Origin of the sequence: Synechococcus sp. NOUM97013 (assembly GCF_014279815.1) — a bacterium.
Taxonomy (GTDB): Bacteria; Cyanobacteriota; Cyanobacteriia; order PCC-6307; family Cyanobiaceae; genus Synechococcus_C.
In genome coordinates, this window is the sequence record NZ_CP047941.1 from 1,474,193 (window position 1) to 1,905,402 (window position 431,210).

A 431,210-nucleotide genomic window follows, 5' to 3' on the forward strand; every position below is an offset into this window, starting at 1 on the left:
CAGCTAGAAAAGACTGCTGCCGCAGGAATGCTCATGGCTGAAGGCACTTAAACCATGGCAACGAAAATCTCCCCAAAACAGCTTTTTATCAAGCTTTCCCCATTTCTCCTCATAGCTTTATTCGCTTTTGAGATGGAACCTCGTGCAGGTGTTAGTCGTAACGGCGCTTTCTGGATCTTCTCCTGCAACTACTCACTTGGGGCAGGGCTCGGACCCGAAGGGTTCGAAGGTGTTGCTTACAGCGACTTCAACGCAAAATGGGTGGCAAGCAATTTCTCCACCCCGATTGAATGTCAATGATTTCGCTCTTTTCTTTTTCATCATCGCGCAAGCGGTCGTCACCACTACCGACCGTTGCTATGACCAGGCTGTAGCTCTACGCCCTCCGATGTCAGAAGAGAATCTCAAAGCGTTTATTAATGCTCTGAAGGGCGACAGTTCATTAATCGAAAAAGTTCGAACTGCAAATAGTCACGCAGCGATCGCAAAGATCGCGACAGACGAGGGTTTTGCGATTACCGAAGACCACGTGATTGCAAAACACGACATCAGCGCTGAAGAGCTTGAAGCAGTTAGCGGCGCTGGCAATCCTTCGCTTGTCGGGACATGCGGTGGCTGGACAGGCTGTCCCTTCACAATGAAATGCTGAAAATCAAGGATTGATCACCACGAGGGTAATCGCATCAATCAGCCTTCAACACCTGGCACCATCGCCCGCACTTCGCGGTTTTTTTGTTGTCTGAATCCCTATTTAGAATTGATTCTCGGCAACCATCGCAATTCATAAAAAAGAGGCGACCACCCCCGTGGTCGACCTCCCAACCCATTTGCAGTCCACTCACCGTGGACTCTTGGGTTTTGGCATAGGACTGGAAACAAATACCTGAGAAGAACTGCTCATTCACCGATTACTCCTTAGGGAGTGCTCACAACGGGCGCATCTTTGGCAGCCAAGCATCCACAACACAGCCCAACGCCAAATGCTGGAGCTGGACGCGGTGGATGAGCTGTAGCGGGACTTCCTAGTGCCATTGATGAGCGAGGAGGAAGCGGATCGGATTGTGGGCTGCAACTGATGCTCCGTGACCAACATCACAGCTCCAGATGACTGAGGTCATTACCTGGGTTGTTGATTGCGGAGATGGTGAGTGCATCGAGAGGGAACAACCCTCCACCGCTTTCAAACCAATGCCTGCTTACGGCGCACTTAACAGCAGCTTCACTGCCAATCCCAACCTCAACAAACCTGAAGCCGATGGCTTCATGAAGCTCGGCGACATCGCTGGTGACGACCGCTTCAAGCCAAGTCCTGGCGGTGACTCCCTAACCGGTGAAGATCGTCCAATGAATGTCTGGACCAATGGCAGTGCCACATCCTTTGAAGATCAAACGACTCAGGACTTTGATTCAAACGATGTGGTGATCGGCGTTAAGGAGAACATCGACTGGACTGCAGCTAATGGTGGTCCTGGTTCGAGTTACCTGACAGCAAAGGCCGCCAGCAAAACCAATGCTTATGTCGATGAGGATGTGGATGGCTTTATGAAGCTCGGCGACATCAAGGGCGAATTACAAACAACTGACCTAAGAGGCGATAACCGCTTTGTCATCGAGCCCGTCAACCTTGTGCAAGGTCTTGTTTCAGGAGGAATGAACGATGCCGAAGCCATCGGGCTGGATTCATCCAGCGTTGATATCGTAAATAACCTCGTTAGCACCATCGACCCTGGCGGTTCACCAACTGTTTTCTAGAAATCAACGTTATTGCAACACCATCGCCTCATCACCCCGTCGGAAGGCGGGGTTTTTCATTGCTAGGCAGCTGATGAAATTCCTAACAAGAGTCGATCAGCTCTTTTTGCCACGAGGGTCTGCAGCAACGGGAAGCCAACATGACAGCCAAACAAATCACCAATTGAGGAGAAGCATCGACTCGATCAATCACCAAGGGACAAATAGTTTGTGCGAGAACGCCCGTTCATGCTTGATACAGAAATCATGAGCGATCGTCTCAGCTATTTCACGGGGATCCTCTGCCAGAAATCCAAACGATGCCGTGTAAGTGCCAAAACTACAGTTCACGAAAATTGCAGTCGACAGAGGAAGTCCGTTATCGGCCTTGGCTGGGTCGTCGGCAGTTGTAATCGAAAGTGCAAACTCAACGGGATTATCCTCCGACTGCGCATAAGTGATGGTTAATGGTGGGTCACTCTGGCTGATCAGACCGGATTCAATCGTCGATGCGGGCAGCCCCTGCGCTTGTAAAGGAGAACTCAAAGCAAGCAAGGCGATCAGAACTTTGTTCATAGCGCTGTCCACTTGATCTATTGATTACTCTGCACGCTGGCAAGGAACGCTGAAAAGACTGGTCTCTGAGCACAGCTGCGATTTGATCATCCGGGTCACTGAACGTGCGCGATCACACGACACCTTCCCAACAAGTTGACACCTGCGCTTTGCCTGTAATCACTGAGCACAGGCCAACAACAGATGGGCGATGACCAGTTCCAGTGGATGGGGCCTGCACCTAGAGCGGCTGCACAACGGCATCGGCAACCTTCAGGCCTGAATCGCCCGAAGCGACCATCCTTGAGACAGCTTCACCACGGTGCCGCGATGCCCTCCCTTGATTTCGATGGCGAGTACGGACGCACCTACCGCAAGAGCATTCAGGACTCGATCCCCGGCCACAACGTTCTGCACGAGATCGCCAGAGCTGCGATCCAGGCCACAGCCAGCGATGCCCAGCGGGTGCTGGTGGTGGGTCCAGGCCCGGGCGATGAGCTTCCCCCCCTTCTCAACGCCTGCGCTGACGCTGCAGTGACGGTTCTCGAGCCCAGTGAGCTGATGCTGGAGCAATGCCGCAAAACCGTTGCCGATCACCCCGGCAGCAGCCGCTGCCGCTTGCTGCTCTCCTCCCTGGATGAGGCGCTCAAAAGCGAACTGAAAGGCGCCCACTTTGATCTGGTGGTGTGCCACAACGTGCTTCACCTGATGCCAAGCGAAGAGCAGAACGCGATGTTGCATGAACTGACGCAATGCACAGCGGATGGCGGGGTGCTGTTGCTGAGTTCTTACAGCGAAGCGGAGGACGACGAGAGTCAACGTGAGGTGTTCAATGTGGCCTGGCAACGACTACTCGACCGGGGCGTACCCGAAGAGACGCTTGCAAAGATCAAGGACAGTCGCAACACCGTGGTGTTTTCCTTGGATACCAGTCGGCTCGTTGCTGGGCTGAAGCAAGCCGGTTGGCGTGCACCTGTGCAGCTTTATCAGGGATTGTTCATCCGCCTCTGGCTGTGCCGAGCCGGCAATCAGGCTGAAGCGGCTTCACCAGAGACATAAGCCTGCAACTGTCCCACCAGGGTCTGCACTAAACGGCTGCGGGCCTGACGGGAACTCCAGCCCATGTGGGGGCTGATCCACAGATTGGGGGTGTCCAGCAAGCCCTGCAGTTCAAGGCCGGGAGGTTCCACCGGCAGCACATCGAGAGCGGCACCAGCGATCTGGCCGCTGCGCAGGGCCACGCAGAGATCGTCGCAATTCACCAGCCCGCCGCGGGCCATGTTCACCAGCCGGGCGGTTGGCTTCATCCAACTGAGCCGCTGGGCATTGATCAGGTTCTGGGTCTGCGGCGTCAGCGGCGCATGCAGGCTGAGCACGTCGGCCTGACGCAGAGCTGCTTCCAGCTCGGCATCGCTGCTGCGGCTGGTGAGGCCGATGCACTGCATCCCGAAGGCCTCGCCGATGGCCAGCACACCACGACCGATGTCACCGGCACCGAGCACCACCAGGGTCTGACCCTCCAGTTCATCGAACTCCGGTTCGATCACCGAAAACACCGGGCTGCGCTGCCAGACACCCTGGCTCACATCCCGCCGCCGCTGATCCATGGCGCAGCAGAGCTCGAGGATCAACGCCCAGGTGATCTGCACCACCGAGGCGCGGCTGTAGCGGCCGGCGTTGTGCACGCGGATGCCCAGCTCCTGGCAGGCGGCATGGTCGATCTGATCGGTGCCAGTGGCGGCCACGCAGATCAGGCGCAGCTTCGGGAGCTGACGCAACAGCTCCCCATCCAGAGGGATCTTGTTCGTGATGGCTACTTCGGCGTCGCGCAACCGCTCCAAACGCTCGTCGTTGGCGGTGGATGGCCAGGCCGTCAGCTCACACCATTGCTCGATCGGTGCCAGATCCACGGGCCCGAGGCTGAGGGCATCCAGAAAGACGGCGCGGGGGAGCTGCCTTCCAACTGCTGTCTGCTGTGCATCCCCCGTCATCGGTCTGTGATCGCTTTCATTGAGTTTGGGGGTAATGGCCCCCCTAAAGCTCAATCCAATTCGCAGTCTTCCACCTTCTGTCGAATCGCTCGCAGCAGCTCTCGAATCCATTCCTCATTGGATGAGAACCCACCGCTATGACGTTCACGCCGTGCCTCAAAGAACAAACAACAGCGCAGCTCGGTGAGCGTGGTTGGCGTTCCGCTATTCGCCAGATCGGCGCATGGGGTAAAGCCGCCCATCACCTCGTAACCGTTGATGGTGTGGGCGAAGCGTTCCCATCCCCAAAGCTCTGCCTCCGGATCAGGGATGCGCTCCAGCAGCAACTGCTCATTGGGAATCAAGTGCAGTGGCATGCCCAATCCAGGGGAAATGACCTGAGCTTCGGTGGCACGGGCAAACAAGACATCCCTCGAATGAGGGAGACATCACCCCCAACACCCCACTCGTTTGGGTGATGCGAATTCCAAACAACCGACAAAGAATGAACAGACCAAAATGCAGCCATGCCCACGCGCCTGATCACACCCAGCCAGCTGTCGCTGTTCAGCATCAGCCCCGTGATTGGTGCCTGGTGGGAGGAGCTGCAGGCGCAGAAGCTGTTTGAAGGCAGCAAGCCAGCGGTGAGTGAGCTCGATCAGCAGCTGTTTGCCGATGGCCTGCGCCACGAGCAGGTGCTGCTCACCAAGTTGGAAAAAGCAGGCCACAGCATTGCCCGGCTGCCCGGCAAACAAACCGACGCCGACTACGCCGCCACCCGTGAAGCGATGGCCCAAGGAGTGGAGTTCATCCACCAGGCCTCGCTCTGCAACGACGAAATGCGCGGCAGTGCCGACCTGCTCAAGCGCATTGATCGCCCCTCGTTGCTGGGGGAGTGGAGCTACATCCCGATCGAGTGCAAGCTCGCCAGCAAGCCGAAAACCACCTTCCTGGTGCAGGCCTCGGCCTACTGCGAACTGCTCACCCCAATGCTGGGGCATCTCCCCGATCAGTTCGAGCTCTACCTGGGCGGCGGCAAGTTTCAGCCCTATGGCACCGATCAGTTCTGGGCTTGGTACCAATTACTGAGGCAGCGCTACCGCCGGTTCCGCGAAGGCTTCGATCCAGCGGTAATTCCTGAGGATGCACCGGGAGATCACGGCAGCTGGTCGACATTCATCGAGCAACGGCTCGAGGAGGCCCGCGATCTGATGCTGGTGGCGGGCATGCGCCAGAGCCAGCGCCAGAAGCTGCGCGCTTCTGGCATCAGCACGATGGAAGATCTCGCCGCTGTTCCGGCTGGCACCGCCATCGCGGGCCTGACTGGAGAAGCCCTGCATGAGCTGCGCCAGCAGGCCGAACTCCAGCTGCAGCCATTGGATGCTGATGGCCGACCGGCCTATCGCCTGCGGCCTATCGAATCAGGCAAAGGCCTGGCGGCTCTGCCGGCGGCTGATGCCGGAGACATCTGGTTCGACATGGAAGGCATCCATGACCCGGTGGGCGGCAGCAAACTCGAATACCTCTTCGGCGCCTGCTACCGCAACACCCCAGAGGGGGAACCGTTGTTCAAAGCGTTCTGGGCCCACAGCGAAGCGGAGGAAAAACGCGCCTTCGAGGGATGGGTGGATTGGGTGGAAGAGCGGCGCCGGCAGTTCCCAGGCCTGCGGATCTATCACTACGCCGCCTACGAGAAAACAGCGATGCGCCGCCTGGCACAGCAGCACGCCACTCGCGAAGCCGAGATCGATGGGTGGCTGCGCGGCGAACTGCTGGTGGACCTGCTGCCAATCGTGACCAGCTCGATCGTGCTGGGCGAGCCCAGCTACTCGATCAAGAAGGTGGAATACCTTTATATGGATGCCCGCCAGGCGGGGGTGACCAATGCCGGTGATTCCGTGGTGGCCTACCTGCACTGGCAGAGCTCCGGTGAACCCGCCATCCCAGGCGATGCGCCAAATGCCAGCCCGAAGCTGCAGGCGATTGAGGACTACAACCGCGAAGACTGCGAGAGCACCGTCTTCCTGCACGACTGGCTGCTCAAGCTCAGGCGTGAGCAAGGCCTGCCGGAGCAACCGCTGCAGCTCACCACAGACGAAGAGCAGGAAGCGCGGGAGGCCTATCCCCTCGAACTGCTCAGCCAAAGGCTGCTTGATGAACTCCCCGACCCACTCACGGACCCTGATGCAATCGGGCCACGGGGCCTGAGCTGGCGGGCCCAACAACTGCTAGCCCAGTTGCTGCCCTTCCATCATCGCGAAGCCAAGGTGGGCTGGTGGGCCTACTTCGATCGGAGGAACAAAGCGCAGCTCAGCCCCGATGCACTGATCGATGACGGCGAAGCCATTGCCGCTGCTGAGTGGACGGGGGTGGAGGAACGCCCCAGCGCCCGCACCGGCGCCGACATCCACCACTTCCGTTTTGATCCCAGCCAGCCGCTGAAGCTGCATGGCGGCGAAGGCGACAAGCGCCTGCAACTGGAGCTACCCGATACGGGCCTGAAGCTGGATGTGGATGCACTTGATGCCGAGCAGGGGCGGGTGAGCCTGAAGCTGCCCTGGAGCAAACGCGATCAACGCATAGCCAATGGTGACGGCGACGGCATCCCCAAGGGCCCCACCAGCCTGATCAAGGTGCCGGCCGACATCAGCAAATCGATCAGAGCAAGCCTGGAAGAACAGGCTGAAGCCTGGATCGATCGCAACCAACGGCTCCCAGCTGCGATCCAGCAACTGCTGGAACGCCAACCGCTGCCCGCACTCAAAGCGCTCAACGACGAACTCAAGGGCGATGCCAACCGGGTGAGTGCACTGATAACGGACTTTCTCGCCAGCCACAGCGGCATCACCCTGGCCTTGCAGGGGCCACCGGGGACGGGTAAATCCACCGTCACTAGCCAGGTGATCGCGCAGCTGGCCCAGCATGGAAAGCGGATTGCGATCAGCTCCAACAGCCACGCCGCCATCAACAACCTGCTCAAAAAAGCCAAACGCACCTGCGCGGACGCTGGGGTGAGCGGCCAGGTGGTGAAGTGCAGCAACTCCAAAGAAGAGGCGATGGCCGATGCAGGCATCGCTGTGATGAAGCCAGGCCAGTTAGATGAGAGCTCAGCTGTGGTGGGCGGCACCACCTGGATGTTCTGCAGGGAAGAGCTCGCTGATCAATTCGATCTGCTGGTGGTGGATGAAGCCGGGCAGATGTCGCTCGCCAATCTGCTGGTGATGGCGCGCTGCGCCCGCTCAATCCTCGTGGTGGGCGATCAACAGCAACTGGCCCAGCCCTCCCAGGCCGATCACCATGGCGACTCGGGGCAGAGCTGCCTGGAGTTTTGGATGCAAGGGGAAGCCGTGGTGCCCGACGATCGCGGGGTGTTCCTCCCCACCAGCTGGCGGATGGAGCCAAGCCTCACGGCGATGGTGAGCGAGCTCTTCTACGAAAGCCGTCTGCAAGCCAACCCAGGGAATTGCACAAACTGCATCACCTGGCGCACGGCCTGCCAGGGCAGTGATGGCTCGCTATACCCAGGTCAAGGACTGGTGTTTGAAGCGGTGGAGCACAGCGGCAGAAGCGTGCATGCCCCAGAGGAGATCGATCGAATTGAGCAGCTGGTGGATGCACTGCTGGGCAGCCGTTACGCCATTTCCCGCGGCAACCGCACAGAAGAAGGCGTGCTTGATGCCAACACCATCCTGGTGACAGCGCCATACAACTTGCAGGTGAACCGTCTGCAGCAACGGCTGCATGGCCGGGCACGGGTTGGCACAGTGGACAAGTTTCAAGGGCAGGAGGCCCCGGTTGCGATTCACTCGCTTACAGCGAGCAAAGGTGATGACGCCCCGCGCGGTGTTGGCTTTCTGCTGGAGCCCAACCGCCTGAATGTGGCGATCAGCCGGGCGCAATGCCTTTCGATCGTGGTGGGCTCGCCCGGCCTGGCCAGCGGCGTTGCCAACACGGTGGCGGATGCCGAACAGATCAATCGGTTGTGTGAGGTAATGGGCTGATGAGTAATTTTGCAATGTCGACTGATATCAACGAGCTGAGCAATGAAGTTATTCCGCTAATCCCAGAGGACGGCAGAAGGGTCAGCAACGAAGAAATACAAGATGCGCTCGAAAAAGCAGCTGGCGAGCCGGTTAGCGATATGACTCTGAAACAAATAAAAGCTCGGATCATTGAGCTGGGGATAGCAGAAGCAGCGAAAGGGCCAGGGGGTGGACTCAAAGCAATTGGGGTCGAAACCCCATCCAAGACAAGCAGCAAAAAGGCAGAGAAAAAGATGGCCACAGCCAAGAGCACCAACTCGGACAAATCACTGGAATCATGGATTTGGGACGCCGCTTGCTCAATCCGTGGTGCAAAAGATGCGCCGAAATACAAGGACTACATCCTCCCGCTCGTTTTCACAAAGCGGCTCTGCGATGTTTTCGACGACGAACTTGACCGAATCGCGGACGAAGTCGGCTCCCGCAAGAAAGCCTTCACCCTGGTCGACGCCGACCCAAAACTCGTCCGCTTCTACCTCCCCTTGAGGCCAGAAGATCCTAATCAGCCGGTTTGGTCATGCATTCGCAAACTCACTGAACAGATCGGTGAAGGCGTCACATCGCACATGCGAGCAATTGCTAGCTCTAATCCACTGCTCAAGGGCATCATCGATCGAATTGACTTCAATGCCACAACCCATGGCCAACGCGACCTAGATGACGATCGCCTCTCCAATCTCATCGAGGCGATCAGCACTAAACGACTCGGCCTAAAAGACGTCGAGGCCGACATTATCGGCAAGAGTTACGAATACCTCATACGCAAGTTCGCTGAGGGTGGCGGCCAAAGCGCCGGCGAGTTTTACACCCCTGGGGAGGTCGGGGAAATCATGGCTCGCGTTCTCCTGCCCGAGCCTGGAATGGAGATCTACGACCCAACATGCGGATCTGGCAGCCTCATTATCAAATGCGAACTCGCCATGCAGGAGCTTCAAAAAGCCACTGGTGTAAACAACTATGCACCGCTGAAACTCTTCGGCCAGGAGTACGTCCCTGAAACCTGGGCCATGGCCAACATGAACATGATCATCCATGACATGGAAGGCCAGATCGAGATCGGCGACACCTTTAAGAACCCCAAGTTCCGAGCCGAGAAGAGCGGCAAACTCCGCACCTTCGATCGTGTCGTCGCCAATCCCATGTGGAACCAGGACTGGTTCACTGAAACCGACTATGACGCCGACGAACTCAGCCGGTTCCCAGCAGGCGCGGGCTTCCCCGGCAAATCCTCCGCCGACTGGGGCTGGATCCAGCACATGCTCGCCAGCCTCGATGAGCAGGGCCGGGCCGCCGTCGTCCTCGACACCGGGGCCGCCTCACGCGGCTCGGGCAATGCCGGCACCAACAAGGAAAAAACAGTCCGCCAGTGGTTCGTCGACCACGACCTCATTGAGAGTGTTCTTTACCTACCAGAGAACCTCTTTTACAACACCCCCGCCCCTGGCATCGTCCTCTTCCTCAATAGGGATAAGCCCAAGAACAGGCAGGGGCAGATTTTCCTGGTCAACGCCAGCCAGATCTTCGAGAAGGGCGACCCCAAGAACTACATCCCTGAGGCAGGCATCAATCGCATCACAGCCACCCTCATCGAGTGGAAGGAAGAGGAAAAACTCAGCCGCATCGTCGACCTCGAAGAGCTCAAGACAAACGACTACAACATCTCCCCAAGCCGCTACATCCACACAGGCGACGCCGAAACCTACCGGCCAATCGGGGAAATCGTCGCTGAGCTCGAGGCTATCGAGGCGGAAGCCAAGGAAACCGACAAAGCCTTGCGGGAGATTCTGGAGCAGATCGGGATATGAACGAATGGCCAGATTTCCAGCTTCCTGAGGATTGGACCCTCGTTCGGATAGACGAGCTTGCCACTACATTGAAGGCTGGCGGAACTCCTAGTAGAAAGAACAAGGATTACTTCGGCGGAGAGATCCCTTTCGTCCTGATTGACGATATGACAAGCAGCGGCATCTATTTAAAGTCGACTAAAGAAACTTTGACGCAAGAAGGCCTGAACTCCTGCAGCGCATGGGTAGTTCCTAAAAACACAGTCCTTTTGTCGATGTATGCGACGATCGGAGCGACGGTGATAACGACGTTTCCGGTCGCCACAAATCAGGCAATCCTCGCAATAATCCCTCGAGAGGACTGCGACAGAGAATATCTCTCCTTCTGCTTGCAGGCACACAAGTCGCATTTGGCTCGTCTAAACGTCGAATCAACCCAGAAGAATATCAACAAGGGAATCGTCTCCTCATTCTCTATACCAATCCCGCCACTCCCCGAGCAGAAAAAGATCGCGTACATACTTTCGACTGTGCAGCAAGCGATCGAAGCCCAGGAACGGATCATTCAGACCACCACCGAGCTCAAAAAGGCTCTCATACACAAGCTCTTCACCGAAGGCCTCCGCAACGAGCCCCAAAAGCAAACCGAAATCGGCCCCGTGCCAGAGAGCTGGGAAGTGGTGGAATTGGGGTCACTGTTAGCTAAACAGCCTCAAAACGGCCTCTATAAGCCAAAGAAAGACTATGGCGCAGGTACCCAAATTCTTCGAATCGACGACTTCAGCAATGATGGTGATGTCGTTACCCATGCAGGAAACGTCGTCGCGTTAGCTCGCACCGAGATCGAATCCTACGGATTAGAAATTGGCGATATTGTCATCAACCGAGTGAACAGCCTCTCTCATTTGGGCAAGACAGCCCTGGTCGGAAAGATCGACGGCGAGATGGTATTTGAATCGAATATGATGCGGTTCTCGGTCGATAAGTTAAAAGTTCAGAATGAATATGTATTCAAGTTCCTTAACTCGCCACTGTGCAAGAAACAGATTATCGGGTCTGCAAAGCGGGCGGTTGCGCAGTCAAGCATCAACCAGGGTGACGTCAAATCGATCCTCGTTCCCAAGCCTTCGCTTGCGGTGCAAGCTGAGATTGTTGCGGCACTAAATGCCACCGAAGCAAGAACGGCCCACGCGTCTGACAAAACCAAGGTCCTCCGAAACCTCTTCCGCACCCTCCTCCACGAACTGATGACCGCAAAGACCCGCGTTCATGAACTCGAACTTAGCGAGGAGGCCGTCGCATGAGTTTGCTGAACATGAGCGAAAAACCGGCGTCAAAGAAATTTCTTGGAATCGGCTGCCTCTATGTTCTGAATCTCTCAGACCGAATATTCAGTGTCTTCGCCCAAGAAGCCGCAAGTTTCGAGATTCAGGCTGACGATTGTACGACTCACGGGACGTCGAAAGAGAAGAAGTTCCGTGCCTTTTTGAACGTCGAATCTAATTACCTTGTTGGGAGTCTGCTCAACGGATTAATCGGAGAGAATAATCAGGTTCATGGCAAAGTTACTGCATTAACAGACCCCCGTAAGGCAAAAGTAAGTATTAACGATTTAGACGCACACCTTGTTTCAAAACGATAGAAGTTGACTATGCCAACTCCCGGAGAACACAAAACTGTCCAAGCCCGGATCCTCGAATACGCCGAGGCCACCGGTTGGTCGATTGTGTCCCGCGAGGAAGCCGAGCAGCGGCGTGGCTTTGAGACCAACCTCCCTCCTGCCGAACGCGCCAAAGGCTGCTCTCTCTTTTTCGACAACCTGCTTGTCGAAAAGGTGCGGGAATTTAACCCCCGCTACAGCGACGGCAAGGGCGCATTGCTCGGGGAGTTTCAACATCTCCATAACAATATCTACGGCAATCAAGAATTCGTTGAATACCTGCGAAACCATGGGAAGTTCTTCGATCACGAAGAAAACCGCGAGCGCGACCTGATCCTGATCGATTACGACGATCCGAAGAACAACGTCTACGAAGTCACTGAGGAGTGGGCCTATGACAACGGCCACTACGGCACACGGGAGGATGTGGTTTTTCTCATCAACGGCATCCCTGTGCTGGTTATCGAATGCAAGAACGCCAGCAAGGATGAGGCAATCGCTCTCGGTGTGGACCAGATCCGTCGTTACCACCGCGAGACGCCCGAGCTCTTTGTCCCCCAGCAGCTCTTCACCGCCACAGATGCCATCGGCTTCTCCTACGGGGTTACATGGAACACGGTGCGGAGAAATATTTTCAACTGGAAAAACAAGGAAGTCGGCAACCTGGAGGCCAAAGTAAAGAGCTTCTGCGCCATCCCTCAGCTGCTCGCCTTCCTGAAGGATTACATCGTCTTCGCCGAGAAAGACGAGGAACTGAACAAATACATCCTTCGTCAGCACCAGACCGGCGCGGTTGATGCCGCCATCGTCCGTGCCTTGCAGCCAGAACGCACCCGCGGCCTCGTCTGGCATACCCAGGGCAGTGGCAAGACCTTCACCATGATCAAAACGGCGGAGAGACTGTTCCGAGAGAAGGCGGCCGACAAGCCCACCGTTCTCCTAATGATCGACCGGAACGAGCTGGAGGATCAGATGCTCAAAAACCTCGCCGCGCTGGGCCTAGGAAATCTGGAGCACGCCAGCAGCATCGCCAAGCTCAACCAGCTCCTGAAAGACGACTACCGAGGCATCGTGGTGTCGATGATCCACAAGTTCCGCGACATGCCAGCGGATCTCAACACGCGCTCAAATATCTACGTATTGATCGATGAAGCCCATCGCACCACTGGCGGCGACCTCGGCAACTTCCTTATGGCCGGCCTGCCTAACGCCACCTTCCTCGGCTTCACTGGCACCCCGGTGGACAAAACCACCTACGGCAAGGGCACCTTCAAGACCTTCGGCTGCGAAGACGACAAGGGCTACCTGCACAAGTATTCCATCGCCGACAGCATCGAGGACGGCACCACCCTGCCGCTCTACTACCAGCTAGCCCCCAACGAAATGCTCGTTCCCCACGAGACGCTCGATGAGGAGTTCCTCTCCCTCGCCGAGGCCGAGGGCGTTGCCGACATCGAGGAGCTGAATAAGATCCTCGAGCGAGCGGTGAACCTCAAGAATTTCCTCAAGGGCAAAGAGCGCATCCAAAAGGTGGCGCAGTTCGTCGCCCAGCACTACCGCGAGAACGTCGAGCCACTTGGCTACAAGGCCTTCCTCGTCGGCGTCGACCGCGAAGCCTGCGCCCACTACAAGCACGCCCTCGATCAGGTCCTTCCGCCTGAGTATTCCGAGGTCGTCTACACGGGCAGCAACAACGACTCAGCCCTGCTCAAAGAATTCCACCTCGATCCAAAGAAGGAGCGGCAGATCCGCAAGAGCTTCTGCAAGCTCGACCAGCAGCCCAAGATCCTGATCGTCACCGAGAAACTCCTCACCGGCTTCGACGCGCCTGTGCTCTACGCGATGTATCTCGACAAGCCGATGCGCGACCACACCCTGCTCCAGGCGATCGCCCGGGTGAACCGCCCTTACGAGAACGAGGCCCAGGAGATGGTGAAGCCTCACGGATTTGTACTCGATTTCGTTGGCATCTTCGACAAGCTCGAGAAAGCCCTCGCCTTCGATAGCGAGGAAATCAATGCCATCGTTAAAAACCTCAAGCTGCTGATGGTGCTGTTCCAGAACAAGATGGAACAGAAAGCGCCCGAGTATCTCGCACTCATCGAGCAGAACTTCAACGACAAGGACGTCGACACCCTCATCGAGCACTTCCGTGACCCTGAACGTCGAAAGGAGTTTTTCAGGGAGTACAAGGCGATTGAAATGCTCTACGAGATCATCTCCCCCGACGCCTTTCTGCGCCCGTTCCTAGATGATTTCGCTTCGCTTTCTGCGATTTACTCCATTGTTCGGAAGGCCTACACGAACACAATCACAGTGGATCGTGAGTTTCAACGAAAAACCAATGCACTTGTGCAGGAGCACATCAGCAGCCAATCCTTCAGCAACCCATTGGAGCCAGTGCTGATCAACAGTGAAACTATTGAACTGATCAAAGCCCAACAGGGGGGAGGCGGCTCCAAGGTGATCAACCTGGTGAAGAGCATCGAGAAATTTGCAGAAGAGAACAGCGACGATCCCTTCTTGATCGCAATGGCCGAACGGGCCAGGCTTGTGCAAGAGAGCTTTGAGCAACGGCAGACCTCCACCTCCGAGGCCCTCGAAGCACTGTTGCAAGAGCTTGAAAAGAACGAAACCCGCAAGCATGAGCAAGCGGAGAAGGGCTTCGATGAGCTCACCTTTTTCGTCTATCGCACCCTCCTTGATGCCAAGGTTAACAACCCCGAGGCCGTGAGCATCAAGATCAAGGCCGCTTTCCTATCCTTGCCTAACTGGAAGCGAAGTGAAAACTCTCTTCGAGAGCTGAGGAAGCAGATCACCTTTGCAATCTATGCCGAATGCGATGAACTGGATCAAGTCACACCGATCGTTGATGAGCTTTTCACCCTGCTAGAGAAGGCGGATCGCATCGGATGACAACAGCCACCAAAGCAGCTTTCAAATCAAGGGTTCACGAATGGGCTCAACAGCTTGAGGTGAATGTGGTGTGGATCGGCATGCGCCCGATGCGAAACAAGTGGGCCTCCTGCTCCACCAATGGACATCTCAACTTCAGCATCGACCTGCTCAACCTCGACCGTTCCCTTTGGGACTACGTGATCGTCCATGAACTGCTCCACTTCAGCGTTCCCAACCACGGGCGGCTCTGGAAGAGTTTGATGCGTGCTCATCTGGGTGATTGGGAACAAGCGGAGCAGGAGCTCAAACGCATCGCCAGCGAAACAATCACACCTAATCAAAGATTGAACAACGACCGATGAAGCCCAGCCGCCCATTCGCGTTACGCCTATTTGTTCCTTCTGGCCAACCAGAAGGCATGCGCATCGTCGAAAAGACGAACTGGAGCGGAATTGGCTTCGTCATACCCCGCTCCCAACTGAAAGAGTTCACCCAAAGGCCAGAAGCCAGCCGTCCAGGCGTCTATCTACTATCAGGGCCAGGGCCTGAAGGAGGGTCTGACCGTGTATATGTCGGTGAAGCTGATCCTCTTGGCCGCCGTTTGGAACAGCATCAAGCAAAAGAATTCTGGACTACAGCTTTTGCATTCACATCGAAAGACGGTTACCTCAACAAAGCGCATGCCCAGCATCTTGAAGCTCAACTAATTCAACTTGCTGAAAAGGCAAAGCGATGTCGATTAGAAAATATTGTTCAAGGCCGCTCCATCTCCCTGGCAGAGATGGATCTAGCTGAGGCTAACGGCTTCCTCGAAGAGCTCCTACTTTGTTGCCCAGTGCTTGGGTTTCGCGCTTTCGAACAGCCTGTACGTAAGACACCAACATCAGACCAGAAGACATTTCATCTGAGTGGGCCAGATGCCTCTGGGAAAGGCTTTGAGTCGCCTGGTGGCTTCACCGTCCTTAAGGGTGCTGAAGCCAGGTCTGAGTTCGTTGAATCCACACCAGCAAATGTGATTGCAGCAAGATCTGAACTGGAGAACCAAGGCGTTTTCATACAGTCAAAAGGCCATTTAAGCCTTGCTCAGGATTACGAGTTCAACTCACCATCCCAAGCTGCTGTGATGCTTTTAGCCCGCTCAGCAAATGGACGGACCAATTGGAAAGACATGAATGGAAAAACTCTAAAGGCCTATCAAGATGAAGCTGCTGCAGCCGCGACCGAGGCAGAGAATCTCTAACTCAGAACCCATTCCAATAAGCCAAAAGAGGGCAAGCCTCATTTTCAAAGCGTATATGTGTCACTCCCCCGCCTGAATCTCCCGCACCACCTCATCGATCTGATCGCTCACATCGATTTCACCGCTCTGGCCCGCCAGCTCCGCAAAGCGCCGGCCCTGCGGCAGCAACCGGCTCTGCGCTGATCCCACCGCTGCGTTGAAGCTCTTGTTCAGGCGGTTCAGTTGGTTGCCGATGTCGTTGAACTTGTCGATGAAGGTGGAGAAGCGCTTGTGCAGTTCCACCGCCTGAGCCTGAATCTCATCGATGTTTTTGGCGATCTCCGCTTGCTGGATCGTCATCGCCAATCCCTTCAGGATCGCCAAAAGACTGGTGGGGAAGGTGAGGATGATGTTCTTGCTGAAGGCGTACTCAAGCAGCTGCGGGTCCCGCTCCAATGCCATCGACAGGGCACCTTCCACCGGGATGAACAGCACCACCCCATCCACCACCTGGCCCAAGGCACTGAGCTTGCCGGCGTAATTCTTCTTACTCAGCAGATCAATGTGGCTGCGCACCTTCTTCAAGTGCTCGGTGAGTGCTGCGTCCCGCTGGGTTTGATCATTGGCCTGCAACGCATCGAGGTAGCTCTCGATCGGTGCCTTGGAATCCACGATCAAACGGCGTGAACCGGGAATCGTGATCACACAGTCCGGCCGGTAGGCACCCTCATCAGTGCCCACATGCACCTGTTCGTCGAAGTCGCAGTAGGCGATCAAGCCCACAAATTCCAGGATCCGGCGCAGGTTCATCTCCCCCCATTGGCCCTTCACATTCGGCGAACGCAGCGCGGAGGTGAGCTGTTGGGCTGCGCCTTGCACGTCTTCACTGCGCTGGCGCAGATCTCGGGTGGTTTCCGCCAGCACCGTGAGCTTGGCGTTGGAATCCTTCTGCAACGCCTCCACCTGCTGGCGCAACTGCAGCACCTCCTTGGCAAACGGCTCGCTCACCGTTTCCTTGGTGCTCTTGAGCAACGCCTCGCGGGAGCCATCCAGCATCTGACCACTCAGCGAGCGGAACTGGGTGAGCAAATCCGTGCGGGCCTGCTCGAGGAACTGGGTTTGGCTCTCCTGGCTCCGCAGCTTCTCGGCCACCTCCGCCATCGTTGCTGTGAGCTTTTCTTTCTCACGGCGCAGCTGATCCATTGCCGCCAATGCTGTGTCGTGCCCAGCCTTCAGCGCATCCCGCTCCTGGCTCACGCCCTCCAGCTGAGTGCGGCTCACCGCCGCCTGTTCGCTCGCCTGTTGCGCCTGCTGCTGTGCCGCCCGGAGCTCGGAGCTTTGCGCGTCAAGTTGCTGGCTGAATTGCGCCAGGCCCTGATCAGCCTTCAGAAGCCGTTCTTCCAAGAGCCGGATCTCGCCGGAGCCATCACCGCTTCTGCTACGGCCAAACATCCGGCTGAGAATGAAGCCGGCAATCAACCCGGCGAGCACACCGGTGATGAACAGAAGGGTGGGAGCCAAAGCTGAACCGTCAGTTGCTTAAGGCTGCACCCAAAGGCCCACGAGGGAATCCCTCAACTGAGGGAGAAATACCGACGTCCGCCTACCTAAGTTGAGTGAAGGCAGAACCAACGTCTCTGAAGAGGATGAACCAATTCAGCGAAGTCAGGAAACACTCAATCCATGGCGGTTCAACTATCAACGCTGCAGCCGATCGAACTCCGTGAGGCCTGGCCCCATGAAGCACTCAACTTCACCCCCTGGCTGGCAGACAACCTGCACGTTCTTTCAGATCTTCTCGGGATGGAACTGGAGTTGATCAGCACCGAGCATCCGGTGGGGTCCTTCAACCTCGACATCTACGCCAAGGATCTGCGCTCCGATGAGGTGGTAGCGATTGAAAACCAGCTGGAGAGAACTGATCACACCCATCTCGGCCAGGTGATGACCTACTTCAGTGCCCTCGAGGCGCGGAAAGTGATCTGGATCGCCAAAGAAATCCGCGAAGAACATCGCGCCGTGATCAGCTGGCTCAATGCCCACACGCAACCGGAATACGCCTTCTTTGGAGTGGAAGTGAGCACAGTGCGGATCGCTGATTCACCCATTGCTCCTGTGTTCACCGTGGTGGAGAAGCCCAACAACTGGGTTCGATCAATCCAACAGCGGAGCACATCCACCAGCCAGGAAACTGCGGAACGCAATCAAGCCTTCTGGCAATCCGCTGTGGAACAGGATCAAGAGCTAGAAGGCATCTACCCAGAAGGAGTAGGCCCTTATGCATCCAACCACTGGCTTGCAATTCCTCGCACATACTTCATCCTTTCCCTAGCACTGACTCGCGATGGAGTCGGATGGTTTGTCAGGGGCCAACTTGGAAGCAAGGATGAGGAAACAGCAGCTGCACTCGGCGATCACTTCTCACTCCTCCAACAGAAGTTGAGTTGTGTTCCGAACAAGCCCTATCTCTCCCGTTGGTTGAAACACGACTGGTCCGAGCCCAATGCCCAATCAACCCTGCTGGAGTGGCTGGTGGCTGAAAAACAGAAAGTGCTTGCAGCTTTTGCGGATCTGAGCTTCTAAAGCGAAAACAGACCAGCAACCTCAGCAGCAGAGCCAAAAAGCCCTGCGCGAGCACCTGAATTGCAACGTCAGTGCCAACAACTGAGTAGACGCTGACAGTATTTGGGTTCACCGCAGGCTTAACAATCGCCTTTGTTGGCACCAAGGTTGACACTTCCCGACGGGTTAAGCAGCGCCCTTTGACTCAGCAAAGTCTCAGAAACAAATCACCCATTCGGGGGAGCAAATCGTCTGGGGTTCCAGCGACATTGATTGCAAAGCTTCATCACCGGATGACCACAGCACAAAAGCACTTCGCACGCTCATCATTTTCCCAGGGTGCCGCAAAGCTCGGTATATCAATTCTGCAGACAGCCAAGCAGCCTGAAAGAGTCTTTCAACACGGCCGGTATTTTGCAATTCCAGGCCAGACCCAACTGGAGAAAGACGTTTTTGAAAGAATCCTCGCCATCCCAAAAGTTCAGGAGATACTGGCCAATCGACCGTCCCAACGATGGCCAGATCTTGAAGACATGGCCGCCATGCCCAAAGGCAGCCTTGGATGGTGCGTTCATCGACGTTTGGAGAAACTTGGGCTTTCTTTTTTAGTTGACCAATCGCACATACCAGAATCCCAAACCGACAAAGAATTCTTGCTAACCAGAGCTGGACGCTTGCATGAAATTCACCACACGATTCTTGGTCTTCCGATCACCGTGGCCGGTGAAGCTGCTGCGACCGCGTTTTATGCAAGCACTGGATCAAACCCCTCTCAAATCGGGATTCTTTCCTCATGGATGCTGCGTGGCGCCTATGAACCCAGTGAGCGCAGGTTGATCTGGGATGCCATCGGTTTTGGCATTGCAGTGGGCCAGGTGGTCCCTGAACTGTTCTCGCCACGCTGGGAAGAGGGATGGGAAAGGCCGATCACCGATTGGCAGGATGAATTGAAAATCAGCAAAGTCCTGAAAACCTCTCCATTTCAGGATGAATTTGCAAACGTCTATGGATTCAATCTCGAATGATTGAGTCCCATCAAGAGTGGGCGCTTCAGCTTCTGGCTTTCAGCAACAGAGCCGAATTCATGCGCCTCTCCTCATGGGAGAGGAAATCACCCCACATGCTGATCAGGAAGCTCAAGGTCTTGAGGGCGCGGACCTGATCGGCAGAACCCGGCGCCGTGTACTTGAAGTCCATGAAGATCTTGTCGGCAACGTTCTGCTGCTCCTTGCAGCGCGAGTCGATCGTCATGCTCAGCCCTCCGGGAACACGACGCCTTCTTTATGGGAGAAGCGCACAGCCCAGAGCTCTTCGTTGGTCATCTCGCCGTTCTTATCCAGCAATTCCGGATGAACAGTTTTGAGCCCGGTGCGGTCGGTCGGCGTCTTGGCGGCAGAGGACGACAAGCGCATCATCCGGAACGCTTGCAGCAGCAAACAGGTGGCAACAGCGGCGTAGGCAAGGGGGAAAAGGCCTGAAAGCACGGATCATCCGCCCGAATATGAAGAAACGTTAACCACTGCTGTGGTCAACCGAGGGCGGTTTTCTGGGGTGAGTGGTCAAGACCGAACCCCACAGGGCGGTTCTCCTGCTCCCCGCCAGCAGGCATCCGCAAGATGCTGAACCAGTCGAGTCATGAAGAGGAACGGAGCCTCTGGGGGTGGGACCCCAGGGGTCTTTTTTTTGGCTCAACCGCTGTTGGTCGCTTTTATGGCTTTGCGAACTTCAACCAGCGCAAAGGCATAAACCCCTGCATTTAAAAACGACCCCAGCTCGACCTGACTTGGCAATCGCGCTGACCACCACCTGCTGCACCCTCTAATTCAACCTCATCGATTGCTGATTGAAGCTCACCAGCATCGAGCGAAAACCCAGCATCTTGAGCAATAGCCATAGCTTTCTCAGCGGTGATGGCAGCTCTGAGCTTTTCCTGCAACGTGGCGTCTGCTTTGACCTGCTCCAGAAACGCTTTGAGTTGATTGTCAGACATGGGAATTCATCAAGCAATTGTTCGTTTGGCTGGTGGCGATGGCAATCACACCAAGCTTCCTTCCAAGGGATCAACCGTGCGTGTTGTTATGGGTGGTCTTGCAGCACATATGAATTCCTCCAGCAGCGACACCATCGAGTTCTTCATCGCTGAGTTCCGTGAACTTATCGATGCTGAATGCATGCCCATGATCTTTAGCGATGGCCACAACATGCTCCGGTGATTTTGCACCCTTGAGCTTCTCCTGAAGGCTGGTGTCGCCTTTCACCTTCTCAAGAAAAGCCTTCAGTTGCTCAAGGGACATGTGAGGGCTCCGCAACGTCAGCCCGGTCATAGCAAGGGTCAGCAGCCTTTTTGAAAATCCCAACCTCCAGCAATGGCAGTCATGGCGAAGGCCTTGAACTCTTCGAGCGTCGCCGTCAACAGTCCAGCAGCTTGGGTTGGCTCGAGCCGTGAATCACCTTGAACAACCCAGATGGGGGAGCGCAAGCCTCAACACCGCTTCAAAGACACCCCAGATGGGTGATGGAATCGGTGGGCAAAGGCGAGATGGTGAAAGCATCCGAGAGAAAACAGACGGAACCGATCACCGCCACCGTTGTCATCGTTGCTGTTTGGACGCCCTTCTATCTGAAGGTTTGCCGCTGGGTCGCAGACCTTTGAGCGTCCTGGTCAACGCAAAGCCCAAGCCTCAGTTTGACGTTCAAAGGCTGCTGACAACTGGAGCCAGAGTCATCGCCAGCACAGCTGCAACCAAGGACATCAACCAGGCCACCAGCCTCTTGCGCAAAGCCACTGGACGTGGGTCAATCCCCGTGAGAATGACCACGCTGGCATTGCCGAACAGCCTGATGGCGACAGTGATCAACGCCAGCGCCAGCAACCGTATTTCCACTCTCAGCAGACACGTCGCAAGACCATTCAAAGCCTGATCAACCAACTGGACAAGCCGGGCTCCGACGCGGAGGATGCCCCCAACACCACTGTGGATGCACCGAAATGCGTCGAGCCACCAAAAGCGTTCTCGCTGTGGGCTGCCTGCTGGGCATCGGAATGGTCGGCATCCCGGCACTGGCCCAGATGCGCGGCCCCCGGATCAGCAGCGTGCGCGATGTGACCTGCGTGGCCAACTGGGAACGACGCTTTCAGATGATCAGTCTGGAGACGTGGGAAATGACCATGGGCCCCAACGACAGGGATCCCTTCATCTTTCGGGAAACCAGTCGATCCCAAGGAGCCATTCGGCTTCAGTCCGTGCACAACAGGCGCTTGAAAGCCGTTCTCAACCTGGGCCGTCAGCGCATCAAATACATCATTCCGGGCCAGGAATACGACCCGCTCTACTTCAACATTCAGAGCTACAACATCAACGGTGGCGGCTGCTGACGCCGGCGTCAGCCCTTGTGGCGCAGGTGGTTGAAGCTGGGCACCGCATTGCCGCGGGCGCGGGTGATCGCCAGAATCAGCCCTCCGATCAGGGCCAGGTTCATCACAAAGCCGCGGTCTACCGGGAAGGTGTGAAAGATCAGCGTGGTGGGCACCAGAAACACCAGCAGCAGTGACGCACCCAGGGTTGTGTTGCGCCCAAACACCAGCAGCACGGATCCGGCAATCAGCACCGCAATCGCGCAGGCCAGCAGAACTGCTGCCAGCGGTGCCGGGATGCCCTTGGAGGCAATGAACGCAGCTGTCCCGGCGAAGTCGGTGAGCTTGGAAGGCAGCGCATTCACAAACACCGCCGCCATCAGCACACGGCCGAAAACGTCAAAACATTTCGCAGCGTTCATTCGATCAGCGGGCCCAAAGAGCCCTAGGCGTTGTTGGGATCACGATGCCAACCAGGGCCAACGAATGCCAAAGCCCTCCAACGGATCCATCACCAATTTGTTCAGGGCCCGGCCAAGCAGCACCTGCGGCTCATCAGCGCGGATCGGAATCACAGGATGCCGGCGATTACGAGCGGCAGCACCGCCCTGCACGATCCCGCGCCGCAGCAAGGAATTCGCGGCCTCCAGCCCGCACACATAGGCCCGCTCCTGACAGAGACCCTTGGCCCCGAATTCACGCGAGCCCATGCGCACCCAGTCGCCGGCACACACCACAGGCGGCAGTGAGGTTTCCAGCGGCGGACGCTGGCGGAAGCTTCCCGGCGAAAACAACGACACCGAACCCGGGTAACGGCGCACCTCCTGATCCGCCACGCGAGCAGCCTTGAACGCCGGTACCGCCACCGGCAACAGCTCCTGCATCAGACAGTCGACGATCGCCTGATCGCTCAACTCTGCAATGGCAGTGGCGTTGTAGAAGTCGCTGGCGATCACCGAGCCCTGCACCGGCTGATCCCCCCAGAGCGCCGCTTCATCCTCCTGCTGCAACTGGTCGAGCATGAAGAAGGTGGCACCAGAGCCGCGCAGGGCACTGAAGCGCGAGAGCACATTGGCGGGATCGGCAACCGGCACGTGGCGATCCAGCCACAACCGCACCGACACCACGTCGATGGCCCCGAGAGCGCCCGCCGCCACCAGCTCCGGTGCCGCCGCCGCGCAGGCCGGGGAGCCGGCCATCAGCGCCCGCATGCCCTTGGCCCCCACCGCCAGCACCACCGCATCCACATCCTCGATCACCCCGTTGCGGCCCGTCGCCAGCGTTCGCGTGCTCACCGACACCAGCCGCTGACCATCCGCCTCCAGATTCAAGGCCGTGGCGAGCGTGCCGCCCAGCACCTGCAACTGGTGCTGTCGTTGCAGACGCTCGCTCAAGGGTGCGATCAGCTGCTCGGCGATGCTCTTCGCCTTGATCCAGCGCACATCAAAGGAGTCCTGATGAGCGAGGGCGTAGTAGTAGAGCAGCTCCATCGTCACGGCCGCCGACAGCTCCTCCGGCGGCTTGAACAAGCCCACCAGCAGGATCGGCCGCAGGAACTCATCGATCATCCGCTCGCTGATCTTCAGCTGGCGGAACAGGGTCAGCGCATCCATCCCGTCGTAGCGCCGGAACACCGCCTCACTTCGATGGAAATCGAGCATCGCCACCAGCAAGCCGGCGATGCTGAGCCGATCGGCAACCGGCAGCCGCTTGAAGTTGTTGATCGTGGCGAAGGCCTGCCCAAGCGGACTGGGCAGCTGCGGCCCATCGCCGAACACCGGTGCTGTGGCCTCCAACCCTTCCGGAGACCAAAAGGCACTGCTGGTGAACTCGGTGAACACCTGCTTGAGGCCGAGCTCCGCCGTGAGCGCGTTGATGTTGGGGTAGTCCTTCCAGAAGCCGCGGGTGCCCGCCTCAAACGGTTTGCCGCTGGCGGTGGTCAAAGGCGTGGCCCCCGTGGGATCAGCCATGCCATCGAGCAGGGTGACGCGCACCCCTGCTTCACACAGGGCTTTGGCAGCACCCCATCCCGCCCAGCCGGCACCAATCACCACTGCATGGGATGCCCCCGACGCATCGGGCTTGGCGCTGTCTGGCATCAGCTCAGGCGGGCACAGAAACTGAGTGAATCATGGCCGCAGAGTGATCAACCTGAGAGCGCTGACGAAGCTGGAGCGCAATCGCATCCCAGAACGCAGCCCGATCAGCAAGCACCTGCCTGCGAACCGTACGAACCGTCTGATGCGCAGCAGGGTCGCTTCCGGCCAGGGTGAGCACCATCGTTTCCGCCAACGGCCCATGGCTGTCGCCGTCCAGAGCGATGTGGCGCTCGAGATACCAACGCAGGGTCGGGCAGGGCAGCTCCAACACAATCAACCGATCGAGCAGCCCACTAAAGAGATCGGGCACCAAGAGCTCCCGGCCATAGGCAAACGCCGCTGCCAGCGCGTGCACTTCCCCGGAGGCGATCAACGCCTGGGTGGTGCGCAGGAAATGGGCCGCCGGCGCTGGCATGTCCGGATGGTGCAACGCAGAAGCGAGCTCACCGCGCGACGCCGACTCCAACACCGCATCGATCACCGAGGTGTCCGCACCGATCTCCACCATCGCGCGTCGATAGATCGCGAAATGACAGAGATGCAGCGGCCCTCCAAGACTGTCAGGCAGCACATCACATTCCTCTTCCGCCACCAGGCTGTTCACCAGACCTGCGATCTCGGGATGGCGCGGCGGCACCCAGGGGACACCGGAAGGCGCCAAATGCTGCTGCAAGGACTTGAGCAGCAGCATGAAATCCCACACCGCAAACACGTGGTGTTCCATGAACAGCCGCAGGTCCGCGATGGACGTGATCGCCTGCGGCAGTGGATGACGGTGCAGCTCCATCAACTCAGAGTCCCAGCTCCGTCAAACCCGGAAAATCATCCGGGCGCGGGCCATCTCCCCAGGTGAACAAGCGGTCACCTTCAGCGATCGCCACGTCATTAATGCTGGCTTCGCGACGACGCATCAAGCCGTTCTCGGCGAATTCCCAGTTTTCGTTGCCGTGGGCCCGGAACCATTGCCCCGCGGTGTCGTGCCACTCGTACTGAAAGCGAACCGCAATCCGGTTGTCGCTGTAAGCCCAGACTTCTTTGATCAGCTTGTAATCCAGCTCCTTGGCCCATTTGCGCTGCAGGAACGCCAGGATTTCAGCGCGGCCGCGGATGAACTCACTGCGATTCCGCCAGACGCTGTCTTCGGTGTAAGCCAGTGAGACCTTGTCGGGATCCTTGCTGTTCCAAGCATTTTCCGCCATGCGCGCTTTCTGGCAGGCGGTCTCCAGGGTGAATGGGGGAAAGGGAGGTTTTCCAGACATCAAAAAATAAACCGTTAAAAGTGATAATCAGTTCAGCTGACCGATCACACGAACCGTGTCATCGGAGCTGTAGCGGGAGACCCATTGAAGAAGCTGGGATTCTTCTTCATCTGCACGTGTGCAAGCAAAACCATAACGCGCACGAACCCGCTCAGACGCAGCGCGTAGAGCTTCAACTCCGCGCGCTTCAAGCTCAGAAACCAACAGTGAATCTCCAGCTTGAAAATAATCGAGAATCACCGTCGAAGGCGAATACAACGTACTGGATTGCCCATCTGGCCACTCCAGCTGAAAGCGAACTTCAGGCATTGATCAATGCTCAATCCAAATATTTTGCACATCAACATTGCCCATGACTGTCTCATCGAACACAGCCAAAACCAGTCAACGCATCAGTGCCATCCCAGAAGTGATGCGTGTCACCTGAATGGTTCACAACCACACTGCAATCACCCGAGGCAAAGTACCCAACACGGCAGCAAATCAGCGTCGAATCGCGTGAGGCCAGCTGCGCCAAGGCGGCCGTACGCGATGGGTCCGCAGCCAGCATGTAGCCGAAACTGGGGAAGCAAGTCAGCCAGGCCTCGTCGTGGATGCCTTCCGGTCGTTCCACGGCGTCGAGGTCAAGGATCAACTGATGACCACATGCCTCGGCAAACATCACAGCGGTGCCGATGAGGCCTCCCATGCTGATGTCTTTCGCCGCGTGAACCAGCTGTTCCGCAGCCAGCATGGGAAGCAAGGCAAGTTGCGAACGAAGACGCTCGGGCGGGGCATGGGTCGCAGCATCCCAGAAGGGGTAGTGGCGATAGAAGCCTCCTGCCTTGTTCACCAGCATCCACAGCTCATCACCTGGACGTGCTGCGCGAGCAGACAGCACAGGACCCTCCGCCACCCCCAGAACAGACACCGAAAGCGCCTGATAAGAGCTCTGCTGGTTGGAGTGGCCACCCACCATCGGAACACCGAAGCGATCACAGGCAAATCGCATTCCCTCCATCAAGGCGCTGATGTCTTCAGTGCCCGTGCTCCAGACACTGTTCACCAGCGCCAGGGGACGGCCACCCATGGCTGCGATGTCACTGAGGTTGACCAAGACCCCACTCCAGCCGGCAAACCATGGGTCCTCTTCTACCAATCCGGGATGCATCCCCTCACAGGCCAGCAACAGCTGGCCGGTCTGAGCAGGCAGCACAGCCGCGTCATCACCCAGCATCCCGGCCAGTCCCAGCTGCGGAAAGGGCTGATGGCAAAAGGTGGCAGCGGCCGAGCGAATATCGCGCTTCGCCAACAGGCCGCTGGTGCTGCGCAAGGCGTTCACAAGACCCACGTCATTCACGCCGCAGTTGACAAGTGATGCGAGGCGATCGGCCGTTGCTCACGGGAGGGCAGGTAGTAGCCAAGATCCGCTTCCATCAGGTGATGGCGAATGCCCCGGATCTCAAGTTCATCGATCGAGGACCAGTGCAAGCGGCGGAAAAAACGGACGTTCTGAATCTGCACCGTGGCCAGGAAGCGATCACATCCCCAACCATTGGCCGTGGTGACAGCTTTCCAAATCAAACCCTTGCCAATTTGGTTATGACGACGGAAATCGGAATGCACGCCAAGACGTCCGCCATACCAAAGTCGCGGTTCCGTCTCCACAATCCGCACCACGCCAACCACATCTGTTTCGGCGCCATCGTCATGCCCCCGCTCTGAGCTGTGATGCAACGCCGCTATCGGGTAGGCGATCGCATCAAGCTCGTCACGATCAGACTCTTCAAACACGTGCTGCTCGCTGCAGAAGATGCTGCGCCGCAAGGACCAATACCCCTGGTTCAGTGACGACTCGGCCCGCAGAAGATGAAAGGTAAAACGATTGGAACTCGCGGTGGGAGACAGACGGAAATCATCGGCATCGATGCCGATGCCAGCGCGCACAGACGGCGTGAACAGATGAGGTGCGGAACTGACGCTGCGGCCAATGCCGCAGCTGCTGGGATCAAGACACGAGACCATGACTACGACACTTGCTCGAACAACGAGAGTGCGGAGCAAGCCCCGCATTTGGCACAACCAGCGGACATCTGCTCGGAACGCAGATCCCCCGCATTCAGCATCGCGGCAACACCCTGATACACATCGACCATGAAGGAGCTGTCCGGCGATGGATGGCTCTCCAGCGGTGTTCCAGAAATCGGCACGAAGGGCACAACAAAGGGGTAGACCCCGAGTTCAATCAAACGGCGGCTGCAGTCGAGCAAGGCCTCCTTGCTGTCACCCAGGCCGGCCAGCAGATACGTGGACACTTCACCGCGACCGAACACCGCAACGGCATCCGCGAAGGCCTCGTAGTAGCGCTCAAGACTGAGCTCCGATTTCCCGGGAAGGATCCGACGCCGCACCTCCGGCTCCACCACCTCCAGGTGCATGCCGAGACTGTCAATTCCAGAGTCCTTCATGCGCTGATACCAGCGCGGATCTTCCGGCGGTTCACACTGGCCCTGGATCGGGAGATTCACACGACGCTTGACGGCTTCAGCGGTTTCAGCCATCACACGGGCTCCGCGATCGTCACTGTTGGGCGTTCCGGTAGTCATCACCAATTGCTTGACCCCGTCCAGCCGGACAGCCGCTTCCGCCACTTCCGCCACCTGTTCGGGCGTCTTGCGCACCAAGGCCCCATCCTCGATCGATTGTTCAATCGCACAGAACTGGCACGACTGGGATCGATCCCGAAAACGAATGCAGGTCTGCAGCAACGTGGTGGCCAACACATCCTTGCTGTGCAGCAAGGCAATCGATCGGTAGGAGATTCCGTCGGCTGTGCTCAGGCCGTAAAACGCTGGTTCCCGTGGGGTTGTGACATCAGGAGAGCACTGCTGCTCGGGTCCCTCAATCGCAAGTGCAGCACCGGAGGATGCCAACTTGTAGGGAGATGCTGCGGAGGCATCGTTGTAAACGGGCACCATCACGGTGGTGCCATCGAAATCCAAGGCACGGTGGTCGGAGGGACCCGCACCTCCCCGTCGCCCCGGGTTGCCCTTCACAGGGTCAACCCGAACCCCATGCACCTGCAATTCCGTCACCAGGCGTCCAAGCTCAGACATGGTTCAACGCCTCCATCGAGGACAGGCCATCGGGAGCTGTAGCCGGCTCCAAAAGAGCCGATGCAGTCGACATGTCTTGAACGGGAACCGCAGGCGAACTGTTGATCTGCAATGACAGCAGTTCGGGGCGGCTGTAATGCCCGACGCTGTCCATCATCCGTTTGCGCTTGGTGATCAGGGCAAGATCGAGATCGGCGATTGCCAACCCCTCACCATCCGGCAAGGGGCCTGCCAGATACCGGCCCTCAGGACTGATCACAGCGGTGTGACACCCCCCTTGAAACGCCTTGTGAAGCCCCGACTCCGACGTGATCGACGCGTAGTCGTCGGGGTGCAACCAACCGGTGGAACAGATCACGAAACAGCCGGCTTCAAGCGCGTGATGGCGCATGGTGACGGCGGTCTGTTCCGAGAAGATCGGGCCCACCAAGGAGCCCGGGAACTGAGCGCAGTGGATCTCCTCCCCCTGGGCCATCAAGGCGTAACGAGCCAGAGGGTTGTAGTGCTCCCAGCAGGCCAGAGCGCCGACACGAGCCAACGGCGTCTGCACCACCTTGAGACCTGAGCCGTCCCCTTGGCCCCAGACCATCCGCTCGTGATAAGTCGGCGTGATTTTCCGCCGCTTCAGAACCAGTTCGCCACAGCTGTTGAACAACAACTGCGTGTTGTAAAGCGTTCCACCGTCACGCTCATTGACGCCCAACAAAACCTGCATGCCGTGCTGACGGGCAGCAGCCGCCACGGCATCGGTGACGGGACCAGGAACCACCACAGCCTGCTCATACAGAGCCAGATGGGATCGCCCCATCAAAACCGGGGGTTCAACAAACGAGAAATAGGGGTAATAGGGCAGAAATGTTTCAGGAAAAACAATCAGTTCAACACCTTGAGCCGCGGCTTCGGCCATGGCATCCAGCACTCTTTGCAGGGATCCGTCCAGGCTGAACAGCACGGGACGGATCTGCGCGGCAGCAACTTTGACTGTGGTCACAGTGGAGAGCCTCCGGAAAAAATCAGAGCGTCCAGGTGTCAAGAATGAAGGCGCCTTCCTTGCGATGCATCAAGACGATGTCGAGCACATCCAGTGGATTCACGGGCGTGATCCCAGGCATCAGTGCTTTTTCACCGTGACCATATAAAGCCTGTAAGGCAAAGCGACAGGCGTACACCTTTCCCCCTTGATCCATAAATTTCTGCAGTCGTGCGTTGAAGTTCAGATGACCATCAAACGCAGCATCTCCAAGCTTGGGAAAGCCGCGCATCACCCCCAGCGTGACGCCAGGACCGTAAAGCAGAACTGAGGTTTCAAAGCCCTTGTTGATCAGACGACTGGCTTGGAGGAGATTGACCAGGCCGATCGAGCCCTCGAAAGCAACGGTATGGAATGTGACAAGAGCCTTTTCTCCAGGCTCGGCTTTCACATCAGGAAAAACCTTTTCCTCGTAGTCAACAAGGAAATCACCAGGCTGATTAGCGGGACGATCTACAGCAGGCATGTAAAGTTTCCATAAGCATATCAATCGTGACTCCAGCGATGCCTCCAGCGATGTGCTTGTTGCAACAAAATCATCGACAAAAGCAGATTCATCGATTCGCGATTTAGTGCTTTTCACTACAGCCTTTTCAGGCTGCATAGAAATAGTGTTTAAAAGGTAATTGGCGAAAATCGCTGAGAGTGATGTCTCCATTCAATTCATCACCTCAGCGGCGTTCAGCAGTCATTATTGGAGCCGGCCAGGCAGGACTTTCTGCTGCCTACGCCCTGCAGCAACAAGGGATACGACCGCTCGTTCTCGAGAAGAACCGTGTGGCATACGCCTGGGACCAACAGCGCTGGGATTCCTTCTGCTTGGTCACACCGAACTGGCAGTGCCGTCTTCCCGACTTTCCTTACGACGGTGATCAGCCCGACGGCTTCATGAGCAAGGCGTCGATCGTGGATTATCTCCAGCGCTTCGCTCAGCACGTCAACGCCGACCTTCGCGAAGGCGTGGCCGTCTCGCGGTTGCAACCCATCGTGAACGGGTATCGGCTCGACACCAGTGAGGGAGTTATCGAAGCCGAACACGTCATCGTTGCCACTGGGGGTTACCACATCCCCCGACGTCATCCATTCGCCGAACGCCTACCAGCATCTGTGCAGCAACTGGATGCTCGGTCCTACCGCAACCCCGAGGCACTCCCCGACGGTCCGGTGCTGGTGGTCGGCAATGGCCAATCCGGCAGTCAGATCGCTGAAGACCTTCACCTGGCAGGTCGTTCCGTGCATCTGAGCGTGGGCCGAGCCCCGCGATCTCCGCGTCGCTATCGCGGCAAAGACGTTGTGGATTGGTTGGATCGCATGGGCTACTACGCCATGCCGATCAGCGATCACACGGATCCACGCTCGGTTCGAGCCAAGACCAATCACTACCTCACTGGCCGAGACGGCGGGCGCGAGATTGATCTACGACAACGGGCGAAGGAGGGCATGCATCTGCATGGCCGACTCTCGAACATCTCACGCGAACACATCGGTTTCGCAGATGACCTAGCCAGCAATCTTGATCAAGCCGATGCGGTGTATTGCCGCATCCGCACCAGCATTGACAGCTGGATCGAACAGGAAGGGATCGATGCACCGACCGAACCGGCGTATTCCCCCTGCTGGCAGCCGTCTGCCATGGAAGACCCAGGAATTGATCTGAGCTCACAGCCGCTCGCTGCAGTGATCTGGTGCACGGGTTATCGCAGTGACTTCAGCTGGATTGAGGCGCCCGTTTTTGATGGGAGTGGATTGCCGGCCCACGATCGCGGCGTCACCCAAAGCGCCGGCCTTTATTTCATTGGCTTGCCTTGGCTGCACACCTGGGGCTCCGGGCGCTTCTGCGGCGTCAGCGACGATGCTTGTTATCTCGCCCAAGTGATCAATCTGCGTTTGCAGCGCCGTGATGCCTGCCAAGAGCGCCTGGAATGCACGGCAATCTTGGGTTCATAGGAGGGAAAGCAGAACACTGTCCCAGTGGAATGCGCCTCAACGCTCGCACCACTCCGATCGATCAATCCACCAGAAACTCACTGCGCAACGCGCGGGCATCCTGAATGCGCTGTTCCAGGGCCAGCTGTCGCAAGCGGCGCTGCAACCACGTCTTCAATCGAGTGGACGCCACCGATTTGTTGAGGAGAGCGTCGGACGGCTCCGGATCACCGAAGGGAATGGTCATCGATCCACACCGGTGCTTAACCCTAGGCAGAGGCATCGATTGGGTGACGGCATCAAACGTGGGCATCCAGACGGCGACGGGCATCTGCCTGCGTGCGGCGGATGGCAGCTCTCACAGGCAGAAGACAGGCGAACACATTGGCCACCATCAACACCAAGTTCACAGCCGCTCCAATCCAGAAGTTCACCGTCTCGGCTTCTGAAAGCCCTCCGAAGACAAATGACTCAGGGTTGTAAGGAAACAACTGGGCAGTCATTGCGGCAACGCCAATCGTGATCAGCAGCACGACAAATCGTGCGACGGCATCCCACAGCAAAGGTGTGATTGTGCGCCGGGTGATTGCGTAATAGATGCCAGCAAAAGGCAAAACTGCATGTGCAAACACCCAGGGCCAGACACGATCGCGAAGGCGAAGCTCCAGAGCACGCTGTCGACTTGATTGCTGAGCATCCTCTGCCGAGCGTTGCTGCAGGGCTCGGTGATCGGCGCGAACGGCGGGGATCGCCTCAACGAGGGTCCCCATCACCAGCAGGCCAACTCCGAATTGCAGGATCGGATCCAACCGCCACCCCTGAAAAAAGAGGATCGACGCCACAAGCGGCAGGGCGATGCAGCGTCCGGCCAGGGTGACTAGAAGCCAGGCCAACCCGAGCCCCTGAAGCGACTCGCGCGGTTGACCCCGATCCATCGACACATCGAAGCGGCGCAACGACACCACGAGGGCCGGAACCCAGAGGGCCATGAGCACCAATCCCCAGATTGAGGCCCAGTTCAGACTGGCGTTCACCATCAGCAGCTCCGCGCTGCTGCCATCTTGCCCAGGCCGAAGGGCTTGGCATCCGGCTCGAATGCGTGTTCATGCCGATTGTTTTTCACCGGCAGCGGATCTATCTCTGTGTTCATTGATACAGGAGGGTCCGATGACGGATGCCACTCCACCGCAGCAGCTGGGCCGATCGATCTGAGAGGGAGGTCCTTCATTGGCGCCCAGCGCGAGCCCCCCTCTGCCATCGCAGACACCGGAGACACCATGCTGATCAACAAGCAACAGAAAAGCGTCCAAACCGGCGAGCCGCTGCTGAACACCGTCAGCGCCTCAATGGAATGCCAGGCCCGCAACGATCGTCAAACCTATTTCTCGATCACCCGAAGCCTTGTGAAGGCCCAGTTTCAATTGGCTGACCAGGAACTGAGCCAACGGCTCTGGCAAGACGTGGCTGACCGCGACCTCGAAGTGGGGCGGATCATTCATCTGATGTATGGATGCTGGTTTCACGGCGACGACGAAGCCATGACCGAAACCGACGATCAGTTCCTGTCGATGAGCATGTCGTAGATCCCGGACACCAATTCACCCCTGTGTATCCGCGCGAACGACACAGGGGTTGACCTCGGCGCTATAAAAAGTCTGTAGCAACCGCTACTTACAACGTTCACCTCACAGCTCGTGAGGCGCAGTTCGACTCAGGCCATGGAACGGGGACCTGAGCTTGCTTCGAGGAACCCTCATGACCCTGACCTATCGCGGCCAGAAGTACGTCGTCAACAACGCTCCCGCCGAGCGCAAGCAGTCGGGCAACGTCGTCTATCGCGGTCAGAAGCTCACCAGCAAGTGACCCTCTGACAGGCATTCGCCGAACCACAAGGCCCCACCGCGGTGGGGCTTTTTCATGCCCAGAGGCAGGTCTCTTAGCAAGATCCAGCTGAGATTTAGGCTGGCGAATTCACGCCTACTCCATGAACGAGGCCCGGAAGTTCAGAATCGCTTTTGCCAAACAGGGAACCAACGCCATCAGCAACGGCAGCATCATCCAGGCCCTCGACCTTGAATCCGCCCGCAAAATCGCCAAAACGATGGCGTCTCACCGAGAGGAAGTGGTGTTCGTGAAGCAGTGCCACTAGGTGCGGACCGAGCTCAGAACAACTGCTCTTCCGCCTCCGCTTCGATCTTGCAATCACTTTTGGGATAAGCAACGCAGAGCAGACCGAAGCCCTGCTCCATTTGCTCATCATCCAGAAAGCTTTGATCGCTTTGGTCCAGATCACCAGCAACCACCTTGCCAGCGCAGGTGGAGCAAGCTCCCGCACGGCAAGAGTAGGGAAGTTCGACACCGGCCTCCTCCGCCGCATCAAGGATGTATTGATCCCCAGCACACGTGAAAGTCTGCTCGGACTCCTTGCCGATCATGGTGATAGTGAATGAAGCCATGGGTTGATGAGGCAGATATCCATCACAGTCATTCACACCCACCAAATTGACGAACAATTGGCGCATTCTCTTTGGGATCACGTCATCAAACGAGGATATGTATCAACAGTGACGAAACTTTCAAAGCCATGATTGCATTGGCACAACAACACAAACCGCTTGAACATTCCACAAGCCGTGTCGTACTGGCTGATGCCCGACCAACAGAGCGAGCCCGCACTGGAGCGGCTCTCTGACTGCGCGCAACAACAGATGAACGGCTGCCGGCTGCCGCCGCACATCACCCTCTACAGCGACCATCTCGACAGCCCCGAGCGCGCCATCGAACGCCTGGTCGCCACCGCAGATCAGCAGCCACCCATCCGGCTTCAGCCACAAGCGATCGAAGCCGGTGCCCTGTTCACGCAGAGCCTGGTAATCCGCTTCAGCGTTGAGGCGCGTGAACAGGCTGCCCATGCCGCGTTGCAGACGTGTTGCGAGCACCTGCGCCAACGCTCAGCCAATGCGCTGGGTTATCGGTTGGATCCTCACCTGAGCTTGCTGTACAGCCATGACGCCTTGCCAATCAGACAAGCCTGCGCGACCGCTTTAATACCCCCTGCAACCTGCCTGCGCTTCGATCGCATCAGCGCCGTCAGCCATCCGCTGCGCATCCAAACAATCGACGACATCGCCGCATTCACCACACTCACCACCCAACAGCTGAACTGATCGCACAGCCACTTACAGGCTGGCCAGCAAAGCCTCCGAGCCATTCCACAGAGCCGCCGCTTTCGCCAGGTCAGCTGCTTCAGCACTGGTGTCGACCGGCTCAAAACGATGCACACCAGGTCTCAGCAGCTGGTTGCTGCGGTAGCTGAATCCCGGCGTAGCAAGCGCATCGTCGAGGCACAGCTCCGCCAGCAATTCACCGGCGCGGGGCAGCGATTCGGTCAACCGCAGCAGGTCGCGGGCCACAAACGCAAAGGCCGCCATCCCAAGAGGATTCTGCTGGCGGCTGTAGCGGAAAAAGCCCCCCGAGTCGCGCGCAATCACCAGCCCCGGGCTCCAGGCCATCACTGGGATGGTGCCCGCAAGCCTCCGGTTCAGTTCCCGCGCCAGCAGCACATTGCAGAGCTTGCTGTCCTTGTAGGCCTTGTCGCCATCGAACACCGCACTGCCATCCAGCATCGGAGCACCAACGCCGTGATCCAGACCGCTGAGATCACCAAGCCCAGCTGGCTTTCCCACCCTGCCGCCACCACTGTCGGGGTTGTGCACTTCCGAAGCGGTGATCACCACCCGCGGCCTGGAGGCAGCCCTGAGCAGAGGCAGCAAGGCCGTTGCCATCACCTGATGCGCCAGCTGATTCACCGCGAAGGTGAGCTCAATCCCCTGAACGCTCCAGCGGGGCTGCCGCTCACCGGTGTATTGGAGGCCGGCATTGAGCACCAAGGCATCCAGAGGCACACCCTGCTCAAGCAACTGAGCCGTGGTTACCTGCACCGCATCGAGATCCGCCAGATCGCAGATCAGGATTTGCGCGGCACCTGAGAGAGTCCGCAGGGTGTGGTCGGCGCGGGCCTGATTGCGACAGACAATCGTGAGTGCATGCCCGCGCGCCGCCATCTGTTTCGCCGCCTCAAGACCGATGCCCGAACTCGCTCCAGTGAGCAGGAGCCGGCGGGGTTCAGCGGAAGCCATGGAGCAGGGTCAAAGGACGATCGGAGGCCGCACCGCCGGGTGCCGGAACGACAGACCCGAAGATAACTTTTACCGGAAGGAAATTGCCTCCATGGCGATCACTCAGCACAAGCGAAAGATTGCCTTTAAAACCATCAGCAACCCAACCCGTCAATTCAATCATGAATGATCGGCAGGGTCATTCATGAACCGACGCGTTGCACCTGCACTGTTAACCAGTTGGCTGCTTCTGGTGACGCTGACGTTGGCCGCTCAGAGATCAGGCCAGAGCGCCATCATTCGCCATACCAAGGATGGCTACAGCACCCAAGTGGGCACACCGCTTACTGGGATGCATGAACTTCAAGTCGCTCAACGCTTCATCACATCCGAACGCGCCTTCAATGCGTTCTTCATGAGCGAATTTGATTTCTGGGATGCACGCATCCTCGCCGACTACTGGGACCTGAACATTCGCAATTCCAAACTGAACATCGGCCGCAAACTGATCAGAAATCAACAGAACGGAACACTGGATCTCGCCATTAACAGCCTCAACAGTCAGGTTCGACGCGCCAGGGAGCAGTATTTGCGCAGCGTGCGTTATGGCAATCCATCCACCTACGCGCTCTATCTGGAGTACTACACCTACAACGACGCCAGACGTCTTGCCCAACTCTGGAACAACGGCAACGCATCACCGCGACAAATTGCCGAAGCCAAATACGCCATCGATCGAGGCCTGGCCCTTGGCAATTACGACTTCATCGAAGCATCCCTGAAACGGGCCAGGCAGATGGACTGATTGACACACCGAGTGATGGATCTGTTCTGGAAAATCGGATTTGAGATTGAACTTCTCGCCCCGAAAGGCCTCTCAAGACAAGATCTTGCCGAAGCCATTGCAGACCGGCATCAAGGCCGCGTCGAGCGGATGTTTCACCAACAGGTGGAGCCGTCCCACGTGCCTGGCCATCCGATCTTTGAAAACCTGACGCTGGGATATAGGGCACTCGACAGCGAGGGGCGCTGGATCGCCCACTGCGTGGATGACCTCACACTCCAGGATGATCTGGACAAATCCCACCCCCCCAGGCCGGGGTGGTATCGAATCGTCAGCGATGACGCCCGCTTTCTGCAGCTGATCCTCTGCCACTGCAACCCCGATCATCCGATCGACCGAGTGCTGCAGGATCTGGCACGGTTGTTTCACACCACCCTGCATCGCGACGCGTCCGGCATGTGCCGTGTGTGTGATGCCAGCGGCCAATCGGTGGCGATCGCCGCTCCCTTGCCTGGCGAGCGGGAACGGCCCTGCGAGCTGGTCACAGCGCCCATCGCTCAAAACCACAGCCGGCATTTATCCGCCCTGCTCGATGTGGCCCAACAGCTGAACTTTGCAATCCCCAGCGAGGGAGCCACACATCTGCACTTTGATGCCACACGCCTGTGCACAACGCAACGGCTAAAACAACTGGTGCTGGTGTTTTCACATTGGCAAGACACCTTCAACAGGCTGTTTCGTCCCAACCCGCGCTGCCGAAGGCTGGGACCCTGGCCTGCTCAGCTGCTGGAGCGGGTTTGCAGCCCTGACTTTGAGCGGCTTGCCTGGAGTGATGCCTGCAGAGCTCTGGGACAACTGCCGCTGACCAAATACTGCGACTACAACCTCATCAACATCGTCACGCAGAACAAAGCCAAACCCACCTTGGAAGTGCGCAACCTGCCGGCAACGCTTGATTCAGGCTGGATCCTCTCCGTTGCCTCCGTGATCGAATCACTGCTGATGTTGATCTGTTCTGAGGATGCCGCTCAGACGCAGGAGCGGCTCCTGGCCACACCGCCAACAGTGGAGTCATTGCTGGCCTTGGTTGAAGCCTCTCCAGCAGTGAAGGCACAGTTGCACAGCAGCCTTTGCAGTGATTCCGTTCAACCCGTGGCAGCGAGCTTGAACACATAGAGCCGTGCATCGCGATCGCTCACCACGTACACATGGCCACGCTCGGGATCAACCGCGACGCCCTCTGCCTTGCGCACCAAACGGCGCTTGCCGTCGTCAATCTCCAGATCAAGCCGTTGCAGCACCACGTCCTGCTCCCAGTCGTAGTGAAACAGGCACCGCCCTTGATCACTGACGATCCACAGGCTGTCGTTGCGGGGGTCGTAGCTCAGACCGGAAAAATCGAGCTTGTCTGGGCCAACCTTCGGATGGGAGAAGCCATTGGCTGCGCCAAGACAGCGTGACGAAAGGATCGAGCGGCACTGCGCATCCAGCTCAATCAGCAACCCGGGCTGGGATTCCTTCACCACAAACACATGCCCGTTTACCGGGTTGACGGTGATCCCCTCCAGCCCTTTGTTGTCGGGACGCTCCGGAAAATGCTCTGCCACGGCGTCGTAATTGGCCATTGCTGCGAGGGGTTGGCGTTGCCGCTCACAGCGGGCTGCGATATCGATGATCAGCACCGCATTGGTCTCTTCCTGCACCGCGAAGAGTTGCGTGCCATCGGCACTGAGTGCGATTCCTTCCAAACCGGCCTCGCTGATGAAGAACGACCGCTGCAGCAACACCTGCCCCTTGAGGTCGAGGCAGAAGATCGCCTTAGTGTCGTCGCAGACGGTGTAGAGCGCTGTGCGGTCTGCATTGAGCGTGAGCCCTGAAGGTTCGTTCAGACCGATCCCGGGATCACCGATGCGATGACTACTAATCAACTCGAGGCGGCATGAACCCATCAACGCCCTTGCCAACGACTTCTCCGATTCTGGACGCAGCGACCAGCAACAACCGGGCGTCAATCGGAGTTGCCATCGCGATCAATCTTCCCATCACTGCTGAGCCAATCAACGCAGAAGCGAGTAGTGGTGGTCAGGATGCGACAGCCGCGATGCCTGCCTCAACGCCACAAGCTGATGAGCTGATTCTCTATCCCAACAAGTTCAAATGGGCCTTCTACGTAGTTCTCAGCATCGGCTTCAGCTGGCTGATGATCTCTCTGCAAAGCCAACATCCAGCCATGCGTGGCTGGCTGGCCTTCGGAGCCGTGTTCTTCATCTTCTGCGCTGTGGTTTGCGCCATCCAGCTATGGCCCGATAGCGCGTGGCTGAAACTGAACGGCGATGGCTTGCACTACAGCGTGCTGTTTCGCCGCTTTCACTACCCATGGAGCGAGATCAAGCGCTTCGGGATTGTTGAGGTCGACACCCAGTACGGCTCAGAATCATTGGTGAGCTTCTGGGTCGAACCCAACGACCGATGCATCAGCCTGAATGATTCTTTCGGGAAAAAACCTGGACAGCTGGTGGAGATCCTTGAAAGCCACTGGAAACGGGCCTGTGGAGATCCCTGATGTGCGGGCAACGCTGTGACCGCAAGATCTTGAACACGCAGACTTGAACGCGATCCAGGCATGCGTTAAACCGTTCGTAGCGTTACAAACGCCATCCAAACTCACACGAAGATGGAGGTCTGGGGGGACACCATCTCCGCTGTGACCTCGCAGCCCTGCGATCAGTCACCCATGCATTTCTGCACGGATGGCTGCTGGCTGGCGGATCACTTCACAATTGGTTAGGAGCACTGCTGGCGATCATTCGTTTCATCAATCAAGCCGGTAACAAGCAAGACAATCTGACCACTTGATGGCGACTCTTCCCGTTCAGTGCAATGGCCAGTCACGGTGATCACAGGCCTGCACCATGGCTGTTCGGAAAATGGCTGTTCGGAAAATGGCTGTTCGGAAAACGGCTGTTCGGCAATTGGCTGTTCCGGCTTTGGAAGGTGTACTGGCTGACGTTTCATCTGGTGCTCAAGACTCTGGCTCGCGTCCTGCCATTTCCGCAGCCAACGCTGCTGATCGGCAGTGACTCCCTGCATTCCTTGGGGGATGTTCTGCAACAACGTGGCTGGACACGCCCTCTGCTGGTCAGCGACAGGCAGCTGATGCGATTGCAGCTGCCGGCACCGCTGATCAATGCACTCGCCGGCGCTGGCATGCACTGCACCATCTTCGACGCGGTGCCGGAAAATCCCACCATCGCCAGTGTGGAAGCAGGACTGCGCCGCTTTCAGGCGACGGGTTGCGACAGCCTCATCGCCATCGGCGGCGGCTCAGTGATGGACTGCGCCAAGGGAATCGCCGCACGTGCCGGCAACCCCTGGCTGCCGCTGCAATGGATGGAAGGACTGTTCAAGGTGATTGGCCCGACGCCACCGCTGACCTGCATCCCCACCACAGCAGGCTCCGGCTCAGAAGCCACCATCGCCGCTGTGTTCACAGACCCGACCCAAGCGCGCAAATTCGCGATCGCGGACCTCAAGCTGATGCCCAGGGTCACAGTGATCGATCCACAGCTTTTGCTGACGCTGCCCCCCTCCATCACTGCGGCTGGAGGCATGGATGCCCTCACCCATGCCGTGGAGTCCTTCATCGGCCGCAACGGCAATGCCTGGAGCCGAAACAAAGCATGCTCAGCATTGCGACGCATTCACCGTTCGCTGCTGAATGCCTACCGACAGGGAGACGACCTGCCGGCACGCCTCGACATGGCCCTAGCCGCCCATGAAGCCGGCGAAGCCTTCACACGCACCAATGTCGGCTACGTGCACGCCATCGCCCATGCCATTGGCAGCCGCTATGGACTCCCCCATGGCTTGGCCAATGCAATCGCGCTGCCCCCTGTGCTGCGCTGGTCTCAGCCAGCCTGCAAGTCCCAACTGGCCGAACTGGCCCGCACGATCGCGCTGGGCGACGCCCAAGCCAGCGACACAGAGCTGGCAACACAGTTCATCCGCTGGGTAGAGGAACTCAACCGACAACTCAACGTTCCGCCGGTCGTGCATGAACTGCAGGACACTGACATCCCAGTGCTCTGCCGAAGCATCCTGCAGGAAGCCCATCCGGACTACCCAGTCCCCAGACTGATGACCCCAAGCGACTGTGCGTCGGTGATGCGAGAGATGCTTGAACCGACGCGATGATTCCTCACCAGACAGGCTCAACCACGGACCAACCGTTGCGAACCAGCTGCTTCCAGAGCGCAACAGCGTCTTCGTAGCGCATCTGCCGCCGCGATTTCAGCAGAGCGGGTTCTCCGTCAGCCATTCCCCTGCCGTGATCAACGAACACCCTGACATCACGAATCCAGCTGTCGGGATCCTTGTGAAAGCGCACGGCCCAGAAGCACTGAGGGTCTTGAAGCCAACCGTCCATCGCTTTCGAAGAAGTACAAATGTACTTATACATCTGATCGAGGTGCGCTGCAGCTGCTACCACCAGAGCAGTGAACGATCACGGTGCCATGACTGCGCAGACCAAGATCGCACTCGAGGAGCACTTCTCGATCCAGGAGCTTCTGCCCACACCAGCAGAACTGGAGTTCTTCGATCCTCAGGTGCTGAACCGGATTGAACCCTTGCTGCCCGAGCTGGCTGATCAGCGACTGACGGCCATGGACCGAGCGGGGATCGAGATCGCCGTTCTCTCCCAGACCGCACCCGGGATTCAGACGGTCGCCAGCTCCAGTGAAGCCTCAGTGCTGGCCAGACGAGCTAACGACGCACTGCAGGCGGCGATTCAACAGCAACCACGACGCTTCCGAGGCTTTGCAGCATTGAACCTGCAGGATGTGGAGACAGCCTGCGCTGAGCTGAAGCGCTGCGTCACTGAGTTGGGATTTGTCGGCGCCCTCATCAATGGCAGCAGCCATGGCGACTATCTCGACCACCCCCGCCTAGAGCCGCTCTGGTCAACGCTCGAAGAACTTGCAGTGCCGCTCTATCTGCACCCTGGACTTCCCACCAACCAACCCGCCTCGATGGTGAGAGAACTGGACGGAGCCACCTGGGGCTGGTCATTCGACACCGCCACCCATGCACTGCGCTTGATCGTGAAAGGGGTGTGCGACAAACATCCAAAGGCCAGGGTGATCCTGGGACACATGGGTGAAAACCTGCCCTTCTACCTCTGGAGATTGGACAGTCGCTATGCAACCACGCGCTATCGCCAGGCCATCAGCAGTTCACCCAGCGAGATCTTCCGGCGACACTTTTTCATCACCACCTCAGGCGTCTGCGATGACGCAGCTCTGCAGTGTTCGATCGACACACTTGGCGCTGATCGAATCATGTTCTCAACGGATTACCCCTACGAAGACATCGCGCTAGCAGGCCGCTGGATCGATCAAGCACCGATTGATCCCCTAACAAAAACCATGATCTGTCGAACAACAGCGCAGACATTGCTGCGCATCACTCCTGATCAGGATTGAGGCCAAGCTGCTGCAATCGATCAAACAGATCAGGGTCGGCCACGATGACCCTGCGACTGCCATCTTCAGCCATGTAGGTCAGCCTCCCATTGGCATCCAGCGTCAACGCGGTCATCGGCGTGATCGGCTCGGGATCAACCATGGGGGCTTTCATGAAACAACAACGTTGCACCAGCGAGGCCACCAGACCAGGTTGAAACAACCTGCGCTGATGGCCTCGCAACTCCGATGGATCAAGAGCGGTAGAGGAACTTGCCACCGTACATACGGCGATAGGCAGCATTACCGGCGTTCTTGACAGCCTTGGTGTAGCAGAAGCCACCACCATCAACGGAACCGGGAGCAACGTTGAAGATGCTGAGATCCTTGTTCAGACGTCTGATCAGCATGCTGCCGGAATACATGATGTTTTCGGAGCTGCCGTTCGCGGGCGTGAGATCGGCCATGCCAACGAAAGTGGAGCAAGCTGCCCGTGCTTCGGACTTGAAGCCGCGCAGATAAGGCACGGTGTCGGTACCAAAGGTTTCGAGATATTCCTCGGAATGAACAATGCTGTCGACGAAGGCATCAAAGCCCTGGCCAGCAATGATCTGAATGGCTGCGCTGATCTCGGCCTGACTAATCGGAGGACGACCCAGCAGATGCTTCATCGTCAGCTCAACGCCGCGGATCGGCGAAACGGCATGGAAGAACTTTTGCTTATAGAGATCTGATTTCACAAGCCCTGCCATGAAATCACGAACGCTGATGCGGCCATCACGCAGGAAAGCTTCTTCAGAAGCCAGGCGCTGGTTACCGGTGATTCCGATGTTGCCAAAAACCTGCTTGTAACCAGCAGTAATCGCGGCTTCAAGAGCACCATTCCCAGTGGCTGCATAGGAGTGGTTGACTGCCGAGAAGGGGCAGACTTCATGCAAACGGGGACCTGCACCAATGCCCATCGAAGCGCATTGATTTTCTTTAAATTGTGCAGGTGAAGTGGCTGCCTTGCCCTGATTGGAACTGGCACTCTTGGTCGCATCTTTAGAATTTGCATGCGCAAAAGAGACACGATCTTGATGAGTGAAGTCCCGCTTGTACTTGACAGCAGCCATGTGGATTAATGAAATAATCGAAATCATGTTATTGCGATCGCGACGTCACACAAAAAAACTTATTAATAGTTCAGACGAGCTATGGTCGGCGCTCAATATTAATTCACAGAAACTGATAACAACGTTGTCAGCATCAGCTGTCTTGGCAATAGCGTCGCACTAAGCGATCCAACGATTGGCATCCATGATCGTTTTGATCAGAAGGCCAAGGCGCTTGAACTCGGCAAAGTTCAGATCCTTCACCGCCTGATCCAGACCACTGTCCACCCACTCCCCATCACGCTTCTCGTAGATGGTGAAGTCCTCGTCAAGGGACGCGCGACGAATGCAATAGGTCTTGCCGTCCTCATGCAGAAAATCAGCTGAGTGCAGTTGCAGTCCCATGAACCCCTGGTCCCGAGGAGGTCTGATGCGCTGGAGCGTAAATCTCAGCGCTTCAACTCGAGATCCAGTCGCCTGATCTCAACGGGTCCAGAAAAAACCGGCACTGCAGTGACCTGCAGTTGCTGTGCTTCAGAAACCGGACCATATCCACAACGCATGCGAGCCAGTTTCCATGCCTCGTCGATGCGACCTTGCACCTGCACCTTTTTGGACATCAAGGTCATCGAAGGCTCGAGTGCATCACAAATGACCTCTGTCGGCTGCGGCTCACCGGGGCTTTGGATGGACAGTTTGAAGGCCACGGAGGTGCCTTCCACATAACCGAGATCAAGACTGTTCCAGAAGCTCAACTCCCCGCCCCGAGGCAGGTCCACAATCGCAACCTGGGGGTCCATTGCTTCGGCCGTGAACGAGAAACGCTTCAGCGCTTCACCGCCAGTGCAGGACGTCAGCACAACCGGGACGACAAAGGCAGCCGCCGCACTGAGAACGCGATGGTGCAGTCGCTCCATTCCAGAACCAAGCACGCCACTAGCACTTTCAGGGACTCGCACTGAATCAGGCAATGCGCCGTCCTGCTCATTGCCATTGCAGGGCTCGAGACCAAAACTGGTTGCATCGAGATCGGAGGCGCTGATGACAGCCGACACTCCACCCAACCAGATCGCAGGAGCTTTCTGACTTTTCGGCCCCCTGCTCCAACAGTTTCCACCCATCCGTGAGGCTGGTCCTTCGACAGGCAAACATCCGGTGCGCCAGGTCGATCGACACTCCACTGCATCGTCCAGGCAGGGACAAACTGCCGAAGGTGCCCCGGAGCTGCATCAGCCCCACTTCTGGACGTCATGGCCCCAGGGAACCACAGCCAGATGCTTCGACCCTTCCTCGACAGATGACGTGACGGGTTGAACCATGCACAAGCGAGCGAGTTAGGCCGTCGTCTCCATCCGGAACGATCGGCCTCCCAAATCTGAACAATCACGTTCAGGACTCATTCCCCAGATCCCTTTCACTCCAGGGGGTCTGGGGTTTGTTTTTTTGAGAATCTGACAGCATTAATTGAACAGAGCGAGAGCGATAAGCATTCCAGCGCCACTAGCCCGACGCATGGACAAAAGCCAAGCAGGAGCGGCAAGACCATCGTTCAACACCAACGATCTAGAAGCGCCAGGCACAATCCCAGCAAGCGTGAAAACAGAAGATAAGAAAGCTCGATCGACACACTCGCAATCAACAGACCCTGTTCACGTCCATTGGCCTCGCAGGCGAGAACTGATGATTCAAAGAAGGAGACCGGTCCTCTGCATGCAATACGGAACACTTTGAAAGTCAACGATGACTCGACATGTTCAGCCACGCATGAATGCCCCAAACCAGATGATCGTCCCTAAAAAGCTCGACAACACCAACGTCTATCTGGACGAATTGAATCAGCATCAGGACATCGACAAACCACCGGGTCACCGCGCAAACCCTTAGCTCATCTCGAACGAATTCGCGTGCATTCCATCAAGCAGAGCGGATCGACCATGAAAGTGGCGGTCCTGTGGGTGCAGGACAACGGGAGAAAGATGGATTGATGCGTTCAGAGAAGGATGATTCAACAAGGATCACGAACCTCAACCCACTGATCACATCAGCTCTAGTCCACATCGTGGGCATTGACATCGAGGCGTCCTCTTCTTTAATTTCATTTTGATTATTCAAACTTCTCCCATGCTCACTGGTGCTGAACTCCTTGCCAAGGTCAAAGACCTCGGAGATGTGAGCAAAACCGATATGGCCACGGCGTGTGGCTACGTCTCCAAAAAGAAGGATGGTTCAGATCGCGTGAACTTCACTGCGTTTTACGAGGCCCTGCTGAACGCCAAAGGTGTTGATCTCGGTGGCGGTTCAGCAGGCGTCGGCAAGGGTGGCCGAAAGTTGTCCTACAAAGCTGTCGTTCAAGGCAACGGCAACCTGCTGGTCGGCAAGGCCTATACAGCCATGCTTGATCTGCAGCCCGGCGACGAGTTCACCATCAAACTATCCAAGAAGAAAGGTGTGACCCTGGTGCCGGTGGGTGCAGAAGACGAAGAAGGGGAAGACTGATTGCCATCTCCAACGGCAACTGTCGTCCCTGAGGCTCTCCAAAGGAGAGCCTTTTTTGTGCCTTCCCGCTACAACAAACTGTTCAAACACCAGCTGCTCTGAGGACACCCACATCCCCAAGACCCAAAATCCGAATGAACACGGCGCTGAGCACGCTGTAAGCCACGGCCCCGAGCAGGGCGCTACTGAGACCATTCTTGAGACGGAATCCGTCCACCAGTGATGAAGCAAGAGCGAACAACATCACAGTGATGATCCAGTCGAACAACCAACTCACCGGTGCGATCAAGCCACCCAAGCTGGCCACGGCCCAAGGCAAGGCCAGCATCAGTTTCAAGGGAAGAATCAACAAGGTGCCGAGCAGGCCAATCACCACAGCCGAGGTCAGTGCAGCCTGAAAACTGGCGAGTTCCACGCCGAGCGGCATCACCGCCACGAGAAGCAAAACAAACGCCCGAACGGGCCACTGCAGTAACCAGCCGATCAATCCCATCCCCATAGCTTCAAGCAAACCTCAACTTAGGTGTGATCGAGGGTGAGATCTGCAGATTGACCCGCCTAATGATCTGCGGACACAAAATGCACGGGTGCGGCCAAACGCTGCCTCGGCCTCAACGTTTCAGGACCCGAACCTCACCAACGAGAACTGCCATCAAGACGACTGCAGCCAAACAAATTCCAAGGATTGTCAAGAGCACGACAACCTCCCTGTTCATGCTTTCAACCCTAAAAACCGGGTGAAAACACACGAACGATTGCCGGACTTTTTTAGGAATTGGCTTCACAGGCAGCCAAAGCTGAGCCCGCCGTCAGCAGCATCACTCGCAACGGAATCCCAGCGCTTTCTACGGTCATCGGCGATTGGTCCAACGATGGCGATGCATGACCCCGGAGCCGCTCTACTGCAACACAACAGCGGCAGTTGGCAGGGATGCTTCATCCGATTGCATGCGGATGGAAAGGAAGTCGATCGGTTCAACACCACACTCAGTGTGGAAGAGGTGGAAGGGATGATCCAGACGAAGCTCACCTACCTCAACAGCGGCCAACAGCGCTCAATGAATTTTCTCGAGCTTCCTCACACCATGCAGGTCAGTGCTTGCGGAGGATGGTCACTGGGACCTGGATCCATCACACCGTTCAACTGGGTTGGGGAGCTGTGCGTCGTGCGCGGTGAAGAGCGACGCAGAATTGTCGTGCGTCATGGCGCCAGCGGACTCGATCAAGTGGTTTATGTGATCGAAGCCAAGGGCTCGACGCTGCTATCACCTCCTCGAGACACCGTTCAATGCCAGATGGAGAAACAAGGCGACTGGAGCCTCTGGCGGCCGGAACCCGATGTGGAGTTGCTGCTCGACACAAGACAACGCTCCACTGGTGACGCCACGGTCTGCGGCCTTCGCTGGAGCGGGATCGAAGGTGAACAGCGTCAGATCGTTCGGCGATATGACACCAATGGCCTGTTGCAGCCGCTCACGGACACCTGGCCTTGAACGATTCAGACCTCTTCCACCAAAGCCAACACTGACGAACTGTGAGAAGACAAAAAAAACCCCCGCCAAAGGCAGGGATTTGAAAACGTCTCTTGGGAGTGTTTCCTTGTTTCCACCCCATGAGGCGTTTTTTCCTCACAACAGAAATATGACAAGGCAACTGTCACAGTGACAGTCCAAGGCATCCACTTCAGCAACCGGCCAACCGCTGGCAACCTTCAGTCCCCGACAGACAATCCACTGGAGCAACGTTCGTCACCCACACACCATGAGACCAACCAGAACCGTCACGCTGGATCTGTCCGCAGATCTGCTGGACACGCTTGAAGCTGGTGCGATCGCCAAGGGGATCAGCCTGAACCAAGCCGTCGAGACCGCACTGCGCAACTCTCCTGGCGAAACGCAACCCAGCATCAGCGCAAACGCGCAGGACCGTGGAGCACGTGAGGCACTCACCAAGCTCAAAGAGCGAACCGCAGCACTCGAAGCACTGACACAGCAGATGACGACGCACATGCGCATGCTTCAAGAGGAGGTTGACGCGCTGAAACGCCCGGATCACCAGTCCACTCAGGAGCGAATCGCTGAATACCTGCCCACCCACAGCGACGACTTCGCAGCAGGCTTCTGAGAGCCAACCAGCGCAGCGTTGCATTCCTTCACAAATACCCTTAACATTGCTTTACACGTAGAGGGTTTCCATGAATTCCGCTTCCGAAGCTCAAGCACAGGATCAGTGGTTCCAAGAAGCCGCCGCATCCCAGATCAAGGGTGAGCGTCTTGTGCGAGCTGAATTGCTCAACGGCAGAGTCGCCATGCTGGGCTTTGTCATTGGTGTTGCCACCGAAGCCATCACTGGTCATGGGATCCTCAGCCAAATCACTTTCGGCGTCCTTGGATTGAACTGATGACGGACTACACCATCTGGATCTACGCGATGCTCGCCTTCGGCGCCGCGATCACAGCCGCTGTGGTTTACACCTTGTCCAAACCCAGCGACCTGCCTTACCTCAAAAACGACCGCTGACACTGTTCAAGTAATCCTTTCAACCCCTCACAACGTCTTGTGGGGTTTTTTTTAATGGAATCTAGGATTACTGATCAACCATCTGATTTGTCCTGCCCCATGGCCGCAAGACGCGCATCAGCCCAGCGAGCAAAAAAATAAACGACAACAAAGAGGGGCAGGTAGGCCATCCACATCCTCTCGGGGGCAATGCCAGCATTGTTAATCACTGCCAGACCGCCATACCCAACAACGAAATAGATGACAGCCCGCCTGATGGCGCCCACCTGCTTGGGATTCATGGTCTCACTTGCTTTGCATGAAGCCTAAGAACGTATTGACCTTGTCCAGTCATCAGGCCAACCCGTCCACTAAGCATGATTCCGAGACCGAAGGTATTGATGCTTACCCGCACCAATACAGGGAATGGTCACTTTCGCAACCACAGAACCTGCGTGGCCTGCCAACCATGCGGTCAAGAAAGCAACCAACTCATGACCAGCGAACAGGCAATTGAACTGATTGGTGCTGCCGTTGACTACAGCCGTCAACGCAGCAAGCTGCTCAAGAGTATGGAACGCACATCGGAAGCAGAAGCGATTCGCTCTGAATTTGAAGAATGGTTGAACCCCTCAGGCGAATGCCTTCCTTTGATGCCATGCCCTCGACCTGAGGACTGCTGAAGATCAGGTCGTCCAGAGAACGTTCGCACGATCGCAGTCATCACCTCGACATGATGAAGGTCATGGTGAACCGTGATGACAGATCAAACCATTCCGGCTAATTCCTCTCTCTTGCTGATTCATCCCGTTGGTGTCGGACTTTCGGCGCAGTTTTGGGATCGTTTCATCAACCACTGGAGCTCGACAGGCGATGATCGCGAGCTGGTCGCTCCTGATCTACTGGGTTGCGGAACAGCGCCATGTCCAAATCAGCCACTCAAACCTGATGATTGGGCCACAGCACTGATCGCGTCATTGCAGCAACGCAACTCAGAGCCTGTGATCCTCGTATCCCAGGGAGCTTCGTTGCCGATTGCCCTGGCCGTCATGAACAAAGCTCCTCAGTTGGTCACAGGGTTGATCGCGATCAGCCCACCGGGATGGCGGGTACTAAAGAACCCATTCCCAACACAGCGATCCAAGCAACTCTGGAACATTCTGTTCAACGGGGTCGTGGGAAAACTCTTTTATCGCTATGCGCGACGACGGCAATTTCTAAAAAGTTTTTCAGAAAACAACCTTTTTGAGCGTCAGCAGGATGTCGACGAGGAGTGGCTGGAGATGCTCCACGAGGGGTCGAAAGTGATGGACACCCGCTGGGCCGTATTTTCTTTTCTGGCAGGGTTCTGGAGATGTGGCTGGGAATCAACACTCACATCGGTCGACAAACCATTCCTGGTGGTGTTTGGACGTTCAGCAACAGGAATTGGTCGCTCAAGCAACTGGGATGATCTTGAAGAGCGGCTGAAAACCTACAACACCAAACTGATCAATGCGGAGATTCAGACGATCGAAGGAAGGAATGTCTTGCCATACGAATCAACCGAACAGTGTGTCAACTGCATCCAGCGCTGGCTTCAGGCGGTCAACAGTTGATACGCATCATTCACGCGTCGAAAGGCATCAGCTGATCCACCCACATCAGGGTGATGTTGCTTCACAAGCCGGCGAAAAGCCTGCTTGATGGCATCCTGCGTCGCTGAGGCATCAAGACCGAGAACAGACAATGCCTCCAAACGCGCATCAGCTTGACGCCAATGACGGTCAGTGCTGCGTCGATCACTGCGTGTCCGACGACCGGAGTTGGAAGTTTGGGCTTGTCGTTGACGCTGCCGCAGGTCCATAACGACCCGAGCGGAATCTTCTTCCAACCATTCACTCGCTCGAACGCCATACAAGGCAAACGCAGCGAGGACTGCCATCGAACGTTTGGAGGGACGAGCACCAACAGCAGCCAAAAGGTCTGTCCCCAAGCCATTGACCAAGCGATCCAGTCGTTGCTGCAAAGACAGCTGAGAATGAAAGCTAGAGCGATTGAGCTGATCGATCAGTGCGCCCAAACCGGCGGCTCGCAAGTCAGTCCAACCCGTCTGACCAGCGAGAGAAGCACCCCAGCGTTGCACCTGCGCAGCGGTGACTCTGGGGGAAGACTCACTTGACGACTGATGCCATGACTGGCGAGAGGAAGACTCTCTCCGAGGTCGCTGCCATTGAAGACGTCTGAGACGATCAAGTTCCAGCTCAAGACGCTGAACCTCACGACGCAAAGAATCGTTCTCACGTAAAAGGGCTTCAACGTTGCTCGTGACCCGCTCGCCGCGGGCCTTCCCGTCTCGACTGACGTGGGGTGTCGCTGACCAATCACGAGGATCAAAACCCATAGTGACGAGGTCAAAGCCTCAATTCGGCCGTAAGGGGCTCCAGCTTGCCATCCAAAGCCCGTCGTCACCACAAATGACAATCCAGCAGCACGCTCACGAGAGCAACGACTAATCCGAAACCACTTCAGTCGTAGTCGATGTCATCGAATTCCCCAGCAAGACCAGACATGAAGGGCCGATCCTCACCAGGATCATCATTATCAAGAACGAAGGCTTTCAGCGCAGCATCAGCTGTGTAGTGAACAAGAGGGTCATGCTCGAGATCAACACCCTGCATTTCAGGGTGCCCACCTACAAAACGCTTGGCTTTGCGCCACTCTCCATATCGCCGAAGCATCTTGGTAGCCAAGTGGTCGAGCACAACAAGATTGAGCAAAACCAAAAGACTGAATGCAGCAAGAGAAAGCATGGTCACTTCCTCCTCCAGACTTGGTAAGTTTGTTCTAGACCAAAGCTGCAGGCGCGCACAAGGGTTTTTGTACTCAAACAGGAGGAGAACCAAGACAAAATCAAATAAGCATCATCATCTAACCGCATCGGCAATAATAGAAAGGAAAAATACATAGCACCAAACAAAAAAGAATCACCAAAATACCAATAAACAGACCCTCGAAAAGGGGGAAGACAGAAGTAAATTATCACCGCAGCTCGAAACAAAATAAGAAAAGGATTGAACCCCAAAAAGCATAATCAAGCCGAAAATCCAGGAGAAACGAAATCATGAAGAGAGAGTTGCGAAAACAGAAATAGCTGATAACGTATGGCAACAAGACATCGAAGCAAGTAGCGGAAACTCGTTCGGCATGGATAACAAGCTGGAGAACAAAGTTCCAAGGAAGATCCCTACAACCGCAGTCCTTAATTCACCGAACGCAGTCGCCGGGGGGATCTTCGTAGGACTTGCGGGCATTACTGCAGTTTGGGGATTTACAGCACCCATTCCAGTGCACGTCAATGGGCTCGGCATTCTTGCCCCGGTCGACGGTCTTTTCACATACCAATCCCAATCAGTAGGGAGAGTTCTCCTACCATTTGTACAGAACAAAAACAAGAACAAAGTCGAATATGTGATCCCAAGCTGGTCCCAAAGCGCCTATCAATTCAATACGGATAGCAATACATCGACATTTGACGAGACGGTCGAGTTGACTGAACAAATTCTAGATTACCTAAATATTCTTCAGACAAGTCGGGTTCCAACAAGTTTATTCAGCGGCGGGATTGAAACTGGTGGTAATTACACTGTCGAGATGAAAGAGGGCGATATTGTCGCGATCATCGACCAGCCCTCGGCAAGGCAAGAACTACAGAATAATCTTCTTAATCTGAAAAGGTCAATTGCAAACTACGAAAGTCTCCTCAAAATCAATCAAGAGTCTTTGGCTCTCAGCAAAAAAGTGGAGAATTCGCAAAATCAGCTTGTTGAACCCCTTGATGATCTCGTGAAAGAGGGTTTCGTATCTAAACTTGAATTGAACCAAGCACTAGCTGAGGCAACACGGTCGAGCATCACAGTCTCTGATATTGCATCTAAACTGCAGAATTTAGAATTAGAGATCCAAAGAAATCAATCAAGCCTGATTGATTCATTATCACAATTTCTTAGAGATTCAGTTATCTTTGCATTTGACGATGCATACGTCCAATCATTCACGTCTAGTCAGTGGGATTTTGTCCAGCCTGGTTCAGAAATTATGACAGTAAGTTGGTCAGAAGTCTCAGATCCATCAATCATACCAGTCTTTATTGATCAACGGGCAGCGACTCAAGTGGAAATTGGACAGGAAGTCATCCTGACACCCTTGGGTTTTAGCTCAGCCGAAGTCGGAGGAATTAAAGGACAAATCGACTCTCTTGAATCAATCCCTTTCACCACAGCAACACTGGCAGCAAGATTGAACTCTCAAGGACTGGCAACAGTGGTAAGCCCACGGGGAAGCGTTTACCAGGTTAACGTGAAACTGAAAAAGAAAGATCTCACAAAACTTCGAAAGGAAGCACGCACTACAGCTGCAGTTCCGATCCTCGATAGTGAAGAAGAAAATAGAATCCTGCAAGACAACAGCGGTGGATATGTTTGGAACAACAGAAGCAACCCTCCGATTTCTCCAAGAGAGGGATTTTTACTATCAAGTCAGATCACAACAAGAGTCAGCACGCCAATCCAAATGTTGATCCCAGCGATTAGAGAAATGATTGGCATCGCACCTCCGGATAAGTTGATCCGGATTGAACTGAATCAGCCATGATGAAATATTCAGTTCCAGGATTTCTTCGCAAAAAAGTGCCACTCGTTTTGCAATACGAGATGGTTGAATGTGGTGCAGCATCATTATCAATGATACTTCAATATTTTGGCAAGTATCTTCCATTGTCAGATCTCCGCTATCAGTGCGGAGTGAGTCGAGATGGTAGCAATATGTTGAACATCAAGAAAGCTGCGCTTCACTATGGACTCAGCGTGAAGGTCGGCAAGCAAAAGCCCAATGAAATCTTAGATGGCAAGGTTGATTTTCCCTGCCTTGCATGGTGGAATTATAATCATTTTGTCGTCTTTGAAAGTACAGATGGGAAACATCTGCATATTGCTGATCCCGGTGGTGGTAAATACAAAGTTAATGAGTCAGTATTAACAAACAGCTTCTCAGGCCTACTTCTCCAATTCGAAAAGACAGATTCATTTGAAAAATCAGGACAGCCGGAACGAGAAATTCTGAATTTCCTACCAATCATCGGTGAATATCAGATCTCAATCTATTTTCTCTTATTGATTTCCACTGCGTTGCTAGTGACGTCACTTGCTTCTCCTGGATTATCAGGAGCATTTGTCCAGTCATTTTTGGGAGACAAGAGATATGAACTTGGCCTACCCATCATGTGGCTGTCCTTTTTGATGGTCATTCTGGCTGCATCACTCACCAGTGTTCAACTGAATGTTGTACGACGTCTTGCGCTCACCATTCAAAGAAAATTGTCTGTCGAAATATCCTTCAAAATTCTATCAGTTGACTTTCAGTTCTATACAAGTCGTTTCATCGGCGACATTGCTAGCAGGCTCAAACTTTCAGAGAATATTGCCAATACATTAATTAATCAGTTTTTGGTATTTGTATTAGGCTTGATTGGAGCCTTCTTAATTATTCCATTCTTACTTCTGATTTCATGGCAACTTACTGTTGTTTCACTCGTCTATATCTTTGTCAATATTACATTGGCAGCGATATCCGCAAATACATTAATTGATTCGAATCGCTCCATCCAGGTTGAATCCGGCAAGGTCAGTGGCATCACGGTGAGGATGCTGAGTGATACACGAACGATAAAAGCATCAGGACTTGAAAATAGATATTTATCAACGTATCAAGATTTTTATACTCCGATACTAAAAAAAGGACAGGAAGTTCAGAGCACAATGAATTCATTTGCGTTTTTGACTGCCTTATCGAACACGCTGTACGACTACGGAACAATTGCTTTTTCCGGTTTTTTGGTCATGCAAGGCAGCATGAATTTGGCGGGCTTTATGGCTTTCCAAGTGCTGCGTAATGAAATCACTGGTCCTCTACTTGGCGTTTCAAATCTATTGGAGCAACTTCAACAGGCTGAAGCAGAACTGGGACGACTACAAGATTTACGATTAGTAGAGAACGATCCTAAGGTTCGATCTCTCAACTCGTATAAATCACAATTAAGAGATTCAAAACTAAATTCAGTCTCTGAAGAGAAGCCAACTTCAAACAAAATCAGCCAGCCAAGATCAATTAGTTTGACCAATGTCGACCAAACTTTTTCACCCTTGTCACCGAATGTTTTAACCAACATCAATTTAAACATCGAAGCTGGAGAGCTAGTCAGCATTATCGGGCCGAGTGGATCAGGCAAATCAACTTTAATCAAAAATATAGTTGGTCTTTATCAACCAAGCAAAGGTCAAATACTTTACGGAAATCACGATTGGATGGATTATGATGACGATACAATACGTCAATCATTTGCATATGTCTCGCAGGAAACCAATATTTTCCGGGGTTCTATCTATGACAATTTAACAATGTACAATGAGGGCTACGATCTTGAACAAGTAAGGAAAGTGGCAAAGATTGCTTGTTTTGATGATGTTGTGATGAACTTGCCTCAAGGATATTCTCACCATTTAGGTGATAATGGAAATGGATTGAGTGGTGGGCAGTTACAACGCCTCTCCATCACTCGTGCCTTACTAAGCTCGCCGCGAATACTTTTCTTGGATGAGGCCACAAGTGCTTTGGATGTGCCTACAGAGCGGATGGTTATACAGAATATCAAGCAGCTCAATCTCACAGTCATTGCTGTCGCACATCGACTTCTGACTGCAAAACTCTCAGATCAGGTTGTCGTCTTAGAGAAAGGATTTATCAAAGAATTAGGTCATCCCGATGAGTTGTTAAAACAAGATGATTCATTGTTTAAAAAACTTGTTGAGGACGAAGATTAATCAAAATGATAAAACATAATAGAATCAATCAGCTTAAGAGTTCAAACGCAATCCAGTTACTGTTAAGCCTTGATGTCTCAACACGACGGGATCACGAATCATTCGATGAAAATCCAATACATGAAGAAGCATATTGCCTGATCAATAAACTGAGAATTCTATTTGGTCTTGATCAAAAACAAAAAATTCAATCACGCGACAATCTTGAAGAACTGCTCGAATCGAATGGATTTTATTATCGTCCATCAAATATCAGTCTTGATTACGGAAAATATGAGCAAATCCCGTTGATCACGGTCAACAAGAAGGATAGCTCTCTTGTTATTATTCATGAAATAGGATCAAAAACAAAGATCTTTTGCGCAACATTTGATGCCTATATCAATGAGAATGATTTTCATCAAGATGATGCTCAGACGGTCTATGAAGTATTTCCTGTATTCCCAGAAAATCTAGATACATTCTGGGAACTCATTAAATTCGCCTTTCCAGCTGTAAAACGAGATTTTATCCTGGCCCTTTTAATCTCCATTTTAGTAACTGGATTAGCACTTCTTTCCCCGATTATCACATCAAGGGTAGTTGGAGATGTTGTTCCAAGTGGAAATATTGGGTGGATTGTTTCTACTTTTATCATCTCAGTCATCATCGCTTTGTATGCGTCACTGATGACTTGGTTGCAATCATATTTTTTGCTTAGATTCACTCAAAAACTAAGCCTAAGAATTCAAATCCCTCTTTACCAACGGGTACTTTCCTACCCGATCATATTTTTAGATCAATACAAAATTGGCGACCTATCATCACGAGTTACCTCAGTTAGCAACCTATTAAGGTCTTTATCATCATCAGCGCTGTCATCCCTGATAAACATTATTTCATTAATTGGATTTATGGGATTGATGATTAATTACGACTGGATGCTAAGCATCCCCTCAATCGGCTTAATCTTCGTCATCGCCTTGATTCAAACGTTTATATTTAGACGGCAATTGAATTATGAAAGAAGGTTCGTTGAAGAAGAGGCAAATTTCTATGACGAGACACTTCAATCACTGAATAACATCTCTCAAATACGAACCTCCGGAAACGAAAAGTCAATCATTAATCGATGGAGTAAATTAATTTACTCTTTCACCTCCCTTCGTTTTAACGTCAATGTACTTGCTGGTTACAATACAATAATAGCTAATTTCTTGAACAATTTTGGTCTATCTCTAATCTACGCATTTTTGATTTATCGTTTACTTAACTCAAGTAATATCAACGAACTTGGGCTACAAGCATCCACATTTATTATTTTTTCGAGCGCCTTTTCGAGTTTTTCAACAAAGTTTACCCAGCTTGTGAATCTGTTCAATACAGTCTTTGGTCAAGGTTGGGTTGACTTTCAGCGAGCGATGCCATTGATTAGACAAGTGCAGGAAGAGGGCCTTAATACCATTAAAAAGCAAATCAACCTGAATGGCCTCATAGAGTTCAAAGACGTCACTTTCTCCTATCCAGGTTCTGAAAATATCGTTCTCGACAAGGTAAGCTTCTCGCTTTACCCCAACCAGTTTAATGTCTTATTTGGCCCGAGCGGATGTGGAAAATCGACGGTCATTTTGATCATCCTTGGTTTTTATCCGATTAAGTCAGGCTCCATATTTATCGATGGGCACGATTTGTCAGAGCTCGATATCAAACATCTCAGATCACAAATGGGTACAATATTGCAAACAACTGTATTACCGGTTTCTTCCATTAGAGAGGCTTTAACGTCTGGATTGGGAGAGTCGGATAAAACAATTTGGGAAACACTTGAAACTGTAAATCTGTCTGAAGAAATTCAAGCTTTGCCAATGAAGTTAGAAACAATCTTATCTGAAGGTGCAGGTAATATCTCTGGTGGTCAGAGACAACGATTGGGGATTGCACGTGCACTTTTGCGCAAACCTAAAATTTTACTGGAAGATGAATCAACATCGGCACTTGATAACTACTCCCAACGCATCATTGTTGAAAACTTAAAGCACATTGGTGTCAGTCGTGTTGTAGTCGCTCATCGTATTACAGCTATTCAAAACTGCGATCATATTGTCGTACTCAACAAAGGAAAAATTGAATTCGAGGGATCTTTTGAGGACAGTCTAACTCAGTCCCATTATATGCAAGACGTCATGGAGAAATACTATGCTCAGCAAAAAAGGGAGTTTTAAGACAGTGAGATATGTTTTATCGTTCACAAAAATATCGATCAAGCTTACGCTCAAAACGTTCATGGCAACTCTTTGCATTATTCCCATAACAGCAAATTCACAAGCATATGATATAAAAGACTCAATTAACAATTCAATCAACGATCTACCTAAATCCTATGATGATATCAATAATGCACCAGAAGGATTTTATAAAAACGAACTTTTGCAGACCATTTCCAGTCAGCATTGGCAAAGAGTCGAGCAATTTCTAGAGAAGAGCACAAATCATAAAGACGCAAAGTCTTTGTCACTTAAAGAGTGTATCGATCTCTCTTTTGCAAATAATCCGGAAATCAAACAACAACTCAGTGTTTTGCAGTCCAGTCGAGATCGGTTGAGCGCAGCAACGAGAAGCTGGAATCCGACTGCGTCAATCAATAGCGATAGCCTCTCCATCACAGGAGGCGAATCATTTACGGAGAGTCGACAAGAGACCAATCCAACAGGATCGGAATTGCAAAGGTCCATTCAAAGAAGTCGAACCACAGCTACAACAAACTCGCAGGCGAATTCAGCAGTTCGAGCGGAAATGACATGGCAATTTCTTGACTTTACTCGACAACCCACAATCAATTCAGCTTCAGCAAGCTATTCAGCACAACGTTATGCTTTCTATTTATTTTCTCGAGACCTAGTCAATCAGATACAATTAAACTACTACCAGTTATTAGCTCAGAAAGAGCTTATCACCTCCTACACGATTATTGCTCAATCGCAGAGGAACTCGGCAAAAGTACAACAATCAAGGTTTGAAGCAGGGCGTGTCAGTCTTCAGGATTTGGGTCAAAGTTACGCAGCGTATTACAACACTCTTTCAAGACTGATTCAATCTATCCAAACCTATTACGAGCTATCCAGCACACTAGCTAGGCTTGTTTCCCTTCCCGATGAGACCTTCATTATTGTCGAAGGTCAAAACAAGTTTCAAGCAGAGTGGCCCTATGATCTCGATGAATCAATTGCACTGGCGAGGCTCAATAACGAGCGAGTACTTCAAGCTATGGAACTCTCCAAAGGATCAAAATGGAGTGGAATCTCACAATTAAACAGCACTCTTCCAACGCTGTATCTTTCAGCCAATGCGAGTTACCTGGCAAGTGATCGTTCAACTACAACAGTCCGAGATGCTGAGCTAACTCGTAATTCCGTATCTCAAAACAGCTATGAAACAACAAGCTTGTTGACTAGAGAATCAAATTATGACATTGCCGCATTGATTGGATTTCGATGGAACTTCTATCAGGGTGGAGTCAACAACGCTAATGCTGACTCCGAATTCAATCGATCTAAGTCCTTTGATTTCGAAGCAGAAGTTGCGCGTGATCGCGCCACCGACACTGTAAGAACGACAATCAATGCTCTTGATTCCTTAATCCTTGAATTTATTACTGCTGAAGCAGCAGCCGATGCATCCAAAATTGCTTATATCGCAGCAGTGGCTCGAATGAATGCTGGTCTCACAGATATCACAGCTCTTAATCAATTAGCTCAGCAATACCAGCAAGCAATTACGTCGGAGATTCTATCGATTCAGAATTACAATATTCGTCTATCCAATTTGTATCGAGAAACAGCTATTTGGCCTCAGGATGCCGAAGGAGTTGCAGATCAGCTCCTGAATAAAACAGGATTGGACTGAGATTAATTCATTAAAACGGAATCTTGGCAACCAATCAAAGGAAGAAAAAGCCAATGACCTCTCCGACCCAATGTCACCACGGCAGAACTTCACCATTGGCATGCCAGAAGGTTCCTGACGTTTCCAACGAGAGCGCATCGATTCGTTGCAGCAGCCCTTGAACAGCGGACTCTGGAGCAATCCCATTGGGATTGAAACCAATCATGCGTGTTTGCACCAATCCGGGATGCAGAATCGCCACAGCAATACCCCGCGGTTTCAAGTCAAAGGCGAGTGATTTTGCTGCACTGTTGAGCGCTGCTTTTGACATCCGATAGCCGTAGGAACCACCCGAGGTGTTGTCGTCCATGGAAGCCATCCGGCTACTCATGAGCGACAACTTGGACCCTGCCGGCATTAAGTCAACAAGTGCTTTGGCCAAGAGCAATGGAGCCAAGGCATTCACCTCGAACTGACGCCGAATGGCATCAGGATCCAGCTTTTCGAGAGCAATGGACTCCAGAATTCCGGCATTGAGAACCACACCATCCAACACCTCACCTTCAAGCCTGCGAATCAGTTGATCGGGTGCATCGCGCGACGTTTGATCCAACCCGGCTTCAATGCGTACTGGTAGAGCCTTGAGCTCGTCTGAAGGCTCACGGCACACCGCGATCACCTGATCGCCGCGCTCATGCAGTTGTCGACAAAACTCAAGACCAATGCCTCGATTGGAACCGGTCACCAGGAACGTTGCCATCCATTTGTCTCGCCTTGAACACCATCCTCACGGGTGAAGGCTTGGACGTTCCAATGCTTTAGAGAAGGCTCAGAAAGCCATCAGATGGATGGATCAGGACACTGTCGCCACACCCTCGCTCAAACAGCTGTTACTGCGCGGTCTTCGCATTGCCGCAAGCACTGTCGCTTTGGTGGAGCTGCTTCGCAACGACTGGACCGGAGGTGGACTGGCCACCCTGGCGTGGTTCGTGTTCACGCAGGTGGAGCGTCGTCAAAGCAAGCAGCAGTGATGACCCTGAACATTCCGATCCAACAGGTGGCCGCTTTTGCCGAAGCACCGTTTGAGGGCAATCCAGCTGCCATCTGCACGTTGGGGGCATGGCTGCCCGAAGCGCTGATGCAAGCGATCGCAGCAGAAAACAACCTCTCAGAGACAGCCTTTGTGGTGGGAACAGACGGGCACTACGGGATTCGCTGGTTCACTCCCAGCTGCGAAGTGGACCTCTGTGGTCACGCCACGCTGGGCGCCGCCTATGTGCTGTTCCAGCAAGATCCTGGATTGGATCAGATTCAGTTCGAATCCAAGAGCGGTGGTCTACAGGTTCAGCGTCAGGGTGAACGTTTCACTCTCGACTTCCCCAGGCAACACGCCAGTCCCTGCGATCCACCGAAAGGGCTTCGCGACGCACTTGGCACGAGTCCGTTGGCCTGTCTGCTCGGCGAGGATCTGATCGCCGTTGTCGCTGATGAAGCGACGGTTCAGGCTTTAACCCCGAACCTCGGATCTGTGGCATCACTGCCCGGTCGAGGTTTGATTGTGACGGCACCGGGTAATGACGTGGATTTTGTCAGTCGTTTTTTCGCACCGGGGATCGGGATCGATGAAGACCCCGTGACTGGCTCAGCCCACTGCAGCCTCACTCCCTTCTGGGCTGAGCGATTGGGGCGCAGCACACTTCAGGCACGTCAGCTCTCCAAGCGACGTGGCACTCTGCGCTGCGAGCTGGCAGGTGAGCGCGTAATGATCACAGGGCAGGTGATGCCTTTCCTCAGAGGTGTCATTGAGCTCTCACTGCCATCCCGTGCACTCTGATCCAAGAGAGTCACAGCAGAATTCGCAACAGACGTTTGGCATAAGAGTCCATGGCTGTCTTCTTGCTCGTGCATGGTGGATCTCACGGCAGTTGGTGTTGGGACGCTTGTGCTGAAGCGCTTCGGCGTAATGGTCATGCAGCGTTGAGTTTCGATCTACCAGGTCACGGGCAGGACCCAACGCCACGGGATCAAGTGACCTTGAAGGCCTACGCCGAAGCGATCCGCGATCAATTGGAGCGGTGCGGACCTGAACCCCCTGTTCTTGTTGGCCATTCATTGGCCGGAATCGGCATCGCTGAAGCCATGGCAACGGCACCAATCGCGTTGGATCAACTGGTGCTGGTGGCCGCACTGGTGCTGCAACCCGGCGAACGCGCCATCGACCGAATTCCTGAAAGCCGTCGTCCGAGTTACTTCGAGCTTGCGGAGGCGTCAGCCGATCAAACAATCGCCCTGAGTGCGGAGGTCACACGCAAGGCGTTCTTCAACGACCTGGATGAAAGCCAGGCCGCTGCTTATCACGCCCGGCTCACTCCCCAGCCTCTGGGCGTCTACCTCGAAGAGAGCCGATTCGACTTGTCCACACTCGCCTGCCCCAAGCACTAACTCGCCTGCAGACATGACCAGGCACTCGGGCTGGACAGCAACCTGTTGTATGCCGAGCGGTTAGGGGGAACCACGCGCATCCTCGGGGCAGGTCACGATGTGATGCTGTCTGAACCTGAGATGCTTGCGCAGGCACTGATGACGCTTGTCAGCAGCTAACGCGCCCATCAAACAACACGCAGCCCCAATGCATGGGGTCTGAGGCCTGAAACATCCCAGGGCATTCCCGGCAACAGCGAAAAGAGCAGCAACAAGAACAACTGCATCAGCAGCACAGAGGTGATGCCCAACCAGGTGAAGCGTGTCGAAGAGGTCTGCAACCAGTTCTGATACAGATGGCTGAGACGAGGGACTAAAAAATGCCCAGTCAGCTGCACCGTGATGAAATTACTGACCAACATATTCAACGGCAGTGGAAGTGTTCCAAGGGTTGAATTGCCAAGCAAAATCAGAAACATGACTGACGGATAGAGTGCCAACCACACCAGCAGATTCACCTTCCAGACTGGAACCTTTTCAGGTTGCTTCGTTTGAATCCACTGATCAAATGAATCCGACTCAAGCGTGCCTTGATAGCTGTAATCCATCAAGGTTTCAGCCTCATACAGCAAACGCCGCCGCTCTGAGCTATCCAACCAATGCAAACATTGATTCAGAGCTTCAAACACGATCCGTGTGGTGGCCAGCAAATGCTGTCCATCGTCTTTGTCCTGAAATGAAGTCGTCTGCCCGCAATATCCATCAAAACAACAGGCTGCCTCGTTCATTCGATACTGCAGGTTCTCAAATGATTGCTTTTTCGCAAGGGGAATCACACTATGAATGGTATATACGAAATGACCCGAATCGAGTAATTCCGAATCATTCGAGAAAGCCATAACCATCAGTAGCGTGCACCATCAGGAAGCAGGCGAAATTCCTTCCACACTTCAGATGCCTCACCCTGAAGAATTTGTGTGAGCTTGATTTCACGCTTGTCTTTGCTGTTCTGCATGTCCTCATTGATCTCCTGATCGGAGAACAAATCGCTGTAATCCGACCATGCCGCGGCATAGAAAACAGTGCGGATCCCAGCCCAGTACGCCGTGGCGTAACACATGGGACAACACTCACAGCTGGTGTACAGCACGCACCCACTGAGGTCCCAGGTTCCCAGCTGTTTGCAAGCCGCCCGGATGGCGTTGACTTCAGCGTGGGCACTGGGGTCGAGATCCTTCACGACGCTGTTGCCAGCCGCAGCAACCACCCGTCCGTCCTTGGCGACCACAGCGCCGAACGGCCCTCCCGTCTTCTTCACCACGCCGGCATCCCGCATCAAGCGGATCGCTTCACGCATCAGAACTTGATCCTGATCCGAAGCCATGGCGTCGCCAACCACTGACCAAAGAGTGGCCATGGCTGCCAACAGCGGCAAGCGGTTGAGATCAAGGTCGACGCGCCCATGACCACACGAACCAGACGATCAGTGCCAGAAGGACCCATGGCAGCAGGGCTCGCAACACCACGACGGACACCAGCAACACCAGCAGGCTCACCGCACCGCGTTTCACCAAGGCCTTGCTCTCATCGGTCATGTATTGCCAGCGGGGAAGTAAGGCCATGCAGCTGCTCCTCGACCAATCGATCAGACAAGAAGCCAGCATGAAGGCATGACCTCCCAGCTCCTCAGCCTCAGCACCGAGGCACCCTTTCAGTGTCTGCCGCTCACCGCAGCGCTGCGTCGGTTCGTGCAAGTGCATGGTGAACGCGACGGCGCCGTTGTCGTCTCAGGCCAGCACACCACCACGGCCGTGATCGTCAACGAGATGGAAGAACGGCTGCTGATGGACCTGAAACGCTGGCTAAGCCAAATAGCACCTCCTGGCGATGGCTGGAAGCACGACGACCTTCATCTACGACCAGGCGTTCCTGACGATGAGCCACGCAATGCCCACGCGCACCTTCAGGCCTTGCTGCTGGGCAATCAAGTGACCGTGAATGTCTGCAATGGAGAGCTGCAACTCGGCCAGTATCAGGATGTGCTGTTGGTGGAACTGGATGGGCCCCGGCAACGCAAGGTGTCGCTGCAGTGGCTTTCGGCTTGAAGCGGCGAGAGGAGCATCAGTCATCTCAATCGTCGGCTGGATGCTGGACGCCTGTTGCTGAGGCCAAGGGTCTGACAATCACCACACCGATGGCATCGGGTACCGAGCGCAGGTAGCGGGCCAATCCAGGAGAACGCATCACCCCAAGGCCAGGAGCGGCATGAATGGCATCCACCTGTGATCCTGATCTAACAACCACACCGGTGTGACTGACATCCAGCCCCTGCACATTCGTTGCGATGGCGAACAGATCACCGGATTGAAGACTGGGGAGGACGGATTCAATCGCTTCCAGTGGAATGAAACGCTGCTGAACACGACGCGCCTTTTCCCGAACCTTGATGCAATCGAACAGGGCATTCGATTGCAACTTTGGGTAGAGAGCACGATTCGACGACATGAAATTCAAGAGCAACGATCGCGAAATCTCACCTTCCAACGCAACATCAGGCTCAAGCATTCCCTGCCTGACAGCTGACGCAGCCCAGTCGTGGAAGTAATGCCAGCGATTGCAGTAGGAGGCCTCTCCATCGCGATACCGCAAGCTCTGCGTGAGCGCAGCGAACTGATCGAAAGACTCGGACCAAGCCAAAGCCAGCAGTTGCTCCACGAACAACATGCAATCAAATTGCGTGAGATCGAGACGCAACGTTTCAGCGCCATCGGCATCCAGAGACATGGCGAGATAAGGGCTCCCGATAAACGACTCCGCCAGGAGTGCAATCGCCTGATTCACATGCAAGTCCGCGATTAACGAACGACGCGACTCAAAAACACTGCGTGTGTCGCCGATGACGTCGACGTCGCTGTTGATCTCAAGCGCGGGATTGGTCAACGCCATGCTTTTGACAGACGCTGTTGCCGCATGCGTTCCGCTTTGAGCAGCATCAATCGGCTCAGACGACCACAAGCCGACCACAACGGTCAGAACGCTGATGGCCCGCAAAGAACGTTTCAAGTGACGGGAGAAAAGACCGCTGAACTCCGAACACGGCGCTCAATCCATCCATGATCACATTGGTCGATGGCTCCAATCAGCGGCTGAAGCAGATATCCGTTGAAACAACCATCGAGAGCGTCAGGCGAAGGATGAGACTTGATCCAACCATTGCCGCACTGGCATTCAGCGGAGATCCTCTTGACCTCTGGGCTGCTGCCGGTTGGCACCCTGCCTCAGCTCCTGATCACGCTGCTGGTGGTGGGAATTCCAGTGCTGGCGCTTTCCACGCCGGGGCTTTTGCGCCAACGACGCGTTCGCAGGTTCCAGGAACGCGTGCGGCAGCGGGATCAAACCTGAATTAGTGGGTCGCGGCGTGGCGGCGGCGACCCAGTGGCTCAATCCAGTGCTCCAGTACGTCGCGGTGATGCAGCCACTGAGGCGTCAAACGACATCCCAGATTCACCACCCCCTCATCCATCAAGCGACCCAAACGGATCGCCGCAGCCTCCTCATGCCGAGAAAACGCGTGTTGATGAGAAGCCAGCCAATCGACTTCTCCCTGCGTGATCACACCGCTGGACAGACTTTTCAGAAACAGCTCCCCAAGTGTCATGGCGATTTGTAACGAACTTGTTACATCCTGTCGACCCGGCGCGCAAACCGCGACTTCGACGCCGGAGGAAGTGCAAGCCCATCGTCAAGACAACGCAACAAGCCATGACGTTTTTTTAAGATATGCAAACCAAGCCGCTCCGCCATGCAGCTGAACCTCTCTCAGCAGTTCGAAGCCGAGTCGCTCAAGCGAATGATCGACTCCACCACCGACGTGCAGGAGCTGCAGTCCCTGGCCCGCGAACTCGCTGATCTCTACCTGCGACAACGGGCAGCCACGGCTTGGGTCGTGTCAGAGCGATGAGTAAGCATCAGTGGCCAGAGCTGCTTTGCCGAATCCCGAGCGCCGAATTAGAGAAACTGGCCATTCTCCGGGTGCTGGAGTGCAGCAACGGAATGATCCAACTGCGATTCAGGGAGGGGCACCCCGACGCCCTCAATGTCGACGACACGCGCAGGGCCATGCAATTTTCCATGCGCTGCATCAAGGCCATGGAAATTCCCCTGGGAGATGAGATCATTCGCTTTGACAGCGCCACGCAGGACCTCCTCCAAGAAATCCGAACGCTCTACGTGGACGGAATCAAACGCAACCACAGCGGAAGCCGCAGCGAATTCTTCCGCGCATCCAGAGCCAATCTCGAAGCCATCGGCCACGAACGCTTGAAGCGCGCCCATCGTCGACTGTTCGCCGACTGCTACGACCTACCGGTGCACACCCTCGACTGGGGGATGGACTACATCAACGACTTCCTGACACCAGCGCGCCAGACGCGAGCCGAAACTGCTCAAGGCAAGTCAACCACTGAGCACAGCAAGGGCTAAAGCCCGAAAACGGTTCCCAGAAGATCTGCCGGATGCGAGGTTCGCTGGGTGCGCTGCATTTCCAGCTGCAGAGCCAGCACGACGTGGGCCATGAAACGAACCGCCGAAAGAACGGCAAGGCCTATGCAGAGCGGACAGTGAAGCAATCCCATGCACGGAGCTTCGGATCATTCCCAGCCACTCACAACCTTGCTTGCCATTTCTTGACGTAGACGGATTCCACTCATCAACACTTGACCCCGAAGAGCATCCTTGGCTAGTACAGGCGTACTAAGCACGAACGGCATGGAGGAGTGGATCTTTGTGGACGAGGGGGAGTTGTTGTCGTTTCGGGGGAGTGAAGCCTGCATGACCTGCCAGCACTTCACCCATGGCGTGGATGCCCATTGCCACACCCTGGTGGCATGTCGATTGCGCCAGCAGCGTCTCGCCGATGGCGAGCACCTCACCAGGCGCTGCAGATTGTGGACACCGACATGGCACCAGGAAGCCGGCTGGGCTCCGGAATTCAGCTGAGTCTCAAACGAGGCCAAGGCATGGTCCAGGGCCTGAAGGATCCAAGCCCTGAACAATCCAAGGCTTGACGTGCAGTGAATCGATCAGGCACAGCATTTTCACCATCACCCAGCTGATGTGAAACAGCAATGCGTGATTGCACTGATTGCCTCATCGAATCAGAGCATCAACACTGGTGTCAGACAACAGGAGGTACCGCATGACGGCCGACACTCCACCTGAGCAAGCCTGAGAAGCCTTTCGACTGTTCGCCCCTGCTCCAGCGCTCCCTCAACCAAAGTCAGACTGCTCCAGCAAGGATCACCATCAAAGGTCCATGCAGTTCTGGTCTCACTGGAACCTGGCCCCAGGCACCTTCAGCCGGATTGTTCGCTTCTGTTCTTCCTTTCCTTTGCTTCATTCACTGTCCTTCGCAACGGATTCGACCAAGGATTCACGCTCAGCATCAGACAGGAAGCCAATGAATCAACGAGCGAGCTAGGCCGTTTCATTCATCCGAGTGGAGCGGTCATCCATGACCAGCCAACCTGGCTGGCAACAACCCCCAGGATTCAGAGCCAACACTGAATCCTGGGGGTCTATTCATGAGCAACAACTGCACGATTGAAAGGCTCAACATTTCATCCTCCATGGCAGACCACTCTGAGTTTTTATCAATCTGTGGACGGGAACAGAGCATTCAAACCCTGATGCAGTCCCCCGAGCGCATTTGGCAGGCATCCAAGAGCCACGACATCAGGCATCTGCGCTCTGCATTCGCTTGCGCCCTGCACATGCATCAGCCAACGGTGCCAGCCGGTCCTGACGGACAGCTGATCTCTCACCTGCAATACATGTTCGATCATTCGAACGAGGGAGATAACCACAATGCAGCCGCATTCGCACACTGCTATCGGCGCATGGCCGATCTGATTCCCGAGCTGATCGCAGAGGGATGTCAGCCACGAATCATGCTCGATTACTCCGGCAATCTCCTCTGGGGACTGGCGCAGATGGGGCAGGAAGACATCCTTCAATCCCTGCGATTTCTCGCCTGTGATCACCAGATGCAGCGCCATGTGGAATGGCTCGGCAGCTTCTGGGGACATGCCGTTGCACCATCCACACCTATCCCCGATCTGAGCTTGCAGATCAACGCCTGGCAGCACCAATTCGCTCGATTGTTTGGAGACGATGCCCTCCGCCGCGTGCGCGGCTTTTCACTGCCGGAGATGCATCTCCCCAACCATCCCGACACCTTGTTTGCGCTACTCCATGCCCTGCGCAATGCGGGATACCAGTGGTTGATGGTTCAGGAACACAGCGTTGAACAGCGGGACGGCACGACACTGAGCGCAGAACAGCGCTACCTGCCCAATCGGCTGGTGGCTCGCTCGTCCACAGGCGATGAAGTCAGCATGATCGCCCTGATCAAAACCCAGGGATCAGACACCAAACTGGTGGGCCAGATGCAGCCCTGCGGAGAAGCCCTGGGGCTTGGGCCTCAAAGCATCGGAGCCATGCAAGTGCCCTCGCTGGTCAGCCAGATCGCGGATGGAGAAAACGGCGGCGTGATGATGAATGAGTTTCCGGACGCGTTCCGACAGGCAAACCGTCGCATCCGCGATCAAGGCCTGGCCACAGCGGCCCTCAATGGCAGTGAATACCTGCAGGCCCTCGATGACCTGCAGGTGTCCTGGGATGCGTTGCCTCAGATCCAGGCCGTGCATCAACACAAACTCTGGACCCACCTGGAGGATGCAGCGAAGCCAACCAATCTCAACGACGCCATTGACGCAATGAAGACGCAGGATCCTTCTCTGGCCATGGAAGGAGCGTCATGGACCAACGATCTCAGCTGGGTGAAGGGATACGAAAATGTGCTCGAGCCGATGCAACAGCTGAGCGCCAGCTTCCATCAGATCTTCGACCCGAAGCAGGCCGAGGACGCATCGATCACGACGACGGATGCGTACAGAGATGCTCTGCTGCATCTGCTGCTGCTAGAGACCAGCTGTTTTCGTTACTGGGGGCAAGGGCTGTGGACCGATTTCGCCAAGGAGATTCACCGCCGCGGTGAGTCTCTGCTCATGGCAGCGCAATCCGCCTGAATTCAGCCAGCAGCACGGGAGCGGCGACGCACCACACGACGGCCATCCGGGGTCTGCTCAACCTCGGAGCCTGAATCAGCGGTTGTGGTCACATCCTGACCCTGGGGCTCGCTTTCAGGCGGCTCCTGCTCAGCGATCACTCCCACAACGACAGCGGCCTGCACCTGATCCTGCAGATCCCCGATCACCATCAATGCCTTGAGCGTCAGTTCCAGGCGTGACTCCCTGGGCAGTCCTGGACGCAACTTCTTGACTGAGCCCCAGAGCTCTAACGCAACCTCTCTGAGGAGTTCCTTGTCTGCCATTCGAGCCGATGCAATCGGATAGGTCGATCGCATCAACTTACCGTTTGGGGTGCAGCCGATTGGAAACGCAGCCTGGCTGCGCAGGCTGAAGAGCAATCACAAGATCTCCGCAACACTGCTGTCCAGCAGCCAAGATGTCGCGATGTCAATCACACTCGTCTACGACGGGGGCTGCCCCTTCTGCCGTCATTTCGCACGCCGCAGTGAATTGCTCGGGGGGCTGCCCGATCTGATCATCCGCGATGGACGCAGTGACCATGAGCTGCGAAGGATGTTGGGTCGCCGGGGCTTCAATCTCAGCAATGGCGCTGTGTTGATGGAGGGAGAGCGCATTTGGCATGGCAGCGAAGCCATTGCAATGCTGTGCCAACACCTCACGCCAAGTGATCCCCTGCTCCAGTTGCTGCATGGCCTGTTCAGGAACCCCCGCACAGCCAACCTTCTTTATCCAGGGCTCCTGGCTGCTCGCCAGCTCGCGTTGGGATTGCGCGGGCTCCCGCTGGATCCTGATCAAGCTTGAGCTTGGGACTCCACGACAAGGGAGCTGCCGGTGGCGGTCACTTGGGGTGCTTGGTCCATCTGATAAGCGAACTCCTCGAGTTCAGCCTGCATCTCCAAAAGCATCACAGCCAGTGAATGCGCCAATTCCCTGCTGAAGCTGTTCTGCATCGACCGTTCGCAACCCAAGACTCATCGGTTTTAGAGACTTCAACGAATCAGGCGTGAGCTGCGTGAAGCTGCCGTTACATGACGGCCGCCTCCAAACAAGGAGGCGGCCTGTGATTCATTTGTGCTCTCGTTGCCAGCGGGTGTAATTCGCTGCTGAGAACTTGTGGCCATGGCGCAAACCAACCTTGGCGACGCAGGCGGTATCACCGCCGCACTGCTCCACTTCGCGTCGGATGTTGTCATTGCCATTGGCTCGCGCCAGGAATGACTCCAGCTGTTTCATGGACATGAAGAACCTCCAGAGGGGTTCCTCTACGGGTAACAACGTGAGACGCAAGGACGGAATTCCGTCGGTTTTTCTTCCCTGCACTCTGTCGAATCAAATCAGAAGCCCACTGGGGCTTGGTGATGGCTGTTGAGGGGATGGCTGCTGGGGGGATCGCTGTCGCAGCGGTCGTTGTCTGGGAAAAGGCTCCATGAGCCCTGGACCGCGCTGGGGAAGAACGCGGTAGCGAACGTTCACGCGCATGTGAGCCGCACAGTGCGTGATTAACCCCATCAGCAACACGAGAGCGATCCCCGTGGCGGTACGCCGCTTCATAAGGACATCGGAACCGTCATCGCCGGCCAACGATCACTGGTGGTGTGCCGCCAGCCGTTCCAGGCAGACCGGGGACCACCTGCGTCTGCCCGTCCCATTTGTCGAGGAACAGCTTGTAGAGCACTTGGTCATCCAGACTCTTGTTGAGCGTGTCGTACCGAAGCGCTTCCTGCTCAGCAATCTTCACTTCGGTCTGCGCCCTCAGCAGTTGCTGCTCCGCGATCTGTTTCTGCTCGATGGCAGCGCGGTATTCCTCAGCGATTTCCAGACCTGTGAGATCAAGGCCAACCACTTTCACGTAGTCGAACTGATCCAGCTCCTCGGCGACGGTGGAGGCCACCAAAGCGGAGATGTCGTTCCACTCCGAGGCGATGGTCACCAGCTCGTATTGGGAGAACACCGACTTGAGCGCTTTCAAGAGGGACGGCTGGATGATGCGTGGGTAGACGTCGCGATCACTGCTGGCGATGGTGCTGTAAACGCGACCTGCCTCATCAGGGCGTAGGGCGTATTTGATCGTTGCGGTGGCCTGAATGACCTGGAGATCCTTGGTCAGGGTCGCGAAGTTCTCAGGCTTGACCTGTGTGCGGATGCTGAACGGCCACACCTGTTGGACAAGGGGGAGCTTGGCGTTGAGTCCGGGCTGTCGCGGAGCGCCACTGACTTTTCCCAGGGTGGTGATCACCGCCACCTCACCAGCGGGGACCACAAACAGCGCTTGCCCCACCAGCAGAAGTGCCGCCAACACGATGGCAACAATCGCCACCAGACCACCTTCGGGTCCTCCAGGGTTGACCGATCGCATTGACGAAGGACTCTGCATGCGGAAAAGACTTGAGCAAGGACTGTGGACTTCTTCTAGCGACCGTGGCGCGACACTGCTTACTGGTCCGACCAAACCCTGATAGCGTCCAGAACCCAAGCCTTGTTGCTGTTGTGAGAAGCCTGGCCGCGTTGCTAATCGCTGCGCTTCTTCTGATCGCTCCACCGGCCTGGGCCGCCGACCTGCGTCTCGATGCCGTGGCCTTGATGCCATGCGACGCGTCGGACCCCGGAGCCCAACCCAGTACAAGCAGTCTCAGCCGACGCACCAACATCACCAGCCCCGAAGGTGCCAGCTGTTTCGTGCTCAGTGGAACCGTCCACAATCCTGGACGCAATCCAATCGTCGACACCGACGTGTACGCGCGCATTCTTGATCGAAGCGGTGAACCGGTGCTGCAGAACCGCACGCGCGTCGGCTCGATTGGTGATGTGAACCCCGGCGATCATCCCTTTGCCCTGCGCCTGGCCATCCCCGCAGGCACTCCGGGGCCTTTCGAGGTGAAGAACCCGCGGGCGCGTGGCTTCAGTGCACCGGTCCGCAGCCGTGCAGCCGACGATGAAGAGCTGCTGCCCCTCGAACAGGGTGTAGTGCAATCAGATCTGACAGCGTCAGACGCGAGCAGCTGATGTTTCAGGCTCTGCGGGCAGGGGCGGTGATTCTGCTGATGCTGATTGCCATGGTGATGGTCGGCTATCACCCACGGGCACGTCAGTCAGAACTCACCATGCCCTCGTTGCGCGACAACCGGATGATGCCCAGAAACACCTTGCGACGCCTGAGGGAAGACCGGTGGTGACGGCCATGGCTGATCTGAAACGTTTGGATCAATCGCTGTTCAACCAGGTGGCCCAGCAGGCCCGTCAGCGTGATCGGCTGCGTTGCAACCACAACCTGCATCAGGAAACGGACGCGGTCCAGCGGTTTCTGAATGTGCTGCAACCGGGAACTTACGTGCGGCCGCATCGCCACTGCCGCGAGCAGAAGGGATCAGGCTTCGAATGCTTCCTGGTGCTGCAGGGCGCGATCGGCCTGCTCGTGCTCAATGAGGATGGAGTTCTGCTCGAGAAGGAAATTCTCCGCGCCGACGGTCCTGTGAAAGGCATCGAACTGGCCGAAAACCAGTTCCACACCCTGGTGGCTCTTGAACCCGATTCCGTGATCTTCGAACTGAAGCAAGGCCCTTACCAACCCAGCCTCGACAAAGACTTCATCGCCAGCTTCCCTTCCGAAGGAACCCTTGAAGCGCGTCAGCAGGAGCTGCACTGGCGGGCCATGTTTACCGACAGCTGACCTTCAGGCTCACATCCCCATCGGTCACAGCAGCGACAGCTGTCCCTGAAGAGACTCAGGTTCCTCAAGGCGCCATCCTGATGGATCCCATGGATTGAGCAACGGCTCAAGCGCACGCAGCTGATGGCCATCGGCAGGTGCCATCCAAGCCTCTTCCAGACCTTGGGGAATCGTCACGGGCATGCGCGGGTGCAGGGGTTTCACCAGGACATTGGGCGTGGTGGTGAGGATCGTGCAGGTATCGACTTCACTGCCATCGCTTCCGAGCCAACGCTCCCAGAGCCCTGCTAACCAGAACGGCTGACCGTCGACGCGCCTGAATCTGCGGCCCTTTTCCAGGAAGGCACTGGCTGGAATCAGACAGCGGCGGTGTCGCCATGCCCCACGAAAACTGGCTTTTTCCGCCACCGTTTCCGAGCGAGCGTTGATGGGTCTTGGCCCGTTGGTTGGATCCTTGCTCCAGCTCGGAATCAAGCCCCAAAGCATCAGCGCCGCTTCAGTCCCCGTCTGATCACGACGCAATGCCAGCACGGGTTCGCCGGGACAGATCAGTTCGCGCGGCGCATAACGACGCTGATGTTCAGCATCCATGCGCTCACGCAAGGGATGCGGGAGGTCGCCGACGGGGATGGACAACGCGAACCGACCGCACATCGACAGCGCCCTCTCACGACTCCTGACGAAAGATACGTTCAAGATCGCGGCGAAACTGTTCGCTGCTCAAGGGGCGCTCCCCCCGATGACGACGGTTACGGGCAAACAGAGCCCCGATCCACCAAACCTGAAGTGCTGCGAAGGCGACACCGAACACCAACAGGCTGATGGTTGGAGCGTCGAGGTCAAAAGCCATCACCGCTCCACAAAATCGAGCAAAATGTACTTTGATGCCAAACCTCCATGAAGGAGATCAGCCTGCTGGAACTGCTCGCACGCAATGCCGCTCGTTTTGCTGCGGTCTCCGGAGTGCTTGCTGTGGTGATTTGGTTGACCTGGGTTTTGCTTGATTTCGAGCACATGCAAAGCGGGTTCACCCTGCCCCAGTCGGTCTACTGAAGCAGGGTTTGCGGATAGATTCAGCTCACACCATCGGGAACAGGTGTTGAGCTGGTGTCGGTGGCACGCTCGGTAGAGGCGAAGGCAGCTTCCAAACGGTCGGTTTGGGAACGCACATCAGGATCGAAGCGACGCAGAATCAGCTCATCGATAGCGAAACGGCCAGGACCCACCGCGAGAATGGCGATGGCTGCGCCGACATAAAGACCCAGCAGCTCGAGAAGGTAGATGTTGAAACCCGACGTGATGATCGCGTGATAGATGGCCACGGAAATGGTTCCGAAGATGGCCAGTGCACCGAAGCGCGTCAGCAGACCAGTGATCAGCAGCCAGCTGCCGCCGATCTCGGAAAAAGCAGCGATGTAAGAAAGGGTGATCGGGAAAGGTAGATGCAGAGGCCTGACAAAGGCGTCAGCGAAGTTCTGGATATTGGCGAGCTTCTCGTAACCGTGGTGAATCAGCAAAACACCGGTGAAGACACGGAGAATCAACAGTCCGGCATCCGCGAGAAACGGTTTCGAAAGAATTGTTCTGAGCACGTCGCCAAAAACTTAATGACGAAAAATTAAGGATTGGCCGCACCCATCCGCGAGCTCACGTGACAGGATCAGAACAAGATGAGCACATATACCTAGTGGCCCAACAAGTCACGGCGCAACACTCTCGCGGCCATAATGAATTTACGTAACGAGTGATTGACATGACCAGCGAAGCCCTCATCACTCTTTTTCTGGGTTTTGGTGCTGCCACCACCACTCTTGCTTTCTGGAAGTTCAGTCGCAGTCAGTCCACAAATCGCTTGTAAAGCCAGCGCACAAATCCGCCGACAACCGGAACAGGCTCAAAAGTCGGACCGACAAAGTCGAAATAATCGCGGTGATCGCAGACCTTGCCCTGGTCATTGATGCGCAAGCGACTGGCACCCGGGTAGATGAATTCGATCCCTTTGATCTTGAGACCCATTTCCCATTCGATAAATGCGGTGTCGCCTTCGACGGCGATTGAGCTGGGAACCAAATAAACATCGTCACAGCGTTTGATCAGCCCTTCCTGGGCCTCGATGTAAGCCTTGATGCCCGTGCGCTCCTGGGTTGGATCCTGAAAATGAACGTTGTCGTCGTAGAGCTCGCGCCATTGCGCCTCGCTCGGAGCGGCCATGCCGTAGGGCTTGGTAAACAGAGTGCGGAGACGGTCAGCGTTCACGGCGTTGAAACATCCTGAGATCAAGACCTTATTCAGTTCAACGCTGCTGTTGCATAAGCTCCACAGCTCCGCTGGAACCTGGTCCCATGGCTGATCCGCGCTATCACTACGAACCGGTGGAGGCATTTGGCGAGAGCCTCACCACCCGACGCCCCTGGAACACCTCCGCTTTGGAATTCGTGGAGCGTCTCAACGGCCGAACGGCCATGGTCGGCTTCGCGGCCGCTGTGGTGGGTGAACTGATCACCGGGCATGGGCCTGCTGGTCAGGTCATCGGACTCATTCGCTGGTATCTGAGCTGATCGTGGTCAGGGCATGCAGCGCTGAATAATCGCCTGCATCCAGCTCCGTGCCTTCAGCACGCTGCAGTAACCGTGCCAATCCCTCCAGGCCAGACGCATCGACGCCTGCGAGATCGGCTTCCCGCAAGAACAGATTCAGATCCTTGCGCAACAGGCTGGTGCTGAAATTGGGGTCGCCATAGTGCTCCGTCAGCATTCGCTCCAGCTTTTTATCAACCGTTGGTGCGTAGAGAGCGGAGGGGCGCAGCACCTCCATGAAGCGTTCCACCTCCAGGCCCGATGCCTGCACAAGCCGAAGGGCCAACGAATACCCATGGGTCAGGCTGGCGATGAGCTGATTCAGCGCCAACTTCGCGGCGGCTCCAGTGCCGACATCACCCATGCGCAGCGGATCGGAGCCAAGGTGCTTCAACAGAGGGCGTTGCAGTTCAAACAGCTCTGGATCCCCGCCAGCCATCACCAGCAACGTTCCCATCTGTGCTTGCGGACGACTGCCCAGCACCGGTGCTTCCAGATAGCGACCGCCCTGCGCGCTGACCTGCTGCGCGAGGCTCACGCTTTCACTGATTCCCATGGTGCCCATGGGAATCACAGTGCGCCCCTGCAGGAGACCAAGACTCTGCACAACATCAGCCGTCACGGGACCATCGCGCAGCACGGTGATCACGGTGTCTACACCCAGCAAGGTGTCGGCAGGACTGCTGCACTGCTGCGCTCCGGAACCGACTAGAGATCGGCAGCGATCAGGATCACGGTTCCAGACCTTGAGGCTGATCCCCACCTCCAGGAGGCGATGACCAATGGCGGCACCAAGCAGACCGGTGCCCAGAAGAGCAAGAGTTGTCATTAGGCAGCAATAGCCTCCATCTCGGGCTGCAGCAGCACGTCACGCGCTTGGTTCAAGCGCGTCATCATCTCCGGGTTACCCCCTTTATCGGGGTGGTGCTGAACGGCCAGACGCTTGTGCGCCCTTTTCACCGTCTGCGCTTCCAACCGGCCGGAGAGAGGCAACGACAAGGTCTGCCGTGCACAGATCGCATCAAATCCAGGGTCACGCCCAAGGGGACAGCGCTCGCGCCCATGATTCGACTGACCAGGCCTGCGCTTGCCGGTGCTGCGCCTGCGTCCGCCGTTCGAAGTCGACGCCGTCCTCGTTGCAAAACCATCACCAGACATGCGTTGCTACTCCCTCAAAGGCTCTCCACCTTGCTTGATCGCGCAACGGCGATCCGATGTCCGCCGCCCGCTGAGTCATGGGCACGAAAGCAACCCGTTGAGGGGCCTGGTCCGGCAAAGGAATCGAAGCAACTGGGAGAGTGACACGCCGCGGGCTAGCCCGTGATCCTGTTCACAGAAAAGGGCGCGGGTCTTGATCAAAACGATGCTCGAACGGGAGCGGCGTTGGTTGTTGATCCCCATCCAGGACTGCGGTGGCCTCCAGTGCCTGCCTGAGCAGACGGGCACTGTGCAAAGGCATGTCTCGGGGCACTGAGATGCGGTCACGCAGGTAGCGCAAAGCGGCAGCCGATCCAGGCTCAGGAGAGACCGACCGCTCCTGCATCAGCGTGGTGAGCGCCGCACGTAAGGGCTGATCAAACGCATCGCCGAGAGGATTGCGCGCCAACAGCGTGCTCCGATGACGCAGCACCCGCTCCAGCGCCCGCTCTCGCGACATCCCGTCAGCCAGCGCCGGTGTCCAGCGACTCTCCAGCGCTCCAAGACCCTGGCCAGCATCCACTGCTGCGGCCATCGAACGCTGGCCTTCACTGCCATCTGCCCAGCATCCACCCATCTGCGGCGGCAGATCATGGGCATGCGTATGCACATCACTCTGGGTGCCGCGATAGGTCTCCAGTTGCTCAAGCGCCGAGAGCCAGCGGTCGATTCCCGGGTGCGCGTTGCGCAGCGCAAAGCCTTTGAAATAAGCCAAGGACGCGTTCATTCGCTCCACATAAGGGATGAACACCAGGTCAGCCGTGCCCGGTATTGCGCCCCCAGGGGACTCAGGATCCAGCCAGGAACCTCCCCCGGCCGCGAGCGCGTCCTCCATCTGTCGTGCCACGACCTGAAACTGATCGCGGGCCTGACGCTCCTGGCGTTCGTTCAGGCCTGGGGTGCACAACCAGATGCACCAGGCACGGAACAGCAAGCGTTCAAGATCACGCAAAGCGCGCACGCGCCGGTCACCCATTGGAACGCCGACAGGCCCGAATGTCCTCTCGAGCGCTTCAAGAATGCGGTCGCTTTCCGTGAGAAGCCGCCCATCCAGTTCAAGTGCCGGGAGCATTCCCGATGGAACCAAGGCAGTGAACCACGGCTCCTTAGGCCCGTAACAACGCATGGTGACCTTGCGGATCCGATACGGGATCCTGCGAAATTCCAGCCAAAGCCAAACCTTCTGGCAGTAGGGGCACCAGGCGTGGTGATCGCGAAACAGCGTGACGCGCACCGAAGATTCAGGCTGACCAAACAGACGAAGCGTCGCCTGCGCGTTGGCCGGTCCTTCAACACGCTCCGCAGCGGGCGGTGCCATGGCTTCCAATTCAGACCAGCTCAGAGCCGTGGTGGGATTGGCTTCAACCATGACAATCTCGGATCACCACTGCATGATCACCGCCGGAGTGAATCACCTGTGACCATCGAACACCGCCAGCTGCAAGACCTTGAAGATCAGGTCCGTCACCGGGGCACTGACCTCCGATGCGAGGACATCCTGGGCTGCTGGCAACTGACGACGATCTGGCCCAAAGGATGCGATCAAAGCAATGCCTTCAATGGTTGGCTTCTGCGCAGCCTTGGAGCCTGTCTGGACATTGCGGCAGGCCGCAACGCCGATCTTCAGCTGCGCAATGCGGTGAACCTGGGATCACTCTGCCTGCAGTTCCAGGGGCCTGGTCATCTGCGCGGCAAACGGCCGCTGCTGGTGTTTCAGTTCGAAAAGGTGGAACTGAAGGTTGGCCAACTCACACTGTTGAAACGAACGCTTCCCAGCCCCGCGAAAGGCCGCGAGCCCTTTTTTGCCTTGATCAGCCGCAGCAACGACGGATGGATGGCAGCCCGAGGCCGCGGTGGGGGGTTGGCGCTCTGGACCCTCAGGGGTTGAGCCGCCGTTCTCGCCAGTGGTCCTGACGCTGCCAACAGCGTCGGCAATGGGGGTGAGGCTTCAGATCCAGCTGCTCCACCTGAGATAGATGAATGCGCAGCAGCACCAGATGCGGCGAGACAGGTTCGCCATCGACCACCTCGCGAGGCCAAGGCCCTGCCTCGGAGAACAGCTGCCCAGGATCCGGCCAGGCCCAGACACTGCGGCCGGAGGGCGAGAGCCTGCGCCAGTGATCCGCCAATGCTGCCGGGTCCTGTTCAGGGGTGATCAATCGAGCCGCGCCACGCAAGCGGAATTGCTCTCTTGCCTTGCGGAACAACCAACACAGCTCCACCTGAGGCTGATGCATCAGTTCAGCGGGTTTCTCGCTGCGAGCATCCGTGAGCAGCTCCAGCTCACCGGATGGGCTCCACCCACGAAACACCAACGTGCGGACGCGCGGCGTGCCGTCGTGAGCAACGCTGGCCAGTTGAAGCCAACCCGACCCCGGAGCCCGTCCCTCACGCTGGCGCGCTCCACGCAGCAACGCTCTCCAGGGAGGAAGTAGGTCTGCAGGCCCCTGATCAGTGGACATCATTCAGCCAAGGATCAAGGAAGGTCAGCGGACGGGCCATCGTCTCTGAGAAGCCAAGAATGCCTCGATCGCGATAGACGTAAAGGAGCGAATCGTCGCTGTCGAGAAGGAATGTGCCGCCCCGCTGCGTGATGAAACGATCGTCGGGCACGTAGGTGCCCCAGTGCCGCAGCACTTCATTCATGTTGCGCAGGCGCACCGTGGCCAGTTCAAATGGACGCTGGAAGCCCGCTCCCCCCGCACGCCGAAACAAGGCGGCAGGAAAGGAGGGCAGCACCCCAGTTTTCACCAGCTCGTCATCACCGAAACGCTGTGGTGCGGAGCGATCACCGGTATATCCCCGCAGCACTTCCATCAGGGTTCCAGGAGAACCGATACCAGCGCACATCAACAACAACGACGGCCAGGGGCCTCCGGGCGCCTGAAGCCCTGCTGATAGACCCAGCGCTTGATGCAACTGGTCATCGGGCTCGACCTGCAGCGAGTCCGGCGGAAACCCAGTGAATGCGCAGAAGCGATCAGCTCCAGCCTGATCACCAATGGCGATAGCCAAAGGACGGATGCCGGCCTGCTCGAGGCTGGGCAGTGCCGGCACCAGCGCCTGGGCATACTCCATCGAGTCGAAATCGCCCAGCTGCGTCAACAGCACAACTAACCGCTTAAAACCAGCGTCTGCGCCTGGGTTTTCACCAATTCGTCTTAGCAATGCCTCAGGCGCTTTCATCGTTTTGTTGACAACCCGGTTGACAAAAGAGGGCTGTGATCAATAACAGCGTGGCAAATATCGGCATCCAGCCGGGTGATCGCCAACTCAACGTCCAGGCGATCCCGCACCATCGCCCTGACCCTGGGTTCCATACCGTTCCAATGACCCAGTGAGTCTCGACAACGTTGTTGAAATCTCACTTTCCTGCTCCTAAAAACAGACTGACACGTACCCAACCTCCGATGAGAGCTGTTGTTACTTCACTCGTCATTGCCTCTTCAGCCATCGCTGCACCAGCCTTCGCCCAGAAGGAGATCCCCAAAGCTCCGGGGCATGATCAGTGCCCTCTGGGTTACGTCAACACTCTGGGAACGACCTGCGTCTCTCCCATTTACTACGAGGTGGCGCCTACAAATGGCGAGGCGTGCTTAGAAGGATGGATGAACATTGGCGCTGGGTATTGCAAGAAGAAAAAAGGCCCTCTGGGAATTCTCTGACCACACCCAGACCGATCGGCACAAAAAGCGCTAACACAGGCACCTTCCCGCCTCAGAATCCGAGGGCTTTTTTGATCCGGCACCGGTAACTTGAGACCGACCGTGCAGGGTTAATAAAAAATGGAAATGCCGCCGAATTGAAGGCAAGCCAATAAATTGGGAGCTAGTTGGAGTTCAGTAATCCCGGACTCCAATATTAAAGAGCCAAGACCGAAAGCTTCGGCATCGGCTGTGCCTTTGAGCTTATCCGGAAGATCCACATCAAACCTGACGGCTTCGAGGAATGCCTTGGGTTGCTCTTCTGACATTGCTAGACATGGAGCTGCAGCGTGGCCGCAGCCAAGGCCGGCAGCAATGCCTGCAAACAACAAAAAAGCCCGCTCAATGCGGGCATTGACGCCAGATGTTGGAGACGAATATGCAGACTTAAGGTTCCAACATTCAAACCTCTGAAACGAAAAGCTCAATCCCAATTTACGGTGCAGGTATAAGCCGTCTCTGATCCAACTTCCTGCGAGCGGCAAGACATGTCAGTCGCTGTCTTGCCTTTGGGGACTTTGGAGAGGGCGCGATTCTTAGCAACCTCCTCATTCATTGCTTGGACCGTATAAGAGCCAGACCCGGCAATAGCAGCTCCACTGATTGCGAGCAACAAAAGCGGAGTAAAAAACAAAGCGGTGCTGAGTTTCAGCATGATCCCAAAGACAGTAGACAGATCCTTCCTAGCTAAGGATTGGATTCAATGCCGTCAAAAATGACAAATTCAGCATCCGCTTGCAGTGCCGCGGGCACTCCATCACGCAGAGCCTTGAAATCCTCCAACATTGCTATTCAGACAGATGAAGCTCATCTAAAAAGGGCACCCAGACGAGGCAGGGCACTCGACCTCATGCCGCAAGCGTTGAATCAGAGCCATCGTCAATTTTCAGATGCGTAACCAGACAACTGGTGACACAGTTTTGATCATTGAGGTCACACTCAGTGATGCAGACGAAGTAATCCTCAAGTGCATCCCATCTTTCTGTCATCGAAGACTGTGAACGCTCACCACCGATCTCATACATAGCTTTGCTCCAAGTGAAAGCTATTTAGTAGAGGTGCCAGCCTAGAGTCAATTTCAACATGTCAGAGAATAAACTACCTAGGCACAAACTCACACGAGGATATATTCAACAGCTATTGGCCGAATGGAAGACATGGAAGGTGCCCTGGGCCCTCTGAAACCTTTATCAACCACAGTCACAACTGCGCAACCAAATAGAAAGACAATATAAAGAGACTCGTCTCAAGCCTTAAAGAGTCGACTCAATCGATAGGGTTTCGCCGTGCAGTCAAGACATCCAGGTCACTCTGCGCAAAACAACAGTCTGGCAATCCAATGAGTAGAAGAGGTCTTCATCCCCTCTTGATGGGTCTTGAGTCTTCTAAGTCTGAGCCATCCTCAGCGAACACTGAGCAACCGAAAAAAGAAGAAGCCAAGACCTCTGGCCTCGAATCAGCCCAGCGGAAGCGATTCCTTCGCTCTGAATCAGATCAGGGACCCGAACGGGACTTCAAACAATCCAAGGCTGTGTGAATTCCGCAATGAAAGCAGTTAGTCGCTGCACGGCAGGGCAATTCCACGTGCTGCCTTGACGCAGGTGCAACCCGAGACCATTGTCACCATCAGAACTGATCGAGCGAGATGCCTCGGAGAATGTTGGTGCCCTCCACTGCGATGCGCCTGGCAATAGTGGCGTCACTCGCAGGGCTCATTGCTCCTGTCGCTCAGGCCCAAGAGCCGGCCACTAAAACCTTTGAACGACGCAATGTGCCGCTGTCGTGGATCTTCAATGAGTGGCGCCGGAATGGCAACGATGCCAACACCTATCTCTGCGTCTGCGACCAAGATCGTTGCGACACGCGGCCCGGCTGGCCGTTCCGAAGTTTTGGAACCGGTGAAGCCATCCCAGTTCTGGGGGAATGGAATCTGAACCAAGCTCGGCGCGAGGGGTTTCTCTGCGCGAGACGATAACTCCAAGGCCGTGCAATCTGAGCTGAGACTCGGCGCGGCTCGATCAAAGGACACGCCGTTTCTACTTTTGATTGTCTCCGCGTAAAAGGCAATGCGCGATTTGACCGATGCCAACACGCGCCTCAAGGGTGGAAAGTAAGCCCAACGAGATCGGAGGCGCTGATGACAGCCGACACTCCACCGGCGCAGATTGCAGAAGCAGACTGACTTTCTGGCCCCTGCTCCAACAGTCTCAACAACGATCCGGGTCGGTCCTTTGGTAGGCACGCAGAGGTAAGCCACGCCAATCGACGCTCCACTTGCACCGCCCGAGGTGCCCTCGGAGAAGACGACCCAATCCCTAGAGCGCATGGCCCCAGGGCGCCTCAAGCCAGAAGCTTCGACCCTTCCTGTCGTTCCAAACGTGATGGGTTGAACGATGCACAAACGAGCGCGCTAGGCCGTCTCTCCTATCCAGGAGGGGCGGCCTCCGCCTTTGATGACTGCAGTGCAAAAGCGTCCGTCGATCGATACCTGTAACGATGGCCGCAGGCTGAACGCGCTGCTAACGAAAGAGCAGCAGAAAGCTCAACTTTGCAAGCAGTGACGGCCTACAGCGATCCGCCGGATTGGGTGGGAGAAGCTGTGATCTATCAGATCTTCCCCGATCGCTTCCGCCGCAGCGGACGCGTCAAAGAACAACGCAATCTGCATCTCAAGCCTTGGGGAAGTGACCCGTCCGAACAAGGATTCCAAGGAGGCGATCTGTATGGCGTGATCGATGCACTGGATCACATCCAGACCATGGGAGTGAACTGCCTCTACCTGACACCCATCTTCAGTTCAGCAAGCAATCATCGCTACCACGCCTATGACTACTTCCAAGTGGATCCACTCTTGGGTGGCAATGCCTCCCTCGACGCGCTGATCACTGCGGTGCATGCAAGAGGGATGCGCCTTGTGCTTGATGGCGTGTTCAATCACTGCGGACGTGGCTTCTGGGCCTTCCATCACGTTGTCGAAAACGGACAGGCCTCGCCCTATAGAGATTGGTTTCACATCAAAGAGTGGCCCATCAACCCTTATCCGCGAGACGGGGAGAACTGTGGATACGACTGCTGGTGGTCCATCGCAGACCTGCCGAAGTTCAATCACAGCAACCCAGCCGTTCGGGAGCACCTTCTCGCCGTCGCTCGCCATTGGCTGGAGAAAGGAATAGATGGGTGGCGCCTGGACGTCCCCGATGAAGTCCCCCAGGACTTCTGGGTCGAGTTCCGACGTGTCGTACGCGCCGTGAACTCTGATGCGTGGATCGTCGGAGAAATCTGGGGCGATGCCCATTCATGGCTGCAAGGGCAGCACTTCGATGGAGTGATGAACTACCGCATCGGCTGGAGCACCCTGGGTTGGACGGGAAACAACGCCTTAAAAGAGGGCTACCAAAATCTGGAGTATCCCCTTCAAGCCCGCAGCACCGAGGAATTGCTCAACATCTGGAGCAGCACAACAAGTTCCTACAGACCAGAAGTCAACCGCGCCCAGATGAATCTTCTGGATAGTCACGATGTGCCAAGAGCCTTGCACAGTCTCAATGGTGATCTGAGAGCGATGAAGCTGGCGCTGTTGTTGCTGTTCCTCCAGCCCGGAGCTCCTTGCCTCTACTACGGCACAGAAACAGGTCTCGCTGGCGGTCCAGATTCAGAACGTTCCAGCGGGCCAGAACCAGCCTGCAGAGAAGCGTTTCCATGGGAACAACCCTGGGATGCCGATCTCAGGGCCTACCTCAAGGAATTAGCCGACCTCAGACGCACTGATCCAGACTTACGTCAGGGAAACCTGCGCTGGAAAGCCGTTGGAACCGATGGGTTGGTTGCCGAGGCTGAAAGTCTGGAGGTGTGGATCAATCGAAGTCGGATTCATCCATTGGAGTTACCCGAAGCCCAAACCACTGCCAGAACTCTGTGGAGCTGTGATGAAGACAACGTGTCGGCTTGTCTGTCACCACAATCAGCAGTCATGCTTGCAAAACCGTCTTAGCGAATAATCGAAGACTCATGATTCAAGATCAAAAACAATCAGATCAGCCAGGAGATCAAGCAAAACAGCCTCAAGAGCCTTGTGATCTGGATGAACGAGATAAAGGTCTCTGGCCGTCGAATCTGAAAACGTCACCACAACCGAATGTGTAAAATTTTTATTGAGTTTTTCAGGACTTTGATTAGTGCCGTACTCAATCGATTCAATGCCATCAATACTGACCTTGAGCCCAACAAACTGGGCAAACATGGCATCAATACGATCCTTAGGAGCAGTTGACTTAAACTGCAGTAGTAAAAGATGCCTGATCATTGATATCAGCTGGGAAAAGGCTGACCCACCGTAGGCACAAAGACCAGAGAGTCATTGCGAAACCATGTGCTTCTAGGCATCTGAGCAAGGAAAAATCGTCAACAGTGGCTACAACAAAAAGGTGCGGCCCCTTGCCCTCAGGACAGACGCCCCAGCAGTCCATTGCTCTATTGGTCGATGAAAGCGAAACAATGGTTCCTTCTCGCCGCTGCAGTGATCACCGTGACTGGTGCAGGCATCGGCATCATGCTGGGTGAAATCCACCAAGGCGATCTACCGAAGGATGCCGCTCTTCCGGTCGCAGGAGACTGATTCCCGTTAGGCCCACGACGCATCCGCAGTCTTGGTGAACGTGAATTGATCCGACACACAAGGCCCGTCACAGAGCACAGGGATGCATCACCCAACGGCAAAGAGGTGCTCGAGCTAGTGAGGCAGGCCCTTGCCTTTGCGCACTACTGTCGTCACTTCATTGAGAATAGGGTCGATCACGCGATACGTGTTCATTGTGGCCAAAGACTTGGTCCTAGCGCACATGTAGGCCTTGAACTCCGTCTTAAAACAGAGCTCCTGCACCCATTGATCAGGTGCTTCCTGCCTTTGAATGCAGAACATCACTCACTCCAACGTCGTTCACAACCTCACTGCTAGCAACAGCATCGACAATTCGGCACTAGCGATGCCTTAACCCACATCAACGTGACACCACCCCCGAGAGAAAACAGAGCAACAGACTGACAAAAGCCAATCAACCCAACTCAACGGCGTCATATTTCAGATGTGCATCGTTGCCCATCTGCATCAGGAATTGAATTTCTGATTGATCCGACAGCATGATGCAGGTCTCCTCAACACCATCCTTGCGATAGCAATACGCATCAAAATGGTGCGGGTCCCTCGATGATTCAAAGACATCCCCGTTGCGCATCACAAAACGCGTCATCATCTTCAGGCGTGTTCTCTCGTGGTAATCAATGCTTGAGAGATCGTCAGGTGATTATTGATACTAGGTTTTGATTTAAAGATGTTGGAGCCATCCGCACGGACGACAGCCTCAGCATGCACAATCTCAGCTTTGAGCTGGATCAAACTGATCGCGACGCTCTTTGCGATGCTGCATGCCCAGGGCCATGCGATGCAATTCAGTCGCCGATAGAGGGCGAACCGCCGCCATCAACGCATCGTCAGTCCAGTAGTCAGGACTATCAAGGGTTCCTAAATGGAGGGGGCAAGACGGACCACCGGTTTGCATGACGGCCACCTTTCGATTTTCTTCATCATGCTCCAGCGGCTGCCCCAAAGCCAAACACTTGGCGTCAAGACACGCCTCGTCACTCAACCGCCGCCGCTGCTTCAACGCCAGGCCAAAGAGCTGCAAACTCGGCATCGGAAACGACGGCCGTGACCTCGAACTGGATGCCGAAGCCCTTAATCCAAGGACCGAGGTGGGCCCAAACCTTGCCGATGTCCGTGGCCACGGCAATGGCAACACCACTTCCGCTGATGGGCTCGCAAACGCGATATTTCAACTCGAAGCCATCAAAACGGTCACCAGGGCCACCGGCATTGATGTAGTCCGCAAAACCAGGGCATGAGACCCAGGCACCTTCCACGGTCGGAAACGTCCAGACGATCAGATAGTGCTGCAAAAATTGGAAGCCAGATAACTTCTCACTAGCGACAGCAGCAGAAACCGTCAGTCATCATCCCGAAATGGGAATGCGGATATCAAAGCGATGCCGGGGGATGGATCAGGAAACCACACGACCTGCCCTGCTTTTCCCTCGAGGGTTTTGTATGACTTTCAGCTCATCAACTGAGCGTCAGGCTCCCCGGCAGCTGGCCTCAAAGCCAGCGATGGATCATCTGCATGGTTTCGAATCCTGTGTGGTGTTGCATGCCAAAACGCGTCTTGGACACCCAGACTTTCCCAGGACTCAGCCATCCCCGCACTGATCCCAATCAGCCTCGACGGTGAGCTCGATCACACGTTTCACTGATCCGTCAGCGGATCACGAGGAGCAAGCGGACGCCCTGATCGCGGTACGCCGTTGTACCAGATCTTGACGACATCAGTCCCCCGGGGGCCAATCTCAATTTCCGTTTCTGTGGTCGGCTGACTGCCATCTTCTGGCCAGCCAGGCCGTCCCCCCAGAAAGTTAAAAGTGAACCCCCGACCACCACTCACGAAGCAAGCGCCACCACCCGTGGAGGTTTGCACCATGCAGGGCTCAGGCCGATACACGGACAGTCCTCCGTTCTCAGCCACCGCTGTACCCCGAGCAAGATTCATGGCACGGATCTGGGCCCGCGAAACTACTGCCTCAGACCACACCGGCAGTGTGGCCAGTGTCGGGGATCCAACCATCACAGCCGCTGCGGCAAATGCAAGAACGTTCAAAGCACTCAACCTCCTCTCTTTGACATCTTGCAGCTGGTTGAACAACTTGACTGGCAAATCACTGACTAAAAAACGAATGCGATGCGTCACCATCGGTTTCTAAGGTCACCCGATGAAGACAAGCCAACGCGGCTGCTGTGGCGCCGGATGCGCGGATTGCCCGTTCAGGCCTGCACCACCACGAAAACCACCAGCGCCAAACCCGAGCTGCAGCTGCAAGCCAGAACCTGAAAGCAAGGCGCATTGACACATGCGTACTACCGGAATAGAACAGGTGTATCAGCAGCGGATCCATGGCTCCCAGCTCGCCCTACGCACCGTTTAAGGCCGAGGAGTGGATGCGTGAATCCCTCGTCACCCCTCGCAAGCGATGTCCCGTCACGGCTGGATCCAGGACCCCCGCACTCAGGAAACGAAGCGTTTCCACGATGACGAAAAAAGTCAAAAACGCGACCCCAGGGTGTTCGTGGATTCAGGGCGACCTATTCCAGACGAGCAGCCACTGCTGACAACCCGCGTGCACTTACGGGAATCAACCGCAGACCTGTTATGGCGCGAACTGCTGCGGGTTGGGTGGCAGCCGTGCTGTCCCCAGTGGAATGCTGACGCCGATATCTAAAACATGCCGGAAGGCAAACAAGCGAAAACTCTTTTCAAGCGGTGCATCACGAAGCAGCCATCAAGGAAAATATCGGCCAAAAAAGAGAACAAAGCTGATTAGGGCAACGTTGAACAAAGCCAAGGCACCACAAAAAAGCAACGTCAGCATGGCGCACTAGCGATCATTATTTTCTGCCTCACGAGCACCAATTGCGAGCGCAGCAATAAAAGGAAGAATCGCAATCGCAGTAAAAATTTCCATCAAACCACTGTCCATGTTTGCGACCGATGTCCTTGACCCAGGATTAATGCATCCAAGTTCATCTTGAGTTCTTGGGATTTTTCAACGAGGGCAGATCCGTTGGTTGTGCCAGCACGTAAACAACACCCGCAGTGATCACAGCCACAAACGCGATCAGGCCGTAGATGGCAGAGGTGTAATCGGTCACCGCAACACTCATGAAGTTATGCAAAGCACGCTAGTCAATTTGTAAAGCTCTGTAACTAGGTGTTTCTACTGAAAAGCGACCTGAATGTGGATGGTCAGCTTCGAGGTCGGAGACGGCTGGCCTTATTCCACATGCTGGCCGCTCCGAGGGCACTCAGTAACGAACAACCCAAATAAGCGAACATCCACGCAAAAACATATGTGCAACGCAGCGTGCCGCTGTCAAAGCAATAGATCAGGCCCATGATCACCGTGAGGCCAATCGGTAAGGCGAGCGCGATCAAGATGCCCAGCAGAACAAGAAAGCTGAAGGCGAAGATCCGAAATCGCGTGCGCTCAGAAATCGCCATCTTCAATCGTGATCAGCACACGTCATCCGTGCGCACAATGCTGTTTCAACGTAGACACGATCGCAATGTGTGGCAGAGACACCAGGCCAATCTCATGATCAACCGAATTGGTAATGCTTCCTGACCGGTTGATGCACCTCCCAGGTGCAGGAGAGTCCAGCAGGAAACTCCACCAGATCACCCGTCGAAAATCGCACCGGCTCCCCTTGATCCGGGGTCACAGTCACGTCTCCCTCCAGCAGCAGACAGGTTTCACGCTGGTCGTAATGCCAAGGAAAAACACTGACTTCACAAGCCCACACGGGCCAATCTCGTGCACCTAGTGCCAGGATCACGCTCTCCGGACAATTGGCGGTCACACGGATCATCGCTGGAGAACCTTCAGCGTCATGCATCAACCATGATTACGCGGCGCTTGCCCATCACCAACTCTGAGACCGCGCTCCCAGCGCTTCAAGCGCCGCACCATGGCCAAGGCAAGCAAGGCCAATCCCAACCCCAAGAAGCTGAGCCAACCCAACTGACCCAAACCGACCAACACAGCACTGATCCATAGCAGTCCCCAACACCAGGGCTGCAGCCGCCGAACCCAGATCAAAGCGGTTGAACAGCTGCGGCAATGCACGGTGTGGCTGTGGTAGCGATCCATCAAGCTCTCCATCCCCTGACGTGCAGGGAGAGCCTGTCCAGCAAAGGGCTCGCCGCCATGGGTGTTCACCCAGCGATGCAATGCCGCCACATAACGGTCTGACGCGGTTGGCAAGTAGAAGGCACGTTGGGCCTCTGTGCTGCCGCCAGCGGCCTCAAGAACACGTTCCTGCCAGTGGAGGAACACCTGGTCATCTTCCAGAACCTTGTGGTTGCCGATGTGCTGCAACCAACGCGGCCGCAGACCAATCAAGACCCGTGGCAAAGCTGACTTGAACTGGAAGGGAAAGCGGGCAAAAAGACGGCATTCACCACGACGAATGGGCACGGCGTAAACCACGGTGAGAATTCGCGCGAAGCCCTTGGCATCGAGGTCGTGCCACATCAATTGCGGTGCACGGAATTGTGTGAGCTGTGAACCCAGCTTTCCGCGTCTTGGCCCCTCCTCCCACAGCGCTTCGAACCCACGCCAGCTCTCGGATGAAATCACCGCTTCCACGGGCGCAGCATTCTCGCGCCGGCCAACGGTCTGGTGATGGGTGAAGGGAACGTGACTCACATCAAGAACATTTTCCAGAAGGGTGAGTGCATCCATCGGAAGATCGCGGAAGGTGTCCTGAACGATCCAGCCATCGGCCCAACCCTTCCCTTCTTCCTTGAGCAAAGGGACTAGCGGGAGATCCGCTCGGTTGGCCGAATCGGGGTCACCGCTCCAGACAAAAAGCAGTCCCTGGGCGGACGCCGTCGGCAGGGTGCGGCAGCTCGCCCGTCGCCCACCTGGAGAGCAGCTCTCCTGCATCTGCGGAATCCGAGTGCAATGCCCTTCTCCATCAAAACTCCAGCCGTGATAAGGGCACTCGAGCTGGCCAGACGCATTGATCCGCCCTTCACTCAGAGGCACCAGACGGTGTGGACACACATCCTCAAACGCACGCCATTCGTCGGCTGAAACATCCCACCAGAGCACGAGATCACGCGCGAGCAGCGTGAAGCGGTTGGGTCGGTTGCGCTGAAGATCCCGCAGATACGCCACAGGCCACCACTGCTCTGTCCAGGTGGAATGCATCGTCCAAGCACAGCGGCAGTCATGATCGCTGGAGAAAGGGAGTTGCCGCGACAGAACCCCATGATTGACCTCGGTGATTACGGACACCCCCCAGCGGTTCGGCGTCAGGACTACGGCGTCGTCCTGCTCAAGCTGGTGTGGCGGATGCGATTCGACCTGCTTCTTTTGCTGCTGATCAGCGTGCTCGTGGCCAATGGGTTGGTGCCCAGCGGCTGGACGGGGAGTGCCAGCGCGGTGCGAATTCTTGGCATCGCCGCATCGATTTTCATCGGCTTCCGCAACACCCAGGCGATTGGCCGCTGGTGGGAAGCACGCAAGCTCTGGGGAAGTGTGGTGAATGTCAGTCGCGAGTGGGCCGACAGCTTGCGGGCCCACCTCGATAGCAGCCGACCTCCTGGACGACTGGAACGCAAGCTGTTGCGTCTCCAAGTCGCCACGGTGTGGCAGCTGAACTTCCAATTGCGCAATTTCTGGCATCGCGATCTGCGTGCCTTTCAAGACCAGTTGTTGAAGGATCTGAAGTTGCCGAGCAACACCAGCCTCCGCCAGCTGGGGGCTTTGCGCGGCGTGTGGATTGGTGACCTGCACCGCCAGGGCTTCGTCGATGGATTTGGACGGATGCAGCTCATGACCATCGGAAATGCATGCACCGATGCCATCGGTGGCCTGGAGCGGATCCGCAACACCCCGCTGCCTGCGTCCTACGACGTGTTTGTGCGACTGCTCTCTTGGTTTTTCGGGGTGTTGCTGTTGCTCTATTTCCACGACCTTGAACCCAACAGTCACGCGCGTGTTGGCGGGGTGGTGATCGTCATGTTGTTTCTGATGGCAGAACGCATCGGCGCTTATGTGGAGGGTCCTTTTGATGCCGACGGCAGCAGCTTTTCACTCCCGATCGACAGCATCTGTCTCACCATCAGCCATGACTTGCTTGACCATGCAACCGAGCATGTTCAACACCTCAAGTCCAGCGACCCCGTGCGCTGGACTTAATCAAAACCCGTCGTTGCACTATCACGGCTGGGCCATCACTGATCTGCTTCACCATTACAGACCTTCCATGACGTTTTTTTCGGCGATCACGCTTCCGCTGTTGTTGGCGCTGTTCCATTTCGTCGGACCCGTCCCTTCTGACCTGGGCATCCAGGCTGGACATCTCAGCCCCTGCCCTGGACCGGCGCATTGCGCGAGTGCCACGTGGCCTGTCGCCAATGCGGAAGCAGCCCTAACCAGCTTGGCTGAAGCGATCGATGCAGACCCCTCAGCAACCGTTGTCGAGCGGGAAGCGAATTACCTGCACGCCACCTTCAGCAGCAGGATCTTTGGGTTCATTGACGATGTGGAGTTGCTGGCATCCCAACCCGACAGCTTGGAGGCACGCTCTATATCACGGCTTGGAGACTCCGACCTCGGCGTGAATGGACAGCGACTGCAACACCTCAGTGAGGCGTTGCCTGCCCATTGATCTGCATTGCTGAGTGGGCTTCAAGACTCCAACCGCCCGGTTGATCGATCATCTGCGTCAAACGACCGCGTAGCGCCACACAGTCGTGGCACTGACAGGGGTCGTCGTCATGAACGCTGGAATGAAGCCGCACTGGCTGAAAACGTTGACGCATGATCCACACCCTTTGACCTGTTTTGACGCGAGAAGGGCATGACGACCACCACAGCTTCAAAATCCTGTGATGAATTGTTCATCGTTCTGCGATCGAAGATCCTGAGATGCGTTCTGCCAGGTTCAAAGCACTCTGAAGGGCACCCTCAGCCATTCCGAAACCTCGACCTTCGATCCAATCACCGCAAAAGCCGACACGGGTTTGGTGACACCACTGCAGATCAGCTGACAACCCCTGATGCAAGGGCTGGGCAGCCCCCCAGCGCATCACACCCAAAGAGCGCGCCTGAGCCAAGGCGCTGCTGAGGACGGGCCAAGGCTGAACCAGCTCAGAAATCGCCTTGATCAGGTCCTGCTCATGGCGCCGAAGAAGCTCGGGCTGCGAATCCGGCGTGATCACAGCGCCATCGTCGAGTCCATGAACCACCAGACCCAGACGCTGGTCTTGTTGAGGATGCAGAACGAGACGTTCCACGCCAAACCGCTCCTGGGCCTGAGCCGTCAACCAGATTTGGCGCGGCAAGTGGTGACTGGAGACCTCTGGTAGTTCCAGCATCAGGTTCCAACGCACACTGGCCTCCAGGCCAGCGATCTGTTGCAGCGCCGCATCGAGCTGGGGATCGACTCCCGCCGGAACGGCCTCACGCAGCGGAACATGCTGCCAACCGAGCATGGCCAGCGAACGGGGATGCGCCAGCAACGTGCCGCTCAGCACGAGAGCTCTGGCGTGGTGATCACCGTTGAGATGCCAGACAGAACCGTCATGACAGAGCGTTGTAATCCTTTCTCCAAATCGGGCTTCCACAACTTCACCCCCTTGGGCGAGCAACGCTTCGGCAACAGACGCCATGGTGGGCGTGCCTCGCCAGCGCGGACCGCTCAGCAGCACATGGTCCGGCGGCGCCACCTGCTGCCCAAGATGATCAACTCCGACCACGGGCAAGTCATCGGGGCGGAGGACATCGCTTTGCTGCAGCGATGCGATCAGGTTTGCCAGCTCACCCTGTGGAGTATGCGAGAAACTCAGCGTGGGAGAACCATGATCGAGACGCCAGCTGTCGTTATCACGTCGTCGTCGCGTGGCACAGCGTCCCCCTGGGCCCCGTCCCGCCTCAAGCAGCAAGGTCGATCCCTTCCAGCCACGCCGCCGCAGTGCTGCCAGGAGGGCACAGCCGGATAGTCCAGCGCCGATCACGGCCAGATCAACCACCTTCAAACCCCTGTCTCCCGCTCCGATCACCGAGAGTCTGAGCGATGACGCAAAAAAAGACGGGTGGCGGCCCGTCTTGCTCCTTCCCAAGAGCATCCCGGAGTGGAACTCCGTTGAAACCTTTATCGCGCCAGGGTGCTGACAACGCACTAGGAATTGATACTCAACCGAGTTGGCATCCACGCTTCTGCAGAAAGGTGTGCCACGAACAGATCAGGGCCGTCGCAACCCACAAGCTGGATTCAATGATTCCCGCTCAATGTCCCCCTTGTTTCAGTGCCTGATGTGCGGGCAATCCATTGAACGCTCGATGAAAGTGTTCTGGAAACGCAAGGGCCATCTGCTGTGCTCCACGTGCAGGGATCGGATGGACAGCGAACAACCTCCCTCGGATGCGCCATCAGCACCAGACCAACCGCGCTGATGGATCCACCGCCATTGCCAGCCGTTGCAATCGCCTGATTACCAGGAGGCCATGGCCTGCTTCAGGCTCAGCACAGGTTGCTCCGAGGAACTGGTGATCTCGAGAATCATGCCGATGGAGTCGGGAGTGTTCACAGCCTCTAGACAACAACGGGCCACAAGACGACGCGGGATGGAATTGCTGGTCTGCTGATCAGCCCCTGTCCAGAGCACACCCTCTTGCTCCAGCCCTTCTTCCCGCTCCGACAACCCTCCAGGACGAATCACCGTCCAATCCAAACCACTCGCTTCCAACGCTTGCTCGCCGACACGTTTCCACACCAGGATCAAGCCGAAGAGATTGAGCATGTGTCGCCAATGTCCTGCACACAGAGACGACACCAGCACCACACGCTTGACTCCCACCCGCTGACAGCTCTCCACCTGCCGCTTGACGCCCCAGGCATCCACCTTCATGGGACCCGTCAAATCCACCGAAGGGCGTGCACCGGTCGCGATCACTAGCGCATCCACTCCCCGCAAGGAGGCATCCAGAGCCTCAGCATCCATCAGGTTGAGACGATGCTGCTCACACCCCTCCAGCGAAGCTGGAATCGTCGACTCGGGGCGGAGCAGCAGTCTGGCTTGATCACCGGCTGCGAGAAACTCCTCCGCAATCCTGAACCCTGTTTTGCCGGAAGCGCCGCTGACGGCGATGGTGCGAGCGCTCATCTGTGTTTGCCTTCAGGCGATCTGAACAAGTCTCCAGGTGCCATGCAGACGCCCTCGGCGAGTGCGCCTGCATCATGAACACCCAAAGATGCAAGGACGCTAAGTGACCTGGAGACCGGCGAAGTCCTGGACCAGCACCGCACCGCGGGCTGGACGCCGTCACTTTCGACTGGTGCTCCAGGGCGGACGCGGCCCGCAACGCTGGGTGGAGCTGGTGTCGGTTCTGAGCCCTGAAGTGCGTCTGCGTTTGCTCTGGAGCGAAATGCGTGACGCCAGGCTCTGGCAAAGCGGATGGCAGACCATCCCCCCGGAGCCATCAGAGAGCGACTGATGGCAGTGGCTTCGCCGCAATCACTGCAAAAAACGGATCGCCCTTGCCTCCGATCCAACCCAGTGGGCCTGGCCGTTGGGTTTCCTCGGCGATCAGTTCAGGCTTAGACCATCCCTGGGCCATCAGCACCTGGGCCACATAACGGAGGTGATCACCGTCGTCACCGTCGGTCCAGATCTGCGGAGCCTTCGTGAAAAACATGCGGTTGCTGAATGCGCAGATGACCTGGCCTTTGGGACGGGTAATGCGCAACAACTCAGCAGCCACAGCCTCCGGTTGCTGCAGGTACTGCCATCCGGCGACGATCAGGGTGTAATCAACGCTGTCATCCTCCAGCGGCAGGGTCTGATTGGTGTTGAGGTTTTGCACCCAGTGCCGATCCAAGCGTGGATTGGCCTGCAACTCTTGGGCATTGAGCCCATGGCCGATCACCTGCTCGTAACGCTGATCTTCGGGCAGATGACTCACCCAGCTGCTCATCAGATCCAGCACCACGGCACAGCTGGGGATGCGTTCTCGATAGAGGCGCGTGAGGCGATCACGAAAAGCTTCATCCAGATGCTGAACGAAACGGGGATCGCTGTAAAAGAGCGCGTCGTCACTGCCATCGAGCTTGTAACGCTCGTTGTCGCTCAACACCTGCACGACCATGGGGACGGCCTGCTGTCAAAAGGCCTGCGGAACCTAAAGAAACCATCAACGAACCGCGTCCCCCCCCCGGATCCCCATGGCTAGTCCAAGGGAGAACCTTCATCGTGCCAATGCCATGGTTCCTCCCTATGAACATGAGGTCTCCAGCAACGGTCAAGCCGCCGTCGCCGAACCGGAAATGACCGCCAGAACCGGCCTCCGCACCGTGCGTGAGCATGTGGCGCAAGCCATGGATCCGCTGCAGAGGCAGCTCGATGCCAGGCTGCATGAATTGGATGAGACATTGCGGCCCCGTCTCGAGCAACCCGTCAAGGACAAACCTTTGATTGCTATCGCAATTGCCGCTGCAAGCGGAGTGGTGCTGGGTGGTCTCAGTGTGCTGACGCTTCTTGCCGGCGGTCACCGCGCTTCTGACTGAGCAAGCTCAGAGGGACAGGCTCTCCAGCAACTGTTGCTGAGCCGTCTTGCCGGTAATGGCATGGGCCGCCATCGCACCGCTGGCGGCCACCGGCGGGATACCGATCCCGGGAAACGTGCTGGCACCGCAGTGCAGCAACCCTTTCAACGGGGTCTGAACACCGGGAAACAAGCCTCGTGCCGCCGACAACGCAGGTCCGTAACTGCCCTGATGCACCGAGAGAAAATGCCGGTGGGTCAGCGGGGTTCCTTCCATCACCACCTTGCAGCGGCTGCGCAGATCTGGAATGCGCTGTTCGAGCACCTGCCAAAACACCGAACAGCGTTGTTCACGCACCCGCTTGTAGTCCGCCGAGTTGTGCTCGAGGTCGCTCCAGTAACCCCACGGCTCATTAGCGGGTGTGTAGGCATGCAGCACGTGATGACCTGCGGGAGCCATCGCCGGATCAAGCACCGATGGAATCGAGACCACCACCGCATTGCGCTCGGCGGTGATGCCCCGCTCCCAATCACCGACCCAAACGGTGTGAATGGGCAGGTCAGCGAGACCTGTCGCATCGAATCCGAGGTGAAGATGCAGAAACGAACCACAAGCTGGTGTCTGCCGGCGCTGCTCCTGCCACGACGGTGCACTGGATTCCGGGAGAAGTGCTGCCGTGCTCCAGGCATCGGCATTACTGACCACGTGATCGGCTTGGATTCGTTCGCCATTCACCAGCTCAACGCCGACGGCTCGCTCACCATCCACTAAGACCTTCTGAACGCGTGCTCCAAGACGAAGTTTGCCGCCATGTTTTTCAAGTCCTCGCACCAGGGCGGCCACCACCGAGGCACTGCCTCCCCTGGGGAAGTCAAGGCTTGCCTCGGGGTTAAACCATTCGCCGAACAAGGTTGCCATCGCCGCGGCATTGGTGTCGGCCATTGGCATGCCGCTGATCAGGAAGCACAGCAAATCCACCCAGTTCCTGAGAAAAGGGTCCTGTAGATGACGATCCACCAGAGGCCCGAAGGCACCACTGAGATGACGCAGCGCCGGCAAGTGCGGAAGCAGCTTTCCACTACGACGCAATAAGGGTCCCAGGCCATCCAGTCCGCCAGGGGGTAGTGCCAGAAGAGGCAAGGCATCGGCAGCAGCGGCAATCGGCTTCAGGACCTCAGCGAAACGACGCCATTGCTCGACCGCCTCTGCACCGCGCAGCTCTCCCACCACCTGTTCGAAGCCGTCGGCGCCCACGCCGATGCTCAAGTGGCCTTCAGGAAACAGCACGTCCCATTCGCGGTAGGAGATCACCTCAAGAGGTTCATCCAGTGCTTTTAGGATCTGAGCGAGGGGGTTGTTGCTGGGCCAGCGACCCAGACCACTCCAGAGAGACGGTCCAGATTCGAATTGAAATCCCTGTCGCTCAAAGCCATGGGCCGCGCCACCGGCATGACCATGGGCCTCCAAGACGAGAACATCGAGCCCTGCCCGCGCACATAGCGCCGCGCAGCACAATCCTCCGATTCCGCTGCCGATCACGATCACCTGCTGTCTGGTGGTCATCGATGACCCGCTTGGCGCACTCGACTGTTCATAGCTGGTCGCAACGTTGATCCGTCTTCAGAGCATCGGCATTGGTGGAGATCCGTAGTCTTCCAGTCCGCTTGATGGGCGATGTGGTCATGATCGATTTGCTGAAGTCAGTCCGAACGCTGTGATTGCACTCCCCCTAATCCTGCTGGGGCTGGCCTGGCTGCAGGAGCTGCTGGACCAGCTGCTGTTCGCTGGACGCTGGAATCTCGCTATGGGTCCAGGCACGCCGTGGTGGACCTTGTTCACGGCTCCTTTCAGCCATGCCGGGCTGGGGCACCTTGTAGCCAACAGCCTTGTATTTCTGCCGCTCAGCTACCTGGTGCTCGCCCGAGGCACCAGCGCTTATCTGGCTGTTTGGATCTCAGTAATTCTTCTGGAGATCCCGATCTGGCTGGTGTGGCCTGTGGGAGCCCATGGTCTGTCTGGAGTGGTCTACGGGCTGCTGGGGTTTCTTGTGCTGATCGGCTTCCTGGAACGACGTCCGCTGACGATTGTTCTCAGCACAGTGGCTGTGTTGCTTTATGGCAGCGCTTTGCCGGGTCTGCTGCCCTGGGCCTCTCCTGCTGGCGTGAGCTGGATCGGCCACGCATCAGGATTCATCGCAGGTTTGATCGCTGCGCTGGTGGTGAGGCGCTCACCTGGTGAGCTCCAGGATTAGTCGGCACTGGTGTCATCGTCAGAGGTCTGGAGCAAAAACCGCTGGGAGAGCTTCACGGCCAGGACCGCGGCTGCAGCCCCATAGCCGATAAATGTGGCGGCCTGACCAAAGCTGCCGGTCTCATAGAGATCGGCATTGAGCAGCACCCAATCCACCAATGACGAGGCGGTGCCCCAGATCACCACCCAGACCGAGACGTAGATCACACCGCGTGTCGTGCTGTTCACAAAAAAGAAAACCGCCAGCCATGACGTTAAGGGAACTCATGCTGCGCATCCTTTCAGTCGCGCCTCAACCAGGGATCCGCACCTCCGAACCAATCGCCGAGATCATCGCGATCCGGCCGATGCTCCTGATCAGGTTCTGAAGCTCCCAGATCCAGCTCATTGAGGAAACCATCCATGCCACTGCGATGGTGCCCAGCGAGTTGTTGCCGACGGGCCTGGCGTAACCACGACGCAACGGTGCGATCGCAATCCGCAAATTTCTGCAAGTAAACACGTTCCTCGAGGCTGACGCTGGTTCCAGAGGCCAGGCGTCGGAGGATGGCTTGAAGCTTGAGCCGAGTGCTGGTGGTGAGCATGGCCAGATCACGACGTCTTGGAGGCGTTGTAGGCAGCTACAGCGACACCGTTGTTGTGATTCACACCATCTTCCAATCGCGACAGTGCGCCGTGCTGTGGCTACAACCGCAGCAGAGAGGCCATGACGATGGGTGATCCCAGCAGCAATCAGGAGCAACGTCCTGTGGTGATTCAGCAGGGAGGCAATGGTCTCGGCCTTGTGCTGGCTGCCTTGATCGTGGGTGGAGCCATCGTCTACGCCGTGAACATCTGGTCGAACACCCAGCAGCAACGCATCAAAGCCCCTGCCGAGGCGATTCAAAAAGGCGTTGAATCCGTCAAGGAAGCTCTTCAGCCCGGCTCCTGAGAACTGCCAAACCCTTTTGGTTTAAGCAGGCTCAGCCTCCTTCCATCGATTGCTGATGGCTGTGCTGGCGAAACATATCGCTGGCGTCGTCTGCAGGCAGCGCGGGCTCCGAGGATTGCCGCTCCGAGGATTGGCGCTTCGAGGAGATGGCCTTGGCGGAGTTAGCACCGCAGGGATTGGCCCCTTCAGCATCAGCCTGCTCTTCACGCTCAACAGCTCGCAGGTAAGCCTGCTCGGAGCCGGAGTGAACCTTGCGATGGGCGGAGGCCATGGCTGAACAGCCGGGTCTGCACCCAATGTCTCACTCCTGTTCAATCGCTGCAATCATGACGAGCCGAGCAGCAAGGCCATGAAAAAGAGAGAACGGGCTGCCCTGGTGCTGGATCGACTGAATGAGCACTACCCGGAACCACCGATTCCTCTCGATCACAGCGATGCCTTCACCCTGCTGATCGCGGTGCTGCTCAGTGCACAGTGCACCGACAAAAAGGTCAACGAAGTCACGCCGGCTCTGTTCGAAGCGGGGCCAACGCCTGAAGCCATGGCCGCACTGGGCGAGGACGTCATTTTCGGCCACATCCGCCAGCTTGGTCTGGCCAAAACCAAAGCGCGCAACGTGCACAAACTGGCGCACATCCTGGTGAATGTGCATGGCAGCCAGGTGCCTGCAAGCTTCGAGGAACTGGAGGCATTGCCCGGAGTGGGGCATAAAACCGCCAGCGTGGTCATGGCTCAGGCCTTCGGGGTCCCTGCCTTTCCCGTCGATACACATATCCATCGGCTCGCCCAGCGCTGGGGATTAAGCAGCGGCGAGAGCGTGGCGCGAACAGAACGGGATTTGAAGGCGTTGTTCCCTGAGGAGCACTGGAACCGACTGCATCTCCAGATCATTTTTTACGGACGGGAGTACTGCACGGCCAGGGGATGCGACGGCAGGGTGTGTCCTCTGTGCAAGGAGCTTTACCCGAACAGGCGCAAACCGGTGATCTGGAACAAGCCCTGATGCGACCCACCGCGAGAACCATGCAGGCCAACCACCTCAAGCCACCGATCGCCCTCACAATCGCCGGAAGCGACTCCGGTGGAGGCGCAGGGCTGCAGGCAGATCTGCGTGCCTTCATGGCCTTCCAGGTGCATGGCTGTAGTGCCATCACCTGTGTCACTGCGCAGAACACCTGCGGCGTGGAGCGTGTGGATGCTCTGCCGCCCGACGGTTTGAAGGCGCAGTTCCAGGCCGTGCAGAAGGACTTGGCCATTGACGCGGTCAAGACCGGGATGCTGCTGAACATCGAGCTGATCAAGGCCACCGCGGCGATGCTCGAACCACTGACGATCCCGAAAGTGATCGACCCGGTGATGGTGAGCCGCACCGGGGCTGTGCTGCTGGAGGAACAGGCGATCCAAGCCATGAGCCAGGAGCTACTGCCTCAGGCGACCCTGCTCACGCCCAACCGCCATGAAGCGCGGTTGCTGAGCGGTCTTGTCTTGGATGACGCCAGTGCCGTTGAAAAGGCGGCGGCCATCATCCATTCCCAGGGGCCAGCAGCGGTGCTGATCAAGAGCGGCAGCGACCCGGCCCATGGCGGACGCGATCTGCTCTTCGACGGCACAGCACACTGGCTTACCGGGGACTGGGTCGACACCCCCCACAGCCATGGCACCGGCTGCACGCTGTCGGCAGCGATCACCGCATGCCTGGCGCGTGGAGACACGCTCAGGGATGCGATCGACAAGGCGCGCAACTACGTCAAACAGGGCCTCAAGCAATCCCTGGCCATCGGCCATGGCCAGGGACCGATCTGCCATTGGGCGATTCGTTAGCCAAAAACAAAAGCCGACAAAGAAAAAGTCAAAAATCCGTTACAGTCCTAAACATTCGCGTTTGATCCATGGACAACCAACAAGCCAGCGAAAAGTGGTTCCAGGATTCCGCTTCCCATGCCATCCACGCCGAACAGCTGGAACGCGTTGAACGTTTCAATGGCCGTGCCGCCATGCTCGGGTTTGTGATTGGTGTGCTGACGGAAGCCATCACCGGCCAGGGAATCATCCATCAGATCGGCCTTGGTCCACTGGTGGATGGCTATGCCGCCTGCAGCACCAAGTTCCTGCCGTTCTGTTTCTGATCAGTTTCCTGATCCAGCAGCCCTCACCCCTAGGGTTGAGGGCTGTCAGACCGGAGACATGGCTCGCAAGCGGCGCAAACTCAGTAAAGACATGGAGGCTGATATCAAAGCAGCCCAAAAAAAGGTGGAATTCGTTTCGGCCATGATCCGAGACATCCGTGAAGAGGACATTCAGAACGAATACGCCGAAGCTTTTTCCAGAGTCCACGCTGCCTGCACCCACCTCGCTCAGCTGTATGTCACCGATGGCGTGACCGAAGAAAGTGAAGGCACCCTGGCGCTCTACAAAGGCCTGCTGAGCCGGTTCGAGGAGGAATACGAGCTCTGAGCTGGCTGAAGTGGCTGCTCATCCATGGATCTGGTGAGGGAACCCGGTAAAAACGAACCGTCACGTCCAGAGCACGCCATGGCCGACCCCAGCGATCGTTCCTCATCCAGCTCTGACCCGCGCTGGTTTGTGCTGCTGATGGCGAGCCGCTGGCCATTGGCCGTGGCGCTGGCCGCCTGGGCCGTCGCAGTGGCAGCGATCCAGATTCTGCGCCAGCCCATTCCAATCGGTCTGCCTCTCAGCCAGCCCCTGCCCGTGAAGCTGGTTGGTGGCATCACAGTGGATCAGCTCACGGCACCTGTGCGGGTCAAAGGCGAAGAACCTTTGATGATCCAGGCCGCTGAAACGCTTCCTGTTGCAGGCGATGTCGCTGTGCCCAAGGGCGTGGCTGTCAGCACACCTGTGCAGGTTGAAGGGGGTGTGGCGCTTTCAGGTCCCGTCACGGTGAATGAAGTGACCCAACCCGTGACTGTGCAAGGTGAGGATGGTGATGCGGTTTTGGTCGCAACCCCGGACGGAGAGCGCTTGAACGTGTTCGGTGGCGTGAGAGTGGATTCGGTCGGCGGCAAGATCAGCGTCCAACTCCGCGATGCCGCCAAATCTCTGCTGCCCATCCCCTAGCGATGACTTCCACACCATCCGTCGGCGACCTGCGATCTTTGCGCCTGGCGGTGGTGGGACATCAGGAGTGGGTCACTTTCCTAGAGGTGGACGCTTTGCCACAACCAGGCTGCATCAGTCGAGCGAGCCGTTCCCTTGAGGAGCCAGCCGGTGCGGGCGCTGTTGTCGCCGTGCAACTGGCACGCCTGACTGGTCAACCCGTGCTCTTCTTCACGGCCCTTGGTCGTGATGCGATTGGCGAACGCAGCGTCCAACGCCTGAAAGAGCTGGGAGTGGAACCCGTTGTGGCCTGGCGTGACGGCCCAAGCCGTCGAGGGATCAGCTTGACGGACCCAGGAGGAGACAGGGCGATCACGGTGATCGGCGACCGGCTCACGCCCATGGCCCATGACGCACTCAGCTGGGAACGGCTCGCTGACTGCGACGGGGTCTTCGTGTCCGCAACCGATGCGGCTGGGCTGCGACTGGCGCGGCAAGCCAAGATGCTGACGGCGACACCCAGGCTGCGCTTACCCGTGCTGCAGGAAGCCTGCTTGCCACTGGATGCCCTGATCGGCAGTGGCCTCGACCCTGGTGAGCAACTGCCGCCAGGGTGCCTGGATCCATCCCCCAAATTGCAGATCGCCACCGAGGGCGACGCCGGCGGAGTGCTCATCCCTGGTGGCCGTTTCAACGCCGAGCCTCTGCCTGCGCCGATGGTGGAGTCCTATGGATGTGGCGACAGCTTTGCTGCAGGGGTCACGGCAGGACTGGCCGCTGGCTGGTCGGTGAACGATGCCGTGGCACTGGGTGCTCGCTGTGGTGCAGCTTGTGCAACACGCTTTGGCCCCTACGGCTAGAACCAAACCATCCTGGGGCCCCGCGATGAGCACCGATCTGCATTCTCTGGTGATCCCCCAGCTGGAACGGGTGCTCACCAACCTGCGCGACATCCTCGAGCGAGCCAGCCTTGATCTCGAGCAACGGGAGATCCCCGAGTCGGTTCTGCTCTCCAGCAGGCTTTACCCGGACATGTTTGATCTGCAGCAACAGGTTCAGGCCGCAACGGACATCGCCCGCAGAGGCACCGCGCGGCTGATCGGCGAGGAGCCGTCGTCAATGCCCGACAGCGAAGCCAGCTTCCCTGGCCTGATCAACCGCATCGACACCACCCTCAGCGCCTTGCGGGCGTTCCCGCCTGAAGCCTTTGTCGGCGGAGAACAACGGGGTGTGGTCATGCCGATCCCACGCAGCTTCGGTGGCGGCCAGCTGGAGTTCAAAGCCCTCGAATTCTTCACTGATTTCCTGCTGCCCAACGTCTACTTCCATTGCTCCATGGCCTACGCCATCCTTCGACACAACGGCACATCCATTGGCAAAGCGGATTTCCTGGGGATGAAAACAACGTGACGAAGATCGTTGCCGTTAATGGTCATGTTCAGAAGCTCTGAATACGGTGCTGAAGAGCGTCGATCCGAAGCGTCTGATGTCTGAAATGAAATGCCCTTTTAGTGGTCATACCGGTGCCGTCACGCCCGCTGGTGGCACCAGCAACGACCACTGGTGGCCCAATCAGATCAACCTGGGGATCCTGCATCAGCACCATCCGGCCTCCAATCCACTAGGAGACGACTTCGACTATCCGAAAGCCTTCGCCAGCCTTGACTACCAGGATCTCAAGGCCGACCTGCGGGCCCTGATGACGGATTCGCAGGATTGGTGGCCTGCTGATTGGGGGCATTACGGAGCGCTGTTCATCCGCATGGCCTGGCACAGTGCTGGCACTTACCGGACAGGCGATGGCCGCGGCGGGGCTGGTCATGGGAACCAGCGATTTGCGCCTCTCAACAGTTGGCCGGACAACACCAATCTCGACAAAGCACGACGTCTGCTCTGGCCGATCAAGCGCAAATACGGCAATGCCATTTCTTGGGCGGATCTGATCATCCTCACGGGCAACGTGGCGCTGGAGTCGATGGGATTCCGGACCTTTGGATTTGCCGGAGGGCGCGTCGACATCTGGCAACCCGAGGAGGATGTGTTCTGGGGTCGCGAAACCGGATGGCTTGACCACGATCGGACTGACGCACAGGGAAACCTGGATCAGCCGTTGGCAGCCGTCGAGATGGGCCTGATCTATGTCAATCCTGAGGGACCTGGCGGCGAACCCGATCCCGTCGCCTCCGGCCGGGATGTGCGCGAAACGTTTGCGCGCATGGGCATGAGCGTGGAAGAAACCGTGGCTCTGGTGGCCGGCGGACACACCTTCGGCAAATGCCACGGTGCCGCACCACCGTCACACCTCGAGACAGAACCGGAAGGTGCACCACTGCATGCACAGGGCCTTGGTTGGCACAACACCTTTCATTCCGGAAAAGCCGAGCACACCATCACCACAGGCATTGAAGGAGCCTGGAAACCGAACCCCACCCGCTGGGACCAGGGCTATTTCGAAATGATGTTCACCTACGACTGGGAACTCATCAAAAGCCCTGGCGGTGCCTGGCAATGGGTCGCCAAGGACGTGAAACCCGAGCACATGATTCCTGACGCCCATGTCGCCGGAAAGTCATCCGCTCCGATCATGACCACCGCCGACCTGTCGCTCCGGCACGACACGGTGATGGAACCGGTGGCACGAAGATTTCATCAAGACCAGGATGCCTTTGCCGATGCCTTTGCCCGGGCCTGGTTCAAACTGACGCACCGTGACCTTGGGCCCCGCGCGCTCTACCTGGGCCCCGAGATCCCTCAAGAGGTCCAGATCTGGCAAGACCCCGTTCCAAGTGTCGATCACACACTGATCGACACTGCCGACATCGCCAACCTGAAGCAACAGCTCCTGGACACTCGGTTGGGGGTCCCCGCGCTGGTGTCCACGGCATGGGCTTCGGCCTCCACCTTCCGCGGCTCCGATCGTCGTGGGGGCGCGAACGGCGGGCGGCTGCGACTGCTGCCGCAGCGAAGCTGGGAGGTCAACAACCCTGAACAACTGCAGGCGGTTTTGAAGGCCATCGAAGCCGTGCAGCAGCAATTCAATGCAGCTGCCACAGGCGGCAAGCAGGTGTCCATCGCCGATCTGATTGTGCTGGCGGGCTGCGCTGCGGTGGAAAAAGCGGCAGCCGACGGCGGCCACAGCATCACCGTTCCATTCCGGCCGGGACGCACCGATGCCAGCACGGAGCAGACCGACACCGCATCGTTCAACACGCTCAAACCTCTGGCGGATGGATTCCGCAACTGGCAGCGCCAGGGTCTACCGATTCGAGCGGAAGAGCTCTTGCTGGACAAAGCGCAGCTGCTCACCCTCAGCGCTCCTGAAATGACGGTGCTGGTGGCGGGTCTGCGGGTGCTTGGAGCCAACAGCGGCAACAATCGCCAGGGCGTGTTCACCAAGCGAATCGGCGTGCTCAGCAACGATTTCTGCATGAATCTGCTGGACATGACCACACACTGGACACCCGCCAGCGAAAGCCAGGACAGCTACGTAGGCCGGAACGGAGCCAACGGCGCCGAACGCTGGATCGCCAGTCGTGCAGATCTGGTGTTCGGGTCCAACAGCCAGCTCCGAGCCATCGTTGAGGTGTATGCCCAGAGTGACGGAGCTGCACGCTTCATCTCCGATTTCGTGCGGGCCTGGACCAAAGTGATGGAATTGGATCGCTTCGATCTAAACAGCTAGCGATCCATGCTGAACGCCCCCTCAAAAAGGTCCGGCGCCACGGCTCTGGCTCGCGCCATCCAGTCCCGGACCTTGGCGTCGGAGGCTGCGACGGTGCGACCTTCCTCGACGTTGCGGTAGTGATCAGCAACGGCCCAGGCCGTGGTGCGTGCATCACCGCCTACACGGGGAATGAGATGCAGGTGCAGATGACGGGCCCCCTCACCAAAGGCAATCGCGTACACGCGGTCACAACCTGACACCCGCTGCACCAGCTTTGAGGCCTGCTGCACCACCAGTCCCCACTCCCTTGCTTCCTCAGGGACAAACTCCATGGGGCCGCCGCAGTGTCGGCGTGCATCCAGGAGACACCAACCCGTCAGGGGTGCGGGGCCGGGATGATGCCGCAGCAACCAACGATCACTGCGCCAGATCTCATGAGTCTTGAGATGGTCTTCATCGCGATGGAGCGCACAGATTGCACAGACCTCATCGCCGGAAGAAGCATCCATCAACGCAAATCACAGATTTTTATCCACTCTGTCTGCGTCCCCAGAAAGGAGGCGGTTGTCTTCTCAGATGTTCTCTATAAATCAAGAAAGAAGAAGGGTTGGTCTTCATGTCCATCCGCATCGGCATCAACGGCTTCGGGCGCATTGGACGCCTGGCCTTCCGACAGGCCATGGCCTGTCCGGATGTGGAGGTTGTGGCGATCAATGATCTGATCGACATCGATTACCTCGCCTACCTGCTGCGTTACGACTCAACGCACCGACGCTTTCCAGGCGAAATCGACGTTGTGGATGGTCAGCTTGTAGTGAACGGCTCGATCATTCGGGTGACTGCGGAGCGGGACCCCGCCCAGCTGCGCTGGGGCGATGTGGGTGCGGACTACGTGCTGGAGAGCACAGGCTTTTTCCTGACCGACGCCACGTCACGACAACACCTGGCAGCCGGTGCCAAGCGTGTGGTGATGAGTGCTCCCTCCAAAGACGACACACCGATGTTTGTCATGGGGGTGAACCACAAGGCCTACGCCGGTGAAGCGATCGTCTCTAATGCCAGCTGCACCACTAATTGTTTGGCGCCCCTCGCCAAAGTGGTGAACGACAATTTCGGCATTGTCAGTGGTCTGATGACCACCGTGCACGCCACCACCGCCACTCAGAAGCCGATCGACAGCCCCTCCTTGAAGGATTGGCGCGGAGGACGCGGTGCAGGCCAGAGCATCATCCCCAGTTCCACTGGTGCTGCCAAAGCCGTGGGACGTGTGATTCCTGAATTGAACGGAAAGCTGACGGGCATGGCTTTCCGCGTTCCAACTCCGGATGTGTCGGTGGTGGATCTGACGGTCAATCTGGCCCAACCCGCCAGCTACGAAGACGTGAAGCACGCCATGAAGGGAGCCTCACAGAACGGCCTGTCTGGAATTCTCGGCTACACCGAAGATCCGATCGTGTCGAACGACCTGCTAGGCGAAAGTTGCACCTCCGTGTTTGATGCACAAGCAGGCATGGCCCTCAATAACCAGTTCATGAAGCTTGTCGCTTGGTACGACAACGAGTGGGCTTACAGCTGCAAATGCATTGATCTGATGCGTCACATGGAAGCCACTGCAGCCAGCTGACCAACCACCAGTGCGATGACAATGGATTAATCCAACATCAACGCACTGATCGAAGATCAGTGATCAAAGCTTTTGGGCGGAGTGACTAAGTCATTCCGTCTAAAAGCTCCTCTTTTTTTGTTGATCTGGGTTGACTTGAAGTCCCGCAATCAGAGGATTGCTCAAGAACGACTGATCACGTGATTGACCGCTTTCCAAGCAATAAAAAAGCCCCCTCGTGAGAGGGGGCTTTCCGATTCAACCGAAGCTGAATCTTTTTGAGACTTCAGCCTCAGGCTGTCTCGATCAACCGATGGCGGGAGCTTGCAGAGCCACAGGAGTGGTCTCAGCAGCAGCCAGGTCGAGGGGGAAGTTATGAGCATTGCGCTCGTGCATCACTTCCATGCCGAGGTTGGCGCGGTTCAGCACATCAGCCCAGGTGGGAAGCACCCGTCCTTGCGCATCAAGGATGGACTGGTTGAAGTTGAAACCGTTCAGGTTGAACGCCATGGTGCTGATGCCCATGGAGGTAAACCAGATGCCGACAACGGGCCAGGCAGCCAGGAAGAAGTGAAGGCTGCGGCTGTTGTTGAAGGAGGCGTATTGGAAGATCAGGCGACCGAAGTAACCGTGGGCAGCCACGATGTTGTAGGTCTCTTCCTCTTGGCCGAACTTGTAGCCGTAGTTCTGGGACTCGCTCTCGGTGGTTTCACGCACCAGGGAGGAGGTCACCAGGGAGCCGTGCATGGCGGAGAACAGGGATCCACCGAACACACCTGCAACACCCAGCATGTGGAAGGGGTGCATCAGGATGTTGTGCTCAGCCTGGAACACCAACATGAAGTTGAAGGTGCCAGAGATGCCCAGGGGCATGCCGTCAGAGAAAGAACCCTGGCCGAAGGGGTACACCAGGAACACAGCCATGGCAGCTGACAGAGGTGCGCTGTAGGCAACGCAGATCCAGGGGCGCATGCCGAGGCGGTAGGAGAGCTCCCACTGACGACCCATGTAGGCCGAAATACCGATCAGGAAGTGGAAAACAACCAGCTGGTAAGGACCGCCGTTGTACAGCCACTCGTCGAGAGAGGCAGCTTCCCAGATGGGATAGAAGTGAAGGCCGATGGCGTTCGAGGAGGGCACAACAGCACCGGAGATGATGTTGTTGCCGTAGATCAGGGAGCCGGCGACGGGCTCACGGATTCCATCAATATCAACTGCGGGAGCAGCGATGAACGCGATGATGAAACAGATGGTGGCTGCGAGCAGGCAGGGAATCATCAGCACGCCGAACCAACCCACATAAATGCGGTTGTTGGTGTCGGTGACCCACTGACAGAAGTTTTCCCAGCCGCTGCGGCGACCGCTGCGAATTGCAGTAGCCATAAAGCAAAAGAGAACGGATAAAAATCAGAACTCCCGCAGAGAGAGCAATGATTCGAATTCAGGCTATGGAGTGATTGATTTTTATCTGACGAATCACATCATTCGAGTCATCTCGAATCATTGGTTCATGTCAGCTTCATAAACACTTCATGAACAAACGTGAAGCGACAAAACAAGCGTTACCTCCTCTCTCGTGCAAAAGAGGATGAGGGAAAGATCAACCGATCGTGATCGGGCTCAGGTGGTCGACCAGCTCTGACCGTTCTGCAACCACTGACGCGCCTGCTGAGCAAAGCCATGGAGATCCAGACGCTCCTGCTCTGCAGCACGCGCCACCAACAAAGGAGCCTGACGCTTCAGCTCCTCAAGGTCAGGTTCGGAAACACCAGCATTCAGCGCCATCCAATCCGCCATGGATGCACCCACCACGCGGGTGAGATAGGCCGCACTGAGCGCTTGCATGGCTCCAGCCGCCAGCCAACTGCCGCCATCGAGCTTGGCCAGGCCAAGCAGCGCCTGACCGGTCCACTCCACCACGCCCTGGGCCAGAGCGGCGACCGCCAGCTGACGGGCCACCGCTTGCAACACATCTGCGCTCCAAGGGCAGGCCCAGATCTTGGCCATCTCCTTCACGAGCAAACCGTTGCCCACAACAACGGCCATCAGGTCAAGGCTGGGAACAGGGGATGCAGCCACGACGCCTGCCACAACCCACTGACTGCGCTGCAACAGCGACCGGAATTGCGTTCGACGCAACGCTTCCAGCTCCGCTTGCCATTGACGATGAAGATTGCCCAGCAAACGCTGGCGGGTGCGCTGACGCACCCGTTCCGACTGGATGAGCTGTTGCCGCACCGGTTGCAGCACCCCACGCAACTGACTGGGATCACCGGACCAGGTGAGAAGGTTTCGATGCCAGCGTTCAGGCAACTGGCAGCGCAAGGCATCGAGTGGATCGGTCGATTCCGTGCAACCCGAGGATTTCAACAACAGCCAGACCGGGCGGTCAAAGGGAAGCTGTTCTAGCCAGAGCAGATCGGCCGCACGGAGCGGTAGCGGCAACACGTGCAGCAGCACGTCCAGCTCTTGCAGATCCTCCGGCCAACGCCACGCTGTTGCAGTGACGGGAAGAGGCTTGGCGATGCAGAGATCCAGAGCTTTGACACCAGCCATCGCGCTCTGGAGCTGATCGGTGGCTGGAAGCTCGGTTCCCTGAGTCGCCACAACCCCAAGACTGAGAGGCGCATCGAACTGCTCAATGCGTCGCAGCTCGGTCTCACGCGGTACACGCAATGCCGTCAGACCAAGGGCTGACTCCAGTTCGGCGAACTGATGCAGCACTTCCTCGCAGCGTTTGACCCATCCCTGCAGTGAGACGGGTTCGCGGAAGCTGGGGCGCTTCGGCGGCTTCGCCAACCACCAGATGCCGACCCCTGCCGCCAGCACGCTCAGGCCACCGCCTGGAAGATGCATCACGTCGGCCAGCAGCCACTGCCCACTGATGAGGACACCAGCGGACACAGCCAGAGGTCCCAACACCCGAGGAGTCACCAACGCGTCCTTCAACGACTGGGAAGGGATCGTGGGTACCGGAAGCTGCACTGGGATTTCACTGACGAGGCTTTCCTAGCTCACCTTCAGCGCTGCGCACCAGGAAACAGAACGATTTCTCTTCTAACGACCTGAAAACTCATCCAGAGCGGGAAACGGATCAGCAGGCCCCTGAAACCGTGGGGTGATGCGTCACACTTGCGCCTGACACCAGGCCTCAGGCCATGACTGATTCCTACAGCGATTCCCGCCAACAGGGCGGACAGGGCGATGGCGGCCGCGAAGGCGGACGTGGCGGCCGCGGAGGACGGGGCCAGGGAAACCGCGAAGGCGGTGGGTTCAGAATCAGACTGAGCGACAACGAAATGCGCTCCGTTCGCGCACTGCAGGAAGCCTTCAACCTGCGCTCGACCGTGGCAGTGCTGGGCTTTGCCGTCAGAACTCTCGGCCAGATGCTTGAGGAGGGCAAGCTCGATGAGCTGGTGGCTCAGCAACGCGCCCAAGGCAACCGTGGCGGCGGTCGTCGCGATGACGAACGGGGTGGACGCAGGGGAGAGAGTGGCCGAGGCCCTCGCCCTGACCCCTTCGCTCGCCCCGCCAAGCCACAACCAGCCGCGGCCGAGTCAGAACCCAGCACTGAAGACGAGTCCAACGCTGACGTCGAGCCCAGCACCTCCGAAGTGCCGGCAACAGACGCTGAAGCGATGGCTGACGCAGCGGATTCCGCCAAGGACGCAGCAACCGAGGCCTGATTCATGGGGCGGCCACGCGTTCTCTCGGGTGTTCAGCCGACCGGTGCCCTGCATCTGGGCAACTGGCTGGGGGCGATTCGCAACTGGGTGGATCTCCAGAACGATCACGACACCTTTTTCTGTGTTGTGGATCTGCATGCGGTCACGGTTCCCCATGATCCGCAACGGCTGGCTAACGACACCCTGACGACCGCCGCTCTGTATCTGGCCTGCGGGCTGGATCCAGAGAAATCCACTGTGTTCGTGCAGAGCCAGGTGACCGCCCACAGCGAACTCTGCTGGCTTCTGAACTGCATCACCCCCTTGAACTGGCTGGAGAGAATGATCCAGTTCAAGGAAAAAGCCCTGAAACAAGGAGACAACGTCTCTGTGGGTCTCCTGGACTACCCGGTGCTGATGGCCGCGGACATCCTTCTCTATGACGCAGACCTCGTGCCGGTCGGTGAAGACCAGAAGCAGCATCTCGAGCTGGCACGCGATATCGCCCAGCAACGGATCAACGCGCGCTTTGGCTCGGAGGAGACCCCGATCCTGAAAGTGCCCAAGCCGATGATCCTTAAAGAAGGGGCCCGGGTGATGAGCCTCACCGACGGTCGCAGCAAGATGAGCAAAAGCGACCCCAATGAGGGCAGTCGCATCACTCTGCTTGACCCGCCAGAGCTGATCACCAAGAAGATCAAGAAAGCCAAGACAGATCCCGAGCGCGGCCTGGAATTCGGAAACCCCGATCGCCCGGAAACCGACAACCTGCTCGGTCTCTACGCCATTCTCAGCGGCAAAGGTCGCGACGCTGCGGCCCTGGAATGCGCAGACATGGGATGGGGACAGTTCAAACCCCTGCTTGCAGAAGCTGCCGTGGCGGCCCTGGAACCAATCCAACAGCGCTATCGGGAGCTGATGAACGACAGGTCCCAACTGGAATCTGTCCTGCGCGACGGACGCGAACGCGCCAGCGTCGTTGCAGAAGCCAATGTTCAACGCGTGCGGAAATCGATGGGCTTCCTGAGTCCCAGCTGATCAATTACGCAGCAATTAAAAAGTTTCGCTAATCCTTAAAGACAGCTGAGAGCGGAACCCGTATCAACAGCCACAAACCCAGGGGTTGCGCGGCTTCAGGCCTGTCTTACAAGTCCAAAGACAAGATTGACCTGAGTTTTTCTACCCATGCACACGCTCTGCTCTCCGTCAAGGGGGGCCGGGACACTCTCGCCAGAGGGCCGCGATGTTGACGAAGGTAACGACTCCTTTGTTTCGGAGCGTCCCGTTTGCTTCATCGCGTCACCAAACAGATCCGTCCTCTGACACAACCCGCTCCTCAGCTGCTGGGCATCGGCGCCCTCAGCCTCGGACTGATGCTGTGCATGGGACAGAGCCTGCAGGCAGAACGCTCAATCGAACGGGAACAGCAACAACGCACGGTGGCTCAAGCTCTGAACCCCCACCGTTCAACGGCCACCTCTACAGGACCCTCCGACGCGGCTTACGCGATTACTCCCGAACGTCGTGCACTGCTCAACACCATCCGCTATGCCGAAGGCACCTGGAAAGAAGGGAAGGATCTGGGCTATCGCATCCTCTACGGAGGCGGACAATTTCAGGACCTCTCACGCCATCCTGATCGCGTGGTTGTGAAGCGATACGCCTCTGCAGCCGCAGGCGCCTATCAATTCCTTCCCGGTACCTGGAGAGACGTCTCTCGCAACCTGGATCTTCCCAGCTTCGCCCCTGAGCACCAGGACCAGGCAGCGCTGCACCTGGTGAAGAAACGCGGTGCACTTCAGGAGGTTGACCGCAACGGCCTTACGAAGACAGCCATGAACAGTCTGGCCCCCGAATGGGCGTCCTTCCCAACGCATGCCGGCCACAGTGCCTACGGCCAACCGGTGAAGACCCATGCCGAGTTGCTGGCCTTCTACAACGACAACCTGAACCAACTGCGCCAGGGAGCCTGACGCCCATCAGGCGGGCTGGGGCCACCCCAGCGTCAACCAGCCCCATAGACGCACCAACCAGTAGATCAGCAGCGCGGCTATCACCATCCCCAGAAGCTTGGCGCGCCGACGCGTGAGCTTCGGCAGGGAATCCCCCCTCACGCCCTGCCGCCAGCCGATCCAGGCCAATCCGACCACACTGGGTGGACCGAACACGTGCAGCTCGAGGGCTTCGCCAAGATCGCCATGGAGCGAGGCCATCACCGAACGGGTCAGAAAGCAGGTGGGGCAGGGAATGCCCGTCCATGCCCGCCATGGACATCCAGGCAATGGAAGCGGCCAACCTTTGGACCGCAGCCACAACAGAGCCAAGAGAGCCAGGCTGGCCAGCCCTGTTGACCGCGTCGACCGGCTCGGACCTGTCATCGCGATGCCTTCGCAACGCGCGCGGACAGGCCCCAAACCTCCATCACCAATTGATGCCAGGGAGCCATCGCTTCCATCGACACCGCTATCGCCTCGGGGCTGGCTCGAACCAGGGCGCGCGTGGCTTCGATCGCTCTGAGCCCCTCCTCGACCCTGACCGCCATGCGCTCACGTTCCTGCGGTCCCATCACCGAATCCGGACAGTCCTGCAACAGCTCTTGGCCCCGGTGAAACCAGTGGTCAAAGTCCTTCAGCAGAGAGTCGAGCAGCGACTCCAGCAGTTCGTCGGCATCGGCATCCCGACCAGGCTTCATTGCATCAGCCAGACAGCATCCCCATAGGATGGCGAATCACGAGCAGCAGACGGTGAGCAGCGCGGCAGCAACAACTTCAGCCCCCTCGACGACGGTGGTGCTGCCTAAAACCAGTGAGAGTGAGCAGCTGCTGAAGATCCGACACTCCATGAGCCACGTGATGGCCATGGCGGTGCAGCAGCTCTTTCCCCAGGCCCGCGTGACCATCGGCCCCTGGACCGAGGGCGGTTTCTACTACGACTTCGATAATCCCGACCCCTTCACCGAAGCCGACCTGAAGGCGATCAAGAAGGGGATGATCAAGATCATCAACAAGAAGCTTCCGCTCGAGCGTGTCGAAGTGACGCGCGCCGAAGCAGAAAGCAAAATCAAAGCCCAGAACGAGCCCTACAAACTCGAAATCCTCGAGGGCCTGCAAGAGCCGATCACCCTTTACACCCTCGGTGAACAGTGGTGGGATCTCTGTGCTGGCCCCCACGTGGAGCACACGGGTCAGCTCAACGCCAAGGCCTTTGAGCTGGAGAGCGTTGCTGGCGCCTACTGGCGCGGTGATGAAACCAAAGCCCAGTTGCAGCGCATCTACGGCACGGCCTGGGAAACCCCCGAACAGCTGGCGGAGCACAAGCGCCGCAAGGAGGAGGCCCTACGCCGAGATCACCGCCGGATCGGCAAAGACCTTGACCTCTTCTCCATCGAAGACGAAGCCGGGGCAGGTCTGGTGTTCTGGCACCCCCGCGGCGCCCGCATGCGCCTGTTGATCGAGGAGTTCTGGCGCCAGGCCCACTTCGAGGGTGGTTACGAGCTTCTCTACACCCCCCATGTGGCGGACATCAGCCTCTGGAAAACCTCCGGCCACCTCGACTTCTACGCCGAAAGCATGTTTGGCCCGATGGAGGTGGACGAGCGGGAATACCAGCTCAAGCCGATGAACTGCCCGTTCCACGTGCTCACCTACGCCAGCAAACTGCGCAGCTACCGGGAACTGCCGATCCGCTGGGCGGAGCTGGGAACGGTTTATCGCTACGAGCGCCCCGGCGTGATGCACGGTCTGATGCGCGTGCGCGGCTTCACCCAGGACGATGCCCACGTGTTCTGCCTGCCCGAGCAGATCAGCGACGAAATCCTGAGGATCCTCGATCTCACCGAGCGCATTCTCTCCACCTTCGACTTCAGCAATTACGAAATCAACCTCTCCACCCGTCCGGAGAAGTCGATTGGTGAAGACGCCGTTTGGGACCTGGCCACCAAGGGACTGGTTGAGGCCCTGGAGCGCAAGGGTTGGGCCTACAAGATTGATGAAGGCGGCGGCGCTTTCTACGGGCCCAAAATCGACCTCAAGATCGAAGACGCCATCGGCCGGATGTGGCAGTGCTCCACGATCCAGCTGGATTTCAACCTTCCGGAACGCTTCGAGCTCGACTACATCGCCGCTGATGGCAGCAAGCAGCGGCCGATCATGATCCACCGCGCCATCTTCGGTTCGCTGGAGCGTTTCTTCGGGATCATGACCGAGAACTACGCCGGCGATTACCCCTTCTGGCTGGCCCCTGAACAGGTGCGCCTGCTGCCGGTCACCGATGAAGTGCAGCCTTACGCCGAACAAGTGTTGGACCAACTCACCAGGGCTGGCGTTCGCGCCACGATCGACCGCAGCGGTGACCGGCTCGGCAAGTTGATCCGCACCGGCGAACAGATGAAGATCCCGGTGCTGGCAGTGATCGGTGCCAAGGAAGCGGAGCAGAACGCCGTGAGCCTGCGCAGCCGTCGCGATGGAGATGTCGGTGTCACACCAGTGCAGGATCTCCTGACTGCCGCAACAACCGCCAACGCCGAACGCGCTGCAGGCCTGCAGTTCCCCGCATGAGCAGTTCACCCGTGCAATGCCTCAAGGATCTTGAGCGGCTGCGATCAGCTCCCGACCTCAGCGCTGAGGTTGTGGCCAACCTTCGCAAGGAACTGCTGGAAGCCCTCGCCAGCACCAGTTGGTGCACGGTCGGCGTGATGGCCCCATCCGCAGACCAGGCGCTTGAGACGCTTCGATCGCTCGAGACGGCCTTGGCATGGCCCGCCCTGGAGGTTGTGGAGGGAACCGATCAGACCGGTCCAGTTTTTCTCAAAGCCAATCAGCAGATGGGCACGGTCAGGGTGCGCATCGAGCACGGTCTGGGCGAGGGAATTCTGATCACCGGTCATCACAACGATGAGGCACAGATCAGCAGCACCTGGGGGCCGCTGCCGCTGGATTTCTTCTGATCCTCGACGCCAGCCAGCCAGGTGTCCTACTGCTGATCAGCGGAGTCCAGCAGCACGAAAATGCTTGCCGATTGTGCGGGCCAGCATCAGCCTTGATGGATGAGGCCTGACCCGCACCCATGGCAGCCAAGACCTATCTCGCCGGAGATCTTGGAGGCACGAAAACCTTCCTTGCTCTCTACCGAGACGCGCATGGGCAGCTCGAGCAAGCCCACAGTCATCGCTACATCTCGGCGGAATGGCGTGATCTGGAATCGATGCTCGTTCACTTTCTCGAGCAGGCTCCGGAGGAACTGTCCAAGCCCGACACCAGCTGCATTGCAGTAGCAGGGCCCGTGCGTCATGGCTCGGCACAGCTGACCAACCTGTCATGGACGATGAGTGAGGCGTCGCTGCAGGCCGCCACAGGCCTGCAGAAGCTCGAACTGGTGAACGACTTCGCCGTTCTCATCCATGGATTGCCCCACTTCAACGATCAACAGCAGGTGGTGCTGCAGATCGGTCGTGGTCGCACCACTCCGGCACCCGCAGGCGACGACAACGGTGCGGTCGCGATCCTTGGAGCAGGCACCGGCCTGGGGATGGCCCGTGGCCTTCCAGCTCCCGATGGCTGGCTGGCTCTGCCCAGCGAAGGCGGCCACCGGGAGTTCGCCCCGCGAACAGACGATGAATGGGCTTTAGCGCAATGGTTGCGCAAGGACCTGAACCTTGAACGCCTCTCGATCGAGCGGATCGTGAGTGGCACCGGCCTCGGCCACGTGATGCACTGGTTGCTGCAGCACGACCAGGCCGCGGGTCATCCCTTGGCCAAGCATGCCCACGCCTGGCGCAACATCCCTGCCGATCAAGCCGGTTACGAAGATCTGCCGGCGCACACCGGCAAGGCGGCGGCGGCGGGCGATCCCATCGCCGCCGCCGCGCTCCGCATCTGGCTAGGTGCCTATGGATCAGCGGCCGGGGATCTGGCGTTACAGGAGCTCTGCGTCGGTGGACTTTGGATTGGGGGTGGAACCGCTGAAAAAAACCTGGATGGACTGCAATCCGAACAGTTTCTGGAACCCCTGAGAGCCAAAGGTCGCTTCCGCCCCCTGATCGAGTCCATGACCATCCGTGCGGTGATTGATCCAGAGGCTGGACTTTTTAGTGCGGCCTGCCGGGCGCGTGATCTGGCGGAGTCGGGTGGGACACTGGCCTGAGAAGAACCGAAGGGGATGTCGCAGCCGCGTATAGGTCAGACCGTGGTCGTGGATGTCCCAGCCACCACTGCCAACATTGGCCCAGGCTTCGACTGCCTTGGTGCAGCCCTGGATCTCAACAACCGCTTCAACATGCGCCGCATCGAGGGCAACGGCGAACGCTTCGAACTGATCATCGAAGGGCAGGAAGGCTCCCATCTCCGCGGTGGCGCCGAAAACCTGGTGTACCGAGCAGCACAACGGGTCTGGAAAGCGGCGGGTGAAGAACCCATAGCGCTCGAAGCACGGGTCAGGCTTGCCGTGCCTCCCGCTCGCGGCCTTGGCAGCAGTGCCACGGCCATCGTGGCCGGACTTGTCGGTGCGAATGCCCTTGTCGGCGAACCGCTGAGCAGGGAGAAGCTGCTGGAACTGGCCATCGACATCGAAGGACACCCCGACAACGTGGTGCCCTCGCTGCTCGGCGGCCTTTGCATGACGGCCAAAGCCGCTTCACAGCGCTGGCGGGTGGTGCGCTGTGAATGGATGCACAGCGTCAAGGCCGTCGTGGCGATTCCGGCGATTCGCTTGAGCACCAGCGAAGCCAGACGTGCCATGCCCAAATCGATTCCGGTGAGCGATGCGGTGGTGAATCTCGGAGCACTCACCCTGCTGCTTCAAGGGCTGCGCACGGGCAATGGAGATCTGATCTCCGATGGCATGCACGACAGGCTCCACGAGCCTTACCGCTGGCGCTTAATCAAGGGTGGCCAGGAAGTGCGCGAAGCGGCACTGGCCGCCGGTGCATGGGGATGCGCCATCAGCGGGGCCGGGCCCAGCATTCTCGCGCTTTGCTCTGAAGAGAAAGGCGCCGCCATCAGCCAGGCCATGGTGCGGGCATGGGAGTCCGTTGGCGTCGCCAGCCGCGCGCCCCTGCTCAGCCTGCAAACCGCAGGCAGTCACTGGCAGCCAAAAGACAATTGCTGAGCCTTGGCCTGGGTAGAAGTACCCAATCGCCCCCCTGGAGCTGATAAGTTCGGTCACAATTAAGGGGAGTGTTATGGACGCCAACCTGCCGCTGACGGCTGCGTCCGACCCCGGCTTTCCCTGGCTTTCACTGATCGTGCTGCTCCCGGCAGCCGCGGCTCTGGTTATGCCGCTGTTGCCGGGTGACGACGAGAAGCCTTCGCCGATTCCACGCAACCTCGCCTTCGGCGTTTTGCTGGCAGACCTCGGCCTGATGCTGGGGGTGTTCAGCCAACACTTCGATCCACTCAGCAGCGAACTTCAACTGGTGGAGCGGGTCAGCTGGCTGCCGGCTATCGGCCTGGAGTGGTCTCTCGGCGCCGATGGGCTTTCAGCTCCTCTGGTGGTTCTGAGTGGACTGGTGACGCTGCTGTCCGTGGCCGCCAGCTGGAACATCGAGCGCAAATCACGGCTGTATTTCGGTCTGCTGCTGGTGCAGGCATCAGCCCAGGGTCTGGTGTTCCTATCGCAGGATTTTCTGCTCTTCTTCCTTGCCTGGGAACTGGAACTGGTGCCGGTTTACCTGCTTATTGCCATCTGGGGCGGAAAGAACCGCCAGTACGCAGCGACCAAATTCATCCTCTACACGGCCCTCGCCTCCCTGTTGATCCTCATCAGTGGCCTGGCGTTGGCCCTCTCGGGTGACTCATTCACCCTGAATCTGACCGAACTGGCCCAGCGCTCTCCGGGCGGGACCTTCGGTTTGCTTTGTTACCTCGGCTTCCTTGTGGGCTTTGGCGTGAAGCTGCCGATGTTCCCTCTTCACACCTGGCTGCCCGATGCCCATGGTGAAGCCAATGCGCCCGTATCAATGTTGCTGGCGGGCGTGCTGCTGAAGATGGGCGGCTACGCGCTGCTTCGTTTCAACGTTCAGATGCTGCCCGACGCACACCTGGTGTTGGCACCAGCCCTGATCATCCTCGGCATCGTGAACATCGTTTATGGCGCCCTGAATGCTTTTGCTCAGGACAACGTCAAACGGCGGATTGCCTGCAGTTCCGTCAGCCACATGGGCTTCGTGCTTCTGGGGATCGGCGCCGTGGATGCGCTCGGTCTGAGCGGCGCCATGCTCCAGATGGTCAGTCATGGCCTGATCGCGGCTGCGATGTTCTTCACCACAGGCGTGTTTTACGAACGCACCAAAACCCTGTCGATCCCCAACATGGGCGGTTTGGCCAAAGCGCTGCCGATCACGTTCGCCTTCTTCCTGGCGAGCTCCCTGGCTTCGCTCGCACTGCCCGGCATGAGCGGCTTCATCAGCGAGATCACCGTGTTCCTCGGTGTCACAAGCCAAGAAAGCTTCACAACCTTCTTCAGGGTGACCACCATCGTTCTGGCAGCGATCGGCCTCGTGCTCACACCGATCTACCTGCTCTCGATGAGCCGTCGCGTCTTCTTCGGACCCAGGATTCCGGCGCTTGCATTCGTGCAGGACATGCGCCCCCGTGAACTTGTGATCGGTCTGACCCTGCTCGTCCCCACCCTGGTGATCGGCATCTGGCCCCGCGTGGCCATGGACCTCTATGAAGCCTCGACCGATGCACTCGCATCGGATCTGGCCACCCACACGGTGGTGGCTGTGCGTGCCCTTCTTCCCCTCGGCTGATCACCATGAGCACTTCGGAACTGCTGCGAGGCGAGGGCCTTCCCCGCTTTGATGCCATTGACGCTGACCAGGTCGACCGGGAGATCCCAAATCTCCTGCACACCCTCAGCGAAGAACTAGAGACGCTGGAGTCATCCCTCGAGCAGCGCCTTAACAACCCGGCACCACTGACCTGGGACACGTTGATGTCGCCTCTTCACGCCTTGGGTGAGCGGCTGAACTGGAGCTGGGGCGTCGTCAGTCATCTCACCTCAGTGCGCAACACACCGGAATTGCGCGAAGCCCATGCGCGCCAGCAACCGGAGGTGGTTCGTTTCAGCAACCGCGTGGGGCAGAGCCAGATCATTCACAAAGCCCTCAGCCGTCTGCTCTCCGATCCCGCCCAACCTCTCGATGCCACACAAAAGCGCATCCTGGATGCGGAACTGCTCTCCATGCAGCACCGGGGCGTTGGTCTTGAAGGTGAAGACCAGGCTGCCTTCAACCGCACCAGCGAGCGGCTGGCCGCTCTCTCCACCAGCTTCAGCAATCACGTGCTGGATGCAACGCAGCAGTGGAACCTGGTGATTCACGAGCGTGATCGGTTGCGTGGCATCCCAGAGCGAGCCATGGAGATCCTGGCGGGAGCCGCGGCAGAAGCCGGCGATACCCAAGCCGATGGGTCCGCCCCCTCCGCGGCCGATGGCCCCTGGCGTCTGGGTCTGGATATGCCCCGATACCTGCCGGTGATCACCCATGCGCAGGACAGGTCCCTGCGCGAAACGCTTTACAAAGCCCAAGTGAGTCGAGCCAGCAGCGGCGATCTCGACAACGCTCCTCTCATTGAAGAGATCCTGCAGCTGCGACGCGAGCAGGCTGTGCGCCTCGGTTACAGCAACTGGGCTGAACTGAGCCTGGCTTCGAAGATGGCCGACGACGTCCAAGCCGTTGAAACACTGCTGGAGGAGTTGCGCAGCTCAGCGATGCCGGTGGCTCAGAACGAACTCACCGAGTTGAAAGCCTGTGCAGCCAACCAAGGCGCTGACGCAGCGGACGACCTCGCTCCCTGGGATGTCAGCCACTGGGCTGAACAGCTGCGGCGGGAGCGCTTTGACCTCGATCAGGAGGCTCTGCGCCCCTGGTTTCCGCTTCCCCGTGTGCTCGACGGCCTATTTGGACTGTGCGAACGCCTGTTCGGTATCCGCATTGAGGCCGCCGATGGCGAAGCTCCCGTCTGGCATGAAGACGTGCGCTTTTTCCGGGTGTTGGACCGTGACCATGCTCCCCTGGCCGCGTTCTACCTCGACCCGTTCAGCCGTCCCGCCAGCAAGCGCGGCGGTGCCTGGATGAATGAATGCCTGAGTCGCAGTCGTGATCGCAATGGGGAACCTGTCCTTCCGGTTGCATACCTGATCTGCAATCAGACGCCCCCAGCCGGGGACACACCGAGCCTGATGAGCTTTGAAGAGGTGGAAACCCTCTTCCATGAATTCGGTCACGGGCTGCAGCACATGCTCACCACCGTCGACCACCCCCAGGCTGCAGGCATTAACAACGTGGAATGGGATGCAGTGGAGCTTCCCAGCCAGTTCATGGAGAACTGGTGCCTTGACCGCAGCACCCTCATGGGCATGGCCCGTCACTGGCAGACCGATGAACCGCTCCCCGAAGCGGATTACCGCAAACTCTGCAGCAGCCGCACCTTCATGCAAGGCAATGGCACCCTGCGTCAGGTGCACTTCGCCCTCACTGATCTGCGACTGCACAGTCAGTGGACTGCAGATCTCGGCTTAAGCCCGGATGCCTTCCGTCGTCAGATCGCCGACTCCACAACAGTGCTGGCACCCGTACCTGAGGATCATTTTCTCTGCGCCTTTGGCCACATCTTTGCGGGGGGGTACGCCGCTGGCTATTACTCCTACAAGTGGGCGGAAGTGCTCAGCGCCGATGCTTTCGCCGCCTTCGAAGAGGTGGGTCTTGAACAAGACGACGCAATCGCCGCCACAGGCGAACGGTTCCGCAACACGATCCTCAGCCTGGGTGGCAGTCTCAAGCCTGCCGACGTCTACCGCCAATTCCGCGGCCGCGACGCCACCAGTGAGGCCCTCATTCGTCACACAGGCTTGGCTCAGGCCATGGCCTAATTCGTTCGAGGCCTGAGCCATGGCAGATGAACTGCTCAGGCTCAGCCCCGAATGGGGCCAACGCGCCGAGGATGGAACCGATCTTGCTCCTCTGCTGGCCCTCGACCAGGCGCTCGAGCTGAGCAGCTTGCGCCAAGGCATCAGTCGTGATGCCTTTCTTAAGGACCTTCTCAGGGATCTTCACCACCAGCAGCTGATCCCCTTGCTGCTGATGCTTCCGCGTCGTTGGAAGCTGCAGCAGGCCAGCTTGCCGGAGCATTTGCGCTCGATCGGCAACGTGCTGGAAACAGGCCTGATCAGTCCATTGCTGCTGGCCACGGTGGCGGATGACCTGCAACATCTGCTGCCCCCATCACCCAAGCGTCAACAACGGGGTGCCATCGATCGATGGAGTGAACGTGATGTAGCGCTCAGCGATCACGACACCGTGCCGCTGCCCGAAAGCCTGGACGCGCTCGAAACGATCACGGCAACAGACCTTGCAGGCCCCGCTGAGGGCTCAAAACCTGGCACCTTGGCCAAGATCAGTGCCCTCGGGAGCACGCTCTGCTGGCGCAATCAAGGGCTTCCTTCACTTCAATCCGAGCGTGCAAAACGGCGCAACCGGGTGATGGCCCAGGTGCTGAATGCACTCGGCAGCAATCGATTGCCCTCGATGCCTGGCGAATCCAAAACGGGCGGAGCCACGCCTTATCAGTTCTGTGGAGTGAGCAGTGGGCGAGCCCTGCTCCAACACCTGCGTGACCGCGGATGGCAGTGCCATGCCCGAATCCGAGCCAGCGTCGCCAGCTTCGGACTCGGTGCCAGCACGCACAACGGTGAGCATTGGCAGCAGGTCCCTCTGGCCGTTCCCTATCGGACCGGACTACTGGATGCGAATGGGGAGGAAATCAATGCACTTCTCCCCCACTGCTCTCTGGAACTGGAACTACAGCCTCCAGACCCGGAGGCTGAGAGCGTGATGGTGCAGTACTACCAGGGGACAGAGGGGCTCAATGGCTGGGCCGCTCTGAATGATCAACATCGCCCCTGGCAAAACGACCGCAGCAACGGAAGCGTGGCCTATCCGACGGATGAACTCCGCGACCACCCCTTAGAGGAGGCCCTCGATCTCTGTGAACTGATGGGAGCCGTGCATAACAGCGAAGCCCAGTTCAGTGATCTTCATGGGGGTGGGTACGGAGCTCTGGGCTTCTGCATTGACTCCACCGCCTTGGTGGAGCTGGCCATCACAGGAACAACCAGCTTGTTTCCTCTCACCCTCGGCGACCTCTGGCGAGAGCGACTGCTTCGCCAGCTCCAGCATCTGCTTGATGCGGGGCTTGAGGCACCCAACAGCTGTGTGGAGCGCTACCGCGTCAGTCTCGAGCAGCTGCCCCAGGATCTCTTCCACACCAGCAACTCTCGCTCCGATGCACAGCGCAGACTGCGGCTCAGCCAGCCCCGTCACAGTCCGTTCGCCCTCGTGCGAGCCCTCAACGGGGAGACAGCGCAGATGCCGTGAGGTCCGAGCGCTCCAGTTCACGACAGATGGCTTTCACCACCTCGCCGCGGTAAGCCACCGAAAAGGGGCCTGAGCCACCGTTATGACTCATCCCCTCAATGGGGTAGCGGTGGAGAGGATTTTTTCGCTGCCAGCGGTTCCAGTTCGAAAGAAGCAACAGCGACAGGCGGCCGGGATAGGCGATTCGTCCCAGTGCCGCGACGGGATCCCGACTGCCCACCACCATGGCCACATCCCGGATCGTTTCCAAGGCGCCGTTTCCACTGAACACACCACAGACAGTGATCACCTGCACGGGCACGCGGCAGAGCTGCTGAAGAATCTCCGCCGTACCAATGGCCATTTCTCCACCACCGCTGTACCCAACAAGAACGATGCGAGCGGCGCGGCTGGGGTGAAAGCCCGCCGACTCCAGACGGCGCGCGATCTTCAACGCGAGCTCGTAATTCATCACGGGGCCGTAACGACGATCGGAGGAAATGCCGACCTTGATCACATTGTTGGCCTGCACACAGAAGGAACAGATGAAACGGATCAGACCATTGGGGTGATGTTCCTGCAGAGCGAAGAGACGCTGCCAGAACCAACCACCCAGCGTCGTGGAGCGCAGTCCTGCATTGGTAATGGTGTAAGCCTCAATGCCTTTGACCAAGAGCGTGTCGGCAGCGATGGCGTCATCCAGGCAACCCAGAAATTCGCTGACACGCGGCGGATGACTTTCCTCGCTCTGATGAATGCCATCGAGATACACCAAGTAATGACGATGGCGGCCTTCCGGCCCCTCCTCTGCGGAAAACAATCGGCTGGGGTCAGGGAGACCCTGCATCCAGCCTTCCCAGAACACGAAATCCACCATCACCGAATACACACCGACCAGAGCGGTCACAATCACCACAACCGAGCCGAACCAGGTCAGCAGTTCAAACAGTGATTGCGGCGCCAGCAGCGAGGACGCATCCCGACGCACGGCCGTGAACCCGAGCAAGCCGAGCATCGCCACACACACCACCGCCACGACCAACCAACGGCGCCCACGACGCAGGCGACGCCGCTGATGCTGCACCGCAGACGACCGAACATTGGCGGACGAGTTGGCGGATGAACCACTCATGGCTGGGTGAGAGCTGCCACTTCACGGGCGAGCATGTCGTAGCTGGTGCGCCAACGCTGGGCAAACAACAGCCCGACCAAGAGCAAGGCAACCACAAAGCCGGGAGTGGCCACCACCAAACCAGTTAAAAGCGGAATGCCGTAGACGGCCTGCAGCAACAGCAGAACATTGAGGTGGATCCAGGCCAAGAGGCTGACCGCAATCAGATCACTCACATAGGGAGCCGCGGCCAGCACGTAAAACAGTCCGGGCCAGAGGGCAGCCCCCATGCGATTGGCAAATGTGATCGGCTGAAGAGGCACGCCCTCCAACAGCATCAGCATCAAGCTGTGGCAAAGAATTCCCAGCAGAAAGGCCAGGCTCAGCACCAGCCCATCCACCACCATGTGCATCAGGATCTGTGCTGGCGAAAGCCGATTGGCCAGGAGAGAAAACAGATGCGAAGCCGACATCGAAAGGCCGACGCCAATCAAGAGACCGACGCCGGAGTCCATGGCCAGCAGAAGCTGACCCATGGATTCCAGCGATGCCACCAGCTGCTCTGCCATCGGCTTCAGGCCTGACGGAGGTGGGGGCGATTCACGATCCAGATCACCATGATCGATAGAACGGCGCAGTAGAAGCACCACACGGAATTAAAGGCGATGCTGTAGGTGAACCAGGTGAGAAAGATCGACACAAAGATCAGGATGCCGAACAACTTGACCGCGCGGTCACTGAGTGCAACCAGCGGCAACACAATGAATCCCCAATAGGTAAGTTGACCGACTGGTTCGGTGTTCACAAAGTTGTGCCAAGTGGTATCCACTTGATAGTGAATGCGACCGGATTCGATAGCGGGTTGCACAAGGTCGGCCTGAAACAGCACGGGAATGTAAAAACCGATCCCCAGCACCGTGGCCACAATCGCCACCCATTTGAGCCGCCGTTGCAATCCCTTGGAGTCGGTACTTCGACTGATGGACCAGGCACTCCATGGAATCCAGATCATCCAGAAGCAATAGGCAAAGAACAGAAACCCCTTCGCAGCAATGCTTCCCAGAGGCTCCAATCCGCCGTTATCGATGGCCGTCCACTCCAATCCTTCGACGAGCTGCTGCACACCGAAGAAAAAGGGCACCAAGGCCAGAGGTTTGTAATCCGGCCGCTCATGGCGGGTGGCCAGATGGTTTGAATACAAACCGAGAGGAATCAGCACGGCCGATGCCGTGAAACTTGCCGAGGCCGAAAAACACATGCGCGGCTCTGGATGGAACCCCCAAAGTGTGCCCATAGGAACACAATCTGTCACCGCTGAAGCAACCAATCAGTCACGCAGAAGCGCTTGCTCCAACCGATCGAGGGCGCGCGGATCACTGATCAGTTGTTGGTGCGTGAGCACAGGGACACTGTGCACGGCCCCCACCGGAAGATGGGCTTGCCAGCCCGGCACCACCATCAGGTCCCAGCGGCAGTAGTAGCTGAGACAGTCGATCTGACGGAGCGAGGCCACATCGTCATTGAGAGAGCGCAGCAACGGACTGCCCCGCTTCATGTCCGCCAGGCCGGCAAACAGCCAGGGAGGGATCCACTGCGCGGTGATCGTGCCGCGCTGGGGACTACCGACGCTGATGAAGCGATGGGTGCGATGCACACCTCCGAGCTGTTGAAGCCAGATCCTGGAGATGACACCACCCATCGAAAAGCCGAGCAGATCAATGGTCTGCTCATCGCCGAAATGACGACGGATGTGCTCATCAAGCTGTTCCGCCAGGTTGGATAGAGGAACCGCGCCCAGGCGATGGGGCAGGTGCGGCACCAGCAGTGGAAAGGCATGGGCTTCGAGCTGCCGCTCCAGACGGCGGAACAGGCGCGGTGTATCCCACAGCCCATGCACAAGAACCAAGGGTCGCCTGGTGGCTGACGGCGCCGAGGAGGTCATCTCAGGACGGTTTGCGGCGCCAGCGTTCGATGCTCACCGTACCGACGAATCCTGGGATGGGAGGGTGGCACTTGCAGAGACGCAGCTGAATCGGAATGGAGCCATAGAGCTGTTCGAGCACGTCGAACATGCGTTCACTGAAATGTTCAATCGTCTGGCATCGAATGTCAGCGGCCAAGTTTTGAAGGGCCTTCACCGCCTGGCTGTAATCGGCGGTGGCCTCCAGCGAATCGGCCAACGCCGCCTGGCTCACATCAAGGTGCAGCGCCAGGTCAACACGAAACCACTGGCCATCGCGGCGCTCATGATCCAACACGCCAACATGGGCCCAGAGACGCAGATCATCGACCCGAATCACATCCAACGGTTGCTGAGTCATGCCGTCAGATCCCGATGGGTGAACTGACGATCACCGGAGGCATAGTCGGCAGCGATATGCCCATCACCTCGCAAGCGGTAGCGATAGGTGACTAAACCCTCAAGCCCCACAGGACCACGGGGAGGCAACGTCTGCGTGCTGATGCCCACCTCCGCGCCGAATCCATAACGGAATCCATCAGCAAAACGGGTCGAGCAGTTGTGGTAGACCCCTGCGCTGTCAACAGCTCGCAGGAACCGTTCCGCCGTGGCGCGATTGCGGGTGGAGATCGCTTCGGTGTGACGGGATCCATAACGGCGGATGTGCTCCAAGGCCATCTCGAGATCGTCCACGATTCGCACCGACAGGGTGAGATCGAGATACTCCGTGCTCCAGTCCGCATCAGTCGCCACGTCCTGGATGCCGAGACGGCAGGCTTCCGGGTCGCCGAGCAGACCCACACCCTTGGCCTGGAAGACCGGAATGGCCCTCTCTAGGAAGGCGGCGGCGATGGAGCTATGCACCAGCAACGTCTCGATGGCATTGCAGGCAGCGGGGTACTGCGTCTTGCTGTCGATGGCAATCCTCACAGCTTGGTCAGGATCAGCCTCGGCATCGACGTAAAGGTGACAGACCCCATCCGCATGCCCAAGAACCGGGATGCGGGTGTTGTCCTGAATGAAACGCACGAGCTCATTGCTGCCGCGGGGGATGATCAAATCCACCAATCCATCGAGCCGCAGCAGCGCCAGGCTGTCTTCTCGGGTGGTGAGCAAGGCGAGCGCATCAGGCGACACGGCGGTTGCCTTGAGCCCGTCTTGAAGGGCGCTCATGACCGCCTTGTTGGTGCACTCGGCTTCGCGTCCACCTTTGAGAATCGCGCCATTCCCAGATCGGATCGCCAGTGATGCGATCTGGATCACAGCATCAGGGCGTGCCTCGAAGATCACACCCACAACCCCGAGAGCCACGCTCACCCGCTCGAGCACCAGCCCTTCATCCAGTTCGCGATGCAGCTGACGCTGGCCGAGGGGGTCCGGCAATTCCGCCAGCTGACGCACACCGGCAATCGCACCATCCAGCTTGGTTGCATCGAGCTTGAGACGTGCCAGCAAGGCCGGAGCCAAGCCGCTCTGCTCAGCCCTCTGACGATCCTCAAGATTGGCCGCCACGATGGCGTCCGCGTGGGATTGGAGTGACTGGGCCATGGCCAGCAGAGCCTCACGGCGCTCCTGATCACTTGTCTGGCCCAGATCAGTCGCAGCCCGGCGCAATCCAACCGCTAGCGACAGAAGCTCCGGGGAGGGTTCTGGAACGGCCTGCACGGGCATGGATCAGCGACGACGCACCATCATCCCGCCTGGGGTGGCGCAGACGGAAGCAAACGCTGAATTGCTAGACGAGCCGCCCCCAGACGTCCAGCTCCATTGCCCAAGGCACATGCCTTGATCTGAAGACCCTCACGACTGATGGCCTGCACGCGAGACATCACCTCACGCCGCACGGCAGGCAGGAAATGGGCACTCGCCCCGGCAAGGCCACCACCCAGCAGCACCAACTGGGGCGTGAACAGATACACCAGAGAACTGATCCCGGTCCCCAGCAGCTCTCCGTAGCGATCCCAAATCGCCAGGGCGTCTTGATCGCCACGGGATGCGGCCGCGGCCAGCGCGGCAGGGTCGTCGGCGCCGAGGCGTTGCAGCCCCGTGATGCTGGCGAATTGCTCCAGAGAGCCGCGATTGCCGCTGTTGCAAGCGGGTCCTTCAGGGAACAGCGTGATCAAACCAGGCTCGGCCGCGGCACCGTGATGGCCCGTGAACAACTCACCGGAGAGCATCACGCCACCCCCGACACCAGTGCCCAGGGTCAGCAGCACCACGTCATCAAAGCCGCTGGCAGCTCCTTTCCAGGCTTCACCCACAAGCGCACAGTTGCCGTCATTGGCGAGGGTGACGCGACGGTTGAGACGGGGTTCTAGCCAGGCCGCTAGGGGCACCTCTTCCCAGCCGGGCAGGTTGATGCACACACGGGCGATGCGGGCCTCAGCATCCATCGGCCCCGGCAAACCGATCCCCACCACCGACGCGCGGCCATCGGGGTCGAGCACTCCAATGGCCTCAACGATCTCCATGCAGACAGCCCCCGGTGTGGCCGGTTGCGGGGTCGGGCGTTGATGTTCTGCCTGCAGAACACCCTCCAGGCTGAACAGCCCGAGCTTGATGGCCGTCCCTCCCAGATCAACCCCGATCACACAAGGATCTGGCATGAATCAGAACCGGAAGAACAACTGAAGCTGGCTTTGCCAAGTGCCCTGGGTGTCCACGGACCCGGATGCACTGAGATTGGAATTGATCTGGTAAGTCAGGGTGCTCTGCGCGGGAATGTCATTGCGATTGGGCGCTGCCAGAACAGAGAAATCAAAGCGGTCCGTCACGGAGACGCCGATGTCGGTGACCAGAGCCAGCTGTGGAGGAACCTGGCCAGAGATGCGCTCGGATTCACTCTGAACCACCGGTGTCACGTAGGTGGGGTAGAGAGCGAACTGCAGCCGCTGACTGAAAGCATCCGTGAGCGTGCCCAACACCGGCGACAACAGCGACTGGCCGAGCACCGCTGCAATCGCTGTGCCAGCGCCGGCACCCGACAAACCAGCCAGAGAGTTCCCACCAATCAGGGCCATCAGCTGGGGCTGTGAGAGAGCCGGTGTGCTGCGCAGCTGAATGTTCTTCACCAGGCGATCGGCGGGTCCTGTCGCCACAAGCAGCACCTTGATCAGTCGCAGTTGACCGCCCGCGCCAAGATTTCCCAGACCGTTGGAGTCAAACACTGTGGTGGAGAACGCATCGTTCTCCACCGGGATCGTGACGTTGTCCGACACCCGGGTGGTCATGGCGACATCCACATAGGGGATCAAGCCCATCGATGGCGTGAACACCGCCACGTTGGAGGCCCGACGATCGAGCGTGAAGGTGGTCGTAAACATGGACACCCGTCCGGAGAGGAGCTCCACCACCCCGCGCAGTTGCAGGTTGGGGTCCAAGGCCCCGTTCACCGTCAGCAGACCTTGGGTCTTGAACGTGGCTAAGAAGGGGACTTCAACCCGCAACTTGGGACCGAAGGACAAGCGCAGATCGCGGAATCCAATGAATGGAAGCTTGGGCATTGCGGCCTTGATCGACCGGCTTGTGTCCGCTTCGACATCAGCGCCCTGCAACACCAAAGGCTCATTGAAAGTCCACTGCTCCTCCAGCAACGCATCCACTGTGGTGGCCGATGCGGCATCTCCAGCGTTGGCCACCATCGTTGGCGATTGATCCTGACCCGAGGAGGAGGGGTCACGCGTCACCTTGGTGCGGCGGGGCTTGATCGCCCCGTGGCTGATCTCCAGTCGTCCCCCGATCTGGGGGTTCACCAGAGCACCGGTCACGATCAGGTCAGCACCGACCTCCACGTCAGCCACCGGCACCTTGATCCTGGCCTTCTCCAGCTGGAGCCGTAGCGGCTCTGGCTCCACGACCGGTTTCAGCAGCGACAGTGCCCCACTGCCGGTGAGCTGACCGCCTGACGCGAACCGGCCAGTGAGCGACTGCACCTCAAGGCGGTCGAAATCAAACACCATCGAGCCATTGACCTTGGCGAGCGACTGCCCCTGGGCCTCGAAGGCACCGTCCTTGATCACCACATAACCGTTGGCCTTGGGCGATCCGAGCGTGCCCCCGAGCAACAGGCGCAGATCCACTTCCCCTTCGTTCCAGGTCACCGCGTCGTTAGACAGTCCCGTAAGGAAACGCAGCCCATCGCCCAGGCTGACAATGCGAACATCAAGAGGCTGATCCGCGACCAATGGAATGCGACCGGTCACCGTCACCGGCTCAGACGATGACTGGGATGTGAGAGCCAGATCCAGCGTGAGAGCCTGATCCTTCAGCAGCACCTGACTGCGTTGGAAGGCAATCGGATTGGCTCCAACCTTGGCGTCTTCGAGCACGAGCTCGCTGGTGATCTCCGAGTTGGCACCGTTGAGCCGGTAGGTGCCACGCATGCCAAGAGCGCCCTTCAAGGCCGCGGGCATCGGGGCGACCAGCCCCAGCAACGCAAAGGGCAAATGCGCCAGCGAGAAGCGCCCCTCTCCACCGACAAGAGGGCCTTCAAGGCGGGCCGTAAACGGCTTGACCTGCAAGGCGTAATCCGCATCCTCTCCTTCAAGCCAGAGGTGCCCCCGGGCATTGAGCTCAAGGTTGAGGTCTGCAATCTCTGGACCCTGGAGATCAATCACCGCATCCAGCTGACCCCTGAGATCCTCTAGATGAAAGGGTTCGAGGTCGCGGTTGTCGTTCTTGGCCTTGAGCAGTGCATCACGCGCATCGCGCAAGGCACGCAACTGACCATCCAGCGTTCCGCCGAAAGTGTTCATCAGAAGGGTGCCCAGATCCGCCGCGGTGCCTTTCATCAGAGGCAGGTCCTGACTGAGCTGCAGCAAGCTGAGGGCACTGTTGCTGAGCCAGCGGGCACTGACACCCCGCGCAACGGCCTGCGCCTGCACAGCGCCGCCCATTCTGCCTTCACCCTCCAGGGTGATCTGTCCCGTGTCAGGAGGCAGAAGTTCACTGGTCAAGCTGTAACGACGATCGGAGTAGCGACCGCTCAGCAGAATCTGCTGCAGCTGCACACCCATCAGACCTGGACGCTTGAGCGTGAGGTCGGCCTGCATCGCCAGCGGCTGCAACCCCAGCGAGCCTTGCCCACTCAGCAGGCCATAAATGCCTTCCCAACGCTGCTTGGGAGGCAAGGCCAGCTCGAGACCATCCACAGCAAGATTGGTCGCCATCCAGCGATAGTCCGCCGGAGAGCCTTGCAGGCGCAGCTGACCATTGCGGCGTCGAAGCAGCACATCGGAGGGCATCCAGTCGGAGCCGAACTGAGCCTCCAACGCCCCTGGGATGACAGACCCCACTGAGGCCATCGATAACGCGCCACCACCACCGGATCGGCCCTCAAACCGACCCTTCCAGTTCTCCATCAGGCGCAGTGCACCGGCGCGTGGATGAACCACAGCGATCTGAAGATCCGGACGCAACGTCCGAAGAGGGCCACGGATCGCACCGGACGCACTGAATGTGCCATCCATCACGGTCCCCAACAGAGGACCCAGCCGTTCCAGTGGATAGGCCTCCAACTGCAGCGAGGCTTGCAGATCTCCGGTCTTGATTCCACCGTCGGCCAAAGCCAGGGGAAGCTGTGCCTCAGCATTCAGTTCGGGGCTGCGCCATTGCTCCAGACGCAGCAGCCCGGACTGGGCTGTCCATCCACCTTGGAGCGACCATTCCTTCAGCAGGGGGTTGCGGGTCTGCTGCAGGCTGAGCGCTACTTCCGGCTGGACGCTTTGACCGCGCAGGGTCAACACACCAGAGACGGGGGCTGCCGTTCCCAGCAACTTCGGCACCAGAGGCAGGCGCTTCCAGGCAGGACCGGCCAACTGAAGCTGCTGAGTCGTGACGTTCAGCCGAGGATGCAATTCACCCTTGGCCTCAACCACCAGCCCAGGGGCCCTGAGATCGAGCTGCTCGAGCGTGGCGGACCATCGCGGCCCCTGACGCCAGTCAGCCTGGAGTTCAGCACCGAGCTCCACCGGGCCATCCAGCGGGACCGCTGAAGGCAGAGCCCAGCGGCCATCCACGCGAACCCGAGGCTGACGCCAGGCGCCATCGAGATGAAAGGCCAAGCGGCGATTCTGATTGGGCTCTTCCAAAGCCCCCTTCAGATCGAAGGAACGGTTGAGACGCACGCCACCACCCACACGTGCCTGGTAGGGCCCATAGACCCAACGGCTGGTGGGCAACGAAAGCTGATCGCCAAGGCAACTGAGGCGCAGTTGCGGGGTTTGGAGGGAATGGTCCAGGGATTCACCGCTGACCGTCACATCCGCCAGCGAGAGTCCGCCGTCGCATTGGGCGCGGCCATCACGCCAGGCAAGGCGCACCTGGCCGCCCAGCTGACCCTTGAGCTGCACAGGGAAGCTGTCAGGCAGAAGGCCTTGATAACGCCCAAGCTGAAGACGCTCCAACCGCGTGCTGAGTTCCACTTCGGGTTGATCCCAGCGCCCCTCCCCCTGAACCATCACCCTGCCTCTGTCGGGAAGCATGAGCTGAAGAGACCCCTGGGCGCGCCTCTCATCCAGCTGGATTCCGCTCCAGCCAGCTGCGGACAGCGTCAAGCCAGCGGGTGCAATCCTGATCCTGGCTGGATCGAGCAAGCGCACTTGCAGGTCAAGACGCGGTGGCGCCCCTCCCTGCGGCAGGGGGCCAGGGATCCAGTAAGCCCCTTGCGCATTGCGACGCAAGTCCAGCTGAACGCCCTGAATCCTGACCGGAAGGACCGGACGCAGTCGCAACAGGCTCTCCAACGGATTGAAGCCAATGCTTAAGCGCTCGATGGCTGCGGTGGACTGGTCGGCAGATCCCGCTTGCGCCGCAATGGGACCGAAGCTGATGCCCTGAAAACCCAGTCCTCGATAGCGACCCAGACTGACCGGATGACCAAGCGGTTCGGACACCCGCGCTTCAATCACGGGGCGAAGACGTTCGAATTGCGTGGCGATCACCCGATCTGCCACGAGCCAGAGCGTCGCACCCCCAACAAAGCTTCCTCCCAGAAGGGAAAGAAACAGCTTCTGTCTGTGCGTGACGATTCCTCCTCGACGCATCGTTGCCCGTCAACAAGCCCGAGGTCGACGCAATATAAAGACCACATCCAAACGACACCAGCCCATGCCGCTCGAGGACCTGCTCGAAACCGCCACAAGCTGGCTCGTCAAGGGCGGTGCAGTGTCGTTGGCGCTCACGCTGGTGGCGTTCATCGCCAAATGGGGTTTGCGTTTCCGGCTGGTAGGGGTGACCAGCTTTACATTCGTTCTGGCGATCAGCTGCTGGGCCTTCGGCCTCAGTTACACCCCCACCGTCATCATCGAGGGCGCTCTCAGGGCTCCTGTGGTGTTCGACAACGGCGACGACCTGATCGTTGCCCAGGCCAGTTCGGACTTTCCCCGCGAAGCCATCGAGCCGACGCTGCAACAACTCGCCCAGAACGTGCGTCCCGGAGGTCGCGGCAGTGCGGAAGTGACCGTTCGACTGCGGCAGCTGCAGCCTGCTGGTGATGGGGCTTCGAAACCCGTGGTCCTTGGCGAAACAACCCGGAGCTTTTCCGCCGGATGAAACCGGATGACCAGCTGCATGAATTGCCGCAAAACCTCCGCCACGAGCGCGATGCTCTCCAGGATGCAGGCCTGAACACTTGGGGACAGGTCCGCCAGCTCGATGAGATCCGGATCAGCCGTCTGGCTGCCTCGGGGCGCGCATCAGCCCGCAACCTCAAGCGTGTAAGAGGCATGGCCGAGTTGGTCTGTGCTCTCGACCTGGCCCCGGCCGATGCCGCGTTGTTGATGCATGCCGGGCTGGCCACGGTGGCAGCCATCGCAGGGTCGAGTCCTCAGGACGTGGTCAACCGAACAGGTCGACTGGAGCGGCAGCTACGCAGCGGTCGGCCTCCAGTGGTCGACCTGGCTGTTGCGCGTCGCTGGATCCGTCGTGCACAAGAGAGGCAAAACACGAACTGACCGCCAACCACGGCCATAGCCGTCTCATCAGTTTCAAATGAGTGCAGTTTCGGACGGAGGATTCCGATGCGCTCCCTCCACAATCTGTCGTTTGCAGTCCTGGCAGCAGTCGCAACCGTGCTCGCCATCAGCCCTGAAACGCAAGCGCAGTCGTCGCTTCTGGAAAGCGTTAAGCGCAATCCGAGCGAAGCGCGGGCGCTTTGCCAGCAATTCAAGTCCTTCAATGCTCGAGGCGAGTCCGCACTATCTCCTGAATCGATCGCCCTGGTTGCCGGTCAGCGCAACCTCAGCAACACCGATGCTGAGATCGTGGTGACTTACGCCATCGGCATCAACTGCCCGGATGTTCGCTGACGCGGATCTGATCACCCAAGACGGGACGACCCTCGTTTCCAGGCTTTGGCGCCCTCAGGGTGAGGGCCCCTGGCCGACCCTGTTGATGCGACAGCCCTATGGCAGGGCCATCGCCTCCACTGTCACCCTGCCGCATCCCCAGTGGTGGTGCCGGCATGGGTTCCTGGTGGTCGTTCAGGACGTGCGCGGCCAGGGCGATTCACAGGGATCCTTTGCTGGCTTCTCGCAGGAAGCCAATGACACCGCCGACACGCTCAACTGGCTGCGTGGACTGCCGGAGGTCAATGGTCGCATTGGCCTTTATGGCTTCTCCTACCAAGGCCTGACCCAACTACTGGCACCGGAGGAGTGTCCACCGCCAGATTGCATCGCACCAGCCATGTGCGGGCTGGACGAACGCAATCACTGGAGCTGCGAGGGAGAAGCGCACTGGTGGCATCTGGGATTGGGATGGGGGCTGCAGCTGGCGGCCCTGCAGGCGCGACGCCGTGGCGAACAGTCGTCCTGGGAGGAAATCCGCCGCAGCCTGGAGGACGGCAGCTACCTGCGAGATGGCCTACGCCTCCTGGAAGAGCACGATCCGCACGGCATGGCCGTGCGCTGGTTGCATCAGTCAGCGCACGATGCATCCGCTTGGATCCGGCATTCCGTTCCGGAGCGCTGGTTGCAGACGCCCATGCTTCTGCTCGGCGGCTGGTGGGACCCGCATCTGCGCGGCCTGCTGGACCTCGCAGAACGCTCCTATGCGGTCGGAGGCCAACCGGCTCTGCACATTGGTCCAGCCACCCATCTCCAGTGGTGGCCGCAAAGCAGCAACCTGCTGCTGAACTTTTTCCAGCAACATCTACAAAATCACCCCTCAACGCAAACCAGTGATGAGATCGCCATAACCGGCGTGCATCTCTGGAACCAGACCAACGCGTGCTGGGAGCGCACCCACACCACGAATCCAGCCCATCAGCCCACTGAAGCCAGTCCAGGCTGGAGCTTGAGCAGCGCCGGCCTGGCCTGTCTTGACCCCAGCGAAGGAGCTCTCATCAACGATGGATCCAACGGCAGTGGCCAGGTCGTGATCGTCCACGACCCCTGGCGGCCCGTCCCAGCGGTCGGAGGCCACCTGAGCCCAACCGCAGGTCCTGTCGACCGGGCATCCGTTGATCAGCGCAGCGATGTGGCGCTGTTCACCGGCGCTCCGGTCAGCCAAAGACTCCAGCTGAGCGGCAGGCCGATGTTGCAGCTGGTTGGCTTCGCCGATCAACCTGGCTTTGATCTCTCCGTGGCCCTCTCTCGCTTGCCCGCTGGGTCCGAGGCTGTTCAGCAGCTGAGCACGGGTGTACTGCGCACCATCGGTGAGAGCGCGCTCAATCCCAGGCCCCTGACGCTCGAATTACAGGCATTGCATGCCACTTTGAACCCTGGCGATCGACTGCGCCTTTCCATTGCAGGGGCCGCCTGGCCAGCGATTGCAGTGAATCCCGGTGATCCGAACGTTCCCTGCGGTGCACCCAATGCCGACTGCCGCGTGATCAGCATTGCGTTGCACCTGGAATCAGCGCAATTGCAGATGCTGCCGCTGCTGTTGCCCCAGACCGGAGGAACTCCGGCAGACTGATCGCGACCGATTTGTCGATTGCCGTGAAGCTCACCCCCTGTCTTCTGGCCGCAGCCCTGGCCACCTGCACGGTGGAGCTGATCCCCGCGGCGAGCGTCAATGCCGAACTTCGCGTTGCTCAGGCCCAGAGCGCAACACGCACCTCCCTGACAGCAGCCCAGGCCAACGCCTCAGCCACTGCACTGCTGAAAGCGATCCAGACGCGTGACGCCCAGGCCATCTACGACCTTCTGTCCCCCCCCCTGAAGTCAGCTAGCAGCGTCGAAGCGATCGCCAAGCGACTGGAAAGTGCGCCGGTCATCGACTCCTTCCGTGTCGTGGAGATCAATCCAGGACTGGACGACACCACCGTTGACACGGTGACCGTGACCAATGAAGGAACCCGGGAACTTCCCTTGATCCTGGTGCTGGATGACGACGGCAAACTGCTGGCTTGGAAGTGGGTCGGCACGATGCTGCCGATCGAGCAAACCGCACTGAACTTCGTCAAAGATCTCCAAGCCGATCGCTGGATCGCAGCCCGCTACTACCTTGATCTGGAGTTTCAGAAAGAGATTTCGCCCGCCGACCTGGAGCGCAAATGGTCGAAGCTGGAGCGAGTGCTCGGTGGAATGAAGCGGGTCAAAAGTGCGCTTGTGGCAAGCCAGGGCAGCGAGCAGCAACTGGTGCTGGTGACCATTGAATTCGGCAATGTCACCGACAACCTCTTCGTGATCTTCAACAGCCAGGGGCGGATCATCAATGTCGACTTCTCAGCGGATCTGGTCTGAATCCCTGGCATGAAGGGAGTTTGAGGGAACTTTCCGCTTAAGCTCCCGCCCAATTGAACGTCTGACGGCATGCCCAGCACGGTGCTCGACTGGATGGCTGATGACGCACAGCGTCTCGCTGAATGCCGACACGACCACCCTTTCTCCATTCTCGGCCCCCAGCCTTTGGAGAGCGGCACCTGGGTGACAAGGGTCTGGATGCCGGAAGCGCATCGCGTCACCTTGCTTCTTGGTGGTCAGGAGATCGCCATGACGACCCCTCACCATCCTTGGATTTTTGAGGCCGAGCATCCCACGGATCCCGGTTGCAACTACAGCGTGCGGGTCGAACGGGGTGGGATCACCCATGAACAGCACGACCCCTGGGCCTTCCGAGAGGAATGGATGGGCGAGATGGACCGCCATCTCTTTGCTGAGGGCAACCATCACCACATCTGGCGCAGGATGGGTGCCCATCGCTGTGAGCGGGCTGGCGTCGAGGGCGTGATGTTCTGCCTCTGGGCACCCAACGCCCTCAGCGTCAGCGTGATCGGTGACCTGAATTCCTGGGATGGACGTCAGCACCCGATGCAGCAACGCGTCGGAGGGATTTGGGAACTGTTCATCCCCGGCCTGCCCGAAGGCCATCTTTATAAATACGAGATCCGGACCCAGAACGGCCACTGCTACGAGAAGGCCGATCCCTACGGCTTCCAACACGAGGTGCGTCCGGACACCAGTTCCATCGTCAGTCATCTGGATGGATTCCACTGGACCGACGCCAGCTGGATGCAGACACGCGACAGCAAGAATGCTCTCGACCAGCCCATCTCCGTGTACGAGATGCATCTGGGCAGCTGGATGCATGCCTCGGCTGAAGAGCCCTACCGCGAGGCGGATGGCAGCCCACGCGCACCGGTGCCCGCAGCTGACCTCAAACCAGGGGCCCGTCTACTCACCTATCCGGAGCTGGCCGACCGGTTGATTCCCTATGTGAAGGAGAGGGGATTCACTCACATCGAACTGATGCCGATCACCGAGCATCCGTTTGATGGGTCCTGGGGCTATCAAGTCACCGGTTGGTACGCGCCTACAAGCCGCTACGGGACACCCGATGAATTCAGGGCCTTCGTGGATCGCTGCCATGCGGAAGGCATCGGCGTGATCATCGACTGGGTTCCTGGTCATTTCCCTAGGGACAGCCATGGTCTTGCCTTCTTTGATGGCTGCCATCTCTATGAGCACGCCGACCCGCGCATCGGCGAGCACAAGGAATGGGGAACGCTGATCTTCAATTACAGCCGCAACGAAGTGCGCAACTTCCTTGTGGCCAATCTGGTGTTCTGGTTTGACCAGTTCCACATCGATGGCATCCGGGTGGATGCTGTCGCCTCAATGCTCTACCGCGATTACCTGCGGCCTGACGGGGAATGGCTTCCCAACGAAAACGGTGGTCGAGAGAACACTGAAGCCGTGCGTTTCCTGCAACAGGCCAACCATGTGCTGTTCCAGCATTTCCCTGGAGCTCTCTCCATTGCTGAGGAATCCACCACCTGGCCGATGGTGACGCAACCCACGGATATTGGAGGTCTGGGATTCAACCTCAAATGGAACATGGGTTGGATGCACGACATGCTCGATTACTTCGAGCTCGATCCCTGGTTCCGGCAATTCCACCAGAACAACATCACCTTCTCGATCTGGTACACCTACACCGAGAACTTCATGCTTGCCCTCAGCCACGATGAAGTGGTGCATGGCAAGAGCCATTTGCTGCACAAGATGCCAGGTGACGACTGGCAGAAGTACGCGAACACCCGTGCGCTGCTCGCCTACATGTGGACGCATCCAGGCAAGAAAACCATCTTCATGGGGATGGAGTTCGGCCAGCGCTCTGAATGGAACGTGTGGGGTGACCTGCAGTGGGATCTGCTCAACTTCGAGCCCCATCAGGGACTGCAGCTGATGGTCGGCGACCTGAATGCGCTGTACAAGTCAGAGCCGGCGCTGTGGCGTGATGACTTTGATCAGTTCGGCTTCCAATGGATCGACTGCAATGACAACCGCCACTCCGTGATCAGCTTCATGCGTCGGGAGAGCGCCAGCGGCACCTGGCTGGTGGTAGTGGCGAACTTCACCCCGCAAAGCCACTCCCACTACCGAGTGGGCGTTCCGCTTTCCGGCTTCTACGAGGAGATCTTCAATTCCGACGCCTCCAAGTACGGCGGCAGCAACCTGGGCAACATGGGCGGTAAACCAACTGATGAGTGGGGCATCCATGGCTATGAGAACTCCCTGGATCTCTGTCTGCCGCCGCTCAGCCTGATGGTGTTCCGCCACGATCCCAAGCGCAGTCTCGCTGCACAGACTCCGACAACCGAGGACTGACAACCCTCACCATGTGACGAACAGCTCAGCATGGCGAGAAACCTGGCCGGGAGCATGGAATCTTCAGGTAGGTTTCCGACTTACCTGAATTCGGCTTGATGAGCGACTCTCTGCCCCTGCTGCTGCGCGCAGCCCGCGGTGAAGCGGTGGAGCGTCCTCCGGTGTGGATGATGCGCCAGGCAGGCCGCTACATGAAGATCTACCGGGATCTGCGTGACAAGTACCCCAGCTTCCGCGAACGCTCGGAGAACCCGGATCTCTCCTACGAGATCTCCATGCAGCCGTTCCACGCCTTCAAGCCCGATGGCGTGATTCTGTTCTCTGACATCCTCACGCCCCTTCCGGGCATGGGCATCGATTTCGACATCATCGAGAGCAAAGGCCCTCAGATCGGCGATCCGATCCGCAGCATGGCCCAGGTCGATGCTCTGCGCCCTCTGGAACCAGCCGAATCCATGCCCTTCGTGGGTGAGGTGCTGGGGCGTCTGCGTCAGAGCGTCGGCAATGAAGCGGCCGTTCTCGGCTTCGTTGGTGCCCCCTGGACCCTGGCCGCCTACGTGGTGGAAGGAAAGAGCAGCAAAAACTACGCCGTTATCAAGGCGATGGCGTTCCAGGAGCCGGAGATCCTCCACAAGCTGCTGGACCACTTCGCCGAATCCATCGCCAACTATCTGCGTTACCAGATCGATTCCGGTGCACAGGTGGTGCAGATGTTCGATTCCTGGGCAGGCCAACTCAGTCCAGCGGACTACGACACTTTTGCTGCGCCCTATCAGAAGAAGGTCGTCGATCTGGTCAAACAGACCCACCCCCATACACCGTTCATCCTCTACATCTCCGGCAGCGCCGGAGTGATCGAACGGATGGCAGCTACCGGCGTCGACATCGTTTCCCTTGACTGGACGGTTGACATGGCCGAAGCGCTGGCACGCCTGCCGGAGCACATCGGTGTTCAGGGCAACGTTGATCCCGGTCTGCTGTTCGGCACTCCAGAAGCGATCCAGGCGCGCATCGACGACTGCGTGCGCAAGGCCCGTGGCCGCAAGCACATCCTCAACCTCGGTCACGGCATCCTTCCCGGAACTCCTGAGGAGAACGGCGCTTCCTTCTTTAAGGCTGGCAAGAGCGTCATGGACCGCGTGGGTGCCCTCGCTTGAGTCAGGCTTCAACCCCAGCGCGCATCCTGATCACTGGTGCCAGCGGCTGCGTCGGTCAATACACCACGGCCTGGCTGCTCGAGCACAGCGATGCGGACTTGCTTCTCTGGCTTCGCGATCCGGAGAAGCTGAGCGCTATTCCCGCGGATCACCCGCGGGTGAAGCTGCTGGTCGGCGACCTAAGGGATACCGACCGCTTCGCAACCGAGTTGGCCACGGTGACGCGCGTGATTCACACAGCGACGGCATGGGGCGACCCTGAACGCGCGCTGCAGGTGAATGTGGTGGCAGTGAAACGCATGCTGAGCCTGCTGGATCCTGATCGGATCGAGCAAATCACCTATTTCTCAACCGCCAGCATCCTCGACCGGCATCTTCAACCCCTCAGAGAAGCCCTGGCCTACGGCACGGAATACATCCAGACCAAGGCCCAATGCCTCAAGGACCTGGAAGCGCATCCACTGGCCGAAAAGATCGTTGCCGTCTTTCCAACGCTGGTGTTCGGCGGTCGCGTGGACGGCACCAGTCGCTTCCCAACGAGCTACCTGACCGAAGGCCTTGCGGAAGCCAGCAAATGGCTTTGGCTGGCCCGGTTCCTGCGAGCCGATGCCAGTTTCCACTTCATCCATGCCGCCGACATCGCTGCTATCTGCGGTCATCTCGCCACCACACCGCACCAACGCAATTCGGAACCGGGTCAAGGCGCGGTGCGCCGCATCGTGATGGGCCAACGCGCCATCAGCGTCAATGACGCCGTGGCCACCCTGTGTCGCTGGCGTGGCGTGCGGCTGACCCCAGGCATCCCCCTGTGGCCCTGGCTGATTGAAACCTTGATCCGTGTTTTGCCGATTGAGGTCAACGCCTGGGATCGCTTTTCGATCCGTCAACGCCATTTCATCCATGAGCCCGTCACCCAACCGGAGCGGTTCGGAGGCAGCAGTCATGCTTCAGATCTTGAAGCCGTCCTACAGGATTCAGGACTTCCGCCACGGGGGCCCATATCAATGCGGTTAAATTGACTCAACTCCTTTAGATCCAATGCTGAAGAGTCTCAAAACCATTCTCAGTGCAGCCGTCGCTTTCGTTCTGGCCTGCTCTCTCGGTGTGGCTTCCGCCAGCGCCGCAACTGTTGAAGTCAAGCTCGGCGCCGATTCCGGCATGCTGGCATTTGAGCCCAGCAGCGTGACCATCAAAGCGGGTGACACCGTCAAGTTCGTCAACAACAAGATGGCGCCCCATAACGCTGTCTTCGAAGGCCACGACGAGCTCAGCCACCCTGATCTCGCTTTCGCTCCTGGCGAATCCTGGGAGGAAACCTTCAGCGAAGCTGGCACCTACGACTACTACTGCGAGCCCCATCGTGGTGCTGGCATGGTTGGCCAGGTGATCGTTGAGTGATTCTCTGAATCATCCTCTTTTTCTTTAAATCCACATTTTCAGATCTCAGAGAGTGAATCATCTCTCTGGGATCTTTTTTTATGGCTGTCGATCGATAGGGTTGAACCAGTGTTGATCAGCAAACGATGCTGAACCCTTTCCCCGCGTTAGCCGTGATTCTCAGCCTGTGCATCGGCTTGATGACGGCGCTTCCAGCGACGGCAGCGATCGATGCCGACGTGGAGCATGGGGCACAGCTGTTTTCCGCCAACTGCGCGGCCTGCCATATGGGCGGAGGCAATGTGATCCGCGCCAGTCGGACGCTCAGCCAACAGGATCTCCAAGCCCATCTGGAGTCTTACCTGCAAGACCCGATCGAAGCCATCGAGTACCAAATCGAAAATGGCAGAAACGCCATGCCGGCCTTTGAGGGCAAGCTGAGCGCCAGCGATATCGATGACGTCGCAGCATTTGTGGAACGCCAGGCAGAAAAGGGTTGGTCAAGATGAGCCGTGAAGGACTGCGTCGCTTCGTTCATGCCCTTGAACACAGTGCATCGCTTCGCCAAGAGCTCGCTAGATGCAGCGATGACGCAGGGATTATCGCTTTGGCGCGACGGCTGGATTTCGTCGTTTCAGCATCCGATCTGATCGAAGACCCTCAGAGCACATCCATGGATGGTTGGTGGAAGCGCAGTGCGCTGGGCCTCCGCCCCGCCGGGAACAGAGACTGACGTTTTCAAGGTCTTGACGATGCCCGTGGTCACCCTGCTGAGCGACTTTGTCGATGGCACATCGATGGCGCTGAGTGAAGACACTGATCAGCCATCACTCAACGACTACATGACCTCAGCGGCCGGGCAACTGTGGGCTGGAACGCAACAGCGACGGCTGCGGCGAAAGCTCACGCGTCAACGACGAGGACCCGGCACCTTGTTGTTTGCTCCGGATGACAAGGCCCATGCCACTGTGACGGCTTATCTGCAGAGCGAAACCGGCTCAAGCCAGGAAGCCGAATGGCGGCAGCGCATGGAACAACAAGGTGTTGAAATCGCACCCCACGTGGGAGAGGCTCACGAGCGTCAGGTCCTGGTCAAAGGAGACCAGCGCCCATTAACCCGTCAGGCCAAGGCGCAGGGATTCGGCTGAAGACGACGCCAGCCCTGGGGAAGCCAGCGAGCCCGACAAAGACTATGTAGCGACCACTACATTTTTAACTTCCTTTAAGGATTAGCCGCACTCCTTTCGTGCTGGGGCCGCGCGCGCCGACAATTCACCCACTTCCAATGGGCCATGCACGATTCCGTTCACAACCGCCGCGGAACCAGCCTGAAATGGGAACGCAACGGTGAACTGGCAGGTGCAGACCTGCGCAACATTCTTCAGCGCCTGAAGGAGGCCGATCCCAATGCCCAGGGGATCAATCAGTGCGACCTCACGGATCGCCCCAATCTGGATTGACCAAAGACAAAGGCTGCCAAGCAACCGAGCAGCGTTTCAGCGCAGTTCAGCCATGCGGTCGACGCTTGAGCCAATGCACTCCACCTGGAAAGCTTCCATTCCTTCGGCATCGGTGCCTGCAAGCAACCGGTAGAGATAGCCGTTCACCCAGGCTGTTTCCGAATTATTGGTGTCATGACCACGGTCAAGGAAGCCTGGCTTCTGCTGGAAAAGGTGGAGAAGGATGGCCAGCACATCCTTTGGGGAAAGACTCTCAGGGTCAATTAGCGGAAACTGTTCTCTGATCTCGAGAAAAGAAATCTCAGCGGCATAGTCGAAATCATCGGGGACAACAGCAGACATCCATCACGCTCGAGTGCTGGGATGGTAGGGCGGACATCTTGCTGCACTCACCTGAAGCCATGGCTAATGACACGAAAGACAGCCACTACTGGAACGAAGAAATCGCGTTTTTAACGGCCCGATTGAATGGTGAGCACGGAGACATCGACCGCGACGACAGGGCTGCCTGTGAAGAAGCTCTGAAGGCCGCAACAATGAATCTGAACGGCCACCATCCGCGCTGACAGTCCCTTCAACCCGACGGCTTAGCGCTGCTGACGATGGGCTGGAGAAGTGAAACTCTGGCGCTTGGCAAACAATTGCTTGCGAGGCCGCGAAGCTCCATTCAATCGAATGGACTCCGCCAGCAGCCTTGCCGAAAGAGACTTCTGCCGATCCTCCTGATCACGCCAGTACTGCTGAATGGTCCCCGGCCAAAACTCAGCCACCTGATCCAGCTTGGGGAGATTCTCCCCGGAGATGTTGATCACGGGCATTCGAACACTCCGTTCTGGGGCTGATGTTCAACCGTTAGCCAGAGCCGAGCACGATGGCAGCACTCAGCAACAAGGGGGAAACGATCCGCGCTGAGAATTATTGGGCCGCAACCTCAGTCGACAGCCTCCGACGGTGTGGGATCAGGGTCCAGATCGCACTGGGGATTGTGATCGTGATACTGCGATGGCTCGCGCATCGCCCAGTATTCGTCGACCACCCCGAGCAGATAAACACTCAAGCGATGCCACCAAGCCTTCTTGTCCATAGCGCGATGCCGACAAACACCCCTCCCTCAACATTGTGACCACGGCTTGTCGCGAATGGACAGGGTTCACCGCTTCGGATCAACAAATCCTTTGGGAAACAGCTGCGACAGGGATCGTGGTTGGATTTCGACCTCAGGAAAGCTTTTCCACTCGCTCCCCTTCATTGCGAAGCTTTGCATTGCTGACACATGGCAATTTTGTTCTTGTGACCATCCGCAAGCGTCAATAAATAAGGATCAACATCAAACTCATAACCACAATCACAAGCAACGTGATAACGAAGCTTCTTTGACTTCACGAGCTGCTTCAACAATGTGATTTTTCCATAGGTCTGTCCGGGCTTGAACCGGTCCAGTTTTTTACCTTCACCACCGGCGCGACTCACACGCGCCTTCACAAGTGCATTACGAACGGAATTCTCACTCCCACGTCCCACAATCTTGGCGATCTGAGCATGAGAACGACCCTCTTCGAGGTAGAGACGTTTGATCTCTTCCACTTCTCGCGCCGTAAAACCAGACTTGCTTCCCATCGATCCGTCAGCTCCGCTCCGGAAAGACCAGATTTCATTCTCTCAGACCTAATGCACAGCAAACAACAACTCAGGACATGGGAACCAAAGGGACCACTTTGGTGGCATCCATACCAGCAAGAACCAAGCGTGTTGCATGCTCGGCATCCACCGATCGGAGTTCACCGGTGTCGGCATCCTTGACTTCATACATCGTGGTGCCATCAATGCACTGGGCACGATGGGCGCAACGCACAATCCAACCCATCCACCAATCCGTATCCGAAGGGTCAGGATTGGGCGTGGCTTGAACCAACACAAGATCACCGGCTTTCAAGCCAATGAACGGTGGACGATTTCCTTGCAATGGCATCGCTCTCCATCAGAACTGACAAGAGCCTCACACTTGATTCAATGCCGAAGGCATCGGTGGATTTTTAGGGCGCTCTGAAACAGCAGTCCATAAGCAATAGGACTTATTGAGCATCAAAACACCACCTCTGCGGCTGAATAGCGGCGGTCCGACACGAGCCTGCAAATCAGAATTCAGCGCAGCTTTAACGGGGATACACGACCAACACCCACCTGCCCCTTGGCTGCAGCAGCCACCAACTTCCTCAGCTCGTCCTGGCTGAGGCTCTGGCTGCCTTGAACCTTCAGAGTCGTCCAGTCAAAACGTGGCATCTGGGGTGGTTGCGCCTGCGCGTTTTGAAGCAAGAAGGTCGCCACAGAACCGGCATCCTCCGCCTCACGATCACTGAGAAACACCACTTGGGCCAGGGTGGGGGCGTCGACATCGCCGTAGGCCAAGGTCACCAGATAGGCAAACAATTTTGCGTCGCTCAAAGCGGTCCTGCTGGATTCTCTAGGAAGTTTGACGCTTAAAGGAGAGCCAGTGGGACGTACCACCGAAGGGGGAGGCCTCAACGGAGACCGTTCCATCCAGCGCCATCCCAGGTTCAACGTGACGATCGAGCTCAAAGCCCTCGATCATGAAGGCCTGGACGAGTGCATCCAACGTGACAAAGCTCTTCTCTTCTTTCCCGTTAACAAAGCATTGATGAAGCGCATTAGTTCCCGCTTTTTGACGAAGCTCGGTCTTCACAAAACGATGCTCAAAAGTCGCCAACAGGGGAGTCGCCACACATCTGTTTTGTAGCGGCGCTCAGAACACCAGGTGGTTCGATTCGTGCAAAAACGATCGAGGGGCCGCCCTAAAATCTCAAACAAAACGAAAAAAGAGAAGCATGAAGCTGGGTCAGAGCATCGATGCTTTGTTTTCATACAGACCAGTGGATTAGGTGCGGTGCAGGCATCGCACTGCAACGCCCCAGCTGTGCTTGCGCTTGATCGACGCCTTCAGCATCTATGGCCAGTGGTCGCCAGCTTGATTTTTGCAGGCAGGGCCTTGAACCTTCGAACGCAACTGAAGCCTCACCCTCTAGGCCTTGCCACATCAGATGAACGAACCACTACCAGTCGCTATCAATAGCCAAACACGTCGCACCACGATGAAGTGCCTCCTGCTTGGCCTGGCATCTTTGCTGATGGCAAGCCCGCCAGCATTTGCAAGGGGAGAAGCGCCTTCGGTTGGGAGCACCACCTGGGAAGCCGGCTGGGGGCGAATGAGCAGCGGAGCTCTTGTTTCCTGGCAGGTGAGCGATGTGAAATCAGGGCGGATGAATTGGGCATTCTTAATTCCCAGCAGCAACAACTCCGTGACAGATGATGGGTATAGATATTGGTCGCCAGGAGAGATTAATTGCAGAGAAGGCGTCTACAGGGCATTTACAATATTCGATGGCAATATCAAAATTTTAGACACTCTGGACAAAGAGGTGGGAAAGTTGGCCAGCGATTTCTGCACTATCTACGAAGAGGGCTTCAAAGATAGCCCGTACTATCAGTAAGATGCACTGCATTGACTCGACAAGCAGACGGTGGACTTTCAAGTGCCGCTGCTGAGCAAAGCGGGAGCTGGTCGGATGATGACGTGGAACTGGAGGGTGAGCCTTTGATCCCCCGAAACGGGGAGAAAGTTAAAAAGCAAGCTCACTCGAGTGATGGCGACAACAAACAAGAAAGCAGAGAAAAAGCTCAATACGATGAGGCAATCCATCAACCCCGTTTCAATCGCTGACGAGCGTCACGCTGATGATGGAACTGCTGCTTGCGTACGTATCAATGACCCAAACAGGTTCAGGACGCTGCTGGAGATGTGTCTAGACGAGCCGAGTATGGATGTGGTGGATGAGCTGACACGGGACTTCCTACTGCCACAACTGAGCAAGGAGGAAGTAGATCAGATGGCGGGCCAGAACAGGGGAGTGATGCTTTGAAACCCAGTCATTACATGGCTTCTGCAGCCCTGTGACCTAAGTCACACCAGAAAGTGAGCAGGATCATCGCTTGGATCGCTGATTGCGAAAATGATGTGCTCATCGAGAGGGGTTGACCCTCCACACCCTCAGCTCAATGACTACAAACGGAGCCCTACAAAATGTGCTATCGACTGGGTATTGGAGCGATGCAGTCAAGAACCTATATGAAAATTACATGCTAGATGGCGAAACAGTGTCCATCTATTTTCAAGACGACTCGGAATACTACACAGATGAAGACATAAACTTCATGAAAAAAGTGATCAATGACATTGACAATTATATCGATTTAGATTTTGAGTTAACAAACGATTTCGCAACATCAGACATTGATATCTTTCTTGAAGACAGGACGTATCAAAACTATCTAGGCTTGGCGTCACTACAGCAAAGCTGGATTAGCCTAGACATCCTCTGGGACACTAGCGAATCATACTATTCAAACTTAAATACTTTTACCCATGAGTTTATGCATGCATTGGGAATTGGTGAGCCTGGTTTTGACTTGCGATGGGATCAGGACGACACAGCAATGTCATACAACCCCGGACAATCGATTGAGTTCAGGACATCACCAAGCGACGCCGATCTTCAAGCGTTGCTGACAATATGGGGAAGCGAAGATGACAGCATGGGAACACAGGAAATACCTATATCAAGCACTTTGCTGCAGCCTTCGAGCAGTGGTGGTGGCAATCCAGGCTCCACTTCTACTGCAACAAACATTCTTTCTATAGAAAATACTACGGTCAATGGAAGAAGCTTCCTGAGTAATGGTGCCGAATCACTTGTCAATCAGTCGAGCATCAATCTCGGACTCTTAGGAGGTGATGACTTCCTTGAGGTTGTTGGTGGCTTCAACAATTTTGCCAATGGCAATAATGGAGCTGACAACATCAGCATCCGAGGTGGTCAAGGCCGTTACCTCGGCGGCGCTGACAACGACCGGCTTGAAGTCATCGGTGCAGATGCTGGTACTCAAGTCAACGGAAACAAAGGCCAAGACGTTGTCGCAGGCAGCGTTGATGGCGTCACTTATCGCGGGGGCTCTGAGAACGACATCCTGCAGGTCAGTGCTGGTACGGTCTGGGGCGATTTAGGGGCTGACACTTTCCAAGCCATTGCTGGTCAAGGAGTCGCACTCGTTCAGGACTACACCGCTGGCGAGGATGTCGTCCAAGGCATCGCTGGTGGCTCGTTTACGGCAACTGCTGATGGCCTCGTCTACGGGGTGGATAGCGATCAGATGTTGCTCTTTGCAGACATCACTGATGCATCTCAGGTGACGGTCGTTTGATCCCACTCCCGTCGGGAAGCCTGATGCCCAGCGTCTGAAAGCCATACAAAACCCGCAAGGGAAAAGCAGGGGGCGTGGTTGTCGCTATCGATCTCCCGGCAGAACATTTACCCCGTCGCAAGGCGGGGCTTTTTCATAGCTGGCTTACCCGCTCAGCGAAACGGGAACGGAGCGGATGACGGGCTGAAACCAGGGGCTCCCGCTGTGCTCGAACGGTGGTCACTTGCCAAGCGACAACTCCATGAATAGAACGTCAGTACTAACAAAAAGGAAATGAGCGTCGACCACTTCACTGGCGTGGCAGCACCCGACTCCGATTCCCCTGATCCCGTCTTCCTGAGTGTGCGGTCGGGTCAGCTCGTGATCGTCCAACACAACCACCTGACGGGAGAGTCACCAGACAACGATTGGTGGATGGGGATGGTGGTGTTCTGCGAGGGAGGAGCACGAAAACCCGACGTGAATTCGGTCTTTCAGATCGCCGATGTCGATGACGGCACCATTCGCTGGGTCAATGCCGACTTGGTCAGCCACATCCTTCACGGACTTGACGGGCTAATGGACTGAGAACGATGACTTGATTGGGCAATGCAACGGAGGACCCGAACGAGTGACTGTTAATGCAATCCTTCAACCCTGTTGCAATCACTGACGAGCAGCCGTCAGCACTGCCATGTACAAATCCTCATCAACTTCCCGGATGTCGTACTCCGTTGGCATCGCAGCGTGGTGATGCTCATGCACCACGGTCCAGCACATCCGTTCAAGATCAGAAGGCGTCGGACCATACAGCTCGCGGACACGTGCCACCAATCGCAGCACCAGGCTCGGATCCACAGCGTTGACCTCTGACATCACCTTTCAGCGTGTGCGGTGGACCCTACAGATCCTGACCGGTTGACCGCATCAGGGGGGAGGCCGAACCCGTTGGGATCGGTCCTCCGGACCTCATGAGCTGGAATCACCCATACGGTTGTCTCAGCACCAACGGAACCATGCAACCCACGGCCGAACAATTCACCGAAAAGGCCTGGGCCGCGATCCTTTCGGCCCAGAACCTGGCCCAGAAACGACGACATCAGCAGCTGGAAACAGAACATCTGCTGCTGGCCCTTCTGGAGCAGGACGGTCTTGCCAGCCGCATTCTTGAAAAAGCCGGTGTCAGCCCGACCAACCTCCAGAGCAGTGTCGAAAGTCATCTCTCCCAGCAACCCTCACTGCAGACACCACCGGAGTCGGTGTATCTGGGGAGTGGCCTGAACGGCCTGCTTGATCGCAGCGAGACGCTGAAGCAGGCCTATGGGGACAGCTACATCTCCATCGAGCACCTGCTGCTAGCGCTGGCCGAGGATTCCCGCTGCGGCAAGCGACTGCTCAGCCAGGCAGGTGCCGAACCGAAAACCCTCAAAACCGCAATCGATGCCGTGCGTGGGAGCCAAACCGTGACCGATCAGAACCCGGAAGGAACCTACGAATCCCTGGAGAAGTACGGCCGCGATCTCACTGCTGCTGCTCGTGAAGGGAAACTGGATCCCGTCATCGGCAGGGATGAAGAAATCCGCCGCACCATCCAGATCCTCAGCCGCCGCACCAAGAACAACCCGGTGCTGATCGGCGAACCGGGCGTCGGCAAAACCGCCATCGTTGAAGGGCTCGCCCAGCGCATCGTCAATGGCGATGTCCCGCAGGCTTTGCAGAACCGTCAGCTGATCGCCCTCGACATGGGCGCCCTGATCGCGGGTGCCAAATACCGGGGCGAATTCGAGGAGCGCCTCAAGGCCGTCTTGAAGGAGGTCACGTCCTCTGAAGGACAAATCGTGCTGTTCATCGATGAGATCCACACCGTGGTGGGCGCCGGCGCCACAGGCGGAGCCATGGATGCCAGCAATCTGCTCAAACCGATGCTGGCCCGTGGTGAATTGCGCTGCATCGGTGCGACAACGCTGGATGAACATCGCCAACACATCGAAAAAGACCCAGCCCTGGAGCGCCGCTTTCAGCAGGTGATGGTCGACCAACCCACGGTCGAAGACACAATCTCCATCCTGCGTGGCCTGAAGGAGCGCTACGAAGTGCACCATGGCGTGCGCATCGCCGACAGCGCCCTGGTGGCCGCAGCGGTGCTCAGCAGTCGCTACATCGCCGATCGCTTTTTGCCCGATAAGGCCATCGACCTTGTGGATGAGTCAGCAGCGCGCTTGAAGATGGAAATCACCTCCAAACCGGAGGAAATTGACGAGATCGATCGCAAGATTCTCCAACTGGAGATGGAGAAACTTTCTCTGGGCCGTGAATCCGATGCCGCCAGTCAGGAACGGTTGGAGCGGTTGGAACGCGAGCTGGCTGAACTAGCTGAACAGCAGAGCACCCTGAATGCTCAGTGGCAACAGGAGAAGGGCGCCATCGATGAACTCTCCAATCTCAAGGAAGAGATCGAACGCGTGCAACTGCAGGTGGAGCAAGCCAAGCGCAGCTACGACCTCAACAAAGCGGCAGAGCTGGAGTACGGCACCCTCACCACCCTGCAGAAGCAGTTGGCAGAGAAAGAAGCTGCACTCGCCGCCGACGATGAGACGGCTCAGGAAAAATCACTGTTGCGCGAGGAGGTCACCGAAGACGACATCGCCGAGGTGATCGCCAAATGGACGGGGATCCCGGTGGCCAAGTTGGTGCAATCGGAAATGGCCAAACTGCTGGGCCTTGAAACCCAGCTGCATGAACGTGTCGTGGGACAGCAGCAAGCTGTCACGGCCGTGGCCGATGCCATTCAGCGCTCACGCGCCGGCCTGAGCGATCCCAACAGACCGATCGCCAGCTTTCTGTTTCTTGGACCCACAGGCGTCGGGAAAACAGAGTTGTCGAAAGCCCTGGCAGCACAGCTGTTTGACAGTGAAGAGGCCATGGTGCGTATCGACATGTCGGAATACATGGAAAAGCACACCGTCAGCCGTCTGATCGGAGCCCCTCCGGGCTACGTGGGCTACGAGGCGGGCGGTCAGCTCACCGAAGCGGTGCGTCGCAGGCCCTACGCCGTGATTCTGTTCGATGAGGTGGAGAAGGCGCACCCCGATGTGTTCAACGTGATGCTGCAGATCCTCGATGACGGCCGCGTCACCGACGGGCAGGGGCGCACGGTGGATTTCACGAATGCGGTGCTGATCCTCACCAGCAACATCGGCAGCCAATCGATTCTGGATCTCGGGGGCGATGACAGCCAGCACGAGGAGATGGAACGTCGGGTGAATGAAGCCCTCCGTGGCCATTTCCGGCCGGAATTTCTCAATCGCCTCGACGATCAGATCATCTTCCACAGCCTCCGGCGGGATGAGCTACGCCAGATCGTCAGCCTGCAGGTGGAGAGACTGCGCAGCCGCTTGATGGATCGAAAACTCGATCTGAGCATCAGCGACGGGGCCACCGACTGGCTGGCGAATGCCGGCTATGACCCGGTGTACGGAGCACGTCCGCTCAAGCGGGCGATTCAGCGCAAGCTGGAAACCCCGATTGCCAAAGCCATCCTTGCGGGGCGGTACGTGGATGGCGCCACCGTGAATGTGGAGGTGGAGCCGGTTCACGGAAGCGATGAGCAGGCGGAGTTGGTGCTGCGCTGATCGCCGACGTTGCCGTCATGGCTGCGAAGCAGAAAACCAATCCGGCACAGCTTCGTAACAGGCGCCATTGGCCCGGTTCTCCCGGGCCTCCACCTTCCAGCAGCAAGAGCGACCACCGTCTCGCTCCTTCAACAGGAGGTTGGCCCAGCCCCACACCAACTGGGCTGTGGCTTCCATCCCCACGTTGTCCATCACCCGCAAATCCAAAGCACCCTGCGCATGCAGCGCCTGCCACTGCTCCATCAGCGGATCGTCAGCATTCACAAGGAACGTGTGATCAAACTGCTCGCGCAACTGTTTTTCCAGAGGCCTGAGGCTGGAGAAATCCACCACGAAACCGCAGGCATCCAACCCAGTGGCGGCAAACCAGAACGTGAAACTGCGGCTGTAGCCATGCACGAAGCGGCAATGGCCAGGGTGCTGCCACTGCCGGTGACAACACGGATAGCCCTCAAACTGCTTGCTGCAAGTGAACGGAACCGGCGGCTCCGAACGCTGGACGGTTGTCGAATGACTGATCAAGGTCGAACTTTGGCTGCATCCAACGCAGCTCCCTTAATCCACCATGGCAAAGCCTTGCACCATGGCGGAACCTTGCGCAGAGAAATAAAGTCAGCGGGATTGCGCTGATGCAGCCTGATCGTTGCGCTGCTCCCTCAGGAAACGACGCCGCTGAGGAGACTCCAAGCCCGTGATTTCATTCGGGGCCTTCTCTGGTCGTGAATGTTGACGTTTGGGGGTGTTACACACCATCAGGGAAGGATGCATTCCTCGTCGGCTCATTGCGGTCGTTGATATCGAAGAGTCCCGCGGACATCAATCCGCGAATTACAAATATTGTGAGTGTGGGAATTGAATTGATTTGTCGTCAGATTGACCGTTGACGCAAGTCAGCCCACCTCAAGGAACAACGACCTCTGAACCGTGCTGCGCGAAGATCGACGCAATCTCCTCTGCGTGCGCGACGGCTTGATGCAGTCCCCCACTCCAGCTTTCATCGATCAGCTCCGCTTCAACGAAGCCGGCCTGATTCCCGCGATCGCTCAGGACTGGCTTGACGGTGCCGTGCTGATGGTGGCCTGGATGAATCGCGAGGCGTTGGAACACACCCTGCGCAGCGAAGAAGTCCACTACTGGAGTCGGTCGCGACAAGAGCTCTGGCACAAGGGGGCCACCAGCGGCCACACCCAGAAGCTGCGCGGCATCCGTTACGACTGCGATGCCGATGTCCTGCTGCTCACCATCGAACAGACTGGGGATGTGGCTTGTCATACCGGTGCACGCAGCTGCTTCTTCGAGGAAGAGGACCAGCGCAGCGAAGGCGGCGAACACGCCCTGCCTCCCCCCGCGGATGCCTGCACCGAGCTGATGCGGGTGATTGAAGGCCGACGCGACGCGCCTGAGGAAGGGAGCTACACCAACAAGCTGCTTGAGGGTGGCGACAACCGCATTCTCAAGAAGATCGGCGAAGAGAGCGCTGAGTTCGTGATGGCCTGCAAAGACAACGATGCCGATGAAATTGCCGGTGAAGCCGCCGACATCCTGTTCCACATGCAGGTCGCACTCGCCCATCACGGGGTGAGCTGGAGGCAAGTGCAAACGGTGCTGGCGGCCCGTCGGGGCGCGCCGCGGCGTCACTGAAGCCGCGAAACGCCGTGGATCGAGTTCAACAACAGACCTTGGTATGAAAAATTGGGCCGTTGGAATCCGAGAGCAGCATGAGCCAGCGACTCACAGCCTTCAGCGGTGGTGGATGGAACAGCTTGAGTGCGCTCTATGGAATGACAGCAGGAGCGCTTGACGCTCTTGAAGAGAAAGGGGGAACACGAGATCTCACCAGCCTGTTTGACGATGTGGATGTGATCTCCGCCAATTCAGGCGGCACCTGGGCTCTAACGACATTGGCAAGCTCCAATGCCATCAACGATGCTTTGAAGACACGCGCAGGAAGCGATGCGGTCACAGGCTCCGGCTATCTCGGCCAGGTGAGAAAGGCATTCGAACAACTGCCCCGTTTTGGGGAGTTCGACGGTGCGCTCAGTTATCTCAACTATCTGATGTCAGCAGAGGGGGGATACAACTACAACTGGCAACCACTGGTTGAGGATCTCACCTACAGACCGGCGCCTGACACACCCAATGGCCCGTTCATCTCCGACCAAGTCTTGAACTGGACGGAAGGAAAACCACTGGTTTTTGCCACCGGCTTGAGCGCCGCCAAAGCTGATGGACGCCTGCTACCTCCACAACCACTCGTGGTGGCACAGAACCAACAAGCACTGCTATTCGTCAATGACGTGGAGGCTGTTGCCCGGTCCAACAACATCCCTGAGCAAGCGCAGCTTATTCCTCTCTCACTGGAGCTGAACAGCAACAGTGCGCCCGGATCGATCTTTCGAATTCCGGGTAGCAACCAAGCAGGCATCGACTATCAATCGTCAGCTGGGTTGATCAGAACCACCACACCCATCAGATCATCAGGGGATGCCAGCAAACTGCCCTTGACATTCCCATCTGTGATGTCATCAGCAGCGCTGTCACCGCTGGGGAATTCAGTACCGGGGCAAGATGCTGGCAACCTTGCCCCCCTTGTCGGCATGGCCAGGGGGACAATTCTCAGCTATCCGAGCACCCTTGAACTGAACAACGAACAAGAAGCCCACGCCAGCGCTTTGCAACGAGGTTTGATTCGATCAATGGATGGCGGCTTCATCGACAATTCATCCGTGGCTTACGGCCTCTCAACACTGCAAAACGATCAAGGCCTGAACGACAACTTCAAGATTTCATCCTTCATCAGTAAGGCAGAATCCCCCGACGAAAACTGGAGCGATGTGCAGCTCAACAACGGTGAATCAATCAAGCTGCCCTTCGATGTCACCATGCTCTTTGGCATTGGCTTAGATGGTGAACCACTGCCAGACAGCGACAGCTATATCAAACAAGATTTATTTCCACCCATTATGCAACCCAATGCGGTTTTATTTGAGGCAGATGCGCTCACTGGATTGGCATCAAGCCCAGACTGGAGCTACCAACTCGATGGAACCGAATGGGAACTTCAGCGATGGTCGATTGATGTCACCACAACAGAGAACAAAACATTTGATATTCCAGCGGGCATTGAAGGAGAAATCAGCTTCTTCATTCTCAGCAATCCCGCTTCCGACTCGATGGCCTTCAACAGCGATGTCCTCGACCAGTACGATCAAAATTACAATAATTACAGGGATGCGCTGAACACCGCCGAAGGATCAAGACTGATTGAAGAGGCATTCAATTTTTAACCAATTGATCACGCCCAAAACCACATAACAACACTCCAGCCCACGACCATCAACAAGACGACGATTCAATCATCAATAGGAATCTGGCGAACAACATTAATCCAAGCTTTGCCAAGGCGTCTAGGAATCAACACCAATGCTCTGCAGCACAGTTCAGATGGGCTAAAGAAATACGACTTGCAGAAAGGAAATGAGTCAAAAACTCGTTGCTTTCAGTGGTGGTGGTTGGAACAGCCTCAGCGCGCTTTACGGGATGACAGCCGGGGCTCTCGACGCGCTTGAGCAACGAGGCGAAACTCGAGACCTCAGCAACCTGTTTGCCAACACCGATGCAATCGCAGCCAATTCCGGTGGCACCTGGGCTCTGACCACTCTGGCAAGCTCGACCGCGATCAATACAGCACTTCAATCAAAGTCGGGCACCGATGCCATCACAAACTCAGGATTTCTTGGGCAAGTCCGAGAGGCTTTCGAAAGGCTTCCTCAGTTCGGGCAAAGAAGCGTTGAACCGTTCATGTTACCTTTACTTTCAGACAAAAATGGGATCGATTTCAATTGGGAGAGATTAGTCAAAAAGCTTGTTTATGCACCAGCGGGTGACATACCAGATGGTCAATTCAAACCAGGAAGTCTGACGCGTTGGGCACAAAACAAGCACCTCATCTTCGCGACTGGTCTGAGCGCCATTCGAGCTAGAAATATTTTCGACAGGGCTTTGCCACCACAACCCATGATCGCCGCCAGAAGCGGCCTGTTCTCCCCACTCAACAAGATTGAATCAGCAGCTCGCGCCAACAACATCCCCAACGACGCGCAGGTTATTCCATTGTCGATTGAACTCAACAACAATGCAGGAACAAATTCACTATTTCGAGTAACAGGAGCAGGAACAAATGATGTCAGAATTGATTATAACTCTGTTCGCGGTTTTCAGCGTTCAAGCACACGAATCCCTAGCAAGGGCGATGCGAGTCAACTTCCCCTGACAAGCCCTTCTGTCTACTCGTCTGCAGCTTTTGCAATCGGATTAAACGCACTGACCACACGCAACACTGACAAACTCGCACCCATGGTTAGCCTCACACCACAAGGCCTAACCAATTATCCGAAAGCACCGCAAACGATAAGCGAAAGAGCTGGACACAGCACTGCCAAAGAACGAGGATTAGCTCGCACCTTGGATGGCTTGTTCATTGACAACACAGCCATTAGCTATGGCCTCTCAGCCTTGCAAAGCGATTCAGGCCTGGAGAATAATTTTCAAATCTCCGCATTCATCAACACTACAAACCAACTGTCAGACTGGGTCAATATCACTCTCAACGATGATGGAATTCTAAAACTTCCTTACGACATCACCATGCTGTTTGGATTCGATCAAGACGGCAACCCACTCCCCACCAACGACGGCTACCCAATCCCCAGTCTCCCTTTCACATTCACGCAACCGAATGCGGTTGTTTTCAATAGTGACGCTCTCACTGGGATTCCAGCTGATCCCAACTGGAGCTTCGAACCAAGCGACAGCAACGTGAGACTTGAGCAACGCACGATCAAGGTCACAACGCGCGACAACGAAACATTCGGCATTCCAGGCGAAATAAATGGCACTCTAAATCTATTCATCTTTAGCAATCCGTCTTCCGATCCGATTGCTTACAACGGCAATATCCTAAATCAATACGACACAAACTTCAACAGCTTTCGCCAAGCCTTAAACAGCCCAGAGGGAGACTCGCTCATCGCCGATTCTTTTGCCTTCAATTACTAGCAACGACAAATAATTTCTCCAAACAATCATCACAGTGCCTGGGCATCAAGGGGTGCATGGCGTGTCGGAATTGATCACCACTTCGTCACCCAACTGCACCGTTTCAAGCAGCTCGGCCATCACAGCCTTGTTCACATTGATGCAACCACCAGTGATGGCTTGTCCCACGCGCGAGTCATCGTTGGTTCCGTGGATCGCAAAGCTGTACCAGCGGAATTGACCGTCGTATGTGTTGAAGCGAAAAGGCTGAGGAGTGGCAGGAACGGGAGCAAGGCTGATGTAACCGACGCCGTACTCACCGGTTTCACCATCACCCTTGAAATCAATCGCACTCATATTGCGGAAGAGGTTCTCGCGCAGGTAGGCCTCACTCTTTCCAGATAACTTGACGAGATCAGGGTCCATGGCAAAGCGATCAGCGCTGAGAATCGCATTCACCCTGAACGTTCCCAACGGAGTCCAGCCTTCCTCAAAGCGCGTTCCTGCACAGGCGATGCCGTTGCGACCGAAGCCCACTTGGAAGCGCTTCGGCTCAGCCCCAGTCATTTCTTCACCGGTGCTGGCTGCAGGATCAGCACCATCGAGCTGAATACGAATCGCCTCAGCCGAATTTCCGTCAGCGGATGGAGCGGAACCAGACCCGGCGCAGCTGGTCACAATCCCCGCAAAAGCTGCAAATGTCAGTGCTCGCAGAACGGTGCTGTATTGCAACCTGTTTGCGATCTTCACGGTCTACCTTCAATCACTACAGCAACGCTAGCGAGGATGGAACTACCGGCTCGAATCCAGAACGAATCGACGAATAAAAACATAAATTGACCATGCAAAACACTTAGGCTTATCCCTTACCCCAAGTGTTTCGAACAACTTTGTCAACACGAATGAATCATAATTGAATAGGAATTTGCTGATCACCCAAGCATGGAAGACTCATTGTATTCGTACTGCCATCAGGACAGACCGTATTGGTCCAGACAGCATCTGACAATGTGGCATTTCTAATTTCAGCGCCCCTCAGGTCCACACCATCAAAGATTGTGCCGCTTAAATCAGAATTAGTAAAATCCACATCACGAAAATCAACACCAGTAGCACGTGCATTGCCTAAATCTGCCCCTTTAAAACTTGCCTGATTGAATGCAGATTCAATCAAAGTCGACTCTTCAAGGCGCGCATCACAAAAACAAGACCCCTCTCCTTCAACATTGACCATTGACGCCCCTTCGAGAAATGCATTGAAAAACATTGTTGAGAATATCTTGGCTTCTTTAAGAGTTACATCTCTCAGATTTGCATACGTCAGGTTCGCCCCTCTTAAATCGGATTGATTAAACTTTGAATCCCTCAAATCTGCCTTGATCCCATTCAGTCTTCGCATATCGGAGCCAGAAAAATCCACAAACCTAAAACCGCTGTATTGGATACTCGCCGAATAGAGGATCGAGTCTTGAAAAATAGCCGACCAAACATTTTGACTCCGCATTTCAGCATTCGTAAAATCACTTCTTGAAAAATCACCGCGTGCAAGCATGAGTGAATCAAAATCCCAACCGCGGAAGTTTTGATCCTGTGCTGCCGACCAGTCGACAACCCGGCGCCTAAATGGATCAGGCAACAATGGGCGATAGGGTTCATCCCCAAAAATCCCAGATCGCACGACTTGGGAAGGGTCCCAAGAACTGCAAACAGAGTCCGCTTCTAATTCGGACCTCACCTCCATCTCGCGGTCGACTTCAGACGGAGCAGCGAGGCCTGTCAGTGGGTCTGAGATGGGCTTCGAGCTGTCGGGTGTAGCTGATTTAATTTCGTAGCCATCGAACACATCAAGTGGCAGCCTGTAATCATAAATCCAATTGGTAACACCCATGGGGGTCAAGCTTTTACATCAAATCAATAGCAAATTTGACTCACTGCCGAAATTCAATGTGGCCAAACGATCACACGCATAGCCAGAATCAAGACGAAGACGATGCCGCAATTTCATAAACGCCTAAACCCTCACAAAACTGAACCAATAAGCTTCTCTAAACAGCAAGATTTGGATAAAAAAAATTTTGCGCACCCATTGCTTTGTTAACTAGACGAGATAGCAGTCCTGGTTTTGAAACTGCTGTCCGAGAAAGGGTCAGCGCAACAGCTTGGTTCAGCGTGGCGCTTCAACGTCATCGCGAGACGCTTCTGGCTCAACCTCAGCACCAAAGCGTGTCGGCTGCTGACGCAGCCAATCCAACGTTCGTCGATCACCATCCGACGGCCTCAGCACCGGCGCAGCACCTTGCACCGGCGCCAAAGCATCGGCGGGAGTATCGCTATGCCCCCAAAGACCAAATGCATGGCCAAGCTCGTGCAAAGTCGTGGCTTGAAGCGACTGCGCACGCAGTTCGGGAGACACCAACACCGTGACGCGTGGCTCCAATCTCCACACATCCTGGCGACGCACCTCCAGGATTTGAAGCAACGCACGACCGTTACTAGCTCTCCACTGGCCAGCGACGTCACGCAACGGTGGTCGCCGGCGCTCCACGCGCACATGCGCTTGACGCGGATCCTCGACCCGCGTGATCGGCAGCAGCGTTGACCATGCGCTCAACGCTTGATCGACACTGTTGATCCAGCGCTGCTCCCAGCGATCGGGTTCAAGGCCACTAGAAGGTTCGACCCAGACGCACCACCGGGGCAGGGAAGGAACCCCGAAGCGCGACGTGGCCAGCTTGGTGCCATATCCCGGTGCCTGGGCAGCCGCCAAGGCATTCAACGTTTCACCCTCCAGAACCCTGATGGCCTGTTCAGGAGGGCATACATCAGCAGGAATCACCAAGCGATTTAGGCCGAAGGAAGTCCCACACCCCGCGCCATCAGGGTTGCCAACAGGGGTACCAGAGCAAAACCGACAAGCTCCACATTGATGATCCAGCCCAGACGCGTGGCCAGAGCTTCACTGACCTTGGGCAGTTCGCCCTTACGCAAAGGAATCGCCCAGAGGATGTAAGTGACGGTGGGGTAAAGCGAGAGGCCGCCAACGCTCAGATAAAGACCAACCTTCCACCAGAACAAGGGATTCTGGGTGTAGAACTCACTGCCCTGGCCGAAGTAGAGCACTCGGAAAATTCCACTGACCAGCAGGGCCAGCGCTGCGATGCCGTAGATGATGTCGGTGATCACCATGGCGGTGGCAGCGCGTCGATCTGGGTCAGGGCGAAGCAGTCGCCGCTCGACCACTAACGCGGCGAAACAGAGCATGAAGCTCAGGTAATGCACGTAAGCCACGCCAGCACTTTTGGCGATCTCTGGTGTCAGCACAGTGGCCAGTGGCATAGAAGCAGTGCAGGAAGCACTGGTGACAGTAGCGACTGCGCGGATTAATCGGCGTCAACACGCCAAAGGGAGGGCACGCGAGCTTCAAAGAAACCTAAAGCAATTGCGATCACACTCCGAACAAAATCGAAATTCCGAACAAATTCAAAATTACGTCTGAAATGTGAATTCCGCAGTCTTTATTACACGCACAAGATGAAAAGACATTCGCCCTAGGTTCAAAGAAATCGGGACAACATGTGATGGTGAGCTCCCTGAGTGCATTTCTCGGCGAGATTGGCAGACATCAACTTCTGACGCCTGAACAGGAGCTAACCATGGGCCGCAAAGTCCAGGCCATGGTTGCCCTGACAGAACGCTGCCATCTTGCCGGAGGGAGCGGACCAGCATGTTGCTACAACGATGAAGAGAAAAGAACAATTAAGCGCGGAGAGAAAGCCAAGAATCAGATGATCACTGCCAATCTCCGGCTCGTGGTCAACTTGGCAAAGCGCTACCAAGGCAAAGGTCTTGACCTTCTTGACCTGATTCAAGAAGGCACTCTGGGATTAACGCGTGCCGTTGAAAAATATGACCCAACCCGTGGACACCGTTTTTCTACCTATGCCTATTGGTGGATTCGCCAAGGCTTAAACCGAGCGCTTTCGACACAAAGCCGCACCATTCGCATTCCTGTGAATGTGAATGAAAAGCTCACAAAATTGAGAGCAGCCAAAGCCCGGCTGATGCAGTCCAACGGCCTACCGCCAACAGCCCAGCAATTGGCTGAATTCATGGAGATTCCTCTCCATGAAGTGGAAGATCTTCTGGGTTGTGAGCTGCGCAGCGTCACCGTGAGCCTTCAGGGTGTTGTGAAGTCAAAATCCGATCCTTCTGAATTGGTCGACGTGCTTCCCAGCGACGAAATTCCACCGATGGAGCGTGCGGAGATTGCAGAGCGCACCGCCTCAGCCTGGAAATTGTTGGACAAATCCAACCTCACCCCGAAGGAACGCACTGTGGTGATGCTGCGTTTCGGCCTTGATGGCAGCCACGAGTGGCGCACCTTGGCCGAGGTAGCACGTCACATGAATTGCAGCCGTGAATACTGCCGTCAGGTCGTGCAACGGGCTCTACGCAAACTGCGCAAGACAGGAATTCAGCACGGCCTGGTGGAGATGAACGCCTGATCGGCAACCCGACCACGCTCTTGTCGGATTGCCTACCCATTCAATCCAGCAGAGCAAGGAGAATAGTTGGACCGATCACCTGCCGTCGTCACCATGGCCTATGGCTCCAGTTCCGGCACGCCTGACTTCACCGCAGAGGTCATTGATGCTGAAGTCATCGACAGCGAGGTGATCGATGAGCCGGCTTTGAAACGACTGCTGCAGCGGGCCGGTCAATCGATTGCACGCCCGGCTCTGGAAGCCATGGAGATGTTGTTGGATCCCACCACGCCTTCTCAGGCGCGGCTGACCCTGCTGGCTGCACTCACTTATCTGCTACTGCCAACAGATCTGATTCCTGATTTTCTGCCTGTCGCTGGCTTCAGCGATGATCTCGTAGCGATTACAGCGGTTTTGGGACTGTGCCGAAATCACATCACTCCTGAAATCCGTCAACGCGCGCAACGCAAACTGGACCGATGGTTCCCGATCACACACCCATGAGCGTCTGGTCTCCGGCACTTGAGGACGACCTGGCTTCCCTGCTAAAGGACTGGCTCAAGCATCAGGGACGGACCCAGTCGGACCTGAGACGCAGTCTGCGGGCCACCTCCACACGAATGCCGGCCCTGATGGAAGTGCTGGAACGGGATCACAAACTCGGTGGAATGCCGCGCGTGGCCTCCCGCCTGTGCGCCATTGAGGCGGAATGGGCCAGCGGTGACAGCAATGGAACTGTGGCTTTAACAACGGGGAAAGTGACCAACCTCGACCCGGATCCCTTCGGCCAGCTGGACCTTCTCTTGCGGGAAATTCGCGATGACTGCGCCAGCTGACGACAATCCCAGGCAACATGGTGAAAACCACGTTTTGACATGGCTCCCTTGATGCAACGACTGCTTGGCATCAGCCTTCTAGCTTCGGGCTGCGCAGTCTTTTCCCAGGGCGCCCTGGCTTCCTCTGAAGTGTGGCTGCTTGGTCCCAACAGCAGGACAGGCGCAGAAAGCACAGTCGTCCCTACCAACTGCGAGGAAGCAGCGGATGGTTCCGTGACCTGCGACACCAAGATCGTGAACCCTCCTGGTGATACGCCTGCCAAGCCTTACTACGACCCCTTCAATAACTGATCGACGTGGCTAACCAGCGCCCAAAACGTCGGAGCTTTCTGCAATGGGTGGATGCCGGCGAAAAGCAGGTCGCCATTCTTCTCACCGTGATCACAGCCGTTGTGATTGCCGCGGCCATCGTGCAACTCACCATCCGCGTCGCTCTGGCTTTGATCACAACCGAGCAGGATGCCTATTGGCTTGGGGATGGCTTGATCCGGATCCTCGGCGATCTGCTCACAGTGCTGATTGCACTGGAAGTTCTGCAGAACATCACCAGCTATCTACGACGTCATGTCGTGCAGATCGAGTTGGTGCTGGTGACTGCCCTCACTGCCGTAGCCCGAAAAGTGATTGTTCTGCCTGCGTCCTCTGACGACAAGCCGCAATTGCTCGTCGGCCTGGGCTTATCCGCCATTGCCCTGGCTGGTGCGTACTGGCTCGTCAAACGAGCGATGCAACCGGAGGGACGTCTGAACCATCCTTCCAATAAAGAGCCAGCCAGATCGTTCCAGGATCCGGATCAGTCCTCTCAACGCGATGACGACGGCCTGATGGCAACGTCAGCTGATCCCCGACACTGAGATCCACCCAAAGATCGGGATCAGTCAGCTGCAGACGAGCGCTTCCTTTGAGAATCGTGAGCCATTCATGCTCATCCTGCTCGTACCAAAACTCATCAGGGCTGCAGGCTCCATTGGAATGAATCCGCACCAAGCGCCAACCTGGGCCCGAACAAAGCAACTGCTCAATCTCTTCACCCGCTAGCAATGAGCTTGATCCCAACAGGTTGTTGGCATTCGTGGCCTTTGCAGGTTGTTCCCCCCAGCGGCGACCGATGCTGAATCCCCATTCCGCAGCGAGTGTCACCACAGCATTGTGATCGGAGCAGGCCGCCAGCAACCGTCGCCGTTCGTCGTCTCCCTCAAGACTGCTGACCAAAGCATTGAGTTGCTCAACTTTGTGCAAGAAGCGCTTGAGATCCTCCTCCGCCATCAGGCCTTTCTGCGCAGCTAAGCCAATCCTGCCAAGAGAGTGGCGCGATCCAAGACGATGCCTTCATCCGCGGCAACCAACAGCAAACGACGGACAGGCAGACTGAACACCAGCGAAGGTGGTTGGATGCTCCCGTTGATCCTGTCGATGTTGCTGGCATTGACGCTGCTCTGGCCTGCTGAAACCCTGGCCCTCCCCTCATCAGGTGCAGAGCTGTTTGATCTGCACTGTGCAGGCTGCCACCCCAACGGCGGCAACATCATCCGTCGCGGAAAGACGTTGAAACTGAAGGCCCTTGAACAACAAGGCATCAACAATGCGGAGGCGATCGCAGCGATCGCCCGCACAGGCATCGGTCAAATGAGCGGTTATGCCGAAGCCCTTGGGGAAGGCAATGACGTCATCGTGGCTGATTGGATCTGGGAACAAGCTCAAAAGGCCTGGATCCAGGGATAAACATCCAAATGAGTCCAGATTCCTTCCCGCCAATACACATCAGCCTCCAACAAGGTGCGGACGCTGGAGACGGAGTCTGACTCAAACACTCCAAACACATGGGTGCTTCCTTCTGTGGGACCGAGTGTGACCAGAGTTCCGCTTTCCTTGAGCTGCTTCAAACGATTGAGGTGCTCATCTCGAAAGGGCTCTCTCTTTTGAAGAGCATCGTCACAGTAGGTTCCCCAGAGTACAAAGCGAGCCATAGTTTTGACGTTGAGTGGCACTTAAGCGACTAAAAGGATGGCACATGATGCATACCAAGGGCCATGACTCTGACAAGAAGAGCGGTGGCGAGCATCTCAATTTCACCACGCTCTACGAAGCTCTCCTTGAAGCCAAAGGCGTCAATCTCTGCACAACAGGTACTGGCTGAATCAGCAAAAGTTGATGCCAATTCACCGATGTGGCCACCATGCAAAGCAACGGCAATCTCTTGATTGGCATGGCCTGCACCGCCATCTTGGATCTCCAACCCGGCGATAAGTTCGAGATCAACTAGGAGCACAGACAAATCCGCTTGGTTTCGGTCGGCGGAAAGGACGAAGACGATGCGCGATCGTCAGCCGGCAGCAGCACGAAGCTCTTGGCAAAACTCACCCGCCTCTGCTGCTGCGCAACCTGGCTGTGCAGCGGCAATGCGTTTGACCAGAGCGCTGCCGACGATGGCACCATCAGCACCCCATTCGCGCACCTGTCGCACCTGCTCAGGTCCGGAGATTCCAAAACCGACGGCGACCGGGCCGCTGTCACAACCCTTTAGAGAACCAACAAGCTGTCCCACGCGATCTTGCAAGGATGCCCGTTCACCCGTGACACCCGTGACGCTCACCAAATAGGTGAAACCACGACTGGAGGTGGCAATGCGCTGCATCCGCTGCTCTGGAGTCGTCGGCGCGACCAGAAGCACCAGATCGAGACCTTGTTCTGCCGCTAAGGGAGACAGACGTTCTGCTTCCTCGAGAGGCAGATCCGGCACCACCAAACCCGCCACACCGGCAGCGGCCGCTTCAGCAAAGAAACGTTCCGGGCCGCGATTGAGCAAAGGATTGCTGTAGGTAAAGAGCACCACAGGCATGGTGAGCTTGTCGCGCAATCCGTGCAGCATTTCAAGCACTTTTGCCGGCGTTGTCTTCTGCTCGAGTGCACGATGCGCCGCCGCCTGGATGACCGGGCCATCGGCCAGAGGGTCGCTGTAGGGGATTCCCAGTTCAACAACATCTGCACCATGGGCCTGAAGACTGAGCAGCACATCAGCAGTGCTCTGCAGATCGGGGTCACCAGCCATCACAAATGGCATCAATGCCAGTCGCTGCTCACGGGCGGTCTTCACGAAGACCTCGGCAATGCGTGAGGGCTGAACGGTCACAGACTCAAGATGGACGGTTCAGGCGAGCCTAGGTGGCGGCTGCAATCACTCCGCTGCTGGTTCAGTTGAACCCTCAGAGATCGAGGCCATCAGAGCCTCCTGTTCCTCTGGACTCAGGGCATCAAAGCGCTCCTGCAACTGTTGCGCGGTGAGTTGGTCGTATTCACTGCGATAACGCCGTCGCTGCTGCATGTAAGTCATGCGACCGGTCACCACACGGAACAGATACGAACTGGTCCAGACAACAACCACAACAACCAGAAGTGCTTCGGCCGCAATCCCAGCCGAGAAACCTTTCAGACCCAAAGCCTCAAAAAGCCAATAACCGAGCCCACCGGTCGCGAGCAGGCCCAACCCAAGTTTCAGAACTCCAGCACGCGTCAACGTTCAGACCTCTCCCTGACCGCTGAGGCGGAAATTCAGGAATGGTGCAAAGACGATCATCCCCGGGAAGAACAGAAACACCAACCCGTAAATGCCCAGACGTTCAAATTTGCCCATGACCGTCCAGCGTTTGTTCATCCAAAGAAGAAGGAACAACGGCACCACAACGAGATAGGCAGCACCGAGCGCTGCATAGGCAGCGATCACAAGAAGGGTGTCCAGGGAAACCGCGTTCAGAAGAGTCTCCATGGTCACTGCAGAAGGCTGTTCGTGGAGGAATCTAGGATGCCGCAACGGGGCCGGTGGCACCGGGGGGCGTGGCGGAATCGGTAGACGCACGCGACTTAAAATCGCTTGGGATGTAAATCCTGTGGGGGTTCAAGTCCCCCCGCCCCCACCACCGCCTGCGTTGGGAGCAGAACCTTCGTAGGCATTCCTCGACACCCTCAGTAGTTTCTGAGCATCAGGGTGTTCCGTCGATGTCGACTTCTGAGATTCCCACTGCAACGAATGGTGAGACACCGGCCGAAGGTCTGCGTTGCCGTGAACGGGATGACGGGCGGCAACCCTGGGACCGATGGGGCACATACCTGAGCGACCGGCAATGGGGCACAGTCCGCGAGGACTATTCCGCCGATGGCAATGCCTGGAACGCGTTCCCCTTCGACCACAGCCACCTGCGCAGTTACCGCTGGGGAGAGGACGGACTTCTTGGTCTGACTGACGAACACTGCCTGCTCTGTTTCGCGCCAGTGCTCTGGAATGGCCAGGACCCAATCCTGAAGGAACGCCTGTTCGGACTGGGTAATCCCGAAGGCAACCACGGGGAGGACATCAAAGACACGATGTATCACCTGGCTGGAACTCCAACCGGCAGCTACGCCAAAGCGCTCTATCGCTACCCGCAGCAAAGGTTCCCTTACCAACAGCTGCGCGATGAAAACCGCCGGCGCAGCCGGGGGGAGAAGGAATACGAATTAGTCGACACAGGCATCTTCTCCGGCAATCACTTTTTCGATGTCGAAGTTGAGTACGCCAAAGCCTCACCCGAGGATGTGCTGATTCGGCTCACCATCACCAACCACGGTGCGGATGAAGCCCCCCTGCATCTGCTGCCGACACTGTGGTTCCGTAACACCTGGAGCTGGGGAGATCGTGATCGCGGCCGCCCCAACCTTCGGCTTCAGGACAATCACCTCGTCAGTGATGCCATCGAAGGCCTCGCTTCTTACAACCTGAGTTGCAGCGAACAGGGCCAGTGGTTGTTCACGGAAAACGAAACCAACACGGAACGTCTCTACGGACAAGCGCTGCAACAGCCCTACGTGAAAGATGCCTTTCACCGCTTTCTGATTGAAGAGCAGCACAACGCCGTCAATCCGGAACAACAAGGAAGCAAAGCAGCGCTGCACCTCCAACGGACACTCGGTCCCGGCGAGGTCTGGAGCGTGAATCTGCGCCTGAGCAGGCACGACCACCAAGGAAACAAAGCCCCTGAAGCAACCGAAACCAACGCATTCATTGGCTTGGTTGAGCAACGCCGGCAGGAGTGGCAGGACTACCTCCAATGGGTTGCCCCTGGTCTCAATGAAGAAGACCGTGCGATTCATGCCTCAGCCGCTGCGGGTTTGTTCTGGTGCCGCAAGTACTACGACTGGTACGTGGCCCGATGGCTACGCGGGGATAGCAATGCTCCAAGACCGCCCGAGGAACGATGGCACACCGAAAACGCCTACTGGCGAACCCTGCGGGCCCGAGACATCATCTCGATGCCCGACTGCTGGGAGTACCCCTACTTCTGCCAGTGGGATCTGATGTTTCATGCGGTGGCCTTCGCGGAGATTGATCCCGGCGAAGCGAAACGGCAATCCCGCATGCTCCGCCAGGCCTCCTACACCGCCAACAACGGTCAATCCCCTGCCTATGAGTGGGCGCTCTCAGACGCCAATCCACCGATCGGCGCCTGGGCAGCACTGCGCATCTTCCAGATTTCGAAGCGCCGTGACGGTGAACACGACTATCCATTCCTACGCGCCAGCCTGCGGGAGCTGTTGCTGGAGTACGGATGGTGGGCGAACCGCACCGATCGCAACGGCGACAGCTTGTTCGAAGGAGGCTTTCTCGGACTGGACAACATCGCCATCTTCGATCGGCGTTACCCGCTGAAAGACGGCAGCCGCATCGAACAATCCGATGGCACCGCCTGGATGGGAATGCTCAGCCTCAACATGTTGGAGGCATGCGTTCTGCTCTCTGAAGACAGGTCGGAGTTCAAGAGTCTGTGTGACCGCTTCGTAGCGGACTTCAGTCGACTCACCTACGCATTGAACAGCCCGAGCGGTAGGGGATATGTGAACTGGGATGAGCAAGACGGCTTCTATTACGACGTGCTCAAGCGACCGGATGGCAGCACTGACTACCTGCGAACCCGTTCACTCAGCGGCCTGATTCCATTGCTTGCGATCGCAACATTCGACAAACAGACGGTGGACTCGATTCCCTCCCTGGACGTGAGCAGATACCTCACCGATCTGGGTCGCGAACGCGGAGCCGAATTTGATTCGATTGCCCATCTTGGATCCTGGCACCATGACAGGGTGCTGTTTTCAATCGTTCCGCCGCATCGACTGCGGCGGATTCTCACAAGGGTGTTCGACGAGGAGGAATTCCTTTCTCCTTACGGCATCCGCAGTCTCTCCAAGGTCTACGAAAAAACGCCCTACAGCTACCAACAAGGAGACGACTACGCCACGATCAGCTACAGCCCTGCTGACAGTCCTGTCGCGATGTTCGGCGGCAATTCCAATTGGCGCGGCCCGGTCTGGATGCCGATCAATTATTTGCTCATCGAAGCCCTGCAGAAGTTCGGCCATCACTTTGGAGATGATTTCAAAATGGAATTCCCGACTGGATCGGGGCGGCATCTCAATCTGTGGGAGATCTCACTTGAGTTGGAAGAGCGTTTAGTCGGCATCTTCCGTCGCGATGGCGACGGACGGAGAGCCTTTAACGGTGATGCGGATCTATTTCAGAAGGATCCGAAATGGCGTGATCTCTTTCTGTTCAATGAATATTTCCACGGCTGCAGCGGCGCCGGAGTTGGCGCGAGTCACCAGACGGGATGGACGGCAGTGATCGCCAAAATGATCACGCAACTCCAACGTTGGCGCTGACGTGATGAAGTGATCTCCCTAACGTTCGACTGAACTTCGGGCACGTCGTAATGGACAACGCCACCCATGCGGCTCGTCGCCAAACCTCCATCGAACCGCAAACCGATCACTACAACGTGGTGATCATTGGTAGTGGCGCGGGTGGTGGTTCTCTCGCCCGAGCTTTAGCGGATTCCGGTCACTCGATCTTGATCCTGGAACGTGGTGGCTGGCTGCCCAGGGAACCTCAGAACTGGGATCCGGTCGAGGTGTTTCAGAACGATCGCTACGTCTCTGAAGATCCGTGGCAAGACAAGCACGGAAAGACGTTTCAGCCAGGCAGTCACTACTTCGTGGGCGGTGCCTCGAAGATGTATGGAGCAGCGCACTTCCGTCTGCGCGAGCGGGATTTTGAATCAGTGATGCATGTCGACGGTGAATCACCGGAATGGCCGCTGAAATACGACGTCTTTGAGCCTTACTACCGCAAAGCCGAGCAGTGGTACCACGTGCACGGCCTACGCGGCGAAGACCCCACTGAACCACCGGCATCCTCCGCCTACCCCTATGCGCCGATCAGCCATGAACCGCGCATGCAGAAATTGGTGGATGACCTGCGCTCAGCAGGACTCCATCCTTTTCACGCACCCACAGGAGTCGCCCTAGACGAAGCCAATCCCGCGTTCAGTGCGTGTGTGCGCTGCAACCGTTGTGATGGATTTCCCTGTCTGGTGCAAGCCAAGGGTGATGCGGAGGTCATGGGCGTTCGCCCGGCACTGGATCACGACAATGTCTTCTTGCTCACAGACGCTGAGGTGCTTCGACTGAACACCGACGAGAGCGGTCGAGAGGTCACTGACGTGGTGGTGAATCACCAGGGGCAGGAACGTCGCTTCAAAGGCGACATTGTGGTGGTCTCAGCTGGAGCGGCCAATTCAGCACGGCTGCTACTGATGTCAGCGAACGACGCGCATCCCCGAGGGCTTGCCAACAGCTCCGATCAGGTGGGCAGAAATTACATGTATCACAACTGCAAGGCCGTGGTGGCACTGGCTCATGAGCCCAACACGACGGTGTTCCAAAAAACAGTTGCTCTGCATGACTGGTATTTCGGAGACAACGACTTCGACTTCCCGATGGGAAACGTGCAGATGACGGGCAAGACCAATGGAGCGATGATGAAAGGCTACAAACCGCGACTCACCGCTCTTGCCCCGACCTGGAGCATGGACAAGATCGCTGAACACTCGCTGGATTTCTGGCTGCAGACAGAAGATCTTCCGCTCGCGAACAATCGGGTCACCATCAATTCACAAGGGCAAATCAAACTCGACTACACCCCGACCAACACCAGATCATCCAACGAGCTGGTCAACCGACTGGAGGGGCTGCTCGACAAGCTTTACCTCAAAAATCATCTGGCCGAGCGTCAGGTGTATTTCGCCTCCTCGATGGACATTGCGGCAGTCGGGCATCAGTCCGGCACCTGTCGCTTCGGCAAGGACCCAAGCACATCAGTACTGGACATCAATTGCCGCACCCATGATGTGGAGAATCTCTATGTGGTCGATACCAGCTTCTTCCCCAGCAGTTCAGCGGTGAATCCATCACTCACCGCCATCGCCAATGCCATCCGTGTGGCGGATCACCTCAAAGAACGCTTGAGCTGATCACCCCAACAAAGCTTGCAGGCGTGGAGCCACCAGCATCAGATCGATGCTGAGTGGTCCACCGCCCGCGGTGACCAGCACAAAGCACATCACCACATACATCGCAGCCTTCTCCCAACTGGGAGGTTCACCAACACCCATTGGTCCGGCGTAATCACCTTCAGGGATTTGGAATGGGTCAGGTGCTATGAACGGGAAGCCATTGGTGATTTCCAGAACCACGGCGTAAAGCATCGAAACAGCAATGGCAACGGCTGCCAGAGGAGTCAAGAGCCCGGCAATCAGAGCAATCCCACCGGCCCACATCGAGAAGGCAGAAAGGAAACAGAGCCATGCCGGAGTCTTCATGGCCGTGGCCCAGGTGTTCAGGTTGCTGAGCTTTGGCCAACCATGGCGGATGAACACCAGACCGGTGAACAACCGCAGCACCAAAAGACCAGCGCCGGCAATGCCGTCCGGCGCCGCAGGGACAATCAGAGAGACAAGATCCACTAGTCGACGACCATTTTTTCGAACGCTAGTGAGTTCGGGCCGGAAAAACTGAAGGATTCGGTTAAGAAGAAATCCACAGTCGGTGACCATCAGGGTCACTTAACAGGCGACCAGATCCAGCCTCAGGATGCTTGATCAGAATCTGTGCGTATAAAGCATCCTGCGGCAACAACGCAGCCGCCGTGGGTTGCAACGGTGCCGGACTGAGATATCTCAAGAACTCAATCCCGCACGGCGTTGAACCACTCAATCCATGAATGGACACTTTGGGATTGACGACGCCATCAAGGCGCTCTTGTTCAACACCTTGATTGAGGGTGGCATAGCGAAGTTGAAGGCCAAGCTCCACGCCGTAAAACATCAGACTTTGGTCGCTGTCGCTGATCGCGATTGCCGTGTGGTCGAGTCCCTGAAACAGTGGGGCGTCCGCCTCATGCCAACGCGGGTGCCCGAGTCCAGGAGGAAACCAGAGCAGCTCCATGGCATGACCAGCGGCATTGCGGAACTTCCATGCCCCCACGCCATTGGGCAACCACTGCGGGGCTTGCGAGATCGGGGTCACCACAGGCATCAGCTGTTCCGCCGCACGCTGCAGATCACTCACCACGATCGCGACATGCTGGAACCAGAGACTGTTCGCGACCCCTAGGTGTTGCTGTTGGACGGGATCGACACCTTCGAAGGAGACGTAGTCAAGACACTCATCACCCAGTCGGTAGTGATGCACGATGGCCTGCCCCTCACGCAAGCCGAAACGGCGTTGAAGGCTCTCCCCTTGCAACAGGGTCTGCCCGTGATCCTCAACACCAAGAAGCGCCAGTAGAGGATCGAGGCAGTCGGCTGTGGGGAGAGAAAACGCCACTCCTTGAACGGAAGGCGATTGGCACTGAACATCGACCACAAATACAGCGTCCCTGCTGACGGTGTCTTAGCGCCGTTTACGCACGAAGCACTGCCGAGATCAGTGAAACCGGCTAATCAATGTTTGTTCGTTTCTGACCGCCATGACCACCCAGGTCCCAAAAGCGATGACCTCCCTTTGTCTGCGTGACAAGGTGATCATCGTGACCGGAGGCAATTCCGGTATCGGCAAGGCCATCGTCGAAGCCGTCGGTGCCCTGGGCGCCAAGGTGGTCATCGATTACCGCTCCCATCCAGAACGAACCGATGAGCTGATCGAAGAAATCGGAGAGCTGGGTGGTCAAGCCATCGGTGTTCAGGCAGACGTCGCCAAGCTGGACGACCTGCAACGCCTCGTGGATGTGGCGGTGAAGACCTTCGGCAAGGTCGACGTGATGGTGAACAACGCCGGGATCGAGACGCGCACATCAATCCTGGATACAACACCCGAAGACTTCGACAAGGTGATGAATGTCAATCTGCGCGGTGTGTTCTTCGCCACGCAGTACGCCGCCAAACGGATGATCGCCCAAGGCAGTGGCGGAAGGATCATCAACATTTCCTCGGTGCATGAAGACTGGCCGATGCCTGACAACACGCCCTACTGCGTAGCCAAAGGCGGAGTGCGCATGATGACTCGCACCGCTGGCGTGGAACTGGCAGGCAAGGGTGTCTCCATCGTGAATGTCGGTCCTGGTGCTGTCGCAACGCCGATCAACGATTCCACGATGAACAACCCCGAACTGCTCGCCAAGCTCAACGCCGCTATCCCCATGGGACGCATGGCACAACCTGAAGAGATCGCTTCCGTGGTGGCGTTCCTTGCCGGTGACGGCGCCAGTTACATGACGGCGACAAGCGTCTTCGCCGACGGCGGCATCATGATGAGCAGTCCTGGGCTTTGAGCGCGAAAGCCTCAACCCCGGCGTGGGCGACCGCGGCATCCTGATCAGGCGTCATCCCTGACACCCCGATCGCCCCCACCACCGCATCCTGATAACGCAGCACCAGTCCACCAGCCATCAAGGCGCAGGGCTGGTTCAGCACGGCCTGCAACGACAACAGGGCCATGCGCCCTGAAGCAATCGCCTGTTCTGCAGCAGCGCTGTCTCCTCCAGTCAATGCTGCCGTCCGGGCCTTGGCGGCTGATGTCTCGACACTGGCGATGGACGCACCATCGAGCCGACGGAAGGAGAGAAGCACCCCTGAGGCATCCACCACCGCGATCGACACCCGTGCCGACAACTGATGCGCCATCTGCTTCGCTGATTCGACGATGTGGTCTGCATCAGCCAGCTCGAGGCAGTGAATCATCTGCATCGGATTAAGTCCATTGAATGGACATCTTCCAGAGATGTCCCTCCAGTTCCACCCCAGCCGCCAGAGCCTCGAGAGCGTCACTGGGCAGTTTCAGCGTGGCTGATGCCTGATGCACCAGGATGTCGACCCCTGTGAACTGAAAGCCCATGGTTTTCCCCATGGCTGCAATGTCATCAAGACAAGCCGCTTGATGGAACTGATCAAGAAGAACCTGATCACCCTTCACCGTGTGGAGGAAAGCTTCCAACTGTGGACTACCTGTGCTGGTCATAGCGTCAGCCCTTGATTGCGATACAGGAGATTTCGATGCGGGCGCCAACCACCAATTTGCTGATGCCGATCACCGCACGGGAGCAATAGTTATCGGGATCAGGGAAAAACTCTTTCCAGACAGCATCCATGTCCTCGATTTCATCAATGTTGGTCATATAAACCACCGCCTGCCCTACATCGCGATACGTGCATCCTGCTTCTTGCAGCACACCGAACACGTTCTTCAGACATTGGCGGGTGTGTTCCGCACTGCCACCTTCCACCGTTTGATTGGTGGCTGGATCCACAGGCATCTGGCCGGACACGAACACAAACTGTCCGATTTGGTAGCCCTGGCTGTAGCTAGCAACAGGCTGGTTGGCATTTTGGGTGCGGATTGGATGACGCTCCAATGGCATCGATACAGATCAACTGTCTTCGTTGTAGCGACGTTCAAGGAAGTGCAGGGTGTTGGATTCCACGCGCATGCACAAAGATGGAATACACCGCATCCCAGCAGCAGAGGAACAGACGGTTGCTATGGATGCCACCAAAACAGAGATTGCCAACCAGACGGGGTGTAGCGATGCGTCCCAGCAAGGTGCCATCCGAGGCAATGCAGTGAACGCCATTCCCGGCACTACTCCAGATGTTGCCGTCGATATCCACCCGGATTCCGTCAGCATTGCCGTTGGTCACCCGATAGAAGTCGCGTCGACCCGATATCTGCTGGCCGCCGTCCTCCACATCAAACACGTGAATGAGTCGATCAGGCTTGGGGGCATCGTGCTCGAGTGGGGCCTCGCAAAAACCTTCAGGAGCCGCTGTATCCACGATGTAAAGCAGTGATTCATCGGGAGAGAAGGCAAGACCATTCGGACCGACCACCTCAGAGGGATCCGTCATCGCCTTGAGAGATCCATCCGCCGGGTCAAAGCGATAGACCACAGCTGGTTGCAACGAATGCCGCCGTCCACCCTCGAAATCGTTCACGAGTCCATACAACGGATCGCTGAACCAAATCGTGCCGTCACTTTTCACCACCACATCATTGGGTGTGTTCAAAGGCTTGCCCAGGTGGGAATCCACCAGATGAACAACACGACCGTTGTGCTCGGTGCGCAGTAGTGCCCGATGGCCGTGACTGCAGGTCAACAGACGTCCCTGCAGATCACGCGTTTGTCCATTCGGGAATCCAGCGTTGTGGCGAAACACACTCAGACCATGGCTCTCACTCCACGACAAAATTCGATCGTTGGGAATGTCAGAGACCAGAAGACGCTGCTGGTCGCCAAACCAAACTGGACCTTCCAACCATCGACAACCATCGAAGAGAAGTTCCAGCTGAGCATTGAACAGCACCAGAGACTTGAAGCGTGGATCAACAACTTCAATCTTGGTTTCAACAAACTCACTGCGAAAAACCATGACGCCTTGCCGCTTACTTGAATGATCCAGGCGGCAAATTTCGCCAGGCCTGATCGTTACGTTGGATGATCAGCTGAACACACGGTTCATCACCAACCTGGGCAGAAAGATGACCTTGCCGACCATCCGATGTCGCCCGACAGCCCTGATCCCCTCCATAGGAATACTCCCCAGCTTTCATCACCACTTTCGTGCCATCCATGCTTTCCACAGACCAGGCACCTTTCAGCACATAAATCCATTTGGGCACGTGGTTCTCATGCCAGTCAGCGGTCCAGCCAACAGGCAGGTATGTCACAAAGGCATTCCCTTCCTTCATCAGGTCACGGGAAAATTGCGGCGAGTCACCGGGTCCAAGCTGACCAAGCTCAAACGCGCTGATTGTGCACATTGTCTGACGACTGATGCCCTCAGCATCGGTGTAGAGATGCCAATAGCTTTCAGGCTCTGGAGCCAGACTGAAAGGATCGGTCACAAGTGACTTGGGCGGATCTTTTCACCCTATTCATTTCGCAGAAGCCTGACTATCAAGCCACACACCAAGGCAATGTTTCCCCTGCGTGGAACAGCACAGGCCACTCGCTCTCATCAAGGGAGTCGTCCGCTGTTGCGGCCGCTCTTACAGGCTCTAGGCGCGAGGGGACTGACTGCTGCTTGCGCACGAGCGTGATGGTGTCGTCGTTGAGTGGCAATCCATAAAAACGAGGACCATGTTCACTGGCAAAACCCTCGAGACGGTCCAAGGCACCGGCTTGCTCGAAGACGCAGGCGTAGCTCTCGATGGCGTGAAACGCATTAAAAATCCCGGCACAACCGCAAGCCGACTCCTTGCCGGAACGGGGATGAGGCGCTGAATCCGTGCCAAGAAAGAAGCAGGGGAGACCACTGGTGGCAGCCGCGATCAACGCCTGGCGATGGCATTCACGCTTGACCACCGGCAGACAGTAGAAATCGCTCCGCAGACCCCCCATGAACATCGCATTGCGATTGAGGTGGAGGTGATGGGGGGTGATGGTGGCTGCCAGTCGATGATCACCGGCAAGGTGCTCATCGCGGATGTAAGCAGCAGCCTGCTCGGTGGTGATGTGTTCAAGAACGATGCGCAATCCCGGATGGCGGCGGCGCAGAGGAATCAGTTGCTGGTCGATGAAGGCAGCTTCCCGATCGAAAATATCCACCTCAGGATCGGTGACCTCCCCATGAATGAGCAGGGGCATGTCGATGGATTCCATGCGCTCCAGCACCGCAGCGATCTGAGTCAGATCACTCACACCGGCAGCCGAATTGGTGGTGGCATTGGCGGGATACAGCTTTGCTGCGATGAACACTCCCTCGCGAAACCCACGCTCCAACTCGTCGGGGTCAAGATCGTCAGTGAGATAAGCGGTCATCAGCGGCTCAAACTGCTGTCCCTGCGGAAGCGCTGAAAGAATCCGACTGCGGTAGGCGAGTGCTGCGTCGACCGTGGTGATTGGAGGACGCAAATTGGGCATCACGATGGCCCGTGCAAAGGTTCTGGCAGTCGAGGGCAGCACGGCCTGAAGCATCGCTCCATCTCTCAAGTGCACATGCCAGTCATCAGGACGGCGGAGCACAAGCGATGAGGGCACCTGAACCAAGGTCAGACCTCCTGAAGTAAGGGCAGCTCCTCGACGGCTAAGCGGAGGATCTTTCCACGATCTTCGCTGACGTGCTCCTCGGGGAGAAGCTCCAGCAGCTTGAGTTTCTCGAGCCGATTGCGCGTGGCCCCATTCATCACCACCAAATAAACCGAGCGGCCCACTTCAATCGCTTCTTTGATGGCATTTTCCAGCGCAAGGGATGCAGTCACTCCCAGATGGGAAACTTCTGTGAGGTCAAACAGCACCGCCTCACACTCTTCGATGGCGTTGTGCTCCCGGCTGATCGTTTTTGCCACACCGAAAATCATCGGCCCAGTGAGTTGGAACAGCAGCAGACGTCCTGAAGCTTGATCCAGAATCTCCTGCTGGTCGGGAGGCAGTTCCACATCATCATCTGTGGTGCTGATGGTCTTCACTCCCTTGGATTGAAGGGCCGTCATCCGCTCGATGGTGAGCACATTGGCCACAAACACGCCGATGAACACTGCCCAGATCAGATCCACGAGAACGGTGAGAGCAATCACGCCATAGGTGATGCAGGCTGCCTTGATCGACAGGTGATGGGCCCGTTGCAGGAAGCTCCAGTCGATGATGTCGAAACCGACCTTCAGAGCAATACCGGCCAGCACGGCCAGTGGGATGGCCGATGCAGCTCCTGCAAACAGCAGGATCACCAGCATCAGAATCAGGGCGCGGACGATTCCAGAGAGGGCCGAACGGCCGCCGGCCTGGATATTCACCACTGTGCCCATCGTGGCGCCAGCTCCAGGCAAGCCTCCGAACAGACCAGACACAACATTGCCAAGACCCTGGCCGATCAATTCCTTGTTGGAGTCGTGCTCGGTGCGGGTGAGGCTGTCAGCCACCACGGAGGTGAGAAGGGCATCAATGCAACCGAGCATGCCCAGAACCGCACCATTGACCACCATCACCCGAAGCTGCCCGCCGGTGAAGTTGGGCATCTGGAAACTGGGGAAGTCCGCCGAGAACTCAGGGATCCGTCGCAATTCAGCGTCCCCGAGCAAAGTGAAGGAGAGAAACGTGCCGATCAACAACGCGAGCAGCTGAGGGGGGACCCAGCGCTTCCACTGCTCAGGCGTGAACCAGAGGATCAACAGCGTCACCACAGCCAGGGTGAGCTCCATGGGCTGGATGTTGGAGAACAGCTCTGGCAGGGCCGTGAGGGTTCCCACAACACCGCCAGATGGGCTGCTCTGGCCAAGAAACGGCGCTAGTTGAAGGATGACCAGGATCACACCGATGCCGGACATGAAGCCCGAAATCACGGTGTAGGGCATCATCGTGATGTAACGCCCCAGTCGGAAAAAGCCGAACAGGATCTGGAAAACACCTGCCAGGATCACCGTGGTGAACGCCATGGCCAGAGCAGTGGCCTGGTCGGGAATCTGGCTGGTGAAGCTGAGGATGACGGCGGTGAACACCACGGTCATTGGACCGGTGGGTTCAGAGATCAATGTGGGGGTGCCCCCGAACAGGGAGGCCACCAAACCGATGATCACGGCACCCCAGAGGCCAGCAGCAGCCCCTGCCCCTGACGCCACACCAAAGGCGAGAGCCATCGGCAGCGCAACCACCGCAGCAGTCACCCCACCGAAGACATCGCCTTTGATGTTGCGGGTGCTGATGTGATTCAGGAACACGCCGATCCGTCACAAATGTGGCGGAATTCTAGTCGGCGCCCATGGGATCAGACCAGCTCAATCCACACCGTCACCGATTGGCGGGATGATGGCTGCGCTCCAGCACCGCAGCGATCTGAGTCAGATCACTCACACCGGCAGCCGAATTGGTGGTGGCATTGGCGGGATACAGCTTTGCTGCGATGAACACTCCCTCGCGAAACCCACGCTCCAACTCGTCGGGGTCAAGATCGTCAGTGAGATAAGCGGTCATCAGCGGCTCAAACTGCTGTCCCTGCGGAAGCGCTGAAAGAATCCGACTGCGGTAGGCGAGTGCTGCGTCGACCGTGGTGATTGGAGGACGCAAATTGGGCATCACGATGGCCCGTGCAAAGGTTCTGGCAGTCGAGGGCAGCACGGCCTGAAGCATCGCTCCATCTCTCAAGTGCACATGCCAGTCATCAGGACGGCGGAGCACAAGCGATGAGGGCACCTGAACCAAGGTCAGACCTCCTGAAGTAAGGGCAGCTCCTCGACGGCTAAGCGGAGGATCTTTCCACGATCTTCGCTGACGTGCTCCTCGGGGAGAAGCTCCAGCAGCTTGAGTTTCTCGAGCCGATTGCGCGTGGCCCCATTCATCACCACCAAATAAACCGAGCGGCCCACTTCAATCGCTTCTTTGATGGCATTTTCCAGCGCAAGGGATGCAGTCACTCCCAGATGGGAAACTTCTGTGAGGTCAAACAGCACCGCCTCACACTCTTCGATGGCGTTGTGCTCCCGGCTGATCGTTTTTGCCACACCGAAAATCATCGGCCCAGTGAGTTGGAACAGCAGCAGACGTCCTGAAGCTTGATCCAGAATCTCCTGCTGGTCGGGAGGCAGTTCCACATCATCATCTGTGGTGCTGATGGTCTTCACTCCCTTGGATTGAAGGGCCGTCATCCGCTCGATGGTGAGCACATTGGCCACAAACACGCCGATGAACACTGCCCAGATCAGATCCACGAGAACGGTGAGAGCAATCACGCCATAGGTGATGCAGGCTGCCTTGATCGACAGGTGATGGGCCCGTTGCAGGAAGCTCCAGTCGATGATGTCGAAACCGACCTTCAGAGCAATACCGGCCAGCACGGCCAGTGGGATGGCCGATGCAGCTCCTGCAAACAGCAGGATCACCAGCATCAGAATCAGGGCGCGGACGATTCCAGAGAGGGCCGAACGGCCGCCGGCCTGGATATTCACCACTGTGCCCATCGTGGCGCCAGCTCCAGGCAAGCCTCCGAACAGACCAGACACAACATTGCCAAGACCCTGGCCGATCAATTCCTTGTTGGAGTCGTGCTCGGTGCGGGTGAGGCTGTCAGCCACCACGGAGGTGAGAAGGGCATCAATGCAACCGAGCATGCCCAGAACCGCACCATTGACCACCATCACCCGAAGCTGCCCGCCGGTGAAGTTGGGCATCTGGAAACTGGGGAAGTCCGCCGAGAACTCAGGGATCCGTCGCAATTCAGCGTCCCCGAGCAAAGTGAAGGAGAGAAACGTGCCGATCAACAACGCGAGCAGCTGAGGGGGGACCCAGCGCTTCCACTGCTCAGGCGTGAACCAGAGGATCAACAGCGTCACCACAGCCAGGGTGAGCTCCATGGGCTGGATGTTGGAGAACAGCTCTGGCAGGGCCGTGAGGGTTCCCACAACACCGCCAGATGGGCTGCTCTGGCCAAGAAACGGCGCTAGTTGAAGGATGACCAGGATCACACCGATGCCGGACATGAAGCCCGAAATCACGGTGTAGGGCATCATCGTGATGTAACGCCCCAGTCGGAAAAAGCCGAACAGGATCTGGAAAACACCTGCCAGGATCACCGTGGTGAACGCCATGGCCAGAGCAGTGGCCTGGTCGGGAATCTGGCTGGTGAAGCTGAGGATGACGGCGGTGAACACCACGGTCATTGGACCGGTGGGTTCAGAGATCAATGTGGGGGTGCCCCCGAACAGGGAGGCCACCAAACCGATGATCACGGCACCCCAGAGGCCAGCAGCAGCCCCTGCCCCTGACGCCACACCAAAGGCGAGAGCCATCGGCAGCGCAACCACCGCAGCAGTCACCCCACCGAAGACATCGCCTTTGATGTTGCGGGTGCTGATGTGATTCAGGAACACGCCGATCCGTCACAAATGTGGCGGAATTCTAGTCGGCGCCCATGGGATCAGACCAGCTCAATCCACACCGTCACCGATTGGCGGGATGATGGCGTCGCAAAATGTGAGCCAATCGTCGTTCCAGATGCCCGAGTTCCTGCAATCGCTCCTGGAAATTCTGGTCGGAATCGGCCTGCTGTTCGCTGGCGGCGAGGTGTTTGTTCAAGGGGCGGTCACCCTTTCCCTGATTTTTGGCATCCCGCAGCTGGTGATTGGACTCACCGTGGTGTCCTTCGGCACCAGCGCTCCTGAACTGTTTGTCAGCGTGAGTTCAGTGCTTGAAGGCATGGACTCCCTGGCCGTGAGCAATGTGGTCGGGAGCAACATCTTCAACGTGATGGTGGTGCTCGGCAGCAGTGCTCTGGTGATGCCGCTTCGGGTGGAAAGCCGCCTTGTCCGGAGGGACGTGCCGGTGATGATTGCCGTCTCAGCGGCTGTTTGGGGCATGGCCTCCGCTGGGCGCGTCACCTGGCAATCAGGGGCAGCACTGTTGCTGGCTCTGGTGATCAACTCGATCTGGGAGATCCGCACCGCCCGCGAAGAACCGGAGAGCGTCGAGGAAGCCGAGCCCGATGTGAACCCTGAGCAGGGCAAACGCGGGGTGCTGAAAGCAGTTTTGTCTCTGTTGCTGGGCATCCTGCTACTCGGGGTTGGTTCCAAGGTGCTGGTCGCTGGCGCCTCAGGAGCCGCAATGCTTTTAGGAGTCAGCCAAGCCGTGATCGGCCTGACCATTGTGTCCGCCGGCACCTCGATGCCGGAACTGATCACGTCGCTGGTGGCTGCCCTCAAAGGCAAGACTGATCTGGCCATCGGCAACGTTGTCGGCAGCAATCTTCTGAACCAGCTGCTGGTGCTGGGCACGAGTGCGGTGGCTGCCAGCGGAACAGGCGGTCTTGAGGTGGGCGCTCTGCTGATCGAACGTGACATGCCCGTCATGGTGTTGACCGCATTGGCGTGTCTGCCCATTTTTTGGACCAAAGGACAGATCACCCGTCTGGAGGGGGGCATCCTCCTCGGCCTTTACATCTTTTATGTCGTGGATCAGGTGCTTCCACGCACCCTGCCCACATGGCAAGACGAGTTCCGGCTGGTGGTTCTCTGTCTTGTGCTTCCCGCTGTGATTGTTCTGATCGTGACGCAGGCTGGTCTCTACTGGCGCCAACTTCATCGCAACCGTCCCTGAGCAACAGCAACAACACGATGCTTCCTTCCAGCCTGGTTTGATCAGCAACTCATCACAGCCAGGCGCGGATTCGTTCACGAAAGGATGACTACACCCTGAAAGCTGATCATCCTTAGAAAGCGTTGCTCGGCTTGCCGATGCTCGAGCTGCTTCCACCGCTCAACGACAAAAACCTTCCCTGGTTGGATGTCATTCATCCAATCGTGGTGCACTTTGTGATCGCGATGGCGCTGATCAGCGTCGTTTTTGATCTGGTTGGTGTGATCACGCGACGAAGAAATCTCTTCGAAGTGAGCTTCTGGAATCTTGTGGTGGCCACGGTGGCCATCTTCGTAGCGATCATTTTCGGCCAGATTGAAGCTGGTCTAGCTAATCCTTACGGGGCCTCCCGCGACATCCTCAACTACCACAGCACCATTGGCTGGTCTCTGGCGGGGGTGTTAGGCCTCCTGACCGGATGGCGCTATGTGGTTCGGCAAAAAGATCCCACCCATTTGCCTGCTGGCTTTCTCGTGATTGATGGAGTGCTGGCAACCCTCGTGTTCTGCCAGGTCTATCTCGGAGACAAGCTGGTTTGGGTCTACGGACTGCACACCGTTCCTGTGGTGGAAGCCATTCGTAGTGGAGCGGTTTCATGACAGCGATCAGCCTGATCCACCTGATGGCCATTCCATCGCCCATCAACGACATCGCTGAGCAACTGGGGGCGAACGATCTCCCTTATGCCATTCCGATCCATCCGAATTTGGTGCACTTCACCATTGGATTGTTCGCCATCGGCGTCGCGTTTGATTTTGCAGGTGCGTTCTATCCGCTTGAAAAAAGGGTTTTCCGCTATCTCGCCCTGCCCGTTACCCGCAGTGGATTTCACGATGTGGGTTGGTACAACGTGCTCGCCTGCAGCGTCATCACCTTTTTCACGGTGGCCGCCGGCTTCTACGAGATGCTCCTGGCCGTCCCGCTGCCGGGAATTCGCAATGTGATTGGTCAGAATGCCATTAACACGATGCTTTGGCACGGCATTGGTGGTGTTGCCTTGCTACTGGCCATCGTGGCGATGACCATCTGGCGCGGCTACCAACGTTTCGTCTGGCGCAAGGATTTTGGCCGTCAAGTGTCCTGGCTCTATCTGGGCTGCGGAACCCTCATCCTGCTGATCATGGGCTTGCACGGAAGCCTCGGTGCCTGGCTAGCCAGTGAATTCGGTGTTCACATCACCGCAGATCAGCTTCTTGCGGCGGGTGCAGATCTCAAGGAGGCCCTGCCATGACATCCACACAAACCCCCAAGAAAGGATTCCCCCTCCGGTTGCTGATCGTTGTTGCGATCGCAGTTCTAGTCGATGCTCTCTTAAGCGTTCAGGTTGCGCGCTGGTCCTATGCATGGCTTCCTGTCCCTGCATCAACAGCAGCGCCCTATGTCGATGATCTGTTCAGTCTTGAAGTGGGGATTGGAGCCTTCATTTTCATCGGCTCCGTGGGATTCATCCTTTGGTCTGTGATCTTCAGCCGAGCTGAGAAATACGATGAAAGTGACGGTCTTCCCATCGAAGGCAACACCAAACTGGAAATCACGTGGACGGTGATTCCCTTCGTGATCGTGATGGCTTTGGCCTTCTATTCGATCCAAGTGAACGAAAAGCTGGCATCCCTGGGTCCCAAACAGAAATACGACGTTGCAGTCAATCAAGCCCCCGATGCCGTAGCAACGGTGGACGCACGTCGTGACATCGGGCCGATCGATGTGATCGCCCGCCAGTGGTCCTGGGAGTTCGTCTATCCAAATGGTGTACGGAGCTCAGAACTTCATTTACCGGTCAATCAGCGGGCCAATTTTCAGCTCAGCTCGGAGGATGTATTGCATGGCTTCTACATCCCCGCATTCCGTCTGAAGCAGGACATCATTCCCGGGAGTGTGATCTCTTACAGCATCACACCGACCCGGGAAGGTCGTTATCGCTTGCGCGACTCGATGTTCAGCGGCGCTTACTTCTCTAAAAATCAGACCGACGTGATTGTCGAGTCGGATCAGTCCTACGAAACATGGCTGAAGGCCACGGCCAAACGTCCACTGGTGCAGGGACTGAGCCCAGGAACACCTCTTTACGCCAAGCGACTTAAAGACGGTGACCGTGGCTGGGCCACGGTTGCTCCCGCAACACCACCGATGGTCAACGACCCCGGCAATCCCGACGAGCCCCACGACGCCTGACCCCGATGACCAGCACGAATTACGACCCGCGCGTGCTCAAGGCGCCGCACCCTGTTCCTGGGGCTCCCGACAACTGGAAACGCTTTTTCAGTTTCAATACTGACGCCAAGGTGATCGGTATTCAGTACATCGGCCTGTCACTGTTCTTCCTGCTTGTGGGAGGCCTGCTGGCCATGGTGATGCGTGGGGAGCTGATCACGCCACCATCCGATCTAGTTGACCCGAGTGTCTACAACGGTCTTTACACGATGCACGGGACAGTGATGCTGTTCCTGTTTCTTTTTCCGGTCCTGAATGGATTCAACAATCTCCTGATTCCCACCATGATCGGGGCGCCGGATATGGCCTTCCCCAAGGTGAATGCCGCCGCCTTCTGGCTGGTGCCTGTGTTTGCCCTGGTGTTGCTCAGCAGCTTTTTCGTACCGGGTGGTCCCGCATCATCCGGTTGGTGGTCGTATCCACCGGTCAGCATTCAGAACCCGCTCGGGCATCTGATCAACGGGGAATTTCTGTGGATTCTCGCCGTGGCGCTGTCCGGAATCTCCTCGATCATGGGCGCCATCAATTTTGTGACCACGATCCTGCGCATGCGGGCTCCTGGCATGGGTTTCTTCAAGATGCCGGTGTTTATCTGGACCGCCTGGGCCGCCCAGACCCTCCAGCTGATTGGCCTGCCCGCACTGACAGGGGGCGCCATCATGCTCCTGTTTGACCTCAGCTTCGGCACCAGTTTCTTCCGACCTGAAGGCGGTGGTGATCCGGTTCTTTATCAACACTTCTTCTGGTTTTACTCGCACCCAGCGGTGTACGTGATGGTGTTGCCGGTGTTCGGTATTTTTTCCGAACTGATCACGGTGTATTCCCGCAAGCCACTTTTCGGCTACAAGTTCGTGGCTCTGGCATCATTCATCATCACGTTCCTCGGTCTGATCGTGTGGGTTCACCACATGTTCTATACAGGAACACCGCAGTGGATGCGCAATCTGTTCATGGTCACCACCATGCTGATCGCCGTTCCAACAGGCGTGAAGGTGTTTGCATGGCTGGGCACACTCTGGGGAGGCAAAATCCGCCTCACCACTCCCATGTTGTTTGTCCTGGGAGGGCTGGTGAACTTCATCTTCGGCGGCATCACGGGTGTGATGCTTGGCACCGTTCCCATTGATATTCACGTCGGCAACACCTACTTCGTAGTCGCTCATTTCCACTACATCATCTTCAACACGATCGGATTCGGAATCTTCGCCGGCATCTACCACTGGTTTCCGAAGTTCACCGGACGCATGTATTACGAAGGTCTCGGCAAAGTACATTTCGCACTCACGTTCATCGGGGCCACCCTCAATTGGCTCCCGCTCCATTGGGCCGGCCTTTACGGCATGCCCCGCCGTGTCGCCTCCTATGACCCGGAATTTGCCATCTGGAATGTAATCGCCAGCATCGGAGCCTTCATGCTCGGGGTGGCTTCCATTCCATTCATTCTCAACATTGTCAGCTCCTGGTCACGCGGCGCCAAAGCGTCTGCCAACCCATGGAATGCGATCGGACTGGAGTGGCTGTTGCCCTCTCCACCCCCTGCCGAAAATTTTGAAGATGACGTGCCCACGGTGATCAATGAGCCCTATGGCTACGGACTTGGGCGCCCCCTCGTTGAGGATGAGGAGTTCTACATCCGCCGATCCATGGAGGCCTAATTCGATGACCAGCGCCAATCCAGATCTCGCTCTCAATCACGAACCGGGGCACATCAAGCATGACGGCCACAACCTCACCGGTTTCGTCATTTTTCTCTGCTCAGAAAGCATCATCTTTCTGGCATTCTTCGTCGGTTTTTCACTGCTGAAACTCACCAGCCCTGAATGGCTACCAGAGGGGGTTGAAGGTCTGGAGACAAAGCTTCCCTTCATCAACACCGTCATCCTGGTGAGTTCCAGCTTCGTCGCCTATTTCGCTGAGCGCTATCTGCACAGAGACAACCTCTGGGGATTCCGTGCCCTATGGCTGCTCACCATGGCCATGGGTGCCTACTTCGTCTACGGGCAGTACGTCGAATGGTCGGAACTTCCCTTCCATCTCAGCAGCGGCGTCTTTGGTGGGACTTTCTATCTGTTAACGGGATTCCATGGACTTCATGTCATCACCGGCATCCTGCTGATGGGTCTGATGCTGGCTCGATCCTTCCGTCCCAACAACTACGCCAAAGGGGAAATGGGCGTTACAGCCGTCAGCCTGTTCTGGCATTTCGTGGATGTGATCTGGATCATCCTCTACGTGCTGATCTACGTCTGGCAACGCACCACCTGATCAACCTGCAACGGCCGATTCACACCCCAAACATCCAGCCATGATCATTGACGATCGCCACTACGACATCATCGTTATCGGCAGTGGTGCCGGGGGAGGCACTCTCGCGGGTGCACTGAGTCGTGCTGGACGCCGAGTCCTGCTGCTCGAACGTGGCGAAGCCATGGCACTCAGCGACCAGAACGTCGCAGATGTGGATCTGCTGCGAAAGGATCGCTACCACCCCAAGGATGAGCGCTGGTTCGGACCTGACGGTGACCCGATCGCACCGCAAACCGCCTATGCGCTGGGAGGCAACACCAAGATCTGGGGTGCGGTTTTGGAGCGGATGCGGGAACGGGAGTTCGGCGAGGTGAAACTGCAGCAGGGCATGTCTCCCGCCTGGCCCCTTGATTACGGCACTCTGGCCCCGTACTACGACAAGGCCGAAGCGCTTTACCACGTGCATGGCAAGGTCGGTGTGGATCCCACCGAGCCACCACGCACCAAAGATTTCGAGCATCTGCCACGTCCATTAACACCGTTCCTCGAGCCGTTACGCGAAGGCTTGGAGCGTCAGGGTTGTCAGCCCTATGACCTGCCGATCAGCTGGTCCGACAATCAGGATGACCCCAGCGGCGACGCCCAGCTCTATGGGCTCGACAACGCCGACACCAACAACCTGCAGGTGCGCACCCTCGCCACCGTTCAACGGCTGCATGTGAATCCATCGGGCCGGGAAGTGAAGGGAGTGGAAGCCGATGTGGACGGAGAGGCCTGGCTGTTTTCAGCCGATCTGATCGTGCTGGCCGCAGGCGCCATCAACACCCCAGCAATCCTGCTGCGCTCCAGCAACGAGCGGCATTCGGGGGGACTCGCCAATCGCTCCGAACAGGTGGGACGCAATCTGATGAATCTTCAGCTCACGTCAATCCTGCAAAAAGCATCCGAAGCGAACAGCGGCCGCTATGCGCGATCCCTTGGGATCAATGACTACTACTGGGGAGACAAGAACGTCAGTTTTCCACTCGGCCACATTCAGGCCGCCGGCGGCGTACTGCAGGATGCCTTGTTCGCGGAATCACCTCCGGTGCTCTCCCTGGTGAGCAAGATGATTCCCGATGCTGGGATCGAACGTCTGGCGTCACGGTCCGTGGCGTGGTGGGCCATGACCGAAGTGCTGCCTGATCCAGAAAACCGCGTTTGGCTGAACAACAATCAAGTCCGTATCAATTACATCCACAACAACCGCGAAGCACACGATCGTCTCGTCTACCGCTGGATCGACACCCTCAAGGCGATCGAGGCGGACCCCCAGACCCAGGGAGTGACATCGCAGCCGGTGCATCCCCGGGGGGAAGCTCCATTGAGTGTGGTTGGCTTCGCCTGCGGCACCTGCCGCATGGGACACGATGCCGCCACATCCGTTGTGGATGCTGACGGCAAATGCCACGACGTCGACAACCTTTACATCGCCGACACCAGCGTGTTTGCCAGTTGCCCGAGTGTTGGACCAGGACTCACCACCATCGCTCTGGCCCTACGTCTCGCCGACACCCTTGATCGCAAAATCCGAGGTTGACCCCATGGCCATCAGGCCATCGTGACGAACTCCTCCGACACCGTGGGATGCAAGGCCATGGTGCGATCGAAGTCCGACTTGGTGGCCCCCATGCCAACGGCGATCGCAGCCATCTGAATGATCTCGGCCGCATGGTCGCCCACCATGTGGCAACCAAGCACCTTCTCTGAGCCCGCTTCAAGCACCAGTTTGAGCAGACAGCGCGGACCACGCTTGGGCAAGGACTGTTCCATGGAGCGGAAACGGGCGCGATGGATCACCACCCCCGACACCCCAAAGCGAGCCACCGCCTCATCCTCCGAAAGACCCACCGTGGCCAGTTCCGGTTGACTGAACACGGCGCTCGCCACGAGTTCATGGTTGACCTGCCGCGGCCGCTGGCCATAGATGCTGTCTGCGAAGGCGCGACCTTCGTCAATCGCAACGGGCGTCAGACAGATGCGGTCTGTGACATCGCCAACGGCGAAGACATGGGAGACGTTGGTGCACTGATCAGCATTCACCGGGACCCGATGCCCTTCCACGGTGATGCCCGCGGCTTGCAGGTTGAGTCCTTCCAGGAACGGGCGTCGACCTGTCGCCAACAGAACACCACCGCAGGGGAGCCGCTCTCCGGTTTGCGTGGACACAACGAGATCCCCTTGCACTCCTTCAATGGCGACAGGGCTGGCGGAGAAACGCAAGTCGATACCTTGCGCAAGCATGCCCTCCTGCACCGCCGACGACAGCTCGCTGTCGAAACCATGGAGAAGGTGATCGCGCCGCACGAGCTGGGTCACCTGCACACCCAGACCTCGAAGGATTCCGGCAAATTCGCAGGCGATGAAACCGGCGCCGACCACCACCACCCGTTCGGGGAAGCGCTCCAGCTGGAACATGTCATCACTCACCCAGGCCAGATGGGCGCCAGGAATATCGGGACGATGGGGACGACCACCCACGCCGATCATCACCCGTTCAGCGCGGAGCCGATGCTCAGGCACGCCCTCGGGGGTCGACGACACGACGATGTGCCGATCGTCCTCGAAGCGGCCCCAGCCTCGAATCAAGGTCACCCCGGCCTTCTCCAGGAAGTCGATGTGCAGCGCATTCAGGCGATCCACCTCGTTGCGCACATTGGCGAGCAACTGAGCCGAGTCGACCGTCAGCGCTGAAGGATGAATGCCGTAGCTGGGGGCATTCTCGAGATGCTCCACCATCTTGGATCCATAAACCAGCAGCTTCTTGGGCACACAGCCGCGAATCACGCAGGTTCCACCCACACGGTCGCCTTCGACGATGGCGACCTTGGCGCCGTAGCGCGCCGCCCGCTTGGCTGCCGCCAGACCACCAGAGCCAGCACCGATCACCACGAGATCAAACGACTGCTCCACCGGAATGCTCATCAATCGCTCCTCATTCTGAGGGCTATGCGATGGATCTCGGGATCCGTGCATGCATGAGGCAACCGCCGATTCGACCAGAATCAACGGGAACCCACCAACGCCATGCGTCTGAGCGTCACGACCAAGAGCACCGCTAAAGGCACTGCCAAAGCGGCCGCCCTCGCCACATTCCTCACGGTTGCCTTGTTGAGCTCACTGGCTCCAGTGCGATCGCTTGAGCTCAACGGTCAGACCAGCTTCGTGGCAGTGCCCACGAAGGCAAAACTGGTGAACTACCAGTGGTACGCCTTTCAGGGCAGAGCGGTGGCTTACGTGGTGCTCGAGTTTCCTGCTGGTGCCGAAGCAGGGCTCGGCGCTATCAGCCTCGAGCAGATCCGTGGCGTGCATCCGGCCTTTCGGTGGGGCGCCGTTCCGGTTCGAGCATTTTTGGGAACACCACGACGGGAAGGGGACGCGATTGCCGCAGAAGCCGAATTCGCTGACAAGGCGCGCAGCGTGATGGTGCATTTCCCACAGGCGGTGGCACCGGGCAACACCGTCACCGTGGCCTTTCAGCTGGGCAGGAATCCGCCTGAAGGTCTCTACAGCTTTTCCCTGTCAGCCATTCCTGCAGGCCCCAATCCCATCCCCCAGGTGGTCGGTGTCCTCCAGATGGACATCCTGCAACCCTTCCGAGACTGATGATCCAACACGGAAGAATCGTTGAGATCGGCATAGGGTGAGATTCGGAACGTTGCGGACTTCACCCTGCACCTGACCCATTTCGACCGGATTCCCGATCACGACGGCGAACACGATCTGTTCGAGGTCAAGGTGCGTGCGCTGCAACCCACCCAGATGTGTGTGGGACTCGCCGAGGTGTGGAGCCGTCAACGCGACTTCGGGGAGGACAGCAAGAGCGAAAGGCTCAGCTACTTGCGTGGCAAACCGGTGCCTCTGGTGCGCAACAGACAGGGCCAGCTCTGGATGGTGGATCGTCATCACCGTCTGCGGGCCCTGCTGGAGATGGATGCGGATGTCTCCACCTATGGCTATGTGATCGCTGAACTCGAAAGTGTCAATCGAAATGACGCCCTGGAAGCCCTCCAGCATCGGGGTTGGCTCTATCTCCACGATGGCCGTGGCAATGGACCATGGGCTCCATCAGACCTTCCGACCTCTCTTCTTGACCTGCAGGACGATCCCTACCGAAGCCTGGTGTGGAAGCTCAAGAAAGAACGACTGATCAAGCCACAACCCCTGATCCCTTATCACGAATTCCGCTGGGGCAGCTGGCTCCGCACCCGCCCTTTGCCTCCGTTCAGTTCAGCGCAACTCGAACCGGCGCTGCCAGCCGCCCGACGGCTCTGCCAATCTTCAGCGGCGCGACACCTGGCTGGCTGGACCGGCAATTCCTGAACTCACCTAACGCTTGCGCCTGGAGTCGATCTGGAGCAGGTCACGCACTCGCTGAACCTGACTCGCAACCTGGGGATCGCTGGCGAGTTTCTTCTCCACCTGTTCGATGGCATACATCACGGTGGTGTGGTCCTTCCCTCCGAAGGTTTCACCGATGCGAGGCAAGCTCAGCCCCGTGCCCTGACGCATCAGAAACATTCCCACCTGGCGGGCCTGGCTGACCGCACGACGACGGCTGCTGCTGCGCATGTCATCCGCCGACACCCCGAACACTTCGGACACCTTGTCGATCACCTGCTCAGGCGTGACTTCCACACCCTGACCACTGGGGTCAAGCATCGGGGCCACCGACTCAACCGTCATGGGCATGCCGGTGATCGATGAGAACGCCACGGCGCGGGTCAGAGCACCTTCGAGTTCACGGATGTTGGAGGTGAAGCGACCAGAGATGTACTGAATCAGGTCTCGGGGGAGCGAAACCCGTTCCTGCTCGGCTTTCTTCTGCAGGATCGCCATACGGGTCTCCAGATCAGGCGCCTGGATGTCAGCGATCAATCCCATCGAGAAGCGTGAGATCAGGCGCTCCTGGAGTCGTGGAATCTGACTGGGTGGGCGATCGCTGGCGATCACGATCTGGCGGCCGGCCTCATGCAGCGCGTTGAAGGTGTGAAAGAACTCTTCCTGGGTGTACTCCTTGCCCTCAATGAACTGGATGTCATCCACAAGGATCAGATCAGCTGCTCGGTAGCGATCCCGGAAGGCCTGCATGCCGTCCTTGCGGATGGCCACGATCAGGTCATTGGTGAAGGTTTCGGTGGAAACGTAGAAAACTTTGGCCTCAGGGTCGATCTCCAGGCGGTAATGGCCAATGGCCTGCATCAGGTGGGTCTTGCCAAGACCCACACCACCGCAGATGAACAACGGGTTGAACTCGCGCCCAGGCGCTTCCGCGACAGCTAGCGCGGCCGCATGGGCCATGCGGCTGTTGGGGCCGACCACAAAGCGGTTGAACACGTAGCGCATGTTCAGGCCCGGAAGCCGCCTCGGCGCAGCAGCGCTCGGAGTCGCCGCAGGGGGCTGAGCCGCCACGGGGGTGGAATCAGGGGCCGCAGCCGAGGCAGCGCTGCCGGCACCTGCCGCAGCCTGGAGATCATCCCCATCGCGGGCCTGAACCGACACCTTCACCGGCTGACCAACGATCTCACCGGCCACATCCGCAATCGTGCTCGCGTAGTTCTTGCGCAGCCAGTTGCTGGCAAAGCTGTTGGGAGCGAGCAGCGTGAGCGTTCCATCCCGGAATCCGCTGCATTGAGCCGGTCGAATCCAGGTTTCGAAGGTGGGTTTGCTGAGGTTGCTCTGAAGGGCCTTCTGAACATGACTCCAAAGCTCACTGCCCGTCAGCACCGCGTCGCCTGAATCAAGGAGGCTGAATCTACGCACCTCTGACCGATCGTTCAGTCTTTAATGAGACCCTGACCAAGTCACGGATGTCCATGGCCCCCGCCAGCCTGCGCTCACTGCAAAGGATTTCACTGCTTCTGGGAATCGGCCTCATCGGCACAACGCTGAGCGGCTGCGGAACCTCCTGGCGCGAACGGGTCGGGCTGGAGAAGCCTCCAGCCACGGAACCGCTGCCGGAAGTCAGTGATGGGCCTCGTTCAGCCCCGCTGCAACCGGGCAAGAACGTCATCGTTCAGGCCGTGGATCGGGTGGGTCCGGCCGTGGTTCGAATCGACACCGTCAAGCGCGTGGTCAACCCGCTGGGCAACCTGTTTGGAGGACGTCCACCGGTCCAGCAGCAAGCCGGGCAGGGGTCGGGGTTCATCACCCGCTCCGACGGATTGATCTTCACCAATGCTCACGTGGTGGAAGGGGCTGATCAGGTTTCCGTGACACTCCCTGACGGCCGCAGCTTCCGCGGAGACGTGCTGGGTGGTGATCCGCTGACCGATGTGGCCGTGGTTCGCGTGGTGGCCGACAAGCTGCCCGTCGCTCCGCTGGGAAATTCCAACGATCTCAAACCTGGAGAGTGGGCCATTGCCATCGGCAACCCACTCGGCCTGAACAACACCGTGACGGCAGGAATCATCAGCGCCGTTGACCGCACCAATGCCGTTGGGGAAGGGCAGCGAGTTCCTTACATACAGACCGATGCAGCCGTGAATCCCGGCAACAGTGGCGGTCCATTGATCAATGCCGCCGGTCAGGTGATTGGCATCAACACCGCGATCCGTCAGGCGCCTGGAGCCGGACTGAGCTTTGCAATCCCGATCAATCTGGCCAAACGCATCGCCCAGCAGATCATTAGCACCGGTCAGGCCTCCCACCCCTTCATTGGCGTGCGCCTGCAGGGTCTGACTCCCCAGCTCGCCAAGGAGATCAACGCCACCAGTGACTTCTGCCAGGTCCCAGAACTGAACGGTGCACTCGTGATCGAGGTGGTGATCGACAGCCCAGCCTCCCGTGGAGGAATCAAGACTTGCGATCTGATCCGCAATGTCAACGGCACCAAGGTTCAGGACCCCTCACAGGTGCAGCTGGCGGTGGACCGCGGACGCGTCGGGCAACCCATGCCGATCGTGGTCGAACGCGACGGCGAGACAGTGGAGCTGACGGTGACGCCCGAAGAGCTTCCCCGTCAGCAGTGATGCACGCGCAACGGATCCGATGACACTGCCGGTGTTGGTGGTGATGACCCGCTGGCCGGCCAGCGGTCGTTGCAAACGGCGACTGGCTCATGCCCTGGGGGCATCGCCAGCGGCACGCATCCAGTCACGGCTGATTGCCCACACCTTGACCGTCGCGCGGAACATGGCGGCGCAGCAGCGGCTCCATCTGCACATTGCTGTCAGCGGCGCGGGCCCCCGTGCACGTCAACGTTGGTTGGCATCGATGCCCGAGGCCAGGGTCATCGGCCAGGGCAACGGTGACCTCGGCAATCGCATGCGACGGGAGGTGCTCAGGGCCAGGACGCTGCATCCCGGCTCACCGGTGATCCTGATCGGGACGGATCTGCCCAATCTGGAGGAACGGGATCTCACGCAAGCCATCGAAGCGCTGAAAACCGCAGCTGTGGTGCTTGGTCCATCCCAAGACGGGGGCTACTGGCTGCTCGGCCTGAATGGCTCAGCCTCCGGAGCACCCCGCTGGCCCTTCCACTCCATGCCATGGGGGACCGAGCGGGTGTGTCGTGTGACGCGCGAACGCGCTCGGCTTCATGGCGTGGAGCCCGTTGAGCTCATGGAACGCAACGACATCGACCAGCTGAACGACCTGACAGCTTGGCTGGAATGACCAGGCACCAGCCTCAAGTGAGCGTGATCGTGCTCTGCCTGAATGAGGCAGCGCGCCTGCCGCTCTTGCTGGCAGACCTGCAGCAGAGCAAGTTCCCACTCGAGATTCTGATCAGTGATGGTGGCAGCAACGATGCCAGCCCACAGATTGCGGAACTGGCCGGCGGGCGCGTCATCAGGGTCCATCCCCCTTGCCGGGGACGTCAGCTGGCGATCGCGGCCGGCGAAGCCAGAGGGGATTGGCTGCTCTTCCTCCATGCCGACAGCCGGTTGGCACCCAGCTGGCAGGACTCAGTCATCCGTCTGCTGCGGTCAGCGGAGGCCCAGGACTCCGGTTGGTATTTCGACCTGTGCATCGAGCCGGCCTCGTGGGCAAGACGCCTGCTGGAGCAGCTCGTGCACGTGCGCAGCCGCTGGTTGCAGCGCCCTTATGGTGATCAGGGGTTGCTGATTCACCGCGGCCTGTATGAGCGCTGCGGTGGTTTCAAGGAGCTGCCGCTGATGGAAGATCTCGATCTGGTCGAGCGCTTGAGCAAGATCACGCGCTTGCGCCGGATTGGCTTGCCGCTGACCACGGATGGGCGGCGCTGGGATCAGGATGGTGTGCTCCGGCGCAGCTGGCGCAACGCCATGCTGCGTCACCAATGGAAACGAGGCGCGTCAGCGGAGCAACTGGCGCGTCGCTACAGCGCTGATCAGTTGGCATACCAGAAGCCACAGCGGTGACCGCCGGGTTCCAGATCCCATCCGAGACGTTTGTAGAACGGCAACACACCAGGATCAGCGAACAGCGTGGCCCGCTCGGTACCGAGCGCGCGCAAGGCATCCAGGATGTAGTCCATCAGCTGACTGCCGAGTCCGGAGCCCTGATAAAGCGGATGAACGGCCACATCCCAGATGGTGGCCTCCAGCACACCATCACCGGTGCAGCGGGCAAAGCCCACCAGGCGAGGTACCCGCAGATCATGCCGCCACAGGCCAACTCTCAAAAGGCTGTGGTCCAGGGCTTTGCGCACGCGCCGCACAGGCCGACGACTCCAACCCACCGCCTCCAGCAGCTGCTCAAGCTCCACCAGATCAAAGGGGCGGTGCTGGCTGAACACCAAGGTCAGTTGATCGCTGGGTGACGCACACAGCTTCGCCTGATCGCCGTACATCGCCTGCAGGATCTCTGGAGTCAGGGAGGAGTGGTCGGTCACCGGACGGGGCAATTTCAGGTCGATCCTGACGCACCGAAGGCCAAAAGAGCGGCAAGGTGGAATGGCCTGATCTGACGCGATGACTGCCGACCGCCTGTTGATCGCTGTCCATGGCTGGCTTCTCAGCAAGCAGGTCTGGGCTCCGTTCGCCGACGGTTGGGCTCGGCAGCATCGGGAGATCGAGCTCTGGTGCCCGGACCTACCCGGTTTCGGCGATGCACCCAGGCCCTCTGGCTTGCTGCCGAACCTGGCGAGCTATGGGCGGTGGCTAGCTGAAGCAGCCAGCGAGAGGGCCCAGGGACGTCCATTCGTGCTGATGGGTCATTCCCTCGGCGGCAGTGTGGTGCTGCACGCCGAAGCGGAATTGCGCCGTCAACAACGATCGAATCTCTACGGGGTGGTGCAGCTGGCAGCCGGAGGTGGCATCTATCAACCAAGACCCTTTCGTCGTCTGCGCGGCATTGGCAATCTGATCCTGGAACTGCGTCCCGATGGCTTGGGCCGATGGCCGGCGCCGATCGGTTCACTGGGTCCATTCAAGGCCGAACATCGGGCCGCCCGAGGCCTGCTCGTGAACAGCACCTGCCGGGGTGCGGTGCGCGAACTACCTGGCTTGGTCGCTGAGCTTGGCGTCAACAATCTCTGGATCAGCGGTGACAAGGACCAGGTGATGGAACCTGGTTATGTGCGACATCTGGCGGCTTACAGCCCCTACCACGACTACCGGGAGCTCAGCTCCTGCGGCCACCTGGCCATGCGTGAGCAACCGGACCAACTCCGGAGAATGCTGATCGAATGGATGGCCGATCAGAGCCGCGCCAATCCCCGCTCCTGAAGTTCGGCAAGTTCGGCGTAGAGACCGCCCTGAGCGCGAAGCTGACGATGAGTGCCCTGCTCGATCAGGCGACCACGACGCAGCACCAGAATCCGATCAGCCGCTTCCACCGTGGCCAGGCGGTGGGCAATCACCACAGCCGTGCGCCGCTCGAGCAGCCGATCAAGATCCCGCTGCAGGGTGGCTTCGGTGGAAGGATCCATGAAGGCTGTGGCCTCATCCATCACCAGCACATTGGGGTTGCGGATCGCGACCCTTGCCACAGCCAGAAGCTGACGCTCACCGGAGCTGAGGTTGCCACCCCGTTCCCGCAGTTCCGTGTCAAGCCCCTGGGGCAAGCGACCGAGCAAGCCGTTCAAGCCCAGATCCCTGCAGATCTCGCTCAGCTGCCGATCATCGATCTCACGATCCAGACGGAGATTGTCAGCAACAGTGCCGCTGAAGAGGAAGGTGTCCTGAAGAACCACACCCAACTGACGGCGCAGCTCGGCAAGCGGCAGGGTGCGGATGTCGCGACCATCCAGCAGGATTCGCCCCTGTTGGGGCTCATACAGGCGACACAGCAAACGGATGACTGTGGTCTTGCCGGAGCCGGTGGGGCCGACCAAGGCCACATGCTCACCGGGCGCGATGCGGAAGCTGAGGTCCTGAAGGATCGGCTCATCAGGGCGATAGGCGAAATGCACACCTTCAAAAATCACTTCCCCGCGTGTTGAGGGCATCACCTGCAAAGGTCTGGCCGTGCCATCCGGGGCATCTGAGGTGAGATCAGCGGAGAGATCCCGAATCTCAAGTGGCTCCTCCAGGAGTTCTCCGATCCGCTCCACAGCGGTCAGTCCCCCCTGAATCTGTGTGAAGCGCTCAGCCATCTGGCGCAGAGGGTCGAACAAACGTTGGGAATAAAGAATGAAGGTGGTGAGTGTTCCAAGCCCGATCGCGCCGCCCGTCACCATCCATCCGCCAAGGGCCAGAACGACAGCGACGGCTCCGAGAGCCACCCACTCCAGGAAGGCAGAAATGCTGCTGTCGAACAGGATCGTTCCATTGACCGCTTCCCGGTAGGCCCGACCCGTGCGGTTGAAGCGCTCACCGTTGAAGGCCTCACGTCGAAACATCTGGACGACATCGAGGCCCTGCAGATTTTCCTGAAAGTCAGCGTTGAGCTGAGACAACTCCTCACGGACCCGGTAATTGGCCTTGCGATACCGCCGTTGCAACCAGAGGATCACCAGGGTCACAGGAACCTGAGACACCAGAAGCAGCAGGCCCAGGCGCCACTCGATGAGCAGCATGGTGACGGCGATCACCGTGAGCGTGACAAGGTCGGTGATCACACCAACAGCTCCACTGGCGAAAACCTCAGCAAGAGCATCCACATCGCTGGTGAGACGCGTCAGCAGCTTTCCCACAGGCATGCGGTCGTGATACCTGAGGGAAAGATCCATCGCATGGGAGAACAGGTCACGGCGGATCCTGGCCGTGAGTCGCTGACCCAGGTACTGGTTGTTGGAGAGCTGAACCCTCTGCAGAGCAAAACGCAGCAGCACCGCGATCAGCAATGCAGCAATGATCAGTCGGAGAGCAAGGGTGCTGTCGAGCGGCTGGAGAAGCGGCACCACCGCTTCGTTGGTGGCACCACCCACGGTGCGAAGAATCGAGATGGCCTGACCGATGAGCAGCGGCTGAACGGCAACGGAAAAAGCCAGCGGCACCAACAGCGTCAGCGTCAGCAGCAAGCGACGACGGTCCTGTCCGAGGTAACGACCCAGACGGCGGATGCGTTTCAGGTCCGAACCGGCCATCAGGCTGCACTCACCGGAGTGGACCTTTGTGCATCCATGGCCGTGATGATCTGCTGAAGCTCTCCCTGATCGAGGCGCAGGGACAGGGGATGCCCCACCAACCGCGCGGTGGTGTGGAAGAGATCCTCGATCGCGACGAGACCGTTGTCTCTGAGGGTTCGACCTGTGGCCACCAGGTCGACAATCGCTTCGGCGATGCCGGTGATCGGACCCAACTCAACCGAGCCCGACAGGTGCACCAGCTCGACGGGAAGGTCAATGGAGTCGAAATACTGCCTGGCGCAGCGGGTGAACTTGCTGGCGACGCGGCAATGAGGGGGCAGATCCGTTACGCGCTGATAACCGCTGCTGGATTTCACAGCCACGGACATGCGGCAACCGCCAAATCCGAGATCGGCCAGGTGAGCAACGGGCATCTGATGCTCTCGCAGTACGTCGTAACCGACCACGCCGAGCTGCGCCTGGCCGTACGCGACGTAGACCGGCACATCACCGTTGCGAACCAGCAGAGCCCTGGCTCGACCGCAAACGGATGGAACCATCAACTGACGGTTATCGGGGTCAAGCACCGCTGAAAAATCCAGTCCCGCTGCTTTGAAACGGTCCACTGAGTCGCGCAGTAGCGCGCCCTTGGCCAGTGCAACGGTGATCATGGAAGCCTGCATCGTTCGAAACTTTAACGATGGGCCAATCCGTACAGAGCGACGGAATCTTCCCCCTGCCAGTCCTCCAGGACAACGTGATCTGGATCTGGGTCCGAAACGGGAGGGCCGTGGTCGTCGACCCCGCCATCGCAAAGCCCGTGATCGATTGGCTGAGCCATCGGGACCTCGCATTGGAGGCCATTCTTCAAACCCACCACCACGCCGATCACATCGGCGGCACACCGGAGCTACTTGAGCACTGGCCTGAAGCAAGCGTGGTCGCCGCTGCGGCTGATCTGGAGCGCATTCCCTTCCAGACCATGTCCGTGAAGGCGGGGATGCAGCTGGATCTTCTGGGGCAACCGTTGCAGGTGATCGACGTGAAGGCCCACACCCGGGCCCACCTGGCCTTTGTGCTCCCCATCGGTGCTACGCCCACTGATCCAACGCCGGCGCTGTTCTGCGGGGACACGCTGTTCGCAGGCGGCTGCGGACGGCTATTCGAAGGATCAGCCGCAGACATGCATCAGGCCCTGGGTCGACTCAACAGACTTCCAGGAAGCACCCGGGTGCACTGCGCCCACGAATACACGGAGGGAAACTTGCGCTGGGCTCGCGCCCTCAGGCCCGACAACACGGCCATTGCCAAACGGTTAGCAGCGGTCACAGATCAACGCAGCCGCGGTGAGCTCACCCTTCCCAGCACGATCGACAAGGAACGCGACACCAACCTGTTTCTTCAGGCTGGGTCCGCCGAAGAACTGGCTGAGCTGCGATCCCACAAGGACAGCTGGCGCGGCTGATCACCGCTCCACTGCAGCTGCGCTCATCGCATCAGCTGGCGCGGGTCAGCAGAGGCATGCGCTGCGGGTGAAGCAGAACCAACGATCCAGGTTTCAACTGCAATCGGCACTGTTGACCGCGCGCGTAATCCTCCGCAAGAGGGCGAAGAAGACGCAGCTGGCGATCGCCGGTCTGCACCCGATACAGCCAGCTGTGGCCAAGGAACTCTCTCCCCATCACACAGGATTCACCACCCGAGTCCTCCTGCAGGGAGATCGATTCAGGAGCAACAAGAACCGTGGCCTCATCTGGAAGGGAAGCCCCATCAAGATCCTTGGGCTTTTCCAGATCACCCAAGGGGCAACGGAGGCACCCCTCTGCCGCATCCACCCAGACGGGCAACACATTGCGCTGCAACACAAAGCTGCCCACAAAGGCTGTGGCAGGCGAATCGAACAATTCGCGTGGGCTGGCGCACTGGTGAAGGTGCCCATCCCGCAGCACCGCCACACGGCTGCAAATGGCCATGGCCTCCTCGGGGTCATGCGTCACCAGCACACCGCTTGCCCCGCAGGCACTGAGAACGGCGGGCAGTTCGCTGCGCAAGCGCAGACGCACCTCCACATCGAGATTGGAGAAGGGCTCGTCTAGAAGCACGACAGAAGGCGATGGCGCCAGAGCCCTGGCCAGAGCGAGGCGCTGCCGCTGCCCGCCAGAGAGCTCATGGGGATAGCGCGACCTGAACTGCTCCAGTCCCAGCAGCCCTAGCAGCCAGGACGCCCGCGATGTGTCCTGACCGGGACGCAGCCCAAAGCAGGTGTTCTGCCAGGCGCTGAGGTGAGGAAACAACGCATAGTCCTGAAACACCATGCCCACCCCACGCCGTTCTGGAGCCAGCGACCGCTGCGGATTGGCCACTTCCTGCCCATGCAGGCGGACGGCACCTCGCTTGGGCTGCTCAAACCCGGCAATCAGCCGCAACAGGGTGGTCTTTCCACAACCGGAAGGTCCCAGCAACCCCACCAGCTCACCGCGTTGCAGGCGGAGATCGATCCCCTGCAGCGTCCAATCGGCGCCAGAGGCGCCGTAGCTGTGCCAGAGGCCCTCGATTTCGACCGGACAGGCCTCCATCAACACGGAAAGCGAAAATGCAGCCTCATTGTGAGCCCACCACATGACCACCATCGCCCATCAGGCCGTCACCACATCGGATGCTCCGTCGCCGGTGGGGCCTTACAACCAGGCTGTGCAAGCGGGTGGATGGCTGTATTGCTCAGGCCAGATCCCCCTGGATCCAGCCAGTGGAGAGATGGTTGGCAATGGTGATGTGGAGGCCGAAACCCGGCAAGTGCTGCGCAATCTCCAGGCCGTGCTGAGTGCGGCCTGCACCGATGCATCCAAGGTGGTGCGGACCACGGTTTACCTGGTGGACCTCGCCGACTTCCAAGCTGTGAACGCGATCTACGCCGAGATGTTTGGCGACGGGATCAGTCCCGCTCGCGCCTGCGTTCAGGTAGCCGCCCTGCCGAAGGGATCCAAGGTTGAGATCGACTGCATCGCCTGGCTGGGCTAAAGGAATCGATGCTCCGGGGCGGATTTGTAACCCCCCGGAGCATCGGCGACCGGACGGTTGCATAGGTTGAGGTATGTACTGACCGACTTCCATGGCCCAGGCGAAGCTGACCATCGGTGAACTGGAAGCCGGTTATCCGCTGTACTGCAAGGCATTACGACGTCTCCTCAAGGAAGGAAGAGGAGTCAAAGAGATTGAAAGGACCGTGTGCTGGGGACACCTTGAAACGCTGAACCGCTGCTTACCGGGTCGCTACAAGGCGCCGTCTTATCTCATGGCTTTGATCCGACGGGATCTCGAACAGCCCAGCGACAGGTAGCTACCACCGGGATCAAGCTGGTCAAGTGGTCAGGGGCTTGGCGGGATCTGCACCTTCCACTTCTCCTTGAAAGACACGACTGGCTCGCACATCCGAGGCCTCGATGGTGCTCAACGCATCACGGTCAAACGGTTGGGTTCTACTCGAAAACAGACGATTGGCGTGACGCAGCCGAAGACGCTCGATCGCATTCCGAATCGAACGGGCATTGGCAAAAAACGGCAATGCCCTGCGCCGGCTGATGTAGTCCTGAAAGGCCAGGACGGCTTCATCACTGAACCGATAGTCCTGTTGCTTGAGCAACAACTGCGCAATCGCCATCAGTTCAACTTCGCTGTAATCAGGAAAGTCAATGTGATGGGCTACGCGTGATGAAAGTCCTGGATTCGAGCGATAAAAATCCATCATTCGATCCTTGTACCCAGCAAAGATCACCACGAGATCCTGACGACTTCGCTCCATTTCCTGGAGAAGAATCTCGATTGCCTCTGCACCATAATCTCTTTCATTGGATGGCTTATAGAGGTAGTAAGCCTCATCAATGAACAACACACCCCCCTGTGCTCGCTTGAGCATATCTTTGGTCTTCGGAGCGGTATGACCCACGTACTGACCGACCAGGTCATCCCGCGTGGCTGTCACCACATGCCCCTTCCGGAGGTAACCGAGGCGAAGCAGAATCTGCGACATCCTCTGAGCAACAGTGGTTTTACCTGTTCCAGGATGCCCAGTGAATGACATGTGCATGCATGGCGCCGCACTGGACAGATCCAGCTGTTGACGGGCCTGGTCCACGAGCAACAGAGCGGCAATCTCACGAATGCGCGTTTTCACTGGTGCCAACCCAATCAGATCACGATCGAGCTGAGCGAGAACGTCCTCTACACCAGAGGTGGCATAAGCCGACTCCAGATCAACCGAAGAGTGCATCGATCTCGGCAGCCAAGGCTCGATCCGCCTCACTCAGCGAAGCATCAGGGGCATCCTCGTCAGGTCGAATGGTGATATTCACGTAGGTGCGGCCGAAGCTGATGTCGGGAAAGCGCTGGGTGGCTTCGCTGTGATCGCCAAGCTTGTCCAAGAAATCCCGCGTGGCGTCGTAAGTCTCGAACTCATAGCGCCGCTCAAGACAGACGGGACGTTTGCGCTCATGCCACTGATCCACGTCTTGATCTCAATTCATTCAGAAATTTTAGATGAGCACAGGATCGCCATTGATCAACTTGATGGTATTGATCTCACACCATCATTCTGAAATCAGCGATGTGCAACACAACCATCAATGATCATGCAAATAACACGAAAAGCGGGTTGAGCTCTCCACGAAAAGCCATCAGATGCATTCAATTCACTTGTATTTGATGCAGAGAAGGAGACGACCAATCCTCAAAATTCACAGAGGTCACTGCATCAAGCTCGGCATCAGGCGCGATAGCGAATCGGTTCAAGCCACAACAGCAATGATTGAGAACGCGCGAAAAAGCCCGAAGGGGTGCTCCGCGCTTGGCGATCACCCTGGCAACAAAGCCACCCGCTGACATCCCATCAAGCGTTCTGACCAGCTAGAGGCGTAGGCGTGGTTGGCGGCCTGCTGCTCAGGATCTTCGGTGGTGAGGGGATGCGGCATCGTGCCCGCGATCGCTGCGTTGGTGACACAGAACATCGACTTCTGGAAACTGACGCAGATCTGCACGTGCGCATCGGCCTGGTTGCGACCGTGGGTGTCGTACCAACGACTGAGTTCTTCAGGCAGATTCCGGAACATGTCGGACATGCACAGGCTCGGTGGGATTCCAGCACCCATGCTCGGCACGGGATCGGCATACAGCGCTCCGTACTTGAACTGACTCTGATCAGCGGCGATCTGACGCGCTTGGGCGTTGTACGACACGGTGCCAAGGAAAGGCATACCGCGGAAGAACACGGCCTCCACGTAGGGCACGGCCACATCCACCAGGAAGGTGAGACCCGCTTCGGGAGGAAGCAGCCAGACAGACTCACCGCCAAACTCAACTTCATACTGGATCGGACTTCCGGCAGCCTTCACAAGGCCATCGCGGATGTGATGCACCACATCCAGCACACAGGCGACTTCACCAATGCGGTAACGGCGCGCCAGATCGATGAAAATGTCACTCATCACCCGCCAGAACAGGCCCAGGGCGTAGATGGTCGTCATCGAACGAATCGCCTCAGGTGCAAAACCTGGATAGAGCGTGTTGACGAGACGCAGCAGGGGGTCCCTGCGGGAACGAAGAGAAATCACCCGACGACAGGCGTCCCGAAAAGGCTCTGAATCGAAATAGGCATCCATGCCACCGGTGCCATGCCAGAACATGGCCTTCTGGCAGTACTCGGCGTACTCGAAGTTGATGCGGTCACCCTTGAGGTGCTCCCAGAGACGCCCGAAGGAAAACCCTTCATGGAAAAAGCGCATCACCGGGAACGGATTCAGCAGCTGGGTTTTGCCTTGGTAAACAAGATTTCTGCTGTAGGCATCAAGCACAACGCCATAACTCTCCAGCACGTTCACCACCTGAAGCAGGTGATCAGACGTGTCGGCCAACAAAGGGGAGTCAGAGAGCAAACGACGGATCAACTCCTCCTGATCAGGAAGGGTGACGTCGATCGCCTGCGGTCGTTCGGTGGTCGTCATGAGAGCCCTCCGGGTTGAAGCAGTGTGGCGAGTTCACTGAGCTGAGTGGTGGCCGTCTGGCTAAGACCCACCAGGAGATTGGGTGCAACACCCAGAATCAGAATCAACAACGACATGGTGAGTGCGGGGATCTGCTGCCTCAGAGACACCTGCGTGAGGATGGAAGGGTTCGGATTCGCACCCGGAGCAATCGCGAGACGTCCGAAGAAGGCCCTGTTCACCAGCAGAAGGAAATACACGGCTGTTAATCCTGATCCCACCATGGACAGAAGCGTGGCCACTGGGAAGAGTTCGAAACTGCCCTTAAATACCAGGAACTCGGAAATGAACCCGGCCATGCCGGGAATCCCCGCACTGGCCATCACACCGATGATCATCAGCGTTCCCGTCAGTGGCAGGCCACGCTGGGGATTGAGGAGACCCCTCAGAACATTGAGATCGCGCGTGCCGGTGCGCTCATAGACCACACCAACCGCAAGGAAGAGCACAGCAGAAATCAGGCCGTGACTCACCATCTGGAACAACGCACCCATCAGTCCCAGGGGTGTGGCCGCTGCTGCAGCCAGCAGCACATAGCCCATATGGCCCACGGAGCTATAAGCCACCATGCGCTTCATGTCGGTCTGGGCGATGGCCGCAAGCGAGCCATAGAGCACAGATATGGCCGCCCAGCCTGCCAACCAAGGGGCAGCAACAGACCAAGCCTCAGGGAACAGCCCTAAACAGAAGCGAAGCAGTCCGTAGGTGCCGAGCTTAAGCAGAACCCCAGCCAGAAGCACGGACACAGGCGTGGAGGCTTCGGTGTGCGCATCGGGAAGCCAAGTGTGGAAGGGGAAGAGTGGAATCTTGATGCCGAAGCCGATCAGGAGAGCTCCCATCAGCACCAACTGGCTCGTCATCCCCATCTGGGCATTGAGGATCGGCCGGATGCCGAAATCAACCGTTCCGGTGACCAGAGCGATGCCCAGGAAGGCACCAAGGATGAGCACGCCGGACACGGCGGTGACGATCAGAAATTTTGTGGAGGCGTAGGCACGGTTCGCACCACCCCAGACGGCGATCAGCAACCAGAGGGGGATCAGCTCCAGCTCATAGAAGAGGAAGAAGAGCAGAAGGTTCTGGGCAAGGAAAGCGCCATTGACGGCTCCGCTGATCACCAGCAGGAGAGCGAAATAAAGACGCGGTCGATTGCTGATCGAGCGGGAGGCGAGGGTGGCCACCAGACAGAGCACCCCATTCATCAGCACCAAGGGGAGCGAGAGCCCGTCAAGAGCGAGGCTGAATTCAAGACCGACCTGGGGCAACCAGGGGAACGTCTCCAGCATCTGCATGCCTGGCTCTGCGGCGCTGAACGGCAGCAGCAAAGCAAAGCTGAGCACGCACTGAACCACCAGCGTGATCACGCTCAAGGTGCGGGCGCGCTCAGAACTGCCTTCAGAGGGCAGAACACTGATCAGCAGTGCACCGAGGAAAGGAATGAGAAGAAGAATCGTCAGCATGATGACCTCACTGCAGAACCCAGCTCAGGGACGTGAGCAGCAGCACAATGGCGGCGATCACGGTGAGCACATAGGACTGAGACTGCCCACTGATGCTCAGTTTCAAGCCCTCTGCGCTGGAGAGAGAGAAGCGGGCAAGCCCGTGAAGCACCCCGTCAACGGCATTGCGATCAAACCAGCCGGCCAGACGGGAGAACGTCGCCACAACATTCACGATCGTGACACGGTAAAAACGCTCGGTGTAAAAGTCGTTGGACAACAGATCCTGGAACCAGCGGAGGATCGGGTTGAGTGAGCGCGACCAGGCCTTGTTGAGGGGAATCAGCGCACCCACGAGCAGCCCTGCGGCTCCGCTGGCCACCACAAGAACAGCCGCCGAAGCAGGGAATGCAAGCAGACCATCCAGAGACTCCAACCGGATCAGCAGCAGAGGCGTCAACAGCACGATCACAGTGAGCGCCACCATGGGCAGTGCCATCTGCCAGTTGACCTCTGCTGAGCGTCGGGTCTTTGCGAGAGAGCGGCCAAGGAACACCTGGCGGAAGACGCGAGTGAGATTCAGCGCGGTCAGAGCGTTGGTGATCAAAAACACCGGAATAAAGATCGCCGCCCTGGCACCGACCAGTTCCACGGCCTGTGCAAAGCAAAGAAAACCACCTAGCGGCAGCAGACCCACCAGACCAGCGCCTCCTACGAGGAAGGAACCGGTTGTGGCCGGCATTCGGCTGCCCAGGCCTCCGAGTTCCGTGATGTCCTGACAGTTGGTGGAGGCAATCACCCCGCCCACGCTCATGGAGAGCAGGGCCTTGGAGACAGCGTGGGCGTAGAGCAACAGCAGGGCAAGAACAGGCACCTGCAGAGAGATGGCAATGAAGACAAGGCCGAGATAGGCCGTTGTGGAATACGAGAGGGTCCGCTTGATATCGACCTGGGCAATCGAAACCAGGGATCCACCGATCGCACTGATCGTGCCGATCACCTGCAGCACCACGAGCGTGACGGGCGCATGCTGCAGCAGAGGCATCACCTTCAGCAGAACAATCGCACCGCAGGTGACCACCACCGAGTTGCGCAGAATTGACGCAGGATTGGGGCCCTCCATGGCCTCATCAAGCCAAAGGTGCATCGGAAACTGAGCACACTTGCCGGTGGGGCCAGCGACCAAACCAAGGCCAAGCAGGGTGGCCGCCAGAGGCGTGAGTGTGTCGCGTGCGGACCAGGCATAGAGATCCTGAAAACTGGTGACGCCAGACCAAGCGGTGAGCGCCACCACACTCATCAGCAACATCACATCACCAACGCGCTTGGTGAGGAACGCATCCCGAGCAGCGGTGACCACCAGAGGCTGGGCGTACCAGAAACCCACCAGCAGGTAGGTGGACAGGGTCAGCATTTCCAGCAGGAAGTAGCTCTGGAAGAGGGAGTCGCTCAACACCACACCCGACATGGCTCCCTCAAAGAAACCCAGCAAGGCGAAGAAACGAGCCAAGGCCCATTCCTTATCCATGTAGCCGAGGGAATACACCTGTGAAAGCAGGCTGAGGCCAGTGATCAGCTCGAGAGCTGACACGTTGGTCAGTGAGAGGCTGAAGCTGATCTCAAGATTGAGATCACCAACCGTGAGCCAGGGCATGCCGATTACAGCAGGGCCCGTCGCCATCACATCCCTGAGCACCAAGCTGCCGTGAATGACGGCAATCAGGGTGAGCAGGATATTGAGATAGGCCGGAGGACGATGGGCATCCCGCCGAAACCAGCCGAAAGCCCAGGGAAGGGACACCAGCATCCCAGCAAATCCATACAGAGGGATCAGCCAGGCGGTCTGAAGGGGCAGCGATAGAGCTGAAGTCAAAAGCAACGAGACCGGAAGGGTCGTTGTGGAGCGTCTTGGCCGGGGAATCTAATCTGAAAAGGTCACCCGAAGGTGTGTCGATCAGCTGCGCCGTCGCACATTCGTCGCGACAAGAGCAGGTTCAACCTCCTGATGGGGGCGCGCGATGATGTGTGCGGCCACAAGACCGTCGCCAACACGTTCACACGCATCAGCACCGGCACGCACTGCCGCGTTCACAGCGCCGGTCTCACCGCGCACCATCACGGTGACATAACCACCGCCGACGTACTCACGGCTGATCAGCTGCACTTCCGCAGCCTTGGTCATAGCGTCGGCAGCCTCGATAGCGGGGACCATGCCGCGGGTCTCGATCATCCCCAGTGCGATGCCCTGCACAGACGGCTGAGGCGACGAGGCATCAGCTTTGGAAGCACCGCCCGATCTGGAAGCACCGGACCCACCGCGATTGGAGCTGCGGCTGGTTGACGCACGGGTGGCACTGGCACGAGCCGTAGTGCTGCGCCGTGTCGTGGTGGTGGGTTTACTGCTGGCCACAGGAGTCACATCAACGGTTGCCGAGGATGCCGCTGCATCCGACTTGGTCGCAGCAGGCTTAGCAGCAGAACTGGACGCCGTTGTCTTGGCCGCCTGGGTTGCACGAGCGGAAGCCGCAGAAGCAGCAGACGAGCGACGACGGGGAGCAGGAGTGGCCATGACAGGGGAAGAAGTGGGATGGAACGGTGAGGCTGGAGGCGATTAGTTATCCATCCGGCATCCAGTGATCGATGATCCCGCCGATTGTGAGATCAGTGAGCACGGTGTTATCAGGGCAGGCATGACGAGCGGCTGAACCGCTGGCAGTGAACACCCAGTTCCCCTCGCGGGCACCAACGGGATCCACAGCCACAAGCTTTTTGCCCTTGTTGTTCTGAAGAATGCGCAGATGCATGTGATCGAGACCGGCCACCCGAAAGGTGCACACCAGAGTTCCCATCACCTGCATGATCTCCATCAGGATGCGCCTCCCTGCTTGGGCGACGTGGTGGGCTTGGCCGGTGCCGGCGCCGCTGGGGAGGAGGGTTTCGGGGGATCGGGCTCCCAGTGATCAATGATGCCGACGATGGTCAGATCACTGGGATACGACTTGCTGCCGGCCGCCTCGCGGGCCGCGGAACTACTCACACAGATGACCCAGTCACCGGGTTTGGCGCCCACGGCATCGACAGCCACCTTTTTGGCACTGCCGTCCTGCACCACCTGCAGATGCTTGTGTTCGAAATCGGGAATCCGGTTCGTGGAAACGAGCGGCTTCAGGACCTTGACGATCAGCATGGTCAGTGAGCCTCCTGCTGGACGGGATCGAGTGTGGAACCTACCGCCACCGCCGGTAGGGGCTGGTCGCGGTCGCGGATGGTGAGAAGGGTGTGAAGCAGACCGTCCTTCACCAGGGATGCATAGCGCTCATCGATGGCCCGCTGAATGCGTTGGCAATCAGCAATGGCCCGCTCACGCGCACCGGGAACGCGACCGGAATAATCGAAGCGCACAACAACCGGAATAGGCAGGTCACGGGAGACATTCAGACCCTTGAAGATCTTCACGCCCACGTCCAGATCGGGGGCACCCTGCTCGACGGTGTCGAGGTGAGCGAAATAGGTGAGGTTTCGCAGATGCACTTCCTTGAAACCAATGCCCACACCAATGAAACGCTCGGCATGGCCAGCATCGGGGTAGGGCCCACGATGGAGAGAGCGCACGTAATCCTGCTGAGAAATGTTGTTGATCAGCATGCGGACGATGAACGCCACCATGCCGTCGTCTGGCGATGACGAGGCATGCGTTCTCACGGCCGCTTCCACCGCCTCCTTGGCCTGTTGGCGAGAGAGAGGTGCGGTGCTCTCGTAAAGAGCTGAAGCACACAGCCATTGATCCAGACGGATTTCACCGTCTGCATCGGGAACATGGACCCGGATGGCATCGGTGTCCGTATCCAGTCCGATCAGCAGCAGATCAACGGAGGCACCGCAGCAGAAGCTGTTTTCAACGGCTTCACGGAAATCGTGAAGACGGCGCAGTCCTGAAGATGCAGCAAGAGCATCATCACTGCCATGGGCAGCGCAACCCTGGTGGGTGGGATCCAATGAGCTGAAGTGGTACGTGACCACCTTCAGGTAACGGGTCGGAGCGTGCGCTTCGTTGGGACGCTGCTCGCGATAGCGACGGTGTTCGGTCTTGACCCAGCGGTTGACAGTGTTCTCGATGTCGAACATCGCACCGGCATGGGAGCGACGTCGAACCGCACTGAACGGAATCCGCAGGGCATAGGCGATGGTGTGCGCGAGGCGACCATCAGCGCAGGGGGTCACATCCAGGAGATGAAAGCCGCACTCCAGCAGGAACGCGTTGAATTCATCGGAGGCAGCACTGCCCGAGGCTCCTTGAAGGGGGTCCTCCTGGAAAAACCGCTCACTGAAGAGCTGGTGCGACTGAAACACGCACCAGGCGAAGAGAGCGCGCATGTCCAGGGGGCGAACCCAGGACATTTCAAGGATGTGATCCGGCAGATCAAAACCAAGTTCGGCCCGTGCCAGCCGCTGAGCCTGGGTCAGAAAATCTGGCTCATGCTGCAGGGCAGAGACCTGCTTCAGCAGAGGAACGATGCGATCAAAACGACCTTTGACCTCAAGTTCATAGGCCTGCAGCCTCTGATTGGATTGTTGATCCGTCAGAGGGTGAAAATCTTGGGACCAGGGCAGGGTCGTGCGGCTGAGATTGACCTCTGCACGCGGTTGGGGCTTACCACGTCGGACCCAAGCGGGCTGCTGTTGCACAGAAGGACGACGTTGATCGGCCTTGGAGCGCACACGACCTGCAGACACGGACCCTTTGGAAAGCTGGGCGGCCTTCCCAGAGGTGGTCAGAGCCTGCCTACGTTGCAGCGCTGAAACCCGCGTTGTGGACTCAACCGATGATCTGGTGGATTGGCCCGCAGACCCCGAATCAGGGTCGACGGTTGCCGTCACCATGGATTGAAGCTGACGCCTGGTTGGGGCTGTGGGGGCAAGAGCTCGCCCGCCACGGGAAGGCTTAGAGCGAACCATTCGCGATTCAGCCCCGTGCGCCGCCGGAGACGGTGATCAGGGAACCCTTTTCGGTGTTGCCGCTCGAACCGGTCACACGGCTGACAGGCCATTCGGTCTCCTCGTTGCGCTTGCGCTCAAAAGGGGACATGGCACTCATCGGACCAGGACGGCTGGGGTTGCGACGGCGGGCGGAAGCACCCTCAGTACCGGTGACATGCTCACCACGATCCCAGTCATCACCGGTGATTTTGGTGGACGAACCCTCACCGGTTACGCGGGAGGCAGGCTTCTCAGAGGGCTCACTGACCACAGCAACGGTGGGCTGGAACTGACGCTGCTGACGGTTTTGGAACTCGCGGTTGTCGAAGCGGAACTGCTCCGTACCGGTCACCTTGCCGCCAGCCATGTCAAAAGGGCCGGTGATGCGATTCCCGTGCTCGTAGGACGTACCGGTCACACCGGAATTGGCCTCACGTTGCTGCTGAGCAGCACGGGCGGGAGATACCACACTGAAGCGAGTCCAGGCGGCACCCTCTGGAGATTGGCCGTGGGTGTCGGTGCCAGCAGGGGCCTCAGCGCCGCAAGCCGCGGCCAGCTGATCAGCACCCACGTAAGGCGTGCCAGTCACTGCTTCACAAGCGCCACGCTTGTCTCCAGTCATCACACCACCCACACCGGGTTGGATGCCGGTCATGGCAGCAGAAGGGGTGCCGACACGCACAGGCGTGCGCTCACGGATGGCCTGAACTGCAGGGGTTCCGCAGTGCTGGCCGGCCTGCTCAAGACCTGCATAGGGGGTACCGGTGACGGCCTGGCAGCTGCCGGGCTCATCGCCCGTCACGTTCCCAGAACGGCCCGTACGGGTGCCGCTCACCACCTGATTGCGGTTGGTGACGCTGAAACCAACCTTGGCGGCCTCGGGCTCGGGCTTACTGCCGCAGAACGCATTCACCTGCTCAGCACTGATGTATTGATCACCGGTCACGCGGTGGCAGGAGCCGAACTCATCACCGGTGACCTGAGCCGAACGGCCCACCATGGTGCCGGTCACACCAGTACCGGACAGAGTTCCGGAGAGGCCAACCTTGGCAGCAGGACGGCCTTCGGGCAGGGGATCAGAACCAAGGTATTGATCGCCGGTGAGGCTGCGGTTGGCACCGGCTTCATCACCGGTGACGCTGGCGGAGCGACCCACCATCACACCACTCAAAGGACGCCCCTGTTCGGTGAGGCTGTGGCCCACCTTGCGAGGGGAGGTCACTCCACCACCGCAATAGGCAGCGGACTGATTGGCGGAGATGTACTCCGTGCCGGTCACGGACTTACAGGTGCCGGGCTCATCGCCGGTGACTTTTTCGGAACGGCCGACTTCATTCCCGGTGACACGGTTTCCGTGGCTGGTGGCGGTGACGCGCACCTTGGCAGGAGTGGTGGCAGCGGGAGCGGTCTGACAGAAGGTCTGGAAGACTTCAGCGCCCAGGTACTCCGTACCTGTGATGGACCGACAGGTGCTGGCTTCGTTGCCGGTGGTTTTCACCGAGCGGTTCGCCTGAGTGCCGGTCACGGTCTGGCCGGCCGTGGTGGTGCTTTCACCAACTTTCCAGTGGGCATCAGCAGCAGCGGCTTGCTTGGCGCCGTGGCGATTGGGACCGGTGGGGCGGGTCACACCAGCGCTTTGCTTGTTGCGGGCGCCGGCCTTGGTGCGCAGCTCACGCACCTGTTGAGCCAGCTCACGGCTGGTGAGATCAGGATTGGCCTGACGCGCAACAGCGGCGGCACTGGTGGGTTGCTTGCCAGCGGTTTTGCCGTGCTTCGCCATGGCCTCACGACGAGCCAGCACCAGCGCGCGGCTGGGGTTCTCGATGGCACGGCGCTTGGGGGTCGCCGAACGGCGCTCGGTGCGGCCGCTCAACTGGACCCTTGCAGCAGGGCGTACAGAGAGTTCAGCTTTCTCATCAGCACGCTTGCCACCACAACCACAAGTCTTGGTCTCCTGGGGTGCGGACGCCGCAACGGGCTTCGGATGCTTCGCAACATCAGAGCGATTGCGGTCTTTGCTGGTATCAGCGGATTTGCCACGACGTGAGAGAGCTTCACGACGAGCCAGCACCAAGTCACGGCTGGGATCGCGCTGGGGCTTCACCTGCGAACGAATAGGGGCGGCCGAAGGAGTCAGCGTTGCCGAACGTCGCGGAGCAACAGCGACGGGAGCGGCTGGAACAGCAACTTCGGCCTGGTCGGCATTGGCATTGGTGCGGGTTGCTCTGGCATCAGAGGCGGTACGCACCCGATTGGCACCGCCACTAGCGGCGACAGAAGCTTTCTTACCGGAAGTGGTCAGCGCCTTGCGGCGCTCAAGTGCGAGTTCGCGACTGGAGAGTCTTGCCATGTCCGCCCGAGGATTTCGACGTGAGTTGAAGAGACACTTGTCTCTTCGAAAAAAACTGGAGCCCTGAACTGAATCAGGGCTCGGAACCAATTGATCCGAAGATCAGCGGCCTTCGAAGACCACGAAGCAAGCACCCTGGCTCTGGGTGTAAGCGTCGTAACCGACGATGCGCACGTGGTGGTCGGGGTAAGCGCGATGGCAAGCCTCGAGCTCGCTGACCACAACGTTGAGATCCTTCTCACCGAAGAAGGGCAGCTTCCAATAAGACCAATAAGTGGCCATGGAGTTACTGGGATGGACGTGCTCGACGAGCGGGCTCCAACCCTGGGCAATGATGTACGCGATCTGGTCGTAGATCTCGTCCTGGGTCATCGGCGGGAGGAAGCCGAAGGTCTCCAGGGTGGCGACTGTTTGGTAGTCACCCACGGTGCTCTGGAAAGGCATGGGGGTCCTGGTTGTAAGAAAAGAGGGTGGCCGGTTGCATCAACCGGCCGATAACACGATCAGCTGATCAGTTCTGAACGTCGAGCTTGTCGACGGTGTCGAACTCGAACTTGATCTCCTTCCAGGTCTCGAGGGCGATGGCCAGCTCGGGGCTGTGCTTCGCGGCTTCCATGAGGATGTCGCGGCTCTCTTTCTCGAGATGACGGCCGGCATTGCGTGCCTTGACGCAGGCCTCGAGGGCCACACGGTTGGCAGCAGCACCTGCAGCGGAGCCCCAGGGGTGACCGTGGGTACCACCACCGAACTGCAGAACGGAGTCGTCGCCGAAGATGGTGACCAGGGCGGGCATGTGCCACACGTGGATACCGCCGGAAGCAACGGCGAACACGCCAGGCATGGAACCCCAGTCCTGATCGAAGAAGTTGCCGCGGCTGCGGTCTTCGGGCACGAAGGATTCGCGCAGCTGGTCGATGTAGCCGAGGGTGGTCTGACGATCACCTTCCAGCTTTCCGACCACGGTGCCGGTGTGGAGCTGGTCACCACCGGACAGACGCAGACACTTAGCGAGAACGCGGAAGTGGATGCCGTGCTTGGGATGACGGTCGATCACCGCGTGCATGGCGCGGTGGATGTGCAGGAGCATGCCGTTCTTACGGCACCACTTCGACAGACCGGTGTTGGCTGTGAAGCCACCGGTGATGAAGTCGTGCATGATGATCGGCATTCCGAGTTCCTTGGCGAACTCAGCGCGCTCGTACATCTCCTCGGGAGTGTTGGCGGTCACGTTCAGGTAGTGACCCTTGCGCTCGCCGGTCTCCTGCTCGGACAGCTTGATGGCTTCCGCAACGAATTCGAAGCGGTTCTGCCAACGCTGGAAGGGCTGGGAGTTGATGTTCTCGTCGTCCTTGGTGAAGTCCAGACCGCCACGCAGGCACTCATAGACAACACGGCCGTAGTTCTTACCGCTCAGGCCGAGCTTCGGCTTGATGGTGCAACCCAGCAGAGGACGGCCGTACTTGTTCATCCGGTCGCGCTCGACCTGGATGCCGTTCGGCGGGCCGTAGCAGCTCTTGATGAAGGCCATCGGGAAGCGGATGTCTTCCAGACGGAGGTGGCGCAGCGCCTTGAAACCGAACACGTTGCCGACCAGGGAGGTCAGAACGTTGGTGATGGAACCCTCTTCGAACAGATCGAGGGGATAGGCGATGAACGCATAGAAGGACTCCTTGTCACCAGGGACGTCTTCGATGCGGTAGCAGCGGCCCTTGTAGAAGTCGAGGTCGGTGAGGAGCTCGGACCACACGGTGGACCAGGTGCCGGTGGAGGATTCAGCAGCCACAGCAGCGGCGACTTCTTCCTTGGGCACACCTTCCTGGCCGGTGCATTTGAAGCAGGCCAGCAGGTCGGTATCGAGGGGGACGTAATCAGGAGTCCAGTAAGTGTCCCTGTACTCCTTGACCCCGGCGTCGTACTTCTTGCTCATGAGAAAACTCCGTTAAGTCGGTGAAGGGGGGTGAGACGTTGCAACCTCAGATCAGAGGTTCAGCCGATCTCAGTCCTTCTGACCCAGGAAGTTGCCGTTGCCCAGTGCAGGCTCCACTTCGCGGTGGGGGCGGGCAATGATGTGAGCAGCAACGAGGCCGTCGCCCACGCGCTCACAGGCATCGGCGCCAGCACGCACAGCTGCGTTCACAGCACCGGTTTCGCCGCGAACCAGAACGGTGACGTAGCCGCCGCCGACGAACTCACGACCGATCAGGCGCACTTCGGCAGCCTTGGTCATGGCGTCAGCTGCTTCGATCGCGGGGACGAGGCCGCGAGTCTCGATCATGCCGAGAGCGATGCCCATGGTTTCGTTAGCCATTGCCTACCGGGAAAAGGGGTGGAATGTTCGCCGCAGAGACTGCTCTGCCGATGGGGACGGCGTCAAGAGCTAGCGAGTAAATCCCGGATCACTGTCCGTAGTGAACCTGATAAGCCAAACTGATCACCCTGTCGTGGACTGATCCAGAGAACTGTGCCAAGGGATGTGAGCAGGCCACCACAAACGGTTGACGATCGCGACAAGGGCGACAGGTTTACATTCCGCAATCGTTCCTGACGGTTCTTGACGGCCCCCATCCCACACAATGGTGCTCCTCTGCAGAACCGTGCCTTGCGCACCCTGATCATCGCCAGCGGCAATCCGCACAAGGTTGCTGAAATCGAATCGATGCTCGGGCCGATTGCCATTGAGGTTCAACGGCAGCCAGCAGATCTCGAGGTGGAGGAGACGGGATCCACCTATCTGGAGAACGCACGGCTGAAGGCCTGCGCCGCTGCCGAACGAACAAGCTGCTGGGCTCTCGCCGACGATTCAGGCCTCGAGGTGGATGCCCTCGATGGGGCTCCCGGGCTGTTCACCGCCCGCTTCGCAGCCTCGGACCCCGAGAAGTTGATGCGCCTGACGGAGGCCATGCAGGGAGTCCCCTACCGAAGCGCCTGTTTTCGCAGTGCCATGGTCCTTTGTTCACCAGATGGTGAGTGCGAGGAGGAAGCAGAGGGGTTCTGCTGGGGGGAGCTGCTCCAGGAGCCTGCTTACACCGGAGGCGGCATTGAATCGTTGTTCTGGGTGCGGGAAGCCGGTTGCAGCTATGGACAACTGAACGCAGCACAACTGAGCAAGCTGGGCAGTCGAGGCAAGGCAGCACGGGCACTTGCACCGGGGCTGCGACGTCGCCTCCATCTGAATTGAAGCTTGATTGGAACTGAATTCTCAGCTCAACGCTGGGAGGAACGTCGATTCACCATATCGATGGCCCGCATGGCCGCTGCAGCCGCCTCCTCCACATCACCTTCCCGGCCAGCCAGGGTGAGGCGACCAAAAGCACCCACCGCTTTCACATCCACCAGGGTGATGTTCGAGGCCTTTTCGGCTTCGTTCGCGGCAATCAGCACGTAGCCGGCTGGCTCAGTTTCCAAAATGAACATGCTCATTCCGGCTTCGATCATCGAACCGCGGCGGTTCTGACGATTGATCAACACAGCATGGTCAGGCGTGATGGCTCGGATGACTTCTGTCCAGCTGACATCGGCAGGAGTGCGTTGATCAACAGAGCTGCCGATGGCTTCAAGAACCACATCACCGGAATGGATCACGGTGCTTTGATCGCGGTGATACAAGGCCATCGAGCCGAAGGCTCGTTCCACCACCATCTGTCCGAGGCGGACATTGCTGGCTTTCAGGGCAATGTCAGTGACCCGGTGAACTGCCATACCGGGAGACACTTCCATCCAGAGGCATGCATCTCCAGGGATGGGAAGAAAGCCCTGACTCACTGTTCCCATGTAGGCCGCCAATTGAGGCTGCAGGGAATCGATAAAGACATAGGTGCGCAGTTCAATCGACTGCACATGACTGTTTTGCCGCAAGAGACGCGGTGATTCCGAATCCGTCGTCACCACGCAGCTGGCTCCACCAGCGGAGGGATGGACCTCCGTTCCGGTGACGAGAGCGCTTCCGCCGACCCGCCGCTCCCTGGCATCGAAGCCGGCGAAACGATTCATGGCGCGGATCTTACTGGAAGCTCTTCAAGAATCAGGGAATGGGCGCTTGCGCAGCTGGACACAGCCGATACCTTCAGCCCAGCTGCTTTTTGAGCCATGGCTTCGACACGCCGAACCGCTGAAGAGGCAGGTCAACTCTCGACAGAGATCAACGCCGAGCAGGCCCTGGGCCTCGTGAGTTACAGCCTCATGCAGCGACTCGCCAGCGAGGGGCAGGGGGAACTTCCCTGGATCGAAGCGCAGGAAAGCGGTGCCAGCAGCATGGTGCGGCAACTGCGCCACAGACTGGAGCTGACGTCTTTAGCCATCGAAACCGGTGCCCCGCTCACCACATCGGAGGTGTCCTATTTGCTGGGGGCACGCCCGGCCAGCGAAGTCGTTGAACGCGGAGGCCTCCAGGCCCGTCGGGTAAGCCGCAACGTCTGGCGTTTGACCCGCATCGAGGAATCCGAAAGTCGCACTAACGGACACTTCGGTGATGATCGCTTCCGTCGCAGACTCTGAGCAGGATCAGGTTTTAGTTAGATCGCTGGCATGGTCAGCAAAATGAGCAATAAAAACGGCGACCGCTTCGTGGCGACCGCCGTTTTTTTGTTGTGCGGCTCGACAGACCTCCCAAAAAAGGCTTCACCACACAACGCGTGTGTTGAAAGCACGCTGTTCGCTGCGATCCCGAAGAGTTTCGATCACTTGGCTCGTTCCGCTCATTTGTGGCCATGGTGATGAAAGGGAAAGCTCGGGCTTCACCATGGGCGCCAATTTGCAGAAGGAATCAGGACCTCGGGAGGTGTTTTGTGGCCTGACATCGATCGTGTGGCTGCATCGCCGCATGCCGGACGCATTTTTCTTGGTGGTCGGCTCCCGCACCTGCGCCCATCTGATCCAGAGCGCTGCGGGCGTGATGATCTTCGCGGAACCGCGCTTTGGCACCGCAATCCTCAGTGAACGCGACCTGGCGGGCCTGGCCGATGCCCATGACGAACTCGACCGTGTCGCCAAGGAATTGCTGCAACGTCGACCGGAGATCCGCACCCTGTTTCTCGTGGGGTCCTGCCCCAGTGAAGTGATCAAGCTGGATCTGGCCCGTGCCGCCGAACGCCTGAATGATGAGCTTCACGGGCGCGTGCGCGTCGTGAATTACTCAGGCAGTGGCATCGAGACCACGTTCACCGATGGCGAGGATGGCGCTCTCACGGCTCTGGGACCGCTGCTACCCAGCACTGACGAACGTCAGTTGCTGTTGGTGGGAACCCTCGCCGATGCGGTGGAAGACCGCCTGATCCACCTGTTCACGCGCCTTGGGATCCAAACGGTACGCAGCCTGCCACCTCGACAATCAACGGAATTGCCACCGGTGGGACCTGGCACGACTGTTCTGCTGACCCAGCCGTTTCTGAGCAACACCGCGCGGATGCTTCGCGATCGCGGCGCACGTGTGCTCAGCGCACCCTTTCCGCTCGGAGCGGAGGGAAGTCGCCGATGGATGGAGACCGCCTGCCGAGACTTCAACCTGCCAGCCGATCGGGTGGCGGAGGTGCTCGATCCCCTGGAGCGGCGGGCCCATCAGGCCCTGGCGCCGCACCGGCAGATTCTCCAAGGCAAAAGAATTGTTCTGCTGCCTGAATCTCAGCTTGAACTTTCGCTTGCACGCTTTTTGCAACGCGAATGCGGCATGGAGTTGGTGGAGGTGGGCACGCCCTATCTCAACCGTGAGCTGATGGCCGAGGAATTGGCACTGCTTCCTGAAGGCACCACGGTCATGGAGGGACAGCACGTCGATCGCCAACTGGACCGCGTGCGCGACAGCCACCCGGATCTAGTGGTCTGCGGCATGGGCCTGGCCAACCCCCTCGAAGCGGAAGGCATCACCACCAAGTGGTCGATCGAACTGGTGTTCAGCCCCATCCATGGGATCGATCAGGCCGGTGATCTGGCCGAATTGTTCTCAAGACCACTGCGCCGGCGTCAGCGCATCGAACCGGCACTGCATCCCACAACGCTTCACCCCACTGTTCACGCCTGAATCCATGCAACTCACGCTCTGGACCTATGAAGGCCCGCCACATGTGGGCGCCATGCGCATCGCCGCATCGATGCGCGGCGTGCACTACGTGCTGCATGCACCACAGGGGGACACCTATGCCGACCTGTTGTTCACGATGATCGAACGACGGGGGGAGCGCCCACCAGTCACCTACACCACGTTTCAGGCGAGGGATCTTGGAGGCGACACTGCTGAACTGGTGAAGCGAACGGTACGGGAAGCGGCCGAGCGCTTTCAACCCGAGGCACTGCTCGTTGGAGAGAGTTGCACCGCTGAACTGATTCAGGACCAACCCGGTGCTCTGGCCCAGGGGATGAACCTGACGATGCCGGTGGTGCCATTGGAACTGCCTGCTTACAGCAAAAAAGAAAATTGGGGAGCATCCGAAACGCTGTATCAGCTGATCCGCAACCTGCTGAAGCCACAGGTACCGGATCAACCTCAGCACGACACACAGGCCTGGAAAGCTGAGGGGCGCCGGCCGCGGGTGAATTTGCTCGGACCCTCGCTGCTTGGATTCCGCTGTCGCGATGACGTGCTCGAAGTACAGCGGTTATTGACCGTTCATGGCGTGGATGTGGGCGTGGTGGCTCCCCTTGGCGCCAGCGTGAATGACATCCAACGCTTGCCTCAGGCGGATCTCAACGTCTGCCTCTATCCAGAGATTGCCGAGTCCAGCTGCAGCTGGATGGAGCGGAATTTCGGCATCCCCTTCACACGCACGGTCCCAATCGGCGTCGGCGCCACGCACTCCTTTTTGGTGGAGGTGCACACCCTGCTTGGCCTAGAGCCACCGGCAGCCGATGAGGGCTATCAACGCTCACGATTGCCCTGGTACTCCGAATCAGTGGATTCGACTTATCTAACCGGGAAGCGCGTATTCATTTTCGGCGATGGCACCCATGCCATCGCCGCGGCACGCATCTGCCAGGAGGAGCTGGGTTTCGAGGTGGTCGGCCTTGGCACTTACAGCCGTGAAATGGCAAGGGCGGTGCGTGCTGCCGCAAAGCAACTGGGCCTGGAAGCCCTGATCACGGATGACTATCTGGAGGTGGAGGCCGCTATGGCGGAGACAGCACCTGAGCTGGTTTTGGGCACACAGATGGAGCGTCACAGCGCCAAACGTCTAGGACTTCCTTGCGCAGTGATCAGCACGCCAATGCACGTGCAAGACGTGCCTGCACGCACCAGTCCTCAGATGGGATGGGAAGGGGCCAACGTCATCTTTGATGCCTGGGTGCACCCCTTGATGATGGGCTTGGAAGAGCACCTGATCGGCATGTTCCGCCACGACTTCGAGTTCGTGGATGGACATCAGAGCCATCTCGGCCACAGCGGGGGGTCGGGCGCCGACACGGAAAGTCCCACGACATCAAATACAGATCAAGCCAAGACGGCCACAGGTCTGGCTTGGACTGCAGATGGCGAAGCCGAGCTGCGCAAGATTCCATTTTTCGTACGCGGAAAAGTGCGACGCAATACGGAAACCTACGCACGCGAAAAAGGCCACCTGGAGATCAGCAGCGAAACGCTCTATGACGCCAAAGCACACTTCAAGGCATGAGTATTTGCACTTAATTCTTTTACTTTAATCATTAAAAATTAGCGAATATCCTGATGTCAGCGGGAGCAGATCTTTGATTTCTCGTTGTAAATGAGCCACAGACCATGAACTGCTGTTGAATGAAATCAAACCCATTGGAGAAGGGTGCTGAATGACCACAACCCTGAGGCGACCGGCAGATGGCGAAGGAAGCGTGCAGGTCCACCAGGACCCGGGCATGGAGATCACCGAAGAGACCCTGGTGATTGCCGTGTATGGCAAAGGAGGCATCGGCAAATCGACCACCTCCTCGAACCTTTCCGCCGCCTTTTCCAAGTTGGGCAAGCGTGTGCTGCAGATCGGCTGCGACCCGAAGCACGACAGCACCTTCACGCTCACCCATCGGATGGTGCCGACCGTGATCGACATCTTGGAGGAAGTGGACTTTCACAGCGAAGAACTCCGACCTGAAGACTTTGTCTTCAGTGGCTTCAACGGTGTTCAGTGCGTCGAAAGCGGCGGCCCACCGGCTGGCACGGGTTGCGGTGGATATGTCACTGGCCAGACGGTGAAGCTGCTCAAAGAGCACCATCTGCTTGAAGACACCGACGTGGTGATCTTCGATGTGCTCGGCGATGTGGTTTGCGGTGGATTTGCCGCACCGCTGCAGCACGCCAACTATTGCCTGATTGTGACGGCGAATGATTTTGATTCGATCTTCGCCATGAACAGAATCGTGGCCGCGATTCAGGCCAAAGCCAAAAACTACAAAGTGCGGCTTGGAGGCGTGGTGGCCAATCGTTCAGCAGACACCGACCAGATCGACAAGTTCAACACCCGCACAGGTCTGAAAACCATGGCCCATTTCCGGGACGTGGACGCCATCCGACGTTCACGCCTAAAGAAGTGCACCATCTTCGAAATGGATCCTGCCGATGAAGGGGTGAGCGCGGTTCAGCAGGAATACCTCAGGCTGGCGCAGTCGATGCTCGAGTCGGTTGAGCCCTTGGAAGCCGAGCCGCTAAAGGACCGAGAGATCTTCGATCTGCTCGGATTCGACTGATGACATGCCCGGGCTCAGCCCTGATGGCTGAGCCCGACCAGTGCCATCGAAAGATCCCAGACCTTTGACGCGGTATCCGGGTCAGTGGCCTTGTCGGAAAGCTCCTGACTGAACTGTTCACCGTCTTTCTTTTGACGGTTGCCCCAGCTCCAGTGCACGCCCGATTCAGCGAAATCAGGATGGGCAACCACCTGGGCGACCCGTTCACCGGCGAGCGCCTGGGTGACGTAACCACCGGTGATGTTCTTTTGAAACCAGGGGAAAATCACCTGGAACGCCCGTGGGGTATTGCGGAACAGAGGGGAATCGGCCACGCAACCGGGATAGAGCGACGAGAAGGTGATCCCGGTCTCCGCGTGAAGACGGCGATGCAGCTCCTGCGTAGTGATCATGTTGCAGAGCTTGCTGTCTTTGTAGGCCTTGCCGGGCTTGAACGGTTTGCCGCTGGCCATGGCAATGGGGTCCTTGAACCCGGCCTCAAAACCGGAAAGGTCGCCCAGATCGGCGGGAGCTGGGATGGGAATCTTGCCGCCGAGCTCCTTGGAATTCGCCGTCACGGTTCCGAGAATCACAACGCGGCGGGATGGATGCGTTGAGGCCCGCAGGCGATCCATCAGCAGGTGAATCAGCAGGAAATGGCCGAAATGATTGGTGGCCATTGAAATTTCATAGCCCTGAGGGGAACGTTCCGGCTGCTTCAGCTTGGGCTTGTACACGGCTGCATTGCAGACCACGGCATCCACACGCTCGGGCAAGGCATCCACAGCCCGACGCACACTGTCGAGATCACCCAGATCCATCAACACGTGCTGAAGCCGCTCCTTGGGAAGATCCAGCTCATCCGCGGCCGCTGCAGCACGCTGCGGACTGCGGTTGGCGGTGATCACCGTCCAACCCTGCTGCACCAAGGCACGGGTGGCATTAAGACCGACCCCGGAGGTGGTGCCGGTGATCAGAACGGTGCCGGGGGCGGACATCGCATCAGTCCAAGGAGGGCGTCAGTCTGACGGCCAGCCGAAACCAGCGGCATGCTTCGGTCACGAATCTCAGCGGGCAGAGCCGTCAGCAGGCGGCCCTGCCGAACCATCAACACGGCCTTGAAGCAAGAGCCACGCACAGCAAAGAGAGCACACAATCAAGAGAAGAAAGTGATCTGCTGTGCTGAATCTGATTCTTGCAACCGCCCTGACCTCGAGTGCAGCAGCATGCCCCCAACAGGTGACAGAGCGCCTGGATGAACTGTATCGATGGCACCTCGCTGCCCAGGCGGAACAGCAACGCGGTGACCTCACACTGCAGAAACAGACATTTACGCCTGAGCTCTATGACCAACTGAACCGTGCCTGGCATCTCGACCCGCGGGTGGATGGAGCCTTTCTCGACTTCGTGGTGTTCAGCGGAACCCAGGTGTCAACGTTTGGAGCCAAGGTGATCGGCTGCCACAAGCTCTACCCAGCGGTGAATGCTTTTTCTCCGGGAGTGATCACAGCATCTGTTGAAGTGCGCGCAGGGCTCAGAGGACGCGCATCTGAGCCCACCCAGCAACTCTCGTATCGCCTGATTCGGTCTGACAACGGCTGGGTGATCAGCGACCTGATTTACAACCATCAAAGCGGCACCAGCATCAGCCTCTCCGAACTGCTTCGGTCGATCCTTTCAACAGCTTCGGGCGGCCGCTGAAGCTGCAATCAGCTCCTGAAATCGAGCTTTCACGGTGTAACGAGACGTTGAGACGACCAAAAGTGTCTTTAGATTTCCTTTAGGTTCAGCACAGCGCCACCCTGGCAAGCAACCTTGGCTCCCTCAAAAAAAGATCTCGGCCTCCTGGCCAGCACCTTTTTGTTAGGCCTCGGCCTGCTTCAGGTCATGCTCGGCACATTTGGTTTTTAGTGGCCACCAAACCAGGCACAGCAGTTTCCGATGCGCAGGAAGGACAAACCCTTCACAGCCACTGCTGCGGGCAAAAATGAAATGCCCAGGATGACCTGCTGATTTCGTTTGATCGCTTCCTCAGACAGCTGAACATCTTTCAAAACATCCCGAGATCGGAGGAAGTTTTAAACGGCCAGAGCTGACGACAGCCGCTTAGCAGTCGTACTCCAACAATCCACGTCGCGCTCTTGTCTCAGCGTCGCTTTCCTTCATCTGAGACTCGTCGTAAGTCAACGCCTGCAACGGACACCCCGGTGCTCTGAAGGGCCGGTGCTTGCCGTCATCAATCCATTCACCAACAGGTTGGCCGTGAGCGGTGTGAATCAGCATCCCATCGATGCAGCATCGATCCCTCTGTATCGCTGCTGAACGCATCTGCCAGCCCCATGTCAGCAGTTGCCCTCCATATCGAGCAACTGCTCCTGGAACCGTTCGTTCCTTCTGTTTCCAGGATTCCGCAGCCGTACCATGCTCAAAATCACATCAACGCATGGCCTACAGAATTGCGATTGGATCAGAAGGTGGTGCGTTTCGTGATGTTGATCTCCACGATGACCTTGAAGATGCAATGGCCGCATTGAACAAGTTGATCAACCAAAAAGGCTGGAAGGAACCCGACTTGGTCGTCTCTTTATTTGACACAAAATCCGGCAAGAGGATGGCCCAATATGGCCTGCAAGATTTCAACTACGAGCAGGCTACATCCAACACCTAATACGCCGGATCTCTCTGCCCTCTGGACATCACCGTGGGCACGGGTGCTTGGGGCCTGCCAGATCCAGAGCAAACCCACAACAACTAAGCTTCAGTGCCAGATCACTCTCAAGCGATTGGGAGCAATCCACTGCTCCTGCTCATCCATCAGCCGCTTGTCGCCACCAAGGGTGAACAGCGTGTCGAAGCGTTGCTGCAACCCCTGCAATTTATTGGCCTCCACATCCACAACAGCAGCAAGCTCTCCGTGGCGATCAAGCCTCTCCTGATAAGCCACAGAAAGCCTCACGAGACTCACTGATCCCAAGAAGATCAACCCCACCTTTACAGCGAGAGCAAGGGTGCTGCACAACAGCTCCCTGCGATCGTTCTGATGCTGAAGAAGAGCCGCCAATGAGGCGGCGTCAGGCGCGGATGGAACAGCTTTCTGCATGTCCGCTTGTAACGCGAGGACCGGATCCTGCCAAGTGGACATGTTCCATCCCGGTGCACTCAGGCGCGATAGAGGCTCACGCAGAGACGCAAAGCCAAAACACCGGCGTGAGCAGCGACCACGAGAGCGATGAAAACTTCGGTCTGGGTGATTGAGCTGACCATGTCGGAACCACGAAACAACTGCATTCTTTCGTGCTCAGCCCTCGGGACGCCATCATTCGCAAAGGCCTGTCACACCCTCATGCAAGCGTTGAGTCCTGATCCAGTGGTCACCATCGACGCCGAGGCGATCCAGACGCTGAATCTGAAACCGCTCGACCCCTGGTTGACACAACCACTGGAGACCCTGCTCCAGGCCGGGGCTGCCTTGGAAATTCGCTACGCATGGCCGCGCCCTGCCGAAGACCCCAGGGAATTGAGTGAATGCCCTGAGCCTCGGCTCTGGGCGCTCAAAGCCGACGCGCAGCACCCCTGGCTACCCCTGCTGCTGGATCGTTCCAGTGGCAGCCTCGCCCAACATGTGGCCATGCTGGTCCCCCACGATTTCAGCACCAGCGAGGGCATTCGCTTCGACCCGCAGGCCCTGGAGCTGTGGATCACTCACCGCCTGATGCTGCTGGACTACCTCAGCGCACAGTCCGGCAAATCCGGCCAGCAGCGGGGAAATCTGAGCCTGATGGCCGCAAGTCTGGGCTTCGAGTTAGATGCCGCGTTCTGGCAACTGCTGGATCAGTCCCGGTAAGGAAATGGAAGACACCAACTGAGGTCGGCCAGATCACAACCTTGGGAACCTTTTCTCTTTAAACAAGTGTCGCCAGTGGTCGCACTCATGGACCTGAACATCTGGATGGTGGTGGGTTTTCTGCTCGCTGCCTATTCCGTGGTCGCCAACGACTCCCTGCAAACCCTCGGCACTTACATCTCATCGAACCGAGCACGCACGCCCAAGTGGATCCAGATGAGCTTCATCTGCGCCATCACACTTGTGGTGCTGGGATTGGGCTGGTGCATCAACAAGGGTGATCCCGCCTGGGGGCGCCTGGAGCACTTTCCCCTTCCTGAAACCTTCACCTGGGTGTACGTCCTGCCGCCGCTGGCTGTGCTGGCCCTGACAGCCTGGGGTGCCCCTGTCAGCACATCCTTCCTGGTGTTGACGTCCTTTGTGCCGGCCAACATCGGCAAACTGCTGCAAAGCTCGTTATCGGGCTACGTCCTGGCATTCGGGCTGGGGTGGATCGTCTGGTGGCTGGGCATGTGGATGCTGGAACGCTGGGTGTTCCAGCGGACTCGCGACCACCAAGAGTTCAACAGGATCTGGTACGGGCTTCAGTGGTGCTCAACCGGATTTCTCTGGAGCATGTGGATGGTCCAGGACCTGGCCAACATCTTTGTGTATCTGCCGCGCAGTCTGGGGATACTGCCGATGGTGCTCTGCACCGTGATTCTCTGCATCGGACTGTGCCTGCTGGTGGTCAGCGGCGGCGGACCGATTCAAGGAGTTCTGCGCAGCAAAACCAACATGGCTGATCTGCGCTCGGCAACCGTGATCGACTTCACGTTCGGGCTGTGCCTGCTGATCAAGGCCAGCTTGAGCAGCTTTCCGCTCAGCACCACCTGGGTCTTCCTGGGACTGATCGGCGGTCGAGAAGTCGCCCTGCGTTTCAAGGAACAGAGCCTCGATGAGGTGTTCACCAATCGGAAAGGTGGAGACCTCCGTCAGATCGTTGGCAACGACATCGGCAAAGCGTCAGTTGGTGTTCTGGTCAGCGTGTTGTTTGCCCTTGGGCTCCAACCACTGATCGCCTGGAGCAGCGGCTGAATCCCTGCGATCAAGCAGTCATGCCTGCTGCAAGGCCAGCTCAAGAGCCCGCCGACCACTGTCCACAGCCAAAAGCGCGGCAAGCCCTCTGAGCAGCCACGCCAAGGTGCCAGCGCGCACACTGTCGAGCCTGGAGGCCGTCCATTGGGCCGCCACAGCGGCGACAGCTCCGAGCAGCACACCCAGCATCCACTGCCCACGCCCTTCCTGAAGAAACTGAAGCGATGCAGCCGTGGCGGAACACGCCACCGCCAGCGTGCTCAAGCGGATGGCCTGACGAATCGGCACCGACAACCCGCTCACCATCAACGGCACCATCAACAGTCCACCGCCAAGGCCCAGCATTCCGCCGGCAAGACCTGCCACGCCACCCACCGCGGTCAGCCCGGCCAGCGGCAACGGCTGATCGTCAGATCTCTCAGTGTCACCACGATCACCGCGAATGGTGAACGCCAGCACCACGTAAAGCAGCGACTGCAGCGTCAACAGATGCCAGCCGGCCACCAGGCGTCCCAGCTGGCTGAACACCCAAGCGGTCAGGAAAGCCGCCAGACCGATGGCAAGAGCAGGCTTGAGCTGCAATGACCTGGAGCGAAGGTGGATGAAGCTGCCACCCAGCGCCGTTGGCACGATCGCGAACGTGCTGGTGGCCAGGGCCTGATGAGGACTGAGCCCCATCCAGAGCAGCAAAGGCGCGAAGATCAACCCACCTCCAATGCCAAGGAGGCCTGCCAGGGCTCCTGCCAGGAGGCCCAGAGGCACCGCCAGCAACACATCCGTCAAAGTCATCGCCGCCATGACGCAGCCTGCATCCTGCCGGTCCGAACAACGGAACAGCGGGCGCGTGGTGCCCACCCTTGTACTCGATGGTGCCGAGCAGATGGCGTTGGATGCCTTGCTGCTGGAAGGGTGCTGGAGGTCAGAGCAGCGATCCCCCGTGATTCGGTTTTATCAGTGGCGTCGCCCAACGCTCTCCCTGGGCCGGCATCTCCGTCGGATTCCTGACCGCTGGCATCAGCTTTCCCGTGATGGGCATGTGGCGCTGGTTCGACGTCCAAGTGGTGGTGGAGCTGTGTTGCACGCTGGCGGACTCACCTACGCCTTGATCTGGCCCGAGGCCCCACACCAACGTCAAGAGGCCTACGCAACCCTGAACAGCCGCATCCAGCGTGGATTCCAACAGCTCGGGGTCAACTTGAGCTCCGGTGCACATCCTCAGGACGCTGGCGAAGTCAACTGCTTTGCCCGCTCCACCCAGGCCGACCTCGTGGATGAGGACGGCAGCAAACGGATTGGCAGTGCCCAGTTCTGGCAACACGGTCACCTGCTTCAGCATGGGGAAATCCCGCTGACACCGCCAGTCAGCCTCTGGAGATCTCTCTTCGAAAGCCCACCACCGCAATGGCATCCCGAGCCCCCCTCAGTTCAGGACGTGGAACAAGCACTGATGCAGGCCTTGAGCCAGCAGTGGCCAGGATTGAAATGGATCACCCGTCCGATCAGCGCCGCCGAACGCGCTGATCTCCAAACCAGAGCCTCCCTCTATCGGCTGGAGGCATCCGCGCTTTGATCCACCAGGAGACCTGAAGACTGCATGCTCTTCACCACTTGGGCGAGGGGCATCCCGAAGGGATAGGTGTTGCTGCGACGGGCAGCGGTCAGCATCGCGTCGGGAAGTTTCACGGACAAACCTTTGAGCACAGCTTCTCCGAGATCACAGCGATCAAGGGTTCCACTAGGGAGACCTGCAGGACCCAGCACCAACAGACGGCCCTGTGCACTGGACTCCAGTGCAATCACCGCCTTCCACAGCGGAGCTGACTGCTGAATCGATGGCAGCCGGTCGAGGGGCTCCAGATGATCAGCGATGGTCTGTCGGTCCCACTGCTGAACAGGCAAATCCTTGAGCGGTTGATCGGTGATGAAACCGATCCAGCGCCCCCCGCGACACACCAGCACCCAGTCAGGAAGGCTCTGGTCACCGTCTTCACTGGCGCCAAGACGGAGTTTGCTGAGGCTGCGCAAGCTCTGATCGGCCTCCACCACACGAAAACGCCGCGCCGTGGCGGGTCCGACGGTTTCGCGCTTAAGCACCTGTTGAAGGGCCAGGGTCTGCGTCTGACTGCGCGAAGCACCCATCCCGAACCAGCCCAGAAGCATCAGCCAGAACCCTGAGAAGCCGCCGCCCCGCAACACAATCCAGAAGCCGAGCATGATCGCGAACAGCGACAGAAAACGTCCACTCGCGGTTGCCACCTGAATGCCACGGCGCTGACTTCCGGTCCACTGCCAGACAAGCGATTTGAGAATCAGGCCACCATCCAGCGGCAACCCGGGCAACAGATTGAAGATGGCCAGCACCAGGTTGAGCCAGCCCAGCTGAGCCAACAGATTTCCCAACAACGGATTGACGTGGTTGCCGGGATGGGAAACCACCAGCAGGATCAGCCCGAGAATCAGGCTGACCGCGGGTCCGGCGGCAGCGACGCGCAGCGACCCCATCGCCGTGGAGCATTCACGCTCCACCCGCGCCACTCCCCCCATCAGGAAAAGGGTGATGCTGCGCACCTTCACCCCTTCACGCAGGGCCACCAGCGAATGGCCCAATTCATGCAGCAGCACCGAAACAAACAGCAGCAGGGCGGTGAGCAGACCCATGAACCAACTGATCCAGACCGTGCCAGTGGCATCCGGCATGGTGCTGGCCACCTGCTGCTGAAACGCCATCGTGAACAGCACCAGAATGATGAACCAGCTGGGATGAACCCTGAGGGGGATCCCACCGATCCGCATCAATTGCCAGCCATCACCCACGTGCTTTTCCGGCGGGAGTGGCCGGTCTCGTTACCTCAATCCTAGAAAGGACCCCCAACAGCCTTCTCTTCATGGTCGACCAGGGCCTGTCCCTCAAGATTTGCGGTCTCACTGACAGCGATCAGGCTTGCGCGATCGCCGCCATGGGTGTGCAGGCCATCGGTGTGATCGGCGTTGCTGGAACACCACGATTCGTCGAGGCGGAACAGCGGCGGGCCATCTTTCAGCGCCTTGCCGTGGAGCATCCCTCCGTTCAACGGGTCTGGGTTGTGGCTGATCTCAGCGAAGAGGAACTGGGAACCAGCCTCGCAGGAGAGGGACAACCCTCTGTGATTCAGCTGCATGGCCAGGAATCACCGCATCTCTGCGAGCAACTGAGACGACGGTTCCCGCAGATTGCCTGGTGGAAAGCGCTGCGTTTGCGCGATGCACAGGATCTGAGCCGGCTTGACACCTACACCGATTGCGTGGATGCACTGCTGTTGGATGCCTGGAGTCCGAGCCAGCTGGGAGGCACTGGACACCGGCTGGATCCTGCCTGGCTGACGCAGGTCGATGAACGCATCCATGAAGCAACACCCTGGTGGCTCGCGGGTGGCGTCAGTGCTGAGTGGGTACCCACCCTGCTGCAACAGGTGCGCCCCTTTGGTCTGGATGCATCCAGTCGGTTGGAAGATCGCCCTGGCGTGAAGAATCTCGAATTAGTGAGGGATCTGGTAACTGCCGTGAAAGCTTTTCAGGCCACATCAACCCACTCGGACACTTGAATGCTCAATCCAGAGAACAGCAATTGATTGAACTCACCAACATGAGCGATCACTGTCCACTGGATTGGAGAAATCAGCAGGCGATCAGGTGCTGAGCAGCGCTTCCTGCTGACGCACCAGCTCAAAGAATTCCTGCTTGAGGCTGGGATCGTGGCGGAAGTCGCCACGCACCACCGAGTTCACCATGCTGGTTTGGGGCTCCTGCACTCCACGCCATTTCATGCAGTAGTGCTGAGCTTTGATAATGATGCCGAGACCTTGGGGCTCGCAGAGCTTTTCAATCTCATCGGCGAGGATCATCACCGCCTCCTCCTGGATGTGGGGACGGGAAAACACCCAATCAGCCACACGCGTGAACTTGGAAAGTCCGATCACCCGGGCACCAGGTTTGATCCCGATCCAGCAATTGCCCATGATCGGAACGAGGTGGTGGGAGCAGGCGGAACGAACCGTGATCGGTCCGACTGTGTAGATCTCATCCAGCTGCTTCACATTGGGAAAGCTGGCCACCTTGGGCTGCTGGTGATAACGACCCTTAAACACTTCTTGCAGATACATCTTGGCGACCCGCTCAGCCGTTTCGGCTGTGTTGTGGTCGTTGTCGATGTCGATGACCAGGCTCTGGAGCAGATCTCGCACCCTGTCAGCCACTTCAACCTGAAGCGTTTCAAGCTCACCGGGAAGCAGATGATCAGCAATGTTGTCGTTGGCGAAGAACGACACTCCGCGCTCGCGGAGGCGCTCACGAATCACCTCAGAAATCTTGGCCTCCGCGAACTGCAATTGACCATTGCTTGAAGGATTGGTGCTCAGAGAAGCGAAAGCAGCACCGTTGCCGTTACTGGAAGTAGGGAGTGTGGAAGTCATCTCTTTCAGAATTCAAAAGGCGCCGGTGGCTGGCATGAGAGTGAGGTCTTCAACGACCTGTGTGGCAGGTTGTTGAGCAAGATGAAGAAGTGCTTCAGCGGCCTGATTGACGGGCAGCATCGCACGCCGGTCGAAATCACTGCTGACTGTGGGTGAATCCCAGAGGGATGTGTCGACAGCCCCAAGGGTGAGCGTGCAGGCACGGATTCCGTGGGAACGCTCTTCCTCAGCGAGGCAACGGGTGAAACTGGCCAGAGCAGCCTTTACCGTGCAGTAAGCACCCCAGCCGGGGAAGGCATTGCGAGCAGCATGACTGCTGACGTTGATGACCAAACCCCCTGCAGGACGCATTGAGGGAACGACAGCCGCACACACTTGGAACACACTGGTGAGATTGAGCTGCATCAGCCAATTCCAGCGATCCAGAGGCATCTCCAGCAACTCCCCAGTCCAGGCCGCGCCAGCATTGTTGATCAACACCGATGGGCGAAGCCCCTGGCTGAGCAGCACTTCCAAGCCCGGCGCAATGGCCGAGGGATCAGTGAAATCGATGGATTGATGAATCACACGTGATCCACCTGATCGCAGCTCGGAGGCCAAAGATTGCAGAGCCGCTTCACTTCTGGACACCAGAAGCAGGTCCCAGCCTGCAGCAGCAAATGATTTTGCTGCTGCATGGCCTATACCACGCGATGCACCAGTAATCAGGACTGAGGGCAAGAAATCGGTGCAAACTGCAGCACACTAGTCAGCGAAGTCGCTCCCCGGCGAGGACCCATCCAGAAAACGCCCCATTGCTCGGAATTTCTGGTAGCGCTGATCTTTCAGCTCTTCAGCCGAGAGTGACAGCAGATGGTCGAGATGGCGGTTCAAAGCGACGCGCAGCGTTTCACCGGCCTCAAGAGGGGCCCAGTTGTTACCACCGGCAGGCTCCTCCAGCACTTCATCCACCACACCGAGGCTGAGCAGATCCTTACCAGTGATGCGGAGTGCAGCCGCGGCCTCGCTGGCTTTAGCGGCATCCCGCCAGAGAATCGATGCGCAAGCTTCAGGGCTGGCCACGGTGTAGACACTGTGCTCGAACATCAGCAATCGATCCGCCACGCCGATTCCGAGCGCCCCACCGGAGCCACCTTCACCGATCACCGTGGCGATGATCGGCACACGCAACCGGAACATTTCACGCAGGTTGACGGCAATGGCCTCTCCTTGTCCCTGCTCCTCAGCCAGAAGTCCGGCATAGGCACCCGGCGTGTCGATGAAGGCCAGAATTGGTAGGCCAAAGCGATCGGCATGCTCCATCAGCCGCAGGGCCTTGCGGTAGCCACCAGGGGTGGCCATCCCGAAATTGCGGGCCACGTTTTCCTTCGTGTCGCGTCCCTTTTGATGGCCGATCAACAGCACGGAACGGTCTCCCAGACGGCCAATCCCACCGATCAGGGCCTGGTCGTCACTGCCACGGCGATCGCCATGCAACTCGACCCAGTCGTCACAGAACATCTGGATGAAATCCAGCGTGCTGGGACGATGCGGGTGGCGCGCCACCTGAATTTTCTGCGCGGGTGTCAGCGACTGGAAGATCTCATCCCGACGCCGTGCGGCAAGGGTTTCCAGTTGAAGCAGCTGCTGGCTGACATCCACCTCGGAATCCCGTGCCAGCTGACGAATCTGCTCAATCTGCTGTTCGAGCTCAACCAGGGGCTTCTCGAAATCAAGCAGCGGGCGTCTGGCCATAGGAGAACGCGGAACGAAGGTCAGGCAGTGACAGCCTGAGGCTGCCCTTGGAGATTGAGGGTGGAGAAACCGTGGCGGACGGAAGCCTCCCCAATGAAATCCATCTTCTCAAGCGTGATGTTGTTGCGTCCCCAACTGAAGTTGGTGTGGCACTCCTCGAACTCGAGCAGCATCGCTTCAGCGAAGCAAGCAAACATCTGGCGCTGAGGTTTCTCCATTTCGGCGATTTCCATCATCGTCCAGCCAATGTCAGTGCCGAATTCGACGATGCCTCCCTTGAGCACGTGAACACCTTCACTGGCGACCTTGGCGTCCAGATTCTTGGGATAGCCACCGTCGATCATCAGGCAGGGCTTGCGCAGTGACGCGGCATCAATCTCAAGAGTGCGCGGCATGCTTGCCACCCAGACGACCACATCGGCTTCAGGGAGCGCTTCATCCAAGGTGAGAATTCGTCCGCCACCGAGCTCGGCCTGCAAATCCTTGAGCGGCTGCTGCTGGCGTGCAACCAGGAGCAGCTCACCCACACCCGTGCGGTTCGCTAGCCAGCGGCAAACAGCACTACCGATGTCACCGGTGGCACCGACCACAGCAACTTTGGCTTCAGCCAAATTGATGCCCAGCAGCGGTGCATTGTTCTCGACCTGACGGCTGATCACCCAGGCCGTATGGGTGTTGCCGGTGGTGAAACGCTCCCACTCCAGCGTTGTGCTGCGCACATGCTGGTGTTGAAGCAGGTTGAAATTTTCAAAAATGATGGAGGTGAAGCCGCCCAGAGCTGTGATGTTGATGCCCTTCTTCTGGGCCAGCTCCATGGCATTAAGCACCTTGCGTCTCGCCGTCTTGAAGCGGCTGAGCATTTCTGGCACGAAACAGGAATCGATGTAGGCGCCAGCAATGGTTTTCCCCGTGGCGCTCGTCACCTCGACATGCTCGACCAGCTGTGGTGGAGCACTGCACCACACATCCAAATCGCCTTCGGCGATGTGATCGAACCCAAGCTCAGAAGCTTTCCGCCTCGCCGCTTCAAAGCTTGTGGAGTGTCCGATCAGACCAAACATGTACCGCCGACGGTCGTACGTGAACGCATGGAACAGAACCTCACCACAAAGGTGGGCTGATCGATCATGGTCCCACGAAGGCACGTGTCCTGCAAAACGTGCCTGTGAAAAAACCGGACCTGATCGGCGCATCCAAGGCTGGAAACGCCCGGCAAATCAGACCGCTAGAGCGGCTGCAGCCATCCGGGCAATGTCACGGCTGGTGAAGCCGATTTCGCCAAGGGCTTCCTGATAAGCGATCAGGAAATCTTCGATCAGATCTTCCTTTTCCATGTGGAGAACAGCGGCATCTTCAGCCACCTGCTCAAGCATGGAGCGAATCAAGGGGAGATTGGCCTTGTTGGCCTCCATCAGCTCGTCCTTGCTGGCCTCGAAGTTGGCTTTGAGCCACTCCTGGCCATAGTTCAGATGTGTGTATTCGTCCTTAACCACACCCTCTGTGATCTTGCGGGCGAAGGGATCCGCGACAGGGATGTAGATGTGATACGCCGAAATCGCAAACGCTTCGATCAGCAGGGCCTGAATCAGCAGGCAAGTGACAACCTTGCCTTCCTTGAAAGCGGTCTGAAAGTTGCCGTGCAAAGGACCAAAGAATTCCTTGGCGAACGGAAGATCGGCTTCAACACCCAAATTTCGACCGCAGGAGGTGAAGCCTTTCATGTGCTTCATCTCCATCCGTGCGAGGCGCTTCAGCTCCTCAGCCTGGTCAGGAATCAACGTGCCGAGGGAGATGTAATTGTCGTGAGCCTCCTGCTCGCCCTCGATCACGATCGCGTTGATCCGGCTGTAGGCATCTTTGTAGGCCTCAGTCGTGAAATCGGGCAGCTGCTGAGCTGCTTCATCCCGCTCCTCCAGGACGGCGACGTCAGGGCTGACGGGAGTCGGCATGGATCTTTCCACAACAGTCAATGGGTCCGACTGTAACCAGTGCCACCGTCAATGGATGTTCCGATTGGTGATCCTCAGATACGACGGGGGTCCGCAAGGGGTGGCCAGGATGACTCCAATAAACGCGTGAACAGGGATTTCCAGTGCCGGATGAGCTGCGTTTGCAGCTGGCGGCCAAGGGCAATGTCGGCATCGCGACTGTCACCCACGACCCCGGATGCACTGAGATCAGCCGTGAACCACGCCATGGGCGCATGCCCCTCAAGACTCCAGCCCTCTGGGGGCGTTGAGGCGGCAGCAGCGCTCGAATGGTCCCCGTCTGCCGGTCGTTCACTGGCCACCAGCGAAGGTTCCATCGCGAGCATCAAGCTGGTCTCGGCCAGGCCTGCATGCAGGCCATGCTTCAGTTCATGGTCGGGCAGCAAATCACTGAGCCCGGAGACACCGCTCCAAATGAAACAGGGCAGCACAGCCATGGATGGAGATTGGGCCGCCAGTTCACGCGCCGCGGCCTGCAGCAGCCCGATCTGTCCGCCATGGGCGTTGAACAACACCAGTCGCTTCACCCCCTGTTCAGCCAGCTGACCACCCACCTGCTTGATCAGAGCGATCAGCAGCTCGGCACTCAGGCTGACGGTGCCGGGAAAACCGCGATGTTCCGGGGAAAAACCGATGGCCTGTGGGGGGAGAGACCAGAGCGGCAGGTCCTTCGGGAGCTCCCCCAAGACGGCATCAAGAATGCGCTCCGCGAACAGCGCATCCGTCGCTAAGGGCAACTGGGGGCCATGTTGTTCCATGGCACCAAAAGGCCAGACCACCGTTGAACCTTGGCGTTGAAGGGCCTTGGCCGCCTCAGGCCAGGGCATGAAATGCAGCCGTTTGGCTGTTTGAACTTCACCGGACTGCATCCTGAATCAACCTCCTGCTGTCAGACTGTCCTGCCAAGGACGATGGGTCCCATGGCCGGAACAGAACGTCAGATTTCCCGCCCGGATGGTGGCAAAGGTGCCACGTCTTCGGCGCAACCCCCCCGCAAACCGCTGCAGGTGATGCACATCAGCAAGCGCGAGGAACAGGAGCGCTTGCGCAAGGAGGCTGAACAGGCCAGGGCGGCTGCTGATGCTGCCGCTGCGCGAGCCGAAGAGCTGGAACAAGCTGCTCTGGCCGCAGAGGGTGGCAAGGCTGTGGCTCCCAAGGCACCATCCGCCCCCAGGGCACCCCAATCCCCAGCAGACCCAGCCGCAGGAGCACCCTTCAGGGACCCGGATGACGACGACCTGGCAGGCATGACCATGGCGGACCTGCTGGGTCCTGCCGACTCCAACCGTCAATCAAAACCGTCCAATGCTGCATCGGCCGCTGTCAGCCGCAGTGTGGACGACTTCGATTTCGACGAAGATGCATTTCTGGCGGCCTTGGACGCTAATGAGCCGGTGGGGACCACCGGAGAGGTGGTGACCGGCACCGTGATTGGGATGGAAAGCGACGGTGTGTATGTCGACATCGGCGGCAAGGCACCGGGCTTCATGCCCAAGAACGAGTGTGGCCTCGGCGTGATCACCAACCTGAAAGAACGGTTTCCGAAGGGGCTGGAAATCGAGGTTCTGGTGACACGCGAACAGAACGCAGACGGCATGGTCACCATCAGCTGTCGTGCCCTGGCATTGCGCAAGAGCTGGGACAAGGTGCGCGAATTGGAGAAAGAAGGCAAGGTGGTGCAGGTGAAGGTGACCGGTTTCAACCGCGGCGGTGTCACCTGCGATCTCGAGGGTTTGCGCGGCTTTATCCCCCGCTCTCAGTTGCAAGAGGGCGAGAACCATGAATCACTGGTGGGCAAAACCCTTGGGGTGGCCTTCCTTGAGGTCAACCCTGAAACGCGCAAATTGGTTCTCTCCGAGAAGCGCGCAGCCACGGCTGCCCGTTTCTCCGAACTGGAAGTCGGTCAGCTGGTGGAAGGCCACGTCGCTGCCATCAAGCCCTATGGGTTGTTCATTGACCTCGGTGGCATCAGTGGACTGCTGCACCAATCGGTGATCACCGGAGGCAGCCTGCGGTCCTTGCGTGAAGTGTTTGACCACGGCGATGCCGTGAAGGCCCTGATCACCGAACTCGATCCAGGCCGGGGTCGGATCGCACTCAACACGGCTCTTCTGGAGAATCAACCCGGTGAGCTGCTTGTTGAGAAAGACACAGTGATGGCCGAAGCGGCCGATCGTGCCAACAGAGCCCGTAACGTCCTCAGGCAGCAGGAACAGTCAGCTGGATGATCACAGCTCCGCAGTCCGCCGGTGATACCGGTGCCAAATCCGGGTCCGCACGCGAAGCGGACTGGGAACTGGATTTTTATTCCAGGCCGATCCTGGAAGCCGACGGCAAGAAGCGCTGGGAGCTGTTGATCATCAGCACCCCCGACATCAGCCACAGAGAATGCTTCCGATTCGCCAAGCGTTGTCCTGCCAATGAGGTGAATTCCACCTGGCTGGCAGCTGCCCTGCGTGAAGCGATTGCTCAGGCTGAAAACGAGGGCTGGAAAGCACCCCGACGTCTGCGGGCCTGGCGCAGTGCCATGCGAACGATGGTGCAGCGAGCAGCCACTGAACTGAAGCTGGAGATGGTGTCCAGCCGACGAACCTATGCCTTGTTGGACTGGCTTGAAGAGCGGGAAAAAACGGTGTACCCGCAAGAGGAGGGCTTTATGGCCGGACCACTGGCACCGCCTCCATCCCCGGTCGTAACACCTCCGCTTCCCCTACCTGAAGCGGTGCGGGGTGATGCCTGGAGCTGGGCTGGCCTTCCCTTGGGAAGCCTGAAAGACGCCGGTGAGTGGCCGATGGGCTTCAACGGACTGCTGCCGGTGCCTTCGGCTCTTGATCTGAACCAGCAAGTTCCCGGATTACGGCTGTTCAGTCGCACCCGGGCCCTGGCCCTGGCGGGATGGCTTGGCGGTCTTGAGCCTGTGCGACTGCGCGTCACTGCTAATCAGCTGATCCTCGACGCCGGTCAGGATGATTCCTGGCTGGTGAGTGATCTAGCTCCGCAGGAAGCCGGACAGATCGATGAAGCCCTGAAGCAGTCCTGCAAGGACGTGCAGGGACTGCAGTTCATCGCCATCCAGAGCGCACCAGACAGCGAAAGGTTCGAGGGCTTCTGGATGTTGCGGGATCAACCTGAGCCATGAGCCCCCTGCACGGGGCGCATGCTGACTTGGGCGACGATCCATTCGATCGACCTGACAGCCGGTTCAACACCCTCCAGGGGTGGAGCTGGATCGGTTGTTATGGCGGCTATTACCTGCAGGCCAATCACTTGCAGGAAGCTGGTTTTGAACATGGATTCTTCACCCGGCGCTGGCATGGTCGCGGTCCTGACGAACTGGCCGGGTATCTCTCTGCCGGAGTGAGTGTGCATCGCCCCCAGCAGGTGCACGGATCTGTTGTGCTGGAGGCTTCAGCAACAACCGGTGCGCCCTGGCCGGAGGCCGATGGTGTGGTGAGTGATCGCGGCGGCCAGAGCCTCTGGGTGTGCGGAGCCGACTGCACCCCGGTGCTTCTGGCGGATCCAGTCAGCGGTCATGCCGCGGCCTGCCATGCCGGCTGGCGCGGAGTCGCCCGTCGCATCCTGAATGAAGCGATCCTGAAGCTGGAACAACGAGGTGCACGCCGCGAGTCGCTCTTGGTGGCCCTGGGTCCTGCCATCAATGGGCAGCACTACCAGGTGGACGAAAACGTGGCGCTTGAAGTCGGCGCCTCACTGGACGGAACCCCCCGCACAATCGCTGACCTGGAAACCATGGAGGTCGTCAGTCCCGATCCAAAGGATGGCCACTGCCGCCTCGACATCCGAGCAGCCGCCAGGCTGCAGCTGCAGCATGCCGGCTTGGAGGACAGCAAGATCGCCACGTGTCCGTTATGCACGCTGAGTGAACCAAACCTGTTTCATTCCTGGCGCAGGGATCAGGTGAAAGCCGTGCAATGGAGCGGCATCGTTGGCCAGGCCGCGGAGTCAACGCTCAGCTGATGCAGCGGCCTTCGTTGCGAGAAGACGCAAGGCCACTGCTTCGGCTGCCCGAATGCCATCAATCGCAGCAGACAGAATTCCACCGGCGAAGCCAGCACCTTCACCGGCAGGGGTGAGTCCAGACACATTGAGCGACTCCAACTGCGCATCCCTCGGGATGCGCAGCGGCGAAGAGGTTCGCGTTTCAACTCCCGTCAACACAGCATCGGGATGGGCATAACCCGACATCTTGTTATCGAAGGCAGGCAGTGCCTCGCGCAGGGCCTCCACCATCGCTTCGGGGAGCAGATCAGCCAGATCAGACGGCGTCACCCCGGGCTGGTACGAAGGTTCGACGGAGCCAAGCCGTGTCGAAGGACGAGCGGCCACGAAGTCTTCGAGCCGCTGCACCGGTGCGCTGTAATCCTCGCCCCCAAGCCTGAACGCGTTGGATTCCAGTTCCCGTTGAAAGGCCAGACCGGCCAGCGGATCTCCTGACCACCGTTCATGGGGAATCAGATCGGCATCCAATACAGGCATCACCAACCCGCTGTTGGCATTGCGCTCATTGCGGGAATGCTGGCTCATGCCATTGGTGACCACACGGCCCGGTTCCGAGGTGGCACCGACCACGAAGCCACCGGGGCACATGCAGAAGCTGTAGACGCAACGGCCATTGCTGGCGTGATGCACCAGTTTGTATTCGGCAGCGCCCAGAAGAGGATGACCTGCACAATCGCCCCAACGGGCCCGATCAATCAACGACTGCGGATGCTCGATGCGCACGCCGATGGCAAACGGCTTCCGTTCAAGCGCCACCCCCGTCTCCTCAAGCATGGCGAACGTATCGCGAGCCGAATGACCAGGGGCGAGCACCACCTGGGCGCAGGCAAGCTCACTGCCATCGGCCATCTGCAGAGCCCGAATTCGCCAGGGCTTGCCAAGATCAGAGGTCGAAGGCTCCAGGAGCAGACGATCCACACGCGCTCCGAAGCGCACCTCCCCCCCTAGGGCTTCGATCTTGGCCCGCAGGCCCCGCACGACCGTTGCCAGCTTGAACGTGCCGATGTGAGGCCGATGCAGGGTGAGGATTTCGCGATTGGCACCGCACTCCACCAGTTCCTCGAGCACCTTCCGTCCGTAATGGACCGGGTCACTGACCTGGCTGTACAGCTTGCCGTCGGAGAAGGTGCCGGCACCCCCTTCGCCGAACTGAGCATTGGATTCCGGCTGGAAGTCTGAGGTCCGCCTCCAGAAGCCGAACGTGTCGAGGCTGCGCTGTTTGACGGGTTGTCCCCGTTCCAGCAGCAGCGGTCGAAAACCCATCTGGGCGAGCAACAGCGCTGCGAAATAACCGCAGGGACCGGCACCGATCACCACAGGACGCGCTGGATCTTCACCGTCCTGGAGCGATGAAGCGCGGGCCACAAAGCGATAGCGCTCATCCGGCGCCAGGCGGATGCGACGGTCTGAAGCACGGCGGCGCAACAGTGCCTTCTCGCCGCGCACGTTCACATCCACGCTGTAGATCAAACGGATGCGATCGCGGCGACGGGCATCAATGCTCCGTTTCACCAGATGTTGTGAAATCAGCCGCTCACGGGGAACGCGCAGACAGCGGAGTACTGCCTGCTCCAGATCTTCATCCGTGTGATCAAGATCAAGCCGTAGCTCGCTGATGCGCAGCACGCGCTATCTCCCATCGGACCCCTCAGAAAACCTTACCGGCCGGACATCAGCCGGGTGGAAGCCTCACCGGAAGGCGCTTGTCCAGGGCGCTGACTGAGATCACTGGCGGCACCCATCAGCCGCACCGAGTCACCACTGAGGCGAGCCGCAACCGCATCACAAAGGGACGCCGGCTCCTGATCAGGGTCAAGCCAAGCCAAGGGATGTCGGGTGCCCTCCACTGACACAGGTGATGGGGCCAACGACGCAAGGGTGAGCATGCGAGCGGTGTCATAACCGGAGGCCGCCAGCAGGTCAGGGGTCTGACCGCGTTCGGCCAGGAAACGCTCCTGAAATCCAGACCAGGCTGGACCATGGGCCGGCTGCTCCAAGACGAGCTGTTTCCAGGAACGCATCGGCAGATCCTGGACACGATGTGACGGCAGCATCCAGACCCAGGCGCGGGCCGTGGGTGTGACGCCCAGGGCGCCCTTCGCCTGCGCATCCGCCAGCTGCAGCGCCAGGGGACTTTCAGGAGAAGTCGCCAACACAAGGGCATCCGGACCTTTCCAGGTCAGATCCTGAAACAAACGCTCCAGAGCCACAGGATTCTCCGGATCCACCGTTTGCACCAGGGGGTCCTCAAAGGACTCCACCCGGCCTCCCAGCCGCTGGTACATCTCCACAAAATCCTCTGCCTGATCGGCACTGCGATCGGAGGGATCTGCCACCACCATCACCCGTTTCCATCCCTGAGCAAGGGCATCGGAAGCCAGCTGCTCGAGGTCGTCCTGAAGAGGGCTCAGCACGGGATGGAGGCGGCCCTCAGGATCCAGTTCGACCAGGCTGGCCAGCGACTCACCGCGTTGATAAGGGAGCACCACACCCAGCTTCTGGTCCTGTGCCAGGGAGGAGAACCCACGCAGGTCGGCAGCAAACGGGGCCACCAGCAGTGCTGTCTCCGGCCCGGTCGACAACGGAACTCCTTGATCGCTCTTGAAGGTCTGCCAATCAACGGCCACCGGATCCACACCGCAGTCCCTTGCCTCCTCTTGGCCGAGCTGGAAGCCACTCAGAAACGACGCCTTCGCTCCTGACAGCCCATCCGGCAACAACCCGACCACAGCCGATGGTGATGTGGAACTGGCAGCCAGCGCCTGACAACCGATCATCGTCGCCGCAATCACTGCGGCAGAACGCAACACCTGAGTGGGAAGACGGCGGATGAACCCAGCTGGATCAGCTCCAACCGCGGAATCTGATTCTTCGTTGCTGCTGACCCTGGATTCAGCCTCAGGGTTGGGGTCCATGGCGTCGGAACCTGATTCTCGAAAGCTAAGGAGACTGATCGGGTTCGTCTGTGTTTGTCACAGAATCGGTGGAGCCACCTTGAAACACCAAGGCCAGCAGACCAGCAGACAGCAGCAGGCCACCGATCGTGAGGGCCAATGAACGGTTGTCCGATGCGGCATCAGCCCAGAAGGCTGTGCTCAAAAACGCTGATCCCAGAAGCACGCACGGGACCATGACAACCCCGGATGCAATGCGATTGCGCGCCATCTCAGGATTCGGAACAGGTGGATTGAGCCAAACCCTCCTGGATCAGGGCTGCTCCAAGATCCAGTTCATCACCCAGAGGCGTCACCCGGGCAATGAGCACGCCTTCAGAGGAGCCTTCGGGGCGAAGGTTGACGCGACGGCGGCGGGGCAGTTCTGCGCGCAGCCAGTCTTGAGCGCGTTGCTGATCATCGACAGCCACATCCACACAAGCCAGTTGAACCGTGTAGTTGCGATTGCGGTCACCGACCTGCAGCAACGTGGCGGAACGCACCTGTAGCACCTCGGCCGCAAGGGATTCGAGCGGTTGAACCAGCAACAGCGTCAAGCCGAGGATCACACCGAACAGAAAACGGAGTCTCACTGGCCTGCAACGCTGGAGGACGAGGATCCAAGATCCTGGAAGGCCAGCTCCGGATGGGCGGGCAGACCGACCATCTGTGCGTTGCTGCAGCCGGGCGGAACCATGGGATAGCAGTTCTCACCACGGCGCACGCGCACATCAATCAGGGTCGGATTGGGAGACGCGAAGGCCTTCTCCAGCCCGCTGTGCAGGTCCGCACGATCAACAATCGTCATTCCCTCCACTCCGAATGCCTGGGCCAGAGCCTGAAAATCAGGCATTCCGTTGTGCATATCCGAAGCGGAGTAGCGCTCCTCATAGAAGCTTTCCTGCCACTGACGCACCATCCCCTGCCATTGGTTGTTGACGACCACCACCTTCACCGGCAAGCGGTACTGAGCCAGGGTTCCTAGTTCCTGGATGTTCATAAGCACGCTGGCATCGCCAGCAATGCAGACCACCTGACGATCGGGGCATGCCACCTGGGCACCAAGCGCCGCAGGCACGCCGAATCCCATGGTGCCCAGACCAGCACTGCTGATCCAGCCGCGAGGCCCATTGCGCAGATACTGGGCGGCCCACATCTGATGCTGACCCACATCGGTGGTGGCGATCGCGCCAGGAGCCAGATCACGAACGGCCATCAACACCTCTTGGGGATAGATGGCGCCCTCTGCAGGCGGAACCGTCAGTGGGTAACGCTGCTTCCATTCCCGGATGCGTTCCAGCCAGTTGGCCGTGCGGGGTTCAGGGGAACGCCGCAGGCTGAGATCGACCATGGCCGACAAGCTGGCTCCCACATCACCGAGCACGGCGACTTCAGGACGACGGTTCTTGCCGATTTCAGCGGGATCGATCTCGAAATGGATCACCCGGGCCCGGGGGGCGAAGGTGTCGAGCTTGCCGGTGACCCGGTCGTCAAAGCGAGCGCCGACCGCGATGAGAAGGTCGCAGTCGGTGACGGCGAAGTTGGCATAAGCCGTGCCATGCATCCCCAGCATGCCCAGAGCCAGAGCATGGTTCTCATCAAATGCCCCCTTGCCCATGAGGGTTGTGGTGACAGGGATTTGATAGCGCTCTGCCAACAGGCGAATGCTGTCGTGCGCTGACGCGGCGATTGCACCACCCCCCACATAAAGCAGAGGGCGATCCGACTCGGCGATCAGGTCGAGTGCCGCCTCGATCGACTGGGGATCAGGCGACGGTGTGGAGGCGAACCCTGCTGGCACCACGGAGCCTGGCTCCACTGGCACATAGTCGAATTCCTCCTGACCCACATCCTTGGGGATATCGATCAGAACCGGCCCTGGGCGGCCTGAAGCCGCGATATGAAACGCCTGGGCAACGACCGAAGCGAGATCAGCAGGATTACGCACCACCCAGGAGTGCTTCACAATCGGAAGGGTGATGCCGAAGATGTCGGTTTCCTGGAATGCATCGGTACCGATGGCCGTTCGCGGCACCTGTCCGGTGATCACCACCATCGGCACGGAATCCATCTGAGCGGTGGCGATTCCCGTCACCAGATTGGTGGCACCGGGCCCGGATGTTCCAAAACAGACGCCGACACGTCCCGTGGCGCGGGCGTAGGCGTCAGCAGCGTGCGTTCCGCCTTGCTCATGACGCACGAGGTAGTGACGCAGCCAGCCTTCGCTCTCGGCGACATGCAGCGCGTCATAAATCGGCAGGATGGCGCCACCCGGGTAGCCGAAGATCGTCTCCACCCCATGGCGACGCAGTGCATCCATCAGGGCCTGGGCCCCGGTCATGCGCCGGCTGCCACCACTGCCTGACGCTGCATCGGCTTTTGGAGCGGAGGTCAGCGTCACAGCGTTGTCACGGAGAACTGACCCTCCACGTTAGGTGGCCATACGCCGTCGTGAAGGCGATCAGAGCAGACCCAGGGCATGCAGAGGACCCTGACCACTGATCAGTTCCAACAGGAAAGCCGAGAAACCCAGCATGGCCAGACGGCCATTCCACACTTCGGAGCTGTTGTTCCACCCCCATTCCCACTTCTCCTGGGGATAGAGCTTCACCTTGGTAGGCAGTTCAGCCGCAGCATCAAGGCTTACCTCTGGTCCCTGGAGGCTGGTTTCCACAAGATCGGCGAGGCCTTCGATGAAAGCGGGATAGGTGTCGAGGGCGCGCACCCGCCGAAAATTGACGACACCAGCCTCGGTGGCCAGCTCGCGGTACTCGATGTCGATTTCCTCGAGAGTTTCGATGTGCTCACTCACGAAACTGATCGGCACCACCACCAGATCGTTGGTTTTGGCTTTGCCGAGTTCTTCGAGTGCTTCCTCGGTATAGGGCTTAAGCCACTCCACCGGACCCACGCGGCTCTGGTAAGCCAGCGTATGGGGATTGCCATGCCCCATCAGCTCTTCGAGCTTCTTCATGATCAGGCCAGTGCAGGCCTCGATCTCCTGCTGATAAGGGTCACCAGCCTCCTCCACATAGCTTTTCGGAACCCCGTGAGCACTGAAGAACACATGGGCCTGGTTGGGGTCGTCGCTGTTGCGAACCTCCTCAGCAATCAACTCGGCCATGGCCTGGACATACCCGGGATGGTCGAACCAACTGCGAATGCAGCGGATCGGCAGCTTTTCAAAACTGCTGTCGCCTTGGCGCAAGCGCTGCAGCTCTCGGAAACTGGATCCACTGGTGCTGATAGAAAAGTGGGGGTAGAGAGGCAACACCACCACCTCATCCATCCCATCCGCCTTGATGTCGGAAACAGCAGATTCTGTGAAGGGATGCCAGTAGCGCATGGCCACATAACTCGTGGCCTCGATTCCCCGTTGGCGAAGCAGGCTCTGCAGTTCGCGGGCCTGCTGCTCGGTGATTCGTCGCAACGGTGAACCACCGCCGATGGAGCGATAGGCCTCCTGGGATTTACCGCTTCGCAGCGTGCTGATCAACCAGGCCAGCGGCTTCTGCAGCGCTGGGATCGGCAGTCGGATGATCTCCGGATCTGCAAACAGATTGAAGAGAAAAGGACCGACATCCTGAATGCGCTCAGGCCCACCGAGATTGAGCAGCACGACACCGACCCGAGACATGTCCGAAACCGATTTCAGGGGTTGAGAGTAACCCCCATCAAAGGCATGGTGGGCCAGGCCTGAACGAAAGGATGGAACAAAGCGACGCGTTCGAAGTAGCAAAAGGAAACGCGAATGCTTCGCTGGCTGCATCGGGCGTGGGGCTGAGGATTGAACGGCGCGGGATGCGCCTGAACCTGCGCGGTTCACTACCAGGTCGTCGTGCGCCTGAGCGACGATCCGTGCAACGCCTGAGCCTGGGCGTTGCAGCCGATGCACAAGGGCTGCTGGAAGCCGAACAAATCGCCCGGGTGATCGACGGGCAGTTGAAGCGCGACCAGTTCCGTTGGGAGCAATGGAATGCCGCAACACACAGCGCGACGCCGACAACGGCCCTGTCGGACCGTCGAGGGGAGGTTCCGATGAACGATCAGATCGAAGCGTTCCGTGCGGCATTTTTCGCCGATCCACGCCGACGACGCTCCCCCTCCGGCAGTCGCACGACCTGGGCGGGGGCTTACAACCCCTATTTGCGCAGGCTCAGAAGCCTGGCCAGCCAGGACGCAGAAGGGATCAGCAGCGATTTGCTGATGAAAGCGCTGCACAGCTATCCCGATGGCAGTCGCAGTCGTCAGCAATGCAGCACAGCCCTTGCAAGCCTGGCCAAACATCTCAACATCGACCTGCCAGATGACTGGCGAGCGGAAGCCGCGGGCTATGGCTTGCATCGCGCCCGGTTTCGTCAGCTTCCGAGCGACAGCCTGATCCTGGAATCGCTGCTGAGAATTCCGAACCCGCGTTGGCGGCTGGCCTATGGACTAATGGCGACCTATGGCCTCCGCAACCACGAGGTGTTTTTCTGCGACCTCAGCGCCCTCGGCAGCGGTGGCGACCGAGTGATCCGCGTGCTCCCGACAACCAAAACCGGTGAACATCAGGTGTGGCCCTTTCATCCCGAGTGGGTGGAGCGCTTCGATCTCACAAGGCTGGGCAACGCCTCGGATGCTTTGCCATGCATCAGCACGGATCTGCGCCGAACCACGCTTCAACAGGTGGGACGCCGTGTGAGCGAGCAGTTTCGGCGCTATGAGCTGCCGCTCACTCCCTACGACCTCCGCCATGCCTGGGCCGTCCGCACGATCCACATCGGGCTGCCCGACACGGTGTCCGCTCGGATGATGGGGCACTCGGTGGCAATCCACACCCGCACGTACCACCACTGGATTACCCGCCGGGATCAGCAGCAAGCCGTGGATGCAGCGCTGGCTCGTCATCAGGCCTGAGGGCAAGCCGACGGGCCAAGCGAGCCCCAGCCGTGGCCGCCAGGATGGGAGTGGTTGTTGAACGCAGCAACCCGCTCTGTCACTGGTGCTGATGACATCCTTCCTGAGACCGCTGGCCTACCAATACCGCTGGATCTACGACACCGTTACGGCCGTGTCATCCCTCAGCGTCGGAGGCGTAGAGCGCCTGCGGGCTCTGGGGCTCGACGCGCTGCAGCCCAAACTGACCCCCAAGGCCGACGTTCTCGATCTCTGCTGCGGGAGCGGTGAAGCAGCGGCACCGTGGCTGAAAGCAGGTTTCCAGGTGACCGGACTGGACATCTCACCCTTGGCGCTGTCATTGGCCGCGCAACGGCATCCAGGTCTCAAGCGGGTGGAGGGTCTTGCTGAAGAACCTCCGCTGCAGGAGGCCAGCTTTGATGCCATCCAGATGAGTGTGGCCTTGCACGAATTTCCCCGGACGGAACGGGCTCAGGTGCTGAAGCAATGTCTGAAATTGCTGCGCCCGGGTGGCTGGCTGGTGCTGGTGGATCTGCATCCCGCCGGCCCCTTGCTTCGCCTGCCACAGCAACTGTTCTGCGCGCTGTTTGAAACGGACACGGCCATTGCCATGCTCGAAGATGACCTGCCGAGTCAGCTGAAGACGCTCGGTTTCACTGACATCAACCAGGAACTGCTGGCGGGAAACGCCCTGCAGCGCATCACCGCAACCCGTCCCACCACAGCCTTCACGCCATGACCAACAACAACCTTGATCAGGCCGCCGCAGAACTGGGCATGGGGGGCAAGCTCGCTCCAGAGACCGATGACAGCGGCTACCGCAAACGCATGGAGCGTCGCCAAGAAGTGCAGCGTCAGCGAGTGGAGGAACGCAACAAGGAAAAGGGATTGATTCTCGTGTTCACCGGCCAGGGAAAAGGCAAAACAACCGCAGGGCTTGGTTTGATACTGCGCACCCTGGGTCATGGCGAACGGGTGGCAATCGTCCAGTTCATCAAGGGAGGCTGGGAGCCGGGTGAAGCGCGGGCACTGCAAGCCTTCGGCGACCAAGTGTCTTGGCATGCCCTGGGGGAGGGATTCACCTGGGAGACCCAGGACCGACAGCGTGATCAACAGCTGGTCGGCGAGGCCTGGCAAACCGCTCTGGGCTATCTGCGCGACGGCAACGTGAAACTGGTGCTTCTCGATGAACTGAACGTGGCACTCAAGCTGGGTTACATCGAGGCCGACACCGTGATCGCTGGCTTGCGAGAGCGTCCTGAGCTGTGCCATGTAGCAGTGACCGGTCGTGGTGCACCCAAGGACCTGATCGAAGCAGCAGATCTGGTCACCGAAATGACGCTTGTGCACCACCCCTTCCGTGAACAGGGTGTGAAAGCTCAAGCAGGCATCGAGTTCTAGTGGGCTGACCTGCGATCAGGACTGCTCTAGGTCATGACGAAGCAGCCCTGAAGCAGCGGTCAGCACCGAAAGCCCACTCACCAACAACGCACGATGCACCACTGGATCCCGCCAGCAGGAAGGATCCTGACTGGCCTTGTCCAGAGCTGAAAGGGTGAGGCGAGCCATCACGGAACTGCGTCCACCGATTTCCTCAGACATCGCATTCACGTCGTTGCCCCATGCAAGCGGCAAAGACGGCTCCGCGCCAGTGCTGTGACCGTCTGATCCCTGTTGCTACTGTCAGCAGGATCAGGTGACTGAATGGGCTACGCGCGCGCACTCCTGAAACTCAGCGGTGAAGCGCTGATGGGGGACCAGGGCTACGGGATTGACCCAGCCATCGTTCAGTCCATTGCCTCTGATGTCGCCAAAGTGATCGAAGGCGGCACGCAGCTGGCCATCGTGGTCGGCGGGGGCAACATCTTCCGCGGCCTCAAGGGATCGGCAGCCGGAATGGATCGGGCCACTGCCGACTACGTGGGAATGCTGGCCACTGTGATGAATGCCATCACGCTGCAGGATGGCTTGGAGCAGGCAGGCGTCCCGACCCGCGTTCAGACAGCCATCGGCATGCAGGAGGTGGCGGAGCCTTACATCCGCAGGAAAGCCATCCGCCATCTGGAGAAAGGCAGGGTTGTGGTGTTCGGGGCCGGCTGCGGCAATCCTTTCTTCACCACCGACACCACAGCGGCCCTGCGCGCTGCCGAGATCAGTGCCGATGTCGTGTTCAAAGCCACGAAAGTGGATGGGGTTTACGACAAGGACCCTGAAAAACATGCCGATGCGGTGCGCTACGACCAGCTGACGTTCCAGCAGGTGCTGAGTGGAGAACTGGCGGTGATGGACAGCACGGCTATCGCCCTCTGCAAGGACAACAACATCCCAATCGTGGTCTTCAATCTGTTTGAAGCCGGCAACATCGGCCGAGCCGTCGCGGGCGAACCCATCGGTTCTCGCATCAGCAACTAATCAACGTCATGTCAAATCCCGAGCTCGAATCCAGCATGCGCAAGTCGGTGGAAGCCACCCAGCGCAACTTCAACACGATCCGCACCGGACGAGCCAACGCCTCCCTGTTGGATCGCATCAGCGTTGAGTACTACGGAGCCGATACCCCCCTGAAATCACTGGCGACGCTGTCAACGCCGGACTCCCAGACCATCCAGATCCAGCCCTTCGACATCAGCGCCTTGGCCTCGATCGAAAAGGCCATTGCCATGAGTGAACTGGGTTTCACACCCAACAACGACGGCAAGGTGATCCGGATCAATGTGCCGCCGCTCACGGAGGAACGTCGTAAGGAGTTCTGCAAGCTGGCCTCCAAATACGCCGAAGAAGGCAAGGTGGCGCTTCGCAATCTCCGTCGCGATGCGATCGACAAGATCAAAAAGCAGGAAAAAGACGGCGATTTCAGTGAGGATCAGAGCCGCGACGAGCAGGACGCCGTGCAGAAAGTGCTCGACACGTTCATCGCTGAGCTGGAGAAGCACCTCGCCGACAAGGAAGCTGACATCCTCAAGGTTTGAACGGTTCTGATCAACGGATCCGCGATGTCATCATCGTCGGATCCGGTGCCGCCGGCGGAGCAGCAGCAGCCCACCTCGCCGCCGCCGGCCACGACATCCTTCTGCTTGAGAAGGATCACACCACGCGGATCAAACCCTGTGGCGGCGGGATGGCCGCCTCCGTGCAGCAGTGGTTTCCATTCTCTCTGGAACCTGCGGTCGAGCAGGTGATCCGAAGAGTTGATTTCAGCTGGTGCCTTGGCGACCCGGTCGTGGCAGAACTGCCGGGGGATGCACCCTTCTGGATTGTCCGGCGGGAAAAGCTGGATCAGCTACTGGCCGAACAGGCCTGCCAGGCCGGAGCTGAACGCATCGATGGTGTGACTGTTGATGATGTCGCCCGCAACCGAGAGCTCTGGGAGGTCAAAGCCAGCGACGGTCGGCGCTGGTGCTCCAAAGCCGTGGTGATCGCTGACGGTTCTTCCTCACCCTGGCCGCAACGTCTCGGGCTGGGAGCCAAACAGGTGCAGACCGCCACCACCATGTCAGTACGACTCGAAGGGCAAGGCTATCTCGCTGATGGCACCACCCGCTTCGAATTCGGCCTGGTGAAACAAGGGTTCGCCTGGGCCTTTCCCGTCGCTGGTGGCGTAAACATCGGGGTGGGCAGCTTCATCGGGCGCCAGGATGCCGACCCAGAGAAAGTGCTGGCAAAGCTCTTGCCCGACCTCGGTTTTGCCCCTGATGCTGGAATTCGCCAGCGCGGCCAGTTGCGGGTGTGGAACGGCCACCACCGCATTGATGGCGATGGAATCGTCGTGGTCGGCGATGCGGCATCCCTTTGTGACCCCTTTCTTGCCGAAGGTTTGCGACCCGCCTTGATGAGCGGTTGCGAAGCGGCCCGACACCTCGACCAGTGGCTCCGCGGCAACCAGGCAGATCTTCGTGGTTACAGCCGAGCCATGCGACATCGGTGGGGCGAGTCGATGGCCTGGGGCCGACGGATTGCCCAGGTGTTCTACCGCTTTCCAGGGGTGGGCTATCAACTGGGCATCAAACGTCCCACAGCTCCCCAGAGAATCGCCCAGATCCTGTCCGGTGAGATGGGGTACGGCGATATTGCCCAGCGTGTGATCAAACGTCTGCTGCTGAAGCGCAGTTAAAGCTCAAGCGCGAGTTGCTGCGCGTTCGGATCGTCGACCTGACGTCGCGAACGGCGCCTGGATGTCGAGGGCAGACCTGCGCGCCTCGACCCATGACGTCGCTGAATGGCATCCGCATGACGATCGAAGCCAGCAGAACGTCGAATGGCGAAGATGCGGTCTTTGGCCTCCCTGGCTGACTGAGCGCAATCCACGATCGGAGGTGGCATGGAACCACCGAGTCCCCAAGGCTCATGCAGATGCACAGCGGGAACATCGGCCAATTCCGGACACCAGCGGCGGATGAATACACCGTCCGGGTCGTGGTCGAGCCCCTGCTTGATCGGGTTGTAGATCCTGATGGTGTTGATGGAGGTGCTGCCCGACTGCATCTGGCACTGGCTCCAGTGAATTCCCGGTTCGTAATCGACGAACTGACGGGCGAGGTGCAATCCGCTTTCGCGCCAAGGGAGCCAGAGGTTGTAGCTGGCGAACGACATCAGCATGGCCCGCATGCGGAAGTTGATCCAGCCGTGGGCTCGCAACGCACGCATGCAGGCATCCACAAAAGGCACCCCAGTGCGCCCCTCCGCCCAGGCCGCCAACCGCTCAGGATCTGAAGGGCGGATGCCGCGCATGAACGGGTGAAAATCCTGCCATTCGATCGTTGGTTGATCTTCCAGCTTCTGGATGAAATGACAATGCCAGTGCAGGCGAGATCCAAAGCTGCTCGCGCCGCGGCCAGACACCTCCCGACTGCACTGCAACACCTCCCGCATCGACAGGCACCCCCAAGTGAGATAGGCCGACAGGCGGGAACATCCTGTGAATGCCCGGTTCGGGCTTGAGATGGAGCTGCAGTAGCGCTGCACCCGATGCTGGATGAAATCCTCCAGTTCCCTCAGCCCCTGTTGCCGACCACCGGCTTGTCGATGGGGGCAAGGGTCCGCTGGGAGTGCGAGGGCCGTTGCATCCGGCAGGTCTCCAGGGGACACCGCAGAAAGAGGTGTCAGAGAGATGGGCGATGGCGTCAGTGACTCCCCCATCCGGGCCTCCCAACGCTGGGCCCATCCCCTGCGAGAGCGCATGCGTCGGGTCACACCGAACTGAGGGATTTCATGCCAGGGGATTCCCTGCTCCTTGGCCCAGGCAGCCACACGCCGATCACGGGCATAGGTCCAATCGTTGCCAGTCTCCTCATGGCTCCAAACGGCCTCAACACCCAACTGAAGACGGGCGCGTTCCAGCACCTCCACCGCGCCACCACAGCGCACCACCAGCGGCTGCCCCAGGGCGGCCAACCCCTCACGCAGATCAATGAGCGCTTCTCTGCAGAAGGCCCACTGCCGACCTGAAGCATCGGGTTGCCGCCAATACTCCGGCTCCACGATGTAGAGAGGAAGCACAGGGCCACGCTCCAGAGCCTGGATCAAGGGTTGGTGATCCACCCATCGCAGATCACGTTTGAACCAGACCAGCTGGAGGGGCATCGGGGGCGAAGCATTCAGGCCGTCGTGGATTCGACCCTAAACAGCCTGAAATCAGAGCTGAGAGGTGATTTTGAGATCGCGAAGTCGTTCATCCACCGATGCCAACAACTCAATGGCAAACATCGGGGCTTCCTGCACAGCAAACAAAAATTTGTCGCGATTCATCTCGATGAGACGGCAATCATTTTCCGCCTGAGCTGTGCTCAGACGTCGGTGACCGTCCATCACCAGGGCACCGGCACCAAAGACATTCCCAGCCTCAATCACCTCATAGCCCTGTTGACCGTTGTCGTTGGTCCAGGACAACCGCACGGTGCCCTCCAGCACCCCGAACATGGAGGAGCCTGGATCATCGGCACGAAAGATGATGTCACCCGCCCTGACGCTGCGAACCTCGCTCGTCTGAGCAAGCGCACGCATGGTGTCGAGAGCATTCACGGGAGAAGGGCAATCAAGGGACCGTCAAGCCGTTGTCAGTGAGAGTGCAGCACCAAAACCTCGGCGCACGTCCTCCTGTGACAGAAGTCCATCGTGGTCAAGGTCCAGTGCGTCGAAGACGGCGTCACTGCCCAGCCATTCATCCCGCGTGATGGATCCATCACCGTTCATGTCATTGAGCAGAAAGATTTCCTGCACGGCATGGCCGAACGCCTGGCCACCCTCGAGTTCAGCCAGACGATGGGCCAGCATGCTTTCAAGGGTTTCGATCGCTTTACTGAAGCCTTTGATTCCTTCCGACAACTTGTCAGTGGCCATGCGATCCGCGGCCATCATCGTTTGGAACGACTCAGCATCAACATGAATCTGAGCTTCACCGCCAGCGGGGTTGTCAGCATCGAGCTTGCGGGTGAGTGCCGCATCGCTGGACCGCAGCTGATCCAGCAGCTTGGGTGAGATCGTGAGCAGATCACAACCGGCCAGCTCAGTGATTTCATCGATGTTGCGGAAGCTGGCTCCCATCACTTCGGTGTTGTAGCCGTAAGCCTTGAAATAGTTAAAAATCCTGGTCACAGACAGAACCCCAGGATCCTCCGGACCTGGGTAGGAATCGCGCCCGGTTTCGGCCTTGTACCAATCGAGGATGCGCCCCACGAAGGGAGAAATCAGGGTGACACCGGCCTCAGCACAGGCCACGGCCTGCCCGAAACCGAACAGCAACGTGAGGTTGCAGTGGATGCCTTCTTTCTCAAGCACTTCAGCTGCTTTGATCCCTTCCCAAGTGGAGGCAATCTTGATCAGCACGCGGTCGTTGCTGATGCCCGCATCGTTGTAGAGGCGAATCAGTTTGCGGCCTTTCTCAATAGTGGCTTCGGTGTCGAAGCTCAACCGGGCATCCACCTCTGTGGACACCCGACCCGGCACGATCTTGAGGATCTCCTTTCCGAAGATCACACTGATTTCATCGAGGGCTTCACGCACGACCTGCTCAACAGGCGCGTTTTCACCCATCAGATGGCGTGAGGAGCGCAGGGCTTCATCAATCAGGCCCTGATAGGCGGGTATCTGAGCCGCTGCAAGAATCAGCGACGGATTGGTGGTGGCATCGCGGGGAGTGAACTTACGGATCGCCTCGAGATCACCGGTGTCCGCCACCACGACGGTCATTTCGGACAGCTGCTCTAGAAGAGTGGCCATGACGTTGAAGGGCTTGATCTCCGTAACGTAGAGACGATTATTTGTGCTGGCATCGGCAGATTTTCTGTTGAATTAATGCGCAGTCCGAGTGCATCAACCGGCCTTGGTTGGTATCGACCTGGAGGCACTGCTGGGTGGAATCTTCTCGATCACCAGCAATCCATCAATGATCGATTTGGCCACAGGAAGAGCCACAGTTGAGCCGTAGGCGTTGTCTCCTTTCGGCTCATCAACCACCACCAACACCACATAGCGAGGATCTTCGACGGGAAGGGTGGCCACAAAACTGCAGATCAGAGCCCCTGGCACGTACACACCATTGAGCGCCTTTTGCGCCGTCCCTGTCTTTCCACCGATCCGGTAGCCAGGGGTTTTCACCCCTTGGCCACTGCCCTGCTCAACAACCGACTCCATCCAGGCGAGCACCGTTTCGGTGACTTCAGGGTCCAACAATGGCTTTCCCTGCCGGGATCCAGGAGGTGCAAGGGCATCACCCGCTCTCAGCCCCCGGGTGATGTGCGGACTGACCAGACGTCCCCCATTCGCCAATAACGCATGAAGCTGCACCAACTTCAACGGCGTGAGCGAAAAGCCCTGACCAAAGGATGCCGTGGCAGGTTCAATCGGTTGTGAGGTGAACTGATCTTTCGTCTTGATCTGTCCGGCGACCGCTCCGGGAAGATCCGTATCTGGCCTTGCATCCAAGCCGAGTCGACTCATCCAATCCCAGTAGGTGGACGATGGAAGATTGGCCATGGCCTTGACCATGCCCACGTTGCTGGACACCTGAAGAACAGTGGCGTAATCGATCAGACCATTGGCTCGGCGGTCGTGGTTGTTGATCGGCCAACCGCCAATGGTGACCGAACCATTGTCATCAACACGACCCGATGACTGAATGGCGCCCTCCTGAAGCGCTAAGGCCAGGTTGATCGGCTTAAAGGTGGAGCCAGGCTCGTAGAGATCCTGCACAGACCACTCACGGAAACGAGCTGGCGGGAAACTCCAGTAGCTGTTGGGGTCGTACGTGGGCACTGAAGCCAGCGCCAGCAACTCACCATTGGTGACGTCCATCACGATCGCGACACCCTTCTGGGCCTTCCAGGTCTTGACCTGATCAGCAAGAGCCTTGGCCGCGACAGCCTGAAGACGGGCATCCAGAGTGAGTTGAAGCCTCAGGTCATCCCCAAAGAACACACCTGCATCGAGGTTGTCCGGCAACGGAGTTCCATCGGCGCCACGACGCAGACTGCGCGCCTGTTCGTGGCGCTGCAGATCCTGATGACGGCTCTGTTCGAGACCGGCCTGCGGTTCACGATCCTGATTCAGAAAACCGACGACATTCGCAAACAGTTCGCCCTGGGGGTAGACCCGATGGGGATACGACTCGAGATCAACACCGCTGATGCCTTCTGCCCTGATCGTGGTGGCAGTCTCCGGATCGAGACCGTCCATCAGCTTGATCCCTGATGGGCGATCACCCATACGCTGCAGGATCGCCTCCTCTGACATGGGAAGTAGTGGTGCGAGGCGGGCCGCCACATCGGCTGGCGGCCGGATCAAGGTCGGTTCATCGCCTGGCAGGTTGAAGTAGCGGGGATGCAGCCAAAGGCGATAGCGCTCCTCATCAAGGGCCACCAGTCGGCCAGTGCGGTCGACGATCGGTCGCCGGGTTCCAAGCGGTTGGGTGCGCTGCGTCTGCACCGACCGCGCCCGGGCTTCCAGTTCAGTGGCCTGAAAGACCTGCAACCAGGCCATCCGCCCCATCAGCCCGACCAAGCCCAGACACAACAGGGCAAACACCGAACGCATGCGACCCGGTGGAACCGGCTCGAGCGGAACCACACGCCTGCGTGAGCGTTGACCGGGAGTGCGGCGAGACTGATCGGTGCGGCCCATCAATCAGTAGCCGTGCCGAATGGGTTGGTCCATCAGCGAACCGAGCATGGCCAGATGGTCGGCAGGTGGCTCAGCAGAGATGGCGCTGGGGCGATCGAGATAAACCAGATTGGCGACTGTGGTGGGAACCATCTGACGAGGCCCACTGGAGCGTTCCAGCAGATGCCGTTCGAGCATCGCCGTGGATTCCGTCAGCCGATGCGCCATCTCACGGGTCATCTCCAACTGGCGGAAGGCCAGGGTCCAGCGATGCTGCCAATGCAAGGTGAGACCACTCAGCACCAGAACAGCGGCGAACACACCGACCAAACTGCCATCGGCGGCACGATGCAGGCCAGCCAGAAGAGGTGACTGCCGGGCAACACGACGAGCCGAGAGGGAGCCCTGAATGACTTCAAAAGCCCCAGTGGCCGCCGATCGTTGGGTGGACGACGGTTGAGATTGCGGAACCGCGACCACGGACAAGGTTCGATCAATGCGCCAGTGAACCATCTGGGACGGGGCACCGCAAGACTGAAACCTTGACCAGGACTGAAGATTGGCTCAGCTGCCCAGCAAGAGAAGGTTCAGGAAGGTGACGCCGTTCCAGAGCGCGTGCATCACGACGCAGGGCAGCAGGCGCCCTGTGCTCAGTCGCAACAACCCCAGCCCCAGACCCAGCACCAACAGCGGCGCCAGTTCACCAAGACTGAGATGCGCGACCGCAAACACCAAGGCACTGACCAATACGCCGCCGGCACGACCCAGCGACCGCCCGAGAACAGGCAGCAGCACACCTCGGAAAATGGTTTCTTCGAACAGCGGCGCCAGCACCACCGCCGTGGTGGCGAGCAGAAACAGAGCCAAGGAACTGTTGCTGGTCAGCACAATTTCCAGCAGGGGGTTGCTGCCGCCCTGGTCGCCGATCACCCGCGACACCAGCCAACTCGTCAGCACGACGGGGGGCATCACCATCAGCCAACCTCGCAGGGCCTGCAGCACAGCCGTTCCAACGGGCTGGGGTCGCCACTGCAACCAACCACCCGGAGGAGATGGCGACGCATCGACTGTTTTGAGCTGCTGACGCAGGATCAGCAATGGCGGGACAGCCAGCGCGATGTAGCCGAACAGCACGGTGATGCCTTGGGAGAGGGGTGCAGTAAGCCCTCGGGTGAGCAACCCGGCCACGGGCAACACCACCACAGGCGCAATGACCTCACCGAGCACGACGAATCCACCGGCTACCAGCAGCACCATGTCCAGTGGACCGAGGGGTGGTGCCACGAGCGCAGGCCAAGGGGCAAGGCGGCGGCGCACCAGCAGCCACAGATGACGGATCAGCAAGAGCCCCCCGAGCAGCAACGCCAACAAGGGCAGAAGCTCACTGATGACCAGCCGCCTGGCCGCCGCGCTTGCCGATCGGGGATCAAGACACGACGTGGGATCACCACCCAGAGCCTCACAGGCCAACCGACGGACCAGTGGATCAGGAGCCTGCGTCAGCAACCTGGCGCGATCATTGGCCGACACATCGCGAGCGTCGAGGTCCGTCAGAGACTTCTGGAGCTCCGGAAATGGGTCGGAGTGAGGCGCAGACTCCTGGAGAGTGCGCAGATACTTAGGGTCGGACTCCAACGCGGCGAACAGCAGCGCCTGACGATCATCAAGACGATCGAGAGGGGTTTGGCGCAGGCTGTTCAGCAGAGCAGCGCTGGGATCGGCACCCACAAGAAGCGATTGCAGCGGTGCTGGCACCTTCGGCTCAGCCAGCAGAGCCATCTCCTGCTGCTCCAGGGAGAGCGCGGGAGCGACTGATGGCTTGCTGACACTGTCAACCAGACCGAGCACCCAGACAGTGGTGGCCAGGACCAGCGAGAGGAGTGCCAGCAACACCTTCCAGATCGGAGCTGCCGAAGAACGTCCCGTGGGTGGACTGGTCACGCAGCGCTAGCAACTGTGAGGGATTCTCCTTGGTCACGGGCGTTCGAGGCCAAGAACGATCCAAGCAAAGATCGAAAGAAAGAGGCGTGGAGGCTCGCCAATACGATGGCGGCGCTCTCTCTGCATGAACCGGTGTCCTTGCGTCTCCTCCTCGTTCGCCACGGTCTCAGCAGCTTCAATATGGAGCGACGAATTCAAGGGCGCGATGACCTCTCAACGCTGACCACAACCGGCGAGGAACAGGCCCGTCGCACAGGCCAGGCGCTGGCTGATGTGCCAGTGACAGCGGTGTATAGCTCCCCGTTGAAACGGGCAGCATCCACAGCCACCGGTGTGCTGGCTGAACGCAGTGACAATCTGTCCCCCAGCTTTGATGACGGTCTTCTCGAGATTGATCTGGAACCCTGGAGCGGACTGACCGCCGACGAGCGGGCTGAGCGATTTCCCGAGGAATTCGCCACCTGGAAACGTCAGCCCGAAGCCTTGGAGCTGACCCGTGCCGATGGACGTCGCTACAAGCCCCTGCAGGACCTGATGCAACAGGCGCGGGAGTTTCTCGACGCACTGATCAGAAAGCACCCCGTGGATGGCAACGACACGGTTCTGATCGTTGGGCACAACGCCATTCTGCGCTGCCTGATCGTGACGCTCCTCGGTGAGCCAGAACAGGGATTCCGGCGTCTCCGCCTAGACAATGCTTCGCTTTCGATTTTCAACCTCAGCCCCAAAGCTGATGGGCATCAGGTGCAGATCGAGTGCCTCAACAGCACGGCTCACCTCGAACCCCCGCTGCCGAGCAAGGGCAAGGGAGCAAGGCTGATCCTGGTGCGACATGGGGAAACGAACTGGAACCGTGACGGTCGCTTTCAGGGGCAGATCGACATTCCGCTCAACAGCAATGGCCATGCCCAGGCTGAAGCCGCCCGAGGTTTTCTGGCCGATGTGCCGATCCAGAAAGCCATCAGCAGCTCAATGACGCGCCCGAGGGAAACAGCGGAGGGGATCCTGAAATCCCATCCCGGCGTCACCCTGGAGCAAACCGACGGTCTCGTCGAAATCGGCCATGGCCTCTGGGAAGGGAAGCTGGAATCCGAAATCAAGGCGGAATGGGGTGATCTGCTCGAGGAATGGAAGCGCACACCGGAAACCGTCCAGATGCCGGAAGGGGAAACCATCCAGGATGTCTGGGAGCGATCGGTTCAGAGCTGGAACACGATCGCCAATGGTCTGGATTCAGCCGAAACCGCTCTGGTGGTGGCCCATGACGCCGTCAACAAAACCATCCTCTGCCACCTGCTGGGACTGACTCCTGCAGACATTTGGGCCGTTAAACAAGGCAATGGCGGCGTCACGGTGGTCGACATGCCCACAGAACCGGGCCAGCCTGCAGTAGTGGCCTGCCTGAATCTCACCTCCCACTTGGGTGGGGTTCTCGATCGCACAGCCGCTGGAGCGCTCTGAAATCCCAGAACCGATGACCGAGATGCTGCTGCTCGACCCCGTCCAGGTGCTTCAGGGCCCAGGACATGCCGTTGAGATCGGTGGAGCAGCGCTCTTCCGAGATGGCCGGCTGGAAGCACTCGGCGACACAGCGCGGACGGCTGGTCGTGCAGCGGACATCACCGCACAAGATGCCGCGCACCAATTGCTCGCGCCCTGCCTGGTGGATGCACATTCGTTCCTTCACGAACCGTTTCAAGGCCAGGGGGAGACCCTTACCAGCCTGATGCGTTCCGCTGGAGCCGGCGGCTTTGGCCAGATCGCTCTGCTGCCCGATGGCAACGCGCGCTGTGAACGTCCGGAACACCTGCAGGGCTTTCAGTTAAAGGACTGCGATGTGGACGTGCATCTCTGGGCTGGTTTCAGTCAAGGCGGAGATGGTGAGCGGCTCACCCCTCATGCCGATCTAATCGAAGCCGGTGCTGTTGGACTGTCTGACGGTGGTTCCATCCCATCCATGGCCTTGATCGATCGGGCACTCACCCTGGGGGAGTGCGGATCAGCACCGATCCTGATCGCGCCCCTCGACCTCAACCTTCGGGGCGAAGGACTGCTGCGTGAAGGACCGGAAGCACTGAGGGCCGGTTGGCCGGGTGATCCCCCGAGCAGCGAAACGGTACCGCTCAGCCAGCTTGCTCAGCTCCAGCAAGAACATCCCGACCGCCGGCTGCTGGTGATGGGCGTATCGACAGCTGAAAGCGTTGCGTTGCTGCAGCGTCAGCCCAAGCGTCCCGGTTCAACCGTGAGTTGGTGGCACCTGATCCAGAGCAGCAACGACAGCGCCGCAACCGCCGCGTCTTGGTTCGTCTCGCCATCCCTGGGCAATGAGGGAGATCGGCAGGGACTGATCGAGGGTCTACGCAACGGAGTGATTGATGCCGTGGCAGTCCATGCCTTGCCCTTGGATGACGAGGAGTGTCTGCTGCCACCGGATCAGCGCCAACGGGGCGTCACCGGCCATCAACACGTCCTGCCCGCTCTTTGGCAGGCCTTGGTTGTGACGCACGGATGGAGCGCCGAACAGCTCTGGGCCATCCTGAGCTTCAAGCCGTCGACATTGCTTGGACTGAAGCCGGAGCAGCTCGCGATCGGCAGCAACCGCTGGCTGTTGTTCGACCCCGAGCTGACTTGGACGCCATCGCGGGATGATCCTTCCGCATCAAACGCAGCCAATCAACCCTGGCTGCATCGAGCCATCACCGGGAAAGTGGTGGATTGCGGCCTCAGGACCCCAGAGAGCCACTGCGGTTAAGGGGCCAAAACCGCCAGAACGCCCGACCGATGATTTCATCCTCGGGAAGAAAGGGCCCACCCGGCCAGTAGCGACCATCCCAACTGTTGGCTCGATTGTCACCCAACACCAGCACATGCCCTTCAGGCACCGTCACATTCAGGGTGCGGCAGAGGCTCATCCCCTGATCATCCAGCGTGCAGTAGTTGGTGACGTAAGGCTCATCGAGTGGGACACCATTGACCGTCACTGCACCGCGGGGATTAACGGTCACCTGATCACCACCGATGGCGACGACACGCTTGATGTAGGCATCACAGGCGGGGTGGCTGACGCCAGGGATCAATCCAATCAGCGGGAAATTGGCCAAAGCACAACGGAACAGCGGTGGAGAGTCGGTGGTTTTCAACGCTGGATCAAAGGCATGCGGAGAGTTGAACACCACAATTTCTCCGCGACGCGGCGGCCGACCGGCATAGGTGAGCTTCTCGACCAGCAGGCGATCCTGGATTTGCAAGCCGGGCAACATGGAGCCCGAAGGAATGAACCGTGCTTCTGCGACGTAATGCCGGATGCCGAGATATAAGGCAAGCGTGAACAGCACAGGACCCCAGAAATCCCAGAAGGGATGCGATTTGCGGGTCGAAGCAGGGGCAGGCGCTGGCGAGGAACCCGAAGGAGACTCAGCTCCTTTGGATGAGGCGTCGGGCTGAGGGTCAGGCAACGGAAACCCAGATGAAGCGTTTGGGCACCCAAGATAGGCCTGATGGCGCTGGCCTCCTAGCCTGACAACAGCGGAGCACGCCCATGGTCAGACCCCGGTGGCAAAGCGCGAAACCGACAGCGAGCCGCCAATTTTGGCTGAGATGGGACCGTGCGATCGCCACCATCGCCGCGGTGAACCTGGCCTGGGTCGTGTTTGATGTGACCTATGTGCCATTGCGCAATTTTTGGTTGCAGCGGACCCTCTATCCCCTTCCCACGCTTGGCCTCGCAGTTCCACTGCCCTGGCTGCCGGACGTCACCAAGGTCTATGACCGAGTGAAAGGCATTGAGCCTCACCAAGACACTGCCTCCTACATCAGGCATTTTCAGCGACTGGAAGCGACCGCTGCGTCAAGCGGCATTAACAGCCCAGCAGCACGCCAGCTGAGGCTGGAAATGGTGGTGAAGAACAGTCAGCTGATCGATGAAAACCCTTTCGTAGCCTCAAACAAGACTGGTTCGCTGGAGAAGCTCAAGAGTCGTCTCCGGGCCAGAGCCGACATGGATTCAGCCAAGCAGGCCGCCGCCCATCTGCTTGGTGAGAGTTATCTGACACCAGATAACTGGCAGGACGAGAAACGTTTTTGGCAAGAGAGCATCCTCCCTCTCGCCGCCACGAACTATTGGCGTGGAACCGATGAGACCGGGCAACCGATCGACTTGTCCTGGCGGATTGATTTTCCTTTTCAGATTCTGTTTCTGCTGGACATCGGCTTACGGGCGGTTCGTCTCAAACGACGCTTTCCCGCGATTGCCTGGCGTGACGCACTGTTGCGCCGCTGGATCGATCTGCCACTGCTGATCCCGTTCTGGAGATTGCTGCGGGTTGTGCCGGTGACCGAGCGTTTGTCCAGCACACGCATGATCCAGTTGGAGCCCCTGCGGGCTGCAGTCAGTCGAGGGGTAGTGGCAGTCCTGGCCCTTGAGTTGTTCGAAGTCATCACCCTGCGAACTCTGGATGCGGCCCAGGACGCCGTCCGGTCTCCCCGCTGGCCGGAGCAGATCCGCAGGCTGTGCAGCCACCAAAGCGTCGACGACGACGGCGAGAGGGAACTGGCGGAATTACTAAGACTCTGGCTGCCACTGGTGCTGACGCAGGTGGGACCAGCCATGCGTCCACAACTGGTGGCACTGGTGAGCCATGCCCTGCGGCGGAATTTGGAGGAGACGGCGATCCCGTCTTCACTACGAGCACTGCCGGGGATGGAACACGCCGAAGACCGTCTCAGCCTCCAGCTCTCCAATGGCTTGGTCGACTCACTGCTGAACCTTTCTCGCCGTGCCGGCGATCGCTTAGGTCAGAAGGATCAGGTGCTGCAGGAGCTGGGCATTCAGACGGTGGATCGTTTTTGGGAAGAGCTCGCCAGAACCTTGGAACGGGGTCCTGTGCTTGAACGCAGTCAGGAACTGGTTGCTGCGTTCCTGGAGGAACTGAAGCGCAACAGCATGACGCAATTGCGTTCACAGAAGGATGTGGATGCGCTGATCAAGGAACTCGATGGCCTGAATTTCAATCCAGCAGTTCAGCCTCCCAGACCTCAGGCTTGAAGCCCGTCAAAAACCGACCATCAGGGCCACGCAGGAAGGGGCGCTTGATCAACTTTCCGTCGGAAGCGAGGGCCTGCAATGCCTGGTCACGGGTCATGGCCTTGACAGCAGCTGCACCAAGGGCGCGGTAGCTCTGGCCACTGGTGTTGAACAGCGGCTTGAGACTGCCGAACTGGTCGGCAGCTTCCGAGAGCCAATCGAGCGAGGGAGGCTCAAGCGTGATGTCGACGACATGACAGGAAAGGCCCTGACTCTCAAGCCAAGTCAGGGCCTTTCTGCAGGTGCTGCAACGTGAATAACTGAAAACGGTGTAATCAGCCAACGAATCAGCGACCCAGCAGGCTCTTCACAGCACCAATCAAGCTGTTGGAGCCCTGACCGACGCCATCCTGAGGACGCGTGCGGACCGTGACGTCACCATTGACGCTGGTGCGGCAGCTCAAGCGGTAGTTGGCAGGACGGTCGGCCAGGTAGACCTCTTCCACATCACTGCGAGGCGAAAGGTTCTGGGCGCCTTCAATCACTTCAATCACACAGGTGCCGCACTGACCGACGCCACCACAGTTGTTGAGATTGTTCAGACCTTTGTAGGGGTTCACACCGGCCGAGAGAGCCGCTTTCCGCAGATTGGCGCCTTCAATACAGCCGACTTGCTGGCCTTCCTGCTCGAAACGGATGGTGGGCACGGGGCGTCCTTACATGTCGGTGGCTCAATTTACAGCAATCAACCGATGGAAGGAGGCAAAACAGCCAGGCAAGTCCGCCGTTTCTGAGAGAGAAATCCGGTCCCGGACTATTGGGATGCCGCTGCGACACAGGTCTCGAGCAGAGGCTGCACGGCTTCCACATCGCGCCAGCCACCGATGCTGGTCACGCGCCCTTCCATATTTTTATAAGTACGAAAGAATTCAGCCACATCCTCCAGCTGACTGGGTGCGATCTGGCGGATGCTCTGAATGCTGCTTTGACGAGGATCGGCTGCGGGAACACACAGAATCTTGCCGTCGTAGTGCCCCATGTCGTGCATGTCGAGCACACCAATGGGCCTGGCATGGATCAGACATCCGGCAAAGGTGGGCTCGGCCATGATCACCATGGCATCGAGCGGTGATCCATCTTCAGCGAGTGTGTTCGGGACGAAGCCGTAATCGAAGGGATAACGCACCGCTGAATGGAGCACACGGTCCAGCGCCATCACCCCGGCATCTTCGAGGTATTCGTACTTATTGCTGCTTCCGGCAGGGATCTCAACGATCAGATTGATCAGCCCTGGAGAGGGTGACGGTGTAAGAGCCCTGAGATCCATGACGCTCCTTGACGGCGATGGAGGAATGGTTTGGGCGGTCGGTCAACACGGCAGCAAGCGGAACGCCTAAACCTGTGACGGCAAGGGTAAAGCCGAGAAGAGCGAGAGCAGGAACAGACACGAGCTGCGCGGGGTGCGCAGGAGATTGGGGGGCAGGCTCAGGGTCCATTCAGTGGTGATCGGGGACATCCCACACCTCAGTGCTGATAGCGATGAGGACATCGGAGGCGAAGTAAAGCACCGATGGGGAGATGAAAAGGATCAAGTGATCGATTTCACTTGCATTCTGCCACTGTTGGAACGCTTATGCAGCAGGCCTGTCCTGTCGATCCCTGCGGGAAGCAAGATCCGAGGGCGCCTCAGGCAGCCCATCCAGCCGGGTGCGGATTAAACGCAGTTCCTCGAGGATTGCCCCGAGCACTTGCTGGGTGGCCGTCGAAGGCGAGTTGAGCACTTCAACAGTGACTTCCTTGATCCTCAGGACGTCCTTGGCGAATCGGGCGACTTCATTGGGGTGAAACAGCAGCGGATCTTTCTGATCACTCCTGTATTCGGGATTGAGCTTGCGAGGATTGAAGGGAGGATTGAGGTTGCGGGGATCAGTGTTGGTGTAACGGTAAACAGACGCCCTTGAACGGTTTAGAGATTTCTGAACATCGTCGATCCCAACCAAAGCATCTGATTGCGAAAGAGCAGCGGTAGCGTCGCCTCGCAATTCCCCAGATTCGGTGATAGAGGGCACCGAAACATCAAGCGACCGAGGAAACATGAGACAGCGCTGGGACAGCTTGGAATCCGCAGACCATAGCAGCTGAGACTCAGGACGCCAGCATCGATCACAGCGAAAGAGACAGTTCTGAAATCGACCGTTTTGTTGCGGGTGATAGCTTCCAACACACCAATGAAATGATGTGATGCGCGTCTCCCGCCTCACGTTGGTGACGTTGCGGGATGTCCCCGCAGATGCAGAGATTCCGTCACATCAACTGCTGGTCCGCGGTGGATACATCCGACGCGTCGGATCAGGGATTTATGCCTATCTGCCGCTGATGTGGAGGGTGTTGCGCAAGATCAGCGCGATTGTGCGCGAGGAGCTTGACGCCCTCGGCGCTCTCGAGACCCTGCTGCCGCAATTGCAACCTGCCGAACTTTGGGAACGCAGCGGGCGCTGGCAGGGATACACGGCAGGTGAAGGAATCATGTTCCACCTCGAAGATCGCCAGGAAAGAAACCTCGGTCTCGGTCCAACCCATGAAGAGGTGATCACCGATCTGGCAGGAGACCTGCTGCGTTCTTACAAACAACTCCCCGTCACGCTCTACCAGATCCAGACGAAATTCAGGGATGAGATCCGTCCCCGGTTCGGATTAATGCGCGGGCGTGAATTCATCATGAAGGACGCCTACTCCTTCCATGCTGACGAGAAAGACCTGGAGGAAACCTATGCGGCCATGGCTGGGGCCTATGCACGCATTTTCGAGCGCTGCGGTCTCAATGCCGTCGGCGTGGATGCCGACAGTGGCGCCATCGGAGGTGCTGCCTCACAGGAGTTCATGGTCACCGCCGATGCCGGGGAGGACCTCATCTTGACCAGCTCGGATAGCAGCTACGCCGCCAACCAAGAGAAAGCTGTCTCCATTCCATCGACGGCCCAGGCTTTGCCAGCCGGCAACGAGCACACCCTGGAAACCCCCGGCCAAATCACCATCGAGCAGCTTTGCGCAGCTCATGGGTTCAGTCCCACCCAGGTCATCAAAGTGCTGGTGTTGGTGGCGCGACTGGACGATGGACGCGAACAACCGGTGCTTGTGAGCCTTCGCGGCGACCAGGAACTGAATGAAGTGAAGCTGACCAACACACTCAGCCGCCGCCTGGAATCAGCCGTGTTGGATGTCGCTCCGGTCACAGCTGATCAGGTCCGAAAGCAAGGCCTGGCACCGCTGGCCTTCGGATCCCTTGGCCCTGACCTGGACGATGCGGTTCTGAAAGGAGCACGCACTTGGCAGGACTGTTTTGAACGACTGGCAGATCCGACGGCAATGGAGGTCGCCCGTTTTGTCTGCGGCTCCAACACTCCTGACGAGCATCGCTGGGGGGCCAGCTGGTCATCCATGCCTCAACAGCATTCCGCGGATGTGCGCAATGCCCAGGCAGGCGATCGCTGCATTCACAACGAAGACGCCACGTTGGAAGAACGACGTGGCATCGAAGTCGGCCACATCTTCCAGCTAGGCCGCAAATACTCCGATGCCTTGGACGCGCGTTTCACCAACAAGGACGGGAAACAGGAATCTCTGTTGATGGGCTGCTACGGCATCGGTATCTCAAGGCTGGCGCAGGCAGCGGTTGAACAGCATCACGATGACGCCGGCATCTGCTGGCCCGTGACCATCGCACCGTTCCAGGTGATTGTCGTCGTCGCAAACATCAAAGACAGTATTCAGCTCGACCTGGGCGAATCCCTCTACCAGAAGCTCAAGAGCGCAGGTCTTGATGCACTTCTCGACGATCGCGGCGAACGGGCTGGGGTGAAATTCAAGGATGCAGATCTCATCGGCATTCCTTGGCGAATCGTGGTCGGACGGGACGCCACCGAGGGGCAGGTGGAGCTGATGGAGCGCGCGACACGAACCAGTGAGACGCTGCCTCATGAGGACGCACTCAAGCGGTTGATCGACACCATCCCGGCAGGGGTGCGGATTTGACGTCCCATCCGCCTAAAGTCCCCCAAATTGTCCCAACCATGCAAGACGCGCTGAACCACCTGAGCCGCCAGCTCAGAAGCTTCACCCTGGCTCTCTGTCTCGGGCTGAGCCTGTTGCTTACCGCCTGTGGAGATTCCGTCTCCATGCTTACCGGTGACTACGTCGAAGACACCGTGGCCGTGGTTCACACGCTGCAGACCACGCTGGCCCTGCCAGTGGATGCCGAGGGACTTCAAGACTCAGAACGTGAGGCCCACGATCTGATCAACGACTACATGTCGCGCTATAGGCCGCAACCCCGTGTGAATGGGCTGAGCTCGTTCACCACAATGCAAACCGCCCTGAATTCCCTGCAGGGCCACTACAACACCTACACCAATCGTCCGGTGCCGGACGACCTGAGAGCCAGGGTCGACAAAGAGCTCGGCAAAGCTGAAAAAGCTGTGCTGCGCGGCACCTGATCGCCCGCGAACATCAACATCACAAATCCGCAACCACTTTGACTCCAGGCATCACGACCTGAGAAGATTGCGGATTGTGCAGAATTGCGGCTTCGGGCCGCTGTGTCTTTGGCCAACGTTGTCGTCATCGGTGCGCAGTGGGGCGACGAGGGGAAAGGAAAGATCACAGATCTCCTCAGCCGCTCCGCTGATGTCGTCGTCCGCTATCAGGGCGGTGTCAACGCTGGCCACACGATCGTTGTGGATGAACGTGTGCTCAAGCTGCACCTCATCCCATCGGGAATTCTTTATCCGGAGACCGATTGCCTGATCGGATCCGGCACCGTCGTGGATCCCAAGGTGATGCTTGGCGAGCTCGACATGCTGATTGAGAACGGCATTGATATCTCCGGGTTGAAGCTGTCATCGACAGCCCACGTGACCATGCCGTACCACCGCCTATTGGACGAGGCGATGGAGAAGCAGCGTGGTGATCGCAAAATCGGCACCACCGGCCGTGGCATCGGTCCCACCTATGCCGACAAGTCACAACGCAGTGGCATCCGGGTGATCGACCTGCTCGATGAAGAGCGGCTGCGGGATCGTCTTGACGGTCCGCTCAAGGAAAAGAATCAGCTGCTGCAAACCATCTACGGCGTGGAACCCCTCGACGCCGAGGCGGTGATCAGCGAATACCTGGCCTACGGCAAACGCCTCGCTCCCCATGTGGTGGATTGCACCCGCGAGATTCACCAAGCGGCCCGTAACAAGAAAAACATCTTGTTTGAAGGTGCTCAGGGCACCCTTCTTGATCTCGACCACGGCACCTACCCGTACGTCACCTCCTCCAACCCCATTTCCGGCGGAGCCTGCATCGGAGCCGGGGTGGGTCCGACCCTGATTGATCGGGTCATCGGCGTTGCCAAGGCCTACACCACGCGTGTCGGCGAGGGACCGTTTCCCACTGAGCTTGAAGGCAGCCTCAACGACCACCTCTGTGATCGCGGCGGTGAATTCGGCACCACTACAGGCCGCCGCCGACGCTGTGGCTGGTTTGATGGCGTCATCGGTCGCTATGCGGTTGGGGTCAACGGTCTCGATTGTCTGGCGATCACCAAGCTTGATGTGCTCGACGAACTCGACGAGCTTCAGGTGTGTGTGGCCTATGACCTGGACGGCGAACGCATCGAGCATTTCCCCTCTTGCGCGGAGGAGTTCGCACGCTGCAAGCCCATCTTCGAAACTCTGCCCGGCTGGCAGTGCTCCACGGAAGAATGCCGCAGCTTGGAGGATCTTCCGGACAAGGCGATGGCCTACTTGCGCTTCCTAGCGGATCTGATGGAAGTGCCCATCGCGATCGTGTCGTTGGGTGCCGGTCGGGATCAGACCATCGTGGTGGAAGACCCGATTCATGGACCCAAGCGCGCTCTGCTGAGCGCTTGATTCGGAGGGGGGCGGTCCAGGGGTAAGACTGCGACAGTTCATTCCCCCGTTTCATGGCCGAATCCCCCCGCTTCCAGCCCAGCGCATCACTGGATGTGGTGGGGATTGGTAACGCCATTGTTGATGTGTTGGTGCAGACCCAGGACAGCTTTCTGGAGCAGCACGGGCTGGCCAAGGGCGGAATGGCGCTCATCGATGAGCAGCAGGCTGAAACGCTCTACCAATCCAGTGGTCCAGGCCTGGAAACCTCCGGTGGGTCCGTTGCCAACACGATGGTGGGCATTGCTCAGCTGGGTGGACGTACCGGGTTCATCGGCCGGGTTCGCGATGACCAGCTCGGTTCGATCTTCAGCCATGACATTCGCGCGGTTGGGGCCCGGTTCGACACGCCTCCAGCCACCAGCGGAGCCACCACGGCTCGCTGCCTGATCTATGTGACGCCCGATGCAGAGCGCACGATGTGCACGTTCCTTGGTGCCTCAACCCAGCTGGAACCGCAGGATCTCGACCTATCGATGGTGAAGGAGACCAAGGTGCTCTACCTGGAGGGTTATCTCTGGGACAGCCCTGCAGCCAAACGTGCCTTCATCGCAGCGGCAGAGGCCTGCCGTAAAGCTGGCGGTCAGGTGGCCTTATCCCTGTCGGATGGCTTCTGCGTTGATCGCCACCGCGAAAGCTTCCTTGACCTGGTGAACGGTCATGTGGACGTTCTCTTCGCCAATGAAGCAGAGATCAAATCGCTGTATGAAACTGACGACTTCGACACAGCGCTCGAGCGTGTTCGTGGTTGCTGCTCCGTGATCGCCATCACCCGTGCCGGAGAAGGGTCGGTGGTGCTCAACGGTGATCAACGCTGGGACATCGGCATTTTCAACCTTGGATCCCTGGTGGACACCACGGGGGCAGGAGATCTCTACGCCGGTGGTTTCCTGCACGCTTACACCCAGGGGGAGTCGTTGGAGCGCTGTGGAGAACTGGGCGCGCTCTGTGCCGGTCAGATCGTCACGCAGCTTGGTGCCCGATCTCAGGTTTGCCTGAAGGAGCTCAGGAGCCAGCATCTGGGCTGAGCGCCGCTCTTGCCCAGGCGACATACCCCGTGCCTGCCTGGGCCGACCAATGCAGGATCTCCGGCGTGTCGTAACTGTGCAGACACTCCAGGGCTGACAGAAGGTCTTGCAGACGTTCCGGGCACGTTTTGATCAGCAGCTGCACCTCCTCAGCACTCTCGATCGCACCCCTCCAGCGGTAGCGGGATCGCAAGGGCATCAAACTCACGCAAGCCGCCAGTCGCTGCTCCAGAAGCTGCTGGGCCAGTGCCTCAGCAAGGGATTCATTGGCCTCCGTTGTGAGCACCAGCTTGAGGTCCTGCAGAGTTGGCATCGAGAAGGCGGCACAGCGCATTCACGCTATGGACCACGTCAACATCCGGCCTTGCGAGCGGTCGCTTCAGTTTCCAGAGACGCATGGATCCGTCCTGGCAAAGACGACTCCACAGTCCATCGGCCGCACCACCCGACTGGCGACAGAGAACATCGCTGATCTGCCAACGCCGGCAGAGGGCTGCTTCAAGAGCCCCGGGACGTTCACCGACAGCAGGTCTGAGCACCGCCAGTTGGTCGCCGGACAAGCCCGCTGCACCAGCCTGACGAATGGCATCGGCCGTTGGCAGCACCCGGGCATACACCACGGCCCCAGCCAACTGCGCCGCTGTTACAGCAGCCTGAAGCTGCCTTGCTCCAACCGCCAGCAGCAGACGATGGCCCGACAACGGACAATGGGCCAGGTCATCGATCGTGGCTAACAGCCCCTGGTCAACAGCGCTGTGATCAGGGCGTTCGAAGCGAATCAGACGTGGATGTCCCGTGGCACAGGTGGATTGCAGATCAGCACTGATGCGCAGGGCAAAGGGATGCGTGGCATCCACGACACATGTCACAGCCTGCGTCGCCAGATGATCAGCCAGCGACTGCTGCGACGGGAACGCCCCGACATGCAAACCCTGGAGGGACATCGCGGCGAACCCCCTGGCCGCTGCTTCAGTCACCACACTGACGCTGACGCGGAATCCGGACTCAAGCAGCGACTGCGCAATCACAGGGCCCTCTCCGGTCCCAGCAAAGACCAGCACATGCTCCTGGCGATTCCGCCATCGGTGCATCAGGATGGCGCTCAACGATCCGGCCGAGGATGAATCACTGCGTACTTGAGGTGGATGTTCTTCAGGCTCCCACCCTGCGTTACACCCAGGACAACCAGACCCCCATCGCTGAGATGGAGGTGGGGTTCGATGCACTACGCGCTGACGATCCTCGCGGCCAACTGAAGGTTGTCGGCTGGGGCAACCTTGCCCAGGATCTGCAGAACCGGGTGCAGGTTGGGCAGCGACTGGTGATCGAAGGGCGACTGCGCATGAACACCGTGCCCCGGCAGGACGGTACGAAAGAGAAGCGTGCTGAATTCACCCTCGCCAGGTTGCATGCCGTGGGAGATGCTTCTGCTGCTCCAGCACCCCAACCTCAGGGGCAGAGCGCACCCACCCGGCAGGCGCCCCCAGCTGCCGCATCAGCACCGGCTGCGGCGCCCGCACCCGAACCGGCAGCGCAATGGAACAGTGCTCCTCTGGTGCCCGACACCGACGACATCCCCTTCTGAACGGGCGTGGGCAGCGTCAGCGCTGTGCGGCGCCAGGCGTGAAATGCTCGGAGGCCCGTTGCAGCAGCTGACCGAGCTCCCGCTCCAGCGCCGCCAGATCCAACCGGAACTCGGCCCAGCGTCCTCGGTCGATCTGCTCCAGCAACCAGGCGCGGTCTTGCTCCAGCTGTTGAATCAACGCCGCAGGATCCTCTGTTAACTCTCGTTCTTGGGATTGGGAGCTGTCCATCGATTGGGGAAGGCTTCCATCCATCCTGAACCCCACACAGCCAGAATGGCGCCACTTTCGAGGCCGCATGACCGATCTGCTCTCGCCGGGAAGCCTGGTCACCATCGCCGGCGGTGTTCTCACCGTGATCGGTGCTGTGGCGTACGGCACCGGCAATGCCAACCTGAGCCTGCCGACGATCTTTTACGGCATTCCCATTTTTCTGGGTGGACTCGCCCTGAAATCATCAGAGCTTCCGCCGGCACGACGGGTCACACCCAAGGCACAGCTGAAAGCTCAACGCGACGCTGCAACACCCGAACTGGGCAAGCTGCTTGCTGATGTGACCCGCTGGCGCTATGGCCAGAAGGCACACCTGGAAAGTTCCCTGGAAGCACTGAAGCTCTGGGACGAAGACAACCCCCCGCAGCTCGAGGAGATCGAAGAGCTCTGCCCGGGCAACAACTATGGCTTGCGTCTTCGCTTCTCCTGCGAGGGAGTCCCGCTAGACCGCTGGCAGGAACGCCAAGAACGCTTGAGTCGTTTTTTCGCCAAAGGGCTCGACGCAACCATTACACCGCTCGAGGGTGATCGTCTCGACCTGACCCTGCTACCAGAGGGGGTTTCCGTGAAGAGCGAGCATGGGGAGACCGACGCACAATCCCATGGATGATGCTCTCAGGGTCTCCGTCCTGAGTGAGGCCCTTCCCTACATCCAGCGGTTTGCCGGCCGAAGGATTGTGGTTAAGTACGGCGGAGCGGCAATGGCGCACGCTGAACTGCAGACGGCGGTGTTCCGCGATCTGGCTCTGCTCCGCAGTGTTGGCGTCCAGCCGGTGGTGGTGCATGGCGGCGGGCCTGAGATCAATCATTGGCTCAAGCGCCTTGAGATCGCACCCAAGTTTCGGGAGGGTCTGCGCGTCACCGATGCCGACACCATGGACATCGTGGAGATGGTTCTGGTGGGTCGCGTCAACAAGCAGATCGTGAACGGTCTCAACCGCCTAGGAGCCAAGGCTGTTGGCTTGAGTGGCAGCGACGGAAGTCTCGTGGAAGCCCGCACCTGGGGTGATGGCAGCCACGGCATGGTGGGAGATGTAGCGAAGGTCAACCCGGACGTGCTGGAGCCGTTGCTGGAGCGCGGCTACGTGCCGGTGATTTCCAGTGTTGCCGCCAACCCCGAAGGTGTGGCCCACAACATCAACGCTGACACCGTGGCCGGCGAAGTGGCTGCAGCACTGGAGGCGGAAAAACTGATACTGCTCACCGACACACCGGGAATCCTCCGGGATCGGGAGGATCCCGCCTCGTTGTACCGGCAGTTGAAGCTGTCCGACGCACGCCAGCTGATTGAGGATGGGATCGTGGCCGGCGGCATGACGCCCAAGACCGAGTGCTGCATCAGAGCCCTTGCCCAGGGCGTGTCTGCGGCCCACATCGTGGATGGGCGGGTGCCCCATGCACTGCTGCTGGAAGTGTTCACCGATGCAGGCATCGGCACAATGGTGGTGGGACGCAGCTGACCGATGACTACGGGGCTGAAGGAAGCGGAACAAGCGCTTGAGCGCGGCGACTACGGCCAGTGTCTGCGCCTGCTTGAGCCTCTCGCTGAAGCCCATCCGATGACCGAACCCAAAGGGGCCTCGGTGCGCATGGTGATGGTCACGGCCTGGATGGGACAGGGTGATGAGCAAAAAGCGATTGCCACCTGTCGGCTGCTGACCCGTTGCAAAGACGTCGACCTGCGCAACAGAGCCCGGCAGTTGTTGAGCGTGCTGGAGGCACCGAGCCTGGACCGGCCAGCCCGATGGTCGATGCAGCTGCCGACGCTCGAGATGGCTCCCAAGCTGGGCAAACGGCCTCGCAGCAGCCGACGCAGCCGACAGCCAAAACCGCCACCGCCGCCGCCGACGGGGCCGACACGAGGGCCCTCGGCAGGATTTGCGGCTCTGGTACTGGCTGTTCTGCTGGGGCTGACCCTTTTGCTCAGTGGATGTGTTCGGGTCAGTGCTGACCTCGAACTGGGTGGCCCGGACCGCTTGGCGATGCACTGGCAGATCAACAGCCTCAGCGGTCGCCGTCTTCCCTGGCAAGAGAATTTCGCCAACGCGCTTCAGTCCGAAGGACTGAACTGGTCGGTGAATCAGCGACGGGCCGGTGGCCTCACCCTCAGCAGCCCCACCCTCACCGGCCAGCAGGCCTCAACGCTGTTAAGCCGCAGCGTCGAACTGGCAGGTCGCACGGCCGGGCAAACCTTTCCGCCGCCAGAACTGTCGGTGCAGGAGCGCAACTGGCTGATCGGTGTCCAGCAGGACCTCGACCTCAAGCTGGATCTCACGGGGCTGGCGTCGTTCAGTACCGGTGATCTGCAGGTCACGGTTCAACCGGTCGCCACCCTCAAGCATGTCCAGGCATCACCGAATCAAGTGACGCTGAAGCAGCAGGTGGTGCGCTGGCCACTGGAGAGAGGAGCGATCAATCAACTCCGGATCCGTCGCTGGCAATGGAGCCGCCTTGGACTGGGCAGCGTGGTGGTTGTCATCTTGCTGCTGCTGAGCCTGTTGCTCCAATCCGTGCGCTTGCGTCTGGGTTTCGGCTACCCAGAGCTCCCGTCTTGACTCAGAGCTGGAGAGGATCAGGGTCCACCGCCAACGACACATCCCGAGGCAAGCCATCCCAAAGGCTGGTCCCAGGCGGCAGAGGAATGGGACTGTTTTTGGGGCCATGCAGTAGCAACTGCCAGCGGCTGCGCCCCGCCACTCGGGCCACAGGAGCCGGCGCAGGCCCGAGCAACTGCCAGCCGGCCTTGGCACATGGCTCACGCAAGCGTTCCGCCAACAGTGTTCCTGCCGTCGAGGTGTCGGTGGCGGACGGACCAGCAAGCCTCAGCAGACAAGCTCTGGCGAACGGCACGAGTCCCGCATCCCGTCGCAAGGTGGATTCCTCCTCGAGAAATCGCTCGTAACGACCGTCCACCAGATGCCGAATCACGGGATGGTCCGGGCTGTAGGTCTGCACCAGCACCTCGCCAGGCTTCTCGGCACGGCCGGCACGGCCAGCGAGTTGCAGCAGCAACTGCAGACACTGTTCACCGGCCCTGAGATCAGGGCGATGAAGAAGGCCATCCGCCGCCAGAACAGCAGCCAGCGTCACACGGGGAAGATCCATGCCCTTGGCCAGCATCTGCGTTCCCACCAACACATCAGCCTCGCCGTCGGCGAATCGGTCCAGCAGGCGCCGGTGCCCATCTCTCCCGCCGGTGGTGTCGCGATCAAATCGCATCAGGCGCAGGTCACTCAGCTCGGTGGCCAACCGCTCCATCACCCGCTGCGTCCCGGCACCAAAGGGCTTGAACGCCAGTGACCCGCAAGCGGAGCAGGACGCCGTGATCGGCTCACGATGGTCACACCAATGACAGCGCAACCACTGCTGATGCGACCGGCTGCCATGAACGGTGAGCGGCACGTCGCAGTGGGGACACATCACCACCTCGCCGCAGCTGCGGCAGCTCAGAAACGTGCTGTATCCACGGCGCGGCACCAGCACCACCGCCTGTTCGCCCTTCTCTTGCAAGCCTGCCAGCCGATCCATCAGTGCGCGGCTGATCAGGCGTTTGTTGCCCTCGGCCAGTTCATGGCGCATGTCGATGATGCGCACGGGAGGCAGAGGCTGGCGGGAGATCCTCAACTGCAACTTGGAGAGCACCACCGGACCTTCGGGCTGAAGACGGCTCCAGCTCTCCAGCGATGGCGTTGCACTTCCCAACAGCAAACGGCCACCCTGCAATCTCACCCGCTCGGAGGCCAGATCCCGAGCGTGATAACAAGGCATGGGTGACTCCTGCTTGTAGGAGTTGTCGTGCTCTTCATCAAGCACCAGCAATCCCAGCGGGCGCAGCGGCAGAAACACGGCTGAACGCGTTCCCACCACCACGATGGGCTCATCCGAAGCCAGACAACGGCGCCAGGTGGTGACGCGCTCCCGATCACTGCAGCCACTGTGATATTCCACGACCTGCGCACCAAAACGCTTGCGACAACGGTCCACCAGTTGTGGGATCAAGCCGATCTCAGGAGTGAGCATCAGAACGTGACGTCCAGCCTTGAGCTCTGCCGCAGCCAGCTGCAAATACACCTCGGTTTTTCCTGACCCAGTGATTCCCCAAAGCAGCATTTCGCTGCTATCCGGGAGCCTCTGGAAACGCGTGAGTGCGGCCTGCTGCTCTTCAGTCAGCTGCCGCGGAGGCTCAGCATCAAAGGGCGGCGAGACCGAGGATTCCAGGTCGTTGCAGCTGCGCTGCTCACGATGAATCAACCCTTTGGATTCCAGAGCCTGGATGCTTCCCGACTGAAAACCTTCAGCGAGGAGATCGCGCTGCCAGGCCCCTCCACCCCGTTGCGCAAGCGCGTTGATCAAGGCTTCCTGGCGTGGAGCGCTCGAGAGGTCGACGGATGACGCCAAATCCCGCAAGGCAACCCACCACAGTCGACGACCAACGGCCGGAGGAGTAGGCCGTTGCCCCAACCATCCAGGTGGCAGAGCCGCTTTGAGCATCCGGAAGGAACTGGTGTGGCATCGATCCGCCATGGCGTCGAGCCACTCCCTCCAACCGGCATCGACCGCAGCGGATTGCACCAGTGCATCCACAGGCTGCAGTGGATGACCGCTGGATTCCTGGGCGTTTGACTCCTCCTCGAGACAGCGGCAACCGGTGACCAGTCCCTGCAACCGTCGTCCTCTCAGGCGAACGGACACGAGATCACCCAAACCCACACCCAGTCCGAGACTGTCGCAATAGCTGAACGTGCGACCGTCTCGACCGGCCTCCAGCCAGACGTCAACAACGGAGACCGACTGTTCGGGGAGCACGCAGCACGGTGGATCGGATGGGGTTGCCGACGCCACATGTTTTTCTTAAGATACATATGTTGGACAGCTTTAGAGCTGTTGTCGGAACAGAGCAGAGTTCCGTCCAGAGGGAAGACACGAAGCTCGAGCCAGGGTTCCACCCGACGGCCGACCGGTCTGCGAAAGCCCCTGACAGCCCTGCCACCGACCACAGACCAACAAGCCAGTTTTGAACATTGCTCTGATACGTCGACCCCCTTCGATGGCGAGGTCGAGCAGCGCATTGAAAGGTGTCTGAGTTGTTCTTGGATTTTTAAGCCCAGTTAATCCCTAATTCTTTCTTCCTCGTTCCCATGAGTCCTGCTGCGAGCAAGTCAGCTAAGTCCCAGGCGGCTCCCGCCATCGTGATGCTGGCCGATTCCAACGGTCAGCCCAAGACGGTGACCCCGAAAGCAAAGCCCGCAGCGAAGGCCAAAGCCAGCGCCACAAAGGCCAAAAGCACCACCAGTAAAGCCAAGTCAACAGCCAAAAGCACAACCTCCAAGGCCAAGAGCAGCACAGCCAAAACCACCAAGGCGTCTTCGACCAAGAGCAAAGCCAAAACGGCTGCGAAGCCGGCTGACTTGGATGCAGCGGCAGACCAATTGCTCGCCAAGGCAGCAGGGAAGGCCGGAGCTGGTGCAGCTGCAACCGGAAAGGAAGAGAAAGCAAAAGCCGATGCCAAAGCCAAGGTGTTGGCCAGCATCAAGGTGGGCCCGAAAGGTGTTTACACCGAAGACTCCATTCGGGTGTATTTGCAGGAGATCGGCCGGATCCGACTGCTGAGACCGGATGAAGAGATCGAACTGGCAAGAAAGATCGCTGATCTCCTCTACCTCGAAGAACTGTCCGCTCAATTCGAAAGCGACAACGGCCGCGAACCCGACAACAAGGAATGGGCTGCTCTTGTGGAGATGCCCTTGATCCGTTTCCGACGCCGGCTAATGCTTGGTCGTCGGGCCAAGGAAAAGATGGTGCAGTCCAACCTGCGCCTGGTGGTATCGATCGCCAAGAAATACATGAATCGAGGCCTGAGCTTCCAGGACCTCATTCAGGAAGGCAGTCTCGGCCTAATTCGCGCAGCTGAGAAGTTTGACCACGAGAAGGGCTACAAGTTCTCGACCTACGCCACATGGTGGATTCGCCAGGCCATCACCCGCGCCATCGCCGACCAGAGCCGCACCATCCGCCTACCGGTGCACCTTTACGAAACCATCTCCAGGATCAAAAAGACCACGAAGGTGCTCAGCCAGGAGTTCGGCCGCAAGCCAACGGAGGAGGAAATCGCTGAATCGATGGAAATGACCATCGAAAAACTGCGTTTCATCGCCAAGAGCGCTCAGCTGCCGATCTCCCTCGAGACTCCGATCGGCAAAGAGGAGGATTCCCGTCTCGGCGACTTCATCGAAGCCGACATCGAGAATCCAGAACAGGATGTCGCCAAGAATCTCCTGCGCGAGGATCTTGAAGGTGTGCTGGCCACACTCAGTCCTAGGGAACGCGACGTGCTCCGTCTTCGCTACGGCCTCGATGACGGTCGGATGAAGACACTTGAGGAAATCGGCCAGATCTTCGATGTCACTCGCGAGCGCATCCGCCAGATTGAAGCAAAAGCACTGCGCAAGCTTCGTCATCCCAACCGCAATGGCGTACTCAAGGAATACATCAAATAATGGGTAAGCAGGGCTGTTTTAAGCCCTGCCATTCCTTTTAATCAACTGCAGCAGAGGGGTTCTCAACCGAGAGCCCCTTTTTAATGCCAGCCCTCTGAAACAAGGGGTATTCGTCGGATATCTGCAAAACCGTGCAGGGATATCCGTTGCAAATCGATGCCTGAAACCTGAGGTGGGCATCATTTGGCATCGCAAACGGCCCTGAGAGGGGGACCGCCTTAGCTTCCGGGCCCCGCAGACTGCCTCGTGACCATTGGATAAAAGACCGCATCAAGGACAACCTTGTCTGGGTCGTCTTCTCTCTGAATGTCCCAGAGAGGGAAGAGCTGGCCACCGTCCTCAAAGAAGACCTCCTCCTTGGCAACCATGTGGTTGATGACCTTCAGGTGAGCCAATCACCCATCATCTTCTCCTCGTTGTAGTCGCTCTGGAAGATGCGGTAGAGGTCATCGTCCTCAGTCCGAGCCATCTCCATCACCAGGTTCCCAATGCGGTCCAGGTCGCAACCCCGGCCGGCGTTGTATTTCCCGTTGGGGAAGCCTTAGACGTGTCGCTCCAGAGCCCAACGAATGCTGTGTTGGATGAAGACCATGTTGATGTGGAAAACGGCCTTCCCGTATTGCTCGGTTCCTTCCTCCACGTCTTTAAGAAGATCCCAGTTGAGAGTTGGAAGTGTGGCGGTCATGGTTCTGTGTGTTGAGTGGTTGGTGTCAGGCCTCAGAGGGCAATGACGATGAGGATGAGAGCTGTGCAGAAGTAGGTGGCGATGTTGCCGAGAACTTCGTTGGTGTCAGTCATTTGGTCCTCGCTGTGACCTCTTCAAGGTGCTCCGACCCAACCCATTTCCACGTCAACCATTAGTAGGAGCGTGCAGACGACGCCTCATACGGAAGTTGACTCAAAGGACTTAGTACCCAAATGAACGAACACAGAAAAGGCACCTCCTAAGGAGTACATGCTGAAATGCAATGCAAAGGAAAATCTCATTGCAAATTACGACACCAAGTACCACCTTCGCTCTTTAACCATTGTGCTGCTGATTCATCTCCAAGAGAAACTGCTTTCTTGTAGTCAGCACAGGCGCCTCTGTCGTCACCCAAATATTGCTTTGCAATACCACGCCTTTCATACGCATTTGTATAATTTGGATTGATTTCTATTGTCTTAGTAGTGTCAAAGACCACACCTCGATAATCACCCATTTCAATCTTGACACCAGCACGGTTGTCAAAATAGATATAAGCATCGCGCGGATTGATCTCAATTGCCTTAGTAAAATCAGCAATTGCCCCAAGATAATCCTTTAATCCATTTTTTGCTATGCCACGCTCATTGTACGCCTTAGCATCCTGAGGATTAATCTCTAGCAACTTAGTGAGATCAGCAATTGCCCCTTTGTAATTGCCTTGTTTTTGTTTTGCTTGCCCACTACTGTATAACTGTCTCTCCAACGAATTTGGCTTTGCATTCACAGCAATAAAAGAAGTCCAAAGGGAAATAAAACACAGTGGTGCAGCAATGACAGCAGTTCTACGAGACATCTAATGGGTGTTCTGCTTCCATCATGATAAGGAGGATGCTGGATCAGACATGAATAAAACACCCCCAAGGAGTGCATGCTGAACTGAAAGGGATAACCGTATCCTGTAACTCCAGGAACATCCTCTAACACTGTTGTTTCACCCATTTTACAGGTTCTTTCCTTCCTAACTCTGCTGCTTTTCTCCAATCCTGGCAGGCACCTTCGAGATCATTTTGATTTTCTCTTTTTATGCCACGATTAATGTAGGCAAGAGCAAACTGAGGATCAAATTCTATTGTCTTGCTCCAATCTTTGATTGCCCCTTGTGGATCCCCTAAACGAGACTTTGCAAGACCACGATTATAATAGGCAAGAGCATACTTAGGATCAATCTCTAACGCCTTATTAAGATCAGAAATTGCACCTTGGTAATCTTGCAAATTATCCTTGGCAACTCCACGATACATGTAGGCATCAGCATACTGAGGATCAATCTCTATTGCCTTGGTGTAATCAGCGATTGCTTCTTGATTATCGTTTAAAGCACTTTTAGCGTTGCCACGGTTGTAGTAGGCAACAGCCTCCTGGGGGTATATCTCAATGGTTTTGGTCCAATCATCAATTGCTCCTTGATAATTGCCTGAATCAAACTTCTCAAGTCCTTGTTCAAAATAGATTCTTCCCTGGTCCGCGCATGCAGTAATCAAGGGAGACCCAAGCGCAAGCACAGACAGTGCCGCAGCAATGACATTGGTTCTACGAGACATCAAATAGGTGTCCTGCTTCAACAATGATAATAAAAATCCTGAATCAGGCATAAAAAAGGCACCCCCTAAGGAGTGCCTGATGAACTGAGTTGAATCAGAAATCAGTCTTCGACTTCCTCGACCTCAGAACCATTGCCGTCCGTTGCTTATCCATTACATCGAATACCGGTTAAAAATCGAGTCAGCTGACGAAATCCTTTGTTTTTAAGGGAAAGGGATCTCGGCAGCTTTTTGATGGAACTCCTCCATCAGACATCAAGGAGATATCTCTTCTTTTTCATTGTCTTACCAGATGTCCCCAGCTGACATCAAGATCGGACATCAATAGACACCCCAGACCCTCAAATAGCCATTACGGCATACGGCACTAAGCCACCATTCATTTGAACCTCAACGAGCCAACGCAATGTGGCCTAGAAATCCATTGACAGGCTGCCGTCAACAAAAACTCAAAACATGCGGGGTGGGTTCCTCGTGAACAAAAAAAAAGAGAAAAGGTGGCTTCTTTTCAGGTAGATCCTGAGTTCCATGACAGGTTGAAAGTCTTTGCCGAGTCCTCTGGTTTAAAGATCTCTCAACTCTGTCGTTATGCTCTTGCTCGTGAAATGGACAGCATGTGAAATAAGGATGGATCTGTTACAGCGAATGAGGGTGATAGGTAGTTGCTTGGTTATTGCTTCTTACTTCATCACTCTCCACATTGATATGGTGACTGGTGTGATTGTTCACTTGATTGCACTAATAATCTCTGTTCCACAATTCATTAGATTAAAAGCATGGGATGTGGTTGTGATGATGATGTTCCTTATGTCTATTGGAACTGGACGACTCATCACAGCAAGGTTTCTGTGAGCCTGTAGCAACTGAATACCAGGAATGTTCGTCTTATACAGATGAGCTCGTAGCAGCCTTCCTAAGGTCACAGAATGGTTGCACTTGTCTTGCTTCTAATAATGTTTGCCCTCTTTTGGCATCTCTCTGGGTCAACCAGGAGGCGCAAGAGACTCTTTAGTAAGAGATCCAGGAGATGGTGACGCTGCAAGTAGCAGTGTTGTAAGAAGAAGTGGGAGTTTCATTAACTCTTAAAATTATCAAACTCAGCAGAATCAATCTTAATGCAGTCACCCGTTGTCACGGTCTTAATTAATCCAGGCGTTGGTTCTTTAAGAACCCTTTTGCCTTCGCCTCTGATTGTATAAGGAGGCGAGAGCATAGTGGTGGTCTTGTAAGTGTCCTTAGTCCATTGATTTTCGAACTCAGTTTTGTGGATCATCTCCGTGCTCATCTCATTATCCTGAATAATCACATCTTGCTCTTCATTGATATTATTGTAAATCACCTTTTTATTTCTGATATTAATTCTAAGGACTAATATTTCTCTAGTTTCCCTGCTAAGAGGCGTCTGGTCGCCGTCGCTCCAATCTATTACCGTAGAAACTAACATCGTTTCATCACACTTCAGATAAAGGAAGTCATCAGCAACAACAGGTGATGCTGCAATTAGCAGGGTTATGAGGAGTAGTGGGAGTTTCATTTGCCTGCCTCGTAGGTTTCAGCATCCGATGCTTCGCAAATACCTGAAATTTCTTGGGTGTATTCAACGGAAATGCTGTTATCCCTTGCTTTGGTTTTTGCAAGCATCATATCTGGTGGATTAAAGGCAATTTGGGCATTCGTAATTCCCGTAAAAGGTTCTTGGAAATCAGTAAATTGCTCAAAGAGCACCCCATTCCGTATCTTCACTTCGTGTTGGTTCTCAGGCTGAACTGAATCAATACAGAACTTTTATTTTGTATCAATCTTGAAATGTAATGTAATTTCCACAGTCTCTTGTGACTCCTCCCCTGACGGATTAATTTCCCCCCACTGAACCGTTCCAGTACATTTCAGATAGACGAGGTCACCAGCTACAGCAGGTGATACTGAGAGGAGTAGAGCACCGAGGAGTAGTGGGAGTTTCATTGGCTCAAAGCCTCCTCAAAGGCGGATTCATCACTTCCTTTACAAATACCTCTTATCTTTCCTGATTCCAATTCGGACAGGGAATCTCTACGAATAAGCATATCAGCAACTATTTTTCCAGCTGGATCGAATTGCATCGACGCCTTTTGAAGAACAGTGTTGCCATTAACGATTTCCTCTTTATCTTCAACACCATAACCATTGACAATCTCTACACCTTCCCATTCTCCACCTAGTGAACCCATGATTCGACTGTTTAACAAATCTATCTTTAAGTACTGGATGACAGCATTCTCTTCTCTCTTAATAATTTGATTGGACACGAGATCTTTTACCGTGACAATGTGGTTACTCTCACACTTCAAATAAACAAAGTCATCAGCCAGAGCAGGAGTGCTGCTCAGCAGCAGGGTTGTGAGGAGTAGTGGGAATTTCATCGGTCAACATTAATCTCATTCCAGGCAGACGAATCAGACATTTTACAATCACCCTTTCCTTTAACCACCTGGTACTCAGTGGTGGTCTTAAACCAGTTATCAATTGTTATTTGACCTGGTGGATTCAGTGGAAGCACGCCTCTTACCCGCGCAGTGAATCCCTCCCTATCGTATTTTGTATCTTGAACGATAGTGTTTCCGTCAACACTCATTTGTACCCATTCTGGGTCTCTATGGTTTCTGAAAAGACTTTTTGATAGATCAACCTCGAACATCAGATAGTCTTCATAATCATCGTCTATGACATCTTTTGAAACTAGATTAGTGGAGGTATTTTGCCCTTCGATCTTGCAAACCATATACAGGAAATCGTCAGCAATTGCTGTTGATGCTGACAGAATCAGGGTTGTGAGGAGTAGTGGGAGTTTCATTGGCCTACAGCTTTCACAAAAGATGATTCATCTGAACTTTGACAAGTCCCCTTCACACTCATTGCCTGAAAAAAATCATCCATGGGTGTGCCTTGAACTTGAATACTAATTCTTCCTGGAGGAGAGTATTCAAGCATCAATTCACCAGCGATAGTTAATCCACCTTCGACATCATTAGTCTTGAAAGAAGCAACACCGTTTGCAAGGGTGACATTTTCCCAACCACCTGTGTTGAACTTTAAACGGCTATTGGCAACATCTACTTTGACAAAGCGTTGTTCTTCCATCTGCTTATCCTCAACCTGATTCGTGCTGATTTGCTTAGTGACGAGGGAGGTCAGGGCATCACACTTCAAATAAATAAAGTCATCAGCCAGAGCAGGAGTGCTGCTGAACAGCAGGGTTGCGAGAAGGATTCGAAGTTTCATTGGTTAAACACTTGACCTAATGTTGGCTATCTTGTCTTAAAATTTGATCCACAGATTAAATTGAATGTTCGTGTAAAACGATTATCTGTCAAGCGATAAGCCTTTTCATAATCATCATCTTCTTTTGAGTGTAGATATGGCTCGGACTCGAACTCACTCTTTTCAAGCCATTCACCAGAACGCGAATAGAAGCGTTCAACATAGGTTTCTGATCCCGGAACATCCCATTCCAATACATACATTCCTTTGCTACAGTCTACCCAATTACCGCCACGACTTTCATTTCTTGTTAGTGCATATTGATTAGGATTTGCATATGTGTCCCATTGAAGAAAAACAATATCAAAATCCCATCTTGTACCGCTTGTATTTTCAAGGCTTGACTTGTCTATTAATGCCATCTGATACTGCTTCTTTTGAATTGGGTTCTGATGTTCTGAGACGACAACCCAGTTATCACTTTTATATTCTTTAGGCAGATCACGCCCTGGTGCTTGCGCAAATACAGGTGATGCTGACAGAAGCAGGGTTGCGAGGAGAAGCGGAAGTTTCATACTGCTCTCAGCCTTGATGACACCACTATAATCACACTAAATAATTTTGTCAGATAGACCAATGACTTGCATTATAATCATCAAAGCAATGGGCATTGATTCTCAAGAGTATGTGACGATGCTACATGAAGCAGCCGATATAGTAGTTGATCAACGCCGAATCGAGGAGTTGATCAAGAACACCATGCAAATACCACCAAGAGAGCGACGTCAAATCTTGCATTAAAATGGCATCATTTCCAAACACAAAGCCAGGACTCAAACAGCTCAAAGCGCAAGACACATCAGCAACACTTCAATGGAAAAGCTAAATAAACCCAGAAAGGACGAAGTGCCTAAGCAGATGCCTCTCCGTCGATCCCTGGCAGCACTGACATTTGCGCTTTGCACTTTGAGCACAACAGGTTGCTCGACTATTTCATTGAAGTTCAGTGGCCCTTCAATCACCTATACCCCCTCTCCTGGAAGCTTAGAAGCAAGTGGAGACAAGAAATACCAAGCAGGTGATTATCCAGGTGCCATCAATGACTACGATCAGCTCATTGAGCACTATCCTGAAATCCCAAGAGGTTATACAAGGCGAAGCGCAGCAAAAGGAAAATTGGGTTTGCTCAAAGAAGCATTAGAGGATGCCAATATGGCGATAGAACTCAGAACTAACGATCCATGGGCATACAACAATCATGCCGTATTATTGCTCCGATCAGGTGTCGCATCTCCAAAGTCTCTGGAAGACGCATTGGAGTCATCAAACAAGGCAATAGCAATCAATTCAGTGATTCCAACGTTTTATTTTAATCGTGCAATCATCAAGTACAACATGAACGACCTTGATGGTGCCATGACTGATCATTCAAGAACCCTTGAACTTGATGAAAACTATTCTGATGCTCTGAGGGAACGTGGATCACTCTTTGCAGAATTGGGAATTGTTTCTAGCGCCTGCGGTGACTGGAAGAAGGCATCGTCTCTTGGAGATACACGATCGACTGAGTACCTTCAGGAGAATTCTGAAGTCTGCAAAGGGGCGTGAGAGAGGCAGTGAGCGTGACCCCACCCACCAATCAAGGTAACCACACCCGATTGGTCTCCCTCTCACAATTCAATGATAGATCGATACGGCTCAACAGCAAGAGGAGTGGGTCAAGAGCAGCCGCCAATCATCAGCATGTGTCCAAACTCGATGTTCAGTGTCACAACCACGAAAAAAGGCGAAAATCCCAATAAGGAACAGTTGAAGAAAGACGAGATGTAACAATCGGCAGAAAACCCTTTAACTTTACCTAGCCAACTCGACGGATTGATACCCAGTTAGAACTTAACATTGCCTCATTGCTGACAAGCTTCCACCCAACTGATCAAGGAAAAACCAATTCGCTTAGGATCACATCATCAAATCATCGCAATGAACCCATCAAGCATTAGACGGTTCGTCTTCACGCTCATCACGGGCTATTTAGCCATCTTTGGCGTCAGACAAATCCCCTATGAATTCCCTAATGAATGGGGAGTAATCATTCCCGTCCTGATCGTTGTTTACATCCTAACGATTTGGCTGGATGGATTAATCTTTAAAGACGAGACTTCTTACAACACTGTGGTCAAGGTCGTTGACAAAAAAACACAAAAACGGCTTAAGCGCTCCAAGGGATTTGGTGATTGAATCAAACCAAGAGCAAGCAACACGACTTTTCAGGGCTGGTCTTCAACGATCAATGATTGACAGGTTCCATACCATGCATCGGGTTCATAGATACCGTCTGGATAAACCGTGATAGAGAATAACTTTTCATCCCCACGGATCTGAATCTCATAATCCTTGCTGAGATTGGTATTCCGGAATTTCGCCATCAGCAAGTTGCCATAAATTTTGACTGGTATCGACGTTGGACCGGATGACAGTTGTTCATCACTAATCTCCGTCTCAGTGAGAGTTAAACCCTGGGTATCCAGTTGATAGCGAACACGAATCGGGTGATTCATGGGTAACCCCGTTGCCACCCCAGCCCCTTGCGTCTTCTCGCCACTGCATTCAAAGCTGACGACATCAGCTCTCACCGGATCCGGCGTCACAACCATTGTCAAAGACAACAGTGCAAGCAAGGCCTGAATCATTGGATCACCTTTCCAGCGGAGCATCAGCAAAACCATTGCAGCCACACATCCCTTGGGTGTCCCAAAGACGTTGCCGATTGTCAGCAAATATCGACCGGCTCAACCAGCCTCGATGCTGTCAGTGAATTCCTGAAAGGCTTTTTTCAGACGTTCCACCGGCGTCTCTGAAGGTGGGCATTCCTGATTGGTGGAACGTGTATAGGCCTGAAGAATGCGCGCTTCCGGCTCCAGCACAGCGGCCACAGCAGCCTTCAACATCACCACATTCCGCTGGGGCGTGAGACCGGCCAGATAAGGAAGCAGTGACCAAGGCTCCGTCTCTGCCTCCTTCACCAAGCGAAGAGGACGAATCAGCTGATAGGCGCGATCTCCATCAGAGTCGGTGGTCTGCCTGAGTCGTGCCACCAGCATCTCTCCGCTGGTGAGCAACACCAATCGAATCGATCCTTCGCTCAACACGGGCAAGAAAGGAGCAGCTTCCCCCTCCTGGCCTAGAGGAAAGGCAGAAGTTGACCGTTGCGCCTTAACCCCATTCACCACAGGTCCCGGCATAACGGCTCACGAATGCTTACAGATCGTAAAGCTGTTCCGGCTGATCGTCGGCCTCTGTCTCCCAGGACCCTCACCTTGCCGATGACAAAGGGCCTGCGTTCTGTGAAATCTTGACCGGAACAGGGCCATTGAGTCCGTAAGCTTCATGGCCACTTCCCCCTGCCCATGGCCCTCGAGCAACTGCGCATCGCCTCCCGCCGAAGCCAGCTGGCCATGGTGCAGACCAATTGGGTCAAAGCTGAACTCGAAAAGGCCCATCCCGGTCTGGCCATTTCTGTGGAAGCCATGGCCACCCAAGGAGACAAGATCCTTGATGTCGCACTCGCCAAGATCGGCGACAAGGGCTTGTTCACCAAAGAGCTTGAAGCTCAGATGTTGGTGGGCCGTGCAGAGATCGCCGTTCACTCCCTCAAGGATCTCCCCACCAATCTCCCTGAGGGTCTGATGCTGGGTTGCGTCACCGAGCGCGAAGATCCCGCCGACGCCTTGGTGGTGAACAAGAAGAACGCCGACCACACCCTGGAAACGCTGCCTGAAGGCTCCGTTGTGGGAACCAGTTCTTTGCGCAGGCTGGCACAGCTGCGCCACCACTACCCCCACCTCCAGTTCAAGGACGTGCGGGGGAACGTGATCACCCGCCTGGAAAAGCTGGATTCCGGCGGTTACGACTGTCTGATTCTGGCTGCCGCAGGACTCACGCGCCTGGGATTCGGTGACCGCATTCATCAGATCATTCCCGGCAACATCTCCCTTCACGCTGTTGGACAGGGCGCACTCGGCATCGAATGCGTGGAAGGCAGCCCAGAAGTTCTTGAGTTGATCAAGGTTCTCGAGCACGCCCCCACCGCAGCGCGTTGCCTCGCTGAACGCGCATTCCTGCGAGAACTCGAAGGTGGCTGCCAAGTGCCGATCGGAGTGAACACCGTGATCGAAGGCGACACCCTGACCCTCACCGGGATGGTGGCGAGCCTTGATGGCAAGCGCTTAATCCGGGATGCGTGCAGCGGACCCGTGTCCAATCCAGAGACTCTCGGCGTGAAGTTGGCCGCAGAACTCAAATCACGTGGTGCCGGAGACATTCTCCAAGAGATCTTTGCCACCGTTCGCCCTGAGGCCTGACCATGTCGCTCCTGCACACCGCGGTTGGAATCTTCACCATCTCCAACCCGATCGGCAATCTGCCGATCTATCTCTCCTTCACGGATGGGAACAAGAAAAGGGATCGGGCCATTGCCCGCAGTTGTGCGTTCACCTTCCTGATTGCTCTGCTGTTGGCCACCTGGCTTGGCAATGATCTTCTTGGCTTCTTCGGCATCAGCCGCGGAGCTTTTCAAGTAGCCGGAGGACTGATTGTGGTGCTGATCGGCCTGTCGATGCTGCACTCCGAGCCATCGAAAGTGCACCACGATCCTGAATCCGTGGACCGGGATCAGAACTCAGCGGTGAAAGGCATCGTTCCTCTGGGCATTCCGCTGCTCGCTGGCCCTGGAACCCTCACGGTGGTGATTGCTGATCCCAGCGCCGCCAGCCTTGGGGGAAAGGTGAGCCTCAGTCTGGTGGTGGTGGCCCTGACCGCTGTGGTGTATCTGGTCTTCAATGCCGGTGAGATGCTGTCATCGAGGATCAGCACGTCGGCCCTGCAGGTGCTGACCAAAATCATGGGGCTTCTGCTCACCGCCATCGCGATTCAGATGCTTTTCTCAGGACTCAGCACTGGTTTTCCCATTCTCAAGGGACTCACTGGGTGATCACCACAGGAGTGCCCACCTCCACCAGTTCATACAGTTTCTGCACATCGGCATTCAGCATCCGCACGCATCCATTGGAGACAGCCGCACGGATCTTCACCCAGTGCGGCCAGGGTGTTCCATGGATGCCGAACTGATTGGGACCCTGCTGAAGAAACCCGATCCATCGATGTCCCAGGGGGCTGGCCGGGCCTATCACCGGATGCACCTTGCCTGACTTGGTGCTCTGATATCGAGGATTCTCCAGCTTCGATTCCACCTGAAACAAGCCTGTGGGCGTCGGAGTGCTGGGGTCGCCGATGGCCACAGGCCAGCGACCAAGTGGTTGGCCATCGCGGATCACGCTGATCCGGCGCTGGCGCAGATCGAGATGGATGCGCGTCGCGGGTGCCGAAGCCTGCCATTGCGCTGACGACCGAAGCACCGATGCGCGAGGAACCGTTGCCCCATGCACTGAAGCCAGTGAGGGAGCGGAACCTGCCAGTACCAGCGAGGCAACCCCCACGCCAACCAAGCTGTGCCAGCCGACGCAGTCGAGACGCAACATCAGACACTCAAGACTCACTAGTCTCAACGTATCCACTGGTCAGATAAAAAACCGACCACCAGTGGAGGACTTTCTGTAGAAACCCATCGTCCAGGCCCAGTTCTGCCGACCAAGACGTGCTAAAGGGCCATTACCGATCTTTCGCGTGATGCCCCAGCAACTGGCGTGGACGACAGACGAAGCCAAGCTCGTGCTTCAGGCCATCAAAAACGTGGGCACCGCAGGGGGCGTGCTCAAACTGCAGCCGATCATCCTGGAGATGATGGAGGCCATCCAGACGCACGTTCTGCATTCAGACATCGATCTGCAGAACCTGGTGATCATTCCTCCCACCCAATATCCAGAGCTGATTAACGATCCAGACCAGCGAGAACAATTGATTCAGATGCTGGTACTCATTCCCTACGTCGACATGACGGTGGATGCGCGCATGGTGGGCGTGGTGGACGACTTCGCAGAATTTCTCCAGGTCAACCCCCAGACGCTGCGTGACCTGCATCAAGTTCGCGACAACCACCTCAGACGCCTGCTGCTCGATTACGGACGCCGGAGCATGGGTGAATTCCTGCGCCTCGACAGCCCTTCAAAATTCGTGCGCGGCATTATCAGTGCAATTCATCAGGCCATCGGCGATCCAACCGTCGCCAGCCGCTATCAGACCCTGCAGGACTATCCGGATGGAAGCCTTGGCCACAGCTTTTTCCACTGGTATCGAGACCGCAACTGGGCACTGCCTGGCGAGCACAAGAGCACCTCGGAACTGCTGGTGAACCACGACTGTTGCCACATCCTGGGTGGCTTCAACACCGACACACGGGGCGAAATGAATGTGGCAGCTTTCCAGGCTGGCCTGTTCACCGATGGATTCGGCTTTGAATCCCTGCTGGAAGTGATGCTCGATTTCCATCTTGGAAAATCCTTCAGCACCACCGACAGTCTGCTTCCACCGGAAACAGGGAAGTTCATCCCCGACGAAGCCATGGCGGGCTACGAAAAAGGACTGGCCTGCAACATGAATCTGATCCAAGACTTTGATTTCTGGAAGCATGCCGATCAACAGGTCACCCAACTCAGAGAGCAGTTCCACATCCCCCCAACCCCTGGTCCGGTATTGCTCAAACCATGAAAAAGGCGGGGTTTCCCCCGCCACGCCTGGTTGATCACCAGTGTTGAACACAATCGTTGGAGATCAGTCGACCAGCTTGGGGTCAATTTCCGCCATGTAGCGGGCCTCACAGCTCTTGATGATCTCGACAGCCTTCTCTGTTCCGAAAAACCCATTCACTCTGCAAGTTCCGGGCTTCTTCAGATCCTTGTAGTGCTCCCAGTAATAAGTGGTTTCCTTTTTCCAGTGATCACCAAGGTCCTCGAAGCTCTTGATGTGATCCATCCGCTTGTCATCCGCCAACACAGCGATGACTTTGTCGTCGACTTCACCACCATCATCGAAGGTCATGATGCCGATGATGCGGGCTTCCACGATCGAGCCGGGAATCAGTGGCTCAGTGACGTTGACAATCTCGATGTCCAGTGGATCGCCATCCTCATCCCAGGTGCGGGGAATGCAGCCGTAAGCGAAGGGATAGGAAAGAGATGAATAACCGACCCGATCCAGCTTCAGATGACCGGTCTCGGTGATCAGCTCGTACTTGTTGATCGTGTTCGAGTTGAGCTCGACGATCGTGTTCAGACGCAGCTCGGATTCATCCGCGAAGGCGGGGAGCACATGCAGCAGATTGGGCATGCTCCGGCTGGGAGCCTGGTCGAGATTGGCCATGGGAGACGGCGATCGGCGCAGTGATCCTACGGGGGGCACCACGGCTGCTTTTGAGAGCCACCTTGAATCGAAAATGGCGAACCCAGTGGCCTGAAATTGAGCCTGAACTCAGGCCCCTCATCTCCAGCACCAGAAGCCGCGAGAGTTAGCTCCTAAGCGCGGACAGCATGCTCAGCTTGTCGTCCAAATAGCTGAGGAAAGGAGCACTCGACAGCGGTCGACCCGACACCTGTTCCACGAGCTGCTCCGCATTCAAAGCACGGCCCACGGGGTGCACGTGCTCCCTGAGCCAGGCCAGCAACGGCGTTACATCCCCCCGGGACACATGCTCTTCCGGTGAACCGATCGCTGCGGTCATCGCCTCGCTGATCTGGGCACTGACGAGATGACCCAGCAGATACGACGGGAAATAACCGAAGAGTCCTTCACTCCAATGCACGTCCTGCAGGCAGCCCTCGGCATCGTCGGCTGGTGTGACGCCCAGCAGTTCGCCGTAACGACGATTCCATTCGCTGGGGAGATCTTCAACCGGCATTCCCTGCTCCAGCAGGGCCAATTCCAGATCCGTACGAATCAGGATATGCAGCCCGTAACTGAGTTCATCGGCTTCCACGCGGTTGCAGCCAGGAGCCATGGGATTCATGGCTTGCCAAAGATCCCTCGATGAGGTCACCGGAGCTCCGGCAGTGGCAAAGGGCTGCCACCAGCGCTCCGAGAACGGCTGGCTGCGGGCCACCCGGTTCTCCCAGAACAGCGACTGACTTTCATGAACGGCCATCGACGTGGCCTGACCAAGAGGCCAGGCGAACCACTGATGACTCGATTCAGGCAAGCCCTGCTCGTAAAGGCTGTGTCCCCATTCATGGGCTGTGGCCAGAAAGCAGGACAGGGGCTGACCCGCCACCACCCTGGTCGTGATGCGGAAGTCGCGGGGACCCAGGGTGATGGAAAAAGGATGAGGTGAGGCGGCAACACAGGTGATCGAGGCATCTCGGCCCCACTCCTCAAGCAACTGGTCACAGAGTTTCTGCTGCGTCGCAGGCGTCAGATCCCAGCTGAGGGAAGCAGGGCGGGGACCACCTGGAAGCGCATCCAGCAGAGCGGGGAGACGGCGACGCAGCGGTGCGAACAGCTCTTGAAGCCGAGCCAGGGTGAGATCCGGTTCGAAAGGTTGTGCCAGCGTTTCCCAGCAGCTGCGTGGTTCCGCCAGCTGACGGGCTTGCTCCTGGCGCAGATCCACCATCTGCCGCAACGCTGGAGCAAAGAGCTGAAAGTCCGATGTGGCTTTGGCTTGCTGCCAGAGGTCGTATCCCTGGGATTTGGCCGTCGCGAGCGCACTCACCAAAGCAGGGTCAAGTGACTGCTGGCGACGAAGATCCTGCTCGAGCAAATCAAGATTGCGCGCTTGCTCCTTCAGCTCACCAACCTCACCAGTGCTGGCGTTGGCTTGCCACTCAGCGCGTGCATCCGCAATCAGATCGGCATAGCGCTGCGAGCTTTGACGCGCATGCAATTGACGTGCCAGCAAGGCCAGTTGCTGGCCACGCCAAGCAGCTCCGCCGCTGGGCATGCGGGTGTTCTGATCCCAGTAGAGCGTGCTCTGGATCGAGCCCAGCAATTGGGTTTCCTGCAGGTGCCCGCCAAGGCGTGTCCAGGCGTTAGGGGTCGCACTGCGATTCATCTGAGCTCAGTCAGTCCCGGCGGCAGTAGTCACCGCCAATGCTGCTCCAGCCTGACGGACAGTCATCACCCATCGCGGGCCGCAGGGTGTAAGTCATCAATCCCAGGGCACTGCACTTGCCATTGGCCGTGTCGATGTAACCCATGGGGCACTCGCTCGTGAGCTTTTTCACGACCCTTTGGGCACGGACCGTGGAGGCTTGGACCACACAAAACACCACGATGATCAGCGGGAGACAGAGCTTCCTGTTGAACATCCGCACAATCGCAGCGTTTCACCAGACGCAGGCTAAAGCTGAAGACCAGAAACGACGTTCACCATGGCCGCACTGCTCAGCGCACCAGAGAGGGAACAGCTTGGCGCCAAGCTGAACCACTGGCAGGTGATGGACGATCGCTTGAAGCGTCAATGCCAGTTCAACGATTTCAGCGAGGCGTTCGCCTTCATGACCCGGGTGGCGCTGTTGGCAGAAACCATGCAGCACCACCCCAACTGGAGCAACGTCTACAACCGCGTGACGATCGAGCTGACCACGCACGATCTCGGGGGCCTGAGTGATCTGGATGCTGCGATGGCCCACGCCATCGACGCGCTTCTCTGAGCCACTGCCAGAATGAAAAGGTGGTTCAATCAGTCCCGATGACGGCCAGCGCAACCCGTAACTCAACAGTGCCGGTGACGATTCTCACCGGGTTCCTAGGGGCGGGCAAAACCACACTGCTTAACCACATCCTGAGCAATCAGGACGGGCTGAAAACCGCCGTTCTGGTCAATGAATTCGGAGAAATCGGGATCGACAACGAGCTGGTGGTAAGCACTAGTGAAGACATGGTCGAACTGAGCAACGGCTGCATCTGCTGCTCGATCAATGGTGAGCTGTTAGATGCCGTGGATCGCATCCTCGATCGCCCCAGTCCTCCTGAGTATCTCGTGGTGGAAACCACCGGCTTGGCCGATCCACTGCCTGTAGCGATGACCTTTTTGGGCAGCGAGCTGCGCGACCAGACACGACTCGACTCGATCATCACACTGATTGATGCTGAGAATTTCGGCTCCGAAATTCTGGCCAGTGAGGTGGGCCGATCTCAGGTGATTTATGGCGATATTTTGATGCTCAACAAGACCGACCTCGTCGAAGAGAGCCGGTTGGTGGCCCTGGAGAACGAACTGCGCGAGGTCAAAAAAGATGCCCGCATTTTGCGCTCAGTGAAAGGCGAGGTACCGCTCCCCTTGCTTCTGAGTGTGGGCCTGTTCGAATCCGACCGGGTGGTGAGTCCAGCCCAGGATCCGAGCCTCGATCACAGCGACTGCGATCACGACCACGGACATTGCAGCCATGACCATGACCATGACCATGACCATGGACACCATCACGATCATGGACACGGGCATCACCACGACCACGGGCACAGTCACCACGACCACGGTCACGACCATGACCACAGCCATGACCATGGCTCTGCCGACCACCTCGCGATTGAGGGGTTCACATCGCTGTCATTCGCAAGCCCTCGCCCTTTCGATCTAAGAGCGTTCCAGAACTTCCTCGACAACCAGCTACCTGGAAGCGTGTTTCGTGCCAAGGGAATTCTTTGGTTCAAGGAGAGCGAGCGGCGTCATGTGTTCCATCTGGCCGGGAAACGCTTTTCGATCGATGACAGCGACTGGACTGGTGAACGCAAAAACCAATTGGTTCTGATCGGCCGTGACCTGGAGCACGACACCTTGAGACAACAGCTTCAAGCCTGTGTCTGCGACATTTCTGAATGAGTCATCATTGATTCACCCACGATCGGAAAACACCATTAGGCTGCCGATCAAAGAGGAGGGAGCATGGTTGAAGTTCTCGCAGCAGGTGGTCTGATCACCGCTCTGTTGCTCGCCTTCTGGCTTCTGCTGGATTCCGATGATGACAACGGCGGTGGCGGCTTGATGGAGCCCGCACTTGTTCCCATTCCTGTCCGTCACACAAGGCGCTGATCTGCAGCGTTCTCACAACGCTTTTTAATTCCTTCATTGGATTGACCACCCACCGCGATTGCGGCGGGTGGTTTTTTAATGGGGGCCAGCAGGTTATTGAAATTGAATATGATTCTCAATTCATTGATTGGCCCTTGACTCGACCGTGAGCAGCGATCCCTTCGCGATGCCTGGCGTCCTTCGTGAGGCCACCCATCCCCGGGCGTCCAGCGTGCTGTCGGGTCGGCTTCTACTGGTCGCAGGCGCCGTGTTGATCGCGGCCTTGGCGCTTCTCCCCATCGCCGGACTGCTGCGTGAGGGCCTGCTCGGACTAACCCGTGGCAATGCCAGTCTCGGCCCTGATGGATTGGCGCAGGTACGCGGCACGGTGACACTGCTGCTTGGCACTGCAAGCCTTGGGGGTTTGGTGGGCACCGCCAATGGTTGGCTTCTGGCCAACTGCCGGTTCCCCGGTCGCCGCTGGTTGCGGATCGCCCAGCTGCTGCCCCTGGCAACACCCTCCTATCTGCTCGCTGCCACATTGATAGACCTAGGCAGTCTCTACACCATTCACATCCATGGGATGGGATGGGGAATCGCGGTGATGGGGCTGACGACCTATCCCTATGTCTTCCTCCTGAGCACAGAGAGCTTCAGCATCAGTGGACGCCGTCAGCTTGAGGCCTGCCGATCCCTGGGTGTTGGCCCTTGGAGCAGCTTTAGACGGATCGCCCTTCCCATGGCCCTTCCGGCCATTGGCGCAGGCATCGCGCTGATGGGCATGGAAGTGGCCAACGAACTGGGTGCCGTGCAGCTGTTGGGCATTCCCAGCCTTTCGGCAGGCATCCTGCAGGCCTGGCAGATTGATGGGAATGCCACCGGTGCGGTGGGGCTGGCCCTCATCACGCTCTGCATTGTGCTGATGCTTCTGGTGGGCGAACGCTGGCTGCGTCGACGCAGTCGCCGCTGGTCGGAGGGCGTGGCAGGTGGAGAATCTCCGGCCTGGACACTGCAGGGAGGACGGGCGGTCATCGCCCAGTGCCTGGGAGCCTTGCCACCGTTGATCAGTCTTGGCATTCCACTCACCTGGGCAGGGATGAACGCTGAGCAACTCACGAGAGGATTTGAACCTGAGCTTGTTCTGCTCACCGTTCGCAGCCTGGGCCTCGCCCTGGCCGCCACCCTGCTGGCGGGTTGCGCCGCTTTGCTGCTCTCGATCGCCAAACGCTGGAGTCGATCCCACTGGCTGAGAAGTGTCACCTTCCTCGCTGGAATGGGGTACGCGATTCCTGGTGCTGTACTAGCGCTAGCCCTCCTACTGCTCGGAGGCCCCTGGCAGCTTTCACCGATCCTCCTGCTGCTTTGGGGCTACAGCGATCGATTTCTAGCCGTCAATAAAGGAAGCCTCGATGCAGCCCTCGAGCGCCTCTCACCAAGCCTCGATGAAGCGGCCACAGGACTGGGTCTGCGCTGGCCGGCCGTGCTGAGAAGGGTGCATTTCCCGCTGCTTCGTGGGCCCATCCTGGCGGGGGGATTGCTGGTGTTTGTGGACACCGTGAAAGAGCTTCCACTGACATGGGCCCTGCGCCCCTTTGATTTCGACACACTGGCCGTCCGGGTGTACCAGTACGCCGGCGATGAGCGGCTTGCGGCAGCACTCTGGCCTGCACTGATGATCCTGACTCTGGGGCTGCTGGCGGCCTCTGCCCTGATACCTCGACTCGACCGGGATGTGAAGCCAACCTCCTGAGAGATCAAGGTGCGACGCAAGGGCAGCCACGACTTGAGCGTCAACTTGCCGATTCAGCAAGCAAACGATCAGCGCGTGCTCCAGCGGCAGCGAGCACATCAGCAAGGGTGACCACCAACCGATAACTCAGGGCAACGGCCAACAATCCTGCTTCTGGCACGGATAGACCCAATCGCAGCAGCAAGACAGCCTCAAAAACACCCAGGCCTCCTGGGGCCGCTGGAACAACGAGCCCGGCGGCCCAGGCCAGGGAAAAGGCCGCCATCCAGCTTCCAGGTGACAACACAGCCCCCAGATCAAACACCTGGACGCAACACCAGAACCCCGAGAAGCGGGACGCAATGAACAGCAATTCAGCCGCGAGTGGAGTCCAGGGGTAGCCCCGTCGACCACTGCCAAGCTGCTCTGGCGGCGGCAAAGCCTCGAGACCGGGTTCGGCCTGATTCAGCTGCCTCAGTCGACTGCGCTCCAGGCGACACAGCAGAGGCTCTCGCCACCGAGGAAGCAACAGAAGCGCAGGCAGCGGCGCCAACAGCACCAACCCGTTCTGCCATCCGCCCACCGGCAACCAGAGCACTGCAGCCACCGCCATCAGCATTGGCTCCAGCAACACAGAAACCAGCGCGGGGCCCGTGCCGATAGAAGGCCCCAGTGCTCGCACACGCCTCAGGAAATGCCAGACCCCGCCCGGCAGATATTTCAACAGGTTGCTGCTGAGATACAGGGGCACCAGTGGCACCGGGCCGGAGCCATGCCCCAGCCATGCCACCAGAACTTTCCAGGCGAGGGCGTTGACCACCAAGCTCAGCCAGCTGAGCCCCAACCCCGTGACCAACCACCACCAACCACGGGCTGAAATCGAGAGTTCACGCAGACCTTGGGCATGGCCCGCCAGAGCCCATCCCACGAAACCCAGGGTGAGCAGAGTGACCCAGAGTTTCAGGCCACCAGGGAGCGTTTTGGTCAAACGGGTCTGGAGTCGCTTCAGCATGTCCAGTCCTCCTCAGGGCGAAACGGCAGGCCCGACGCGCGCAGCGTTTGTCGGAGCAATTCCGGTGAGAGGCCTTCCCGATCAGCCAGCAACTGAAGCGCATCCTGCTCGGGTTTGACCACCAGGGTTCCATCCGGCTTCATGGTCTGTTTGGCGGCAAGAGCACCCCAGGGAGTCTCCAGGGAGCCACAGCGACGGGGCAGCACCCAGCGGCCCTGCCGACGTTCACGCACACCAAGGGTGGGACTCGCCGTCCACCAGATCTGCCGCAGGCGCTCAGCCGAATCGGGAAGCACCAAGGCCGTCACCGACGTGCCGGGTCGACCTTTCTTCATCTGGAGCGGCGCTGAGGCCACATCCACAGCGCCCGCATCCCGGAGTTGCTCACACAACCAGGCAATGGCTTCAGCGGATGCGTCATCGATCCATGCTTCCTGAACCGTGAGCTCCTGCCAGCGCGGTTGATGGAGGGCCACTGGCGAACGGGGTTGCATCCGGATCAGCCGCAGCAGGTTGGGACGATCCAGCTGGCGATGACCCAAACCGATCCCAACGGACTCGGGTTCCAGCACAGACGGCCAAGCGAAGTGATCGGCCAGCACCGTCATCAAGGCCAAACCGGTGGGGGTTGTCAGCTCGGTTTCCGGCCAGTCATCCCCGCTACGCAGCGTCACACCGTGGCGTTGGGCCAGCTCCAGCACCGCCGGTGCTGGCACCGGCAACACGCCATGGGCCGTGGACACCGTGCCGCGGCCGGATGGCGGGGGCAAACAGCGGACGGAATGAGGCTGCAGATAATCAAAGGCAGCACAGACGCCGACAACATCCACAAGGCTGTCGATGGCACCCACCTCGTGGAAATGCACCTTTTCCGGAGCCATGCCATGAACTGCGGCTTCGGCTTCCGCCAAGTTGGAAAACACAGCAAGCACTGTGTCTCGGAGAGAGGGCTTCAGCTCAGCCGTCAGGATTTGCCGGCGCAGGTCACCCCAGTGGCGATGCGCTGGATCAGGCTCCAGTGCATCCACCTTGAGCCGCAGGCCTCGCAAGCCACCACTTTGGGCCTCTGACACATGCAACGCATAGGCGGCGCCGAGACCCAGACGCTGGAGTGGTGCATGAATCTCGGAAGCCGGAACACCCAGATCCAAGCAAGCAGCCAGAAGCATGTCCCCGGCAAGCCCGGTCGGACAATCCACCAGAAAATCAGCTGAAACTGCCGTGGTCATGCCGGCTCCGGGTCCAGCCCCTCCAGCAGCCGCTCCGCCACACCATCCAGCTCATCCAATCGCTTCTTCAGCATCTGCTCCACTTCGCGCCGGGCCCGACGTTGCTCCCGCTGCGCTGTTGCCACATCTTGTCCCGACAAGCCCCAGATCCGACCCAACAAGGCGCGGTCATCGGCGCCACCCCGCGCTTCTCCCTCCAGCAGGGCTTCGGCCACCATTCCTGCCTGCAGCACACGGCTCCACCGGCGTAGATCCTCAAGGGGCAGCCTCACCTGCTCCGGCAGATCGAATTCCGTCGCTCCGTTGCAACGCAGACCGGCCTCCAGACAAGCGCGCGTTCCCACCAGGACCCGTCGAACCGCCAGCTCCTCCTGCTGAGCCACCAACCAGTGCCCCGCTTCGTGGCGTGCCACCCGGCGTAGACGGGACCGACCACCGGGCAGGGCTTCGGCCAGAAGGTGCCCGCCCATGCCCTCCAGCTGAGAGGCATCAACGGTGAGACCAAGCAGTCCCCCGCCAATGAGTAAGGCAATCCAGGCCGGAGACAGTCCGATCAGGGGGCCGAACACCGCAAGGCCGGTGCAGCCAGCCACTGCAAGACCAGCAGTGGTTGAAGACACCGGTGAAGGGTTCATCCGTTGTGTGCCGGCCTGTTGCGAGCTCCCGCCCCGGCACCACCTCGGCGGGATGCCCCACCACGACCTTTTCCGCCTCGGGTGGGCATGGGGGCGATCACCTCTACCGACTCCACCTGCAGCACCTGGTCCTGACGTCGGACATCCAGACTCACAAAGTGACGCAGATGGGCCAGCTCTACGTCACCACTCAGCTGAAGCTTGAAGGGCAGCGGCTTGAAACCGTCCGCCCGTGGCAGCTGGCGCACTTTGATCACCAGTTCGGAGGATTCGGGCTTGGTGTAAATGAGCTCACCACGAATGGAGAAGTAGTCGTCCCCTTCTGGAAGCTGATCCACAGTGGGATCTACGGCCTCGACGTCATCCCGGGAGGCTGCCAGCGTGCTGGGTTCCCAGATGCCGGCGATCTGGAGATGCAATTGACCGGCTTCCCGACAGCGGGGATACACAACCCAAAGGTGCGGCTGGCTCATATTGAGATGCCGACGCATCAATGTGAGCATCCGTCCAAGCACGACGGCTTCGAGCTCTTGGCCGTCTGCGTCCACGAGGTGCCCGCGCGTGGGCTGGTCCTCGGATTCAGGTTTGAAAATCCCTCGCACGACACCGATGGCCCGGTACTGCAGCGGTTCGGTCACCGCGGGGATGGGATGGTCGCGCATCAGTTTCAAGGGCATCCACTGGCCCGCAGCAACTGTAACCAGCATCGGGATGCTGGCTTCAGCCAGTCAGGCGAGACCCGAATCAGGGCTGGTTGAACTCCTGCAGAGCCGCGTCGATGGCATCCACCGGGTCCGTGGCGTCGTTCATGGACGTGGCCTGGCGGAGACGCTGCATCAGCTCCATGGGATTGGTGGCATCCAGCACCGATCCCTGCCGTTTCGCGTCAGGGAGCGTATTGAAGATGTCGCGATCCTCGTTGGTTTCAAAGGGGCTCTGAGCCGTCAGCATTGACTGGGCCATGACTGCAGGGGCGAGCCAAAGAGCCGTGGCACTGCAAACCATCACAACGGCTGCGGACACGCGTTGAACAGGCATGGTTTCGGCTCAGCGGACGTGCCTGATGCTAAGGGTCACACTTCTTGCCCGAAAGGATCTGTGCGGATCGCCAGCTGGAATGTCAATTCGGTGCGAACCCGGTTGGACCATGTGCTGGCTTGGCTGGACCGAACTGATGTGGACCTGTTGGCTCTTCAGGAGACCAAGGTCGACGACCCTCTGTTTCCTCTCGAGCCGTTCCAGTCGAGGGGGTACGAGGTGAGCATTTACGGCCAAAAGTCTTACAACGGCGTCGCACTGATCAGCCGTCACCCCCTGGAGGATGTGCGGGTGGGCTTCAGCGGAGAGCTGCAAAACGATGCCGCCGCCATTGAGCTGAGCGAACAGAAGCGGGTGATCAGTGCCCTAGTGGATGGAATCCGAGTGGTGGATCTCTACGTCCCGAATGGATCAAGCCTGACTTCAGAGAAATACGGCTACAAGCTGGCGTGGCTGGGTTGCCTCGAGCGCTATCTGCGTCAGCTGGAAACGCGGGACGAACCCCTGTGTGTGGTCGGTGATTTCAACATCGGCCCGGAGGAGAGAGATCTGCATGACCCCGGACGTCTCACGGGGGGGATCATGGCCACCGATGCCGAACGCAACGCCCTGACGCAAGCCCTGGGAGCAGACCTCAAGGATGCCTTTCGCCTGTTCGAATCCGGCACCGACCACTGGAGCTGGTGGGACTACCGCAGTGGGGCCTGGAACCGTGATGCCGGCTGGCGCATCGATCACATCTACCTCAGCAGTGACTTACAGGAGCTGGCTCGCAGCTGCAACATTGATAAACAGGAACGTGGACGCGAACAGCCCAGTGACCACGCGCCGGTCGTGGTGGATCTTGCCTGGGAAGACGACGATGAGAGCGACGAAGACAGCTTCGCGTTTCAGTAGACCACCACTTCATCGGGAAGCGCTGCGGCCTGGTTTTTCAACTCCACATAGCGCCGCTGAGATTCACCACAGGTGCGTGGTGTCGGGAAGATCTTTCCGGGATTGGCACGCCCCTCAGGGTCGAAGGCCGAACGCAGCAAACGCATGGTGGCCAGATCGTCCGAGGAGAACATCCGATCCAGGAAACAGCGCTTGTCGCTGCCAACTCCGTGCTCACCGGAGATGCTGCCGCCTGCATCAAGACACAACTCCATGATCGCGGCTCCGAGTGCTTTGACCCGCTCATTCACTCCAGGTTCGGAGGCGCGATAAAGAATCAGAGGGTGAAGGTTGCCGTCGCCGGCATGAAACACATTGGCGACAACCAGACCCCGTTCTTCACTGAGCCTGTCGATCGCGGCAAGCACCGAAGGAAGCGCCGTCCTGGGAACCACCCCATCCTGGAGGTAGTAACTGGGGCATTGGCGTCCCAGAGCCGAGATGGCGCTTTTGCGACCTTTCCAGAGGCGGGCGCGCTCAGCGTCATCCCAGGCTTCGCGCAAGCCGCCTGCACCAGCCTCCCGACACAGGGCACTGGTGAGAGCGACGGCCTCTTTCACTTCCTGGGTCTGACCGTCCAGTTCGATCAGCAACACGGCTCCGGCATCACCTGGGTATTCCTCTTGTTCGAAGGCCGCATTGACGGCTGCAATGCAGGTGTGATCCATGATTTCCAGCCCAGCAGGCAACACCCCTGCCTGGGTGATCCTGCGCACGGCATCTCCCGCCGCTTCCATCGAAGGAAAGTCCGCCAGCAGCACCGCCACATCCTGAGGCGCACGCAGGAGCCGCAAGGTGATCGCCGTGGCGATGCCGAGCGTGCCTTCGCTGCCGATGAAAGCTCCGCGTAGATCGAGCGCGGCGCTGTCGGAGAGATCGCTCCCCAAGCGCGTCACTTCCCCGTCGGGAAGCACCACCTGCATCGAAAGGACATGGTTGCTGGTGACGCCATATTTCAGGCAATGGACGCCACCGGAGTTCTCCGCCACGTTGCCGCCGATGCTGCAGATCACTTGGCTGGAAGGGTCAGGGGCGTAATAAAAGCCATCGCCTGCAACGGCCCGAGACACCCAGCTATTGATCACACCGGGCTCCACCGTGATCGTCTGATTGGGAAGATCCACGGACAGAGGATCCGGCGCATGCGACTGGTGATGACCAGCAGCGCCTCCTCTTCGACCAGTGCCCCACCCGACAGGCCGGTTCCACTGCCACGCGCCACGAAAGGAATGCCGCGCGCGTGACACGCCTTGAGCACGGCCGCCACCTGTTCAGTGCTTTTCGGCAGCACCGCCAAGGGCGGACTGTTCCGATCCATGGTGAGACCGTCACAGTCGTATACAAGAAGCTCTTCGCGTCGGCAGACGATGTCGCGGGGGGCCAGAAACCGCCTCAGGTCCTGCTCAAGCGCCGCCCAGTCGTGGACCAAAACCGGTCTGAATCACTGGAACAACCATGACATCGAAAGGCTCTGAAACGCGTCTTCGTATACAGATCAGCCGATTTGGGTCGTTCTTGGGTCAGGATGTTGCACGGTTTGCATCAGCCCTTTGGCTTCCGCCCCCGTGACAGCACCAAGCTTGAACACCACCCGCTCCCAGGAGCTCTTCAATGCAGCCCAGGCTCTGATGCCCGGCGGCGTGAGCTCACCCGTGCGCGCGTTCAAGTCGGTGGGAGGCCAGCCAATCGTTTTCGATCGCGTCAAAGGGCCCTACGCCTGGGACGTCGACGACAACAAATACATCGACTACATCGGCAGCTGGGGGCCAGCCATCTGCGGCCATGCGCACCCTGAGGTGATCAGCGCCCTGCAGGAAACCCTCGAAAAAGGCACGAGTTTCGGTGCCCCCTGCTCCCTCGAGAACACCCTGGCCGAAATGGTGATCGACGCGGTCCCCAGCGTCGAGATGGTTCGCTTCGTGAATAGCGGCACCGAAGCCTGCATGGCCGTGTTGCGACTGATGCGCGCCTACACGGGTCGCGACAAGGTGATCAAGTTCGAAGGCTGCTACCACGGCCACGCGGACATGTTCCTGGTGAAAGCAGGCTCCGGTGTGGCCACGCTCGGGCTGCCCGACTCTCCCGGTGTGCCCCGCAGCACCACCGCCAACACCCTCACCGCTCCGTACAACGATCTGGAAGCGGTCAAGCAACTCTTCGCCGAGAACCCCGACGCGATCGCCGGGGTAATTCTTGAGCCGATCGTGGGCAACGCCGGTTTCATCCAGCCGGAACCTGGCTTCCTCGAAGGACTGCGTGAGCTCACCAAGGAACACGGCGCCCTGCTGGTGTTCGACGAAGTGATGACGGGCTTCCGCATCAGTTACGGCGGTGCCCAGGCCCATTTCGGCGTGACTCCCGACCTGACCACCATGGGCAAAGTGATCGGTGGCGGACTGCCTGTGGGTGCTTACGGCGGCCGTCGCGAGATCATGGAGATGGTGGCTCCTGCAGGTCCGATGTATCAGGCCGGCACGCTCAGCGGTAACCCCCTGGCCATGACGGCCGGGATCAAAACCCTTGAGCTGCTGAAACAACCCGGTAGCTACGAGAAGCTGACAGCGACCACCGAGAAGCTGGTGGCTGGCATCAAAGAGGCCGCCGCATCAGCAGGTCTGCCGATCACTGCCGGCAGTGTGAGCGCCATGTTCGGCTTCTTCCTCTGTGAAGGTCCTGTCAGGAACTTCGAAGAAGCCAAAGCCACCGATTCTGAACGTTTCGGCAAGCTGCATCGCGCCATGCTCGAGCGCGGTGTTTACCTGGCGCCATCAGCATTTGAAGCAGGCTTCACCTCCCTGGCCCACTCCGATGCGGACATCGAGAGCACAATCCAGGCCTTCCGTGAGAGTTTCGCCGCTGTCGCCTGAACTCTCGAGTCAGCCTGAACCGCTTCCATGCCCCTCCATCCATTCGTCAGTCTGGAAGCGGTTCCAAAACTGTTTGCATCAGCCCTCGCACTCGCATCGAGTGCCGTTTTCGCACCACCGGCTCGAACGGGCCCGATTCAATCTTTACTGGGGCTGCCCGAGTGGGCTGACCTGAGCGTCACGGTCACAGCCCAGCCCATGGTGGGCGTCGTCGGTGGTGATCAACCCGGCGCCAGCAATTGGTATCAAGCGGTGAGCCTGGGGCTGTCCCTGAGCAGCGGGTTCGGGAAAGACCAAGACAATTGGAGCGAACTCGATCACTGGCAGCTGAATGTCGAGGTCACCAGCGACGCCGGCAACCCAAATCTGAACACAGATCTGGGATCCGCCTTCACCCTCCAGACCCTGGTCAACCCCGTCGGCACCTGGCTCACCGAGGCAAGCGTTGTCAGAAATCGGGGCCGTGGATGGTGGGAAGCGGAACTGGGGCTGATGTCGCTGGAGCCCGTCATGACCGGTGAGCCTGGCTTTGTGGCCGCTCCAGTGATGAGCAGCTATTTCAGTTCAGTGTTCAACAACACCATGAATCTGCTGGTGGTGGGCATGCCCATCGATCCCTTTGTGGCACCCGGTCTCAAGGTGAAAGCGCATTCCGAATCACTCGGAAGTCTTGGCTACGGCTACTTCTATTTGAATCCACAGACGACTATTGCTTCCAGCCTGGGGGCCAATCCAGGCATCCCCGAGGTGCAGGGAGCAATGCAGGCGCTTCAGTGGACCCGAAATCCACTGCCATCACGAACCGATCTATCGAGACCGATTTCTCTGCGGGACACCCAGGCGAGCGTTCCCCGGCAATTACCCCTACCTGAACTGCAACTGGGCGGCTATCTGACATCCACGCGCCTGTTGAGCGATGACGCAGATGCGCTCGGTGAAGGTCGCAACCGCGGCATCTATGGATCCATCACCTGGCCACTGGACCTGCCGGTCGGCCTCGACAGTCGCCTTTGGGCCGCAGGCACAGTCAGCCTTGACCCAGAGAACAACCCATACCCGACCTACGTTGGCGGCGGCTGGCTCACCCAAGGTGTTGTTCCGAGCCGCCCACGGGACGTCGTCGCCCTCGGTCTCCAACGCACCAGTTTCAGCTCAACACTGAGTCCTGGGAAAAGCTACGAGGCCACGATTGAACTCAACTATTCGATTTACGTTTCCGACATGCTGCAAATCCAGCCAGTCATGCAGTGGATCATCAATCCTGGAGGCCTGGGCAACACACCTGGGATCTGGGCTGGCGGCATTCAACTCAATTTGAATCTTTAAAGAACGCGATTCAATCGACTCACAGCAAGCGACAAACATGTTGAATGCTCAAGCAAGCTCAAAGAAGAAACCATTAAACAAAAATGCAAAATCTTAAGCGAAATACTCGAACGACTGACGCAATACGTGCTCAATAACAACCATGCCCCAAATCACTGACTGGGACAAGCTCGCATCGCTCATCATCCCAAAGAATGAAAGAAAAACATGTCGCTATTTGAGAGAGATAAAGCCTATTGACGCTGCCAAACTTACTTGCGTTAGCCAGATGACAAGCACGCAATCGATAATTAGGAATTCTTTCAGACAAATGGTGAATATGATGGTAAGCAATATCAGCGGTAAACCAATTCAAAAGGCGGGGCATCTGAAGAAAAGAAGATCCTTCGATAGCACCCCTGAAATAACTCCATTTTTCCTCATCGCTAGCGTACGATCCTGGGAAATTGTGCTGAACAAAAAACACTGCGATCATCAAAGCAGCACTAACACTCATAATCAGAAAGTACAGCACAAAAAAGTGCCAAAATCCAATGACCCGGCCAATCAGATACCAAGCACCAAAGAGCACAATTGTATTCGCTAACGCATCATAAGCCTCTTCCTTGACGTAGAAGAATTTCGAATCATATCTCGTGAAAAACGAACGACTTCCAGTGGCCCTGCCAGAAATTACTTCAATTGCTTTACCACCCAGACCCTTGACAATAAATTCGCCAATCCCAAGAAACAACGTCACTCTGGGCTTAATTACGAGGTAGTAAAAACCTCCAGGAAACAACAACACAGGATGACGAAGTGCTCGATAGCAGCCTTTTAAAAAATTACTCTTTTCTTGATAATTTCTGACAGTGGTCAAAGCAGAAGGACCACGATATCGATCCCAATTTCCATTGTATTTATGGTGAAAATCATGCCCTCTCGACCAAGGGTAATGAGGCATAGCATGGAAAATACTTAGAACAAATGCCGCAACCCTGTTTGCACTCTTTGAGCGGAAAAGACTCTGATGACCGCAATCATGCATCAAAGAGAAACTTCGACTCAAAAATAAAATAACGAGTACAAAAAAGAGCAAAGAAAGTGCGGCAGAAAATATACTTAAAGACTGAGTGAAATGCGATAATGCAATGCAACAAACAATCAATGGAATAATTGTATTGGCCAATTGCCATGCAGCAATTCTGTCATCGCTAACCATGTACGGCTTGATACTGAGATCAATCCTCCTGAGATTCTTCACCGGAGACCTGGAAGTCGTCGAATCGATCAACAGCCGAAAGCAAAGTTGCGCCAGAAATCGCTCTGGCCATCCTGTATAGCACCAATTGAGACGCTACCGACTTCAAATGCTCCAAAGAAGCATGCCTAGCCCAATCAGAGCCGACACCAAACCGCTTAGTCCTCTCTTAACGAGGCAACCATGGAAAAACTTGATCTAATGGCTATCAATTACGAACGCCATGCAATCCCAGCCCATTATTGTCAACGATAATTCTCAAACTGAAGGGGCACATCGAGCTCATCTTCTTTTGAACGGAGCAACTGGATTGCTTGCTGCAGATCATCTTTGTTTTTACCCGTGATCCGCAAGCTTTCACCTTGAATCGCAACCGTCACTTTTTTCAGCTCATCGCGCACCATCTTGCTCATTTTCTTGGCAAGTTCCTGGCTAAGACCTTTTTTAAGCTTTACGGTCTGCTGCACGCGATTACCGCCAACTGTTTCTGCTGACTGAAAATCAAAGATCTTGAGCGACAAATTTCTTTTGGTTGCTTTCGCCCGAATGATGTCCTCAACGGCCTGAAGAGTCATATCGCTCGCCGTGGTAATGACGACAGCTGCCTCCTCAAGCTCAATCTCAGTGGCTGAATCCTTGAGGTCGTACCGCTGAGAAACATCACGACGCACCTGATCAAGCGTGTTCACCAGCTCCTGACGATCAAAGTCAGACACCACATCAAAGGAGTATGAAGCCATCGAAAACGTCCAGATGATTGAAGGCTAGCAATCGCCTTCCGATTGCTCTCTGACCATGCAGATGCCCTGGATGCAGGCTCCAATGAGCCTTCGCATCCCTGGACAGTCGATCTCTATCGTTTGAGCCCCCTTGAGATCGGTCGTGAACATCATGGATTGGCTGACACAGACTCCTGCTGCTCCCTACGCCTGGTCGCTCGTGCTGTCAGGAGCTGCTGTGATCGCGAGCATCATTCCCTTGGGTGCTGCTCGCTCTCAGGCTGACTTCACCATGGACGACATGAAAGCGCCCAGGGCCATGTTCGAGCGCCTGCCCGCATGGGGGCAACGGGCCAGCTGGGCGCATCAGAACAGCTTTGAGGCCTTCACTTTGCATGCGCCAGCAGCGCTGCTCGCCTTGATTGCCGTGCTTCAGGTGGGAGAACTGCCCGGCCTGGCGGTTCCAGCCGCACTGCTGCAACCGCTGCTGCGTTTCGTATATCTCCCCGCCTATGTCGCCAACATTCCGCCCCTGCGCGGCCTGTGCTGGGCCGGAGCACTGCTGTGCACCGGCATTCTTTACAGCGAAGGACTTAAGGCCCTGCTCATCGCTTAAGACTTCGACTGCTGGAACTGCTTCAGCGCCGCAATCAACGAAGCGGGTGACTGGGGATCCACCATCAACACACTGCCAGCAGGGGAATTCGCCATCTGCTGGCCCATGGCCATCCAATCCTGAGCCAGCATCAAGCGAACGGCTTCCTCTGCTTCGGGACTTTCCGCCAGGGCTTTGGCCATCACCCTGGCAGCGTCTGATTTGGCCTCAGCCAGCACGCTCTGCTGATTGGCCTGAGCCTCAGCTTCCAACATCAGCGCTTCCTTCTGAGCACGCGCATCAAGGACCAGAGCTTCAGCACGACCGCGAGCCTCATTCAGCTGGGCTTCTTTTTCACCTTCCGATCGCAGAATCGCGGCCCGCTTTTCGCGTTCCGCAGTCATCTGCGCCTCCATCGCCTGCTTCACACCGGGAGAAGGATTGATATCGCGCATCTCCACCCGCGTCACCTTCACACCCCAGGGATCCGTAGCCTCATCCAGTTCTTTGAGCAGCAATTCGTTCACTTCACTGCGGGTCGTGAACGTCTGATCAAGATCCAGTTTTCCCATCTCCGCACGGATCTGCGTGAGCACGAGATTCACCATGGCCGCCTGCAGATTGTCAACGGCGTAATACGCCTGAGAATGCTCCAACAACTGCCAGTAGACGACTGCATCCACTTCGATGGAGACATTGTCCCGGGTGATGCACAACTGAGGGGGAATATCCAGCACACGTTCCTTGAGTGATTCATGGCTCACCACCCTCTCCACAACGGGAATCACGATGGAAAGACCAGGCTGCAGCTGACGATCGAATTTGCCGAGACGTTCCACCAGCCTTGATCGCCCGCCACTGGTGACTTTCACACTTCCGCTTCCCAGCAGCGCGATCAGAATCAAAGCCGGCAGACTTAGAAAGGCTTCCATAACGAGAGGGTGTCTGCTGGGAACGTAGCCCCCAAAGTGGAGCAAGCAAACCAACCCGTCATGACATCCCTTTGGATTCCCCTGATCTGGTTGCTGGTGGCGGGATTGTTGTTGGGAATCGAACTGGTGTCCCCCAGTTTCGACGGCTTGATGTTTGCAGCCTTCGCGGGGTTGACCGTCTCGGTGCTGACAGCTCTACTGCCCCTTCCGATCTGGCTGCAAATCAGCCTTTTCGTGTTGATGACAGTGCTGGGAACACTTTGGCTGACACGCTGGTCAGCCAGACGCACGCCACGACCTGGCCGGCGCCGATTGCGGGAAGACACCGCTGAAGTGCTGGATGCCATCGCGCCTGGTGGGGAGGGCCGTGTGCGCTGGCATGGGCAAAGCTGGGCGGCGCACTCCCTCGACATCGAAACCCTCCTAAAGCCTGGGGATCAGGTGATGGTGATGGGGCGCGACGGCACAAGGCTGCAGGTGTTGCCCACACTCCCCCAGCTTTGAAGCTCAGTCAAAGAAAAGCAGACTCACAACTTTGCCCATGTCCTCAGCATTCCGACAGCTGGCCAGCAGCGTTTCGCTGTCGTGGAAGGCGAAACAGATCAGTTGATCGCAACGACTGATGATGTCTTGATTGCAAAGGCTGCTGGCCATGGGCAGCGGCAAATCATCGTGCTCAGGTTTCTCGATGAGATGCAGGACCTGTTCCAGTTGATCGCGAATCTCGACCCCCTGACGACTAAGGCTTTGGGGCAGCAACACCGTGAGCTTGGCGGGATCCACGGCGAGAACACCGCGAATGACAGCAGCATTCACGCCTTGGGCCCCTGAGGTGACCAGGGAATGCCCCTCTTGGGCCAGAGAGCGGGCAATCAGTTCGATCAAATGAATCGCGACCACCGGAACGTGGCGGCTGCCGAGAATGGCAATTCGCCGCTTGCCCTTGTCCTGCAGAAGGGCCAGTTCCTGAGCAAGTGTGTCCACCCTGTCGAGTGCAGGCAGATCAAGTGACTGGCTCAATGACTACCCGCCGCTGTTCATAAAAACTAGCAGTGATGAACCCTGTCGGAGCCATCAATTTGAGGGAATCGCCAAGGCGTCGAAGCCGACAGCCTTAAAGAGGTCATTCAAGCGGCAGTGTTCTTCGACCAGGCGGAAGGCGTAGGTCGCCTTCACCGCCTCATGCAAACGCACATGACCGAAGGCCTGCTCAATCACTTCAACGGTGCCGAGGGTGTCCTGTTCAACCTTCAGCAAGGGCACCTCCAGCTCATCAGCGCGACTGATGAGCTGTGGAAGTGGATCACCCGCACCAGTGAGGATCAGACATTGCGTTGAAGCTTCCAGCGCCGCCAGCTGAATGTCGGTGCGATCCGCACCGGTAACCACTGCCATGTTGCGGCGACGCCGGAAGAATTCCATGGCGGAATTCACATTCATCGCACCGATGCTCAGGGTCTCGACCAGAAGATCGAGCTTTTCGCGACAGCACAGCACTCGCGCATCCAGACGTCGCACCAGCTCGCCAACCGTGACGCTGCGCAGCAAAGGAGAGCGTGGCATCACGCCAAACACCTCGATACCAAGCGCCTGCAATGCAGGAACCACGTTCCGTTCAAGGCTCTCGACGTCATCCGGCGTCACCGCATTCAGCACCACACCACGCAGACGCTCGCCGAGTTGCTGCTGTGCAGCCAACAAGGCATCCACGCTGCGACTGTCCTCCCAGAGATGCACAAGCACCACAGGAGCATCCAGGTCTCGGGCCAGCTGCACAAGGCTGAGGCCGTACAGCAGTCCTTCATGCAGGCTGCCCGCCGCTTCCAGCAGCGTGATGCCGCTGTCTGGCTGCTGCAGGCTGGAACGCAGCTGATCAAGACCGTCACCTGCCGACAGCACTCCATCGGCAAGCCTTTGCTTTCCCGAATGGGCCGAGAGCAGATGCAGAGAGGGCAACAGATCCTGCTCCTCCAACCCGAGGGTCTCCCCGACGAAACGCACGTCGTCATCAATCAGAGGGGATGGAGGCGTTCCCGCTCCAGGCTCCCAATCAAGGCTCGTGGCCAGCGGTTTGCCAAACAGGACCCTTGCACCAGCTGAGCGAAGATGCCGCGCGATCCCGAGAACAAGCGCGGACTTACCGCTGAAGGGTTCACAGGATCCGATCAGCAGGGTTGAGCCCATTCGGGAGAACTGATGTCAGTTCTCACAATTTAAGGGGGACTCTCGTCAGGATTCCGCTCCAACAACAACCATCGCCAGAACGCATCCGGTAGATCGCGGGGCTCCGCAGCCTCCACATCCATCAACCACTGCACCAGGCGATGGGCAGGACAAGCAAAGCGGTAGGGCTCTTGCTGGACATCCGAAAGAGCCAGCTGGCAGCTGCTGGTCTCCAGTGGGGATCGGGTGGGCGACCAGTCCAAGCGGAATCGGTGAGACCTGGCATTACTGAGTTGTCGCTCACCCTGAAACTGCCCGATTGCAAGCCAATCAAGCGCGCGCCTCAGCGCATCTTCCCGCCGGCGACCACCGCAGTAAGGAGCAAACAGGGCGAGTTGGGCATCTCCAGACGGGCTGGACAACGTCATACCGTCGAGCTGTTCCAAGCATGCCCAAGCTCACCGAAATGGCCCAGTCCTCGTCCAGGACCGCAAGTTCCCGATCCGGTGCCGCGGCCTCTGGCTGGGACGGACGTCGCGTGGGGATCACAGGAGCCGGAGGCGAACTGGGCCGGGCCTTGACCCGTTGTTTCAGGGAACGAGGAGCCCATGTTGTAGCCCTGAGTCATCGACCGGAACCGTCGGAACGCGATGCGAGCGCAGGCCCCCATTCCTGGGTCCGCTGGAGCTGCGGTGAGGAAGATGCGCTGGATGCAACCCTGCGGGATCTTGACTTGCTAGTGCTGAACCATGGCATCAATCCCGGTGGGGATCAATGCCCCGACAGCCTGAGCCTGGCGATCGAGGTGAATGCCATGAGCCACTGGCGGCTTCTGCAACGTTTTGAGCAATTGCACAGCATCACAGCAACAGGATCGAAGCCTCCTGAGCTTTGGGTCAACACCTCAGAAGCGGAGATCCAGCCTGCCCTCAGTCCTGCCTATGAACTCAGCAAGCGCCTGATCGGCCAGTTGGTGAGTTTGCGTTGGAGTGCCCCTGCAAAAGAACGCAACGGCTTACCTCGATTGCGCAAATTGGTGCTGGGACCGTTTCGTTCCGACCTCAACCCCATTGGGGTGATGTCGGCGAGCTTCGTTGCCAATCAGATTCTTCGGCAAGCGGACATGGGACTGCCGCTCATCGTTGTCACTCCCAATCCGATCACCTGGGTGGTGATGCCATTCACGGAACTCGGACGACTGATCTACAACCGAATTTTCAGAGTCAGTCACCCCGATCCGTGAGGATCTCGCAACCGTCGGACGTCACCACGATCGTGTGTTCCCATTGCGCGGAGAGGCCTCCATCGCGAGTGACAACGGTCCAGCGATCCTTAAGGGTCCGGCAGGCCTTGCTACCGGCATTAAGGATGGGTTCCACCGCCAGGGTCATCCCTGGCCGCAACGTCACGTTGGGAAGAGCATCGGTTCGGAAATTGAACACCGAGGGTTCCTCGTGAAGATTCCGGCCGACGCCATGACCGGTGTAATCCTCAACAACGCTGAACCCGCCCTCCAGAACGCGGTCTTCCACGGCACCGGCGATGTCGAGCAACGTGTTGCCGGGACGGATCTGCGCCAGACCTGCCATCAACGATTCCTGGGCCACACGGCTGAGGACAGCCGCTTCTTCGCTCACGTCACCAACGCAGATGGTGACGCAGCTGTCGCCGTGGTAGCCGTCAAAGAAGGCACCCGTATCGACTTTGAGCAGATCACCGGCGCGAATCACCCGTTTGTTGCTGGGGATGCCGTGCACCACTTCGTCGTTGATGCTGGCGCAGATGCTGGCGGGGAACCCGTGATAGCCCTTGAAGCTGGGTGTGGCACCCATTTCGCGGATGCGGCGCTCGGCATAGGCATCCAGATCGCCCGTGGTTTGCCCCGGTTCAACCATGGCGATGGTCTCCTTGAGGACCGTGGCCACAATGCGACTGGCCTTGGCCATGATCTTCAGTTCTCTCGCTGACTTGATCTCCACGCCCCGACGCTGCTGAATGCGGGGCCCAGTGGCGGTCACGCTGCCATTTTTTGTGGAGGCAAGCAGATCAGCGAACAAGTTCATCGGCGATTCCTTCGGGCAGTCCCGACGTCCTGCTGTCACGCTATCAATCGTGAAGGGCAGATGACAGTGGCGCTGTTAATCGTTCGGTTGCGACGCTTGCATCGATGGGTGGCACCGTTTGTGATGCTGCCACTGCTGACCAGCGTGATCACCGGCACTGCTTACCGCGTGCTGCGCGACTGGTTTGGCGTGAGTCGCGACGATGCGCACTGGCTGATGAGCGTTCACGAAGGTGAATGGCTGGGACCGCAGCTGGAGCCTGTCGTCGTCGTTCTCAATGGCATCGGCGTTCTGTGGTTGATCGTCACGGGCGGCAGCATGGTGCTGCAGTCCTGGCGATCAAGCTGGAAACAGCGCTCAAAGAAGGGTGAGCCGGCAGGGTAAGCTGGTTGTTTGGCGTGATTACCCGGAGCTGGGATGGCAGCGGACCCGAAAGAAACATCTGCGCAGGACACTGCAGAAGCAGTGGCCACTGACAGCGAGACCCCCAAGGCCGCTGCTACCGCCGCCAAGGCTGAGCGCCTGAGCCCTGCTGATCTCATCAGGGAGTTCGAGCACGCTCAGCTGAAGAATGATCTTCCCGACATTTACGTGGGTGACACCGTCCGAGTGGGCGTGCGCATCAGCGAGGGCAATAAGGAGAGAGTTCAGCCCTATGAAGGCGTCGTCATTGCCAAGCGCCATGGCGGAGTGAATCAAACCATCACCGTTCGCCGGATTTTCCAGGGCATCGGCGTGGAACGGGTGTTTATGCTTCACAGCCCGCAGGTTGCCTCCATCAAGGTGGAGCGCCGCGGTAAGGTACGGCGGGCGAAGCTTTTCTATCTGCGGGAACGGGTGGGCAAGGCCACCCGCGTGAAGCAGCGCTTCGATCGCTGAGGCTTCGGCCTCGTTCAATCCAATGCCATCGCTTCGGTGATGGTCGAGGGGTTCATCGCCTTGCGCCGTTAGTTCAGTTGGTAGAACGCAGGTCTCCAAAACCTGATGTCGGGGGTTCGAGTCCTCCACGGCGCGTCCGATGGCCCCTTCTGCAGTTTCCTGATTTCGAGCATGGAGTTGGATCTTCAACCTGGTGATGTGGTCAAGGTCCTCGAATCCGCCGCTCTCGGCTGGGTTCGTGCCCGTGTGATCCGCGTTAAGTCTGGTGGACGCGTTGTCGTCCAAAGCGATCAAGGTCGTGAATTCACTGCCCGCGGCAATCAGGTGCGCTTGATTGAACCAGCAGGCTTTAGGCCCTGACGGCAGTCAACACTGACAACAACGATTGCTGTTGACGTGAATTTTTTTGAGCCCGGCAGGACCTCTGCCGGGTTTTTTTATGAAAGCAGCTGCAATTCCGGGTAGGCAGAAGCCTTCTCCGCCAGACGCGAGCGCAGCGCAGCCAGCAACGCTTGAATCTTCGGCTGCTCCCTCAAGCCTCGGCAGATCAACAAACTTTCACCACTGCTCAACCCCAGATCAAAATTGAGCGGCACAAGCCCAGGCATCACTTCAAGAGCCAGACAGCTGGCATAGGCCAACGTGACTTGATCCTCGGTGCGTCCTTGCCAGAGCTCGGGCCGATAACGCTTCATCCTCGATGGCGTAGTCCAGAGACCGTGACGGCGCAGGGCCGCCTCTGTCTGCGGGAACAACCCGCTTGGCAACGCCAAACTCGGGAAACAAGCAAGGTCCTCCTGCGTCAGATGGTCCCGTTGTGCAAGCGGGTGATCCTCGCTAGCCACTAAAAGCACGGGCGTCCGGCAGAGATCAATCACCTCCAGCAAATGATCGGATTCGGGCAGATCGGGCTGATAGCTGCCTATCCAAGCGTCAATCACACGCTCTCGCAGCAGCTGAAGCGGCCGGACCATTCCGACGTGATCCCAACAACCACCTGTCCAACCTTCTGGGAGGGGATCAGCCAAGACTGACGAAGCCCAGAAATTGGCCTCGAGCCTGCACTTCATGTTGGACGACAGCATGCGATGCAACTGGTGCACACCGCGTTCCATCTGCAGCAAGGTCTGATCACCCTGCAATTGCCATTCCCCGGCATCCCTGACCATCGTCAGGTCAAAACAACGCAGCGTTTCACCATTACGACGGGAAATGGTGCTCTGGGCGCAATGCAGGCGCGACGCCGCGGCCTCGCCGGAACGCAGCCAAAGCTGCAGATCGAGCATTGCCAGATCGTCGATCCCGACCATCTCTGAGATCGTTCCCACCCGTTGTGCAATTTTTAAGCTGACAACTAAGTGCGCACAAGCGATCTCACGCTTTTACCCGATGACTGCATAACCCGTTCATGCGCCGTGATGTTGACGAAGGGCAGGGCTGAGGTCGATACTTCACTCGTCGCGATCGCGACACAGGTCAGCTCCCAACCGAGCCGTTGGCGATGCAGCACCTGGGACCGTAGTTCAATTGGTTAGAGCACCGCCCTGTCACGGCGGAAGTTGCGGGTTCGAGCCCCGTCGGTCCCGTTTTCAACCCATCCGACACCGCATGGTTCGCGTTCGTCTGGCACCCAGCCCAACGGGGACGCTGCACATCGGAACGGCACGAACAGCCGTTTTCAATTGGCTTTACGCCAGAAAAGAGGGCGGATCCTTTCTTCTGCGCATTGAAGACACCGACAAGGAGCGGTCCAAACCGGAATTCACCCGCAACATCCTTGAAGGTCTGCAATGGCTTGGGATCGACTGGGATGAAGACCCCGTGATCCAGAGCGAGCGAGTGGATCAGCACCGAGCGGCGATCCAAGCGCTGCTCGAGAACGGCCTCGCCTATCGCTGTTATGCCAGTGAAGAAGAGCTGGAGGCGATGCGCGAAGCCCAGAAAGCTTCCAATCAGGCGCCGCGATACGACAACCGTCATCGCAACCTCACGCCAGAGCAGGAAGCCGCGTTTCAGGCCGAAGGACGGGAGGCGGTCATCCGCTTTAAAATCGATGACGACGCTGAGATTCTCTGGAAGGATCTAGTGCGCGGACCAATGCGATGGCGCGGCGCCGACCTCGGTGGCGACATGGTGGTCGCCCGACGGGCACCCGCTGACCAGGTCGGTGATCCGTTGTACAACCTGGTGGTGGTGGTGGATGACGCAGCGATGGCCATCACCCATGTGATCCGCGGAGAAGATCACATCGCCAACACCGCCAAGCAGCTGCTGCTTTATGAAGCCCTTGGTCTGGCAAAGCCAACGTTCGCGCACGCGCCGCTGATTCTCAATGCCGAAGGCCGCAAGCTTTCGAAACGCGATGGAGTGACCTCCATTAATGACTTCCGCAGCATGGGCTACACGGCAGAAGCCATCGCCAACTACATGACCTTGCTGGGCTGGTCTGTACCGGAAGGAATGGAGGAACGCTTCACCCTGCAACAGGCAGCGGAGGTGTTCAGCTTCGATCGCGTCAACAAAGCTGGAGCCCGCTTCGATTGGGACAAACTCAACTGGCTGAATGGTCAGGTGCTGCATGCTCTGCCGCCAGAGCAGTTGCTCCAGGACGTGACGCCGCTGTGGACATCAGAGGGATGGTTGCTGCCAGAGGATCAGAGCTGGGCTCTGGCCCTGTGTGAACTGCTGGGTCCATCGCTCACGCTGATCAAAGACAGCGTCGAACAGGCATCACCCTTCTTTGTCTGTCCAGAGCTCGAAGACGATGGTGTGAAGCAACTCGCTGTCGAAGGTGCCAAAACTGCGATCTCCCATCTGCTGACCGCTTTGGAAGCCAAGCCCTGGGATGGGCTCGACACCAGCAAAGCTCAAGCGATGCTCGGCGACGCTGCCAAAGCGGCGGGCGTCAAGAAAGGGGTGATGATGAAATCCTTGCGAGCTGCGCTGTTGGGTCGTCTACAGGGACCCGACCTGATCACCACCTGGTCATTGCTGGCCCGAATCGAGCAAGACCTCCCCCGCCTCAGGCGCTGTCTGGACTGAGGAGTCACCATCCTCCTGCGTCAACCCAAGTGCTTTGGCCAGCGGTTGGGCACTCAGCCCCTGCAATCCCACTGTCATCAGGATCGTCAAAAAAACCAGACCCTGGAGGCGGCCGGCCCCGAGAACACCCGCCTGTTCCAACCGGATTGCGAACAGGGATGCAACAGCTGCGGTGACGATCCCCCGCGGTGCCAACCAACCCATGAACAGGCGCTGACGCCAGTTGAGCGGCAATCCCATGGTGGACACACCAACGGCCACAGGACGCACCAGCACCATCAGCACAAGCACGCAGCTGATACCACCCCATCCCAGTGGACTGAGCTCAGCCCAGGACACGTCGGCCGCCAGCAGTGGGAACAACATCGTGATGGCCAGACTCGCCAGTTCACGGATCAATTCATCCAACTGAGCAGCCTGGGTCGAAGGACGACGCCCCACCACCACGCCAGCAGCCACCGATGCAGGCAGACCGGATTCGGGCAAAAGCCACTCACAGATCGAGAACATCAGGAACAGGACGCCCAGCGTGATCTGCAGACGCAGCCCCACCGAGTGCTCCGGTGGAAGGCGCCGCAACACCTCGGACAAAAGCCAGCCCACAGCCAAACCGATCAGCACCCCTCCACCGAGTCGTGACAACAGACCAATGGCAAGGCCTTTCCAGCCATAGAGGTCACCCAACAGCTGCTCCAGCAGCAGCAAGGCCAAGACAGCACCGATGGGTTCCAACACGAGACCTTCCGCCTCGAGCACATCGCCCAGAGGCGAGGCGAGTCGGATCTGCTGCACGATCGGGGTCACTACCGTGGGGCCGGTAGACAGCACGATTGCGCTGTAGACCGCGGAGAGTGACCATCCCAGGCCGGCCAACCAATGGGCCGCCAACATGGCAGCGCCGAACGACAACACCAGGCGCGCGAGGGAAATGCGCAGCACAGTGGCCTTGATCGTGTCCCCAGGAAGGCGCAGGTTCAGGCCACCGTCGAACAGCACCAGGCTGACCAGCAGCCCAACAGTTGTTTCCAGCCCGAGGCCAAGGTCAAGAGGTTCGACCAGTCCCAAACCGGAGCGCCCGATCAACAGGCCGGACAGCAGCAGCAGCACAACAGCCTGAAGCCCCGACAAAGCAGCCAGCAGACGTGCGCCAGCACCGGCAAAGACCGTGATGCCCCAAAGCAATCCGAGCCTGTCAGGCGTCATCGATCGAGGCGTATTGCGGTTCCACACGCACGCCGATCACCGCGTCAGGACGGATCACGAGATATTCACCTTCAAAATCCCCCAGGGGAACATTCACGAAGGCCTGACCACTGCCACCGTTGACAAGCCCCTGATACCAGTCCTGAAACGTGTCGAGCGTAGGGAAATGAACCACCTCCGTCTGGCCTCCTGACAAGTGGAGCGAAATGCGATAGCGACGGGGGGTACGTGTCATCAGCGAACCGTACAGGTCCAGGGTATGGGTGAACTTCCACCCGAAACATAGAGAGGATGACGCGGTTGCCCGCTTCGCGTGGTTCCGATGGCCAGCGGGGCCGTCCCTGCAAGACGGTGCACCAGCGACTGCTTCAGCATCTCCACCACTTGCTGATCCCGTTGGTGCAGACCACCGGCGGCACCCCAGCCGAGCCAGAGATCCCAACCAGGGTGGGATGCCCAACCCTGGAACCAGCCCTTCAACACCCGGTCGTTGTCCTTGCCGACCGGATCGGCACACCGGCGCAGGGCCACGGGAGCCGGTGAGATTCGAGCGAAAAGATTGAGCACGACAAGCTGATGATGCCCCCAGGTCCTGGCGAATCCCTGCAGACGCCGAAGGGTTGGATCGTCACGGCCTGCATCCGCGCGAGAAGGATTCAAGCCCAGAAACAGCAGCACGCGCCGATGGTCATCGTGAGCGGGTGTTGACACCACACGCTGCAACTCCCATCGGTACTGACCGCAGGCGCTGAAGGAGGCTTCAGACCTCCAGCAGGTCACAAGCAGCCTCAAGAATCCGACCACTGGCCTGGCCATCACCGAATGGATTCACCGCACGGGCCATCTGGTCATAAGCCTCAGGATCATCGAGCAGCAGCGAAGCTTCACGGGCAATCGACGCACTATCCGTGCCAATCAGCCGAGCAGTTCCTGCATCCACAGCCTCGGGACGTTCGGTGGTTCTGCGCAGTACCAGGACGGGCTTGCCGAGGGCCGGGGCTTCTTCCTGCAGACCGCCAGAGTCGGTGAGCAGCAGCGTGCATCCCTTCATGGCCGCCACCAGACGGTCGTAATCAAGCGGCTCGGTAAGCACGACCCTGGGATGGTCGCCGAGAAGAGCCTGCAGGGGCTCACGCACCGTCGGATTGCGATGAAGCGGAAGCAACAAGACTGCATCCGAATGACTGTCGAGCACCTGACGCATGCCCGCCGCAATGCTGTTCAGGCGGTCACCCCAGTTTTCGCGCCGATGCACCGTGGCCAGGATCACCTTCTGATGCGCCCAGTCGATGGGCAGATCGTCGAGCGATGGGGCTTGGTCGGCCATGCGCAGCAAAGCGTCGATCACGGTGTTTCCCGTCACCATCACCCGACCCACCACGCCGGAAGCCTTCAGGTTGTCGTGGGAACGCTGGGTTGGGGCGAAATGCAGCTGCGACACCTGTGAAATCAACCTGCGGTTCGCTTCCTCTGGGAAAGGATCCAGCAGGTTGTCGGTCCGCAGGCCAGCTTCGACGTGGCCGACGGGAATCTGTTCGTAAAAAGCCGCAAGAGCAGCAGCAAACGCGGTGGTGGTGTCACCTTGAACCAACACCAATCCTGGTGGAAACGCCTGAAAATCGTCGCGGAGGCCCTGCAGCGCAGCACAGGTGACGTGCGTCAGTGTTTGACGTGGTGCCATCAGGTTGAGATCCTGATCTGCCTTCAAACGGAACAGATCCATCACCTGGGAGACCATTTCACGATGCTGCCCGGTGAGCACCACACGGGTGTCGATGGCATCAGAAGCGCGGAATTCCTGAATGACAGGCGCCAGCTTGATGGCTTCCGGACGAGTGCCAAGCACGATGGTCACGCGGGGCTTGGCAGCCATAGACAAAGCACTGGTGGCGGAATCTTAATCGCGTTTCACCAAGCTCCCACCAAGGCTTCACTCGCCTGGTCAGTCATCTCAGCGAAGCTGAATCCAGCAGCGGAGCCGGCGTGAGTCAAACGATCTTTCCCCCGGGCTTCCCATCCACCACGGCTGCAGTGCCGCACCGTCAGGTGGCGCCCCCCGAAGTCACCCCCCCGGATCTGGATTCAGCACCCAGCCTGGAACGCATCGTCCAGATCGCGAATGAGCAGGGACATTCCGATGTGCACCTCGGCGTTGGAGAAACACCCCGGTACCGAGCTCGAGGCGAGATGCTCCAGACCGAATGGCCTGTGACCACATTCGAGACGTTTCAAGGCTGGCTTCAGGAGATCCTCTCTCCTCAACAGATTGATGACTTCCTTCAGTCGAAGGAGTTCGACGGGGCCTATGCGTTCCCGTTTGTGCGCGTCCGCATCAACCTGCTGGATTCTCTGCGGGGACCAGCCATGGTTCTGCGTCTGATTCCCCAAACGATTCTCAGCCTTGAAGCACTGCAACTTCCTGATGTTTTGAGGGATTTGGCCTCAAGGCCCAAGGGGCTGGTGCTGGTAACGGGGCCAACAGGGTCCGGCAAAAGCACAACCCTGGCGGCCATGATCGACTGGATCAACCGTCATCAGAGCCGTCACATCCTCACCATCGAGGACCCGGTTGAATTTGTGCACTCCAGCCAAAGTTCCCTGATCCGCCATCGGGAGGTGGGTCTGCACACGCACAAATTCCACAACGCCCTCCGGGCCGCGTTGCGTGAAGATCCTGATGTGATCCTGGTGGGTGAAATTCGCGATCAAGAGACGCTCAACACGGCACTGGAGGCTTCCCAGACTGGACATCTGGTGTTCGGAACGCTTCACACCAACTCCGCCGTCAAAACGGTGGAACGTGTGCTGGGAATGTTTCCTCCGGAAGACCAAGACAGCATTCGACGGTCTCTGTCGGAATCCCTGCTCGGTGTGATTGCCCAGGGGTTGATCCGCACCACCGATGGCAAGCGAGCCGCCTTTCACGACATCCTGATTAATACCGATGCGTGCAAGGACTACATCCAACGGGGAGCCCTTGATGACGTTGAAGAAATCATGGAGCGCAGCGGTTTTGATGGCATGGTGACCACGAATCAATCGCTGCAGACGCTGGTGGAGAAAGGTCGTGTTGCAGCGGATCAGGCCATCGCCTTGAGTCTCAAACCCAACGAACTTGCCCAGGCGCTTCGAGGTCGTGGTGGGACTTAACCAGAACAATGCTTCGGATGATTAGCCATCTCCCGAGACAATTTTCTTAAATAGCCAATCACAAAGTAGCGATCCGTAAGGACGGCCATTAACAACAAGAATCACTCACGCACACCACAACCAAATGCGCCGTCAGCCGGCTGCAAAAAGTCTGATCAACAACAGAAAAGCCAGTCCTGCTGATAGCCCGAGCATGGCCAGACGACCGTTCCAGATTTCAGCCTGGGGAGTGAATCCCCTGCGCCAGGAATTCAACTCAACGGAATCCACTGGCTCGACATTGGACTCTTGATTGGGGTCAGGACTCATCCCCACAACCTAAAAACAGACGACAACACCCTATGTGTTGCATCTCAGAAAGGGGGATTCGATTGATACAGAGGCGCACAGTTCTCCAGCGGCCAGCGTGCAGACACCCCCAGCTGCAGAGAACTGAAGCCCGACAGGCCACTCCAGTGAAGTCGCTGGAACGCTGCCGCACCAACCATCGCAGCATTGTCAGTGCAATAGGCCAGGGGAGCGAGATGAACAGCCACTCCTTGCTTGCTGCCCTGCGCATGCATGCAACGCCGCAAGCGCTGGTTGGCAGCCACACCCCCAACCATCACCAGGGTCGACAAACCCTGATCAGCACAGCACCGCAGACTGCGCTGCACCAGCACATCCACCACCACCTGCTCAAAGCTGGCAGCGAGATCAGCCAGGGGGAGGGGCTCCTCAGCACGCTTGCAGGCCTCCACCTGCCTCAGCATTGCGGTCTTGAGACCACTGAAGGAAAAGTCATAGGGATAAAAACCACCGCCTGGTTTGGACACGCGTCCCTTGGGCAGTGAAAAGCGGGTCGCCTCGCCATCCCGCGCGACGGCCTGAATGGCAGGACCACCCGGATAGGACAACCCCATCAGCCTGGCCACCTTGTCGAAGGCCTCACCGGCGGCGTCATCGTGGCTTCGACCGAGACGCTCCATGCAGCAATCACCATCCACTCGGATCAGCTCGGTGTGGCCACCACTTACCAGCAGAACCAAATAAGGGGGGTCCGGGGATTCGTCCGCGAGATGCACGGAGGCCAGGTGGGCTTCAAGGTGATGCACACCCACAAACGGGCGGTCGTGGAGGGCCGCAAGCGTGCGTCCTGTCACCGAACCCGCCATCAGAGCGCCCACCAGTCCTGGTGTGACCGTGGACGCCACAGCATCCAGATCGGTCATCGACAGTTCAGCGTCATCCAGGGCCTGGCCGATCAGATGCGGCAGCGCTTCCACATGACGACGGGATGCAATCTCAGGGACCACCCCTCCCCACTGGGCATGCTCCTCAATCTGGGAGGCAATGCGATGCGCCAGCACGTGCAATCGGCCATTGCGATGCTCCACCACAGCAGCTGCGGACTCGTCACAACTTGTTTCGAGGGCAAGCAGCTTTGACATCCGAACCGAGAGCCTCCACTACTGTCGATTTGTGACATCCTGCCGCTTCGGCGCAGGCTCAACAGGAATCGTCCCGATGCGTCGTCTCTTCGCCCTCGCGCTTTCGGCACTGCTTGTCTTCGGCTTTGCGCCCGTCGCCAAAGCAGATGTTGCAGGTCTGACTCCATGCTCAGAAAGCGCCCGTTTCCAGCAACGCGCCAGCGCAGCCTCCACACCACAGGCCAAAGCTCGTTTCGACATGTACAGCCAAGCTGTCTGTGGTGAAGACGGTCTTCCTCACCTGATCGTCGATGGCCGCTGGGATCACGCTGGTGACTTTGTCTACCCCGGCCTGATGTTCCTCTACGTGGCTGGCTGCATTGGCTGGTCCGGTCGTGAGTACCTGAAAGCCACCCGCGGCACGAAGGAGCAGTACATGAAGGAAATCCAGATCGATTTCCAAATTGCTCTGAAGTCTTTGATCGCTTCAGCAACCTGGCCTCTGGCAGCAGTGCGTGAATTCACCAGCGGCAAGCTGCTGGAAGATGATTCCAAGATCACTGTTTCCCCTCGCTGAATCTTTCCCTGTCACTGTCATTGATCCACTGAAACGATGAAGAAATTTCTGAGCACAGCACCTGTGGTAGCTGCCATCTGGTTTACGGCCACAGCAGGCATTCTGATTGAGTGGAATCGGTTTTTCCCCGATCTTCTGTTCCACCCCATGGGCTGAACACAGCATCACCGTCAACAAAAAAGGAGGGCTAGGTCCCTCCTTTTTTTGTGCCAATTGCTGTTTAGGCGAGACTCATCAGACGTTCCAGCTCTGCAAGCGCAGTCTCAAGATCATCATTGACCACGACTGCGTCAAATTCCTGCTGGGCGTCCAGTTCAGCGCGGGCGCGATCCAGCCGTTTCTGGATGGCATCTTCCGACTCCGTTCCACGACCGCGAATACGCCGCTCGAGTTCCTCAAAGCTCGGTGGCGCCAAAAAGATCTGAAAGGCCTCAGGAAAACTACGGCGCACCTGACGTGCCCCCTCTAGTTCGATTTCCAGCAAAACAGGCGTGCCGGCATCCAGCCGCTGCATCACCGGTTGCCGGGGGGTTCCATAACAATTACCCGCAAATTCAGCCCACTCCAGCAGCCCCCCTTGAGCCACGAGATCGTCAAACGACGGGCGGGAATGGAAAAAGTACTGAACCCCATGCTGTTCTCCATCCCGCGGTAAGCGTGTGGTCGCGGAAACCGAAAGCCACACCTGGGGATGGCGCTCCAGCAGACGGGCCACAAGCGTGCCTTTGCCCACACCGCTTGGCCCCGTCAAGAGGGCGAGCCGGGCTCGGCTGTCGGTCGGTGCCATGGCTTGTGCGCAGTCAGGCTGCAGGGTAGGAAGGCATCCCACGTCAGAAGACCACCGACAGCGATGGCCAGCAGCACGCTTCAGGTGATGGATCTCACCAGCCTCAAGGCCGTGCTGGCGGACCTCAGCAATCAGATTCTTCCCAGCCGCTTCGAAAAGGCCCAGCAGCCAGACCCGCACAGTCTCCAGCTGGGTTTCCGCACGCTGAAAGGAATGATTTGGCTGGAGCTCAGCTGGCAGGCCGAGGCCGCCAGGCTTGTGCGGATTCCGCCTCCGAAACGGACCGGTGCCGGCAGCACGCTGGCGCAACAGGTACAGCACGGCCTGCGTCAGCTGGCGCTCGTCGACCTGCAACAGCACGGATTCGAGCGGGTGGTGCAGTTTCAGTTCGCCCCGCGACCCGGTGAAGCAGCCGTCAGGACCCTGGTCCTGGAGCTGATGGGTCGTCACAGCAACTGCCTCATGCTCGATGATCAGCAGCGCATCACAGCGATCGCCCGTCAGGTAAGGCAGCACCAATCAAGGATCCGACCGCTGAGCAGCGGTGATGCCTATCTACCGCCGCCTTCTCTTCAAAGCCTTCCGCCACAATTAAACGAACCGATCGAACAGTGGCAACGACGTCTGTCACTGCTGCCGGTCGGGCTGGGCAAGGCATTGCGCGAGACCTATCAGGGAATCAGTCCTGCGCTGATCAAGCAGCTGGTTGCACTGCCAGCGACGGCCGCCAATCCATCGCCGGCCCTGCTGCCCTCCACACCCGTCGACACCATCACCCCGGACCAGTGGTCGCGGTTGCATCAACGCTGGCTGCAATGGCTCAGGCATCTGGATCAGACCACCTTCAGCCTTCAGCTGGAAAAAGAGGGTGGGTATTGCGTCTGGAACGGCCCTGACATCGAACGCGACGATGACCGTGACAATGCTTTGGGGGATTGCCTCAGCCTCCGACTTGGTCTGTATTACCGCCACCACCTGAATGCGCGTCGCCTGCAGCGCAGGACCGACGAACTCAGGCAATTGCTCCAAGTGAGTCGCGAGCGGGAACAAGCCCAGCGGATGGAGCAGCAAGACCGCATGGAGGACACCAACAATGCGGAAACACTGCAGCGCCAGGCCGACACCCTCCTCTGTCAGCAGAATCCAGACCGCGACAGCATCGATCGCGCTCAGAAGCTCTACCAACGTGCTCGTCGATTACGACGGGCCATCCCCGTGATCGAGGAGCGCCTCCGACATCACGATCAACGCCTGGCCTTGCTCGATGGCAGCGAGAGTTTTCTGGAGGATTTGATCCAAGCGGAGTGGGATGACCCGGCTGAGCGCAGCCAACAACTCGAAGACCTCAAGCTTGAACTGGAAGAGCTATTGACCCCCAAGCGGCAACGCCGTCAAATCGGTCCACCACCAGGACAGCCCCAGCCCCTGGCGTTGACATCGGCGGGTGGACTGCTGATCCAAGTGGGACGCAACCACCGCCAAAACGAATGGATCAGTCTTCGACAAGCCCGCAGCGGGGATCTCTGGTTTCACGCGCAAGAGTGCCCTGGCAGCCATGTGGTGCTCAAGGCATCAGCCTCTGCAGCATCAGAGCAGGACATTCAGGAAGCGGCTGACCTCGCAGCCTGGTTCAGTCGCGCGAAGGGCAACCGACGGGTGGCCGTGGTGATGACCTCGGTGGACCATCTCCAGAGAATTCCTGGATCAGCCCCAGGAACCGTGCGGCATCGGCAGGCGGATCTGGTGTGGGCTGAACCGGACCGTGCACGTCGAACCCTTGAGGGGCGGGAGCCCCTAGCCTGATCCTGCACGGACAGTGAAGCCCCCCTGACGAGGATCGAGCCCAACGAGCCAAGCGCACTGTCACCGCCACCCCCGATTCGAATCGGGAGTCCTGACAGCCCTCCTAATGACGTGGAGATGCCTCTGGTGGATCACCTGGAGGAGCTGCGTCAAAGGGTGCTGCGCAGTCTTGGGGCTGTGGTCATCTGCGCTCTTGCCTGTTTGCTGGCTGTGCGGCCGCTGGTCAGATTGCTTGAGGAGCCGGCCGGTTCCATCCGTTTCCTGCAGTTGGCACCGGGTGAGTTCCTGTTCGTGTCCTTCAAGGTGGCCGGTTACGCCGGTCTCACTCTGGCGCTGCCGTTTGTCCTTTACCAAGGGCTGGCCTTTGTCCTTCCCGGCCTTACCCGTGGCGAGCGCCGGCTGATCGCACCGGCGGTAGCAGGCTCCGCCGTTCTGTTTCTGGCGGGCTTGGCGTTCGCGTGGTGGGCGCTGATTCCAGCTGCACTGCGTTTTTTGGTGAGCTACGGCGCTGATGTGGTGGAGCCGATCTGGTCGATCGAGCGCTACCTCGACTTCGTTTTGCTACTCATGCTGTCCACAGGGTTGGCCTTCCAATTGCCCGTGCTGCAGCTCCTTCTGGGAGCGTTCGGGCTGGTCAACTGGAAACGAATGCTCTCGGCCTGGCGCTGGGTGGTGATGATTTCGGCGCTCGCCGGAGCAGTGCTCACCCCCTCAACGGACCCGGTGACGATGATTCTTCTGGGAAGTGCGATTACAGGGCTCTACCTGATCGGAGTTCTTCTGGTGGCGGTGGTGCAGCGTTTCAAAGCAGAAACTCCTCCAGCCTCTCCTCCCCCTGCAGCTGCAGGCTGAGGGCTTTCCCAAGCCTGGGACGGTCTCGCGTGGTGCTTAACCAGTCCCGAACGACCCCTGCCTGCCCCAATCGGTTGACGATTTCCAACACTTCGGCGAGGTGAGCTCGGTAACCCTCCTCGTTCAAAGGGAACGATTGCTGCTCGAGATAGGCCCACATCACCTGCAGATACATCCGCCGACGACGGGTCACCAACTGCAAGTCGTAGCTGGCTTGCCAGCGAGAGCGCAGAAGTTCGACCACCTCATCCACGCTCAGAGGATCCGGCAGAGACGACGAAGGTGATTCAACAAGCACGAATGGCGACCTTAAACATCGATGAAAAACCCAGTCTTCGCAAAGTGTGACACGACCTTTAGCGTCCATAATGATCGTCATTCAGTGCCCAATGACAGTCAGTTATGACTCAGACGCCAGCAGGTGACGTGCCCGGAATGGGCCGCCGGCAGTTTATGAATCTGCTGACCTTCGGGTCCGTGACCGGCGTAGCGCTCGGCGCTCTTTATCCGGTGGTGAATTACTTCATCCCCCCTCGCGCTGCGGGTGGCGGTGGCGGCACCACTGCAAAAGATGAGCTGGGCAATCCGGTCACCGCCAGTGGCTGGCTGAGCAACCACCCCAGTGGCGACCGCAGCCTTATCCAGGGACTCAAAGGCGACCCCACCTATTTGATCGTCGAAGGCGATGACGCCATCGGCAGCTACGGCATCAATGCCATCTGCACCCACCTCGGTTGCGTGGTGCCCTGGAACAGCGGTGCCAACAAGTTCATGTGTCCCTGTCATGGCAGCCAGTACGACGCCACCGGCAAGGTGGTGCGCGGTCCAGCACCCCTGTCCCTTGCCCTGGCCAACGTCAGCGTTGAAGACGACAACGTGTTCGTGAGCCAGTGGACCGAGACCGACTTCCGCACGGGCGAGAAGCCCTGGTGGGGCTGATCCACGACTCCTTTCCCGCCGTTCTCCCCTGACTCACCGTCTCTGATGCGCCGCCTTCTCTCACCCCTATTCGCCGCTCTGATCGTCGGCGTTGCCGTGTTCTCGGCACCTTCCAGCAGCTGGGCTTATCCCTTCTGGGCTCAGCAGAACTATGACGCCCCCCGCGAAGCCACCGGCAAGATTGTTTGCGCCAACTGCCACTTGGCGAAGAAGCTCACCCAGGCTGAGCTGCCTCAATCCGTGCTTCCCGACACGGTGTTCAAGGCATCCGTGAAGATCCCCTACGAGGAGGGTCTCCAGGAAATCGGAGCCGACGGCAGCGACGTCGGACTGCAAGTAGGTGCTGTGATCCAGTTGCCCGACGGCTTCACTCTGGCACCCCAGGATCGTTGGACCGACGAGATCAAGGAAGAAACAGAGGGCGTTTACTTCACCCAGTACAGCGACGACCAACCCAACATCCTTCTGGTGGGCCCCCTCCCCGGTGACCAGCATCAGGAGATCGTCTTCCCGATCTTGTCTCCCGACCCTGCCACCGACAGCAACATCCACTTCGGCAAGTACCAGGTCTTCGTGGGAGGCAACCGTGGCCGTGGCCAGGTGTACCCCACCGGCGAGAAGAGCAACAACACAGTCTTCACGGCTCCTGCAACCGGAACCATTGACTCCATCGAAGACGGTGACAACGGCGCCAAGGTGGTCACCATCAGCAGCGAAGACGGCAGCAGCGTGAGCGAAACCATCCCTGTCGGCCCCACATTGCTCGTGGCCACAGGTGAATCCGTTGTCGCCGGTGCGCCTCTGACCAACGATCCCAATGTCGGCGGTTTCGGCCAGATGGACGCTGAGGTTGTGCTTCAGAACCCAGTTCGTATCTACGGGCTGCTCGCTTTCTTCGCCGCTGTAGCTCTTGCCCAGATCATGCTGGTGCTGAAGAAGAAGCAGATCGAGAAAGTCCAAGCCGCTGAGGGCGTCTGAACCCGGTGCTCACCGCAGTTTTCACATCGCCTGGGCCCGAGCTGTTTCAGCTCGGGCCTTTTGTTCTCCGCTGGTACGGCCTGCTGATAGCAGTGGCCGTACTGATCGGCCTTAATCTCTCCAGCTGGCTGGCACGTCAACGGGGGCTGGAATCCAATCTGATCAGCGACCTGCTTCCGATCCTGGTACTGGCAGCTGTTGTGGGAGCCAGGATTTATTACGTGGCATTCGAATGGCAGAGCTACCAACGCTCCTGGTGGGATGCGTTCGCGATCTGGAGAGGAGGCATCGCCATCCACGGCGCCCTGCTGGCAGGCACTTTGGCCGTGATTTTGTTCTGTCGATGGAGGCGTGTGGCCTTCTGGGATGTGCTGGATGTACTGGTGCCATCGGTCGTACTGGGCCAGGCCATTGGCCGTTGGGGAAATTTTTTCAATTCAGAAGCCTTCGGTGTTCCAACCGACCTGCCCTGGAAACTATTCATCCCCTTTGCGAGCCGCCCACAGATCTTCAGCGACTCCGAATTTTTCCACCCCACCTTTCTGTACGAGTCAATCTGGAATCTTGGGGTGTTTGTGCTTCTGATGGCGCTCTTTCAGCTGGGACGCAAGCAGAAACTCCGGCTTCCTGCCGGTGCCATCAGTTGTCTCTACTTGTTGAGTTACAGCCTTGGTCGCATCTGGATCGAGGGCCTGAGGATTGATCCTCTTTGCCTGGGAGGTCAGCCCCCCTTCTGTGATGGCGGTTTGCGCATGGCTCAACTGATGAGTTTCAGCCTGATGGCCATAGCGGGCTTCGGGTTGTATTGGCTCTATGGACGCCAAGCCTCTCTGCCCGACCCAGGCCTGCGACAGACGGAAGGATCATGATCAAGCTTTCGATCGTGGGTGCCGGGCCAGGCGCTCCTGACCTGCTCACCCGCCGAGCTGAAGACAGGATCCGTGCGGCCGACGTGCTGATCTGGACTGACTCACTGGTTTCCCCTCAGATCGCTGGCCTGGCTCGGGAGGGTTGCGAAAGCATTCGCACCAGCACCCTCACGCTGGAAGAGGTGCTTCCACTGATGATCAACCGCGCCAAGCAAGGTCTCAGAGTGGTGCGTCTGCACGATGGAGATCCTGCTCTCTACAGCGCTTTGAATGAACAGGTCTGCGGACTTGCTGATGCCGGCATTGAGGTGGAGGTTGTCCCCGGCATCAGTGCTTATCAGGCCACAGCTGCAGCTCTGAATGCCGAACTGACCATTCCGGGGGTTGTTCAAACCATCGTGCTGAGTCGGACAGGTGGACGCACCGGTGTGCCGGAGCGCGAAGAATTGGGGAATCTGGCCAGGCTTCAAGCGTCGTTATGTCTTTATCTGAGCGCGCGTCATATTGATGACGTGCAAGCAACCTTATTGGAGCACTACCCAGCCGACACGCCGGTGGCGATTGGCTATCGGGTGAGCTGGCCGGATCAGTGGATGACGATGGTGCCCCTCGATCAGATGGCCAAGACAAGCCATAAACGCAATCTAATCCGCACCACGCTGTATATCGTCAGCCCTGCATTTCGCTCCAGCAAGGAGCGCTCAAGACTGTATGCACCGGATCACGACCATCTGTTCAGACCTAACCGCTGAAGCCTCGAAGGCGGGCTGTGGTCTAGAATTAACAAGTGCGGGCGATTAGCACAGTGGTAGCGCACTTCCTTCACACGGAAGGGGTCACTGGTTCGAATCCAGTATCGCCCATTAAAAAAGACCCTCTACAAATTAGAGGGGCTTTTTTTGTTTAATCGGCTCACAAAACAAACAAGTCTTTTACCAATTAACGGGGATTGATCAACCTCCGAGGGCAAATCTTGGATGTCATGGCGGAACTTTAATGCGGCTAATTCAGCCACCAAGTCTGAACGCTGTTGTTATCCAAGCCTGAATGCGTTCGACGAAGAGTTCCCAGCCCTTTGAAGCGGTGGAGGGTGCACTGGGTCGATCCAGAACTGAAGCGTGCAGAGCCGTGGCAGGAGGTTCGTATCCATCAAAGGCGATCATGGCGTCACGGGCCCCTTGCAGGTCTTGAAGCAAAGCCCGCGGAGATAACTGCTCACGCGAACGATTGCGTGCACTGGACATTGTTTCGCTCCGGCGAACACTCTCTTTTGTTAGGCAGAAGACCACACGCAACACCCGTCATCGTCATGGGACGCAATGAAGCCCTGCCTCACAACCAAGAATGTCTATGTGCTTCTTGGTACTGACAGATCGGGGAAACGAGATTAGTTTCTGTCCAGCTTCAAGCAACAGCGCGGATGTGGTCGTCGGATTCCGGTCGCAGCAAAGATGCTGAATCCGCCGCAACGCTTCAGGACATCGGCGCCATTCTCCGTCAGGCGCGTGAGTCGCAAGCTTTGACATGCGAGCAACTGGCTGGGGCACTGAACATGGGAACCGAGCAACTGACGGCCCTGGAGGCGGGTGACCTCGATCGGCTGCCAGAACCGGTGTTCGTCACGGCCATGACCCGTCGCGTTGCCTCCAAACTCCATGTGGACAGCGACCCTCTGATCCAACGCTTGCAGACAGCGCTTGCCAATCCGGCCAGCACCAAGACATCGGAGCCCGACGCCGGTGCAAAGACTCGCTCCGCCCCGCAAACGGTCAAAAGCCCCGGTCATTCGTGGGGTCGCTGGATCACGGCGGCCATCGGCATTGCGGCTGTGGCCGGTGGAGCCATGGTGCTGGCCAGCCAAAGGCGGACACTTCAGACCACGTCCATCCCGTCCACGCAGCAGACCATTCCCTCGTCTGCTGCGATGAGCAGCCGTTCAAGCGCCGTTGCCGTTGAACTGGATGCGCCGACGGCACCTGCTTCCATCACCATCACGAGCTCGGAACCCAGCTGGCTGTCGATCCGCAACAGCGATGGATCCAAATTCTTTGAAGGAACCCTGGCTGACAGCAAAACATTGCCCGCTGATGCGAATGTTGAGATCTACGCCGGCAGGCCGGATCTGGTATTGATCAGCCGCGGCGACGAGACCCCTAAGGCACTGGGCACCATCGAACAGGTGCGTTGGTACAAACTCAATCCCTGACTTTCACCCGCAGAGTTAGTCCGGTGACAGTCTTCACCACCTCCGAGCAGCTCTCCAGACTCCACTGCTCAAGACTGACGTTCTGATTGAGACGTTCAGGCACCAGTTCCAAAACGAGATCATTGCCGACCACCTCGGTGACGAGGGTTCTCACCACCGGTTCGGGCCTGCGGTCCAGTGCAGCTGCAAGGCGCAGCAACAAAGACATCTCTGACACGGTTCGACGGTTGTCCCTGGTTGGCAGTGCCTGCCACGACTCATGACGCTTCTTGGGCAGGCTGCGGCGGTGATAACGGGCAATGGCTGCAATCATCAGATGCTCGGCTTCTGAATAGCCCAGAAGCTCGCCGTGGCGGATCAGATACCAGGAGTGCTTGTGATAAGCCGACAGATTGATGTGCTGACCGCAGGCATGCAACATGGCGGCCGCCCAGAGCAGATCCCGTCCGGATCCGTCATCACGGTGCAGGGTTCCATGCGTGTTGTCGTAGAGGCTCAGGGCATGACTCGCCACCCGCTCAGCACGGATCTGATTCACAGCGAACCGTTGAACCTGATGAATCACTGTGCGCTGCCGGATGCTGCTTTGGAAGCTGAATCGGTCCTCCAGCAGCCCGTGACGCAACATCCAATCCACGATCAGACCCTCGCGCAGGGCCCTTTCACTCAGGACCAGTTCGTCCACCCCCAGCATCTGCATGGTGGTCTGAAGGATCAGTGACCCCGGGACGATGATTTCGGCCCGGCGATCATTGATCGCCGTGAGACCACGTCGCTGATCAGGCGTCATGGTTGCAAGCCTCTCCACAACGCGGTTCAGTCGCTGCCGAGAAACTTTGTAACCGTGCAGCTTCAACGGAGGGCGCTCGTCCTCGGAGGCTGCCAAAGCACCGATCGCCATAGCAGTGCCGCTTGTGGCCACCAGCACGGGGGTTTCCCCTGGTTTGATGCGGCGGTGCACCTTGTCCACCGCAGGCTCCAGGGAGCCCTGAATGAAGGCCTGCAGGAAGGAGCGACGTTGGGGCGGGATCGGGTCATCTTTGACAAAATCACGCTGAAGCCTCACTGCGCCGACACGGGTGCTGGTGAGTGCACGAGCATCCCGGCCATCCGCGAGGATCAACTCGGTTGAGCCGCCGCCGATGTCAAGCACCAGATGCGGACGATCTCCGAAGGGCATTCCCGACAAGACGCCGAGGTAAATCAGGCGCGCTTCCTCCGGACCACTGACGAGATCCACGTCAAGGTCGAGCTGATCTTTGATCGTCTGGAGGAAATCCCGGCCGTTGGGGGCCTCACGCACAGCACTGGTGGCGGCGACGACGATCTGCTCCACCTTGTGACTGAGTGCGAGCTCCTGAAAGTGACGCAAGCTCTTCAGTCCACGGGCAATCGCCTCAGGCGTGAGCTCACCAGTCTCTGGATCGCGCTCACCCAGACGAGTGGTGGATTTTTCCGCCAGATCAATGCTGAACGTTCCCAACGCCACATCCACCGACGCCACGAGCATGTGGGTGGAGTTCGTGCCGACATCGATCGCGGCCACGCGCCGCACCTTTCGTAGCTCGCTCTGCCCCTTGTCCAGAGCCTGATTCAAACGCTGATCATTGAGGTCCACGGTGGTCACAAGCGAAGACTCGGCACCTGACATGGCGCACCGTGAAGAAGGGCCCCACTCTGCCATCGGTTCTCCAGGGGGAGAGCCTGCTGATTAAGGTTCGAAAATTCCTGTGTTTGAGCGCTTCGCACCGTGACCGGAACGACCTTCGCGCGCGTCACGACACCCTGGTTGGCCTTACTGCGCTGGAACAAACCCACAGGTCGCCTGATCCTGCTCATTCCGGCCGGCTGGAGCCTCTGGCTGGCCCCAGCCGCCCCGCCTTCCCTGGCCCTGGTGCTGCGCATCCTGATCGGTGGGCTTGCCGTCAGTGGAGCAGGTTGTGTGGCCAATGATCTCTGGGATCAACGAATTGATTCCGAGGTGGAACGCACCCGCCAACGCCCGCTGGCCAGCGGCGCACTGGGCCGTTCTCAAGCGATGGTGGCGCTGGTGCTGCTGCTGGCACTGTCTTTCGGGGTCGTGCTCAGTTTTCCGGTTGAGGTGCTGCAGCTGTGCCTGTTGCTGGCGGTCCTGGCCCTGCCGCCGATCCTTCTTTATCCCTCCGCCAAGCGCTGGTTCCCGTTCCCGCAAGCTGTGCTGGCGATCTGCTGGGGCTTCGCTGTGCTCATCCCCTGGGCCGCGTTTGAAGGCAACGTTTGGCCCAGCCTGACGCTGATCAGCTGCTGGTTCGCCACGGTCTGTTGGACCTTCAGTTTCGACACGGTGTACGCCATGGCCGACCGGCCGGACGATGCTCGGCTCGGGCTGCGTAGCAGTGCTCTTTCCTTAGGACGTGGAGCCGTCAGAACAGTGAAGGCGGGCTATGGCCTGACTTCAGCAGCGCTGGCGATTGCTGCCGCATCCGCTGAGGTGGGCGTGGTGTTCTGGCCCGTCTGGGGGCTGGCCACCGTGGGGTTTTGGCAATCCACCCAAGCCCTTCGCGCCTCCGAACAACAGGAGCCGACGATTTACGCGCGTCATTTCGCCCGTCAGGTTCAGATCGGAGCGCTACTGCTGGGAGGGTTGGTGCTGTCCCGGGGGTTCGGATGACCCTGACGGGTTTCTCGCACCAATGGCCAGCTCCGCTGCGAACCGGTGACCGGGTAGGGATCGCCGCAGCCAGCTCCTGCCTGCAAGACCACGACACGCTGCAGGAAGGGATTGCCGTTCTCACGTCTTGGGGGTTGCAGGTCAACCCTCCACCACCTCTAGAACGGCGCTGGGGCTATCTGGCCGGACGCGACGATGAACGCCGAAAGGATCTCCTGCTTCCATCGCCAGGGGCACTGCTGGCCTGTGCGCGTGGCGGCTGGGGAGCGGCACGCCTGCTGGAAGCGCCCATTGCTTGGCCGGAAGGCTGGTTGCTGGGGTTTTCCGACGTCACAGCCCTGCTCTGCAGCCGCTGGGCCCGCGGCCTGGGAGGAGGGATTCATGGACCACTACTCACCACCCTGGCGAGCGAACCGCAGTGGAGCCAGGAACGACTGAGGCATCTGCTGTTCGGACAACCGGTCGCGCCTCTTCAGGGCACCTGTTGGCGCAGCGGCAAGACCTCAGGCCCCCTGGTCACGATCAATCTGACCGTGGCATCGCACTTGCTGGGCACGCCACACCTCCCGGATCTTCGTGGTGCCATTCTCGTGATCGAAGACGTGGGCGAAGCGCCCTACCGAATCGATCGGATGCTCACCCACTGGCGACTCGCTGGCGTGTTGCAGCAACTCGCTGGGATCGGTTTCGGTCGCTTCAGCGGCTGTGATGACGCCAGCGAGGAGACCTCTGCCAACAAGACCTCCGCCGACACCTTCACGCTGGAACAGGTGCTGCGGGAGCGGACGGCAGATCTGAACTGCCCGGTGATTGCCGATCTGCCGGTCGGCCACGGAAGCGGTGGCAATGCAGCCCTACCAGTAGGAGTGCAGGCACTGCTGGACGCGGATCAGGGGTCCCTGAGTGTTGTGATGCCGTCTCAACGCTGACCGAGCACGGCCTCCGCCACCGTGAGATCAAATGGCGTGGTGACCTTGATGTTGGCGGGCCCGGCATCGAGAACCCGCACATGCCAGCCCAGCCGCTCAAACAGGGAAGCGTCGTCAGTCACGCTCCAGCCACGGGCCTTGGCCTCGTCGTGTCCCTGCCGCAGAGACGCCACTGCAAATCCCTGCGGCGTCTGTGCCGCCCACAGCTCCGCGCGGTCAGGCGTGTCCGCAATCACGCCCTGGGCATCCACCCGTTTGATCGTGTCCGTGACTGGCGTGGCGGCGATCACAGCACCCCCTTCCTGCACAGCCCGAGCGCAGCGGTTCAACAGCGCGGACTCAACCAGACAGCGGGCTCCGTCATGAATGAGCACGTGCTCAGCATCGCCGGGAAGAGCCGCCAGACCGCGTTCAACCGATTCCTGGCGCGTTGCTCCCCCTTGAATCCAAACCACCGGCTTCGGCGCTTCCTGCAGCAACGGTGCGATGGCGGCCTGATCCAGCGGCTGACCGATCACGCCGATCCAGCGGATGTCGGATGCCGCAAAGGCGGCGTCCAAAGTCCAGGCCAGCACCGGCCTGCCCAGCAGGGGCAGCAGGAGCTTGTTGCAATCCGCTCCCATGCGGCGGCCGCTGCCGGCGGCAGCGATCAACAGATGCACAAGCGACTCCTGCTCCCGGCAGGCTGAAACGGCCTCCATACAATCAGCTCGCACCACCTGTGCTGCCGCTTCATGCGCGTTCTCGCTCTCAGTCCCGGAAGCCTTCAGGAGCAGCTTGAGCGCCTTCCGGCCCTGGCTGCCACCGCTGAACAGCTGCAGGCCAGTCTCCAAGTGGCCTGCGATCCATCCCATCTGGGGCTGTGGAAACTTCTCCCCGCAGTGGAGAAGGTGATTCCCTTTCCCTTCAACGCAGCACCCAACCTGGCGGATTGGGCCAACCTGCTCGGCCTCGTGCGCGAACCCGACTTTCAGGCCTGCCTGAATTTCGCCACCGGTCGACAAGTGAATCTGATGCTGTCGATGAGCCATATCCCCACGCGAATCGCCACTGAGGGGTTCTCCAGCACAACGCAGGCGAAGATCAATGCCGGCTGGCTGCCCCAGGAGCTGCAAGCGTTTCTGACGCCGATCGGGGTCAAGCTTCAAGCGGATGACTTCCGTTTGAGCCTGAGTGCGAAGGCCATGGACACGGCCCGCCAGCGTCAACCATCCGGCGATGGGCCCCTCCTGCTGCTGGCCCCCAGCGCCATCACTGGAGACTGGCCCCAGGAGCGCTGGACCGCTCTTCCCGACAGCATCCGCAGCAAGTTGCCTCAGCTGCGCAGTCAGCTATTGGCACCTGAAATGTCTGTGTCAGACAAAGCAGCGGCTGTGGCCTGCGCGGATGTGGTGCTGAGCAGTTGCCCAATCACACAGCTCCTGGCAACTTATTGCGGTCTGCCATTGGTGGCGCTTGGGGCCAGAGCAGATCAGCTCCCGCAGCGTGAGGTGATCCGGCGACTGGAAAGCCCCGATCTCTCCTCCCTTTCCGATGCGGATGTGATGCAGGCCCTGGGCTTCTGATGCGGAGCCGCAGGCGACCTGGAGCGTCCGCGAGGCACCGCATCAGGCTCCGCCATCTGACCTTGATCGCCAAACCGTGGTTACTGCCGGTGATGGCGCTCACGGTCCTGGTGCTGGGAGGCGCTTTGGGCTATCGCATCACCGAGGGATGGGACTGGGGTGATTGTCTGTGGATGGTGCTGATCACCATCAGCACCATCGGCTACGGAGAAGTCGAACCCCTCTCGCAAGCCGGCCGCTTGGTCACCGTCCTGATCATTGCTGGCGGTCTGCTGGTGGTGCAGCTCTCGATCCAGCGCGTGCTGGGACTGTCAGAATCGGGCTACTTCCGACAGGTGCGGGAGCTGAGGTTTCGCCGGATGCTTCGGCGCATGCACAACCATGTGATTCTTTGCGGTTACGGCAGAATTGGCCGTGAGATCGGCGAGCAACTGCGTCGTGACCAGGTGCCGGTGCTCGTGGTGGAACTGGACCCTGCCCGCAAAGCCGCTGCAGAGCAATGCGGCTTGAAGGTGCTTCAGGCTGACGCCACCCTGGATGAAACGCTGCTGGAAGCTGGCCTTCACCGCTGCCGCAGCCTGGTGGCTGCTCTCCCCAGCAACGCCGCCAATCTCTATGTGATTCTCAGTGCCCGCGGGCTCGAGAAAACCTGCCGACTAATTGCCCGCGCTGACAGCGAAGAAGCCGCAGCCAAGCTGGAACTGGCTGGAGCCAGTGTGGTGGTGAGTCCTTATGTGGCTGGTGGACGAATGATGGCGGCCACGGCCCTGCGCCCCCTGGCGGTCGATTTTGTTGATCTGCTGGCGGGGTCCGATTGTGAAATTGAAGAATTCCGCCTCAGCAAGGACCCCCTTGTGATGAGTCACCTCGCCGGTCGCAGCCTCGCGGATCTCGACCTAGCACGACGCACTGGTGCCATGGTTCTGGCCATCCGAGAGAACACCACCCTGACGGCCAATCCCAGTGGCGCCATGACCCTGGCGCCTGGCCAGATGCTGGTGGTGATGGGCAGTCAGCAGCAGCTGCAGGATCTGCGGCGCATCCTGGGGGATGGCGTCGATGCCGTGGAAACCATGAGCGGCATCAGCACATCGAATTAAGAGGTCCATTCACCGGTGCTTACGATCATTCGAGCGCAGGTCCATAGATGAGCACCACTCGCACCCTCGAAGGTCAGATCGCTCTGGTCACCGGAGCCAGCCGGGGCATCGGCAGGGCCGTTGCCCTGGCCTTGGCCGAAGCCGGCGCCGAGGTGGTGGTGAACTACGCCAGTTCCCCGGATGCGGCGGAAGCCGTGGTGCAAACCATCGAGGCCTCCGGGGGGAAGGCCTATGCCCTCCAGGCGAATGTGGCTGATGAGTCGGCCGTCGATGGTCTGATCAAGGCCGTGCTGGAGCGCAGTGGCCGCATCGACGTGCTGGTGAACAACGCCGGCATCACGCGCGACGGCCTGTTGATGCGCATGAAAACCGATGACTGGCAGTCCGTCATCAACCTCAACCTGAGCGGTGTCTTCCTCTGCACGCGCGCAGTGACTCGCCCAATGCTCAAGCAGAAACGCGGAAGGATCATCAATATCACCTCCGTGGTGGGTCTGATGGGCAATGCGGGACAGGCGAATTACGCCGCCGCCAAGGCGGGGGTCGTGGGCTTCACCCGCAGTGCCGCCAAGGAAATGGCCAGCCGGGGGATCACTGTGAATGCCGTGGCACCTGGCTTCATCGCCACGGACATGACCAAGGATCTGAACGCCGAAGGCATCCTCTCGGCCATTCCGCTCGGAAGCTTTGGCACACCGGAACAGGTGGCGGGCACTGTCCGCTTTCTCGCCGCTGACCCAGCTGCGGCCTACATCACTGGTCAGGTGATTCAGGTGGATGGCGGCATGGTGATGGGCTGACCCTGGGGCGGATGATCAGCGATCGAGGGGCTGCCCCAGCTCATCGCGCAGCCTGCGGATCCTCTGCAACAGGCGGAAACGCCGGCTGCGCTCCGTCGCTGTCAGAAAGATTCTCAACGGCACATAGACGAGAGCCATCGATCCGGCCAGAGCGGCCATCAGACCGAAAAACAGCACCCCTGAATCAGCCATTGATCAACGCTAACGAGCTGGATTCAATCCGTCCGAGAGAAGGGGTGGTTGATTCGGCTTTCCCCACTTCCAACACCGAGTCATGTGACCTGTCGCTATGGGAAATTAGCGATCGGGTAAGTGTCGTTTATGGCCAAACTTCTCAGTTTTTCAGATCAATCCCGCGCGTCGCTTGAGCGTGGAATGAATGCCCTCGCCGATGCCGTGCGCGTCACCATCGGTCCCCGCGGTCGCAACGTGGTGCTTGAGAAGTCATTCGGAGCGCCCGACATCATCAATGACGGCGACACGATCGCCAAGGAAATCGAACTGGAAGACCCCTTCGAAAACATCGGGGCCAAGCTGATCCAGCAGGTGGCGTCCAAGACCAAGGACAAGGCCGGCGACGGAACCACCACGGCAACCGTGCTCGCTCAGGCCATGGTTGAAGAGGGCCTGCGCAACACTGCGGCAGGTGCCAGCCCGATCGAACTGCGTCGCGGCATGGAAGCGGCCGTTGCCCACGTGGTGGCAGGTCTTGCGGAACGCAGTCAGGCTGTGAGCGGCGATGCCATCCGTCAGGTGGCCACGGTCAGTGCCGGTGGTGATGAAGAGGTCGGCCGGATGGTGGCCGAGGCCATGGACCGGGTGAGCGTGGACGGTGTGATCACCGTGGAGGAATCCAAATCCCTCGCCACCGAGCTTGAAGTGACTGAAGGCATGGCCTTCGACCGCGGCTACAGCTCTCCCTATTTCGTCACCGATGGTGACCGTCAGCTGTGCGAATTCGACAACGCACTGCTGCTGCTGACCGATCGCAAGGTGAGCTCGGTCGCCGATCTGGTGCCGGTGCTCGAAACCGTTCAGCAGTCCGGATCCCCCCTGGTGATCCTGGCCGAGGAAGTGGACGGCGAAGCTCTCGCCACGCTGGTGGTCAACAAGAACCGCGGCGTGCTGCAGGTGGCCGCTGTGCGTGCGCCGTCGTTCGGCGAACGACGTAAGGCAGCATTGGCCGACATCGCCATTCTGACCGGTGGCACCGTGATCAGCGAAGACCGGGCGATGAGCCTCGACAAGGTCACACTCGACGATCTTGGACGCGCCCGCCGAATCACCATCAGCAAGGAGAGCACCACGATCGTGGCCGGCGAAGACAGCCAGGCTGCCGTGGCTGACCGGGTGGCCTCCATTCGTCGCGAACTGGAGAACACCGAATCGGAATACGACCGCGAGAAACTCACCGAACGCATCGCCAAACTGGCCGGCGGCGTGGCTGTGATCAAAGTGGGCGCGCCCACGGAAACGGAGCTGAAGAACCGCAAACTGCGCATCGAAGACGCGCTCAACGCCACGCGCGCCGCTGTGGAGGAGGGAATCGTTGCGGGTGGTGGCTCCACCCTGCTGCAGCTCGCCGGATCCCTTGATGCCGTGGCCTCGAAACTCGAGGGTGATCAACGCACCGGCGTGGAAATCGTGAAGCGTGCCCTTAGCGCACCGCTCAAGCAGATCGCCATCAATGCCGGCGCCAACGGTGATGTGGTGGTCGAACAGGTGCAGCGCACCGGCCAGGGCTTCAATGCCCTCACCGGCACCTACGAGGACCTGCTTCAGGCCGGCATCCTTGATGCCGCCAAGGTGGTCCGACTGGGCCTTCAGGATGCGGTGTCGATCGCCTCGCTGCTGATCACCACGGAGGTGGTGGTGGCCGACAAGCCCGAACCCGCAGCGGCAGCGGCACCCGGCGGCGACCCCATGGGCGGCATGGGTGGCATGGGAGGCATGGGAGGCATGGGAGGCATGGGCATGCCCGGCATGATGTGATTCAACGAAGCGCGCCTGATGGGATCAAAGCGATCCCACCAGGCGCGCATGAATCCGACATACCGTCAGAGCTTCCCGCGGGGGTTTTCGGCAGAGATGCCCGAGCTCCCGATTCAGAGCTTGCAGTTCGCTCATTGGAAGACCCGCCAGAGGCAGAGCGAAAACCAGTCCACCGACCATCGCAGGGACCGACATCAGGCGAAGCATGGCTTGAGTCTCGCGGGACTCAGCCAGTCTGCATGTCCAACTGCCGTCTGTAAGCAGCAACCTGAAGATCCACTCCAGTGATTGCCGTTCCCACCACCACGGCATCAGCGCCGCGCTGAATGGCCTCAGCGGCTGAAGACGCCGATGCAATGCCGCCTTCACAGATCAGTGCGGTGGCTGTAGGCAACTGCTCGCGCAGGGGCTGAATCAGATCCCAGGCCGGCGGAGACGAGGCTGCCGTCGCTTCGGTGTAACCGAACAGAGTGGTACCAACCCAGTCACAACCCAGCGCAGCCGCGCGCAGCCCATTGGCCAGCGTGTCGACATCAGCCATCAAGGGAGCGCCGAGCTCAGTTCGTGCACGACTGACCAAATTTTCCAAGCGTTCATCATCAGGGCGAACGCGATCGGTGGCATCCAAGGCCACCACATCAGCACCGGCTGCCCAGACCGCTTTGATCTCATGCCAGCGCGGGGTGATGTAAACGGAGCTTCCGGCCCAGGTGCGCTTCCACAGCCCGATGATCAGCGCATCTGGACAGCGTTCCCGAACGGCACCGATGTGTTCCGGACTCTCCAGACGGACACCGAGAGCCCCATTGCGCAGGCTGGCTTCCGCCATCGCAGCGATCACATCCGGATGACGCATCGGCGATCCTTCGGGAGCCTGCACCGACACGATCAAGCCATTCTTGAGCTGGGCACGATCAAAAGGAGTCCTGAGGAGACCAGTCATGGTGACTCAGGACGCCTTAGGCAGATCATCCGCGTCAACAGGAGCCAACCAGCGGCGAACACGACGGGGACCTGAAGCGGGAACCGGCCTGGGGGATGGTGCCGCAGAAGGAACGAAAGAATGGGCGGGTGGAACCGAGCTGGTGCTGTCGTCGCGATCAACGACCCGACCCACATCATCCAGGCAATCTTTCAACAGCGCAGTGAAACGACTGAAGCGTGAGTCTCCAGCAATGGGTGGCTCTTGATCAGCATGGAACGCTGGCTGTGAGCCTGGAACCGGCTCCAGCGCTGACCAAGATTCGGCACTCGAGTCAACCAGCTGCTCTTCTGCCGAACGATCAAGCTGCTGATCAGCCTTGGTGGAATCCGCGGTGACAGCAGCTGTCTGCTCGGCTGGCTCGAGCGTGGCTGTTTCGCTGACGGCTGTTTCGCTAACGGCCGTTTCAGAGATGGCTGTTTCAGAAATGGCTTCCTCAACACCAGCCATCACCTCAGTGGGCCTCTCATCCAGCACGGCGGCGGGCACGGCCGCGGGCTCGGTGTGCTGATCAGCAGCAGCATCGATGCGTTCGACCTGGGTTCTCTGCGGAAGAGAATCCACCCCAAAACGATGCACCCACTGCAGCTCGAGACGCGCCAGACGCTGTGAATCGCCGTCCCGTTGTGCCTGATCGAGCTGACGCTGCAGGTCGATCCGGCGGGGATCCTGATGCTGGTACGGGGACTGAGTCACGGGATCAGGCGAGTTTGCGATTGAGCAGAGGGCGAATCAGCAGGAACAACGCAGCTGTCAACAGCGTCAGGACCAGCAGACAGGTGGTTCCGGTGACGGGACCGTAAGGGGCTTCCAAAAGAACCGACGACAGATCCAATGGACCTGCATAGGCGGCACGGATGGGTTCAATTGCGAAGGTAAGGGGATTCAGCGCTGCAAGCCAGCCCAGCCAAGCGGGCATGAAGCTGAGCGGTGCCAGGGCAGTGCTGGCAAACAGCAGCGGCAGATTGGCAACGAAGATCACCGCAAGCAATTCAATGTGGCCCGGCAAGGCAAACGCCAGCCCAAGGCTCAGTGCCGTCACGGCAAACACCAGCAACAGCAAGGTCACGACCACCAGCAGCAAACCTGCGGCGCCAGGCCAGCCGTAACCAAGCAGCGCGGCCATGAGCATGATCGCCAGACTCTGAACCAGGCTGAGAGTGGTGATGAAAATGACCGATGCCAGAACAATCGAGCTTCGACTGCGCAGGGGCGCCACCAGCAGTCGATTCAGGAAGCCAAACTCCCGATCAAACATCACAGGCAGCCCGGCATTAAGCGCACCACTGAAGGCCGTGAACACGATCACGCCGGCCCCGAGGAAGCGTCCATAGCTCATGCCGCCGGGGAGCAATCCCTCTGGCGCACGGCTAAACAGAGCGCCAAATAGCACCAACCAAATCAAGGGTTGCAGCACCCCTGCCACCAGCGTTGACGGTCGTCGCTGCAACTGAAGAAACAACCGACGCGTCAGTGCCGAGGTCTCTTGCACCAACTCGGACAAGGCTGAGCGGTCGACGGGTTGGGCGGAAGAAGCACCGATGACAGGACTGGTCATGAAAGAGACAGAGACGGGAACGACAGAGGGGAGTGCTTCAACGCATCGACTGACGTCGCTCGAGCTTGGGATCGCGTTGACCCGCAACGGCCAGCTCAGCATCCATCAGGGTGCGACCCGTCGCTTGCAGATAGACATCATCCAAGCTTGGACGGCTCTGGGACAGCGAGAACACCTCCAGATCAGCACTGGCGAGCTGGGTTTTGAGCACGGACAGCACATGCTCGCCATCCACCACGAGGTTGAGCGAGTAGCCCTGAGCGCGGTTCACAACAATCCGCCTGACGCCGTCCAGGCCCTCCAACAGATGGCGCACCTTTTCAGCCTCCGGTTGATCGCTGAATTCACGCACTCGCAAGGTCACCCTGTCCCCACCGAGCTCCTGCTTGAGGCTTTCGGGTGAGCCTTCGGCGATCACGCGACCGGCATCGATGATCGCCATGCGGTCAGCTAGCGCTTCCACCTCTTCGAGGTAATGACTGCTGAGCAACACCGTCGTCCCCTGGTCACGAAGGTCGCGAAGCACCTCCCAGATCACGGCACGACTTTCGATGTCGAGTCCGACCGTGGGTTCATCCAGAACCAGCAGTTGGGGCTGGTGCAGAAGTCCAGCGGCCAGATCCAGCCGACGACGCATGCCACCGGAGTAGGTGCCGCAGCGGCGATCAATCCATTCGGTCATCGACAGACGGTCGATGAGGGCCTCGATCCTTTGATTCCGTTCCAAGCGAGGTAAGTGGTAGAGGTCACCTTGCAAGGCCAGAAGCTCGCGACCGGTGAGGATCTTGTCGATCGCCACCTCCTGCGCCACAAATCCCATCAACTGGCGAACGGCACGGGGGTTGTCAAGGGCATTGATGCCTCCAACAGTCACCGTGCCGCGATCTGGGGCGAGCAAGGTGGCCAGGATGCGCAGAGCAGTCGTCTTGCCGGCACCGTTTGGACCGAGCAGGCCGTAAAGGCAGCCTGCAGGAACGGACAAACTGAGTCCCCGCAGAGCCTCGACGGACCCGTAGGACTTTTCCAGTTGGTCCAGCTCCAGCAGAGACATCTACCGACAGAAACGAACTCGCAAAATCTAGGCAGCCATCCCTGGGAAGCCGCCCGTGAGCATCAGCATCCATCCCCTCACCTGGGCATCCAACAGGGCCGCATCCGATTGGCGACTGAGGATCAGCAGCAGACAGATGCCGAACAGATAAAGAATCGACCAACGAAATAACCCCTTGGCGCGTTCGGTACTGCTGGGGTCTTGGGCGAGATGCTCCACCATCTGAAGCAGGCGACCATTGAAGGGGATCACCAGCAAGCCATAGAGCACACCACCTTCCGGTAACGCGAACACACCGAGCAAACTGAGCAGGGCCGTCGCCCAGCCGTAGCGGCGAATGGCACGGGCGGTCACAACGGGTCCCTTGACCACCGGCAGCATGGGAATGCCGACGGCGCGGTAGTCCTCACGAAGCAACAGCGCCAGGGCCCAGAAGTGGGCAGGGGTCCAGACCATCACGAGCGCGAAGAGCCACCAGCCGCTCAGACCCACATGACCGGTGGCAGCAGCAGCGCCCACCAGCGGCGGAATCGCCCCGGCCACACCGCCGATCACGATGTTCTGGGTGGTTCTGGGTTTAAGAATCGCTGTGTACAGAAGCACGTAGCTGCACAAACCAAGCAGCGACAACCCGGCTGCCAGGCAATTCACGCCGCTGACCAGAAGCGTCGCCGCGGCCAGAGTGCATGACACGGCACCCGCGAATGCGGCAGTCGGAGAGAGCCGTCCTGAAGGGAGAGCGCGACCACTGGTGCGCTGCATCCGTCCATCAAGCTCCTGTTCCCAAAGACAGTTGAGAACACCTGCCGCAGCGGCGGCCAGCGCACCCCCGCCAAGGGTGCAGGCAAGTCGTGGCGACGACAGAGGCCAGCCTTCCGACAGCGCCATACCGCCGAGGGTGGTGGCCAAAAGCAAGGGGATCAGCCTCGGCTTGGCAACCTCCAGCCAGGGAGGCAACTTGATGCGGCGACGGGAGGGGACCACTTGGTCCCGGGTGAGAGGAGCTGCAGCTGCGGTCGTGGTGGCACTAGCCATGACAGGCCTCCAAAGCGGAAGAATCGGGTAGAGCAATCAGCGCGTCGCTGGCCGGTGGCTGACGCCGGCAGGTGAGCGCCGCCAGCACGGCCACCAGCAGGCAAGCCACCAGCTGATGAGCGACGGTGAGAGCGGGCTGTGACAGACCCAGCCGCAACGTGCTGACGCCGAGGGCGATCTGGGTACCCACCAAAAGGAGGGCAGTGCACAGCAGCGGCCACTGGCTGCGACCCCAGCGCCCGCTCAACAGCGCCGCAGCGACGAACAGCAGCACCGAAAGCACCGCCGGTGTGGCGGCCATCCGATGCCAGTGCAACCACTGACAGGAGGCACCAGCTTCCAGGCAACGCTGGGATGCCCAGGAGGTGGCCATGCGGGCACCGAGAAGGCTTTGTCCGCCAACAGCCAGCACGCTGAGGGTTCCCAGCAGCAACCACCAGCGCGGGGCGGCCGTGGTCGAGGCATCGGCGAGCAGCACCTGGGTGAGCGCACTCACGGTGATCACGAGCGTCAAAGCCAGAGCCAGATGAGCGGTCACCACCGCAGAAGGCAGAAGCTGAAGAACAGTGAGAGCCCCTAGCCCACCCTGCAGGCCAACCATCAGCACCAGGACGGCGCTGAGGGGCAACAGCCATCCGGGCAGATCGCGGCGATACCACCACACAGCACCGAGCTGCACCATCAGGGCAACCCCCACCACGAAGGCATCGAGTCGGTGAAACCATTCCAGAAAGACCTGGAGGTTCATCTGACGCCCTGGCAGCAGCGTTCCGTAACACAGCGGCCAGTCCGGACAGGCCAAACCGGCCTCCATGACGCGGGTGGCACCGCCGATCACCACCAGCGCAACCAGGGCCACCACCAGATGCGCAGCCAGCTGGGCCAGACGCAGACGAATCGGAGTGAGAGACGATGTAGTCAACGTCGACTCCTGAATGGAGTGGTAATGAACGGAACGTAGCGATCTCAATCAGAACGGCACGATGTGTGCACGAGTGCAACAACAGAATCGGAAGAGTGATGCGACTTTGCTGACACAAACCTCGAGAAAGTCAGCGAAGCCGAGAAATGTTCAGGCTGGTTTAACAATCACTAGGTGGTGATTGAAACCAACCTCCATAGTCTGAAGAAGCCCAATCGAGGTACGGGTGCCCATTCCTTCAGCCATCCTCACGCTTGTCCTGGGAATGCTCCTCGTTCTCGGGGGGCTTTGGATCGGCCAGAACGTCAACCTTTTGCCAGTGGATGCAAGCGTGAATGCGCCCATCTACGACGAATTATTTCGTGTTCTGTTCAGCATCGGCACGATTCTTTTTGTCGGAATCGTTGGGTTGATTGTGTTCAGCCTGGTTCGCTTTCGGCGACGTCCTGGACAGCTTGGTGATGGCATTGCCCTGGAAGGCAATTTGCCGCTCGAAGTGTTTTGGACGGCAGTGCCAGCAATCGTCGTTCTCTTTGTCGGTCTTTACAGCTACGACATTTACGAGCGCATGGGCGGCATGGTGCCCCTGGGCCATGGCGACCACGGAGCCGTTAGCGCCACTGCCAATGCCAACGCCAGCTCTGCAGACGTACGCATCTGGGGAGGCATTGGTTCCACCCAGGACTCTCAGACGGCAACGGGGGCAGCGATCGCACCATTACCGATCGAGGTCACGGCGATGCAGTTCGCCTTCCTCTTCCATTACCCGGACGGTGACTTCATTTCCGGTGAGATGCACGTCCCAGCTGATCGCCCGGTTTCCCTGAAAATGGAAGCGAAGGATGTGATCCATGCATTTTGGATTCCTGAGTTCCGGCTGAAACAGGACGTGATCCCTGGGCAACCGACGGTTCTTGATTTCACACCAACGCGACCAGGCACCTACTCGATCGTTTGCGCTGAACTCTGCGGTCCGTACCACGGCGGCATGCGCTCCTCGGTCGTGGTGGATAGCGCCGATGACTTCGAAACCTGGCTGCAGGCCAACAGCAAGACCACCCCATCCGAAGCATGACCATCACCGCTCCCCCACCATCCACACCGTCGTCAACTGCCCTGCAACCGAACGGATGGCTTCGCTATTTCAGCTTCAGCGTCGATCACAAGGTGATCGGCCTCCAATACCTGGTGTGCGGCTTCGCTTTCTATCTGATCGGCGGGGCGATGGCCGGCGCCATACGCACTGAACTTCTCAGCCCAATCTCGGACTTCATGCCGAGAGACGTCTACAACCAGATCCTCACCCTGCACGGCACGGTGATGATTTTTCTGTGGATTGTGCCGGTGGTGAATGGCGCCTTTGGCAACTATCTGATTCCCTTTTATGTCGGCGCCAGGGACATGGCTTATCCCAGGCTGAATGCCGTCGCCTTCTGGCTGATTCCTCCGTCGGGGCTGATGCTGATCAGCAGCTATTTCATCACGGGTGCAGCGCAATCAGGCTGGACGGCTTACCCACCACTCAGCATCACAACACCAGCGACAGGGCAAATCATCTGGATCCTGAGTGTGCTTCTGCTGGGTGGAAGCTCCATCTTCGGAGGCATCAATTTCATCGCCACCATCCTCAAACTGCGCCGACCCGGTTTGAAGCTGATGCAGTTGCCGATGTACTGCTGGGCAATGCTCGGCACCAGCATTCTCGTGGTGCTGTCCACACCCGTTCTGGCCGGCACATTAATCATGCTGAGCTTCGACATCGTGGCCCACACAGGATTTTTCAATCCTGGGCTGGGAGGCAATGTGGTGGTGTATCAACACCTTTTCTGGTTCTACTCACACCCGGCGGTTTACATCATGGTGCTGCCGGCTTTCGGGTTGGTCAGTGAAATTCTGCCGGTGCATTGCCGCAAACCACTGTTCGGCTACACAACGATGGTGTATTCGATCATGGCCATTGTGGTGCTGGGCCTTGTGGTCTGGGCGCACCACATGTTCACCAGCGGCACTCCCCCCTGGATGCGCCTGTTCTTCACGATCGCAACAGCCTTCATCGCCGTGCCGACGGGCATCAAATTCTTCAACTGGCTGGCCACGCTCTGGGGAGGTCGGATCAGCCTGAACAGTGCCGTTCTGTTCTCCTGCGGATTCATCGTGAATTTCGTGTTGGGTGGTATCACCGGCGTTGCCCTGGCGCAGGTGCCCTTCGATGTGCATGTCCACGACACCTACTTCGTGGTCGCCCACTTCCACTACATCGTCTACGGGGGATCGGTGTTTGTGATCTTCGCCTCCATCTATCACTGGTATCCGAAGGTCACGGGTCGCATGCTCAATGAGCATCTGGGTCGTTTCCACTTCCTCATCACCTTCATCGGCTTCAACCTCTGCTTCGCTCCTCAGCACTGGCTTGGACTCAATGGCATGCCCCGACGTGTGGCGGAATACGACCCCCAGTTCGCTCTGGTGAATCAGATCAGCAGTGTCGGAGCACTGCTGATGGCCATCAGCACACTTCCTTTCCTCTGGAATGTGGTGGCTAGCGCTTTCTACGGAGCACCGGCAGGGGACAACCCCTGGAAAGCACTGACACCGGAGTGGCTGACGTCCTCACCGCCACCCGTGGAGAACTGGACCGGTGAACCACCTCTGGTGACGCATCCCTACAGCTATGGGGTGCCCGCCGATGAAATCGATCTCAATTCTGCCAGCGGCAGCGATCTCTGGAGCAGCGGCCAATGACCACCACCACCACAACCCAAGACCACGATCACGACCACGACCTGACCCATCACGATCCGCATGCAGCGGAGCATCCCGATCACCGCATGTTCGGCCTGGCCACATTCCTTGTGGCCGATGCCATGACCTTCGCCGGGTTCTTCGCCGCTTATCTCACCTTCAAAGCGGTGAATCCACTCCTGCCCGGTGCGATTTACGAACTCGAACTACCGCTGCCCACCCTCAACACCATCCTGCTGCTTGTGAGCAGTGCCACATTTCATCGTGCCGGCGCGAATCTGCGCCAACAGCGCAACGATCGATGCCGTCTCTGGCTCCTGATCACAGCGGGACTGGGCCTGGCCTTTCTGGCCAGTCAGATGGTCGAGTACTTCACCTTGCCGTTTGGCCTTACCGACAATCTCTTCGCCAGCACCTTCTATGCCCTGACCGGATTCCACGGGCTGCACGTCACTCTTGGCACCTTGATGATTCTGATTGTGTGGTGGCAATGCCGCACCCCATCAGGACGCATCAGCGCCAGCAATCATTTCCCCCTGGAAGCTGCCGAGCTCTACTGGCACTTCGTGGATGGCATCTGGGTGATTCTGTTCGTGATTCTCTATCTGATCTGAAGCAGACCGTCTTGTCTTCATGCGGGGAATCCCCATGAATTCCTTGCCCAGGTTGCGCTCTGAAGCCAAAATTGATGTGTCTTTTCAAATAAAGATGCTGGTTGGAGAGGAGTTACTGAACAAGGCACGGGCCCTCAGCAACCGCCCTGAGGATGAAATTGCCCGTGGCTGCGGCTACGTCGGCCCCAGTGGTCGGCTGTTGCGCAAAAGCTTCTATCGCGCCCTCGTTGAAGCCAAGGGCTACAAACTGCCCTCCAATAGCAGTAGTGGCAGCGGCGGCCCACGTGGGCGTCAAGCCGATTTCCGCACGCGCGTGCACGGCAACGGCAACCTGCTGATCGGCCATGCCTACACGCGACGGCTTGACCTCGTGCCGGGCCAAGAGTTCAAGATTGAATTGAACAAGGATTCAGGCACGATCACACTGCTGCCCCTCGACGAATCCCCTGCGTCAGAGTGAGTGAGGTCACAATCGGGAAGGCCAGGCTGAACGCTGACGTTCCCGGAGCATCGATCCGTCAGGCCACAGCCGGAGGATCCTGGTCGTCATGCAGGTTGGAGCTGAAGATGATCAGTTCCAGACCACTGAACAGGAAACTGATTCCCACCAGGGTTCCGAGCACCCACAACAGACCCCAGAACTTCAGGGTGACGATCAGCAGACCCAGGACGAAGGTGATCACACCGTTGGCGATGGCCCAGCCGGCACCCGGTCGGTTGGTGTGAGCGAGGCCGTTGAAGAAGGCCACAAGCCCTTCAACAAGAAAAACGATGCCGATGGCAAGGGCGAATGCTGCCACCTGTTCAAGTGTGTCCTGGCGAAGATCTTTCAGGATCGAACCACCGGCCACGATGAACAGGGTCGACACCACCAGACGCCAGAAGCAAACCCAGCGCCCCATTCGCCCGGAACGCGCCAGGTTGCTGATCCAGCCAACAATCCCGCCGACCAGGAACAGCACGCCAACTACAGCAACAGTCCAAACTGAAGCCAACACCGGAAATAGCAGGGCAAGGATGCCCAGAACAATCAGAAGAATGCCTTCGGCGATGGAGAAGGCCTTGAACGTGCCCAGGGAGTCAGGGCGCTCATCGACAGTCATCGATGGTTCGTGATGAACAACATCCGCAAGGTATTGAGGTCACTGGAATCCGGCCATCGTTTGTGATCGTTCCTCAGCCCCAGCCGTGTTCGGCCAGCCATGCGGCGGTGACGGTGTCACCCTGCGGCTGGGGTGAGGCAGTACTGAGCAGTCGCTCCGTATAACGGGCCAGCAGGTCGATCTCCAGATTCACCGCATCCCCCACCTGCAGATCCCGCAAGGCGGTCACCGACCAGGTGTGAGGGATCACGGCCACCCAGAACTTGGCTCCCTGCTCGGCGCAGCCCGCCACGGTGAGACTGATGCCATTTACCGCAACACTGGCTTTGTCGCAGATGTAGCGACCGAAGAACGGATCCCGCCAGCGCACTTCCAGGTGCCACGACTGGGGAAGGGCCTCCACGGCCACCACCTCACCGATGCCATCCACGTGGCCGCTCACCAGGTGGCCGCCCAGACGATCGGAGAGACGCAGGGCTGGTTCGAGATTCACCGCTGCCCCCTGCGAAGCTTTGGCGCCCAGGATCGTTCGCTGCAGGGTCTCTTCGCTGACGTTCGCCAGAAAACCATCACCAACCAGCTCTGCCACGGTCAGGCAGACACCATCCACGGCCACGCTGTCACCCAGCATCAAAGGGGAGAAAGCTGCACAGCCTTCCACCAGCAGCGCATGACCACGCCGCTCGACGCGACCCACCGCCTGAACCAAACCCGTGAACATCGCCCCTCCCGCGGCCCTGTCATCTGTTCATAATCGATAGAGCGGCGGAGCCGTCCTTGGTCGAGATGAGCGTGGCGGGAATCGCCCTTGATGCCAGCAGTCGCAGTCCGATCGTGCTGCTGCGAGATCCATCCAGAACCCGTCAGGTGCCGATCTGGATTGATCAGGCCCAGGCCCACAACATCATGGCCGGCCTCAACGACACGCCACAGCCCAGGCCGCTCAGCCACGACCTCATGGCCGCTCTGCTCGAAGCAGGGCGGCTGCGATTGGAGCGAGTGATCATCCACGCCATCGAAGACAGCACCTTTCGCGCGGTGCTGCGGTTGCAGCCCCTCGATGATGAAACAGAAGACGACGATGAAAGCGATGGTGATCTGGAAAGCGATCACCGGCTGGAGATTGATGCGCGCCCCAGTGATGCCATTGCTCTGGCCATCCGCACCGGCAGCAGCGTCTGGATGCTGGAGGAAGTGGTCGCCGAGGCCTCGATCGCAGTGGATGCCGAGGCGGATGCGGAAGACAGGGACGAATTCCGTCGCTTCCTGGATCAGCTGAGCCCGGCCGCACTGGTGCGCCACCTGGAATCACGGCCCCCTGGCGATTCCCGCGACGCGCAGAGCGACACCCCGCCCTCTTGAGCCGCATCACAGCGATGCAGCATCGTTCCTTCGGTGAAGGTCCACCGGTGAGCCTGTTCACGCTGGGCACCATGCGCGCCCTGCAGGCCCCCGATCAGATGCTCACAGTGCTGCGGGCCGCCCTTACCGCGGGGGTAAACCATTTGGAAACGGCCCCTGCCTATGGCCCCGCCGAATCCTTTCTTGGGGACGCCCTGGCGCAACTGCAGAGCGAAGGGGTCCAACCGGAGGGACATGGCTGGGTGATCACCACCAAGCTGTTGCCCGGTCTCACCCTTGACGAGGGCCAAGCCGCTCTGAAGGCCAGCCTTGAGCGTCTTGGGATCAATCGTCTCGACAACCTGGCGATCCACGGCCTGAATCTGGACAGCCATCTCGACTGGGCCCTCCATGGCGAGGGCGCACGATTGATCGATTGGGCCCTGAATAGCGGAACCGTGGGCCAGGTGGGGTTCAGTAGCCACGGCTCCAATGCCCTGATCCATCAGGCAATTGACAGTCAGCGTTTCCGTTTCTGCTGTCTGCATCTGCATCTGCTCGATCCGACGCGCATGCCGCTGGCACAGCTAGCTCTGCAACAGACGATGGGTGTGCTGGCAATTTCACCCGCGGACAAGGGCGGCCGTCTTCAGGCCCCCAGCGGACAATTGGTTGAGGACTGTCGCCCGTTTCAACCACTGGAGCTCGCCTATCGCTACCTGCTGGCCGCAGGCATCAGCACGCTCAGCGTTGGCGCCCAGACCGCAACAGACCTCGAGCTGGCCCACGCGCTCGGCCAGAGCGATGGTCCCCTACAGACCGAGGAATCCCGCGCCATCGAGCGACTGGATCAGCAGCGCCGACAACGACTGGGCCACGACCTCTGCGGGCAGTGTCGCGCCTGCTTGCCCTGTCCGAATGCGGTGCCCATCCCGGATCTGCTGCGCCTGCGCAATTTGGCGCTTGGTCACGAGCTGATCGAATTCGCCAGTGAGCGTTACAACTTGATCGGCAGGGCCGGCCACTGGTGGGAAACGGTCGATGCAGATGCCTGCCAGTCCTGCGGCGACTGCCTTCCGCGCTGCCCCCATGGATTGGCCATTCCAGAGCTTCTGGCCGACACCCACCAGCGACTGGCCGCAGCACCGCGCCGACGTCTCTGGGGCTGAAGCTATGGAGCTGAAGCATCCCAGCGATCCTGCAGCGACAACTCCTGCGGAGACTCCAAGGGGAACAATGTCCAGCAGGACTCCCAGACCGTTGCGGGGGGCAGAAGGGCGGGCAGCAAGCGCTTGGGGACCCGACTGGCGGCGGCGGCGAGCATTGCAGATGGCAGGGGTGGAATCCAACCCTGCGACAACATCCGCGTCAGGAGCGGGGAGGTCCAGGCTTCCTCCACCCAAGCTTGTGGCAGTGGTTCGGAGGTGTCCTTCGGGCGCAGCAACAGCGTCCAGTGCAGAGGAGCCCCTTGCTGCGGCAGCACGACCGTCAAGCGTGGATCCTGCTGCAGGGCACGCATGCAGCGCTGCAAGGGCACAACCGCCAGCCGGGCGTCACCCTGCAACAACCAGTTCAACGCAAAGCGATCGTCAAAGCTGAGCGCAGCGGCACGCAGACGCCGCAACGGGTCAGGGCCATCGATCCGATCCGCCAGGGAAGCCAGCAGCCTTGGACTGGATGGCAGCAACAGCTTGCCCTCAAACGCCGGGTCGAGAAGGAGGTTCCAGCCTTCATCCGGATCGGGGACAGTGCCGCCTTCTCTGCGGATCAACATCACCCAAGGACTAAAGCCCACCGGCAGCAGCAGTCCCGACCAAGCCTCAGGGGTGTCGGCCAGAAACCGCTTGCCCAGTGGGCCCAGTCGGGTGACGAGCGGTGCGGCAGCGATCGCCTGGAGCTGTGATGGCGCCAGGCCTGCCAGCCAACCATCGCTCAGCGCCAGAAGATCGGTGGATGGCGGCCAGGCATCTGTCACCGCAGCGGCATTGCTGAAGGGTGCGAATGTCCAGGGGGAGGGAAGACGTCGCCGCCAGAGCGCAGGCAGGGTATCTGCTGCGGCTCTCAGGGTGGGTACGGCATTGCCACGACTGCAGCCACTGAGACCAGCTGCGGCGGTGAGGGCAGCGAGCTGGAGAAAGCGGCGGCGATTCAGCGGTGACTCCGGGGGGACAACGGCCTTCATGGTTTGAACCTACGGGGCAGGCCTGCCGTGTTGTCCATGGATCAGCAATTGATCCACTGCACGATCACAGGCCATCACCAGGCCACTAAGCGGCAAACCACGCCACTGGGCCAACAGGGTGAGCCCACCCGCGCCGACCCCCTCTTTCACATGTCCCTGCTCAAAATCCCGCAAGCGTTCCTGCCGGCTGTCGCTGAAATGCAGCCCAGCGGCATAAGCCTGTATCGACACCGAGAAATGCTGCTCCAAGTTGCGCAACAACAGCATCAGTGATGAGGGGCCCGCTGAAGCCTGCAGGCACTCCGCAGCAAGCCAGGACGTCGTGCCCAGCAGCACCTGGTTGCTCAGGCCCTGGCGCGCAGAGGGCGGCAGGGCCTGAAGCGCCAGAGCCAGCACCGCAGCCATCTGGCTGCCCCCGGCCAGCAACACCGGCTGCTTCGCCTCCACAACACCGAGAAGCAGCCCCGTCGCAAAAGCCTGGAACGGATCACCAACGGCAGCCAGCAACACCTCGATGGTGACAGCGGAACCCGTTGAACAGGACGCAAGCCCTTGGCGCACCAGGGTCTGCTTCAGCCTCATCGGGGGGTGCAAGGCGCTGCCGCTCACCAGCGTGTCCACCGGCAGACCCAAACCGGTCAGCACCGCCAGGGCCGTGGTGGTTCCGCCTGGGACGCATTCGGCCAGCAGCAAGGGCCGCCGCAATCGACTGCCGAAACGGCGACCACGCTGCAGCAACTGGCGCACCCGTTCAGGTGCCATGGCCTGCCCTGTGGAGACGCATTCCGACGGACCGAACGCAGGCGGCTCACAGCGCAGATGAGCGAACGGTGGCGGCAAGGACAGCCCCAGTGCCACCACCCGGGGTTGGAGACCGAGCTGATCACACATGACCCAGCTGATTAGAGCCGGTGACACACCGGCGGGGAGGGGAGGCAGCGGCCATCGCGGAGCCACCAACGGGCCGTTCAGCAGCAATTCCGCATCGGCGAGGGCCGTGATGCGACGGGCCTCTGGGGTGCAGCCGGCGGCGGAGATCCCCTTGGTTTCCGCAGTCCTGGTGCCAGCCAGTAGCAGCAATAGATCCGGCAGAGGTTGGGCCGGATCGCACCAGGCCCGGAGAAACGGTGTCGCGGCAGCCGGAACCGGCGTACTGGTCAACCGCTGACCTGCCGCGAGCCGGTCAGAGAGGATCGAGGGCGACCAGTCCATGCAAAAGCGGAGGCGGCTCGGGCACAGGAGCCTGCAACCGAGGAAAGATCCAGTAAGCCAGCGCATGCAGCGCAAGCACGTACACCAGCTGCTGGATGAACACCAACGCCAGGGCCATGAGCTGCACCAACAGCAGATCCGGAGCGATGGGGAGTTGCAGAAGGTCGAGCAGGCGATCCAGCAGACCAGCGCCAGCTCGGGTGATCACCAGCCACAGATTTTCTCCAACCAGAAGCGATAGCGCCACTACCCTCACCAGAAAGCCAGCAGCACCAACGAGAAGCCCGATGCCCCAGCTGAGCCACCAGCTGCGTTGATGCAACCAGCACCAGCCCATCCAGACCGACAACAAGCCGTAGGGAAACAACATCAGAGGGCCACGGACAGGCCCCATCAGGGCGACCAGCAGCAGAATCGCCACCGCCAGCCCCTCGACACCGGCGCGGCCGCCACGGCGGACCGTCAGCAGGGCTAGCGGAAGCGGCAGGGCGAGGCGGAACAGCGCACCGCCGACCGGCAGGTAGTAAAGAGCCAGCCAGATCAAAGCGGCCGCGGCCGCCAGATACGAAGACTCCATCATGCGCAGAGCCTGACGACGGCTGAGGGTTGGAGGCATCAGGAGGCGGGCTGTCGCTGCGTACTGGACGGCTGAACAAGAGAGGACTGATTCAGTTCGCGGGCAGGAACCTTCTCAATCGTTTCCACCTCAAAACCGATCCCTGCACGCCGCAGGGCTTCCGTGACCCCCTCCGCCGGTGCCGCTGGATCAGCAGCGGACAGGCGAATGGTGATCCGATAAGGACGGGTCTGTTCGGGCACAGCCCGAGCTGTCGCTGGCTGAACATCCGCTGGCTGAACATCCTTTGGCTGCACATCCTTTGGCTGCAGATCAGCTGTCGAAACCGGCTTGTCGGTGCTGGCCTGCTGACGTTCCGCGCTGGTTTGATCCTGCGGCGTTTCCTGTTCAGCGGCGCGGTCGTCCTTGGTGTCCTTGACCTCGGCCTGTTGGGGTTGGGACGATGCCACTTGAGAGGCTGCAGCCGTTGGCAGGTCCGCAGCATCCTGGCCATCGAAACTCTCGGAAAGCCGCTGACCGAAGGGGGTGCTGGAGCACGCCTGGAGCAGCATCACCAGGGGTAGCAAAGCCAAGGAAAACCGCCGGATGTCCATCAGGAATCGGCAGGTTTAATCACACGCACCGCACTGGCGCGCAGCCGCCCTGTTTTCGTAGTGGCCGGAGGCTTTTTGGCAGCAGGCTTCTTGGCCGCTGGCTTTTTCGCCGTTGACTTTTTGGCTGCAGGTTTCTTGGCGGATGCCGACTTTCGACCACCCTTCTTGCTCGCCGCCTTGGCCGCGAGAAGTTCCACCGCCTCTTCCAAGGTGACGTCGTCCGCCCCCTTTCCTTCGGGCAGAGAGGCATTGACCTTGCCCTGCTTCACGTAGAGCCCGTAGGGACCGTCATAGACCTGCACGGTCTCATCGCTGCCCTCCGGCTTGCCCAGATCCTTGAGCGCCGTGCGTCCACCACGGCCGCGTTTGGGCATGGCCAATAGTTCCAGCGCACGGGTGAGGCCGATCGCAAGCACGTCGTCATCGCCCTTGAGGGAGCGGTAGTCCTTCTCCCCTTTGCCCTTATCCAAGACCACATAGGGCCCGAAACGACCGAGACCGGCCTGCACCTTGCCGCCGTCAGGGTGCTCACCGAGGAGTCGGGGCAAGCGCAGCAAGCCCAACGCATCGTCAAGACTGAGATCTTCGGGCTTGACGCCCTTCGGCAGTGAGGCGCGCTTGGGCTTGGGGTTGTCGTCGCTGACCTGCCCCCGCTGCACATAAGGGCCGTACTGACCGAACAGCAGGTAAACCAGGTCACCGGTTTCGGGATCTTCGCCGAGTGCTTCAGGCCCATCAGCCTTCTGCTTGAGGATGAGTTCAGCCTGCTCCTGGTCGAGATCGGCAGGGGTGATCTCGCGGGGCAGGGTGGCCTTGATCAGCTCCTCCTCGCCATCGTCACCGACCCGCTTGGCCTCCAGGTAGGCACCGAAACGGCCGATGCGCACCACGCAGGGGAGACCCTCGAGATCAATGGTGCGTGATGCCCCCGGATCGATGTCACCTTCCCGTTGATGCACCTGGGATTCGAGGCCCTCATCGCCTTTGTAAAAACCTTCCAGGTAGGGCAGCCACTGCACCTTGCCATGCGAGATCTCATCGAGCGTGTTCTCCATCCGGGCGGTGAAGGAGGTGTCGACGAGATCGGGGAAATGCTCCTCAAGAAGCGCCGTCACCGCAAAGGCCGTAAAGCTGGGGGTGAGGGAGTTGTTGAGGAGAGAGGCATAGCCGCGATCCACGATCGTGCCGATGATCGACGCATAGGTGGATGGCCGGCCGATGCCCTCCTTCTCGAGCATCTTCACCAGAGAGGCTTCGGAAAAACGTGCTGGTGGCTGAGTCTGGTGACCGAGCGCTTCCACGTCCTGAAGGTTGGGAGCATCACCAACCTTCAGGGCCGGCAGCAGCACTTCCTGGCCCTCCAGCGCTGCATCGGGATCGTCGCTGCCCTCGACGTAAGCGCGGAAGAATCCGGGAAAATCGATCCGCTTGCCGCTGGCGCGGAACACTGCCTCAGCAGCACTGAGATCCACCGACAGCATGGTGAGGCGAGCTTCAGCCATCTGGCTGGCAACCGTGCGTTTCCAGATCAGTTCGTAGAGGGCCAGATCCCTGCCATCAAGGCCGGTCTCCTGGGGGGCACGGAAGCTCTCGCCAGCGGGGCGAATCGCCTCATGGGCCTCCTGCGCATTGCGGGCCTTGGTGCTGAACTGCCGGGGCGCTTTGCTCAGATATTCCTTGCCGTAGCGCGACTCCACGCAGCTGCGAGCCGCACTGATGGCCTGGTCGGAGAGATGCACCGAATCGGTGCGCATGTAGGTGATGAAGCCACGCTCGTAGAGACCCTGCGCGCAACGCATGGTCTCGCGGGCCGAGAGACGCAGTTTTCTGTTCGATTCCTGCTGCAGAGTGCTGGTGGTGAACGGCGGCACGGGCCTGCGCACCGTCGGCTTCTCTTCGACCGTAGTGACAGCCCAGGCAGCGGCTTTCACGGCTTCCGAAAGCGTGCGGGCATCGCCCTCACTCAGCAGTCGGACCTTGCTGCCCTCCTTCAGCCCACCGGTGCTCTCATCGAAGTCATTGCCGGTGGCGATCCGTTGCCCCTCCAGATGAGTGAGCTTGGCGTCGAAACGCGTGCCGGCCTGCTCAAGGGCCGCCTTCAGGTCCCAGTAACTGCCACTGCGGAACGCACGCCTGGCCCGTTCGCGCTGCACCAGCAAACGCACGGCCACCGACTGCACACGTCCGGCCGAGAGCCCCCAAGCCACCTTCTTCCACAACAGAGGCGACAGGGTGTAACCGACCAGACGGTCAAGGATTCGGCGGGTTTCCTGAGCATGGACCAGCTCCATGTCGAGCTCACGGGTCTGCTCGAGAGCGCGACCAATGGCCTCCTTGGTGATCTCGTGAAACACCATGCGCTTGACCGGCACCTTCGGCGCCAGCAGTTGCAGCAGATGCCAGCTGATGCTCTCTCCCTCGCGGTCTTCGTCAGTCGCCAGGAGCAGCTGATCAGCACCCTTGAGGGCATCTTTCAGCTCTTTCACCGTCTTCTTCTTGTCCTTCGGAACCACGTAGAGGGGCTCGAAGTCGGCTTCGGTGTTGACGCCGAGATTGGCCCACTTCTGCCCTTTTTGAGCAGCAGGTATCTCACTCGCGTTGTTGGGAAGGTCGCGCACATGTCCCATGGAGGCCTCCACCCGGAAGTCCTTGGGCAGGAATCCACGGATGGTGCGGGCCTTGGTGGGGCTCTCAACGATGACCAGGGTGTGCGCCAAAGGGGGGCCGATAACCGTTCCCTTCTTTATCGCACCGTCGCGCCAGCTGCAGCGAATTCATCGGAAGCCACAAGCCAGAACGAAAGCGCAGCTACAGTCACCCGAACCGCTCTGCCCTGCGCGCGCCATGCCCGAATTGGGTGCTTTGTTTCTTTCCACTCAGGCGTTGGCAGCCCCTGGCGACCTGCTGAACCTGGCGTTGAACGCCGGAGCTGTCGCCCCTGAGGGTGCAGTGCTGCTAGCCATGCTTGCCACCCTGCTGGTGGATCTGGCCGGCGAGAAGGTGTCCGTTCGCTGGGTTCCACCCATCTGTTACGCAGGTCTTGGCACGGCACTGGTGCTTCTGGCCCTGCAATGGAATGCGCCACTGGAAAGCTCCTTCCTGGGCGCCTTCCTGCCCGATCATCTAGCCATCGCCTTCCGAGCCGTCGTGGCAGCGTCCACCCTGCTGTCGCTGCTGATCAGCTGGCGGTATGCCGAGCAAGGAGGCACACCGGTCGGGGAATACGCCGCGATTCTTCTGGCAGCGACGCTCGGGGCGATGTTGCTCTGCGGAGCCACTGATCTGGTGAGTGTTTTCGTCTCCCTGGAGACGTTGTCCGTCGCCAGTTATCTGCTCTCCGGCTACATGAAAGGCGACGCCCGCAGCTCGGAAGCCGCGCTGAAATATCTCCTGGTGGGCTCAGCTGCAGCCGCTGTTTTTCTCTACGGTTCCTCCCTTCTCTATGGCCTCAGCGGCTCCACAAGCCTTGAGGTGATTGGTCAGGCACTGCTCACTAGCCCCACCCCTCTCGCCGCTTTGGCGCTGGTGTTCGTTCTGGCCACGGTGGCGTTCAAGATTGCAGCCGTGCCCTTTCACCAATGGACCCCCGACGTCTACGAGGGCTCACCCACGCCGGTGGTGGCGTTCCTCTCCGTGGGTTCCAAAGCCGCGGGCTTCGCACTGGCCTTGCGCCTGCTTGTGGGGTGCTTCGGCAGCTTCGACACCCAGTGGAAACTGCTCTTCACCGTTCTGGCCGTGTTGAGCATGACGCTCGGCAATGTCGTAGCCCTGGCGCAGACCTCAATGAAGCGGATGCTGGCTTACAGCTCCATCGGTCAGGCAGGCTTCGTGATGATCGGCCTGGTCTGCGGCACGGAGGACGGCTTTGCCGCAATGATCCTCTACACGGCGGCCTACCTGTTCATGAATCTGGGGGCCTTCGCCTGCATCATCCTGTTCTCGATTCGCACCGGCAGCGATCGGATTTCTGATTACGCGGGTCTGTATCAGAAGGATCCGTTGATCACGCTGGGGCTCAGCCTCTGCCTGCTCTCCCTCGGTGGCATCCCTCCGATGCTGGGTTTCTTCGGCAAGATTTATCTCTTCTTCGCCGGCTGGGCCGATCACCAGTACCTACTGGTGGTGGTAGGCCTGATCACCTCCGTGATCTCGATTTACTACTACATCGGCGTGATCAAGATGATGGTGGTGAAGGAACCTCAGGAAGCGTCCGACGTGGTGAAGGCTTATCCCGCCATTCAATGGGACACCCTTGGCCTTCCCCCCCTGCGTGTGGCCCTAGTCACCTGCGTGGTGGTTACCGCAATCGGAGGAATCCTGTCCAATCCCCTCTTCCAGTGGGCCAGCGATGCCGTTGCCGGCACACCGCTGCTGCAGCAGGCGATCGCCAGTGTTGCCGGAACCACCCTTGGCTAAGGCAGAGGGAGCCGACCGGCTCCCCGTCGCTGAACTTCGCGGCGTGAACAAGATCTATGGCAGTGGTGCCGGGCTGGTCAAAGCACTCGATCAGCTCGATCTCACCGTTTGTCAAGGCGATTACGTGGCCGTGATGGGGGCCAGCGGATCAGGCAAGAGCACAGCCATGAACATTCTCGGCTGTCTGGATCGCCCTAGCGAGGGGTCCTATTGCCTCAACGGTCAGGCTGTTGAGGACCTTGATGATGATGCGCTGGCCGACCTGCGCAACCAGCAGCTGGGATTCGTGTTTCAGCAGTTCCATCTGCTGCCCCATGCGACAGCACTGGAAAATGTGATGCTGCCGATGATCTACGCGGGAGTGCCCGTGCAGCAGCGACGCGAGCAAGCCAGCCAAGCCCTGGACCGAGTCGGTCTGGCGGATCGCATGCAGAACAGGCCGAACCAACTCTCCGGCGGCCAACAGCAGCGCGTCGCCATCGCCAGGGCCATCATCAACGAACCCAGCCTGCTGCTGGCAGATGAACCCACCGGAGCACTGGATTCCCGCACCACCGACGATGTGCTCAACCTGTTTGATGCCCTGCATGCCCAGGGAATCACGTTGGTGCTTGTGACCCACGAAGATGACGTCGCGGCACGCGCCGAACGGGTGGCCCATTTCCGCGATGGTCGTATCGAACGCTGGAACGAGCGACCCAAACCAGCTGGGTGGACAGGGACAGGCTGATTAGTCTGGGCGCGCGTGAGCTGGCCACCATGGCGTCCTCCACCGAAGCGAAGACCCGACTCCTTCTTGTGGATGACGAAGCCCGGTTGACGGAGCTGTTGTCCATGGAGCTGGAGGTGGAGGGCTACGCCGTGGAAGTGGCCGCTGACGGTGCCAGTGGCCTCATCCGTGCCCGCACAGAACCCGCTCCCGATCTGATAGTTCTGGACTGGAATCTCCCCGACTTCAGTGGCGTGGACATCTGTCAACGCATACGCAGCAGTGGCATCACCACGCCGATCCTGATGTTGACGGGGCACGATGACATCGCGGATCGCGTCACAGCACTGGATGCTGGCGTGGACGATTACCTGATCAAACCGTTCTCGATCGAAGAACTGATGGCCCGGCTCCGGGCCATGCAACGACGCGCGATCAGCTTCTCCGGTGGTGATGGCGATGCTGCCCAACCGGAAACCCTTCAGGTGGGGGATCTCACCATGAACACCAACACCCGGGATGTGAGCCGCGCGGGCCGCATGATTCAGCTGTCAGTGAAGGAATACGAGCTGCTGAACTTCCTGATGCGTGGTCAGGGCAAGGTGCTGGAGCGGGCCGACATCATGCGCGGTGTTTGGGGCGAGAACTTCTATGGCGATGACAATCTTCTGGATGTGTACATCCGCTACCTGCGTCAGAAAATCGAATCAAAGGAGTTACCCCCTTTGATCCACACCGTGCGCGGAGTGGGCTTCATCATGCGCATCGACAGCCGATCGCCGGCGTCATGACCCAGGCGGTCGTTCCAGGCTGTTCATCAGCTGGGCCACCAGCAGCGACACGGCATCCGCTCCGGATGCCGTGAGCGGATTGAGATCCAAATCGCCGGGATCCATGGCCACCCAGCCTCCTGACTGGGGCTGGCGCAATTCGAAGTGGAGATGCGGTCCCGTGCTCAGACCGGTACTGCCCACCCGACCGATCACCTCCCCCTGGCGCACGGTCTGACCCGCCTTGACATACAGCTCGGAAAGATGGCCGTAGAGCGTTCTGCGGCGAGGTTGATCATGCTCCAGTTCAACGGCGATGCCATAGCCACCGGCCAAACCGCTGCTGAGCACACGCCCCGAGAGTGCTGCCACCACAGGGGTCCCTTCCGGCGCAGCAAAATCCTTGCCGGCATGCATCAGCCATTGGCCCACGATCGGGTGGAGGCGCCATCCGAACTCACTGGTGGTGATGGCGGACCCGATGATCGGGAACAACAGCTTGCGATCACCATTGCCTGCGACGGAGGCAGGACGCGGTGACACCGCGAACACCGATTCGAGTCGGAACCCAGGGGACGGTCCTGCTAGCAGCGCACCGACGGGCACTGAAATCGGGGGCAAGGGCTGGCCATTCGGACCCAGACGACGCAGTCCGGTGAGCGCTTCATCACGGCCATTCCAGACGATGCGGGGCGAGCGAACCCCGCGACCACGCACGGCAACGCCGCTATTGCATTCCTGTCGAGACAAGGCACCACTTCGACAGGCCTGCTGGAATGCCGGCACGTTGATCGGTCGGCTGACATCACCGGTTTCCAGCTGACGACGCTCCTGCGGTGTGATCACCTGATTGCGCTCCAGAGACTCCAGCGACCGGTCAAAGGTCACCGGCGCCCGACGCGGCAGCACCTCCGGCGGTTGCACCGGAGCCTGAGGGGCGGGGAGCGAGAGCAGCAGAGGTGCCGCGAGCCAGCGCAGTGCCAACGATCGAACGCAATCTCACAGGCGAGACTTTAGAGATTCCTACCTGCACTGTCGCCCCAACGCGTCCAGCTGGTGGTCCGGGTTCCTTGACCCAGTAGAAGCTGACCATCCAGACCGATGCCGCGCACAGCCCAGTATTCACCGCTGACCGGATCTGCAACGGACGTGCTCCACAGGCGCTGCTCCGCCGCGGTCACTACCCGTTGAGGATCAGCCGCCAGCGCACTGGCACGCTCGAGGGCCAGCAGGGCATTCAATTGCCATAAGCGAAGCCGACAACGTCCTGGCGGGAGCAACTCCCGCAAGGCGATGCCCCCCTGCGGCACCGGATTGCGCACATTCAGTCCCACCCCGATCCGGGCCAGACGCACCTGATGGCCGCGAAACACCAGCTTGGGCAACACACCCGCCAGCTTGCGGGAACCGACGATCAGATCATTCGGCCACTTGATCGCTGCCGACACCCCATAGCGCTCCAGCTGCTCCGCCAAGGCCAGCGCCACGGTCAATCCAAAGAGACCCGTGGAGGGCTCGCCATTCGGCCATGGCAGCGCTGCACTCATCCAGACGCCTCCTGGCGGTGCCATCCAGAAGCGCCCGTACTGCCCGTGGGCGAAGCGTTGATGCTGGGCCAGGACCGCTCGGGGCTGACGCGCCAACCAGGGCTGCTGATGCAACCACTGCGTCAGCACCATTTCGGTGCTGGAACAGACACCCAGATGGCGCAGCTGCCACGGAGAGGCGCCCTTGTCGCGGAGCGCGTGCACCAGCCGACCTTGGGCGATGCGGACCGCTGTCAATGCTGTTGCGTCCACCATGGAGCCAGACGGGTCGCCGCCTGCTCCAGCACCTCCGTGGGCCGCACCAGGGCCAAGCGCAACCAGCCGGTGCCGGCTTCACCGAACCCGGAGCCAGGGGTCAGGGCTACACCGCAATGCTCCAGCAGCTCAGCCGCCAGCTGTTCATCCCGCCAACCGCGGGCATGGGCCCACTCCGGCACGGGCATCCAGAGGTAGAGCGCCATTGACGGTTCAGGGATCGACCATCCGAAAGCCGCCAACGCCTGACGGGTCCGATCCCGCCGTTCGCGGTACACGGGCAGCAAACGCGCAGGCCAGTCGGGATGTTGATCCAGAGCCGTGATCGCGCCTTGCTGCAGCGCCCGGCATTGGTTGAAATCCACCACACCCTTGAGTTCGCGTAAGGCCGCAATCAAAGGCGCGGCTCCGACCGCGAAGGCCAACCGGAACCCACCCAGACACCAACCCTTCGACAGGGAGAAGAACTCGATGCCGCGCTCCCGCCACTGGGGGCAGCGCAGCAGTGACGGCGCTTCGCCCTCCAGGGCCAGATCCACATAGGGATTGTCGTGAGCGAGCACAAGATCGTGACGATCACAGCGGTGCATCGCCGCATCCAACCAGGCCTGTTCGCCGGTGCAGGCGGTGGGATTGTGCGGGAAGCCCAGGACCATCAGGCGCAGTCGGTCCCACTGAGCCGCCGAGAGCGCATCGAAATCGGGAGCCCATTGCCGCTCAGCGCACAACGGCAGAGTCTCAATGGCAGCATCCGCCAGTTCGAGGCCGCCCCGATGGGAGGGGTAAGAGGGGTCGAGGATCAGCGCCGAATCCCCTGGATTAAGTACGGCGAGCGGCAGATGGGCCGTCCCCTCCTGGGAACCAACCAGCAGCAGCACCTCACTGTCGGCATCAACCGACACGCCAAAGCGCTTCTGGCACCAGGCCGCCGCGGCCTGCCGAAAAGGTTCGGTACCGGCATGCAGGCAGTAGGAGGCACTGGCAGGTTCCGTCAGAACGGAGGCCATGGCCTGCAAAGCCGCCGGCGGTGGCAGCAGATCGGTTGAACCAAGCGAAAGATCGATCAGCGGCCGTTGAGCACAAGCCGAGCTGCGTCCATACGCAGCTTTACGGCGATCGTTGCGGTCAAAAACGCCGCTGCCCAGTCGGGCCAGACGATCAGAGGTGAGCATCCAGGAAGGCCTGCAGCTGTGGGCGCGCGACGGCCCCTTCATGCCGGGCGAGTTCCACACCCTCCCGGAACAGAATCAGACAGGGAATGCCCTGCACCTTGTAGGCATCGCGAGTGGTGGGATTGCCATCCACTTCCATCTTCCCAACAGCCAGGCGCCCCTCATACGCCTCTGCGGCCCAGTCCATCAGCGGTGCCATCAACCGACAGGGACCACACCAGGGAGCCCAGAAGTCCACCAACACGGTGCCCGCTGCCTTGAGCACCTCTTGATCAAACCCTGCGTCGGTGAAATCGGAAACAGAGGCGGACACATCGGAGCTGCGAAGTACTTCGATCCTATGAACCGAAGTGCCCGCAGGAGGTCCAGCTGCTCAGAGCTTGTCGATGGAGCGGCGCAACTCTTCGAGGTCGTTGTCCACCTCCGTGACCTTGACCGGTTCGACAGTGGCATCAGCCGCTTGGTCTGCAGCAGGCAGAGCGACGGCCTCGGGACCCGCCGAGAGTTGCTGGCGTAGCGCTGCCAGTTCATCGTCGACATCGTCGCCGCCCTCCAGAGCAGCGAACTGACTTTCGAGATCAGCACCCGCCAGCTCGGCCGCCGCCTGACTGCTGGCTTCCATGGCCTCGACCTTGTCCTCCATGCGCTCGAACGCCGCCATGGCGGAGTTGCTGCCTAGGTTGCCAACGGCACTCTGCAGCTGCTGCTGCGCCTTGGCCGCCTGGGCCCGGGCCTTGAGCATGTCCTTCTTGGTCTTGGCCTCGGCGATCTTGCCTTCGAGCGCCACCAAGCTCTTCTTCAGGGTCTCGACCTGGGCGTCCTGGCCCTGCACCTGCTTGGGAAGAGACGTCGCGGTTTCCTGAAAGGTCTTGCGGCGGGTCAGCGCCTCACGGGCCAGATCCTCTTCGTTTTTCTTCAGCGCCAGCTCAGCCCGTTCGTACCAGGTGCGTGACTGCACTTCAGCCTGCTCCGCCTGATTGCGCAGGCGTTTCTGACTGGCGATCGCCATCGCCACCGCCTGGCGAAGCTTCACCAGGTCTTCCTGCATGTCCGCGACGGACTGATCGAGAATCTTGACCGGATCTTCGGCCTTGCTCACCAGATCGTTGACATTGGCGCGCAGCAGACGGCTGACCCGATTGAAGAAACCCATGAATCGCGGAGAGCGTTGCCTGAGGGTAGCGAGCGAATCAACCGCACCTGCCTAGGGTCTGACGGAAATCGGCAGATGGCCATGGGGCGCGCCCCGCAATCGCAGCGACGTCGCTTCGGCCGAGGTGAAGTGCTTCTGCCACCCACGCCTGCGCCCGCCCAACCCTTGAGCGGATGTCTGGACGCCCTCCAGAAGACCTGGCGGCAGGAAGGATCCCTGGCAGCGCTTTGGCAGGACTGGCCGACCCTGGCCGGCGATCAGCTCGCCGGGCACTGCAGACCGCTGAGCCTCCGCAACGGCGTTCTCACCGTGGGGGCCAGCCACCCCCAGTGGCGTCAGGCGCTGCTCTACAGCAAATTGCAGCTGCTGGCGACGATTCGTGCCGCGGGCCATCCGGTGAAGGATCTGCGCATCCAGCAGCACCACCCGACCGCACGCCCAACGGCAGATGACCCGCTGGAGGACTGGAAGCGCCATCCCAGCAGGATCGACGTGCACGGCATCGCGCCCTGTCCCCGTTGCGGCACGCCATCACCTGTCGGTGAAATGGCCCAGTGGGGCCATTGCAGTTTCTGCCGCCGCATTGAACTGAGCCAGGCGACAGCCGTACCCGAAGCAGAGGCCACCGCAAGAGATGCGAGTGACAGAGATCAGTAGCGCTCCGGCCTTGGCTTCCGCCAGGTGAGCACCACGCCATCGGCCTGCAATGCATCGGCGCGATCTTCCAAGCGTTCACGGTCGAGGCGCCAGAGCTCGTAGATCCCTTCACGAGCGAGGATCTGGGGTTGCAGATCCTGCCAGTGCTCCTTGGCTGCAGTGCCGGTGTTGATCACCACGAGCACCGAGGGCGATCCATCAGCAGCGGAGCGGGGGCGGCCCTCAAATCCACGCCGGCGCTCAGAGCTGAGGCGATCGGCCAGGTTCAGCAGAGCAGCCCGCGATTCGCCTTCGTAGATCACCACCTGACCGGTATAGAAGTGCAGGGAGGGCTTGAGGACGCCGATCATGGCGAGCGGTTCGCCGGGCTCTCGCTGCGCCACGACCTGCTCCGCCACAAGGCGCACAGGAAGCTGGCGCACCCGATCGCCCAGCTGAATCATCGGCACGAGCGCAAACAGCTGGAAGGCCACCAGCGGACCCTGCCAGGCGAGCAGCCGGCCCGGCACCGACGCACGCAGACACCACAGGCCCAGGAGCAGAGCAAAGGAAAAGCACACCGCCGCCCTCAGCACCAGACCACTCGCCAGCAGCTCAGCAGGCAGGGTGGGCATCTCAGGGTCCTGGATCAGAGGGACCCAGAGTGAAGACAGCCACAAGCCCACCGTCAGGATCAAGGTGAGGCCAGCCGTGCACCACCAGGCGGTGAGCAGCCCCCAACGGCGCTGAAGGGCGGCTGATCGCGCGGTAATCGCCATGATCAGCGCCGCAGCAGGCGTGGCGGGCAACCAGTAGCTGGGCAACTTGGTGGCCGCTGCGGTGAACAACAACAGCACGGCCAGCAACCAACAACCAGCGAAATCAATCAGGCTGTCGCCAGAGGGCTTGCGAGCGGTGGAAGCGCTGCCGGAGAAGCCGGCCAACACCCGTCCCAGCCCGAGCAGCAACAAGGGTGTGAATGGCAGGGATGCCACCACCAGCACTGGTCCGAAGAACCACCAGGGCTGGAGGTGGTCATTCACGACGCTCGTGAGTCGCTGAAGGTTGTGGTAGCCGAAAAAGCTGTCCCAGAACGGCTGCCCCTCCACCAGCAGTTCAGCGATGTACCAGGGAAGACTGATGGCCGCGGTGATCAGAAGTCCGGGCAGTGGCCTAAGGCAACGCCAGAGACCAGCCAGGTCACGTCGGGTGATCGCAAACAGCACCAGAGTCATGCCCGTCAGCACCACCGCAACAGGCCCCTTGGTGAGCACAGCGGTAGCCAGGAGAATCCAGGCCAGCCACCACCGCCGTCCGGATCCAGCGACATAACAACGCCATTGGCAGAGCAGGCTGAGAGCCAGCGTTCCATTGAGCAAGGCATCGCTGACGGCCGTACGGCTCCAGATCAGCACCAGGGGAGACAACCCGAAGGCCAGCGCTGCAGCCACCGCCGTTCGGCGGGGATGGTCATCCTCGGAACCGGGATGTCGCAACAGCGTGTCGCCGATGGCGAGCATCGTCACCACTGAGGCCAGCGCCGACGGCAGACGCGCCGCCCAGGTCCCAAGAGGATCCCAGTGCTGATGACAGGGAAGGGCGTACCCCAACCCCATCAACCAGTAAACGAGCGGCGGTTTGTCGAATCGGGGCAACCCGTTCACCCGCGGTGTCAGCCAGTCGCCGGTCTCGGCCATGGCCCGACCTGAGGCCGCAAACAGCGGTGGCGTTTCGTCCACCAATCCCGTGCTGCCGAGCTTCCAGCAAAAGAGCGTCATCCCCAGGCCAAGGATGAGCAACAGTCCCCGCCGGCGCTGCCGTGGCGTGAGAACGATGGGAGCTGACGAAACCGCGTTCATCAGCTGATGGTGCCATTCATTGGGATCAAGCCACGATGGATCCAGGCCTCGATCCGCGCGGCGAGGGCCTCCTGACTGGCCCACTGCTCCGTCCAGCGTCGACAGGCACGCCGGTCAATCGCCGCCACGCGTCGGGTCGCTTCGGTGAGCGCTTCGCGATCATCGGCCGTGACCAGCCATCCGGTCACACCGTGTTCAACGATCTCGCCAGGGCCACCACGGTCGTAGGCGACCACGGGAACACCACAGGCCAGGGCCTCGACGACCACGTTGCCGTAGGCCTCATTCCATTTCGGGGTGTTGAGGAAGGCACGACAACGACCCAGCTGTCGCTGCAGCTCCTCCGTGGTTTGAAAGCCACACCACTCGATCGTGCCGGCAGGCACCTGCGCTTCCACGCGGCTGGCGTAGGCAGGATCCTCCACCAGTCCCCACACCTTGAGGGGCTCGCCCAGCGCTGCCGCCACAGCCGCTGCATCCTCCAGCCCCTTCTCGGGAGCCACACGACCGGCCCAGCCCAGGGGACCATCGCCGCTGAGCTGCAGCCCATAGCGGGACAGGTCAAAGCCATTGCCCACCACCTCAGGCGGATGGGGAAGAGCAAAATCACTGGCCTGACGTCGCGTGTGAAAGGCCATGCGGCGCTGATCCCAGCGCGCCAGATCCTGAATGGCCCGATCCATCAGGGACGACACCGATCCCATGCTCACCAGGTGGAAGATGGGACTGGCCACATGGGGGGTGAGCCAGAGCGGCAGCCAGTCGTAGCCGAAGTTGAGCACTGCATCGGCATCGGCAGCGAGCGCGAGAGCACGATCCCAGAGCTGCGGCAGCACCCCATCCAGTGGGATCTGCATCGCGGCCTCACGGTCGGCGTGCTGCCAGCTGGGCTGATCCAGGCCAGGCGCCGTGTGCAGGGTGACCGAACCATCCAATGCAGGGAGATGAGAGCCGGAGGGAGCCACCACATGCAGGCGATGTCCGCGGCCCACCAGACCTTTGAGCACCGACGTGAAGGTGAGTTCAACACCACCGCCGCGCCCACTGCCGAGCTGCCCGATGGGTGTGCTGACCAGCACCAGGGTCAGAGGCCGATCCGTCATGCCTTGAGATCTCCAGGACTGCTGATCGGTGATGAGATCCATGGTTCCCAGAGGCGTTGGCGTTGACTGACCAACAGGACGGACAACAGCACCAGCAGCACGGAGAACCATTGCAGCGGCTGGAGACGCTCGCCCAACAGAACGCCACCCGATGCGAGGGCGAAGACGGGAGTTAGAAAGCCAAGCGTGCTGAAACCGGTGAGGTCTTCACGGTTGGCAAACCAGAAGAACAGGGCGTAAGCCAGAGCGCTGCCCAGCAGAGACGCATAGGCCATCTGGGCCCAGTTCCAGAGGGTCCAGGCCGGGAGCAGCGCCGTGCTGCTGTCGAGAGCATGGAGGAGCAGCAGTGGGATTCCCCCGAGGACCATGTGCCAGCCGGTGACCGAGATCGGATCACTGCGCTTGCAGGCGAAACGGCTGAGCACGGTGCCGAAGGCCATGGCCAGCGCTGCCAGCAGCATCCAGCCAGTGCCTTGCTGCCATCCCGACTGCAGAGCTGAAAGATCGGCCTGAAGCCACCAGTGCTGAAGCAATGGGGCCGGCACCCCCAGGCAGACGATTCCGGCCAACCCCACCACCAGACCGATCCAGCCAATGGGGTTGATCGACTCCGCGAACAGCCAGCGGGCTAGCAGGGCAACGATCAACGGCTGGGAATCGATTAACACCGAACCGAGACCGGCACCGGTGCCCTGCAGCCCCTTGGCGAGGCAGAACTGAAACAGAACCGCATCCACCAGGGTGAACAGCAGGAACCAGCCGCGGTCCCCCGGATCGATCGCCAGCGAACGACCCAGCCATGTCACAGCCATCAGGATCACCACACCGGCCGGCAACAACCGCAAACAAGCCACCAGAGGAGCGCCACCGGATTGCACAAGGGGCGCCATCGCTGCCATTGCCGTTCCCCAGAGGGCAAACGGCAAAACCATGAGCAGACCACGCTGCAGCGTCGTCATGAAATTGGGCCGACAGGGTCCTTTTTAAGATCTAACGAGTTGAACGGAGGGCCATGGGCTGGCTGTGGCGCCGGAAATCCAAACGCCGCATGGCGCGCATCGAAATCGAAGGTGCGATTAGCGGCTCGACGCGACAGCGAGTGCTGAAGGCCTTGCGGGAGGTTCAGGAGCGCGAGTTCCCGGCCCTGCTGCTGCGCATCGATAGTCCTGGCGGCACGGTGGGTGACAGCCAGGAAATCCATGCAGCACTGCTGAGACTGCGGGACCAGGGCTGCAAGGTGGTGGCCAGCTTCGGCAACATCTCGGCGTCCGGCGGGGTGTATGTCGGCGTTGCTGCTGACGCGATCGTGTCCAACCCAGGCACCATCACCGGGTCGATCGGCGTGATCCTTCGCGGCAACAATCTTTCCGAGCTGCTGCAGAAGATCGGCATCCGCTTTGAGACGGTGAAAAGCGGGGCCTACAAAGACATTCTCTCGCCGGACCGCGCCCTGAGCACGGAGGAGCGCGCCTTGCTGCAGAGCCTGATTGACAGCAGCTACGACCAGTTTGTGACCGCTGTGGCGGAGGGCCGCAACCTTGAACAAACCAAGGTCCGCAGCTTCGCCGATGGACGAGTGTTCAGTGGTGCACAAGCCAAGGATCTCGGCCTCGTGGATGAGTTGGGCGATGAGGAAGCCGCGCGAAGATTGGCGGCACGCCTGGCCGATCTCGATGAGGAACGCTGCAAGCCGGTGACCCTCGGCAAGCCGCGCAAGCGGCTGCTGCAGAACCTGCCGGGCTCGAGACTGCTCACAAAGCTTGAGCAGGTGCTGAACACCGAACTGGAGCTCAGCGGGCAGCCCCTGTGGATGCATCGACCATGACGGACTCTCCTCAACTGCGAGGGCTGCGCGGAGCCACCACCAGCAGTGAGAACACAGTTCAAGCGATCCGTGATGCGGTCAATGAACTGGTCGAAGCCCTGATGGATCAGAACAACCTGAGCCCCCAACAACTGGTGTCCGTCACCTTTTCGGTGACAGCGGACCTGGATGCGAGTTTTCCAGCCGCCACGGCCCGGCACCGTCCCGGCTGGGACGCCGTGGCCTTGCTGGATGTTCAACAAATGGCCGTGCAGGGAGACCTGGCCCGCTGCATCCGCCTGCTCGCTCATGCCTGGCTGCCGGCGACGCAACCCTTGCACCACCCTTACCTGCGCGGAGCGATGAAACTGCGCCCGGACCGATCTGGTCACAACTGACAGATCAAGGGCCGACCCACTCGACGGTTCACCGCGGGTGATTCTCACGACAATTCACAAACGACTCACGGCTCAAGGGCCGATTACTTTTTGCCGCGATGACCCGACGTTTTCCATTCATGCCTCGAAGCACCGCTGGAATCGCTGCCCTGATCAGCTGTGGCGCCATCGGAACCAGCGCCTTGCTACAGCCCCTTGCAGCACCGCCGGCCTCGGCTCAGAACACCCCGTCGCTGCTGGAATTCCGCTGGGATGACAACAGCGGTTATCGCAAGCTGTATTTCGTTCAGAGCAGTCAGCGCCAGCGGGAACGGGCGGAATACATGTTCATGCTGCGGCCCAAGGATCGCAAGACCGCCATCCTGAAGCTGAGCATCAGCGTGCCCAAGCACTTCAACGCCCGCATTCGTCCCAAGAATCTCTCGCTCTGCAAGATGAAACTGGGCGGGATGCTGTCGCGCAGTCGCTGCGAAGAGGTGATTCCGGCCGTGATTGAGGTGAATGAGGATCAGACCGCCATTGAGGTGTTCCCCGACACCCCGATCCCCACAGGCGACACCTACGCCGTGGTGATGAACGTGTTCAACCCCACCAAGTCGGGCATGTTCCAGTTCAATGCTCTGGCGCAGGCCCCCGGAGACGTGCCGGTGTCTGGCTATCTGGGCAGCTGGTCCGTCGATATTGACTGACCCCGACTGATAAACTCCCTCCTTGATGAAAGGCCGGGCGCCGTAACACTCCCATGACAAAACGAACCTTCGGAGGCACCAGCCGCAAGCGCAAGCGCGTTTCAGGTTTCCGGGTGCGCATGCGCTCCCACACCGGCCGCCGCGTGATCCGCAGCCGCCGCAAGCGTGGACGGGCACGTCTCGCCGCCTGATCGTTCAGAGCATCTGCGATGGTCTTGCCGGCATCCATGCGCTTGCGCGGCCATCGCTGTTTCAACCATCTTCATCGGCGCGGCAAGCGTTTTCACAGCACCTTGATGGTGTTGCGCACAGCCCCAGCCAGAAATGAATTGCTGAACCGCAGCGCGGTTTTGAAACCATCGTCGTCTGTGGCGAAGAGCGCACGTTGCCGTGTGGCTGTTGTGATCAGCAGCAAAGTGAGCAAGCGTGCCGTCGTGCGCAATCGCCTGCGCCGCCGCTTGCACGATCATCTGCGCAGCCGCTTTGAACAGGCTCCGGAATATGGATCCGTCTGGCTTTTGCTGAGTTTGAAACCAGGGGTCGCCCCCGAGAACCACGCCTTGCTGGAAGAATGCGACAGATTGCTTGAACAGGCGGGGCTGACGGAATGACCAGTTCGATCCAGGAAGAGACTTTCTACGAAGGCGGCCCTGCCAAGGGAGATCTGATTTTCAATCTCCTTCTGGGCCTCACTCTCATCGGCCTTCCCTTCGCGGTAGGCGGGGTGGTAAGGGCCCTCTGGCTGCGTTTCAAGGTCACCAGTCGACGCATCTCCGTTAGCGGCGGCTGGTTGGGCAGGGATCGCACCCAAGTGGTCTACAGCCAGATCAAGGAAGTCCGCTGTGTGCCTCGGGGCTTTGGTGCCTGGGGCGACATGGTGCTGGTGCTCACGGACGGCTCGCGTCTAGAACTGCGCTCCATGCCCAGATTCCGAGAGATTGAGACCTACATCGAGGAACGGATCAAGGCCAGTCCTGCTGCCAAAAAGGCAGACAGCGACGCCGCATCCACCAAGGGATTCGCTGCCTGACCCCAGGCATCAGCGCAACAGCATCCCCGTTGTTGCACACTGGCATCACCTTTCATCACCACTCGGAACGCCATCGTGATCGGGTACATCTCCGACAACCTGCTGCTACCAATCCTTGATTTCTTCTACGGATTGGTCCCCAGCTACGGACTTGCGATCGTGGCACTCACGGTGGTGATCCGCCTGGCGCTGTTTCCACTCAGCAACGGATCCATCCGCAGTGCTCGCCGCATGCGCATTGCCCAACCGGTGATGCAGAAGCGGCAAGCCGAGATCAAGGCACGCTTCGCCAGCAACCCGCAGAAACAGCAGGAAGAGCTGGGCAAGCTGATGAAGGAATTCGGCAGCCCGCTGGCCGGTTGTTTGCCTCTGCTCGTGCAGATGCCGATCCTGTTCGCTCTGTTTGCCACCCTGCGGGGATCACCGTTCGCGGATGTGCCTTACACCCTCAATTTGAAGGTGCTGCCGTCCGATCAGATTGCAGCCGTCGAACCCAAGCCCTTCAGCAGCGCCAGTCACTCGATCTTCATCACTGAGACTGATCACGTGCCCGTGATCGCGAGCCTGCCAGGGGGCACCAAGATCGGCTCCGGGGAATCTGTCCAGATTCAACTGCAGACAAAAAGCGGCACACCCTTCAGCGAAGTGCTGACCGATGTCGACAACGGCCAGTCCTTTCTCCCCGATTGGACGGTGACCAAAGGCGAGTCCATTGTTTCCGTCTCCGACAGCGGCACGATCACTGCTCTGGCACCGGGTGATGCCACCGTCGAAGGCAAAATCCCCGGCCTAGCGGCACGCAGCGGCTTCCTGTTCATCAAGGCCCTGGGTCAGGTGGGCTTCTACACCGAAGGATCCATCAACTGGGATATCGCGATCCTGGTGGGATCCTTCGGCGTCAGCCTGTTCATTTCCCAGCTGCTGTCTGGCATGGGAATGCCTGCCAATCCCCAACAGGCAACTGCTAACAAAATCACGCCGGTCATGATCACAGGCATGTTCCTGTTCTTCCCCCTGCCGGCGGGCGTTCTCCTGTACATGGTGATCGCCAACATTTTTCAAGCTGCGCAGACCTTTCTGCTCACCCGTGAGGCCTTACCCGACAATCTCCAGGCCATTCTTGATGAGCAGCTGAAGCAGGCCCAGACACCTGCAGCCGCCACCGCCGGTGGTGCAATCGGTAACCGGCTGCCCTTCGAACCGAAAGGCGGCAACAAATGATTCCCGGCCTTGAGCCGGTACCGCTGAGGGAGCTGCAGGCCCTGGGGACATCCAGGGTCTGGGACGTGGAAGGGCAACTCGAGGCGATGCCAAGCCTGACTCCCGTGCGCGGCACTCTCAGGGCCGAGCATCGCGGCAACCTGCTCGAAGTCGAAGGGTCGCTGCAAACCATCGTGTGCCTACGCTGCGATCGCTGCCTGGGCCGCTTCAACCAAGAGCTGAAGGCGGAGTCCAAGGAACTGATCTGGCTCGGAGATGAGCCAACAGAAGAACTGCTGGCCGAGGCAGGGCTGGATTCCGAGACCCCGGATGGCCTGGTGGACTTCCTGAACCCCCGTGGAGATTTCGAGCCGGAACGTTGGGTGTTCGAACAACTGAGTCTTCAGATGTCGGTGGTCAACCGTTGCGGCGACCTCTGCCCAGGCATGCCGCAAGCCACGCCCGAACCCCGCGAGCCATCAACTGCGGTGACCGTGGATCCTCGCTGGCAGGCGCTGCAGGATCTGCAATCGTCCCTGCAACCGGATGGGGGAGACCATGACTGACACCTGGATCGGGCAACTGGATCTACTCATCCGTTCAGGCACACCGCTGATCTGGATCCGCAGCCATGAGGAGGAGCGGGTTGAGGGACTGCTGCAGCAGACCTGTGAGCGGCTCCCCGATCGCACCCTGGCCTGCTGGGACTTCGTGGGCGGCCTCAGTGGCGTGCTTGGGCAGGAGCAGCTGGGGGCGCGTCAGCCCATGGCCGTGCTGCAGTGGCTTCAAGATCGTTCCAGCAGCAATCCCACGTTGCTGCTGCTGAAAGACGTGCATCGCTTCTGTGATGACCCCGGCATCGCGCGCATGCTGCGCAACCTGTCCAGCCAGCTGCGCACCACCCCGCACACTCTGATCGTGACCTGCGGGCAATGGACGCCACCTGCAGATCTGGATGAAGCGCTCACATTGCTGGATCTGCCCTTGCCCCAGGAAGAGGAGCTGCGCACCCTGCTGGCCAACATCGCCCGCGCCAGCGGACGCGATCTGGAAGCGGATGTGCTGGAGGAACTCACCCATGCCTGCTGTGGCCTCAGCGAGGCTCGGGTGCGGCATGTGGCCGCCAAAGCTCTCGCCCAACGGGGATCCCTGAGCCGTGACGATCTGGCCGATGTGCTGGAAGAGAAACGCCTCTCCCTCGCCCGCAGCGAAGTGCTCGAGTTCTGCCAGACCGATGCCACACCGGGAGACATCGGCGGCCTGGAGACCCTGAAGCACTGGCTGGATCAGCGCCATCGCGCCTTCAATGACGATGCCCGTCGATTCGGCCTGCCTCTCCCGCGCGGAGTTCTTCTGGTCGGTCCCCAGGGCACCGGCAAATCACTCACGGCCCGTGCCATCGCGCACAGCTGGTCCATGCCGCTGTTGCGACTGGATGTGGGACGCCTGTTTTCCGGCCTGGTGGGTGCCAGTGAAGCGCGCACACGCGACATGATTCAACGGGCAGAAGCCATGGCCCCATGCGTGCTGTGGATCGACGAAATCGACAAGGGGTTCGGCAACGACAGCCGCAGCGATGGCGGCACCAGCCAGCGCGTGCTGGCCACCGTGCTCACCTGGATGGCTGAGAAGCGCTCCGCGGTGTTTGTGGTGGCCACCGCCAACGGCGTGGAGCGGCTGCCGGCTGAACTGCTCCGGAAAGGACGCTTCGATGAGATCTTTCTGCTGGATCTCCCCTCGCGGGACGAGCGCAACAGCATCGTGAGCTTGCACCTCCAGCGCCGACGCCCCGGCCTTGAGTTGCCTCTCTCCACCGTGATCGACCGCACCGATGGGTATTCAGGCGCTGAACTCGAACAGGTGGTGATTGAAGCCATGCACCTGGCCTTCGCGGACAGCCGTGAGCTGTCTGAAAGCGATCTGATCCAGGCCGCAGCACAACTGGTGCCACTGTCACGCACCGCACGGGAACAACTGGAGAGCCTCAAGCAATGGGCCAGCGCGGGTCGCGCGCGACCCGCTTCATTGCGGGGAGTAACGAACTCTCAACCGGCGTAACAATCTGAGTGGGGCGATCAAGCCAGATCCCTGAGCACTCCTTAGGTTCCGGTCACCGACCGCAAACCTTCTGTGAACCGTCCTTCCGATTTCACTGCTCAGCTGGCAGCAGCATGCCTCGGAGCCGGTGTGATCACCACGGTGGCTGTGGCCCAGGGCCAGAACCCGATCACCGCACTGGGGATCACCCTGTTCTCCGCCGTCGCTGCCGTGATGGTGGGACAGGTTCTCTGAACGCGAGGAAAGCGCTGGCAGCGGACGCTTAGGCTGCCGGCGCCGTCATTTGAATCCCCGTGCTCGATCAGCGCCTGGTGCGAGAGAACCCCGAGCTGATCGCGGCTCAACTGGGGCGCCGAGGCATGGATGTTGATCTCACATCCCTGCAACTGATCGCACAGCAGCAACGCGACCTCGAAGAACAACGCAGCAGCCTCCAGGCCGACGGCAACCGGATCGGCAAGGAGGTGGGCCAGAGAATTAAGGGAGGCGCTGATCCCAAGGGCGATGAAGTCGCCGAATTGCGCAAGGAGGGCAACGCCATCAAGCAGAAGGTGGCGGTGCTGGAAGACGAGGAGAAGCAACTGGCCTCGAAGCTGAAGACCCAGCTGCTCACCTTTCCCAACCTGCCGTCGAACGACAGCCCGGATGGCAAGGACGAAAACGACAACGTCGAGGTGCGCCGCTGGGGTCACCCGCGCGAGGAGCAAGGCCTCGAGGAGCATTGGGCGATTGCCGATCGCCTGGGTCTGCTGGACAGCGAGCGGTCGGTGCGGATTGCGCAGAGCCGCTTTGTGACCCTGCTGGGCCAGGGGGCCCGGCTGGAACGTGCCCTAATCAATTTCATGCTGGACCTGCATACCGGCAAGGGCTACCGGGAAGTGCTACCTCCGGTTTTGGTGAACAGCGCCAGCCTCACCGGATCGGGTCAGCTGCCGAAATTTGCCGAAGAAAGTTTCCGCTGCGCTGAAGACGATCTATGGCTGACGCCCACGGCCGAGGTTCCGGTCACATCGCTGCACCGGGATGAAATCATCCCGGTGGATCAGCTGCCGTTGCGCTACGTGGCGTACAGCCCCTGCTTCAGGCGGGAAGCTGGCAGCTATGGGCGTGACACCCGTGGCTTGATCCGCTTGCACCAGTTCAACAAGGTGGAGCTCTACTGGTTCGCTCATCCCGACCAGTCGGCTGAGGCCCACGCCCAGATCACCGCTGATGCCGAGGCGGTGCTGCAGGCCCTGGAGCTGCCTTATCGCGTGCTCGAACTCTGCACCGGTGATCTCGGCTTCTCAGCCACCCGCACCTATGACCTGGAGGTGTGGCTTGCCGGTGCTGGTGCCTTCCGGGAGATCTCAAGTTGCAGCGTATGCGGGGATTTCCAGGCACGGCGCTCCTCCATCCGCACCAAAGAAGGCAAAGCCACGCGCTTGGTGCACACACTGAACGGCAGCGGCCTGGCCATCGGCCGCACGATGGCGGCATTGCTGGAGAACGGTCAAGAGTCCGATGGAAGCGTGAAGCTCCCTCAGGCCTTGGTGCCGTACTTCGGTGGCGACCGTATCCAGCCAGAATGAGTCCACTGAATCGGACCTCATGAACGTTCTGGCCTCACTGCTGGCTCTGGGGCTGCTGATCGTGATCCATGAAGCCGGGCACTTCCTGGCCGCCCGACTGCAGGGCATCCGCGTCAACGGGTTCTCCGTGGGATTCGGGCCGGCGTTGCTCAAAACCGAGCGCGATGGCGTCACCTATGCGCTGCGCGTGTTGCCCCTGGGCGGTTTCGTCTCCTTCCCGGACGATGACGAGGACAGCGACATTCCCGATGATGATCCGGATCTGCTGCGCAACCGTCCGATTCCGCAGCGGTTGCTGGTGATCAGTGCCGGAGTGCTGGCTAACCTGCTGCTGGCCTGGTTGGTGCTCGTCAGCCACACCGCCGTGACCGGAGTACCTGGTGAACCAGCTCCTGGGGTGATGGTGATGAGCGTGCAGGGCGGCGAGGCAGCGGCCACCTCGGGGCTGAAACCGGGCGACCGCATCCTCAGCATCGGGGATGTCTCCCTGGGCAGCGGCGAGCTCGCGGTGAAATCAGCCGTGGAGCCGATCCGTCAACACCCGGGGCAAGCCCTCAATCTGCGCATCGAGCGCAACGGGGAACAACGGCCATTGACACTGACCCCCTCGGACCAACAGGGCACTGGTCGCATCGGCGCTCAGCTGCAGGAGGTGCTCACCGGTGAGAGTCGGCCGGTGTCGTCGCCGTGGGAAGCGATCACCGTGTCCAGCCATCAGTTCAGCGGACTGGTCAGCCGTACAGCAGCCGGCTACGCCGGACTGTTCACCAATTTCGGAGCCACGGCCCAGCAAGTGTCGGGTCCGGTGAAAATCGTGGAGATGGGCGCTCAGCTCTCCAGCCAGGGAGGCTCCGGACTGGCCCTATTCGTGGCCTTGATCTCCATCAACCTCGGCGTGCTCAATGCCCTGCCCCTGCCCCTGCTTGATGGAGGCCAGGCGGTGTTGCTGCTTCTGGAAGGACTGCGCGGTCGTCCGCTGCCCGAGCGCTTCCAATTGGCAGTCATGCAATCGAGCCTGCTGTTCGTGCTCGGCCTCAGTGTTCTGCTGATCGTGCGTGACACCAGCCAGCTGCCGGTGGTACGTCAATTGCTGGGACAGTGAGACGGTATCGTTGTTGATTGAACTGCTCCTTTTCAACCGCTGCATGGCCAAGAAGTCGATGATCGCCCGCGATGCGAAGCGGAAGAAAATGGTGGAGCGCTTCGCTGCCAAGCGGACGGCTCTGATGGCCGCCTTCGACGCTGCGAAGGATCCGATGGAGCGTCTTGAGATTCACCGCAAGATCCAAGCCCTGCCTCGCAACAGTGCGCCCACCCGCATGCGCAATCGCTGCTGGGCCACCGGCAAGCCCCGGGGTGTGTATCGCGATTTCGGCCTGTGCCGCAACCAGCTGCGCGAGCGGGCTCACAAGGGCGAGCTCCCTGGCGTGGTCAAGTCCAGCTGGTGATCGGCTGAGATCCAATCGCTTTGTAGCCAGAGAAGGAGGTGAGCAATCACCTCCTTTTTTGATGCAATCGTCGTGAGGAAGCTGATTGGATTGCGAGGGATTGGCAGTTCAATCCGCCGAAGTGCCAGAATCAGATTTGACAGAAAGACATAAACAACAGTGCAAGGTCAGACCCAGTCGATCTCCTTTGACGGTCGGGAGATTCGACTGACCACAGGGCGATATGCCCCCCAGGCCGGTGGTTCCGTGATGATTGAGTGCGGCGACACGTCCGTGCTCGTGACCGCCACCCGTTCAGCAGGGCGCGAGGGCATTGATTTCCTGCCCCTCATCTGCGACTACGAGGAACGCCTCTATGCCGCAGGTCGCATCCCAGGCAGTTTCATGCGCCGGGAGGGACGTCCGCCCGAACGGGCCACGCTGACTTGCCGCCTGATCGATCGTCCGATGCGGCCGCTGTTCCCCAGCTGGCTCAGAGATGACCTGCAGATCGTGGCCACCTGCATGTCCTTGGACGAGCGGGTCCCCGCCGATGTGCTGTCGGTGACTGGGGCCTCCCTCGCCACCTTGCTTGCAGGCATTCCTTTCAATGGCCCGATGGCGGCCGTGCGCGTCGGCCTTCTTGGCGACGACTTCGTGTTGAATCCCAGCTACCGCGAAATTGAACGTGGGGATCTGGATTTAGTGGTAGCCGGCACGCCGGATGGCGTGGTGATGGTGGAAGCAGGTGCCAACCAGCTGCCAGAGCAAGATGTGATCGAAGCGATTGACTTCGGTTACGAGGCTGTCTGCGAACTGATCAAGGCCCAGGAGGCCATCCTCAAGGAAGCGGGCATCGAGCAGGTGAAGCCCGAGGCTCCCAGCGAAGACACCACCCTGCCCGTCTATCTCGAGAAAGCGTGCAGCAAGTCGATCAGTGAGGTGCTGAGCCAGTTCGACCAGAGCAAGGCCGAACGGGACGAAAAACTGGACGCGATCCGCAGCAAGACTGCGGAAACTATCGACAAGCTGAAGGAAAGCGACCCAGTGCGTCAGCTGGTGTCCAGCAATGGCAAGGCCCTGCCCACCAGCTTCAAGGCTCTGACCAAAAAGCTGATGCGCCAGCAGATCGTCAAAGACGGCAAGCGCGTGGATGGCCGGACCCTGGATCAGGTGCGTCCGATCAGCGCCCTGGCAGGCGTGCTGCCCAAGCGCGTTCATGGCTCGGGCCTGTTCCAGCGTGGACTGACCCAGGTGTTGTCCACCGCCACCCTCGGCACTCCCAGTGATGCCCAGGAGATGGACGACCTGAACCCCAACACCGAGAAGACCTACCTCCACCACTACAACTTCCCGCCCTATTCCGTGGGCGAGACCAAACCGATGCGCTCCCCTGGGCGTCGCGAGATCGGCCACGGTGCTCTGGCTGAGCGGGCGATTCTTCCCGTGCTTCCGGCCAAAGACACCTTCCCCTACGTGGTGCGCGTGGTGAGCGAAGTGCTCAGCTCCAACGGCTCCACTTCCATGGGTTCGGTCTGCGGCAGCACCCTGGCGCTGATGGACGCTGGAGTTCCGCTCAAGGCACCGGTCAGCGGCGCCGCCATGGGCCTGATCAAGGAAGGCGATGAGGTGCGAATCCTCACCGACATCCAGGGAATCGAGGATTTCCTCGGCGACATGGACTTCAAGGTGGCCGGCACCGACAAGGGCATCACTGCCCTGCAGATGGACATGAAGATCACTGGTCTGGCCATCAACACCGTTGCTGAAGCCATCAACCAGGCTCGCCCCGCGCGTCTTCACATCCTTGAAAAGATGTTGGAGGCCATCGACACCCCACGGGAAGGCATGTCACCCCATGCCCCTCGTCTGCTGAGCTTCCGTATCGATCCGGAACTGATCGGCACCGTGATCGGTCCTGGGGGACGCACCATCAAGGGCATCACTGAGCGCACCAACACCAAGATCGACATCGAGGACAGTGGCATCGTCACCATTGCCTCCCACGACGGTGCAGCAGCCGATGAAGCCCAGAAGATCATCGAAGGGTTGACGCGCAAGGTGAACGAAGGCGAAGTGTTCAGCGGTTCGATCACCCGGATCATTCCGATCGGAGCCTTCGTGGAAATTCTTCCTGGCAAGGAAGGCATGATCCACATCTCCCAGCTCTCCGAAGCGCGGGTAGAGAAGGTGGAAGACGTGGTGAAGGTGGGCGACGAAGTCACCGTGCGTGTGCGCGAGATCGACAATCGCGGCCGCATCAACCTCACCCTGCGCGGTGTGCCCCAGAGCGGCGAGGATGCCGCTCCTGAACCCGCTCCGACCCCCGTCGCGCCCCTCTCCTGAGGGGCTCAGGTTCAGACCTGAAACCCAGGATCAATCGTGGCCATCGCCCGTGTCGCTATCTCTTCGAGAGCGGCATGGGCTTTTCCATGACTGGCAATCAAACAGCCGGCCTGTCGCACATCGCCGGTGTTGTAGGTCAAGAGCTCACCATCGGCATGGGTGAAAGCACCACCGGCAGCCAGCAGCACCGCTTCCGGCGCGGCCATGTCCCAGTCCTTAGGAGCACTCTTGCCGGAGAGAGAGACGTAGAGGTCTGTCTCGCCACGCAGGATCGTGGCGACCTTGTAGCCAACGCTGCCCACCGCTTTGGAACCGCCGAGCGCGAGGGTGTCAATCAGTTTCACCAGACGGTCGTCACGGTGGCTGCGGCTGGCCACCAGGATCAGCTCCGAAACGGCGGTTCTGTCGCTGAAGCGAACCGGCGACCGATCACCTTGACGGTCTTCACACCAGGCCCCTTCGCCGACGAGGCCGATCCAGAGTTCGTCGGCTTCCGGCAGCAACACCACCCCCAGCACAGGACGCCGTCCCTGCACCAGGGCCAAATGCACGGCGTATTCGCCAGTGCCCTGCAGAAAATCCTTGGTGCCATCCAGCGGATCGAGAATCCAGAGCCAATCCGCCGGCAGCGGCTGGCCCTCCGTGAGCTGCTCTTTGGCGGTCTCCTCACTAAGCAGGGTCCAGCCCGCCTCCGGGAACGCCTGCTTCAGACCATCCAGCAACCACTGATTCACGGCCAGGTCAGCCGCCGACACCGGGCCCTCTCCACCGTCATCCACACTCAAGGCTTTGGGGAAGCCGTACGGAGGCTGCTCACCGCGGGAATAGGCACGCAAAATGTCGGCGGCTCCCCAACAGAGTGGGCGCAAGGCCGCGAGCAGAGCATCCTGGCTGACACCGGCAGGCAAGGTCGGAGCAGTCGGCATCATGGGAAGGTCTGGGCGGAGCCATTGTGAAGCAGCGCGCCGAACCGGAAAACGGTGTCCTCTACATGGTCGGCACACCAATCGGTCATCTCGGTGACCTCTCACCGCGGGCGCGGGCGCTGCTGGCGGCGGTGGACACGGTGGCCTGTGAAGACACGCGCCACAGCGGCCAGCTGCTCTCCGCGTTGGGATCGACAGCCAGACGCTGCAGCTTTCATCAGCACAACACCCACAGCCGCATCCCCCAATTGCTGGAGGAACTGAGCCAGGGCCGCAGCGTGGCGGTGATCAGTGATGCTGGCCTGCCAGGCATCAGCGACCCGGGCGAAGAGCTGGTGGCTGCAGCGAGGGCAGCGGGCCATGCCGTGATTTGCATCCCGGGGCCCTGCGCCGCCACCACGGCCCTGGTCAGCAGCGGACTCCCCAGCGGTCGCTTCTGCTTCGAAGGATTTCTGCCCGCCAAAGGGAGAGATCGCCGACAACGGCTGGAAATCCTTGCCAAGGAACCCCGCACCACCGTGCTGTACGAGGCACCCCACCGACTGCTGAAACTGCTGGAGGAACTGCAGGAGCACTGCGGTGCTGCACGCCCCCTGCAGGTGACCCGTGAACTGACCAAGCGCCACGAAGAACAGGTTGGGCCCACCATCAGCGAGGCCCTGACGCATTTCACCCATCAGGCACCCCAAGGAGAATTCACCCTGGTGCTCGGTGGCGCCGAGGAGCAGACCCCAGAGCCTCTGAATGACGAGGCCTGCCTGCAACAACTCCAAGAGCTGATCGCCGATGGCATGAAAGCCAATGATGCGGCTCGGGACCTGGCGCATCGCAGTGGACGCTCAAAGCGGGAGCTGTATGCACTGCTGCACAGCGCAGAGAACCAGGCAGACTGAATAAAGCGTTTGAACCACGCGGCATGCTGCTGCGCCTGCGACTGCTGATGATCACGCTGGGATCCGGCGCGGCACTGCTGTTGGTGCTCTGTCTTGGAGCCCAGAACCTGAGCGATCGCTACCGCCTGCGACTTGGGATTGGAGAAACGGCTCCGTTGCCAGCAGGCTTTGTCGTTGGCGTGAGTGCCGTGCTGGGGGTTGTTAGTGGTGGCAGCCTCACAGCCCTACTGATGCCTGACTCTCAGCAGTAACTGAATCAGGCGTCGAGGGAATACAACGCTCCTTCCATCACCAGCCGCGTGATGCCGCGTGCCACCAGGTGGCGGGTGGTGCGCTCGAACACCTGGGTGTCAGGCACTTTGATCACACGCTGGCTGCGACCGCACTGACGCTTGGCCGTCCTCGGACTGGCGTACAGACAGAGGGCTTGTCGCGACAGTTCGGAGGGATCAGCAACGCCAAGCTCTGGAAATTCACTGACCGGTCGTGGGTCCAGCTCAACGGTCTTATCCACCAGCATGTAAACGCTTTCAGGCAAAACGCCAGCGGCAAAGGGCAGGCAGCTGATCTGTTCGCGGCTGACCTGAGGCAGATCAACAGCAAGAACGGCCACCTCGTGAAACACATCACCAGGGTCAGGCGCGAGGTCTTCGTCGTCACTGATGTCCTCCGGCTCATCAGCTCCGAAGTCATCAGCATCGTCAAGAGCCAGTGTGGACGGGCTGTCGTCATCAGCCGACTCGTCCTCTTCGGCTGCCTGATCTTCTGGGTCCACCAGTTCTGACGGCGAAGCTTCGGGCTCGGGAGCCTCCAGTTCAGGGCTGATGTCAGCAGCGGCGATGGGTTGTGGCGCTGGAGACGCACCGCGGGAACGCGAGGTCTTGAGCGCGCTGTACTCCTCAGGCGACAACAGGGTTCGCACCGTGCGGCTGACGGTGTTGGTACTGCATCCGAAGGCGTCTGCCAATGCCGCACTGGCCTCACCGGTGCGATAGCGCTCGAGCAGCTCCTGCTTCTGACTGTCCGTAAGCCGGCTGGGTGCCATCGCGAAAGTTGCGCAGCATCCAACCTTAAGTGCCGCCGCCGGGATCGACTGCAACAATGAGCCCTCTGCTCCCTTAGCTCAGCTGGATAGAGCAACTGCCTTCTAAGCAGTCGGTCGATGGTTCGAATCCATCAGGGGGCGTCAATCAAAGCCAAGACGACCGATAGGTTCACGGTTTTCACCGGAAGCCCTTTTCTTGCCGCGCGACATGCCGGTGAGAAGCAGCTGGTGGAGCTGTGAAAGCAGAAGTGTCTTGTTCTCACTCAGCCCATTGACTGTCTCGGCTTGTTGGGACGATTACTGGGCTATTGCGCTGAGTGTCTAAACGCGAAGAAAGGTAATGAGGTATCGACCGTCGCAGAACGGAACACCCCTTGAGAAATGAAATGATTCACGCCTTCAAGCTGTAGTGATGACTGAAGCGCTGAAACTCCCCTACGCGGTTCAAGGGCGCGGAACCGTTGAGCACATTGGCAATCACTTCTATCGAGTTTGCGGCCCTGCGGGCTGCACCGTTGTGCTGGGCCTTGCCAATGCTCTGTATCTGAGCAGGAATGTTCCCGAATCAATGTCCCCAACCGAAAGCTGAAAATTCTCAAGCTCGAGAACCTTGGAGGCCAAGGCAAGAGCGCTGATGAAAACATCCACCTCACCTGGTGGTGGGGTAGGTACTTGACCTAGAGACGAGTAGTAATGAATGCAATTGCCTATTACGTCGCCAATTGAGTTGATTTTATTTCACCACAAATCATCAAAACCCAACAAAACGCACTGAATGTTTTAGAAGCTCACTCCCCAGCCCCAGGCCACCATCGGATCAGATTTCTCCCCGTACAGCCATAGGCACCAGAAAGTCGCGCGCGAGCTTAAGCACATCCAGCCCCCATTCATCCAGGCCTCTCTCCAGCAGCGTCCAGGACCATCTCGATTCATGCGCTCGTAACACAAGCAGCAGCTTTGAACGGCTTGAACTAGTGCACCCAGGATGATGCCTCTCCACACCACAATGGTGAAAAAGGAAAGAGACAGACCCCTCAGCCTGTCTCCACTCGACGCATGAAGGCAACGCCTTCAACCATCACTCTCCACCACGACGAGCCGAAAACAGCATCACAACGAACATTTTTCAGATTTCGATTAAGCATTAAGACCTATTTGATAATCGTTCTCATCTCGTTTATAAAAGCGTTTCGACGCTCGACGCATCGACTGAAGGCAGTTGTCATGCGGGTTCCCTCGCCCGCGCCTTCACAAGCAATGGGTTGATGATCCGGCAATCAGCTGTCCCAGCCTGACTGACATTGCCCCGCAGCACCAGCTTGTCGCATTGGCACCTTCTCGCTGATGCCGCTGCATTGGCTCGATGAGCTCGGCCGAAGACCAGCGCAAGATGCTCAACAGCCTTCAGCAGGCGTTACTCAAGCAAGCCCTCAACAATCGCATCAACTGATGATGGCCTGGCACGACGTGGATGCGAAAAAGCCAGGGCTTTGGTGTTGAGGGTTCGATCGCACTCAAGTTGCAAACTGAATCGATCAAAAGCCTTTTCACCATAGATTTTTACAAACCGAGAACCCTCTCGACGGACGCTTGTTTTGAAGCCATTGGCGCGCAAGAACCTGAGCGATGATCGCTCGCATTGACGCAGTGATTGCGTTTCCAGTGGAAGCACAATGAGCTGAACTTCAGGGACACTTGCTGAAGCCGTAGGGCATGCAAGTGCTGCACCCAAAAGTAGAACGACAGGGAAAAGGCTCTTCAACCCAGTTTTCAATGAAATCCCAAAGGATTTTAGGCCATTTGAACTCACATCAAGGTTGAGAACACCGTGTTGGTCCTTCTCTGGTTGATCTGATCAGAAAGCTTTCACATCGTTTCCAACCACATTGACGATCATGCCGGCGACACCATTGCAAGCCTCTGCGCAGAAGGCAACATCAACAACATCCATCCATTCATCATTGATCAACAAGATTCAATCGAACAATTCAACAATCAAAGCTCTTTTGGAGCACTAGAGCGCTCCCAGCCGATCCTTTGCAGATTCATCCACATTTCAATGCCGAGGTGGCGCAACATCCGCTGCCGGCGAATGGGCTGGCCGCGTCGCTTCCCCAGGCGGTACGTCGACACCAACACGAACTGAGCATGGCGTGTTGGCTGATCGGGCTTGATCTGGATCATCAGCCCCTCATGAGGATTCACCAACCAGCCTTCACCACCAGGCTTCTCCTCGAACTTGGCGAAATCGGGCTGGCGTTTCCACATCCTGTGATCCTGGCGAGGATGCCGTTTCAGTAGGGAAATGCTGGCGCCATCACCAAGAAGAACCGATGCGTCGCCTCGCGGGGAGAGCGTGGTGTCATCAACTGCTCACCTAAGTATTTCCACTCCTTGTGCCGGGCGAAGGGCTGTTTATCGTTCGACAGTTGTTTGTTCGTCAGGCGACCTCTCCACTGCAACAAGCCCTAGGCCAGCAGCAGTCGGAAACGCCAATCAATGACTGACCTCACATTGAGCATTTCAGCGGCACTGCGCGATGCGCAGCTCCAACGCCTTGAAGCGTCGCTGGCGACCAAGACGCCAACCAAGCCTCAAGCCAAAGCACCCTCCAACAACGACAAGGGATCGTCAGCACGCGGCTGATCGATCCAAACCGCTCGCATCCCTTGATCAAACCAAGCCGTGCAGCAATCGCGCTGTCGGTCGCAACCCCAAACGAGGCCGACGTCCATGACAGCGGTCTTGCTTGGGGTTTGCATGACTCATTTCTTTCGGCAGTAGCCAGCGCCGACGTTCATCCAACCGCTCGGGCAGGCCTCACCGTTGGTGAGCTTCATCTCGTAGTAGATGGGGGACACGCAGGTCGTTTTCAGCGTGTTCACATAACCGAGGGGGCATTGGTCATGACCAGGTGCTTTCGGAATGCGTTTCTGAGCGAGCACCTCAGCCGGCGCCAGCAATGTCAGGCATGCAAGCCCCACCAACCATTGAGTCATCAAACCCTCGAAGCTATGGATAACGCAGAGCGTTGCATACCCACTGCGGAAAGGCCAGCGGGAGCTGACAGGTGACGGCAACGCGCTGAACAGTTGGTATCAGAGGCCACGGTTGAGACGCCGCATGCGTCGGTAATTTTGATGTGTCGAGAGAATGACGCTTCGCGCGTTGGGAGCCTGAGGGGGCTCCTTTTTTATGGGTGGACACCACACATCCTCAAGAAGCCAGACCTTTCATCGCCAGCTAAGAAAGAACTGTGTTTCCGGCGGTGAGATGGTGAACGGCAAACTCATGATCGCCGCCCTGATTTTGGCGCTAGGCATGCCAGCGCTGGCTCAGAGCAATGAAGAACTGCTCCAGGAGCGCCTGATCACTCCAGCCCTCTATGAACTCCTCACTCGCAATGGAGCTACGACCCCTGAAGCAAGAACCCGCGTGATCGTTGAAGCCTGCCAAGCGAATCAATTAGGTCCCGATGTCTGTGATCGCCCGCGCCGACGTGATCCAGGCTGGTAATCCTTGCAGCCTGGCCATTCCACAGATTTTCAGAACAACAGCCTTAAGGAAGCCAACCAGATTGGGACCTTGACGACTGCAGCAACTCCTTCTGAATGATTGTGCCCCTTTGACACTCAACCATGACTGATCAAAGAATTGAGCAACTGCTGCAGGAAGCGGAACACCACCTGAAGAAACAGAGCTGCCGCGCAAGATATGAACGCTCCGTGATTCGCCTTCCCGACAGCCGTCGGAACATCTGGCTCAAAGATGACGAACGGGTCGCATGAAGCCCCTGCGGCAGAAACCAGTCCTGGGTCAAACCATTGCGATTCACCGAGGATTGCTTCGACCAATGGCTTGTCCCTATCAATGGCTCCCTTCAAAGGAGACCACTGTTGAGACATCCACCAAAATCACAAAGGAATTTCGGCTTCGATATCCCAACCCTCTTCAGACAGTTCATCAACCGCTTTCGCTGCCTCTTGGGCGGGGACATGAACGAGAAGAAACTCCTCGTCTTGATTGCAATAGATCCTGGTTAATCCGATCACAGCGGGGGCTCCCGGGTGTCGACACCTCATCCAAACCAATCGGGGTCAACCCGACAAGGTTTGATCAGCGATCTCTGGTGAAGGCCAGGAGACTGCATCATCGACACGCTTATCCGGTCCATCCTTTCCTCGCGAGGGATGGTCACGACAGCCTGATGGTGATTCAAGACTGACCGGTGCTGGAGGCGAACAGCATCACAAGGGCTCAGAGCAGGACTCAACCGCCGACGAAGCCCTTGCGATGCGCCCTTGGATGCGATCGTCGCTCAGCTTTGGGAATACGCCGTGATCACCGTGCTCTCGATGATGTGCCCAGCTCCAGCAATCATCGCTTTGTTGTCTTCAAAGAGTTTCTGAGCTGCTCCCACAGGGGCTTGCTGAACGGCACAGACCTTGGTGGGATCATCTTTGCTCACGCCACGGAACAATGATTTGAGACCAACCGATTCATGCATCTTGGTCACATCCTCACTGTCGTAAATCGCCGCCCACTGTTCAAACGGCACGCTCAGGCTGAAAGTCCAGACGGTGGTTTCCATGACTTAAAACAACGGCAATGCCAGTCAATCACTGTGGCGGAATTGCTTCAACGCACCAGCACATCCGTATGCGTGGTGAACATGCCAATCACGGTGAATGCAATCAGAAGAGCGCAGGCCATGGGGTGAAGGTGGTGTGGGGGGGTCTCCCCCGTTGATGTGCACACCCTCTCGAGAATCGAGGCTTCAACCGATGGCCTGACGCAAGGATCAGGCAGCGATCTTGACGCCCTCTTTGGTCACCAGTTCAACGACTTTGGCCATATCGCCAAGATCCTTCTCATTGGCCTTGAGGCTCTTGAACACAGCCTCCACCCCACCCGGACGGGCGACCATCAAGTACTGGCAGGAGTCACCATCCGGAGTCGGAGCGTGAACGGTTCCCGCTTTGACGAGATAGGTGCCACCGGCGGGGACAATGGTGGCTTGACCATCCACATTCAGGTTCAACGCACCCTCGAGCACGACATAGGTCTCATCCCAGTCATGGGTATGCGGAGGTTGACCAACACCACCCGGTGTTTTGAATTCCGCGACGCTGTATTGACCATCGGTTTGATCAGCCGTCAGACGCAGGGTGATGCAGTCGCCTAGCACATTGCAGACCTCAGGCTTGTTGCTGGAAAGACCGAACACGGCATGGAGTCAAAAGGAACATAGAACCTATTCCCATTCCCGATAGTTTCCTGAATCCTCGGCGACGAATTCAGCGATTTGTTGTGGCTGTGCTGAGTCCGCCAACCAACAGCTCAAAACCGATCAGCTATACAGATGCTGGTCTCAGAGACTTCGCCATCACCAAAGGAATCGACAACGCCCGCTTAGATGCTGCTGCCACCTTGCCGCTGGAGCTCGGTTTGGCTGGCACCAAGGCCGAACGCCAGGTTGAAGCGGGTGAACACCGCGTTGGAGTCTTGAGCCAATTGCTTCTCGACATCGCAACATCCTTGATTGAGTACAGGATTGACGATGCACATGGTTCTGTCGGTTACCAGTGAACAGAACAGCCATCGCAGAGAACAGCCATTGCCACCCACAAACGACAACTCCGGGTGAAGTACCTATGGCTTGCGGTTGTGGCCAGCACTACACCGGGGTGAACAACCGCAATCCCATGATCATCGACACTGCCAATGCTCAGCCGATGGGCAGCCTGATCATCGAGGCCACTCACAAGCCCTTCCATGCACTGGCTTGCCCGCTTCGGCCGGCCACCGTGACCATCAGCAGAAAATCCTGACTTGCGCTTGTGGTGGCAACGGACCTCACTGACTCAGCCATGTCACCAAAAAAAACCCCGCCATTGGCGGGGCAGCATTGAACTGAACATCAAAGCGCTGTAATCAGCCCACGTTCGCAGAGAGCTTCACAGGGGAGAGGTGAGCGGAGGTGTAGTCGATACCTTCAGAATGCGCAGCAAAAACATGCTGAGCACTCTGGAGACGGCGTGCCTTGAGCTCTTTGGCTTTGATCAAAAGGAGGGTGTTCATGAAAACCACCGACAGCGTCTCAAACCCCGTTGCTTGTTTGAGATCGAACTGCGTCCCCAACCAGGGGACCAACGTTCCGAAATAATAAGACAAACACCTGCTCTCTGCGCAGATGCTCAAAACAGGTTGGGGTCGATGTTGGCCTTGGGGTTGAGCTTCAGAACCATCCAAAGCAGCATTGCCACGCAGGCCCGGTCATCGGCGCCGTAGTCGTATTTCCAGTCCTCCACCATCCCCGTCAGCTCCTGCTGCGCGTTGGTGATGAATTCATCGGTCCACTCCTCCATCAGCACACGGGAGGTGAACAGCGGCGCCATCCCACTTTGAGCATGTTGTTCCAGACATCGATCGCATTGGCCTTTAACAAGCGTCGCCGGTAATGCGGCACCGGAGGCTGCGGTCGCATCCATTCGTAGATACGCAGCTCAACCCACTGACCATGGCTCGTGGTGGTGTCGAGCCGGAAATGAACCAAACGCTGATCCACGCCATTCACCATCCAGGTGCCCCGGCCATGGTGACCGGAAACCGGCCCCCTGGAATCGCTTTGATCTTGCATGCAAGTGATTCTCTCCCTTGATCGGTCACCCAGATCACATTGCCCACGAAACTTGAGGGTGGTGATCGCGACGGATCAGGACGCCTCAATCTGAAGCGTCTGCTCCACCAGAACCCGAAACAACTCCTGCCTCTTGTACACGAGAAACTCCTGTTCTTCTGCAGCACCACCCGGCCAGTTACGCAGGGCATCGCACGTGGTTTTGTATTCGAGCCTTAACGCCCTCAGGTCGTAGTCAAAGCTCGCGACGATGTCATCACCCATGGGCATCAGCTAGCTGCCACTGTGTTACAAGACCTTCCAATAGCTTGACGTATCACAGGCGACTCACTTCTGAATCGCCAAACAATCGGCATGCCGCGACTTTGTCTCAGCAAAAAAAAGGAGGGTCCCACCCCTCCTCAGCTCGACGCATCTCCGGTTTTCTCCCGAAGACTTCGGCATTGTGACGGCTCACCCGCAAAGACTCAGTAGTGATAATTACTCACTCACAAACCCGATCAACCGACCAGTTGTGCGCAGCGATGCACTATCGCGTCGCCAAAGCAACACGGCCTCACAAGCTTCAGTGCTCGAATTGACCCGGCGTTGCCAACATCCCATGCCAACTTGCCGCTCGCGCTTCACCCCGAATGACGTTGACCCGCTGTTTCATCACGTCAAAGCGGGGATGACGGTGATCCTCCGCTCAAAAGACGAAAAAATCATCATGGCCGACGTGCGCCGCGTCAGCGACCACCAAGGAACCGCGTTGAACCCACCACTGTTTGAGGTGATGGATGTGCATACCGGTGAGATCAGCTGGATCAGCGGCTACCAGATCACACATGTTGTGCCTGCCCTCTGAATCCTTTATCCCAGCACCGGAGCGAGCATGAGATAACCACCCAGACATCCCAAAATAGTCAGACAAAGTGTTGGAATTGTGAGCCCCATTCTTGTTCTCTACACGACACAGTCCATTGTCTAGGGCAATTCACATCCGCCAAGGTGATTTCGCAAAAATACGTATCCAAGCGACCACGTCTCGCAATCACGCCGCAATCAAAGAGGCTCACAACCAACCAACCAGTTCCAAACATTTAGGCATTAAGGCTTAGTCGCCGAAGGAATAAAAAGGGCAATACTCATCACACTCGTGAAATCTGCATGGACAAATTGCACGTCAACGTTGCTTTCCTTGGCGGAACTGTGGTCTTGGCCGTCATGATTACCACCTTCATGGTGAAAGTGGCCGCCTGACCCCCCTAACAAAAGCCCGTGGGCAGTTCGCTGCTGGCTGGCTAGCTCTTGCGCAGGACTGCCAGCAGCGCATGACTCTCCCGCATCGACTCGCAACCTTCAGCTGCGCCTTTCTGATCATGGGCGCCGTCGGCTGCTCCAGCGAACAAGCCACTTCCAGCCCTGAGGCGTCAGCAGACGCCTTAGCGGTGCAGGAGCAACAGCCAGAGCAGACGCAAGCGCAATCGTCCAAGACCGTGGAAGGACGCGCCTCCTGGTACGGACCAGGGTTCTACGGACGCAAAACCACCAGCGGCGAAGTGCTGAAGAAAGGCACCATGACGGCGGCACACAGCAGCCTGCCGATGGGCACCGAAGTGAAAGTGACGCGCACGGACACGGGCAAAAGCGTGACGGTCGTGATCAATGACCGCAAGCCGTTCAAGCCGGGCACCGTGATCGACCTGGCCCACGGTTCCGCGGTGGCACTGGACATCGACGATGACGGCACGGGCCCGGTGCAGATCGAAGTGATCAAACAGCCCTAAGCCGACGCAGCGCCAACACCCTGACGATCCAAACCTGACCCTCAACGCCTGATGCACCACGTGCTGCTGCTCGCCCAGTTGATCGGCTTTCCGGAGGCTGGTTTTCAGAACTGGGTGGACAGCCTGGCGCCGGATGCCCTGTGCCAGGCCTTCCAGGACGGGTTGATTCCCGAGAGGTATCTGCCGGGGGGACGGGCTACCACCCCCTGTAGCAGCGGAAACGTCACGGACCCGATGGTTTACATCCCCCGCTGAATCTGCTTCTGGACGCCACCAGCCACAACTTTCCACTCTCCGCCGCTTCCGCCCGCAGGGCAATGAGCATGAACACCAGTAGGCAACATCCGCCGAACCGTGGAAAGTAGGTGCATCGAGATCGGAGGCGCTGATGACAGCCGACACTCCACCCCAGCAAAACCAAGAAGCAGTCTGACTTTTCGGCCCCCTGCTCCAACAGTTTCAAACGAATGGTGAAGTTGGTCCTTCGACAGGCAAGACCAGGTCCGCCACGTCGATCGACACTCCACTGCACCGTCCCAGGTGCCCCGGAGCTGCATCAACCCCACACCTGAACTCATGGCCCCAGGGACGCCCCAGCCAGTCGCTTCGACCCCGACTTCAGATCACTGATTGAAGGGTTGAACCATGCATGAACGAGCGAGCGTGGCCGTCTCACCATCCGGTGGGGCGGCCATCTCCGTTCAAGCCGTCTTCCGCCTCCGTGCGTGACTCCGTACGTGACTCCGTGCGTGACCGCATGCCTGAAGCCCACCAACAAAGCCCTGTCGCCAGCAATGACAGAACCACCGCAGCCCCGCAAACGCCGGGCGCTCACCTACACCGAGATGATGAATTCCGGCACGCAACAGCCGGTAGAGGAGCCCACCGAAGCGATGGAGCAAAAGAGGCCGCAACCGCCGACCTCCACCTGTAATGCCGATCAGAACGGCCAGGCTTGCTGAACAGCTGTTTCAAGGCAAGTAGTCGATCCGAATCCTGTTGCCGTTGGCATGGCGCAGCAGCTCCTGCTGGTCATCGCCGGATCGCCGCCAGAGGCCACCGCGAGCATCCCGAAGAGCGCTGCCATCGCCCACATGCGCATAGCTCTCCACAACACCGTCCTGCCATTGGATGGTCCACCCGAACGGAACGGGCTTGGCATGAACCACACAGGGCATCGGCGCCTGATCGTTGAACTGACAGCGCGCGCTGTAGACCGCCGCCAGGGATGGCACGGTCGCCCACAGCAACGCGGGGATGGTCGCTGCTCTGCAAGCGATGGACAAACGACTGGGCATCGCCAAGCATTCTGAAACCATGCTTGGCATAGCAGGGATCCTTTGGGCGAGAGAGCATGCTGATCCTTCAGAGAGATCAGATGGACAATCTGCTGGTGTCGGGTGCGGATGCAGCACCGCTGAGGGTGCTGCTGGCCCATGGGGCCGGTGCCGGCATGGACAGCCCCTTCATGGCGGCGATGGCCGATGGTCTTGCCCAGCAGGGCTGGCAGGTGCTGCGCTTCGAATTTCCCTACATGCAGCGGCAACGCAGCAGCGGCAAGAAGCGTCCGCCCGACAAAACCGAAGTTCTGTTGGACAGCTTTCGCGATCAGGTGAGGGCACTGGCGCAGGACAAGCCCCTGGTGATCGGTGGCAAGTCGATGGGGGGGCGCATCGCCAGCCTGCTGGCGGATGCACTCTTCGACGAGCAGCGCATCCAGGCCTGCCTCTGCCTCGGTTACCCCTTCCATCCACTGGGCAAGCCCGATCGGCTGCGCACAGAACATCTGGCCGAGCTGCGCACCCCGACGCTGATCGTTCAGGGAGAGCGAGACGCGATGGGACGCAAGGAGGAGGTGCGCACCTACCGCCTATCTGGGCAACTGGAGCTGACCTGGATGCCCGATGGGGATCACAGCTTCAAGCCGCGCAAGAGCTCAGGCCACAGCGAACGATCGAACTGGGCGCTGGCGATCGAGGCGATGGATCGCTTCCTGCGCCAACAAAAGGCGGCCGCTTAACGCGCTCACCACACCTCCGGGCAACGCACGTGCATCGCCGCTGACAAGGCCGCCAAGAAGTCGTTGGAACCATCCGGTCGATTTTGCGCAACCCCGGCCTCGAATCGCAGCGTCTGTATCTGCTGCACCCAGGCGTCGTTGAACGCCGAAAGACCCCGGCGATTGTCCTCGATGCCCCGCGCACAGTGGCGCTTCACCAATTCCAGGTCGTCGTTCAGCATCGCCTCTTTGCTCTGACTCTGGGCCAGGGCAGGGTTGAACAGCGCAGAGGGCAACAAACCTGAGGCAACTGCGATCAGCAGCCACGTCCAAAGGCTGTGGTGGGCAGGTCGTCTCATGGCATGGAGTGGGCGGATGCGACACAAGAAGCTGATCTCATGCTGCGCAGAGATCGCCAGGGTGACCACAGCGGACAGATCAGGTCTGATTGCCGCCGAGCATGTCGTCATACCCCTCATAGGGGTTGTATTCCGACCAGCCGGGGCTGGCCTGATCCATCAGGCCATATTCACCGTCGATCATGTCGGCGCGGGTGTTGCCGGTCGGCACCGTGTTGCAGGTGATGCCACCACCGGCGACGGGTTTGCAGTCGTCAAAGCGCACCTGGGCCTGGGCAGTGCTGGAAAGCGCCCCCGCGATCAGCAAAGCAGCGGTAAGACCTGTGCCGGAGATGGTCATGGCGCGCGGTGCATCGACCTGCATTCTGCCGACAACAGAGGGCTGCGGCTGTTCAGAGCCCTGAGCAGAGCTGTTCGCTTTCCCGCAGCGTCTCGAAGGCCTTCTCGCCTCGGGCCACGGCCAGCTGCACCATCACCACCTCAGCCTGAAGGCCCAACAGAAGGGTCTGACAGGGGTAACGGTCCTGGGCGCCGGCACGACGCTGCAGCGATTCAATGCGCAGCAGTGCCTGCTGACAACTGGGGGCATGGGCCGTACGAAAGCAGTGCAACAGCAAGGGCCTGACCGCAGATAGCGACGTTGCCTGCACCGGCAGCCCAGCGTGTGCGGCCGCCAACCCAAGGCACACCAGCCAGCGGGCCCACCACCGGAAACCACCGCGATCATTTTCAACCATCAACGCCATCGCGCTGCGCTGCTCTTGGCTGAAAGAATGCTGTCGATTCGCTGAAGACACCGGATGTACACCGATTGGACCGCCGTTGCACTGCTGCTGTTCACCGCGGTGCCGCTGCTGGCCGTAGTGGCCACCGCCACCTTCTTTATCTGGCAGCAGAAGAAGAAGCAGCTGCGTTGATCGCGGTCGGAACATCCTGGGGGCTGACACCAGCCTCCCGACCTGCAACCCCTGCCAAATCAAGGGGCTGACGCGCGTGTTCAACCGAAGCGATCACGCCACGGCCCAAACAGGTCTGACAAGTGCGGGATTGCTGCTGACTAATGCGTTGGATGCCGCTGCCGCCACAGCTCGAGCAGATCTCCATAACCCAGCCTGGGACACCGTTCCAGTGTGGGATCGCCAGGCCGTAACGATCCCGAAACCTTCCTTAAGAATCCAGGGTTTGGAGGCAGTCCTGCAGCAGCTCTGGCCGTTGCTGCAGATGCTGCTGCAGTTCCGATGCCGACAGCGCCGATCCCTCCGGCACCAGATTCAGAGACGCGGCCAGACGACCCAGCACCTGCTCGGCAGTCAAACCCTGCTCCCGCAGCGGTGCCAGCCCCTGGGCCTGCTCACGCTTGGACAGCTTTTGGCCTGCGGCATCAAAGAGCAACGGCACATGCCGGTAGCGCGGAGGGCTTCGGTCCAACACGGCGATCACCGCACGCTGAGCACGGCACACCGGCGCTAAATCGTCACCACGCACTACATCAGTGATACCGAGCGCCAGTTCATCCACGGCCGTGGCGAGGTGATAGGCGATGAATCCATCGGCCCGGCGCAGCACCAGATCACCGCAGTGGGGCTCGTCCGCCGCCAGCACCCGGAGCCGCCAGGCCGGTAGACGCCCGTTCTGCGGATCCCACCCGCGCGACAGCTGCCGGCAGGTGCCGGGATAGCGCCGACCCGGCCCGAGCTGACGGCGACTGCAGCGACAGGGGTAGAGCAAGTCGGCCCGCCGCAGGGCGGAAAGCACACTGCTGTAGAGACCACGGCGCTGGCTCTGGAGCAGCACCGGTCCATTCCAGAGCAGACCCAGCCAGCGCAGATCCTCTTGCGCGGAAGCGGTCGCCCCGGCACGGATGCGCGGCGTGTCGAGGTCATCGATGCGCAGCAACCACTGCCCGCACTGCAGACGGGCATGGAGCCAGGAGATCAGTGCCGTGCGCAGGTTGCCCAGATGCAGCGGCCCGGAGGGTGTCGGAGCAAAACGGCCGCGATAGCCCTGCTGACGCATGCGCTGTCCCTGCTCAAACACCGCCTGGAGATGGTCGGGAAAGTCCACACAAAAAAGGGTGGCCCCTTAGGGCCACCCGAATCAAGTCAGCGGCGGGGGCTTCAGCCCTGCACGCGGTCCTTGAACATCTTGCCGGCGGTGAAGGCAGGAACGCGCTTGGCGGGAATCTTGATCTTCTCGCCGGTCTTGGGGTTCAGACCCTGACGGGCGGAACGCTCACGGGGCTCGAAAGAACCGAAGCCAAGGATGGACACCTTCTTGCCTTCGACAACGGAATCAATGATGGTGTCGATGGCGGCATCCACCACCAGGGACACGTCGGTCTTGGTGAGCTCGGTGCGGGCTGCAACCAGGTTGACGAGATCAGCTTTGTTCATGAACTGGGAGGGGGGAAAGTGGCGGAAGCGGTTGGATCGACGATGCGGAGTCGACATCCGCACGGCTTCCCGAGCGCGCCAATCGTATGGAGACAATCGCGGTGCGGCAACCGAAAAACACCGTGCCGCAATGCATTCACCGCACCAGCTGCGACTCAAAAAGAGTCCAGCCTTGACGGATCGGCCTCTGCCCAACTGCTGAACGGCGCCAAACGACCGCCGCGCAGTGCCCCGAGCCCTGCCCCAGAAGCCAGTGCTGGAACGGCTTTTGCAGGAAGCCATTGGCGGAGACGTTCCAGACTGCGCTGCTGCCGCGGCCAGTGAAACGTGCGTCGATGCTGCAGCGGAGCGAGACGATCTGATGCGACAGGAACCAGCAAACGTCCGCAGAACAGCACATCCAAAGGCGCTGGTGCGTGCACCACGGCATGGCCTGGGGTCGGTCCAGGGGTCCACAGCAGGCGCAAACCTGAGGCGGTGGTGGCCTCATCAGCAAAGGTGTCGAGCTCTTGAACACCGGGCAAGAGATAAGCCTCTTGCTCCTGCACCAGCACAGGCCACTCCACACGCTCCTGCAAACGCCGCAGGCGGCCGTGCCCTTCCCGGCTGGTGAGCAGGATGCGGGCACGCCGTCCCGCCGCCATCGTCTGCAAGGCGGTGAGGGTGGCCTCGGTGAGCGGCGGGCAGTCGATCAGCACCGGTTCCGGATCCACATCCAGCCACCAGGACGAACCGCCCCGGCAGTCGCGATTGGGGGGAAACAACCAGAGGTCCGGCCGGATCTGCTGGGGCGGGCGGCCCGTCTCCAGAGCGGAGGTCATCACAGACACGGTGCTTCACCGCAGTTCTCACTACTTTGATATCTGCATGTCCAGCGGTCCGGGAGTGGAGCCTTGAGCACGATCCTGCGTGGCAGACCCTGGCCCCTAGGCAGCAGTGTGAATGCCCACGGCGTGAACTTTTCGGTGGCAGCACCGGGCGCCAATCGAGTGGAACTGCTGTTGTTCGATTCCGGGGAAGCCGCCAGCCCCTGCGAGGTGATCGATCTGGAAAGTGATCGGCACCGCTCTGGTGATTACTGGCATGTGGAGTTACCAGGGCTGCAGGCCGGCTGCCGCTATGGCTACAGAGTGTTTGGTCCTCTGGCCCCCGGCGGACATGGCTTCCACCCCGGCAAGGTGCTGCTCGACCCCTGCGCCCGCGCCATCGACGGCTGGTCGGTGTACGAGCGTGGCGCCGCTACCGGAGCCTCACCCAACACCGACTGCTGCCTCAAAGGTGTGGTGTGTGAACGGGACCGCTTCGACTTCGATGCGCACCCGCGACCGCGGCACAGCTGGCAGAACACGGTGATTTATGAGCTGCACGTAGGCGGCTTCACGAAGGCGGAGGACAGCGGCGTCGCCCCGGAGCATCGCGGCAGCTTGCTGGGGGTGATCGACAAAATCCCCTACCTAAAGAGCCTGGGCGTCACCACGATCGAATTGCTGCCGGTGCAGGCCTTCGACCCCCAGGACGCCCCTCCCGGACGCGACAACGTGTGGGGCTACAGCCCGCTGAGCTGGTTCGCACCGCATCAGGGCTATGTGTGTGGCGACGACCCTTTGCTGGCCCGCGAGCAGATGCGGGCCCTCGTCGCGGCCTGCCATGACGCCGGGCTGGAGGTGCTGCTGGATGTGGTCTACAACCACACCACCGAGGGCAACAACCAAGGTCCGACCTTGAGCTGGCGCGGCTTCGCCGACCGCACCTACTACCACCAGAACGACAAGGGCAACTATCTGGATGTGAGCGGCTGCGGCAATTCAATTGCTGCACATCAACCGATCAGCCGTGAGCTGATCTTGGAATCGCTGCGCTGCTGGGCCCTGGAGCTAGGGGTGGATGGCTTCCGGTTCGATCTGGGCATTGCCCTCAGCCGCGGCGAAGGGCTCAAACCGCTGGACAAGCCCGCCTTGTTTGAAGCGATGGAAGCCGATCCCTTGCTGAGCGAGCTGAAGCTGGTGAGCGAACCGTGGGACTGCGGCGGCCTCTACCGGCTCAATGACTTCCCGGCCCAACGCATTGGCACCTGGAATGGTCGCTTCCGCGATGCGCTGCGCAGTTTCTGGAAAGGGGATGACGACAGCACCTGGGCTTTGGCCCAGCGGCTGCGCAGCAGCCCTGACCTTTACGACGGCAAAGCGGCGAGCCTGGGGCGTTCAGTGAACCTGCTCACCGCCCATGACGGCTTCACGCTGCTCGATCTGGTGAGCTTCAACGGCAAACACAACCTGGCCAATGGCGAGGACAACCGCGACGGGGAAAACCACAACACCAGCTGGAACCATGGCGTGGAAGGCCCCACCAGCGACCCGGCGATCCGGGCGCTGCGCAAACGCCAGCAGCGCAATCTGCTCACCACGCTGCTGTTCGCCCGGGGCGTGCCGATGCTGCTGATGGGCGATGAAGTGGGCCGCAGCCAGGGCGGCAACAACAACACCTGGTGTCAGGACACCCCCTTGAGCTGGATGATCTGGTCGCAGGCCCACTGCGATACGGAGTTGCTCACCTATGCCCAGCGGCTGCTGAAGGTGCGCAGCCAGCTAGCGGAGCTGATCAATCCCCTGATGGCCCACAGCGAGCCACCACCACCAGCGCCGTCAGAGGAAACGGACGACACGCCTGAATCACCTCAAGCTCTTGCCCCTCGCATCAGCGCACCGGAAGGGCTCTGGCGCCAATGGCACGGCGTGGAGCTGAACAAACCGGATTGGGCCAGCTGGTCCCACTGCCTGGCCTACAGCGTGCAACGGGGCAGCGAGGGAGCCGCGCTATGGGTTGGATTCAATGCCTATTTCAAGGCGATGCACTTCGATCTGCCCGAGCCAACCTCACCCTGGTGCCGGCTGATCGACACGGCCCTCACCGCTGACGACGACCTGCCAACAGTGCTGGAACCCTGGAGCCCGAAGGGAGTGCCACTAGAAGCCCGCAGCCTGGTGGTGATGGTGGCCCGCGACGAAGCTGCCAAACTCAAGCTCTGAGCGCTTATAAGAAGCAAGCGGGCGGCGGGAATCGAACCCGCATCATCAGCTTGGAAGGCTGAGGTTTTACCACTAAACTACGCCCGCACAAAAACATCCGTACCAATGCCGTGAAGGCTGGCGTGGGTGTTGTGCGCAACCATTATGGCGGTCCGTCCGCCCCCCCTTCCAGCCTGATGAGCACCAGCACCCTGCCAGGGGGATCCCGCCGCCGCCTGATGGTCGCCTACGGGCTGGGCGATGCCGGCACCGGATTGGCTGCGACGCAGCTGGGGTTTTACCTGTTCCCGTTTTTCACCTGTGCAGCAGGCCTGCCGGCCTTCATCGCCGGCTCGCTGCTCACTGTGATCAAGGTGTGGGATGCGATCAACGACCCGCTGATCGGCTGGATGAGCGACCACACCCAGAGCCGCTGGGGGCCGCGTATCCCCTGGATTCTCGGCGCTGCACTGCCACTGGGCATCAGCCTGGCGGCGATGTGGTGGGTTCCGGAGGGGACCACCCTGCAGCGCACCTTCTATTACGCGGTGATGGCCATCCTGCTGATGACGGCCTACACGAGCGTCAACCTGCCCTATGCAGCGCTATCAACGGAGCTCACCAGCGACACCGCCATCCGCACCCGCCTGAATGCAGCCCGCTTCACCGGCTCGATCGTGGCGGGCCTCAGCGGATTGATCGTGGCCTCACTGGTGCTCACTGATGGGGCCGACGGTTATCTGCGCATGGGACGCATCACCGGCACCATCGCCGCCCTGGCCACGCTTGCCTGCTGCTGGGGTCTGGCCCCCTACGCCAAGAAAGCGGCACGACCGGCCATCAATGCCGAGCCACCGCTGGCGCAGCTGAAGCGAATCCGCTCCAACCCCCGATTCCTGAAGGTGCTGGGGCTGTATCTGGCGCTGTGGTTCGGTCTGCAGCTGATGCAGGTGGTGGCCCTGATCTGGCTGGTTCAAGTGGTGCATGTTCCCCCCAACCTCTCCACCTGGATCCTGCTGCCCTTCCAGCTGAGTGCCCTGCTGGGCCTACAGCTGTGGAGCCTGCTCTCCAACCGCAGCGGGCGCCTAGTGGCCCTGCGCTGGGGTGCCGGCCTGTGGATCCTGGCCTGCCTGATCTCGATGGTGTTCCCAGCCATGCAGAACGGCGGCACCCCAGCTGAACTAATTCCGCTAATCGGCCTGATCTCGATGGTGGGCATCGGTGCCTCCACCGCCTATCTGATCCCCTGGTCGCTGCTGCCCGACGCCATCGACGCCGACCCCACCCGACCGGCCGGGCTTTACACCGCCTGGATGGTGCTCGGCCAGAAGCTGATCATCGGCGTGAGCATGAGCGTGTTCGGTGCGCTGCTGTCGCTCACCGGCTACGTCTCCAGCGAAAGCTGTGATGGCGCCATGGGCTTCATCGCGCAGCCGGCCTCAGCACTGTTCGCCATCCGCATGAGCATGGGGCTGATTCCCGCCATCCTGGTGGGCATTGGCCTCCTGGTGATGCGTCGTTGGCCCGACCGCGGCGCCCATCTGCAACGCACATGAGCACGTCCCGCCTCCGCGTCCGTCTGAAATCACCTCGCTGGCTGAACCGTCTTGGCAGCAGCCTGATCATTGGCGGCCAGGCGGTAACCGCCACCGTGCGGGGGCGGATCAACACGATCGATCTGCTCGATCAACTGCAAGAAGCCGGACCCGGAAGTTTCCTGATCGTGATTATCACGGCTCTGGCCGCGGGGACGGTGTTCAACATCCAGGTGGCCAAGGAATTAAGCAACATGGGCGCCAACGCCACCGTGGGTGGCGTGCTGGCCATTGGCCTGGCGCGGGAGATCGCCCCTCTGCTCACCGCCACGCTGCTCACGGGCAAGGTGGCCACCGCCTACGCCGCGCAGCTGGGCACGATGAAAGTGACAGAGCAGATCGATGCGATCACGATGCTGCGCACTGATCCGGTGGAGTACCTGGTGGTGCCACGCCTGATCGCCATGGTGGTGATGGCGCCGGTGCAATGCCTGCTGTTCTTCGGGGTGGCGATCCTGGGTGGCCAGATCAGCAGCACGGAGATCTATCAGATCCCGCCGATGGTGTTCTGGAACTCGGTGCGCACCTGGCTGTCGCCGGAAGATCTGCCATTCATGCTGGTGAAGGCGCTGATCTTCGGCCTGCAGATTGCCGTGATCTCCTGCGGCTGGGGCATGACCACCCAGGGCGGCCCTAAAGAAGTGGGCACCAGCACCACCGGCGCGGTGGTGATGATCCTTGTGACCGTGGCCCTGATGGACGTCCTGCTCACCCAACTGCTGTTCGGCTGACCCGCACTTTCCCTCGATGACATCCACACCCTCCCCCTCCGAGCAACCCACCGCCACAGGCGCCAGCGTGAGCATCAGCCCGAGCCCCCGGCTGGCCTTGCTGGTGGTGCTGCTGAGCGCGGCCTTGCTGCCCCTGCCTCTGCAGCCCTGGCCAACCCTGGTGGTTGGCCTGTTCGGCGTGTTCCTGCTGGTGCAGACCTACAGCCTGCGGCTGGAATTCACCGCCGACACCCTGGTGGTGTGGCGCGGCGCACAGGAGCTGCGGCGCTTTCCCTACGCCGAGTGGCAGAGCTGGTGCCTGTTCGCTGCCTGGATTCCGGGCCTGTTCTATTTCCGCGAAGTGAAGAGCATTCACTTCCTGCCGATTCTGTTCAACGCGAAAGAACTACGTGAACAACTGGAGCTGCGGGTGGGGGAGCTGGAGACACCCAAAGCCTGAACAGCAGCCGCCAGACGACACGATGACGTTACATAAAAGAGACATAAGCGGAACGCAGACGTGCCTGCACTGCCAAGATTCCTGTGATCGGCTGAAATGAGAGCAGGACAAGCCAGCCATGCCTGACGACACCGACCTGACGCCCCAAGACGCGACGCCTGCCGCGGAGGGTTCCGAGGACGTCACCAGCACAGCGCCAGCCCCTGAAACGGCAGCAGCCAGTTCCGACACCACAGCCAGTGCTGAGGCCACAGGTACGCCGCCCAGCGACGGCGGCAGCGAGGCCCTGATCCAGCTGGCCCTCACCGATCTGCAGGGCCGCCGCGATGCCCTGCACCAGGAGATCGAAGCCCTGAGCCAGCGCAAAAAATCGCTGGAGAAGGAGATGACCGCCAGCTTCACGGGGCAGTCCGATGCGATCGCACGCAAGGTGAAAGGGTTCCAGGACTACCTGGGCGGAGCCCTGCAGGGCCTGGTGCAGTCGGTGGAGACCATGGAGCTGGTGGTGCAACCGATGGTGGTGCAGCCCTCACCACTGGACGCCGAAGCCGCTGCCAACGCCGCTGAACCCGCCGCCGCCACGACTGGCGCCGCACCGGCGGTAGCGGACACCTTCCGTCCCGATGAAGAGCTGATCCGCGCCAACCTCACCCGCTTCCTGGAACAGCCCGACTTCTACGCCGACCCCTGGAAGCTGCGCCGCAGCCTCGATGCCAGCGACACGGCGGTGCTCGACGACTGGTTCTTCAACCAGGGGGGCCGTGGCGCCCAGGCCAGCCGCGGCAGCCGCCCGCGCAATGTGCTGGTGGGCGCTGCGCTGATCGCGGTGATCGGCGAGCTGTACGGCGATCAATTCCAGACGCTGGTGCTGGCCGGCCGGCCGGAACGACTAGGAGAATGGCGCCGGGGCCTGCAGGATGCCCTCGGCCTAGGCCGGGAAGACTTCGGCCCCAGCAGCGGCATCGTTCTGTTTGAACGGGGCGACGCCCTGGTGGAACGGGCCGACCGCCTGGAGGAACGCGGCGAGGTGCCGCTGATCCTGATCGACGCGGCCGAGCGGTTCGTGGACATCCCTGTGCTTCAGTTCCCGCTCTGGCTGGCCTTCGCAGCAGGGCCAGGCGAAACCTACGAAGACGACGACGACCTGCTCTGATGCCCTTCCTTGCACTGCTGCTGGGCTACCTGCTCGGCTCCCTGCCCTGCGGCTATCTGGCCGGTCGCTGGTGCAAAGGCATTGACCTGCGCACGATCGGGTCAGGCTCCACCGGCGCCACCAACGTGCTGCGCAACGTGGGCAAAGGGCCGGCGCTGGTGGTGTTCCTGCTGGATGTAGCCAAGGGTGCTGCCGCCGTGCTGCTGGCCGGCGCCTTGACCGCCGCGCATCCACTCAACGACTGGATTCAGGTGCTGGCGGGCCTGGCGGCCCTGGCCGGACACATCTGGCCAGTGTGGCTGGGCTTCAAGGGCGGCAAGGCGGTGGCCACGGGGCTGGGCCTGTTCCTGGGCCTGGCCTGGCCGGTGGGACTGGCCTGCTTCGGGGTGTTTCTGGCGGTGTTCAGCCTCAGCAAGATCGTGTCGCTCGCCAGTGTGGTGGCCGCGATCAGCCTGCCGCTGCTAATGACCGCCGGTTCCAGCAGCAACGCCAACCTGCTGGTGGCGTTGGTGGCGATGGTGCTGGTGCTCTGGCGCCACCGCAGCAACATCCAGCGGCTGATCAACGGCACTGAGCCCAAAATCGGCCAGAAGTCTTGAGTGCAGCGGCCGGCATCGCTCCACTTGGTAGCCAACAAGAAGAAAAAGGCTCGAGTCCAATTTCAAACGAGATCACACCAAGACCCTGCGAATGGGCATCAATACCAATGACGCGATCCGCCTCGAATGGATTGGCAGGCTGAGGTCCACTGCCTAAATCAACAGCAAGGGTAGGTTTCATACAGCAATTGCTCCCTCAAGTCGCTGATTCAGCGCCTGATCCACAGGAAAGCCCATCGACTGCATCAGGCGGTGACGAATCAGGAGTTCTTCTTCTTTACTCTGAAGTCCGTTGGAAAATCGCTTTTCTAACGATCCGAATTGGCGCACATGGCTGAGTGGTGTGCTGTCGATCGCTGCAAAGCGCCAGGCTCCAAGATGAGCGGCGCAAAGGGGTAGGGCAAAACGGTCGAGGCCATAGCCGCTGCGCACACCGCGAAGAAAAGGCATGGCCAGCTGCAGAAGATCACTACGGATGAAGGGAGCCATGATCTCAATGATTGGCACTCTGTGCAGGCTGCTGGAGGCGCGTTGACGAAGCCATCCATATTCCTGGCAGAGGCTGCTGGTAAAAGTCACAGCAGGCTGGGCAGCGCTGAGGTTGTAAATCCTTACCATGGCCAGCAGGGTGTTGATGTCGCTGCTGCGCAACAGAACATCGTCATCGACGAAGCCCATGAAATGGCCACTTTGTAGTACTGGAAGGCGTTTCCAAGCTTCCTCCATCAGGTGACCTTTGCATTCAGTGGCCACACTCATCACCGTGAAGTGATGAGGGTTGTGATCGGGATCGACACCCTCACCGGTCCAGTCGAACAGCACCACCTCACAATTCAAAGGTTGATCGAGCACGAAGCAATGCTTACCGCGCTCACAGGCCAGCACCACGACATCCTTCGCTTGGGCACCTGGATTGATCACAGGGCGACCACAAGCGATTGGATCTTGTTTGTCAAGTTGGGCAACAGCCTCCGTCATTTCCGGGAGGAACTGATCGCTATGGCTGCCCAGCACCCAACGAGCCCAGAGATCGCGCTCCGCTGCGGGGCGGCCCCGCAGCAGCTCGGGGAAAGGCTGGCTCATGCAGCCTGCCTCGCTGGCTCAAGCTGCATCGGTCCGAGCATCTGCTGAGCCAGCTCGAGGAAGGCCCAATCGGCGGCATAGAACTGTTGTAGGGCCTGCAGGGCATCTGGACTGAGCTGATCCCGCTGCAGACAACGCCAGGGATCATCATCGGTCAATTCAGACGACACATGCCGCGGTGTGACGTTGATCACCACACCGCTCACCTGTTGCCAATGTTGCAGCAAGGGTGTGATCTGCTCCATCCCCAGAAGCGAGTGATACACGCCGGGATCGCCACCCAGGTAAGCCACTTGGGGAAGGGTGTGATGACTCCAATCGATGTGGCATTGGATCCATTGCGGTAACGCGAGCGCCACCGCATTCATCACCTCCATGGGGTCGCGATCTTCAGCAAAGCTGGTGACCCCGTGGCGAATGAACAACTGATGGTGTTGCTCCACCGCCTGTTGGTAAAGCGTGTCATCACCATTGCTGTAACGCCGTAACTTCTCGTGGACGGCGGGACTGGTGAGTTCGCGCAGATGGCTACGACAGGCTGAGACGAAACGGTCGATCGGATCACGCCAGATCGCCATCAGGCTGCGATACGGAGCCAGCGCCTCAAGCTCCTCGCGATTGAGCCAGTGGGTGTGACGCAAAACAGCGCGGTGAGGATCATCAAGAAGCGATGGCTCAGCACAGTGCTGTAGCTGCAGCCAGGCCCGCTTGATTGTGCTGCAGCCATTCTTGGGAATCCAAACAATGCCGGCGTCATCACCCAGGGGCAACAACGGCGTCAAGCTCGCACCGCTCTGCAAATGCAGCTGAATGGCAGACCACTGAGGGAGTCCCTGCGCACACACACCAGGCAGGGGATCGCTGGCTTGCAGACGGACACTCATGCTGCGGCCCGCTCGTTGGAGATCCCAGAGGCAAGAGTGCTCACCGGCATCGGGCGAAGGCCTGCGGATTTCTGCCCCACGGCGGGGGCTTGTCGACACACCGTCTCAACCGCCAGCTGGAAAGCTTCGGCCACGCTCTTGTCGTAAAAAAGTCGTGACTTGCGCTCGCGAATGCTGTCACGCATGTGCTGGTGAAAACTCGCATCGTCGAGAAGTCGGCAAGAGATCGCGACGTAATCGTCGACATCACTAGCGATCAGTGCCGGAAGCTCAAGAACCTCAAGCATCGCCACCGTGTGGCGCCCGCGCATAAAGGTGGTAGGGAGAGTGACGACAGGGCAGTCAAGCGAGAAGGACTGCATCGAACTGTTGCCGCCGTTCCAATCGATCGTGTCGATGGTGTGGTGGCTGATGGAAAAAAGACCCATGAAATCGCCGTAGTCAAGCCGGGGCAAAATTCGCAGGTGGTTCTCAATCTCAAGGCCCCGCTCCTGAAAGTGAGGACGCAAGCGCTCATAGAGGCCATCGGCAACACTGCCATTGCCCATATGACCCACCAGAACAATGAATGCCTCGGGATGGCGCTTGGCAATTTCGGCGTAAATCCAATCGTGACGGGGCAAATATTTGAACGTGCTCTGCAGCGAATTGAGGATGGGTCGATCGCGCGGTAAGTCGAACTTGTCGTAAAGCAATTGGCCGTCGTGAAGGGCCGCCGGCACCTCGTAATTCAGGCCGGTGTTGGGCAGCCGGTAAAGCGTCTCGCTGTAGTGGGCCTCGTTGCCCTCTGGCTCCATCCCCTCACCAGAAAAGTAGTAGTGAATCGTGCGGGATCCGCTACTGATCGGGTGGCCCCAGCCCTGGGCCTGGACCGGAGCAAGTTGCAGCACGGAAGTCACCTTGCTGGCGGGATGCATTCCAATGTCGGTGTAAATCAGGAGATCAAGTTGATCGTCGCGGATCTGCTGCAGCATCAGCTCAGGTTCTTCAGGCCGCAGCGGCAAGTGTCGATAGGTGCCCAACGAAGCAAATCGGGCGCTGCCAGAGTCCTCCGATTCGGAGAGGTTGTAGCTGAAGATCTCGTATCCGGGATTGCCGGCAATGCCCTCCAACCACCCGAGGGCCCAGATCGAGCCGTTGTGGTTCATCAAGTGCGGTGAGATCACTCCTACCTTCAACGGGCTGGCGTCTGCAGGGTCCCGCTGGGGAAGTGGCTGCATGAAGGCATCCAGGCGTGGGCGGAGGATGCGATCGAGGATTCCGGCATAGAGCTCCTGAAGCGGTCGGTCGTCGTCCATCTGATAGGCCAGATAGAAATTGGTGAGCGACCAGGCATGGGCGTAGAGCACCTCCCAGGAAGAATCCTCTTGGGTAATCCCCTCAAGCAACGCGTAAAGCTCGCTGGCGTCATCGCTCCAGCGTTGACGCACCTCGCTCACCTGATCATCGGTGGAATAAAGAACCGGCAACACATGCAGACGTGTCATGAGCTGCACCCGACGATCCGCATGGCATCCATCAGCAACCGCCAGGCCGTCGCCGTAGCGACCTAGCTCCATCAAGCATGCGATCCGTCCCTGCAAACCCACCACGGTCTCAGTGGCATTAAGGCCCTGGATCTGACCAAAGCGCTCAAACTGCTCGAGAGCCTCACCGTGCCGTTTTTGTTGAATCAGTGCTTGGGCCAAGTTCTGACGAGAAGGCCTGAAATCCGCGTCCAGCGTGAGTGCATGGCGGTAGCTGGCCATGGCGGCATCGACATCGCCACTGCCGGCCTGCACCAAGCCGAGGTTGTTCCAGGCATCGGGGTAGTTGGGCGCGTGCTCGAGGCAGAGGCGGAACGCTTCGATGGCCTCAGGATTGCGTTTCTGATCGCGCAGCAGGTTGCCTAAGCAGAAGGAAGCCTGGGCGTATCCGGGTTGATCTCGCAGAAGCAAGCGCAGTTCCCGCTCAGCCTCTGGCTGTTGATCCAACTCAAGCAACGCAAGAGCAAGATTGTGGCGGCATTCACTGAAACGCGGATGGACCGATAAAGCTTCTCGATAAAGGCGCAAACCTTCCGAAGGGTTGCCGAGAGCTCGACAAGCGTTACCTCCGTTGAACAGCACAAAGGGCGTCAAAAACCCTGCAGCTTGAGCGGCCTCAAAGCAGCGAAGTGCCCGTTCGTGGTGTCCCAACCCAGCCTGAGCAAGGCCTTCGAGGTATGCCACTTCACCTGCATGGGGGTGCCCTTGCAAGGCAATGGCCTGATCCACCACCTCCTGAAAGCGCTTCTGAGCCAGTGCCTCATAGAGGTGCGCCAAGCCAGCCTCAGGCGCGTTGTGATCCGGCCAGGTTCCCTCAAAGAGCGTGATGGAGGGGAGGGGGGGATGAGCAAGGGCCTCATTTGCAGCAACCAGTTGTTGCTGTAGGTCGATCAATTGCTGCTGCAATCCCGAAATCTGCTGATGTCGCTCCCTGAGCTGCAGAAGCGGATCCACAAAGGCATCACTTTCAATAGCAGTGAATGACTTCTGTGTCGCGTTGCAACGGCGGGGCAAGCTGTAGCTGTAGGCCTCCAAATCCTCGCCATACAGCCGCTCCACCACCGCCAATCCTTCTTTTGTGTAGGCGTCTTTCCATAGACGACTTAAAGGCTGCCGGTATTGCTGGCTATACGTCTTTAATTCGGCGAGAATACGCTCCAGACGATCCGCTGACAGGAAGGGCTCAAGGGATCCCGGCAGCTGCGCCACCAATTGCTCACGATCCAAATGCAGATTGAACAACTCCGCATCAGCCAAGGTCTGGCGCTGGGGCGTGAGGTGAACATCCCCCCGCAAGTACTCCCAATGCTCTCCAAGATGGTCGAGAAAAGCCGCAAAGCTGCATGCATCCGCAGGATCGAGCCGATTAGCCGCCTGTACTGAGGCATTCAACGGGGCGTAGGCAGGGTCCAACAGGTGAAGCTTGTCGTGCCAAAACGACAACAAGCGCTCTGCAGGATGACGGGTCACCGCCAAGCGCAGGGCATGAGGATCTTGTCGCCACTGGTCCTGCTGGCTTGCAGAAAGCTGCACAAACGCCGGCAACGCATGAATCTGTGGCCGATGAATCGCCAATGCGGGGCGCGTTTCACCTAACGCTGCAATTTCATGCGGTTCGCGACCATCGGCGATCACTGCCAAACGCTTAAGCAAAGTGGAAGCAACTTTGGGGAGAGGGCACAACAGCCAACGGGAGCTCTCCACCACCAACGTGGCTTGTGAAGTTGGTGAAACCAACACCATTGCAATTGCCGCCAACCTCGATGCGCATATTCAAGGTCGACAGCGCAAAAACGGGGGGAATTGTTAAGCCTTAGCGACGCATTCAGGGCCTAGTCCTTACAGGCGGGCGATCGATGATCCCGATCAGGCAAAAGTCTTTATCGGGCTATTTACATTTCGATGACAGCGCCAAGGAACAACTCAAGACTCTGATCAATCTCCAATGAATGGCGATGAAAGCCACTCAGGGCACTTTGTTGCAATTAATCCTGAAGGTGGCTGGCTATCGTCGTTCCAGCTCTAACCGTAAAAGCGGCAGAAGTCGGCGCTGGAGCCGATCAGCTCAGACTGTTTTCGCCAGTTGGGCCGTCTTGGGCCAACTCGGCAGCATGGGTGTGCTGATTGGCGAAGCACTCGAACCCCAGAGCGTTCAAGCCCAGATCGCAGATATCCCAGGGGACTACGGCAGCGTCAGCGTTAGCGCTAGCGCCATTGGGACTGGTGCGTTTGCGATCGGTAGTGGCGCTGTAGCGCGTTTCTCCTGCGCGATGGCCATCGGCAGTGGCGCCAATGCCAATGGGGCGAGAGCCACCGCAATCGGTGCTGGAGCGACGGCATCTCGTGACGACCAATTGATGCTGGGCACCAGCTCAACAGACGTCACAGCAGCAAGCCTGACTGGCAGTGGATCTGAATTAATCCTTGCCAACGACGACGGCACTCTCAAGCGAGCCGTTGGGATTGGAGCCAGCGACGGCTCATTAACCGTTGCCAACAACGCAACAGTCAGTGGTGACGTAACAGTCAGTGGCGACACCTCTCTCACCACACTCACCGCCTCTGGAGCAACAAATCTCCAAAGCAGCCTCGATGTTCAAGGTGCCACCACACTCAATGGTGCCGCCACACTCTCAGGCGGAGCATCGGTGAGCAATGGGCTCACAGTCACCGGCAACACCAACACTGACAACCTCATCGTCAGTGGTGACGCAACAGTCAGTGGCGACACATCTCTCACCACACTCACCACCTCTGGAGCCACCAATCTCCAAAGCAGCCTCGATGTTCAAGGTGCCACCACACTCAATGGCGCCGCCACACTCTCAGGCGGAGCATCGGTGAGCAATGGGCTCACCGTCACCGGTGACACCACCACTGACAACCTCATCGTCAGTGGTGACGCAACAGTCAGTGGCGACACCTCTCTCACCACACTCACCGCTTCTGGAGCCACCAATCTCCAAAGCACGCTGGAGGTGAAAGGAGCGACAACAATCAATAATTCATTAACGGTGACGGGCGATCAGTCCGTTGGCGGCAATCAAACTATTTCGGGCAATTCAACGATCAGCCAAAACCAAACGATCGGCGGATCCTTAGACGTTACAGGCGATACGACGCTGACAACATTGACCACAAGCGGTGCTGCAAATCTCCAAAGCACGCTGACTGTTGGATCACTAGCCAACAACTCACAACAAGGCAAGGCGATTGTTGTTGCCAACGAAACGGGCACTGTTTCAAGGCAAGAAATTGGTGGCGGTGTTCTCGATGCTCTGAATTGCGTCGGCAATGGAACGAATGCCGTTTGTTATGGCCCCGGCGCGAACGCAACGGGAATCAACACAACGGCGATCGGGGCAGGAGCTAGCGCAGCAACGAGCAACAGCTCTATCGAACTAGGAGCGACCGCTTTAGGCGCTCAAGCATCCGCTGAAGCAATTAATGCAACGGCAATTGGTTATGGATCATCCGTCAGCGGTGAAAATGCCACTGCAATTGGCGCTGGAAGCAATGCAATTGGCAGCAGATCGATTGCCATTGGTCAAAATGCAACAACCACAAAACTCAGCGCAATAGCCCTAGGAGCAAACACATCTTCAACGGAACAAAATTCAATTGCCATAGGCAGAGATGCCGAGTCTTCACATAAGAATTCGATTGCTCTCGGAGCTAATGTCAAAACGGATCGAGCCAATCAGGTCAAACTAGGCTCTAACACAGTACTTACTGTCCCCAAACTAAAAACCGCGACCGCAAGCGGCTCTTTATCAGGAAGCCAGTATGGATTAGCCATACTTGACACCACAGGAACATTCTCGAGAGCCGCTGTATCAAACAGTTATTTCAAAGCAATTGACTGCACAGCCAATGCAGATTCAGCCGTTTGCTTGGGCTATGGAGCTCTAGCAAACGATACAAACACAGCGGCATTTGGAGCCAGTAGTAGTGCGCTATTAAATGGAGCTTCGGCAATTGGATATGGATCAAACGCAGCAAAAACATCTTCCACAGCAGTCGGCTACAACGCTTTCTCTAATGGATCGGACGCAGTCTCAGTAGGTTCGTCTTCACGCGCACTGGGAAGTAACAGCACTGCTGTTGGCTCAGGCGCTCGCGCTTCTGCAGGAAACTCCGTTGCGATTGGATCGACGGCCAGTGCTTCAAGTTCCTCATCTATTGCCATTGGCCAGGCTTCAAAAGCTCGTAGTTCAAGATCAATCGCAATCGGCTACAACTCCAATGCCTTTAATACAAGCGCTCTTGCCATCGGCACGAACTCCAATGCCACAAACATCAATGCCTTGGCCATCGGCGTAGGCAGTGAAGCCAATTACATTAACTCCACAGCCGTTGGAGTAAAGTCAGAAGCCAAACAAGCCACAACAATTGGGATCAGCACTTCCGTAACGATTGGAGCGAACACAAGCCAGGGAGGAACAGATTATTTCTTACCTGGTTTCGAAGACCTGCCAACAAGTGGAACAACCAACGTTCTGATTGATCAAGACGGCCAGCTGCATTTAGGCAGTGCAACTGTCTTGCCTCCAACAACAATCAATTATGCAGGAACAATCTGCAATGTTAGCGACGCCAGTGATATTTGCTTGGGCAATCAAGCTGAAGCAACGGGCACCAACACAGCGGCGTATGGCCAAAATGCAAAGGCAACGGAACAAGGAGCCACTGCTATTGGCGCCTACAGCTCAGCAGCCGAACAGTTCTCAATCGCGATTGGTGCGGAAGCGAATGCAAGCAACGACACAGCTCTAGCAGTTGGCCGAGATGCACAAGCAAGTGGAAAATTCACAATCAGTTTTGGAGCAAACAGTAATGCAGTAGAGCAGGGTTCTCAAGCTGTCGGAACAAGTGCAACAGCCACCGGCTGGAACTCAATGGCCTACGGGCAACATGCCGTAGCCGTTGGCAATGAAGCTATTGCGATCGGCAATAAATCAAATGCCCGCAGCTTCTCAGCGATTGCCGTTGGCCCCAATGCACAAAGCACGGGCACCGCAGCACTAGCTGTTGGCAAAAATGCTATTTCATCAGATCAATCATCGATTGCCGTTGGCAATCGCGCCTATGCAACATCCAACCGTGCCGTTGCATTGGGTAGTCGGGCTAACGCCACCAGCGATAGAGCGATTGCTGTGGGATCGCTCGCCAATGCATCTGCAACCTCTGCAATTGCTGTTGGATCACTCGCCAATGCATCTGCAACCTCTGCAATTGCTGTTGGAGCAAGTGCATTAGCCAACAGCTCAAATACAGCATCGTTTGGCACAAATTCCAGAGCCACTGGCTTGAGCTCAACCGCCTTAGGCAGCGCCTCGAGTGCCGCTGGCAGAAATGGAGCCGCATTAGGAGCTCAAACCCAGGCCTCTGGAAAGGATTCCACTGCAATCGGTTCGTCCTCAAAAGCACAACAGCAAGGATCAACCGCTCTTGGTTTTGGCAGCAATGCAGCAAAAGCTAATTCCACTGCAGCTGGATCGAGCTCAAAAGCATCAGGCATCAAGAGCGCTGCCTTTGGCTTTAGCGCAAACGCTTCAGGTGCTAATTCACTATCTGTAGGCGCTTCTTCTTCAGCGAAAGGTGAAAGGTCACAGGCTGTTGGTGATTCCTCCACAGCCAATGGCACTGGCAGCCTTGCATTGGGATCTCAAGCTTCCTCTGGCGCAAGCAAAGACGTCATAATTCAAAGTACAGATATTGATGGAAACGTAACTAACAGCACAGAAACACGAGCGACACAATACACAATCGCCATTGGATTTCAAGCCACTGCCGGCAGCTTTGACAACACTAATGATGTGCCACTCGGCAATGAAACCATCGCAGTTGGACGGTCATCTGTCGCCAATCGTGATGGCGCAATTGCCATTGGTGCTCGAGCCTCTGCAACAGCCAACAATTCCATCGCTGCAGGTGCCGATTCCCTTGCAAGTGGAATTAATGCAACCACTTATGGCGATAGTTCTGAAGCCAGTGGGGTCAATAGTGCTGCTTATGGCTTTCTAGCCAATGCTTCTGGCAATGATTCAACAAGCCTCGGCACCCAATCTCTCGCGTCTGGCATTAACTCGACCGCAATTGGTAAAGCAGCACGGGCTTCCAACGGTATGGCAACAGCAGTTGGCCGCGGGGCACAAGCAACTGGATATGACGCGACCGCGCTTGGATCAATATCCAAAGCCACCGCCTTCAGAGCAACAGCGATTGGCACTTTAAGCAGGGCAACGAAGCGTAATTCCACTGCTGTTGGTGCATCTGCAAACGCGACTGGTAATTTCGCCGGTGCCTTTGGAACCTTGGCCAACGCCAGTGGCGTTGCATCGATGGCTTTTGGTGCCGGATCCAAGGCATCAAGTGCCAATTCATCCACGTTTGGAACACAAGCCCAAGCCACTGCAGAAGATGCCATCGCCATTGGTCATCAAGCAGTAGCCAACAAGATCAACGCCATCGCCATTGGCACGAACGCTTCAGCCAGAGGAACTGATGCCACTGCATTAGGCGACGGAGCCAAGGCCACCGCTGATCAATCCACAGCTGTTGGTCGCGGGTCTAAGGCCAATGCATCCTCAGCAGTGGCCGTAGGCCATTCGGCGATCGCTAGCGGAAAGCGTGCTTCTGCTTTTGGACAGGGGGCCAATGCTTCGAAAGCCGATTCCGTCGCGATTGGTTATTCATCTGTTGGCAGTGGAACACTCTCCACAGCCATCGGCTCCTATGCGAATGCAACAGCAAATGATGCCGTAGCTATTGGTTATTTGGCCAATGCAACATCAGAGGATGCTGTTGCCATTGGCAAGGCATCCATTGCCAACAAAGCCAATACGATTGCCATTGGTACGGAAGCGATCGCGACAAACGTCAATGCCACCGCTTTTGGTGATGCCACTCAAGCAACGGGATTTCAATCCACTGCTTTGGGAGCCGGAGCTTTGGCGACCCAACAAAATGCCACTGCTGTTGGTGAGAAAGCCAATGCTGCTGGAACTCAAGCCACTGCAGTAGGCCGACAGTCACTTGCCAGCCAAAGTGGCACCACAGCGCTCGGAACAATCAGCAAGGCAACAGGTGTTCGAGCCACAGCCATTGGTGTTCACGCCACAGCTAGCGAAAAATGTTCGATTGCGATGGGCTCTTGGTCAGTCGCCAACGGTGCGGTGTCACAAGCCTTTGGTTCGAATGCCACAGCGTCTGGGGAGAATTCTTCGGCGATCGGCAGCTTTGCCACCGCCAGCGGGACAAACTCCCTGGCATTGGGAACCAGTGCTGCGACGACACGGAACGATCAACTCATGCTCGGCAAAGCGGCAACGGAGGTGACCGCCGCCAACCTTGCCACCAATTCAACAGCAACAGACGGAAGTCAGTTCGAAATGGTGGTTGCCAATGGTGATGGCACCCTTTCGGGCCTCACCATGCAAGGGGTGACGATTGATCCAAGCAATGGAATATTCACTGCCAATAGTGCAGTTGTTTCCGAAGGGCTTAACGCAAAGGTTGATGCCACTCAATCAGGCAGCATCACCACCTATGAGGTCAGTGGTTACAACGCCACCACTACCGCAGGGCCCATCTCCTCTCCTGACAATTCCGACACAATCAACGGTGTCACCGTTACCTCTAAATACAACTCTCAAACTCAAACCACAGAATATGGCATCGAAGTTTCCACTGGTGACAATATCAGTATTGACTCGAATAACAAAATCAGTGGCTTAAAAACCACCGTCACTGCAGCGGATAATAAGGTCACCATTACAGAAAGTGGAGGCTTCAATGAGAGCAATAACTTCACGATGAATTATGAGATCGGAGTCAACCTCTCCGATCGCGCTTTTAACGCTCTCAGTTGCAACGGAACAGGCAGTGGCGCCGAATGCTACGGCGACAGTGCTATTGCTAATCAAGAGGCAGCAACAGCCATCGGGTCGGGCTCTCAATCCACTGCCAGTGGGGCCACAACCCTTGGCAATGCATCAACCGCCTCCGGAACGAACTCTCTGGCTCTTGGCCGCGGTGCCATAGCAACTAATACTTCGGCAATTGCAATCGGCTCCGGTGCTCGTTCTGATGTCGCCAATGGCACCGCAATTGGCGCAAATGCAGTTGCCATGGATGCCCTGGGAGGATCACAATCGTCCGTCACTGTTGGCGCAAATGGAGATGGAGCAACCGACTACTTTTTACCTGGCTTAGCCGACAAACCTGGCTCATCAGGGCAACCAGGAGGGACGCAATACCTCACCGTTGATGAGGACGGAAAAATCATTGTGGGCACCGCTGTCTTGCCACCATCAGTCAATATCATTGCTCCTAGCTTTAACTGCACGGCGAACGGAATCGGTGCCACTTGTTTTGGCGACAATGCACAGGCCTGCGGCCAATACACTTCAGCCTTCGGATCGAATACCAATGCTCAAGGCACGGGGGCTACAGCGTTTGGAACCAATGCGACTGCATTAGACCGAGCCACGGCAATCGGTGCTTTTGCAAGCGCCACAGGGGCAAATGCCGTTGCTCTTGGTGGTCTTGCCAATGCAACTGGTATCAGCTCCTTAGCCATTGGCGAAGAAGCACAAGCCTTGGGCAATCGCTCCTTTGCCTTGGGATACCAATCCAACGCTTCCAAAGACGACTCACTTGCCCTTGGCAGTGGTGCCTTAGCGAACTACTCAAACTCTGCAGCGCTGGGCCAAAACGTCGCCACAACCCGATCAGGCCAAGTCGCACTGGGATCGTCTAGCGCTGAGATCACAATTGCCAACCTTGCCACCAATTCAACAGCGACAAATGGCAGCCAATTCGAGATGGTGGTTGCCAATGGGGATGGCACCCTCTCGGGCCTCACCATGCAAGGGGTGACGATCAACAATGGAACATTTACTGCCAACAGTGCAGTTGTGACTGGTGGCCTCAACGCAGAGGTCAACTCCAATCAATCGGGCAGCATCACCACCTATGAGGTCAGTGGTTACAACGCCACAACCCAAGCGGGTCCCATCACTGGTGGTACTGGCTCCACCAGCAACGGTGTCACCGTGACCACGAAATATGATGCCTCCACAAAAACCACTAACTACGGCGTTGAAGTTGCAGCTGGCAATGGCCTAACCATCAATAACGGCCAGCTCGAGGTCAACACCGGTGGTAACAACATCATCCTCAACAACGACGGCTCATTCAGTGCTCCCAACGCCTCCGTCGTCGCCGGCACCGTCACTGCTTCAGGCAATGAATCCCAATTAGCCACAACAACATCCTTGGGCACAACCGTCACTGGCGTTTGGAACAGTGACACCTCCACAAATCGCTTTGGCGTGAAAATCGCGACCGGTGATGGCATCAGCATCGATGGCAATGGTGCTATTCAGGCCAACGAATCCGTTGTCAGCGCTGGCAACAACATTGTCGTTTCATCCAGCAACGACGGGCGCGTCACCACCTACTCCGTCAGCGGCTACAACGCCACCACCACCGCAGGCCCTATCTCCTCTCCTGATAATTCCGACACCAGCAATGGTGTCACCGTTACCTCCAAATACAACGCTCAAACTCAAACCACTGAATACGGCGTTGAAGTTGCAGCCGGCAATGGTCTAACCATCAATAACGGCCAGCTCGAGGTCAATACCGGCGGTAACAACATCATCCTCAACAACAACGGCTCTTTCAGCGCTCCCAATGCCTCCGTCGTTGCAGGCACAGTCACTGCTTCAGGCAATGAATCCCCATTAACCACAACAACATCGTTGGGCACAACCGTCACTGGCGTTTGGAACAGTGACACCTCCACAAACCGCTTTGGAGTGAAAGTCGCGAATGGCACCAATATTATTATTGATTCAAATGGTCAAGTAAGCGGACTTAAAACAACTGTCGCAGCAGCAGATCGAAAGGTCACTGTTACCCCAACCGGCGGATTTGTCGAAGGGAATAGCTTCACCACGGAATACACAGTCGGAGTCAACATTACTGACCGCGCTTTTGATGCGCTTAACTGCACTGGAACCGGAAGTGGTGCTGAGTGCTACGGCGATAATGCTGTTGCCAATCAACTCTCAACAACAGCCATTGGCTCGGGTTCTCAATCCACAGCAGTTGGCGCTACATCCCTTGGCAATGCTTCAACGGCTTCTGGCACGAACTCGCTAGCTCTTGGCCGCGGTGCTCAGGCCACGCACACATCTGCTACCGCAATCGGTGCGGGCGCTGCAACAACTGCTGACAGTCGAATCACCCTTGGGACCAGCAGTAGCACCTACCAAACACCTGGATTGACCCACCCCGCAGGAGGCACCAGCAACTACTCCTGGGTGGTGACAGACAGTGATGGCGTCTTAGCCGTTGCAACAGCTGGCATTGATGTGAACACGACGTCGTTCTGTGTTGGCAGTGGTGCCGATGCCACGTGCTACGGCGACCAAGCTGATGCAACGGGTGAAAGCACCACAGCCATTGGTGCTTTCAGCGTGGCAGATAGTGGTACGGGCTCTGCCTCATTGACAGCAGCAACAGCACTCGGTGCGCACTCCAATGCAACGGGTGCTGGATCAACTGCACTTGGAACCGGTGCAGCTGCGGCCGGCAACGGATCCGTGGCTTCCGGTATGAACTCATCAGCATCGGGACGGGGCTCGCTTGCCTATGGCTTCGGTGCCAATGCCAATAGTGAGAACACCATTGCCATTGGCGGCTTTGCCTTCGCTAATGGGACAAATTCCTATGCCATCGGTGCTGGCGCAGTTGCTAACGGTGTCCAGGCAGTCGCCGTTGGTGCTGGTGCTCGAGCCGAGGGCTTCAACACCGATCCAAGCGCCTATGGCACCAATGCCACAGCGATTGGTACCAGCGTCACGGCCATCGGCAGTGAAACGTCTGCGCTCGGAACCAACAGCACCGCCCTGGGCTCCTATTCAAGCGCTGACGGCGTCAATGCCATCGCCATTGGAACAGCGACGGCATCCGGCACCAACGCCATGGCCATGGGGGCAGGTGCATCAGCCTCTGGAACCGATGCCATAGCAATGGGTTCCAGTGCATCAGCCTCGGGAACCAATTCCTACGCCATCGGTGCGAGCAGCATTGCCAACGGTGTGCAAGCAATGGCGGTTGGTCCTGGTGCTGTTGCCAATGGCGCGCGGGCCTTGGCCGTTGGCACAGGCGCTCGAGCTGAGGGCTTCAACACCGATACGGGCGCCTTTGGCACCAATGCCACAGCAATTGGAACCAACAGCACAGCTTTGGGCTCCTATTCAAACGTTAACGGCGTTAATGCCATCGCCATTGGAACAGCAAGGGCAACTGGCACCAATGTCATTGCGATTGGTACCGGCGCCTTGGCAACACACAACGGATCAACAGCATTTGGGGCAGGGGCGCGGTCAACAAGGGCTGCACAAATGATGCTGGGAACCAACAACACTGAAGTCACAGTTCCCAACCTGAATCAGACCAATGAGCTCGACATTAGAACCATCAATACGCGCATGGGCATGGTGATGGCAAAAACCGACGGGACGCTTGTTCGCACAAATGCTGTCACCAGCGAAAATGGTGACACCACCATTAACGGCAAGACCGTCACCATTGGCGATACGAACACAACCATCAAAATGCCCGGCCAAGACATCGACAGAGAAGGCATTCTCGGCGTGGATAGTGATGGCAGTCTTGTCACCATCCACTCACACTTTGACCAGATCAATAACAACACCAAAAGAATCAACACACTTGAGGATGCTGCGAGTGCTTTGGGAGACGCAGCAGAGTCCGCAGGTGCGATGGGTGCCGCACTCTCTGGCATCCCTGAGATCTCTTTACTGCCGGATGAACCCATTCGTTGCGGCATTGCCGCGGGTGGCTACGGATCGCAATACGCCATCGCCGGTGGATGCTCCGCCCGAATTAAAGACAGACTCCACCTCAATGGCGCGATCGCCTATTCACCTTCCGTTGACTACCACTTCGGTTCAACCAGCTCGATCGCAGGCCGCGTTGGCGTGAGCTTCCCAATCGGAGTCAAATCCAGCTCCTCCAGCTCCGCGAGCACGACGAACTCGCAATCCATGGAATCGAGTGACTCCTCATCTGCCAACTCACAAGCCGATTCACGCTGGTACAGGTCCGAGGTCAAGCAGGAGATCAGCAAGCTCCAAGAGGATCTCAGCTCACGCGATCAGCAGATTCAAGATCTCAAAACACGCCTCGAGCAACTCATGCAAGTTCCCCCATCGAATCGAGCTGCCTCGCAAGCCAATGACGACATCATTGCTGCGCTGCAGAAGCGCATTGATGAGCTAGAAGAAGAAAAACAACAATCAGCCCTAGAAGACGATAGACAAAATGCCGAAATTGAAGAATTAAAAGACAAACTCGAACAACAGGAAACGCGCTTTGAAGCATTAATGAGACAACTGCAATCACTTCTTCCTAAGCGCGGCAATTCATAAATCAATCAAGCCCCTTAGAATCTCAACACCACCCCTCACCTTTCCGATGCATCTCAAGAAACACCTGCTGATCGCAACTGCACTCTTTCTCAGCGCTGCCCCACAATCACTGGCACAAAACAATAACAACGCCGCCCTCACCAAACAATTTCGCGAGGCATTTGAGAGTGGATGCAACCAAGGCCAAACCCCTGGCGTTAAAAGCCAAAAGAAATACTGCACATGCCTGGCGAACAGCTATCAAGCGCGATATAGCGGTGTTGAGCTGTCTGCCATCAGCCAGCTTGCTGGCCAGACAGGCCAACAGGGGTCAACCCTTGTGAACATCATGATGTCCCCAGAGGCCAGGGCTTGCAGCTCAAAAAACTGAGCCTTCAACTCTATTCATTATACATTTTTAGCGCCTACATTTTCAAAATTTAGGAGAAATAAAAGACTATTAACTCTAACTTTACGCTGATCATGGTCTAGTCAATCACCTCATCAAATCAGAGAGCAAAACTTGAACGATTGAGCACTAGTCATGTCTCTCAATCGGCCCCAGCAATTCTCTGCAGCAGGCCACAAATGCCGCACTGGGATCCTCTGCCTTGGTGATCGGCCGTCCGATCACCAGCTGGCTGGCTCCTGCACCAATCGCGTCGGCTGGCCCCATCACCCGGGCCTGATCACCAACAGCAGCCCCTTTGGGGCGAATGCCTGGGGTGACCAAGGCAAACGGTTCAGGGTGCTGGGCCCGCAATGCCCCGGCCTCAAGGGGTGAACACACACAACCGCCGATCCCGGCGGTTGCCGATAGCTGGGCCAACGCCGGCACGCGTTCGGCGATGCCCTGGCTAATGGCGAGTTCCCGTTGCAATCGCTGCTCCTCCCAGCTGGTGAGCACCGTCACCGCCAGCAAGGTGGGGGCGGGTTGGTCAGCCCCTTGTGCCCCTTCTCCCGCTGCGGCCTGGGCTGCCTTAAGTGCTTCGCTGCCGGCGCAGGCATGCACCGTGATCAGTTCGGCCCCCAGCGCCGCTGCCCGCCGGCAGGCACCGGCCATCGTGGCCGGGATGTCGTGAAATTTGAGATCGAGGAACACCCGCAACCCCTGCTCGCGCAGCTGCGCCACCACCTCCGGGCCGGCCTGCACAAACAGCTCCAGGCCCACCTTCACCCAGCGCAGCCCGTCCACCTGGGCGGCAAAGGCCAGCGCCTGATCCGAGGCCATGCCATCAAGGGCCACGATGATCCGATCGGCGGGATTCGCAGAAAGCAACGGAGCCAAGGCAACGGCATCAACTGCCTCCATCCTGAGCTCACACCGTTCCGCCGTCATGCTGCCGCGCATCGTTCACCCCGAGCAGCTTCAAGGCTTTCGCTTGCACGCGCAGGATCACTGCCGCCTGGCCCTGCTCAGTGCACCTGCCGATGGCGATGACGATCGCGGTTCCGGCGAAGCGATGAGCCTGTTTCTGGAGATCCACGAGCCCTGCGACCGGGTGCCGCCCCACAGCCATCACCGCTCCGCTGAGTTCTATTTCGTGCTGCGCGGCACGGTGCTGTTTCACATCGACGATCGCTCCATCACTGCCCACACCGGCGACTTTGTGGTGGTGCCGGCCGATGCCGCCCATGATTTCGAAAACCCAGGTCCCGATCGCCTTTATCTGCTCACGGTGCTCAACCGTGATGAAGGTTTTTCCGAGCTTGTGCAACGCGGCATCCCCACGGCACTCGATCCTGAAGATCTGGAGGTGCTGCGCAACCTCTGAGGCCCCTGGCGATCGATGACCGCTCAGGGATTGCGGTTGACCATGGCATCAATTACCCCCTGGAAACGCAGATCGGCAATCGCCACCGAGATCTGCCGCTGGGTGCTTTCCGGCAGATTTTTGCCAAACACAAAGCCCTGGGGCGTGCTGTTGAACACCTGCGCTGACACGGCGTAGCGGGAGCGATCCGACGAGGCCAGAACCTGATTGCGCAGATAACTCACCCGGGAGCTGTCGGCCAGCACATGCTTCACCGCCCCGGAACGCAGCACCTCGATCAGTTGCTCATCACCGCTGACGGGTTCCACCTTCGCGGCCTCACGCGCCGCTGGGGGAAGCTGTTTCAGCTTGAAACGCAGCCAGGTTTCGGAGATGGTCTGCGCATCCACCGCCACACCCTCAGCCAGTTTGCTGGCCAAGATCTCCGATTCATTGCCATCCTCAGGAGCCGATTCGCGGATCAGCGTTTTCGCCGTCGCACCCACGAAGATCGACACGATCACCAGGCGGAACAGATTGGTGACCAGCACCATCAGAATCCCGCCGGCACTGTCGCTCATCTTGTAGGTGCCGGAGCCCATCAGCAGCATCATCCAGCCCTTGAAGAAGGTGCCTTGGGCCGTTGCACATTCCACGTCCTTGCTTCTGAAGCGCCCGAAGGTCAACCAAAGCAGCACCGCCCCAGCCAGCGACACCAAAAACAACCAAGACAAGGAGCGCAGCAGCAAGCCATTGCCCACCATCGCTGTGAGCAAAGCACTCAATGGGTAGCTGTTCTCACGGGGCGACAGGAAGGCCAGCCCATCCGAGCTGATGGCCACCGAAAAATTGGTGACCGCCAGGCGCTCCGGCACCTGGTTGAGGCACGACACTCCCACATCGATTGCACCGCTCGCCGCCATCGCCACCGCGGCATTCGGCGACGGCACCGGCTCAAAGCGATAGGGCCAGCCCTTCTGAGAGGCGATCGCTTCCCAGATCTCAACGGCATAGCCCTCATACAGGGGCCCCACGCGGTTGGAGCAGGGTGCCGCCTCATCCACCACACCAACCACCAGGGTCTTGCGGGGCTGCGCCTCGGCGCTCAGGGGGGCACCGATCAGCAGCAGAGCCGCAGCGCAGGCACGCAACAAGCCGAGGCTCCGACCCATGGCAACTCCTGATTCACAGTGTCAGTGTGGCTGACATCCAGAGAGTGAGCCGTTCATCAACACATTGCTCGCCCAACCGGCAGCAACACCTCTGGCATCGTTCAGTCTGGAGGTGACAGCGTGAGGCTGGGATGCGCTTCTAATCATGCGATGAAGTATCGCTCCGCTCAGCAATCAGCGGATCTCCCAACCGAGGAAATCTGGCTGCTCAGGCCACCAAGCGCCGGAAGGTCTTCTTGCCCAGCTGCAGCACCTTGCCCTCCAGTTCCGCCGCGGAGGCGAACTCCTGGTTGGGGTCGGTGAGCTTTTCGCCCTCGAGGCGCGCCGCACCACCTTTGATCTGGCGGCGGGCTTCACTGCTGCTGGCGCAGATGCCCACGGCGCTGAGTAAGTAGAAGGCTTTGGCCGGGAAGTTCACCTCCGCGAGGGAGGCTTCGGGCACATCCGCTCCGGCATCACCAGCACCTCCCACCAGGCTGGCGGCATCCTGCTGCGCCTTGGCTGCAGCGTCGTTGCCATGGCGGCTGGCGGTCACCGCCAGGGCCATCGCCTTCTGCTTCTCGCGTGGGTTCTCCGGCAACGAAGCCAGATCCAGATCGGTCAGCAACGTGACGTAGTCGTCGATCGCCGCATCGCCGACCTTCTCCAGCTTGGAGTACATCGAGAGCGGATCCTCCTCCAGGCCCACCACGTTGCCGAGGCTCTTGCTCATCTTCTGAACGCCGTCCAGCCCCACCAGGATCGGCAGCAACAGCCCGAACTGGGTGCCCTTGTCGAAGTGGCGCTGCAGGTCACGGCCCATGGCCACGTTGAACTTCTGATCAGTGCCGCCCAGCTCCACATCCGCATTCACCGCCACCGAGTCGTAGCCCTGCAGCAGCGGATAGAGGAACTCGTGCAGCGCGATCGGGGTGCCGCTGCCGTAGCGCTTGGAGAAATCGTCCTTGGCCAGCATCTGGCCCACGGTGCCGGTGCCGAGCAGGCCGATCACCGCCGGCAGGTCCATGCCCTCCAGCCACTCGGAGTTGTATCGCACCTCCAGGCGGCCGGGGGTTTCGAAATCCAGCAGCGCCGTCTCCTTGGGCTGGTCCTGCCCCAGCTGGCGCAGGTAAGTGGAGGCATTGGCAGCAACCTGCTCCTTGGTGAGCTGCACCCGCGTGGCGCTCTTGCCGGTGGGGTCGCCGATCCGCGCCGTGAAGTCGCCGATGATCAGCACCGCCGTGTGACCCGCGTCCTGGAAGGCCCGCAACTTGCGGAACAGGATGCTGTGGCCCAGATGAATATTGCTGCCGGTGGGGTCGATGCCCAGCTTCACCCGCAGCGGCCGGCCTTCCTTTTCTGCCTGGGCCAACCGGGCTGCAAGAGCCTGATCCGCATCACCGGGATCCCCGGTCGGGAACAAATCAGCCATGCCACGCGACAACCAAGCCGGCAGGGATGGGGTCGTGGCCATGGATGGGCGGAGCGGAAGCGGGCTGAATCGTACGAGCCGCCGTCAGCTGGGGGGCTGATCCAATTGACTCTTCATCCGCTCGAGCGTCTGATTCATCTGCTCAAACATCTGCTCGGGGGTGATCCCGAACTGGCCGAGCTGGGTGCGCAGCTGCTCCACGGTGAGCTTGGCCTGGAAGTCTTCCGACAACTCGAAGCGCTTCATGAACACCCGGTAGCGCTCCATCAGCTCTTCCATCGTGTCGATGAACTTCTTCTTGCCCTCCCGGTCGAACTTGCCGTAGTCCGAGCCCAGCTGCATCAGCTGCTGGTAGTCGCCGAACAGCCGCTTGGCCTCCTCCTGAACGATGTCGGAATCGAAGAACGCCATGACCCATCGATGCACTGCGGAGAGTCTGGACAATTTGAGCTGCCGATAACAGTGCGGATCCACGCCCCTTGATCCGGGCCAACATGGTTGAGCAATGGCTACGGCCCCGAGCCTGTTCTCCTGTGGATCTCAGCGATCGGATCCCCTCACTGCAGCAGCGCTCCCGCCAGGGCCACAGCCTGCTCAAACGCAGCCGCACCGCCATTGCCAGCGCCGACCGAGTGCTGCTGGCCAGCTGGATGAGCTGGTTTGAAGGGCAGGGGCCTCTGGTGGCGGCTTGCACCAGCGAAGACGCTTGCCTGGAGAAGCTGCAGCAGAGCGACGCCACCCTGCTGCTCTGCACCGACAGCCTCGAAGGCGGTAGTGGCACCAATCTGGTACGACGCGCCCGCCAGCAGCATCCCGACCTCAAAGTGCTGATGCTGCTGCAGCGACCGATCCCGCGCACGATTCTCGACGCGATCGATGCCCGCTGCCACGGCCTCTGCTCCGCCGAAGCCACGGGCACCGGCACGGTGGCGGCAGCCCTCACCGCCATCGACACCGACGGGCACTACATCGACCCGCTGATCAGTGGCGTGCTGCACCACAGCCGGCTGCGCCGCAGTGGCCAGCAGACCCCACTGCAGGAGCTGACCATGCGAGAGGAAGACGTGCTTCGCGGGCTCTGCCGAGGCATGACCAATCAGGAGATCGCGGATGCCTTGGTGGTGTCGATCGAAACCGTGAAAAGTCACGTGAGCAGCCTGCTGCGCAAGCTGCCGGCCCGGGACCGCACCACAGCGGTGGTGACCGCATTTCGTGAGGGGCTGGTGCAGGTACCCACCAGACCGCCGCGCTGGACCTAGGGTCCTGGCGAAGCTGCTCAGGAGAGACGCGGCGATGGCCCGCCGGCACTGGCTCGATCCCCTGGCCCGCAAGGTGCTCCAGGCCATGGGCGACCTGCCCCCCGATCCTGCGCCCCAAGCGCAGGGGACACCAACACCATCGCTTGAGCCGGGGGAGGCATGGGCCGAGAGTGCTTCTATCGACAGCTTCTGCATCGACGTAAACCGCGCCAGCGCCGAGCAATGGCGCCAACTGCCCGGCTGCAGCGACGCCATGGTGGACCTGCTGCTGCGCCTGCAGCGCGGCGGCGTGCAGTTCAGCCAGCTGGAGGATCTGGCCCAGCTGCTCGACCTGCCCGAAGAGCTGCGCGACCAATGGCAGCCCCACCTGATTTTTCGCTGGCACGGCGATGCGCCACCCTTGCCCCAACCCAAACCACTCGATCTCAACGGCGCCAGCCGCGCCGTGCTGGCCGGGCAGTTGCAGTGGCCGAACGACCGTCTGGAACGGCTGATGGCTGAACGGCGCCGCCAACCGTTCAAGAACCTCGCCGATCTTCAGGAACGGCTCTGCCTGCCGCCCGATGCGGTGGAGGCCCTGATCGGCCGGGTGCGTTTCGGCGCCAAGCCCGCAGGCCCCTCCCTGCCGCCGCGGGGTTGAGCGCCATGGCTGCTGCTCCCCGCCAGGGCGACCTGTTCCATCAACCAGCTGCCGGCGCCTCCGATCAGCAGGAGGCCAGCCTCGCGCTCAGCGCAGACCAACTGCGCAGCTGGCAGGAGCGGGTGCATCGCCTCCAGGCCCCGTTGTTTGAAACCACGGCCCCAGTCGACAGCCAGGGCAGCCTGTTCGGCGCCGCCAGCGCTCCAGCCGATTACATCCAACCGCTGAGCCTGAACCCCCTGCCGCTCAGTTTCTGGCGCTGGCCGGAGAGTCCCCATCAGGGAGCGGCCCTCTACTGGGTGATGGATCGCCCGGAGCATCTCAACCTGCCCATCCTTCTCTATCTGGGCGAAACCAAGGCCGCCGATCGCCGTTGGAAGGGCGAGCACGATTGCAAGGCCTATCTGGCGGCCTACCAGGAGGCCTGCGCCAGCTGCGGACTGCTCTGCAGCCCGAGCATCCGCTTCTGGGGAGATGTTCCCCAAGGGACCAGGGCGCGGCGGCAATTGGAACAGACGCTGATCCGGCGCTGGCAGCCTCCCTTCAACAAGGAAATGCGTGACCGCTGGGCCACCCCCTTCCAAGCCGACTGAGCGCAGCTTCTAGCATCGGTTCAGGCATCGGCTCCCCATGAAGATCTCCCTCTCTCCGGCCACCCCTGAGGCCTGGAGTGGTTCCGTTTTGGCGCTTGGCATCCCCAAGGACGACCCGCAGGGCCTGGTGGCCGCGATGGAGCAGCGCTTCAACCTGCAGCTCAGCGCCTGGCTGAAGCAGAAACCCTTCACCGGCAAAAGCGGTGATCTGGCCAGCATGCAGCTGTTGAGGAACGACTGCACGGCGCTGGTGCTGGTGGGCCTGGGGGATGCCGCTGAGGTGGACCGCAACAGCCTGCGCCGGGCCGCTGCCGCGGCCGCCCGGGCAGCGAAGGGCCAGAGCGGCAGCCTGGCGCTGCATCTCCCCTGGGGATCAGAGGATCCAGCCGGCGATGCCATCGCCGCTGCGGAAGCCGTGCGCCTCAGCCTCTACAGCGACCTGCGTTTCCGCAGCAAGCCCGAGCCCCAGCCTTGCCCCGATCAGCTGGAGCTGTTGGGTCAATGGCCCGCCGGCATCGACGCGGCTCTGGCGGCGATTCAGCCGGTGTGCGCCGGCGTGGAACTGGCTCGGGAGCTGGTGGCCGCACCACCCAACAGCGTTACCCCCAGCGAACTGGCCAACACCGCAGCAGCCCTGGCCAAGGACCATGGCCTCGAACTCAAGGTGCTGGAGCGGTCCGACTGCGAGGCCAAGGGCATGGGCTCCTTCCTTTCGGTGTGCCAGGGCTCCGACATGGATCCCAAGTTCATCCACCTCACCTACCGCCCCAGCGGTGCGGTGCAGAAGCGTCTTGTGCTAGTGGGCAAAGGCCTCACCTTCGATTCCGGCGGCTACAACCTCAAAGTCGGTGCAGCCCAGATCGACATGATGAAGTTCGACATGGGCGGTAGTGCTGCCGTCTTCGGCGCCATGCGCGCCATTGCGGAGCTGCAACCCGCCGGCGTGGAGGTGCACATGCTGGTGGCCTCCTGCGAAAACATGATCAACGGATCAGCGGTGCACCCCGGCGACATCGTTACTGCCTCCAACGGCACCACGATCGAGATCAACAACACCGATGCCGAAGGCCGCCTCACCCTGGCGGATGCCCTGGTGTACGCCAGCGAGCTCAAGCCCGACGCGATCGTCGATCTCGCCACCCTCACGGGTGCCTGCGTGATTGCTCTAGGGGATGAGATCGCCGGTCTTTGGAGCAGTGATGACGGCCTCTCGGAAGCGCTGGAATCCGCCGCCAGCAGTGCAGATGAAGGGATCTGGCGCATGCCGTTGCACAGCAGCTACCGCAAGGGCCTGAAGTCGCTGCTGGCGGACATGAAGAACACCGGTCCCCGCCCCGGCGGTTCCATCACCGCAGCCCTGTTCCTCAAGGAATTCGTGGACGCCGGCATTCCCTGGGCGCACATCGACATCGCTGGCACGGTGTGGACTGACAAGGGTCGGGCTCTCAACCCCTCCGGTGCCACGGGCTACGGCGTGCGCACTCTGGTGAACTGGGTGTTGAGCCAGGCGTCGACCACCACGGCCTAAATTCCATCCAGAACGGAGCAAGCTCCATGGCCTCCAGCCCTCTCCGCTGGTACGTCCGCGCTCAGCTGGGCGTGCTGCTCCTCCCCGCAGGCCTTTGCCTGTTCGGGGAGGCCGTCAGCCGACGCACCCTGCAGCTGGCAGGCAGCGATGGCGGCCCCTGGTGGTGGTACGGAACCCTCAGCCTGATTTTGATCAACGCCGGTGTGGGGCTCATGATCGAGTCAGGTTTGTTGCGCGGCTATCCAGGCCGCAAGTCCTAAGCCTCAGGAGGCCATCGCAGCCAGCGATTGGGGTTGCTCCAGCGCATGAATCTGCCAACGGGCCCGATCCGAGCAGGTGGCCATGACTCTCTCAAGGTCATCGGAGGCCTGCTTGGGGGACATGTACGGACCAACATGACGCGTCACCAGACCGTCTTTGATGGTCAGCAGATACATCCCGTTTTCCTACAACTCACTTAGCAATAGTACGCAGGGTCCGAGTCATCGTCGAGGGGGGAAAACCCGCACCTTCACTGAGAAGTGACTGAATGCAACCGCATCAGTCGCTACAGAATTTCCACAGATTTTCCTCAGATTCAGAAAAATCAGTTGGCCTTTCTTCAGAGCTCAGAAGCTGCTCCCCAGGCCTCTCCCGTGCGTGCCCTGGATCCCCATACGTCGTCCAGACGCCGATCACGCCCGCAGGCCCATCGGTAGTAGTTGTATTTGATCGTGTTGCGCTCCTTGTAGTCCTGGTGGTATCCCTCGGCCTTCCAGAAGGTCGTGAGCGGTTTGATTTCCACCTTGATCGCGGTTTCCGGCACACCCAGCTCCACGGCCGCTGCCGCCTTGCTGGCCAGGGCCTGATCCTGCTGACCCTCCCCCTTGGTGAAGATCACCGGCCGATAGGAATCACCGCGATCACAGAACTGCCCGCCGCCATCGAGCGGGTCCACATTGCGCCAATAGGACTTCAACAAGGTGGCGTAACTGATCTTGGCGGGATCGAACCGTACCCGCACCACCTCCTGATGACCGGTGGTCTCACTGCTCACCTGCTGGTAGGTCGGCCGGGCCACCGTGCCGCCGCTGTAGCCGCTTTCAGCCGACAGCACCCCGGGCAGGTGTTCGAGATCGCTTTCCAGGCACCAGAAACAGCCGCCGGCCAGCACAGCGTTCTCCACCGCGGCCAGCACTGAGGTAGGGGCAGAGAGCAGCATCACAACCGCCATCAGCAGCGGCAACAGGCATCGGATCACGGGTCGGACGGGGCAGAGAGCTGGTCGAGGATGGCGGCGGCGGCCCGATCGGTCACCCCCGGCTCACCCAAGGTGGACCGCAGTCGGTCATAGCCACTGAGCATGGTCTTGCGTGTCTCGCCAGCCTCCAGCAACGGTGCCGCCAGCTCCACCAGGCGATCCGCATCGAACTCATCCTGAAGCAGCTCCGGCACCAACCGCTCATTCAGCAGCAGGTTCACCGGTGAAATGTGCGCCACCTTGAAGCGCAGCAAATGCCGGGCCACCCAGGCGGTCACGCGGCTCACCCGATAGCCCACCACCTGGGGAACCCCCTGCAGAGCCAGTTCCACATTCACCGTGCCCGACTTGCCGAGCGCCAGATCGGCCGCAGCAAACAGCAACGACTTGAGACCATCCGCCTGATCGGCGGGAATCACCTTGGCGCGCACACCTGCCGCCTCCAGGGCCTCGCGCAGGGGCTGTTCAAACCGTTCCAGCCCAGCGGGAACCATCACATCCAGGCTGGGGTCCTGGTGTTGCAGGCGAGCCGCCGCCGCCGCCAGCACCGGCATCAGGTAGCGCAGCTCCTGGGGCCGCGACGCCGGGAACAGCAGCAGCAGCTTGCCCTGGTCCGGCAAGCCCAGCTGAGCCCGAGCCTCGGCCCGCTCCGGACGGCTCAGCACCGTGTCGAGCAGCGGATGGCCCACCCAGGTGACTTCAGCACCCATCCGCTCATAGAACTCCGCTTCCGCCGGGAAGATCGCCAAAATGCGGTCGGTGAACTTGAGCAGCTCCGTGGTGCCACCATCACCGATGCGCCAAGCCCACTCCTGGGGAGCGATGTAATAGGTGATCGGAATGTGCGGCAAGCGCCGCCGCAGACTGTTGCCGAGGCGCAAGTTGGCACCCATGTAATCGATCAGCACCACACCATCGGGGGGACGCTGCCGCAGCAGCCGGTCCACGCGTGCCTGCAGTTTGAGCGTGGGCAGCACCAGCGGCAAGGCTTCCCAGAGCCCGATGGCCCCCATCGGTGCCGTGTCCGCCAGCAGTTCCGCCCCGGCGGCACGCATGCGCTCACCACCAAGAGCAAGCACCTCCAGGTCGATGCCCTTAAGGGCCGCCTGTCGATGCAACGCCGCAATCAGCAGGCTGCCCTGCAGATCACCCGACACCTCACCGGTGCTGATCAACAACCGCACCATCAGCGACCGGTCGC

The 431,210-nt window shown here is 58.7% G+C and carries 501 protein-coding genes, 6 tRNA genes and 4 pseudogenes (1 of these 511 cut by a window edge); 253 read left to right on the top strand and 258 right to left on the bottom strand.

What is annotated here, in order from left to right; all coding sequences use genetic code 11:
• Nucleotides 1–142 precede the first annotated feature (142 nt).
• Both SynNOUM97013_RS07895 and SynNOUM97013_RS07900 read left to right on the top strand, forming a co-directional pair.
• On the top strand, nt 143–649 hold the full coding sequence (locus SynNOUM97013_RS07895) for a Nif11-like leader peptide family natural product precursor (protein ID WP_186479250.1): 507 nt from the start codon (nt 143–145) through the stop codon (nt 647–649).
• A gap of 455 nt (nt 650–1,104) precedes the next feature.
• Entirely contained in the window at nt 1,105–1,752 is a 648-nt protein-coding gene (locus SynNOUM97013_RS07900; protein ID WP_186479251.1) for a hypothetical protein, read from the top strand.
• 189 nt (nt 1,753–1,941) lie between these two features.
• Here SynNOUM97013_RS07900 and SynNOUM97013_RS07905 read toward each other — a convergent pair whose 3' ends face one another.
• A complete protein-coding gene (locus SynNOUM97013_RS07905) occupies nt 1,942–2,307 on the bottom strand; it encodes a hypothetical protein (RefSeq protein ID WP_186479252.1) in 366 nt (121 codons plus the stop codon).
• Between the two features lie 282 nt (nt 2,308–2,589).
• On the opposite strand from SynNOUM97013_RS07905, the gene SynNOUM97013_RS07910 reads away from it, so the two are divergent.
• Nucleotides 2,590–3,345 carry a bifunctional 2-polyprenyl-6-hydroxyphenol methylase/3-demethylubiquinol 3-O-methyltransferase UbiG gene (locus SynNOUM97013_RS07910; RefSeq protein ID WP_186479253.1) on the top strand — a complete coding sequence of 252 codons (756 nt, stop codon included), beginning with the start codon at nt 2,590–2,592 and terminating at the stop codon, nt 3,343–3,345.
• Here SynNOUM97013_RS07910 and SynNOUM97013_RS07915 read toward each other — a convergent pair.
• Nucleotides 3,315–4,277, bottom strand: a complete 963-nt coding sequence (locus tag SynNOUM97013_RS07915; RefSeq protein ID WP_186479254.1) for an NAD(P)-dependent oxidoreductase — start codon at nt 4,275–4,277, stop codon at nt 3,315–3,317. The two genes, SynNOUM97013_RS07910 and SynNOUM97013_RS07915, sit on opposite strands and share 31 nt — an antisense overlap.
• A 50-nt stretch (nt 4,278–4,327) precedes the next feature.
• Nucleotides 4,328–4,633, bottom strand: coding sequence for a hypothetical protein (locus SynNOUM97013_RS07920; protein WP_186479255.1), 306 nt, complete (start codon nt 4,631–4,633; stop codon nt 4,328–4,330).
• Nucleotides 4,634–4,783: 150 nt separating this feature from the next.
• Here SynNOUM97013_RS07920 and SynNOUM97013_RS07925 point away from each other — a divergent pair, with 150 nt between their 5' ends.
• From SynNOUM97013_RS07925 to SynNOUM97013_RS07955, 7 genes are read left to right on the top strand one after another with little or no spacing between them, the layout of a single operon-like run.
• A complete protein-coding gene (locus SynNOUM97013_RS07925) occupies nt 4,784–8,257 on the top strand; it encodes a TM0106 family RecB-like putative nuclease (protein WP_186479256.1) in 3,474 nt (1,157 codons plus the stop codon).
• Nucleotides 8,257–10,104 carry a class I SAM-dependent DNA methyltransferase gene (locus tag SynNOUM97013_RS07930; RefSeq protein WP_222929817.1) on the top strand — a complete coding sequence of 616 codons (1,848 nt, stop codon included), beginning with the start codon at nt 8,257–8,259 and terminating at the stop codon, nt 10,102–10,104. Before SynNOUM97013_RS07925 ends, SynNOUM97013_RS07930 begins: the two co-directional genes overlap by 1 nt.
• Nucleotides 10,101–11,387 carry a restriction endonuclease subunit S gene (locus tag SynNOUM97013_RS07935; protein WP_186479257.1) on the top strand — a complete coding sequence of 429 codons (1,287 nt, stop codon included), beginning with the start codon at nt 10,101–10,103 and terminating at the stop codon, nt 11,385–11,387. The genes SynNOUM97013_RS07930 and SynNOUM97013_RS07935 overlap by 4 nt, the downstream gene beginning before the upstream one ends.
• On the top strand, nt 11,384–11,725 hold the full coding sequence (locus SynNOUM97013_RS07940) for a hypothetical protein (protein ID WP_186479258.1): 342 nt from the start codon (nt 11,384–11,386) through the stop codon (nt 11,723–11,725). The genes SynNOUM97013_RS07935 and SynNOUM97013_RS07940 overlap by 4 nt, the downstream gene beginning before the upstream one ends.
• Nucleotides 11,726–11,734: 9 nt before the next feature.
• Complete coding sequence (locus tag SynNOUM97013_RS07945) at nt 11,735–14,659, top strand: type I restriction endonuclease subunit R (RefSeq protein ID WP_186479259.1); 2,925 nt, start codon at nt 11,735–11,737, stop codon at nt 14,657–14,659.
• Nucleotides 14,656–15,003 (top strand): M48 family metallopeptidase, encoded by a 348-nt coding sequence (locus SynNOUM97013_RS07950; protein ID WP_186479260.1) that lies wholly within the window; start codon nt 14,656–14,658, stop codon nt 15,001–15,003. The genes SynNOUM97013_RS07945 and SynNOUM97013_RS07950 overlap by 4 nt, the downstream gene beginning before the upstream one ends.
• The gene (locus SynNOUM97013_RS07955; protein WP_186479261.1) at nt 15,000–15,881 is read left to right on the top strand and encodes a GIY-YIG nuclease family protein; all 882 of its coding nucleotides are present in this window, start codon (nt 15,000–15,002) and stop codon (nt 15,879–15,881) included. The genes SynNOUM97013_RS07950 and SynNOUM97013_RS07955 overlap by 4 nt, the downstream gene beginning before the upstream one ends.
• Before the next feature lie 60 nt (nt 15,882–15,941).
• Here SynNOUM97013_RS07955 and rmuC read toward each other — a convergent pair whose 3' ends face one another.
• Entirely contained in the window at nt 15,942–17,381 is a 1,440-nt protein-coding gene (gene rmuC / locus SynNOUM97013_RS07960) for a DNA recombination protein RmuC (RefSeq protein WP_255442655.1), read from the bottom strand.
• Between the two features lie 162 nt (nt 17,382–17,543).
• Between rmuC and SynNOUM97013_RS07965 the strand changes: the two genes are divergently transcribed.
• Nucleotides 17,544–18,443 (top strand): DUF4268 domain-containing protein, encoded by a 900-nt coding sequence (locus tag SynNOUM97013_RS07965; RefSeq protein WP_186479262.1) that lies wholly within the window; start codon nt 17,544–17,546, stop codon nt 18,441–18,443.
• A gap of 272 nt (nt 18,444–18,715) precedes the next feature.
• Nucleotides 18,716–19,447 (top strand): Coq4 family protein, encoded by a 732-nt coding sequence (locus tag SynNOUM97013_RS07970; RefSeq protein ID WP_186479263.1) that lies wholly within the window; start codon nt 18,716–18,718, stop codon nt 19,445–19,447.
• A 25-nt stretch (nt 19,448–19,472) separates the two neighbouring features.
• On the opposite strand, the gene SynNOUM97013_RS07975 is transcribed toward SynNOUM97013_RS07970, so the two are convergent.
• The 5 genes from SynNOUM97013_RS07975 to SynNOUM97013_RS07995 all read right to left on the bottom strand — a co-directional run bounded on the left by SynNOUM97013_RS07975 (nt 19,473) and on the right by SynNOUM97013_RS07995 (nt 21,352).
• Nucleotides 19,473–19,673, bottom strand: a complete 201-nt coding sequence (locus tag SynNOUM97013_RS07975; RefSeq protein WP_186479264.1) for a hypothetical protein — start codon at nt 19,671–19,673, stop codon at nt 19,473–19,475.
• Between the two features lie 2 nt (nt 19,674–19,675).
• Nucleotides 19,676–19,906, bottom strand: a complete 231-nt coding sequence (locus tag SynNOUM97013_RS07980; protein ID WP_186479265.1) for a DUF2973 domain-containing protein — start codon at nt 19,904–19,906, stop codon at nt 19,676–19,678.
• A gap of 272 nt (nt 19,907–20,178) precedes the next feature.
• Nucleotides 20,179–20,412 (bottom strand): Nif11-like leader peptide family RiPP precursor, encoded by a 234-nt coding sequence (locus SynNOUM97013_RS07985; RefSeq protein WP_186479266.1) that lies wholly within the window; start codon nt 20,410–20,412, stop codon nt 20,179–20,181.
• A 70-nt stretch (nt 20,413–20,482) separates the two neighbouring features.
• A complete protein-coding gene (locus tag SynNOUM97013_RS07990; RefSeq protein WP_186481521.1) occupies nt 20,483–20,716 on the bottom strand; it encodes a Nif11-like leader peptide family natural product precursor in 234 nt (77 codons plus the stop codon).
• 399 nt (nt 20,717–21,115) lie between these two features.
• Nucleotides 21,116–21,352 (bottom strand): hypothetical protein, encoded by a 237-nt coding sequence (locus SynNOUM97013_RS07995; protein ID WP_186479267.1) that lies wholly within the window; start codon nt 21,350–21,352, stop codon nt 21,116–21,118.
• 59 nt (nt 21,353–21,411) lie between these two features.
• Here SynNOUM97013_RS07995 and SynNOUM97013_RS08000 point away from each other — a divergent pair, with 59 nt between their 5' ends.
• The gene (locus SynNOUM97013_RS08000; protein WP_186479268.1) at nt 21,412–21,798 is read left to right on the top strand and encodes a hypothetical protein; all 387 of its coding nucleotides are present in this window, start codon (nt 21,412–21,414) and stop codon (nt 21,796–21,798) included.
• Nucleotides 21,799–21,806: 8 nt separating this feature from the next.
• Here the strand turns inward: SynNOUM97013_RS08000 and SynNOUM97013_RS08005 are convergent, their stop codons facing one another.
• The 10 genes from SynNOUM97013_RS08005 to SynNOUM97013_RS08050 are packed head-to-tail and all read right to left on the bottom strand — an operon-like array spanning nt 21,807 to nt 29,726.
• Nucleotides 21,807–22,199 carry a DoxX family protein gene (locus SynNOUM97013_RS08005; protein WP_186479269.1) on the bottom strand — a complete coding sequence of 131 codons (393 nt, stop codon included), beginning with the start codon at nt 22,197–22,199 and terminating at the stop codon, nt 21,807–21,809.
• Nucleotides 22,200–22,238: 39 nt separating this feature from the next.
• A complete protein-coding gene (locus SynNOUM97013_RS08010) occupies nt 22,239–23,876 on the bottom strand; it encodes an FAD-dependent oxidoreductase (RefSeq protein WP_186479270.1) in 1,638 nt (545 codons plus the stop codon).
• Nucleotides 23,877–23,880: 4 nt separating this feature from the next.
• The gene (locus tag SynNOUM97013_RS08015) at nt 23,881–24,663 is read right to left on the bottom strand and encodes a DUF3050 domain-containing protein (RefSeq protein ID WP_186479271.1); all 783 of its coding nucleotides are present in this window, start codon (nt 24,661–24,663) and stop codon (nt 23,881–23,883) included.
• A 4-nt stretch (nt 24,664–24,667) separates the two neighbouring features.
• On the bottom strand, nt 24,668–25,135 hold the full coding sequence (locus SynNOUM97013_RS08020; protein WP_186479272.1) for a nuclear transport factor 2 family protein: 468 nt from the start codon (nt 25,133–25,135) through the stop codon (nt 24,668–24,670).
• 27 nt (nt 25,136–25,162) lie between these two features.
• Complete coding sequence (locus SynNOUM97013_RS08025) at nt 25,163–25,444, bottom strand: MSMEG_0570 family nitrogen starvation response protein (RefSeq protein WP_186479273.1); 282 nt, start codon at nt 25,442–25,444, stop codon at nt 25,163–25,165.
• A 52-nt stretch (nt 25,445–25,496) separates the two neighbouring features.
• Nucleotides 25,497–26,474: a sll0787 family AIR synthase-like protein gene (locus SynNOUM97013_RS08030; protein ID WP_186479274.1), complete on the bottom strand. Its 978-nt coding sequence runs from the start codon at nt 26,472–26,474 to the stop codon at nt 25,497–25,499.
• A complete protein-coding gene (locus SynNOUM97013_RS08035; protein ID WP_186479275.1) occupies nt 26,471–27,139 on the bottom strand; it encodes an MSMEG_0567/Sll0786 family nitrogen starvation N-acetyltransferase in 669 nt (222 codons plus the stop codon). Before SynNOUM97013_RS08035 ends, SynNOUM97013_RS08030 begins: the two co-directional genes overlap by 4 nt.
• A 2-nt stretch (nt 27,140–27,141) precedes the next feature.
• The gene (locus SynNOUM97013_RS08040) at nt 27,142–28,230 is read right to left on the bottom strand and encodes an MSMEG_0568 family radical SAM protein (protein WP_186479276.1); all 1,089 of its coding nucleotides are present in this window, start codon (nt 28,228–28,230) and stop codon (nt 27,142–27,144) included.
• Nucleotides 28,223–29,221, bottom strand: coding sequence for a Nit6803 family nitrilase (locus SynNOUM97013_RS08045; RefSeq protein ID WP_186479277.1), 999 nt, complete (start codon nt 29,219–29,221; stop codon nt 28,223–28,225). Before SynNOUM97013_RS08045 ends, SynNOUM97013_RS08040 begins: the two co-directional genes overlap by 8 nt.
• Nucleotides 29,222–29,243: 22 nt before the next feature.
• Entirely contained in the window at nt 29,244–29,726 is a 483-nt protein-coding gene (locus SynNOUM97013_RS08050) for an MSMEG_0572/Sll0783 family nitrogen starvation response protein (protein WP_006041142.1), read from the bottom strand.
• A 182-nt stretch (nt 29,727–29,908) separates the two neighbouring features.
• Between SynNOUM97013_RS08050 and SynNOUM97013_RS08055 the strand changes: the two genes are divergently transcribed.
• A complete protein-coding gene (locus SynNOUM97013_RS08055; RefSeq protein WP_186479278.1) occupies nt 29,909–31,207 on the top strand; it encodes an MSMEG_0569 family flavin-dependent oxidoreductase in 1,299 nt (432 codons plus the stop codon).
• Nucleotides 31,208–31,268: 61 nt separating this feature from the next.
• Here the strand turns inward: SynNOUM97013_RS08055 and SynNOUM97013_RS08060 are convergent, their stop codons facing one another.
• Both SynNOUM97013_RS08060 and SynNOUM97013_RS08065 read right to left on the bottom strand, forming a co-directional pair.
• Complete coding sequence (locus SynNOUM97013_RS08060) at nt 31,269–31,517, bottom strand: hypothetical protein (RefSeq protein ID WP_186481665.1); 249 nt, start codon at nt 31,515–31,517, stop codon at nt 31,269–31,271.
• A complete protein-coding gene (locus SynNOUM97013_RS08065) occupies nt 31,486–32,223 on the bottom strand; it encodes a hypothetical protein (protein ID WP_186479279.1) in 738 nt (245 codons plus the stop codon). The genes SynNOUM97013_RS08060 and SynNOUM97013_RS08065 overlap by 32 nt, the downstream gene beginning before the upstream one ends.
• A gap of 105 nt (nt 32,224–32,328) precedes the next feature.
• On the opposite strand from SynNOUM97013_RS08065, the gene SynNOUM97013_RS13860 reads away from it, so the two are divergent.
• The 3 genes from SynNOUM97013_RS13860 (at nt 32,329) to SynNOUM97013_RS08080 (ending at nt 33,335) form a co-directional block, all read left to right on the top strand.
• Nucleotides 32,329–32,769, top strand: coding sequence for a hypothetical protein (locus SynNOUM97013_RS13860; protein ID WP_370586415.1), 441 nt, complete (start codon nt 32,329–32,331; stop codon nt 32,767–32,769).
• A gap of 172 nt (nt 32,770–32,941) precedes the next feature.
• Nucleotides 32,942–33,049 (top strand): DUF4278 domain-containing protein, encoded by a 108-nt coding sequence (locus SynNOUM97013_RS08075; RefSeq protein ID WP_186479280.1) that lies wholly within the window; start codon nt 32,942–32,944, stop codon nt 33,047–33,049.
• A 121-nt stretch (nt 33,050–33,170) separates the two neighbouring features.
• Complete coding sequence (locus tag SynNOUM97013_RS08080; protein ID WP_186479281.1) at nt 33,171–33,335, top strand: hypothetical protein; 165 nt, start codon at nt 33,171–33,173, stop codon at nt 33,333–33,335.
• A 13-nt stretch (nt 33,336–33,348) separates the two neighbouring features.
• On the opposite strand, the gene SynNOUM97013_RS08085 is transcribed toward SynNOUM97013_RS08080, so the two are convergent.
• A complete protein-coding gene (locus SynNOUM97013_RS08085; RefSeq protein ID WP_186479282.1) occupies nt 33,349–33,642 on the bottom strand; it encodes a 2Fe-2S iron-sulfur cluster-binding protein in 294 nt (97 codons plus the stop codon).
• A 159-nt stretch (nt 33,643–33,801) separates the two neighbouring features.
• On the opposite strand from SynNOUM97013_RS08085, the gene SynNOUM97013_RS08090 reads away from it, so the two are divergent.
• Nucleotides 33,802–34,353: a 2'-5' RNA ligase family protein gene (locus tag SynNOUM97013_RS08090; RefSeq protein WP_255442662.1), complete on the top strand. Its 552-nt coding sequence runs from the start codon at nt 33,802–33,804 to the stop codon at nt 34,351–34,353.
• Between the two features lie 12 nt (nt 34,354–34,365).
• Here SynNOUM97013_RS08090 and SynNOUM97013_RS08095 read toward each other — a convergent pair whose 3' ends face one another.
• Nucleotides 34,366–35,325: an SDR family NAD(P)-dependent oxidoreductase gene (locus SynNOUM97013_RS08095; protein WP_186479283.1), complete on the bottom strand. Its 960-nt coding sequence runs from the start codon at nt 35,323–35,325 to the stop codon at nt 34,366–34,368.
• Between SynNOUM97013_RS08095 and SynNOUM97013_RS13645 the strand changes: the two genes are divergently transcribed.
• From SynNOUM97013_RS13645 to SynNOUM97013_RS08105, 3 genes are read left to right on the top strand one after another with little or no spacing between them, the layout of a single operon-like run.
• Complete coding sequence (locus SynNOUM97013_RS13645) at nt 35,324–35,494, top strand: hypothetical protein (RefSeq protein ID WP_222929818.1); 171 nt, start codon at nt 35,324–35,326, stop codon at nt 35,492–35,494. The genes SynNOUM97013_RS08095 and SynNOUM97013_RS13645 overlap by 2 nt on opposite strands.
• Nucleotides 35,495–35,509: 15 nt before the next feature.
• On the top strand, nt 35,510–36,109 hold the full coding sequence (locus tag SynNOUM97013_RS08100; protein WP_186479284.1) for a hypothetical protein: 600 nt from the start codon (nt 35,510–35,512) through the stop codon (nt 36,107–36,109).
• A 15-nt stretch (nt 36,110–36,124) separates the two neighbouring features.
• On the top strand, nt 36,125–37,264 hold the full coding sequence (locus SynNOUM97013_RS08105; protein ID WP_186479285.1) for an amidoligase family protein: 1,140 nt from the start codon (nt 36,125–36,127) through the stop codon (nt 37,262–37,264).
• Here SynNOUM97013_RS08105 and SynNOUM97013_RS08110 read toward each other — a convergent pair.
• Nucleotides 37,234–38,037: an SdiA-regulated domain-containing protein gene (locus tag SynNOUM97013_RS08110; RefSeq protein ID WP_186479286.1), complete on the bottom strand. Its 804-nt coding sequence runs from the start codon at nt 38,035–38,037 to the stop codon at nt 37,234–37,236. The genes SynNOUM97013_RS08105 and SynNOUM97013_RS08110 overlap by 31 nt on opposite strands.
• An 8-nt stretch (nt 38,038–38,045) precedes the next feature.
• Here SynNOUM97013_RS08110 and SynNOUM97013_RS08115 point away from each other — a divergent pair, with 8 nt between their 5' ends.
• Together SynNOUM97013_RS08115 and SynNOUM97013_RS08120 are read left to right on the top strand one after the other, a co-directional pair.
• A complete protein-coding gene (locus SynNOUM97013_RS08115; RefSeq protein ID WP_186479287.1) occupies nt 38,046–38,651 on the top strand; it encodes a hypothetical protein in 606 nt (201 codons plus the stop codon).
• Nucleotides 38,652–38,968: 317 nt separating this feature from the next.
• A complete protein-coding gene (locus SynNOUM97013_RS08120) occupies nt 38,969–40,282 on the top strand; it encodes an iron-containing alcohol dehydrogenase (RefSeq protein WP_186479288.1) in 1,314 nt (437 codons plus the stop codon).
• A 4-nt stretch (nt 40,283–40,286) separates the two neighbouring features.
• Here SynNOUM97013_RS08120 and SynNOUM97013_RS08125 read toward each other — a convergent pair whose 3' ends face one another.
• The gene (locus tag SynNOUM97013_RS08125) at nt 40,287–40,514 is read right to left on the bottom strand and encodes a DUF1651 domain-containing protein (protein ID WP_186479289.1); all 228 of its coding nucleotides are present in this window, start codon (nt 40,512–40,514) and stop codon (nt 40,287–40,289) included.
• 88 nt (nt 40,515–40,602) lie between these two features.
• Between SynNOUM97013_RS08125 and SynNOUM97013_RS08130 the strand changes: the two genes are divergently transcribed.
• Nucleotides 40,603–41,571, top strand: coding sequence for an amidohydrolase family protein (locus SynNOUM97013_RS08130; protein ID WP_186479290.1), 969 nt, complete (start codon nt 40,603–40,605; stop codon nt 41,569–41,571).
• Here the strand turns inward: SynNOUM97013_RS08130 and SynNOUM97013_RS08135 are convergent.
• The 4 genes from SynNOUM97013_RS08135 to SynNOUM97013_RS08150 all read right to left on the bottom strand — a co-directional run bounded on the left by SynNOUM97013_RS08135 (nt 41,552) and on the right by SynNOUM97013_RS08150 (nt 43,699).
• Nucleotides 41,552–41,830 (bottom strand): hypothetical protein, encoded by a 279-nt coding sequence (locus tag SynNOUM97013_RS08135; RefSeq protein WP_186481666.1) that lies wholly within the window; start codon nt 41,828–41,830, stop codon nt 41,552–41,554. The two genes, SynNOUM97013_RS08130 and SynNOUM97013_RS08135, sit on opposite strands and share 20 nt — an antisense overlap.
• Nucleotides 41,805–42,665, bottom strand: coding sequence for a phycobilisome rod-core linker polypeptide (locus tag SynNOUM97013_RS08140; RefSeq protein ID WP_186479291.1), 861 nt, complete (start codon nt 42,663–42,665; stop codon nt 41,805–41,807). The genes SynNOUM97013_RS08135 and SynNOUM97013_RS08140 overlap by 26 nt, the downstream gene beginning before the upstream one ends.
• 159 nt (nt 42,666–42,824) lie before the next feature.
• The gene (locus SynNOUM97013_RS08145; protein WP_186479292.1) at nt 42,825–43,049 is read right to left on the bottom strand and encodes a hypothetical protein; all 225 of its coding nucleotides are present in this window, start codon (nt 43,047–43,049) and stop codon (nt 42,825–42,827) included.
• A 44-nt stretch (nt 43,050–43,093) separates the two neighbouring features.
• A complete protein-coding gene (locus tag SynNOUM97013_RS08150; protein ID WP_186479293.1) occupies nt 43,094–43,699 on the bottom strand; it encodes a hypothetical protein in 606 nt (201 codons plus the stop codon).
• A gap of 1,066 nt (nt 43,700–44,765) precedes the next feature.
• Here SynNOUM97013_RS08150 and SynNOUM97013_RS08155 point away from each other — a divergent pair.
• Nucleotides 44,766–45,140: an AbrB family transcriptional regulator gene (locus SynNOUM97013_RS08155; protein ID WP_186479294.1), complete on the top strand. Its 375-nt coding sequence runs from the start codon at nt 44,766–44,768 to the stop codon at nt 45,138–45,140.
• Between the two features lie 82 nt (nt 45,141–45,222).
• Here the strand turns inward: SynNOUM97013_RS08155 and SynNOUM97013_RS08160 are convergent, their stop codons facing one another.
• Nucleotides 45,223–45,633 (bottom strand): phage holin family protein, encoded by a 411-nt coding sequence (locus SynNOUM97013_RS08160; protein WP_186479295.1) that lies wholly within the window; start codon nt 45,631–45,633, stop codon nt 45,223–45,225.
• Nucleotides 45,634–46,018: 385 nt separating this feature from the next.
• On the opposite strand from SynNOUM97013_RS08160, the gene SynNOUM97013_RS08165 reads away from it, so the two are divergent.
• The 3 genes from SynNOUM97013_RS08165 to SynNOUM97013_RS08175 all read left to right on the top strand — a co-directional run bounded on the left by SynNOUM97013_RS08165 (nt 46,019) and on the right by SynNOUM97013_RS08175 (nt 47,541).
• Nucleotides 46,019–46,633: a DUF3598 family protein gene (locus SynNOUM97013_RS08165; protein WP_186479296.1), complete on the top strand. Its 615-nt coding sequence runs from the start codon at nt 46,019–46,021 to the stop codon at nt 46,631–46,633.
• A gap of 268 nt (nt 46,634–46,901) precedes the next feature.
• Nucleotides 46,902–47,264 (top strand): hypothetical protein, encoded by a 363-nt coding sequence (locus SynNOUM97013_RS08170; RefSeq protein ID WP_186479297.1) that lies wholly within the window; start codon nt 46,902–46,904, stop codon nt 47,262–47,264.
• A gap of 70 nt (nt 47,265–47,334) precedes the next feature.
• Nucleotides 47,335–47,541, top strand: coding sequence for a chlorophyll a/b-binding protein (locus SynNOUM97013_RS08175; protein WP_186479298.1), 207 nt, complete (start codon nt 47,335–47,337; stop codon nt 47,539–47,541).
• 193 nt (nt 47,542–47,734) lie between these two features.
• Here SynNOUM97013_RS08175 and SynNOUM97013_RS08180 read toward each other — a convergent pair whose 3' ends face one another.
• Nucleotides 47,735–47,941 (bottom strand): hypothetical protein, encoded by a 207-nt coding sequence (locus tag SynNOUM97013_RS08180; RefSeq protein ID WP_186479299.1) that lies wholly within the window; start codon nt 47,939–47,941, stop codon nt 47,735–47,737.
• Nucleotides 47,942–48,133: 192 nt separating this feature from the next.
• Between SynNOUM97013_RS08180 and SynNOUM97013_RS08185 the strand changes: the two genes are divergently transcribed.
• Together SynNOUM97013_RS08185 and SynNOUM97013_RS08190 are read left to right on the top strand one after the other, a co-directional pair.
• On the top strand, nt 48,134–48,322 hold the full coding sequence (locus tag SynNOUM97013_RS08185) for a hypothetical protein (protein WP_186479300.1): 189 nt from the start codon (nt 48,134–48,136) through the stop codon (nt 48,320–48,322).
• Between the two features lie 75 nt (nt 48,323–48,397).
• Nucleotides 48,398–49,237, top strand: coding sequence for an alpha/beta fold hydrolase (locus SynNOUM97013_RS08190; protein ID WP_186479301.1), 840 nt, complete (start codon nt 48,398–48,400; stop codon nt 49,235–49,237).
• Here SynNOUM97013_RS08190 and SynNOUM97013_RS08195 read toward each other — a convergent pair.
• Entirely contained in the window at nt 49,219–50,022 is an 804-nt protein-coding gene (locus SynNOUM97013_RS08195) for a J domain-containing protein (protein WP_186479302.1), read from the bottom strand. The genes SynNOUM97013_RS08190 and SynNOUM97013_RS08195 overlap by 19 nt on opposite strands.
• Nucleotides 50,023–50,146: 124 nt before the next feature.
• A complete protein-coding gene (locus tag SynNOUM97013_RS08200) occupies nt 50,147–50,524 on the bottom strand; it encodes a hypothetical protein (protein WP_186479303.1) in 378 nt (125 codons plus the stop codon).
• Nucleotides 50,525–50,825: 301 nt separating this feature from the next.
• Here SynNOUM97013_RS08200 and SynNOUM97013_RS08205 point away from each other — a divergent pair, with 301 nt between their 5' ends.
• The 4 genes from SynNOUM97013_RS08205 (at nt 50,826) to SynNOUM97013_RS08220 (ending at nt 58,378) form a co-directional block, all read left to right on the top strand.
• The gene (locus SynNOUM97013_RS08205) at nt 50,826–52,271 is read left to right on the top strand and encodes a hypothetical protein (RefSeq protein WP_186479304.1); all 1,446 of its coding nucleotides are present in this window, start codon (nt 50,826–50,828) and stop codon (nt 52,269–52,271) included.
• A complete protein-coding gene (locus tag SynNOUM97013_RS08210) occupies nt 52,271–54,496 on the top strand; it encodes a peptidase domain-containing ABC transporter (protein ID WP_186479305.1) in 2,226 nt (741 codons plus the stop codon). The genes SynNOUM97013_RS08205 and SynNOUM97013_RS08210 overlap by 1 nt, the downstream gene beginning before the upstream one ends.
• A gap of 5 nt (nt 54,497–54,501) precedes the next feature.
• Complete coding sequence (locus tag SynNOUM97013_RS08215) at nt 54,502–56,697, top strand: peptidase domain-containing ABC transporter (protein WP_186479306.1); 2,196 nt, start codon at nt 54,502–54,504, stop codon at nt 56,695–56,697.
• A gap of 61 nt (nt 56,698–56,758) precedes the next feature.
• Complete coding sequence (locus SynNOUM97013_RS08220; protein ID WP_186479307.1) at nt 56,759–58,378, top strand: TolC family protein; 1,620 nt, start codon at nt 56,759–56,761, stop codon at nt 58,376–58,378.
• A 73-nt stretch (nt 58,379–58,451) separates the two neighbouring features.
• Here SynNOUM97013_RS08220 and SynNOUM97013_RS08225 read toward each other — a convergent pair whose 3' ends face one another.
• Nucleotides 58,452–59,117 carry an SDR family oxidoreductase gene (locus SynNOUM97013_RS08225; protein WP_186479308.1) on the bottom strand — a complete coding sequence of 222 codons (666 nt, stop codon included), beginning with the start codon at nt 59,115–59,117 and terminating at the stop codon, nt 58,452–58,454.
• A gap of 88 nt (nt 59,118–59,205) precedes the next feature.
• Between SynNOUM97013_RS08225 and SynNOUM97013_RS08230 the strand changes: the two genes are divergently transcribed.
• The 3 genes from SynNOUM97013_RS08230 to SynNOUM97013_RS08240 are packed head-to-tail and all read left to right on the top strand — an operon-like array spanning nt 59,206 to nt 60,799.
• The gene (locus SynNOUM97013_RS08230; protein ID WP_186479309.1) at nt 59,206–59,388 is read left to right on the top strand and encodes a hypothetical protein; all 183 of its coding nucleotides are present in this window, start codon (nt 59,206–59,208) and stop codon (nt 59,386–59,388) included.
• Nucleotides 59,388–60,191, top strand: coding sequence for a PhzF family phenazine biosynthesis protein (locus SynNOUM97013_RS08235; RefSeq protein ID WP_186479310.1), 804 nt, complete (start codon nt 59,388–59,390; stop codon nt 60,189–60,191). The genes SynNOUM97013_RS08230 and SynNOUM97013_RS08235 overlap by 1 nt, the downstream gene beginning before the upstream one ends.
• Nucleotides 60,192–60,241: 50 nt before the next feature.
• Nucleotides 60,242–60,799 (top strand): alpha/beta fold hydrolase, encoded by a 558-nt coding sequence (locus tag SynNOUM97013_RS08240; RefSeq protein WP_186479311.1) that lies wholly within the window; start codon nt 60,242–60,244, stop codon nt 60,797–60,799.
• Nucleotides 60,800–60,966: 167 nt separating this feature from the next.
• Here SynNOUM97013_RS08240 and SynNOUM97013_RS08245 read toward each other — a convergent pair whose 3' ends face one another.
• Genes SynNOUM97013_RS08245 through SynNOUM97013_RS08255 form a run of 3 tightly spaced genes read right to left on the bottom strand, consistent with a single transcriptional unit; the run spans nt 60,967 to nt 62,400 of the window.
• On the bottom strand, nt 60,967–61,683 hold the full coding sequence (locus tag SynNOUM97013_RS08245) for a hypothetical protein (RefSeq protein WP_255442665.1): 717 nt from the start codon (nt 61,681–61,683) through the stop codon (nt 60,967–60,969).
• The gene (locus SynNOUM97013_RS08250; RefSeq protein WP_255442668.1) at nt 61,683–62,195 is read right to left on the bottom strand and encodes a nucleoside deaminase; all 513 of its coding nucleotides are present in this window, start codon (nt 62,193–62,195) and stop codon (nt 61,683–61,685) included. Before SynNOUM97013_RS08250 ends, SynNOUM97013_RS08245 begins: the two co-directional genes overlap by 1 nt.
• Nucleotides 62,196–62,223: 28 nt before the next feature.
• On the bottom strand, nt 62,224–62,400 hold the full coding sequence (locus SynNOUM97013_RS08255) for a hypothetical protein (RefSeq protein ID WP_186479312.1): 177 nt from the start codon (nt 62,398–62,400) through the stop codon (nt 62,224–62,226).
• A gap of 48 nt (nt 62,401–62,448) precedes the next feature.
• Here SynNOUM97013_RS08255 and SynNOUM97013_RS08260 point away from each other — a divergent pair, with 48 nt between their 5' ends.
• The gene (locus SynNOUM97013_RS08260; protein ID WP_186479313.1) at nt 62,449–62,883 is read left to right on the top strand and encodes a secondary thiamine-phosphate synthase enzyme YjbQ; all 435 of its coding nucleotides are present in this window, start codon (nt 62,449–62,451) and stop codon (nt 62,881–62,883) included.
• 25 nt (nt 62,884–62,908) lie between these two features.
• Here SynNOUM97013_RS08260 and SynNOUM97013_RS08265 read toward each other — a convergent pair whose 3' ends face one another.
• On the bottom strand, nt 62,909–63,841 hold the full coding sequence (locus SynNOUM97013_RS08265) for an N-acetylmuramoyl-L-alanine amidase-like domain-containing protein (RefSeq protein ID WP_186479314.1): 933 nt from the start codon (nt 63,839–63,841) through the stop codon (nt 62,909–62,911).
• A 180-nt stretch (nt 63,842–64,021) separates the two neighbouring features.
• Here SynNOUM97013_RS08265 and SynNOUM97013_RS08270 point away from each other — a divergent pair, with 180 nt between their 5' ends.
• Nucleotides 64,022–64,180: a hypothetical protein gene (locus SynNOUM97013_RS08270; protein WP_186479315.1), complete on the top strand. Its 159-nt coding sequence runs from the start codon at nt 64,022–64,024 to the stop codon at nt 64,178–64,180.
• A 1-nt stretch (nt 64,181) separates the two neighbouring features.
• Here SynNOUM97013_RS08270 and SynNOUM97013_RS08275 read toward each other — a convergent pair whose 3' ends face one another.
• Entirely contained in the window at nt 64,182–64,436 is a 255-nt protein-coding gene (locus SynNOUM97013_RS08275) for a hypothetical protein (protein ID WP_186479316.1), read from the bottom strand.
• Between the two features lie 144 nt (nt 64,437–64,580).
• Between SynNOUM97013_RS08275 and SynNOUM97013_RS08280 the strand changes: the two genes are divergently transcribed.
• Together SynNOUM97013_RS08280 and SynNOUM97013_RS08285 are read left to right on the top strand one after the other, a co-directional pair.
• Nucleotides 64,581–64,739 (top strand): hypothetical protein, encoded by a 159-nt coding sequence (locus tag SynNOUM97013_RS08280; RefSeq protein WP_186479317.1) that lies wholly within the window; start codon nt 64,581–64,583, stop codon nt 64,737–64,739.
• Nucleotides 64,736–65,260 (top strand): hypothetical protein, encoded by a 525-nt coding sequence (locus tag SynNOUM97013_RS08285; RefSeq protein ID WP_186479318.1) that lies wholly within the window; start codon nt 64,736–64,738, stop codon nt 65,258–65,260. Before SynNOUM97013_RS08280 ends, SynNOUM97013_RS08285 begins: the two co-directional genes overlap by 4 nt.
• On the opposite strand, the gene SynNOUM97013_RS08290 is transcribed toward SynNOUM97013_RS08285, so the two are convergent.
• Nucleotides 65,257–65,412, bottom strand: coding sequence for a hypothetical protein (locus tag SynNOUM97013_RS08290; protein ID WP_186479319.1), 156 nt, complete (start codon nt 65,410–65,412; stop codon nt 65,257–65,259). The two genes, SynNOUM97013_RS08285 and SynNOUM97013_RS08290, sit on opposite strands and share 4 nt — an antisense overlap.
• A gap of 100 nt (nt 65,413–65,512) precedes the next feature.
• Here SynNOUM97013_RS08290 and SynNOUM97013_RS08295 point away from each other — a divergent pair, with 100 nt between their 5' ends.
• Together SynNOUM97013_RS08295 and SynNOUM97013_RS08300 are read left to right on the top strand one after the other, a co-directional pair.
• Complete coding sequence (locus tag SynNOUM97013_RS08295) at nt 65,513–65,776, top strand: hypothetical protein (RefSeq protein ID WP_370586416.1); 264 nt, start codon at nt 65,513–65,515, stop codon at nt 65,774–65,776.
• 629 nt (nt 65,777–66,405) lie between these two features.
• Nucleotides 66,406–67,866 (top strand): glycosyl hydrolase family 57, encoded by a 1,461-nt coding sequence (locus SynNOUM97013_RS08300; protein WP_186479320.1) that lies wholly within the window; start codon nt 66,406–66,408, stop codon nt 67,864–67,866.
• A gap of 2 nt (nt 67,867–67,868) precedes the next feature.
• On the opposite strand, the gene SynNOUM97013_RS08305 is transcribed toward SynNOUM97013_RS08300, so the two are convergent.
• Complete coding sequence (locus SynNOUM97013_RS08305; protein WP_186479321.1) at nt 67,869–68,171, bottom strand: TIGR03894 family protein; 303 nt, start codon at nt 68,169–68,171, stop codon at nt 67,869–67,871.
• A gap of 142 nt (nt 68,172–68,313) precedes the next feature.
• Between SynNOUM97013_RS08305 and SynNOUM97013_RS08310 the strand changes: the two genes are divergently transcribed.
• Nucleotides 68,314–68,691, top strand: coding sequence for a DCC1-like thiol-disulfide oxidoreductase family protein (locus tag SynNOUM97013_RS08310; protein ID WP_186479322.1), 378 nt, complete (start codon nt 68,314–68,316; stop codon nt 68,689–68,691).
• Here the strand turns inward: SynNOUM97013_RS08310 and SynNOUM97013_RS13770 are convergent.
• From SynNOUM97013_RS13770 to SynNOUM97013_RS08320, 3 genes are all read right to left on the bottom strand, one after another.
• Entirely contained in the window at nt 68,682–68,816 is a 135-nt protein-coding gene (locus tag SynNOUM97013_RS13770) for a hypothetical protein (protein WP_255442672.1), read from the bottom strand. The genes SynNOUM97013_RS08310 and SynNOUM97013_RS13770 overlap by 10 nt on opposite strands.
• Nucleotides 68,817–68,955: 139 nt before the next feature.
• Complete coding sequence (locus SynNOUM97013_RS08315; RefSeq protein ID WP_186479323.1) at nt 68,956–69,129, bottom strand: Nif11 family protein; 174 nt, start codon at nt 69,127–69,129, stop codon at nt 68,956–68,958.
• A gap of 328 nt (nt 69,130–69,457) precedes the next feature.
• A complete protein-coding gene (locus SynNOUM97013_RS08320; RefSeq protein ID WP_186479324.1) occupies nt 69,458–70,264 on the bottom strand; it encodes a prohibitin family protein in 807 nt (268 codons plus the stop codon).
• 131 nt (nt 70,265–70,395) lie between these two features.
• Between SynNOUM97013_RS08320 and SynNOUM97013_RS08325 the strand changes: the two genes are divergently transcribed.
• The 3 genes from SynNOUM97013_RS08325 to SynNOUM97013_RS08335 are packed head-to-tail and all read left to right on the top strand — an operon-like array spanning nt 70,396 to nt 71,557.
• Complete coding sequence (locus SynNOUM97013_RS08325; RefSeq protein ID WP_255442673.1) at nt 70,396–70,893, top strand: hypothetical protein; 498 nt, start codon at nt 70,396–70,398, stop codon at nt 70,891–70,893.
• Nucleotides 70,893–71,063 (top strand): hypothetical protein, encoded by a 171-nt coding sequence (locus tag SynNOUM97013_RS08330; RefSeq protein WP_186479326.1) that lies wholly within the window; start codon nt 70,893–70,895, stop codon nt 71,061–71,063. The genes SynNOUM97013_RS08325 and SynNOUM97013_RS08330 overlap by 1 nt, the downstream gene beginning before the upstream one ends.
• 5 nt (nt 71,064–71,068) lie before the next feature.
• Entirely contained in the window at nt 71,069–71,557 is a 489-nt protein-coding gene (locus SynNOUM97013_RS08335; protein WP_186479327.1) for a WbuC family cupin fold metalloprotein, read from the top strand.
• 24 nt (nt 71,558–71,581) lie between these two features.
• Here the strand turns inward: SynNOUM97013_RS08335 and SynNOUM97013_RS08340 are convergent, their stop codons facing one another.
• Nucleotides 71,582–72,211: an SOS response-associated peptidase gene (locus SynNOUM97013_RS08340; RefSeq protein ID WP_186479328.1), complete on the bottom strand. Its 630-nt coding sequence runs from the start codon at nt 72,209–72,211 to the stop codon at nt 71,582–71,584.
• Between the two features lie 13 nt (nt 72,212–72,224).
• Nucleotides 72,225–72,407 (bottom strand): hypothetical protein, encoded by a 183-nt coding sequence (locus tag SynNOUM97013_RS08345; RefSeq protein ID WP_186479329.1) that lies wholly within the window; start codon nt 72,405–72,407, stop codon nt 72,225–72,227.
• Nucleotides 72,408–72,454: 47 nt separating this feature from the next.
• On the opposite strand from SynNOUM97013_RS08345, the gene SynNOUM97013_RS08350 reads away from it, so the two are divergent.
• On the top strand, nt 72,455–72,610 hold the full coding sequence (locus SynNOUM97013_RS08350) for a hypothetical protein (RefSeq protein WP_186479330.1): 156 nt from the start codon (nt 72,455–72,457) through the stop codon (nt 72,608–72,610).
• A 20-nt stretch (nt 72,611–72,630) separates the two neighbouring features.
• Here the strand turns inward: SynNOUM97013_RS08350 and SynNOUM97013_RS08355 are convergent, their stop codons facing one another.
• Together SynNOUM97013_RS08355 and SynNOUM97013_RS08360 are read right to left on the bottom strand one after the other, a co-directional pair.
• Nucleotides 72,631–73,149 (bottom strand): DoxX family protein, encoded by a 519-nt coding sequence (locus tag SynNOUM97013_RS08355; RefSeq protein WP_186479331.1) that lies wholly within the window; start codon nt 73,147–73,149, stop codon nt 72,631–72,633.
• Between the two features lie 244 nt (nt 73,150–73,393).
• Nucleotides 73,394–73,813 carry a nuclear transport factor 2 family protein gene (locus SynNOUM97013_RS08360; protein ID WP_255442675.1) on the bottom strand — a complete coding sequence of 140 codons (420 nt, stop codon included), beginning with the start codon at nt 73,811–73,813 and terminating at the stop codon, nt 73,394–73,396.
• Between the two features lie 86 nt (nt 73,814–73,899).
• On the opposite strand from SynNOUM97013_RS08360, the gene SynNOUM97013_RS08365 reads away from it, so the two are divergent.
• Nucleotides 73,900–74,115 carry a chlorophyll a/b-binding protein gene (locus tag SynNOUM97013_RS08365; protein WP_186479332.1) on the top strand — a complete coding sequence of 72 codons (216 nt, stop codon included), beginning with the start codon at nt 73,900–73,902 and terminating at the stop codon, nt 74,113–74,115.
• On the opposite strand, the gene SynNOUM97013_RS08370 is transcribed toward SynNOUM97013_RS08365, so the two are convergent.
• From SynNOUM97013_RS08370 to SynNOUM97013_RS08380, 3 genes are all read right to left on the bottom strand, one after another.
• Entirely contained in the window at nt 74,093–74,962 is an 870-nt protein-coding gene (locus SynNOUM97013_RS08370) for an NAD(P)-dependent oxidoreductase (RefSeq protein WP_186479333.1), read from the bottom strand. The genes SynNOUM97013_RS08365 and SynNOUM97013_RS08370 overlap by 23 nt on opposite strands.
• A complete protein-coding gene (locus SynNOUM97013_RS08375; protein WP_186479334.1) occupies nt 74,962–75,291 on the bottom strand; it encodes a molecular chaperone DnaJ in 330 nt (109 codons plus the stop codon). The genes SynNOUM97013_RS08370 and SynNOUM97013_RS08375 overlap by 1 nt, the downstream gene beginning before the upstream one ends.
• A gap of 172 nt (nt 75,292–75,463) precedes the next feature.
• On the bottom strand, nt 75,464–76,699 hold the full coding sequence (locus tag SynNOUM97013_RS08380; RefSeq protein ID WP_186479335.1) for a glutathione S-transferase family protein: 1,236 nt from the start codon (nt 76,697–76,699) through the stop codon (nt 75,464–75,466).
• A 48-nt stretch (nt 76,700–76,747) separates the two neighbouring features.
• On the opposite strand from SynNOUM97013_RS08380, the gene SynNOUM97013_RS08385 reads away from it, so the two are divergent.
• A complete protein-coding gene (locus SynNOUM97013_RS08385; RefSeq protein ID WP_255442676.1) occupies nt 76,748–77,218 on the top strand; it encodes a hypothetical protein in 471 nt (156 codons plus the stop codon).
• Here the strand turns inward: SynNOUM97013_RS08385 and SynNOUM97013_RS08390 are convergent.
• Both SynNOUM97013_RS08390 and SynNOUM97013_RS08395 read right to left on the bottom strand, forming a co-directional pair.
• On the bottom strand, nt 77,208–77,792 hold the full coding sequence (locus tag SynNOUM97013_RS08390) for a pyridoxamine 5'-phosphate oxidase family protein (RefSeq protein ID WP_186479336.1): 585 nt from the start codon (nt 77,790–77,792) through the stop codon (nt 77,208–77,210). The two genes, SynNOUM97013_RS08385 and SynNOUM97013_RS08390, sit on opposite strands and share 11 nt — an antisense overlap.
• Nucleotides 77,782–78,516: a peroxiredoxin-like family protein gene (locus SynNOUM97013_RS08395; protein ID WP_186479337.1), complete on the bottom strand. Its 735-nt coding sequence runs from the start codon at nt 78,514–78,516 to the stop codon at nt 77,782–77,784. Before SynNOUM97013_RS08395 ends, SynNOUM97013_RS08390 begins: the two co-directional genes overlap by 11 nt.
• A gap of 224 nt (nt 78,517–78,740) precedes the next feature.
• Between SynNOUM97013_RS08395 and SynNOUM97013_RS13775 the strand changes: the two genes are divergently transcribed.
• Nucleotides 78,741–78,995, top strand: a complete 255-nt coding sequence (locus SynNOUM97013_RS13775) for a hypothetical protein (RefSeq protein WP_255442677.1) — start codon at nt 78,741–78,743, stop codon at nt 78,993–78,995.
• Between the two features lie 110 nt (nt 78,996–79,105).
• Here SynNOUM97013_RS13775 and SynNOUM97013_RS08400 read toward each other — a convergent pair whose 3' ends face one another.
• Entirely contained in the window at nt 79,106–79,519 is a 414-nt protein-coding gene (locus tag SynNOUM97013_RS08400; RefSeq protein ID WP_186479338.1) for a Nif11-like leader peptide family natural product precursor, read from the bottom strand.
• 1,160 nt (nt 79,520–80,679) lie between these two features.
• On the opposite strand from SynNOUM97013_RS08400, the gene SynNOUM97013_RS08405 reads away from it, so the two are divergent.
• Entirely contained in the window at nt 80,680–81,009 is a 330-nt protein-coding gene (locus tag SynNOUM97013_RS08405; protein ID WP_186479339.1) for a hypothetical protein, read from the top strand.
• A gap of 573 nt (nt 81,010–81,582) precedes the next feature.
• A complete protein-coding gene (locus SynNOUM97013_RS08410; RefSeq protein ID WP_186479340.1) occupies nt 81,583–83,025 on the top strand; it encodes a glycoside hydrolase family 13 protein in 1,443 nt (480 codons plus the stop codon).
• Nucleotides 83,026–83,040: 15 nt separating this feature from the next.
• Here SynNOUM97013_RS08410 and SynNOUM97013_RS08415 read toward each other — a convergent pair whose 3' ends face one another.
• The gene (locus tag SynNOUM97013_RS08415; protein WP_186479341.1) at nt 83,041–83,337 is read right to left on the bottom strand and encodes a Dabb family protein; all 297 of its coding nucleotides are present in this window, start codon (nt 83,335–83,337) and stop codon (nt 83,041–83,043) included.
• Between the two features lie 177 nt (nt 83,338–83,514).
• Here SynNOUM97013_RS08415 and SynNOUM97013_RS13780 point away from each other — a divergent pair, with 177 nt between their 5' ends.
• Complete coding sequence (locus tag SynNOUM97013_RS13780) at nt 83,515–83,649, top strand: hypothetical protein (RefSeq protein ID WP_255442678.1); 135 nt, start codon at nt 83,515–83,517, stop codon at nt 83,647–83,649.
• A gap of 436 nt (nt 83,650–84,085) precedes the next feature.
• Here SynNOUM97013_RS13780 and SynNOUM97013_RS08420 read toward each other — a convergent pair whose 3' ends face one another.
• The 4 genes from SynNOUM97013_RS08420 to SynNOUM97013_RS08435 all read right to left on the bottom strand — a co-directional run bounded on the left by SynNOUM97013_RS08420 (nt 84,086) and on the right by SynNOUM97013_RS08435 (nt 85,705).
• Nucleotides 84,086–84,280, bottom strand: coding sequence for a hypothetical protein (locus SynNOUM97013_RS08420; RefSeq protein WP_186479342.1), 195 nt, complete (start codon nt 84,278–84,280; stop codon nt 84,086–84,088).
• A 126-nt stretch (nt 84,281–84,406) separates the two neighbouring features.
• Nucleotides 84,407–84,598 (bottom strand): hypothetical protein, encoded by a 192-nt coding sequence (locus SynNOUM97013_RS08425; RefSeq protein WP_186479343.1) that lies wholly within the window; start codon nt 84,596–84,598, stop codon nt 84,407–84,409.
• Nucleotides 84,599–84,668: 70 nt separating this feature from the next.
• Complete coding sequence (locus SynNOUM97013_RS08430) at nt 84,669–84,986, bottom strand: DUF3303 domain-containing protein (RefSeq protein WP_186479344.1); 318 nt, start codon at nt 84,984–84,986, stop codon at nt 84,669–84,671.
• Nucleotides 84,987–85,330: 344 nt separating this feature from the next.
• Nucleotides 85,331–85,705 (bottom strand): hypothetical protein, encoded by a 375-nt coding sequence (locus tag SynNOUM97013_RS08435; RefSeq protein WP_255442679.1) that lies wholly within the window; start codon nt 85,703–85,705, stop codon nt 85,331–85,333.
• 114 nt (nt 85,706–85,819) lie between these two features.
• On the opposite strand from SynNOUM97013_RS08435, the gene SynNOUM97013_RS08440 reads away from it, so the two are divergent.
• Both SynNOUM97013_RS08440 and SynNOUM97013_RS08445 read left to right on the top strand, forming a co-directional pair.
• Nucleotides 85,820–85,969 carry a hypothetical protein gene (locus tag SynNOUM97013_RS08440; protein WP_186479346.1) on the top strand — a complete coding sequence of 50 codons (150 nt, stop codon included), beginning with the start codon at nt 85,820–85,822 and terminating at the stop codon, nt 85,967–85,969.
• 139 nt (nt 85,970–86,108) lie between these two features.
• Nucleotides 86,109–86,357 (top strand): DUF1651 domain-containing protein, encoded by a 249-nt coding sequence (locus SynNOUM97013_RS08445; protein ID WP_186479347.1) that lies wholly within the window; start codon nt 86,109–86,111, stop codon nt 86,355–86,357.
• 301 nt (nt 86,358–86,658) lie between these two features.
• Here SynNOUM97013_RS08445 and SynNOUM97013_RS08450 read toward each other — a convergent pair whose 3' ends face one another.
• The 4 genes from SynNOUM97013_RS08450 to SynNOUM97013_RS08465 all read right to left on the bottom strand — a co-directional run bounded on the left by SynNOUM97013_RS08450 (nt 86,659) and on the right by SynNOUM97013_RS08465 (nt 88,850).
• The gene (locus SynNOUM97013_RS08450) at nt 86,659–86,799 is read right to left on the bottom strand and encodes a hypothetical protein (protein WP_186481667.1); all 141 of its coding nucleotides are present in this window, start codon (nt 86,797–86,799) and stop codon (nt 86,659–86,661) included.
• Nucleotides 86,800–86,881: 82 nt separating this feature from the next.
• Entirely contained in the window at nt 86,882–87,136 is a 255-nt protein-coding gene (locus SynNOUM97013_RS08455) for a hypothetical protein (RefSeq protein ID WP_186479348.1), read from the bottom strand.
• Between the two features lie 98 nt (nt 87,137–87,234).
• The gene (locus SynNOUM97013_RS08460; RefSeq protein WP_186481529.1) at nt 87,235–87,504 is read right to left on the bottom strand and encodes a cupin domain-containing protein; all 270 of its coding nucleotides are present in this window, start codon (nt 87,502–87,504) and stop codon (nt 87,235–87,237) included.
• A 26-nt stretch (nt 87,505–87,530) separates the two neighbouring features.
• The gene (locus SynNOUM97013_RS08465; RefSeq protein ID WP_186479349.1) at nt 87,531–88,850 is read right to left on the bottom strand and encodes a Rieske 2Fe-2S domain-containing protein; all 1,320 of its coding nucleotides are present in this window, start codon (nt 88,848–88,850) and stop codon (nt 87,531–87,533) included.
• A 21-nt stretch (nt 88,851–88,871) separates the two neighbouring features.
• Between SynNOUM97013_RS08465 and SynNOUM97013_RS08470 the strand changes: the two genes are divergently transcribed.
• Both SynNOUM97013_RS08470 and SynNOUM97013_RS08475 read left to right on the top strand, forming a co-directional pair.
• On the top strand, nt 88,872–89,843 hold the full coding sequence (locus tag SynNOUM97013_RS08470; protein WP_255442680.1) for a bestrophin family ion channel: 972 nt from the start codon (nt 88,872–88,874) through the stop codon (nt 89,841–89,843).
• Between the two features lie 67 nt (nt 89,844–89,910).
• Nucleotides 89,911–90,315, top strand: coding sequence for a DUF1499 domain-containing protein (locus SynNOUM97013_RS08475; RefSeq protein WP_186479350.1), 405 nt, complete (start codon nt 89,911–89,913; stop codon nt 90,313–90,315).
• Nucleotides 90,316–90,547: 232 nt separating this feature from the next.
• Here SynNOUM97013_RS08475 and SynNOUM97013_RS08480 read toward each other — a convergent pair whose 3' ends face one another.
• Together SynNOUM97013_RS08480 and SynNOUM97013_RS08485 are read right to left on the bottom strand one after the other, a co-directional pair.
• Entirely contained in the window at nt 90,548–91,678 is a 1,131-nt protein-coding gene (locus tag SynNOUM97013_RS08480; RefSeq protein ID WP_370586417.1) for an NAD(P)-binding protein, read from the bottom strand.
• A 462-nt stretch (nt 91,679–92,140) separates the two neighbouring features.
• Nucleotides 92,141–92,812 (bottom strand): SDR family oxidoreductase, encoded by a 672-nt coding sequence (locus SynNOUM97013_RS08485; RefSeq protein WP_186479352.1) that lies wholly within the window; start codon nt 92,810–92,812, stop codon nt 92,141–92,143.
• A 103-nt stretch (nt 92,813–92,915) separates the two neighbouring features.
• Between SynNOUM97013_RS08485 and SynNOUM97013_RS08490 the strand changes: the two genes are divergently transcribed.
• On the top strand, nt 92,916–93,143 hold the full coding sequence (locus tag SynNOUM97013_RS08490) for a TIGR02450 family Trp-rich protein (protein WP_186479353.1): 228 nt from the start codon (nt 92,916–92,918) through the stop codon (nt 93,141–93,143).
• Here the strand turns inward: SynNOUM97013_RS08490 and SynNOUM97013_RS08495 are convergent.
• Entirely contained in the window at nt 93,129–93,794 is a 666-nt protein-coding gene (locus SynNOUM97013_RS08495; protein ID WP_186479354.1) for a class I SAM-dependent methyltransferase, read from the bottom strand. The two genes, SynNOUM97013_RS08490 and SynNOUM97013_RS08495, sit on opposite strands and share 15 nt — an antisense overlap.
• 76 nt (nt 93,795–93,870) lie before the next feature.
• Here SynNOUM97013_RS08495 and SynNOUM97013_RS08500 point away from each other — a divergent pair, with 76 nt between their 5' ends.
• A complete protein-coding gene (locus tag SynNOUM97013_RS08500; RefSeq protein WP_255442682.1) occupies nt 93,871–94,212 on the top strand; it encodes a hypothetical protein in 342 nt (113 codons plus the stop codon).
• A 6-nt stretch (nt 94,213–94,218) separates the two neighbouring features.
• On the opposite strand, the gene SynNOUM97013_RS08505 is transcribed toward SynNOUM97013_RS08500, so the two are convergent.
• On the bottom strand, nt 94,219–95,754 hold the full coding sequence (locus SynNOUM97013_RS08505; protein ID WP_186479355.1) for an NAD(P)/FAD-dependent oxidoreductase: 1,536 nt from the start codon (nt 95,752–95,754) through the stop codon (nt 94,219–94,221).
• A 151-nt stretch (nt 95,755–95,905) separates the two neighbouring features.
• On the opposite strand from SynNOUM97013_RS08505, the gene SynNOUM97013_RS08510 reads away from it, so the two are divergent.
• The gene (locus SynNOUM97013_RS08510; RefSeq protein ID WP_186479356.1) at nt 95,906–96,442 is read left to right on the top strand and encodes a rhomboid family intramembrane serine protease; all 537 of its coding nucleotides are present in this window, start codon (nt 95,906–95,908) and stop codon (nt 96,440–96,442) included.
• On the opposite strand, the gene SynNOUM97013_RS08515 is transcribed toward SynNOUM97013_RS08510, so the two are convergent.
• Nucleotides 96,439–96,669, bottom strand: coding sequence for a hypothetical protein (locus SynNOUM97013_RS08515; protein ID WP_186479357.1), 231 nt, complete (start codon nt 96,667–96,669; stop codon nt 96,439–96,441). The two genes, SynNOUM97013_RS08510 and SynNOUM97013_RS08515, sit on opposite strands and share 4 nt — an antisense overlap.
• Before the next feature lie 53 nt (nt 96,670–96,722).
• On the bottom strand, nt 96,723–97,025 hold the full coding sequence (locus SynNOUM97013_RS08520) for a hypothetical protein (RefSeq protein ID WP_186479358.1): 303 nt from the start codon (nt 97,023–97,025) through the stop codon (nt 96,723–96,725).
• Here SynNOUM97013_RS08520 and SynNOUM97013_RS08525 point away from each other — a divergent pair.
• Together SynNOUM97013_RS08525 and SynNOUM97013_RS08530 are read left to right on the top strand one after the other, a co-directional pair.
• Complete coding sequence (locus tag SynNOUM97013_RS08525) at nt 97,024–97,161, top strand: hypothetical protein (RefSeq protein WP_186479359.1); 138 nt, start codon at nt 97,024–97,026, stop codon at nt 97,159–97,161. The two genes, SynNOUM97013_RS08520 and SynNOUM97013_RS08525, sit on opposite strands and share 2 nt — an antisense overlap.
• Nucleotides 97,154–97,372, top strand: coding sequence for a hypothetical protein (locus SynNOUM97013_RS08530; protein WP_186479360.1), 219 nt, complete (start codon nt 97,154–97,156; stop codon nt 97,370–97,372). Before SynNOUM97013_RS08525 ends, SynNOUM97013_RS08530 begins: the two co-directional genes overlap by 8 nt.
• A gap of 31 nt (nt 97,373–97,403) precedes the next feature.
• Here SynNOUM97013_RS08530 and SynNOUM97013_RS08535 read toward each other — a convergent pair whose 3' ends face one another.
• Nucleotides 97,404–97,643, bottom strand: a complete 240-nt coding sequence (locus tag SynNOUM97013_RS08535) for a hypothetical protein (RefSeq protein WP_186479361.1) — start codon at nt 97,641–97,643, stop codon at nt 97,404–97,406.
• 78 nt (nt 97,644–97,721) lie between these two features.
• Between SynNOUM97013_RS08535 and nth the strand changes: the two genes are divergently transcribed.
• The 8 genes from nth (at nt 97,722) to katG (ending at nt 104,108) form a co-directional block, all read left to right on the top strand.
• Nucleotides 97,722–98,375 carry an endonuclease III gene (gene nth, locus SynNOUM97013_RS08540; RefSeq protein ID WP_186479362.1) on the top strand — a complete coding sequence of 218 codons (654 nt, stop codon included), beginning with the start codon at nt 97,722–97,724 and terminating at the stop codon, nt 98,373–98,375.
• Nucleotides 98,375–99,193 (top strand): bifunctional hydroxymethylpyrimidine kinase/phosphomethylpyrimidine kinase, encoded by an 819-nt coding sequence (thiD, locus tag SynNOUM97013_RS08545; protein WP_255442684.1) that lies wholly within the window; start codon nt 98,375–98,377, stop codon nt 99,191–99,193. The genes nth and thiD overlap by 1 nt, the downstream gene beginning before the upstream one ends.
• A gap of 68 nt (nt 99,194–99,261) precedes the next feature.
• Nucleotides 99,262–99,498, top strand: a complete 237-nt coding sequence (locus SynNOUM97013_RS08550; RefSeq protein ID WP_186479363.1) for a high light inducible protein — start codon at nt 99,262–99,264, stop codon at nt 99,496–99,498.
• 58 nt (nt 99,499–99,556) lie between these two features.
• The gene (locus SynNOUM97013_RS08555; RefSeq protein ID WP_186479364.1) at nt 99,557–99,826 is read left to right on the top strand and encodes a hypothetical protein; all 270 of its coding nucleotides are present in this window, start codon (nt 99,557–99,559) and stop codon (nt 99,824–99,826) included.
• Nucleotides 99,827–99,904: 78 nt separating this feature from the next.
• A complete protein-coding gene (locus SynNOUM97013_RS08560) occupies nt 99,905–100,447 on the top strand; it encodes a hypothetical protein (RefSeq protein WP_255442685.1) in 543 nt (180 codons plus the stop codon).
• 2 nt (nt 100,448–100,449) lie between these two features.
• The gene (locus SynNOUM97013_RS08565) at nt 100,450–101,286 is read left to right on the top strand and encodes a PfkB family carbohydrate kinase (protein ID WP_186479365.1); all 837 of its coding nucleotides are present in this window, start codon (nt 100,450–100,452) and stop codon (nt 101,284–101,286) included.
• A gap of 25 nt (nt 101,287–101,311) precedes the next feature.
• On the top strand, nt 101,312–101,836 hold the full coding sequence (locus SynNOUM97013_RS08570; protein WP_186479366.1) for a DUF1993 family protein: 525 nt from the start codon (nt 101,312–101,314) through the stop codon (nt 101,834–101,836).
• A gap of 76 nt (nt 101,837–101,912) precedes the next feature.
• On the top strand, nt 101,913–104,108 hold the full coding sequence (katG, locus tag SynNOUM97013_RS08575; RefSeq protein WP_186481534.1) for a catalase/peroxidase HPI: 2,196 nt from the start codon (nt 101,913–101,915) through the stop codon (nt 104,106–104,108).
• On the opposite strand, the gene SynNOUM97013_RS08580 is transcribed toward katG, so the two are convergent.
• Nucleotides 104,105–104,599, bottom strand: coding sequence for an HIT family protein (locus SynNOUM97013_RS08580; RefSeq protein WP_255442686.1), 495 nt, complete (start codon nt 104,597–104,599; stop codon nt 104,105–104,107). The genes katG and SynNOUM97013_RS08580 overlap by 4 nt on opposite strands.
• A gap of 107 nt (nt 104,600–104,706) precedes the next feature.
• Here SynNOUM97013_RS08580 and gap point away from each other — a divergent pair, with 107 nt between their 5' ends.
• Complete coding sequence (gene gap / locus SynNOUM97013_RS08585; RefSeq protein WP_186479367.1) at nt 104,707–105,714, top strand: type I glyceraldehyde-3-phosphate dehydrogenase; 1,008 nt, start codon at nt 104,707–104,709, stop codon at nt 105,712–105,714.
• Nucleotides 105,715–105,999: 285 nt separating this feature from the next.
• Here the strand turns inward: gap and psbA are convergent, their stop codons facing one another.
• Together psbA and SynNOUM97013_RS08595 are read right to left on the bottom strand one after the other, a co-directional pair.
• Complete coding sequence (gene psbA, locus SynNOUM97013_RS08590; protein ID WP_186479368.1) at nt 106,000–107,076, bottom strand: photosystem II q(b) protein; 1,077 nt, start codon at nt 107,074–107,076, stop codon at nt 106,000–106,002.
• Between the two features lie 237 nt (nt 107,077–107,313).
• A complete protein-coding gene (locus SynNOUM97013_RS08595; protein ID WP_255442687.1) occupies nt 107,314–108,678 on the bottom strand; it encodes a YcjF family protein in 1,365 nt (454 codons plus the stop codon).
• A 173-nt stretch (nt 108,679–108,851) separates the two neighbouring features.
• Here SynNOUM97013_RS08595 and SynNOUM97013_RS08600 point away from each other — a divergent pair, with 173 nt between their 5' ends.
• The 3 genes from SynNOUM97013_RS08600 (at nt 108,852) to SynNOUM97013_RS08610 (ending at nt 111,331) form a co-directional block, all read left to right on the top strand.
• Entirely contained in the window at nt 108,852–109,379 is a 528-nt protein-coding gene (locus tag SynNOUM97013_RS08600) for a hypothetical protein (RefSeq protein ID WP_186479369.1), read from the top strand.
• A 3-nt stretch (nt 109,380–109,382) separates the two neighbouring features.
• Nucleotides 109,383–110,396 (top strand): tryptophan--tRNA ligase, encoded by a 1,014-nt coding sequence (gene trpS, locus SynNOUM97013_RS08605; RefSeq protein ID WP_186479370.1) that lies wholly within the window; start codon nt 109,383–109,385, stop codon nt 110,394–110,396.
• 335 nt (nt 110,397–110,731) lie between these two features.
• Entirely contained in the window at nt 110,732–111,331 is a 600-nt protein-coding gene (locus SynNOUM97013_RS08610; RefSeq protein WP_255443092.1) for a glycoside hydrolase family 104 protein, read from the top strand.
• Nucleotides 111,332–111,337: 6 nt separating this feature from the next.
• Here SynNOUM97013_RS08610 and SynNOUM97013_RS08615 read toward each other — a convergent pair whose 3' ends face one another.
• Both SynNOUM97013_RS08615 and SynNOUM97013_RS08620 read right to left on the bottom strand, forming a co-directional pair.
• Nucleotides 111,338–111,736 (bottom strand): DUF2752 domain-containing protein, encoded by a 399-nt coding sequence (locus SynNOUM97013_RS08615; RefSeq protein WP_186479371.1) that lies wholly within the window; start codon nt 111,734–111,736, stop codon nt 111,338–111,340.
• Nucleotides 111,733–112,050 (bottom strand): DUF2605 domain-containing protein, encoded by a 318-nt coding sequence (locus tag SynNOUM97013_RS08620; protein WP_186479372.1) that lies wholly within the window; start codon nt 112,048–112,050, stop codon nt 111,733–111,735. Before SynNOUM97013_RS08620 ends, SynNOUM97013_RS08615 begins: the two co-directional genes overlap by 4 nt.
• A 28-nt stretch (nt 112,051–112,078) precedes the next feature.
• Here SynNOUM97013_RS08620 and thrS point away from each other — a divergent pair, with 28 nt between their 5' ends.
• The 7 genes from thrS to SynNOUM97013_RS08655 all read left to right on the top strand — a co-directional run bounded on the left by thrS (nt 112,079) and on the right by SynNOUM97013_RS08655 (nt 121,734).
• On the top strand, nt 112,079–113,914 hold the full coding sequence (gene thrS, locus SynNOUM97013_RS08625) for a threonine--tRNA ligase (RefSeq protein ID WP_186479373.1): 1,836 nt from the start codon (nt 112,079–112,081) through the stop codon (nt 113,912–113,914).
• Nucleotides 113,911–114,303, top strand: a complete 393-nt coding sequence (locus SynNOUM97013_RS08630; RefSeq protein ID WP_186479374.1) for a DUF1824 family protein — start codon at nt 113,911–113,913, stop codon at nt 114,301–114,303. Before thrS ends, SynNOUM97013_RS08630 begins: the two co-directional genes overlap by 4 nt.
• Before the next feature lie 119 nt (nt 114,304–114,422).
• Entirely contained in the window at nt 114,423–115,499 is a 1,077-nt protein-coding gene (locus tag SynNOUM97013_RS08635) for a glucokinase (protein WP_186479375.1), read from the top strand.
• Nucleotides 115,500–115,514: 15 nt separating this feature from the next.
• Nucleotides 115,515–116,462, top strand: coding sequence for a homoserine kinase (gene thrB, locus SynNOUM97013_RS08640; protein ID WP_186479376.1), 948 nt, complete (start codon nt 115,515–115,517; stop codon nt 116,460–116,462).
• A 73-nt stretch (nt 116,463–116,535) separates the two neighbouring features.
• A complete protein-coding gene (locus SynNOUM97013_RS08645; protein ID WP_186479377.1) occupies nt 116,536–118,107 on the top strand; it encodes an NAD(P)H-quinone oxidoreductase subunit 4 in 1,572 nt (523 codons plus the stop codon).
• 5 nt (nt 118,108–118,112) lie between these two features.
• The gene (locus SynNOUM97013_RS08650; RefSeq protein WP_186479378.1) at nt 118,113–120,230 is read left to right on the top strand and encodes a M3 family metallopeptidase; all 2,118 of its coding nucleotides are present in this window, start codon (nt 118,113–118,115) and stop codon (nt 120,228–120,230) included.
• A gap of 19 nt (nt 120,231–120,249) precedes the next feature.
• A complete protein-coding gene (locus SynNOUM97013_RS08655; protein ID WP_186479379.1) occupies nt 120,250–121,734 on the top strand; it encodes an ArgR family transcriptional regulator in 1,485 nt (494 codons plus the stop codon).
• On the opposite strand, the gene SynNOUM97013_RS08660 is transcribed toward SynNOUM97013_RS08655, so the two are convergent.
• The 8 genes from SynNOUM97013_RS08660 to SynNOUM97013_RS08695 all read right to left on the bottom strand — a co-directional run bounded on the left by SynNOUM97013_RS08660 (nt 121,706) and on the right by SynNOUM97013_RS08695 (nt 131,827).
• Nucleotides 121,706–122,845 (bottom strand): alpha/beta hydrolase, encoded by a 1,140-nt coding sequence (locus SynNOUM97013_RS08660; RefSeq protein WP_186479380.1) that lies wholly within the window; start codon nt 122,843–122,845, stop codon nt 121,706–121,708. The genes SynNOUM97013_RS08655 and SynNOUM97013_RS08660 overlap by 29 nt on opposite strands.
• A complete protein-coding gene (locus tag SynNOUM97013_RS08665) occupies nt 122,842–123,393 on the bottom strand; it encodes a hypothetical protein (protein WP_186479381.1) in 552 nt (183 codons plus the stop codon). The genes SynNOUM97013_RS08660 and SynNOUM97013_RS08665 overlap by 4 nt, the downstream gene beginning before the upstream one ends.
• A 5-nt stretch (nt 123,394–123,398) precedes the next feature.
• Nucleotides 123,399–124,082: a DUF6629 family protein gene (locus SynNOUM97013_RS08670; protein ID WP_186481538.1), complete on the bottom strand. Its 684-nt coding sequence runs from the start codon at nt 124,080–124,082 to the stop codon at nt 123,399–123,401.
• A 69-nt stretch (nt 124,083–124,151) separates the two neighbouring features.
• Complete coding sequence (locus SynNOUM97013_RS08675; protein WP_186479382.1) at nt 124,152–124,766, bottom strand: triacylglycerol lipase; 615 nt, start codon at nt 124,764–124,766, stop codon at nt 124,152–124,154.
• A 1-nt stretch (nt 124,767) separates the two neighbouring features.
• On the bottom strand, nt 124,768–125,145 hold the full coding sequence (folB, locus tag SynNOUM97013_RS08680; RefSeq protein ID WP_186479383.1) for a dihydroneopterin aldolase: 378 nt from the start codon (nt 125,143–125,145) through the stop codon (nt 124,768–124,770).
• A complete protein-coding gene (locus SynNOUM97013_RS08685; protein ID WP_186479384.1) occupies nt 125,142–126,455 on the bottom strand; it encodes a glutamate-5-semialdehyde dehydrogenase in 1,314 nt (437 codons plus the stop codon). Before SynNOUM97013_RS08685 ends, folB begins: the two co-directional genes overlap by 4 nt.
• A gap of 20 nt (nt 126,456–126,475) precedes the next feature.
• On the bottom strand, nt 126,476–127,390 hold the full coding sequence (locus tag SynNOUM97013_RS08690; protein ID WP_186479385.1) for an ROK family protein: 915 nt from the start codon (nt 127,388–127,390) through the stop codon (nt 126,476–126,478).
• Between the two features lie 3 nt (nt 127,391–127,393).
• Entirely contained in the window at nt 127,394–131,827 is a 4,434-nt protein-coding gene (locus tag SynNOUM97013_RS08695; protein ID WP_186479386.1) for a translocation/assembly module TamB domain-containing protein, read from the bottom strand.
• 64 nt (nt 131,828–131,891) lie between these two features.
• On the opposite strand from SynNOUM97013_RS08695, the gene SynNOUM97013_RS08700 reads away from it, so the two are divergent.
• The 13 genes from SynNOUM97013_RS08700 (at nt 131,892) to SynNOUM97013_RS08760 (ending at nt 141,833) form a co-directional block, all read left to right on the top strand.
• A complete protein-coding gene (locus SynNOUM97013_RS08700; protein ID WP_186481539.1) occupies nt 131,892–132,335 on the top strand; it encodes a Ycf51 family protein in 444 nt (147 codons plus the stop codon).
• Nucleotides 132,332–132,736: a DUF4332 domain-containing protein gene (locus tag SynNOUM97013_RS08705; RefSeq protein WP_186479387.1), complete on the top strand. Its 405-nt coding sequence runs from the start codon at nt 132,332–132,334 to the stop codon at nt 132,734–132,736. Before SynNOUM97013_RS08700 ends, SynNOUM97013_RS08705 begins: the two co-directional genes overlap by 4 nt.
• A gap of 66 nt (nt 132,737–132,802) precedes the next feature.
• A complete protein-coding gene (locus SynNOUM97013_RS08710) occupies nt 132,803–133,090 on the top strand; it encodes a hypothetical protein (protein ID WP_186479388.1) in 288 nt (95 codons plus the stop codon).
• Entirely contained in the window at nt 133,080–134,702 is a 1,623-nt protein-coding gene (locus SynNOUM97013_RS08715; RefSeq protein ID WP_186479389.1) for a CocE/NonD family hydrolase, read from the top strand. The genes SynNOUM97013_RS08710 and SynNOUM97013_RS08715 overlap by 11 nt, the downstream gene beginning before the upstream one ends.
• Before the next feature lie 23 nt (nt 134,703–134,725).
• Nucleotides 134,726–135,472, top strand: a complete 747-nt coding sequence (locus tag SynNOUM97013_RS08720; protein ID WP_186479390.1) for a DUF3887 domain-containing protein — start codon at nt 134,726–134,728, stop codon at nt 135,470–135,472.
• A 69-nt stretch (nt 135,473–135,541) separates the two neighbouring features.
• Entirely contained in the window at nt 135,542–137,839 is a 2,298-nt protein-coding gene (gene glgB, locus SynNOUM97013_RS08725) for a 1,4-alpha-glucan branching protein GlgB (RefSeq protein ID WP_186479391.1), read from the top strand.
• Between the two features lie 98 nt (nt 137,840–137,937).
• Nucleotides 137,938–138,996 carry a uroporphyrinogen decarboxylase gene (gene hemE / locus SynNOUM97013_RS08730; protein WP_186479392.1) on the top strand — a complete coding sequence of 353 codons (1,059 nt, stop codon included), beginning with the start codon at nt 137,938–137,940 and terminating at the stop codon, nt 138,994–138,996.
• A complete protein-coding gene (locus SynNOUM97013_RS08735; RefSeq protein WP_186479393.1) occupies nt 138,993–140,015 on the top strand; it encodes an NAD(P)-dependent oxidoreductase in 1,023 nt (340 codons plus the stop codon). The genes hemE and SynNOUM97013_RS08735 overlap by 4 nt, the downstream gene beginning before the upstream one ends.
• Nucleotides 140,016–140,034: 19 nt before the next feature.
• The gene (gene petE / locus SynNOUM97013_RS08740; protein ID WP_186479394.1) at nt 140,035–140,394 is read left to right on the top strand and encodes a plastocyanin; all 360 of its coding nucleotides are present in this window, start codon (nt 140,035–140,037) and stop codon (nt 140,392–140,394) included.
• Between the two features lie 125 nt (nt 140,395–140,519).
• The gene (locus tag SynNOUM97013_RS08745; RefSeq protein WP_186479395.1) at nt 140,520–140,882 is read left to right on the top strand and encodes a c-type cytochrome; all 363 of its coding nucleotides are present in this window, start codon (nt 140,520–140,522) and stop codon (nt 140,880–140,882) included.
• The gene (locus SynNOUM97013_RS08750; RefSeq protein WP_186479396.1) at nt 140,879–141,106 is read left to right on the top strand and encodes a Nif11-like leader peptide family natural product precursor; all 228 of its coding nucleotides are present in this window, start codon (nt 140,879–140,881) and stop codon (nt 141,104–141,106) included. The genes SynNOUM97013_RS08745 and SynNOUM97013_RS08750 overlap by 4 nt, the downstream gene beginning before the upstream one ends.
• A 19-nt stretch (nt 141,107–141,125) precedes the next feature.
• Nucleotides 141,126–141,521, top strand: a complete 396-nt coding sequence (locus SynNOUM97013_RS08755; RefSeq protein ID WP_186479397.1) for a hypothetical protein — start codon at nt 141,126–141,128, stop codon at nt 141,519–141,521.
• Nucleotides 141,522–141,665: 144 nt separating this feature from the next.
• Nucleotides 141,666–141,833 (top strand): hypothetical protein, encoded by a 168-nt coding sequence (locus tag SynNOUM97013_RS08760; RefSeq protein WP_186479398.1) that lies wholly within the window; start codon nt 141,666–141,668, stop codon nt 141,831–141,833.
• 36 nt (nt 141,834–141,869) lie between these two features.
• Here SynNOUM97013_RS08760 and SynNOUM97013_RS08765 read toward each other — a convergent pair whose 3' ends face one another.
• Complete coding sequence (locus SynNOUM97013_RS08765) at nt 141,870–142,175, bottom strand: hypothetical protein (RefSeq protein WP_186479399.1); 306 nt, start codon at nt 142,173–142,175, stop codon at nt 141,870–141,872.
• 59 nt (nt 142,176–142,234) lie between these two features.
• Between SynNOUM97013_RS08765 and SynNOUM97013_RS08770 the strand changes: the two genes are divergently transcribed.
• A complete protein-coding gene (locus SynNOUM97013_RS08770) occupies nt 142,235–142,399 on the top strand; it encodes a hypothetical protein (RefSeq protein WP_186479400.1) in 165 nt (54 codons plus the stop codon).
• A gap of 21 nt (nt 142,400–142,420) precedes the next feature.
• On the opposite strand, the gene SynNOUM97013_RS08775 is transcribed toward SynNOUM97013_RS08770, so the two are convergent.
• From SynNOUM97013_RS08775 to SynNOUM97013_RS08800, 6 genes are all read right to left on the bottom strand, one after another.
• Nucleotides 142,421–142,651 carry a hypothetical protein gene (locus SynNOUM97013_RS08775; protein WP_186479401.1) on the bottom strand — a complete coding sequence of 77 codons (231 nt, stop codon included), beginning with the start codon at nt 142,649–142,651 and terminating at the stop codon, nt 142,421–142,423.
• Nucleotides 142,652–142,764: 113 nt separating this feature from the next.
• A complete protein-coding gene (locus tag SynNOUM97013_RS08780; RefSeq protein WP_186479402.1) occupies nt 142,765–142,917 on the bottom strand; it encodes a hypothetical protein in 153 nt (50 codons plus the stop codon).
• A gap of 161 nt (nt 142,918–143,078) precedes the next feature.
• Complete coding sequence (locus SynNOUM97013_RS08785; RefSeq protein WP_186479403.1) at nt 143,079–143,450, bottom strand: transposase; 372 nt, start codon at nt 143,448–143,450, stop codon at nt 143,079–143,081.
• Nucleotides 143,451–143,520: 70 nt separating this feature from the next.
• Nucleotides 143,521–143,802, bottom strand: a complete 282-nt coding sequence (locus tag SynNOUM97013_RS08790; RefSeq protein ID WP_186479404.1) for a DUF3104 domain-containing protein — start codon at nt 143,800–143,802, stop codon at nt 143,521–143,523.
• Between the two features lie 173 nt (nt 143,803–143,975).
• On the bottom strand, nt 143,976–144,275 hold the full coding sequence (locus SynNOUM97013_RS08795; RefSeq protein ID WP_186479405.1) for a hypothetical protein: 300 nt from the start codon (nt 144,273–144,275) through the stop codon (nt 143,976–143,978).
• A 19-nt stretch (nt 144,276–144,294) separates the two neighbouring features.
• The gene (locus SynNOUM97013_RS08800) at nt 144,295–144,573 is read right to left on the bottom strand and encodes a hypothetical protein (protein ID WP_186479406.1); all 279 of its coding nucleotides are present in this window, start codon (nt 144,571–144,573) and stop codon (nt 144,295–144,297) included.
• A gap of 316 nt (nt 144,574–144,889) precedes the next feature.
• On the opposite strand from SynNOUM97013_RS08800, the gene SynNOUM97013_RS08805 reads away from it, so the two are divergent.
• From SynNOUM97013_RS08805 to SynNOUM97013_RS08820, 4 genes are all read left to right on the top strand, one after another.
• The gene (locus SynNOUM97013_RS08805; protein ID WP_186479407.1) at nt 144,890–145,339 is read left to right on the top strand and encodes a hypothetical protein; all 450 of its coding nucleotides are present in this window, start codon (nt 144,890–144,892) and stop codon (nt 145,337–145,339) included.
• Between the two features lie 153 nt (nt 145,340–145,492).
• A complete protein-coding gene (locus SynNOUM97013_RS08810; protein ID WP_186479408.1) occupies nt 145,493–145,768 on the top strand; it encodes a hypothetical protein in 276 nt (91 codons plus the stop codon).
• Between the two features lie 112 nt (nt 145,769–145,880).
• A complete protein-coding gene (locus tag SynNOUM97013_RS08815) occupies nt 145,881–147,107 on the top strand; it encodes a hypothetical protein (RefSeq protein ID WP_186479409.1) in 1,227 nt (408 codons plus the stop codon).
• 273 nt (nt 147,108–147,380) lie between these two features.
• The gene (locus SynNOUM97013_RS08820; RefSeq protein ID WP_186479410.1) at nt 147,381–147,674 is read left to right on the top strand and encodes a DUF3104 domain-containing protein; all 294 of its coding nucleotides are present in this window, start codon (nt 147,381–147,383) and stop codon (nt 147,672–147,674) included.
• Between the two features lie 78 nt (nt 147,675–147,752).
• On the opposite strand, the gene SynNOUM97013_RS08825 is transcribed toward SynNOUM97013_RS08820, so the two are convergent.
• Nucleotides 147,753–147,962: a hypothetical protein gene (locus SynNOUM97013_RS08825; protein ID WP_186479411.1), complete on the bottom strand. Its 210-nt coding sequence runs from the start codon at nt 147,960–147,962 to the stop codon at nt 147,753–147,755.
• A 140-nt stretch (nt 147,963–148,102) separates the two neighbouring features.
• Between SynNOUM97013_RS08825 and clpB the strand changes: the two genes are divergently transcribed.
• The gene (gene clpB / locus SynNOUM97013_RS08830; protein WP_186479412.1) at nt 148,103–150,718 is read left to right on the top strand and encodes an ATP-dependent chaperone ClpB; all 2,616 of its coding nucleotides are present in this window, start codon (nt 148,103–148,105) and stop codon (nt 150,716–150,718) included.
• A 15-nt stretch (nt 150,719–150,733) separates the two neighbouring features.
• On the opposite strand, the gene SynNOUM97013_RS08835 is transcribed toward clpB, so the two are convergent.
• Nucleotides 150,734–151,240, bottom strand: a complete 507-nt coding sequence (locus tag SynNOUM97013_RS08835; RefSeq protein WP_255442693.1) for a 6-carboxytetrahydropterin synthase — start codon at nt 151,238–151,240, stop codon at nt 150,734–150,736.
• A 450-nt stretch (nt 151,241–151,690) separates the two neighbouring features.
• Here SynNOUM97013_RS08835 and hisIE point away from each other — a divergent pair, with 450 nt between their 5' ends.
• From hisIE to SynNOUM97013_RS08850, 3 genes are all read left to right on the top strand, one after another.
• The gene (hisIE, locus tag SynNOUM97013_RS08840) at nt 151,691–152,359 is read left to right on the top strand and encodes a bifunctional phosphoribosyl-AMP cyclohydrolase/phosphoribosyl-ATP diphosphatase HisIE (RefSeq protein WP_186481541.1); all 669 of its coding nucleotides are present in this window, start codon (nt 151,691–151,693) and stop codon (nt 152,357–152,359) included.
• A 212-nt stretch (nt 152,360–152,571) separates the two neighbouring features.
• Entirely contained in the window at nt 152,572–154,005 is a 1,434-nt protein-coding gene (locus tag SynNOUM97013_RS08845; RefSeq protein WP_186479413.1) for a hypothetical protein, read from the top strand.
• A gap of 190 nt (nt 154,006–154,195) precedes the next feature.
• A complete protein-coding gene (locus SynNOUM97013_RS08850) occupies nt 154,196–155,776 on the top strand; it encodes a hypothetical protein (RefSeq protein ID WP_186479414.1) in 1,581 nt (526 codons plus the stop codon).
• 45 nt (nt 155,777–155,821) lie between these two features.
• Here SynNOUM97013_RS08850 and SynNOUM97013_RS08855 read toward each other — a convergent pair whose 3' ends face one another.
• The 4 genes from SynNOUM97013_RS08855 to SynNOUM97013_RS08870 all read right to left on the bottom strand — a co-directional run bounded on the left by SynNOUM97013_RS08855 (nt 155,822) and on the right by SynNOUM97013_RS08870 (nt 159,091).
• A complete protein-coding gene (locus tag SynNOUM97013_RS08855) occupies nt 155,822–156,436 on the bottom strand; it encodes a L,D-transpeptidase (RefSeq protein ID WP_370586475.1) in 615 nt (204 codons plus the stop codon).
• A gap of 226 nt (nt 156,437–156,662) precedes the next feature.
• Entirely contained in the window at nt 156,663–157,643 is a 981-nt protein-coding gene (locus tag SynNOUM97013_RS08860; RefSeq protein ID WP_186479415.1) for a pentapeptide repeat-containing protein, read from the bottom strand.
• 276 nt (nt 157,644–157,919) lie between these two features.
• A complete protein-coding gene (locus SynNOUM97013_RS08865) occupies nt 157,920–158,591 on the bottom strand; it encodes a peptidase (protein ID WP_370586418.1) in 672 nt (223 codons plus the stop codon).
• An 8-nt stretch (nt 158,592–158,599) separates the two neighbouring features.
• Nucleotides 158,600–159,091, bottom strand: a complete 492-nt coding sequence (locus SynNOUM97013_RS08870; RefSeq protein ID WP_186479416.1) for a DUF2214 family protein — start codon at nt 159,089–159,091, stop codon at nt 158,600–158,602.
• A 242-nt stretch (nt 159,092–159,333) separates the two neighbouring features.
• Between SynNOUM97013_RS08870 and SynNOUM97013_RS08875 the strand changes: the two genes are divergently transcribed.
• From SynNOUM97013_RS08875 to SynNOUM97013_RS08895, 5 genes are all read left to right on the top strand, one after another.
• Nucleotides 159,334–160,260: a sigma-70 family RNA polymerase sigma factor gene (locus tag SynNOUM97013_RS08875; RefSeq protein WP_186479417.1), complete on the top strand. Its 927-nt coding sequence runs from the start codon at nt 159,334–159,336 to the stop codon at nt 160,258–160,260.
• A gap of 93 nt (nt 160,261–160,353) precedes the next feature.
• Entirely contained in the window at nt 160,354–160,743 is a 390-nt protein-coding gene (locus tag SynNOUM97013_RS08880) for a YkvA family protein (RefSeq protein ID WP_186481544.1), read from the top strand.
• Nucleotides 160,740–161,075, top strand: a complete 336-nt coding sequence (locus tag SynNOUM97013_RS08885; RefSeq protein ID WP_186479418.1) for a hypothetical protein — start codon at nt 160,740–160,742, stop codon at nt 161,073–161,075. The genes SynNOUM97013_RS08880 and SynNOUM97013_RS08885 overlap by 4 nt, the downstream gene beginning before the upstream one ends.
• A gap of 51 nt (nt 161,076–161,126) precedes the next feature.
• Nucleotides 161,127–161,366, top strand: a complete 240-nt coding sequence (locus SynNOUM97013_RS08890) for a hypothetical protein (protein ID WP_255442694.1) — start codon at nt 161,127–161,129, stop codon at nt 161,364–161,366.
• A 5-nt stretch (nt 161,367–161,371) separates the two neighbouring features.
• Nucleotides 161,372–161,929 (top strand): phosphate-starvation-inducible PsiE family protein, encoded by a 558-nt coding sequence (locus tag SynNOUM97013_RS08895; RefSeq protein WP_255442695.1) that lies wholly within the window; start codon nt 161,372–161,374, stop codon nt 161,927–161,929.
• On the opposite strand, the pseudogene SynNOUM97013_RS08900 reads toward SynNOUM97013_RS08895, so the two are convergent.
• Nucleotides 161,892–162,341: pseudogene (locus SynNOUM97013_RS08900) on the bottom strand (Nif11 domain/cupin domain-containing protein); the annotation flags it as partial. The gene SynNOUM97013_RS08895 and the pseudogene SynNOUM97013_RS08900 overlap by 38 nt on opposite strands.
• Before the next feature lie 126 nt (nt 162,342–162,467).
• Between SynNOUM97013_RS08900 and SynNOUM97013_RS08905 the strand changes: the two are divergent.
• On the top strand, nt 162,468–162,797 hold the full coding sequence (locus tag SynNOUM97013_RS08905) for a c-type cytochrome (protein WP_186479421.1): 330 nt from the start codon (nt 162,468–162,470) through the stop codon (nt 162,795–162,797).
• On the opposite strand, the gene SynNOUM97013_RS08910 is transcribed toward SynNOUM97013_RS08905, so the two are convergent.
• Nucleotides 162,773–163,042 carry a YciI family protein gene (locus SynNOUM97013_RS08910; protein ID WP_186479422.1) on the bottom strand — a complete coding sequence of 90 codons (270 nt, stop codon included), beginning with the start codon at nt 163,040–163,042 and terminating at the stop codon, nt 162,773–162,775. The two genes, SynNOUM97013_RS08905 and SynNOUM97013_RS08910, sit on opposite strands and share 25 nt — an antisense overlap.
• 59 nt (nt 163,043–163,101) lie before the next feature.
• On the opposite strand from SynNOUM97013_RS08910, the pseudogene SynNOUM97013_RS13865 reads away from it, so the two are divergent.
• Nucleotides 163,102–163,338 (top strand): annotated as a pseudogene (locus SynNOUM97013_RS13865) (AbrB-like transcriptional regulator); the annotation flags it as partial.
• A 60-nt stretch (nt 163,339–163,398) separates the two neighbouring features.
• Here SynNOUM97013_RS13865 and trpA read toward each other — a convergent pair.
• From trpA to ndhL, 3 genes are read right to left on the bottom strand one after another with little or no spacing between them, the layout of a single operon-like run.
• Nucleotides 163,399–164,205 (bottom strand): tryptophan synthase subunit alpha, encoded by an 807-nt coding sequence (gene trpA / locus SynNOUM97013_RS08920; RefSeq protein ID WP_186479423.1) that lies wholly within the window; start codon nt 164,203–164,205, stop codon nt 163,399–163,401.
• A gap of 45 nt (nt 164,206–164,250) precedes the next feature.
• Nucleotides 164,251–164,589 carry a DUF3007 family protein gene (locus SynNOUM97013_RS08925; RefSeq protein WP_186479424.1) on the bottom strand — a complete coding sequence of 113 codons (339 nt, stop codon included), beginning with the start codon at nt 164,587–164,589 and terminating at the stop codon, nt 164,251–164,253.
• A gap of 3 nt (nt 164,590–164,592) precedes the next feature.
• Entirely contained in the window at nt 164,593–164,838 is a 246-nt protein-coding gene (gene ndhL, locus SynNOUM97013_RS08930) for an NAD(P)H-quinone oxidoreductase subunit L (RefSeq protein ID WP_186479425.1), read from the bottom strand.
• Between the two features lie 62 nt (nt 164,839–164,900).
• On the opposite strand from ndhL, the gene SynNOUM97013_RS08935 reads away from it, so the two are divergent.
• The 3 genes from SynNOUM97013_RS08935 to SynNOUM97013_RS08945 all read left to right on the top strand — a co-directional run bounded on the left by SynNOUM97013_RS08935 (nt 164,901) and on the right by SynNOUM97013_RS08945 (nt 169,411).
• A tRNA-Leu gene (locus tag SynNOUM97013_RS08935) sits at nt 164,901–164,989 on the top strand.
• Nucleotides 164,990–165,068: 79 nt separating this feature from the next.
• Nucleotides 165,069–167,762 carry a glucosidase gene (locus SynNOUM97013_RS08940; protein ID WP_186479426.1) on the top strand — a complete coding sequence of 898 codons (2,694 nt, stop codon included), beginning with the start codon at nt 165,069–165,071 and terminating at the stop codon, nt 167,760–167,762.
• Nucleotides 167,763–167,812: 50 nt separating this feature from the next.
• Nucleotides 167,813–169,411 carry a GMC oxidoreductase gene (locus SynNOUM97013_RS08945; RefSeq protein WP_186479427.1) on the top strand — a complete coding sequence of 533 codons (1,599 nt, stop codon included), beginning with the start codon at nt 167,813–167,815 and terminating at the stop codon, nt 169,409–169,411.
• On the opposite strand, the gene SynNOUM97013_RS08950 is transcribed toward SynNOUM97013_RS08945, so the two are convergent.
• Both SynNOUM97013_RS08950 and SynNOUM97013_RS08955 read right to left on the bottom strand, forming a co-directional pair.
• A complete protein-coding gene (locus tag SynNOUM97013_RS08950; RefSeq protein ID WP_255442697.1) occupies nt 169,412–169,903 on the bottom strand; it encodes a DoxX family protein in 492 nt (163 codons plus the stop codon). It abuts the gene before it with no gap.
• 61 nt (nt 169,904–169,964) lie between these two features.
• Nucleotides 169,965–170,765, bottom strand: coding sequence for a VOC family protein (locus SynNOUM97013_RS08955; RefSeq protein WP_255442699.1), 801 nt, complete (start codon nt 170,763–170,765; stop codon nt 169,965–169,967).
• A gap of 166 nt (nt 170,766–170,931) precedes the next feature.
• Here SynNOUM97013_RS08955 and SynNOUM97013_RS08960 point away from each other — a divergent pair, with 166 nt between their 5' ends.
• Entirely contained in the window at nt 170,932–171,708 is a 777-nt protein-coding gene (locus SynNOUM97013_RS08960) for an SDR family NAD(P)-dependent oxidoreductase (RefSeq protein ID WP_186481545.1), read from the top strand.
• On the opposite strand, the gene SynNOUM97013_RS08965 is transcribed toward SynNOUM97013_RS08960, so the two are convergent.
• The 9 genes and pseudogenes from SynNOUM97013_RS08965 to SynNOUM97013_RS09005 all read right to left on the bottom strand — a co-directional run bounded on the left by SynNOUM97013_RS08965 (nt 171,683) and on the right by SynNOUM97013_RS09005 (nt 179,231).
• Nucleotides 171,683–172,117: a heme-binding protein gene (locus SynNOUM97013_RS08965; RefSeq protein WP_255442701.1), complete on the bottom strand. Its 435-nt coding sequence runs from the start codon at nt 172,115–172,117 to the stop codon at nt 171,683–171,685. The genes SynNOUM97013_RS08960 and SynNOUM97013_RS08965 overlap by 26 nt on opposite strands.
• A gap of 10 nt (nt 172,118–172,127) precedes the next feature.
• Nucleotides 172,128–172,394 carry a Nif11-like leader peptide family natural product precursor gene (locus tag SynNOUM97013_RS08970; RefSeq protein ID WP_186479431.1) on the bottom strand — a complete coding sequence of 89 codons (267 nt, stop codon included), beginning with the start codon at nt 172,392–172,394 and terminating at the stop codon, nt 172,128–172,130.
• A gap of 4 nt (nt 172,395–172,398) precedes the next feature.
• On the bottom strand, nt 172,399–172,794 hold the full coding sequence (locus tag SynNOUM97013_RS08975) for a RidA family protein (RefSeq protein ID WP_186479432.1): 396 nt from the start codon (nt 172,792–172,794) through the stop codon (nt 172,399–172,401).
• Nucleotides 172,795–172,828: 34 nt separating this feature from the next.
• Nucleotides 172,829–173,803: an SMP-30/gluconolactonase/LRE family protein gene (locus tag SynNOUM97013_RS08980; RefSeq protein ID WP_186479433.1), complete on the bottom strand. Its 975-nt coding sequence runs from the start codon at nt 173,801–173,803 to the stop codon at nt 172,829–172,831.
• Between the two features lie 13 nt (nt 173,804–173,816).
• Nucleotides 173,817–174,278: a cupin domain-containing protein gene (locus SynNOUM97013_RS08985; protein WP_186479434.1), complete on the bottom strand. Its 462-nt coding sequence runs from the start codon at nt 174,276–174,278 to the stop codon at nt 173,817–173,819.
• Between the two features lie 52 nt (nt 174,279–174,330).
• The gene (pyrC, locus tag SynNOUM97013_RS08990; protein WP_186479435.1) at nt 174,331–175,422 is read right to left on the bottom strand and encodes a dihydroorotase; all 1,092 of its coding nucleotides are present in this window, start codon (nt 175,420–175,422) and stop codon (nt 174,331–174,333) included.
• Between the two features lie 2 nt (nt 175,423–175,424).
• Nucleotides 175,425–177,086, bottom strand: coding sequence for a SulP family inorganic anion transporter (locus tag SynNOUM97013_RS08995; protein ID WP_186479436.1), 1,662 nt, complete (start codon nt 177,084–177,086; stop codon nt 175,425–175,427).
• 94 nt (nt 177,087–177,180) lie between these two features.
• Nucleotides 177,181–177,558, bottom strand: a pseudogene (locus SynNOUM97013_RS09000) (amidohydrolase family protein); the annotation flags it as partial.
• 11 nt (nt 177,559–177,569) lie between these two features.
• Nucleotides 177,570–179,231 (bottom strand): SulP family inorganic anion transporter, encoded by a 1,662-nt coding sequence (locus SynNOUM97013_RS09005; protein WP_186479436.1) that lies wholly within the window; start codon nt 179,229–179,231, stop codon nt 177,570–177,572.
• 124 nt (nt 179,232–179,355) lie between these two features.
• Here SynNOUM97013_RS09005 and SynNOUM97013_RS09010 point away from each other — a divergent pair, with 124 nt between their 5' ends.
• The 7 genes from SynNOUM97013_RS09010 (at nt 179,356) to SynNOUM97013_RS09040 (ending at nt 186,529) form a co-directional block, all read left to right on the top strand.
• On the top strand, nt 179,356–180,453 hold the full coding sequence (locus tag SynNOUM97013_RS09010; RefSeq protein ID WP_186479437.1) for a calcium/sodium antiporter: 1,098 nt from the start codon (nt 179,356–179,358) through the stop codon (nt 180,451–180,453).
• Nucleotides 180,454–180,590: 137 nt separating this feature from the next.
• Nucleotides 180,591–181,091 (top strand): DUF2231 domain-containing protein, encoded by a 501-nt coding sequence (locus SynNOUM97013_RS09015; protein ID WP_186479438.1) that lies wholly within the window; start codon nt 180,591–180,593, stop codon nt 181,089–181,091.
• The gene (locus SynNOUM97013_RS09020) at nt 181,088–181,723 is read left to right on the top strand and encodes a DUF2231 domain-containing protein (RefSeq protein ID WP_186479439.1); all 636 of its coding nucleotides are present in this window, start codon (nt 181,088–181,090) and stop codon (nt 181,721–181,723) included. Before SynNOUM97013_RS09015 ends, SynNOUM97013_RS09020 begins: the two co-directional genes overlap by 4 nt.
• Nucleotides 181,720–182,664 (top strand): cytochrome c oxidase subunit II, encoded by a 945-nt coding sequence (locus SynNOUM97013_RS09025; protein ID WP_186479440.1) that lies wholly within the window; start codon nt 181,720–181,722, stop codon nt 182,662–182,664. The genes SynNOUM97013_RS09020 and SynNOUM97013_RS09025 overlap by 4 nt, the downstream gene beginning before the upstream one ends.
• Nucleotides 182,665–182,669: 5 nt before the next feature.
• Complete coding sequence (locus SynNOUM97013_RS09030) at nt 182,670–184,358, top strand: cbb3-type cytochrome c oxidase subunit I (protein ID WP_186479441.1); 1,689 nt, start codon at nt 182,670–182,672, stop codon at nt 184,356–184,358.
• A 4-nt stretch (nt 184,359–184,362) separates the two neighbouring features.
• On the top strand, nt 184,363–184,968 hold the full coding sequence (locus SynNOUM97013_RS09035) for a heme-copper oxidase subunit III (protein ID WP_186479442.1): 606 nt from the start codon (nt 184,363–184,365) through the stop codon (nt 184,966–184,968).
• 40 nt (nt 184,969–185,008) lie between these two features.
• Nucleotides 185,009–186,529 (top strand): GMC oxidoreductase, encoded by a 1,521-nt coding sequence (locus SynNOUM97013_RS09040; RefSeq protein ID WP_186479443.1) that lies wholly within the window; start codon nt 185,009–185,011, stop codon nt 186,527–186,529.
• A gap of 11 nt (nt 186,530–186,540) precedes the next feature.
• Here the strand turns inward: SynNOUM97013_RS09040 and gorA are convergent, their stop codons facing one another.
• Nucleotides 186,541–187,902, bottom strand: coding sequence for a glutathione-disulfide reductase (gene gorA / locus SynNOUM97013_RS09045; protein ID WP_186481546.1), 1,362 nt, complete (start codon nt 187,900–187,902; stop codon nt 186,541–186,543).
• 114 nt (nt 187,903–188,016) lie between these two features.
• On the opposite strand from gorA, the gene SynNOUM97013_RS09050 reads away from it, so the two are divergent.
• Both SynNOUM97013_RS09050 and SynNOUM97013_RS09055 read left to right on the top strand, forming a co-directional pair.
• Entirely contained in the window at nt 188,017–188,595 is a 579-nt protein-coding gene (locus SynNOUM97013_RS09050) for a DUF2808 domain-containing protein (RefSeq protein WP_186479444.1), read from the top strand.
• A 66-nt stretch (nt 188,596–188,661) separates the two neighbouring features.
• On the top strand, nt 188,662–189,312 hold the full coding sequence (locus SynNOUM97013_RS09055) for a ParB-like protein (protein WP_370586476.1): 651 nt from the start codon (nt 188,662–188,664) through the stop codon (nt 189,310–189,312).
• Between the two features lie 6 nt (nt 189,313–189,318).
• Here SynNOUM97013_RS09055 and dnaA read toward each other — a convergent pair whose 3' ends face one another.
• Entirely contained in the window at nt 189,319–190,752 is a 1,434-nt protein-coding gene (gene dnaA, locus SynNOUM97013_RS09060) for a chromosomal replication initiator protein DnaA (RefSeq protein ID WP_255442706.1), read from the bottom strand.
• Nucleotides 190,753–190,805: 53 nt separating this feature from the next.
• On the opposite strand from dnaA, the gene SynNOUM97013_RS09065 reads away from it, so the two are divergent.
• The 3 genes from SynNOUM97013_RS09065 to SynNOUM97013_RS09075 are packed head-to-tail and all read left to right on the top strand — an operon-like array spanning nt 190,806 to nt 193,331.
• The gene (locus SynNOUM97013_RS09065) at nt 190,806–191,960 is read left to right on the top strand and encodes a trypsin-like peptidase domain-containing protein (protein WP_186479445.1); all 1,155 of its coding nucleotides are present in this window, start codon (nt 190,806–190,808) and stop codon (nt 191,958–191,960) included.
• Between the two features lie 19 nt (nt 191,961–191,979).
• Nucleotides 191,980–192,606 (top strand): TIGR04282 family arsenosugar biosynthesis glycosyltransferase, encoded by a 627-nt coding sequence (locus SynNOUM97013_RS09070; RefSeq protein ID WP_186479446.1) that lies wholly within the window; start codon nt 191,980–191,982, stop codon nt 192,604–192,606.
• Entirely contained in the window at nt 192,603–193,331 is a 729-nt protein-coding gene (locus SynNOUM97013_RS09075) for a TIGR04283 family arsenosugar biosynthesis glycosyltransferase (RefSeq protein WP_186479447.1), read from the top strand. The genes SynNOUM97013_RS09070 and SynNOUM97013_RS09075 overlap by 4 nt, the downstream gene beginning before the upstream one ends.
• Here SynNOUM97013_RS09075 and SynNOUM97013_RS09080 read toward each other — a convergent pair.
• Nucleotides 193,301–193,804, bottom strand: coding sequence for a GNAT family N-acetyltransferase (locus SynNOUM97013_RS09080; protein ID WP_370586419.1), 504 nt, complete (start codon nt 193,802–193,804; stop codon nt 193,301–193,303). The genes SynNOUM97013_RS09075 and SynNOUM97013_RS09080 overlap by 31 nt on opposite strands.
• Nucleotides 193,805–193,883: 79 nt before the next feature.
• Between SynNOUM97013_RS09080 and SynNOUM97013_RS09085 the strand changes: the two genes are divergently transcribed.
• Nucleotides 193,884–194,639: an alpha/beta fold hydrolase gene (locus SynNOUM97013_RS09085; RefSeq protein ID WP_186479448.1), complete on the top strand. Its 756-nt coding sequence runs from the start codon at nt 193,884–193,886 to the stop codon at nt 194,637–194,639.
• Here the strand turns inward: SynNOUM97013_RS09085 and SynNOUM97013_RS09090 are convergent.
• On the bottom strand, nt 194,612–196,441 hold the full coding sequence (locus tag SynNOUM97013_RS09090) for an ABC transporter ATP-binding protein (RefSeq protein ID WP_186479449.1): 1,830 nt from the start codon (nt 196,439–196,441) through the stop codon (nt 194,612–194,614). The genes SynNOUM97013_RS09085 and SynNOUM97013_RS09090 overlap by 28 nt on opposite strands.
• Nucleotides 196,441–197,094 carry an ATP phosphoribosyltransferase gene (hisG, locus tag SynNOUM97013_RS09095; protein ID WP_186481550.1) on the bottom strand — a complete coding sequence of 218 codons (654 nt, stop codon included), beginning with the start codon at nt 197,092–197,094 and terminating at the stop codon, nt 196,441–196,443. The genes SynNOUM97013_RS09090 and hisG overlap by 1 nt, the downstream gene beginning before the upstream one ends.
• Before the next feature lie 29 nt (nt 197,095–197,123).
• Here hisG and gloB point away from each other — a divergent pair, with 29 nt between their 5' ends.
• Complete coding sequence (gene gloB / locus SynNOUM97013_RS09100; RefSeq protein ID WP_186479450.1) at nt 197,124–197,888, top strand: hydroxyacylglutathione hydrolase; 765 nt, start codon at nt 197,124–197,126, stop codon at nt 197,886–197,888.
• Nucleotides 197,889–197,919: 31 nt separating this feature from the next.
• Here the strand turns inward: gloB and SynNOUM97013_RS09105 are convergent, their stop codons facing one another.
• Entirely contained in the window at nt 197,920–199,044 is a 1,125-nt protein-coding gene (locus SynNOUM97013_RS09105) for an ABC transporter ATP-binding protein (protein ID WP_186479451.1), read from the bottom strand.
• Here SynNOUM97013_RS09105 and SynNOUM97013_RS09110 point away from each other — a divergent pair.
• Both SynNOUM97013_RS09110 and SynNOUM97013_RS09115 read left to right on the top strand, forming a co-directional pair.
• The gene (locus SynNOUM97013_RS09110) at nt 199,043–199,441 is read left to right on the top strand and encodes a Rid family detoxifying hydrolase (protein ID WP_186479452.1); all 399 of its coding nucleotides are present in this window, start codon (nt 199,043–199,045) and stop codon (nt 199,439–199,441) included. The genes SynNOUM97013_RS09105 and SynNOUM97013_RS09110 overlap by 2 nt on opposite strands.
• Before the next feature lie 91 nt (nt 199,442–199,532).
• Nucleotides 199,533–199,760, top strand: a complete 228-nt coding sequence (locus tag SynNOUM97013_RS09115; protein ID WP_186479453.1) for a DUF3136 domain-containing protein — start codon at nt 199,533–199,535, stop codon at nt 199,758–199,760.
• 21 nt (nt 199,761–199,781) lie between these two features.
• Here SynNOUM97013_RS09115 and cbbX read toward each other — a convergent pair whose 3' ends face one another.
• The 13 genes from cbbX to SynNOUM97013_RS09180 all read right to left on the bottom strand — a co-directional run bounded on the left by cbbX (nt 199,782) and on the right by SynNOUM97013_RS09180 (nt 213,529).
• Nucleotides 199,782–200,690 (bottom strand): CbbX protein, encoded by a 909-nt coding sequence (gene cbbX / locus SynNOUM97013_RS09120; protein WP_186479454.1) that lies wholly within the window; start codon nt 200,688–200,690, stop codon nt 199,782–199,784.
• The gene (locus tag SynNOUM97013_RS09125) at nt 200,674–200,925 is read right to left on the bottom strand and encodes a 4a-hydroxytetrahydrobiopterin dehydratase (RefSeq protein ID WP_186479455.1); all 252 of its coding nucleotides are present in this window, start codon (nt 200,923–200,925) and stop codon (nt 200,674–200,676) included. The genes cbbX and SynNOUM97013_RS09125 overlap by 17 nt, the downstream gene beginning before the upstream one ends.
• A gap of 345 nt (nt 200,926–201,270) precedes the next feature.
• Nucleotides 201,271–202,416 (bottom strand): CO2 hydration protein, encoded by a 1,146-nt coding sequence (locus tag SynNOUM97013_RS09130; RefSeq protein ID WP_186479456.1) that lies wholly within the window; start codon nt 202,414–202,416, stop codon nt 201,271–201,273.
• Nucleotides 202,413–203,918, bottom strand: a complete 1,506-nt coding sequence (locus tag SynNOUM97013_RS09135) for an NADH-quinone oxidoreductase subunit M (protein ID WP_186481551.1) — start codon at nt 203,916–203,918, stop codon at nt 202,413–202,415. Before SynNOUM97013_RS09135 ends, SynNOUM97013_RS09130 begins: the two co-directional genes overlap by 4 nt.
• Before the next feature lie 4 nt (nt 203,919–203,922).
• A complete protein-coding gene (locus SynNOUM97013_RS09140; RefSeq protein ID WP_186481552.1) occupies nt 203,923–205,767 on the bottom strand; it encodes an NAD(P)H-quinone oxidoreductase subunit F in 1,845 nt (614 codons plus the stop codon).
• Between the two features lie 81 nt (nt 205,768–205,848).
• Entirely contained in the window at nt 205,849–206,463 is a 615-nt protein-coding gene (locus tag SynNOUM97013_RS13820; RefSeq protein WP_186479457.1) for a BMC domain-containing protein, read from the bottom strand.
• Between the two features lie 46 nt (nt 206,464–206,509).
• Complete coding sequence (locus SynNOUM97013_RS09150) at nt 206,510–206,761, bottom strand: carboxysome peptide B (RefSeq protein ID WP_186479458.1); 252 nt, start codon at nt 206,759–206,761, stop codon at nt 206,510–206,512.
• Entirely contained in the window at nt 206,761–207,081 is a 321-nt protein-coding gene (locus tag SynNOUM97013_RS09155) for a carboxysome peptide A (RefSeq protein WP_186479459.1), read from the bottom strand. The genes SynNOUM97013_RS09150 and SynNOUM97013_RS09155 overlap by 1 nt, the downstream gene beginning before the upstream one ends.
• Before the next feature lie 2 nt (nt 207,082–207,083).
• Nucleotides 207,084–208,850 carry a carboxysome shell carbonic anhydrase gene (locus SynNOUM97013_RS09160; RefSeq protein WP_186479460.1) on the bottom strand — a complete coding sequence of 589 codons (1,767 nt, stop codon included), beginning with the start codon at nt 208,848–208,850 and terminating at the stop codon, nt 207,084–207,086.
• 7 nt (nt 208,851–208,857) lie between these two features.
• Nucleotides 208,858–211,221 carry a CsoS2 family carboxysome shell protein gene (locus tag SynNOUM97013_RS09165; protein ID WP_186479461.1) on the bottom strand — a complete coding sequence of 788 codons (2,364 nt, stop codon included), beginning with the start codon at nt 211,219–211,221 and terminating at the stop codon, nt 208,858–208,860.
• 102 nt (nt 211,222–211,323) lie between these two features.
• Nucleotides 211,324–211,665, bottom strand: a complete 342-nt coding sequence (locus SynNOUM97013_RS09170) for a ribulose bisphosphate carboxylase small subunit (protein WP_006043651.1) — start codon at nt 211,663–211,665, stop codon at nt 211,324–211,326.
• A 67-nt stretch (nt 211,666–211,732) separates the two neighbouring features.
• The gene (locus SynNOUM97013_RS09175) at nt 211,733–213,148 is read right to left on the bottom strand and encodes a form I ribulose bisphosphate carboxylase large subunit (RefSeq protein WP_186479462.1); all 1,416 of its coding nucleotides are present in this window, start codon (nt 213,146–213,148) and stop codon (nt 211,733–211,735) included.
• 69 nt (nt 213,149–213,217) lie between these two features.
• Nucleotides 213,218–213,529, bottom strand: a complete 312-nt coding sequence (locus SynNOUM97013_RS09180; protein ID WP_006169870.1) for a BMC domain-containing protein — start codon at nt 213,527–213,529, stop codon at nt 213,218–213,220.
• Nucleotides 213,530–213,820: 291 nt separating this feature from the next.
• On the opposite strand from SynNOUM97013_RS09180, the gene SynNOUM97013_RS09185 reads away from it, so the two are divergent.
• A complete protein-coding gene (locus tag SynNOUM97013_RS09185) occupies nt 213,821–214,399 on the top strand; it encodes a non-canonical purine NTP pyrophosphatase (RefSeq protein ID WP_186481553.1) in 579 nt (192 codons plus the stop codon).
• Nucleotides 214,400–214,425: 26 nt separating this feature from the next.
• On the opposite strand, the gene SynNOUM97013_RS09190 is transcribed toward SynNOUM97013_RS09185, so the two are convergent.
• Nucleotides 214,426–215,211, bottom strand: a complete 786-nt coding sequence (locus SynNOUM97013_RS09190; RefSeq protein WP_186479463.1) for a BMC domain-containing protein — start codon at nt 215,209–215,211, stop codon at nt 214,426–214,428.
• Nucleotides 215,212–215,307: 96 nt separating this feature from the next.
• Between SynNOUM97013_RS09190 and SynNOUM97013_RS09195 the strand changes: the two genes are divergently transcribed.
• The 4 genes from SynNOUM97013_RS09195 (at nt 215,308) to bchL (ending at nt 219,861) form a co-directional block, all read left to right on the top strand.
• Nucleotides 215,308–215,715 (top strand): hypothetical protein, encoded by a 408-nt coding sequence (locus SynNOUM97013_RS09195; protein WP_186479464.1) that lies wholly within the window; start codon nt 215,308–215,310, stop codon nt 215,713–215,715.
• 244 nt (nt 215,716–215,959) lie between these two features.
• Nucleotides 215,960–217,234 carry a ferredoxin:protochlorophyllide reductase (ATP-dependent) subunit N gene (locus SynNOUM97013_RS09200; protein ID WP_186479465.1) on the top strand — a complete coding sequence of 425 codons (1,275 nt, stop codon included), beginning with the start codon at nt 215,960–215,962 and terminating at the stop codon, nt 217,232–217,234.
• A 4-nt stretch (nt 217,235–217,238) separates the two neighbouring features.
• Nucleotides 217,239–218,819, top strand: a complete 1,581-nt coding sequence (locus tag SynNOUM97013_RS09205; RefSeq protein WP_186479466.1) for a ferredoxin:protochlorophyllide reductase (ATP-dependent) subunit B — start codon at nt 217,239–217,241, stop codon at nt 218,817–218,819.
• Nucleotides 218,820–218,970: 151 nt separating this feature from the next.
• The gene (gene bchL / locus SynNOUM97013_RS09210; protein WP_186479467.1) at nt 218,971–219,861 is read left to right on the top strand and encodes a ferredoxin:protochlorophyllide reductase (ATP-dependent) iron-sulfur ATP-binding protein; all 891 of its coding nucleotides are present in this window, start codon (nt 218,971–218,973) and stop codon (nt 219,859–219,861) included.
• A gap of 14 nt (nt 219,862–219,875) precedes the next feature.
• Here bchL and SynNOUM97013_RS09215 read toward each other — a convergent pair whose 3' ends face one another.
• Nucleotides 219,876–220,838 (bottom strand): protochlorophyllide reductase, encoded by a 963-nt coding sequence (locus SynNOUM97013_RS09215; protein ID WP_186479468.1) that lies wholly within the window; start codon nt 220,836–220,838, stop codon nt 219,876–219,878.
• A gap of 241 nt (nt 220,839–221,079) precedes the next feature.
• Between SynNOUM97013_RS09215 and SynNOUM97013_RS09220 the strand changes: the two genes are divergently transcribed.
• On the top strand, nt 221,080–221,541 hold the full coding sequence (locus tag SynNOUM97013_RS09220) for a hypothetical protein (protein ID WP_186479469.1): 462 nt from the start codon (nt 221,080–221,082) through the stop codon (nt 221,539–221,541).
• 405 nt (nt 221,542–221,946) lie between these two features.
• Here SynNOUM97013_RS09220 and SynNOUM97013_RS09225 read toward each other — a convergent pair whose 3' ends face one another.
• A complete protein-coding gene (locus SynNOUM97013_RS09225) occupies nt 221,947–222,123 on the bottom strand; it encodes a hypothetical protein (RefSeq protein WP_186479470.1) in 177 nt (58 codons plus the stop codon).
• Nucleotides 222,124–222,283: 160 nt separating this feature from the next.
• On the opposite strand from SynNOUM97013_RS09225, the gene SynNOUM97013_RS09230 reads away from it, so the two are divergent.
• A complete protein-coding gene (locus SynNOUM97013_RS09230) occupies nt 222,284–222,508 on the top strand; it encodes a hypothetical protein (protein WP_186479471.1) in 225 nt (74 codons plus the stop codon).
• 90 nt (nt 222,509–222,598) lie between these two features.
• Here SynNOUM97013_RS09230 and SynNOUM97013_RS09235 read toward each other — a convergent pair whose 3' ends face one another.
• A complete protein-coding gene (locus tag SynNOUM97013_RS09235; RefSeq protein WP_370586420.1) occupies nt 222,599–222,982 on the bottom strand; it encodes a hypothetical protein in 384 nt (127 codons plus the stop codon).
• Between the two features lie 17 nt (nt 222,983–222,999).
• Nucleotides 223,000–223,104 (bottom strand): photosystem I reaction center subunit XII, encoded by a 105-nt coding sequence (gene psaM / locus SynNOUM97013_RS09240; RefSeq protein ID WP_186481555.1) that lies wholly within the window; start codon nt 223,102–223,104, stop codon nt 223,000–223,002.
• A 79-nt stretch (nt 223,105–223,183) separates the two neighbouring features.
• Between psaM and SynNOUM97013_RS09245 the strand changes: the two genes are divergently transcribed.
• Together SynNOUM97013_RS09245 and SynNOUM97013_RS09250 are read left to right on the top strand one after the other, a co-directional pair.
• Nucleotides 223,184–223,684 carry a CRR6 family NdhI maturation factor gene (locus tag SynNOUM97013_RS09245; RefSeq protein WP_186479472.1) on the top strand — a complete coding sequence of 167 codons (501 nt, stop codon included), beginning with the start codon at nt 223,184–223,186 and terminating at the stop codon, nt 223,682–223,684.
• A gap of 87 nt (nt 223,685–223,771) precedes the next feature.
• The gene (locus SynNOUM97013_RS09250) at nt 223,772–224,761 is read left to right on the top strand and encodes a hypothetical protein (protein WP_186479473.1); all 990 of its coding nucleotides are present in this window, start codon (nt 223,772–223,774) and stop codon (nt 224,759–224,761) included.
• Nucleotides 224,762–224,779: 18 nt separating this feature from the next.
• Here SynNOUM97013_RS09250 and SynNOUM97013_RS09255 read toward each other — a convergent pair whose 3' ends face one another.
• On the bottom strand, nt 224,780–225,550 hold the full coding sequence (locus SynNOUM97013_RS09255) for a sulfite exporter TauE/SafE family protein (protein ID WP_186479474.1): 771 nt from the start codon (nt 225,548–225,550) through the stop codon (nt 224,780–224,782).
• A 7-nt stretch (nt 225,551–225,557) separates the two neighbouring features.
• Between SynNOUM97013_RS09255 and SynNOUM97013_RS09260 the strand changes: the two genes are divergently transcribed.
• Entirely contained in the window at nt 225,558–226,331 is a 774-nt protein-coding gene (locus tag SynNOUM97013_RS09260; protein WP_186479475.1) for a lipoate--protein ligase family protein, read from the top strand.
• On the opposite strand, the gene SynNOUM97013_RS09265 is transcribed toward SynNOUM97013_RS09260, so the two are convergent.
• Entirely contained in the window at nt 226,304–227,575 is a 1,272-nt protein-coding gene (locus tag SynNOUM97013_RS09265) for a site-2 protease family protein (protein ID WP_186479476.1), read from the bottom strand. The genes SynNOUM97013_RS09260 and SynNOUM97013_RS09265 overlap by 28 nt on opposite strands.
• 71 nt (nt 227,576–227,646) lie before the next feature.
• Here SynNOUM97013_RS09265 and SynNOUM97013_RS09270 point away from each other — a divergent pair, with 71 nt between their 5' ends.
• Nucleotides 227,647–228,342 (top strand): phosphoribosylanthranilate isomerase, encoded by a 696-nt coding sequence (locus tag SynNOUM97013_RS09270; protein WP_186479477.1) that lies wholly within the window; start codon nt 227,647–227,649, stop codon nt 228,340–228,342.
• Between the two features lie 84 nt (nt 228,343–228,426).
• Here the strand turns inward: SynNOUM97013_RS09270 and folE are convergent, their stop codons facing one another.
• The 6 genes from folE to SynNOUM97013_RS09300 all read right to left on the bottom strand — a co-directional run bounded on the left by folE (nt 228,427) and on the right by SynNOUM97013_RS09300 (nt 233,800).
• Nucleotides 228,427–229,209, bottom strand: a complete 783-nt coding sequence (gene folE / locus SynNOUM97013_RS09275; RefSeq protein ID WP_186479478.1) for a GTP cyclohydrolase I — start codon at nt 229,207–229,209, stop codon at nt 228,427–228,429.
• Nucleotides 229,210–229,221: 12 nt separating this feature from the next.
• Nucleotides 229,222–229,929, bottom strand: coding sequence for an SDR family oxidoreductase (locus tag SynNOUM97013_RS09280; RefSeq protein WP_186479479.1), 708 nt, complete (start codon nt 229,927–229,929; stop codon nt 229,222–229,224).
• 24 nt (nt 229,930–229,953) lie between these two features.
• A complete protein-coding gene (locus tag SynNOUM97013_RS09285; RefSeq protein ID WP_186479480.1) occupies nt 229,954–230,943 on the bottom strand; it encodes an acetyl-CoA carboxylase carboxyltransferase subunit alpha in 990 nt (329 codons plus the stop codon).
• A 20-nt stretch (nt 230,944–230,963) separates the two neighbouring features.
• A complete protein-coding gene (locus tag SynNOUM97013_RS09290) occupies nt 230,964–232,004 on the bottom strand; it encodes a long-chain acyl-[acyl-carrier-protein] reductase (RefSeq protein WP_186479481.1) in 1,041 nt (346 codons plus the stop codon).
• A gap of 156 nt (nt 232,005–232,160) precedes the next feature.
• The gene (locus tag SynNOUM97013_RS09295) at nt 232,161–232,892 is read right to left on the bottom strand and encodes an aldehyde oxygenase (deformylating) (protein ID WP_186479482.1); all 732 of its coding nucleotides are present in this window, start codon (nt 232,890–232,892) and stop codon (nt 232,161–232,163) included.
• Between the two features lie 74 nt (nt 232,893–232,966).
• Nucleotides 232,967–233,800: a creatininase family protein gene (locus SynNOUM97013_RS09300; RefSeq protein ID WP_186479483.1), complete on the bottom strand. Its 834-nt coding sequence runs from the start codon at nt 233,798–233,800 to the stop codon at nt 232,967–232,969.
• 51 nt (nt 233,801–233,851) lie between these two features.
• Between SynNOUM97013_RS09300 and SynNOUM97013_RS09305 the strand changes: the two genes are divergently transcribed.
• From SynNOUM97013_RS09305 to pgeF, 3 genes are read left to right on the top strand one after another with little or no spacing between them, the layout of a single operon-like run.
• Nucleotides 233,852–235,159, top strand: a complete 1,308-nt coding sequence (locus tag SynNOUM97013_RS09305) for a S1 RNA-binding domain-containing protein (protein ID WP_186479484.1) — start codon at nt 233,852–233,854, stop codon at nt 235,157–235,159.
• Complete coding sequence (locus SynNOUM97013_RS09310; protein ID WP_186479485.1) at nt 235,156–236,070, top strand: Tab2/Atab2 family RNA-binding protein; 915 nt, start codon at nt 235,156–235,158, stop codon at nt 236,068–236,070. Before SynNOUM97013_RS09305 ends, SynNOUM97013_RS09310 begins: the two co-directional genes overlap by 4 nt.
• Nucleotides 236,067–236,909, top strand: coding sequence for a peptidoglycan editing factor PgeF (gene pgeF / locus SynNOUM97013_RS09315; RefSeq protein ID WP_186479486.1), 843 nt, complete (start codon nt 236,067–236,069; stop codon nt 236,907–236,909). The genes SynNOUM97013_RS09310 and pgeF overlap by 4 nt, the downstream gene beginning before the upstream one ends.
• On the opposite strand, the gene SynNOUM97013_RS09320 is transcribed toward pgeF, so the two are convergent.
• The 6 genes from SynNOUM97013_RS09320 to hemH are packed head-to-tail and all read right to left on the bottom strand — an operon-like array spanning nt 236,895 to nt 243,521.
• The gene (locus SynNOUM97013_RS09320) at nt 236,895–238,577 is read right to left on the bottom strand and encodes an NAD(P)/FAD-dependent oxidoreductase (RefSeq protein WP_186479487.1); all 1,683 of its coding nucleotides are present in this window, start codon (nt 238,575–238,577) and stop codon (nt 236,895–236,897) included. The genes pgeF and SynNOUM97013_RS09320 overlap by 15 nt on opposite strands.
• Before the next feature lie 32 nt (nt 238,578–238,609).
• Nucleotides 238,610–239,866 carry an ABC transporter substrate-binding protein gene (locus SynNOUM97013_RS09325; RefSeq protein WP_186479488.1) on the bottom strand — a complete coding sequence of 419 codons (1,257 nt, stop codon included), beginning with the start codon at nt 239,864–239,866 and terminating at the stop codon, nt 238,610–238,612.
• Nucleotides 239,867–239,891: 25 nt separating this feature from the next.
• The gene (locus SynNOUM97013_RS09330) at nt 239,892–240,116 is read right to left on the bottom strand and encodes a GIVxVP protein (protein WP_186479489.1); all 225 of its coding nucleotides are present in this window, start codon (nt 240,114–240,116) and stop codon (nt 239,892–239,894) included.
• Nucleotide 240,117: 1 nt separating this feature from the next.
• Nucleotides 240,118–240,477, bottom strand: a complete 360-nt coding sequence (locus SynNOUM97013_RS09335) for a nuclease (RefSeq protein WP_186479490.1) — start codon at nt 240,475–240,477, stop codon at nt 240,118–240,120.
• Nucleotides 240,474–242,285 (bottom strand): biosynthetic-type acetolactate synthase large subunit, encoded by a 1,812-nt coding sequence (gene ilvB / locus SynNOUM97013_RS09340; protein ID WP_186479491.1) that lies wholly within the window; start codon nt 242,283–242,285, stop codon nt 240,474–240,476. The genes SynNOUM97013_RS09335 and ilvB overlap by 4 nt, the downstream gene beginning before the upstream one ends.
• Nucleotides 242,286–242,345: 60 nt before the next feature.
• A complete protein-coding gene (hemH, locus tag SynNOUM97013_RS09345; RefSeq protein WP_186479492.1) occupies nt 242,346–243,521 on the bottom strand; it encodes a ferrochelatase in 1,176 nt (391 codons plus the stop codon).
• Between the two features lie 71 nt (nt 243,522–243,592).
• On the opposite strand from hemH, the gene SynNOUM97013_RS09350 reads away from it, so the two are divergent.
• The 3 genes from SynNOUM97013_RS09350 to cobO all read left to right on the top strand — a co-directional run bounded on the left by SynNOUM97013_RS09350 (nt 243,593) and on the right by cobO (nt 246,184).
• Nucleotides 243,593–244,783 (top strand): site-specific integrase, encoded by a 1,191-nt coding sequence (locus SynNOUM97013_RS09350; protein ID WP_186479493.1) that lies wholly within the window; start codon nt 243,593–243,595, stop codon nt 244,781–244,783.
• Nucleotides 244,784–244,874: 91 nt separating this feature from the next.
• Nucleotides 244,875–245,522, top strand: coding sequence for a class I SAM-dependent methyltransferase (locus SynNOUM97013_RS09355; protein ID WP_186479494.1), 648 nt, complete (start codon nt 244,875–244,877; stop codon nt 245,520–245,522).
• Complete coding sequence (cobO, locus tag SynNOUM97013_RS09360; RefSeq protein WP_186479495.1) at nt 245,519–246,184, top strand: cob(I)yrinic acid a,c-diamide adenosyltransferase; 666 nt, start codon at nt 245,519–245,521, stop codon at nt 246,182–246,184. The genes SynNOUM97013_RS09355 and cobO overlap by 4 nt, the downstream gene beginning before the upstream one ends.
• A gap of 15 nt (nt 246,185–246,199) precedes the next feature.
• On the opposite strand, the gene SynNOUM97013_RS09365 is transcribed toward cobO, so the two are convergent.
• Nucleotides 246,200–246,385 (bottom strand): hypothetical protein, encoded by a 186-nt coding sequence (locus SynNOUM97013_RS09365; protein WP_186481556.1) that lies wholly within the window; start codon nt 246,383–246,385, stop codon nt 246,200–246,202.
• Between the two features lie 102 nt (nt 246,386–246,487).
• On the opposite strand from SynNOUM97013_RS09365, the gene pyrH reads away from it, so the two are divergent.
• Genes pyrH through SynNOUM97013_RS09380 form a run of 3 tightly spaced genes read left to right on the top strand, consistent with a single transcriptional unit; the run spans nt 246,488 to nt 248,894 of the window.
• Nucleotides 246,488–247,195 carry a UMP kinase gene (gene pyrH / locus SynNOUM97013_RS09370; RefSeq protein ID WP_186479496.1) on the top strand — a complete coding sequence of 236 codons (708 nt, stop codon included), beginning with the start codon at nt 246,488–246,490 and terminating at the stop codon, nt 247,193–247,195.
• Nucleotides 247,196–247,203: 8 nt separating this feature from the next.
• A complete protein-coding gene (frr, locus tag SynNOUM97013_RS09375) occupies nt 247,204–247,752 on the top strand; it encodes a ribosome recycling factor (protein WP_186479497.1) in 549 nt (182 codons plus the stop codon).
• Nucleotides 247,749–248,894: an NAD(P)/FAD-dependent oxidoreductase gene (locus SynNOUM97013_RS09380; protein ID WP_186479498.1), complete on the top strand. Its 1,146-nt coding sequence runs from the start codon at nt 247,749–247,751 to the stop codon at nt 248,892–248,894. The genes frr and SynNOUM97013_RS09380 overlap by 4 nt, the downstream gene beginning before the upstream one ends.
• Here the strand turns inward: SynNOUM97013_RS09380 and SynNOUM97013_RS09385 are convergent.
• The 6 genes from SynNOUM97013_RS09385 to SynNOUM97013_RS09410 form a co-directional block, all read right to left on the bottom strand.
• The gene (locus tag SynNOUM97013_RS09385) at nt 248,891–250,363 is read right to left on the bottom strand and encodes a deoxyribodipyrimidine photo-lyase (protein ID WP_186479499.1); all 1,473 of its coding nucleotides are present in this window, start codon (nt 250,361–250,363) and stop codon (nt 248,891–248,893) included. The two genes, SynNOUM97013_RS09380 and SynNOUM97013_RS09385, sit on opposite strands and share 4 nt — an antisense overlap.
• Before the next feature lie 51 nt (nt 250,364–250,414).
• The gene (locus SynNOUM97013_RS09390; protein WP_186479500.1) at nt 250,415–250,801 is read right to left on the bottom strand and encodes a Crp/Fnr family transcriptional regulator; all 387 of its coding nucleotides are present in this window, start codon (nt 250,799–250,801) and stop codon (nt 250,415–250,417) included.
• 24 nt (nt 250,802–250,825) lie between these two features.
• Entirely contained in the window at nt 250,826–251,998 is a 1,173-nt protein-coding gene (locus tag SynNOUM97013_RS09395; protein WP_186479501.1) for a transaldolase, read from the bottom strand.
• Between the two features lie 93 nt (nt 251,999–252,091).
• Complete coding sequence (locus tag SynNOUM97013_RS09400) at nt 252,092–253,897, bottom strand: penicillin-binding protein 2 (protein ID WP_186479502.1); 1,806 nt, start codon at nt 253,895–253,897, stop codon at nt 252,092–252,094.
• Between the two features lie 3 nt (nt 253,898–253,900).
• Nucleotides 253,901–254,356, bottom strand: a complete 456-nt coding sequence (locus SynNOUM97013_RS09405; protein ID WP_186481557.1) for a hypothetical protein — start codon at nt 254,354–254,356, stop codon at nt 253,901–253,903.
• Nucleotides 254,357–254,440: 84 nt separating this feature from the next.
• The gene (locus tag SynNOUM97013_RS09410; protein WP_186479503.1) at nt 254,441–255,817 is read right to left on the bottom strand and encodes a CPBP family intramembrane glutamic endopeptidase; all 1,377 of its coding nucleotides are present in this window, start codon (nt 255,815–255,817) and stop codon (nt 254,441–254,443) included.
• Nucleotides 255,818–255,949: 132 nt separating this feature from the next.
• Between SynNOUM97013_RS09410 and SynNOUM97013_RS09415 the strand changes: the two genes are divergently transcribed.
• Nucleotides 255,950–257,278 (top strand): histidine phosphatase family protein, encoded by a 1,329-nt coding sequence (locus tag SynNOUM97013_RS09415; RefSeq protein ID WP_186481558.1) that lies wholly within the window; start codon nt 255,950–255,952, stop codon nt 257,276–257,278.
• Between the two features lie 13 nt (nt 257,279–257,291).
• Nucleotides 257,292–258,569 (top strand): dihydroorotase, encoded by a 1,278-nt coding sequence (locus tag SynNOUM97013_RS09420; protein WP_186479504.1) that lies wholly within the window; start codon nt 257,292–257,294, stop codon nt 258,567–258,569.
• On the opposite strand, the gene lepB is transcribed toward SynNOUM97013_RS09420, so the two are convergent.
• Complete coding sequence (lepB, locus tag SynNOUM97013_RS09425) at nt 258,541–259,272, bottom strand: signal peptidase I (RefSeq protein ID WP_186479505.1); 732 nt, start codon at nt 259,270–259,272, stop codon at nt 258,541–258,543. The two genes, SynNOUM97013_RS09420 and lepB, sit on opposite strands and share 29 nt — an antisense overlap.
• A gap of 83 nt (nt 259,273–259,355) precedes the next feature.
• Here lepB and SynNOUM97013_RS09430 point away from each other — a divergent pair, with 83 nt between their 5' ends.
• On the top strand, nt 259,356–260,861 hold the full coding sequence (locus SynNOUM97013_RS09430; protein ID WP_186479506.1) for a hypothetical protein: 1,506 nt from the start codon (nt 259,356–259,358) through the stop codon (nt 260,859–260,861).
• Here SynNOUM97013_RS09430 and SynNOUM97013_RS09435 read toward each other — a convergent pair.
• The 4 genes from SynNOUM97013_RS09435 to SynNOUM97013_RS09450 form a co-directional block, all read right to left on the bottom strand.
• A complete protein-coding gene (locus tag SynNOUM97013_RS09435) occupies nt 260,824–261,183 on the bottom strand; it encodes a Spx/MgsR family RNA polymerase-binding regulatory protein (RefSeq protein ID WP_186479507.1) in 360 nt (119 codons plus the stop codon). The two genes, SynNOUM97013_RS09430 and SynNOUM97013_RS09435, sit on opposite strands and share 38 nt — an antisense overlap.
• Nucleotides 261,184–261,187: 4 nt before the next feature.
• Nucleotides 261,188–261,547, bottom strand: coding sequence for a 2Fe-2S iron-sulfur cluster-binding protein (locus SynNOUM97013_RS09440; protein WP_186470548.1), 360 nt, complete (start codon nt 261,545–261,547; stop codon nt 261,188–261,190).
• Nucleotides 261,548–261,654: 107 nt separating this feature from the next.
• Entirely contained in the window at nt 261,655–262,167 is a 513-nt protein-coding gene (locus SynNOUM97013_RS09445; protein WP_186479508.1) for an inorganic diphosphatase, read from the bottom strand.
• Between the two features lie 304 nt (nt 262,168–262,471).
• Nucleotides 262,472–262,936, bottom strand: a complete 465-nt coding sequence (locus SynNOUM97013_RS09450; RefSeq protein WP_186479509.1) for a resolvase — start codon at nt 262,934–262,936, stop codon at nt 262,472–262,474.
• Between the two features lie 145 nt (nt 262,937–263,081).
• Here SynNOUM97013_RS09450 and SynNOUM97013_RS09455 point away from each other — a divergent pair, with 145 nt between their 5' ends.
• The 4 genes from SynNOUM97013_RS09455 (at nt 263,082) to SynNOUM97013_RS09470 (ending at nt 267,822) form a co-directional block, all read left to right on the top strand.
• Nucleotides 263,082–264,872 carry a proline--tRNA ligase gene (locus SynNOUM97013_RS09455; protein ID WP_186479510.1) on the top strand — a complete coding sequence of 597 codons (1,791 nt, stop codon included), beginning with the start codon at nt 263,082–263,084 and terminating at the stop codon, nt 264,870–264,872.
• A 38-nt stretch (nt 264,873–264,910) separates the two neighbouring features.
• The gene (gene psb27 / locus SynNOUM97013_RS09460) at nt 264,911–265,333 is read left to right on the top strand and encodes a photosystem II protein Psb27 (protein ID WP_186479511.1); all 423 of its coding nucleotides are present in this window, start codon (nt 264,911–264,913) and stop codon (nt 265,331–265,333) included.
• A gap of 102 nt (nt 265,334–265,435) precedes the next feature.
• On the top strand, nt 265,436–266,755 hold the full coding sequence (locus SynNOUM97013_RS09465) for an adenylosuccinate synthase (RefSeq protein WP_186479512.1): 1,320 nt from the start codon (nt 265,436–265,438) through the stop codon (nt 266,753–266,755).
• A 53-nt stretch (nt 266,756–266,808) separates the two neighbouring features.
• The gene (locus SynNOUM97013_RS09470) at nt 266,809–267,822 is read left to right on the top strand and encodes an adenosine kinase (RefSeq protein WP_186479513.1); all 1,014 of its coding nucleotides are present in this window, start codon (nt 266,809–266,811) and stop codon (nt 267,820–267,822) included.
• Here SynNOUM97013_RS09470 and cutA read toward each other — a convergent pair.
• Together cutA and SynNOUM97013_RS09480 are read right to left on the bottom strand one after the other, a co-directional pair.
• The gene (cutA, locus tag SynNOUM97013_RS09475) at nt 267,800–268,135 is read right to left on the bottom strand and encodes a divalent-cation tolerance protein CutA (RefSeq protein WP_186479514.1); all 336 of its coding nucleotides are present in this window, start codon (nt 268,133–268,135) and stop codon (nt 267,800–267,802) included. The genes SynNOUM97013_RS09470 and cutA overlap by 23 nt on opposite strands.
• Nucleotides 268,086–268,913, bottom strand: a complete 828-nt coding sequence (locus tag SynNOUM97013_RS09480) for a precorrin-6A/cobalt-precorrin-6A reductase (protein WP_255442712.1) — start codon at nt 268,911–268,913, stop codon at nt 268,086–268,088. The genes cutA and SynNOUM97013_RS09480 overlap by 50 nt, the downstream gene beginning before the upstream one ends.
• A 29-nt stretch (nt 268,914–268,942) precedes the next feature.
• On the opposite strand from SynNOUM97013_RS09480, the gene SynNOUM97013_RS09485 reads away from it, so the two are divergent.
• The gene (locus SynNOUM97013_RS09485) at nt 268,943–269,407 is read left to right on the top strand and encodes a single-stranded DNA-binding protein (RefSeq protein WP_186479516.1); all 465 of its coding nucleotides are present in this window, start codon (nt 268,943–268,945) and stop codon (nt 269,405–269,407) included.
• A 16-nt stretch (nt 269,408–269,423) separates the two neighbouring features.
• On the opposite strand, the gene SynNOUM97013_RS09490 is transcribed toward SynNOUM97013_RS09485, so the two are convergent.
• Entirely contained in the window at nt 269,424–269,636 is a 213-nt protein-coding gene (locus SynNOUM97013_RS09490; RefSeq protein WP_186479517.1) for a hypothetical protein, read from the bottom strand.
• Nucleotides 269,637–269,703: 67 nt separating this feature from the next.
• On the opposite strand from SynNOUM97013_RS09490, the gene SynNOUM97013_RS09495 reads away from it, so the two are divergent.
• The 3 genes from SynNOUM97013_RS09495 to SynNOUM97013_RS09505 are packed head-to-tail and all read left to right on the top strand — an operon-like array spanning nt 269,704 to nt 272,233.
• A complete protein-coding gene (locus tag SynNOUM97013_RS09495; RefSeq protein ID WP_186479518.1) occupies nt 269,704–270,288 on the top strand; it encodes a DUF2854 domain-containing protein in 585 nt (194 codons plus the stop codon).
• Nucleotides 270,257–271,138 (top strand): acetylglutamate kinase, encoded by an 882-nt coding sequence (argB, locus tag SynNOUM97013_RS09500; protein WP_255442714.1) that lies wholly within the window; start codon nt 270,257–270,259, stop codon nt 271,136–271,138. The genes SynNOUM97013_RS09495 and argB overlap by 32 nt, the downstream gene beginning before the upstream one ends.
• Nucleotides 271,139–271,141: 3 nt before the next feature.
• Entirely contained in the window at nt 271,142–272,233 is a 1,092-nt protein-coding gene (locus SynNOUM97013_RS09505) for a DUF3153 domain-containing protein (protein ID WP_186479520.1), read from the top strand.
• Nucleotide 272,234: 1 nt separating this feature from the next.
• On the opposite strand, the gene priA is transcribed toward SynNOUM97013_RS09505, so the two are convergent.
• On the bottom strand, nt 272,235–274,520 hold the full coding sequence (gene priA, locus SynNOUM97013_RS09510; RefSeq protein WP_255442715.1) for a primosomal protein N': 2,286 nt from the start codon (nt 274,518–274,520) through the stop codon (nt 272,235–272,237).
• A gap of 296 nt (nt 274,521–274,816) precedes the next feature.
• Here priA and rpoD point away from each other — a divergent pair, with 296 nt between their 5' ends.
• A complete protein-coding gene (rpoD, locus tag SynNOUM97013_RS09515) occupies nt 274,817–276,175 on the top strand; it encodes an RNA polymerase sigma factor RpoD (RefSeq protein WP_186479521.1) in 1,359 nt (452 codons plus the stop codon).
• Nucleotides 276,176–276,716: 541 nt separating this feature from the next.
• On the opposite strand, the gene SynNOUM97013_RS09520 is transcribed toward rpoD, so the two are convergent.
• From SynNOUM97013_RS09520 to SynNOUM97013_RS09560, 9 genes are all read right to left on the bottom strand, one after another.
• The gene (locus tag SynNOUM97013_RS09520; protein ID WP_186479522.1) at nt 276,717–276,860 is read right to left on the bottom strand and encodes a hypothetical protein; all 144 of its coding nucleotides are present in this window, start codon (nt 276,858–276,860) and stop codon (nt 276,717–276,719) included.
• A 298-nt stretch (nt 276,861–277,158) separates the two neighbouring features.
• The gene (locus tag SynNOUM97013_RS09525) at nt 277,159–277,716 is read right to left on the bottom strand and encodes a tetratricopeptide repeat protein (protein ID WP_186479523.1); all 558 of its coding nucleotides are present in this window, start codon (nt 277,714–277,716) and stop codon (nt 277,159–277,161) included.
• Between the two features lie 124 nt (nt 277,717–277,840).
• Nucleotides 277,841–278,515, bottom strand: a complete 675-nt coding sequence (locus SynNOUM97013_RS09530) for a tetratricopeptide repeat protein (RefSeq protein ID WP_255442716.1) — start codon at nt 278,513–278,515, stop codon at nt 277,841–277,843.
• A gap of 1,024 nt (nt 278,516–279,539) precedes the next feature.
• Nucleotides 279,540–279,998 (bottom strand): hypothetical protein, encoded by a 459-nt coding sequence (locus SynNOUM97013_RS09535; protein ID WP_186479524.1) that lies wholly within the window; start codon nt 279,996–279,998, stop codon nt 279,540–279,542.
• Complete coding sequence (locus tag SynNOUM97013_RS09540; RefSeq protein WP_186479525.1) at nt 279,995–280,189, bottom strand: hypothetical protein; 195 nt, start codon at nt 280,187–280,189, stop codon at nt 279,995–279,997. Before SynNOUM97013_RS09540 ends, SynNOUM97013_RS09535 begins: the two co-directional genes overlap by 4 nt.
• Nucleotides 280,190–280,422: 233 nt before the next feature.
• Nucleotides 280,423–280,863, bottom strand: coding sequence for a hypothetical protein (locus SynNOUM97013_RS09545; protein ID WP_186479526.1), 441 nt, complete (start codon nt 280,861–280,863; stop codon nt 280,423–280,425).
• Nucleotides 280,860–281,294 carry a hypothetical protein gene (locus tag SynNOUM97013_RS09550; RefSeq protein WP_186479527.1) on the bottom strand — a complete coding sequence of 145 codons (435 nt, stop codon included), beginning with the start codon at nt 281,292–281,294 and terminating at the stop codon, nt 280,860–280,862. The genes SynNOUM97013_RS09545 and SynNOUM97013_RS09550 overlap by 4 nt, the downstream gene beginning before the upstream one ends.
• Nucleotides 281,291–281,722, bottom strand: a complete 432-nt coding sequence (locus SynNOUM97013_RS09555) for a hypothetical protein (RefSeq protein WP_186479528.1) — start codon at nt 281,720–281,722, stop codon at nt 281,291–281,293. The genes SynNOUM97013_RS09550 and SynNOUM97013_RS09555 overlap by 4 nt, the downstream gene beginning before the upstream one ends.
• Nucleotides 281,723–281,748: 26 nt before the next feature.
• Nucleotides 281,749–282,276, bottom strand: coding sequence for a hypothetical protein (locus SynNOUM97013_RS09560; protein ID WP_186479529.1), 528 nt, complete (start codon nt 282,274–282,276; stop codon nt 281,749–281,751).
• 298 nt (nt 282,277–282,574) lie between these two features.
• Here SynNOUM97013_RS09560 and SynNOUM97013_RS09565 point away from each other — a divergent pair, with 298 nt between their 5' ends.
• Both SynNOUM97013_RS09565 and SynNOUM97013_RS09570 read left to right on the top strand, forming a co-directional pair.
• Nucleotides 282,575–283,309, top strand: coding sequence for a hypothetical protein (locus SynNOUM97013_RS09565; RefSeq protein ID WP_186479530.1), 735 nt, complete (start codon nt 282,575–282,577; stop codon nt 283,307–283,309).
• Between the two features lie 372 nt (nt 283,310–283,681).
• Nucleotides 283,682–283,939 carry a hypothetical protein gene (locus tag SynNOUM97013_RS09570; RefSeq protein WP_186479531.1) on the top strand — a complete coding sequence of 86 codons (258 nt, stop codon included), beginning with the start codon at nt 283,682–283,684 and terminating at the stop codon, nt 283,937–283,939.
• 29 nt (nt 283,940–283,968) lie between these two features.
• Here the strand turns inward: SynNOUM97013_RS09570 and SynNOUM97013_RS09575 are convergent, their stop codons facing one another.
• Both SynNOUM97013_RS09575 and SynNOUM97013_RS09580 read right to left on the bottom strand, forming a co-directional pair.
• Nucleotides 283,969–284,478 carry a hypothetical protein gene (locus SynNOUM97013_RS09575; RefSeq protein ID WP_186479532.1) on the bottom strand — a complete coding sequence of 170 codons (510 nt, stop codon included), beginning with the start codon at nt 284,476–284,478 and terminating at the stop codon, nt 283,969–283,971.
• A gap of 12 nt (nt 284,479–284,490) precedes the next feature.
• Complete coding sequence (locus tag SynNOUM97013_RS09580; protein WP_186479533.1) at nt 284,491–284,943, bottom strand: DUF6561 domain-containing protein; 453 nt, start codon at nt 284,941–284,943, stop codon at nt 284,491–284,493.
• 165 nt (nt 284,944–285,108) lie between these two features.
• Between SynNOUM97013_RS09580 and hemC the strand changes: the two genes are divergently transcribed.
• Nucleotides 285,109–286,062, top strand: a complete 954-nt coding sequence (gene hemC / locus SynNOUM97013_RS09585) for a hydroxymethylbilane synthase (RefSeq protein WP_186479534.1) — start codon at nt 285,109–285,111, stop codon at nt 286,060–286,062.
• 2 nt (nt 286,063–286,064) lie between these two features.
• Entirely contained in the window at nt 286,065–286,691 is a 627-nt protein-coding gene (locus tag SynNOUM97013_RS09590) for a MarC family protein (RefSeq protein WP_186479535.1), read from the top strand.
• On the opposite strand, the gene SynNOUM97013_RS09595 is transcribed toward SynNOUM97013_RS09590, so the two are convergent.
• The gene (locus SynNOUM97013_RS09595) at nt 286,681–287,238 is read right to left on the bottom strand and encodes a L,D-transpeptidase (RefSeq protein ID WP_186479536.1); all 558 of its coding nucleotides are present in this window, start codon (nt 287,236–287,238) and stop codon (nt 286,681–286,683) included. The two genes, SynNOUM97013_RS09590 and SynNOUM97013_RS09595, sit on opposite strands and share 11 nt — an antisense overlap.
• Before the next feature lie 148 nt (nt 287,239–287,386).
• On the opposite strand from SynNOUM97013_RS09595, the gene SynNOUM97013_RS09600 reads away from it, so the two are divergent.
• Nucleotides 287,387–288,364 (top strand): hypothetical protein, encoded by a 978-nt coding sequence (locus tag SynNOUM97013_RS09600; RefSeq protein WP_186479537.1) that lies wholly within the window; start codon nt 287,387–287,389, stop codon nt 288,362–288,364.
• Between the two features lie 63 nt (nt 288,365–288,427).
• On the opposite strand, the gene SynNOUM97013_RS09605 is transcribed toward SynNOUM97013_RS09600, so the two are convergent.
• The 3 genes from SynNOUM97013_RS09605 to SynNOUM97013_RS09615 form a co-directional block, all read right to left on the bottom strand.
• Nucleotides 288,428–289,015: an inorganic diphosphatase gene (locus SynNOUM97013_RS09605; RefSeq protein WP_186479538.1), complete on the bottom strand. Its 588-nt coding sequence runs from the start codon at nt 289,013–289,015 to the stop codon at nt 288,428–288,430.
• Between the two features lie 145 nt (nt 289,016–289,160).
• Nucleotides 289,161–290,696, bottom strand: coding sequence for a carboxypeptidase M32 (locus SynNOUM97013_RS09610; RefSeq protein ID WP_186479539.1), 1,536 nt, complete (start codon nt 290,694–290,696; stop codon nt 289,161–289,163).
• Between the two features lie 10 nt (nt 290,697–290,706).
• Nucleotides 290,707–290,868: a hypothetical protein gene (locus tag SynNOUM97013_RS09615; RefSeq protein ID WP_255442719.1), complete on the bottom strand. Its 162-nt coding sequence runs from the start codon at nt 290,866–290,868 to the stop codon at nt 290,707–290,709.
• Between the two features lie 147 nt (nt 290,869–291,015).
• On the opposite strand from SynNOUM97013_RS09615, the gene SynNOUM97013_RS09620 reads away from it, so the two are divergent.
• From SynNOUM97013_RS09620 to SynNOUM97013_RS09635, 4 genes are all read left to right on the top strand, one after another.
• Nucleotides 291,016–291,297, top strand: a complete 282-nt coding sequence (locus SynNOUM97013_RS09620; RefSeq protein WP_186479541.1) for a 4a-hydroxytetrahydrobiopterin dehydratase — start codon at nt 291,016–291,018, stop codon at nt 291,295–291,297.
• 38 nt (nt 291,298–291,335) lie between these two features.
• The gene (locus tag SynNOUM97013_RS09625; RefSeq protein WP_186479542.1) at nt 291,336–292,466 is read left to right on the top strand and encodes a GTP-binding protein; all 1,131 of its coding nucleotides are present in this window, start codon (nt 291,336–291,338) and stop codon (nt 292,464–292,466) included.
• A gap of 63 nt (nt 292,467–292,529) precedes the next feature.
• The gene (locus SynNOUM97013_RS09630; protein WP_186479543.1) at nt 292,530–292,676 is read left to right on the top strand and encodes a hypothetical protein; all 147 of its coding nucleotides are present in this window, start codon (nt 292,530–292,532) and stop codon (nt 292,674–292,676) included.
• A 166-nt stretch (nt 292,677–292,842) separates the two neighbouring features.
• Nucleotides 292,843–294,405, top strand: a complete 1,563-nt coding sequence (locus SynNOUM97013_RS09635) for an iron ABC transporter permease (RefSeq protein ID WP_186481561.1) — start codon at nt 292,843–292,845, stop codon at nt 294,403–294,405.
• Nucleotides 294,406–294,445: 40 nt separating this feature from the next.
• Here SynNOUM97013_RS09635 and SynNOUM97013_RS09640 read toward each other — a convergent pair whose 3' ends face one another.
• From SynNOUM97013_RS09640 to SynNOUM97013_RS09660, 5 genes are all read right to left on the bottom strand, one after another.
• The gene (locus tag SynNOUM97013_RS09640; RefSeq protein ID WP_186479544.1) at nt 294,446–295,396 is read right to left on the bottom strand and encodes a lysylphosphatidylglycerol synthase domain-containing protein; all 951 of its coding nucleotides are present in this window, start codon (nt 295,394–295,396) and stop codon (nt 294,446–294,448) included.
• Nucleotides 295,390–296,625 carry a nickel pincer cofactor biosynthesis protein LarC gene (gene larC, locus SynNOUM97013_RS09645; RefSeq protein WP_186479545.1) on the bottom strand — a complete coding sequence of 412 codons (1,236 nt, stop codon included), beginning with the start codon at nt 296,623–296,625 and terminating at the stop codon, nt 295,390–295,392. Before larC ends, SynNOUM97013_RS09640 begins: the two co-directional genes overlap by 7 nt.
• Nucleotides 296,622–297,260 (bottom strand): hypothetical protein, encoded by a 639-nt coding sequence (locus tag SynNOUM97013_RS09650; RefSeq protein ID WP_186479546.1) that lies wholly within the window; start codon nt 297,258–297,260, stop codon nt 296,622–296,624. Before SynNOUM97013_RS09650 ends, larC begins: the two co-directional genes overlap by 4 nt.
• On the bottom strand, nt 297,257–297,922 hold the full coding sequence (locus SynNOUM97013_RS09655) for a hypothetical protein (protein ID WP_186481562.1): 666 nt from the start codon (nt 297,920–297,922) through the stop codon (nt 297,257–297,259). Before SynNOUM97013_RS09655 ends, SynNOUM97013_RS09650 begins: the two co-directional genes overlap by 4 nt.
• 82 nt (nt 297,923–298,004) lie before the next feature.
• On the bottom strand, nt 298,005–298,298 hold the full coding sequence (locus SynNOUM97013_RS09660; protein WP_186479547.1) for a hypothetical protein: 294 nt from the start codon (nt 298,296–298,298) through the stop codon (nt 298,005–298,007).
• A gap of 60 nt (nt 298,299–298,358) precedes the next feature.
• Between SynNOUM97013_RS09660 and xth the strand changes: the two genes are divergently transcribed.
• Entirely contained in the window at nt 298,359–299,195 is an 837-nt protein-coding gene (xth, locus tag SynNOUM97013_RS09665; protein ID WP_186479548.1) for an exodeoxyribonuclease III, read from the top strand.
• Here the strand turns inward: xth and SynNOUM97013_RS09670 are convergent.
• Nucleotides 299,189–300,663 (bottom strand): annotated as a pseudogene (locus tag SynNOUM97013_RS09670) (FAD-linked oxidase C-terminal domain-containing protein). The gene xth and the pseudogene SynNOUM97013_RS09670 sit on opposite strands and share 7 nt — an antisense overlap.
• Before the next feature lie 136 nt (nt 300,664–300,799).
• Here SynNOUM97013_RS09670 and hemL point away from each other — a divergent pair.
• Together hemL and SynNOUM97013_RS09680 are read left to right on the top strand one after the other, a co-directional pair.
• Nucleotides 300,800–302,101 carry a glutamate-1-semialdehyde 2,1-aminomutase gene (gene hemL, locus SynNOUM97013_RS09675; RefSeq protein WP_186479549.1) on the top strand — a complete coding sequence of 434 codons (1,302 nt, stop codon included), beginning with the start codon at nt 300,800–300,802 and terminating at the stop codon, nt 302,099–302,101.
• 27 nt (nt 302,102–302,128) lie between these two features.
• The gene (locus SynNOUM97013_RS09680) at nt 302,129–303,427 is read left to right on the top strand and encodes a carbohydrate porin (RefSeq protein ID WP_186479550.1); all 1,299 of its coding nucleotides are present in this window, start codon (nt 302,129–302,131) and stop codon (nt 303,425–303,427) included.
• A gap of 130 nt (nt 303,428–303,557) precedes the next feature.
• On the opposite strand, the gene SynNOUM97013_RS09685 is transcribed toward SynNOUM97013_RS09680, so the two are convergent.
• Together SynNOUM97013_RS09685 and SynNOUM97013_RS09690 are read right to left on the bottom strand one after the other, a co-directional pair.
• Nucleotides 303,558–304,628, bottom strand: a complete 1,071-nt coding sequence (locus tag SynNOUM97013_RS09685; RefSeq protein ID WP_186479551.1) for a fatty acid desaturase — start codon at nt 304,626–304,628, stop codon at nt 303,558–303,560.
• A gap of 284 nt (nt 304,629–304,912) precedes the next feature.
• Nucleotides 304,913–305,407 carry a YajQ family cyclic di-GMP-binding protein gene (locus tag SynNOUM97013_RS09690; protein WP_186479552.1) on the bottom strand — a complete coding sequence of 165 codons (495 nt, stop codon included), beginning with the start codon at nt 305,405–305,407 and terminating at the stop codon, nt 304,913–304,915.
• Between the two features lie 151 nt (nt 305,408–305,558).
• Between SynNOUM97013_RS09690 and SynNOUM97013_RS09695 the strand changes: the two genes are divergently transcribed.
• Nucleotides 305,559–306,002, top strand: coding sequence for an MAPEG family protein (locus SynNOUM97013_RS09695; RefSeq protein WP_186479553.1), 444 nt, complete (start codon nt 305,559–305,561; stop codon nt 306,000–306,002).
• On the opposite strand, the gene SynNOUM97013_RS09700 is transcribed toward SynNOUM97013_RS09695, so the two are convergent.
• On the bottom strand, nt 305,999–306,913 hold the full coding sequence (locus tag SynNOUM97013_RS09700) for an SPFH domain-containing protein (RefSeq protein ID WP_186479554.1): 915 nt from the start codon (nt 306,911–306,913) through the stop codon (nt 305,999–306,001). The genes SynNOUM97013_RS09695 and SynNOUM97013_RS09700 overlap by 4 nt on opposite strands.
• Nucleotides 306,914–306,973: 60 nt before the next feature.
• Here SynNOUM97013_RS09700 and SynNOUM97013_RS09705 point away from each other — a divergent pair, with 60 nt between their 5' ends.
• Nucleotides 306,974–307,417 (top strand): NfeD family protein, encoded by a 444-nt coding sequence (locus tag SynNOUM97013_RS09705; protein WP_186479555.1) that lies wholly within the window; start codon nt 306,974–306,976, stop codon nt 307,415–307,417.
• Nucleotides 307,418–307,420: 3 nt separating this feature from the next.
• Here SynNOUM97013_RS09705 and SynNOUM97013_RS09710 read toward each other — a convergent pair whose 3' ends face one another.
• Genes SynNOUM97013_RS09710 through ebsA form a run of 3 tightly spaced genes read right to left on the bottom strand, consistent with a single transcriptional unit; the run spans nt 307,421 to nt 309,504 of the window.
• Entirely contained in the window at nt 307,421–307,933 is a 513-nt protein-coding gene (locus tag SynNOUM97013_RS09710) for a DNA recombination-mediator protein A (protein WP_186479556.1), read from the bottom strand.
• 54 nt (nt 307,934–307,987) lie between these two features.
• On the bottom strand, nt 307,988–309,097 hold the full coding sequence (locus SynNOUM97013_RS09715) for a phosphotransacetylase family protein (protein ID WP_186479557.1): 1,110 nt from the start codon (nt 309,095–309,097) through the stop codon (nt 307,988–307,990).
• A 29-nt stretch (nt 309,098–309,126) separates the two neighbouring features.
• Entirely contained in the window at nt 309,127–309,504 is a 378-nt protein-coding gene (gene ebsA / locus SynNOUM97013_RS09720) for a type IV pilus biogenesis protein EbsA (RefSeq protein WP_186479558.1), read from the bottom strand.
• 20 nt (nt 309,505–309,524) lie between these two features.
• On the opposite strand from ebsA, the gene SynNOUM97013_RS09725 reads away from it, so the two are divergent.
• Nucleotides 309,525–310,319 (top strand): SDR family oxidoreductase, encoded by a 795-nt coding sequence (locus SynNOUM97013_RS09725; protein WP_186479559.1) that lies wholly within the window; start codon nt 309,525–309,527, stop codon nt 310,317–310,319.
• Here the strand turns inward: SynNOUM97013_RS09725 and map are convergent.
• Nucleotides 310,300–311,139: a type I methionyl aminopeptidase gene (map, locus tag SynNOUM97013_RS09730; RefSeq protein ID WP_186481563.1), complete on the bottom strand. Its 840-nt coding sequence runs from the start codon at nt 311,137–311,139 to the stop codon at nt 310,300–310,302. The two genes, SynNOUM97013_RS09725 and map, sit on opposite strands and share 20 nt — an antisense overlap.
• A gap of 60 nt (nt 311,140–311,199) precedes the next feature.
• Here map and SynNOUM97013_RS09735 point away from each other — a divergent pair, with 60 nt between their 5' ends.
• From SynNOUM97013_RS09735 to SynNOUM97013_RS09750, 4 genes are all read left to right on the top strand, one after another.
• Nucleotides 311,200–311,523 (top strand): PepSY domain-containing protein, encoded by a 324-nt coding sequence (locus SynNOUM97013_RS09735; protein ID WP_186479560.1) that lies wholly within the window; start codon nt 311,200–311,202, stop codon nt 311,521–311,523.
• A 33-nt stretch (nt 311,524–311,556) separates the two neighbouring features.
• Nucleotides 311,557–312,018: a 50S ribosomal protein L19 gene (rplS, locus tag SynNOUM97013_RS09740; protein ID WP_186479561.1), complete on the top strand. Its 462-nt coding sequence runs from the start codon at nt 311,557–311,559 to the stop codon at nt 312,016–312,018.
• Nucleotides 312,019–312,080: 62 nt separating this feature from the next.
• Nucleotides 312,081–312,153 (top strand) — tRNA-Trp (locus SynNOUM97013_RS09745).
• Between the two features lie 36 nt (nt 312,154–312,189).
• Complete coding sequence (locus SynNOUM97013_RS09750) at nt 312,190–312,378, top strand: hyperconserved protein Hcp (protein WP_006043540.1); 189 nt, start codon at nt 312,190–312,192, stop codon at nt 312,376–312,378.
• Nucleotides 312,379–312,455: 77 nt separating this feature from the next.
• Here the strand turns inward: SynNOUM97013_RS09750 and SynNOUM97013_RS09755 are convergent, their stop codons facing one another.
• Complete coding sequence (locus tag SynNOUM97013_RS09755; protein ID WP_186479562.1) at nt 312,456–313,328, bottom strand: LysR substrate-binding domain-containing protein; 873 nt, start codon at nt 313,326–313,328, stop codon at nt 312,456–312,458.
• Between the two features lie 202 nt (nt 313,329–313,530).
• On the opposite strand from SynNOUM97013_RS09755, the gene SynNOUM97013_RS09760 reads away from it, so the two are divergent.
• Nucleotides 313,531–313,604: transfer RNA gene (locus SynNOUM97013_RS09760), tRNA-Asp, on the top strand.
• Between the two features lie 22 nt (nt 313,605–313,626).
• Nucleotides 313,627–315,060 (top strand): glutamate--tRNA ligase, encoded by a 1,434-nt coding sequence (gene gltX, locus SynNOUM97013_RS09765; RefSeq protein WP_186479563.1) that lies wholly within the window; start codon nt 313,627–313,629, stop codon nt 315,058–315,060.
• Here gltX and SynNOUM97013_RS09770 read toward each other — a convergent pair.
• Genes SynNOUM97013_RS09770 through wecB form a run of 4 tightly spaced genes read right to left on the bottom strand, consistent with a single transcriptional unit; the run spans nt 315,004 to nt 318,136 of the window.
• Entirely contained in the window at nt 315,004–316,263 is a 1,260-nt protein-coding gene (locus tag SynNOUM97013_RS09770) for a sodium:proton antiporter (RefSeq protein WP_186479564.1), read from the bottom strand. The two genes, gltX and SynNOUM97013_RS09770, sit on opposite strands and share 57 nt — an antisense overlap.
• Nucleotides 316,253–316,498 (bottom strand): hypothetical protein, encoded by a 246-nt coding sequence (locus tag SynNOUM97013_RS09775; RefSeq protein WP_186479565.1) that lies wholly within the window; start codon nt 316,496–316,498, stop codon nt 316,253–316,255. The genes SynNOUM97013_RS09770 and SynNOUM97013_RS09775 overlap by 11 nt, the downstream gene beginning before the upstream one ends.
• Nucleotides 316,498–317,055: a DUF1643 domain-containing protein gene (locus SynNOUM97013_RS09780; protein ID WP_255442721.1), complete on the bottom strand. Its 558-nt coding sequence runs from the start codon at nt 317,053–317,055 to the stop codon at nt 316,498–316,500. The genes SynNOUM97013_RS09775 and SynNOUM97013_RS09780 overlap by 1 nt, the downstream gene beginning before the upstream one ends.
• Nucleotides 317,024–318,136 (bottom strand): non-hydrolyzing UDP-N-acetylglucosamine 2-epimerase, encoded by a 1,113-nt coding sequence (gene wecB / locus SynNOUM97013_RS09785; RefSeq protein ID WP_186479567.1) that lies wholly within the window; start codon nt 318,134–318,136, stop codon nt 317,024–317,026. The genes SynNOUM97013_RS09780 and wecB overlap by 32 nt, the downstream gene beginning before the upstream one ends.
• Nucleotides 318,137–318,246: 110 nt before the next feature.
• On the opposite strand from wecB, the gene SynNOUM97013_RS09790 reads away from it, so the two are divergent.
• Nucleotides 318,247–319,413, top strand: a complete 1,167-nt coding sequence (locus tag SynNOUM97013_RS09790; protein ID WP_186479568.1) for a type IV pilus twitching motility protein PilT — start codon at nt 318,247–318,249, stop codon at nt 319,411–319,413.
• A gap of 132 nt (nt 319,414–319,545) precedes the next feature.
• On the opposite strand, the gene SynNOUM97013_RS09795 is transcribed toward SynNOUM97013_RS09790, so the two are convergent.
• Both SynNOUM97013_RS09795 and tsaD read right to left on the bottom strand, forming a co-directional pair.
• Nucleotides 319,546–319,722 carry a high light inducible protein gene (locus tag SynNOUM97013_RS09795; protein WP_186479569.1) on the bottom strand — a complete coding sequence of 59 codons (177 nt, stop codon included), beginning with the start codon at nt 319,720–319,722 and terminating at the stop codon, nt 319,546–319,548.
• 44 nt (nt 319,723–319,766) lie between these two features.
• Nucleotides 319,767–320,843 (bottom strand): tRNA (adenosine(37)-N6)-threonylcarbamoyltransferase complex transferase subunit TsaD, encoded by a 1,077-nt coding sequence (gene tsaD, locus SynNOUM97013_RS09800; protein WP_186479570.1) that lies wholly within the window; start codon nt 320,841–320,843, stop codon nt 319,767–319,769.
• 76 nt (nt 320,844–320,919) lie between these two features.
• Between tsaD and SynNOUM97013_RS09805 the strand changes: the two genes are divergently transcribed.
• Together SynNOUM97013_RS09805 and psaJ are read left to right on the top strand one after the other, a co-directional pair.
• Nucleotides 320,920–321,399, top strand: a complete 480-nt coding sequence (locus SynNOUM97013_RS09805; RefSeq protein ID WP_186479571.1) for a Photosystem I reaction center subunit III — start codon at nt 320,920–320,922, stop codon at nt 321,397–321,399.
• A gap of 36 nt (nt 321,400–321,435) precedes the next feature.
• The gene (gene psaJ, locus SynNOUM97013_RS09810; protein ID WP_186470495.1) at nt 321,436–321,555 is read left to right on the top strand and encodes a photosystem I reaction center subunit IX; all 120 of its coding nucleotides are present in this window, start codon (nt 321,436–321,438) and stop codon (nt 321,553–321,555) included.
• Nucleotides 321,556–321,619: 64 nt separating this feature from the next.
• Here psaJ and gmk read toward each other — a convergent pair whose 3' ends face one another.
• Entirely contained in the window at nt 321,620–322,186 is a 567-nt protein-coding gene (gmk, locus tag SynNOUM97013_RS09815) for a guanylate kinase (RefSeq protein WP_186479572.1), read from the bottom strand.
• Nucleotides 322,187–322,249: 63 nt separating this feature from the next.
• Between gmk and SynNOUM97013_RS09820 the strand changes: the two genes are divergently transcribed.
• Entirely contained in the window at nt 322,250–323,989 is a 1,740-nt protein-coding gene (locus SynNOUM97013_RS09820) for an NFACT family protein (protein WP_186479573.1), read from the top strand.
• Nucleotides 323,990–324,106: 117 nt separating this feature from the next.
• Nucleotides 324,107–324,841 carry a twin-arginine translocase subunit TatC gene (gene tatC / locus SynNOUM97013_RS09825; RefSeq protein WP_186481564.1) on the top strand — a complete coding sequence of 245 codons (735 nt, stop codon included), beginning with the start codon at nt 324,107–324,109 and terminating at the stop codon, nt 324,839–324,841.
• Here the strand turns inward: tatC and SynNOUM97013_RS09830 are convergent.
• On the bottom strand, nt 324,792–325,139 hold the full coding sequence (locus SynNOUM97013_RS09830; RefSeq protein WP_255442722.1) for a DUF3067 family protein: 348 nt from the start codon (nt 325,137–325,139) through the stop codon (nt 324,792–324,794). The genes tatC and SynNOUM97013_RS09830 overlap by 50 nt on opposite strands.
• Nucleotides 325,140–325,243: 104 nt before the next feature.
• Between SynNOUM97013_RS09830 and petC the strand changes: the two genes are divergently transcribed.
• The 5 genes from petC (at nt 325,244) to SynNOUM97013_RS09855 (ending at nt 328,490) form a co-directional block, all read left to right on the top strand.
• Nucleotides 325,244–325,780 (top strand): cytochrome b6-f complex iron-sulfur subunit, encoded by a 537-nt coding sequence (gene petC / locus SynNOUM97013_RS09835; RefSeq protein WP_186479575.1) that lies wholly within the window; start codon nt 325,244–325,246, stop codon nt 325,778–325,780.
• Between the two features lie 45 nt (nt 325,781–325,825).
• Nucleotides 325,826–326,758 (top strand): cytochrome f, encoded by a 933-nt coding sequence (petA, locus tag SynNOUM97013_RS09840; protein WP_186479576.1) that lies wholly within the window; start codon nt 325,826–325,828, stop codon nt 326,756–326,758.
• Nucleotides 326,755–327,627 carry a prolipoprotein diacylglyceryl transferase gene (lgt, locus tag SynNOUM97013_RS09845; protein WP_186481565.1) on the top strand — a complete coding sequence of 291 codons (873 nt, stop codon included), beginning with the start codon at nt 326,755–326,757 and terminating at the stop codon, nt 327,625–327,627. Before petA ends, lgt begins: the two co-directional genes overlap by 4 nt.
• Complete coding sequence (gene cobM / locus SynNOUM97013_RS09850; RefSeq protein ID WP_186479577.1) at nt 327,624–328,379, top strand: precorrin-4 C(11)-methyltransferase; 756 nt, start codon at nt 327,624–327,626, stop codon at nt 328,377–328,379. The genes lgt and cobM overlap by 4 nt, the downstream gene beginning before the upstream one ends.
• A gap of 39 nt (nt 328,380–328,418) precedes the next feature.
• Nucleotides 328,419–328,490 (top strand) — tRNA-Val (locus tag SynNOUM97013_RS09855).
• Nucleotides 328,491–328,634: 144 nt separating this feature from the next.
• Here the strand turns inward: SynNOUM97013_RS09855 and SynNOUM97013_RS09860 are convergent.
• Complete coding sequence (locus SynNOUM97013_RS09860; protein ID WP_186479578.1) at nt 328,635–328,871, bottom strand: hypothetical protein; 237 nt, start codon at nt 328,869–328,871, stop codon at nt 328,635–328,637.
• A gap of 176 nt (nt 328,872–329,047) precedes the next feature.
• Here SynNOUM97013_RS09860 and SynNOUM97013_RS09865 point away from each other — a divergent pair, with 176 nt between their 5' ends.
• Entirely contained in the window at nt 329,048–329,833 is a 786-nt protein-coding gene (locus tag SynNOUM97013_RS09865; RefSeq protein WP_186479579.1) for a helix-turn-helix domain-containing protein, read from the top strand.
• On the opposite strand, the gene SynNOUM97013_RS09870 is transcribed toward SynNOUM97013_RS09865, so the two are convergent.
• Nucleotides 329,823–331,484, bottom strand: a complete 1,662-nt coding sequence (locus SynNOUM97013_RS09870) for a Ppx/GppA phosphatase family protein (RefSeq protein WP_186479580.1) — start codon at nt 331,482–331,484, stop codon at nt 329,823–329,825. The two genes, SynNOUM97013_RS09865 and SynNOUM97013_RS09870, sit on opposite strands and share 11 nt — an antisense overlap.
• A 99-nt stretch (nt 331,485–331,583) precedes the next feature.
• Here SynNOUM97013_RS09870 and SynNOUM97013_RS09875 point away from each other — a divergent pair, with 99 nt between their 5' ends.
• Together SynNOUM97013_RS09875 and SynNOUM97013_RS09880 are read left to right on the top strand one after the other, a co-directional pair.
• A complete protein-coding gene (locus SynNOUM97013_RS09875; RefSeq protein ID WP_186479581.1) occupies nt 331,584–332,483 on the top strand; it encodes a 4-hydroxybenzoate polyprenyltransferase in 900 nt (299 codons plus the stop codon).
• Complete coding sequence (locus SynNOUM97013_RS09880) at nt 332,480–333,412, top strand: LD-carboxypeptidase (RefSeq protein ID WP_186479582.1); 933 nt, start codon at nt 332,480–332,482, stop codon at nt 333,410–333,412. Before SynNOUM97013_RS09875 ends, SynNOUM97013_RS09880 begins: the two co-directional genes overlap by 4 nt.
• On the opposite strand, the gene ispD is transcribed toward SynNOUM97013_RS09880, so the two are convergent.
• Nucleotides 333,403–334,074, bottom strand: coding sequence for a 2-C-methyl-D-erythritol 4-phosphate cytidylyltransferase (gene ispD / locus SynNOUM97013_RS09885; protein ID WP_186481566.1), 672 nt, complete (start codon nt 334,072–334,074; stop codon nt 333,403–333,405). The two genes, SynNOUM97013_RS09880 and ispD, sit on opposite strands and share 10 nt — an antisense overlap.
• A gap of 72 nt (nt 334,075–334,146) precedes the next feature.
• Here ispD and SynNOUM97013_RS09890 point away from each other — a divergent pair, with 72 nt between their 5' ends.
• The 3 genes from SynNOUM97013_RS09890 to fabG are packed head-to-tail and all read left to right on the top strand — an operon-like array spanning nt 334,147 to nt 336,877.
• Nucleotides 334,147–334,977, top strand: coding sequence for a glycosyltransferase family 9 protein (locus tag SynNOUM97013_RS09890; RefSeq protein ID WP_186479583.1), 831 nt, complete (start codon nt 334,147–334,149; stop codon nt 334,975–334,977).
• Nucleotides 334,977–336,077 carry a TrkA family potassium uptake protein gene (locus SynNOUM97013_RS09895; RefSeq protein ID WP_186479584.1) on the top strand — a complete coding sequence of 367 codons (1,101 nt, stop codon included), beginning with the start codon at nt 334,977–334,979 and terminating at the stop codon, nt 336,075–336,077. Before SynNOUM97013_RS09890 ends, SynNOUM97013_RS09895 begins: the two co-directional genes overlap by 1 nt.
• A gap of 47 nt (nt 336,078–336,124) precedes the next feature.
• The gene (gene fabG, locus SynNOUM97013_RS09900) at nt 336,125–336,877 is read left to right on the top strand and encodes a 3-oxoacyl-[acyl-carrier-protein] reductase (protein WP_186479585.1); all 753 of its coding nucleotides are present in this window, start codon (nt 336,125–336,127) and stop codon (nt 336,875–336,877) included.
• A gap of 15 nt (nt 336,878–336,892) precedes the next feature.
• Here the strand turns inward: fabG and SynNOUM97013_RS09905 are convergent, their stop codons facing one another.
• On the bottom strand, nt 336,893–337,069 hold the full coding sequence (locus SynNOUM97013_RS09905) for a hypothetical protein (protein ID WP_186479586.1): 177 nt from the start codon (nt 337,067–337,069) through the stop codon (nt 336,893–336,895).
• A 129-nt stretch (nt 337,070–337,198) separates the two neighbouring features.
• Between SynNOUM97013_RS09905 and groL the strand changes: the two genes are divergently transcribed.
• Nucleotides 337,199–338,869 (top strand): chaperonin GroEL, encoded by a 1,671-nt coding sequence (gene groL, locus SynNOUM97013_RS09910; RefSeq protein ID WP_186479587.1) that lies wholly within the window; start codon nt 337,199–337,201, stop codon nt 338,867–338,869.
• 24 nt (nt 338,870–338,893) lie between these two features.
• On the opposite strand, the gene SynNOUM97013_RS09915 is transcribed toward groL, so the two are convergent.
• The 7 genes from SynNOUM97013_RS09915 to SynNOUM97013_RS09945 are packed head-to-tail and all read right to left on the bottom strand — an operon-like array spanning nt 338,894 to nt 344,417.
• On the bottom strand, nt 338,894–339,076 hold the full coding sequence (locus SynNOUM97013_RS09915; RefSeq protein WP_186479588.1) for a hypothetical protein: 183 nt from the start codon (nt 339,074–339,076) through the stop codon (nt 338,894–338,896).
• A gap of 19 nt (nt 339,077–339,095) precedes the next feature.
• Nucleotides 339,096–339,812 carry an N-acetylmannosamine-6-phosphate 2-epimerase gene (locus tag SynNOUM97013_RS09920; RefSeq protein ID WP_186479589.1) on the bottom strand — a complete coding sequence of 239 codons (717 nt, stop codon included), beginning with the start codon at nt 339,810–339,812 and terminating at the stop codon, nt 339,096–339,098.
• A gap of 6 nt (nt 339,813–339,818) precedes the next feature.
• The gene (locus SynNOUM97013_RS09925; RefSeq protein ID WP_186479590.1) at nt 339,819–340,547 is read right to left on the bottom strand and encodes a hypothetical protein; all 729 of its coding nucleotides are present in this window, start codon (nt 340,545–340,547) and stop codon (nt 339,819–339,821) included.
• A 4-nt stretch (nt 340,548–340,551) separates the two neighbouring features.
• Nucleotides 340,552–341,409, bottom strand: coding sequence for an ABC transporter permease (locus SynNOUM97013_RS09930; RefSeq protein ID WP_186479591.1), 858 nt, complete (start codon nt 341,407–341,409; stop codon nt 340,552–340,554).
• Between the two features lie 37 nt (nt 341,410–341,446).
• Nucleotides 341,447–342,460, bottom strand: a complete 1,014-nt coding sequence (locus SynNOUM97013_RS09935; RefSeq protein ID WP_186479592.1) for an ATP-binding cassette domain-containing protein — start codon at nt 342,458–342,460, stop codon at nt 341,447–341,449.
• Nucleotides 342,461–342,487: 27 nt separating this feature from the next.
• Nucleotides 342,488–343,495, bottom strand: coding sequence for a heme o synthase (locus SynNOUM97013_RS09940; protein ID WP_186479593.1), 1,008 nt, complete (start codon nt 343,493–343,495; stop codon nt 342,488–342,490).
• The gene (locus tag SynNOUM97013_RS09945) at nt 343,488–344,417 is read right to left on the bottom strand and encodes a heme A synthase (protein ID WP_186479594.1); all 930 of its coding nucleotides are present in this window, start codon (nt 344,415–344,417) and stop codon (nt 343,488–343,490) included. The genes SynNOUM97013_RS09940 and SynNOUM97013_RS09945 overlap by 8 nt, the downstream gene beginning before the upstream one ends.
• A gap of 226 nt (nt 344,418–344,643) precedes the next feature.
• Between SynNOUM97013_RS09945 and SynNOUM97013_RS09950 the strand changes: the two genes are divergently transcribed.
• From SynNOUM97013_RS09950 to SynNOUM97013_RS09965, 4 genes are all read left to right on the top strand, one after another.
• Nucleotides 344,644–345,492 carry a cytochrome c oxidase subunit II gene (locus SynNOUM97013_RS09950; RefSeq protein WP_186479595.1) on the top strand — a complete coding sequence of 283 codons (849 nt, stop codon included), beginning with the start codon at nt 344,644–344,646 and terminating at the stop codon, nt 345,490–345,492.
• A complete protein-coding gene (ctaD, locus tag SynNOUM97013_RS09955) occupies nt 345,489–347,159 on the top strand; it encodes a cytochrome c oxidase subunit I (protein ID WP_186479596.1) in 1,671 nt (556 codons plus the stop codon). The genes SynNOUM97013_RS09950 and ctaD overlap by 4 nt, the downstream gene beginning before the upstream one ends.
• Nucleotides 347,156–347,773, top strand: coding sequence for a cytochrome c oxidase subunit 3 (locus tag SynNOUM97013_RS09960; RefSeq protein ID WP_255442725.1), 618 nt, complete (start codon nt 347,156–347,158; stop codon nt 347,771–347,773). The genes ctaD and SynNOUM97013_RS09960 overlap by 4 nt, the downstream gene beginning before the upstream one ends.
• A gap of 94 nt (nt 347,774–347,867) precedes the next feature.
• The gene (locus SynNOUM97013_RS09965; RefSeq protein WP_186479597.1) at nt 347,868–348,233 is read left to right on the top strand and encodes an AbrB-like transcriptional regulator; all 366 of its coding nucleotides are present in this window, start codon (nt 347,868–347,870) and stop codon (nt 348,231–348,233) included.
• Nucleotides 348,234–348,291: 58 nt separating this feature from the next.
• Here SynNOUM97013_RS09965 and SynNOUM97013_RS09970 read toward each other — a convergent pair whose 3' ends face one another.
• Entirely contained in the window at nt 348,292–348,876 is a 585-nt protein-coding gene (locus tag SynNOUM97013_RS09970; protein WP_186479598.1) for an HdeD family acid-resistance protein, read from the bottom strand.
• A gap of 73 nt (nt 348,877–348,949) precedes the next feature.
• Nucleotides 348,950–349,597, bottom strand: coding sequence for a riboflavin synthase (locus SynNOUM97013_RS09975; RefSeq protein WP_186479599.1), 648 nt, complete (start codon nt 349,595–349,597; stop codon nt 348,950–348,952).
• 65 nt (nt 349,598–349,662) lie between these two features.
• On the opposite strand from SynNOUM97013_RS09975, the gene SynNOUM97013_RS09980 reads away from it, so the two are divergent.
• Both SynNOUM97013_RS09980 and SynNOUM97013_RS09985 read left to right on the top strand, forming a co-directional pair.
• Nucleotides 349,663–350,238, top strand: coding sequence for a bifunctional nuclease family protein (locus tag SynNOUM97013_RS09980; RefSeq protein ID WP_186481568.1), 576 nt, complete (start codon nt 349,663–349,665; stop codon nt 350,236–350,238).
• 14 nt (nt 350,239–350,252) lie between these two features.
• A complete protein-coding gene (locus SynNOUM97013_RS09985; RefSeq protein ID WP_186479600.1) occupies nt 350,253–351,386 on the top strand; it encodes an aldo/keto reductase in 1,134 nt (377 codons plus the stop codon).
• Nucleotides 351,387–351,388: 2 nt separating this feature from the next.
• On the opposite strand, the gene SynNOUM97013_RS09990 is transcribed toward SynNOUM97013_RS09985, so the two are convergent.
• Genes SynNOUM97013_RS09990 through topA form a run of 5 tightly spaced genes read right to left on the bottom strand, consistent with a single transcriptional unit; the run spans nt 351,389 to nt 357,498 of the window.
• On the bottom strand, nt 351,389–352,399 hold the full coding sequence (locus tag SynNOUM97013_RS09990) for an ABC transporter substrate-binding protein (RefSeq protein WP_186479601.1): 1,011 nt from the start codon (nt 352,397–352,399) through the stop codon (nt 351,389–351,391).
• Between the two features lie 9 nt (nt 352,400–352,408).
• Nucleotides 352,409–353,611, bottom strand: a complete 1,203-nt coding sequence (locus SynNOUM97013_RS09995) for a nicotinate-nucleotide--dimethylbenzimidazole phosphoribosyltransferase (RefSeq protein ID WP_186479602.1) — start codon at nt 353,609–353,611, stop codon at nt 352,409–352,411.
• Nucleotides 353,583–354,227 (bottom strand): DUF2232 domain-containing protein, encoded by a 645-nt coding sequence (locus SynNOUM97013_RS10000; protein ID WP_186479603.1) that lies wholly within the window; start codon nt 354,225–354,227, stop codon nt 353,583–353,585. Before SynNOUM97013_RS10000 ends, SynNOUM97013_RS09995 begins: the two co-directional genes overlap by 29 nt.
• Complete coding sequence (locus SynNOUM97013_RS10005; RefSeq protein ID WP_186479604.1) at nt 354,227–354,781, bottom strand: hypothetical protein; 555 nt, start codon at nt 354,779–354,781, stop codon at nt 354,227–354,229. The genes SynNOUM97013_RS10000 and SynNOUM97013_RS10005 overlap by 1 nt, the downstream gene beginning before the upstream one ends.
• Nucleotides 354,781–357,498 (bottom strand): type I DNA topoisomerase, encoded by a 2,718-nt coding sequence (gene topA, locus SynNOUM97013_RS10010; protein ID WP_186479605.1) that lies wholly within the window; start codon nt 357,496–357,498, stop codon nt 354,781–354,783. Before topA ends, SynNOUM97013_RS10005 begins: the two co-directional genes overlap by 1 nt.
• 127 nt (nt 357,499–357,625) lie before the next feature.
• On the opposite strand from topA, the gene SynNOUM97013_RS10015 reads away from it, so the two are divergent.
• The 3 genes from SynNOUM97013_RS10015 to SynNOUM97013_RS10025 are packed head-to-tail and all read left to right on the top strand — an operon-like array spanning nt 357,626 to nt 360,697.
• On the top strand, nt 357,626–359,197 hold the full coding sequence (locus SynNOUM97013_RS10015) for an NAD(P)H-quinone oxidoreductase subunit N (RefSeq protein ID WP_186479606.1): 1,572 nt from the start codon (nt 357,626–357,628) through the stop codon (nt 359,195–359,197).
• Nucleotides 359,190–359,927, top strand: a complete 738-nt coding sequence (locus SynNOUM97013_RS10020) for an ABC transporter ATP-binding protein (RefSeq protein ID WP_304623130.1) — start codon at nt 359,190–359,192, stop codon at nt 359,925–359,927. Before SynNOUM97013_RS10015 ends, SynNOUM97013_RS10020 begins: the two co-directional genes overlap by 8 nt.
• A 29-nt stretch (nt 359,928–359,956) precedes the next feature.
• On the top strand, nt 359,957–360,697 hold the full coding sequence (locus tag SynNOUM97013_RS10025; RefSeq protein WP_186479608.1) for a response regulator transcription factor: 741 nt from the start codon (nt 359,957–359,959) through the stop codon (nt 360,695–360,697).
• Here SynNOUM97013_RS10025 and SynNOUM97013_RS10030 read toward each other — a convergent pair.
• The 5 genes from SynNOUM97013_RS10030 to SynNOUM97013_RS10050 are packed head-to-tail and all read right to left on the bottom strand — an operon-like array spanning nt 360,692 to nt 364,803.
• Nucleotides 360,692–361,660, bottom strand: a complete 969-nt coding sequence (locus tag SynNOUM97013_RS10030; RefSeq protein WP_186479609.1) for a M23 family metallopeptidase — start codon at nt 361,658–361,660, stop codon at nt 360,692–360,694. The two genes, SynNOUM97013_RS10025 and SynNOUM97013_RS10030, sit on opposite strands and share 6 nt — an antisense overlap.
• A gap of 29 nt (nt 361,661–361,689) precedes the next feature.
• Nucleotides 361,690–362,478, bottom strand: coding sequence for a biotin--[acetyl-CoA-carboxylase] ligase (locus SynNOUM97013_RS10035; protein ID WP_186479610.1), 789 nt, complete (start codon nt 362,476–362,478; stop codon nt 361,690–361,692).
• Nucleotides 362,457–363,650 carry an aminotransferase class I/II-fold pyridoxal phosphate-dependent enzyme gene (locus tag SynNOUM97013_RS10040; RefSeq protein WP_186479611.1) on the bottom strand — a complete coding sequence of 398 codons (1,194 nt, stop codon included), beginning with the start codon at nt 363,648–363,650 and terminating at the stop codon, nt 362,457–362,459. The genes SynNOUM97013_RS10035 and SynNOUM97013_RS10040 overlap by 22 nt, the downstream gene beginning before the upstream one ends.
• Nucleotides 363,637–363,963 carry a co-chaperone YbbN gene (locus SynNOUM97013_RS10045; RefSeq protein WP_186479612.1) on the bottom strand — a complete coding sequence of 109 codons (327 nt, stop codon included), beginning with the start codon at nt 363,961–363,963 and terminating at the stop codon, nt 363,637–363,639. Before SynNOUM97013_RS10045 ends, SynNOUM97013_RS10040 begins: the two co-directional genes overlap by 14 nt.
• Nucleotides 363,964–364,023: 60 nt before the next feature.
• Nucleotides 364,024–364,803, bottom strand: coding sequence for a PspA/IM30 family protein (locus tag SynNOUM97013_RS10050; RefSeq protein ID WP_186479613.1), 780 nt, complete (start codon nt 364,801–364,803; stop codon nt 364,024–364,026).
• A gap of 81 nt (nt 364,804–364,884) precedes the next feature.
• Between SynNOUM97013_RS10050 and SynNOUM97013_RS10055 the strand changes: the two genes are divergently transcribed.
• Nucleotides 364,885–365,460, top strand: a complete 576-nt coding sequence (locus tag SynNOUM97013_RS10055; RefSeq protein WP_186479614.1) for a DUF721 domain-containing protein — start codon at nt 364,885–364,887, stop codon at nt 365,458–365,460.
• Here SynNOUM97013_RS10055 and SynNOUM97013_RS10060 read toward each other — a convergent pair.
• Genes SynNOUM97013_RS10060 through SynNOUM97013_RS10070 form a run of 3 tightly spaced genes read right to left on the bottom strand, consistent with a single transcriptional unit; the run spans nt 365,454 to nt 369,360 of the window.
• On the bottom strand, nt 365,454–367,298 hold the full coding sequence (locus tag SynNOUM97013_RS10060; protein WP_186479615.1) for a glycosyltransferase family 39 protein: 1,845 nt from the start codon (nt 367,296–367,298) through the stop codon (nt 365,454–365,456). The two genes, SynNOUM97013_RS10055 and SynNOUM97013_RS10060, sit on opposite strands and share 7 nt — an antisense overlap.
• Complete coding sequence (locus SynNOUM97013_RS10065; RefSeq protein ID WP_186481569.1) at nt 367,298–368,401, bottom strand: glycosyltransferase; 1,104 nt, start codon at nt 368,399–368,401, stop codon at nt 367,298–367,300. The genes SynNOUM97013_RS10060 and SynNOUM97013_RS10065 overlap by 1 nt, the downstream gene beginning before the upstream one ends.
• The gene (locus SynNOUM97013_RS10070) at nt 368,398–369,360 is read right to left on the bottom strand and encodes a DMT family transporter (RefSeq protein WP_186479616.1); all 963 of its coding nucleotides are present in this window, start codon (nt 369,358–369,360) and stop codon (nt 368,398–368,400) included. Before SynNOUM97013_RS10070 ends, SynNOUM97013_RS10065 begins: the two co-directional genes overlap by 4 nt.
• A gap of 53 nt (nt 369,361–369,413) precedes the next feature.
• On the opposite strand from SynNOUM97013_RS10070, the gene sppA reads away from it, so the two are divergent.
• The 14 genes from sppA to SynNOUM97013_RS10140 all read left to right on the top strand — a co-directional run bounded on the left by sppA (nt 369,414) and on the right by SynNOUM97013_RS10140 (nt 380,924).
• Complete coding sequence (sppA, locus tag SynNOUM97013_RS10075) at nt 369,414–370,226, top strand: signal peptide peptidase SppA (protein WP_186479617.1); 813 nt, start codon at nt 369,414–369,416, stop codon at nt 370,224–370,226.
• A complete protein-coding gene (gene aroH, locus SynNOUM97013_RS10080) occupies nt 370,223–370,603 on the top strand; it encodes a chorismate mutase (RefSeq protein WP_186479618.1) in 381 nt (126 codons plus the stop codon). The genes sppA and aroH overlap by 4 nt, the downstream gene beginning before the upstream one ends.
• Nucleotides 370,604–370,701: 98 nt before the next feature.
• A complete protein-coding gene (locus SynNOUM97013_RS10085; protein WP_186479619.1) occupies nt 370,702–371,292 on the top strand; it encodes a DUF2808 domain-containing protein in 591 nt (196 codons plus the stop codon).
• A 53-nt stretch (nt 371,293–371,345) separates the two neighbouring features.
• Nucleotides 371,346–371,483 (top strand): 50S ribosomal protein L34, encoded by a 138-nt coding sequence (gene rpmH / locus SynNOUM97013_RS10090; RefSeq protein ID WP_186479620.1) that lies wholly within the window; start codon nt 371,346–371,348, stop codon nt 371,481–371,483.
• 18 nt (nt 371,484–371,501) lie between these two features.
• A complete protein-coding gene (rnpA, locus tag SynNOUM97013_RS10095; protein ID WP_186479621.1) occupies nt 371,502–371,903 on the top strand; it encodes a ribonuclease P protein component in 402 nt (133 codons plus the stop codon).
• Nucleotides 371,900–372,322, top strand: coding sequence for a PH domain-containing protein (locus SynNOUM97013_RS10100; RefSeq protein WP_186479622.1), 423 nt, complete (start codon nt 371,900–371,902; stop codon nt 372,320–372,322). Before rnpA ends, SynNOUM97013_RS10100 begins: the two co-directional genes overlap by 4 nt.
• 75 nt (nt 372,323–372,397) lie before the next feature.
• Nucleotides 372,398–373,543: a membrane protein insertase YidC gene (gene yidC / locus SynNOUM97013_RS10105; protein ID WP_186479623.1), complete on the top strand. Its 1,146-nt coding sequence runs from the start codon at nt 372,398–372,400 to the stop codon at nt 373,541–373,543.
• The gene (locus SynNOUM97013_RS10110) at nt 373,540–374,088 is read left to right on the top strand and encodes a DUF177 domain-containing protein (RefSeq protein ID WP_186479624.1); all 549 of its coding nucleotides are present in this window, start codon (nt 373,540–373,542) and stop codon (nt 374,086–374,088) included. Before yidC ends, SynNOUM97013_RS10110 begins: the two co-directional genes overlap by 4 nt.
• The gene (locus SynNOUM97013_RS10115; RefSeq protein WP_186479625.1) at nt 374,081–375,580 is read left to right on the top strand and encodes an AAA family ATPase; all 1,500 of its coding nucleotides are present in this window, start codon (nt 374,081–374,083) and stop codon (nt 375,578–375,580) included. Before SynNOUM97013_RS10110 ends, SynNOUM97013_RS10115 begins: the two co-directional genes overlap by 8 nt.
• Nucleotides 375,581–375,652: 72 nt before the next feature.
• Nucleotides 375,653–375,814: a hypothetical protein gene (locus SynNOUM97013_RS10120; protein WP_186470439.1), complete on the top strand. Its 162-nt coding sequence runs from the start codon at nt 375,653–375,655 to the stop codon at nt 375,812–375,814.
• Nucleotides 375,815–375,873: 59 nt separating this feature from the next.
• The gene (gene serS / locus SynNOUM97013_RS10125) at nt 375,874–377,151 is read left to right on the top strand and encodes a serine--tRNA ligase (RefSeq protein ID WP_186479626.1); all 1,278 of its coding nucleotides are present in this window, start codon (nt 375,874–375,876) and stop codon (nt 377,149–377,151) included.
• 19 nt (nt 377,152–377,170) lie between these two features.
• Nucleotides 377,171–378,253 (top strand): RIP metalloprotease RseP, encoded by a 1,083-nt coding sequence (gene rseP / locus SynNOUM97013_RS10130; protein ID WP_186479627.1) that lies wholly within the window; start codon nt 377,171–377,173, stop codon nt 378,251–378,253.
• A gap of 43 nt (nt 378,254–378,296) precedes the next feature.
• The gene (rpsN, locus tag SynNOUM97013_RS10135) at nt 378,297–378,599 is read left to right on the top strand and encodes a 30S ribosomal protein S14 (RefSeq protein ID WP_186479628.1); all 303 of its coding nucleotides are present in this window, start codon (nt 378,297–378,299) and stop codon (nt 378,597–378,599) included.
• A 159-nt stretch (nt 378,600–378,758) separates the two neighbouring features.
• Nucleotides 378,759–380,924 carry a polyribonucleotide nucleotidyltransferase gene (locus SynNOUM97013_RS10140; protein WP_186479629.1) on the top strand — a complete coding sequence of 722 codons (2,166 nt, stop codon included), beginning with the start codon at nt 378,759–378,761 and terminating at the stop codon, nt 380,922–380,924.
• Nucleotides 380,925–380,935: 11 nt separating this feature from the next.
• Here SynNOUM97013_RS10140 and SynNOUM97013_RS10145 read toward each other — a convergent pair whose 3' ends face one another.
• Nucleotides 380,936–381,853, bottom strand: coding sequence for a 3'(2'),5'-bisphosphate nucleotidase CysQ (locus tag SynNOUM97013_RS10145; RefSeq protein WP_186479630.1), 918 nt, complete (start codon nt 381,851–381,853; stop codon nt 380,936–380,938).
• Between the two features lie 23 nt (nt 381,854–381,876).
• Here SynNOUM97013_RS10145 and rsmI point away from each other — a divergent pair, with 23 nt between their 5' ends.
• Both rsmI and SynNOUM97013_RS10155 read left to right on the top strand, forming a co-directional pair.
• Entirely contained in the window at nt 381,877–382,743 is an 867-nt protein-coding gene (gene rsmI, locus SynNOUM97013_RS10150) for a 16S rRNA (cytidine(1402)-2'-O)-methyltransferase (RefSeq protein ID WP_255442729.1), read from the top strand.
• Nucleotides 382,744–382,766: 23 nt separating this feature from the next.
• The gene (locus SynNOUM97013_RS10155; RefSeq protein ID WP_186479631.1) at nt 382,767–382,994 is read left to right on the top strand and encodes a hypothetical protein; all 228 of its coding nucleotides are present in this window, start codon (nt 382,767–382,769) and stop codon (nt 382,992–382,994) included.
• A 5-nt stretch (nt 382,995–382,999) separates the two neighbouring features.
• On the opposite strand, the gene SynNOUM97013_RS10160 is transcribed toward SynNOUM97013_RS10155, so the two are convergent.
• Nucleotides 383,000–383,788: a helix-turn-helix domain-containing protein gene (locus tag SynNOUM97013_RS10160; RefSeq protein WP_186479632.1), complete on the bottom strand. Its 789-nt coding sequence runs from the start codon at nt 383,786–383,788 to the stop codon at nt 383,000–383,002.
• Nucleotides 383,789–383,855: 67 nt separating this feature from the next.
• On the opposite strand from SynNOUM97013_RS10160, the gene SynNOUM97013_RS10165 reads away from it, so the two are divergent.
• Both SynNOUM97013_RS10165 and SynNOUM97013_RS13660 read left to right on the top strand, forming a co-directional pair.
• Nucleotides 383,856–383,929 (top strand) — tRNA-Arg (locus tag SynNOUM97013_RS10165).
• 271 nt (nt 383,930–384,200) lie between these two features.
• Complete coding sequence (locus SynNOUM97013_RS13660; RefSeq protein ID WP_222929821.1) at nt 384,201–384,377, top strand: hypothetical protein; 177 nt, start codon at nt 384,201–384,203, stop codon at nt 384,375–384,377.
• Nucleotides 384,378–385,783: 1,406 nt separating this feature from the next.
• Here the strand turns inward: SynNOUM97013_RS13660 and SynNOUM97013_RS10170 are convergent.
• On the bottom strand, nt 385,784–386,056 hold the full coding sequence (locus SynNOUM97013_RS10170; RefSeq protein WP_186479633.1) for a DUF1651 domain-containing protein: 273 nt from the start codon (nt 386,054–386,056) through the stop codon (nt 385,784–385,786).
• Between the two features lie 231 nt (nt 386,057–386,287).
• On the opposite strand from SynNOUM97013_RS10170, the gene SynNOUM97013_RS10175 reads away from it, so the two are divergent.
• A complete protein-coding gene (locus SynNOUM97013_RS10175; protein WP_186479634.1) occupies nt 386,288–386,434 on the top strand; it encodes a hypothetical protein in 147 nt (48 codons plus the stop codon).
• 119 nt (nt 386,435–386,553) lie between these two features.
• Here the strand turns inward: SynNOUM97013_RS10175 and SynNOUM97013_RS10180 are convergent, their stop codons facing one another.
• On the bottom strand, nt 386,554–386,787 hold the full coding sequence (locus tag SynNOUM97013_RS10180; RefSeq protein ID WP_186479635.1) for a hypothetical protein: 234 nt from the start codon (nt 386,785–386,787) through the stop codon (nt 386,554–386,556).
• 292 nt (nt 386,788–387,079) lie between these two features.
• Between SynNOUM97013_RS10180 and SynNOUM97013_RS10185 the strand changes: the two genes are divergently transcribed.
• Nucleotides 387,080–387,304, top strand: coding sequence for a hypothetical protein (locus SynNOUM97013_RS10185; protein WP_255442730.1), 225 nt, complete (start codon nt 387,080–387,082; stop codon nt 387,302–387,304).
• A gap of 122 nt (nt 387,305–387,426) precedes the next feature.
• Complete coding sequence (locus SynNOUM97013_RS10190; RefSeq protein WP_186479637.1) at nt 387,427–387,576, top strand: hypothetical protein; 150 nt, start codon at nt 387,427–387,429, stop codon at nt 387,574–387,576.
• 530 nt (nt 387,577–388,106) lie between these two features.
• Here the strand turns inward: SynNOUM97013_RS10190 and SynNOUM97013_RS10195 are convergent.
• Complete coding sequence (locus SynNOUM97013_RS10195) at nt 388,107–388,379, bottom strand: DUF3764 family protein (RefSeq protein WP_186479638.1); 273 nt, start codon at nt 388,377–388,379, stop codon at nt 388,107–388,109.
• A 210-nt stretch (nt 388,380–388,589) separates the two neighbouring features.
• Nucleotides 388,590–389,015 carry a cupin domain-containing protein gene (locus tag SynNOUM97013_RS10200; RefSeq protein ID WP_186479639.1) on the bottom strand — a complete coding sequence of 142 codons (426 nt, stop codon included), beginning with the start codon at nt 389,013–389,015 and terminating at the stop codon, nt 388,590–388,592.
• Between the two features lie 83 nt (nt 389,016–389,098).
• On the opposite strand from SynNOUM97013_RS10200, the gene SynNOUM97013_RS10205 reads away from it, so the two are divergent.
• Nucleotides 389,099–389,377: a hypothetical protein gene (locus SynNOUM97013_RS10205; RefSeq protein WP_186479640.1), complete on the top strand. Its 279-nt coding sequence runs from the start codon at nt 389,099–389,101 to the stop codon at nt 389,375–389,377.
• 65 nt (nt 389,378–389,442) lie between these two features.
• Complete coding sequence (locus SynNOUM97013_RS10210; protein WP_186481668.1) at nt 389,443–389,619, top strand: hypothetical protein; 177 nt, start codon at nt 389,443–389,445, stop codon at nt 389,617–389,619.
• 103 nt (nt 389,620–389,722) lie between these two features.
• On the opposite strand, the gene SynNOUM97013_RS10215 is transcribed toward SynNOUM97013_RS10210, so the two are convergent.
• The 4 genes from SynNOUM97013_RS10215 to SynNOUM97013_RS10230 all read right to left on the bottom strand — a co-directional run bounded on the left by SynNOUM97013_RS10215 (nt 389,723) and on the right by SynNOUM97013_RS10230 (nt 390,692).
• The gene (locus SynNOUM97013_RS10215; RefSeq protein ID WP_186481669.1) at nt 389,723–389,929 is read right to left on the bottom strand and encodes a hypothetical protein; all 207 of its coding nucleotides are present in this window, start codon (nt 389,927–389,929) and stop codon (nt 389,723–389,725) included.
• A 56-nt stretch (nt 389,930–389,985) separates the two neighbouring features.
• Nucleotides 389,986–390,186 carry a hypothetical protein gene (locus SynNOUM97013_RS10220; RefSeq protein WP_186481670.1) on the bottom strand — a complete coding sequence of 67 codons (201 nt, stop codon included), beginning with the start codon at nt 390,184–390,186 and terminating at the stop codon, nt 389,986–389,988.
• The gene (locus tag SynNOUM97013_RS10225; protein ID WP_186479641.1) at nt 390,156–390,428 is read right to left on the bottom strand and encodes a DUF1651 domain-containing protein; all 273 of its coding nucleotides are present in this window, start codon (nt 390,426–390,428) and stop codon (nt 390,156–390,158) included. The genes SynNOUM97013_RS10220 and SynNOUM97013_RS10225 overlap by 31 nt, the downstream gene beginning before the upstream one ends.
• A gap of 75 nt (nt 390,429–390,503) precedes the next feature.
• Entirely contained in the window at nt 390,504–390,692 is a 189-nt protein-coding gene (locus tag SynNOUM97013_RS10230) for a hypothetical protein (RefSeq protein ID WP_255442735.1), read from the bottom strand.
• Nucleotides 390,693–391,029: 337 nt separating this feature from the next.
• Between SynNOUM97013_RS10230 and SynNOUM97013_RS10235 the strand changes: the two genes are divergently transcribed.
• The 4 genes from SynNOUM97013_RS10235 (at nt 391,030) to SynNOUM97013_RS10250 (ending at nt 393,159) form a co-directional block, all read left to right on the top strand.
• Nucleotides 391,030–391,275, top strand: a complete 246-nt coding sequence (locus SynNOUM97013_RS10235; RefSeq protein ID WP_186481571.1) for a DUF3104 domain-containing protein — start codon at nt 391,030–391,032, stop codon at nt 391,273–391,275.
• Between the two features lie 466 nt (nt 391,276–391,741).
• Entirely contained in the window at nt 391,742–392,197 is a 456-nt protein-coding gene (locus SynNOUM97013_RS10240; protein ID WP_186479643.1) for a septal ring lytic transglycosylase RlpA family protein, read from the top strand.
• Between the two features lie 60 nt (nt 392,198–392,257).
• Nucleotides 392,258–392,452 (top strand): hypothetical protein, encoded by a 195-nt coding sequence (locus SynNOUM97013_RS10245; RefSeq protein WP_222929822.1) that lies wholly within the window; start codon nt 392,258–392,260, stop codon nt 392,450–392,452.
• A gap of 494 nt (nt 392,453–392,946) precedes the next feature.
• Nucleotides 392,947–393,159 (top strand): hypothetical protein, encoded by a 213-nt coding sequence (locus SynNOUM97013_RS10250; protein ID WP_186479645.1) that lies wholly within the window; start codon nt 392,947–392,949, stop codon nt 393,157–393,159.
• A 9-nt stretch (nt 393,160–393,168) separates the two neighbouring features.
• Here SynNOUM97013_RS10250 and SynNOUM97013_RS10255 read toward each other — a convergent pair whose 3' ends face one another.
• On the bottom strand, nt 393,169–393,495 hold the full coding sequence (locus SynNOUM97013_RS10255; RefSeq protein ID WP_186479646.1) for a hypothetical protein: 327 nt from the start codon (nt 393,493–393,495) through the stop codon (nt 393,169–393,171).
• 56 nt (nt 393,496–393,551) lie between these two features.
• Here SynNOUM97013_RS10255 and SynNOUM97013_RS10260 point away from each other — a divergent pair, with 56 nt between their 5' ends.
• Nucleotides 393,552–394,217 (top strand): alpha/beta fold hydrolase, encoded by a 666-nt coding sequence (locus tag SynNOUM97013_RS10260; RefSeq protein ID WP_255442736.1) that lies wholly within the window; start codon nt 393,552–393,554, stop codon nt 394,215–394,217.
• A 5-nt stretch (nt 394,218–394,222) separates the two neighbouring features.
• Here the strand turns inward: SynNOUM97013_RS10260 and SynNOUM97013_RS10265 are convergent, their stop codons facing one another.
• The 6 genes from SynNOUM97013_RS10265 to SynNOUM97013_RS10290 all read right to left on the bottom strand — a co-directional run bounded on the left by SynNOUM97013_RS10265 (nt 394,223) and on the right by SynNOUM97013_RS10290 (nt 397,769).
• Nucleotides 394,223–394,555 (bottom strand): hypothetical protein, encoded by a 333-nt coding sequence (locus SynNOUM97013_RS10265; RefSeq protein WP_186479647.1) that lies wholly within the window; start codon nt 394,553–394,555, stop codon nt 394,223–394,225.
• A gap of 79 nt (nt 394,556–394,634) precedes the next feature.
• Complete coding sequence (locus SynNOUM97013_RS10270) at nt 394,635–394,895, bottom strand: lactate dehydrogenase (protein WP_186479648.1); 261 nt, start codon at nt 394,893–394,895, stop codon at nt 394,635–394,637.
• 52 nt (nt 394,896–394,947) lie between these two features.
• Nucleotides 394,948–395,292: a hypothetical protein gene (locus SynNOUM97013_RS10275; protein WP_255442738.1), complete on the bottom strand. Its 345-nt coding sequence runs from the start codon at nt 395,290–395,292 to the stop codon at nt 394,948–394,950.
• Nucleotides 395,293–395,722: 430 nt separating this feature from the next.
• Entirely contained in the window at nt 395,723–396,619 is an 897-nt protein-coding gene (gene gluQRS / locus SynNOUM97013_RS10280; protein ID WP_186479649.1) for a tRNA glutamyl-Q(34) synthetase GluQRS, read from the bottom strand.
• A 53-nt stretch (nt 396,620–396,672) separates the two neighbouring features.
• Nucleotides 396,673–396,948 carry an HU family DNA-binding protein gene (locus tag SynNOUM97013_RS10285; RefSeq protein ID WP_011620102.1) on the bottom strand — a complete coding sequence of 92 codons (276 nt, stop codon included), beginning with the start codon at nt 396,946–396,948 and terminating at the stop codon, nt 396,673–396,675.
• A 155-nt stretch (nt 396,949–397,103) separates the two neighbouring features.
• Nucleotides 397,104–397,769: an MBL fold metallo-hydrolase gene (locus SynNOUM97013_RS10290; protein WP_186479650.1), complete on the bottom strand. Its 666-nt coding sequence runs from the start codon at nt 397,767–397,769 to the stop codon at nt 397,104–397,106.
• Nucleotides 397,770–397,841: 72 nt separating this feature from the next.
• Between SynNOUM97013_RS10290 and SynNOUM97013_RS10295 the strand changes: the two genes are divergently transcribed.
• Complete coding sequence (locus tag SynNOUM97013_RS10295; protein ID WP_186479651.1) at nt 397,842–399,974, top strand: glycogen-debranching protein; 2,133 nt, start codon at nt 397,842–397,844, stop codon at nt 399,972–399,974.
• Nucleotides 399,975–399,990: 16 nt separating this feature from the next.
• Here the strand turns inward: SynNOUM97013_RS10295 and SynNOUM97013_RS10300 are convergent.
• A tRNA-Gly gene (locus tag SynNOUM97013_RS10300) sits at nt 399,991–400,061 on the bottom strand.
• A gap of 89 nt (nt 400,062–400,150) precedes the next feature.
• Between SynNOUM97013_RS10300 and SynNOUM97013_RS10305 the strand changes: the two genes are divergently transcribed.
• From SynNOUM97013_RS10305 to plsY, 5 genes are all read left to right on the top strand, one after another.
• The gene (locus tag SynNOUM97013_RS10305) at nt 400,151–401,509 is read left to right on the top strand and encodes an MFS transporter (RefSeq protein WP_255442739.1); all 1,359 of its coding nucleotides are present in this window, start codon (nt 400,151–400,153) and stop codon (nt 401,507–401,509) included.
• A gap of 23 nt (nt 401,510–401,532) precedes the next feature.
• Nucleotides 401,533–402,279: an ABC transporter permease gene (locus SynNOUM97013_RS10310; RefSeq protein ID WP_186481575.1), complete on the top strand. Its 747-nt coding sequence runs from the start codon at nt 401,533–401,535 to the stop codon at nt 402,277–402,279.
• A gap of 16 nt (nt 402,280–402,295) precedes the next feature.
• Entirely contained in the window at nt 402,296–402,718 is a 423-nt protein-coding gene (locus tag SynNOUM97013_RS10315) for a DUF3119 family protein (protein WP_186479652.1), read from the top strand.
• Nucleotides 402,719–402,836: 118 nt separating this feature from the next.
• A complete protein-coding gene (locus SynNOUM97013_RS10320) occupies nt 402,837–403,871 on the top strand; it encodes a DUF3086 domain-containing protein (RefSeq protein WP_186479653.1) in 1,035 nt (344 codons plus the stop codon).
• Nucleotides 403,871–404,470: a glycerol-3-phosphate 1-O-acyltransferase PlsY gene (gene plsY, locus SynNOUM97013_RS10325; RefSeq protein ID WP_186479657.1), complete on the top strand. Its 600-nt coding sequence runs from the start codon at nt 403,871–403,873 to the stop codon at nt 404,468–404,470. The genes SynNOUM97013_RS10320 and plsY overlap by 1 nt, the downstream gene beginning before the upstream one ends.
• Before the next feature lie 177 nt (nt 404,471–404,647).
• Here the strand turns inward: plsY and SynNOUM97013_RS10330 are convergent, their stop codons facing one another.
• Genes SynNOUM97013_RS10330 through SynNOUM97013_RS10340 form a run of 3 tightly spaced genes read right to left on the bottom strand, consistent with a single transcriptional unit; the run spans nt 404,648 to nt 409,706 of the window.
• Nucleotides 404,648–405,553 carry a hypothetical protein gene (locus SynNOUM97013_RS10330; RefSeq protein ID WP_186479658.1) on the bottom strand — a complete coding sequence of 302 codons (906 nt, stop codon included), beginning with the start codon at nt 405,551–405,553 and terminating at the stop codon, nt 404,648–404,650.
• Nucleotides 405,550–406,437 carry a sulfotransferase family 2 domain-containing protein gene (locus SynNOUM97013_RS10335; protein ID WP_186479663.1) on the bottom strand — a complete coding sequence of 296 codons (888 nt, stop codon included), beginning with the start codon at nt 406,435–406,437 and terminating at the stop codon, nt 405,550–405,552. The genes SynNOUM97013_RS10330 and SynNOUM97013_RS10335 overlap by 4 nt, the downstream gene beginning before the upstream one ends.
• The gene (locus SynNOUM97013_RS10340) at nt 406,434–409,706 is read right to left on the bottom strand and encodes a tetratricopeptide repeat protein (RefSeq protein WP_186481576.1); all 3,273 of its coding nucleotides are present in this window, start codon (nt 409,704–409,706) and stop codon (nt 406,434–406,436) included. Before SynNOUM97013_RS10340 ends, SynNOUM97013_RS10335 begins: the two co-directional genes overlap by 4 nt.
• Nucleotides 409,707–410,056: 350 nt before the next feature.
• Between SynNOUM97013_RS10340 and SynNOUM97013_RS10345 the strand changes: the two genes are divergently transcribed.
• Together SynNOUM97013_RS10345 and SynNOUM97013_RS10350 are read left to right on the top strand one after the other, a co-directional pair.
• Nucleotides 410,057–420,433, top strand: a complete 10,377-nt coding sequence (locus SynNOUM97013_RS10345) for a YadA-like family protein (protein ID WP_186479670.1) — start codon at nt 410,057–410,059, stop codon at nt 420,431–420,433.
• 46 nt (nt 420,434–420,479) lie between these two features.
• Nucleotides 420,480–420,803: a hypothetical protein gene (locus tag SynNOUM97013_RS10350; RefSeq protein ID WP_186479671.1), complete on the top strand. Its 324-nt coding sequence runs from the start codon at nt 420,480–420,482 to the stop codon at nt 420,801–420,803.
• A 147-nt stretch (nt 420,804–420,950) separates the two neighbouring features.
• Here the strand turns inward: SynNOUM97013_RS10350 and pyrF are convergent, their stop codons facing one another.
• The gene (gene pyrF, locus SynNOUM97013_RS10355; RefSeq protein ID WP_186481577.1) at nt 420,951–421,700 is read right to left on the bottom strand and encodes an orotidine-5'-phosphate decarboxylase; all 750 of its coding nucleotides are present in this window, start codon (nt 421,698–421,700) and stop codon (nt 420,951–420,953) included.
• Nucleotides 421,701–421,749: 49 nt separating this feature from the next.
• On the opposite strand from pyrF, the gene SynNOUM97013_RS10360 reads away from it, so the two are divergent.
• Nucleotides 421,750–422,187 (top strand): cupin domain-containing protein, encoded by a 438-nt coding sequence (locus SynNOUM97013_RS10360; protein ID WP_186479672.1) that lies wholly within the window; start codon nt 421,750–421,752, stop codon nt 422,185–422,187.
• 23 nt (nt 422,188–422,210) lie between these two features.
• On the opposite strand, the gene SynNOUM97013_RS10365 is transcribed toward SynNOUM97013_RS10360, so the two are convergent.
• The 3 genes from SynNOUM97013_RS10365 to SynNOUM97013_RS10375 all read right to left on the bottom strand — a co-directional run bounded on the left by SynNOUM97013_RS10365 (nt 422,211) and on the right by SynNOUM97013_RS10375 (nt 425,160).
• The gene (locus SynNOUM97013_RS10365; RefSeq protein ID WP_186479674.1) at nt 422,211–423,338 is read right to left on the bottom strand and encodes a transporter substrate-binding domain-containing protein; all 1,128 of its coding nucleotides are present in this window, start codon (nt 423,336–423,338) and stop codon (nt 422,211–422,213) included.
• A gap of 208 nt (nt 423,339–423,546) precedes the next feature.
• Nucleotides 423,547–424,791: a tyrosine--tRNA ligase gene (gene tyrS / locus SynNOUM97013_RS10370; protein ID WP_186479675.1), complete on the bottom strand. Its 1,245-nt coding sequence runs from the start codon at nt 424,789–424,791 to the stop codon at nt 423,547–423,549.
• Between the two features lie 42 nt (nt 424,792–424,833).
• The gene (locus SynNOUM97013_RS10375; protein ID WP_186479676.1) at nt 424,834–425,160 is read right to left on the bottom strand and encodes a DUF1825 family protein; all 327 of its coding nucleotides are present in this window, start codon (nt 425,158–425,160) and stop codon (nt 424,834–424,836) included.
• An 83-nt stretch (nt 425,161–425,243) separates the two neighbouring features.
• Here SynNOUM97013_RS10375 and SynNOUM97013_RS10380 point away from each other — a divergent pair, with 83 nt between their 5' ends.
• The 5 genes from SynNOUM97013_RS10380 to SynNOUM97013_RS10400 are packed head-to-tail and all read left to right on the top strand — an operon-like array spanning nt 425,244 to nt 429,029.
• A complete protein-coding gene (locus SynNOUM97013_RS10380) occupies nt 425,244–426,008 on the top strand; it encodes a response regulator transcription factor (protein ID WP_186479678.1) in 765 nt (254 codons plus the stop codon).
• Between the two features lie 34 nt (nt 426,009–426,042).
• Nucleotides 426,043–426,648: a hypothetical protein gene (locus SynNOUM97013_RS10385; RefSeq protein ID WP_186479680.1), complete on the top strand. Its 606-nt coding sequence runs from the start codon at nt 426,043–426,045 to the stop codon at nt 426,646–426,648.
• A 5-nt stretch (nt 426,649–426,653) separates the two neighbouring features.
• The gene (locus SynNOUM97013_RS10390) at nt 426,654–427,241 is read left to right on the top strand and encodes a GIY-YIG nuclease family protein (protein ID WP_186479682.1); all 588 of its coding nucleotides are present in this window, start codon (nt 426,654–426,656) and stop codon (nt 427,239–427,241) included.
• 37 nt (nt 427,242–427,278) lie between these two features.
• The gene (locus SynNOUM97013_RS10395; RefSeq protein ID WP_186479683.1) at nt 427,279–428,769 is read left to right on the top strand and encodes a leucyl aminopeptidase; all 1,491 of its coding nucleotides are present in this window, start codon (nt 427,279–427,281) and stop codon (nt 428,767–428,769) included.
• Between the two features lie 26 nt (nt 428,770–428,795).
• Nucleotides 428,796–429,029 carry a hypothetical protein gene (locus tag SynNOUM97013_RS10400; protein ID WP_186470374.1) on the top strand — a complete coding sequence of 78 codons (234 nt, stop codon included), beginning with the start codon at nt 428,796–428,798 and terminating at the stop codon, nt 429,027–429,029.
• A 3-nt stretch (nt 429,030–429,032) separates the two neighbouring features.
• Here the strand turns inward: SynNOUM97013_RS10400 and SynNOUM97013_RS10405 are convergent, their stop codons facing one another.
• The 4 genes from SynNOUM97013_RS10405 to lpxA all read right to left on the bottom strand — a co-directional run.
• Nucleotides 429,033–429,206: a hypothetical protein gene (locus SynNOUM97013_RS10405; protein WP_186479685.1), complete on the bottom strand. Its 174-nt coding sequence runs from the start codon at nt 429,204–429,206 to the stop codon at nt 429,033–429,035.
• 164 nt (nt 429,207–429,370) lie between these two features.
• A complete protein-coding gene (gene msrA, locus SynNOUM97013_RS10410; RefSeq protein ID WP_255443099.1) occupies nt 429,371–430,006 on the bottom strand; it encodes a peptide-methionine (S)-S-oxide reductase MsrA in 636 nt (211 codons plus the stop codon).
• Nucleotides 430,006–431,196 (bottom strand): lipid-A-disaccharide synthase, encoded by a 1,191-nt coding sequence (gene lpxB / locus SynNOUM97013_RS10415; RefSeq protein ID WP_186479686.1) that lies wholly within the window; start codon nt 431,194–431,196, stop codon nt 430,006–430,008. The genes msrA and lpxB overlap by 1 nt, the downstream gene beginning before the upstream one ends.
• Nucleotides 431,196–431,210, bottom strand: partial view of an acyl-ACP--UDP-N-acetylglucosamine O-acyltransferase gene (gene lpxA / locus SynNOUM97013_RS10420; protein WP_186479687.1) — the final stretch only. The gene runs 825 nt beyond the window's last position; only the last 15 of its 840 coding nucleotides appear in the window; the start codon falls outside the window, past its right edge — the gene reads right to left on this strand; the stop codon is at nt 431,196–431,198. Before lpxA ends, lpxB begins: the two co-directional genes overlap by 1 nt.

What these genes read in the sequence shown, in the direction of transcription:
- SynNOUM97013_RS07900 (WP_186479251.1), top strand. Translation starts at nt 1,105, where the DNA reads ATGACTGAGGTCATTACCTGGGTTGTTGATTGCGGAGATGGTGAGTGC.
- SynNOUM97013_RS07905 (WP_186479252.1), bottom strand. Translation starts at nt 2,307, where the DNA reads ATGAACAAAGTTCTGATCGCCTTGCTTGCTTTGAGTTCTCCTTTACAA.
- SynNOUM97013_RS07915 (WP_186479254.1), bottom strand. Translation starts at nt 4,277, where the DNA reads ATGACGGGGGATGCACAGCAGACAGCAGTTGGAAGGCAGCTCCCCCGC.
- SynNOUM97013_RS07920 (WP_186479255.1), bottom strand. Translation starts at nt 4,633, where the DNA reads ATGCCACTGCACTTGATTCCCAATGAGCAGTTGCTGCTGGAGCGCATC.
- SynNOUM97013_RS07925 (WP_186479256.1), top strand. Translation starts at nt 4,784, where the DNA reads ATGCCCACGCGCCTGATCACACCCAGCCAGCTGTCGCTGTTCAGCATC.
- SynNOUM97013_RS07930 (WP_222929817.1), top strand. Translation starts at nt 8,257, where the DNA reads ATGAGTAATTTTGCAATGTCGACTGATATCAACGAGCTGAGCAATGAA.
- SynNOUM97013_RS07935 (WP_186479257.1), top strand. Translation starts at nt 10,101, where the DNA reads ATGAACGAATGGCCAGATTTCCAGCTTCCTGAGGATTGGACCCTCGTT.
- SynNOUM97013_RS07940 (WP_186479258.1), top strand. Translation starts at nt 11,384, where the DNA reads ATGAGTTTGCTGAACATGAGCGAAAAACCGGCGTCAAAGAAATTTCTT.
- SynNOUM97013_RS07945 (WP_186479259.1), top strand. Translation starts at nt 11,735, where the DNA reads ATGCCAACTCCCGGAGAACACAAAACTGTCCAAGCCCGGATCCTCGAA.
- SynNOUM97013_RS07950 (WP_186479260.1), top strand. Translation starts at nt 14,656, where the DNA reads ATGACAACAGCCACCAAAGCAGCTTTCAAATCAAGGGTTCACGAATGG.
- SynNOUM97013_RS07955 (WP_186479261.1), top strand. Translation starts at nt 15,000, where the DNA reads ATGAAGCCCAGCCGCCCATTCGCGTTACGCCTATTTGTTCCTTCTGGC.
- SynNOUM97013_RS07965 (WP_186479262.1), top strand. Translation starts at nt 17,544, where the DNA reads ATGGCGGTTCAACTATCAACGCTGCAGCCGATCGAACTCCGTGAGGCC.
- SynNOUM97013_RS07970 (WP_186479263.1), top strand. Translation starts at nt 18,716, where the DNA reads ATGACCACAGCACAAAAGCACTTCGCACGCTCATCATTTTCCCAGGGT.
- SynNOUM97013_RS07975 (WP_186479264.1), bottom strand. Translation starts at nt 19,673, where the DNA reads ATGACGATCGACTCGCGCTGCAAGGAGCAGCAGAACGTTGCCGACAAG.
- SynNOUM97013_RS07985 (WP_186479266.1), bottom strand. Translation starts at nt 20,412, where the DNA reads ATGTCTGACAATCAACTCAAAGCGTTTCTGGAGCAGGTCAAAGCAGAC.
- SynNOUM97013_RS07990 (WP_186481521.1), bottom strand. Translation starts at nt 20,716, where the DNA reads ATGTCCCTTGAGCAACTGAAGGCTTTTCTTGAGAAGGTGAAAGGCGAC.
- SynNOUM97013_RS08000 (WP_186479268.1), top strand. Translation starts at nt 21,412, where the DNA reads ATGCGTCGAGCCACCAAAAGCGTTCTCGCTGTGGGCTGCCTGCTGGGC.
- SynNOUM97013_RS08005 (WP_186479269.1), bottom strand. Translation starts at nt 22,199, where the DNA reads ATGAACGCTGCGAAATGTTTTGACGTTTTCGGCCGTGTGCTGATGGCG.
- SynNOUM97013_RS08010 (WP_186479270.1), bottom strand. Translation starts at nt 23,876, where the DNA reads ATGCCAGACAGCGCCAAGCCCGATGCGTCGGGGGCATCCCATGCAGTG.
- SynNOUM97013_RS08015 (WP_186479271.1), bottom strand. Translation starts at nt 24,663, where the DNA reads ATGGAGCTGCACCGTCATCCACTGCCGCAGGCGATCACGTCCATCGCG.
- SynNOUM97013_RS08020 (WP_186479272.1), bottom strand. Translation starts at nt 25,135, where the DNA reads ATGTCTGGAAAACCTCCCTTTCCCCCATTCACCCTGGAGACCGCCTGC.
- SynNOUM97013_RS08025 (WP_186479273.1), bottom strand. Translation starts at nt 25,444, where the DNA reads ATGCCTGAAGTTCGCTTTCAGCTGGAGTGGCCAGATGGGCAATCCAGT.
- SynNOUM97013_RS08035 (WP_186479275.1), bottom strand. Translation starts at nt 27,139, where the DNA reads ATGGTCTCGTGTCTTGATCCCAGCAGCTGCGGCATTGGCCGCAGCGTC.
- SynNOUM97013_RS08040 (WP_186479276.1), bottom strand. Translation starts at nt 28,230, where the DNA reads ATGTCTGAGCTTGGACGCCTGGTGACGGAATTGCAGGTGCATGGGGTT.
- SynNOUM97013_RS08050 (WP_006041142.1), bottom strand. Translation starts at nt 29,726, where the DNA reads ATGCCTGCTGTAGATCGTCCCGCTAATCAGCCTGGTGATTTCCTTGTT.
- SynNOUM97013_RS08055 (WP_186479278.1), top strand. Translation starts at nt 29,909, where the DNA reads ATGTCTCCATTCAATTCATCACCTCAGCGGCGTTCAGCAGTCATTATT.
- SynNOUM97013_RS08060 (WP_186481665.1), bottom strand. Translation starts at nt 31,517, where the DNA reads ATGCCCGTCGCCGTCTGGATGCCCACGTTTGATGCCGTCACCCAATCG.
- SynNOUM97013_RS08065 (WP_186479279.1), bottom strand. Translation starts at nt 32,223, where the DNA reads ATGGTGAACGCCAGTCTGAACTGGGCCTCAATCTGGGGATTGGTGCTC.
- SynNOUM97013_RS08075 (WP_186479280.1), top strand. Translation starts at nt 32,942, where the DNA reads ATGACCCTGACCTATCGCGGCCAGAAGTACGTCGTCAACAACGCTCCC.
- SynNOUM97013_RS08080 (WP_186479281.1), top strand. Translation starts at nt 33,171, where the DNA reads ATGAACGAGGCCCGGAAGTTCAGAATCGCTTTTGCCAAACAGGGAACC.
- SynNOUM97013_RS08085 (WP_186479282.1), bottom strand. Translation starts at nt 33,642, where the DNA reads ATGGCTTCATTCACTATCACCATGATCGGCAAGGAGTCCGAGCAGACT.
- SynNOUM97013_RS13645 (WP_222929818.1), top strand. Translation starts at nt 35,324, where the DNA reads ATGGAGCAGGGTCAAAGGACGATCGGAGGCCGCACCGCCGGGTGCCGG.
- SynNOUM97013_RS08095 (WP_186479283.1), bottom strand. Translation starts at nt 35,325, where the DNA reads ATGGCTTCCGCTGAACCCCGCCGGCTCCTGCTCACTGGAGCGAGTTCG.
- SynNOUM97013_RS08100 (WP_186479284.1), top strand. Translation starts at nt 35,510, where the DNA reads ATGAACCGACGCGTTGCACCTGCACTGTTAACCAGTTGGCTGCTTCTG.
- SynNOUM97013_RS08105 (WP_186479285.1), top strand. Translation starts at nt 36,125, where the DNA reads ATGGATCTGTTCTGGAAAATCGGATTTGAGATTGAACTTCTCGCCCCG.
- SynNOUM97013_RS08110 (WP_186479286.1), bottom strand. Translation starts at nt 38,037, where the DNA reads ATGGGTTCATGCCGCCTCGAGTTGATTAGTAGTCATCGCATCGGTGAT.
- SynNOUM97013_RS08120 (WP_186479288.1), top strand. Translation starts at nt 38,969, where the DNA reads ATGGCCAGTCACGGTGATCACAGGCCTGCACCATGGCTGTTCGGAAAA.
- SynNOUM97013_RS08125 (WP_186479289.1), bottom strand. Translation starts at nt 40,514, where the DNA reads ATGGACGGTTGGCTTCAAGACCCTCAGTGCTTCTGGGCCGTGCGCTTT.
- SynNOUM97013_RS08130 (WP_186479290.1), top strand. Translation starts at nt 40,603, where the DNA reads ATGACTGCGCAGACCAAGATCGCACTCGAGGAGCACTTCTCGATCCAG.
- SynNOUM97013_RS08140 (WP_186479291.1), bottom strand. Translation starts at nt 42,665, where the DNA reads ATGGCTGCTGTCAAGTACAAGCGGGACTTCACTCATCAAGATCGTGTC.
- SynNOUM97013_RS08145 (WP_186479292.1), bottom strand. Translation starts at nt 43,049, where the DNA reads ATGGGACTGCAACTGCACTCAGCTGATTTTCTGCATGAGGACGGCAAG.
- SynNOUM97013_RS08155 (WP_186479294.1), top strand. Translation starts at nt 44,766, where the DNA reads ATGCTCACTGGTGCTGAACTCCTTGCCAAGGTCAAAGACCTCGGAGAT.
- SynNOUM97013_RS08160 (WP_186479295.1), bottom strand. Translation starts at nt 45,633, where the DNA reads ATGGGATTGATCGGCTGGTTACTGCAGTGGCCCGTTCGGGCGTTTGTT.
- SynNOUM97013_RS08165 (WP_186479296.1), top strand. Translation starts at nt 46,019, where the DNA reads ATGCATGACCCCGGAGCCGCTCTACTGCAACACAACAGCGGCAGTTGG.
- SynNOUM97013_RS08170 (WP_186479297.1), top strand. Translation starts at nt 46,902, where the DNA reads ATGAGACCAACCAGAACCGTCACGCTGGATCTGTCCGCAGATCTGCTG.
- SynNOUM97013_RS08175 (WP_186479298.1), top strand. Translation starts at nt 47,335, where the DNA reads ATGAATTCCGCTTCCGAAGCTCAAGCACAGGATCAGTGGTTCCAAGAA.
- SynNOUM97013_RS08180 (WP_186479299.1), bottom strand. Translation starts at nt 47,941, where the DNA reads ATGAATCCCAAGCAGGTGGGCGCCATCAGGCGGGCTGTCATCTATTTC.
- SynNOUM97013_RS08185 (WP_186479300.1), top strand. Translation starts at nt 48,134, where the DNA reads ATGACCAGCGAACAGGCAATTGAACTGATTGGTGCTGCCGTTGACTAC.
- SynNOUM97013_RS08190 (WP_186479301.1), top strand. Translation starts at nt 48,398, where the DNA reads ATGACAGATCAAACCATTCCGGCTAATTCCTCTCTCTTGCTGATTCAT.
- SynNOUM97013_RS08195 (WP_186479302.1), bottom strand. Translation starts at nt 50,022, where the DNA reads ATGGGTTTTGATCCTCGTGATTGGTCAGCGACACCCCACGTCAGTCGA.
- SynNOUM97013_RS08205 (WP_186479304.1), top strand. Translation starts at nt 50,826, where the DNA reads ATGGATAACAAGCTGGAGAACAAAGTTCCAAGGAAGATCCCTACAACC.
- SynNOUM97013_RS08210 (WP_186479305.1), top strand. Translation starts at nt 52,271, where the DNA reads ATGAAATATTCAGTTCCAGGATTTCTTCGCAAAAAAGTGCCACTCGTT.
- SynNOUM97013_RS08215 (WP_186479306.1), top strand. Translation starts at nt 54,502, where the DNA reads ATGATAAAACATAATAGAATCAATCAGCTTAAGAGTTCAAACGCAATC.
- SynNOUM97013_RS08220 (WP_186479307.1), top strand. Translation starts at nt 56,759, where the DNA reads ATGGCAACTCTTTGCATTATTCCCATAACAGCAAATTCACAAGCATAT.
- SynNOUM97013_RS08225 (WP_186479308.1), bottom strand. Translation starts at nt 59,117, where the DNA reads ATGGCAACGTTCCTGGTGACCGGTTCCAATCGAGGCATTGGTCTTGAG.
- SynNOUM97013_RS08230 (WP_186479309.1), top strand. Translation starts at nt 59,206, where the DNA reads ATGGATCAGGACACTGTCGCCACACCCTCGCTCAAACAGCTGTTACTG.
- SynNOUM97013_RS08235 (WP_186479310.1), top strand. Translation starts at nt 59,388, where the DNA reads ATGACCCTGAACATTCCGATCCAACAGGTGGCCGCTTTTGCCGAAGCA.
- SynNOUM97013_RS08240 (WP_186479311.1), top strand. Translation starts at nt 60,242, where the DNA reads ATGGCTGTCTTCTTGCTCGTGCATGGTGGATCTCACGGCAGTTGGTGT.
- SynNOUM97013_RS08245 (WP_255442665.1), bottom strand. Translation starts at nt 61,683, where the DNA reads ATGGTTATGGCTTTCTCGAATGATTCGGAATTACTCGATTCGGGTCAT.
- SynNOUM97013_RS08250 (WP_255442668.1), bottom strand. Translation starts at nt 62,195, where the DNA reads ATGGCCACTCTTTGGTCAGTGGTTGGCGACGCCATGGCTTCGGATCAG.
- SynNOUM97013_RS08255 (WP_186479312.1), bottom strand. Translation starts at nt 62,400, where the DNA reads ATGGCCTTACTTCCCCGCTGGCAATACATGACCGATGAGAGCAAGGCC.
- SynNOUM97013_RS08260 (WP_186479313.1), top strand. Translation starts at nt 62,449, where the DNA reads ATGACCTCCCAGCTCCTCAGCCTCAGCACCGAGGCACCCTTTCAGTGT.
- SynNOUM97013_RS08275 (WP_186479316.1), bottom strand. Translation starts at nt 64,436, where the DNA reads ATGACACTTGGGGAGCTGTTTCTGAAAAGTCTGTCCAGCGGTGTGATC.
- SynNOUM97013_RS08280 (WP_186479317.1), top strand. Translation starts at nt 64,581, where the DNA reads ATGCAGCTGAACCTCTCTCAGCAGTTCGAAGCCGAGTCGCTCAAGCGA.
- SynNOUM97013_RS08285 (WP_186479318.1), top strand. Translation starts at nt 64,736, where the DNA reads ATGAGTAAGCATCAGTGGCCAGAGCTGCTTTGCCGAATCCCGAGCGCC.
- SynNOUM97013_RS08290 (WP_186479319.1), bottom strand. Translation starts at nt 65,412, where the DNA reads ATGGGATTGCTTCACTGTCCGCTCTGCATAGGCCTTGCCGTTCTTTCG.
- SynNOUM97013_RS08300 (WP_186479320.1), top strand. Translation starts at nt 66,406, where the DNA reads ATGGCAGACCACTCTGAGTTTTTATCAATCTGTGGACGGGAACAGAGC.
- SynNOUM97013_RS08305 (WP_186479321.1), bottom strand. Translation starts at nt 68,171, where the DNA reads ATGGCAGACAAGGAACTCCTCAGAGAGGTTGCGTTAGAGCTCTGGGGC.
- SynNOUM97013_RS08310 (WP_186479322.1), top strand. Translation starts at nt 68,314, where the DNA reads ATGTCAATCACACTCGTCTACGACGGGGGCTGCCCCTTCTGCCGTCAT.
- SynNOUM97013_RS08315 (WP_186479323.1), bottom strand. Translation starts at nt 69,129, where the DNA reads ATGTCCATGAAACAGCTGGAGTCATTCCTGGCGCGAGCCAATGGCAAT.
- SynNOUM97013_RS08320 (WP_186479324.1), bottom strand. Translation starts at nt 70,264, where the DNA reads ATGCAGAGTCCTTCGTCAATGCGATCGGTCAACCCTGGAGGACCCGAA.
- SynNOUM97013_RS08330 (WP_186479326.1), top strand. Translation starts at nt 70,893, where the DNA reads ATGTTTCAGGCTCTGCGGGCAGGGGCGGTGATTCTGCTGATGCTGATT.
- SynNOUM97013_RS08335 (WP_186479327.1), top strand. Translation starts at nt 71,069, where the DNA reads ATGGCTGATCTGAAACGTTTGGATCAATCGCTGTTCAACCAGGTGGCC.
- SynNOUM97013_RS08340 (WP_186479328.1), bottom strand. Translation starts at nt 72,211, where the DNA reads ATGTGCGGTCGGTTCGCGTTGTCCATCCCCGTCGGCGACCTCCCGCAT.
- SynNOUM97013_RS08345 (WP_186479329.1), bottom strand. Translation starts at nt 72,407, where the DNA reads ATGGCTTTTGACCTCGACGCTCCAACCATCAGCCTGTTGGTGTTCGGT.
- SynNOUM97013_RS08350 (WP_186479330.1), top strand. Translation starts at nt 72,455, where the DNA reads ATGAAGGAGATCAGCCTGCTGGAACTGCTCGCACGCAATGCCGCTCGT.
- SynNOUM97013_RS08365 (WP_186479332.1), top strand. Translation starts at nt 73,900, where the DNA reads ATGGCTGATCCGCGCTATCACTACGAACCGGTGGAGGCATTTGGCGAG.
- SynNOUM97013_RS08370 (WP_186479333.1), bottom strand. Translation starts at nt 74,962, where the DNA reads ATGACAACTCTTGCTCTTCTGGGCACCGGTCTGCTTGGTGCCGCCATT.
- SynNOUM97013_RS08375 (WP_186479334.1), bottom strand. Translation starts at nt 75,291, where the DNA reads ATGTCTGGTGATGGTTTTGCAACGAGGACGGCGTCGACTTCGAACGGC.
- SynNOUM97013_RS08380 (WP_186479335.1), bottom strand. Translation starts at nt 76,699, where the DNA reads ATGGTTGAAGCCAATCCCACCACGGCTCTGAGCTGGTCTGAATTGGAA.
- SynNOUM97013_RS08390 (WP_186479336.1), bottom strand. Translation starts at nt 77,792, where the DNA reads ATGTCCACTGATCAGGGGCCTGCAGACCTACTTCCTCCCTGGAGAGCG.
- SynNOUM97013_RS08395 (WP_186479337.1), bottom strand. Translation starts at nt 78,516, where the DNA reads ATGAAAGCGCCTGAGGCATTGCTAAGACGAATTGGTGAAAACCCAGGC.
- SynNOUM97013_RS13775 (WP_255442677.1), top strand. Translation starts at nt 78,741, where the DNA reads ATGAGAGCTGTTGTTACTTCACTCGTCATTGCCTCTTCAGCCATCGCT.
- SynNOUM97013_RS08405 (WP_186479339.1), top strand. Translation starts at nt 80,680, where the DNA reads ATGCCTCGGAGAATGTTGGTGCCCTCCACTGCGATGCGCCTGGCAATA.
- SynNOUM97013_RS08415 (WP_186479341.1), bottom strand. Translation starts at nt 83,337, where the DNA reads ATGATCAGGCATCTTTTACTACTGCAGTTTAAGTCAACTGCTCCTAAG.
- SynNOUM97013_RS13780 (WP_255442678.1), top strand. Translation starts at nt 83,515, where the DNA reads ATGAAAGCGAAACAATGGTTCCTTCTCGCCGCTGCAGTGATCACCGTG.
- SynNOUM97013_RS08420 (WP_186479342.1), bottom strand. Translation starts at nt 84,280, where the DNA reads ATGACGCGTTTTGTGATGCGCAACGGGGATGTCTTTGAATCATCGAGG.
- SynNOUM97013_RS08435 (WP_255442679.1), bottom strand. Translation starts at nt 85,705, where the DNA reads ATGGTTGGATCCCCGACACTGGCCACACTGCCGGTGTGGTCTGAGGCA.
- SynNOUM97013_RS08440 (WP_186479346.1), top strand. Translation starts at nt 85,820, where the DNA reads ATGCGTCACCATCGGTTTCTAAGGTCACCCGATGAAGACAAGCCAACG.
- SynNOUM97013_RS08445 (WP_186479347.1), top strand. Translation starts at nt 86,109, where the DNA reads ATGTCCCGTCACGGCTGGATCCAGGACCCCCGCACTCAGGAAACGAAG.
- SynNOUM97013_RS08450 (WP_186481667.1), bottom strand. Translation starts at nt 86,799, where the DNA reads ATGAGTGTTGCGGTGACCGATTACACCTCTGCCATCTACGGCCTGATC.
- SynNOUM97013_RS08455 (WP_186479348.1), bottom strand. Translation starts at nt 87,136, where the DNA reads ATGGCGATTTCTGAGCGCACGCGATTTCGGATCTTCGCCTTCAGCTTT.
- SynNOUM97013_RS08460 (WP_186481529.1), bottom strand. Translation starts at nt 87,504, where the DNA reads ATGATCCGTGTGACCGCCAATTGTCCGGAGAGCGTGATCCTGGCACTA.
- SynNOUM97013_RS08465 (WP_186479349.1), bottom strand. Translation starts at nt 88,850, where the DNA reads ATGCATTCCACCTGGACAGAGCAGTGGTGGCCTGTGGCGTATCTGCGG.
- SynNOUM97013_RS08470 (WP_255442680.1), top strand. Translation starts at nt 88,872, where the DNA reads ATGATCGCTGGAGAAAGGGAGTTGCCGCGACAGAACCCCATGATTGAC.
- SynNOUM97013_RS08475 (WP_186479350.1), top strand. Translation starts at nt 89,911, where the DNA reads ATGACGTTTTTTTCGGCGATCACGCTTCCGCTGTTGTTGGCGCTGTTC.
- SynNOUM97013_RS08485 (WP_186479352.1), bottom strand. Translation starts at nt 92,812, where the DNA reads ATGAGCGCTCGCACCATCGCCGTCAGCGGCGCTTCCGGCAAAACAGGG.
- SynNOUM97013_RS08495 (WP_186479354.1), bottom strand. Translation starts at nt 93,794, where the DNA reads ATGGTCGTGCAGGTGTTGAGCGACAACGAGCGTTACAAGCTCGATGGC.
- SynNOUM97013_RS08500 (WP_255442682.1), top strand. Translation starts at nt 93,871, where the DNA reads ATGGCTAGTCCAAGGGAGAACCTTCATCGTGCCAATGCCATGGTTCCT.
- SynNOUM97013_RS08505 (WP_186479355.1), bottom strand. Translation starts at nt 95,754, where the DNA reads ATGACCACCAGACAGCAGGTGATCGTGATCGGCAGCGGAATCGGAGGA.
- SynNOUM97013_RS08525 (WP_186479359.1), top strand. Translation starts at nt 97,024, where the DNA reads ATGGCCAGATCACGACGTCTTGGAGGCGTTGTAGGCAGCTACAGCGAC.
- SynNOUM97013_RS08520 (WP_186479358.1), bottom strand. Translation starts at nt 97,025, where the DNA reads ATGCTCACCACCAGCACTCGGCTCAAGCTTCAAGCCATCCTCCGACGC.
- SynNOUM97013_RS08530 (WP_186479360.1), top strand. Translation starts at nt 97,154, where the DNA reads ATGGGTGATCCCAGCAGCAATCAGGAGCAACGTCCTGTGGTGATTCAG.
- SynNOUM97013_RS08535 (WP_186479361.1), bottom strand. Translation starts at nt 97,643, where the DNA reads ATGGCCTCCGCCCATCGCAAGGTTCACTCCGGCTCCGAGCAGGCTTAC.
- nth (WP_186479362.1), top strand. Translation starts at nt 97,722, where the DNA reads ATGAAAAAGAGAGAACGGGCTGCCCTGGTGCTGGATCGACTGAATGAG.
- thiD (WP_255442684.1), top strand. Translation starts at nt 98,375, where the DNA reads ATGCGACCCACCGCGAGAACCATGCAGGCCAACCACCTCAAGCCACCG.
- SynNOUM97013_RS08550 (WP_186479363.1), top strand. Translation starts at nt 99,262, where the DNA reads ATGGACAACCAACAAGCCAGCGAAAAGTGGTTCCAGGATTCCGCTTCC.
- SynNOUM97013_RS08555 (WP_186479364.1), top strand. Translation starts at nt 99,557, where the DNA reads ATGGCTCGCAAGCGGCGCAAACTCAGTAAAGACATGGAGGCTGATATC.
- SynNOUM97013_RS08560 (WP_255442685.1), top strand. Translation starts at nt 99,905, where the DNA reads ATGGCCGACCCCAGCGATCGTTCCTCATCCAGCTCTGACCCGCGCTGG.
- SynNOUM97013_RS08565 (WP_186479365.1), top strand. Translation starts at nt 100,450, where the DNA reads ATGACTTCCACACCATCCGTCGGCGACCTGCGATCTTTGCGCCTGGCG.
- SynNOUM97013_RS08570 (WP_186479366.1), top strand. Translation starts at nt 101,312, where the DNA reads ATGAGCACCGATCTGCATTCTCTGGTGATCCCCCAGCTGGAACGGGTG.
- katG (WP_186481534.1), top strand. Translation starts at nt 101,913, where the DNA reads ATGTCTGAAATGAAATGCCCTTTTAGTGGTCATACCGGTGCCGTCACG.
- SynNOUM97013_RS08580 (WP_255442686.1), bottom strand. Translation starts at nt 104,599, where the DNA reads ATGGATGCTTCTTCCGGCGATGAGGTCTGTGCAATCTGTGCGCTCCAT.
- gap (WP_186479367.1), top strand. Translation starts at nt 104,707, where the DNA reads ATGTCCATCCGCATCGGCATCAACGGCTTCGGGCGCATTGGACGCCTG.
- psbA (WP_186479368.1), bottom strand. Translation starts at nt 107,076, where the DNA reads ATGGCTACTGCAATTCGCAGCGGTCGCCGCAGCGGCTGGGAAAACTTC.
- SynNOUM97013_RS08600 (WP_186479369.1), top strand. Translation starts at nt 108,852, where the DNA reads ATGACTGATTCCTACAGCGATTCCCGCCAACAGGGCGGACAGGGCGAT.
- trpS (WP_186479370.1), top strand. Translation starts at nt 109,383, where the DNA reads ATGGGGCGGCCACGCGTTCTCTCGGGTGTTCAGCCGACCGGTGCCCTG.
- SynNOUM97013_RS08610 (WP_255443092.1), top strand. Translation starts at nt 110,732, where the DNA reads ATGCTGTGCATGGGACAGAGCCTGCAGGCAGAACGCTCAATCGAACGG.
- SynNOUM97013_RS08615 (WP_186479371.1), bottom strand. Translation starts at nt 111,736, where the DNA reads ATGACAGGTCCGAGCCGGTCGACGCGGTCAACAGGGCTGGCCAGCCTG.
- SynNOUM97013_RS08620 (WP_186479372.1), bottom strand. Translation starts at nt 112,050, where the DNA reads ATGAAGCCTGGTCGGGATGCCGATGCCGACGAACTGCTGGAGTCGCTG.
- thrS (WP_186479373.1), top strand. Translation starts at nt 112,079, where the DNA reads ATGGCGAATCACGAGCAGCAGACGGTGAGCAGCGCGGCAGCAACAACT.
- SynNOUM97013_RS08630 (WP_186479374.1), top strand. Translation starts at nt 113,911, where the DNA reads ATGAGCAGTTCACCCGTGCAATGCCTCAAGGATCTTGAGCGGCTGCGA.
- SynNOUM97013_RS08635 (WP_186479375.1), top strand. Translation starts at nt 114,423, where the DNA reads ATGGCAGCCAAGACCTATCTCGCCGGAGATCTTGGAGGCACGAAAACC.
- thrB (WP_186479376.1), top strand. Translation starts at nt 115,515, where the DNA reads ATGTCGCAGCCGCGTATAGGTCAGACCGTGGTCGTGGATGTCCCAGCC.
- SynNOUM97013_RS08645 (WP_186479377.1), top strand. Translation starts at nt 116,536, where the DNA reads ATGGACGCCAACCTGCCGCTGACGGCTGCGTCCGACCCCGGCTTTCCC.
- SynNOUM97013_RS08650 (WP_186479378.1), top strand. Translation starts at nt 118,113, where the DNA reads ATGAGCACTTCGGAACTGCTGCGAGGCGAGGGCCTTCCCCGCTTTGAT.
- SynNOUM97013_RS08655 (WP_186479379.1), top strand. Translation starts at nt 120,250, where the DNA reads ATGGCAGATGAACTGCTCAGGCTCAGCCCCGAATGGGGCCAACGCGCC.
- SynNOUM97013_RS08660 (WP_186479380.1), bottom strand. Translation starts at nt 122,845, where the DNA reads ATGAGTGGTTCATCCGCCAACTCGTCCGCCAATGTTCGGTCGTCTGCG.
- SynNOUM97013_RS08665 (WP_186479381.1), bottom strand. Translation starts at nt 123,393, where the DNA reads ATGGCAGAGCAGCTGGTGGCATCGCTGGAATCCATGGGTCAGCTTCTG.
- SynNOUM97013_RS08670 (WP_186481538.1), bottom strand. Translation starts at nt 124,082, where the DNA reads ATGTGTTTTTCGGCCTCGGCAAGTTTCACGGCATCGGCCGTGCTGATT.
- SynNOUM97013_RS08675 (WP_186479382.1), bottom strand. Translation starts at nt 124,766, where the DNA reads ATGACCTCCTCGGCGCCGTCAGCCACCAGGCGACCCTTGGTTCTTGTG.
- folB (WP_186479383.1), bottom strand. Translation starts at nt 125,145, where the DNA reads ATGACTCAGCAACCGTTGGATGTGATTCGGGTCGATGATCTGCGTCTC.
- SynNOUM97013_RS08685 (WP_186479384.1), bottom strand. Translation starts at nt 126,455, where the DNA reads ATGCCCGTGCAGGCCGTTCCAGAACCCTCCCCGGAGCTTCTGTCGCTA.
- SynNOUM97013_RS08690 (WP_186479385.1), bottom strand. Translation starts at nt 127,390, where the DNA reads ATGCCAGATCCTTGTGTGATCGGGGTTGATCTGGGAGGGACGGCCATC.
- SynNOUM97013_RS08695 (WP_186479386.1), bottom strand. Translation starts at nt 131,827, where the DNA reads ATGCGTCGAGGAGGAATCGTCACGCACAGACAGAAGCTGTTTCTTTCC.
- SynNOUM97013_RS08700 (WP_186481539.1), top strand. Translation starts at nt 131,892, where the DNA reads ATGCCGCTCGAGGACCTGCTCGAAACCGCCACAAGCTGGCTCGTCAAG.
- SynNOUM97013_RS08705 (WP_186479387.1), top strand. Translation starts at nt 132,332, where the DNA reads ATGAAACCGGATGACCAGCTGCATGAATTGCCGCAAAACCTCCGCCAC.
- SynNOUM97013_RS08710 (WP_186479388.1), top strand. Translation starts at nt 132,803, where the DNA reads ATGCGCTCCCTCCACAATCTGTCGTTTGCAGTCCTGGCAGCAGTCGCA.
- SynNOUM97013_RS08715 (WP_186479389.1), top strand. Translation starts at nt 133,080, where the DNA reads ATGTTCGCTGACGCGGATCTGATCACCCAAGACGGGACGACCCTCGTT.
- glgB (WP_186479391.1), top strand. Translation starts at nt 135,542, where the DNA reads ATGCCCAGCACGGTGCTCGACTGGATGGCTGATGACGCACAGCGTCTC.
- hemE (WP_186479392.1), top strand. Translation starts at nt 137,938, where the DNA reads ATGAGCGACTCTCTGCCCCTGCTGCTGCGCGCAGCCCGCGGTGAAGCG.
- petE (WP_186479394.1), top strand. Translation starts at nt 140,035, where the DNA reads ATGCTGAAGAGTCTCAAAACCATTCTCAGTGCAGCCGTCGCTTTCGTT.
- SynNOUM97013_RS08745 (WP_186479395.1), top strand. Translation starts at nt 140,520, where the DNA reads ATGCTGAACCCTTTCCCCGCGTTAGCCGTGATTCTCAGCCTGTGCATC.
- SynNOUM97013_RS08750 (WP_186479396.1), top strand. Translation starts at nt 140,879, where the DNA reads ATGAGCCGTGAAGGACTGCGTCGCTTCGTTCATGCCCTTGAACACAGT.
- SynNOUM97013_RS08755 (WP_186479397.1), top strand. Translation starts at nt 141,126, where the DNA reads ATGCCCGTGGTCACCCTGCTGAGCGACTTTGTCGATGGCACATCGATG.
- SynNOUM97013_RS08760 (WP_186479398.1), top strand. Translation starts at nt 141,666, where the DNA reads ATGCACGATTCCGTTCACAACCGCCGCGGAACCAGCCTGAAATGGGAA.
- SynNOUM97013_RS08765 (WP_186479399.1), bottom strand. Translation starts at nt 142,175, where the DNA reads ATGTCTGCTGTTGTCCCCGATGATTTCGACTATGCCGCTGAGATTTCT.
- SynNOUM97013_RS08770 (WP_186479400.1), top strand. Translation starts at nt 142,235, where the DNA reads ATGGCTAATGACACGAAAGACAGCCACTACTGGAACGAAGAAATCGCG.
- SynNOUM97013_RS08775 (WP_186479401.1), bottom strand. Translation starts at nt 142,651, where the DNA reads ATGCCCGTGATCAACATCTCCGGGGAGAATCTCCCCAAGCTGGATCAG.
- SynNOUM97013_RS08780 (WP_186479402.1), bottom strand. Translation starts at nt 142,917, where the DNA reads ATGGACAAGAAGGCTTGGTGGCATCGCTTGAGTGTTTATCTGCTCGGG.
- SynNOUM97013_RS08785 (WP_186479403.1), bottom strand. Translation starts at nt 143,450, where the DNA reads ATGGGAAGCAAGTCTGGTTTTACGGCGCGAGAAGTGGAAGAGATCAAA.
- SynNOUM97013_RS08790 (WP_186479404.1), bottom strand. Translation starts at nt 143,802, where the DNA reads ATGCCATTGCAAGGAAATCGTCCACCGTTCATTGGCTTGAAAGCCGGT.
- SynNOUM97013_RS08805 (WP_186479407.1), top strand. Translation starts at nt 144,890, where the DNA reads ATGAACGAACCACTACCAGTCGCTATCAATAGCCAAACACGTCGCACC.
- SynNOUM97013_RS08810 (WP_186479408.1), top strand. Translation starts at nt 145,493, where the DNA reads ATGGCGACAACAAACAAGAAAGCAGAGAAAAAGCTCAATACGATGAGG.
- SynNOUM97013_RS08820 (WP_186479410.1), top strand. Translation starts at nt 147,381, where the DNA reads ATGAGCGTCGACCACTTCACTGGCGTGGCAGCACCCGACTCCGATTCC.
- SynNOUM97013_RS08825 (WP_186479411.1), bottom strand. Translation starts at nt 147,962, where the DNA reads ATGTCAGAGGTCAACGCTGTGGATCCGAGCCTGGTGCTGCGATTGGTG.
- clpB (WP_186479412.1), top strand. Translation starts at nt 148,103, where the DNA reads ATGCAACCCACGGCCGAACAATTCACCGAAAAGGCCTGGGCCGCGATC.
- hisIE (WP_186481541.1), top strand. Translation starts at nt 151,691, where the DNA reads ATGCAGTCCCCCACTCCAGCTTTCATCGATCAGCTCCGCTTCAACGAA.
- SynNOUM97013_RS08850 (WP_186479414.1), top strand. Translation starts at nt 154,196, where the DNA reads ATGAGTCAAAAACTCGTTGCTTTCAGTGGTGGTGGTTGGAACAGCCTC.
- SynNOUM97013_RS08860 (WP_186479415.1), bottom strand. Translation starts at nt 157,643, where the DNA reads ATGGGTGTTACCAATTGGATTTATGATTACAGGCTGCCACTTGATGTG.
- SynNOUM97013_RS08870 (WP_186479416.1), bottom strand. Translation starts at nt 159,091, where the DNA reads ATGCCACTGGCCACTGTGCTGACACCAGAGATCGCCAAAAGTGCTGGC.
- SynNOUM97013_RS08875 (WP_186479417.1), top strand. Translation starts at nt 159,334, where the DNA reads ATGGTGAGCTCCCTGAGTGCATTTCTCGGCGAGATTGGCAGACATCAA.
- SynNOUM97013_RS08880 (WP_186481544.1), top strand. Translation starts at nt 160,354, where the DNA reads ATGGCCTATGGCTCCAGTTCCGGCACGCCTGACTTCACCGCAGAGGTC.
- SynNOUM97013_RS08885 (WP_186479418.1), top strand. Translation starts at nt 160,740, where the DNA reads ATGAGCGTCTGGTCTCCGGCACTTGAGGACGACCTGGCTTCCCTGCTA.
- SynNOUM97013_RS08890 (WP_255442694.1), top strand. Translation starts at nt 161,127, where the DNA reads ATGCAACGACTGCTTGGCATCAGCCTTCTAGCTTCGGGCTGCGCAGTC.
- SynNOUM97013_RS08905 (WP_186479421.1), top strand. Translation starts at nt 162,468, where the DNA reads ATGCTCCCGTTGATCCTGTCGATGTTGCTGGCATTGACGCTGCTCTGG.
- SynNOUM97013_RS08910 (WP_186479422.1), bottom strand. Translation starts at nt 163,042, where the DNA reads ATGGCTCGCTTTGTACTCTGGGGAACCTACTGTGACGATGCTCTTCAA.
- ndhL (WP_186479425.1), bottom strand. Translation starts at nt 164,838, where the DNA reads ATGGAGACTCTTCTGAACGCGGTTTCCCTGGACACCCTTCTTGTGATC.
- SynNOUM97013_RS08940 (WP_186479426.1), top strand. Translation starts at nt 165,069, where the DNA reads ATGTCGACTTCTGAGATTCCCACTGCAACGAATGGTGAGACACCGGCC.
- SynNOUM97013_RS08945 (WP_186479427.1), top strand. Translation starts at nt 167,813, where the DNA reads ATGGACAACGCCACCCATGCGGCTCGTCGCCAAACCTCCATCGAACCG.
- SynNOUM97013_RS08960 (WP_186481545.1), top strand. Translation starts at nt 170,932, where the DNA reads ATGACCTCCCTTTGTCTGCGTGACAAGGTGATCATCGTGACCGGAGGC.
- SynNOUM97013_RS08965 (WP_255442701.1), bottom strand. Translation starts at nt 172,117, where the DNA reads ATGATTCACTGCCTCGAGCTGGCTGATGCAGACCACATCGTCGAATCA.
- SynNOUM97013_RS08970 (WP_186479431.1), bottom strand. Translation starts at nt 172,394, where the DNA reads ATGACCAGCACAGGTAGTCCACAGTTGGAAGCTTTCCTCCACACGGTG.
- SynNOUM97013_RS08975 (WP_186479432.1), bottom strand. Translation starts at nt 172,794, where the DNA reads ATGCCATTGGAGCGTCATCCAATCCGCACCCAAAATGCCAACCAGCCT.
- SynNOUM97013_RS08980 (WP_186479433.1), bottom strand. Translation starts at nt 173,803, where the DNA reads ATGGTTTTTCGCAGTGAGTTTGTTGAAACCAAGATTGAAGTTGTTGAT.
- SynNOUM97013_RS09010 (WP_186479437.1), top strand. Translation starts at nt 179,356, where the DNA reads ATGCCCGAGTTCCTGCAATCGCTCCTGGAAATTCTGGTCGGAATCGGC.
- SynNOUM97013_RS09015 (WP_186479438.1), top strand. Translation starts at nt 180,591, where the DNA reads ATGCTCGAGCTGCTTCCACCGCTCAACGACAAAAACCTTCCCTGGTTG.
- SynNOUM97013_RS09020 (WP_186479439.1), top strand. Translation starts at nt 181,088, where the DNA reads ATGACAGCGATCAGCCTGATCCACCTGATGGCCATTCCATCGCCCATC.
- SynNOUM97013_RS09025 (WP_186479440.1), top strand. Translation starts at nt 181,720, where the DNA reads ATGACATCCACACAAACCCCCAAGAAAGGATTCCCCCTCCGGTTGCTG.
- SynNOUM97013_RS09030 (WP_186479441.1), top strand. Translation starts at nt 182,670, where the DNA reads ATGACCAGCACGAATTACGACCCGCGCGTGCTCAAGGCGCCGCACCCT.
- SynNOUM97013_RS09035 (WP_186479442.1), top strand. Translation starts at nt 184,363, where the DNA reads ATGACCAGCGCCAATCCAGATCTCGCTCTCAATCACGAACCGGGGCAC.
- SynNOUM97013_RS09040 (WP_186479443.1), top strand. Translation starts at nt 185,009, where the DNA reads ATGATCATTGACGATCGCCACTACGACATCATCGTTATCGGCAGTGGT.
- SynNOUM97013_RS09050 (WP_186479444.1), top strand. Translation starts at nt 188,017, where the DNA reads ATGCGTCTGAGCGTCACGACCAAGAGCACCGCTAAAGGCACTGCCAAA.
- SynNOUM97013_RS09065 (WP_186479445.1), top strand. Translation starts at nt 190,806, where the DNA reads ATGGCCCCCGCCAGCCTGCGCTCACTGCAAAGGATTTCACTGCTTCTG.
- SynNOUM97013_RS09070 (WP_186479446.1), top strand. Translation starts at nt 191,980, where the DNA reads ATGACACTGCCGGTGTTGGTGGTGATGACCCGCTGGCCGGCCAGCGGT.
- SynNOUM97013_RS09075 (WP_186479447.1), top strand. Translation starts at nt 192,603, where the DNA reads ATGACCAGGCACCAGCCTCAAGTGAGCGTGATCGTGCTCTGCCTGAAT.
- SynNOUM97013_RS09085 (WP_186479448.1), top strand. Translation starts at nt 193,884, where the DNA reads ATGACTGCCGACCGCCTGTTGATCGCTGTCCATGGCTGGCTTCTCAGC.
- SynNOUM97013_RS09090 (WP_186479449.1), bottom strand. Translation starts at nt 196,441, where the DNA reads ATGGCCGGTTCGGACCTGAAACGCATCCGCCGTCTGGGTCGTTACCTC.
- hisG (WP_186481550.1), bottom strand. Translation starts at nt 197,094, where the DNA reads ATGATCACCGTTGCACTGGCCAAGGGCGCGCTACTGCGCGACTCAGTG.
- gloB (WP_186479450.1), top strand. Translation starts at nt 197,124, where the DNA reads ATGGGCCAATCCGTACAGAGCGACGGAATCTTCCCCCTGCCAGTCCTC.
- SynNOUM97013_RS09110 (WP_186479452.1), top strand. Translation starts at nt 199,043, where the DNA reads ATGACCACCATCGCCCATCAGGCCGTCACCACATCGGATGCTCCGTCG.
- SynNOUM97013_RS09105 (WP_186479451.1), bottom strand. Translation starts at nt 199,044, where the DNA reads ATGTGGTGGGCTCACAATGAGGCTGCATTTTCGCTTTCCGTGTTGATG.
- SynNOUM97013_RS09115 (WP_186479453.1), top strand. Translation starts at nt 199,533, where the DNA reads ATGGCCCAGGCGAAGCTGACCATCGGTGAACTGGAAGCCGGTTATCCG.
- cbbX (WP_186479454.1), bottom strand. Translation starts at nt 200,690, where the DNA reads ATGCACTCTTCGGTTGATCTGGAGTCGGCTTATGCCACCTCTGGTGTA.
- SynNOUM97013_RS09130 (WP_186479456.1), bottom strand. Translation starts at nt 202,416, where the DNA reads ATGACGACCACCGAACGACCGCAGGCGATCGACGTCACCCTTCCTGAT.
- SynNOUM97013_RS13820 (WP_186479457.1), bottom strand. Translation starts at nt 206,463, where the DNA reads ATGGCCACTCCTGCTCCCCGTCGTCGCTCGTCTGCTGCTTCTGCGGCT.
- SynNOUM97013_RS09150 (WP_186479458.1), bottom strand. Translation starts at nt 206,761, where the DNA reads ATGGAGATCATGCAGGTGATGGGAACTCTGGTGTGCACCTTTCGGGTG.
- SynNOUM97013_RS09155 (WP_186479459.1), bottom strand. Translation starts at nt 207,081, where the DNA reads ATGCTGATCGTCAAGGTCCTGAAGCCGCTCGTTTCCACGAACCGGATT.
- SynNOUM97013_RS09160 (WP_186479460.1), bottom strand. Translation starts at nt 208,850, where the DNA reads ATGGTTCGCTCTAAGCCTTCCCGTGGCGGGCGAGCTCTTGCCCCCACA.
- SynNOUM97013_RS09165 (WP_186479461.1), bottom strand. Translation starts at nt 211,221, where the DNA reads ATGGCAAGACTCTCCAGTCGCGAACTCGCACTTGAGCGCCGCAAGGCG.
- SynNOUM97013_RS09170 (WP_006043651.1), bottom strand. Translation starts at nt 211,665, where the DNA reads ATGCCTTTCCAGAGCACCGTGGGTGACTACCAAACAGTCGCCACCCTG.
- SynNOUM97013_RS09175 (WP_186479462.1), bottom strand. Translation starts at nt 213,148, where the DNA reads ATGAGCAAGAAGTACGACGCCGGGGTCAAGGAGTACAGGGACACTTAC.
- SynNOUM97013_RS09180 (WP_006169870.1), bottom strand. Translation starts at nt 213,529, where the DNA reads ATGGCTAACGAAACCATGGGCATCGCTCTCGGCATGATCGAGACTCGC.
- SynNOUM97013_RS09190 (WP_186479463.1), bottom strand. Translation starts at nt 215,211, where the DNA reads ATGAATCGTTTCGCCGGCTTCGATGCCAGGGAGCGGCGGGTCGGCGGA.
- SynNOUM97013_RS09195 (WP_186479464.1), top strand. Translation starts at nt 215,308, where the DNA reads ATGGCTTCGACACGCCGAACCGCTGAAGAGGCAGGTCAACTCTCGACA.
- SynNOUM97013_RS09200 (WP_186479465.1), top strand. Translation starts at nt 215,960, where the DNA reads ATGGGCGCCAATTTGCAGAAGGAATCAGGACCTCGGGAGGTGTTTTGT.
- SynNOUM97013_RS09205 (WP_186479466.1), top strand. Translation starts at nt 217,239, where the DNA reads ATGCAACTCACGCTCTGGACCTATGAAGGCCCGCCACATGTGGGCGCC.
- bchL (WP_186479467.1), top strand. Translation starts at nt 218,971, where the DNA reads ATGACCACAACCCTGAGGCGACCGGCAGATGGCGAAGGAAGCGTGCAG.
- SynNOUM97013_RS09215 (WP_186479468.1), bottom strand. Translation starts at nt 220,838, where the DNA reads ATGTCCGCCCCCGGCACCGTTCTGATCACCGGCACCACCTCCGGGGTC.
- SynNOUM97013_RS09225 (WP_186479470.1), bottom strand. Translation starts at nt 222,123, where the DNA reads ATGCTGATTCACACCGCTCACGGCCAACCTGTTGGTGAATGGATTGAT.
- SynNOUM97013_RS09230 (WP_186479471.1), top strand. Translation starts at nt 222,284, where the DNA reads ATGGCCTACAGAATTGCGATTGGATCAGAAGGTGGTGCGTTTCGTGAT.
- SynNOUM97013_RS09235 (WP_370586420.1), bottom strand. Translation starts at nt 222,982, where the DNA reads ATGTCCACTTGGCAGGATCCGGTCCTCGCGTTACAAGCGGACATGCAG.
- psaM (WP_186481555.1), bottom strand. Translation starts at nt 223,104, where the DNA reads ATGGTCAGCTCAATCACCCAGACCGAAGTTTTCATCGCTCTCGTGGTC.
- SynNOUM97013_RS09245 (WP_186479472.1), top strand. Translation starts at nt 223,184, where the DNA reads ATGCAAGCGTTGAGTCCTGATCCAGTGGTCACCATCGACGCCGAGGCG.
- SynNOUM97013_RS09250 (WP_186479473.1), top strand. Translation starts at nt 223,772, where the DNA reads ATGGACCTGAACATCTGGATGGTGGTGGGTTTTCTGCTCGCTGCCTAT.
- SynNOUM97013_RS09255 (WP_186479474.1), bottom strand. Translation starts at nt 225,550, where the DNA reads ATGACTTTGACGGATGTGTTGCTGGCGGTGCCTCTGGGCCTCCTGGCA.
- SynNOUM97013_RS09260 (WP_186479475.1), top strand. Translation starts at nt 225,558, where the DNA reads ATGACGCAGCCTGCATCCTGCCGGTCCGAACAACGGAACAGCGGGCGC.
- SynNOUM97013_RS09270 (WP_186479477.1), top strand. Translation starts at nt 227,647, where the DNA reads ATGGTCGACCAGGGCCTGTCCCTCAAGATTTGCGGTCTCACTGACAGC.
- folE (WP_186479478.1), bottom strand. Translation starts at nt 229,209, where the DNA reads ATGACTTCCACACTCCCTACTTCCAGTAACGGCAACGGTGCTGCTTTC.
- SynNOUM97013_RS09285 (WP_186479480.1), bottom strand. Translation starts at nt 230,943, where the DNA reads ATGGCCAGACGCCCGCTGCTTGATTTCGAGAAGCCCCTGGTTGAGCTC.
- SynNOUM97013_RS09290 (WP_186479481.1), bottom strand. Translation starts at nt 232,004, where the DNA reads ATGTTTGGTCTGATCGGACACTCCACAAGCTTTGAAGCGGCGAGGCGG.
- SynNOUM97013_RS09295 (WP_186479482.1), bottom strand. Translation starts at nt 232,892, where the DNA reads ATGCCGACTCCCGTCAGCCCTGACGTCGCCGTCCTGGAGGAGCGGGAT.
- SynNOUM97013_RS09300 (WP_186479483.1), bottom strand. Translation starts at nt 233,800, where the DNA reads ATGCAGTCCGGTGAAGTTCAAACAGCCAAACGGCTGCATTTCATGCCC.
- SynNOUM97013_RS09305 (WP_186479484.1), top strand. Translation starts at nt 233,852, where the DNA reads ATGGCCGGAACAGAACGTCAGATTTCCCGCCCGGATGGTGGCAAAGGT.
- SynNOUM97013_RS09310 (WP_186479485.1), top strand. Translation starts at nt 235,156, where the DNA reads ATGATCACAGCTCCGCAGTCCGCCGGTGATACCGGTGCCAAATCCGGG.
- pgeF (WP_186479486.1), top strand. Translation starts at nt 236,067, where the DNA reads ATGAGCCCCCTGCACGGGGCGCATGCTGACTTGGGCGACGATCCATTC.
- SynNOUM97013_RS09325 (WP_186479488.1), bottom strand. Translation starts at nt 239,866, where the DNA reads ATGGACCCCAACCCTGAGGCTGAATCCAGGGTCAGCAGCAACGAAGAA.
- SynNOUM97013_RS09330 (WP_186479489.1), bottom strand. Translation starts at nt 240,116, where the DNA reads ATGGCGCGCAATCGCATTGCATCCGGGGTTGTCATGGTCCCGTGCGTG.
- hemH (WP_186479492.1), bottom strand. Translation starts at nt 243,521, where the DNA reads ATGTCTCGGGTCGGTGTCGTGCTGCTCAATCTCGGTGGGCCTGAGCGC.
- SynNOUM97013_RS09350 (WP_186479493.1), top strand. Translation starts at nt 243,593, where the DNA reads ATGGAACAAAGCGACGCGTTCGAAGTAGCAAAAGGAAACGCGAATGCT.
- SynNOUM97013_RS09355 (WP_186479494.1), top strand. Translation starts at nt 244,875, where the DNA reads ATGACATCCTTCCTGAGACCGCTGGCCTACCAATACCGCTGGATCTAC.
- cobO (WP_186479495.1), top strand. Translation starts at nt 245,519, where the DNA reads ATGACCAACAACAACCTTGATCAGGCCGCCGCAGAACTGGGCATGGGG.
- SynNOUM97013_RS09365 (WP_186481556.1), bottom strand. Translation starts at nt 246,385, where the DNA reads ATGTCTGAGGAAATCGGTGGACGCAGTTCCGTGATGGCTCGCCTCACC.
- pyrH (WP_186479496.1), top strand. Translation starts at nt 246,488, where the DNA reads ATGGGCTACGCGCGCGCACTCCTGAAACTCAGCGGTGAAGCGCTGATG.
- frr (WP_186479497.1), top strand. Translation starts at nt 247,204, where the DNA reads ATGTCAAATCCCGAGCTCGAATCCAGCATGCGCAAGTCGGTGGAAGCC.
- SynNOUM97013_RS09385 (WP_186479499.1), bottom strand. Translation starts at nt 250,363, where the DNA reads ATGCCCCTCCAGCTGGTCTGGTTCAAACGTGATCTGCGATGGGTGGAT.
- SynNOUM97013_RS09395 (WP_186479501.1), bottom strand. Translation starts at nt 251,998, where the DNA reads ATGGCCACTCTTCTAGAGCAGCTGTCCGAAATGACCGTCGTGGTGGCG.
- SynNOUM97013_RS09400 (WP_186479502.1), bottom strand. Translation starts at nt 253,897, where the DNA reads ATGGGCCGCACCGATCAGTCTCGCCGCACTCCCGGTCAACGCTCACGC.
- SynNOUM97013_RS09420 (WP_186479504.1), top strand. Translation starts at nt 257,292, where the DNA reads ATGACCGAGATGCTGCTGCTCGACCCCGTCCAGGTGCTTCAGGGCCCA.
- SynNOUM97013_RS09430 (WP_186479506.1), top strand. Translation starts at nt 259,356, where the DNA reads ATGGTCAGACCCCGGTGGCAAAGCGCGAAACCGACAGCGAGCCGCCAA.
- SynNOUM97013_RS09445 (WP_186479508.1), bottom strand. Translation starts at nt 262,167, where the DNA reads ATGGATCTCAGGGCTCTTACACCGTCACCCTCTCCAGGGCTGATCAAT.
- SynNOUM97013_RS09450 (WP_186479509.1), bottom strand. Translation starts at nt 262,936, where the DNA reads ATGTTTCCTCGGTCGCTTGATGTTTCGGTGCCCTCTATCACCGAATCT.
- SynNOUM97013_RS09455 (WP_186479510.1), top strand. Translation starts at nt 263,082, where the DNA reads ATGCGCGTCTCCCGCCTCACGTTGGTGACGTTGCGGGATGTCCCCGCA.
- psb27 (WP_186479511.1), top strand. Translation starts at nt 264,911, where the DNA reads ATGCAAGACGCGCTGAACCACCTGAGCCGCCAGCTCAGAAGCTTCACC.
- SynNOUM97013_RS09470 (WP_186479513.1), top strand. Translation starts at nt 266,809, where the DNA reads ATGGCCGAATCCCCCCGCTTCCAGCCCAGCGCATCACTGGATGTGGTG.
- cutA (WP_186479514.1), bottom strand. Translation starts at nt 268,135, where the DNA reads ATGCCAACTCTGCAGGACCTCAAGCTGGTGCTCACAACGGAGGCCAAT.
- SynNOUM97013_RS09480 (WP_255442712.1), bottom strand. Translation starts at nt 268,913, where the DNA reads ATGCACCGATGGCGGAATCGCCAGGAGCATGTGCTGGTCTTTGCTGGG.
- SynNOUM97013_RS09485 (WP_186479516.1), top strand. Translation starts at nt 268,943, where the DNA reads ATGAATCACTGCGTACTTGAGGTGGATGTTCTTCAGGCTCCCACCCTG.
- SynNOUM97013_RS09490 (WP_186479517.1), bottom strand. Translation starts at nt 269,636, where the DNA reads ATGGACAGCTCCCAATCCCAAGAACGAGAGTTAACAGAGGATCCTGCG.
- SynNOUM97013_RS09495 (WP_186479518.1), top strand. Translation starts at nt 269,704, where the DNA reads ATGACCGATCTGCTCTCGCCGGGAAGCCTGGTCACCATCGCCGGCGGT.
- argB (WP_255442714.1), top strand. Translation starts at nt 270,257, where the DNA reads ATGGGGAGACCGACGCACAATCCCATGGATGATGCTCTCAGGGTCTCC.
- SynNOUM97013_RS09505 (WP_186479520.1), top strand. Translation starts at nt 271,142, where the DNA reads ATGACTACGGGGCTGAAGGAAGCGGAACAAGCGCTTGAGCGCGGCGAC.
- rpoD (WP_186479521.1), top strand. Translation starts at nt 274,817, where the DNA reads ATGAGTCCTGCTGCGAGCAAGTCAGCTAAGTCCCAGGCGGCTCCCGCC.
- SynNOUM97013_RS09520 (WP_186479522.1), bottom strand. Translation starts at nt 276,860, where the DNA reads ATGACCGCCACACTTCCAACTCTCAACTGGGATCTTCTTAAAGACGTG.
- SynNOUM97013_RS09525 (WP_186479523.1), bottom strand. Translation starts at nt 277,716, where the DNA reads ATGTCTCGTAGAACTGCTGTCATTGCTGCACCACTGTGTTTTATTTCC.
- SynNOUM97013_RS09530 (WP_255442716.1), bottom strand. Translation starts at nt 278,515, where the DNA reads ATGCCTGATTCAGGATTTTTATTATCATTGTTGAAGCAGGACACCTAT.
- SynNOUM97013_RS09535 (WP_186479524.1), bottom strand. Translation starts at nt 279,998, where the DNA reads ATGAAACTCCCACTACTCCTCATAACCCTGCTAATTGCAGCATCACCT.
- SynNOUM97013_RS09545 (WP_186479526.1), bottom strand. Translation starts at nt 280,863, where the DNA reads ATGAAATTCCCACTACTCCTCACAACCCTGCTGCTGAGCAGCACTCCT.
- SynNOUM97013_RS09550 (WP_186479527.1), bottom strand. Translation starts at nt 281,294, where the DNA reads ATGAAACTCCCACTACTCCTCACAACCCTGATTCTGTCAGCATCAACA.
- SynNOUM97013_RS09555 (WP_186479528.1), bottom strand. Translation starts at nt 281,722, where the DNA reads ATGAAACTTCGAATCCTTCTCGCAACCCTGCTGTTCAGCAGCACTCCT.
- SynNOUM97013_RS09560 (WP_186479529.1), bottom strand. Translation starts at nt 282,276, where the DNA reads ATGAAACTTCCGCTTCTCCTCGCAACCCTGCTTCTGTCAGCATCACCT.
- SynNOUM97013_RS09565 (WP_186479530.1), top strand. Translation starts at nt 282,575, where the DNA reads ATGGAAAAGCTAAATAAACCCAGAAAGGACGAAGTGCCTAAGCAGATG.
- SynNOUM97013_RS09570 (WP_186479531.1), top strand. Translation starts at nt 283,682, where the DNA reads ATGAACCCATCAAGCATTAGACGGTTCGTCTTCACGCTCATCACGGGC.
- SynNOUM97013_RS09580 (WP_186479533.1), bottom strand. Translation starts at nt 284,943, where the DNA reads ATGCCGGGACCTGTGGTGAATGGGGTTAAGGCGCAACGGTCAACTTCT.
- hemC (WP_186479534.1), top strand. Translation starts at nt 285,109, where the DNA reads ATGGCCCTCGAGCAACTGCGCATCGCCTCCCGCCGAAGCCAGCTGGCC.
- SynNOUM97013_RS09590 (WP_186479535.1), top strand. Translation starts at nt 286,065, where the DNA reads ATGTCGCTCCTGCACACCGCGGTTGGAATCTTCACCATCTCCAACCCG.
- SynNOUM97013_RS09595 (WP_186479536.1), bottom strand. Translation starts at nt 287,238, where the DNA reads ATGTTGCGTCTCGACTGCGTCGGCTGGCACAGCTTGGTTGGCGTGGGG.
- SynNOUM97013_RS09600 (WP_186479537.1), top strand. Translation starts at nt 287,387, where the DNA reads ATGCCCCAGCAACTGGCGTGGACGACAGACGAAGCCAAGCTCGTGCTT.
- SynNOUM97013_RS09605 (WP_186479538.1), bottom strand. Translation starts at nt 289,015, where the DNA reads ATGGCCAATCTCGACCAGGCTCCCAGCCGGAGCATGCCCAATCTGCTG.
- SynNOUM97013_RS09610 (WP_186479539.1), bottom strand. Translation starts at nt 290,696, where the DNA reads ATGAATCGCAGTGCGACCCCTAACGCCTGGACACGCCTTGGCGGGCAC.
- SynNOUM97013_RS09620 (WP_186479541.1), top strand. Translation starts at nt 291,016, where the DNA reads ATGGCCGCACTGCTCAGCGCACCAGAGAGGGAACAGCTTGGCGCCAAG.
- SynNOUM97013_RS09625 (WP_186479542.1), top strand. Translation starts at nt 291,336, where the DNA reads ATGACGGCCAGCGCAACCCGTAACTCAACAGTGCCGGTGACGATTCTC.
- SynNOUM97013_RS09630 (WP_186479543.1), top strand. Translation starts at nt 292,530, where the DNA reads ATGGTTGAAGTTCTCGCAGCAGGTGGTCTGATCACCGCTCTGTTGCTC.
- SynNOUM97013_RS09635 (WP_186481561.1), top strand. Translation starts at nt 292,843, where the DNA reads ATGCCTGGCGTCCTTCGTGAGGCCACCCATCCCCGGGCGTCCAGCGTG.
- SynNOUM97013_RS09640 (WP_186479544.1), bottom strand. Translation starts at nt 295,396, where the DNA reads ATGCTGAAGCGACTCCAGACCCGTTTGACCAAAACGCTCCCTGGTGGC.
- larC (WP_186479545.1), bottom strand. Translation starts at nt 296,625, where the DNA reads ATGACCACGGCAGTTTCAGCTGATTTTCTGGTGGATTGTCCGACCGGG.
- SynNOUM97013_RS09650 (WP_186479546.1), bottom strand. Translation starts at nt 297,260, where the DNA reads ATGAACCCTTCACCGGTGTCTTCAACCACTGCTGGTCTTGCAGTGGCT.
- SynNOUM97013_RS09655 (WP_186481562.1), bottom strand. Translation starts at nt 297,922, where the DNA reads ATGCGCGACCATCCCATCCCCGCGGTGACCGAACCGCTGCAGTACCGG.
- SynNOUM97013_RS09660 (WP_186479547.1), bottom strand. Translation starts at nt 298,298, where the DNA reads ATGCCTGTTCAACGCGTGTCCGCAGCCGTTGTGATGGTTTGCAGTGCC.
- SynNOUM97013_RS09680 (WP_186479550.1), top strand. Translation starts at nt 302,129, where the DNA reads ATGCCCCTCCATCCATTCGTCAGTCTGGAAGCGGTTCCAAAACTGTTT.
- SynNOUM97013_RS09685 (WP_186479551.1), bottom strand. Translation starts at nt 304,628, where the DNA reads ATGGTTAGCGATGACAGAATTGCTGCATGGCAATTGGCCAATACAATT.
- SynNOUM97013_RS09690 (WP_186479552.1), bottom strand. Translation starts at nt 305,407, where the DNA reads ATGGCTTCATACTCCTTTGATGTGGTGTCTGACTTTGATCGTCAGGAG.
- SynNOUM97013_RS09695 (WP_186479553.1), top strand. Translation starts at nt 305,559, where the DNA reads ATGGATTGGCTGACACAGACTCCTGCTGCTCCCTACGCCTGGTCGCTC.
- SynNOUM97013_RS09700 (WP_186479554.1), bottom strand. Translation starts at nt 306,913, where the DNA reads ATGGAAGCCTTTCTAAGTCTGCCGGCTTTGATTCTGATCGCGCTGCTG.
- SynNOUM97013_RS09705 (WP_186479555.1), top strand. Translation starts at nt 306,974, where the DNA reads ATGACATCCCTTTGGATTCCCCTGATCTGGTTGCTGGTGGCGGGATTG.
- SynNOUM97013_RS09715 (WP_186479557.1), bottom strand. Translation starts at nt 309,097, where the DNA reads ATGGGCTCAACCCTGCTGATCGGATCCTGTGAACCCTTCAGCGGTAAG.
- ebsA (WP_186479558.1), bottom strand. Translation starts at nt 309,504, where the DNA reads ATGACGTTGTCCAGCCCGTCTGGAGATGCCCAACTCGCCCTGTTTGCT.
- SynNOUM97013_RS09725 (WP_186479559.1), top strand. Translation starts at nt 309,525, where the DNA reads ATGCCCAAGCTCACCGAAATGGCCCAGTCCTCGTCCAGGACCGCAAGT.
- map (WP_186481563.1), bottom strand. Translation starts at nt 311,139, where the DNA reads ATGAACTTGTTCGCTGATCTGCTTGCCTCCACAAAAAATGGCAGCGTG.
- SynNOUM97013_RS09735 (WP_186479560.1), top strand. Translation starts at nt 311,200, where the DNA reads ATGACAGTGGCGCTGTTAATCGTTCGGTTGCGACGCTTGCATCGATGG.
- rplS (WP_186479561.1), top strand. Translation starts at nt 311,557, where the DNA reads ATGGCAGCGGACCCGAAAGAAACATCTGCGCAGGACACTGCAGAAGCA.
- SynNOUM97013_RS09750 (WP_006043540.1), top strand. Translation starts at nt 312,190, where the DNA reads ATGGAGTTGGATCTTCAACCTGGTGATGTGGTCAAGGTCCTCGAATCC.
- SynNOUM97013_RS09755 (WP_186479562.1), bottom strand. Translation starts at nt 313,328, where the DNA reads ATGGTCGGGATCGACGATCTGGCAATGCTCGATCTGCAGCTTTGGCTG.
- gltX (WP_186479563.1), top strand. Translation starts at nt 313,627, where the DNA reads ATGGTTCGCGTTCGTCTGGCACCCAGCCCAACGGGGACGCTGCACATC.
- SynNOUM97013_RS09770 (WP_186479564.1), bottom strand. Translation starts at nt 316,263, where the DNA reads ATGACGCCTGACAGGCTCGGATTGCTTTGGGGCATCACGGTCTTTGCC.
- SynNOUM97013_RS09775 (WP_186479565.1), bottom strand. Translation starts at nt 316,498, where the DNA reads ATGACACGTACCCCCCGTCGCTATCGCATTTCGCTCCACTTGTCAGGA.
- wecB (WP_186479567.1), bottom strand. Translation starts at nt 318,136, where the DNA reads ATGGCTGCCAAGCCCCGCGTGACCATCGTGCTTGGCACTCGTCCGGAA.
- SynNOUM97013_RS09795 (WP_186479569.1), bottom strand. Translation starts at nt 319,722, where the DNA reads ATGAGTCCTGACCCCAATCAAGAGTCCAATGTCGAGCCAGTGGATTCC.
- tsaD (WP_186479570.1), bottom strand. Translation starts at nt 320,843, where the DNA reads ATGTCAAAGCTGCTTGCCCTCGAAACAAGTTGTGACGAGTCCGCAGCT.
- SynNOUM97013_RS09805 (WP_186479571.1), top strand. Translation starts at nt 320,920, where the DNA reads ATGCGTCGTCTCTTCGCCCTCGCGCTTTCGGCACTGCTTGTCTTCGGC.
- psaJ (WP_186470495.1), top strand. Translation starts at nt 321,436, where the DNA reads ATGAAGAAATTTCTGAGCACAGCACCTGTGGTAGCTGCCATCTGGTTT.
- gmk (WP_186479572.1), bottom strand. Translation starts at nt 322,186, where the DNA reads ATGGCACCGACCGACAGCCGAGCCCGGCTCGCCCTCTTGACGGGGCCA.
- SynNOUM97013_RS09820 (WP_186479573.1), top strand. Translation starts at nt 322,250, where the DNA reads ATGGCCAGCAGCACGCTTCAGGTGATGGATCTCACCAGCCTCAAGGCC.
- tatC (WP_186481564.1), top strand. Translation starts at nt 324,107, where the DNA reads ATGCCTCTGGTGGATCACCTGGAGGAGCTGCGTCAAAGGGTGCTGCGC.
- petC (WP_186479575.1), top strand. Translation starts at nt 325,244, where the DNA reads ATGACTCAGACGCCAGCAGGTGACGTGCCCGGAATGGGCCGCCGGCAG.
- petA (WP_186479576.1), top strand. Translation starts at nt 325,826, where the DNA reads ATGCGCCGCCTTCTCTCACCCCTATTCGCCGCTCTGATCGTCGGCGTT.
- cobM (WP_186479577.1), top strand. Translation starts at nt 327,624, where the DNA reads ATGATCAAGCTTTCGATCGTGGGTGCCGGGCCAGGCGCTCCTGACCTG.
- SynNOUM97013_RS09860 (WP_186479578.1), bottom strand. Translation starts at nt 328,871, where the DNA reads ATGTCCAGTGCACGCAATCGTTCGCGTGAGCAGTTATCTCCGCGGGCT.
- SynNOUM97013_RS09865 (WP_186479579.1), top strand. Translation starts at nt 329,048, where the DNA reads ATGTGGTCGTCGGATTCCGGTCGCAGCAAAGATGCTGAATCCGCCGCA.
- SynNOUM97013_RS09870 (WP_186479580.1), bottom strand. Translation starts at nt 331,484, where the DNA reads ATGTCAGGTGCCGAGTCTTCGCTTGTGACCACCGTGGACCTCAATGAT.
- SynNOUM97013_RS09880 (WP_186479582.1), top strand. Translation starts at nt 332,480, where the DNA reads ATGACCCTGACGGGTTTCTCGCACCAATGGCCAGCTCCGCTGCGAACC.
- SynNOUM97013_RS09890 (WP_186479583.1), top strand. Translation starts at nt 334,147, where the DNA reads ATGCGCGTTCTCGCTCTCAGTCCCGGAAGCCTTCAGGAGCAGCTTGAG.
- SynNOUM97013_RS09895 (WP_186479584.1), top strand. Translation starts at nt 334,977, where the DNA reads ATGCGGAGCCGCAGGCGACCTGGAGCGTCCGCGAGGCACCGCATCAGG.
- fabG (WP_186479585.1), top strand. Translation starts at nt 336,125, where the DNA reads ATGAGCACCACTCGCACCCTCGAAGGTCAGATCGCTCTGGTCACCGGA.
- SynNOUM97013_RS09905 (WP_186479586.1), bottom strand. Translation starts at nt 337,069, where the DNA reads ATGGCTGATTCAGGGGTGCTGTTTTTCGGTCTGATGGCCGCTCTGGCC.
- groL (WP_186479587.1), top strand. Translation starts at nt 337,199, where the DNA reads ATGGCCAAACTTCTCAGTTTTTCAGATCAATCCCGCGCGTCGCTTGAG.
- SynNOUM97013_RS09915 (WP_186479588.1), bottom strand. Translation starts at nt 339,076, where the DNA reads ATGCTTCGCCTGATGTCGGTCCCTGCGATGGTCGGTGGACTGGTTTTC.
- SynNOUM97013_RS09920 (WP_186479589.1), bottom strand. Translation starts at nt 339,812, where the DNA reads ATGACTGGTCTCCTCAGGACTCCTTTTGATCGTGCCCAGCTCAAGAAT.
- SynNOUM97013_RS09930 (WP_186479591.1), bottom strand. Translation starts at nt 341,409, where the DNA reads ATGACCAGTCCTGTCATCGGTGCTTCTTCCGCCCAACCCGTCGACCGC.
- SynNOUM97013_RS09935 (WP_186479592.1), bottom strand. Translation starts at nt 342,460, where the DNA reads ATGTCTCTGCTGGAGCTGGACCAACTGGAAAAGTCCTACGGGTCCGTC.
- SynNOUM97013_RS09940 (WP_186479593.1), bottom strand. Translation starts at nt 343,495, where the DNA reads ATGGCTAGTGCCACCACGACCGCAGCTGCAGCTCCTCTCACCCGGGAC.
- ctaD (WP_186479596.1), top strand. Translation starts at nt 345,489, where the DNA reads ATGACCATCACCGCTCCCCCACCATCCACACCGTCGTCAACTGCCCTG.
- SynNOUM97013_RS09960 (WP_255442725.1), top strand. Translation starts at nt 347,156, where the DNA reads ATGACCACCACCACCACAACCCAAGACCACGATCACGACCACGACCTG.
- SynNOUM97013_RS09965 (WP_186479597.1), top strand. Translation starts at nt 347,868, where the DNA reads ATGCTGGTTGGAGAGGAGTTACTGAACAAGGCACGGGCCCTCAGCAAC.
- SynNOUM97013_RS09970 (WP_186479598.1), bottom strand. Translation starts at nt 348,876, where the DNA reads ATGACTGTCGATGAGCGCCCTGACTCCCTGGGCACGTTCAAGGCCTTC.
- SynNOUM97013_RS09975 (WP_186479599.1), bottom strand. Translation starts at nt 349,597, where the DNA reads ATGTTCACGGGTTTGGTTCAGGCGGTGGGTCGCGTCGAGCGGCGTGGT.
- SynNOUM97013_RS09980 (WP_186481568.1), top strand. Translation starts at nt 349,663, where the DNA reads ATGAGCGTGGCGGGAATCGCCCTTGATGCCAGCAGTCGCAGTCCGATC.
- SynNOUM97013_RS09985 (WP_186479600.1), top strand. Translation starts at nt 350,253, where the DNA reads ATGCAGCATCGTTCCTTCGGTGAAGGTCCACCGGTGAGCCTGTTCACG.
- SynNOUM97013_RS09990 (WP_186479601.1), bottom strand. Translation starts at nt 352,399, where the DNA reads ATGAAGGCCGTTGTCCCCCCGGAGTCACCGCTGAATCGCCGCCGCTTT.
- SynNOUM97013_RS09995 (WP_186479602.1), bottom strand. Translation starts at nt 353,611, where the DNA reads ATGGACTGGTCGCCCTCGATCCTCTCTGACCGGCTCGCGGCAGGTCAG.
- SynNOUM97013_RS10000 (WP_186479603.1), bottom strand. Translation starts at nt 354,227, where the DNA reads ATGCCTCCAACCCTCAGCCGTCGTCAGGCTCTGCGCATGATGGAGTCT.
- SynNOUM97013_RS10005 (WP_186479604.1), bottom strand. Translation starts at nt 354,781, where the DNA reads ATGGACATCCGGCGGTTTTCCTTGGCTTTGCTACCCCTGGTGATGCTG.
- SynNOUM97013_RS10015 (WP_186479606.1), top strand. Translation starts at nt 357,626, where the DNA reads ATGCCCGAATTGGGTGCTTTGTTTCTTTCCACTCAGGCGTTGGCAGCC.
- SynNOUM97013_RS10025 (WP_186479608.1), top strand. Translation starts at nt 359,957, where the DNA reads ATGGCGTCCTCCACCGAAGCGAAGACCCGACTCCTTCTTGTGGATGAC.
- SynNOUM97013_RS10035 (WP_186479610.1), bottom strand. Translation starts at nt 362,478, where the DNA reads ATGGTGGACGCAACAGCATTGACAGCGGTCCGCATCGCCCAAGGTCGG.
- SynNOUM97013_RS10040 (WP_186479611.1), bottom strand. Translation starts at nt 363,650, where the DNA reads ATGCTCACCTCTGATCGTCTGGCCCGACTGGGCAGCGGCGTTTTTGAC.
- SynNOUM97013_RS10050 (WP_186479613.1), bottom strand. Translation starts at nt 364,803, where the DNA reads ATGGGTTTCTTCAATCGGGTCAGCCGTCTGCTGCGCGCCAATGTCAAC.
- SynNOUM97013_RS10055 (WP_186479614.1), top strand. Translation starts at nt 364,885, where the DNA reads ATGGGGCGCGCCCCGCAATCGCAGCGACGTCGCTTCGGCCGAGGTGAA.
- SynNOUM97013_RS10060 (WP_186479615.1), bottom strand. Translation starts at nt 367,298, where the DNA reads ATGAACGCGGTTTCGTCAGCTCCCATCGTTCTCACGCCACGGCAGCGC.
- SynNOUM97013_RS10065 (WP_186481569.1), bottom strand. Translation starts at nt 368,401, where the DNA reads ATGACGGATCGGCCTCTGACCCTGGTGCTGGTCAGCACACCCATCGGG.
- SynNOUM97013_RS10070 (WP_186479616.1), bottom strand. Translation starts at nt 369,360, where the DNA reads ATGACGACGCTGCAGCGTGGTCTGCTCATGGTTTTGCCGTTTGCCCTC.
- sppA (WP_186479617.1), top strand. Translation starts at nt 369,414, where the DNA reads ATGGGCTGGCTGTGGCGCCGGAAATCCAAACGCCGCATGGCGCGCATC.
- aroH (WP_186479618.1), top strand. Translation starts at nt 370,223, where the DNA reads ATGACGGACTCTCCTCAACTGCGAGGGCTGCGCGGAGCCACCACCAGC.
- SynNOUM97013_RS10085 (WP_186479619.1), top strand. Translation starts at nt 370,702, where the DNA reads ATGACCCGACGTTTTCCATTCATGCCTCGAAGCACCGCTGGAATCGCT.
- rpmH (WP_186479620.1), top strand. Translation starts at nt 371,346, where the DNA reads ATGACAAAACGAACCTTCGGAGGCACCAGCCGCAAGCGCAAGCGCGTT.
- rnpA (WP_186479621.1), top strand. Translation starts at nt 371,502, where the DNA reads ATGGTCTTGCCGGCATCCATGCGCTTGCGCGGCCATCGCTGTTTCAAC.
- SynNOUM97013_RS10100 (WP_186479622.1), top strand. Translation starts at nt 371,900, where the DNA reads ATGACCAGTTCGATCCAGGAAGAGACTTTCTACGAAGGCGGCCCTGCC.
- SynNOUM97013_RS10110 (WP_186479624.1), top strand. Translation starts at nt 373,540, where the DNA reads ATGATTCCCGGCCTTGAGCCGGTACCGCTGAGGGAGCTGCAGGCCCTG.
- SynNOUM97013_RS10115 (WP_186479625.1), top strand. Translation starts at nt 374,081, where the DNA reads ATGACTGACACCTGGATCGGGCAACTGGATCTACTCATCCGTTCAGGC.
- rseP (WP_186479627.1), top strand. Translation starts at nt 377,171, where the DNA reads ATGAACGTTCTGGCCTCACTGCTGGCTCTGGGGCTGCTGATCGTGATC.
- rpsN (WP_186479628.1), top strand. Translation starts at nt 378,297, where the DNA reads ATGGCCAAGAAGTCGATGATCGCCCGCGATGCGAAGCGGAAGAAAATG.
- SynNOUM97013_RS10145 (WP_186479630.1), bottom strand. Translation starts at nt 381,853, where the DNA reads ATGATGCCGACTGCTCCGACCTTGCCTGCCGGTGTCAGCCAGGATGCT.
- SynNOUM97013_RS10155 (WP_186479631.1), top strand. Translation starts at nt 382,767, where the DNA reads ATGCTGCTGCGCCTGCGACTGCTGATGATCACGCTGGGATCCGGCGCG.
- SynNOUM97013_RS10160 (WP_186479632.1), bottom strand. Translation starts at nt 383,788, where the DNA reads ATGGCACCCAGCCGGCTTACGGACAGTCAGAAGCAGGAGCTGCTCGAG.
- SynNOUM97013_RS13660 (WP_222929821.1), top strand. Translation starts at nt 384,201, where the DNA reads ATGACTGAAGCGCTGAAACTCCCCTACGCGGTTCAAGGGCGCGGAACC.
- SynNOUM97013_RS10170 (WP_186479633.1), bottom strand. Translation starts at nt 386,056, where the DNA reads ATGTGGAAACGCCAGCCCGATTTCGCCAAGTTCGAGGAGAAGCCTGGT.
- SynNOUM97013_RS10175 (WP_186479634.1), top strand. Translation starts at nt 386,288, where the DNA reads ATGACTGACCTCACATTGAGCATTTCAGCGGCACTGCGCGATGCGCAG.
- SynNOUM97013_RS10180 (WP_186479635.1), bottom strand. Translation starts at nt 386,787, where the DNA reads ATGACTCAATGGTTGGTGGGGCTTGCATGCCTGACATTGCTGGCGCCG.
- SynNOUM97013_RS10185 (WP_255442730.1), top strand. Translation starts at nt 387,080, where the DNA reads ATGATCGCCGCCCTGATTTTGGCGCTAGGCATGCCAGCGCTGGCTCAG.
- SynNOUM97013_RS10190 (WP_186479637.1), top strand. Translation starts at nt 387,427, where the DNA reads ATGACTGATCAAAGAATTGAGCAACTGCTGCAGGAAGCGGAACACCAC.
- SynNOUM97013_RS10195 (WP_186479638.1), bottom strand. Translation starts at nt 388,379, where the DNA reads ATGGAAACCACCGTCTGGACTTTCAGCCTGAGCGTGCCGTTTGAACAG.
- SynNOUM97013_RS10210 (WP_186481668.1), top strand. Translation starts at nt 389,443, where the DNA reads ATGGCTTGCGGTTGTGGCCAGCACTACACCGGGGTGAACAACCGCAAT.
- SynNOUM97013_RS10220 (WP_186481670.1), bottom strand. Translation starts at nt 390,186, where the DNA reads ATGGCGCCGCTGTTCACCTCCCGTGTGCTGATGGAGGAGTGGACCGAT.
- SynNOUM97013_RS10225 (WP_186479641.1), bottom strand. Translation starts at nt 390,428, where the DNA reads ATGCAAGATCAAAGCGATTCCAGGGGGCCGGTTTCCGGTCACCATGGC.
- SynNOUM97013_RS10230 (WP_255442735.1), bottom strand. Translation starts at nt 390,692, where the DNA reads ATGGGTGATGACATCGTCGCGAGCTTTGACTACGACCTGAGGGCGTTA.
- SynNOUM97013_RS10235 (WP_186481571.1), top strand. Translation starts at nt 391,030, where the DNA reads ATGCCAACTTGCCGCTCGCGCTTCACCCCGAATGACGTTGACCCGCTG.
- SynNOUM97013_RS10240 (WP_186479643.1), top strand. Translation starts at nt 391,742, where the DNA reads ATGACTCTCCCGCATCGACTCGCAACCTTCAGCTGCGCCTTTCTGATC.
- SynNOUM97013_RS10255 (WP_186479646.1), bottom strand. Translation starts at nt 393,495, where the DNA reads ATGCCCAGTCGTTTGTCCATCGCTTGCAGAGCAGCGACCATCCCCGCG.
- SynNOUM97013_RS10260 (WP_255442736.1), top strand. Translation starts at nt 393,552, where the DNA reads ATGCTGATCCTTCAGAGAGATCAGATGGACAATCTGCTGGTGTCGGGT.
- SynNOUM97013_RS10265 (WP_186479647.1), bottom strand. Translation starts at nt 394,555, where the DNA reads ATGAGACGACCTGCCCACCACAGCCTTTGGACGTGGCTGCTGATCGCA.
- SynNOUM97013_RS10270 (WP_186479648.1), bottom strand. Translation starts at nt 394,895, where the DNA reads ATGACCATCTCCGGCACAGGTCTTACCGCTGCTTTGCTGATCGCGGGG.
- SynNOUM97013_RS10275 (WP_255442738.1), bottom strand. Translation starts at nt 395,292, where the DNA reads ATGGTTGAAAATGATCGCGGTGGTTTCCGGTGGTGGGCCCGCTGGCTG.
- SynNOUM97013_RS10285 (WP_011620102.1), bottom strand. Translation starts at nt 396,948, where the DNA reads ATGAACAAAGCTGATCTCGTCAACCTGGTTGCAGCCCGCACCGAGCTC.
- SynNOUM97013_RS10290 (WP_186479650.1), bottom strand. Translation starts at nt 397,769, where the DNA reads ATGACCTCCGCTCTGGAGACGGGCCGCCCGCCCCAGCAGATCCGGCCG.
- SynNOUM97013_RS10305 (WP_255442739.1), top strand. Translation starts at nt 400,151, where the DNA reads ATGAGCACCAGCACCCTGCCAGGGGGATCCCGCCGCCGCCTGATGGTC.
- SynNOUM97013_RS10315 (WP_186479652.1), top strand. Translation starts at nt 402,296, where the DNA reads ATGACATCCACACCCTCCCCCTCCGAGCAACCCACCGCCACAGGCGCC.
- SynNOUM97013_RS10320 (WP_186479653.1), top strand. Translation starts at nt 402,837, where the DNA reads ATGCCTGACGACACCGACCTGACGCCCCAAGACGCGACGCCTGCCGCG.
- plsY (WP_186479657.1), top strand. Translation starts at nt 403,871, where the DNA reads ATGCCCTTCCTTGCACTGCTGCTGGGCTACCTGCTCGGCTCCCTGCCC.
- SynNOUM97013_RS10330 (WP_186479658.1), bottom strand. Translation starts at nt 405,553, where the DNA reads ATGAGCCAGCCTTTCCCCGAGCTGCTGCGGGGCCGCCCCGCAGCGGAG.
- SynNOUM97013_RS10335 (WP_186479663.1), bottom strand. Translation starts at nt 406,437, where the DNA reads ATGAGTGTCCGTCTGCAAGCCAGCGATCCCCTGCCTGGTGTGTGTGCG.
- SynNOUM97013_RS10340 (WP_186481576.1), bottom strand. Translation starts at nt 409,706, where the DNA reads ATGGTGTTGGTTTCACCAACTTCACAAGCCACGTTGGTGGTGGAGAGC.
- SynNOUM97013_RS10350 (WP_186479671.1), top strand. Translation starts at nt 420,480, where the DNA reads ATGCATCTCAAGAAACACCTGCTGATCGCAACTGCACTCTTTCTCAGC.
- SynNOUM97013_RS10360 (WP_186479672.1), top strand. Translation starts at nt 421,750, where the DNA reads ATGCTGCCGCGCATCGTTCACCCCGAGCAGCTTCAAGGCTTTCGCTTG.
- SynNOUM97013_RS10365 (WP_186479674.1), bottom strand. Translation starts at nt 423,338, where the DNA reads ATGGGTCGGAGCCTCGGCTTGTTGCGTGCCTGCGCTGCGGCTCTGCTG.
- tyrS (WP_186479675.1), bottom strand. Translation starts at nt 424,791, where the DNA reads ATGGCCACGACCCCATCCCTGCCGGCTTGGTTGTCGCGTGGCATGGCT.
- SynNOUM97013_RS10375 (WP_186479676.1), bottom strand. Translation starts at nt 425,160, where the DNA reads ATGGCGTTCTTCGATTCCGACATCGTTCAGGAGGAGGCCAAGCGGCTG.
- SynNOUM97013_RS10380 (WP_186479678.1), top strand. Translation starts at nt 425,244, where the DNA reads ATGGTTGAGCAATGGCTACGGCCCCGAGCCTGTTCTCCTGTGGATCTC.
- SynNOUM97013_RS10385 (WP_186479680.1), top strand. Translation starts at nt 426,043, where the DNA reads ATGGCCCGCCGGCACTGGCTCGATCCCCTGGCCCGCAAGGTGCTCCAG.
- SynNOUM97013_RS10390 (WP_186479682.1), top strand. Translation starts at nt 426,654, where the DNA reads ATGGCTGCTGCTCCCCGCCAGGGCGACCTGTTCCATCAACCAGCTGCC.
- SynNOUM97013_RS10395 (WP_186479683.1), top strand. Translation starts at nt 427,279, where the DNA reads ATGAAGATCTCCCTCTCTCCGGCCACCCCTGAGGCCTGGAGTGGTTCC.
- SynNOUM97013_RS10400 (WP_186470374.1), top strand. Translation starts at nt 428,796, where the DNA reads ATGGCCTCCAGCCCTCTCCGCTGGTACGTCCGCGCTCAGCTGGGCGTG.
- SynNOUM97013_RS10405 (WP_186479685.1), bottom strand. Translation starts at nt 429,206, where the DNA reads ATGTATCTGCTGACCATCAAAGACGGTCTGGTGACGCGTCATGTTGGT.
- lpxB (WP_186479686.1), bottom strand. Translation starts at nt 431,196, where the DNA reads ATGGTGCGGTTGTTGATCAGCACCGGTGAGGTGTCGGGTGATCTGCAG.